Origin of the sequence: Massilia sp. GER05 (assembly GCF_052056005.1) — a bacterium.
GTDB classification, from domain to species: domain Bacteria; phylum Pseudomonadota; class Gammaproteobacteria; order Burkholderiales; family Burkholderiaceae_D; genus Telluria; species Telluria orientalis.
Genome location: NZ_CP178858.1, coordinates 4176670 through 4638042 on the forward strand (window position 1 = coordinate 4176670; position 461373 = coordinate 4638042).

395 protein-coding genes and 12 pseudogenes (2 of these 407 cut by a window edge) are annotated in these 461373 nt (G+C 67.4%); 219 read left to right on the top strand and 188 right to left on the bottom strand.

Annotation, left to right across the window (positions count from 1 at the left end):
• Positions 1-679, top strand: partial view of a glycosyltransferase family 9 protein gene (locus tag ACL58G_RS18545; RefSeq protein WP_413389029.1) — the 3' portion only. 521 nt of this gene lie to the left of the window's left edge; 679 of the gene's 1200 nt are visible here — the last part of the coding sequence; its start codon lies beyond the left edge, outside the window; its stop codon occupies positions 677-679.
• A gap of 9 nt (positions 680-688) precedes the next feature.
• Here the strand turns inward: ACL58G_RS18545 and ACL58G_RS18550 are convergent, their stop codons facing one another.
• The 3 genes from ACL58G_RS18550 to ACL58G_RS18560 all read right to left on the bottom strand — a co-directional run bounded on the left by ACL58G_RS18550 (position 689) and on the right by ACL58G_RS18560 (position 4328).
• A complete protein-coding gene (locus ACL58G_RS18550) occupies positions 689-1075 on the bottom strand; it encodes a glyoxalase superfamily protein (protein WP_413389028.1) in 387 nt (128 codons plus the stop codon).
• Between the two features lie 17 nt (positions 1076-1092).
• On the bottom strand, positions 1093-1260 hold the full coding sequence (locus tag ACL58G_RS18555) for a hypothetical protein (RefSeq protein ID WP_440962734.1): 168 nt from the start codon (positions 1258-1260) through the stop codon (positions 1093-1095).
• Positions 1261-1385: 125 nt separating this feature from the next.
• The gene (locus ACL58G_RS18560; protein ID WP_413389026.1) at positions 1386-4328 is read right to left on the bottom strand and encodes a TonB-dependent receptor; all 2943 of its coding nucleotides are present in this window, start codon (positions 4326-4328) and stop codon (positions 1386-1388) included.
• Positions 4329-4617: 289 nt separating this feature from the next.
• On the opposite strand from ACL58G_RS18560, the gene ACL58G_RS18565 reads away from it, so the two are divergent.
• The 7 genes from ACL58G_RS18565 (at position 4618) to ACL58G_RS18595 (ending at position 15526) form a co-directional block, all read left to right on the top strand.
• Entirely contained in the window at positions 4618-6042 is a 1425-nt protein-coding gene (locus tag ACL58G_RS18565) for a glycoside hydrolase family 28 protein (RefSeq protein ID WP_440962735.1), read from the top strand.
• Complete coding sequence (locus tag ACL58G_RS18570) at positions 6039-9824, top strand: beta-galactosidase (RefSeq protein ID WP_440962736.1); 3786 nt, start codon at positions 6039-6041, stop codon at positions 9822-9824. Before ACL58G_RS18565 ends, ACL58G_RS18570 begins: the two co-directional genes overlap by 4 nt.
• Before the next feature lie 134 nt (positions 9825-9958).
• Complete coding sequence (locus tag ACL58G_RS18575) at positions 9959-12241, top strand: putative bifunctional diguanylate cyclase/phosphodiesterase (protein ID WP_413389023.1); 2283 nt, start codon at positions 9959-9961, stop codon at positions 12239-12241.
• Positions 12242-12401: 160 nt separating this feature from the next.
• Complete coding sequence (locus ACL58G_RS18580) at positions 12402-12953, top strand: hypothetical protein (protein ID WP_440962737.1); 552 nt, start codon at positions 12402-12404, stop codon at positions 12951-12953.
• A gap of 23 nt (positions 12954-12976) precedes the next feature.
• Positions 12977-13804: a PhzF family phenazine biosynthesis protein gene (locus tag ACL58G_RS18585; RefSeq protein ID WP_440962738.1), complete on the top strand. Its 828-nt coding sequence runs from the start codon at positions 12977-12979 to the stop codon at positions 13802-13804.
• Positions 13805-14059: a hypothetical protein gene (locus ACL58G_RS18590; RefSeq protein ID WP_440962739.1), complete on the top strand. Its 255-nt coding sequence runs from the start codon at positions 13805-13807 to the stop codon at positions 14057-14059. It abuts the gene before it with no gap.
• Positions 14060-14239: 180 nt separating this feature from the next.
• On the top strand, positions 14240-15526 hold the full coding sequence (locus ACL58G_RS18595; protein ID WP_440962740.1) for a YihY/virulence factor BrkB family protein: 1287 nt from the start codon (positions 14240-14242) through the stop codon (positions 15524-15526).
• Between the two features lie 31 nt (positions 15527-15557).
• Here the strand turns inward: ACL58G_RS18595 and ACL58G_RS18600 are convergent, their stop codons facing one another.
• The 6 genes from ACL58G_RS18600 to ACL58G_RS18625 all read right to left on the bottom strand — a co-directional run bounded on the left by ACL58G_RS18600 (position 15558) and on the right by ACL58G_RS18625 (position 22453).
• The gene (locus tag ACL58G_RS18600) at positions 15558-16898 is read right to left on the bottom strand and encodes an FGGY-family carbohydrate kinase (protein ID WP_440962741.1); all 1341 of its coding nucleotides are present in this window, start codon (positions 16896-16898) and stop codon (positions 15558-15560) included.
• On the bottom strand, positions 16895-17914 hold the full coding sequence (locus ACL58G_RS18605; RefSeq protein ID WP_440962742.1) for an ABC transporter permease: 1020 nt from the start codon (positions 17912-17914) through the stop codon (positions 16895-16897). The genes ACL58G_RS18600 and ACL58G_RS18605 overlap by 4 nt, the downstream gene beginning before the upstream one ends.
• On the bottom strand, positions 17911-18909 hold the full coding sequence (locus tag ACL58G_RS18610) for an ABC transporter permease (protein WP_413389018.1): 999 nt from the start codon (positions 18907-18909) through the stop codon (positions 17911-17913). The genes ACL58G_RS18605 and ACL58G_RS18610 overlap by 4 nt, the downstream gene beginning before the upstream one ends.
• The gene (locus ACL58G_RS18615; RefSeq protein WP_440962743.1) at positions 18906-20417 is read right to left on the bottom strand and encodes a sugar ABC transporter ATP-binding protein; all 1512 of its coding nucleotides are present in this window, start codon (positions 20415-20417) and stop codon (positions 18906-18908) included. Before ACL58G_RS18615 ends, ACL58G_RS18610 begins: the two co-directional genes overlap by 4 nt.
• A 129-nt stretch (positions 20418-20546) precedes the next feature.
• Positions 20547-21554: a rhamnose ABC transporter substrate-binding protein gene (gene rhaS / locus ACL58G_RS18620; RefSeq protein ID WP_440962744.1), complete on the bottom strand. Its 1008-nt coding sequence runs from the start codon at positions 21552-21554 to the stop codon at positions 20547-20549.
• Entirely contained in the window at positions 21551-22453 is a 903-nt protein-coding gene (locus ACL58G_RS18625) for a DeoR/GlpR family DNA-binding transcription regulator (protein ID WP_056329878.1), read from the bottom strand. The genes rhaS and ACL58G_RS18625 overlap by 4 nt, the downstream gene beginning before the upstream one ends.
• A gap of 491 nt (positions 22454-22944) precedes the next feature.
• Here ACL58G_RS18625 and ACL58G_RS18630 point away from each other — a divergent pair.
• From ACL58G_RS18630 to rhaM, 6 genes and pseudogenes are all read left to right on the top strand, one after another.
• Positions 22945-23403, top strand: a pseudogene (locus ACL58G_RS18630) (class II aldolase/adducin family protein); the annotation flags it as partial.
• Between the two features lie 361 nt (positions 23404-23764).
• Positions 23765-24883 (top strand): SDR family NAD(P)-dependent oxidoreductase, encoded by a 1119-nt coding sequence (locus tag ACL58G_RS18635; RefSeq protein ID WP_440962745.1) that lies wholly within the window; start codon positions 23765-23767, stop codon positions 24881-24883.
• A 59-nt stretch (positions 24884-24942) separates the two neighbouring features.
• Positions 24943-26238: an L-rhamnose catabolism isomerase gene (rhaI, locus tag ACL58G_RS18640; RefSeq protein ID WP_440962746.1), complete on the top strand. Its 1296-nt coding sequence runs from the start codon at positions 24943-24945 to the stop codon at positions 26236-26238.
• A gap of 118 nt (positions 26239-26356) precedes the next feature.
• Positions 26357-29038 (top strand): glycosyl hydrolase, encoded by a 2682-nt coding sequence (locus ACL58G_RS18645; RefSeq protein ID WP_440962747.1) that lies wholly within the window; start codon positions 26357-26359, stop codon positions 29036-29038.
• A gap of 18 nt (positions 29039-29056) precedes the next feature.
• Positions 29057-30259: a glycoside hydrolase family 88/105 protein gene (locus ACL58G_RS18650; RefSeq protein WP_440962748.1), complete on the top strand. Its 1203-nt coding sequence runs from the start codon at positions 29057-29059 to the stop codon at positions 30257-30259.
• On the top strand, positions 30256-30573 hold the full coding sequence (gene rhaM, locus ACL58G_RS18655; protein ID WP_413339917.1) for an L-rhamnose mutarotase: 318 nt from the start codon (positions 30256-30258) through the stop codon (positions 30571-30573). Before ACL58G_RS18650 ends, rhaM begins: the two co-directional genes overlap by 4 nt.
• Positions 30574-30581: 8 nt before the next feature.
• Here rhaM and ACL58G_RS18660 read toward each other — a convergent pair whose 3' ends face one another.
• Positions 30582-31502, bottom strand: coding sequence for an alpha/beta hydrolase (locus ACL58G_RS18660; protein WP_413389011.1), 921 nt, complete (start codon positions 31500-31502; stop codon positions 30582-30584).
• A gap of 46 nt (positions 31503-31548) precedes the next feature.
• Between ACL58G_RS18660 and ACL58G_RS18665 the strand changes: the two genes are divergently transcribed.
• A complete protein-coding gene (locus ACL58G_RS18665; protein ID WP_413389010.1) occupies positions 31549-32181 on the top strand; it encodes a 3-keto-disaccharide hydrolase in 633 nt (210 codons plus the stop codon).
• Here the strand turns inward: ACL58G_RS18665 and ACL58G_RS18670 are convergent.
• The gene (locus ACL58G_RS18670) at positions 32178-33506 is read right to left on the bottom strand and encodes a hypothetical protein (protein WP_440962749.1); all 1329 of its coding nucleotides are present in this window, start codon (positions 33504-33506) and stop codon (positions 32178-32180) included. The two genes, ACL58G_RS18665 and ACL58G_RS18670, sit on opposite strands and share 4 nt — an antisense overlap.
• 117 nt (positions 33507-33623) lie before the next feature.
• Between ACL58G_RS18670 and ACL58G_RS18675 the strand changes: the two genes are divergently transcribed.
• From ACL58G_RS18675 to ACL58G_RS18685, 3 genes are read left to right on the top strand one after another with little or no spacing between them, the layout of a single operon-like run.
• A complete protein-coding gene (locus ACL58G_RS18675; protein WP_440962750.1) occupies positions 33624-35345 on the top strand; it encodes a rhamnogalacturonan acetylesterase in 1722 nt (573 codons plus the stop codon).
• A complete protein-coding gene (locus ACL58G_RS18680; protein ID WP_440962751.1) occupies positions 35342-36025 on the top strand; it encodes a DUF6250 domain-containing protein in 684 nt (227 codons plus the stop codon). The genes ACL58G_RS18675 and ACL58G_RS18680 overlap by 4 nt, the downstream gene beginning before the upstream one ends.
• A 12-nt stretch (positions 36026-36037) precedes the next feature.
• Positions 36038-37444, top strand: a complete 1407-nt coding sequence (locus ACL58G_RS18685; protein ID WP_413389006.1) for a glycoside hydrolase family 88/105 protein — start codon at positions 36038-36040, stop codon at positions 37442-37444.
• 151 nt (positions 37445-37595) lie between these two features.
• On the opposite strand, the gene ACL58G_RS18690 is transcribed toward ACL58G_RS18685, so the two are convergent.
• The 4 genes and pseudogenes from ACL58G_RS18690 to ACL58G_RS18705 form a co-directional block, all read right to left on the bottom strand.
• The gene (locus ACL58G_RS18690; protein ID WP_413389005.1) at positions 37596-38414 is read right to left on the bottom strand and encodes a metallophosphoesterase; all 819 of its coding nucleotides are present in this window, start codon (positions 38412-38414) and stop codon (positions 37596-37598) included.
• A 45-nt stretch (positions 38415-38459) separates the two neighbouring features.
• Positions 38460-38867 (bottom strand): hypothetical protein, encoded by a 408-nt coding sequence (locus ACL58G_RS18695; RefSeq protein WP_440962752.1) that lies wholly within the window; start codon positions 38865-38867, stop codon positions 38460-38462.
• Positions 38868-39058: 191 nt separating this feature from the next.
• Positions 39059-40381 (bottom strand): annotated as a pseudogene (locus ACL58G_RS18700) (NCS2 family permease); the annotation flags it as partial.
• Between the two features lie 234 nt (positions 40382-40615).
• Positions 40616-41278 carry an O-methyltransferase gene (locus tag ACL58G_RS18705; RefSeq protein ID WP_440962753.1) on the bottom strand — a complete coding sequence of 221 codons (663 nt, stop codon included), beginning with the start codon at positions 41276-41278 and terminating at the stop codon, positions 40616-40618.
• 83 nt (positions 41279-41361) lie between these two features.
• Between ACL58G_RS18705 and ACL58G_RS18710 the strand changes: the two genes are divergently transcribed.
• The gene (locus tag ACL58G_RS18710) at positions 41362-41997 is read left to right on the top strand and encodes a TetR family transcriptional regulator (RefSeq protein WP_440962754.1); all 636 of its coding nucleotides are present in this window, start codon (positions 41362-41364) and stop codon (positions 41995-41997) included.
• A gap of 109 nt (positions 41998-42106) precedes the next feature.
• Here the strand turns inward: ACL58G_RS18710 and ACL58G_RS18715 are convergent, their stop codons facing one another.
• Positions 42107-43582: a tryptophan halogenase family protein gene (locus ACL58G_RS18715; RefSeq protein ID WP_440962755.1), complete on the bottom strand. Its 1476-nt coding sequence runs from the start codon at positions 43580-43582 to the stop codon at positions 42107-42109.
• 168 nt (positions 43583-43750) lie between these two features.
• Between ACL58G_RS18715 and ACL58G_RS18720 the strand changes: the two genes are divergently transcribed.
• Positions 43751-45925: a glycoside hydrolase family 3 C-terminal domain-containing protein gene (locus tag ACL58G_RS18720; RefSeq protein ID WP_440962756.1), complete on the top strand. Its 2175-nt coding sequence runs from the start codon at positions 43751-43753 to the stop codon at positions 45923-45925.
• Here ACL58G_RS18720 and ACL58G_RS18725 read toward each other — a convergent pair.
• Positions 45891-47210 (bottom strand): GMC family oxidoreductase N-terminal domain-containing protein, encoded by a 1320-nt coding sequence (locus ACL58G_RS18725; protein WP_440962757.1) that lies wholly within the window; start codon positions 47208-47210, stop codon positions 45891-45893. The two genes, ACL58G_RS18720 and ACL58G_RS18725, sit on opposite strands and share 35 nt — an antisense overlap.
• 61 nt (positions 47211-47271) lie before the next feature.
• Here ACL58G_RS18725 and ACL58G_RS18730 point away from each other — a divergent pair, with 61 nt between their 5' ends.
• Together ACL58G_RS18730 and ACL58G_RS18735 are read left to right on the top strand one after the other, a co-directional pair.
• On the top strand, positions 47272-47727 hold the full coding sequence (locus ACL58G_RS18730; RefSeq protein ID WP_440962758.1) for an Rrf2 family transcriptional regulator: 456 nt from the start codon (positions 47272-47274) through the stop codon (positions 47725-47727).
• Positions 47708-48628: an NAD(P)/FAD-dependent oxidoreductase gene (locus ACL58G_RS18735; protein WP_413388998.1), complete on the top strand. Its 921-nt coding sequence runs from the start codon at positions 47708-47710 to the stop codon at positions 48626-48628. The genes ACL58G_RS18730 and ACL58G_RS18735 overlap by 20 nt, the downstream gene beginning before the upstream one ends.
• A 32-nt stretch (positions 48629-48660) precedes the next feature.
• Here ACL58G_RS18735 and ACL58G_RS18740 read toward each other — a convergent pair whose 3' ends face one another.
• From ACL58G_RS18740 to ACL58G_RS18770, 7 genes are all read right to left on the bottom strand, one after another.
• Complete coding sequence (locus ACL58G_RS18740) at positions 48661-49830, bottom strand: DUF2382 domain-containing protein (protein WP_413388997.1); 1170 nt, start codon at positions 49828-49830, stop codon at positions 48661-48663.
• A 20-nt stretch (positions 49831-49850) separates the two neighbouring features.
• Complete coding sequence (locus ACL58G_RS18745; protein ID WP_440962759.1) at positions 49851-50225, bottom strand: DUF2382 domain-containing protein; 375 nt, start codon at positions 50223-50225, stop codon at positions 49851-49853.
• A 171-nt stretch (positions 50226-50396) separates the two neighbouring features.
• On the bottom strand, positions 50397-51371 hold the full coding sequence (locus ACL58G_RS18750; protein WP_440962760.1) for a glycoside hydrolase family 43 protein: 975 nt from the start codon (positions 51369-51371) through the stop codon (positions 50397-50399).
• Positions 51368-52636, bottom strand: coding sequence for a rhamnogalacturonan acetylesterase (locus ACL58G_RS18755; protein WP_440962761.1), 1269 nt, complete (start codon positions 52634-52636; stop codon positions 51368-51370). Before ACL58G_RS18755 ends, ACL58G_RS18750 begins: the two co-directional genes overlap by 4 nt.
• A 19-nt stretch (positions 52637-52655) precedes the next feature.
• Complete coding sequence (locus ACL58G_RS18760) at positions 52656-53951, bottom strand: right-handed parallel beta-helix repeat-containing protein (RefSeq protein ID WP_440962762.1); 1296 nt, start codon at positions 53949-53951, stop codon at positions 52656-52658.
• 1 nt (position 53952) lies between these two features.
• Positions 53953-56640, bottom strand: coding sequence for an exo-rhamnogalacturonan lyase family protein (locus tag ACL58G_RS18765; protein WP_440962763.1), 2688 nt, complete (start codon positions 56638-56640; stop codon positions 53953-53955).
• Positions 56640-57866 (bottom strand): DUF4861 family protein, encoded by a 1227-nt coding sequence (locus ACL58G_RS18770; RefSeq protein WP_440962764.1) that lies wholly within the window; start codon positions 57864-57866, stop codon positions 56640-56642. The genes ACL58G_RS18765 and ACL58G_RS18770 overlap by 1 nt, the downstream gene beginning before the upstream one ends.
• A gap of 284 nt (positions 57867-58150) precedes the next feature.
• Here ACL58G_RS18770 and ACL58G_RS18775 point away from each other — a divergent pair, with 284 nt between their 5' ends.
• From ACL58G_RS18775 to ACL58G_RS18795, 5 genes are all read left to right on the top strand, one after another.
• Positions 58151-58801, top strand: a complete 651-nt coding sequence (locus ACL58G_RS18775) for a class I SAM-dependent methyltransferase (protein WP_413388991.1) — start codon at positions 58151-58153, stop codon at positions 58799-58801.
• Between the two features lie 117 nt (positions 58802-58918).
• On the top strand, positions 58919-59926 hold the full coding sequence (locus ACL58G_RS18780; RefSeq protein ID WP_440962765.1) for a DUF2156 domain-containing protein: 1008 nt from the start codon (positions 58919-58921) through the stop codon (positions 59924-59926).
• Between the two features lie 15 nt (positions 59927-59941).
• The gene (locus ACL58G_RS18785) at positions 59942-61540 is read left to right on the top strand and encodes an SDR family oxidoreductase (RefSeq protein WP_440962766.1); all 1599 of its coding nucleotides are present in this window, start codon (positions 59942-59944) and stop codon (positions 61538-61540) included.
• A 212-nt stretch (positions 61541-61752) separates the two neighbouring features.
• The gene (locus ACL58G_RS18790; protein WP_440962767.1) at positions 61753-64143 is read left to right on the top strand and encodes a sensor domain-containing protein; all 2391 of its coding nucleotides are present in this window, start codon (positions 61753-61755) and stop codon (positions 64141-64143) included.
• Positions 64144-64440 (top strand): DUF504 domain-containing protein, encoded by a 297-nt coding sequence (locus tag ACL58G_RS18795; RefSeq protein WP_440962768.1) that lies wholly within the window; start codon positions 64144-64146, stop codon positions 64438-64440. It abuts the gene before it with no gap.
• Between the two features lie 42 nt (positions 64441-64482).
• Here the strand turns inward: ACL58G_RS18795 and ACL58G_RS18800 are convergent, their stop codons facing one another.
• On the bottom strand, positions 64483-67155 hold the full coding sequence (locus tag ACL58G_RS18800) for a PAS domain S-box protein (protein WP_440962769.1): 2673 nt from the start codon (positions 67153-67155) through the stop codon (positions 64483-64485).
• Between the two features lie 224 nt (positions 67156-67379).
• On the opposite strand from ACL58G_RS18800, the gene ACL58G_RS18805 reads away from it, so the two are divergent.
• On the top strand, positions 67380-67673 hold the full coding sequence (locus ACL58G_RS18805; RefSeq protein ID WP_440962770.1) for an H-NS histone family protein: 294 nt from the start codon (positions 67380-67382) through the stop codon (positions 67671-67673).
• On the opposite strand, the gene ACL58G_RS18810 is transcribed toward ACL58G_RS18805, so the two are convergent.
• A complete protein-coding gene (locus tag ACL58G_RS18810) occupies positions 67663-68604 on the bottom strand; it encodes an NAD-dependent epimerase/dehydratase family protein (RefSeq protein ID WP_440962771.1) in 942 nt (313 codons plus the stop codon). The genes ACL58G_RS18805 and ACL58G_RS18810 overlap by 11 nt on opposite strands.
• Positions 68605-68699: 95 nt before the next feature.
• Here ACL58G_RS18810 and ACL58G_RS18815 point away from each other — a divergent pair, with 95 nt between their 5' ends.
• Complete coding sequence (locus tag ACL58G_RS18815) at positions 68700-69098, top strand: VOC family protein (protein ID WP_413388984.1); 399 nt, start codon at positions 68700-68702, stop codon at positions 69096-69098.
• Here ACL58G_RS18815 and ACL58G_RS18820 read toward each other — a convergent pair.
• From ACL58G_RS18820 to ACL58G_RS18835, 4 genes are all read right to left on the bottom strand, one after another.
• Complete coding sequence (locus ACL58G_RS18820; protein ID WP_440962772.1) at positions 69017-70321, bottom strand: hypothetical protein; 1305 nt, start codon at positions 70319-70321, stop codon at positions 69017-69019. The genes ACL58G_RS18815 and ACL58G_RS18820 overlap by 82 nt on opposite strands.
• A gap of 110 nt (positions 70322-70431) precedes the next feature.
• A complete protein-coding gene (locus tag ACL58G_RS18825) occupies positions 70432-71526 on the bottom strand; it encodes an acyltransferase family protein (RefSeq protein ID WP_440962773.1) in 1095 nt (364 codons plus the stop codon).
• A 24-nt stretch (positions 71527-71550) separates the two neighbouring features.
• Complete coding sequence (locus tag ACL58G_RS18830) at positions 71551-72762, bottom strand: hypothetical protein (RefSeq protein WP_440962774.1); 1212 nt, start codon at positions 72760-72762, stop codon at positions 71551-71553.
• A gap of 121 nt (positions 72763-72883) precedes the next feature.
• A complete protein-coding gene (locus ACL58G_RS18835; protein ID WP_440962775.1) occupies positions 72884-74902 on the bottom strand; it encodes a TonB-dependent receptor in 2019 nt (672 codons plus the stop codon).
• A 94-nt stretch (positions 74903-74996) separates the two neighbouring features.
• On the opposite strand from ACL58G_RS18835, the gene ACL58G_RS18840 reads away from it, so the two are divergent.
• The gene (locus tag ACL58G_RS18840; protein ID WP_440962776.1) at positions 74997-76118 is read left to right on the top strand and encodes a PepSY-associated TM helix domain-containing protein; all 1122 of its coding nucleotides are present in this window, start codon (positions 74997-74999) and stop codon (positions 76116-76118) included.
• Positions 76119-76122: 4 nt separating this feature from the next.
• On the opposite strand, the gene ACL58G_RS18845 is transcribed toward ACL58G_RS18840, so the two are convergent.
• Positions 76123-77304 (bottom strand): sterol desaturase family protein, encoded by a 1182-nt coding sequence (locus ACL58G_RS18845; RefSeq protein WP_413388978.1) that lies wholly within the window; start codon positions 77302-77304, stop codon positions 76123-76125.
• Positions 77305-77388: 84 nt separating this feature from the next.
• Positions 77389-77601, bottom strand: coding sequence for a DUF7661 family protein (locus tag ACL58G_RS18850; protein ID WP_440962777.1), 213 nt, complete (start codon positions 77599-77601; stop codon positions 77389-77391).
• A gap of 154 nt (positions 77602-77755) precedes the next feature.
• Between ACL58G_RS18850 and dgoD the strand changes: the two genes are divergently transcribed.
• Together dgoD and ACL58G_RS18860 are read left to right on the top strand one after the other, a co-directional pair.
• Positions 77756-78904, top strand: coding sequence for a galactonate dehydratase (gene dgoD / locus ACL58G_RS18855; protein WP_440962778.1), 1149 nt, complete (start codon positions 77756-77758; stop codon positions 78902-78904).
• Positions 78905-78974: 70 nt separating this feature from the next.
• On the top strand, positions 78975-79748 hold the full coding sequence (locus ACL58G_RS18860) for an SDR family oxidoreductase (RefSeq protein WP_413388976.1): 774 nt from the start codon (positions 78975-78977) through the stop codon (positions 79746-79748).
• A 74-nt stretch (positions 79749-79822) separates the two neighbouring features.
• Here ACL58G_RS18860 and ACL58G_RS18865 read toward each other — a convergent pair whose 3' ends face one another.
• From ACL58G_RS18865 to ACL58G_RS18890, 6 genes are all read right to left on the bottom strand, one after another.
• Complete coding sequence (locus tag ACL58G_RS18865) at positions 79823-80158, bottom strand: hypothetical protein (RefSeq protein WP_413388975.1); 336 nt, start codon at positions 80156-80158, stop codon at positions 79823-79825.
• A gap of 101 nt (positions 80159-80259) precedes the next feature.
• Positions 80260-80685, bottom strand: a complete 426-nt coding sequence (locus tag ACL58G_RS18870; RefSeq protein ID WP_440962779.1) for a VOC family protein — start codon at positions 80683-80685, stop codon at positions 80260-80262.
• A 162-nt stretch (positions 80686-80847) separates the two neighbouring features.
• On the bottom strand, positions 80848-81198 hold the full coding sequence (locus ACL58G_RS18875) for a transposase (protein ID WP_413389124.1): 351 nt from the start codon (positions 81196-81198) through the stop codon (positions 80848-80850).
• 579 nt (positions 81199-81777) lie between these two features.
• A complete protein-coding gene (locus tag ACL58G_RS18880; protein ID WP_413388973.1) occupies positions 81778-82101 on the bottom strand; it encodes a hypothetical protein in 324 nt (107 codons plus the stop codon).
• 110 nt (positions 82102-82211) lie between these two features.
• Complete coding sequence (locus ACL58G_RS18885) at positions 82212-82460, bottom strand: hypothetical protein (protein ID WP_413388972.1); 249 nt, start codon at positions 82458-82460, stop codon at positions 82212-82214.
• A gap of 606 nt (positions 82461-83066) precedes the next feature.
• Positions 83067-83654, bottom strand: a complete 588-nt coding sequence (locus ACL58G_RS18890; RefSeq protein WP_413388971.1) for an alpha/beta hydrolase — start codon at positions 83652-83654, stop codon at positions 83067-83069.
• Positions 83655-83665: 11 nt separating this feature from the next.
• Here ACL58G_RS18890 and ACL58G_RS18895 point away from each other — a divergent pair.
• The 4 genes and pseudogenes from ACL58G_RS18895 to ACL58G_RS18910 all read left to right on the top strand — a co-directional run.
• Positions 83666-83827 (top strand): annotated as a pseudogene (locus tag ACL58G_RS18895) (NADP oxidoreductase coenzyme); the annotation flags it as partial.
• 241 nt (positions 83828-84068) lie between these two features.
• Positions 84069-85043, top strand: a complete 975-nt coding sequence (locus tag ACL58G_RS18900) for a LysR substrate-binding domain-containing protein (RefSeq protein ID WP_413341668.1) — start codon at positions 84069-84071, stop codon at positions 85041-85043.
• A 9-nt stretch (positions 85044-85052) separates the two neighbouring features.
• Positions 85053-85961: a 2-dehydro-3-deoxygalactonokinase gene (locus tag ACL58G_RS18905; protein WP_413388970.1), complete on the top strand. Its 909-nt coding sequence runs from the start codon at positions 85053-85055 to the stop codon at positions 85959-85961.
• Positions 85958-86560: a 2-dehydro-3-deoxy-6-phosphogalactonate aldolase gene (locus tag ACL58G_RS18910; protein WP_440962780.1), complete on the top strand. Its 603-nt coding sequence runs from the start codon at positions 85958-85960 to the stop codon at positions 86558-86560. Before ACL58G_RS18905 ends, ACL58G_RS18910 begins: the two co-directional genes overlap by 4 nt.
• A gap of 47 nt (positions 86561-86607) precedes the next feature.
• Here ACL58G_RS18910 and ACL58G_RS18915 read toward each other — a convergent pair whose 3' ends face one another.
• From ACL58G_RS18915 to ACL58G_RS18925, 3 genes are read right to left on the bottom strand one after another with little or no spacing between them, the layout of a single operon-like run.
• A complete protein-coding gene (locus tag ACL58G_RS18915) occupies positions 86608-87906 on the bottom strand; it encodes a hypothetical protein (RefSeq protein WP_440962781.1) in 1299 nt (432 codons plus the stop codon).
• Positions 87907-87950: 44 nt separating this feature from the next.
• A complete protein-coding gene (locus ACL58G_RS18920) occupies positions 87951-88304 on the bottom strand; it encodes a hypothetical protein (RefSeq protein ID WP_440962782.1) in 354 nt (117 codons plus the stop codon).
• The gene (locus ACL58G_RS18925) at positions 88301-89104 is read right to left on the bottom strand and encodes a DUF2987 domain-containing protein (RefSeq protein ID WP_440962783.1); all 804 of its coding nucleotides are present in this window, start codon (positions 89102-89104) and stop codon (positions 88301-88303) included. Before ACL58G_RS18925 ends, ACL58G_RS18920 begins: the two co-directional genes overlap by 4 nt.
• A gap of 112 nt (positions 89105-89216) precedes the next feature.
• Here ACL58G_RS18925 and ACL58G_RS18930 point away from each other — a divergent pair, with 112 nt between their 5' ends.
• Positions 89217-90041: an AraC family transcriptional regulator gene (locus tag ACL58G_RS18930; protein WP_440962784.1), complete on the top strand. Its 825-nt coding sequence runs from the start codon at positions 89217-89219 to the stop codon at positions 90039-90041.
• Between the two features lie 3 nt (positions 90042-90044).
• On the opposite strand, the gene ACL58G_RS18935 is transcribed toward ACL58G_RS18930, so the two are convergent.
• Positions 90045-90632 (bottom strand): LysE family translocator, encoded by a 588-nt coding sequence (locus tag ACL58G_RS18935; protein WP_440962785.1) that lies wholly within the window; start codon positions 90630-90632, stop codon positions 90045-90047.
• A gap of 134 nt (positions 90633-90766) precedes the next feature.
• Between ACL58G_RS18935 and ACL58G_RS18940 the strand changes: the two genes are divergently transcribed.
• Complete coding sequence (locus tag ACL58G_RS18940; RefSeq protein WP_440962786.1) at positions 90767-92359, top strand: rhamnogalacturonidase; 1593 nt, start codon at positions 90767-90769, stop codon at positions 92357-92359.
• Here the strand turns inward: ACL58G_RS18940 and ACL58G_RS18945 are convergent.
• The 5 genes from ACL58G_RS18945 to ACL58G_RS18965 form a co-directional block, all read right to left on the bottom strand.
• Positions 92328-92804, bottom strand: coding sequence for a hypothetical protein (locus ACL58G_RS18945; RefSeq protein WP_440962787.1), 477 nt, complete (start codon positions 92802-92804; stop codon positions 92328-92330). The genes ACL58G_RS18940 and ACL58G_RS18945 overlap by 32 nt on opposite strands.
• A gap of 276 nt (positions 92805-93080) precedes the next feature.
• Positions 93081-95516: a beta-galactosidase gene (locus tag ACL58G_RS18950; protein ID WP_440962788.1), complete on the bottom strand. Its 2436-nt coding sequence runs from the start codon at positions 95514-95516 to the stop codon at positions 93081-93083.
• Positions 95517-95524: 8 nt separating this feature from the next.
• Entirely contained in the window at positions 95525-98152 is a 2628-nt protein-coding gene (locus tag ACL58G_RS18955; protein WP_440962789.1) for a TonB-dependent receptor, read from the bottom strand.
• A gap of 337 nt (positions 98153-98489) precedes the next feature.
• Positions 98490-100157, bottom strand: a complete 1668-nt coding sequence (locus tag ACL58G_RS18960) for a sodium:solute symporter family transporter (RefSeq protein ID WP_413388959.1) — start codon at positions 100155-100157, stop codon at positions 98490-98492.
• A gap of 29 nt (positions 100158-100186) precedes the next feature.
• A complete protein-coding gene (locus tag ACL58G_RS18965) occupies positions 100187-101203 on the bottom strand; it encodes a glycoside hydrolase family 53 protein (RefSeq protein ID WP_413388958.1) in 1017 nt (338 codons plus the stop codon).
• A 274-nt stretch (positions 101204-101477) separates the two neighbouring features.
• Here ACL58G_RS18965 and ACL58G_RS18970 point away from each other — a divergent pair, with 274 nt between their 5' ends.
• From ACL58G_RS18970 to ACL58G_RS18980, 3 genes are all read left to right on the top strand, one after another.
• Positions 101478-102032: a hypothetical protein gene (locus ACL58G_RS18970; protein WP_413388957.1), complete on the top strand. Its 555-nt coding sequence runs from the start codon at positions 101478-101480 to the stop codon at positions 102030-102032.
• Positions 102033-102095: 63 nt separating this feature from the next.
• Complete coding sequence (locus ACL58G_RS18975; RefSeq protein ID WP_413388956.1) at positions 102096-102893, top strand: ferritin-like domain-containing protein; 798 nt, start codon at positions 102096-102098, stop codon at positions 102891-102893.
• A complete protein-coding gene (locus ACL58G_RS18980; protein WP_440962790.1) occupies positions 102886-105270 on the top strand; it encodes a DNA polymerase II in 2385 nt (794 codons plus the stop codon). Before ACL58G_RS18975 ends, ACL58G_RS18980 begins: the two co-directional genes overlap by 8 nt.
• Here the strand turns inward: ACL58G_RS18980 and ACL58G_RS18985 are convergent, their stop codons facing one another.
• Entirely contained in the window at positions 105271-105624 is a 354-nt protein-coding gene (locus tag ACL58G_RS18985) for a translation initiation factor Sui1 (RefSeq protein WP_413388954.1), read from the bottom strand. It lies immediately after the preceding gene.
• 137 nt (positions 105625-105761) lie between these two features.
• On the opposite strand from ACL58G_RS18985, the gene ACL58G_RS18990 reads away from it, so the two are divergent.
• Positions 105762-106352 carry a protein-S-isoprenylcysteine O-methyltransferase gene (locus tag ACL58G_RS18990; RefSeq protein ID WP_413388953.1) on the top strand — a complete coding sequence of 197 codons (591 nt, stop codon included), beginning with the start codon at positions 105762-105764 and terminating at the stop codon, positions 106350-106352.
• A gap of 2 nt (positions 106353-106354) precedes the next feature.
• Here ACL58G_RS18990 and ACL58G_RS18995 read toward each other — a convergent pair whose 3' ends face one another.
• Entirely contained in the window at positions 106355-106942 is a 588-nt protein-coding gene (locus ACL58G_RS18995; protein WP_440962791.1) for a hypothetical protein, read from the bottom strand.
• A gap of 263 nt (positions 106943-107205) precedes the next feature.
• Between ACL58G_RS18995 and ACL58G_RS19000 the strand changes: the two genes are divergently transcribed.
• From ACL58G_RS19000 to ACL58G_RS19010, 3 genes are all read left to right on the top strand, one after another.
• Positions 107206-107967 carry a DUF6597 domain-containing transcriptional factor gene (locus ACL58G_RS19000; RefSeq protein WP_413388951.1) on the top strand — a complete coding sequence of 254 codons (762 nt, stop codon included), beginning with the start codon at positions 107206-107208 and terminating at the stop codon, positions 107965-107967.
• On the top strand, positions 107964-108857 hold the full coding sequence (locus ACL58G_RS19005; protein ID WP_413388950.1) for an arginase family protein: 894 nt from the start codon (positions 107964-107966) through the stop codon (positions 108855-108857). Before ACL58G_RS19000 ends, ACL58G_RS19005 begins: the two co-directional genes overlap by 4 nt.
• A 123-nt stretch (positions 108858-108980) precedes the next feature.
• Positions 108981-109376 (top strand): VOC family protein, encoded by a 396-nt coding sequence (locus ACL58G_RS19010; RefSeq protein WP_440962792.1) that lies wholly within the window; start codon positions 108981-108983, stop codon positions 109374-109376.
• Between the two features lie 211 nt (positions 109377-109587).
• On the opposite strand, the gene ACL58G_RS19015 is transcribed toward ACL58G_RS19010, so the two are convergent.
• A complete protein-coding gene (locus tag ACL58G_RS19015; RefSeq protein WP_440962793.1) occupies positions 109588-110145 on the bottom strand; it encodes a hypothetical protein in 558 nt (185 codons plus the stop codon).
• 684 nt (positions 110146-110829) lie between these two features.
• On the opposite strand from ACL58G_RS19015, the gene istA reads away from it, so the two are divergent.
• The 12 genes and pseudogenes from istA to ACL58G_RS19075 all read left to right on the top strand — a co-directional run bounded on the left by istA (position 110830) and on the right by ACL58G_RS19075 (position 122267).
• Complete coding sequence (istA, locus tag ACL58G_RS19020; protein ID WP_440962794.1) at positions 110830-111909, top strand: IS21 family transposase; 1080 nt, start codon at positions 110830-110832, stop codon at positions 111907-111909.
• Positions 111906-112691: an IS21-like element helper ATPase IstB gene (istB, locus tag ACL58G_RS19025; RefSeq protein ID WP_413382469.1), complete on the top strand. Its 786-nt coding sequence runs from the start codon at positions 111906-111908 to the stop codon at positions 112689-112691. The genes istA and istB overlap by 4 nt, the downstream gene beginning before the upstream one ends.
• A 9-nt stretch (positions 112692-112700) precedes the next feature.
• Positions 112701-113132: an IS66-like element accessory protein TnpA gene (gene tnpA / locus ACL58G_RS19030; RefSeq protein WP_440962795.1), complete on the top strand. Its 432-nt coding sequence runs from the start codon at positions 112701-112703 to the stop codon at positions 113130-113132.
• Positions 113129-113476, top strand: a complete 348-nt coding sequence (gene tnpB, locus ACL58G_RS19035; RefSeq protein WP_440962796.1) for an IS66 family insertion sequence element accessory protein TnpB — start codon at positions 113129-113131, stop codon at positions 113474-113476. Before tnpA ends, tnpB begins: the two co-directional genes overlap by 4 nt.
• 30 nt (positions 113477-113506) lie before the next feature.
• A pseudogene (locus ACL58G_RS19040) lies at positions 113507-114076 on the top strand (IS66 family transposase zinc-finger binding domain-containing protein); the annotation flags it as partial.
• A 54-nt stretch (positions 114077-114130) separates the two neighbouring features.
• Positions 114131-114993 (top strand): IS5 family transposase gene (locus ACL58G_RS19045; protein WP_413381855.1). Its coding sequence is split into 2 segments (ribosomal slippage): positions 114131-114473 and positions 114473-114993, totalling 864 coding nucleotides; the frame shifts between segments, so codons are not numbered across the junction.
• 112 nt (positions 114994-115105) lie between these two features.
• A protein-coding gene (locus tag ACL58G_RS19050; RefSeq protein ID WP_440962797.1) for an IS3 family transposase occupies positions 115106-116283 on the top strand; the annotation gives its coding sequence in 2 pieces (ribosomal slippage) (positions 115106-115373 and positions 115373-116283; 1179 coding nt in all).
• Positions 116284-116292: 9 nt separating this feature from the next.
• Positions 116293-117273 (top strand): annotated as a pseudogene (tnpC, locus tag ACL58G_RS19055) (IS66 family transposase); the annotation flags it as partial.
• A gap of 364 nt (positions 117274-117637) precedes the next feature.
• Positions 117638-118660, top strand: coding sequence for a leucine-rich repeat domain-containing protein (locus ACL58G_RS19060; RefSeq protein ID WP_440962798.1), 1023 nt, complete (start codon positions 117638-117640; stop codon positions 118658-118660).
• 589 nt (positions 118661-119249) lie between these two features.
• Positions 119250-120608 carry a hypothetical protein gene (locus tag ACL58G_RS19065; RefSeq protein WP_440962799.1) on the top strand — a complete coding sequence of 453 codons (1359 nt, stop codon included), beginning with the start codon at positions 119250-119252 and terminating at the stop codon, positions 120606-120608.
• A 31-nt stretch (positions 120609-120639) separates the two neighbouring features.
• A complete protein-coding gene (locus ACL58G_RS19070) occupies positions 120640-121317 on the top strand; it encodes a GIY-YIG nuclease family protein (protein ID WP_440962800.1) in 678 nt (225 codons plus the stop codon).
• A gap of 731 nt (positions 121318-122048) precedes the next feature.
• A complete protein-coding gene (locus ACL58G_RS19075) occupies positions 122049-122267 on the top strand; it encodes a transposase (protein ID WP_440962801.1) in 219 nt (72 codons plus the stop codon).
• Between the two features lie 12 nt (positions 122268-122279).
• Here ACL58G_RS19075 and ACL58G_RS19080 read toward each other — a convergent pair whose 3' ends face one another.
• From ACL58G_RS19080 to ACL58G_RS19090, 3 genes are all read right to left on the bottom strand, one after another.
• On the bottom strand, positions 122280-122636 hold the full coding sequence (locus ACL58G_RS19080) for an ArsR/SmtB family transcription factor (RefSeq protein ID WP_413345935.1): 357 nt from the start codon (positions 122634-122636) through the stop codon (positions 122280-122282).
• Complete coding sequence (locus ACL58G_RS19085; RefSeq protein WP_440962802.1) at positions 122623-123090, bottom strand: SRPBCC family protein; 468 nt, start codon at positions 123088-123090, stop codon at positions 122623-122625. The genes ACL58G_RS19080 and ACL58G_RS19085 overlap by 14 nt, the downstream gene beginning before the upstream one ends.
• Positions 123091-123173: 83 nt before the next feature.
• Positions 123174-123500 (bottom strand): hypothetical protein, encoded by a 327-nt coding sequence (locus ACL58G_RS19090; RefSeq protein ID WP_440962803.1) that lies wholly within the window; start codon positions 123498-123500, stop codon positions 123174-123176.
• 99 nt (positions 123501-123599) lie between these two features.
• Here ACL58G_RS19090 and ACL58G_RS19095 point away from each other — a divergent pair, with 99 nt between their 5' ends.
• Positions 123600-124457, top strand: coding sequence for a hypothetical protein (locus ACL58G_RS19095; RefSeq protein WP_440962804.1), 858 nt, complete (start codon positions 123600-123602; stop codon positions 124455-124457).
• A 71-nt stretch (positions 124458-124528) separates the two neighbouring features.
• A complete protein-coding gene (locus tag ACL58G_RS19100) occupies positions 124529-124894 on the top strand; it encodes a VOC family protein (RefSeq protein WP_440962805.1) in 366 nt (121 codons plus the stop codon).
• Here the strand turns inward: ACL58G_RS19100 and ACL58G_RS19105 are convergent, their stop codons facing one another.
• From ACL58G_RS19105 to ACL58G_RS19120, 4 genes are all read right to left on the bottom strand, one after another.
• Positions 124895-125359, bottom strand: coding sequence for a carboxymuconolactone decarboxylase family protein (locus tag ACL58G_RS19105; RefSeq protein ID WP_413388942.1), 465 nt, complete (start codon positions 125357-125359; stop codon positions 124895-124897). It lies immediately after the preceding gene.
• Positions 125360-125447: 88 nt separating this feature from the next.
• Positions 125448-126029, bottom strand: a complete 582-nt coding sequence (locus tag ACL58G_RS19110; RefSeq protein ID WP_440962806.1) for a DUF6058 family natural product biosynthesis protein — start codon at positions 126027-126029, stop codon at positions 125448-125450.
• Positions 126030-126104: 75 nt separating this feature from the next.
• On the bottom strand, positions 126105-126503 hold the full coding sequence (locus ACL58G_RS19115) for a TerB family tellurite resistance protein (RefSeq protein WP_056133488.1): 399 nt from the start codon (positions 126501-126503) through the stop codon (positions 126105-126107).
• Positions 126504-126526: 23 nt separating this feature from the next.
• Positions 126527-127492 carry a TerC family protein gene (locus ACL58G_RS19120; RefSeq protein WP_413389123.1) on the bottom strand — a complete coding sequence of 322 codons (966 nt, stop codon included), beginning with the start codon at positions 127490-127492 and terminating at the stop codon, positions 126527-126529.
• A 119-nt stretch (positions 127493-127611) separates the two neighbouring features.
• On the opposite strand from ACL58G_RS19120, the gene nhaR reads away from it, so the two are divergent.
• Positions 127612-128514, top strand: a complete 903-nt coding sequence (gene nhaR, locus ACL58G_RS19125) for a transcriptional activator NhaR (protein WP_413343525.1) — start codon at positions 127612-127614, stop codon at positions 128512-128514.
• Here the strand turns inward: nhaR and ACL58G_RS19130 are convergent.
• Together ACL58G_RS19130 and ACL58G_RS19135 are read right to left on the bottom strand one after the other, a co-directional pair.
• The gene (locus ACL58G_RS19130) at positions 128504-128734 is read right to left on the bottom strand and encodes a hypothetical protein (RefSeq protein WP_440962807.1); all 231 of its coding nucleotides are present in this window, start codon (positions 128732-128734) and stop codon (positions 128504-128506) included. The two genes, nhaR and ACL58G_RS19130, sit on opposite strands and share 11 nt — an antisense overlap.
• A 114-nt stretch (positions 128735-128848) precedes the next feature.
• Entirely contained in the window at positions 128849-129079 is a 231-nt protein-coding gene (locus tag ACL58G_RS19135) for a hypothetical protein (protein WP_440962808.1), read from the bottom strand.
• Positions 129080-129127: 48 nt separating this feature from the next.
• On the opposite strand from ACL58G_RS19135, the gene ACL58G_RS19140 reads away from it, so the two are divergent.
• Together ACL58G_RS19140 and ACL58G_RS19145 are read left to right on the top strand one after the other, a co-directional pair.
• Positions 129128-130261, top strand: a complete 1134-nt coding sequence (locus ACL58G_RS19140) for a non-reducing end alpha-L-arabinofuranosidase family hydrolase (RefSeq protein WP_440962809.1) — start codon at positions 129128-129130, stop codon at positions 130259-130261.
• A 153-nt stretch (positions 130262-130414) separates the two neighbouring features.
• The gene (locus ACL58G_RS19145; protein WP_440962810.1) at positions 130415-130816 is read left to right on the top strand and encodes a YybH family protein; all 402 of its coding nucleotides are present in this window, start codon (positions 130415-130417) and stop codon (positions 130814-130816) included.
• Here the strand turns inward: ACL58G_RS19145 and alr are convergent.
• Both alr and ACL58G_RS19155 read right to left on the bottom strand, forming a co-directional pair.
• Entirely contained in the window at positions 130801-131940 is a 1140-nt protein-coding gene (gene alr, locus ACL58G_RS19150; protein WP_440962811.1) for an alanine racemase, read from the bottom strand. The genes ACL58G_RS19145 and alr overlap by 16 nt on opposite strands.
• Positions 131937-133241, bottom strand: a complete 1305-nt coding sequence (locus tag ACL58G_RS19155; RefSeq protein ID WP_440962812.1) for a D-amino acid dehydrogenase — start codon at positions 133239-133241, stop codon at positions 131937-131939. The genes alr and ACL58G_RS19155 overlap by 4 nt, the downstream gene beginning before the upstream one ends.
• A 106-nt stretch (positions 133242-133347) precedes the next feature.
• Between ACL58G_RS19155 and ACL58G_RS19160 the strand changes: the two genes are divergently transcribed.
• Positions 133348-133833 carry a winged helix-turn-helix transcriptional regulator gene (locus ACL58G_RS19160; RefSeq protein ID WP_160410490.1) on the top strand — a complete coding sequence of 162 codons (486 nt, stop codon included), beginning with the start codon at positions 133348-133350 and terminating at the stop codon, positions 133831-133833.
• Between the two features lie 389 nt (positions 133834-134222).
• Positions 134223-134792 carry a DUF6036 family nucleotidyltransferase gene (locus ACL58G_RS19165; RefSeq protein WP_440962813.1) on the top strand — a complete coding sequence of 190 codons (570 nt, stop codon included), beginning with the start codon at positions 134223-134225 and terminating at the stop codon, positions 134790-134792.
• 233 nt (positions 134793-135025) lie between these two features.
• On the opposite strand, the gene ACL58G_RS19170 is transcribed toward ACL58G_RS19165, so the two are convergent.
• Positions 135026-136294 (bottom strand): cyanophycinase, encoded by a 1269-nt coding sequence (locus tag ACL58G_RS19170; RefSeq protein WP_440962814.1) that lies wholly within the window; start codon positions 136292-136294, stop codon positions 135026-135028.
• A 67-nt stretch (positions 136295-136361) separates the two neighbouring features.
• On the opposite strand from ACL58G_RS19170, the gene ACL58G_RS19175 reads away from it, so the two are divergent.
• From ACL58G_RS19175 to ACL58G_RS19185, 3 genes are all read left to right on the top strand, one after another.
• Positions 136362-137321 (top strand): MYG1 family protein, encoded by a 960-nt coding sequence (locus ACL58G_RS19175; RefSeq protein ID WP_440962815.1) that lies wholly within the window; start codon positions 136362-136364, stop codon positions 137319-137321.
• A 143-nt stretch (positions 137322-137464) separates the two neighbouring features.
• Positions 137465-138424, top strand: coding sequence for a chemotaxis protein (locus tag ACL58G_RS19180; protein ID WP_413388929.1), 960 nt, complete (start codon positions 137465-137467; stop codon positions 138422-138424).
• Between the two features lie 168 nt (positions 138425-138592).
• Entirely contained in the window at positions 138593-140977 is a 2385-nt protein-coding gene (locus ACL58G_RS19185; protein WP_440962816.1) for a putative bifunctional diguanylate cyclase/phosphodiesterase, read from the top strand.
• A 15-nt stretch (positions 140978-140992) separates the two neighbouring features.
• On the opposite strand, the gene ACL58G_RS19190 is transcribed toward ACL58G_RS19185, so the two are convergent.
• Positions 140993-142360: an enolase C-terminal domain-like protein gene (locus ACL58G_RS19190; RefSeq protein ID WP_440962817.1), complete on the bottom strand. Its 1368-nt coding sequence runs from the start codon at positions 142358-142360 to the stop codon at positions 140993-140995.
• Positions 142361-142474: 114 nt separating this feature from the next.
• On the opposite strand from ACL58G_RS19190, the gene ACL58G_RS19195 reads away from it, so the two are divergent.
• Both ACL58G_RS19195 and ACL58G_RS19200 read left to right on the top strand, forming a co-directional pair.
• On the top strand, positions 142475-143731 hold the full coding sequence (locus tag ACL58G_RS19195; protein WP_440962818.1) for an SGNH/GDSL hydrolase family protein: 1257 nt from the start codon (positions 142475-142477) through the stop codon (positions 143729-143731).
• 28 nt (positions 143732-143759) lie between these two features.
• A complete protein-coding gene (locus ACL58G_RS19200; RefSeq protein WP_440962819.1) occupies positions 143760-146630 on the top strand; it encodes a glycosyl hydrolase 115 family protein in 2871 nt (956 codons plus the stop codon).
• Between the two features lie 216 nt (positions 146631-146846).
• Here ACL58G_RS19200 and ACL58G_RS19205 read toward each other — a convergent pair whose 3' ends face one another.
• Complete coding sequence (locus ACL58G_RS19205; protein WP_413388924.1) at positions 146847-147248, bottom strand: hypothetical protein; 402 nt, start codon at positions 147246-147248, stop codon at positions 146847-146849.
• A 180-nt stretch (positions 147249-147428) separates the two neighbouring features.
• Here ACL58G_RS19205 and ACL58G_RS19210 point away from each other — a divergent pair, with 180 nt between their 5' ends.
• From ACL58G_RS19210 to ACL58G_RS19220, 3 genes are all read left to right on the top strand, one after another.
• Positions 147429-148721: a cyanophycinase gene (locus ACL58G_RS19210; protein ID WP_440962820.1), complete on the top strand. Its 1293-nt coding sequence runs from the start codon at positions 147429-147431 to the stop codon at positions 148719-148721.
• Entirely contained in the window at positions 148721-149131 is a 411-nt protein-coding gene (gene arfB, locus ACL58G_RS19215) for an alternative ribosome rescue aminoacyl-tRNA hydrolase ArfB (RefSeq protein ID WP_440962821.1), read from the top strand. The genes ACL58G_RS19210 and arfB overlap by 1 nt, the downstream gene beginning before the upstream one ends.
• Positions 149132-149348: 217 nt before the next feature.
• Positions 149349-150074, top strand: coding sequence for a GH12 family glycosyl hydrolase domain-containing protein (locus ACL58G_RS19220; protein ID WP_413343825.1), 726 nt, complete (start codon positions 149349-149351; stop codon positions 150072-150074).
• Here ACL58G_RS19220 and ACL58G_RS19225 read toward each other — a convergent pair.
• The 4 genes from ACL58G_RS19225 to ACL58G_RS19240 all read right to left on the bottom strand — a co-directional run bounded on the left by ACL58G_RS19225 (position 150061) and on the right by ACL58G_RS19240 (position 156183).
• Positions 150061-151245 (bottom strand): GGDEF domain-containing protein, encoded by a 1185-nt coding sequence (locus tag ACL58G_RS19225; protein WP_440962822.1) that lies wholly within the window; start codon positions 151243-151245, stop codon positions 150061-150063. The genes ACL58G_RS19220 and ACL58G_RS19225 overlap by 14 nt on opposite strands.
• A 115-nt stretch (positions 151246-151360) precedes the next feature.
• A complete protein-coding gene (locus tag ACL58G_RS19230) occupies positions 151361-152725 on the bottom strand; it encodes a glycoside hydrolase family 27 protein (protein ID WP_440962823.1) in 1365 nt (454 codons plus the stop codon).
• A 103-nt stretch (positions 152726-152828) separates the two neighbouring features.
• Positions 152829-153962 carry an endo-1,4-beta-xylanase gene (locus ACL58G_RS19235; RefSeq protein WP_440962824.1) on the bottom strand — a complete coding sequence of 378 codons (1134 nt, stop codon included), beginning with the start codon at positions 153960-153962 and terminating at the stop codon, positions 152829-152831.
• Positions 153963-154005: 43 nt separating this feature from the next.
• Positions 154006-156183 (bottom strand): alpha-glucuronidase family glycosyl hydrolase, encoded by a 2178-nt coding sequence (locus ACL58G_RS19240; RefSeq protein WP_413388918.1) that lies wholly within the window; start codon positions 156181-156183, stop codon positions 154006-154008.
• A 219-nt stretch (positions 156184-156402) separates the two neighbouring features.
• On the opposite strand from ACL58G_RS19240, the gene ACL58G_RS19245 reads away from it, so the two are divergent.
• The 7 genes and pseudogenes from ACL58G_RS19245 to ACL58G_RS19275 all read left to right on the top strand — a co-directional run bounded on the left by ACL58G_RS19245 (position 156403) and on the right by ACL58G_RS19275 (position 166974).
• Entirely contained in the window at positions 156403-157515 is a 1113-nt protein-coding gene (locus ACL58G_RS19245; RefSeq protein WP_413388917.1) for a LacI family DNA-binding transcriptional regulator, read from the top strand.
• A 301-nt stretch (positions 157516-157816) separates the two neighbouring features.
• The gene (locus ACL58G_RS19250) at positions 157817-160207 is read left to right on the top strand and encodes a glycoside hydrolase family 3 N-terminal domain-containing protein (RefSeq protein ID WP_440962825.1); all 2391 of its coding nucleotides are present in this window, start codon (positions 157817-157819) and stop codon (positions 160205-160207) included.
• 16 nt (positions 160208-160223) lie between these two features.
• Positions 160224-161411, top strand: coding sequence for a fumarylacetoacetate hydrolase family protein (locus tag ACL58G_RS19255; RefSeq protein WP_413388915.1), 1188 nt, complete (start codon positions 160224-160226; stop codon positions 161409-161411).
• A 31-nt stretch (positions 161412-161442) separates the two neighbouring features.
• On the top strand, positions 161443-162231 hold the full coding sequence (locus ACL58G_RS19260; protein ID WP_413341718.1) for an SDR family NAD(P)-dependent oxidoreductase: 789 nt from the start codon (positions 161443-161445) through the stop codon (positions 162229-162231).
• A gap of 1 nt (position 162232) precedes the next feature.
• On the top strand, positions 162233-163123 hold the full coding sequence (locus ACL58G_RS19265) for an SMP-30/gluconolactonase/LRE family protein (RefSeq protein ID WP_440962826.1): 891 nt from the start codon (positions 162233-162235) through the stop codon (positions 163121-163123).
• Between the two features lie 6 nt (positions 163124-163129).
• Positions 163130-164915: pseudogene (locus tag ACL58G_RS19270) on the top strand (IlvD/Edd family dehydratase).
• Positions 164916-164973: 58 nt separating this feature from the next.
• The gene (locus tag ACL58G_RS19275) at positions 164974-166974 is read left to right on the top strand and encodes a glycoside hydrolase family 2 TIM barrel-domain containing protein (RefSeq protein ID WP_440962827.1); all 2001 of its coding nucleotides are present in this window, start codon (positions 164974-164976) and stop codon (positions 166972-166974) included.
• Positions 166975-167078: 104 nt separating this feature from the next.
• Here the strand turns inward: ACL58G_RS19275 and ACL58G_RS19280 are convergent, their stop codons facing one another.
• The 3 genes and pseudogenes from ACL58G_RS19280 to ACL58G_RS19290 form a co-directional block, all read right to left on the bottom strand.
• Positions 167079-168659: an aldehyde dehydrogenase (NADP(+)) gene (locus tag ACL58G_RS19280; RefSeq protein ID WP_413388911.1), complete on the bottom strand. Its 1581-nt coding sequence runs from the start codon at positions 168657-168659 to the stop codon at positions 167079-167081.
• Positions 168660-168765: 106 nt separating this feature from the next.
• The gene (locus ACL58G_RS19285) at positions 168766-169602 is read right to left on the bottom strand and encodes a TonB-dependent receptor domain-containing protein (RefSeq protein WP_440962828.1); all 837 of its coding nucleotides are present in this window, start codon (positions 169600-169602) and stop codon (positions 168766-168768) included.
• Positions 169603-169750: 148 nt separating this feature from the next.
• Positions 169751-171820 (bottom strand): annotated as a pseudogene (locus ACL58G_RS19290) (TonB-dependent receptor); the annotation flags it as partial.
• A 583-nt stretch (positions 171821-172403) separates the two neighbouring features.
• Between ACL58G_RS19290 and ACL58G_RS19295 the strand changes: the two are divergent.
• The 8 genes from ACL58G_RS19295 to ACL58G_RS19330 all read left to right on the top strand — a co-directional run bounded on the left by ACL58G_RS19295 (position 172404) and on the right by ACL58G_RS19330 (position 188868).
• Positions 172404-174320 (top strand): hypothetical protein, encoded by a 1917-nt coding sequence (locus ACL58G_RS19295; RefSeq protein ID WP_440962829.1) that lies wholly within the window; start codon positions 172404-172406, stop codon positions 174318-174320.
• A gap of 33 nt (positions 174321-174353) precedes the next feature.
• Positions 174354-176504 (top strand): exo-alpha-sialidase, encoded by a 2151-nt coding sequence (locus ACL58G_RS19300; RefSeq protein ID WP_440962830.1) that lies wholly within the window; start codon positions 174354-174356, stop codon positions 176502-176504.
• 55 nt (positions 176505-176559) lie between these two features.
• Positions 176560-178824, top strand: coding sequence for a glycoside hydrolase family 95 protein (locus ACL58G_RS19305; protein ID WP_440962831.1), 2265 nt, complete (start codon positions 176560-176562; stop codon positions 178822-178824).
• Positions 178825-178916: 92 nt separating this feature from the next.
• A complete protein-coding gene (locus ACL58G_RS19310) occupies positions 178917-181922 on the top strand; it encodes a TonB-dependent receptor (protein WP_413388906.1) in 3006 nt (1001 codons plus the stop codon).
• An 85-nt stretch (positions 181923-182007) separates the two neighbouring features.
• Positions 182008-183669, top strand: a complete 1662-nt coding sequence (locus ACL58G_RS19315; protein ID WP_440962832.1) for a GH35 family beta-galactosidase — start codon at positions 182008-182010, stop codon at positions 183667-183669.
• 149 nt (positions 183670-183818) lie between these two features.
• A complete protein-coding gene (locus ACL58G_RS19320) occupies positions 183819-186695 on the top strand; it encodes a TIM-barrel domain-containing protein (RefSeq protein WP_440962833.1) in 2877 nt (958 codons plus the stop codon).
• Complete coding sequence (locus ACL58G_RS19325) at positions 186692-187792, top strand: glycosyl hydrolase (RefSeq protein ID WP_440962834.1); 1101 nt, start codon at positions 186692-186694, stop codon at positions 187790-187792. Before ACL58G_RS19320 ends, ACL58G_RS19325 begins: the two co-directional genes overlap by 4 nt.
• On the top strand, positions 187789-188868 hold the full coding sequence (locus tag ACL58G_RS19330) for an SGNH/GDSL hydrolase family protein (RefSeq protein WP_440962835.1): 1080 nt from the start codon (positions 187789-187791) through the stop codon (positions 188866-188868). The genes ACL58G_RS19325 and ACL58G_RS19330 overlap by 4 nt, the downstream gene beginning before the upstream one ends.
• 244 nt (positions 188869-189112) lie before the next feature.
• Here the strand turns inward: ACL58G_RS19330 and ACL58G_RS19335 are convergent, their stop codons facing one another.
• Both ACL58G_RS19335 and ACL58G_RS19340 read right to left on the bottom strand, forming a co-directional pair.
• Positions 189113-190840 carry a glycoside hydrolase family 9 protein gene (locus ACL58G_RS19335; protein WP_440962836.1) on the bottom strand — a complete coding sequence of 576 codons (1728 nt, stop codon included), beginning with the start codon at positions 190838-190840 and terminating at the stop codon, positions 189113-189115.
• Positions 190841-190932: 92 nt separating this feature from the next.
• Positions 190933-191064 (bottom strand): hypothetical protein, encoded by a 132-nt coding sequence (locus tag ACL58G_RS19340; RefSeq protein ID WP_440962837.1) that lies wholly within the window; start codon positions 191062-191064, stop codon positions 190933-190935.
• Positions 191065-191185: 121 nt separating this feature from the next.
• Between ACL58G_RS19340 and ACL58G_RS19345 the strand changes: the two genes are divergently transcribed.
• The 8 genes from ACL58G_RS19345 to ACL58G_RS19380 all read left to right on the top strand — a co-directional run bounded on the left by ACL58G_RS19345 (position 191186) and on the right by ACL58G_RS19380 (position 197706).
• Positions 191186-192103 (top strand): polysaccharide deacetylase family protein, encoded by a 918-nt coding sequence (locus ACL58G_RS19345; protein WP_440962838.1) that lies wholly within the window; start codon positions 191186-191188, stop codon positions 192101-192103.
• A gap of 107 nt (positions 192104-192210) precedes the next feature.
• The gene (gene coxB / locus ACL58G_RS19350; protein WP_440962839.1) at positions 192211-193200 is read left to right on the top strand and encodes a cytochrome c oxidase subunit II; all 990 of its coding nucleotides are present in this window, start codon (positions 192211-192213) and stop codon (positions 193198-193200) included.
• On the top strand, positions 193197-195119 hold the full coding sequence (gene ctaD / locus ACL58G_RS19355; RefSeq protein WP_440962840.1) for a cytochrome c oxidase subunit I: 1923 nt from the start codon (positions 193197-193199) through the stop codon (positions 195117-195119). Before coxB ends, ctaD begins: the two co-directional genes overlap by 4 nt.
• A complete protein-coding gene (locus tag ACL58G_RS19360) occupies positions 195116-195757 on the top strand; it encodes a cytochrome c oxidase subunit 3 (protein ID WP_440962841.1) in 642 nt (213 codons plus the stop codon). Before ctaD ends, ACL58G_RS19360 begins: the two co-directional genes overlap by 4 nt.
• A 9-nt stretch (positions 195758-195766) precedes the next feature.
• Positions 195767-196102 (top strand): hypothetical protein, encoded by a 336-nt coding sequence (locus tag ACL58G_RS19365; protein WP_440962842.1) that lies wholly within the window; start codon positions 195767-195769, stop codon positions 196100-196102.
• The gene (locus ACL58G_RS19370; RefSeq protein WP_440962843.1) at positions 196090-196980 is read left to right on the top strand and encodes a cytochrome c oxidase assembly protein; all 891 of its coding nucleotides are present in this window, start codon (positions 196090-196092) and stop codon (positions 196978-196980) included. Before ACL58G_RS19365 ends, ACL58G_RS19370 begins: the two co-directional genes overlap by 13 nt.
• A complete protein-coding gene (locus ACL58G_RS19375; RefSeq protein WP_440962844.1) occupies positions 196977-197342 on the top strand; it encodes a c-type cytochrome in 366 nt (121 codons plus the stop codon). The genes ACL58G_RS19370 and ACL58G_RS19375 overlap by 4 nt, the downstream gene beginning before the upstream one ends.
• Before the next feature lie 7 nt (positions 197343-197349).
• Positions 197350-197706 (top strand): DUF1622 domain-containing protein, encoded by a 357-nt coding sequence (locus ACL58G_RS19380; protein ID WP_413345970.1) that lies wholly within the window; start codon positions 197350-197352, stop codon positions 197704-197706.
• A 3-nt stretch (positions 197707-197709) separates the two neighbouring features.
• Here the strand turns inward: ACL58G_RS19380 and ACL58G_RS19385 are convergent, their stop codons facing one another.
• Positions 197710-198207: a GNAT family N-acetyltransferase gene (locus tag ACL58G_RS19385; protein ID WP_440962845.1), complete on the bottom strand. Its 498-nt coding sequence runs from the start codon at positions 198205-198207 to the stop codon at positions 197710-197712.
• A gap of 123 nt (positions 198208-198330) precedes the next feature.
• Here ACL58G_RS19385 and ACL58G_RS19390 point away from each other — a divergent pair, with 123 nt between their 5' ends.
• Entirely contained in the window at positions 198331-198633 is a 303-nt protein-coding gene (locus ACL58G_RS19390) for a DUF5710 domain-containing protein (protein WP_413388888.1), read from the top strand.
• Between the two features lie 44 nt (positions 198634-198677).
• Here ACL58G_RS19390 and ACL58G_RS19395 read toward each other — a convergent pair whose 3' ends face one another.
• The 9 genes from ACL58G_RS19395 to ACL58G_RS19435 form a co-directional block, all read right to left on the bottom strand.
• The gene (locus ACL58G_RS19395; protein WP_440962846.1) at positions 198678-200387 is read right to left on the bottom strand and encodes a diguanylate cyclase; all 1710 of its coding nucleotides are present in this window, start codon (positions 200385-200387) and stop codon (positions 198678-198680) included.
• Between the two features lie 216 nt (positions 200388-200603).
• On the bottom strand, positions 200604-202568 hold the full coding sequence (locus ACL58G_RS19400) for a CocE/NonD family hydrolase (protein WP_440962847.1): 1965 nt from the start codon (positions 202566-202568) through the stop codon (positions 200604-200606).
• Complete coding sequence (locus ACL58G_RS19405) at positions 202565-204421, bottom strand: hypothetical protein (RefSeq protein ID WP_440962848.1); 1857 nt, start codon at positions 204419-204421, stop codon at positions 202565-202567. Before ACL58G_RS19405 ends, ACL58G_RS19400 begins: the two co-directional genes overlap by 4 nt.
• A gap of 9 nt (positions 204422-204430) precedes the next feature.
• Positions 204431-205351 carry an ABC transporter ATP-binding protein gene (locus ACL58G_RS19410; protein WP_413388884.1) on the bottom strand — a complete coding sequence of 307 codons (921 nt, stop codon included), beginning with the start codon at positions 205349-205351 and terminating at the stop codon, positions 204431-204433.
• Positions 205348-205758: a GntR family transcriptional regulator gene (locus ACL58G_RS19415; RefSeq protein WP_440962849.1), complete on the bottom strand. Its 411-nt coding sequence runs from the start codon at positions 205756-205758 to the stop codon at positions 205348-205350. Before ACL58G_RS19415 ends, ACL58G_RS19410 begins: the two co-directional genes overlap by 4 nt.
• Before the next feature lie 76 nt (positions 205759-205834).
• On the bottom strand, positions 205835-206872 hold the full coding sequence (locus tag ACL58G_RS19420) for a HupE/UreJ family protein (RefSeq protein WP_440962850.1): 1038 nt from the start codon (positions 206870-206872) through the stop codon (positions 205835-205837).
• A complete protein-coding gene (locus tag ACL58G_RS19425) occupies positions 206869-207123 on the bottom strand; it encodes a hypothetical protein (RefSeq protein ID WP_440962851.1) in 255 nt (84 codons plus the stop codon). The genes ACL58G_RS19420 and ACL58G_RS19425 overlap by 4 nt, the downstream gene beginning before the upstream one ends.
• A gap of 98 nt (positions 207124-207221) precedes the next feature.
• On the bottom strand, positions 207222-208019 hold the full coding sequence (locus ACL58G_RS19430; RefSeq protein ID WP_440962852.1) for a DUF2145 domain-containing protein: 798 nt from the start codon (positions 208017-208019) through the stop codon (positions 207222-207224).
• Positions 208003-208398, bottom strand: a complete 396-nt coding sequence (locus ACL58G_RS19435; protein ID WP_440962853.1) for a hypothetical protein — start codon at positions 208396-208398, stop codon at positions 208003-208005. The genes ACL58G_RS19430 and ACL58G_RS19435 overlap by 17 nt, the downstream gene beginning before the upstream one ends.
• Before the next feature lie 242 nt (positions 208399-208640).
• Here ACL58G_RS19435 and paoA point away from each other — a divergent pair, with 242 nt between their 5' ends.
• Genes paoA through ACL58G_RS19455 form a run of 4 tightly spaced genes read left to right on the top strand, consistent with a single transcriptional unit; the run spans position 208641 to position 212816 of the window.
• Complete coding sequence (gene paoA / locus ACL58G_RS19440) at positions 208641-209300, top strand: aldehyde dehydrogenase iron-sulfur subunit PaoA (protein ID WP_440962854.1); 660 nt, start codon at positions 208641-208643, stop codon at positions 209298-209300.
• On the top strand, positions 209297-210250 hold the full coding sequence (locus tag ACL58G_RS19445) for an FAD binding domain-containing protein (RefSeq protein WP_440962855.1): 954 nt from the start codon (positions 209297-209299) through the stop codon (positions 210248-210250). Before paoA ends, ACL58G_RS19445 begins: the two co-directional genes overlap by 4 nt.
• Positions 210251-210260: 10 nt before the next feature.
• A complete protein-coding gene (gene paoC / locus ACL58G_RS19450; RefSeq protein WP_440962856.1) occupies positions 210261-212465 on the top strand; it encodes an aldehyde oxidoreductase molybdenum-binding subunit PaoC in 2205 nt (734 codons plus the stop codon).
• 33 nt (positions 212466-212498) lie between these two features.
• Entirely contained in the window at positions 212499-212816 is a 318-nt protein-coding gene (locus ACL58G_RS19455) for a hypothetical protein (RefSeq protein WP_440962857.1), read from the top strand.
• 100 nt (positions 212817-212916) lie between these two features.
• On the opposite strand, the gene ACL58G_RS19460 is transcribed toward ACL58G_RS19455, so the two are convergent.
• Entirely contained in the window at positions 212917-214647 is a 1731-nt protein-coding gene (locus ACL58G_RS19460; protein WP_440962858.1) for an MFS transporter, read from the bottom strand.
• A gap of 143 nt (positions 214648-214790) precedes the next feature.
• On the opposite strand from ACL58G_RS19460, the gene ACL58G_RS19465 reads away from it, so the two are divergent.
• Complete coding sequence (locus ACL58G_RS19465) at positions 214791-215789, top strand: alpha/beta fold hydrolase (protein ID WP_440962859.1); 999 nt, start codon at positions 214791-214793, stop codon at positions 215787-215789.
• Here ACL58G_RS19465 and mdcH read toward each other — a convergent pair.
• The 9 genes from mdcH to mdcA all read right to left on the bottom strand — a co-directional run bounded on the left by mdcH (position 215783) and on the right by mdcA (position 223066).
• Positions 215783-216700: a malonate decarboxylase subunit epsilon gene (gene mdcH / locus ACL58G_RS19470; RefSeq protein WP_440962860.1), complete on the bottom strand. Its 918-nt coding sequence runs from the start codon at positions 216698-216700 to the stop codon at positions 215783-215785. The two genes, ACL58G_RS19465 and mdcH, sit on opposite strands and share 7 nt — an antisense overlap.
• Positions 216697-217302 (bottom strand): malonate decarboxylase holo-ACP synthase, encoded by a 606-nt coding sequence (locus ACL58G_RS19475; protein WP_413388871.1) that lies wholly within the window; start codon positions 217300-217302, stop codon positions 216697-216699. The genes mdcH and ACL58G_RS19475 overlap by 4 nt, the downstream gene beginning before the upstream one ends.
• Position 217303: 1 nt before the next feature.
• The gene (gene madM / locus ACL58G_RS19480) at positions 217304-218068 is read right to left on the bottom strand and encodes a malonate transporter subunit MadM (RefSeq protein WP_440962861.1); all 765 of its coding nucleotides are present in this window, start codon (positions 218066-218068) and stop codon (positions 217304-217306) included.
• 11 nt (positions 218069-218079) lie between these two features.
• Positions 218080-218481, bottom strand: coding sequence for a malonate transporter subunit MadL (madL, locus tag ACL58G_RS19485; RefSeq protein WP_440962862.1), 402 nt, complete (start codon positions 218479-218481; stop codon positions 218080-218082).
• 74 nt (positions 218482-218555) lie between these two features.
• The gene (gene mdcE / locus ACL58G_RS19490; protein WP_440962863.1) at positions 218556-219377 is read right to left on the bottom strand and encodes a biotin-independent malonate decarboxylase subunit gamma; all 822 of its coding nucleotides are present in this window, start codon (positions 219375-219377) and stop codon (positions 218556-218558) included.
• Entirely contained in the window at positions 219374-220222 is an 849-nt protein-coding gene (locus ACL58G_RS19495; protein ID WP_413388868.1) for a biotin-independent malonate decarboxylase subunit beta, read from the bottom strand. The genes mdcE and ACL58G_RS19495 overlap by 4 nt, the downstream gene beginning before the upstream one ends.
• A complete protein-coding gene (locus ACL58G_RS19500; RefSeq protein WP_413388867.1) occupies positions 220219-220530 on the bottom strand; it encodes a malonate decarboxylase subunit delta in 312 nt (103 codons plus the stop codon). The genes ACL58G_RS19495 and ACL58G_RS19500 overlap by 4 nt, the downstream gene beginning before the upstream one ends.
• 2 nt (positions 220531-220532) lie before the next feature.
• Complete coding sequence (locus ACL58G_RS19505; RefSeq protein ID WP_440962864.1) at positions 220533-221411, bottom strand: triphosphoribosyl-dephospho-CoA synthase; 879 nt, start codon at positions 221409-221411, stop codon at positions 220533-220535.
• On the bottom strand, positions 221411-223066 hold the full coding sequence (gene mdcA / locus ACL58G_RS19510; RefSeq protein ID WP_440962865.1) for a malonate decarboxylase subunit alpha: 1656 nt from the start codon (positions 223064-223066) through the stop codon (positions 221411-221413). The genes ACL58G_RS19505 and mdcA overlap by 1 nt, the downstream gene beginning before the upstream one ends.
• A gap of 126 nt (positions 223067-223192) precedes the next feature.
• On the opposite strand from mdcA, the gene ACL58G_RS19515 reads away from it, so the two are divergent.
• Entirely contained in the window at positions 223193-224110 is a 918-nt protein-coding gene (locus ACL58G_RS19515) for a LysR family transcriptional regulator (RefSeq protein WP_440962866.1), read from the top strand.
• Between the two features lie 60 nt (positions 224111-224170).
• Here the strand turns inward: ACL58G_RS19515 and ACL58G_RS19520 are convergent, their stop codons facing one another.
• Positions 224171-227155, bottom strand: a complete 2985-nt coding sequence (locus ACL58G_RS19520) for a sensor histidine kinase (protein ID WP_440962867.1) — start codon at positions 227153-227155, stop codon at positions 224171-224173.
• An 11-nt stretch (positions 227156-227166) separates the two neighbouring features.
• Positions 227167-227802, bottom strand: a complete 636-nt coding sequence (locus ACL58G_RS19525; protein ID WP_413388862.1) for a response regulator transcription factor — start codon at positions 227800-227802, stop codon at positions 227167-227169.
• Positions 227803-227997: 195 nt separating this feature from the next.
• On the opposite strand from ACL58G_RS19525, the gene ACL58G_RS19530 reads away from it, so the two are divergent.
• Positions 227998-228309: a hypothetical protein gene (locus ACL58G_RS19530; RefSeq protein ID WP_440962868.1), complete on the top strand. Its 312-nt coding sequence runs from the start codon at positions 227998-228000 to the stop codon at positions 228307-228309.
• A 4-nt stretch (positions 228310-228313) separates the two neighbouring features.
• Here the strand turns inward: ACL58G_RS19530 and ACL58G_RS19535 are convergent, their stop codons facing one another.
• The 3 genes from ACL58G_RS19535 to ACL58G_RS19545 all read right to left on the bottom strand — a co-directional run bounded on the left by ACL58G_RS19535 (position 228314) and on the right by ACL58G_RS19545 (position 230402).
• Positions 228314-228946, bottom strand: a complete 633-nt coding sequence (locus ACL58G_RS19535) for a response regulator (protein ID WP_440962869.1) — start codon at positions 228944-228946, stop codon at positions 228314-228316.
• Complete coding sequence (locus ACL58G_RS19540; RefSeq protein ID WP_440962870.1) at positions 228939-229715, bottom strand: sensor histidine kinase; 777 nt, start codon at positions 229713-229715, stop codon at positions 228939-228941. Before ACL58G_RS19540 ends, ACL58G_RS19535 begins: the two co-directional genes overlap by 8 nt.
• A 138-nt stretch (positions 229716-229853) precedes the next feature.
• Entirely contained in the window at positions 229854-230402 is a 549-nt protein-coding gene (locus ACL58G_RS19545; RefSeq protein ID WP_413345959.1) for a Dps family protein, read from the bottom strand.
• Positions 230403-230521: 119 nt separating this feature from the next.
• Here ACL58G_RS19545 and ACL58G_RS19550 point away from each other — a divergent pair, with 119 nt between their 5' ends.
• Complete coding sequence (locus tag ACL58G_RS19550; protein WP_413388857.1) at positions 230522-231463, top strand: sensor domain-containing diguanylate cyclase; 942 nt, start codon at positions 230522-230524, stop codon at positions 231461-231463.
• Between the two features lie 6 nt (positions 231464-231469).
• On the opposite strand, the gene ACL58G_RS19555 is transcribed toward ACL58G_RS19550, so the two are convergent.
• Positions 231470-232303, bottom strand: coding sequence for a VPLPA-CTERM sorting domain-containing protein (locus ACL58G_RS19555; protein ID WP_440962871.1), 834 nt, complete (start codon positions 232301-232303; stop codon positions 231470-231472).
• A 219-nt stretch (positions 232304-232522) separates the two neighbouring features.
• Between ACL58G_RS19555 and prsT the strand changes: the two genes are divergently transcribed.
• A complete protein-coding gene (gene prsT / locus ACL58G_RS19560) occupies positions 232523-235303 on the top strand; it encodes an XrtA/PEP-CTERM system TPR-repeat protein PrsT (RefSeq protein WP_440962872.1) in 2781 nt (926 codons plus the stop codon).
• Positions 235304-235394: 91 nt separating this feature from the next.
• Here prsT and ACL58G_RS19565 read toward each other — a convergent pair whose 3' ends face one another.
• Positions 235395-235967 (bottom strand): hypothetical protein, encoded by a 573-nt coding sequence (locus ACL58G_RS19565; RefSeq protein WP_413388854.1) that lies wholly within the window; start codon positions 235965-235967, stop codon positions 235395-235397.
• Positions 235968-236092: 125 nt separating this feature from the next.
• Between ACL58G_RS19565 and ACL58G_RS19570 the strand changes: the two genes are divergently transcribed.
• A complete protein-coding gene (locus ACL58G_RS19570) occupies positions 236093-237616 on the top strand; it encodes an FAD-dependent monooxygenase (RefSeq protein WP_440962873.1) in 1524 nt (507 codons plus the stop codon).
• Here the strand turns inward: ACL58G_RS19570 and metE are convergent.
• Positions 237613-239943 carry a 5-methyltetrahydropteroyltriglutamate--homocysteine S-methyltransferase gene (gene metE, locus ACL58G_RS19575; protein WP_440962874.1) on the bottom strand — a complete coding sequence of 777 codons (2331 nt, stop codon included), beginning with the start codon at positions 239941-239943 and terminating at the stop codon, positions 237613-237615. The genes ACL58G_RS19570 and metE overlap by 4 nt on opposite strands.
• A 96-nt stretch (positions 239944-240039) precedes the next feature.
• On the opposite strand from metE, the gene ACL58G_RS19580 reads away from it, so the two are divergent.
• Positions 240040-240978: a LysR family transcriptional regulator gene (locus tag ACL58G_RS19580; protein ID WP_413388851.1), complete on the top strand. Its 939-nt coding sequence runs from the start codon at positions 240040-240042 to the stop codon at positions 240976-240978.
• A gap of 7 nt (positions 240979-240985) precedes the next feature.
• On the opposite strand, the gene ACL58G_RS19585 is transcribed toward ACL58G_RS19580, so the two are convergent.
• Positions 240986-241321, bottom strand: a complete 336-nt coding sequence (locus ACL58G_RS19585) for a DUF805 domain-containing protein (protein WP_413388850.1) — start codon at positions 241319-241321, stop codon at positions 240986-240988.
• A 141-nt stretch (positions 241322-241462) separates the two neighbouring features.
• Between ACL58G_RS19585 and ACL58G_RS19590 the strand changes: the two genes are divergently transcribed.
• The 3 genes from ACL58G_RS19590 to ACL58G_RS19600 all read left to right on the top strand — a co-directional run bounded on the left by ACL58G_RS19590 (position 241463) and on the right by ACL58G_RS19600 (position 243136).
• A complete protein-coding gene (locus ACL58G_RS19590) occupies positions 241463-242326 on the top strand; it encodes a hypothetical protein (protein WP_413388849.1) in 864 nt (287 codons plus the stop codon).
• A 19-nt stretch (positions 242327-242345) separates the two neighbouring features.
• Positions 242346-242741 (top strand): nuclear transport factor 2 family protein, encoded by a 396-nt coding sequence (locus ACL58G_RS19595; protein ID WP_413388848.1) that lies wholly within the window; start codon positions 242346-242348, stop codon positions 242739-242741.
• Between the two features lie 233 nt (positions 242742-242974).
• Complete coding sequence (locus tag ACL58G_RS19600; RefSeq protein ID WP_258850763.1) at positions 242975-243136, top strand: hypothetical protein; 162 nt, start codon at positions 242975-242977, stop codon at positions 243134-243136.
• Here the strand turns inward: ACL58G_RS19600 and ACL58G_RS19605 are convergent.
• The 6 genes from ACL58G_RS19605 to ACL58G_RS19630 are packed head-to-tail and all read right to left on the bottom strand — an operon-like array spanning position 243105 to position 248456.
• Positions 243105-243968: a DUF817 domain-containing protein gene (locus tag ACL58G_RS19605; protein ID WP_440962875.1), complete on the bottom strand. Its 864-nt coding sequence runs from the start codon at positions 243966-243968 to the stop codon at positions 243105-243107. The two genes, ACL58G_RS19600 and ACL58G_RS19605, sit on opposite strands and share 32 nt — an antisense overlap.
• A 5-nt stretch (positions 243969-243973) precedes the next feature.
• A complete protein-coding gene (locus tag ACL58G_RS19610; protein ID WP_440962876.1) occupies positions 243974-244447 on the bottom strand; it encodes an MSHA biogenesis protein MshP in 474 nt (157 codons plus the stop codon).
• On the bottom strand, positions 244444-245298 hold the full coding sequence (locus ACL58G_RS19615; RefSeq protein WP_413388845.1) for a prepilin-type N-terminal cleavage/methylation domain-containing protein: 855 nt from the start codon (positions 245296-245298) through the stop codon (positions 244444-244446). Before ACL58G_RS19615 ends, ACL58G_RS19610 begins: the two co-directional genes overlap by 4 nt.
• Positions 245295-245756: a type IV pilus modification PilV family protein gene (locus ACL58G_RS19620; RefSeq protein ID WP_440962877.1), complete on the bottom strand. Its 462-nt coding sequence runs from the start codon at positions 245754-245756 to the stop codon at positions 245295-245297. The genes ACL58G_RS19615 and ACL58G_RS19620 overlap by 4 nt, the downstream gene beginning before the upstream one ends.
• Positions 245746-246234, bottom strand: a complete 489-nt coding sequence (locus tag ACL58G_RS19625) for a prepilin-type N-terminal cleavage/methylation domain-containing protein (protein ID WP_440962878.1) — start codon at positions 246232-246234, stop codon at positions 245746-245748. Before ACL58G_RS19625 ends, ACL58G_RS19620 begins: the two co-directional genes overlap by 11 nt.
• Positions 246231-248456, bottom strand: coding sequence for a DUF6701 domain-containing protein (locus tag ACL58G_RS19630; RefSeq protein WP_440962879.1), 2226 nt, complete (start codon positions 248454-248456; stop codon positions 246231-246233). The genes ACL58G_RS19625 and ACL58G_RS19630 overlap by 4 nt, the downstream gene beginning before the upstream one ends.
• On the opposite strand from ACL58G_RS19630, the gene ACL58G_RS19635 reads away from it, so the two are divergent.
• The 6 genes from ACL58G_RS19635 to ACL58G_RS19660 all read left to right on the top strand — a co-directional run bounded on the left by ACL58G_RS19635 (position 248398) and on the right by ACL58G_RS19660 (position 255437).
• Positions 248398-249366 (top strand): hypothetical protein, encoded by a 969-nt coding sequence (locus ACL58G_RS19635; protein ID WP_440962880.1) that lies wholly within the window; start codon positions 248398-248400, stop codon positions 249364-249366. The genes ACL58G_RS19630 and ACL58G_RS19635 overlap by 59 nt on opposite strands.
• A gap of 104 nt (positions 249367-249470) precedes the next feature.
• The gene (locus ACL58G_RS19640) at positions 249471-251636 is read left to right on the top strand and encodes a TonB-dependent receptor plug domain-containing protein (RefSeq protein ID WP_440962881.1); all 2166 of its coding nucleotides are present in this window, start codon (positions 249471-249473) and stop codon (positions 251634-251636) included.
• Between the two features lie 81 nt (positions 251637-251717).
• Complete coding sequence (locus ACL58G_RS19645) at positions 251718-252107, top strand: hypothetical protein (protein WP_413388840.1); 390 nt, start codon at positions 251718-251720, stop codon at positions 252105-252107.
• 81 nt (positions 252108-252188) lie between these two features.
• A complete protein-coding gene (sigJ, locus tag ACL58G_RS19650) occupies positions 252189-253079 on the top strand; it encodes an RNA polymerase sigma factor SigJ (protein WP_440962882.1) in 891 nt (296 codons plus the stop codon).
• 197 nt (positions 253080-253276) lie between these two features.
• Positions 253277-254572, top strand: a complete 1296-nt coding sequence (locus ACL58G_RS19655) for a diguanylate cyclase (RefSeq protein WP_440962883.1) — start codon at positions 253277-253279, stop codon at positions 254570-254572.
• A 136-nt stretch (positions 254573-254708) separates the two neighbouring features.
• On the top strand, positions 254709-255437 hold the full coding sequence (locus ACL58G_RS19660) for a DNA-binding protein (protein ID WP_413339808.1): 729 nt from the start codon (positions 254709-254711) through the stop codon (positions 255435-255437).
• 133 nt (positions 255438-255570) lie between these two features.
• On the opposite strand, the gene ACL58G_RS19665 is transcribed toward ACL58G_RS19660, so the two are convergent.
• Complete coding sequence (locus ACL58G_RS19665) at positions 255571-256038, bottom strand: Lrp/AsnC family transcriptional regulator (protein WP_413339810.1); 468 nt, start codon at positions 256036-256038, stop codon at positions 255571-255573.
• Positions 256039-256323: 285 nt separating this feature from the next.
• Between ACL58G_RS19665 and ACL58G_RS19670 the strand changes: the two genes are divergently transcribed.
• Positions 256324-257190, top strand: a complete 867-nt coding sequence (locus tag ACL58G_RS19670; RefSeq protein ID WP_413388838.1) for a DMT family transporter — start codon at positions 256324-256326, stop codon at positions 257188-257190.
• Here the strand turns inward: ACL58G_RS19670 and ACL58G_RS19675 are convergent.
• Complete coding sequence (locus tag ACL58G_RS19675) at positions 257187-259499, bottom strand: GH92 family glycosyl hydrolase (protein ID WP_440962884.1); 2313 nt, start codon at positions 259497-259499, stop codon at positions 257187-257189. The two genes, ACL58G_RS19670 and ACL58G_RS19675, sit on opposite strands and share 4 nt — an antisense overlap.
• 112 nt (positions 259500-259611) lie before the next feature.
• Here ACL58G_RS19675 and bla point away from each other — a divergent pair, with 112 nt between their 5' ends.
• Together bla and ACL58G_RS19685 are read left to right on the top strand one after the other, a co-directional pair.
• Positions 259612-260478 carry a class A beta-lactamase gene (gene bla, locus ACL58G_RS19680; protein ID WP_413388836.1) on the top strand — a complete coding sequence of 289 codons (867 nt, stop codon included), beginning with the start codon at positions 259612-259614 and terminating at the stop codon, positions 260476-260478.
• The gene (locus ACL58G_RS19685; RefSeq protein ID WP_413388835.1) at positions 260478-260960 is read left to right on the top strand and encodes a GNAT family N-acetyltransferase; all 483 of its coding nucleotides are present in this window, start codon (positions 260478-260480) and stop codon (positions 260958-260960) included. Before bla ends, ACL58G_RS19685 begins: the two co-directional genes overlap by 1 nt.
• Here the strand turns inward: ACL58G_RS19685 and ACL58G_RS19690 are convergent.
• Complete coding sequence (locus ACL58G_RS19690) at positions 260952-261407, bottom strand: hypothetical protein (RefSeq protein WP_413388834.1); 456 nt, start codon at positions 261405-261407, stop codon at positions 260952-260954. The genes ACL58G_RS19685 and ACL58G_RS19690 overlap by 9 nt on opposite strands.
• A gap of 173 nt (positions 261408-261580) precedes the next feature.
• Here ACL58G_RS19690 and ACL58G_RS19695 point away from each other — a divergent pair, with 173 nt between their 5' ends.
• Positions 261581-262165 carry an NAD(P)H-dependent oxidoreductase gene (locus ACL58G_RS19695; RefSeq protein ID WP_413346141.1) on the top strand — a complete coding sequence of 195 codons (585 nt, stop codon included), beginning with the start codon at positions 261581-261583 and terminating at the stop codon, positions 262163-262165.
• 10 nt (positions 262166-262175) lie between these two features.
• Here ACL58G_RS19695 and ACL58G_RS19700 read toward each other — a convergent pair whose 3' ends face one another.
• The 3 genes from ACL58G_RS19700 to ACL58G_RS19710 all read right to left on the bottom strand — a co-directional run bounded on the left by ACL58G_RS19700 (position 262176) and on the right by ACL58G_RS19710 (position 263976).
• On the bottom strand, positions 262176-262610 hold the full coding sequence (locus ACL58G_RS19700; RefSeq protein WP_413388833.1) for a universal stress protein: 435 nt from the start codon (positions 262608-262610) through the stop codon (positions 262176-262178).
• A 2-nt stretch (positions 262611-262612) separates the two neighbouring features.
• Complete coding sequence (locus tag ACL58G_RS19705; RefSeq protein WP_440962885.1) at positions 262613-263071, bottom strand: universal stress protein; 459 nt, start codon at positions 263069-263071, stop codon at positions 262613-262615.
• 74 nt (positions 263072-263145) lie between these two features.
• On the bottom strand, positions 263146-263976 hold the full coding sequence (locus ACL58G_RS19710; RefSeq protein WP_440962886.1) for a MaoC/PaaZ C-terminal domain-containing protein: 831 nt from the start codon (positions 263974-263976) through the stop codon (positions 263146-263148).
• A gap of 131 nt (positions 263977-264107) precedes the next feature.
• Here ACL58G_RS19710 and ACL58G_RS19715 point away from each other — a divergent pair, with 131 nt between their 5' ends.
• Positions 264108-265235, top strand: a complete 1128-nt coding sequence (locus ACL58G_RS19715; RefSeq protein WP_440962887.1) for a branched-chain amino acid ABC transporter substrate-binding protein — start codon at positions 264108-264110, stop codon at positions 265233-265235.
• Here the strand turns inward: ACL58G_RS19715 and ACL58G_RS19720 are convergent.
• Together ACL58G_RS19720 and ACL58G_RS19725 are read right to left on the bottom strand one after the other, a co-directional pair.
• Positions 265225-265833 (bottom strand): TetR/AcrR family transcriptional regulator, encoded by a 609-nt coding sequence (locus ACL58G_RS19720; protein WP_413388829.1) that lies wholly within the window; start codon positions 265831-265833, stop codon positions 265225-265227. The two genes, ACL58G_RS19715 and ACL58G_RS19720, sit on opposite strands and share 11 nt — an antisense overlap.
• Before the next feature lie 322 nt (positions 265834-266155).
• The gene (locus ACL58G_RS19725; RefSeq protein WP_440962888.1) at positions 266156-266377 is read right to left on the bottom strand and encodes a hypothetical protein; all 222 of its coding nucleotides are present in this window, start codon (positions 266375-266377) and stop codon (positions 266156-266158) included.
• Between the two features lie 21 nt (positions 266378-266398).
• Here ACL58G_RS19725 and ACL58G_RS19730 point away from each other — a divergent pair, with 21 nt between their 5' ends.
• Positions 266399-267106: a diacylglycerol/lipid kinase family protein gene (locus ACL58G_RS19730; RefSeq protein WP_440962889.1), complete on the top strand. Its 708-nt coding sequence runs from the start codon at positions 266399-266401 to the stop codon at positions 267104-267106.
• Here ACL58G_RS19730 and ACL58G_RS19735 read toward each other — a convergent pair.
• Together ACL58G_RS19735 and ACL58G_RS19740 are read right to left on the bottom strand one after the other, a co-directional pair.
• Positions 267103-269859: an EAL domain-containing protein gene (locus tag ACL58G_RS19735; protein ID WP_440962890.1), complete on the bottom strand. Its 2757-nt coding sequence runs from the start codon at positions 269857-269859 to the stop codon at positions 267103-267105. The genes ACL58G_RS19730 and ACL58G_RS19735 overlap by 4 nt on opposite strands.
• Positions 269860-270022: 163 nt before the next feature.
• Positions 270023-270502, bottom strand: coding sequence for a hypothetical protein (locus tag ACL58G_RS19740; RefSeq protein ID WP_413388826.1), 480 nt, complete (start codon positions 270500-270502; stop codon positions 270023-270025).
• Positions 270503-270726: 224 nt separating this feature from the next.
• Between ACL58G_RS19740 and ACL58G_RS19745 the strand changes: the two genes are divergently transcribed.
• Positions 270727-271755 carry a LacI family DNA-binding transcriptional regulator gene (locus ACL58G_RS19745; RefSeq protein WP_413341860.1) on the top strand — a complete coding sequence of 343 codons (1029 nt, stop codon included), beginning with the start codon at positions 270727-270729 and terminating at the stop codon, positions 271753-271755.
• A gap of 59 nt (positions 271756-271814) precedes the next feature.
• Here ACL58G_RS19745 and ACL58G_RS19750 read toward each other — a convergent pair whose 3' ends face one another.
• The 6 genes and pseudogenes from ACL58G_RS19750 to ACL58G_RS19775 all read right to left on the bottom strand — a co-directional run bounded on the left by ACL58G_RS19750 (position 271815) and on the right by ACL58G_RS19775 (position 278429).
• Positions 271815-272768 carry an IS1595 family transposase gene (locus ACL58G_RS19750; RefSeq protein WP_413388824.1) on the bottom strand — a complete coding sequence of 318 codons (954 nt, stop codon included), beginning with the start codon at positions 272766-272768 and terminating at the stop codon, positions 271815-271817.
• A 133-nt stretch (positions 272769-272901) separates the two neighbouring features.
• Positions 272902-273414: a hypothetical protein gene (locus ACL58G_RS19755; RefSeq protein WP_440968064.1), complete on the bottom strand. Its 513-nt coding sequence runs from the start codon at positions 273412-273414 to the stop codon at positions 272902-272904.
• Positions 273400-273489 (bottom strand): annotated as a pseudogene (locus tag ACL58G_RS19760) (hypothetical protein); the annotation flags it as partial. The gene ACL58G_RS19755 and the pseudogene ACL58G_RS19760, both read right to left, overlap by 15 nt.
• A gap of 80 nt (positions 273490-273569) precedes the next feature.
• The gene (locus tag ACL58G_RS19765) at positions 273570-275921 is read right to left on the bottom strand and encodes a GH36-type glycosyl hydrolase domain-containing protein (protein ID WP_440962891.1); all 2352 of its coding nucleotides are present in this window, start codon (positions 275919-275921) and stop codon (positions 273570-273572) included.
• A 31-nt stretch (positions 275922-275952) separates the two neighbouring features.
• Positions 275953-277344 carry an MFS transporter gene (locus ACL58G_RS19770; protein ID WP_440962892.1) on the bottom strand — a complete coding sequence of 464 codons (1392 nt, stop codon included), beginning with the start codon at positions 277342-277344 and terminating at the stop codon, positions 275953-275955.
• A gap of 101 nt (positions 277345-277445) precedes the next feature.
• Positions 277446-278429: a Gfo/Idh/MocA family protein gene (locus ACL58G_RS19775; protein WP_413388819.1), complete on the bottom strand. Its 984-nt coding sequence runs from the start codon at positions 278427-278429 to the stop codon at positions 277446-277448.
• A gap of 162 nt (positions 278430-278591) precedes the next feature.
• Between ACL58G_RS19775 and ACL58G_RS19780 the strand changes: the two genes are divergently transcribed.
• On the top strand, positions 278592-280694 hold the full coding sequence (locus tag ACL58G_RS19780; protein ID WP_413388818.1) for a putative bifunctional diguanylate cyclase/phosphodiesterase: 2103 nt from the start codon (positions 278592-278594) through the stop codon (positions 280692-280694).
• A 7-nt stretch (positions 280695-280701) separates the two neighbouring features.
• Here ACL58G_RS19780 and ACL58G_RS19785 read toward each other — a convergent pair whose 3' ends face one another.
• Positions 280702-281139, bottom strand: a complete 438-nt coding sequence (locus tag ACL58G_RS19785) for a sensor histidine kinase (RefSeq protein ID WP_440968066.1) — start codon at positions 281137-281139, stop codon at positions 280702-280704.
• 208 nt (positions 281140-281347) lie between these two features.
• Positions 281348-282541 (bottom strand): annotated as a pseudogene (locus tag ACL58G_RS19790) (hypothetical protein); the annotation flags it as partial.
• A gap of 135 nt (positions 282542-282676) precedes the next feature.
• Between ACL58G_RS19790 and wrbA the strand changes: the two are divergent.
• The 6 genes from wrbA (at position 282677) to ACL58G_RS19820 (ending at position 292216) form a co-directional block, all read left to right on the top strand.
• Positions 282677-283276, top strand: a complete 600-nt coding sequence (wrbA, locus tag ACL58G_RS19795) for an NAD(P)H:quinone oxidoreductase (protein WP_413342548.1) — start codon at positions 282677-282679, stop codon at positions 283274-283276.
• A gap of 585 nt (positions 283277-283861) precedes the next feature.
• On the top strand, positions 283862-285196 hold the full coding sequence (locus tag ACL58G_RS19800) for a hypothetical protein (RefSeq protein ID WP_440962893.1): 1335 nt from the start codon (positions 283862-283864) through the stop codon (positions 285194-285196).
• 70 nt (positions 285197-285266) lie between these two features.
• Positions 285267-288425: a TonB-dependent receptor gene (locus ACL58G_RS19805; protein WP_440962894.1), complete on the top strand. Its 3159-nt coding sequence runs from the start codon at positions 285267-285269 to the stop codon at positions 288423-288425.
• A gap of 292 nt (positions 288426-288717) precedes the next feature.
• On the top strand, positions 288718-290727 hold the full coding sequence (locus ACL58G_RS19810) for an ATP-binding protein (RefSeq protein WP_440962895.1): 2010 nt from the start codon (positions 288718-288720) through the stop codon (positions 290725-290727).
• Positions 290717-291415: a two-component system response regulator KdpE gene (gene kdpE, locus ACL58G_RS19815; protein WP_056133118.1), complete on the top strand. Its 699-nt coding sequence runs from the start codon at positions 290717-290719 to the stop codon at positions 291413-291415. The genes ACL58G_RS19810 and kdpE overlap by 11 nt, the downstream gene beginning before the upstream one ends.
• Positions 291416-291529: 114 nt before the next feature.
• Positions 291530-292216 (top strand): choice-of-anchor E domain-containing protein, encoded by a 687-nt coding sequence (locus ACL58G_RS19820; protein ID WP_413388812.1) that lies wholly within the window; start codon positions 291530-291532, stop codon positions 292214-292216.
• Positions 292217-292223: 7 nt separating this feature from the next.
• Here ACL58G_RS19820 and ACL58G_RS19825 read toward each other — a convergent pair whose 3' ends face one another.
• The gene (locus tag ACL58G_RS19825) at positions 292224-293000 is read right to left on the bottom strand and encodes a cupin-like domain-containing protein (RefSeq protein WP_440968068.1); all 777 of its coding nucleotides are present in this window, start codon (positions 292998-293000) and stop codon (positions 292224-292226) included.
• A 121-nt stretch (positions 293001-293121) separates the two neighbouring features.
• Here ACL58G_RS19825 and ACL58G_RS19830 point away from each other — a divergent pair, with 121 nt between their 5' ends.
• Positions 293122-293529, top strand: coding sequence for a DoxX family protein (locus ACL58G_RS19830; RefSeq protein ID WP_440962896.1), 408 nt, complete (start codon positions 293122-293124; stop codon positions 293527-293529).
• Here ACL58G_RS19830 and ACL58G_RS19835 read toward each other — a convergent pair.
• The 3 genes from ACL58G_RS19835 to ACL58G_RS19845 are packed head-to-tail and all read right to left on the bottom strand — an operon-like array spanning position 293522 to position 296698.
• Positions 293522-294844, bottom strand: coding sequence for an MFS transporter (locus ACL58G_RS19835; RefSeq protein ID WP_413388810.1), 1323 nt, complete (start codon positions 294842-294844; stop codon positions 293522-293524). The two genes, ACL58G_RS19830 and ACL58G_RS19835, sit on opposite strands and share 8 nt — an antisense overlap.
• A gap of 20 nt (positions 294845-294864) precedes the next feature.
• Positions 294865-295635 (bottom strand): substrate-binding domain-containing protein, encoded by a 771-nt coding sequence (locus ACL58G_RS19840; RefSeq protein ID WP_440962897.1) that lies wholly within the window; start codon positions 295633-295635, stop codon positions 294865-294867.
• 13 nt (positions 295636-295648) lie between these two features.
• Positions 295649-296698, bottom strand: a complete 1050-nt coding sequence (locus ACL58G_RS19845; protein WP_413388808.1) for a porin — start codon at positions 296696-296698, stop codon at positions 295649-295651.
• A 134-nt stretch (positions 296699-296832) separates the two neighbouring features.
• On the opposite strand from ACL58G_RS19845, the gene ACL58G_RS19850 reads away from it, so the two are divergent.
• The gene (locus ACL58G_RS19850) at positions 296833-297708 is read left to right on the top strand and encodes a LysR substrate-binding domain-containing protein (protein WP_440962898.1); all 876 of its coding nucleotides are present in this window, start codon (positions 296833-296835) and stop codon (positions 297706-297708) included.
• 24 nt (positions 297709-297732) lie between these two features.
• Here ACL58G_RS19850 and ACL58G_RS19855 read toward each other — a convergent pair whose 3' ends face one another.
• Positions 297733-298599: a DMT family transporter gene (locus ACL58G_RS19855; protein ID WP_440962899.1), complete on the bottom strand. Its 867-nt coding sequence runs from the start codon at positions 298597-298599 to the stop codon at positions 297733-297735.
• Between the two features lie 81 nt (positions 298600-298680).
• Between ACL58G_RS19855 and ACL58G_RS19860 the strand changes: the two genes are divergently transcribed.
• The 11 genes from ACL58G_RS19860 to mntP all read left to right on the top strand — a co-directional run bounded on the left by ACL58G_RS19860 (position 298681) and on the right by mntP (position 311229).
• Positions 298681-299598, top strand: a complete 918-nt coding sequence (locus ACL58G_RS19860; RefSeq protein ID WP_440962900.1) for a LysR family transcriptional regulator — start codon at positions 298681-298683, stop codon at positions 299596-299598.
• A 132-nt stretch (positions 299599-299730) separates the two neighbouring features.
• Positions 299731-300960, top strand: a complete 1230-nt coding sequence (locus ACL58G_RS19865; RefSeq protein WP_440962901.1) for an ABC transporter substrate-binding protein — start codon at positions 299731-299733, stop codon at positions 300958-300960.
• Between the two features lies 1 nt (position 300961).
• Complete coding sequence (locus ACL58G_RS19870; RefSeq protein ID WP_413388803.1) at positions 300962-301849, top strand: carbohydrate ABC transporter permease; 888 nt, start codon at positions 300962-300964, stop codon at positions 301847-301849.
• Positions 301850-301851: 2 nt separating this feature from the next.
• On the top strand, positions 301852-302778 hold the full coding sequence (locus ACL58G_RS19875) for a carbohydrate ABC transporter permease (protein ID WP_413389121.1): 927 nt from the start codon (positions 301852-301854) through the stop codon (positions 302776-302778).
• A gap of 3 nt (positions 302779-302781) precedes the next feature.
• Positions 302782-303834, top strand: a complete 1053-nt coding sequence (locus ACL58G_RS19880) for an ABC transporter ATP-binding protein (protein ID WP_413388802.1) — start codon at positions 302782-302784, stop codon at positions 303832-303834.
• Between the two features lie 52 nt (positions 303835-303886).
• Positions 303887-304915 carry a LacI family DNA-binding transcriptional regulator gene (locus ACL58G_RS19885; protein WP_413388801.1) on the top strand — a complete coding sequence of 343 codons (1029 nt, stop codon included), beginning with the start codon at positions 303887-303889 and terminating at the stop codon, positions 304913-304915.
• Positions 304916-305004: 89 nt separating this feature from the next.
• Complete coding sequence (locus ACL58G_RS19890; protein ID WP_440962902.1) at positions 305005-306384, top strand: GH1 family beta-glucosidase; 1380 nt, start codon at positions 305005-305007, stop codon at positions 306382-306384.
• Between the two features lie 111 nt (positions 306385-306495).
• Complete coding sequence (locus ACL58G_RS19895; RefSeq protein ID WP_440962903.1) at positions 306496-309006, top strand: glycoside hydrolase family 3 N-terminal domain-containing protein; 2511 nt, start codon at positions 306496-306498, stop codon at positions 309004-309006.
• Positions 309007-309168: a glucokinase gene (locus tag ACL58G_RS19900; RefSeq protein ID WP_440962904.1), complete on the top strand. Its 162-nt coding sequence runs from the start codon at positions 309007-309009 to the stop codon at positions 309166-309168.
• Between the two features lie 19 nt (positions 309169-309187).
• The gene (locus tag ACL58G_RS19905; protein WP_440962905.1) at positions 309188-310447 is read left to right on the top strand and encodes a sugar MFS transporter; all 1260 of its coding nucleotides are present in this window, start codon (positions 309188-309190) and stop codon (positions 310445-310447) included.
• Between the two features lie 212 nt (positions 310448-310659).
• Positions 310660-311229: a manganese efflux pump MntP gene (mntP, locus tag ACL58G_RS19910; protein ID WP_413339827.1), complete on the top strand. Its 570-nt coding sequence runs from the start codon at positions 310660-310662 to the stop codon at positions 311227-311229.
• Here mntP and ACL58G_RS19915 read toward each other — a convergent pair whose 3' ends face one another.
• The 6 genes from ACL58G_RS19915 to ACL58G_RS19940 all read right to left on the bottom strand — a co-directional run bounded on the left by ACL58G_RS19915 (position 311230) and on the right by ACL58G_RS19940 (position 320332).
• Positions 311230-312384, bottom strand: coding sequence for an acyltransferase family protein (locus tag ACL58G_RS19915; RefSeq protein WP_440962906.1), 1155 nt, complete (start codon positions 312382-312384; stop codon positions 311230-311232). It abuts the gene before it with no gap.
• Positions 312381-313892, bottom strand: coding sequence for a tryptophan halogenase family protein (locus ACL58G_RS19920; protein ID WP_440962907.1), 1512 nt, complete (start codon positions 313890-313892; stop codon positions 312381-312383). The genes ACL58G_RS19915 and ACL58G_RS19920 overlap by 4 nt, the downstream gene beginning before the upstream one ends.
• A 39-nt stretch (positions 313893-313931) precedes the next feature.
• Entirely contained in the window at positions 313932-314939 is a 1008-nt protein-coding gene (locus ACL58G_RS19925) for a cupin-like domain-containing protein (RefSeq protein WP_440962908.1), read from the bottom strand.
• Positions 314926-315636 carry a SapC family protein gene (locus ACL58G_RS19930; RefSeq protein WP_413388792.1) on the bottom strand — a complete coding sequence of 237 codons (711 nt, stop codon included), beginning with the start codon at positions 315634-315636 and terminating at the stop codon, positions 314926-314928. The genes ACL58G_RS19925 and ACL58G_RS19930 overlap by 14 nt, the downstream gene beginning before the upstream one ends.
• Positions 315637-315680: 44 nt before the next feature.
• Positions 315681-317213: a tryptophan halogenase family protein gene (locus ACL58G_RS19935; protein WP_440962909.1), complete on the bottom strand. Its 1533-nt coding sequence runs from the start codon at positions 317211-317213 to the stop codon at positions 315681-315683.
• A 146-nt stretch (positions 317214-317359) separates the two neighbouring features.
• The gene (locus tag ACL58G_RS19940) at positions 317360-320332 is read right to left on the bottom strand and encodes a TonB-dependent receptor (protein ID WP_440962910.1); all 2973 of its coding nucleotides are present in this window, start codon (positions 320330-320332) and stop codon (positions 317360-317362) included.
• 230 nt (positions 320333-320562) lie between these two features.
• Here ACL58G_RS19940 and ACL58G_RS19945 point away from each other — a divergent pair, with 230 nt between their 5' ends.
• The 4 genes from ACL58G_RS19945 (at position 320563) to ACL58G_RS19960 (ending at position 324377) form a co-directional block, all read left to right on the top strand.
• Positions 320563-321366, top strand: coding sequence for a glycoside hydrolase family 16 protein (locus ACL58G_RS19945; protein WP_440962911.1), 804 nt, complete (start codon positions 320563-320565; stop codon positions 321364-321366).
• A 91-nt stretch (positions 321367-321457) separates the two neighbouring features.
• Complete coding sequence (locus ACL58G_RS19950) at positions 321458-322603, top strand: serine hydrolase domain-containing protein (RefSeq protein ID WP_440962912.1); 1146 nt, start codon at positions 321458-321460, stop codon at positions 322601-322603.
• Entirely contained in the window at positions 322581-323045 is a 465-nt protein-coding gene (locus ACL58G_RS19955; protein ID WP_440962913.1) for a hypothetical protein, read from the top strand. The genes ACL58G_RS19950 and ACL58G_RS19955 overlap by 23 nt, the downstream gene beginning before the upstream one ends.
• A gap of 57 nt (positions 323046-323102) precedes the next feature.
• Positions 323103-324377 carry an MFS transporter gene (locus tag ACL58G_RS19960; RefSeq protein ID WP_440962914.1) on the top strand — a complete coding sequence of 425 codons (1275 nt, stop codon included), beginning with the start codon at positions 323103-323105 and terminating at the stop codon, positions 324375-324377.
• Here the strand turns inward: ACL58G_RS19960 and merP are convergent.
• From merP to ACL58G_RS19980, 4 genes are read right to left on the bottom strand one after another with little or no spacing between them, the layout of a single operon-like run.
• On the bottom strand, positions 324361-324645 hold the full coding sequence (merP, locus tag ACL58G_RS19965) for a mercury resistance system periplasmic binding protein MerP (protein WP_413388785.1): 285 nt from the start codon (positions 324643-324645) through the stop codon (positions 324361-324363). The genes ACL58G_RS19960 and merP overlap by 17 nt on opposite strands.
• A gap of 11 nt (positions 324646-324656) precedes the next feature.
• Entirely contained in the window at positions 324657-325031 is a 375-nt protein-coding gene (locus ACL58G_RS19970) for a mercuric transporter MerT family protein (protein ID WP_413343553.1), read from the bottom strand.
• Between the two features lie 5 nt (positions 325032-325036).
• The gene (locus tag ACL58G_RS19975; RefSeq protein WP_440962915.1) at positions 325037-326155 is read right to left on the bottom strand and encodes a transglutaminase-like domain-containing protein; all 1119 of its coding nucleotides are present in this window, start codon (positions 326153-326155) and stop codon (positions 325037-325039) included.
• 9 nt (positions 326156-326164) lie between these two features.
• A complete protein-coding gene (locus ACL58G_RS19980; protein WP_440962916.1) occupies positions 326165-326686 on the bottom strand; it encodes a TlpA family protein disulfide reductase in 522 nt (173 codons plus the stop codon).
• A gap of 225 nt (positions 326687-326911) precedes the next feature.
• On the opposite strand from ACL58G_RS19980, the gene ACL58G_RS19985 reads away from it, so the two are divergent.
• The 6 genes from ACL58G_RS19985 (at position 326912) to ACL58G_RS20010 (ending at position 335047) form a co-directional block, all read left to right on the top strand.
• Positions 326912-328723, top strand: coding sequence for a family 43 glycosylhydrolase (locus ACL58G_RS19985; RefSeq protein WP_440962917.1), 1812 nt, complete (start codon positions 326912-326914; stop codon positions 328721-328723).
• A 103-nt stretch (positions 328724-328826) separates the two neighbouring features.
• Complete coding sequence (locus ACL58G_RS19990) at positions 328827-330836, top strand: glycoside hydrolase family 2 protein (protein WP_440962918.1); 2010 nt, start codon at positions 328827-328829, stop codon at positions 330834-330836.
• A 59-nt stretch (positions 330837-330895) separates the two neighbouring features.
• Entirely contained in the window at positions 330896-332203 is a 1308-nt protein-coding gene (locus ACL58G_RS19995) for an extracellular solute-binding protein (protein ID WP_440962919.1), read from the top strand.
• A gap of 8 nt (positions 332204-332211) precedes the next feature.
• Entirely contained in the window at positions 332212-333105 is an 894-nt protein-coding gene (locus ACL58G_RS20000) for a carbohydrate ABC transporter permease (protein WP_440962920.1), read from the top strand.
• Positions 333102-333926 (top strand): carbohydrate ABC transporter permease, encoded by an 825-nt coding sequence (locus ACL58G_RS20005; RefSeq protein ID WP_440962921.1) that lies wholly within the window; start codon positions 333102-333104, stop codon positions 333924-333926. Before ACL58G_RS20000 ends, ACL58G_RS20005 begins: the two co-directional genes overlap by 4 nt.
• A gap of 5 nt (positions 333927-333931) precedes the next feature.
• The gene (locus tag ACL58G_RS20010) at positions 333932-335047 is read left to right on the top strand and encodes an ABC transporter ATP-binding protein (RefSeq protein WP_413388776.1); all 1116 of its coding nucleotides are present in this window, start codon (positions 333932-333934) and stop codon (positions 335045-335047) included.
• Between the two features lie 32 nt (positions 335048-335079).
• Here ACL58G_RS20010 and ACL58G_RS20015 read toward each other — a convergent pair whose 3' ends face one another.
• Positions 335080-335544 carry an ester cyclase gene (locus tag ACL58G_RS20015; protein ID WP_413388775.1) on the bottom strand — a complete coding sequence of 155 codons (465 nt, stop codon included), beginning with the start codon at positions 335542-335544 and terminating at the stop codon, positions 335080-335082.
• A 76-nt stretch (positions 335545-335620) separates the two neighbouring features.
• Between ACL58G_RS20015 and soxR the strand changes: the two genes are divergently transcribed.
• Positions 335621-336124, top strand: a complete 504-nt coding sequence (gene soxR / locus ACL58G_RS20020) for a redox-sensitive transcriptional activator SoxR (RefSeq protein WP_413388774.1) — start codon at positions 335621-335623, stop codon at positions 336122-336124.
• Here soxR and ACL58G_RS20025 read toward each other — a convergent pair.
• Both ACL58G_RS20025 and ACL58G_RS20030 read right to left on the bottom strand, forming a co-directional pair.
• A complete protein-coding gene (locus ACL58G_RS20025) occupies positions 336069-336587 on the bottom strand; it encodes a hypothetical protein (protein WP_440968187.1) in 519 nt (172 codons plus the stop codon). The genes soxR and ACL58G_RS20025 overlap by 56 nt on opposite strands.
• A gap of 91 nt (positions 336588-336678) precedes the next feature.
• Positions 336679-338037: pseudogene (locus ACL58G_RS20030) on the bottom strand (BCCT family transporter); the annotation flags it as partial.
• Positions 338038-338395: 358 nt separating this feature from the next.
• Between ACL58G_RS20030 and ACL58G_RS20035 the strand changes: the two are divergent.
• The 4 genes from ACL58G_RS20035 (at position 338396) to ACL58G_RS20050 (ending at position 343196) form a co-directional block, all read left to right on the top strand.
• Positions 338396-339400 (top strand): LacI family DNA-binding transcriptional regulator, encoded by a 1005-nt coding sequence (locus ACL58G_RS20035; RefSeq protein WP_413388772.1) that lies wholly within the window; start codon positions 338396-338398, stop codon positions 339398-339400.
• Between the two features lie 94 nt (positions 339401-339494).
• Positions 339495-341954, top strand: coding sequence for a TonB-dependent receptor (locus ACL58G_RS20040; protein ID WP_440962922.1), 2460 nt, complete (start codon positions 339495-339497; stop codon positions 341952-341954).
• Between the two features lie 109 nt (positions 341955-342063).
• Complete coding sequence (locus ACL58G_RS20045; RefSeq protein ID WP_440962923.1) at positions 342064-342231, top strand: hypothetical protein; 168 nt, start codon at positions 342064-342066, stop codon at positions 342229-342231.
• 8 nt (positions 342232-342239) lie between these two features.
• Positions 342240-343196, top strand: a complete 957-nt coding sequence (locus tag ACL58G_RS20050) for a glycoside hydrolase family 43 protein (protein ID WP_440962924.1) — start codon at positions 342240-342242, stop codon at positions 343194-343196.
• A gap of 94 nt (positions 343197-343290) precedes the next feature.
• On the opposite strand, the gene kefC is transcribed toward ACL58G_RS20050, so the two are convergent.
• Positions 343291-345099 carry a glutathione-regulated potassium-efflux system protein KefC gene (gene kefC, locus ACL58G_RS20055; RefSeq protein WP_440962925.1) on the bottom strand — a complete coding sequence of 603 codons (1809 nt, stop codon included), beginning with the start codon at positions 345097-345099 and terminating at the stop codon, positions 343291-343293.
• Positions 345089-345676 (bottom strand): glutathione-regulated potassium-efflux system oxidoreductase KefF, encoded by a 588-nt coding sequence (gene kefF / locus ACL58G_RS20060; RefSeq protein WP_440962926.1) that lies wholly within the window; start codon positions 345674-345676, stop codon positions 345089-345091. Before kefF ends, kefC begins: the two co-directional genes overlap by 11 nt.
• A gap of 157 nt (positions 345677-345833) precedes the next feature.
• Here kefF and ACL58G_RS20065 point away from each other — a divergent pair, with 157 nt between their 5' ends.
• Complete coding sequence (locus ACL58G_RS20065) at positions 345834-346145, top strand: hypothetical protein (protein ID WP_413388767.1); 312 nt, start codon at positions 345834-345836, stop codon at positions 346143-346145.
• A gap of 96 nt (positions 346146-346241) precedes the next feature.
• Here the strand turns inward: ACL58G_RS20065 and lpdA are convergent, their stop codons facing one another.
• The 4 genes from lpdA to ACL58G_RS20085 are packed head-to-tail and all read right to left on the bottom strand — an operon-like array spanning position 346242 to position 351210.
• On the bottom strand, positions 346242-347630 hold the full coding sequence (lpdA, locus tag ACL58G_RS20070; protein WP_440962927.1) for a dihydrolipoyl dehydrogenase: 1389 nt from the start codon (positions 347628-347630) through the stop codon (positions 346242-346244).
• A 4-nt stretch (positions 347631-347634) separates the two neighbouring features.
• Positions 347635-348933: a dihydrolipoamide acetyltransferase family protein gene (locus tag ACL58G_RS20075; RefSeq protein WP_440962928.1), complete on the bottom strand. Its 1299-nt coding sequence runs from the start codon at positions 348931-348933 to the stop codon at positions 347635-347637.
• Positions 348933-349976, bottom strand: coding sequence for an alpha-ketoacid dehydrogenase subunit beta (locus ACL58G_RS20080; RefSeq protein WP_440962929.1), 1044 nt, complete (start codon positions 349974-349976; stop codon positions 348933-348935). The genes ACL58G_RS20075 and ACL58G_RS20080 overlap by 1 nt, the downstream gene beginning before the upstream one ends.
• 1 nt (position 349977) lies before the next feature.
• Positions 349978-351210 (bottom strand): 3-methyl-2-oxobutanoate dehydrogenase (2-methylpropanoyl-transferring) subunit alpha, encoded by a 1233-nt coding sequence (locus tag ACL58G_RS20085; RefSeq protein ID WP_440962930.1) that lies wholly within the window; start codon positions 351208-351210, stop codon positions 349978-349980.
• Between the two features lie 276 nt (positions 351211-351486).
• Here ACL58G_RS20085 and ACL58G_RS20090 point away from each other — a divergent pair, with 276 nt between their 5' ends.
• Positions 351487-354726: a PAS domain-containing protein gene (locus tag ACL58G_RS20090; RefSeq protein ID WP_440962931.1), complete on the top strand. Its 3240-nt coding sequence runs from the start codon at positions 351487-351489 to the stop codon at positions 354724-354726.
• On the opposite strand, the gene ACL58G_RS20095 is transcribed toward ACL58G_RS20090, so the two are convergent.
• Together ACL58G_RS20095 and ACL58G_RS20100 are read right to left on the bottom strand one after the other, a co-directional pair.
• Complete coding sequence (locus tag ACL58G_RS20095) at positions 354678-355667, bottom strand: alpha/beta fold hydrolase (protein ID WP_440962932.1); 990 nt, start codon at positions 355665-355667, stop codon at positions 354678-354680. The two genes, ACL58G_RS20090 and ACL58G_RS20095, sit on opposite strands and share 49 nt — an antisense overlap.
• Positions 355668-355755: 88 nt before the next feature.
• Positions 355756-355902, bottom strand: a pseudogene (locus ACL58G_RS20100) (NAD(P)-binding protein); the annotation flags it as partial.
• A gap of 84 nt (positions 355903-355986) precedes the next feature.
• Here ACL58G_RS20100 and ACL58G_RS20105 point away from each other — a divergent pair.
• The gene (locus ACL58G_RS20105) at positions 355987-356625 is read left to right on the top strand and encodes a TetR/AcrR family transcriptional regulator (RefSeq protein ID WP_413388760.1); all 639 of its coding nucleotides are present in this window, start codon (positions 355987-355989) and stop codon (positions 356623-356625) included.
• Positions 356626-356732: 107 nt separating this feature from the next.
• On the opposite strand, the gene xth is transcribed toward ACL58G_RS20105, so the two are convergent.
• Positions 356733-357524: an exodeoxyribonuclease III gene (xth, locus tag ACL58G_RS20110; protein ID WP_440968070.1), complete on the bottom strand. Its 792-nt coding sequence runs from the start codon at positions 357522-357524 to the stop codon at positions 356733-356735.
• Positions 357525-357711: 187 nt separating this feature from the next.
• Here xth and ACL58G_RS20115 point away from each other — a divergent pair, with 187 nt between their 5' ends.
• Together ACL58G_RS20115 and ACL58G_RS20120 are read left to right on the top strand one after the other, a co-directional pair.
• Entirely contained in the window at positions 357712-360111 is a 2400-nt protein-coding gene (locus tag ACL58G_RS20115; RefSeq protein ID WP_440962933.1) for a glycoside hydrolase family 31 protein, read from the top strand.
• A gap of 72 nt (positions 360112-360183) precedes the next feature.
• Positions 360184-361221: a hypothetical protein gene (locus ACL58G_RS20120; protein ID WP_440962934.1), complete on the top strand. Its 1038-nt coding sequence runs from the start codon at positions 360184-360186 to the stop codon at positions 361219-361221.
• A 12-nt stretch (positions 361222-361233) separates the two neighbouring features.
• Here the strand turns inward: ACL58G_RS20120 and ACL58G_RS20125 are convergent, their stop codons facing one another.
• The gene (locus ACL58G_RS20125; RefSeq protein ID WP_440962935.1) at positions 361234-361620 is read right to left on the bottom strand and encodes a cupin domain-containing protein; all 387 of its coding nucleotides are present in this window, start codon (positions 361618-361620) and stop codon (positions 361234-361236) included.
• 178 nt (positions 361621-361798) lie between these two features.
• On the opposite strand from ACL58G_RS20125, the gene ACL58G_RS20130 reads away from it, so the two are divergent.
• On the top strand, positions 361799-364120 hold the full coding sequence (locus tag ACL58G_RS20130; protein WP_440962936.1) for a PAS domain S-box protein: 2322 nt from the start codon (positions 361799-361801) through the stop codon (positions 364118-364120).
• 9 nt (positions 364121-364129) lie between these two features.
• Here ACL58G_RS20130 and ACL58G_RS20135 read toward each other — a convergent pair whose 3' ends face one another.
• Together ACL58G_RS20135 and ACL58G_RS20140 are read right to left on the bottom strand one after the other, a co-directional pair.
• Positions 364130-364504, bottom strand: a complete 375-nt coding sequence (locus ACL58G_RS20135; RefSeq protein ID WP_440962937.1) for a group III truncated hemoglobin — start codon at positions 364502-364504, stop codon at positions 364130-364132.
• Positions 364505-364596: 92 nt separating this feature from the next.
• Complete coding sequence (locus tag ACL58G_RS20140; protein WP_440962938.1) at positions 364597-367431, bottom strand: M16 family metallopeptidase; 2835 nt, start codon at positions 367429-367431, stop codon at positions 364597-364599.
• Between the two features lie 245 nt (positions 367432-367676).
• Here ACL58G_RS20140 and ACL58G_RS20145 point away from each other — a divergent pair, with 245 nt between their 5' ends.
• Positions 367677-368594: a PLP-dependent cysteine synthase family protein gene (locus ACL58G_RS20145; RefSeq protein WP_440962939.1), complete on the top strand. Its 918-nt coding sequence runs from the start codon at positions 367677-367679 to the stop codon at positions 368592-368594.
• Positions 368595-368609: 15 nt separating this feature from the next.
• Positions 368610-369134 carry a hypothetical protein gene (locus ACL58G_RS20150; RefSeq protein WP_413388752.1) on the top strand — a complete coding sequence of 175 codons (525 nt, stop codon included), beginning with the start codon at positions 368610-368612 and terminating at the stop codon, positions 369132-369134.
• Between the two features lie 71 nt (positions 369135-369205).
• Here the strand turns inward: ACL58G_RS20150 and ACL58G_RS20155 are convergent, their stop codons facing one another.
• Positions 369206-369472, bottom strand: coding sequence for a cupin domain-containing protein (locus ACL58G_RS20155; protein WP_413388751.1), 267 nt, complete (start codon positions 369470-369472; stop codon positions 369206-369208).
• Positions 369473-369576: 104 nt separating this feature from the next.
• On the bottom strand, positions 369577-370947 hold the full coding sequence (locus ACL58G_RS20160; RefSeq protein ID WP_413388750.1) for an amino acid permease: 1371 nt from the start codon (positions 370945-370947) through the stop codon (positions 369577-369579).
• A gap of 142 nt (positions 370948-371089) precedes the next feature.
• Here ACL58G_RS20160 and ACL58G_RS20165 point away from each other — a divergent pair, with 142 nt between their 5' ends.
• Positions 371090-373762, top strand: coding sequence for an EAL domain-containing protein (locus ACL58G_RS20165; protein WP_413388749.1), 2673 nt, complete (start codon positions 371090-371092; stop codon positions 373760-373762).
• A gap of 40 nt (positions 373763-373802) precedes the next feature.
• Here the strand turns inward: ACL58G_RS20165 and ACL58G_RS20170 are convergent, their stop codons facing one another.
• The 7 genes from ACL58G_RS20170 to hmgA form a co-directional block, all read right to left on the bottom strand.
• On the bottom strand, positions 373803-374504 hold the full coding sequence (locus tag ACL58G_RS20170; protein ID WP_413388748.1) for an MBL fold metallo-hydrolase: 702 nt from the start codon (positions 374502-374504) through the stop codon (positions 373803-373805).
• On the bottom strand, positions 374505-374975 hold the full coding sequence (locus ACL58G_RS20175; RefSeq protein WP_440962940.1) for a DUF6691 family protein: 471 nt from the start codon (positions 374973-374975) through the stop codon (positions 374505-374507).
• Positions 374976-374985: 10 nt separating this feature from the next.
• Positions 374986-375420 (bottom strand): YeeE/YedE family protein, encoded by a 435-nt coding sequence (locus ACL58G_RS20180; protein WP_440962941.1) that lies wholly within the window; start codon positions 375418-375420, stop codon positions 374986-374988.
• Between the two features lie 2 nt (positions 375421-375422).
• Positions 375423-375743 (bottom strand): metalloregulator ArsR/SmtB family transcription factor, encoded by a 321-nt coding sequence (locus tag ACL58G_RS20185; RefSeq protein ID WP_413388745.1) that lies wholly within the window; start codon positions 375741-375743, stop codon positions 375423-375425.
• Positions 375744-375782: 39 nt separating this feature from the next.
• Positions 375783-376547: an OBAP family protein gene (locus ACL58G_RS20190; protein WP_440962942.1), complete on the bottom strand. Its 765-nt coding sequence runs from the start codon at positions 376545-376547 to the stop codon at positions 375783-375785.
• A 53-nt stretch (positions 376548-376600) separates the two neighbouring features.
• Positions 376601-377917, bottom strand: coding sequence for a hemolysin family protein (locus ACL58G_RS20195; RefSeq protein WP_440962943.1), 1317 nt, complete (start codon positions 377915-377917; stop codon positions 376601-376603).
• Positions 377918-378016: 99 nt separating this feature from the next.
• On the bottom strand, positions 378017-379297 hold the full coding sequence (gene hmgA, locus ACL58G_RS20200) for a homogentisate 1,2-dioxygenase (RefSeq protein ID WP_440968072.1): 1281 nt from the start codon (positions 379295-379297) through the stop codon (positions 378017-378019).
• Positions 379298-379433: 136 nt separating this feature from the next.
• Between hmgA and ACL58G_RS20205 the strand changes: the two genes are divergently transcribed.
• The 7 genes from ACL58G_RS20205 (at position 379434) to ACL58G_RS20235 (ending at position 387170) form a co-directional block, all read left to right on the top strand.
• Positions 379434-380339, top strand: coding sequence for a LysR family transcriptional regulator (locus tag ACL58G_RS20205; protein WP_413342799.1), 906 nt, complete (start codon positions 379434-379436; stop codon positions 380337-380339).
• A gap of 52 nt (positions 380340-380391) precedes the next feature.
• Entirely contained in the window at positions 380392-381471 is a 1080-nt protein-coding gene (gene hppD / locus ACL58G_RS20210; protein WP_413388741.1) for a 4-hydroxyphenylpyruvate dioxygenase, read from the top strand.
• A gap of 268 nt (positions 381472-381739) precedes the next feature.
• Positions 381740-382540, top strand: coding sequence for a TorF family putative porin (locus ACL58G_RS20215; protein WP_440962944.1), 801 nt, complete (start codon positions 381740-381742; stop codon positions 382538-382540).
• Between the two features lie 14 nt (positions 382541-382554).
• Positions 382555-384564, top strand: coding sequence for a methyl-accepting chemotaxis protein (locus ACL58G_RS20220; RefSeq protein ID WP_440962945.1), 2010 nt, complete (start codon positions 382555-382557; stop codon positions 384562-384564).
• A gap of 48 nt (positions 384565-384612) precedes the next feature.
• On the top strand, positions 384613-386031 hold the full coding sequence (locus tag ACL58G_RS20225; RefSeq protein WP_413388738.1) for an SH3 domain-containing protein: 1419 nt from the start codon (positions 384613-384615) through the stop codon (positions 386029-386031).
• A gap of 43 nt (positions 386032-386074) precedes the next feature.
• Positions 386075-386437, top strand: coding sequence for a CidA/LrgA family protein (locus ACL58G_RS20230; RefSeq protein ID WP_413344709.1), 363 nt, complete (start codon positions 386075-386077; stop codon positions 386435-386437).
• Entirely contained in the window at positions 386430-387170 is a 741-nt protein-coding gene (locus tag ACL58G_RS20235) for an LrgB family protein (RefSeq protein WP_413388737.1), read from the top strand. The genes ACL58G_RS20230 and ACL58G_RS20235 overlap by 8 nt, the downstream gene beginning before the upstream one ends.
• A 104-nt stretch (positions 387171-387274) precedes the next feature.
• Here ACL58G_RS20235 and ACL58G_RS20240 read toward each other — a convergent pair whose 3' ends face one another.
• The gene (locus tag ACL58G_RS20240; protein ID WP_413388736.1) at positions 387275-387859 is read right to left on the bottom strand and encodes a hemerythrin domain-containing protein; all 585 of its coding nucleotides are present in this window, start codon (positions 387857-387859) and stop codon (positions 387275-387277) included.
• 341 nt (positions 387860-388200) lie between these two features.
• Between ACL58G_RS20240 and ACL58G_RS20245 the strand changes: the two genes are divergently transcribed.
• The 3 genes from ACL58G_RS20245 to ACL58G_RS20255 all read left to right on the top strand — a co-directional run bounded on the left by ACL58G_RS20245 (position 388201) and on the right by ACL58G_RS20255 (position 391645).
• Positions 388201-389142: a manganese catalase family protein gene (locus ACL58G_RS20245; RefSeq protein ID WP_440962946.1), complete on the top strand. Its 942-nt coding sequence runs from the start codon at positions 388201-388203 to the stop codon at positions 389140-389142.
• Between the two features lie 111 nt (positions 389143-389253).
• Entirely contained in the window at positions 389254-390168 is a 915-nt protein-coding gene (locus ACL58G_RS20250) for a ZIP family metal transporter (protein ID WP_413388735.1), read from the top strand.
• A gap of 109 nt (positions 390169-390277) precedes the next feature.
• Positions 390278-391645, top strand: coding sequence for a family 43 glycosylhydrolase (locus tag ACL58G_RS20255; RefSeq protein ID WP_440962947.1), 1368 nt, complete (start codon positions 390278-390280; stop codon positions 391643-391645).
• Positions 391646-391984: 339 nt separating this feature from the next.
• Here ACL58G_RS20255 and ACL58G_RS20260 read toward each other — a convergent pair whose 3' ends face one another.
• Positions 391985-393331 (bottom strand): MFS transporter, encoded by a 1347-nt coding sequence (locus ACL58G_RS20260; RefSeq protein WP_413340390.1) that lies wholly within the window; start codon positions 393329-393331, stop codon positions 391985-391987.
• Between the two features lie 149 nt (positions 393332-393480).
• Between ACL58G_RS20260 and cyoA the strand changes: the two genes are divergently transcribed.
• From cyoA to ACL58G_RS20295, 7 genes are read left to right on the top strand one after another with little or no spacing between them, the layout of a single operon-like run.
• Positions 393481-394503 carry a ubiquinol oxidase subunit II gene (cyoA, locus tag ACL58G_RS20265; protein WP_440962948.1) on the top strand — a complete coding sequence of 341 codons (1023 nt, stop codon included), beginning with the start codon at positions 393481-393483 and terminating at the stop codon, positions 394501-394503.
• A 2-nt stretch (positions 394504-394505) separates the two neighbouring features.
• Positions 394506-396509, top strand: a complete 2004-nt coding sequence (gene cyoB, locus ACL58G_RS20270; protein WP_413388732.1) for a cytochrome o ubiquinol oxidase subunit I — start codon at positions 394506-394508, stop codon at positions 396507-396509.
• Positions 396502-397137 carry a cytochrome o ubiquinol oxidase subunit III gene (gene cyoC / locus ACL58G_RS20275; protein ID WP_413340396.1) on the top strand — a complete coding sequence of 212 codons (636 nt, stop codon included), beginning with the start codon at positions 396502-396504 and terminating at the stop codon, positions 397135-397137. The genes cyoB and cyoC overlap by 8 nt, the downstream gene beginning before the upstream one ends.
• Complete coding sequence (cyoD, locus tag ACL58G_RS20280) at positions 397134-397553, top strand: cytochrome o ubiquinol oxidase subunit IV (RefSeq protein ID WP_413388731.1); 420 nt, start codon at positions 397134-397136, stop codon at positions 397551-397553. Before cyoC ends, cyoD begins: the two co-directional genes overlap by 4 nt.
• On the top strand, positions 397553-398347 hold the full coding sequence (locus tag ACL58G_RS20285) for an SURF1 family protein (RefSeq protein WP_440962949.1): 795 nt from the start codon (positions 397553-397555) through the stop codon (positions 398345-398347). The genes cyoD and ACL58G_RS20285 overlap by 1 nt, the downstream gene beginning before the upstream one ends.
• Before the next feature lie 13 nt (positions 398348-398360).
• Positions 398361-399677 (top strand): ATP-binding protein, encoded by a 1317-nt coding sequence (locus ACL58G_RS20290; RefSeq protein WP_440968074.1) that lies wholly within the window; start codon positions 398361-398363, stop codon positions 399675-399677.
• The gene (locus ACL58G_RS20295) at positions 399670-400215 is read left to right on the top strand and encodes a response regulator transcription factor (RefSeq protein ID WP_440962950.1); all 546 of its coding nucleotides are present in this window, start codon (positions 399670-399672) and stop codon (positions 400213-400215) included. The genes ACL58G_RS20290 and ACL58G_RS20295 overlap by 8 nt, the downstream gene beginning before the upstream one ends.
• A gap of 123 nt (positions 400216-400338) precedes the next feature.
• Here the strand turns inward: ACL58G_RS20295 and ACL58G_RS20300 are convergent, their stop codons facing one another.
• From ACL58G_RS20300 to ACL58G_RS20315, 4 genes are all read right to left on the bottom strand, one after another.
• Positions 400339-401979, bottom strand: coding sequence for an alpha-L-fucosidase (locus tag ACL58G_RS20300; RefSeq protein WP_440962951.1), 1641 nt, complete (start codon positions 401977-401979; stop codon positions 400339-400341).
• Positions 401980-402134: 155 nt separating this feature from the next.
• Positions 402135-402386, bottom strand: coding sequence for a hypothetical protein (locus tag ACL58G_RS20305; protein ID WP_413340407.1), 252 nt, complete (start codon positions 402384-402386; stop codon positions 402135-402137).
• Positions 402383-402622 (bottom strand): hypothetical protein, encoded by a 240-nt coding sequence (locus ACL58G_RS20310; protein ID WP_440962952.1) that lies wholly within the window; start codon positions 402620-402622, stop codon positions 402383-402385. The genes ACL58G_RS20305 and ACL58G_RS20310 overlap by 4 nt, the downstream gene beginning before the upstream one ends.
• A 161-nt stretch (positions 402623-402783) precedes the next feature.
• Positions 402784-403053 carry a hypothetical protein gene (locus ACL58G_RS20315; protein WP_440962953.1) on the bottom strand — a complete coding sequence of 90 codons (270 nt, stop codon included), beginning with the start codon at positions 403051-403053 and terminating at the stop codon, positions 402784-402786.
• Between the two features lie 215 nt (positions 403054-403268).
• Here ACL58G_RS20315 and ACL58G_RS20320 point away from each other — a divergent pair, with 215 nt between their 5' ends.
• Both ACL58G_RS20320 and ACL58G_RS20325 read left to right on the top strand, forming a co-directional pair.
• Positions 403269-403928, top strand: a complete 660-nt coding sequence (locus tag ACL58G_RS20320) for a LuxR C-terminal-related transcriptional regulator (RefSeq protein ID WP_413388722.1) — start codon at positions 403269-403271, stop codon at positions 403926-403928.
• 232 nt (positions 403929-404160) lie between these two features.
• Positions 404161-405552 carry a metallophosphoesterase family protein gene (locus ACL58G_RS20325; protein WP_440962954.1) on the top strand — a complete coding sequence of 464 codons (1392 nt, stop codon included), beginning with the start codon at positions 404161-404163 and terminating at the stop codon, positions 405550-405552.
• Between the two features lie 145 nt (positions 405553-405697).
• Here the strand turns inward: ACL58G_RS20325 and ACL58G_RS20330 are convergent, their stop codons facing one another.
• On the bottom strand, positions 405698-406198 hold the full coding sequence (locus ACL58G_RS20330) for a MarR family winged helix-turn-helix transcriptional regulator (RefSeq protein ID WP_440962955.1): 501 nt from the start codon (positions 406196-406198) through the stop codon (positions 405698-405700).
• 77 nt (positions 406199-406275) lie between these two features.
• On the opposite strand from ACL58G_RS20330, the gene ACL58G_RS20335 reads away from it, so the two are divergent.
• The 3 genes from ACL58G_RS20335 (at position 406276) to ACL58G_RS20345 (ending at position 412976) form a co-directional block, all read left to right on the top strand.
• Positions 406276-407613, top strand: coding sequence for a chloride channel protein (locus ACL58G_RS20335; RefSeq protein WP_413388716.1), 1338 nt, complete (start codon positions 406276-406278; stop codon positions 407611-407613).
• 52 nt (positions 407614-407665) lie between these two features.
• Positions 407666-410500, top strand: a complete 2835-nt coding sequence (locus ACL58G_RS20340; protein ID WP_440962956.1) for a bifunctional diguanylate cyclase/phosphodiesterase — start codon at positions 407666-407668, stop codon at positions 410498-410500.
• A 70-nt stretch (positions 410501-410570) separates the two neighbouring features.
• The gene (locus tag ACL58G_RS20345) at positions 410571-412976 is read left to right on the top strand and encodes a penicillin-binding protein 1A (protein ID WP_413388712.1); all 2406 of its coding nucleotides are present in this window, start codon (positions 410571-410573) and stop codon (positions 412974-412976) included.
• Positions 412977-413067: 91 nt separating this feature from the next.
• Here ACL58G_RS20345 and ACL58G_RS20350 read toward each other — a convergent pair whose 3' ends face one another.
• The 3 genes from ACL58G_RS20350 to ACL58G_RS20360 all read right to left on the bottom strand — a co-directional run bounded on the left by ACL58G_RS20350 (position 413068) and on the right by ACL58G_RS20360 (position 415395).
• Entirely contained in the window at positions 413068-413934 is an 867-nt protein-coding gene (locus tag ACL58G_RS20350; RefSeq protein WP_413388710.1) for an SDR family oxidoreductase, read from the bottom strand.
• 54 nt (positions 413935-413988) lie between these two features.
• Complete coding sequence (locus ACL58G_RS20355; RefSeq protein ID WP_440962957.1) at positions 413989-415107, bottom strand: mechanosensitive ion channel family protein; 1119 nt, start codon at positions 415105-415107, stop codon at positions 413989-413991.
• Between the two features lie 99 nt (positions 415108-415206).
• The gene (locus ACL58G_RS20360; RefSeq protein WP_413388706.1) at positions 415207-415395 is read right to left on the bottom strand and encodes a DUF3606 domain-containing protein; all 189 of its coding nucleotides are present in this window, start codon (positions 415393-415395) and stop codon (positions 415207-415209) included.
• A 155-nt stretch (positions 415396-415550) separates the two neighbouring features.
• Here ACL58G_RS20360 and ACL58G_RS20365 point away from each other — a divergent pair, with 155 nt between their 5' ends.
• The 4 genes from ACL58G_RS20365 (at position 415551) to ACL58G_RS20380 (ending at position 418213) form a co-directional block, all read left to right on the top strand.
• Positions 415551-415874, top strand: a complete 324-nt coding sequence (locus ACL58G_RS20365) for a thioredoxin family protein (RefSeq protein WP_413388704.1) — start codon at positions 415551-415553, stop codon at positions 415872-415874.
• Entirely contained in the window at positions 415871-417169 is a 1299-nt protein-coding gene (locus ACL58G_RS20370; RefSeq protein WP_440962958.1) for an MFS transporter, read from the top strand. The genes ACL58G_RS20365 and ACL58G_RS20370 overlap by 4 nt, the downstream gene beginning before the upstream one ends.
• Before the next feature lie 19 nt (positions 417170-417188).
• Complete coding sequence (locus tag ACL58G_RS20375) at positions 417189-417599, top strand: GFA family protein (protein ID WP_440962959.1); 411 nt, start codon at positions 417189-417191, stop codon at positions 417597-417599.
• Between the two features lie 119 nt (positions 417600-417718).
• The gene (locus ACL58G_RS20380; protein ID WP_413388700.1) at positions 417719-418213 is read left to right on the top strand and encodes a hypothetical protein; all 495 of its coding nucleotides are present in this window, start codon (positions 417719-417721) and stop codon (positions 418211-418213) included.
• A gap of 52 nt (positions 418214-418265) precedes the next feature.
• Here the strand turns inward: ACL58G_RS20380 and ACL58G_RS20385 are convergent, their stop codons facing one another.
• Positions 418266-419057 (bottom strand): DUF481 domain-containing protein, encoded by a 792-nt coding sequence (locus tag ACL58G_RS20385; RefSeq protein ID WP_413388698.1) that lies wholly within the window; start codon positions 419055-419057, stop codon positions 418266-418268.
• 295 nt (positions 419058-419352) lie between these two features.
• Here ACL58G_RS20385 and ACL58G_RS20390 point away from each other — a divergent pair, with 295 nt between their 5' ends.
• From ACL58G_RS20390 to ACL58G_RS20400, 3 genes and pseudogenes are all read left to right on the top strand, one after another.
• Positions 419353-419982 carry a response regulator gene (locus ACL58G_RS20390; protein ID WP_440962960.1) on the top strand — a complete coding sequence of 210 codons (630 nt, stop codon included), beginning with the start codon at positions 419353-419355 and terminating at the stop codon, positions 419980-419982.
• A gap of 310 nt (positions 419983-420292) precedes the next feature.
• A pseudogene (locus tag ACL58G_RS20395) lies at positions 420293-421501 on the top strand (response regulator); the annotation flags it as partial.
• A 106-nt stretch (positions 421502-421607) separates the two neighbouring features.
• A complete protein-coding gene (locus ACL58G_RS20400; RefSeq protein WP_440962961.1) occupies positions 421608-422939 on the top strand; it encodes a putative bifunctional diguanylate cyclase/phosphodiesterase in 1332 nt (443 codons plus the stop codon).
• Positions 422940-423028: 89 nt separating this feature from the next.
• Here the strand turns inward: ACL58G_RS20400 and ACL58G_RS20405 are convergent, their stop codons facing one another.
• The gene (locus tag ACL58G_RS20405; protein WP_440962962.1) at positions 423029-424321 is read right to left on the bottom strand and encodes an NCS2 family permease; all 1293 of its coding nucleotides are present in this window, start codon (positions 424319-424321) and stop codon (positions 423029-423031) included.
• Positions 424322-424496: 175 nt separating this feature from the next.
• Between ACL58G_RS20405 and uxaC the strand changes: the two genes are divergently transcribed.
• The 12 genes from uxaC to ACL58G_RS20465 all read left to right on the top strand — a co-directional run bounded on the left by uxaC (position 424497) and on the right by ACL58G_RS20465 (position 440978).
• Positions 424497-425891, top strand: coding sequence for a glucuronate isomerase (uxaC, locus tag ACL58G_RS20410; RefSeq protein ID WP_440962963.1), 1395 nt, complete (start codon positions 424497-424499; stop codon positions 425889-425891).
• A gap of 10 nt (positions 425892-425901) precedes the next feature.
• Positions 425902-427500: a UxaA family hydrolase gene (locus ACL58G_RS20415; protein ID WP_413388687.1), complete on the top strand. Its 1599-nt coding sequence runs from the start codon at positions 425902-425904 to the stop codon at positions 427498-427500.
• A 10-nt stretch (positions 427501-427510) separates the two neighbouring features.
• On the top strand, positions 427511-428938 hold the full coding sequence (locus tag ACL58G_RS20420; protein ID WP_440962964.1) for a tagaturonate reductase: 1428 nt from the start codon (positions 427511-427513) through the stop codon (positions 428936-428938).
• Between the two features lie 96 nt (positions 428939-429034).
• On the top strand, positions 429035-430330 hold the full coding sequence (locus tag ACL58G_RS20425; protein WP_440962965.1) for an MFS transporter: 1296 nt from the start codon (positions 429035-429037) through the stop codon (positions 430328-430330).
• A gap of 33 nt (positions 430331-430363) precedes the next feature.
• Positions 430364-431311, top strand: coding sequence for a sugar kinase (locus tag ACL58G_RS20430; protein ID WP_440962966.1), 948 nt, complete (start codon positions 430364-430366; stop codon positions 431309-431311).
• Positions 431308-432030 (top strand): GntR family transcriptional regulator, encoded by a 723-nt coding sequence (locus tag ACL58G_RS20435; RefSeq protein ID WP_440962967.1) that lies wholly within the window; start codon positions 431308-431310, stop codon positions 432028-432030. Before ACL58G_RS20430 ends, ACL58G_RS20435 begins: the two co-directional genes overlap by 4 nt.
• 66 nt (positions 432031-432096) lie before the next feature.
• Positions 432097-433347, top strand: a complete 1251-nt coding sequence (locus ACL58G_RS20440; RefSeq protein WP_440962968.1) for a DUF2863 family protein — start codon at positions 432097-432099, stop codon at positions 433345-433347.
• Positions 433348-433493: 146 nt separating this feature from the next.
• Positions 433494-433694 (top strand): LytTR family DNA-binding domain-containing protein, encoded by a 201-nt coding sequence (locus tag ACL58G_RS20445; RefSeq protein ID WP_440962969.1) that lies wholly within the window; start codon positions 433494-433496, stop codon positions 433692-433694.
• A 322-nt stretch (positions 433695-434016) separates the two neighbouring features.
• On the top strand, positions 434017-435255 hold the full coding sequence (locus tag ACL58G_RS20450; RefSeq protein ID WP_413388673.1) for a glycosyltransferase: 1239 nt from the start codon (positions 434017-434019) through the stop codon (positions 435253-435255).
• Between the two features lie 77 nt (positions 435256-435332).
• On the top strand, positions 435333-437462 hold the full coding sequence (locus tag ACL58G_RS20455) for an alpha-L-rhamnosidase-related protein (RefSeq protein ID WP_440962970.1): 2130 nt from the start codon (positions 435333-435335) through the stop codon (positions 437460-437462).
• 74 nt (positions 437463-437536) lie between these two features.
• Entirely contained in the window at positions 437537-439057 is a 1521-nt protein-coding gene (locus ACL58G_RS20460; RefSeq protein ID WP_440962971.1) for an alpha-L-fucosidase, read from the top strand.
• Between the two features lies 1 nt (position 439058).
• Positions 439059-440978, top strand: a complete 1920-nt coding sequence (locus ACL58G_RS20465; protein WP_440962972.1) for a glycoside hydrolase family 97 protein — start codon at positions 439059-439061, stop codon at positions 440976-440978.
• Here the strand turns inward: ACL58G_RS20465 and glf are convergent, their stop codons facing one another.
• The 3 genes from glf to ACL58G_RS20480 all read right to left on the bottom strand — a co-directional run bounded on the left by glf (position 440979) and on the right by ACL58G_RS20480 (position 444027).
• Entirely contained in the window at positions 440979-442133 is a 1155-nt protein-coding gene (gene glf, locus ACL58G_RS20470; RefSeq protein ID WP_440962973.1) for a UDP-galactopyranose mutase, read from the bottom strand. It lies immediately after the preceding gene.
• Between the two features lie 264 nt (positions 442134-442397).
• On the bottom strand, positions 442398-442733 hold the full coding sequence (locus ACL58G_RS20475) for a KGG domain-containing protein (protein WP_413388663.1): 336 nt from the start codon (positions 442731-442733) through the stop codon (positions 442398-442400).
• Between the two features lie 172 nt (positions 442734-442905).
• The gene (locus ACL58G_RS20480; protein ID WP_440962974.1) at positions 442906-444027 is read right to left on the bottom strand and encodes a mechanosensitive ion channel family protein; all 1122 of its coding nucleotides are present in this window, start codon (positions 444025-444027) and stop codon (positions 442906-442908) included.
• Positions 444028-444157: 130 nt separating this feature from the next.
• Here ACL58G_RS20480 and ACL58G_RS20485 point away from each other — a divergent pair, with 130 nt between their 5' ends.
• Positions 444158-447841: a response regulator gene (locus tag ACL58G_RS20485; protein WP_440962975.1), complete on the top strand. Its 3684-nt coding sequence runs from the start codon at positions 444158-444160 to the stop codon at positions 447839-447841.
• On the top strand, positions 447838-448263 hold the full coding sequence (locus ACL58G_RS20490; protein ID WP_440962976.1) for an NUDIX hydrolase: 426 nt from the start codon (positions 447838-447840) through the stop codon (positions 448261-448263). The genes ACL58G_RS20485 and ACL58G_RS20490 overlap by 4 nt, the downstream gene beginning before the upstream one ends.
• Here the strand turns inward: ACL58G_RS20490 and ACL58G_RS20495 are convergent.
• Positions 448246-450618 carry an ATP-binding protein gene (locus ACL58G_RS20495; RefSeq protein WP_440962977.1) on the bottom strand — a complete coding sequence of 791 codons (2373 nt, stop codon included), beginning with the start codon at positions 450616-450618 and terminating at the stop codon, positions 448246-448248. The two genes, ACL58G_RS20490 and ACL58G_RS20495, sit on opposite strands and share 18 nt — an antisense overlap.
• Positions 450619-450725: 107 nt before the next feature.
• Here ACL58G_RS20495 and ACL58G_RS20500 point away from each other — a divergent pair, with 107 nt between their 5' ends.
• A complete protein-coding gene (locus ACL58G_RS20500) occupies positions 450726-451559 on the top strand; it encodes a phytanoyl-CoA dioxygenase family protein (RefSeq protein ID WP_413388652.1) in 834 nt (277 codons plus the stop codon).
• On the opposite strand, the gene ACL58G_RS20505 is transcribed toward ACL58G_RS20500, so the two are convergent.
• From ACL58G_RS20505 to ACL58G_RS20520, 4 genes are all read right to left on the bottom strand, one after another.
• Positions 451549-451758, bottom strand: coding sequence for a hypothetical protein (locus tag ACL58G_RS20505; RefSeq protein ID WP_413388650.1), 210 nt, complete (start codon positions 451756-451758; stop codon positions 451549-451551). The genes ACL58G_RS20500 and ACL58G_RS20505 overlap by 11 nt on opposite strands.
• 63 nt (positions 451759-451821) lie before the next feature.
• Entirely contained in the window at positions 451822-452094 is a 273-nt protein-coding gene (locus ACL58G_RS20510; protein ID WP_413388648.1) for a DUF5985 family protein, read from the bottom strand.
• A 1-nt stretch (position 452095) separates the two neighbouring features.
• Positions 452096-452356 carry a DUF5985 family protein gene (locus ACL58G_RS20515; RefSeq protein WP_413388646.1) on the bottom strand — a complete coding sequence of 87 codons (261 nt, stop codon included), beginning with the start codon at positions 452354-452356 and terminating at the stop codon, positions 452096-452098.
• On the bottom strand, positions 452353-452739 hold the full coding sequence (locus tag ACL58G_RS20520; protein ID WP_440962978.1) for a hypothetical protein: 387 nt from the start codon (positions 452737-452739) through the stop codon (positions 452353-452355). Before ACL58G_RS20520 ends, ACL58G_RS20515 begins: the two co-directional genes overlap by 4 nt.
• Positions 452740-452912: 173 nt before the next feature.
• On the opposite strand from ACL58G_RS20520, the gene ACL58G_RS20525 reads away from it, so the two are divergent.
• A complete protein-coding gene (locus ACL58G_RS20525) occupies positions 452913-453752 on the top strand; it encodes a DNA/RNA non-specific endonuclease (protein ID WP_440962979.1) in 840 nt (279 codons plus the stop codon).
• Between the two features lie 7 nt (positions 453753-453759).
• On the top strand, positions 453760-454008 hold the full coding sequence (locus tag ACL58G_RS20530) for a hypothetical protein (protein WP_413388642.1): 249 nt from the start codon (positions 453760-453762) through the stop codon (positions 454006-454008).
• 87 nt (positions 454009-454095) lie between these two features.
• Here the strand turns inward: ACL58G_RS20530 and ACL58G_RS20535 are convergent, their stop codons facing one another.
• A complete protein-coding gene (locus ACL58G_RS20535) occupies positions 454096-454287 on the bottom strand; it encodes a hypothetical protein (protein ID WP_413340816.1) in 192 nt (63 codons plus the stop codon).
• On the opposite strand from ACL58G_RS20535, the gene ACL58G_RS20540 reads away from it, so the two are divergent.
• Complete coding sequence (locus ACL58G_RS20540) at positions 454286-456496, top strand: hypothetical protein (protein WP_440962980.1); 2211 nt, start codon at positions 454286-454288, stop codon at positions 456494-456496. The genes ACL58G_RS20535 and ACL58G_RS20540 overlap by 2 nt on opposite strands.
• Before the next feature lie 84 nt (positions 456497-456580).
• Here the strand turns inward: ACL58G_RS20540 and ACL58G_RS20545 are convergent, their stop codons facing one another.
• The gene (locus tag ACL58G_RS20545) at positions 456581-457564 is read right to left on the bottom strand and encodes a sensor domain-containing diguanylate cyclase (RefSeq protein ID WP_440962981.1); all 984 of its coding nucleotides are present in this window, start codon (positions 457562-457564) and stop codon (positions 456581-456583) included.
• 104 nt (positions 457565-457668) lie between these two features.
• Complete coding sequence (locus tag ACL58G_RS20550; protein WP_440962982.1) at positions 457669-458100, bottom strand: hypothetical protein; 432 nt, start codon at positions 458098-458100, stop codon at positions 457669-457671.
• A gap of 252 nt (positions 458101-458352) precedes the next feature.
• On the opposite strand from ACL58G_RS20550, the gene queE reads away from it, so the two are divergent.
• The 5 genes from queE to ldcA all read left to right on the top strand — a co-directional run.
• Complete coding sequence (gene queE, locus ACL58G_RS20555) at positions 458353-458988, top strand: 7-carboxy-7-deazaguanine synthase (protein ID WP_440962983.1); 636 nt, start codon at positions 458353-458355, stop codon at positions 458986-458988.
• Positions 458989-458994: 6 nt separating this feature from the next.
• Positions 458995-459441: a 6-carboxytetrahydropterin synthase QueD gene (gene queD, locus ACL58G_RS20560; protein ID WP_413388633.1), complete on the top strand. Its 447-nt coding sequence runs from the start codon at positions 458995-458997 to the stop codon at positions 459439-459441.
• A complete protein-coding gene (gene tadA, locus ACL58G_RS20565; protein WP_413340804.1) occupies positions 459434-459910 on the top strand; it encodes a tRNA adenosine(34) deaminase TadA in 477 nt (158 codons plus the stop codon). The genes queD and tadA overlap by 8 nt, the downstream gene beginning before the upstream one ends.
• A gap of 87 nt (positions 459911-459997) precedes the next feature.
• On the top strand, positions 459998-460924 hold the full coding sequence (locus ACL58G_RS20570) for an alpha/beta fold hydrolase (RefSeq protein WP_440962984.1): 927 nt from the start codon (positions 459998-460000) through the stop codon (positions 460922-460924).
• A protein-coding gene (gene ldcA / locus ACL58G_RS20575; protein ID WP_440962985.1) for a muramoyltetrapeptide carboxypeptidase crosses the window boundary here: on the top strand, positions 460921-461373 show its 5' end (the start). Its footprint extends 465 nt past the window's final position; 453 of the gene's 918 nt are visible here — the first part of the coding sequence; it begins with the start codon at positions 460921-460923; its stop codon lies off the right edge, out of view. Before ACL58G_RS20570 ends, ldcA begins: the two co-directional genes overlap by 4 nt.

Consider the following 461373-nt stretch of genomic DNA (forward strand, 5'->3'; position numbering starts at 1 on the left):
CTGGGCGGGCTACCGCAAGCTGGACGCGGCGCTGCCCGTGTATGGTCCCGCGGAGGCGGCGCACCAGCACATCAGCGACATCTATGCGGGCTGGTTCGCCCGCTGCTTCGGCGTGGACGTGCCGCCGGCCGCGCGCATGCCGCGGCTGGACATCCCCGAGCGCTGGGTACGCAGCGCGCACGCGCAGTTCGCGGCGTGGGGCTGCACGGTCGGCAAACCGGTCGTGTTCGTGAACGCATTTTCGAAATCGCCCGACCGCACGTGGCCCCTGGAACGCGTGGCCGCGCTGGCGCGCGCGCTGAAGAACCGGCTTGCGTGGCGCGGCGTCACCGTCGTCGTCAACGTGGTGCCGGAAGCGCAGGAGGAAGCGCGCCGGCTGTTCGAAGGGCGGGCGGGTCCGGACCTGGCGCACGTGCGCCTGTTCAGCGCGGACGAGCACTTCTTCCAGCTGCCGGCCGTACTGCGGCTGTGCAGCCTCGTCATTTCCGTGGAGACGGCCGTGATGCACCTGGCGAATGCGGTCGGCGTGCCGGTCATCGCGCTGATGCGCCGCAATCACCCGGAGTGGGCGCCGATCGACCGGGCCCGCAGCACCGTGCTCATGGTGCCGGAGCAGGACGACTGGGTCACGCGCATCGGCGTGGACGAGGTGCTGGCCGCCGTGGACGGCCGGGATTGAAGCAAAGCCTCAAGACGCGTCGGCCCCGGGGACCGGTTCCTCGAACGACAGGCGGTTGTGCGACGGATCGCGGATCGTCATCTCGCGGGTCCCCCACGGCATCGTCTGGATGTGCGGGCGCGAATACTTGAACGATTTCGCGAGCAGCGTGGCCTGGTAGCCGTCGAGGTCGCGCACGGCGATACGGATCGACGCGCCCGGGCTGCCGTCGCCGTAGTGCTCGGACAGGTGCAGCACGCAGTCGCCCAGCGACACCTGCATGTAGACGGGGAAGTCGCCGCCTTCGAAGCGGTGCTCCCAGTCGATCTTGAAGCCGAGGAAGTCGATATAGAACTCGCGCGCCTTCGCTTCGTCGAAGATGCGCAGGATGGGAGTGACGCGGGACAGGGTGTACATGGAACCTCCTTGCAGGATCAGGCGCTGCCGTCCTGGCGGGCTTCCGCGAGACGCTTGCGGTGCGCCGCGCCAAGGGTCAGGTGGAGCATGACGGCCACGCCGGCGAAGCCGACGCCCGCGAGCCAGTCGGCGGTCGCGCCCGAGCGCACCGCGTCCACGATGCGCGTGGCGGCGAGGAACAGCATGCAGGCCGGTGACAGAAAGCGTGCGTTACGTGCGAAAAAGGACATGGCGCGGCGGGATGGCAGTAAAACGGAAAGAATACCAGATCGCCGCGCCCTGAAGCTCGCACTTTTTCACACCCCGTGCTTCAGTACTTGTAGTTCAGCCCCAGCACGAACGAGCGGCCCGAATGCACGTACAGCAGCGTGTCGTTGCGCTGCGTGTCGCGGCCGTAGCGCAGCGGCGTGTCGTTCAGGTTCTGGCCCTCCAGCGACACGCGCAGTTGCGGCGTGATGTTGTACGAGAGGCTCATGTCGATGTTGGTGGAGCCGTCGACCATCGTGTAGTCGTGGCCCGCCACGTCGCCCAGCACGGCATAGATATAGCTGGAGCGGTGCGCCGCCGACACGCGCGCGCTGAACTTCGCGTCCTCGTAGTACAGCGTGAGGTTGTGGGTGCGCGGTGACAGGCCCGTGAAGTCCGCGACCTGCGTCAGCTGCTCGTTCGCCGGCGTGGCCGGGTTGTCCACGCGGGTGATGTACGTGATGCGCGACTTCACGCGCGTCGCGTTGGCGAGCAGGCCGAAATTGCTCCAGAAGCCGGGCAGGAAGCTGAACGGCGCCTGCAGGTTGAATTCCCAGCCTTTCAGCGGGCCGCCGGCCGTGTTGACCTTGCGGCTCACGTTGACTTCCGTCGTGGGCAGGGTCTGGCAGATCGGAGCGCCCGTCAGCGAGCAGCCGTTCAGGATCAGGAGTTCGTTCGGCAGTCCGAGCGTGTTGTACGGCACGCGCTCGTTGACGCTCTGGATGAAGCTCTTGATGTCCTTGCGGAAGTGCCCGAGCGAGACCATCGCGTTCTTCGCGTAATACCACTCGGCCTGCAGGTCGTAGGTGTTGGCGCGGATCGGGTCCAGGTTCGGGTTGCCGATCGAGACCGACTGCGAGATCGGCGATACGGTCGCATTCGGCGCGAGGTCCGTGTACTCGGGCCGCGACAGCGTCTTGCCGGCCGAGAAGCGCAGGAACACGTCCTTCGGCAGCTGCGCCGTCAGGTTGAAGGCGGGCAGCCAGTCGCGGTATTTCTTCGTGCCCGTGTTCGGCTGCAGCTGGCCCTGCACGTTGATCATCGCCGTGGATGTCGCCGTCGTCTCCGCGCCGCGCACGCCGGCATTGCCGCGCCACGTCACGCCGAACAGGTCGTAATTGAAGTCGACCATGCCGTACAGCGCATTGATCTTTTCTTCCACGCGGCGGTTGGTCTGCGCGAGGTAGTTGTACTGCGATCCCGGCACGGCATCGCAGTGGCACTCGGTATTGACGACGCCGAGGAACTTCTGCAGGTCGACGGCCGCCCACGACCCCGGCACGCCGGTGCCGCCCAGGCCCGAGCCGAAGCCGCCGATCTGGCGCGAGATGTCGGCCATCGACACGCCGGCCGGCAGCGCGACCGCATTCGCGCTGTTGCCGACCTCGTAGTTGGTCCAGATGTTCTTGCGGGCCGAGATGCCGAAGTGGCTCGTCACGTGGTCGTTGATCTCCCAGTGCACGTTCGCGGCCTGGGTCTGCAGCTTGTTGGTCGTGTCCAGGTAGCGGCCCACGAACATGCCGCGCACGTTGCCGGCGGCATCCTGTGGGGCGAACTGGAAGTTGGCCGGATTGCTCACGTCGATGCCGAAGTTGAGCGTCGGGACGTTGCGGTTGTCGCGGAAGTCCCACGAGAAGCCGTTCACGTTCGGCGCGTCGAACTGCACGGTGGCGCGCATCGGCTCGTTCAGGTTCGAGTTCGAGTTACCGGCCATGAAGTCGGCCTTCACCGTATCGCTGAACCTGTGGCTGCCGGACAGGACGTGCTGGCGGAACTTGGTCGTGTACACGTCCAGCAGGCCTTCGGTGCGCACGTCCACGCCGTTGAACTTGCCGTAGTCCCAGCTGCCGTTCTGGTCGAAATGCGCGTCCAGGATCGACGTCTGCGGCTTGCCGTTCGAACCGAGGTTGCGGCCGAACGAGATCGCCTCGATGTAGTTGTCGTAGCGTTTATTGGCGAACTTGCCGTACATGAGGTCCAGATTCAGTTCGCTGTCCGCATTGCGCCACTGGTAGGAGTTGGTGATCCCCGTGCGCTCGTAATCGGTCTGCGAGCGGCGGTAGCGCGGGATGCGCGGCGCGAACGCGCCCGAGCCGGCGGCCGGATTCGCGACCGTGCCGCCGTAATTGTCCTTGCGGCCCATGACGCCGTTGTACGCGGCCGGATCGGTCGCGCGCGGCATGCCGGTGCCGCACGTCGTCGCGGTGATGCCCTTGACGGCATCGTTGCCCGGGACCTGCGGCGACACGCCGACGGGCGAGCAGAAGCCGCCGTCGTTGCTGGCGCTGAGCAGTTCCACGGCCTCGTAGCCTTCTTCCGTCGCGCGCCGCTTCGAGTACGCGGCCGAGAGCAGGGCGCCGACCTTGCCGTAGCCCGTGTCCCAGCGGTCCGACAGCAGCGCCGTCACGCGCGGCTGCGTCTTGCCGGAGAGGGAGTTGTGGCTTTCCTGGCCGCCGATGCTGAACGTGCGGCCCTTGAAATCGAACGGCCGCGCCGTGCGCAGGTCGACGGTGGCGCCCAGCGAGCCTTCCTCGATATCCGCTTCCGACGTCTTGCGCACTTCCAGGCTGTTGAACAGCTCCGACGCGAACACGGAGAAGTCGAAGCCGCGGCCCCGGTTCGTGCTGCCGTTGATGTCCGAGGCGCCCGTCGCCGCCACGCCCTCGATCCCGTTGATGCGTACGCGCGTGAAGCCCGCGTTCAGGCCGCGCACGGTGATCTGCTTGCCTTCGCCGCCGTCGCCGCGCGCCAGCGCCACGCCGGGCACGCGCTGCAGCGATTCCGCGAGGTTCGCGTCGGGGAACTTGGCGATGTCCTCGGCCTTGATCACGTCGATGATGCCGTCGCTGTTCTTCTTCGTGTTCAGCGCGCTGTTCAGGCTCGCGCGAAAGCCCGTCACGACCACGACGCTGTCGGACGATTTGCCGTCGGCAGCGGTCGTGGCGACGGGCGCCGCATCGGCCGCCGCGGCCGTCTCCTGGCCGTGTGCATGCAGCGAAGCGAGCATCGCCAGGACGCCGATACTGATGCGGCTGCGGGGTGAAAGAGGATGAATGTTCCGAGGGGTTGCGGTGAAACGCATCGTTGTAGTCTCCATGTCGTTATCGATGACTCGTGCGGTCATATTGACGGGGGCATGGTAGCGCTAAGCATGCTTGAGCGAACCGTCGGTCCGGTCCGATCGCGGTAATAATCACGTTGTTGAGCGCTTGCATGGCGAATCGACAACGGTGTCCGCGCAGGCGGCACAATATGCGCTCACAAGGTGCGCGGTGCACCATCAAAGGAGACGTTCAGTGCCCAGTTCCCTCTCACGGCGCGCGCTGCTGCGCGCCGGCGTTGCCGTGCCCGTGCTGGCCGGCTGCCAGGCCTTCATGCCGGGATCCGCCGGCACGCTGCCCAGGTCCGAAGTCCGCGTCGACGCGCCGTTCACGATGCCCGCCATCGCCGTGCCCGATTTCTCGGGCGCGCCCCGCTTCGACATCGTGACGTACGGGGCAGTGCGCGGCGACCAGGCGGCGACCGGCACCGCGCTCGCGCGCGCCATCGCGGCGGCGCATGCGGCCGGCGGCGGTGTCGTCGTCGTCCCGGCGGGGACGTGGCCGACCGGCCCGATCCACCTGAAGAGCCACGTCGCGCTGCACGTGGAAGACGGCGCGACACTCCTCTTTTCGCCCGACCCGCGCGACTACCTGCCAGCCGTGTCCACGAGCTGGGAGGGACTCGAATGCATGAACTATTCGCCGCTCGTGTATGCATACGAGTGCGAGAACGTGGCGGTCACGGGCCGCGGCACCTTGCGCGCGCGGCTCGACGTGTGGAAGCAATGGTATGCGCGGCCGCAGGCGCACATGGATGCGCTGGTCGCGTTGTACAACATGGCGTGCCGCGACGGCGTGCCCGTGGAACGGCGCGACATGACGGCGGGCCAGGCCAACCTGCGTCCGCACTTCATCCAGTTCAACCGCTGCCGCCAGGTGCTCGTGGAAGACATCCACATCGTCGACAGCCCGTTCTGGGTGCTGCATCCCTACCTCTGCCGCGACGTCGTGATCCGCCGGGTCGACATCGCGGCGCACGGCCACAACAACGACGGCGTCGATCCGGAGATGAGCCGGAACGTGCTGATCGACCAGTGCACGTTCGACCAGGGCGACGACGCCGTGTCAGTGAAGTCCGGGCGCGACCGCGACGCGTGGCGCCTCGGCGTCCCGTCGCGCAATATCGTGATGCGCCGCTGCCGCATCAAGAATGGCCACCAGCTGATGGCGATCGGCAGCGAGCTGTCGGGCGGCGTGGAGAACGTGTTCGTCGACGACTGCCACTTCGATCACGCGGATTCCTCCGTGCCCAGCACCATCAACAACCTGCTGTACGTGAAGACGAACGAACGGCGCGGCGGCTTTGTCCGCAACATCCACATGACGAACGTGAGCGCCACCCGCATCAAGGGCGGCGTGCTTGCCGTCGAGACGGATGTGCTGTACCAATGGAAGACGCTCGTGCCCACGCTCGAGCGCCGCCTCACGCCGATCGAAGGCCTGTTCGTGTCCGGCATCCGCGTCGAGGATGCGGGCTTCGTCTGCCGCGTGAAGGGCGAGGCGGACCTGCCGGTGCGCGACATACGCTTGCGCGACGTGGCGGTGCGCACGGTGCGCGGGACGCCGGTCGTCACCGAGCACGTGCAAGGCTTCGACAACCGCGCGGACGTGCGGGCATGAGCGGCCGCCGTTTGTGCGCGGCGCTCGCCGCCGCCGTCCTCGCCTGCGTGCCCGCGGTCGCGCAGGAGCTGGGCATTCCGCAAGCGTCGGATACGGCAGCGCGCGCCGGGGACCGGGCGAACCGGGCCGACACGACATGGCTGATGGCCGCCGTGGCGCCCGGCCTGCCGGACCGCCTGAGCATCTTCCGTTCGGACGACGGCACGACCTTCGTCATGCAGGCGTCGGAAGCATATGCGCCGCCGCGCGGCATGTTGCGCGACCCGGCGCTCGTGCGCGACGGCGGCCGGTACCGGGTGGCGTACGTGGCAGGGGCCGGCAACGAGATCGGCTTCGCGCGCTCGAGCGACCTGAAACAGTGGACGTTCGAACGCACCGTGCCGATGCCGGGTCCCGTACGCGCGCCGCGCTGGGTGCGTGCGCGCGACGGCAGCCTGGAACTCGTCGTCGCGCTGCCGCGCGGGCCCGCGCTGCTGGCGCCGGAGACCGCGCCGGCGCCGCGTGCGTTGACGGGCCTGCAGGACAGGTACGAGGATGCGGCCATCGTCCAGGATGGCGGCGGTTACGTGGCGCTGGCGCGCCGGCGCGCGGACGGCGGCCTGGTACTGGCGCGGGCCGGCGACCTGGCGGGGCCGTGGACCGTCGAGCGGACGCTCGATGCGCTGGGCCTGGCGGCACCCGGCATCGGCCTCGCGCGCCGGCCGGACGGCAGCTGGCGCCTGGTCTTCGCCGACGCGGCGGGCCATGCGTGGCAGGCCGACAGCGCCGATGGCATGAAGACGTGGTCGGCGCAACGACCGCTGGCCGGCGTGGCGGCAGGCGTGGCCGCGCCGGACGTGCTGGCCGACCGTGCGCAGGACGTCGCCGCCGCCGTTCGCCCGCGCGGCAAGCCGCGGCAGGTCGGCTGGGACCCGTACTCGCTGATGGTCGGCGGCAAGCGGATCGTCGTGTGGTCCGGCGAGATCCACCCGTTCCGGCTGCCCGACCCCGCGCAGTGGCGCGACGTGATCCAGAAGATGAAGGCGGTCGGGTTCAACGGCGTGTCGTTCTATTTCGACTGGGGCTATCACTCGCCGGCGCCGGGCGTCTACGATTTTTCCGGCGTGCGCAACGTGGAGCGGGCGCTCGAGATCGCGGAAGAAGAGGGCATGTACGTGATCGCGCGCATGGGGCCGTACGTCAACGCGGAGCTGTCCGGCGGCGGTTTCCCCGGCTGGATGTTCCGCAACCGGGCGGAGGCGCGCACGGACGATCCGGCCTACCTGGCGGCCGTCGACGAATGGATGACGCAGATCGACGCCATCATCGCGCGCCACCAGGCGACGACGGGCGGCGGTACCGTGATCGCCTACCAGCTCGAGAATGAACTGGGCAAGGTGGAGCCGAAACACGTACGCCAGATGGCGCACCTGGCGGCGAAGGCGCGCGCGGACGGCATCACGGTGCCGCTGTTCCACAACGCTGCGGGCCGGCTGCCCGACTGGACGCCGGCGGCGTCGTCCGCGCCGTGGGCGAATCCGGGACCGGTGGACCTGTATGCGTTCGACGGCTATCCGGGCGGCGCCTGCGACGTCCACGCGAATCCGGCGGGCCCGAACAAGGCGCCGGACTGGGGCATCTACGCGGCGCCGGGACCGAAGGCGGGCGCGGCCAGCTCCCCCGGTACGCCCGGCTTCGTGGCGGAGATCGGGGCGGGCTGGTTCGACTACTGGGGCTCGAACGGCACGTACGCGTGCACGGCCCAACGCCAGGGCAAGGGCTACCAGCGCGTGTTCTACGGGACGAACCTGATGAACCGCATCACGCTCCACAACATCTACATGGCGTTCGGCGGCACGTCGTGGGGCTGGCTGCCGGGGCCCATCGTGTACACGTCGTACGACTACGGCGCCCCGATCGCGGAAGACCGCGGCCTGCGTCCGAAGGCGCTGGCGCTGAAGCAGCAGGGCATGTTCGTGCAGGCGGCCGCGCCGGTGCTCGCGCGCATGGACAAGGGCCCGGAGATCCGCACCACGAACCCGCGCGTGCGTCTCTACCACAACGTCAACACGGAGCTCGGCACGCACGTGCTGTTCGCCGTGCACGGCCCGTCCGACCTGCTGACGGACGATGCGTTCTCGTTCGACGTCACCACGCGCGACGGCACGTACACGATCGCAGCGCGCCTGAATGGCCAGGACGCGAAGATGCTGCTGGCCGATTACGCGCTGGAGCGCCAGCACCTCGTGTACGCCACGTCCGAACTGCAGGCGCAATTGCGCGACGGGGCGCGCGACGTCGTGCTGCTGCACGGCCGTGACGGCGAGAACGGCGAGACGGTGCTGCGCTATGCATCGGCACCGAAGGTCGAGGTATTGGCGGGCGACGTGCGCACGACGTTCGACGCGGCGCGCGGGGACCTGAAGCTCGCGTATGCGCACACGGGCCTGGCGCGCGTACGCATCACGGGTGGTGGACGCGCGCCGCTGCTGCTCCTGATCGCGGACGAGGGCACGTCGCAGCGCTTCTGGATGCAGGACACGCCGGCGGGCCGCGTCCTCGAACTGACGCCGGCGCTCGTGCGTGCCGCCGGCATCGAGGGCGGCCGGCTGCACCTGGCGGGCGATACGGCGGCCGCCAGTCCGCTCGAGATCTGGGGGCCGGAGATCGCCGGGGTCTCGTTCAACGGCGCCGCCCTGACGATGGCACGCCAGCCGGACGGCAGCCTGCGCAGCACCGTGCCGCTCGCCGGTCCGGTGCCCGTCGCCGTCCCGGACCTCCGCACCGTGGCGTGGACGCGGCGCATGGACAGTCCCGAGGCGCAGCCCGGCTTCGACGATGGCGCCTGGGTGCAGGCGGACAACCGGCCGTCGGCCGCGCAGACGTGGACGTTGCCGGAGCGCGGCCAGCCCACGCTCGCGATGAGCGACTACGGTTTCCATCATGGCGACGTGTGGTACCGCGGCCGCTTCGACGCCAGCGATCCCGCCGCGAACCGCCTGGAACTCTTCTATGGCGGCGGTGGCGCGGGCATGCTGCAGGCGTGGGTCGACGGCCGCTTCCTGGGCCAGCACGAGCTGGACACGGGCCGCTCGTTCCCGGAGACGACGGACACCGTGCGCTTCGACCTCGGCAAGCTCGCGCCGGGGCCGCACGTCGTCGCGGTCATGGTCCGCAACGATTCCCACAACTGGGACCTGATGGCGGACGACGCGCACCGCGAGGCGCGCGGCCTGATCGCGGCGTCGCTGACCTCGAAAGGGGGACGGCGGTTCGCCGTGCCGATCCGCTGGCGCATCCAGGGCAACCAGGGCGGCGAGGACATCGCCGACCGCGTGCGCGGTCCGTACAACGACGGTGGCCTGTACGGCGAACGGGCGGGCTGGCACCTGCCGGGTGCGCCGGGGCAGGGGTGGGCGCGCGCGCGGCCGGACGACGCGCCGCCGGCCCCGGGCACGTACTGGCTGCGCACGCAGGTGAAGCTGGACCTGCCGCGCGGGCACGACGTCCAGCTGGGCCTCGCGTTCGGCGACACCACGCGGCCGCGCTCCGGGCGCGAGAACCGCGCGCTCATCTTCGTCAACGGCTGGAATGTCGGGCAGTTCATCGCGCACGTCGGGCCGCAACGGGTGTTCGTGATCCCGCCGGGCATCCTCGACCCGCACGGCGACAATACGATCGCGCTCGCCGTCACGACGGACGGCGACCCGGCCAATGCGCTGGAACCGGTGCGGCTCGAGGTGTTGCGTGCCGTCCACGGTGGGGTGTCCGGCGACGCGGAAAAGGGGCGGGCCGGGCCGTAGTTGTTGAACTGTCAGTCACAAGACAACAACACCTGATAGTGTCTCGCGTGACAGTAAGCGGTCCGGGCCTTACAATGTTGCCTCACGAGAACATCGGCCGGACCTTTCCGGCCGCGCCGCGAGGATACAATTTAATGCTAGGGTTTGACGATATCGCACAATGGCGCGCGCGGATCTTCTCGCGCCTGTTGTCGATAGTGCTCGTCCTGGGCACCATCGCGGCGATTCCCAGTGCGGTCGTCGTGTTGCGTCAAGGCGTCTGGACCGTGGCCGCGATGGACGGCGCCGCGCTGGGCTGGCTGTTCGCCCTGTGGCGCCTGAAGCGCCTGCCGTACACCTTCCGCGTCCTGAACTTCCTCGCCATCATCTACATGGTGGCCATCTGCCTGATGCTGAACGTGGGGCCGGTCAGCCAGAACTACCTGATGGCGCCGCCCGTGATGGCGGCGATCCTGCTCGGGACCGGCCCGGCGCTGACGGCCCTCGCGGCCAGCGCCATCATCCTCATCCTCGGTATCGGCTACTTCCAGTCGTCGCTGGTGGACATGGGCCACGACCCGATCATCGTCGCGCTCCTCGTCGCGTTGAACTTCACGTGCGTGGGCGCGCTGCTGACGCTCACGTGCAGCACCTTGCTCAAGGGGTTATCGCGTTCGCTGGACGAAGTGCGCGGCTTCGCCAAATCGCTGGAGAGCGGGAAGGATGCGCTGCAGGCGGTGAACGCCGAACTGCGCCTGACGTCGGCCGCGCTGTCGCGCCTGAACGACATGGTGCTGATCGCGCGCGCCGTCGACACGCCGGACCGCGACCAGCCCATCATCTTCAGCAACGAAGCGTTCCAGCGCCGCACCGGCTACAGCGACGCCGACATCGTCGGCCGCAGCATGCGCGTGCTGCACGGGCCGGGCACGGATCCGGCCGTCGTCGAGCGCATCGTGGAGTCCATGCGCAGCGGCCAGCCGGCGACGGCGGAACTGGTCAACTACACCAAGTCCGGCGACCCCTATTGGGTCGAGATGGAACTCATGCCGTTCACGGACGACGCGGGCCGGATCAGCCACTGGGTCGTCGTCGGCCGCGACATCACGGAACGCCGCCATTCGGCCGACGCGATCCACCGCCTCGCTTACTACGACGTCCTCACGGGCCTGCCCAACCGGCGCCTGATGACGGAGCGCCTGGACGCCATGGTGGCATCGGCCAACGGGGGCCGCGGGCTCGGCGCCGTGCTGTACATCGACCTGGACAACTTCAAGCACGTGAACGACGCGCGCGGCCATGCGACGGGCGACGCGCTGCTCAAGCACACGGCGAAGAGCCTGGCCCACGTCGTGCGCAAGGGCGACACGGTGGCCCGTCTGGGCGGCGACGAATTCGTCGTGCTGCTCGACGGCCTCGGCACCGATCCCGCCGCCGCCACCGCCGCCGCGCTGTCGGTGTCGGACAAGATCCGCGTCGCCCTGGCCGACGACGTCGTCATCGACGACCAGAGCTACCATTCGACGGCCAGCATCGGCGTCGCGCTGCCCACGCGCCCCGGCCAGTCCGTGGCCGACCTGCTGCGCGATGCGGACCTGGCCATGTACCACGCCAAGGCGGCCGGCCGCAACGGCGTCGCCGTGTTCGAGACGCGGATGCTGGCCGCGGCCGAGCGCCAGCTGACGCTGGGCCGCGACCTCTCCGCGGCGCTCGACAACGGCGAGCTGTCCATGCACCTGCAGCTTCAGGTCGACCATGCGGGCGAGCCGGTGGGCGCCGAGATGCTGATGCGCTGGCGCCGCGCCGACGGCACGTTCGTCCCGCCCGACGTCTTCATCCCCGTGGCGGAAACGACCGGCATGATCGTCCCCCTCGGCCTGTGGGTGCTGCGCCAGGCCTGCGAGGCGCGCCTGGCGCTGGAGGCGGCCGGGCATCCGCTGCAACTGTCGATCAACGTCAGCCCGCGCCAGTTCCGCCAGCCCGAATTCGTCGCCCAGGTGCGCGCCGCGTTCGACGAATCGGGCGTGACGCCGCACGCGTTCGTGTTCGAGGTGACGGAAGGGCTGCTCGTCGAAGACTTCGACCTCATCACGGCCAAGATGCGCGAGCTGGCGGCGCTGGGCATCCGCTTCTCGATCGACGATTTCGGCACCGGCTATTCGAGCCTGGGCTACCTGAAGAAGATGCCGCTGTACGAACTGAAGATCGACAAGAGCTTCATGCGCGACACGCCGCACGACGCCAACGGCACGGCGATCGTGCAGACCATCCTCGCGATGGCCGATCACCTGGGCCTGCGCGTCGTCGCGGAGGGCATCGAGACGGAGGCGCAGGCGCGCTTCCTCGGCGAGAACGGGCGCCCGTGCATGCAGGGCTACCTGTATTGCCGGCCGTTGCCGCTGCCCGACCTGATCGCGCGCCTGGAGCGCGTGACATAACGTCGACCCACCCTGCGCCCGCGCCGGCCGCCGGGAACCCCTCGTCGAACGCCTGCGGCGACGCGTACGGCCTCCGTTAGTTGCTTTGGCGGCAACGGCCCGGTACACTGAGCCACGCTGATCTTTGCCCGCCACACCGACACAGGAACGTATTCGCAGGATGGAAATTTCTGGAGCACACCTCAAGGCGATGCGCGACCCGGCGCGCGTATTCCCGGTGGTCGCCCATCCTGAAGCTGTACGCAGTGCAATGGTATGGCACTGCCGATACAAGAGCCTCGACTCCCTGGCCGAGCTGCTTAATCTGGAAGAACTGGTCATCGGCACGTTTCCTGATGAATCGTTTGAATCGCTTGGAAGGCTGGAGATGCTGCGCTATCTACGCGTAGTGCACATGCCAGGGATTCGCGATCTCGGGCCGCTGGCCAGACTGGCGCGGCTGACATCACTCTCCTTGTCGACGCTTCCTGGCTGGGACGCGTCAGGGAAGACCACGACCATCCGGTCGCTCGAGCCGCTCACGGCAATCCCCGGGCTCGCCCATGTGGAACTTTTTGGTATCTGCCCGCCGGACAAACTGCTCGTTCCCCTCGAGGCGTGCAAAGGTCTCCAGACGGCCCGGGTCTCGCAATACCCTCAAGCCGAAATAGACCGCTTCTTCCGCCAGACTGGCGTCGCCAATCAGTTCAACCCGGACCCATCCATTTCGTAAGTCATCGACGAACGCTCAACCATATGAATTGTCCAGTAACGAGTCTGCCAATATATCAAGTCGACGCATTCACCAGCCGGCTGTTTGGAGGAAACCCCGCTGCCGTGATCTTGATGAACACGTTTCCGGACGATGGGCTGCTACGCCGGATTGCGGCGGAAAACAACGTCCCGGAAACTGCCTTTCTGGTCCCGGACGGCGACAATTACCGCCTGCGCTGGTTCACGCCGACGGTCGAGGTGCCGCTGTGCGGCCATGCTACGCTTGCAAGCGCCGCAGTCGTCATGGAGCGGCTACAGCCAGGACGCACAATGGTGACGTTCGATTCGGCGAGCGGCCCTCTGACCGTCAAGCGCATGGGCGATCGATATGTGATGAATTTTCCGGTACGCGTGCCGCGATCGATCCCGCTTCCGGAGGGGCTCACTGAAGCACTGGGAATCGAGCCGGTGGAGATGCTCGACGACGGTTTTAATTACATCGCGGTCCTGCACGATTTTGAGGCGGTACGTAGCCTGACACCGGACATGGCTGCGATCGCGCGGCTCGACCGTCCGGGCGTCGTCGTGACCGCTCGGGGAGACCAGCGGTGGGATTGCGTGAGCCGCTATTTTGCGCCGGCTAAAGGGATACCGGAAGATCCGGTTACGGGCGGAGCGCATTGCGGGCTCGCGCCGTATTGGAGTGCCCGCCTGGGAAAGCGTGAGCTCCGCGCATACCAGGCTTCCGCTCGTGGTGGCGAGCTTGTATGCCGGGTCGTCGGAAACCGTGTCGAGTTGGAAGGCGCTTGTGTGTTTTATTTGGAAGGCAAGATTGGTGTCCCCGTCGATCAGGGCTCCGGAAGCGCCTGAATGAACGTATCCCGGCGTGAACGCGAGACGTTAACAGGGCCGGCGGCGGTAGGTATCGTCGTGGGCATCTTCTGCGCAGCATTCACGGTCGCTTTTGACAGTGATTACGGGGGAGCGCTTGCGTCCTCCTCGTCGACAACGCGCGACGCGATGCTGAGTCTTGTCGCTGGTTTTGTGCTGGCGTTCGTCCCCTTCGGTTTGGTACCCGTGCTGGTCGGACGAGTCAGGTCCGGTGCCGGAAACAAGGGCGGCTGACAGCAGGTTCAACCCGACAGCCACGCGAATATCAGGTTCGCATCGGCTCGCAAGCGGCCCTTCGGGCTGCGGTCCTTCGTCATTTGTTTCAATGAACGGTGAGTCACCGTACTGAATCTCGCAAGCGGAAGGCTTACCGTCATGCAGGTGACCCGCTCCGTTTCAGTCCGAGGAAATGATATGAACCCTACCGCTCACGAGATGCACGAATCCGAAGCCCGCGCAGCGACCGCCGCGATGGAAACGAACGCGCAATTCGACGTATTGAAATCACGGGCTTCGGACGTGCTTTCCTCGCCGTACGTGCGCGGCGCCGCGGTACTGGGTATCGCGGCTGGGGGGTATGCGCTCCTCAGGCGCAAGAAGGCCCCTGTACCGGATGTGGCACCGGAACGCCACGACCACCTTGGCGGAATGCTGAAGGCAGGTAGCTTGCTTGTTTCCCTGGCAGCGTCCATTGCCTCGGCCAGGCACAATGCCGGTGACGAACCATCCGCCCCGGTCCAGAAAGGAACGGCCTATGTGCCGACGCGTGCGGAGGAAAGCAGATCCGACGCGAAGATCGCGGAACCATCCACAAGCGCGCCGCCACGCCCGATGTTCGAACACACCTCGGGGAGCTGGATCGGCAGGCAGTGGCAAATCTTCGTGGCGGCGGCAAACGCCTGGATCGATGATTACGCGCCGAGCATGGGGGCGGCGCTTTCGTATTACACGCTGTTTTCCCTCGCACCGCTGCTGGTCCTGATCATCGCGATCGCCGGGACGGTATTTGGACAGGACGCCGCACAAGGCGCAATCATTGCGCAGCTTCAGGGCATCATGGGCAAGGAAGGCGCAGCGGCCGTGCAGGGTTTGCTGCAAGCTGCGCGCGAACCGTCCACCGGGATCGTCGCCAGTATCGTCGGCGGTTTTCTTGTGCTGCTGGGCGCAACGGCCACGTTTGCCGAGCTGCAAACGGACCTGGACCGCATCTGGCGGGTACCGGCGAAAGCGAAACCGGCGGGTATCTGGGGATGGCTGCGCGGCCGCGTGTTGTCCTTCGGGCTGGTTCTCGGATTTGCTTTCATGCTGATGATTTCACTCGTCGTCAGCGCCGCGCTCGCAGCGACGAGCGATTGGCTGGGCGGGGGCAATGCGGTGGAAAGCGTTCTGGCAAGCGTATTGAATTTCATCGCGTCGCTCGCCCTCTTCACGGTTCTGTTTGCGATGATCTACAAGATCATGCCGACTGCCAGGATATCCTGGCACGATGTGTGGATGGGGGCCGCAGTCACGGCATTGCTCTTCAACATCGGCAAATCACTGATCGGGTTGTACCTTGCCAAATCGAGCGTGGCCACGGGCTTTGGCGCAGCCGGCTCGTTCGTCATCCTCGTCGCGTGGTTCTACTATTCGGCGCAGATTTTCCTGTTTGGCGCCGAATACACGTGGGTGTACGCCAACAGCAAGGTACGGAACGGGTAGGTCGGGCCGGCGCGCATCGCGGGCGCGGGCATCATCCGAGCGCAGCACGCCAGCGGGCCCGGTAGGCCGCCAGTCCCGCCGGCGCGCGTGCCGCGATCGCGCTGCTGGCGCCCGGCGGCGCCGCGTCGCGGTAGCGCAGCATCCAGCCGCCGCACGTGGTGCCGCTCGCATCGTCCGAATACGACACCGGCTGCTGCGGGCGCAGCGCCCCGAGCAGGGGGCCGAACCACGGGTTCGACGTAAAACTGCCTTCGACGGCGAGCGGACCGGCGGCCCCGAGCGCGTCGAGGCAGTAATCCGTCATCAGCACGCAGTACAGCGTCGCGAGCGCATAGCGTTCCTGCGCGTCCGCGGGCGGCGGGCCCTCGATGCTGCCGCTGCGGCCCGCGAACGGACCACCGGTCGCGGCGAAGCACGGCAGCGCCAGAGTGCCTTGCGCGACGAGGCGTTCGATCGTATCGAAGCCGCAGGGCGCCGGTGTGGCGCCCGCCAGTTCGCCGAATTCGCGACCGCCCATGAAGCGCATGCACGCGACAGGCCGGCCCAGCGCGTTCGTGTTGGCGAGCATGTCGTCTTGCTCGCGCAGCCCGTCCAGCGGGGTGCCGAAGGCCGCGGCGATCATCCACGTGCCCGTCGACAGCACGGTGCCCTCGGCGCGGCCGAGGTAGCGCAGCAGCGAGGCATTGCTGTCGTGGATGCCGCACAGGACCTGGCAGTCCGCCGGCAGCCACGTGGCGGCCGCGACCTCGGGCCGCAGCGTGCCCAGCGCCGCGTGCGCGGGCGCGAGCGGCGGCATCAGGCCCGTCCAGCCCATGCGGCCGACGAGGCTCGAATACGCCTGGGTGCGCGGGTTCCACAGGTCCGTGTGGCAACCCAGCGACGTCGCTTCCGACGCCGCCACGCCGCACAGGCGCCAGGCCCAGTACTGCGGATACATGAGGATGTGCTGCGTGCGCGCGAACTCGCGCGGGAAGCGTGCCTGCAGCCATGCGAGCTGGCGGCCCAGGTTCAGGCCCGCCGGCAGGCGCGGGGACAGCGTCTCGTCGTAGGACGGACCGTCGTACTCGACGCCGGGAAGCTCCGCCTCGTAGTCGAGCACGGGCAGCACGAGGCCCGCAGCGTCGACCAGCGCGGCGGTGGCCCCGTGCGTGACGGGCACGATGGCCGACACGTGCGCCCGCGCGGCAAACGCGCGGCACGTGGCGAGCAGCCAGTCCCACAGGCCGTCCGTGTCGAGGTGCGCGTAGGGTCCATCCGCAAGCACCGCGTTCGGGCGGCGCTGCTCCGAGAGGACCTTGCCGGCGGCATCGATCAGCGCGAGCTTCGCGTTCGTCTTGCCGATGTCGAGGACGATCAGGGCGTCCGGCATCATGCGCTCCGCGCGCGCCGCATGCGCAGGAGCTTCGGCAGCGCGATGGTCGCGAGCAGCAGCACGCCCACGACGATCGTCATGTAGATGCCGGGGATGTTGGCGAGCGCCAGCCCGTACGTGACGGTGCCCATCGTGAGCACGGCCAGCATCACGCCGGCGATGGTGCCGGCGCCGCCCGCGATGCTGACGCCGCCCAGGATCACCATCGTGATCACTTCCAGCTCCCAGCCGGTGGCGATGTTCGGGCGCGTGCTGCCGATGCGGCCCGTGAGCAGGAAGGCGGCCAGGCCGGCCATCGCGCCCGTCAGCATGAACAGCGCGAGACGGTAGCGGTCGACGGCGATGCCGGAAAAGCGCGCCGCCTCCGGGTTGTTGCCGATGGCGTAGATGCGGCGGCCCCACGTCGTCGTGTGCAGCAGCACGGCGAACAGCGCGGCGCACACGAGCAGCACGACGAATTCGCGCGGCACGATGCCGAAGAAGTAGCCCTGGCCCCAGTCGGCCATCAGCTGCGGATAGCCGGTGAACGCCTTGTCGCCCAGGACGACGCTGGCGAGGCCGCGGTACAGCGACACGGTGCCGATCGTGATGACGATCGACGGCAGCGCGAAGCGCGTGACGAGCACGCCGTTCAGGAAGCCGCACGCGGTGCCCGTGGCCAGCGCGACGAGCGGCAGGCTCTCGGCCGGAAAGCCGGCGCCTTTCGCCAGGCCCATCGCGACCGACGACAGCGCGAGGGTGCCGGCGACCGAGATGTCGATCTCGCGGCAGATGATCAACAAGGCCATCGGCAGTGCGATCAAGGCCTTCTCGCTGAAGTTCTGCGTGCCGTCCAGCAGGTTGTACAGGTCGAGGAAGTGCGGCAGCGCGATGCTGTTCGCGACGAAGACCGCGACGAACAGCATGGCCAGCAGGCTTTCCCAGCGCCCGAGGATCGTTTTCAGGCGCGGGGTTTCGCGGTCGAGGATCGTGTAGCGCGACGTTTTTTCAGTTTGCATCGTGGTGGTCGGGTTCACGCGGCACTCCGTTCGGGTTGGGCGTCCGTGCCATGCAGCGGCAGGATTTGGCGGCTGCGGCGGCCGGCGCCGCGGGCGTTGATCAGGACGGCGACGAGGATCACGAGGCCGGTGAGGGCGCTTTGCCAGAACGGCGACACCTGCAGCACGGGCAGCGCGTTGCCGATCACGGTGAGGAACAAAGCGCCGAGCGTCGCGCCGAGCACCGTGCCGACGCCGCCGCCAATGGAGACGCCGCCGATCACGCACGCGGCGATCACGGTGAATTCGAAGCCATAGGCGATTTCCGTGTAGGCGACGGCATAGCGCGCCACCCACAGGTAGCCGCACAAGCCGGCGACGGCACCGGACAGCGCGTAAGTCCCGAGCAGGCGCTTGTGGCTCGGGATGCCGATATATCCCGCGCATTGCGGCGCGTTGCCGATGGCGTACAGGTCGCGTCCGAAGCGTGTGCTGCGTGCGATCCAGGCCATGAGCGCGAGCGTCGCCGCCGCGATCCATACCAGGTGCGGGAGGCCCAGCAGGCGGTCGAGCGGGAACGCGATGAAGTGAGGCGGCATCTGGTGCGCGGATACCCACGCGCCGCCGGACAGCACGAACACGGCGCCCCGGTAGACGCTCATCGTGCCCAGGGTGACGACGATCGGCGGCAGTTCCAGATAGCCGATCAGCCAGCCGTTGACGAGACCGAGGGCCAGGCCGACGGCGACGGCCGCCAGCATGATCAGCGGCAGCGGCAGGCCGGGGTAGTGCGCGCCCAGCATCGCGGCGACCATGCCGGACAGCGCCAGGTTCGAGGCGACCGACAGGTCGACGCCGCGCGTGACGATGACGAGCATCTGCGTCAGCGCCAGCATCACGAGCAGCGTGCTGTCCGTGACGAGGTTGGCGAGCGAGCCGGCCGACAGGAAGACCGGTGCGCGCAGGCCGACGGCCACGACGAGCAGCACGACCATCGCCGCCAGCAGCGGTTCGCGTTGTTTCAGGACGTTCATGCGGCCTCCAGGGTCAGGCCGGACGCGGCGGCGACGACCGATTCCGGCGTCGCTTCGCCTCGCAGGAACTCGCGCTGCACGCGGCCGTGGTGCATGACGACGATGCGGTCCGCCATGCCCAGCACTTCCGGCAGTTCGGACGACACGAGGATCACGGACAGCCCGCGTGCCACGAGCTGGCCGATGAAGCGGTGCACGGCCGCCTTCGAGCCGATGTCGATGCCCTTGGTCGGCTCGTCGAGGATGATCACTTTCGGGTCCGTCGCGAGCCATTTGCCGAGGACGACCTTTTGCTGGTTGCCGCCCGAGAGCTCGGCCACGTGCTGCGTCAGGTGGCTCGCCTTGAGTTCCAGCTGTTCCGCGAAGTGGCGCGCGATGGTCGCTTCCTGCTTGCCGCGGCCGCGCAGGAAGAAGCCGATACGCGACAGGATCGGCAGGGTGATGTTGTGCTGGATCGGCATCGTCAGGTGCGCACCGTGGTGCTGGCGGTCTTCCGGCACGTAGGCCATGCCCAGTGCGATGGCTTCGCTGGGCGAGCGCGCCATCACGGGCCGGCCGTCCAGCGTGACGCAGCCGGAGACGCCCGGCGTAAGGCCGAACAGCGCCTGCATCACCTCGGAGCGGCCCGCGCCCACGAGGCCATAGAAGCCGAGGATCTCGCCGCGGCGCAAGGTAAAACTGACGTCGTCGAATTCGGTGGGGTGGGACAGGTTCTGCACGACGAGCAGCGGCTCGCCGATCTCGGCGTCAAGCTTCGGATACGCCTGGTGCACGGTGCGGCCGACCATCAGCGCGACGAGTTCCTGTTCCGTGATGTCGGCCAGGCGCCCCTCGGCGACGAACTGGCCGTCGCGCAGCACGGTGTAGCGGTCGGCGACTTCGAAGATCTCGTCGAACTTGTGCGAGATGAAGATGACGGCAGTGCCGGCGGCCTTCAGTTGGTCGATGATGCGGTACAGCTCCCGGATCTCGCGCTGCGACAGCGCGGCCGTCGGTTCGTCCATGATGACGACGCGCGCATCCTGGGCGAGTGCGCGCGCGATCTCGACGAAGTGGCGCTGCGCGACCGACAGGTCTTTTACGCGCGCCTTCACGGGCAGCGCGACTTCCAGGCGCGCGAACAGGGCTTCCGCCTCGCGCTCGATCCGCGCCCAGTCGATACGCCCCGCCCGTACGGGCTGGCGGCCGACGTAGATGTTCTCGGCGACGGAGAGTTCGTCGAACATGACGGTCTCCTGGTGCACGGCGGTGATGCCGGCGGCCATCGCTTCCTGCGGGCTCGCGAACGTCACGGGTTTGCCGTCGAGGGACAACGTGCCGGCGTCCGGGCGGTAGATGCCCGTGAGGGTCTTCACGAGCGTGGACTTGCCGGCGCCGTTCTCGCCGACGAGCGCCATGCATTCGCCGGCGCGGATCGTGATGTTCACGCCGTTCAGGGCATGGATGCCGTTGAAGCGCTTGCTGATGCCGGTCAGTTGGAGGACCGGGGGTGTTTGGGTGGCTGGCATAGGGGAATGCGTGTTTTGTTGGCGCATGCCCGTCGTTCCCGCGCAGGCGGGAACCCAAGTTTGTCAGTGGACCGCTAGCTGAAATTGGGTCCCTGCCTTCGCAGGGACGACGGTTTTGGGGTGTACGGCTTAGAACAATTTCGCGAACTTGTCGACGTTTTCCGCGTTATAGGTGAACGGCGGTCCCAGCGCCGCCTCGCCATTGGCATCCAGCGTCACGCTGCCCAGCCGTCCGACGGATACGCTGGCCCCGGGTTTCGACTCCGCCTTGCCCTTCACGAACTGGTCGGCCGCGTAGGTGGCGGCGTAGCCCAGGTCGATCGGATTCCAGATCGCGAATTCCTTCACGGCGCCGCTTTTCACGTGGCCCGCCATTTCGGACGGCAGGCCGAGACCCGTCACGTAGACCTTGCCGACGAGGTGTTCGTCCGCCACGGCCTTGCTGGCCGCGACGATGCCGACGGTGGTCGGCGCGATGATCGCCTTCAGCTGCGGATGGCTGCGCAGCAGGCCGATCGCCTCGCGGTAGCTTTTATCCGACTGGTCGTCGCCGTACACGGTGGCCACCAGCCTGATCTTCGAATACTCGGGTCGTTCCAGTACCTTCTTCATCACGCCGATCCAGATGTTCTGGTTCGTCGCCTGGGCGGAAGCCGAGAGGATCGCGATCTCGCCCGCGCCCCCGATCTCGTCGGCTGCCATCTGGATCTGCTTCTCGCCGATCAGTTGCGCGTTCGACGGATTCAGTTGCATCTGCCGGCCTTCGGGCGCGAGGCCGCTGTCGAACGAGACGACCTTGATCCCGCGCTGCATCGCCTTCTTCGCGATCGGCACCAGCGCGTTCGGGTCGTTCGCCGAGATGACGATCGCGTCGACCTTCTGGCTGATCAGCGAGTTGATGATCTCGATCTGGCCTTCGGCGCTGGGCGTCGTCGGACCTGTATAGATCACTTCGACGTCGCCGAGCTGTTTTGCCGCTTCGTCGGCGCCCGTGTGGGCCGCGTCGAAGAAGCCGTTGCCGAGGCTTTTCACGACCATCGCGATGCGCGTCTTCTCCGGCTTTTTCTCGGCGCAGCCGGCGACGCCGGCCAGGACGCCGACCGCCGCCAGTGCGAGCAGGGTGGTTTTAAGCTTCAATGTGCGGCCTCCAGTTGCGCGTCCAGCCGCGGGTCGAGCTGCGCGTCCAGGTGGAACAGCGCGGCGGATTGCAGGTCGAACTGCGGATTAAAAAAAGGCGCCCCGACGTTCGGCGCCACTTCGTCCGGTTCGACGGTGACGACCTTGACGCCGTACTGCTCGAGCGTCTGCACGGCCTTGTCGGAGGCGCCGGTGTCCGTGATGACGGTCGATACGCGATCGAGGCCGCACAGGATCAGGCCCGCCTTGCGCGCGAACTTGGAACTGTCCGCCAGCACGATCAGTTCTTCCGCCTGGCTGATCAAACGCTTCTCCGCCTGGATCAGCAACGGGTCCGCTTCCATCAGGCCGAGCAGCGACAGGCCGTAGACGCTCATGAACATCTTGCCGGCGTAGTGGTGCTGGGTGATGTCGTTGTCGAACGGGGACAGGATCACGTTCTGCTCGCGGTAGACCTTGCCGCCGGGGACGATGATCTCGTTCTCGCTCGAGACGAGCAGGCGCTCGGCCATCAGGAACGAATTGGTCAGGATCTTGAGGTGTTTGTCGGCCAGGAACTCGGCCATCATGAACGTCGTGGTGCCGCCGTTGATGATGATCGTTTCGCCGTCCGTGCACATGCCGGCCGCGTGGCGGGCGATGGCCCGTTTGCGGGCGGCGTAGCACTGGATATTGTTCTGGAACGTTTCGCTCGACAGCGGGAACTGGCGCTTCTTGGGAAGCAGGTTCTCGGCGCCGCCGCGGGTGCGGGTGAGCAGGTTGCGGGCTGCGAGCCAGCTGATGTCGCGCCGGACCGTCGCCGGTGACGCGTTGAGCCATTCGACGAGCTGCTGGACCGTCGCCGTCTGGTGCTCGGCGAGCAGTTTCAGCAAACGCTTGCGGCGTTTGTGATTCACCATGTGTCTCCTCCTATGCCGTTTGTGTAGTTGTGCGGCGGGGACAGCGTCGTACCGTGGGTCGCGCCGTCTGGGAAAAAGAGTAATGAGGAGTTGAAAGGCCGTCAATCGTTAAATGATCAAACGATTGATTATTTGGCCGCCGCGGCGCGCTCAAATGCGCGTTTCGATCAACTAAATGATTAAATCGCTCTTGGTCACGATGTTGATCGATTCCGCGTTGACACTGCTTGGGCCGCTGAATTCTACTGTGCCGGATGCCGCGACCGTGGTCCACGGCGCGGGCCAGACGACACACAACGCAAACACATGGAGACGTATTTATGGGTGCAATGAGCGCTACCTCCCACAAGGAACCGATCACGTCGCGCTGGGACGACCAGCACGCCGCCACGCTGAGCGAGCCTGAACTGCTGCTGTACCGTTCCAATCTGCTCGGTTCCGACCTGCGCATCACGAACTTCGGTGGCGGCAATACGTCGGCCAAGATCGTCATGACGGATCCGCTCACGGGCGGGCAGGTCGACGTGCTGTGGGTGAAGGGCTCCGGCGGCGACCTGGGTTCGATCAAGCTGGACGGCTTCTCGACCCTGTACATGGACAAGCTGCAGGCGCTGAAACAGCGCTACCGCGGCCTGGAACACGAGGACGAGATGGTCGGCTACCTGCCGCACTGCACGTTCGACCTGAACCCGCGCGCCGCGTCGATCGACACGCCGCTGCACGCCTACATCGACCGCCGCCACGTCGACCACATGCACCCGGATGCCGTCATCGCGATCGCCGCGTGCAGGAACAGCCGCGCGCTGACCGAAAAGATCTTCGAAGGCGAACTGGGTTGGCTGCCGTGGCAGCGTCCCGGCTACGATCTCGGCCTGAAGCTGGAACAACTCTCGCGGGAACAGCCGCAGCTGAAGGGCATCATCCTCGAGGGCCACGGCCTGTTCACGTGGGGCGATACCGCCAAGTCGTGCTACGAGACGACGCTCGCCATGATCAAGCGCGCCGAGGAATGGCTGGCGGCGAACGTCAGGCAGCCCGTGTTCGGCGGCCAGGTCGCCCAGGCGCTGCCGGCCGACCAGCGTGCGGCCCTCGTCGCCCGCCTGATGCCGCTGCTGCGCGGGAAGATCAGCCAGCAGGAGTTCAAGCTGGGCCATTTCGACGATTCCGACGCCGTGCTGGAATTCGTCTGCAGTGCCGACCTCGCGCCGCTGGCCGCGCTGGGCACGTCCTGCCCGGACCACTTCCTGCGCACGAAGATCCGCCCGCTGGTGCTGGACTTCGATCCGGCCGCGCCCGATTTCGATCGTCTCGGTGGCCGGTCTCGATCAGGCGCTGAGCGATTACCGCGCCGACTACACCGCGTACTACGAGCGCTGCAAGCGCGACACGTCGCCGAAGATCCGCGACGCCAACCCGATCATCTACCTGATCCCGGGCGTGGGCATGCTGTCCTTCGCGAAGGACAAGGCCACGGCGCGCATCGCCGGCGAATTCTACGTCAATGCGATCAACGTGATGCGCGGCGCGAACGGTGTCGACGAGTACGTCGGCCTGCCGGAACAGGAAGCGTTCGACATCGAATACTGGCTGCTGGAAGAAGCGAAACTGCAGCGCATGCCGAAGCCGAAGAGCCTCGCGGGCCGCATCGCGCTGGTGACCGGTGGCGCGGGCGGCATCGGCCAGGCCGTGGCGCGCCAGCTGCTGCAGGAAGGCGCATGCGTGATGCTGACCGATATCGACGCCGAAGCGCTGGCAGGCGCCCGGGACAACCTCGTCAAGGTCGCCGGCAAGGACAACGTCGCGACCGTGCAGGCCAACATCACGAGCGAGGAGGAAGTGGGCGGCATCCTGTCCGCCGCCGCGCTGCGCTTCGGTGGCGTCGACCTGCTCGTGTCGAACGCGGGCATCGCCTCCGCCGCGCCGCTGGACGAGACGTCGCTGGAGGTCTGGAAGCGCAACCAGGACATCCTCGTGACGGGCTACTTCCTCGTGTCGCGCAACGCGTTCCGGATCATGAAGCAGCAGAAGCTGGGCGGCAGCATCGTCTTCGTGGGCAGCAAGAACGGCCTCGTCGCATCGGCCGGCGCATCGGCGTACTGCACGGCGAAGGCGGCCGAGATCCACCTGGCCCGCTGCATCGCGCTGGAAGGCGCGGAACACGGCATCCGCGTCAACGTCGTCAATCCGGACGCCGTCATCCGCGGTTCGCGCATCTGGGACGGCAAGTGGAAGGAAGAGCGTGCCGCGTCGAACAAGATCGACACGGACGACGTCGAGGAGTTCTACCGCAAGCGCAGCATGCTCAAGAAGAGCGTGTTCCCGGAAGATATCGCGGAAGCCGTGTATTTCTTCGTCAGCGAGAAGTCGGGCAAGAGCACGGGTAACGTGCTGAACGTGGATGCCGGCAACGCGGCCGCATTCACGCGATAATATCAATTCAGAAGAACAGCGGCACCGCCGGGCGCGGTGCCGCGACGACAGGAGACAACATGACGACCCTCATCGATGCCGGTCTGGTGGCCGACCATAACGCGCAGCTGGCCCCCCAACTGGAAGCCGACTACGAGGCGCTCAAAGGCATGCTGGCCCGCCGCGGCCAGGATATCGAGGCATTGACGGCCCTCGCGCAGCGCTTCGCGGTCGCGGTCCCCAGCTGGGGCGTGGGCACGGGCGGCACCCGCTTCGCGCGCTTCGCGGGCCGCGGCGAACCGCGCAACGTGTTCGAAAAACTGGACGACTGCGCCGTCATCAACGAGCTGACCCGCGCCACGCCGGCGGTTTCTCCGCACTTTCCGTGGGACCGCCCGACCGATGCGAAGGAGCTGCGCCAGAAGGCCGACGACCTGGGCCTCGCGTTCGACGCCGTCAACTCGAACACCTTCCAGGACCAGCAGAACCAGGAACACACGTATAAATACGGCAGCCTGACGGCGAACAGCAGCGCCACGCGCGCGCAGGCCGTGAAACACAACATCGAATGCATCGAACTGGGGCGCGAACTCGGCTCGAAGGCGCTGACGGTATGGGTCGGCGACGGCGCCAACTTCCCCGGCCAGCACAACCTGCGCGGCGCGCTGGAGCGCTACCTGGACAGCATGCGCGAGATCTACGCCGCACTGCCGGACGACTGGAACGTCTTCATCGAACATAAGCTGTTCGAGCCGGCGTTCTACGCGACGACCATCGCCGACTGGGGCACGAGCTTCGCGTGCGCGACGGCGCTGGGCCCGAAGGCGAAATGCCTCGTCGACCTGGGCCACCATGCGCCGAACACGAACATCGAAATGATCGTCGCGCGCCTGGCGCAGTTCGGCAAGCTGGGCGGCTTCCACTTCAACGACAGTAAATACGGCGACGACGACCTGGATTCCGGGTCGATCAACCCGTTCCAGCTGTTCCTGGTCTTCAACGAGCTGGCCGACGCGGCGCTGCGCGAAGGCCCGGCGTTCAAGCCGGCGTACATGCTGGACCAGTCGCACAATGTGACGGACCCGATCGAGAGCCTGATGAACAGCGCCGTCGAAGTACAGCGCGCTTACGTGCAGGCCGCGCTCGTCGACCGCGCGCAACTGGCGGAGTTCCAGGAATCGAACGACGTGCTGCTGTCGGCGCAGGCGCTGAAACAGGCGTTCCGCACCGACGTGTCGCCCATTCTGGCGATGGCACGCGTGCGCTCGGGCGGCGCGGCGGATCCGGTGGCGTGCTATCGGGCCAGCGGGTATCGGGACAAGGTCGCGAGCGCGCGGCCGGCCAAGGCGGGGGCGAGCAGCAGCGGGATCGTGTGAATAACCGTCGCCCCCGCGCAGGCGGGGGGCCAATTTTGCGCGTGTTCACGCAACACTTGGGTTCCCGCCTGCGCGGGAACGACGTTGGTTATTGATCAGTCGCTCCAGGAGTCCCCCCATGAGCAAGCCCTTGCTGGCGCTCGCCCTGTCGTGCGCCTTCGCCGCGCACGCGGCCGGCCCGTCCACGACGTTCGCCGACGTCGCCCAACACCTGCAGTCCCCCCCGCCCGACGCACGCCCCATGATGCGTTGGTGGTGGTTCGGCCCCGCCGTCGTCAAGCCCGAGCTGGAGCGCGAGATCCTCGCGATGAAGGCCGGCGGCATCGGCGGTTTCGAGATCCAGCCCGTGTACCCGATGGAGCTCGACGATGCCGCGCGCGGCATCCACAACGTCCCGTATCTGTCTCCCGAATTCCTCGATGCGGTGAGCTTCGCCAACCGCACGGGCCGCGCCAACGGCATGCGCGTCGACATGACCCTGGCCAGCGGCTGGCCGTACGGTGGGCCGCAAGTCACGGTCGGCGAGGCCGCGGCGCGGCTGCGCCAGGCCGTCGTCGACGTGCCGGTCGGCGCGGCGAGCTTCCCGCTGCCGGCCATCATGAACGGCGAGAAGCTTATCGCGGCCTTCATCGGCTCGGGCGTCGATCCGGCGGCGCTGACACCGCTGCAGGTCCAGGCTGGCGCCGACGGCCGCGCGGCCATCGCGCCGGCCGACGCGCCCCGCAAGGTCGTCGTGTACATCGCCAGCCGCACGGGCCAGCAGGTCAAGCGTGCGGCGCTGGGCGCGGAAGGCTTCGTGCTCGACCACCTGAGCCGCAAGGCTGTCGACCATCACCTCGCCACCGTCGCCGAGCCCCTGATGAAAGCGTTCGGCGATACGCCGCCGTATGCCGTATTCTCGGACAGCCTGGAGGTCTACAACACCGACTGGACCGATGATTTCGCGGCGGAGTTCAAGCGCCGGCGCGGCTACGACATCGTGCCGCACCTGCCGGCCGTGTTCACGGGGCAGGGGCCGGATGCCCCCGCGCTGCGCCGCGACTGGGCGCTGACGCAGACGGAGCTCGTCAACGAGCGCTATCTGACGCCGATCGACGCCTGGGCGAAGAAACACGGCACGCAATTCCGCTCGCAGACGTATGGCGAACCGGCCGTGTCGCTGTCCAGCAACCGCCTGGTCGCGCTGCCCGAAGGAGAAGGGCCGCAGTTCCGCGAATTCTCGTTTACGCGCCTCGCCACGTCGGCGGGCCACCTGTATGGCCGGCCCGTGATCTCGGCCGAGACATGGACATGGCTCCATTCGCCCGCATTCGCCGCGACGCCGCTGGACATGAAGGTGGAAGCGGACCGCATGCTGCTGGAAGGCGTGAACCAGTTCATCGGCCACGGCTGGCCGTACACGCCGCCCGGCACGATCGAACCCGGCTACGCGTTCTACGCGGCCGCCGTGTTCAACGACCACAACCCGTGGTGGAACGTGATGCCGGACGTGACGGGCTACCTCACCCGTATGAGCTGGCTGATGCGCCAGGGCGAGCCCGCGAACCAGGTCGCCGTGCTGCTGCCGAACGACGACGTGTACGCGGCCCTCGTGCCGGGCAAGGTGTCGCTGTCGGCCGAGATGCACACGCACGTGACGCCGGCGCTGACGGCACAGATCCTCGACGCGGGCCAGAACCTCGACTACACCGATGCCGAGGCGATCCTGGCACTGGGCGTGCGCCATCCGGTGCTCGTGCTGCCGCATGTGATGCGGCTCGCGCCCGAGGTGATCGACAAGCTGGCGGCGTTCGTGCGCGGCGGTGGGCACATCATCGCGGTGGGTGGCGCGCCGTCGCTGGCGCCCGGCTATCGCGATGCGGCGCGCGTGTCCGCGGCCGTGGCGGCGAAGGCGCAGGCGCTGTTCGCGAGCCCGAACGTGCATACCGTCGCGAACGACGATGCCGTCGGCGCCGCGCTGCGGGCCGTGCTGGCGCCGGACATGAAGCTGTCGGCGCAGGCATCCGACGTCGGCTTCGTGCGCCGCAAGCTGCGCGACGCGGACATCTATTTCATCGCCAATACCAGCAACCGGCCCGTGCATGCGCAGGCGTCGTTCGCGGCGGTGCGCAAGGCGGCCGCGTGGATCGATCCGGACAGCGGCCGCATGACGGCGGCCACGTTGCCGGCGTCGCTCGACCTGGCACCGTACGAATCGCGCGTGCTCGTGCTGGCGGATGCGCTGCCGTCGGCGCCGGCGCCGGTAGCCGCCACGATGGAGATCGCGGACCTGGGCCGCGACTGGAGCCTGCGCTTCCCCGGCAAGGCGCAGGCGCAACGTCTCGCCGCGCTGCGCTCGTGGACGGACGACGAGGCGACCCGCTACTTCTCGGGCGTCGCCACCTACGAAAAAGACGTCGAGCTCACGGCGGCGCAACTGCGCTCGCCACGGCTCGTGCTGGATTTCGGGACCGGCACGCCGCTGGAATCGGCACCGAAAGTCCCGGCCGGCATGCGCGCGATGTTCGACAGCCCCGTGCGCGAAGCGGCGCAGGTATATGTCAATGGCCGCCGTGCGGGCGCCGTGTGGCATCCGCCGTATGCCGTCGACGTCACGGGCTATCTGCGGCCGGGCCGCAACCGGATCGAGGTGCGGGTCGCCAACCTCGCGCTGAATGCGCTGGCCGGCCATGCGCTGCCGGATTACCGGCTGCTGTCGGCCCGCTACGGCCAGCGCTTCGTCCCGCAGGACACCGCGCTGATCGCACCGCAGCCGGCCGGCCTGCTGGGCCCCGTCAAGCTGCTGGGTGCGGGCCAATAACAACGACAGGAGAACAACATGACGACGACACGACGATTCACCATGCTGGCCGCGAGCGTCGCGCTGGCGCTGCCGGCGTTTGCGCAGACGGCCGGCTACCCGCAACCGACGCCCGCCATGCAGGCCATCATCGACAAGGACATCAGCCGCCATTTCGGCGACGCGCCGGCCGCTGCGGGCCCGCTCGCGACGGACCTGTCGCCCGAGCTCACGCCCGCTGCCATCGACAAGGCCTTGCGCAAGGTCGCGGACTGGCAGCTCGCGCGCTCGCAGCCGTACTTTTCGCGCATCTGGACGGAGAGCGTGATGTACACGGGCTTCATGGCGGCGTCCGAGGCGACCGGCGATACCAGATACCGCGACGCGATGCTCGCGATGGCGCGCCATTTCGACTTCCAGGTGCGCGACCGCCTGCCCAACGCGGACGACCTGTCGATCGCGCAGACCTACCTCGACCTGTACTTCCAGGAGAAGAACCCGGGCATGCTGCGCCTGACGAAGGCCGAGATGGACGACCTGCTGCCCCTGGCGACGCTCAAGCCGAACGATCCGCGCATCCCGTGGTGGTGGTGCGACGCGCTGTTCATGGCGCCGCCCGTGTGGGCGAAGATGTTCAAGGCGACGGGCGAGCGTAAATATCTCGACTACATGCACCTGAACTGGAAGCGCACGTACGACCTCCTGTACGACAAGGACGAGCATCTGTACGCGCGCGACGCCAGCTACAAGGACAAGCGCGAGGCGAACGGCAGGAAGATCTTCTGGTCGCGCGGCGAAGGCTGGGTGATGGGCGGCCTGGCGCGCGTGCTGGACTACGTGCCGGCGGACGATCCGCAGCGCGGCTTCTATGTGCAGCAGCTGCGCGAGATGTCGGAAAAGCTCGCGTTGCTGCAGGGCGCGGATGGCCTGTGGCACGCGGGCCTGCTCGATCCGAAGACCTACCCGCTGCCGGAGATCTCGGGCTCCGCGCTGTTCGTCTACGGCATGGCGTATGGCGTGAATCACGGCCTGCTCGACGGCGCGACGTACCGGCCCGTGATCGCGAAGGCCTGGGCCGGCATCCTGAAGAACGTGTACGCGGACGGCCGCCTCGGCAATATCCAGCAGACGGGCGCCGAGCCGGCGTTTTATCGTCCTTCGTCCAGCTACGACTATGGTGTCGGCGGCTTCATGCTGGCGGCCGCGGAACTGAAGCGCATGGCGCAGGGAGGCGTGCGATGAGCGAGACCCGGGCCTTCGTGATGCGGCTGAAGCCGGGGAACGTCGACGAGTACAAGCGGCGCCACGACGACATCTGGCCGGAGCTGGCGGACCTGCTGCGCGCGTCCGGCATCCACGATTACTCGATCTTCCTCGACGAGGCGTCGCTGCAGCTGTTCGCGGTGCTGAAGCTGCGCGACGGGCACACGGTCGCCGCGCTGCCGGAGCATCCCGTCATGCGACGCTGGTGGGATGCCATGGCGCCGCTGATGGAGGTCGAGCCGGGGAACCGGCCCAAGGAGTGGCCGCTGCGGCAGGTCTTCCACCTGCCGTGACGGATTGTCTACTTCGCGGGGTCGAGCAGGCCCCGCGCCTTGAGCCATTCCTCTACCCGTTTCGGCCATTCCGACGCCGTCCCGAGCCCCGCCCGCATTCCCATCCCATGCGACCCATGCTCGAACAGAACCATCTCGGCCGGCACCTTCGCCCGCGTCAGCGCCTGGTAGAACAGGATGCTGTTCTCGACCGGCACCGTCTGGTCTTCCTGCGTGTGGATCAGGAGCGTCGGCGGCGTGGCGGCCGTGACCTGCCGTTCGACCGACATCAGCCGTACGTCGGCCGCGGACGGGTTGGCACCCAGCAGCGCCTTGCGCGAGCCGGCATGCACGGCCGGGCCGTCCATCGTGATCACGGGGTACATCAGCACGAGGAAGTCGGGACGGGCGCTGACCTTGTCCAGGTCCGCGCCCGTGCGGCCCAGCGGGTGGTCGTACAGCGTGCCCGCGCTGGCCGCCAGGTGGCCGCCCGCGGAGCTGCCCATCACGCCGATGCGGTCCGGGCGGATGTGGTACCGTGCCGCCTGGGACCGCACGAGGCGGACGGCGCGCAGCACGTCGCGCAGAGGCGCCGGGTGGCCGAACTCCTGCATGCGATACTTGAGCACGAAGCTCGTGATGCCGAGGGTGCCGAGCCATGCCGCGTACTGCTCGCCTTCGCGCGCCGTGGACAGCCGCACGTAGCCGCCGCCGGGGCAGATGATGACGGCGGTGCCGTTCGGGCGGTCGACGGCGGGGCCGTACACGGTCAACGTCGGCTCGCTCACGTTGGACACGCGGCCGTCGTCGACGTGTTCCGGACCGAGGCCGGGCTTCGCATCCGGCACGCCTTCCGGCCACAACGGAATCGTGGCGGTGGCGGGCAGCTGCGGTGCGGCGAATGCCGCATTGGCACCTGCGGCGAGCACGGCGCCGGCAACGAGTTTCAAAGTGCGTCTCCTGGTTTCATTCGAACGATTCATTTGAGGTCCTGACATGGTAAAACTTGGATGGTTGGGCGGCGCACTGCTGTGCGCGGGTTTGCTGGGGTGCGCGTCGACGCCGGCGTCCGTCGATGGTCCGCTCGGCGCCTTGGACATCGTCACGACGCCGGCCGCCGCGCTGGACGCCGTCTGGCAGCCGCGCGCCGACGGCGTCATCGCGGTGGCGGGCAAGCCGTCCGGCTTCGTCGCCACGCGCGACACGTACACGGATTATCGCCTGCACGTGGAATGGCGCTGGACCGGCAAGCCGGGCAACGGCGGCGTGCTGCTGCACGTGGCGTCCGGGCCGAAGGACGGCGTCTGGCCCTACAGCATCCAGGTGCAGACCAAGCATGGCGCCGCCGGCGACCTGTTGCCGATGGCCGGTGCGACGTTCAACGAACCGCTGACGACGGCGCCCGGCGCCTACCCGCCGATCAAGGCGCATGTCGCCGCGGACAGCGAGCGTGCGCCCGGCGAGTGGAACAGCATGGACGTGCTGGTGCGCGGCGGCTGCATCGACGTGACGATCAACGGCGTGGCGCAGAACGCCGTCACGATCGCGCAGCCGGCGACGGGCCGCATCGGCTTCCAGCTCGAAGGCACGCCGTACGAACTGCGCAACCTGCGCGTGGAACGGCTTTAACGCTTGAGCCATGCTTCCGGCACCGGCACGATGCAGATGTTCAGCGTGCGGCCATCCGCCGACAGCATCGCGGACTGGATCTCGATGCGCGTGCCGTCCGGGCTGAACGTCGGGTGAGGGTGGTCGGCGGCCGTCGTCTTGTGGCCCGTCGTCAGCAGCTTCATCTCGTGCGACGCGCGGTCGATCAGGTACAGGCTGCGGCTGAAATCGTCGCCGACGGCGAAGCGGCCGTCGCTGGACCCGTGCACGTGCCAGAAGCCGCTGCCGGACGGCGTCTGGCCGACGATCTGCATCTGGCGCGTGCGCAGGTTGACGATGGCGAGGCCGCTCGGTTTTTCGCGCGTGCCCGTCCGGCCCCAGCCGTCGTCCTGGCCGGGATTCGCGCCGCCGACGTCGGTGGCCGGCGCGTCCACTGCCGCCGCCGCGCCGGGGATCGCGCGGTGGCCCATGATGGCGAGGGCCACTTCGTCCTTGCCGATCACCGCTTCGTGGGTCACCCATTCGTACGGCGCTTCCGGATACAGCGGGCGCAGGCCGCTGCCATCCGCCTGCACGGTCCACGTGCGCTGCGGCGACTTGCCGCCCGTCTCCCAGCAGAACACGATCTCGCCCGGATTCCACAGGTTCGCCTGGATGTGGCCCACCTGGAACGGCACCGACACGACGTGGCGCACCTCGCCCGTGCGCACGTTCACGCGCGCGATGCCGGCCGGGCCGGCGCCCATCTTGCGCGGGCCGAACGCGGGCTCCAGCTTCGTGCCCGGCGCCAGGTGGCGCGCCGCCTCGTGCGGGCCGACGCGGACGTACAGCCACTCCTCGTCGGCGTCCAGCGCCGTGTCGCCATAGGCTTCCATCGAGGCCGGCAGGGTCGCGGCCACGCGCTGGTAGCTGGCCGCGTCGCGCATGCGGGCGGCCGCGCTGTCCGCGAACACGCGCGCGAGGTCGACCTCGACGACTTGCCGGTCGTCGCCCGCGCGGCGCAGGAAATACAGCTTCATCGATTTGCGGGCCGCGTTCAGCATGCCCTCGTAGCCGCCTTCCGTGACCTGCACGATGTCGCCGGTCTTTTCGTTGACGGCCATCGCCTCGTTGCCGGCGAGGTGCGAACGGAAGATCAGCCACTGGCCGTCCGCGGTCCACTGCGGGTGCGTCTGGTAGATCTTCGAATCGCCATGCGGGCGGCTCGTGAGGAAGGTCAGGCGGGTGCCGGTGACGGGATCGACGACTTCCTTGCGTTCGGACGGGAAGCGCTGGCCGATGGCGGCGCGGGCGTCGAGGGATGCGAGCAGTGTGCAGCACAACGTCAATACGGTCAGTATGCGCATGGGCGGTCTCCTTGTTTTTGGAATCCGATCATTGTTGCAGCGGCGGCCGCGCACAACCGATCATTTTCCTGATTCTTTCGGCGGCCCCGTTTTGACGACGGCCGGCGCGAGCATAGAATGCAACGCAGGACAACGAACCCGAATCCCGCCATGCCGCTGCTTTCCACCCTGCGCCGATTGCTCCACGCCCCGCTCATCCTGCTCGCCTGTGCGAGCGTCCACGCGCAACCGCTGCCGGCGGCCGTGAATACCGACCCGGCCCGCGCCCAGGTCACGCTGCCGGAGCCCGCGAACCCCGCGCTGCCGTCGCTGATCCTGATCGGCGATTCGACGGTTCGCAACGGCCGCGACGATGGCCAGGGCAAGGGCGCGGCCGGCCAGTGGGGATGGGGCAATCCGGTCGCCGCGTGGTTCGATCCGGCCAGGGTCAACGTCGTCAACCGCGCCGTCGGCGGACTCTCGAGCCGCACCTACATCACGAGCGGCCACTGGGAGCGCACGCTGGCTTTCGTCAAGCGGGGCGACATCGTCGTCATGCAGTTCGGCCACAATGACGCCGGCGCCGTCAACGACACGAGCCGCGCACGCGGCACGATTCGCGGCATCGGCGACGAGACCGAGGAGATCGACAACCTGCTCACGCACAAGCACGAGACCGTGCACACCTACGGCTGGTACCTGCGCCGGTTCGTGGCCGACATTCGCGCCAGGGGCGCGACGCCCATCATCTGCTCGCCGATCCCGCACAAGCAGTGGGACGCGGCCGGCCACGCGAAGCGCGACCGCGACACGTACGGCGGCTGGGCCGCGGCGGTGGCAAAGGCGGAAGGCGTCGGCTTCATCGACCTGAACGAGGGCATCGCGCGCCGTTACGATGGCTTGGGCCATGACGCCGTCGTGCAGCTGTTTCCGCAGACGACGCCGGACGAGCACACGCACACCAACTGGGCGGGCGCGGTCCTGAATGCGCAAGTCGCCGTGGAAGGCATGAAGGCGCTGGGCGACCCGCGCATCGCCGCGTGGCTGAAGCCCCGGGCGCCCGTGAATCCGCAGCCGCCCGTGCGCGAGGATGACCGCCCCGTCGTCGACGCGCGCGCGGTGCGCGACGAGGCACCGCGCGATGCCAGCCTGCCGACCTTGTACCTCGTCGGCGATTCGACGGTGAAGAGCGGCGGCGTGAACGGCGCCATCGGTTGGGGCGAGCGCATCGCACCGTATTTCGACGCCCGCAGGATCAACGTGGTGAATGCCGCGATCGGCGGCCGCAGCAGCCGCACGTATTACACGGAAGGGCGCTGGGACAAGGTGCGCGATCAGCTGAAGCGCGGCGACGTCGTGCTGATCCAGTTCGGCCACAACGACGGGGGCCGGATCGGCGACCCGGCGATGAAGAACCGCGCGTCGGCGCCGGGCACCGGTCCCGAGACCGTCGAGGACACGCGTCCGGACGGCACGAAGGAACAGGTGCACAGCTTCGGCTGGTACATGGCGCGCTACGTGGCGGATGCGAAGGCGAAGGGCGCCACCGTGGTCCTCGTGTCGCCCGTGCCCCATCGCGACCGCTGGCAGGAAGGCCGCGACTTCGCGACGTTCGCCGACTGGGACCGCCAGGTGGCCGAGGCCAGCGGCGCGCTGTTCATGGACCTCACGCTGCTCGTGGCGGACGGCTACAGGCGGATCGGCGCGGACAAGGTGAACACGCTGTTCGCCGATGCGCGCACGCACACGAATGCGGCGGGCGCCGAGTTCAACGCGGAGCGCGTCGTCGCCGGCCTGAAGGCGCTGCCGGGCAATCCGCTGGGCGCTTATTTCGCCGACCGCGCGCTGGCCGCGCAATGAGGGCCGCACTGATCCTGTCGATGGCCCTGTGCGGATCCGCCCAGGCCGACGATTGCGCCGCGTGGGGCCGGCCCGGCGCCGTGTTGTTCCAGGACGATTTCAGCAAGCCGCTCGAGGGCTGGGTGGCCGAGTATGCGCGCAAGCCGGGCAACGCCGTCGAGAACCGGGACGGGCGGCTCGTGATGGACGTCGACGGCGGCGCCACCGTGTGGCTGGACCGGCCGCTGTACGGCAATGTGCTGATCAGTTTCACGCGCCGCGTGATCGTCGACGGCGGGAAGAACGACCGCCTGTCCGACCTGAACGTGTTCTGGATGGCGCGCGATCCGAGGCGCGCCGACCTCTTTACGCGCAGCGGCAAGTTCGAGGACTACGACGACCTGTCGCTGTACTACGTGGGCATCGGCGGCAACCGCAACACGACGACGCGCCTGCGCCGCTATGGCGGGGGCCGCCGTGAACTGCTCGCCGACTACACGGACGGCGCGCACCTGCTGGAGGCGAACCGCGACTACCGCATCGAGATCGCGGTCTACGAGGGCTGCACGCGCGTGCGCGTGGACGGCAATACGTGGTTCACGTATCGCGACCCGCATCCATTGACGTCCGGCCGGTTCGGGCTGCGTACGACGTGGTCGCGCCAGGCGGTGGACGACCTGAAAATACAACGACTCGACTGACAGGAGACATGCTTGAAGAACCGTTTGAAGCCCTGCGTGGCAGGGGTGCTGGCCGCCTGCGCGCTGCACGCGTCGGCCCAGCAGGCGCCGGCCCCGCAGGAAAAGGGGCCGGCCGCGGCCGACGCCATGCTGCACGCGCTGGACGTGCATTACCCGACGCCTTACCGCGCGATGGACGCGGCCGAGGTCAAGGCCGTGCTGGACCGCGTGTTCGACTACCTGGACAAGGTCACGCCGGCCGAGGTGATCGACCAGCGCACGGGCGTGCCCATCGCGGACCTGTCCACGCCGAACGCGAACGCCGTGCTGAAGCCGGGCGATTTCCGGCTGACGAGCTATGAATGGGGCGTCACCTACACGGGCATGCTGGCCGCCGGCGCCGCCACGGGCGACCGCCGCTACACGGATTACGCGCTCAAGCGCCACGAACTGCTGGCGCGGCTGACGAAGACCTATCTGCCGCTCGTCCAGGCCGACCGCGAGCACGCCGCCGCGCCCATCAAGAGCTTCCTGAACCCGCACGCGCTGGACGATGCCGGTGCGCTGTGCCAGAGCTTCCTGAAGGCGAAGCTCGAGGGGTCGCCGGTGGACTATTCGCAGATGATCCCGATCTGCGGCGACTTCGTCACGAAGAAGGAGTACCGGCTGAAGGACGGCACGCTGGCGCGCGGCGGTCCGGACGGCCGCGGCGGCGTGAAAATGCGCCCGCTGCCGGACACGCTGTGGCTGGACGACATGTTCATGGGCGTGCCCACGATCGCGTACCTCGGCAAGGCGACGGGCGATGCGCGTTACTACGACGACGCGGCGCGCCAGGTGCTGCAATTCTCGAAGCGCATGTTCAACAAGAACCTCGGCATCTACATGCACGGCTATGTGGAAGGCTTGCGCGACCACCCGGAGATGCACTGGGCGCGCGCGAACGGCTGGGCCGTGATGGCGATGGTCGAGGTGCTGGAAGTGCTGCCGAAGACGCACAAGGACTACAAGGCCGTACTGGAACAGCTGCGCGCGCACGTCAAGGGGCTCGCCAGCTACCAGACGAAGGACGGCTTCTGGCACCAGCTCATCGATCGCAGCGACACGTACCAGGAAACGTCCGCCACCGCGATCTACGCCTACGCCATCGCACGCGCCGTCAACCGCGGCTATGTCGACGCGCAGGCCTACGGACCGATGGCGAACCTCGCGTGGAACGCCGTCGCGAGCAAGGTGCGGCCGAACGGGCAGATCGAAGGCATCTGCGTGGGCACGGGCATGGCGTTCGATCCCGCGTTCTATGCGTACCGGCCGACGAGCGTGAAGGCGGCGCACGGGTACGGGCCCACGTTGCTGGCCGGCGCCGAGATCATCGCGATGAACCGCAAGTTCAGGTTCGGGCTGAACGACAGCGGGTTGATGTACCAGGGCGCGCAATAAGGTGACCGTCATTCCCGGACTGGCCGTCCGCCTTGGCGGGAATCCATGCTGACCGCCAGAATTTCGTACGTCGGTCGCCCTGTGGCATATCCGGAGTCGGACTTCGGGACCTCGGCATGGCTCCCCGCTTGCGCGGGGATGACGGCGGCGCTCAGACCTCGATCACGAGATCTTCCCGGAACGCCGCCTGCTCGCCCTTGTTCGCATACCCGAGCGGATTCGCGACCACGCGGCAGCGCCAGCCCGTGCCTTCGACCACGTAGTCGTTCGCGCAATGCAGGTGGCCGTGCATCCACACGTCCGCGAACGGCAGCAGGTCGTCCAGCGCATTGCAGAACCCCGCCGTGCCGGGCGAGATGCCGTAGCGCGGGTCGGCGCTGCGCAGCGTCGGGGCATAGTGCGTGACCGCGATCGTGGTGCCGTCGAACGGCGTGGCCAGTGCGTCGCGCAGCCAGGCCTGGCAGCCGAACGACAGTTCCCGCTGGCCCTCCGCCAGCAGCGGCACGCCATCCACGAGCGTCGTGTTCCCGGAGAGGTAGTAGTTCGCGGCGCGGAACGCCTTTTCGCGCTGCTTGAGCTGGCGCCCGATGTCGGTCTCGGAGACCGCCAGGGCGTCGAAGTCGGCCCACAGGGTCGTGCCGATGAAGCGGATGTCGCCGAGGGTGACGATCTCGCGGTCGAGCCACGTGATGTCCAGCGCGGCGCAAGTCGCGCGCAGGCGCGCCTGCGTGGCGTCGAAATCGAGGCCGTCGAATTCGTGGTTGCCGGGAACGTACAGGACGCGCGCCGCGGCGCCCGTCGTGGCCGGGGCGAAGCGACCGAGGCCGAAGTCGTCGGTGTCCAGGCGCGAGCGGGCCTGGTACGAACCGATGTCGCCGGCGAGGACGACGACGTCCGTGTCCGCGAAGATGGTCGGCTGGAACCCGGGGTCGCGTTCGAGGTGAAGGTCGGAGAAGAGCTGGATACGCATCCAGCAAGTATACCTGTCTTCGCGAACGGACCCCGGTTCGATGCGTTACTTGCCGGCCTGCTGCAGTTTCTCGCCGGCGCGTTCCAGGCCGCGTCCCGTGGCGGCCGTCGCGTCCTTCGCGCCTTCCTTCACGTTCTGCGCGGCTTCGTGCGATTCCTGGCGCACTTCGGCGCCGGCCTGCTGCATCTTGTCGCCGGCGCGGTCGGCCGCTTCCTTGACGTTCTGGTTGGCCTCGTGGGCCGCATCCTTCGCATTCTCGCCGGCCTGCTGGGCGGCGGCGTTGGCGTTGGCGGCGGCTTCCTTCGACTCGGCGGCGGCCTTGGCGCCCGCGTCGTCGATGGCCTTGCCGGCTTCCTGGGCCGGACCCATGCCGTTCTTGTCCTCGGCCTTGTGGCAACCCGTGACCAGCACGGCGACAGCAAGCATGATGCTCGAAATGGTGGTGGCTTTCATAATGTTCTCCTAGTAAGAAGTTGTCACTTAGATTACACAATTTCGTAAGGATGCGGCGTACGATACGGCTGGGCCGGATTCGGGCGCCCTGAGGATCACATGGAGAGAACGGAGAAAGGCCTGCCGCGGTTGACCGCGCGGCAACCGTCCGCATCCCGTGGATGGGGAGGGACGGTCGCCGGGAGAGAGGATCAGATGGCCCAGCCGCCCGCGTAGAACGCGGCCAGTGCGAGGGCGATGCTGACGGTGCCGAAGTTCAGCTTGCGCCATTCGCCGGCCAGCACGCGGCCGATCACGAGGGTGCAGAAGCCCAGCATGATGCCGGTGACGATGTTGCAGGAGAGGAGGATGAACACGGCGCATACGAGGCCGGCCAGCGCATCGAGCTTGTCGTCCATGTTCATGTGGGCCACGCTGCTCAGCATCAGCAGGCCGACGTACATCAGCGCCGGTGCGGTGGCATACGACGGCACCAGGCCGGCCAGCGGCGAGAAGAAGATCAGGCCGAGGAACAGCAGGCCGACGACGACGGCGGCGAGGCCGGTGCGCGCGCCGGCCGCGGTGCCGACGCCGGATTCGATATAGGCCGCCGCCGGTGCGCCGCCCACGAGGCTCGAGAACAGGGAGCTGACCGAATCGGCCGTCAGGGCCTTGCCGCCGTTATGGATGTAGCCGCGCGCGTCGACCTGGCCGGCCTGGCCGGCGACGGCGCGGATGGTGCCGGTGGCGTCGAACACGGCGGTCATCACGAGGGCCAGCACGCTGGGCAGCACGGCCATGCTGAGCGCGCCCTTGACGTCCATCGCGCCGATCAGCGACGCGTGGCCCGGGCTGCTCAGTTGCGGCCACGAGAAGATGCCGGTGAAGTGCACTTTCGGATCGAAGGCCAGGCCGAGGGCGGAAATCGCGATCACGACGAGCAGGATGCCGCCCGGGACCTTGCGCTGTTCCAGCCCGAAGATGGCGGCCAGGCCCAGGATGCTCATCAGGACCGGGAAGGAGGTGATCTGGCCCAGCGCGACGGGCAGGCCCGCGCCCGCGTTCTTGACGACGAGGCCGACTTCGCTGGACGCGATCATCAGCAGGAACAGGCCGATGCCGACGCCCGTGCCGTGCGCGACGCCGGACGGGAGATTCTGCAGGATCCACGAGCGCAGGCCGGTGATGGAGATCGCCGTGAAGATCAGGCCCATCAGGAACACGGCGCCCAGCGCGATCGCCGGCGTCAGGCCCTTGCCCAGCACGAGGCCGAACGCGGTGAAGGCGGTCAGCGAGATCGCGCAGCCGACGGCGATCGGCAGCCGTGCCCAGAATCCCATCAACAACGAACCGAAGGCCGCGGTCAGGCACACGGCCACGTACACCGCGCTGACGTCGAAGCCGGCCTGGCCCAGCATGCCCGGCACGACGAACACGGAATACACCATGGCGAGGAAGGTGGTGACGCCGGCCACCACCTCCGTGCGCTGGGTGCTGCCGCGCGCCGAGATCTGGAAGTACTGGTCGATTTTGCCGCTGGCGGCAGGTGGGGACGTGAAAGTCTCCGCGCGTTCGACGCGCTGGAGTTGAGGCTGTGACATGGCTGCTGCTCCTCTATGTTATCGGCCCCGGCGCGCATTGCCTGGACGCGGCACCGGGTTGTCTCATCGTTATGAGTAGAGAAGCTTAGGGCCGAAGGCGCGCGGCGAACCATGCATCCTATGCATAGGCACTATACGCAGCGGCGTATTGCGTTTGCCATCAACGCGTTATCGGCCCGTCCGGACGGACAGTTCGACGTCGTCCGCGAACGGCATCGACAGGTAACCGGACGCCGGCGCGCGCATGCGGGCGAGGTAGTCCGGGCTGTGGTCCGCATTGTCCGCGACGATCGCCGCGCCCGGGCGCAGATGCGGTTCCAGCAGCGCGAGCACGTCGGGATAGAGCGCCTTGGCGCCGTCCAGCAGCACGAGATCGATGGCATCCGGCAGGTCGCCGGCCAGCGTCTGCAGGGCGTCGCCCGTGCGGATCTCGACGAGGTCGAGCAGGCCCGCGGCAGCCAGGTTGGCGCGCGCCCGCTCGACTTTCGCCGGCTCGAATTCGCTGGTGACCAGGCGCCCGCCGCCATTGTCGCGCAGCGCGGCGGCCAGGTGGATGGTCGAGATGCCGAACGACGTGCCGAATTCGACGATGGTCCTGGCCCGGCTCGAGCGGGCCAGCATGTAGAGCAGGACGCCGGTGCCGCGCGACACGGGCAGGGCGAGGTCCTTCAGGCGGCCGTACAGGTCGCGGTAATCCGTCTTGCTGCGCATGAGGCGTTGCAGTTCCGCTTCCGGCAGGTCGCGGCAGGCGGCCAGCGGCGATTCGGCATCGGTCTCGGCGAACAGGCGCGCCAGCAGCGGGGCGACGGGGTCGGTGGCGAGAGTAGTCATCGTGGTTCCTTGTGGTGGTGAGTGGGTCCGGTTATTATGCGAATATTCCTTCAGGTTTTCTATTCGCATTCCCGGAGCCCCCGATGACCGAACGCCGCCGCCCCCAGATCGCCTCGCGCAAGGCACCGAAACAGGCCCGATCCAATGGGCTCGTGGCGGCCGTGCTGGAGGCGGCTGTTCAGGTTCTGGCGGCGGAAGGGGCGCAGCGCTTCACGACGTCGCGCGTGGCGGAAAAGGCGGGCGTCAGCGTCGGGTCGCTGTACCAGTACTTCCCGAACAAGGCGGCGATCCTGTTCCGCCTGCAGAGCGACGAATGGCGCCGCACGACGGCCATGTTGTCCGCCATCCTCGCGGACACGGCGCGGCCGCCGCCGGACCGGTTGCGGTCACTGGTGCACGCGTTCGTGCGCTCGGAATGCGAGGAGGCGGCGATGCGCGTGGCGCTGAACGATGCGGCGCCGCTGTACCGCGACGCCCCCGAGGCGCGCGCGGTGCGGCAGTCGGGGGAAGAGGCTGTGCGGACGTTCCTGGCCGAGGCGCTGCCGGGGGCACCGGAGGCCACGCGGGCGCTGGCGGCCGATCTGCTCACCGATACGCTGTCGGCGGTCGGCAAGCAGTTTTCGGAGCGGCCGCGGACGGAGGGGGAGGTCGCGGCGTACGCGGATGGGCTGGCGGATATGTTGTGTGCGTGGCTGGAGAAGCTGGCCACTGCGCCATGAGCCGTCGCCCCGGCGAAGGCCGGGGCCCAATTCTGTTGAGCAGTCGCGACCCAAACAAACTTGGATTCCCGCCAAGGCGGACGGCTAGTCCGGGAACGACTTTCACGGGTCAGCGACCCAGTACCTTGGCCAGGTACTCGTGATGCGTCGGCACCGTCGCGACCGCCGCCGCAAGCTGGGTCGCGCGCTCGCGCACCCATTCGAGCGACTGTTCCTCCGGGATCAGCTTCAGGGTCGGATCGCTGCGCGCCGGCCAGTTCTGCATGCCCGCGTGGATCGCGAGCCAGCTGTGGCCGTCGAAGCCTTCCTCGTCGTACTGGTGCAGCACACCCGTTTCGCGCCATGCGTGCAGCTTGTAGGCCAGCGTCTCCGGCAGCTCCGTGGCCGCCATGGCTTGCCAGAACGGGGTGTCGCGGCGCGCGGTCAGGCAGTAGTGCATCAGGATGAAGTCGCGGATGCGTTCGAACTGGCGCGTGAGGCCCGTGTTGTACGCGTCGACTTGGTCCGGCGCGACGGGGCTGCCCCGCTGCAGGAGGGTCATCAAACGGCCGACGCCCACCTGCACGAGGTAGATGCTGGTCGATTCGAGTGGTTCCAGGAAGCCCGTCGCGAGGCCGATGCCGACGACGTTGTGCGACCAGAATTTGGCGCGGTGTCCCGTCGTGAAGCGCAGCAGGCGCGGCTCCGCCAGTGCCTCGCCGTCGAGCTGCCGCAGCAGCTGGTCGCGGGCCTTTTCTTCGTCGATGAAGCGGGACGAGAACACGTGGCCGTTGCCCGTGCGGTCCTGCAGGGGAATGCGCCACGCCCAGCCTGCGTCGAGCGCCGTCGCGCGCGTGTACGGCGTCAGGTTGTCGCCCACGCGGGCGGAGGGCACGGCCCAGGCCCGGTCCACGGGCAGCCAGTGCGAGAAGTCGACGAACGGTTCGCCCAGCGTGCGGCCCAGCAGCAGCGAGGAGAAGCCGGAACAGTCGATGAACAGATCGCCCTTGACGACGCGGTCGTCGTCCAGCTTCAGCGACGCGATGCCGCCGTCCGGCCGGCGCGCCACGTCGACGACCTTGCCCTCGGTGCGGCGCACGCCGCGCTTCAGGGCGATGTCGCGCAGGAAGCGGGCATACAGGTTCGCGTCGAAGTGGTAGGCGTAGTTGAAATTCGCGGCGTCCTTGCCGGGCGCGCAGAAGCGGTCGTTCATCGCCATCACGGTCGGCAGGCATTGCTCGCCGAACGCGGGCAGGTTGGCGCGCGGGTGCCGGCGGTACTGGCCCCACAGCGACTCGGGGCCGTTCAGCATGCCGAAGTCGCCGAACGTGTGGTAATAGTCCTCGCCCTTGACGCGCCAGTCGCGGAACCGGATGCCCAGCTTGTACGTGCCGTTCGTCGCGCGCAGGAAGTCCGCTTCGGGGATGCCGAGGATCTGGTGGTAGTTGCGGATCGACGGGAACGTCGCTTCGCCGACGCCGACCGTGCCGATGTCCTCCGATTCCACCAGTTCCACCGTCGTGCCCTTCAGGCCCGTCGCGAGGGCCGTCGCGGCCATCCAGCCGGCCGTGCCGCCGCCGAGGACCACGATGCGTTCATAAGTCATGCTGTCTCCCTGTTTGTATGCATGCTGATTGTACTGATGTCTTTACGGCGCGCAAGAAACTTTTAGCGCTGGACAGGAACTTGCGGCCGAGTGTTGTGAAAACGGTTTCATTCCGGAGTATGATTTGGATGTTCGCGCTAACAAAAAACGTTTACACAAGGAGACAGCATGCAGACGAACATCCTCCGCGCCGCAGCCCTCGCCGCCGCGCTGTGCGCCGGCACCGCCCACGCGGCGCCGTACCCGTTCCAGGATCCGAACCTGGCCCCGCAACAACGCATCGCCAACATCCTGGCGCTGATGACGCCCGACGAAAAGATCGCCGCGCTGTCGACCGATTCCGGCGTCGCGCGCCTCGGCATTCCCAGCTTCGGCAGCACGGAAGGCATCCACGGCCTCGTGCAGCGGGGCGAATCAAAGCGCCAGCGCCAGCCGATCCCGACGACGCAATTCCCGCAGCCGCCCGGCATGGGCGCGACCTGGGACCCGGAGCTCGTGCGCCAGGCCGGCGCCGTGCAGTCGACGGAAGCCCGCTACATCACGCAGAGCGCGCAGTACAAGCATCCGATGCTGATGCAATGGGGCCCGCAGGCCGACCTCGCGCGCGACCCGCGCTGGGGCCGCAGCGAGGAAGTCTATGGCGAGGACGCGTTCCTCGTCGGGACGATGGCGACCGCGTTCACGCGCGGCATCCAGGGCGACGATCCAAAATACTGGCGCGGCGCGGCGCTCCTCAAGCACTTCCTCGCCAACAGCAACGAGAACGGGCGCGGCAACTCGACGTCCGACTTCGACGACCGCCTGTTCCACGAGTATTATGCGGCGCCGTTCCGCATGGCGTTCGAGGACGGCGGCGCGCGCGCCCTGATGGCGTCGTACAACGCGTGGAACGGGACGCCGATGGGCGTGCACCCCGTGCTGCGCAGCCTCGTGATCGGGAAATGGAACGCGGACGTGATTTCGAGCGACGGCGGCGCCATCGGCAACTTGGTGAAACTGTATAAACGGTATCCGGACCAGAAGGCGGCGGCCGTCGCGGGCCTGAAAGCCGGCATCAACCAGTACCTCGACAAATACCAGGACGAGCTGCGCGCCGCGCTGAAGGAGGGGTCCATCACGGTGGCCGATCTCGACGAGGCGCTCGCGCGCAAGTTCCGCACGACGATCAAGCTGGGCCTGATCGACCCGCCGGCCGGCAATCCGTATGCCGCGATCAAGGACGGCCCGGCGCCGTGGGACAGCGCGGCGCACAAGGCCGTGTCGTTGAAGATGGCGCTGGAATCCATCGTGCTGATGAAGAACGACGGCCGCGCGCTGCCGCTCGCGAAGCCGCGCATCAAGCGCATCGCCGTGATCGGACCGCATGCGGACAGCGTGCACTGGGACTGGTATGGCGGTACCGCGCCGTACACGGTGACGGCGCTGGCCGGCATCAAGGCGGCCGTGGGACCGGGCGTGAAGGTGAACTATGCCGCCGACAATGCGAACGACGCGGCCGTGAAGGCGGCGCGCGACGCGGACGTGGCCATCGTCGTCGTCGGCAACGACCCGACCTGCGGCCCGAACATGGCGCACGAGTGGACGGACGCCGGCACGAAGCCGTGCGCCGACCCGGGCGATGGCCGCGAGGGGCGCGACCGCGAGACCCTGGCGCTCGCGCAGGAAGGCCTGGTAAAACAGGTGCTGGCGGCGAATCCGCGCACGGTGATGGTGCTCGTGTCGAGCTTCCCGTACACGATCGGCTGGGCGAAGGAGCACGTGCCCGCGATCGTGCAGATGGCGCATGCGTCGCAGGACCAGGGCACGGCGCTCGCGCAGGTGCTGTTCGGCGACTACAACCCCGGCGGCAAGCTCGTGGCGACGTGGCCGGCGGCGGAATCGCAGCTGCCGCCGATGATGGACTACGACATCCGCCACGGCCGCACCTACATGTACTTCAAGGGCCAGCCGCTGTTCCCGTTCGGGCACGGCCTGTCCTATACGACGTTCAAGTATGGGAAGCTGCGCACGAGCGCGCCGGCGCTGGCTTCCGGCGGCACGGTCGACGTCGACGTCGACGTGACCAACACGGGCAAGGTGGCGGGCGACAGCGTCGTCGAGCTGTACGCCGCATGGCCGAAGTCGCAGGTCGAGCGGCCGCGCCAGGCGCTCGTCGGCTTCCAGCGCGTGAACGTGAAGCCGGGCGAGACGCGCACGGTGCGCATCCCGCTCGCGGCGCAGCGCCTCGCGTACTGGAACACGCAGGCGGGCCGGTTCGAGGTCGAGCCGGTGCCCGTGACGCTGATGGTGGGCGAGTCGTCGGCCGACATCAGGCTGACGACGACGCTGCCCGTGAAGCGCTGACCCGCGCCAGGTGACGGCCGAGCCGCCAGCCCAGGCACAGCAGGGTCAGGGTGGGCGGCAGGCCCCACGGTCCGGGGATGACGGACGCGTCGCACACGTACAGGCCCGGCGTCGGCGTCGCGAGGTCCGCGTCCAGCGCCTGGCCGATGGGCACCGTGCCGCCCGGATGCGCGGCGAAATGGTGGCTGGCGAAGATGTGATGCGCGCCGGTGGCTTCGAGGATGCCGCGCGCCTGCGCGATGCCGGCATCGAAGCGGCGCCGGTCTTCCGGCGCCAGCGTCTTGTCGACCCAGCGCGGGCCGACGCTGCCTTTGACCTCGTCGCGGATCTTGACCATGATCGTCAGCGTGCGGTCGTGTGCCAATAACCGGTCGACCCGGCCCGCCTGCGCCGCGAACGCCTGGTACATGGGGCGGGGCAGCGTGAGGTCGGCCAGGCCGATCCCGGCCTCCGGGTCGTCATGCCCGGCCGCCATCGGCACCTCGGCGCCGCCGCCCTCGATGCCGTCCACCGTGCCCATCACGGCCACGACGGGGTCGCTGAAGAACGGCGCGGGGCCACCCAGCAGGCCGGACGCGCGCAGGATGCGCGGGCTGCCGATGCCGCCCGCGGCCAGCACGACGAGGCCGGCGCGCAAAGTCTCCGTCCGCCCGCCGACGTTCGCTTCGACGCCCACGGCGCGGCCATCTTCCACCAGCACGCGCGTGACGTGCGCGTGGGTGGCGAGCCGCGCGCCGCGCGCGCAGGCGTCGTCGACCAGTTCCCGGGCCGACCACTTCGCCCCGAACGGGCAGCCGTAGACGCAGCGCCAGCATCCGGTGCGGCACGCGGCCGGGCGGATCATCTTGTCCAGCTTGCGCCACGCGAGCCCTTGCGCGCGGGCGCCCGCGGCGATGCGTGCGGCCATCGGGCCGACCAGATCGTCCGGCAGCGGCGCCATCGACAGTTCCGCGCGCCAGGCGGCCAGCGCCGGGGCGAGGTCGATGCCGTGCCTGGCGAACATGGCGGCGGGCGGCGGCGCGGCGGTGGCGAAATTGATGGTCGACGTGCCGCCGGTCGTCAGCGCGCGCACGAGCAGCGACAGGTCGCGGTGCAGGAACGCCCCCTTGCCGGGCACGGCGGCCATGCCGGCCATCTGCGTCAAGGTGCCCGCGAGCGGCGCCGCGCCGCCGGCTTCCAGCATCAGCACGCGGACGCCGGCCCGCGCGAGCTCGCGCGCGACGCTGGCGCCGCCGGGGCCGGTGCCGGCCACGATGACGTCGAAAGAAGGGGAGTTCGCGGACATCCGGCATTGTAGCGTGCACGCCGTCATGCACGCCGGTCCGTTATGTACTATCATAAGTTACATGAGAACCGACAGCAAACTTTCCTCGATCCTGCACCTGCTGCTGCACATGGCCCACAGCGACCGTCCGCTGACGTCGGAAGAGCTGGCGGGGTTCCTGCACACGAATCCCGTGCTCGTGCGGCGCACGCTGGCCGGCCTGCGCGAACGGGGCTACGTCGCGTCGGAGAAGGGACATGGCGGCGGCTGGTCCGTGACCGCCGACCTGCACCGGGTCACGCTGCGCGACGTGTACGACGCGGTGGGCGCGCCGACCGTGTTCGCGATCGGCAATCGCGTCGAGCGGCCCGGCTGTCTCGTGGAACAGGTCGTCAACCAGTCGCTCGGCGATGTGCTCGCGGAAGCCGAGGCGTTGCTGCTCGCGCGCTTCGCGCAGGTCACGCTGGCGGAACTGTCCGAGCGCTTCAACGCGCAGTATCCCCAAGGAGGAACACATCATGCACACCCATCCGAATGAGTCCGAATTCGACGTGATCGTCGTGGGCGGCAGCTATGCCGGCCTGTCGGCGGCCACGCAGCTTGCGCGGGCGCGCCGGCGCGTGCTGGTCATCGACGGCGGCCGGCGCCGCAACCGCTACGCCGACCGCTCGCACGGCTTCCTCACGCAGGACGGCACGGAAGCGGCGGCCATCGCCGCGCAGGCCCGCGCCCAGCTGCGGGCATATCCCACAGTCGCGTGGGCGAACGAGACGGCGGTGGCGGCTTGCAGCGCCGGCGCCGGTTTCGACGTCGCGCTGCCGGATGGCGGCACGGTGCGGGGCCGCCGGCTGATCCTCGCGACCGGCGTCGCCGACACGCTGCCGGCCGTGGACGGCCTGGAGGAACGCTGGGGCACGAGCGTCTTCCACTGCCCGTACTGCCATGGCTACGAACTGGATGAAGGCGCCATCGGCGTGCTCGCGGCGGGCGAGGCGTCGCTGCACCAGGCGCTGATGCTGCCCGACTGGGGCCAGGTCACCCTGCTGCTGAACGGCGCGTTCGAACCGCAGCCGGATCAGCTGGCGGCATTGGCCCGGCGCGGCGTGGCCGTCGAGCGCACGCCGGTCGCACGCATCGAGGGCCGGGCCGATGTGGTGCTGCGGGACGGACGCCGGCTGCGGCTGGCGGGACTGTTCGTCGCGACCCGCACGCACATCGCCAGCCCGCTGGCCGAGCAGCTGGGCTGCGCGCTGGAAACCGGTCCGCTGGGACCGTACGTCGCGACCGACGCGCAGAAAGCGAGCAGCGTGCCGGGCGTGTTCTGTTGCGGCGACATGGCGCGGCCCGCCGGCAACGTGGCGCTCGCGGTCGCGGACGGCGCGCTGGCGGGCATCGCGGCGCACCGTTCCCTGATTCCGGAGCTGGCCGTCCTGGCGTGACGCGCGGCATGCCTCGCCGCGCCCTTGACGCCTTACGACGTCATGCGGTTCCAGCCCGACCGCACGGCCGCCTTCATGCGTTCCCACGTGGACGAGCCGCTGCTGCCGTAGCGGGTATCCCAGTCGCTGCGCAGGTCGGATTCCACGTCGTCCCAGTTGCGACCCTGGTAGCGGGCGTCGCGCCGCATCTCGTTGCCGTAGCGGTAGGCCGGCGCGTAGTCGTCGTAGGTGCCGCCCAGGCTGGCGTAATTCGTCTGCCAGTCGTTGCGGTAATAGGTGTCGTCGTCGTCGAGCGCGCTGCCCTGCAGCGGCTGCACCTCGACTTCCGTGTGGCGCACCGTGTCCTGGATGTTTTGCTGGCGCTGGCTGACTTCCTTGCCGACGACGACTTCCTCGACCACGCGCGCGGACTTCTGCACGACGGCTTCCTCGGCCGTTTCGCGCAGTTCGATCGTCTGGTCCTTGAGCGCGGCGACGTCGGCCGGGTTGATCGGCTGGTCGACCGGACGGCGTTCCACGCTGACGTGTTCCTCGCGCAGCGACACCGTTTCGTTCACGGGCGTCTCGACCATGCGCGAGAACACGCGCACGCCGCCCCGTTCGACCTGGCGCTTGCCGACCCGGACTTCTTCCTGCACGACCGGGATCGCGGCCTTGCCGGTGGTCTGGTCGACGGCCGTCTCGCGCTGCAGCGAGTCCGAACGCAGGGTCGAATCCGAGAGGCTGCCCGACAGGTTGCCCGTCTGCGTCCCCGCCTGCATCGAGCCGGCGGCCAGCGACGGCGACGTCTGCGGCTGGTAGGCGCTCGTGCCCAGCGATGCGGCGTTGCCCGCCAGGTCGTGGCGCTCGTCGATGTCGATGGGGCCGAAGCGTTCGATCACGTCGGCGGCGCGTTCCACTTCCGGTTCCGACGACGTGGTCAGGGTCAGCACGTGCTGGCCGCCGGCGACCGCGGTGGAATAGCGGGTCGCATGTTCGTCGTGGTCCGAGCCGAACAGGTTGTCGAAGAAGTGCTTGATCGAGGCGCCCACGCCTTCCTCGTGGGTCGCGCCGAGCGTCGTGCCGGCCGTCGTCGTGGTGCCGGACAGGTCGGCGCTGGAGACATAGACGTTGTCGCGGGTGAAGCCCGATGCCAGCAGTTCGTCCATCGCGTTCTGGGCATCGCTGCGGTTGTCGAACACCGCTACGAGAGTATGTTGCATGATGCGTCCTCCGGTGAATGTCACGTGGGTGAAGTGTCGCCGTGCTCGTCGAAGCGCTCGACGCTGACCTGCTCGGACTTGAGCATGACCGTGTCGACGTGGTGTTCTTCGCGGCGGGTGCGCGTGATGTGGAGCTCTTCCTTGATGCGCAGCCGCCGTTCGACGACCAGCACTTCCTCGAGAATCGGTACCACGAGCGTTTCCCCTTCGTAGCGGGTCGCGGGCGCCTGGTCGAGCGGGACGATGCGGTCCACCGGCACATGGTGGACCTCGACGTCGTCGCGCAGCAGGCGCTCGTCGATCCGGCAAGGGGTCTCGGCGACAGTCTTGTGGATGCGTACGCCGCGACCCGTGTCGACGATCCGTTTCTCGACCCACGCCTCCTCATGGACCACGGGAACCCGCAAGAGCTCCTGTTTTTCCTGATCGGGTATTGATGAGTCAAGGGACACGGTCCGCCTCCGGGTTCACGACACTGGAGCGACCGAGATTACTCTATTGGCCACGGTTCCCGCGCACCGTTGCCTCCCCACAATCGAGACTGTAGGACAGGACGCTACACGCCATTACGGCCGACGCAGCGCGGCAAGCACGTCCGCCGGCACCCGCAGCGCCGTCCCGTGGCGCATGCGCCGCGCCGTGCCTTCGTCCGGGAAGTGCATCTGCGCCGTCACGTCTTCCCAATGCACGAGATCGCGCGAGCGCAGCGCGCCGTAGTGCTTCGCCGTGTAGGCGTCGTAGTACACGATGACGTCGTCGCCCACCTGCAGCGCCGTCGGCCCCTCGGTCCACAGGCCGGCGGGCGAGATCGGCGCGCCCAGCGGTTCGAACGGCCCCTGCAGGCCGGCGGCGCGCGCCAGCTGCAGGTACTTGCGGGGCGGGTGGCGCGTCTCGTCCTTCACGAGCAGCCAGTCGCCGCGGTTCGTGCGCAGGAACGTCGCGTCGATGACGGAAAAGCCCGGATCGTAGAACAGGCGCGTGGGCGTGAACGTGACGAAGTCGCGCGTCGTCGTGGCGTAGATGCGGTGGTTGTACTTGTTGGCGCCGGCGTCGTCGCCGGCCGCTTCGGATGCCGCGAAGCGGCCCGGGATCGTCGACGACCAGAAGATCAGGTACTCGCCGCGCTTCTCGTCCCATGCGATCTCCGGCGCCCACGCGTTCAGGGTCGTCGGCTCGTGCGCCATTACGGGCAGCTCGCGTTGCGCCGACCAGTGGACGAGGTCCGGCGACGACGCGTAGCCGATGCCCGTCTCGTTCCAGCCGCTCGTCCATACCATGTGGTAGACCCCGTCGGGGCCGCGCACGATGCACGGGTCGCGCATCAGTTTTGCCTTGCCGACTTCAGGCTGGAGATAGCTGCGGCCGCCGTTCAGCGCTTCCCAGCGGTAGCCGTCGACACTCCCGGCCAGGTGTAGGCCGTCCTGGCCGTTGTCGATGAAGTAGGCGAAGACGTAGGCGTCTGTTTGCGATGCCGGTTTGATGCCGGCGCAGCCGGCCAGGGCAGCAAGACCGAGGGTCGAGAGTAAGGTACGGCGTTTCATTTGTGCTCCTCGTCGCCCAGCGGGCGCTCTGCGGTATGGTGGGGACTCGGCGGTACGGCAAACGCCGCGGCCGGATCGGGATGGGCGGGATCGAATGCGAAATCGTCGACGATGAAACCGGCGGCCGGCACGCGCGCCTGGCGCAGGCCCAGCACGACGGCCTTCGCCAGCTCGTAGCTGCCGTAGCTGTCGTGGTGCGTGTTGTCCAGGCGGCCCGGCGCGGGCGCCGCGAACGCGGCCTTCGAGCCTTCCGGACCCAGCGCCTCGTAAAAGGTTTTGCTCATCGCGTTGAGGTCGATGAACGGCACGTTCAATTCCTGCGCGGACTGGCGCGCGGCCTCGGCGTAATCCTTCAGCGACGGGATCACGCGGCCATCGGCATCGAAGCCGCGCCGCTCCATCGGCGACACGATCACGGGCAGGCCGCCGTGCGCGCGGACGGCGTCCACGTGGGCCTTGATCTCCGCCTTGTACGTCGTGAACGGTCCGCCCTTGCCAGCCTTGATCTGCTTCTGGTCGTTGTGGCCGAACTGCATGAGGAGCGTGTCGCCCGGCTTCATGCCGCTCACGATCTTGTCCAGCCGGCGGCGCGCGAGCGAGTCGCGGTACGTCTCGCCCGATTCGCCGTGGTTGGCGACGGCGATGCCGGGCTTGAAGAAGCGCGGCAGCATCTGGCCCCAGCTGTTGTACGGTTCGGCCGGCTGGTCGCAGACGGTCGAATCGCCCAGCAGGTACAGGGTCGGCACGTGCGCCGGCGCGATGGCGATCGTGCGTACGGCCGGGTGCGCGCCGTTGATTTCCAGCGTCAGGCGCGGGTCCCAGTTCCACGCTTCCTCGACCGTTTCGCGCGGCGCTTTCAGCTTGACTTCGCCGCCGGTCGGGATCTTCGGCGTGCGCACGTTGACGGTGAACGTCTTCGTGACGGTCTCGCCCGGCCTGGTCGCCACGTTTTCCAGCATCAGCCGGCGCAGTTCGGATTTCACCGTCGTCGCGGTCGCGGCCGTGTCGTCGCCCAGCGTGACGGTCACCGTGTAATTCCCTTCCGGGAGATCGACGGAAAAATAATAGGGATGGACGCCGTCCGGCCGGGCGCCCGGCTCCAGGCCGTAGCCGCGCGCGCCGCTGTAGGCGGCGTCGACGGGCGTGTAGCCGGCCGGCGCCTTGCCGGACCCGAAGGCGAATTTCCAGCCTTCGGCGGCATGCGTATTCGCCGCGCAGGCAGCGAGAAGCAGGGCGCTGATCGCCCCGCGGATCGATGGGTTCATGGTCTTCCTGTGGTTCCAGTCAGCGCTCGAACGCGCCCAGGTCCGGTGCCTTGCCGCGGAAGGGCAGGCCCACGTCGACGCCGCGGTCGATGACGGCGCTGGCGGCAAACGGGTGGAACATGGGTATGTCCGGCAGGCTGCCGTCCGGCTTGCGCGGCGCGTCCCAGCCGGTGGGCGCCACGCTGTCGAAGTCGGACGGCTTCAACGCAAGGTGCAGATCCCAGGAGTTGGCCGCGCTGGCCGCGCCTTCCACCTTCAACGCCGCACCCGCCGGGTAGGCGAGGTTGTTGCGCAGGGTGCCCAGGTAGACGGGGCCGCCATCCGGCGCCACGCCAAGCATATTGTAATCGATAACATTTCCAAAAGCGGTGTTGTGTTGGAAGTCCAGCGCGATGGGATGATGGTTGGCATAAAAGCCCGACACCTTGTTGTCGAACGCGACGGAAAAACGCACCACATGTTTCACCCCGTTGGGCACGTAGCGCCCGCCGTAGCCGCCCGCCTTGATGCCGTTGCCGTTCCCGGCCGCGAGCGGCGTGTGCGTGCCCGGCAGGTAACCGTGCTGCCACGCCCACGAGTATTCGATGGTCACCGGCGAGTACGCGTTGATCAGGTCGAACCCGTCGTCCGTATTCGCCCACGCGCGGCAGCCGCGGAACACGTTGCCCGGATGGCCCGCGCTCACGTGGGCGCCGAAGCCGTCCGCGCTCTGGCCCGCGCCGTTCGACGTGTAGGGGTCGTAGTTATGGTGCGAATCGCTGTTCAGCACGAGGTTCCAGCCCCCGTCCTTGATGAACAGGCCCGGTCCCATGTTGTGGTGCAGGTCCAGCTGCTCGAAGACGTCGTGGTTCGCGTCGATCCACACGCCCCACGATTCGTGGTTCAGGCGGTTGTCCGGCTGCTGCGGCGCGCCCGTGATCTCCAGGCCTTTCAGGTGGATCCAGTCGGCCAGGACTTCGATGCCCTTGACGCGGCAATCGTCCTTCATGCCCGAGAAATCGAACACCGGCGTCTCGCGCGGATAGGCCCAGTAGCGGATCGGCTGCTGTGCCGTGCCGCTCTTGTCGAGGACGATGGCGGACACGGTCGCGCGCCGCGACGCGCACGCCGTCGTCGCCTTCGTGTAGGCGTAGCGGCCGCTGCGGAAATACACGGTGTCGCCCGGCTGCGCCAAGGCCTGCGCGTGCGCGAACGATTGCCACGGCGCGGCCAGTGTGCCGGCCGCGGCGTCGCTGCCGGTCGGGGCCACGTACCAGGTCGCGGCGGATGCGGGCGCGGCGACGAAGGCCGCGGCAATGACAAGGGAACGATGCATGTCAGGTCTCCCGGGTGCGGGGCAGCGCGTCGCCGATCAGCGCAAGATTCTGGATGGCGGCCAGGCCCCATTGGGCCGTTTCGTTCGTGCTCACCCATGGCACTTCGTCGACGGGGTTCAATACGTCCGGCCCCGCCACGCGCACGGTGCGGAACGGGCGCCGCCTGCCTTCGCCCGCGAATTCCTGCCACGCGCGCCGCGCCAGCCCGGGGTCCTTGCGCTTCCAGGCCGCGTACGCGGTCAGGCGCGAGTGGCCGACATACAGCGCATGCGTGGCGCCGTGCGGCGCGCCGAGGCGGCGGCGCTGCTCGTCGACCGGCGCGTTGAACAGTTCGCAGTACTCGAGCCAGGCCCGCTCGAAGGCCGTGTCGCCCGTCAGGCGGATCAATTCGTCGAAGATCTCGACGGCGCCGAACACCGCGTTCAGGTGCAGCGCCTTCACGCCGGTGCCGATCATGTTGTGCAGCCGGCCCGTGTCCGGCTCGTAGCCCATGCGGTCGCCGTTGAAGAAACCGTGCGGCATCGCCGCGATGTCGCGCATGCCGGCGAGGATCTTGTCGCGGTAGCGCGTGCTGCCGCTCCGCTCCCACTCGGTCAGCCAGTTGGCCACGAGCGACGCCCAGTCCGTGCCGAAGCTGATCCGCGCCGGATACGGTCCTTTCGGCGGCTGGTTCGCCAGTTTGCGGACCGGGTCGACGTCGTCCAGCCTGCGGTCCGCATCGAGCACTTCGCGCATGATGTCGCCGGTGCGCTCGTCGCCCGTCAGGTAGTAATAGAAGCGCCGGTAGACCGCCGTGCTGATGCGCACCTGCTTGGCGCTGCAGCCCCAGTGCTGCACGTTGTGGCGCGAGCCGAGCCCCGCGAAGCGGCCCAGGTGGTAAGTATCGACTTCGCTCGTGTGCCGTACCATCGCCTCGCCCATCCGGAAGATGTCGGCGCGGCCCGTGCGGAGGAACGAATACCACAACCACAGGTCGGGCGACAGTTCCGAGTTGTCCCACGCGAAGCCGCCCACGTCGTAGCGCCAGTCGTGGCGGTCGGCGTCGTAGGTGTGGCGGATGTCGCCGTAGTCCCAGAAGCCGTACCAGCGGCGCTGCTCGACTTCCTTGCGGTAGAAATCGAAGCGCGCGTCCAGCTGGTTCTCGATGGCCGCGCGCGCCGGCGTGCTGCGGTCCGGCAGCGCCCACAGGTTGCCGAACACTTGCGTCGCGAGGATGTGCGCAGGCGCGGGCACGAGCTGCGGCGGCGTCTGCACCGCCTGCGCGATCTCCACCAGGCGCGCGCGCGGCGGCGTCGCTTCGAACGCCCACAGCGTGATCTCGCTGCTGCGCGCGACGCCGACGGGCGTGCCGTAGCCTTTCTCGTAGTCCTCGTACGTGATATCCAGGCCCTGGAGCTCGCCGGCATGCGTGTCCATGCCCATGCCGTCGTGGTAGAAACGCAGGTCCATCGCGGGCGCGTCCGGAGACCACATCCAGACGGTGGCGCGTGCGGTGTCCGTGTGCGCGTCACGGATGTCCAGTTGCGTCGGGTGGCGTTGCCAGAAGTCGCGCAGGCCGAACGCGACGCCACCGGAGACGCCGCCCACGTAGCCGGTGCCGGGCGCGCGCCGGCCCCAGGCCGCATCGACCCAACCGCAGCCGGCCTTCGTGCGCTTGCGGATGCGAAAGCTGTCGGCCGACAGCTGCGACAGCGAGACGTCGCCCCACGCCGGCACGAGGTGCAGCAGCGGCGCGACCTTGTCGGCCACGGGCGGGCAGCGTTCGCCCGCGAGCTGGGCGCGGCGCACGTCGGCGCCCGGGTCGCGCCGCAGGCCGGTCAGGTTGCGCACGGCTTCGGCCCACAGGCCGCCGTCCTCGCCGGCGAAGCGCACGTGGCGGTCGTGCGGCGCGTCGCGCAGCGGGACGTCGAACGCGAGGCCGATGCCGCGGATGAAGTCGTGCTGCTCGTCGCCGTCGAATACGAACGTGTGCATGATGCGGATGGAGTCGGCGCCCGCGTACAGGTACAGCCGGACGGTGAACGGGAGCCAGGCGCGGGTCTGGTCGCGGTGCCAGCCTTCCAGCCTGATCACGCTGCGCACCGGGCCTTCCTGCTCCAGCGTCGCTTGCTCGAGTTCGCTCACGAATTCGGTGCGGCGCGTGCTGCCTTCCGGCTGGTCGTCGCGCAGCGCGACGAGGCGGACGTTGCGCGCGATGTCGCGGCCGGCGCGGCGGATGGCCGTCACGAGCACGGGGCCACGCGACGGCACGGTGCATTCGACGATGCCCGTGCCTGCGACGAAGCCGTCGGCCGAGCGGCGCACGGTGACGGCGTGTTGCGCGCGGGCGCGCGGCGCGCCCGGGCGTACGCGCAGGGCGGCGTCCGGACGGCCGCCTGCGCCGAGCGCGTGGGCCGTCCATTTCAGCGAGCCGTCCGGCCAGACCGCCAGCGGCCAGCTTTGCGCGGGCACCTCGCCGGACGTGCCCTCCACGACGAACGGCTGGTCCTTGCGGAGGGCGCCGCGCGGCCACGGCACGCCGAACGTCGTGCCGGCGCCGGACGCGGGTGCGCCTTCCAGCCAGGCCAGCGCCGCCCCGTCGGGTGGCCGCGACGGCGTGGCCGCCGCCCGTGCCGTCCCGCCCAGCGGCAGTGCCGCGGCCACCGAGGTGACACGTGCGGTGGCGCGGAAGAAGTCGCGGCGGTCCATCAGCGCGCCGACAGGCTCACGCGCACGGGCGCGGCCACGCGCGCCGCTTCATCCGTCACGGTGCGCTGCCACTGCTCGCGCGACGTGATCTCGCCGGCCCGCGTCCACGCGGCGCCCACGTAATAACGCAGCGGCTGGCCGGACGTCACCGGCGCCAGCATGAACGCGTTGCGCGCATCGGCGCCGAACGCGGGGTTGCCGGCGGACGGCAGGATCACGGCCACGCCGAAATCCCCGCTTTTCTTTTGCGCGACCCACTGGATGAGGGCTTTCGATCTGGTGTCTTCCGTGAACGTCGACTTGCCGTCCTCGCCCTTGTCGGCCGGTTCCTTGTTCAGGCCCACGGCCGCCTGCAGCGGCCCGTTCCCGGCGAACGTGAACGTGCTGTCGATGCGGTCGAACCAGTGGCCGGCGTCCACGGTGAAGCGCTTGACTTCGGCGACTTTCGTGCCGGCCGCGTCCCAGCCGTCGTAGGTGAGTTCGAAGATCGCGCGCACGGGACCGTTCGCCAGGACCTTCCAGTGCGTGAAGTTGATGCCCGAGACCAGCTTGCCGCCGGTCCAGATGCCGGTGCCGCCGGCGCCCAGCGTCGTGCCGACGTTGTACATGTCGATGCCTTCGCCCTCGTCGTGGTGGTAATGGTCGTGGCCGATGTTGTACCAGCGGTCGACGATCGGGTACGGGACCCGCTTGAACCAGATATCGAGGCCGCTCGTCTTCAGGACTTCCTTGTCGGAGCCGGCGGGCGCCGGGGCGGCGAGGGCGGGGCCGTAGGTGCGGTGCGCGACCTTGTCGTTTTCCCACGCGAAGTCGTCGAGGCGTTCGGGCACGATGCGGGCCCAGACTTTGGTGGGGAACGGGGGCACGACGGCGTCCGTCTTTTCGACCGTGAACGTGGCGCTCTTTTCGCCCGGCGCGAAGTCGTGCTGGAACAGCAGTTCGCCGTACGCGACGCCGTTCTTCTGCGGGTCCTTCGCTTCCGGCGCCACGTTCGTCACCTGGTGCGGCAGCACGCGGCCGGCCGCGTCCTTGACGACGATGTGCTGGATGCCGGCATGCGGCAGCGCGTCGTTGACGCTCTTCCACGGGATGGCGATGGTTTCCGCCGGCCGTGCGATGGCGAGATCGTGGGTGACGGTGACGGTCAGGCGCTCGGCGGCGTGCGCTGCGGGGTGCGTGGCAACTGCGATGGCGGCGAGGGCGAACAGGGGCAGGGAGAGTTTCATCGTTCGTGGCGGCGTAGGGTCCAGTGGGAATATGCCCGTCGAGTATCGATTCGGCGGCTCCCGGGTGTCAACTTACGGCCGGCCGCGGTCACCATTCAATCAGCGCGTTGAGCGATGGTCTTTACGCGCATGACCCGCAAAGCCAGTGTTTTGGCTCGCAAGGACAAGGCGCCGGGCCGTGGAATGCGCGGGCTTTCCATTACTCTAATGGTGCTTGACGTTCATGCAACGTGAACGGGGCAGAGGAGACATCCATAGAGGTCGGAAAGACCGGAAGGGCAAACATGAGAGACAAGTACAAGCTCGTAGGGCCGATCTACGACTGGCTCAGTGCGTTCTACAGCGGCAAATCGATCCACCGCTGCAAGGTCGCGATGCTCGACAAACTGCGCCCGGGCGACAGGGTGCTGTTCGCCGGCGTCGGCCACGGCCGCGATGCGGTCCACGCCGCGCGGCTCGGCGCCGACGTCACGGTGGTCGATCTGTCGGCCACCATGCTGAAGAAATTCCAGGCCAATCTCGAACGGGAAGGCATCGTCGACGTGCGCATCCGCCAGGTCCACAGCGACATCATGCTGGTCGAGGAATTCGAGCAGTACGACATGGTCGTCGCGAACTTCTTCCTGAACGTGTTCGAGCAGGACATGATGCTGCGCGTGCTCGCGCACCTGATCCGCCTGGGCCGCCCCGGCGCCCACATCGTCGTCGGCGATTTCTCGTTTCCGACCGGGAACGTGTTCAGCCGCGCCTTCAAGACCCTGTACTGGTACGGGGCCGTCGGCTTCTTCTGGCTATTCGCCGGGAACGCCTTCCACAACATCTACAACTATCCGGAGTGGATGAAGAAGTTCGGCCTGCAGGTTGGCGAACAGAAGCACTACAAGCTGCTGCTGCTCGACTGCTACTGGTCGGTCATCGGCCAGAAACCGGCCTGAGACCCAACGCCGTCGTCCCCGCGAAAGCGGGGATCCATGCTGAGCCGACCAGGATGCCCAGTATGGGTTCCCGCGTGCGCGGGAACGACGGGTGCTTGCAATCCAACCGGAGCCCACATGAGCCAACACGCTGTCGCGCTGGAGCGGCGCATCGCCGCCGACCTGTCCCATCACGATACGGCCAGGCGTGCCGCCGTCCTGCGGCAATACGGCGGCCACGCGCTGTCGTTCTGCACCATGCAGCCGGGGATGTCGTATTTCGAAGTGCCCGGCGTCGGCTACATCGCGTTCGCGAAGTACTGGGGCATGCGCTTCGCGCTGGGCGAGCCCGTGTGCCCGCCGCATCTGCGCGACGCGATGCTCACCGCGTTCGTCGACCGCTATCCCGACGCCGTCTTCGTCCAGGTGGGCAAGGGCGTCGTCGACCACCTGCACGCCCGCCACGGCTATTACGGCACGCAGTTCGGCAGCGAATCGCGCCTGGACCTCGCCGCGTTCTCGCTGCGTGGCGCGCGCAAGCAGGTGATACGCACGGCGATCAACGCCGCCCGCGCGGACGGCATCGAGATCCGCGAGGGCGGCTTCGACCACGACGTGCGCCGCATCTCCGACGCATGGATCCGCACGCGGCGCTGCAAGAACAACGAGATCCGCTTCCTGATCCGGCCGATGATCGTCGACTACCGCGAAGACACGCGCTATTTCTACGCGTACCGCGACGACGAGGCCGTGGGCTTCGTGTTCTTCGATCCGCTGTACCGCGACGGCCGCCTGGCCGGCTACGTGCCGAACATCTCGCGCTCGTCCGCCAACTTCCGGCAAGGCCTGTGGTATGCGCTGATGGCGTACGCGATCGCGCGCTTCCAGGAAGAAGGCGTGCCGTGCGTGGACCTGGGCCTGACGCCGCTGATGCTGGCCGACGAGGTCGAGCCGCAGGAATCGCGCGTGCTGCGCGCCACGTTGTCCGTGATCCGCGAGCGGATGGACTTCCTCTACAACTTCAAGGGGCTGGAATTCGCCAAGTCGCGCTTCCAGGGGCAGGTCGAAAAGACCTATTGCTGCCACCGGAACGCACTGCCGGCCCTCGCCATGACGGCCATGTTCCGCCTGACGCGGATCATCTAGGCCACGGAGATATCCATGACGACCACCATCGACGAGGCAGCCGACGGGCTGCCGGACGTGCGCGACGCCTTTACCGGCAAGCGCATCCTGCTCACGGGTGCGACGGGTTTCGTCGCGAAGGTCCTGCTGGAAAAGCTGATCCGCACCGTGCCCGACATCGGCCGCATCGTGCTGCTGATCCGTGCCGGCTGCCTTGGCGACGCCCGCGCGCGCTTCGAGCGCGAGATCGCGGCATCGTCCGTGTTCGACCACCTGCGCGCCGTGCGCCCGGCCTGGCTGGAACGCTTCCTCGCCGAGCGCGTGGACTGCGTGACGGGCGAGATCACGGCGCCCGGCTTCGGCCTCGCGGCCGCGCGCTTCGCCGAGCTGGCGCGCGGCGTGGACGTGGTCGTGAACGCGGCCGCCAGCGTCGATTTCCGCGAACCGCTCGACGAGGCACTCGCCATCAACACGCTGAGCCTGCGCCACGTGACGGCGTTCGCGCGCGTCGCCAACGCGCCGCTGGTGCACGTGTCGACCTGCTACGTGAACGGCTACAACCGCGGCGAGATGCGCGAGGAGATCGTCGCGCCGGCAGGCAGCGCACGCGACGGCATCCCGCGCCATCGCGACGGCTGGTACGACGTCGACGCGCTGATCGCCTCCCTGTGGCGCAGAATCGAGCGGGTGCGGGCGAAGGCCGGCGGCGCCGATCCGGAACGGCTGCGCCGGCGCCTGACGGACCTCGGCATCCGGGAGGCCCAGCGCCACGGCTGGAACGACACCTACACGTTCACCAAGTGGCTCGGCGAGCAGGTCGCCCTCCGGGCCATGCATGGGCTTGCCCTGACGATCGTGCGGCCGGCCATCATCGAAAGCACGCTGCGCGAGCCGGCGCCCGGCTGGATCGAGGGCGTGAAGGTGGCGGACGCCGTGATCCTCGCCTATGCGCGCGGCAAGACGAGCTTCTTCCCCGCGCGGCGCGAAGGCATCATCGACATCATCCCCGTCGACCTCGTCGCCAACGCCATCGTACTGGCGGGTGCGGAGGCGCTGTCCGCCGGGCCGGGCCGGCGCATCTATCAATGCTGCAGCGGTTCCACGAATCCGCTCGCGCTGGGTGAACTGATCCGGCTGCTGCAGGCGGAATCCAAACGCAACTGGCGCCAGTACGACCGCCTGTTCCACGCCGAGCCGAAGCGCGATTTCCGCACGGTCGGGGAGGGGACCTTCCGCTTTTTCATGGGTGCGTTCGGCATCGGCACGACGGCGTGGAACGGCCTGCGCCGGCTGGCGGGCGCGCCGGTTGCCACGCGCGCGCTGGAAAAGCTGCGCACGACGCGCCTGCTGGCGCTGACGTTCGCCTTCTACGCGCACCCGCGCTACCGGTTCCACAACGCCGGCCTGCTGGCCCTGGCTGCGCGCTTCGGGGAGGAGGCGCGGCGGCTGTACCCCGTGGATGCGCGCCTCGTCGACTGGGAAGACTACCTGTGCCGCATCCACATGGCGGGGCTGAACCGCTATGCGCTGCGGCGGCGGGGCGCGGTGCCGGAAGATTCGGCAGCCGGCGCTGCGGCGACCGGCGTTGCGGCAGCCGCGGGTGTCGACCCGATGGCGGCCCCGGCCTCGCGCTGACGGGCGGAGCGGCAAGCCGGACCGGCTTGTCCGGTAATTCTGCAACTAACCGACAGACGCCGCGACCCACACCGGAACCCCGCCACCAGCACGCCGGGAGGGGCCGGCGCGACGCGATGTAAATATGCGCCCCTTCGGACGTGACTGCGTTATGATGTTTTCCCAATGGACGCAACGTGCAAGCGCGCCCGGCCGGTTCTCTGGAGGAGGTCGTGAACCTTTCGCCTTTACCCCTCGCGGTATTCGTCGTCGACGCGGCAGGGACGATCACGAGCTGGAACCGCGCCTGCGAAAAGCTGGCGGGCTATGGCGCGGCGGACATTCGTCACTGCAGCCTCGACCAGATCATCGCCTTCGACGAGCCGGCCACCGTGACGTGGATCGGCGAGCGCGTCAACGAGGATTCGACGGGAGAACTGATTTGCGCGGACGGGCACCGGGTGCCGGTGCGGGTGACGGTGGCGCCGCAATCGCTCGATCCCGACCAGCCCGGCGGCTTCAGCGTCATCGTCGTGCCGCGTGCCGGCCTGGCGCCGACCCGTTACGCATTGATCCAGGACCTGCCCATCGCCGACATCATCGAGGAATTGCCGTGCGTGTTCTACGTCATCGACCAGAGCGGGCACCTGCTGTTGTGGAACCACCAGCTGGAAGACGCGCTCGAGATGGCGAGCGAGGAGTTGCCGACGTTTAACGTCAAGAATTTCTTCGACGAGCGCGACCAGGCGATGATCGTGGAAAAGATCCTGGCCGCCTTCGAGGGTGGCGGGTCGTACCACGAGGCCGACCTCGTCGGGAAGCACGGCAAGCGCACGACTTTCCTGTTCCATTGTTCGCGTGCGAGCCTGGGCAACCTGCCGGTCGTGTTCGGCACTGGCCTGGACATCACGTCGCGCAAGGAAGCCGAGCGCGGCCTGCGCGTGCGCGAGCGGGCCATGTACGCGAGCGTGAACGCGATCGTGATCACGTGCTGCGCGGACGGGGCCGACAACGTGATCGAGTACGTGAATCCCGCGTTCGAGCAGATCACCGGTTACACGCTGGCCGAGGTGAAGGGCCGCAATCCGCGCTTCATGCGCGTCGAGGATTGCGACGTGCACGAGCAGCGGCGTATCCACGACGCCGTCGCTAGCCGGCAGAGCGTGCGCGCCGTCCTGCGCAACCGGCGCAAGAACGGCGAGATCTTCTGGAACGACCTGCGGGTCGATCCCGTCGCCAGCATCGAGGGCGAAGTATCGCACTTCGTCGGCGTGATCAACGACATCACCGAAGCCCGCCATTACGAGCGCCGGTTGCAGCACCTCGCGCACCACGACGCGCTGACGGGCCTCGCCAACCGCACGCTGCTGCTGGAACGCCTGAAGGCGGCGATCGATGCGGCGTCGTGCCATCGCCGCCAGGGCGCGCTCGCGTTCCTGGACCTCGACAACTTCAAGCACATCAACGACACCTTCGGCCACGAAGCCGGCGACGCCGTCCTGCGCGAGATCGCGGACCGCCTGCGCGACAGCATGCGCGAGGAAGACACGGTGGCGCGCCTGGGCGGCGACGAATTCGTCCTCGTGATCGCCGAGCAGGCCGACGTGACCCAGCTGGCCTGCCTCGTCGAGCGCGTACGCCAGAGCCTGTCGGCGCCGGTCGTCGTGGACGGCAAGGAGATCCTGCCCGGCACGAGCATCGGCGTCAGCCTGTTCCCGCAGGACGGGCGCACGGTCGACGACGTCATGCGCGCGGCCGACGCCGCCATGTACCACGCCAAGACCCTCGGGCGCAACAACGTGCAGTTCTACTCCGAGGCACTGAACCAGGTCGTGCACCAGCATCTGCTGCTGGAAGCGAGCCTGAGCCGGGCGATCCGCAACCGCGAACTGGTGCTCGGCTACCAGCCGAAGGTCGACCTGCGTACGGGCAAGGTCGTGGGCGCCGAGGCGCTCGTGCGCTGGCAGCATCCCGTCGACGGCATCATCGCGCCCGACGTCTTCATTCCCGTCGCCGAGCAGACGGGCCTGATCATCCCGCTGGGCGACTGGGTGATCGACGAGGCATGCGCCACGCTGCAGACGCTCGCCGCCGTGGGCATCGAGGATTTCGTCATCGCGGTGAACCTGTCCGCACGCCAGCTGCGCCAGCGCCGCTTCGTGAACCGGCTCGCGGACACGTTGGCGCGGCATGGCGTCCCCGCGCACCGCCTGGAGCTGGAAGTGACGGAGAGCCAGCTGATGGACCACCCGGAAGAAGCGCTCGACGCGCTGGCCCAGTTGAAGCTGCTGGGTGTACGCCTGTCGATCGACGATTTCGGAACCGGTTACTCGAGTCTCAGCCACCTGCAGAAATTCCCCGTCGACTGCATCAAGATCGACCGGTCGTTCCTCGGCGGGGGCACGGATCCGGACGATGGCCATGAAGTCATCACGCGCGCCATCATCGCGCTCGGCCACAACCTCAAGTTGCAGGTGATCGCGGAAGGCGTCGAGACGATCGAGCAGCTGACGTTCCTGCGCGACCACGACTGCGACCAGATGCAGGGCTATTATTTCAGTCCGGCCCTGGCCCAGGAGGGGCTCCAGGAGATGTTGCGGCGCGACGCGCGCCTGCCGATGTAGATGACGATGGTGCCGATCCAGGACATCCTGCACCGCATCGCCTGGGATCCCGCGTTCGGCGCGGGCGGCTTCGTCATCGGCTACCGCGACCGCCTGCGCGGACGGACGGTGCGCATTCCGTTCGACCGGATCGTGCTGGGGGAGGGGCGCGGATTCTCGTTCGACGTCATCGGCGCGGACGGCGTCGCGCGCATGATTCCGTACCACCGCGTGCGCGAAGTGCTGCGCGACGGGAAAATCATCTGGCGCCGCCGCGTAGGCGGGGAGGACATGGACGGGGAAGACGGCGAGCGTTGACGCGATGCACACTGGCGTGCGCCGGGCGCTGCCGGCAGCCTGTCAGGCGTATTCCCCCGTGTGCAGCACCGCGTACGTGTGGCGGCCGGCTTCCTTGGCGGCGTACAGCGCGCGGTCGGCCGTTTCCATCAGCGCCCGCGGGTCGACGCTGCCGCCGGACGCGAGGCCGATGCCGATCGTCGTCCCGACTTTCAATGTGCGTCCGGCCAGCGCGAACGGTTCCGCGATCGCGTCCAGGATCTTGCGGGCGACGCGTTCGACGTCGGCCTCGCTGCGCACGTCGTGCAGCAGCACCGTGAATTCGTCGCCGGCCAGGCGTGCGACCAGGTCCGTCGAGCGCACGCTGGTCCGCAGCCGGCGCGCGAATTCCACGAGCACGTCGTCGCCGGTCGCGTGGCCGTAGCGGTCGTTGATCTGCTTGAAGAAGTCCACGTCCAGGTACAGCAGCGCGCAATCGCGGTCGCCCTGGCGCGAGCGGCTGGCGGCGCCTTCCAGCGCCTGCTCGAAGCGGCGCCGGTTCGGCAGCTGCGTGAGCGGGTCCGTGTGCGCCAGCGCATGCAGGCTGCGCTCGTGCATGCGCGAGGCGGTGGCGTCCGTCGTCAGGATGTACACGCCGGCCACGCGGCCGTCGCGCATCTGCGGCAGGAACGTCGAGTGGGCGATGCGCGTGTGGTTCTTGCGCACGATCTCGTGTTCGCACTGCGACGCGTTGCCGAGCCAGGCCTGTTCCAGCGCCCTGGCCTGCGGCGCGTAAAAGGCGGGGCCGAACGCTTCCTCGACGGTGAGGCCGAGGATCCGCTCAGGCGGCACGCCCAGCCACGATGCGTGCACGGCGTTGGCGAACGCATAGCGGCGGTCGGCGTCCAGGTGGGCGATCAGCACCGGCACGTTGTCGGTGATCGTACGCAGCCGCTCCTCGCTCTCGGCCTGGCGCAGTTCGGAGAGCCTGCGGGCGGTCATGTCGAACGCCATCGCGTAATAGCCGTCCGGCGTGCCGTCCAGTGCGCGCTGCGGCACGAACATGCACTGGTAATACAGCTGGCGGCCGTTCACCTCGATGACGTCCTCGAACGTGCTGCATTCGCCCGCGTGGACGCGGCGCAGGTGGGGTTCGAGCTTCGCGTATTCGTGTTCCGAATAGGCGTCGCGCACGTCGTGGCCGATCAGCGCCTCGGCCGGCTTGCCGTAGAACTGGATGGCGCGGCCGTTCAGGAACACGAACCTGCCCGCCGCGTTGACCTTGCCGATCAGCGCCGGCAGGTTTTCCGTGATGGCGCGCAGGCGGCGTTCGCTCGCTTCCAGCCGTTCGCGCGCCGTGTTGCGCTCGGTGATGTCGGTCATCGCCACGACGGCGCCCAGCATCCGCCCGTTGGCGCTCTTCAGCGGACGGCCGCTGGCCAGGAGCGTGGCTGCCGGGCGGCCCGGGGGCGCGATGGCCATCGCCTGTTCGCGCACGACCCCGCCCCGCAGGACGCGCGCGAGCGGCACTTCGTCCGGCGCGAGCGGCGTGTGGCCGTCCGCTTCGTACAGGGCGTAATGCGTCGGCCAGCCGGCCGTCTTCACGCAGGCGCGGTCCAGGCCGTGCAGCGTGCGGGCCTTCTTGTTGAACAACGTGAGGTTGCCCTCGGCGTCGCAGGCGACCACGGCGACGTCGATCGATTCCAGCACGGCATCCAGCAATTCCTGCTTTTCGTCGAGCTGCTGGCGCGTGCGGTTGCGCTCGGAGACGTCGTCGAGGAACGCGCCGATGCAGCGCCGGCCCTGCCATTCGTAGGCGCCGACTTTCATTTCGACGGCGATGCGGCGGCCGCTCGCGGTCAGCGCCGGCAGCTCGATCTGCCGGTCGACGATGGTGCTGCAGTCCGTCTCGAGGAAGCGGCGCATGCCCGCGGCGTGCGCGGCGCGCAGTTCTTCCGGCACGATCAGGTCCGCCAACGGACGGCCCACGGCCTCGCTCCGGTTCCAGCCGAAGATCCGTTCGGCGGCCGGGTTCCATTCGGTGATGCGGCCCTCGGGATCGGTGCCGACGAACGCGCTGTACGACGTCGCGACGACCGCCCGGGTCCAGCTTTCGGCATCGCGGAGTAGCGTCTCCGTCGCCTTGCGGTGGGCGATTTCCGTGGAGAGGTCCGCGAGGCGGGCTTCCAGTTCCGCCGTGCGCTGGGACATGCGCAGCTCCAGTTCCGCGTTGAGCGACTTGAGGGCCTGCTCGGCCATCACGCGCGCCGTCGTGACGCGGGCCTGGTTCAGTTCCACCTCGACCAGGTCGGCCAGGTCGCGCAGGCACTGGCGCTGCGCGTCGTCGAAACGGCGCGGGTTGCGGTCGACGATGCACAGCGTGCCCACGGCCTGGCCGTCGCAGAAGACGGGCTGCCCGGCATAGAAACGGATGTGCGGCCCGCCCGTGACGAGCGGATTGTCGGCGAACCGCGGATCCGCGGCCGCATCCTCGACGACCAACATCTCTCGTTGTGCCACGGTGTGGGCGCAGAAAGCATCCTCGCGGGCCGTCTGTTCCACGTCCAGGCCGCAGCGCGACTTGAACCATTGGCGCTTGTCGTCGACCAGCGTGATGAGTGCGATGGGCACGCCGAAGGTCATCGCGGCCAGGCGCGTGTAGCGGTCGAAGCGGGGCTCCGGCCGGGTATCCAGCAGGTCGAGCGCGGTCAGTGCCGCGAGGCGAGAAGTTTCCGAGATCGTCTTGGTCATCAGCATGGGCCGTTCCAGGTGGTGTGAACGGCGGCGGGGCAGGGGCCGCAAGGAAGGCGCTCGCCGGGGGTTGGGGCGAGTGTCCGGAAGAATGGTAACACTAAATTCCTCACGGAAAGTTTCACTTTTGTGGAATGTGGCGCCGCCACTACGTTGCAGTTCACATATTGCGCGGGCGCCGACATAGTAAAATGGAGGCCCGCGTTCCCCTGCTGGCAAAGGATGTTTCCATGGCGCCGATCGATCTCAACGGCTATGACCTCGCCGAACTGAAAGGTTTGTTTTTCGATATCGAGCAGGAGATCAAGCGCCGCGCGCGCGACGAGCGCGACCGGGCGCGCGACCGCATCCACGCGCTCGCGGCCGACGCGGGCATCCCGCTCGACGCGCTGGTCAAGACCGCGGTGCCGCGCTACCGCAACCCGGCCGACAGCGACCAGACGTGGACGGGCCGCGGGCGCCAGCCGCGCTGGATCGCCGAGGCGCTGGCCAGCGGGCGGTCGCTGGACGATTTCAAGATCTGAGCATCGGCGACGTGTAAGCCGGATCGTGGATAAACGGCAGCGGGCGGCCTTCGCGCAGGGCGGCGAGGACCGCTGCGAAGTCGGTCCGGCAGCGAAACCCCAGGTCGCGTTCGATCGCGGCCGCGTCGTACACGCGGCCGATGCTGGCCGGCAGCGACCAGCCCCGGGCCGCGTAGAGGCTGGCCGCGTCCGGGAAATACCGGGCGATCACGGCCGGCGCGTCCGTCTTCAGCAGGGCCGCGTCGGCGCGGCCGAAGGGCGTCGGCGCCGACACGATGTACAGGCCGAAGCCGATGGCCGGCGCCTTCTCCAGCGCCGCGAGGTGCGCGAGCGCGCAGTCTTCGACGGTCAGGCGGCGGTGCAGGAATTCGTTCGCCTTCATGTTTTCGCCGGCAAGATGGTCGTGCGTGTCATCGTCTTCCGGGAAGAACCGTGCCGTCCTCAGCACGACCATGGGGAGACCGTGCTCCGCGTGGAACAGCCGCGCCAGCTCCTCGGCCGTGCGCTTGGTCACGCCATAGATGTTGCGGGGCTGCAGCGGTCCGCTCGTCTCGTCCAGCCAGGCGGCGGCGGGCGCGGTCTCGTCGCGGATGGCCTGCGTGATCATCAGCGACGTGGTCGACGTGGATACGAACCGGCTCGTTCCGTGGGCCGCCGCCGCCTCCAGCAGGTTCAGCGTCCCGGTGACGTTCACGTCGACGAACGCCTGGCGCGGATAGCGCGCGATGTCGGGCTTGTGCAGCGCGGCCGCGTGGATCACGCCGTCGAACCGGTAGTCGGCGAACAGGCGCCGGACCAGGGGCGTGTCGGCGACGCTGCCGACCACGTCGGTGTGCGGTCCGGGCGCCACGTCGAGGCCGAGCGGGACGTGGCCCGCCCGCCGCAGCAGCGGGGACAGGAATCGGCCAAGCCAGCCGGAAGAGCCAGTCAAGAGAATTTGCATGTTCGATGTCGATCTCGTGGGGTGCCGTTCGTCGTCAGGATGCAGGACAGGTTTTCCAACCAACATTATGACAAGAGGACATCATGAACAAGCAAATCATCTTCAACCTGCCGGTGCAGGACCTGGACCGTTCGAAGGCCTTCTTTTCGGCGCTCGGCTTTACGCTCAATTCCCGCTACAGCAACGAGAATGCACTGTTCATGAACGTCGTGGACGACACCCTGCACGTCATGCTGATGACGGAAGCGTTCTTCGAATCCCTCATCAACAAGCCGGCCGTGCGGGCGCGTGATGCCAACGAGGTGATCATCTGCCTGAGCTGCGAAAGCCGGGAGGAAGTCGACAGCCTGATCGCCCGCGCGCAAGCGGCGGGTGCGCGGATTCCGCACCCGCCCGAGGATCATGGCTTCATGTACGACCAGGGCTTCGAGGACCTCGACGGCCATCTGTGGAACCTGGTCTGGACGGCGCCGCGGGAATGACCCGTCACGGCAGCTGTACGCGGACCACGCCGTCGGCGACGGTCACATAGAGACGGCCCTTGTCGTCGATCGCCAGGCCTCCTGGATTGTTGAGGCCGCCGGGGAGGGGGCCGGGGCGCGTCTGCCACAGGCCGACCTGGCCGGCCACGGTGCTGACCACGCCGGACGGCGTGATCTTGCGGATCGTTCTGGTTGCCGCCGTCGACGACGTACAGGTTGTCCGCTTTGTCGATCACCATCTCTCTCGGCCCGTTGAATTGCGCCGCCGTGCCGGCACCATCGGCCGCGCCGGGTTTGTCGGCAGTGCCCGCGAAGATGCTGGCCGAGCCGTCCGGTGTGACCTTGACGATGATGTGGCGAAGGTAGTCCGATATGTATCCGTTGCCGGCGCGGTCCACCGCAAGGCCGCCCAGGTACTCGCCCAGCATGCCGGCGGTGGCGCTCAAGTCGGTCGGGTACTGATAGGTCACAGGAGGGCTTGGGTCGGAATAGCCCGGCACGACCGAGCCGGACTCCTGGACGAACAGGAGGCGGCCGCCGCCGTTGCGGTCGACGGTCCGCCAGCCTCGATGTTGCGCTTCGTGGCTCCCGGTAGCCGGGCTGCTGGAACCGCCGCCAACCATGACCGCAGTCGTGGCATATAGCGTGCCGTCGGGGCCGAGTGCCAGCGCAGACGGATTGTCGCCCAGGCTCTGCGGCAGAAGGCGGTTGGCGGGCGCATGCGTCGGGAACCTCGACAGCGACATCGTGCTGGTCACCCCGTCCAGCGTGATGCGTCGCAGGGCGACGGCAGGCGACCCGTCATAAGACTGATAGCCCGAGCCGTCCAGGGCGTAGAGAACCTGGCTGTTCTTATCGAAAAGAAGCTGCGAGATCTGCTTCGTAAAGCCTGCCGCGTTGCCGGTGCCGTCCGTCCCCGGAGGCACGCCATCCTTGCCGACAAAGTCTGACACGACGCCGTCCTGCGTCAGTTTGAAAATCGTGGCATTGGCGTCGTTCGCCACGAACAATGTGCCGTCCGGGCCGACCGCGATGCCGGCCCTGACGTAGTTGCCGGTTGGGTTTTTGGCCAACAGGACGATGGCCTGGTTATTCACCGGCGGCGTGCCAGAGCCTGTCGTATCCGATGAGCCGCCTCCACCGCCGCACGACGTCAACAACGTGGCGGCCGCCGCGACGAGGATGGCACGGTGTGTGGATACGGTGGCAGGTATGTTGAACACAGTTCGATCTCTTTCTATCGTAAGCCTGGCCGGAGTGGCCACGGCATGCAGGATAGCAAGAGAACGATATAAAAATTCTCACGAATGGTCACGACGAGAATGCCGCGGTTTCATTTCTTCGCTGCAGGAGCTGGCAAACCCGTCAACGCGCCGGTCAGGTAAGTTTTCATGCGCGAGGCGAACCGCCGCTCGACCAGGACGTGCACGCCATACGCGGCGCCCAGCACGGCGGCGATCATGCCCCAGAACAGCAGATGGGCGCTTACACTCGGGTAGAAGCGATTGAACACGAGATAGCCGATGTTCTGGTGCAGCAGATACAGCGGATAGCTGATCGCCCCGGCCAACGGCCAGCGATAGCGGGCGATCGAGCCCGTCCGGCCCAATGCGATCAGCAGCATCACGAGGAAGAACAGGGTCAGGATGCCGATGACGATAGCGCCGTTCAAGGTCGACATGGCGTTCTCGGCGCGCACCTTGCGCAGGATAACTTCCGATTGGAAGAGGGCGAGGCCCCAGGCGCCTGCGAGTACCGTCAGCCTGCTCACGGCCGCACCCTGTTTCCAGATCAGGAAGCAGGTGGCACCGGCGATGAAATACGCCGCGTAATCGAAGATCAGCAGGGTGCGGACGGCATGCAGCGCACCTGCCGGCAGCCACGCGTCCGGGAACAGCGCGAGGAGTGCGAGCGCGATACATGCCAGCAGCCACATGACGAGGTAGCGCTGCGCCTGGTGAATCTTTCCGATGACCAGGAGCGCAGCCACCAGTGCATAAAACCGGATCTCGACCAGCAACGACCAGTAAGCCCCTTCCAGCAACGGCACCCTGAACAGGTCGGCGACCATCGTCATGTTGATGGCGTACTGGCCGAACGTGACGTTGCGTGGCGCGGCCAGTGAGATGCTGGCCAGGAAAGTGATCGTGCAACAGGTCCAGAATGCAGGGTAGAGCCGCACGAGGCGGGAGATGCAGAAGTCGCGCAGGCGCGCGCTGGCGGCCGCGGTCATCAGGACGACGAATCCGCTGATCATGAAAAACAGTTCGACCCCGAGGAAGCCATACTCGGCGACGGGCGCCAGCAGCGGGTACGGCATCGCCGAGAAGCCGCCGGCCGGTCCACGGTAGGCGTAGTGAAAGAAGACGACGGAGAGCGCCGCCAGGAATCGCAGAAGATCGATTTCGTTGACTCTGGTGCGTGTCATGGCGTGAACCTCCAGGCGGCGGATTCAATGGTGCGCGACCATGCCCGCGGGCGCGATGGCTCCCGGTGCCGTACTTCGCGTCCGTGGTTGGACGCGCTTGTCCAGCATCTGCCTGCTCGAGATCGCAAACAGGAGGAATATCCAGATCGGGGCCTCGTAGAAATACATGATGCAATACGCGGGGATCAGGACGATGATCGCCGCCAGGATGATGCCGTGCAGAGCGAATATGCGCAGCAGGATCAGCGCCAGCGGCAACGTCACGATAATGCCGCCGCGGCTGACCAGGTTCAGGATGACGCCGATGTCCTGGTAGTGGCATCCGATGCAAGGATCCGTTCCATAACCGAATCCCGTGAATTTCTCTTCCAACCCGGCATCCAGGTATGTGTTTATGCCCTGCATCTTGAACGACAGGCTCGGATCGTTGCCGCCGAAGCGGGTCATCAGGTGGTCGATGAAATTGGAGGCGTAAATGTAGAAAACGACGACGGACAATGCGATGACGATTTCGAGCAAGCCGATGCGCTTGCGCCACAGCCAGCCGAGCAGCAGCAACAGCACGGAAACGAAGAAGATCGAGGATGCGGCATGCGTCATCAGGACGGAAATGATGGTCCCGACGGCCACGACGATGAGCTTTTTGCTGAACTCGGCCGAAAATGCGTAGATGGCCAGCATGCACGATACGTAGTTGGTGTAAGTGCCGGGCTCCACATGCAGGCCCGCAAAGCGGGCGATGTTGAAGTATTCCTCGGTGACGCGGCTTTCCGTGCCGAACACGAGTTGATGAACGTCGTAGATCGTATGCGTGACGAAATAGTACAGGATCACCTGAATGGTCAGCGTCAGTACGTTGATCCCGATCAGGCATGCCAGCGCCGCCTCGAATTCCCTCCGGTACGAGAATCGCGTTTCGAATATCGCGATGGCCAACGCCAGGTTGGCGGCGATCAGGAGGACGAATTGCGGTGGCACCGGCTTGACGACGACCACGTGAAAAACCAGTGTGAACAGCAGCGTCGCCACGAGCAGGGAAGGCAGTTTCACCCGGATCTTCCCGAGGAACACCAGAGGCGACATGGCCACCATGGCCACGCCGGCCGCGAGATACTTGGGCAGCATCGTGGCGCGGGTTCCCGATTCTTCGAAAGGCGTGAACAACAGGAAGAGCGCGACGAGGAACGCCAGGAAGAACCAGATCGAGAAACCCGACGGAGAGCGCTTGTTCTTCATGGCTGGACCAAGATTTCCGGGATGAAAAAGGTCGCCGAAGTCCCCCGTCCGGGGACGGGGTGGCTGGCGCACACCCGTCAAGCATGCGCTACGACGCTGAAGCTCGTTTGATGTGACTCAACTAGAAGCGGCTGGTCAGCATCAGGGTGACGCTGCGCGGGCTGCCCGGTGCGTGCAGCGACTGCGCGCCGTCGTGCCACACGTAGTCGTAGTAGCGGTCCGCCACGTTGCGGACCTGGAGCTCCACGTCCAGGTTGTTGCCGAGGCGGTAGGCGGCCGACAGGTTGACGACGGAATACGCCCCGAACTTGCCGGTGGTGTTGGTCCGGTCGAGGAAGTAATTGCTCTGGCCATTGATCGAGCCGGACAAGCGCAGCACGTCGCTGACGTTGAAGTCCGCGCCCGCGTTGTACAGCAGGTGCGGCGTGTGATCGATCTCGTTGCCCTGCGTGGCGATCGACGCGGCGTCCGCCTTGACGATGCGCGCGCGTTGCACGGCGGCGCCCACCCACACGCCCAGGCGCGACGTCGGCCGCAGGTTCAGCTGCAGGTCCACGCCCCGGCGCCGCGTCTCGCCGATGTTCTCGGCATCGTTGGCCGGGTCGTTCATCTTGCGCCGGGCCTCGTTGGACGCATATTGCTCCCACACCGCGAGGCGGCCTTCCACGCCTTGCGCAGGGCGGAACTTGACGCCGGTCTCCCAGCCATCGTTGATCGACGGCGACAGGTCGCTGGTCTGGTTGACCTTGTAGGTGGCGGTGCCGATGCCGATCTGGAATGTGCGGCCGACGTTCCCGTACACGGACCAGGCGTCGTTGACCTGGTACACGGCGGACAGCTTCGGTTGGCGGATCAATCCATAGTCGTTGATGCCGTAGACGCGGCCGTCCAGCAGGTTCGTGTAGCTGCCGGTGAGCTTGTCGACGCGCAGCGCCGGTGTGATGGTGAGTGCGGCGGCCGGCTTGTAGATCGCCTGGATGAAGCCGCCAGCCGTGTTCAGGTCGAACTGCTGGTCGCGGGTCCGGGATTGCCGCACCGCGCTCGCCGTGAACCAGCGCTGGCTCGCGTTGTCCTGGCGCTCCGTGTCCAGCCCGCCGACGACACGCAGCTGGCCGGTCGGGCGCCACGTCAACGTCGTCGAGGCGCCGCTATGGTTTTCCTCGATCGTGCGTTCCTGCTGGCGCGCCCCGGCGGAGAAGGTCACGTAGCGGTGGTCGTTCAGGGCATTGTGATAGACCTGCGCCGCCCAGAACAGCTGGCGCCCGAGCGCCGTCTCGGCCTGCAGGGCCACCTGGTCCATCCGGCGCGTGCCGCGGTCGGTGGCGTTGTGCGGCATCGACTGTTCCCAGTCCGCGCGGGCTTCCGCAGCCGTCAGGAAGCCCGGTTCGTCGGCACGCACTTCATGGTGGCGCACGATCAGGCCATACCGGCTCGTGCCGTTGTCGGGCGAATAAAACCATTTGCCGGAGAAGGTGGACTTGTCCGCATCCGAGTGGGCGCGGTAGCCGTCCGTCCTTTGCCAGCTCGCGGCGTAGTTCTGGGAGAAACCATTGCGGTCGATGCCCAGTGCCGCCTGCGCGTCGCGCGTGTCGAAGCTGCCGTAGCCGAGGCGCGCCGCGCCGTAATTGCCGCCGATCTTCGTCACGACGTTGGCATTGCCGGCGATGTTGTGCAGGCCGTAGCGGGGATCGTTCGTGCCGCGCACGAGCTCGACGGCGCGGATGTCCAGCAGCGGCGCCAGGTCGAGGTAGGGCATCATCCCGTCGTTGCTGTTGCTGGGTACCCCGTCGATCAGCAGCTTGACGGCGTTGATCTCGCCTTCGCCCGTGAAGCCGCGGATCGAAATCTTGCCGGACGTCGTGCCCTGGCCATATTGCGTCAGCATCACGCCGGGGAGTTGGCCGAACAATTGCCAGTTGTGGCTGATTGCCTGTGTCGCGATCCTGCTCTCGTCCAGGAGGTCGACCGACGTCAGGACATTGCGTGTGGCCAGCGGCCCCGTTGCCTTGCCGACCACCGTGACCACACCGACCGTCATCGCCGGCGCCGCAGCGATGTCTGCCGTGTCCTGCGCGCGTGCCGACAGCGCGAAACACAGTCCGATGGCGAGAACGACCGTCTTCTTACGAAAAAACATCATCAAGTGTTGATAGAAAGAAAAGTTGGATCTTACCCCACATAAATTGGACTGTAAATTATAATGAGAATGATTCGCATTGAAACAACGGAACGGTATGCGCAGATTCATCTCATGGTTACACCGGTATGTCGGGCTGACGGCGGTGGTCGTGCTCGTCATGAGCGGCATCACGGGCGCCGTCATTACCTTCGATGGCGAGATCGACCGGGCCGCGCACCCCGAGCTGCGCCGTGTCGAGCCGCGGCCGGGCGGCGCCGGCGTCGACACCCTGGCGGCCAGGGCCCGCGACGCCTGGCCGCGCGACCCGGTGCGCATGCTCGTCCTGCCGGAGTCGCCAGGGGACGCGGTGGAGGTCTGGTACCGGGGCAGCAGCATGCGGGCGTACCTCGACCCGCACGACGCCCGCGTGCTCGGCCTGCGCGACACGCACGACTCGCTGATGGGCATCCTCGTCGACCTGCACACGAACCTGCTGTCGGGCGAGACGGGCAGGGCGGTCATCGGCGGGTTCGGCCTGGCCGCCGTGCTGCTCATCGTCCTGGGCGTCTGGTTGTGGTGGCCCCGGCGTGGCCGCTGGCGCCAGGCCTTGACCGTCAAATGGGATGCGGGTGCGGCGCGTGTCTGGCTGGACGTCCATAAAGTGGCGGGCATCGTGACGGGCGTGTTCCTCGTCGTGATCGCCGGTAGCGGCGCCGCGCTGGCGCTGCCCGGCGTCTTGACGGAGCCGTTGCTGGTCGCCTTCACCGGCGCAGGGGCGAAACAGGCCACGCCGGCCTCGTCATCCCGCGCGGGGCCGCCCGCGTCGCTCGACGCGATCGTCCAGCGGGCCGAGGCGACGTTCCCCGCCGGACGGGTCACGCGCCTGATGATGCCCGCCACGCCGACAGGCGCGGTGACGGTACGCATGCGGCTGCCCGGAGAAATCCACCAGATCGGCCGCACGTTCGTCCACTTCGACCGGTACGACGGCAGGCTGCTGCGGACCGACAACGTCCTCGAATCGAACCTGGCCACGCGCATCAACGCGTGGTTCTATCCGCTGCACACCGGCGCATACGGCGGGATGGCGACCCGCGTGCTGAACGTCCTGCTCGGCCTGTCGCTCGCGCTGATCTCCCTGTCCGGCGGCTGGATGTGGGTCAGGAACAGGCTCGCAAGGAAACGGGCGGAGGCGCGCAAACGCAGGCGTGCGCCGGTGACGACCGCAGTGAATTGACGGTTCAGTCGTCCTTCCGGGACCGGAACGGAAACATCAACTGTTTGGTGAAACCGTCCGGTACATAATCGCCCACCACGCCGTATTTCTCGGGAAAGCCCGTCTGGCCTTTGACGGCCGTACCCAGGATGTGATCGATGAACGCGAAATGCGCGGCGTAATTCTTGTCGATGGCCGCGTCGTCCGACGAATGGTGCCAGTGGTGGAAATCTGGCGTGACGATCACGTATTTCAGCGGGCCCCACGGCAAATGCACGTTGGCGTGGTTGAAGACGGCCTGGAATCCGACCACGACGATGTACACGTCCATGACGTTCTTTTCGAAGCCGAGCACGTACAGGGCGCCCAGTACGCCCACCCGGGTGATGATCAGTTCCACCATGTGCTGGCGCGAGCCGGCCAGCCAGTCCATCGTTTTCGCCGAATGATGCACGGCGTGGAAACGCCACAGGAAGGGAATCTCGTGGTAGGCGCGGTGGGTGCAGTATTGCACCAGGTCGGCGCACAGGATGCACAGCAGCAGTTGGGGCAGGAACGGGATCGATTGGACCGTATTCTGGATCGTGTCGCTGGCCATCCAGCCGAACAGGCGGTGAATGGCAAAGTTCACGGTCAGCAGCGCCAGGCCGACGATGAAATGGTTGACGGCAAAGTGCACGAGATCGGTCTGCCATTCGCGGCGGAACAGCAATTGATCCTTATAGAGCGGGAAGACCTTCTCGATCACCGCGAAAATCAGGGTCGAGCCGAGGAGATCGAGGATGAACCAGTCCAGGCCGATGTACGGTGTATGGTCGGGAAAATCGGCGACGGGGACGTGCGATCCGCCCAGCGCCAGCGTCAAGAGAATGAGCGCCGCCGCCATGCCATTGATGCTGCGGCGCCGCTTGAAGATCACGTTGAGCAGGCTGATGGACCCGGACAGTACCATGGCCGCGAACATGATCGAGCGGATGATGTCGGGATCGTATTTCTGGCGCAGCTCCGGGGTGGTCAGATACTGCGGAAAATGAAAGGCCAGCACGCCGAGGAAACACAGCACGGCCAGGAAAAACGCGAGCGCACCGCTGGCCAGCCCGTAGCCGGGCTCCAGGCGGCCGCTTTGTTGCAGGATGTCGGCGGTAGCGGAGACGGCGTCCGTGACGTCGTCGAGCGCGGCGCGCGCGGGCTTGGTCAAAATTTTCATGAATGCGATCCGTTCTCGGCGATCAGGGCCGGCGGAGCATAGCATTTTGCGTCGCGCGAAAAGGCGCGGATTGTCACGTGGCCTTCAATCGGGGATGGGTTCGACCATGTCCCCGTGCCCGGCATATTCGTGAAAGATATCGTCGAGCCACGTCGCCAGTTCGTCCGCCGGCACGTCCGCTGGGATGACGACCTCCTCGAACGGGGTCCGCTTGCCGGGAACCGCGCGATAGACGGTCCAGGCGTCGTTCTCGCGCCGGACGTCGACCTGGAAGCGGCCGTAAATGTTGAACCTCATCTGCGACTCCTTTCGGTTGGCGGTCCAGTGTAAAGGAATTTCCACCTCGGCCAGCCGGTGCGGACTGGCCTGGCCGGCGTCTATATCGGAACGGTATAGATCCCCCGCGATTGCGCATGCATGCGGCGGCCCGGGCGCGGCTACACTGGCCGCCATGAAAATCACCCGACTCACCACTTACCGCGTCCCGCCGCGCTGGATGCTGCTGAAGATCGAGACCGACGAAGGCGTCACCGGCTGGGGCGAACCCGTCATCGAGGGGCGCGCACGCACCGTCGAGGCGGCCGTGCACGAACTGTCCGACTACCTCGTCGGCAAGGATCCGGGCCGCATCAACGACCTGTGGCAGACGATGTACCGCGCGGGCTTCTATCGCGGCGGCCCGATCCTGATGAGCGCGATCGCCGGCGTCGACCAGGCACTGTGGGACATCAAGGGCAAGGTGCTGGGGCAGCCTGTGTACGAGCTGCTGGGTGGCCTCGTGCGCGACCGGATGAAGACGTACAGCTGGGTGGGCGGCGACCGTCCGGCCGAGCTGATCGCCGGCATCGCCGCGCTGCGCGAAGCCGGTTTCGACACGTTCAAGATGAACGGCACGGAAGAACTGGGCATCATCGACAACGCGCGCAAGATCGACCAGGCCGTCGCGCGCGTGGCCGAGGTGCGCGCGAAGTTCGGCTTCGAGATCGAATTCGGCGTCGACTTCCACGGCCGCGTGTCCGCGCCGATGGCGAAGGTGCTGCTGCGCGAGCTGGAGCCGTACCGGCCGCTGTTCGTCGAGGAACCGGTGCTGGCGGAGCAGGACGAGTACTACCGCGCATTGGCCGACGCGACGTCGATCCCGCTGGCGGCTGGCGAGCGGATGTACTCGCGCTTCGACTTCAAGCGCGTGTTCGAGCGGGGCGGCCTCGCCATCGTGCAGCCGGACCTGTCGCACGCGGGCGGCATCACGGAATGCGTCAAGATCGCGGCGATGGCGGAAGCGCACGACATCGCGTTCGCGCCGCATTGCCCGCTCGGGCCGGTGGCGCTGGCGTCGTGCCTGCAGGTGGACTTCGTCGCGCACAACGCCGTGCTGCAGGAGCAGAGCATGGGCATCCACTACAACCAGGGTGCCGAACTGCTGGACTACGTGAAGAACAAGGAAGACTTCCGCCTGTCGTCCGGCTGGATCCGGCCGCTGCCGAAGCCGGGCCTCGGCGTCGAGATCGACGAAGAACGCGTGATCGAGGCGAGCCGCACGGCGCCCGACTGGCGCAACCCCGTCTGGCGCCACGCCGACGGCAGCGTCGCGGAGTGGTAGTCCGGCCTGCCGCTGGTGTACGATGCATGTCATACAAAAACATGCGGGGCCAGGGAAGCGGCAGGAAGAGATGAACGGAAGACTCGAAGGGAAGGTGGCGATCGTCACCGGTTCCACCATGGGCATCGGCGCGGCCGTCGCGCGGCGCTTTGTGGAGGAAGGTGCGCGCGTCGTGATCAACAGCCACGTCGACGACGCGGCCGCGCGGGCGCTGCGCGAGGAACTGGGCGGGACACGCAGCCTGTTCGTCCAGGCCGACATCACGGATCCCGCCGCGATGGAGCGGCTGGCGGCACGCACGCTGGAACGCTTCGGGCAGGTCGACATCCTCGTCAACAACGCCGGCGTGAACGTGTTTTCCGATCCGCTGGAACTGGATGCGGAGGGGTGGCGGCGCTGTCTCGCGCTCGACCTGGAAGGCGCGTGGAACGCGTGCCGCGCCGTGCTCCCGTCCATGCTGGCGGCAGGCAGCGGCAGCATCGTCAACATCGCGTCCGTGCACGGCCACAAGGTCATCAAGGGCTGTTTCCCGTATCCCGTCGCGAAGCACGGGCTGATCGGCCTCACGCGGTCGCTCGGCGTCGAGTACGCGGCGCGCGGCATCCGCGTGAATTCGATCTCGCCCGGCCTGATCATGACGGAGCGGATCGAGGCGTGGCTCGCCGGCTGTCCCGATCCCGACGCGGAACGCCGGCGCCAGGCCGCGCTGCTGCCGTGCGGGTGGATCGGGGAGCCGAAGGACGTCGCCAATGCGGCGCTGTTCCTGGCCAGCGACGAGGCGCGGTTCGTGAATGCGGCGGATTTGCTCGTGGACGGGGGCAGGAGCCAGGTGTATCACGACTAGGAGCGACTGGAAGCCTGGCCGCTTTCCTGGTGCTCGGACTGGGACCTTGTACGTCCGCTATCGGCCCGATGCGGTCATTTCGCAGCAACGTATTTTCTTGACTTGATCCACGACCATTGCAGGAGGCTCCTCAACTCGTCGTCCGGTTCTGCGAGTACCCACTTGGCTATCGATTGCGTGAATCCCTCGGGGCATGTTCCTTCGAGTAGCTGAGAAAGACATGCAGTGACCCTATGTTGAATCTCATTGACCCGACGAAGCTGGCGCGGGTTGGCCAGTTCATCCGTGCCGGCCTCATAACTACTTCGCCCGGTGATCGTTATCTCCCAACTGAGCCTTGCCAGGAAACGGATTGCAAGATCTGGAGCAAGGCTTTCGATCCATTCAGCTTCAGCTGCGACTTTCGTCATTTTTTCTCCAAGCCGGACGGCGGTACGTTCGCCTGTACCCGAACGCAGCAGTTCATCTTATGGCAGCAGTCGACCCGAACCGGACGTTCGCGGTGTAGCCGTCAGGCTGTCAAATTAATGACAGCCTCAATCCGGTACCCCTCGGGATCGAAAACGAAGGCTGCATAGTAGCCATCGCCATATTCCGGCCGTGGCCCTGGTGCACCATTGCATCGTCCACCGTGGAGTAGCGCAGCAGTATGGAATTCGTGTACCTGGTTTGGCGCAGTAGCCGTAAACGCCAAGTGGAAGCCGTCTCCGGGAACTATGACTTGCGTTACGCGTTTCAAGCACAGCTTATCGTCACCACCTTCATACCCGTAACCCACGGCTTCGTCGTCAGCAAAGACTTGGATGTACCCCAGGGGTTTTAAAACCGCGTCATAAAAGGCAGAGGACCGGTCAAGGTTAGAGACCGCAATAGACAGGTGATGCAGCATATTTTCCTTGTTTGATAAGTCCGCTTCTGACCGATCTCGGCCGTTCATTGTACGGCAGGAACGACCCAATGCCGACGGTCATAAAGGTCAACGGCCTGTCGGCACGGTGCCTATGCCGAGAACCAAATCGCTGCGATGACGCCGATCACAACAGCTAAGCTGAGCCAATAAATCACACGCTGGTCCTTGGATGATTCTTCGTAAATCTGCTCACGTGTCTTCGTGAGGGAATCTACAAATAATTGGTGAAAATTTTTCTTCATATTGAATCGCCACAAGTTTTCTAGACACTCGACAGCCGCTGAAAATACTGCTTTTCGTACTCCATCGGCGACAAGTCATTGCTGAAGCTGTGCCGGCGCTTCGGATTGTAGATTCCTCTGCCTGGGAATTCACCGCCTTGCGCTCCTCTTCAGGCACGCCGTAGCGCTTCATCCAGGTGTAGAGGCTGGGCATGCTCACCCCAAGGCGTTCTGCCACCTCGCTCGCCGGGTGAGCACGTTCTGCCACCTGCTTGACCGCCGCGATTTTGAATTCCTCCGTGTACCGCTTTCCACTTATATCTTCTCCTTGACCCAGAATTATGGCTCAGGACTGTCTACAATTGTCGTGGCGATTCAAATGACATTCAACATCAAGATCAGCATTATTCCTCGGTATGACGGCCTTGAAAATATTCGCATCCGGTTTCTTACTTTACGTTTGTGCGTCCGCTCTTGGCCGAATTTTGTCGATCAGACGTGCGGTCTGAACAGGCCCAGGTCTCCCTCGAACGAATCCCGGGTTAGTCACTTCGACCCGCCACGACGGACGCGCCGCAATGCAAGTTCGAAGACAGTCAGACCGACTGCCAGTGCTGGCACCAAAGTCACGACGAGGTTGCCATCTGGTGTGGAGCATGACACCACACCCGCTGTTATGAAGGCAGCGATAGAGCCGAGGAGGATGGCTACGACTGGCAGCTTGGATGACATGCGTTCGCCCTGATCTTCATTATTCACAGCCTTGTCCTCCAACGTGTTCCAGGTGGCCGCTTCTGGCCGCTCCCGGCCATTCGGTTCAGCATAGCATGTTGTCGAAGTGAAAAAGTCACGGACTGTCACGACCGGCAGCTGTCGACCCAGAGTAGATGTTTGGGTCTTATTTCTCGATTTCCTTGAGCCAGTCGCGAAACCATTGAACTGGCATAGTCTCGCTATCAAACGATTTTGAGCGCAACTCCTCAATCGAGTATGTGTTCGAAAGATAGAGGTCCCACTGCGTTTCGATATCGGTCAGCACATGCAGTAACGCTTCGATTGAAGGTTCAGCGTCGATATTCAGATACTGACACCAGAAACGATCACACCACTCCGCGATCTGGCTGTGACTATACGGGCTGGTTTCCGGATTAGCGCCGTAGGTAAGCACACGAATCACTGAGTCACGAGTGAACGGAAGCTCAATGGGTTTAGACGGTTCCATGTTGTTCCGGCTCATTTGATCCGAGGCGCTGCCCCGTACGTTACTAGGTCCGCTCCTGGCCGAACCCGGCCGACTATGAACGCTCAGACCCAACAAGAATCTACATGCGGCTACTGACCCACACAAATAACTTTAGTTTCATACTGTTGGGCATTTTCCTTTTTCTTTGCTGCCCACGTGACCACTTCCTGAGCTTCCGCGGCTGTCATGACGGTTGCTTTTTCTTTATTTTTAATAAATGACACGCCTTCGAACTTGCCTTCCTTGCTACGCATGACTCTGGCAAAGACGGGCGCCGTCTTGCCGTCGCCAGTGCGCTTGTTTTGCTGGACGAGGTAACGCTTGTCGATTGTTTCCATGGTAAAACTCCATACTTGTAGAGCAAAGCAGCATTCTACGGCGTGTGAAGCGCCACCAGGAAAACACGGCGGGAGCAATGCTCACTCTTGTCCGGATAGCGCCGGTTGGTGAACGTCAGGACCCGACCCGTAGCGGACGTTCCGACGCCACGCATTGCGATATCAAGCTACTTTCGGGCGACCACTAGCGGCAACCGAGCTCAGTCCATGCTGTTACGTTCCTGGTGCCACGACGCGTGACAGTTAAGACACTGTTTCGCCCGTTTGGTAGCGAGACGGTGCCGGCACTTCCAACAAATTCCAAGGACTGCTCCGCATTCCGCAAACATCCTATGTTTCATATATTCGCGTACGACTTCCCTCGAGACTCCCTCTAGGTCAGCGATTTTCGTTTCAAGTGCATCTCGAGGGCCTTGGAGGTAGTTGCCGATTGATGAAAATGTGGGAAGTGACGGGCAAAACGCGGTAATCGATGCACCACATCGATCACATTCTCGTAAGCCCACAACTCTTTCCATAACGTCCTCTCTTGGATGTCCGCTCTTGGCCGAACCCGGCCGTTCGAATCAGCATAGCAGGCTGCCGACCTGTAGGAGTCGCGGACTGTCACCACAGGCCGCTGCCGACCCGAAGCGGACATCCCCACGCGATCAGTTTCCAATCTCTTTCGTTGGCTTCGGATGAGATTGTGTCGGGCGTATCTATGCCCGCACCGCGGCGTTTACTGGCGCCCTGCCACACCCATTTCAGGCCGCGAAGATAGCTTTCGGGCTTGACGGTACCGTGGTCCGTTCCCTCCACCGTATAACTCTGCAATTCCAAGCCCTTGTAGCCGTGTGTTCCGATCTGTTTTTCGAACAGTTCGATCGGTCCCCGGAACTGGACGGGTTCGAGCGAACCGGCCGAAATGAACATGCGCGCCTTGAACGGCCGATTCTGCTTGGCGAATGCCTCCTCAAGCTTGAACAGCGCACCGTTATCCCAGACGACAGCCGGGCTTACGGCGACATACCCGTTGAAGAAATCCGGATCTTTCAACGCGGCGCCGAGCGCAAACAAGCCGCCCAGCGAAGCCCCGACGAGGACGCGGTTGGTCTGTTCGGCGCGGTAGGTGGTTTCGATTAGCGGCGCGGCTTCCTTACGGATGAACTCGAGGAACTGGTGGCCCTTGCCCGATCCGGCGGCCCCTGCCATCGCCGTGTACGAGTGAAGATAACGACGCCGCATCGGAGGTCGCTGCGCTTGCGGAACATCTCGGTTTCTCGCCGGTAAAGCTCGGCGGACTTTCCGAAGGCGGACTACTTGTGCATGCGCGCGGGAAAAGTTGGGGGCAGCTGATCTTCAAGGATCTCGTCAAGTTCGACTGATCTGATCTAAGCGCGGACGGTGCTGGCAGGTAAGTGGCACTTCGTTCAACCGAAAACGGGCGCGCGCGTAGGCCCGTTTTTGGCCGGTAGCGGGCGGTGATCACGGCTCAGCGTACCGAGCCGTTGTCGTCGGAGTAACAAAAAGGTGTTGGTAGCCGCACTAAGTCGTATTCCCGAGTTTGACCCTGGGCGGATCGGCAACTATCATTGTGGAAACTTTCAAGGCCCACGCCGCACCGCCATGTCCGATCCCCGCTCCGACCGCTTCGTCCGCGCCTACCTGAAGACGCGCCACCTCGTCCTGCTTGTCGAACTGGGCCGGCATGGATCGATCATGCAGGCCGCCCAGGCCGCGAACCTCACGCAGCCGGCGGCCTCGAAACTGCTCGGCGAGCTGGAACATGCGCTGGGTGTCACCTTGTTCGAGCGCCTGCCGCGCGGCGTCGAGCCCACGTGGTACGGCAAGGTGCTCATCCGCCGCGCCGGCGCCTCGCTGGCCGAGATGGACGCCGCGTACCAGGAAGTGATGGAACTGATGTCCGGCCTGCGCGGGCGCGTCGCGGTCGGGGCGATCCTGACGCCGTCGACCACGCTGGTGCCGGCCGCCGTCACCCTGCTCAAGACGCGGCATGCGCGCCTGAACGTGTCGATCGAGGTCGGCAGCAGCAAGCAGCTCGTCGAACGCCTGCGTGCCGGGGACCTGGACATCGTCATCGGCCGCGTCGTGGACGGTTCGATTGCCGACGAATTCCACTTCGAGCCGATCACCGACGAGCCGCACAGCCTGATCGTGCGCGCCGGGCACCCGCTGCTGGGCGCGCGCGGCCTGGACCTGGCCGAACTCGCGCAGCAGGCGTGGATCGTGCCCCCCGCCGGCAGCATGGTGCGCGACCGGATGGCGGCGCTGTTCCTCACGCAGGGCCTCGAGCAGCCCGCGGAGACCGTGTCGACGGCCGAGCTGCCCGTCGTGACGACGCTGCTGCTGGGCAGCGACATGGTGGCGCCCATGTCGGTGGAACTCGTCAAGCCCTACCTGGATAGCGGCCTGCTGGCCATGCTGCCGTACGAACTGAATCTGCGGATGGACGTTTACGGCATCATCACGCGCCGCCATCACCAGCTGTCGCCCGCGGCGGAAGCCATGCTCGGCGCGCTGCGCGAGACGGCCACGCGTCCCAAGCCGACGGCGCGCGTCACGTACATCAAATCGGTGTAAGCTGGCGCGATGGCTTCCTCCGCATCACACCGCCTGCTCGGCATCGACTGGGGCTCGAGCAACCGCCGCGCCTATCTCGTCGACGCCGCCGGCACCTGCCTCGCCACGCGCGCCGACGACCAGGGCATGCTCGCCGTGCGCCCCGATTTCGCCGGCTCTTTCGCGGCCCTCGTGGCGGAGATGGGCGTCGATCCGGGCATTCCCGCCGTCGCCTCCGGCATGGTCGGCAGCGCCCAGGGCTGGCGCGAAGTGCCTTATCTCGACATCGGCGTGCCGCTGGACGCGCTGCCCGACCACGTGGTCCGCGTCGACGACCCGCGCGCCGGCCGTCCGTGCTTCATCGTGCCCGGCTACGTGCAGCGCGGCGAGCACGTGGACGTCATGCGCGGCGAAGAGACGCAGTTGCTGGGCGCCGTGGCGCTGGGCCGGCGCGACGGCTGGTTCGTCCTGCCCGGCACGCACAGCAAGTGGGTGCATCTCGCGGACGGCGTCATCCGCCGCATCGCCACGTTCATGACGGGCGAGTTGTTCGCGATGGTGTCCGCGCACGGCACGCTGGCGCCGCTGATGGCGGGCGCGCATGACGACGACGGCGCATTCGTCGCTGGCCTGGATGCCGCCCGCCGCGGCGCGCCGCTGTCGAACGCGCTGTTCGGCGTCCGTGCGCGCGTCGTCTCGGGCGCCATGCCGGCGGCGCAGGCGCGCTCGTTCGTCAGCGGCCTGCTCGTCGGGACGGAGTTCGTCGCCGCGGTCGGACTGACGGGTGGCGTCGTACCGCCGACCTGCATCGGCTCGCCCCTGCTGCGGGCCCGCTACGCGCGTGCGGCCGGCCATTTCGGCACCACGTTGGCCGGCCTCGATCCGGACCGCGTGTATTGCGCCGCGCTGGCGCGCTTCCTCGACCGGATTCCTTCATGAATTTTGCCTTGCCCCTCGTTGCGATCCTCCGCGGCCTCGATCCCGCCGACGCCGGTGCCGTCGGCCGCGTCCTGTTCGACGCCGGCTGGCGGCTGCTCGAGGTGCCGCTGAACCGGCCGGGCGCGCTCGATGCCATCCGCATCCTCGTCGACATGGCCCCGCCGGACGCGATCGTCGGCGGCGGGACGATGCTGAGCGTGGCGGACGTCGACGCCGTCGCGCAGGCGGGCGGCCGCCTGTTCGTGTCCCCGAACTGCAATCCCGTCGTCATCGCGCACGCGCGCGCAACCGGCATGCTGTGCGCGCCCGGCATCGCGACGCCCACGGAAGCTTTCGCCGCGCTGGATGCGGGCGCCCATGCGTTGAAACTGTTCCCGGCCGAATCGATCGGCCCCGCGGGGCTGAAGGCGATGAAATCCGTCCTGCCGGCCGGTACGCCGTTGTGGCCCGTGGGCGGCGTCACGCCCGAACAGATCCCGGCGTGGAAGGCGGCCGGCGCGACGGGCGCGGGCATCGGCAGCCAGCTATTTGCGCCCGGCGTGGGGCTGGACGACCTGGCTGCGCGTGCGCGGGCGTTCGCCGACGCCTGGCGCGGGTGAGCACCGGGGCGGAACCTTGCCGCCGCCAACGGCCCGTGCGCGCAAGCTCAGCTCAGGTACCGGAGTAAGTCGTATGCTTGCTCGATCGCACGGTCGGTCGCGGTTGCCCTTTGTTCCAGGGTGAGAGCGCGACTCTCCAAAGGCAGCTCGTCGGATCTGAACCGGGTCACCGTAGCGATCAGCACGGGAAACCGGGGCGGCGGCGCTTCACCCGCAAGGTCGAAAAAGTGTGGCGGCGTTGGCTTCATCGCATCGTTGAGATAGTGAAGCGGAAATGCATGACGCGCATGGAACGGTAAATGGTCGAAATCTCCGAAGGCCAGTTGACGCGCGTGCTGGGCAATCGTTCCCCGGACCGTATCGAGCGCCTCGAATACGTCCAATCCAATCGGGCTTCGACGTTGGGCGAGGAAACCCAGCCCAAGCGGATTGACGTCGCGCTTCTGCTTGCCGCCCCATGTCCACTTCGCCATGATGCTGTCCACGGTCAGCGGCGGCGCCCCGGGCGCGGTCGGCCCTGCGATGGGGTAGCCCAGCAACGTGCCCATCAGCCCATCCCAACCGTTGGGATTGGACGGCGCCGGCTTGAATTCGCGCCCGGCGCCCGGTGCGCCATCGACAAGATCTTCCAGTAACTTGCCTAGCGATTCATGGGCCGGGTCCACCCGGGCACTGGGTGTCGGCTCGCCCGCAAGCCAGTGGACCGACTTCTGATTGGTCTCCCACCTCGTGTTTCCAGCGCCGTGGTCCCACAAGACACCAAATTTTCCGATGTCGTGGGTCGCTGCGCCGGCGCCATTGGGAGGCACGGCAATATGGTAGAAGCCGTGGCCTTTCGGCCGTGAGGCGTATCCTGTCTGGAGTTCGAATCGCGGCCATCGATGGAACAGGTAGAACTGCGAATGGTCGGTGCCGACCGGGTCCGGACCGTTGACGGGATCGTACGGAAACGTGAGGGGAAGCCGGTCGCCGGAGCGCTTCACCATCAGCAAGCAGGCGGCCCTGCGGGTGACCCTGTGTATTCCATTGCCCGCCGGTTCGGTGACGTAAACGACGAACATCCCATCCGCGAGCTCGCACCTCGGGTTTTCTTGCCCGGCCGTGAACTTCGCATACGGCGAACCGTGCAAGAAAGTCGCCCGGAAATTCACGGCGTTGACGTTCTGGTCGTACAGATTGGACGACTCGGCATTCAATTGCCGTACGGTCCGCTCCGAGATCAGGTCCCGTACGAAATGCGGCTCGTCCCTCACGCTGCTCCCGGTCGCGCAACGATGGTGAGCGTCGGAAAAAATGCTGTTGTAGGCGTCGGTGCAATTCACGCCCGCGTGTTTAATCAGCGCCATCGATTCACCTTGAAAACAGTTCGGTTTTTGTTTGTCCAGGCATTCTATTGGACAGGAATATCCTGCAACCTGAATTTGCGCACCCGTCCATCCGCATCGAACAGGATCCTGAGTTCCCGGATCTGCGTGCCCGTTGCCGCGATGCGGCCGACCAGGGGCACGTATTTCACGAGCCGTGCGGCGCTGTCGTCGTACCGGTAGAACCAGACTTCGCGGCCGTTCGGGAACGCCGTCACGGACGCGTCGCCCAGCGCGCGGCGAACGTCGTCCCTCGTCGTCGTGCCCGCGACCAGCAGGCCGGCGGCGCGGTCCTGCGTCAACGTTTCGATCCGGCCGTTGCCGGTGGCGGCGCAGCCGGCCAGCAGTGCGGCCAGCGAGAGCATGATCGCGGCTCTCATGGCGGATCGTCCATGTACTCGAATTCGAGCAGCGTGTCGTCCGGCCAGCTTGCGTCGAAGATCGCCGGGATGTACTGCCGGTCGCGCGCATGGCCCCAGTCGACGAGCGCATAGCCGGCTTCCGGCAGCAGGCGCGCGGAATTCGCGTACATCCATTCGCCCGCAATCGCTTCGCGCCGGGCGCCGTGGACGAGCGTGACGTTGAACACGGGACGGTCGGCGAAGAACGGGTTCTGGAACGTGCGGTACGTGCACGGATCGCCCGTGGCGACGAGCGCCATGATCGACGGATCGCGCACCATGCGGCGCAGTTCCGCCCCCTTCATGTCGACCTTGCACTCGAGCCGCAGGTCGCCCAGGCGGCGTGTAGCGGGCGGCAGTCCCGGCGTGCGGATATCGACGCGCCAGGCGTACGTACCGTCTTGTTTGTTCGTCATGACGACGGCATCCTGCGCGGCCAGGCGCGCATCCATCGGCAGGGTGAACGACTGGTTCGCGTCCAGTTCGAGCGGCAGCTCGGTCTTGCCGGCGACGAGGGTGACGGCGAGGCCCGCGAACGATGCGTCCTGCGCGCGCGGATACAGGCGGAAACGCAGAGCGGCGCCCGGTGCGAGCTGGCGGTGTTCGGCGAAGACCTGCATCCCCTTGTAGAACCTGCGGTACGGGACTTCGTCCACGTCGCGCACCGCGTCGATCCTGACGACCTGCGGCGCACTTTCGTGCGTCTCCTGCGCCGTGGAAGACGGAGCCCAGCAACCCAGTGCGCCCAGCAAGGGCAGCCACGCTCGAATCCTTGTCACGGCGATGATCCCGAAGTGTCGACGGTCGGCAGCTTACCGGATCGCGTCACGAAAAGATGCACGCTTTGTCACGGCTGGTAGAATGGACGGACGATCTTCAAAGCGCACGATCATGCCCCGACCCGACCGCCACCCCGCCGCCCAGGTCTTCTGGCGCGACCCCGCCTTGCCGTTCATCGAAGCGCGCCACGTCGCCGACGGGCGCGGCCTGCACTACGGGCGCCATTGGCACGAGACGCATTCCGTCGGCGTCATCACGGGCGGCCGCAGCACCTACGTCAACGGCGCGCATGCGGAAGTGGTGGAGCAGGGTGCCGTCGTCGTCGTCAATCCGGGCGACGTCCACGGCTGCAATCCGGTCGACGACGCGCCGTGGTCCTATGTGATGTTCTACTTCGATCCCGTGTGGCTGGGCGGCGTCCAGGCGCGCGTGCGCGGCCTGGCGAATCCCGCGTTCCGCCCGTACGCACAGGCGGCGTTGCGCGCGCCGCACCTGGTGGAGGCGGGCGCGCGGTTGTTCGCCGTGCTGACGGAGACGGATCGCAGCGCTGCGGAACGCGAGGCCGCAGTCGTGGATTTCGTCGCGCGCCTGGACGGCGCGCTGGCGCCGGGGCCGGTCCCGGACACGGTCACGCCCAAGGTCGAACGCGTCGCGCGCCACATCGACGCGCATTTCGCGGACGCCCTGCCGCTGCAGGACCTGTGCGAGGCGGCGAACCTGTCCGGCTCCTACCTGATCCGCGCCTTCAAGAAGCGCTACGGTGTCGCCCCGCACGAATACCAGACGAACCGCCGCATCCAGTACGCGAAGGCGCGGCTGCGGGCCGGCGCGCCCATCGCCGAGGTCGCGCTCGACACGGGCTTTGCCGACCAGGCCCACTTCCAGCGCGTGTTCAAGCGGATGACCGCCGCCACGCCGGGCCAGTACCGCGACTGAACGTCAGGCGGCAGCCAGCCAGACGACGCTCGCCACGAGCATGCCGGCCATCGTCCGGTTGAAGACGCGCACGCGGCGCGGGGTGCGCAGATACACCTGCAAACGGCTGCCGGCCCAGGCCCACGCGGCGATCGACAGCCAGCACACGACGAAGTAGATCGCGGCGAACAGCCAGACGGCGGACGCTGCGCCGTCGGACGCATACGTGCCCATGCCCGCCAGTGCCGCCAGCCACGCCTTGGGACTCAGCCATTGCAGGGCGGCGCCCTGCAGCATCGTCGGCCGCGCCGCCGTCTCGCCCGCATCCAGCTCGCCCGCGTCGCTCGCCAGTTTCCACGCCATGTAGAGCAGGAAGACGACGCCGGCCCAGCGCACGACGTTCGTCACCTGCGGCCAGGCGGCGACCGCTTCGTGCAGCCCGAGCCCGGCCAGCACGAGCAGCAGGCAGAACCCGGTGGTGGCGCCGGTGACGTGGGCGAGGCTGGCCGTGAAGCCGTGGCGGGCGCCGCTGCCGAGGGCGACGACGTTGACGGGGCCCGGAGAGATCGAGGTGGCGAGGGCGAAAGCGGCCATCGAAGCGAACATGCTCATCTGCGTTTCCTTTCGTGTTGAGGGATGGGGCAGACGATAGCGGCGGCACGCGGGCCGGTATTGAAAAAAATGACCCAACCAATTGCTCAGCAACTTGCGCGTTCGGCGCGGCGTCGCGATGGTATGGTGCTGCGATGACTTCCTTCGATACGACCCGGCGCCGCCTCCTGAAGGGGCTCGGCGCCGCCTGCGCGTCCGTGTGCGCACCGGCGCTGGCCGCGGACTTCGACGTGCGTACGTTCGGCGCCCGCGGCGACGGCACCACGGTGGACACGGATGCCATCCACGCCGCCATCGCCGCGGCCAGCGCCGCCGGTGGCGGCACCGTGCGTTTCCCGGCCGGCCGCTACCTGAGCTTTTCGATCCGGCTGCAAAGCCGCGTCGCGCTGTACCTCGACGCCGGCAGCGTGATCGTCGCGGCCGATCCGGCGGACGGCCATGGCCGCTACGACGCGGCCGAACCGAACCCGCACGACGCCTACCAGGACTTCGGCCACAGCCACTGGCACAACTCGCTGATCTGGGGCGAGAATCTCGAAGACGTGGCGATCCTGGGCCCGGGCCGCATCTGGGGCCGCGGCCTGACGCGCTCGGGGCCGGGCGCGAACCGGCCGCTCAAGGCCGGCGACATGCCGTCCTCGCTCGGCGGCAAGGACCCGATGGGCGAGCGCGCGAAGTCCGGCGCCGTGTTCGGCGCGGAGATGGACGGCAAGGGCAACAAGGCGATCGCCCTGAAGAACTGCCGCAACGTGCTCCTGCGCGACTTCTCGATGCTCAAGTGCGGCCACTTTGCCGTCCTGGCGACGGGCGTGGACAACCTGACGATCGCTAATCTCACCGTCGACACGGAGCGCGACGGCTTCGACATCGATTGCTGCCGGAATGTCCGCATCAGCGACTGCGCGGTCAATACGCCGAACGACGACGCGATCTGCCTGAAGAGTTCGTACGCACTGGGCCGCGCGCGCTTCACGGAGCACGTGACGATCACGGGTTGCCAGGTCTCGGGCTTCGACCTCGGAACGCTGCTGGACGGGACCTACCAGAAGACGCAGCTGAAAGCGCCGGACGAGGAAGGCGTGTGCGGCCGCATCAAGCTGGGCACGGAATCGAACGGCGGCTTCCGCAATATCGTCATCGCGAACTGCGTGTTCGAGCATTGCCGCGGCCTGGCGATCGAAAGCGTGGACGGCGCCGTCATCGAGGACGTCGCCGTCGACAATCTCGCCATGCGCGACCTGACGACGGCGCCGCTGTTCATCCGCCTGGGCCGGCGCATGCGCGCGCCCGCGGGCACACGCGTGGGCGCGATCCGGCGGGTGAACATCAGCAACGTGGTCGTGTCGCAGGCGAACGCGCCGTACGCGGCTATCGTCGCCGGCCTGCCGGAGGCGCCCGTCGAGGACGTGCGGCTGTCGAACATCACGATCGTGTACGGCGGCGGGGGCACGGCGGCGGATGCGCGGCGCGTGCCGCCCGAGGTGCCGGACCACTATCCGGAACCGAGCATGTTCGGGGTGACGCCGGCCTACGGCCTGTACGTGCGCCATGCGCGCAACGTGGAGGTCCATCACGCCGACCTGCGCACCGCGGCGCCGGATGCGCGGCCGCCCGTCGTGCTGGACGACGTGAAAGGCGAGCGCTTCGACCACGTGCGATTTGGCCGCGCGGCCGGCGTACCGGCCATACGGCGGGTCAGGCCGGCATCGGCTCCTCCTCGCGCGTGATACGCCACATGTCCAGGTTCACGCCCCGGCGGTAATCGTGCTGCATCTCGGGCGTCAGCACCTCGAACATCAGGCCATTCTCGAGCCACAGCTCGACGACGTCGAACACGCCGCCGCGCGAACAGGGCACGGCGCGCCAGCCTTCGCGCCGGCCGATCGCGAGGATCTCCTCGACGGAACGCTCGGTCCCGATGGCCAGGTGGAAGCAGGCGTACGGGCGCGGGGCGGCGTCCGGCTGCGGCCGGGCCATCCCGGCGCCGTTCCCCGGCGCCATCGGCAGCGTGTGCGGGTAGACCTCGACCATCGACCCGCGTACGTCGCCGGCCATCGCGACCCACGCGCCGGGCCAGGGCGGGAAGCGGAACGACTGGCCGCCCCAGATCTCGGCGATGACGGCGGCGACGCGCTCGGGATCGCGCGCGGGGATGGAAGCGTGAAAGATCATGGTTCTCCTCGGGAAGTGGCGGCACGGGCCAAAGTTGCGATGACACGCACGCCAACGTTGCCGAGGTAATCCCCGAGTACCGTCCACGCCGGGACGAAGCCCAGCTGCTGTTCGAGCAGGCACCGTGCGGCGCCGACGACGCAACGCTCGAACGTCTCGAGCATTGCGCCGCGCCGTGGGAGCGGCTGCGGAATAACTCCGGTGGTTGACGTGTCCATGGCGCGCATCTTGACATTCGCGCCATGGACGGTCTCGCCCCACCGGTGGGGGTATCGACTACTTGCCGATCTCGACGCGGTAGACCGGCACCACCTTCACGCCCTTCAGCTCGGCCAGCTGCGGCTTGCCGCCGAAGTCGGGCCGGTGCTCGCGCGGCAGGTAGATCGGCGCATCCGCCCGAAGGGGCAGCACGGTCAAGGTCAGCGGACCCTGGCGCTGCGCGGGCAGGTTACCCAGGTCGAATTGCCAGCGCTGGCCGTTGTAATACCAGTCGTCGACCATGCGCGTGCCATCGAACAGGCGGGCCACGTCGCCCGTGAAGTCGATGTCGAGCAGCAGGCTGTCCACGTCCTTCGACCGATTCGCCGCCCCGACGTCGAGCAGCCACGCGGCCGACGCGCCGAACGCTTCCGGATCCGGCGGCACGGCCGCATTGGCGTTGCCGCCGATGCGGATCGGACGCGCCGGCTGGGCGTCGCGCAGCGGCTTCACCGCGACCGCGACGTCGCGCGGCGGCAGCGTCGTGTCGAACACCTGGAACAGGCCGTCGCGGCCGGCGCTCTTCAGCGTCGTCGATGGATAGACGGCCGCGCGCACGTGCGGCTGGCCCGCGCTCCGGAGGACGAGCCGCCCGCCGTCGAAGTACGCCTGCGCCTCGCTGAGCACGAGCCGGCGCTGGCCCTGGAACGTCCCGATCGCCGCCTGGCGCGCCTGCGCCTGCGACAGCACGAGTACCGTCAGCGGCTTCGCGCCCGGGCAACGCACCGTGAACGCCGCATCGAGGCCGGGCTGGATGCCGTCAACGACGACCGCGCTGGCACCCTCGTCGACGTGCGCGCGCGGGGCCTGCACGCAGCCGCGGGCTTTCGCGCCGAACGCGAATTCGACGGGGACGCCGTCCTGCGCCGCGAACACCCACGTGCCGCCGTCCAGCCGAGCGAGCGGCTGCGCCGTCGCATACGTCAGGCGCTGGCCGCGCTCGTCACCTAAGTCGAAATTGACGGGCCAGGCGAAGTAGGCACCGGCCGGCAGGTCGACAGGTTGACGGGGCAGCGTTACCGTGCCGCCGGGCAGCTTGACCGCGAAGCGGACCTGCTCGCGCGCCGGCGTCGGATACTGGCGGATGTGGCCAGCGTAGAACAGGAACGCGGCATCGCCGCGGCTGCGCACGGACCACCGCGGCGTATCTAGATCGGCCGGATCCTTCGGCACGACGTCCGGTTTGCGCACGGTCATCGGCGCCAGGCGCGCGCCGAAGTCGTGCAGGAACCAGTGGAACGGACGCAGGCTCGCCAGCACGGCGCGCTGCTGGCCGTCCGGGCCCAGCGGCGCATTGAAGTCGTAGTTGATCGCCGGGACGTCGTTGTAGCCGCCGCTCTTCGTGCTTTCCTCGAGGGTCGTGCCGCCGACGGGATTGCGCCCGCCGTGGAACATGTAGTACCCCATCAGGTTGACGCCGGAGCCCAGCTGCACGGGCAGCATGGCCGCGATGTCGTCGCTGGAGACCAGCGTGCGGCGGCGGTACATGGCGGGCAGGCCCGCGCCGTATTCCGCGCCGAGGAACGGGGTCTTGTCGATGTCCGTCTCGGCCGTGCCCTGCTGGCTCGCGCGGGTCTGGGCACCGAGGTCGCCGCTCACGCGCGTGTCGAAACGGAACGCGTACGTCTCCTTCGGCGGCAATTCCTTGGTACTGGTCGCCCACGGCTCGTCCGGGTAGCCGCCGAACACCGGGGTGACTTCGCCGGACGGGTACAGGGTCTGGTCCCAGCCGGTGACGGTGTAGTAGGGCACGTCGATGCCCGCCTTCACGGCAAGCCCCTTCAACGTGCGGATGTGCTCCGCGCCGCGGCCCGGGCCGGCCAGGTTGTACTCGTTTTCGATCTGCGCGCCGATCACCGGGCCGCCCTGCTTGTACAGCAGGCCGTCCAGCTGGCGCCCGATCTCGCGGTAGTAGCGTTCCACGTAACGGAGGTAAGTCGGATCGTTGCCGCGCGTGGGCATCGCGTCGACCACCCAGTCCGGGAAGCCGCCGTAGCGCACTTCGGCGTGCGACCACGGGCCGACGCGCACGACGACGTCCAGCCCGTGCTTGCGCGCGAGCTGCACGAAGCGGCGCAGGTCGCGGTTGCCGGACCAGTCGAATTTACCCTCGGCCGCTTCGTGGTGGTTCCAGATGATGTAGCTGGCGACGATGTCGATGCCGGCCGATTTCATCTTGGCGAGTTCGGCATCCCAGCTGGCGGCCGGGCTGCGCGTGTAGTGGAACTCGCCCATCACCGGCAGCCAGGGCTTGCCGTCGCGCGTAAGGTACTGGTTGTTGATGCCGAGCGTGTGGCCGCCCGGCGCCGTCGCCGTGCCCAGCTTGATGGTGCCGGTGCGCGGATCGGGCGCCGGCGCCGTGGCGTCGACGGTGAGGAGTTGTTCCGCGCCCGCCATGCCGGGGCCGGCGAAGGCCAGCAGCACGGCGGCGCGGAGCAGTGTGGGTCGGGTCATCGTCATCATCAGAACTTGTACGAGAGGCCCACGTTGTAGCGGCGGCCGTATTCCATCACGTTCTGCATGTAGGCGTTCGCGTTCTGCGTGTAGACCACTTTCTGGTTCGTGATGTTGTCCAGGCCCACGCGCAGCTGCAGCTGCGGCGTCAGGTAGTACGAGAAGTTCGCGGTGACGTATGTCTCCTCGCCGTTTTCCGCCATGTACCCGGCCGTCCAGCGGGGCATGCGCACGAACGGGCTGTGGTAGTTGGCGGACAGGCGGGCCTCGAAGCCGTTCTTTTCGTACCAGAGCGTGACGCCGCCGTTGTTGCGCATCAGGCCTTCCATCGGGAAGTTATTGGTGTACTCGTGGATGTCGCTCTCGTTGTACGACCAGTTCGCGGCGACGCCCAGGCCGTCGAACGGTGCCGGCAGGCGCGTGAACGCGTGCTGGTACACCAGCTCCAGGCCGCGCACATAGCCGCCTTCGCCGTTGATGGAACGGGTGATGACCGCCTGGCGGTTGCCGATGGTCGTCGTGTCGGTCGTGATGCCGATGTAGCTGCCGATCTGCTTGTAGAACAGCGCGGCCGAGAACAGCGAGCCCTTGTCGAAGTACCACTGGTACGCGAGGTCGGCCTGGTTGGCCATCATCGGCAGCAGGCCCGGGTTACCGGCGCTGCCCGTCAGCGGCTGCTGCGAGCCCGGCGTCGTGTCCATCGAGATCTGGCGCGATGCGCGCATCTCGTCCATCGGCGCACGCGACATGGCACGGGCCAGCGAGAAGCGCACCTGGTGTTTCTGCTCTTCGTCGAGGCCGAAGATCAGGTTCATGCTCGGCAGGGCCTTCGTGTACGAGGCGCCGCCCGACACCGCCGTCGGCGCCGCGCCGTTCACGGACTCCATGCCTTCGCCCGTCTGGCTGGTGTGCAGGACGCGCACGCCCGCATTGCCGCGGTACTTCAGGCCGAACATCTCGCCGTCCAGGTCCGCCTGCGCATACAGGGCGCTCGTGCGCTCCTTGACGCGCCAGCCGGCCAGCAGGTCGTTCGCGGTCGGCGTACGGCCCGCCGCATCGAGGGCGCCCGGACCGAACGTGGAGGACACGGTGCCTTCGAAATCGTTCAGCATCAGCGCGGGGAAGTAGCCCGGCACGTTGATGGTGGTGTACGCGGAGGCCGGGATCGCCGCATTGTTCGGCGAGATGTTCCACGTGGTCTGGCGGTACGACTTCTCGCGGTCGGCGAAGCGCGCGCCGATCTTGAGGCGGTTGACGGGGCCCAGGTCCAGCGGCAGCGCGCCGGAGAGCTGCGCGGAATCGAGGCGGTCGTGCACGTGGCCGTCATTGTCGATGACCAGCTGCGGCGCGCCGAACGTCGCGAGGTTGCCGGTGTCCTGGCTGTACGAATACGACTGCTGCTCGTTGCCGGTGAAGGCCCAGGACAGGGTGCCGTTGTTCGCGGTCGTGTTGCGCACGTCGGCCCACTGGCTGGCGCGGCTCGCGCGCGACGTGGCGACGTCCGCCTCGACCTTCCAGTCGCCCACGTTGAACTTGCCGTTCAGGCCACCGGCGAAGTTGTCCATGTTCTGGATCCAGCGCGTGCTGTGCGTGGTCAGGCTGACGTCCTTGACGGTCGCGCCGGTGACGTAGCCGTTGCGGATGTCGACGTTCGAGTAATTCCCGGTCTGCCAGCCGTCCCAGTTGCCGACGTCGCCGGTCCAGTGCTGGACGCTCGGCTCGCGGATCTTGTTGCGGGCGAAGTACAGGTCGGCCGTGATCAGGGCGTCGGGGCTCGCCTTCCATTCCAGCTTGCCCAGCACGCTGCTGCGTTCATTGGTGCCGCTCTTGAGCTCATCCTCGAAACCCCACGGCGTCTTGTCGACTTTGCCGTCGCCATTCAGGTCGGCGGAATGGTCTTCGTTGAAGCCCCAGTGGTTCTTGCGTTCTTCGATCGACGGCTGCTTCTGGTAGCTGAACGCGACGGCCGCACCGATGGTCTTGTTCGCGAACTGGTCGATCCAGATGCCGCCCAGGCGCGGGCGCACGGCCTGCGCATCGACGTCTTTCGCCAGCGGGTAGTACAGCGCGTCGGCCTTCAGCGACGCCTGGGGGCCGTTGTACTTCAGCGGCTGCACGGTCTGCAGGTCGATGGTCGTCGCGACGCCGCCTTCGACGAGGTCGGCGTTCTGCGTCTTGTAGACGATGGCGCCGGACAGCGACTCGGACGGGAACTGCTCGAAGCGCACCGCGCGGTTCGGCTCGGACGATGCGAGTTCGCGGCCGTTCAGCGTGGCGCCGATGAAGCGTTCGCCCATGCCGCGCGCGACGATCTGGCTGGCGTTGCCGCGATCGAGACCGGCGGCGAGGCCCGGGAGGCGCGCCAGCGATTCGGCGATGGTGGTGTCGGGCAGTTTGCCGATGTCTTCGGAGGCGACGACTTCGACCATGCTGTTGGAGTTCTCCTTGACGGAGAGGGCGCTGCGCACGGACGCGCGGATGCCGGACACGACGACCTGCTGCACGGCGGTGTCGCCGCCCGCGGCCGGTTCGGCCGATGCGGTTTGCGGTGCCTGCTGGGCGAGGGCGGGGACGGCGGGGAGGACGAACAATGGGAAGAGCGAGCGTACGAGTACGCTCAGGGTTTTCTGCTGCATGTAATCTCCTTGCTTTTGTCGTTTAGACTTATGTGTTGTTGTCGACTTTGTTGGTGCGTCGAGCGAACCAATCAAGCGACTGACCGGCATTCTGTCGCGTTGCAAGGAGTACAACCATTATGTTTTTCACCAGCGTATATACGAAGTTCATATAGCCTGGTGAAAAACATAAAAAAAGAGGCAGCCCGCAGGCTGCCTTGGAATTGCTGGCGCTTGGTGGGCTCGGGGAGCCCACCCTACGTCATGGCTGTAGAGTGGGCACCCCGTGCCCACGATTGCATATCACCACCACATGCCGTAGGCTGTAGAGTGGGCACCCCGTGCCCACGATTGCATATCACCACCACATGCCGTAGATCGTGGCCAGCACCACGCAGATGACGGCCGAGCCGAGGGCGAACGCGCCGTCGACCTTGAACAGCTTGGTGTCGACGATCAGACCCTTCACCTTGCCGCGGGCGAACACGGTGCTGAGCAGGACCATGCCCGCGACGACCAGCCAGAACACGATGAACATGCGGTCCAGGAACGGGATCTCATACACGCCCGAGCCGTTGTCGTGGGCGAAGCCGATCGGGGCGAGGAAGGACAGGTCCATCATCCCCGGCAGGAACTTCAGGATGATCGAGAACACGAGACCGCCCACGGTCGCGAACATCGCGGCGCTGGACGTGGTCTTTTTCCAGAAGAAGCCCAGCAGGAACATGGCCAGGATGCCCGGCGAGACGAAGCCCGTGTATTCCTGGATGTACTGGAAGCCGCCTTTCTTGTCGATGCCCATCAGCGGGGCGATCAGCACGGCCAGCAGCATCGACACGACGACGGTCATGCGGCCGATCCACACCATCTTCTGCTCGGTGACGTTCGGATGCAGGCGCTTCTGGTAGATGTCGAGCGTGAAGATCGTGGCGATCGAGTTGGCCTTGCCGGCCAGCGACGCGACGACGGCCGCGGTCAGTGCCGCGAACGCGATGCCTTTCAGGCCCGACGGCAGCAGTGCCAGCAGGGTGGGGTAGGCGCGGTCCGGATTCAGTTCGCCGCCGACGCGCATCGCGTCGCCCAGCGCGCCGGAACGGTCCAGCGCGAACGCGGCGATACCCGGCATGACGACGATGACCGGCATCAGCAGTTTCAGGAACGCGGCGAACAGCAGGCCTTTGCGGGCCGTCGGCAGGTCGGCGCCCAGCGCGCGCTGCGTGATGTACTGGTTGCAGCCCCAGTAGTTCAGGTTCACGATCCACATGCCGCCGATCAGCGTGGACAGGCCCGGCAGGTCCATGTAGTTCGGGTTGTCGCGGCCCAGCACCATCTCGAAGTGGTCGCGGGTCGAGTTGTACAAGGTCGAGAAGCCTTGCAGCGCGCCGTGGCCGTTGCCCAGTTTGGCGACGAGGTCGAGGGCCAGCCACGTGGTCACGAGGCCGCCGATGACGAGGCAGGTCACCTGGATGACGTCCGTGTAGCCGATGACCTTCATGCCGCCCAGGGTGATGATGGCGGCGAAGACGGCGAGGAACAGCATGCAGGGCAGCACGCCGATGCCGGTGACGCTGCCGATGGCCAGCGCGCCCAGGTACAGGATCGAGGTCAGGTTGACGACGACGTACAGGCCGAGCCAGAACAGGGCCATCGTCGTGGCGACGGCCTTGCCGTAGCGCTGTTCGAGGAACTGCGGCATCGTGTAGATGTGGTTCTTCAGGTAGACCGGCATGAAGAACACGGCGACGATGACGAGCGTGGCGGCGGCCATCAGTTCGTACACGGCGATGGCCATGCCGATGCGGAAGCCCGAACCGCTCATGCCGATGAACTGCTCGGCGGAGATGTTCGAGGCGATCAGCGAGGCGCCGATGGCCCACCAGGTGAGGGAACCTTCGGCCAGGAAGTAGTCGTGCGAGGCGGACGTATTCGCGCTCTTCTTGCGGCGGTAGACCCACAGGCCGTAGCCTGCGACTACGACGAAGTAGAACAGGAAGACGATGGCGTCGAGGCGGGAAATCAGATTCATAGGTTTGTCTCGGTTGTGATTCGCGCGTTTCAGCGCTCCAGGAAGGCGTCCATGATCGCGGTCGGCTTGCCGCCGCGGTCAAAGGCGCCCATCGGATAGCCCTTCCAGTCGTAAGCCTCGGGCTCCCAATAAAACACGCCGCGTGCCATGCCGCCATCGACGGCGCGCGCCTTGGCGATCAGGTCGGCGATGACCGCCTTGCCGTCCGGGTGGTCCCAGGGCACGCCGACCTCGGACAGGATCACCGGTTTGCCGTAGCGGTGCACCATGTCGTTGAGGTTGGCGAGGCAGGCGGCCGTGGCGCTTTGCCACGTGTGGTTCTTTGCGGTCGTCGGGTAGGACGACGCGCCGATCATGTCGAAGCGCGCGCCGTGCGCCTTCAGGCCGTCGAAGTTCCAGCGGAACGTCGCGTTGTCGTGGCAGTTGTCGACGTGGACGATCACGATCGCGTCCGGGAACACCTGCTTGACGGCGCCATAGCCGCTGTCGACGAAGCGCGCGTAGTTGTCCATGTGTTTTGTTGCGTCGCCCTCGGGCCACAGCAGGCCGGTGCGGGTCTCGTTGCCGACCTGGACCCAGGTCGGCGTGACGCCCGCGTCGCGCAGGGCGGTCAGCACGGACCGCGTGTGCGCCGCGACGGCGTCGGCCAGTTGCGGCACGGTGTACCCGGCCCAGGCCTTCGGTTTCGTCTGCTGCTGCGGGTCGGCCCAGGAATCGCTGTAATGGAAATCGATCATGACGCGCATGCCGGCGGCCTGGGCGCGCTTCGCTTTCGCGACGACGTCCGCCGTGTCGTTCCAGCCATCCTCCGGGTTCACCCACGCGCGCAGGCGGATGGCGTCCATGCCCTGTTCCTTGAGGATGGCGAACAGGTCTGCGGTCTTGCCGTCGCGGTTGCGGAATACCCGGCCGGCCGCCTCCATTTCGCTGACCCAGCCGACGTCGGCGCCCTTGGCGAAGTTCACGTCGGCGGCGTGTGCGAAGGGAATCCCCAGCACAAGTCCGAACGCAAATGCGGCCGCGAGGGCGGAAAAGGTGTGCTTCATCGGTCTCCGTGGTCGTTATCGTTATTATCAATCTGGCAGCAAACCGGGATTCTAGGCAGGAAATGCCATGCGCACCCCATCCATTTTTCGCGTCACCTATGAAATATTCGTATGGCGGCAATGTTTCCCTTGAAACATCCGGTATTCTTTTGATAAGGAGAAAGGAACGCAGGTCATCAGCGCTCTCGAACTATACTGGTCCCGTACCCGTCGATTCGGGCGGGGTTCCGGCTGACGCCGGTCGGCGTCGCCTTATTGGAATCAGGAGGTCGAGATGAGCAAAGCAACATGTATCCTGCGCGGCGTCGCGCTGGCGTGCGCGCTGTGCGCGGCCGGCTCGCCCGCGATGGCGGCAAAAGATCCGGCGCGGTGGACGCAGGGCGACAAGACGAAAGCCCAGCGCATGGCCACGCTGAAGAAGGAAATCAACGCGGCGTACGCCGAGCAGCAGACGGCATGCAAGAAGAAGTCGTCCGCCAAACGAGCTTCCTGCCTCAAGGAAGCGCGCATGGTCTACCAGCGCGACATGGCCAGCGCGCCGCAACTGCTGGCCCAGGCGCCGCGCGGCGAGGTGACGGAGCGCGTCGTTTCCACGACGACGGCCCCGGCCACGCCTGACCAGTCGTCCGGCAGCACCGCCTACGGCAGCTCCAGCATGGGCGCGACCGGTTCCGGCGCCGACACCGTCAACGGCAAGGACGACGCGATCGCGCCGAGCTCCGGCCAGACGGGCGGCCTGCCGCCGCCGCGCGTGGACCCGTCGGACAACCGGGCGCCCGACCAGCCGCCGCAAGGCAGCACGGTGCCGGTCCAGCAGCAGCAACAGTAAGGGCTGTCTCGCGCCGCGGGGCGCCGAATGGTAAACTGCCGCCTTTTGCCGCAGAGGACCACGATGGCGCTTCGCGACCGCGCGCTGGAATTATTGATCGAGACGGATGCCGCCGCCAAGACGGCGGGCGTGGCCGCGCTGGCCGACGCCTGTCGCGCCGGGGCGGTGCGGCTCGACAGCGCCGCCGTGCTCAGCGCGGGCGACGCGGCCATTCCGGGCCGTCCCGCGCGGCCGGAACTCGTGCCGCCGCGCCTCGTCGGCCGCCGCTCGATGGCGACGGACGAAGGCCGCGCGATGCTCGTCCACGCGCTGGCCCACATCGAGTTCAATGCCGTCAACCTCGCGCTGGATGCGATCTGGCGCTTCCCGGGCATGCCGGACGCCTACTACACGGACTGGCTGCGCGTCGCGGCCGAGGAAGCCCACCATTTCACGCTGCTGGCGGCGCATTTGCGCACGCTCGGATGGGCCTATGGCGATTTCCCCGGCCACGACAGCCTGTGGGAGATGGTCGCGAAGACGAGCGGCGACGTCCTCGCGCGCATGGCCCTCGTGCCGCGCACGATGGAAGCGCGCGGCCTCGATGCCATCCCGCCGCTGCGCGCGAAGCTGGCGCAGGCCGGCGACGACGCGGCCGCCCGCATCCTCGACGTGCTGCTGCGCGACGAGGTGGGCCACGTGGAAATCGGCAACCGCTGGTTTTTTTATCTCTGCGCCCAGCGCGGCCTGGAACCGGTCGCCACCTACGATGCGCTGACGGTACAGTACAAGGCGCCCGTGCTGAAGGGCCCCTTCAACGTGGAGGCGCGGCGCCAGGCCGGTTTCACCGAAGTGGAACTGGCTCGTCTCGCGGATGCCTGACACCATGGACACGCAGGGGTTCCTGCTGACGCGCCACTGGCGCGATACGGACGCCGGCGTCGAAGTCGAGTTCTGGCTCGCGACGCCGGACGGACCACGGCGCGTGCGTCTCGGGCCGCAGCCGGCCGTCGCGTTCGTCCCGGCGGAGCAGGGCGACACGGTGCGCCTGCTGCTCGCACGCGAACGGGGCGCGGAACTGCGCGAGCTGTCGCTGTGCGACTTCCGCCACCGTCCCGTGCTGGGCCTGTACTGCACGCAGTACCGCCACCTCCTGCGCCTGGAAAAGCGCCTGCGCGAGCACGGCATCGACGTCTATGAAGCCGATATCCGTCCGCCCGAACGCTACCTGATGGAGCGCTTCATCATGGCGCCCGTCACGTTCACGGGCACGCCCGACCCGCACGATCCGCAGCTCCTCGTGGACGCGCGCCTGACGCCGGCGCAGGACTACCGCCCCGTGCTGTCGACCGTCTCGCTGGACATCGAGACGACGATGCAGGGCGAGCTGCGTTCGATCGCGCTCGAGGGCTGCGGCCAGCGCCAGGTCTACATGCTTGGCCCGGCGAACGGCGATGCGTCCGGGCTCGATTTCGACTACGAGGTCGTGGCCACGCGGCGCGACCTGCTCGACCGGCTGGAAGACTGGATCCGGCGGTTCGATCCGGACGCGATCATCGGCTGGAACCTCGTCCAGTTCGACCTGCGCGTGCTGCAGCAGCACGCGCAGCAGATGCAGCGCCCGCTGCGCCTCGGCCGCGACGGCAGCGCGATCGAATGGCGCGAACACGGCGGCCGGCAGGAGCATTACTTCGCCGGCATCGCCGGGCGCCTCGTTATCGACGGCATCGAGGCGCTGCGCGGGGCGACGTGGAGCTTCCCGTCGTTCTCGCTGGAGCACGTGGCGCAAAGCCTGCTGGGCGAGGGCAAGGCGATCGACAACCCGTACGACCGCATGGCGGAAATCGACCGCATGTTCGCCGAGGACAAGCCGGCGCTCGCGACATACAACCTGCAGGACTGCGTGCTCGTCACGCGCATCTTCGCGAAATCGGACCTGATGACCTTCCTGCTGGAGCGCGCCAGCGTGACGGGCATGGCGGCCGACCGCAGCGGCGGTTCCGTCGCCGCGTTCGAGCACGCGTACATCCCGCTGATGCACCGGCTGGGCCGCGTGGCGCCGAACATCGGCGACGTGCCGGGCGCGGACAGTCCCGGCGGGTTCGTGATGGATTCGCGCTCCGGGCTGTACGACTCGGTGCTGGTGCTGGACTATAAAAGCCTGTACCCGTCGATCATCCGCACGTTCCTGATCGATCCGGTCGGCCTCGTCGCGGGCCTCGAGGAGCCGGAAGCGGACACGGTGCCGGGCTTCCGCGGCGCGCGCTTCTCGCGCACGCAGCACTGCCTGCCCGGCATCGTCACGCGCGTGTGGCAGGGCCGCGATGCCGCCAAGCGCGAACGCAACGCGCCGCTGTCGCAGGCTTTAAAGATCATCATGAACTCGATGTACGGGGTGCTTGGCACGACGGCGTGCCGGTTCTTCGACTCGCGCCTGGCGTCGTCGATCACGATGCGCGGCCACGAGATCATGCACCGCACCCGTGAACTGATCGAGGCGCAGGGCTACCAGGTGATCTACGGCGACACGGATTCGACGTTCGTGTGGCTCGGGCGCGCGCATGCGGACGACGCCGCGGAACGCATCGGCCGCGCGCTCGTGGACCATGTGAACGCATGGTGGCGCGATTATCTGCACAACGAACTGCGCCTGGAAAGCGCGCTCGAACTCGAATACGAGACGCACTTCCGCCGGTTCCTGATGCCCACCGTGCGCGGCTCGGACGAGGGCAGCAAGAAACGCTACGCGGGCCTCGTGCGCCGCAAGGACGGCAGCGACGACCTCGTGTTCAAGGGCCTGGAGACGGTCCGCACGGACTGGACGCCGCTCGCGCAGGCGTTCCAGCAGGAGCTCTACGGGCGCGTGTTCCGCGGCGAGCCGTACGAGGACTACGTGCGCGACTACGTGGCGCGAACCCTCCGGGGCGACCTGGACGGGCAGCTCGTGTACCGCAAGCGCCTGCGCCGCCCGCTGGTGGAGTATGAGCGCAACGTGCCGCCGCACGTGCGCGCGGCGCGCGCCGCGGACGAATTCCACGTGCGCCAGGGCCGGCCCGCGCAATACCGCAACGGCGGCTGGATCCGCTACGTGATGACGACGGCGGGACCGGAACCGCTGGAGACGCTGGACACGAGCCGCACGCCCATCGACTACGAACACTACCTGACGAAGCAGCTGGAACCCATCGCGGACGGCATCCTGCCGTTTTTGGACGACAGTTTCACGAGGCTTACCAGTCCGCAGGGCGCGCTGTTCTGATCAACCGCCGGCGCGCTTCGGCCGGTGGCCGAGCGTCGTCAGTTCTTCCATGATGCGGTCGCAGTGGTCGCCCTGGACCTCGATCACGCCGTCCTTCACGGTGCCGCCCGAACCGCACGCGGTGCGCAGCTGCTTGCCCAGCGCGGCGAGGGCGGCGGCATCGAGCGCCAGTCCCTTGACGAGCGTGACGGCCTTGCCGCCGCGGCCCTTCGTCTGGCGCGCGACGCGCACGTTGCCGTCGCCGACGAGTGCCGGGCCGGTCTTGCAGGTGCACGCCGCGACCGGCTGCCGGCAGCCGGGGCACATGCGGCCGCTCTCGGTGGAATAGACGAGGCCTCCGTTCGAATGCTTCATGGTGTGTCGTGAGTGATGGCTATTCCCGTGAGTTTACCAGCCCGGTCCGCTCGGCGTCTCCCATCCCGGTCGTGCACTTCTGTAAATACGATGTTACTATCCGGCGCGGGGTTCAACGAAAACAACAGGGGGTGGTCATGCATCATGCCGGCATGTTCGATGCGGTCTTTCTCGCGATGTTCTGTGCCTGTTTCGCCATCCGCGCGCCGCTCGAAATCAGGCACAGGAACACCAGGGCCGTCGAATCGCGCGAAGGGGTGTTCGAGAAGTTTTGCCTGCTGCTCGTGTTCACGGGCTCGACGACGCTGCCGTTCCTGTACCTCTTCACGCCATGGTTCGATTTCGCCGACTACGTGGTACGGCCCATCGTCGGCGGCCCCGGCGCCGCGCTTGCGGTGCTGGGCGTCTTCCTGTTCTGGAAATCGCACCGCGACCTGGGCCGGCAGTTCTCGCCGACGCTCCAGGTCAAGGAAGCGCACCACCTGGTCTCCGAAGGCATCTACAGCCGCATACGGCATCCGATGTACACGGCCCTGTTCCTCATCGCCACCGCGCAACTGCTGCTGATCGGGAACGCCGTCGTGGGGCCGGCGTTCCTGCTCGCATTCAGCATCCTGTATGCCTCGCGCATCGAGCACGAGGAAGACATGATGCTGGAGCATTTCGGCCAAGCCTATGCCGACTACAAGGCGCGTACCAAGCGCCTGCTGCCGTCCGTCAGGCAATAAGGTCAGGGCCCCGGATTCGGGTTGTCCGGCAACGATGGAATCGCGCGCAGGTATTCGTAGATGGCGTACAGGTCCCGCGTCGTCATCTTGCCGACGGCCGGCCACGGCATCACCTGCAGGATCTGGCCGGCCGGGTCGTGCGGATTGTGGCCCGTGCGCAGTGTCTTCACGAATTCCTCGCGCGTGAGGCCGGCCGGGCGGCCCGCGTTGTCCGGCGTGAGGTTCGGTGCCGTGAAGGGGCCGAACTGGCGCCCGCCGGACATGTATTGCTCGGCATTCACGCGCTCGGGCTGGCCCTGGAACGGATCGCCGCCGGGCGAATACGTCGGGTGCGTATGGCAGTCGATGCAGCCCGTCGTGTTGACGATATAGCTGCCCTGCCACACGAGGTTCCTCTGCTTGCCCTTCAGGTTCAGGATCACGCCGGGCGGCACGATTTCGCGGCCGCGCATGGCGCGGCTGTTGGTGTCGCTCAATGCGGTGGCGGCGTCCATGTCGCTGTCCGGGAACGGGCCGGGTGCGGCGGCGTACGGTGCCGCGCTGGCGGCGGCGAGGGCGAATGCAAGGCAGGTGCGGTGGGCTGCGTTCATGCTGTGTCTCCCAGGGTCGGTGGCTGAAGACGAATCAAGTCAGTATAGGCGTCAATACGCAACCCGCCAGCGCGGCCTTCCTGTCCATTCTGATAGGGTCCGGTGAGAATGCGTGCACTTTGGCGTTGGCGGCCGTGGCACCATCACGGCTCGACATCGGGAGACGTGCATGACGACATCATCCAGGCCATGGATCCAGCTTGCCGCCGCCATCGCGCTCGGCGTGAAGGCCACGGCACGGCGCGTGCCATACTGACGCCACCATGCACCTGTACCGCGAATTCCCGCCGCATCCCGCGCTGGCCGGCCACGTAGCCTGCCTGTGGACGAGCCACGCCGTCCCGGACGGTGCGCCCGTGCGCACGCGCGTGCTGCCCGACAATTGCATCGACATCCTGTGGCAAGATTCCTGGCCGCTCGGCAAGGTGGCGGGCATGATGTCGCGTCCGCACCATGTCGAGATGCGTGATCCGGTGCTGACGGTGGCCGTGCGCTTCCTGCCCGGCGCCGCGCGTGCCTTCGTCGACGTCCCGCTGTCCGAATTGCAGGACGGCCATCCAGCCCTGGCCGACCTGTGGCCGCGTGCCGACGCGGAAGCGCTGGCGGCCGACTTGTGGGAGCGCGAGCGCACGACGGCACAGCGCCTTGCCATCATCGAACAGGCGTTACTCGCGCGCCTGCGCACGCGCGGACCGGCGCGGGCGGATGCGCTCGCGCGGGCAGCCGTCCTGCGGATCGAGGCAAGCGGCGGGGCCGTGCGTATCGACACGCTGGCGGATGGCCTGGGCGTCACGCGCCAGCACCTCGCCACGCTGTTCCGCGAACGCGTGGGCCTGCATGCGAAGACCTTCGCCATGGTGTGCCGCTTCCGCCGCGCGCACGCGACGCTGCGCGGCCGGGACGCCGGCGTGGACTGGGCGCGCCTCGCGGTCGATTGCGGCTACTACGACCAGTCGCATCTCATCCACGCGTTCCGCCAGTTCGCCGACGCCACCCCGGACTCCTTCCTGCATGGCGCGCCATGATCGTCATTGCCGCCCCATCGAATCTCGGACTCCGCCCCCTCCGCCCCGGCCACGAACCCGGCACATGGCGCGCACCCGCCGCCTTGATCGAAGCCGGCCTGCTGGACGCCGTGGGCGGCGGCGCGCCCATCGTCATGCCACGGCCGTCCTGGAAGCCGGGGCCCGATCCCGGCACGCGGCTGCGCAACGGCTTCGCGATGCGTGACTTCAACCTGGCCCTGGCCGACCACGTGGCGGCGGCCGGTGCGCGCGGCGAATTCGCGTTGGTCGTCGGCGGCGACTGCTCGATCCTGCTGGGGGCACTGGCCGGCGCGCGGCGCCGCGGGCCGCTGGCGCTCGTCCACGTGGATGGCCACAGCGATTTCCGCCACCCGGGCAACTACGATCCGGACAGCATGCCGGGTGCCGTCGCGGGCATGGACCTCGCGCTGGCCACGGGCCGCGGCGAGGCGCTGATGACCGACTGGCCCGGCGTGGAGTCGCCCCTGGTGCGGGATCGCGACGTCGTTCAGATCGGCGAGCGGGACGGGCGGCGTCCCGACTTCGCCTGGGCGGACGTGAACGACACCGGCTTCGAACGCATCGACGTGTTCACGGCGAACGAGATCGGGCCGCAGGCCGTGCTGGATCGCACGCGGCAACGCCTGGACAAGCGCTTCTGGATTCACCTGGACGTCGACGTGCTCGACGAAGCCGTGATGCCCGCGGTCGACAGCCCGGGCGCGCCGGGCATCGCGCCGGACGATCTCGTGGCGATCCTGTCCGGCCTCCTGTCCGACGCACGCTGCATCGGCATGACCGTCACCGTGTTCGATCCCGAGCTCGATCCGGACGGACGCCATGCCCGCACGCTCGTCGGGCTGCTGGGCAGGCTGCCGTTCGGGCGCTGACCCGACGCCGGAATTGGAGCCCCTAACAAAACCGCTTAGTTGCTCTACAGGCAACAGCCGGGTACACTGGACCGTGCCGACCGTCCGCTATCGGCCAAAAGCGGACCTATCAAATAAGGAAATATGCTGCACCACTTGTCTATTGCGGTTTCTGACCTCGACCGTGCCTCTGCCTTCTATGACGCGGTTTTAAAACCCTTGGGGTACACCCGCGTCTTTGCTGACGACGAAGCCGTGGGCTACGGGTATGAAGGCGGTGACGATAAGCTGTGCTTGAAACGAGCGACGCAAGTCATGATTCCCGGAGAAGGCTTTCACTTGGCCTTCGCAGCCACGGAGCCGAATCAGGTACACGAATTCCATACTGCTGCGCTGCGCCATGGTGGACGATGCAACGGCGCACCAGGACCTCGACCGGAATATGGTGATGGCTACTATGCAGCCTTCGTTTTCGATCCTGAGGGGTACCGGATCGAGGCGGTCATCAACGCGTCCGTCCAGTCGCCATGCCGCGAATGACCGCTATGGGTCGAACTCGGCCGTTCAACCTTACAATCGATCCCGGGCGCCGGCCGCCGGCGAGCGGCATTTTTACTTCAAAAGCCGGGGTATTTTTGCTTGAACGGACGACTGCGTCCCTCCTGCCGAGTGTTCGATAATAGTGAGCACCGATGGTCACGCCTTCGTGTGACGTATGCAGCGTGGCGCCATTTGGCGGGGCACACGAATGTCAGCATCGACAGCCCTTGCATGAGACGGATCGAACCTTGACAGGGCGGCCATTGCCGCCAGGCTTACCGGTTTGCCAAGTTACTGCCGGGTGCGACGCATACACGCTTACCGGGCCATATCCTGCTCGACACAATGCACTGGTAACGGCGCGCTGGAGTTTCGACGTACAGCAGTTCAACACTGCGGCGGGAGCATAGGACGCAGTACGAGATAGAAAGTCCGCCTGCATCCACTGCAGCGCCCAAAGCTGGTTCCAGACATGATTGCGCACGTCTTTGTTGAGTTTCCCCTCCGGGCGAGTTACCTTGCCCGTCAGGACGCCAAGCCAATGAAGCGACGTTAGATACGGCACCGGATTGACAATGAGGAGCGCATAGTCGCCGTTCGCCAATCCCTTGAGGACCACAAGCTGCTCTAGAATCCCAGGGCCATATTCCGCTATTGCTCCCCCGGCGTCGGCGCCGCCCATTGCCTGCGCCGGACCTTTGGGCACAAGGTAGTTGCGTCGGCGATTAAGTCGGTATTCGTCTTTGTGGGGCGACTCCAGCACCAGCACGATAACTGGTAACCTCCGGTCACTGTGCCGAACGCTGACGTCGTGATAAGCGGACAGGCGCAGGCGCCGTGACCAGGTGAAAGCGGCTTTAACTTGACTTTCCCTTTCTTGACCTGAACCACATAACGCCAAGCGTCCGGGACACGGCAGCGCCACCGCAGCAGTGCTTCGATGACCTGCTTTCGTAGAGGTGACGGGTACCCGAGCTTATCCAGTTCGACAGTGTCGAACTGAACAATGCCCGGCAAGTCAGAAGGTGCTTCAATGGCAAAACGCTCTAGAGTCATATTTTTTCGGCCTTAGCGGTAAGGCCACTCATTGGCCAAACATCTTCGATAAAGTGTATCGCGTTGCAGCCCGACAGGTGGGCTAATATCCCATGCCGTGCAGTCGCGCTAGTGACCAACTATCTTGAGCTCGAAATTACCAAGCTTATTGTCGAGGTAAAACATCCTTGTAGCATCGTAGCGCGCAGGCTCACTTGAAATATTGCAGCGCTTCTGCGTCAACGTAAGCGTCAACCCAGCACCGTGTAGACACGCGATAGCGCGCTAGTCAACATAGTCCCCATTATTTTTAACGGGGACTATCTTGGCGGGTGTCAGCAGCGGTTGTAAACTGATACAGGCAGCGATTGAAAACTGATACACCGATTTGAGAAGATGGCCGCTTTGCGGAGCGGCCTTGAAACCCAAAGAGGTGTACGTGGAAGTCAAGCTACTGAAGAAGCATGGGTTGAGCCTTCGGCAGATTGCCGCTGAAGTCGGCTGCGCAGTGAACACGGTGCGCCGGCATCTGGCTCTGGAGGCCGTGCCGAAGTACGAGCGCAAGGTCAAGCGCCAGACGAAGCTGGCGCAATTCGAGCGGTATCTGAGGGATCGGCAGCAGGCCGCCCAGCCCGATACGATTCCAGCCACGGTGCTGTACCGTGAGATCGCAGCGCGCGGCTACGAAGGCGGCATGAGCCAGCTGCGCGCCTTCATGCGCACGCTGCGCCCGACGCCGCCGGTAGATCCGGTGGTGCGTTTCGAGACGGCGATGGGCGAGCAGCTGCAGGTGGACTGGGTCGAGTTCCGCAAGGGCAGCGCGCCGCTGTATGCATTTTGCGCCACGCTCGGCTTTAGCCGGGCCAGCTATGTGGAGTTCGTCAGCAACATGAAGGTGGAAACCCTGATCGCTTGCCACGAGCGCGCTTTCGCTGCCTTCGGTGGCGTGACGCGGCGGGTCCTGTACGACAACATGAAGACGGTGGTACTGGAGCGCGACGCTTACGGCGAAGGCGAGCACCGCTTCCATGCCGGCTTCCTGGACTATGCCAGGCATAGCGGCTTTGTGATCAAGCTGTGCCAGCCGTACCGTGCCAAGACCAAGGGCAAGGTCGAACGCTTCAACGGTTATCTGCGCCGTTCGTTCTACGTGCCGCTGGTGAGCCGGCTGGCGCAGAGCGGCCAGAAGCTTGATGTCGTAACGGCCAACGTGGAAGTGGCTCACTGGTTGCAAGAAGTGGCCAATGCACGCATCCACGGCACCACCGGGGAGCCGCCAGCCGCGGCGTTGAAGCGGGAGTCGGAGCACCTGCAGCCACTGCCAGCACCGTGGCGGGCAGACATTGCGGCAGCCCGGCCGCAACCGGCAGTAACGGCGCCTGCGGCACCACGGCCGGCGGCAGTGGTGGAGCGGATCGCGCAACCTTCTCCGGTACAGCATCCGCTGCAGGTCTACGACGCGCTGCTGATGCGGGTATCGGAAGGAGTGGTGGCATGAATCTGCAGCATGAGCGGATCGCGGCGCTGTGCGAGAGCCTGAACCTGCCGTTCGTGGCGCAGGGCTACAGCGCCGCAACCCAGAAGGCAGCCAAGCAGGGAACGGCCTACAGCGACTTCCTGGAAGGCTTGCTGAGGGAGGAAGTAGCTGGACGCAATGTGCGCAAGCAAAGCACGCTGACCCGGCTGGCCGGATTCCCGGCAGTGAAGACGCTGGATGAGTTCAACTACGACTTTGCCAAGGGCGTCAAACGCAGCCAGGTCGAGGAGTTGGCCGGCCTGGGCTTCGTCGAACGGCATGAAAACGTGGTACTGGTCGGCCCCAGCGGCGTGGGCAAGACGCACTTGGCAATGGCCCTCGGTTACAAGGCCACGCAGGCCGGCATCAAGACGCGCTTCACGACGGCAGCCGACCTGTTGCTGGCGTTGACGACGGCGCACACGCAGAACAATCTGAAGGCGGTGATGCACCGCGCGATCAAGGCATATCGGCTCCTGATCATCGACGAGATCGGCTACTTGCCGATGAACCGGGAACAGGCCAATTTGTTCTTCCAGGTGATCGCGGCCATGTACGAGCGCAGCAGCCTGGTCGTGACCAGCAACCTGCCGTTCGGGCAATGGGACACGACCTTCGCGCAGGACACGACGCTGACTGCGGCCCTGCTCGACCGGTTGCTGCACCATGCGCATATCGTGCCGATTGCAGGGGAAAGCTATCGCTTGAAACACCAGCGACAGGCCGGAATGATGAGGGGGAACGACGTTGCAGAACTGGGCTGAACACGGACGGTGTTCGGCGACGGCGGTGTATCAGTTTTAAATCGCTGGCATGACGAAATCTGTATCAGTTTTCAATCGCCGTTGACAGCGGGTGAAGCGGGGCAAAGGAAGCGTCGGCGCAGCACGAACTATCCTCTGGAGTTCAAGCGACGGCTCGCGGAACAGGCGTGCGACGAGGCGGTGTCGGTAGCCCAGCTGGCGATGCAGCACGGGCTGAACACGAACATGGTATTTCGCTGGCGCCGCCAGTTGCGCGCAGGTTTGCTGGGCCCGACGAAGACGCAGTTTCTGCCGGTCGCGTTGACGGCCGAGCGGAACGATTCGCTTCGCGCTGGGGTCGCGGGCACCATCGAAATCCAGTTGGGCCAGGCCACGGTCTGCATTCGCGGTACGCCCGATCCGGCGACGCTGGCGCTGGTGCTGCAAGGGTTGCGTCCATGATTGGGCTACCTGCCGGCACGCGCATCTGGCTGGCCGCCGGCGTCACCGACATGCGCTCGGGCTTCAATGGCCTGGCCGCGAAAGTGGAGACGGCCCTGCGGGAAGACCCGTACAGCGGCCACGTGTTCGTGTTCCGTGGCCGGCGCGGCGACCTGGTGAAAGTGCTGTGGTGGACCGGCGACGGGCTACGCCTGCTGTGCAAACGGCTCGAGCGCGGGCGCTTCATCTGGCCGCAAGCGGCCGAGGGGACGGTAACGATGACGCAAGCCCAGCTCTCGATGCTACTGGAGGGGATCGACTGGCGCCGGCCCGAGCGCACCTGGCGCCCGCAGTCGGCCTTGTAAACGTCGGCTGAGCCGCGTAAACTGGCCCGCATGTTTGATGCCTCCCACCTGCCCGACGATATCGATGCCTTGAAAGCGATGCTGCTGGCGCGCGAGGCGGCATTGCAGGTTAGCCAGACGGCATTGCAGGCCAGCGAGGCACGCGTGGCGCACCTGTCGGCCGAACTGTCGACGCGCACCGCCGAGATCGAGCATTTGAAGCTGGTGCTGGCCAAGCTCAAGCGCATGCAGTTCGGCCGGCGCTCCGAAAAGCTCGACCAGCAAATCGAGCAACTGGAACTCAAGCTTGAAGACCTGGAAGCCGAGGAGGCGGTGGCCGAAGCAAAGGCGCCGGCAGACGTCGCACCACGCAAGAAGGCCGAGTGCAAGCCGCTGCCTGCCGACTTGCCGCGCGAGGAACGCGTGCTGTATCCCAGCGTGGACGTCTGCCCGGACTGCAACGGCAAACTCGCCCCCTTGGGCGAGGATGTGTCGGAGCAGCTAGAATTTGTGCCGGCCAATTTCCGCGTCATCCGTTACGTGCGTCCCAAGCTGGCGTGTGCCTGCTGCGACCGCATCGTACAGGCCCCGGCAGCCAGCCGGCCCATCGAACGTGGCCTGGCTAGGGTCTGTCTGACTGAGTGAACGAAATTTTGTTTGGTTGGTCAGATGGCGATGAGCCGAACTGATCTAACTGAACAGCAATGGCGGCAGCTGGAGCCACATTTGCCGCCCAATCCACGTCACGGTCATGCGTATGTCGGGCATCGACATGTGATCAACGGGATCTTGTGGCGATTGCGAACTGGCGCGCCCTGGCGCGACATTCCGCCTCGCTACGGTCCCTGGCAGACCTGCTACGACAGGTTTGTGCGCTGGTCGCGCAACGGTACATGGCACCGCCTTCTCAAGATCATGCAAGCGGCAGCGGATGCGTCTGGCCGCATCGACTGGGATGGCGCTGCGCTTGACGCGACCCATGTGAAGGCGCAACGAAGTGCGGCCGGCGCCCGGAAGACGCTTCCTTCGTCAGAAAAAAGGGGGATGTAACTGACGAGTGGCTGGGACATTCGCGTGGTGGCCTCACCAGCAAAATCCATCTCTGCGTAGACGGGCATGGCTTGCCTTTATCTTTCGTAGTCACAGCCGGGCAATGCAGCGACGCGGCGAACATCGGCACCGTCCTTGATGCCATCTCCGTGCCCCGATCGGGACGAGGGCGTCCGCGCAAACGCCCGACGTGCCTACGTGTCGACCGGGCATATGGCGCGCGTCATTATCGGCGAGAGATCCAGCAGCGGGGAATTCGCTGCGTCTGCCCGGAACGACTCGATGCACAGAAAAACCGGCTGCGCAAAGGGCGTCGGGGCGGATCGCCACCGCGCTTCGACGCTGAAGCGTACAAGGGGCGTAACGTCGTCGAGCGCGCCATCAACCGATTAAAAGACTTCCGCGCCGTCGCAACGCGATACGATAAACGCGGCCATAACTTCTTCACCGCCGTGCTTGTGGCGACAATTGTTTTATGGCTGCTCTGAGGTCAGTCAGACACGCCCTAGCCCGGGCTTGCTGGCGCACGTGCTGGTTGTAGTGGTCTAATTTGCCCGGACACCTCGATAGGTGGACAATCCACCATCCGAGGAGTTTTACATGACAAGGCAGCGCCGAAAATTCGATACCAGTCTGAAGCTGGAAGTCGTCCGTATGATTAAAGAGCAGGGCCTGAGCGTCCAGCATGTTAGCGAGAGCATGAGCATCGGCCCGAGCGCGGTACGGCGCTGGGTAAAGCAATACGAGGATGAGCAGGCGGGGCAACCAGGCATCGGCAAGCCGCTCACGCCAGAGCAGCAGCGCATTCGTCAGCTTGAGCAGGAAAACCGTCAGTTGCGGGGGGACGTGGAGATATTAAAGAAGGCATCGGCCTTCTTTGCCCGCGAACTGAAATGAGTTACCGACTCATCGACGAGCTGCAAAAGAAGGCCCTCAACGTTGCCCAGTGCTGCCGGGTGCTGGGAGTGAGCCGTTCTGGTTTTTACGAGGCCCGGCGACGTGCCGCCCAGCCCGCCGTGTGCAAGGCCAGCGTGCATGTGCGGGCCGCTTTCGCGGCAAGCCATCAAAGCTACGGCAGCCGCAGGATCGTGGCCGCCCTGGCCAACGACGGGCTGCAAATCGGCCGCCATAAAGTGCGGCGGCTGATGCGGCAAGCTGAGCTGAAACCCGTCTGGAAGCGTAAATTCATTCACACAACCGACAGCAAACATGCCTTGCCGGTAGCCGCCAATGTGCTGGGTCGTCGGTTCAATCCGGTGGCACCGAACGTGGCCTACGCCTCCGATATCACGTATATCCGAACTGGCGCCGGCTGGCTTTATTTGGCGGTCGTGCTCGATCTGTTTTCGCGTCGGGTGGTGGGCTGGGCCATGGCGCCAAGCATGCCTGCCAGCCTGGTGTGCGAGGCCCTGAACATGGCCATCGGGCACCGGCAACCGGCGCCGGGCCTGGTGGTCCATTCCGATCGCGGCAGCCAGTACGCGAGCGCCGAATACCAAACTTTGCTGGCCAAGCACGGCTATATCTGCAGCATGAGCCGGAAGGGAAATTGCTGGGACAATGCGGTCGCCGAACGCTTCTTTCTGAACCTGAAAATGGAACGGGTCTGGCAACGCCAGTATGCCAATCATGCCGAAGCCAGAATCGACATCGCGGCCTACATCGTGGGCTTCTACAACTGCGAACGGCTGAACTCCGTTCTGGGCAACCTGCCGCCCACCGTCTTCGAGCGGAACATGGCAGCAAAAGAATCTATCGTGGTGTCCGAAATTACTTGACCACTACAGGTAGCAAAGTACGCCGACGATCTACCGCTGTACCGCCAGAGCGTGATCTACGCGCGCGAGGGCGTGGAACTGGAGCGCTCGCTGCTGGCCAGCTGGGTGGATGCAGCCAGCACGCTGCTGCGACCGCTGGGCGAGGCCTTGCGCCGCCACGTCTTCGCCGCCGCCAAGCTGCACGCCGACGACACGCCGCTGCCTGTGCTGGCACCGGGCAACGGCAAGACGCGCACGGCGCGCCTGTGGACCTACGTGCGCGACGACCGCGCCAGCGCCAGCGCCGAGCCGCCTGCGGTGTGGTTTGCGTACTCGCCCGACCGCAAGGGCGAACATCCGCAAGCGCATCTCGCCAATTTTGCCGGCGTGCTGCAGGCCGATGCGTACGCCGGTTTCAACGCCATTTACGACAGCGGCCGCGTCGTCGAAGCAGCCTGCTGGGCCCACGCCCGGCGCAAGTTTTACGACCTGCATGCGGCCCGCCCATCGGCCTTGACCACCGAGGCATTGCGCCGCATCGGCGAACTGTATGCCATCGAAGAAGCCATCCAGGGCAAGCCGCCCGACGAGCGCCGCGCCGAACGGCAGGCGCGGGCCAAACCACTGGTTGACGACCTGGAGCGCTGGCTACACGCCACGCTTGCCACGCTCTCGCGCAAGTCGGACACGGCGGCGGCAATCCTGTACGCGCTCAAATTGTGGCCGGCCCTGACCCGCTATGCCGACGACGGCCGCATCGAGATCGACAACTCGGCCGCCGAGCGGGCCTTGCGCGGCGTGGCACTGGGCCGCCGCAACTTCCTGTTTGCCGGCGCGGACAGCGGCGGCGAACGCGCGGCTGCCCTGTACGGGCTGATTGGAACGGCCAGGCTGAACGGGATCGACCCCGAAGCCTGGTTGCGCCATGTGCTGGCGCATATCGCCGACCATCCTGTAAACCGCGTCGACGATTTCCTACCTTGGAACTGTGCCGCCACATTGGCTGGTTGAACTCCGCTTCCTAGCGGTGTAACCCTAGTAGGACGTTACCCAGCGCAAGCTCTTCTTTGACATTTCTCGACAAGACTCTTCTTCCAGTGCGTTTGCCTAGGATCGTTACTGAGCGCAATGTATAGTTCAGGGAAACTGTTGTTTGTCATCCGCAATTACCCTTGGTCCTTGCAGCACGATCTACATCAACGTATAATATTGCAAATATGCAATTTATTGTTAGGCTGTTTAAATCCTAGGTTTGCTAGATTCCTAAACAGGAGTGCTGTTGAGGAAATTTTTTCTTGAGCAGTGTTGAGTTAACAACCATCTCTTCGGTCCTGAGGCGCGTCTGTGCAATAGGACCTGGCCCTTGGAACCAGTCATGCTTTTTATTCTTGCGGTGCTGTTTGCTATTCCTACTTACGGAGTTTCACTACTGTTGTACTGCGCGTGGTGGTTCGTGCGAAATGCAAGCAGGCGAGTCGATATCGAAAAAATCGTCATGCTTCTCGCCAGAGATTACGCGGAGTCGGGACTTGGAACATGTATTCACGACTTATCGTATGAGAGCGCAAAACATCTGCTCCTGCAGAAAAGTCGTCAATATACTGCATTCAATGACAATTTTTGCCAGTTTGAATTGTTGATCCAGCATCGGGTGTACAGTGTAAATTTGTCTAGGGAGCCAAACGGTACGGCCGCAATATTTAGAGTGGAATTGTCTGAAAATGAGGCTGAGACTGAAGAGAAGAGTACGTCGCGCCAGCAATCAGAATTGAACTGGGAGAAGAAGCTATGTGAATGGTTTCTAGACAACGGAAATTCGACAAGCAACCTGACACCAGAAAACATTGGTGTTCAGACTGCCCTGTACTCAATGATATACGCGACTGCAGATAGCGCTTCGGTACATATTCCTGCCGAGATCGGGCGTATGACGCGCTTAGAGACGTTAAGCTTCACTGATCATGCTGTCGCGACACTTCCCCGAACAATTCGTAATCTCAGGCAGTTGAGAGAGCTGCTGCTGTTGCGCAACCGGTTAGAGCATCTTCCCGATGAGATTTGTGAGCTCAAGAATCTCACGAAAATAAACTTGATTGGCAATAGGTTACGCGCCCTGCCGCAGGACCTTGGAAAACTCGTTAATCTGCGTGAGTTATGGCTATCGTCCAATTCTCTGCATGAGCTTCCGAGTTCGGTCACGCAGCTTAACAACATCCAGTATATTAGTCTTACAGACAACCCAGCTTTGCGATTGTCCAAGAACCAGTGCGACTGGCTCATGTCGCTCATGCGCAAAGGCGCTGAAGTAACGCTGGATCCGACGCTCGAAAACGAGTTCGTAGTTGCCTACGCTGATTTTTTAACCTTGTACGCAGCCCAACAACAGATGCCTAGTTGAAGTCAATGAGCCAAATCGTTCTCGGCTGGATACTCATAGATTAGTAGCGTGGAGGTATTGCCATTGATACCAACTTACCTCAACAGTTGAGAACATCGGCGATCGCTTTCACGCTACGACTACTAAACGCCATGCTGTGCTGCGCGAACAGCAGCCCAGCATGCGGCTCGGCTACCCCAGGCGGCGCGCACTTCTTGATCACGTCAGTACTATCATAGACACGTGAGCTATCCAGTGTCTATACGGTGCAGCGGCGACGCTTACGCGTCAACGGACATACAGCGCGCTTCAAATCTACGAACCAAGTGACCGAACAGAACTCGTAGCCTGTTCGGCATAGAAATGCTGGGTCAGCGAACGATCCCGTCAACGCACACCCGGCAGGAAACGCCAGCGTTTCCCCGACATCGCCCCTACCATTTCCCGAAAATATCGACCGATTTCCCGAAAATTGCTGGCCCGATCGACAACGCGGGATAGCATCCCCGATGGCAAGATTGCACAATCGCACTGGGTTGCCTGCCCTGCCAAAGTTTACCGGCAGGAGTGACGTGGCTGGAGCCCGGACTATCGAGAAAAGGATCAGGAGATGAACAGCACGACAACCGCGGCCCGGTTAATGGCCAAACTGCAGCAGCAGCCGCGGGACAGGATGAGCGACGGGCGCAGCGCCTGGCACGAACTGCAACGAGTGGCGCACGGCAGCTCCGACCTCGTCGGCAAAAAGCTGCCGCCGCCGGTGGCGGACCGAATCGCACGCCAACTGCACGAAATCCTTGAACGCGCCAGGCCAGCGTTGCACGCCGCTGGCGTCTCGATGACCCAGCTGGCGCGTACGGCTTTCGGCGAGTACGAGGCCAGTTCAAAGAACATCGCGCGGTTGTGCCTACCGCCGGGCAGTGACCCGGCACGGCGCGGCATCCGCCGTAATGCGCTGCAATTCCGGCAGCTGATCAGTGCGATCGCCACGCACACGGGGTTCAACGAAGAAGTGATTGCCGACGAGGCACTCGCGGGGACGCCGCTGCATCCGGCGTGCGCTGCCACGCCGGAGTTCAATGAATTGGACTTCCTGAGTGTGGCGCTCAGCCAGATCGTCAACCAGGTGGACTGCGAATTCGATCTGTTCAGCACCTTCCAGCGGACCGCGGCCGCCCGGCTGGCAGGCCTGCAGTCGGGCAGCAAGCTGTGCTGGCCACAATACGACCATAACGCGCCGACTAGCGAAGCCGAGCGCGAGGGGTACAACGCGGATTGGAAGCGCGCCACGGACCCGACCCAGGTCTGGTGGCACGACGACGACCAGTTCGGCCTGACGAACGAGTACCACTGGCAGCCGTGGGGATTCGGCAGCGGGGTGCTGCAGGACGACGATTTCTTTTATGTGCCGCACGCCCTGCTCGGCGATATCGAACTATGGAACCTGCCGAGTCCCGACGTCGACCGCGGCGCCTATGAACTGGCCCTGAGCCGGGAACTGGCGACTTACCGCGCCCTGAACCCGAACCGCCTATGGCCGATGGACGACTTCGACGAGACCACTCGGCAGCCATTCGGCCAGACCGTCCCGCGCAGCGGCAGCGACCCCGTTCTGCACGGAGCTTTGCCGTATTACTGGTGGATCGTCATCTACCCGCATCCGCGCGGACGGCGCCTGGTGCCGGCGTTGTATCAGCCGGGCGAGGAAGGCGGAGCCTACCTGTTGCCGCTCGACCTGCAGGCGCTCGCGATGCTGCGCCACGCGGTATGGATTTCCCCAGCCACGGAGATGCCGGTAACGACACGGTTGCGCCAGCTGCTGTCCGATCCCGACGGTCCCCTGTTGCAGGCGTTTAGACGTACCGCCCCCTGGCTCGTCCATAACCCTGTCTTGCGGTGGGACGAGCAGCGGCGCACCGAGCTCGATGCGCTGGCCGCCGCCATTGGAAAGCCCGCGCAGCGCCGTTGAGCACCACCACCCCAACCCTCGAGGACACACCATGAAAAGCATGTACTTCCGCCTGGATTACCCCAGCCATTTCAACGTCGAACGGCTCATTGACAGCAAGGGACTCGCCGGACTCGAACCCGAGCTGGGGCGCATGCTGCGGCCGGGCCACATAGTGTTCGCCGCGCGCTACTCCACCCTGTCCGGCACTGGGCAGGTTCGGGCGGTCGGCCGCGTCATCGCCAACGCGACGTCTCTGCAAATCGAATGGCGGGCAGCCAACTTCGAACTACACCCAAGCCCGCAAGGGGCGCTTCAGTGGAAGCGAGCGCACTTCTGTTTCGACCGGAGCGTGGCTGAGCGTTACCGGCTGGCAGACCGCGTCGATGACGTGTTCCCCGTCGTCCTGGCGTATCCAGCACGAGGGCTGACCGCGCCGGTGCCAGCGCCGGGCGACGACCCCGGCTACATCTATGTGCTGAGCTCGGAATACGGCTACAAGATCGGAAAGACGCGGCATTTGCACGACCGCACCCGGCTGTTCGCCGTGAAGCTGCCGTTTCCGTTCGAGGTGGCGTTGACGGGCTGGTGCGCGCAGTATTCGCGGACCGAGCGGGACCTGCACCGCGAATTCGCTGCCAAGCGTCTCGAGGGCGAGTGGTTTGAGCTGTCCGACGCCGACCTTGTCACGCTGCGATCCCGATTCGCCGCCGCACAGCCACTTGCATGATCAGCGCCGGGTGGTAGCCGCCCTGAGTGGAGTACACCTAATAAAAACCTGTCGTTGCTCTCCAGGTAACAGAGGGCTACACTGAGCCGTGCCGACCGTCTGAAACCGGCCAAAAGCGGTCACTGCAACTTTATGTGCATTATCGAGCTGTCGTACTTTGTACGTAACGAATCTGGATGTTTTTCGAAGAATGACAACGAAGAGTTTTTTTCAGAAGCAGTCTATTGGACTCGCTGCGCTCGCCTCAACGCGTGACTGGGCAATTTTCTTAGGCGTTGTGCTCGTTTTTCTAGGTTTAGCAGAAGCGGCCTTGGCATGGTCATACTTGGACAATGACGATCTGCAAATCATATTAATCGGCACATTTTTTGGAATGCTACCTTCGGTCTTGATGTGCTTACCGGTGTACGGGACCGTCGACGAACTGTCACGCGATGCGCTTGAATCTTTCCTGCGGTCGAACAAGTTCGTTCGTTATTCCGAACGAAACGAAACTCTGCTCTGTACCCAAAACACGCCCACATGGATGCGGTGGGACTCAAATCGCGTGACGATCAGGCCCCTATCTAACGGACAGTTAAGTGTAGCAATGCCACTTTACTGTTATCGAATTCTTAAGCAACGGAAATGAGCCGTTCAGCTGTCAACGTCCGCAGTGGCTCGATATCGGACTTACACGGCCGTAGTTCGGTAGCCAAGATCGCGGCCGTGTTCCCAGACGGACCGATGCCATGGCCCAAGCATTTCTCCCCGAAGACCTTTGGGCGCACGCAGCAAGTCATCTCCCGACTCACAGCAGATCGCCGAAGGGCGGACGGCCACGTATCAGCGATCGCGCGACCCTGACGGCGATCCTGTCTGTGCTCAAGTCCGGGATACCGTGGGATCAGGTGCCACGCGAACTCGGCTACGGCGCGCATACCCAGGAATACCGGTATCACCGCGGATAATGCCTGCCGGGGTCATCCCGATTCGACGAACGCCTTGAGCCGCGCCAGGGCGACGTCCCACTCACGACCGATGACTTCCAGCGTGCGCCGGGCGGCGTCCAGCTGCGCCGTGTCCAGCGTCCATCTCCGCTCCCGTCCGACCTTGACGTCGTGGACGATGCCGGCCTGGGCGAGGACCTGCATATGCTTGGTCACACCCTGCCGGCTGATGTGCGTGCTGGCGGTCAGCTGCGCGATCGAGAGGGCGCCGCCCGCGCACAGGGCCGCGACGAGCGTCAGCCGCGTGGCGTCTCCCAGCGCCGCGAACACGTTCGCCAGCGCCGGACCGGCATCGACCAGGTCGCGCAGCGCGGCGTCAGGCCGCGACATGGCGGACGATGTTCGTCAGCTGCGCATCCCAGCCGGCGCCGTTCATGCGGAATGCCTCCAGCCGACGGTGTGGCGGGACGTTGTCGAATCCCGATTCCACGATCGTCAGCAAAGTACGGTTGTTTCCGGCGTCGGCCAGCGTGAACGTGACGAGCGTCGGCTGTTCCGCGCTGTAGTCGACGGCGGGATCGATCGCGTAGGGATGCCAGCGGAAGGACAGCAGTTCGAGCGGCTGCATGCGGTCGATGAGCACGTCGAAATGGAGGTGTTCGTAGCCCGGGTAGGTGATGTGCCCGCGTGTACGCTGGCCCGGCGTGAACGTCTGGCCCTTCAGGTCGACGCCGAACCACCGGCCGAAGGCTTCGGCGTCGGCCAGCGCGTTCCACACTTTTGCGCGCGGCGCGTCGATGACGATGCTGCGTTCGATGCGGTCCGTTTCGGATGTGTGCTCCATGATGGCTCTCCTTGGCGTGTTTTAATATGCAACCAGATGGTTGCTTATCGCGCAGTGTAGGACAGGCAGCGCGAATACGCAACTCACGGAAGATGAAGCGCGGCGTACCAGTCCGCGTACGGCGTGTTGCCGACGAGCCGCCGGTTGTAATCGGGCGCGCCGTCCATCCACCACGCGGGGCCGCGCTCGCCGAGGGCGCGCTTCGCCGCGTCGACGTCATCGCGCGCACGCCGCTCCGCCTGCGCGTCTCCCTCCTTCTTCGCGGCGCCGACCGCGCGCCGCGCGCGCATCAGGCGGTCGACGAGTGCCTGCCGCGTGGCCGGATCGAGGTCCGGATTGCTCATGCGCCAGAGGCGGCCCGCGACGACGAAATAGCGGCCGTCGGGCGTCACGGGGTGTCGGGTGGGCATCGCAATATCTCGTAACACTTGTGAGGATGGGTCTTAACGCCATTTTACAGACGAGCGCCTTATCCTTTTCGCACCATCCCGGACATGAAAGGAGCCCCTATGCGCGACCATCCCCCGGCCGGCCGCCTGGCCGACGAACTGGCGACCGCCGACGTCAGGTTCACGATCACCGATGGCCAGGTCACCGGCCTCGAACACGTGATCGGCAGCCGGACCATCGCAGCCAGCCTGCCCGCCGACGCGACGTTCAACGTCGGCACCGGCACCGTCACGGAGACGCTGACCCGCGGCGCGGCCACGGCGACGCTGACCTGGTCGGTGGACGCGGCCGACGCCGCCCTGTATCACCTGACGCAGGAAGTGCGCAGCTTCGACACGACCGCCGCGAACACGCCGACCTACGGTTTCTCGGTGGCCGAGGGCGCCGTGACGGGCATGACCCAGACGTTCGGCACGTCGGGATGGACCCACGACGTGGCTGTCGGCGACCTGGCCGCGAGCGTGTTCACGGTCGCCGGCAGCGCCGTCACGGAAACGGCCATCCGCGGCAATACGCTGGAGACGCTGACGTACACGACGACGGACGGCACGACGTACAAGCTCGCGTCGGAAACGCTGACCGTGGTGCCGGTGGGGACGGCGGCGACGGCGCTGGACGTCGAGCCGTACGAACGCATGCGCTTCACGTTCGACGGCGCGACGGTCACGGGGGCCCGGGCGGTCAAGCCGGACGGCACGACGGTCGACGTCCACCTGGGTTCCACCGTCACGTACGCGCAGGCGGCCGCGGGCTATGTCGTGGAGACGATCACCCGCGGCAATCACGCCTACTACGAGGTTTTTCATGATGGGAACGGCGACGGCATCTACACGGCCGTCGCGCACGGCCAGGGCACGACGGTCGACCTCGTCGGCCTGCAGGCGCAGATCACGCCGCAGATCGACGCCTTGCTCTGATCCGCTTTCCATTTTTCCAATCCACGGCCGCGCGCATCGGGCATCATGACGCCTTTACGACAGGAGACACCATGATCAAAGGATTGCGCACCGTGACCTATCCCGTGGCCGACCTCGGCCGCGCCAAAGCCTGGTTCGCCGACGTGTTCGGCGTCCAGCCTTATTTCGACCAGCCGTTCTACGTCGGTTTCGCCATCGGCGGGTTCGAGCTTGGGCTCGTCCCGGACGGCACGCCGGGCACCACGGGGTCGACGACGTTCTGGGGCGTGGACGACATCGCGGCCGAGGTCGAGCGCATCGTCGGCCTCGGCGCCACCGTCCACGCGGCGATCCAGGAGGTGGGCGAGGGCATCAAGGTCGCGGAATTGCAGGACCCGTTCGGCAATGTCCTCGGCCTCATCGAGAATCCGCTGTTCGACCCCGCCGCCGTGCGCTGATCACATGCCGGCCGGCGGCTCGACCGGGATCGGGTTGCGCAGCGACAGGTTGATCGCGTTCCAGCCCCGGATGACGGCGATCGTATAGCCCAGTTCCGCGATCTCGCCCTCGCTGAAATGTTCGCGCAGTGCGGGCCAGGCAGCGTCCGTGTCGTCGCGGTGGGGCAGGGCGTTGACGGCGTCGGCCCAGGCCAGCGCGGCCCGTTCGCGTTCGCTGAAGAACGGCGATTCGCGCCAGGCGGCCACGCTGTTCAGGTGGCGCGGGTCGGCCCCCTGCTTGATCAGGTCGCGCCAGTGCATGTCGACGCAGACGCCGCAGCCGTTCTGCTGCGAGACGCGCAGGTTGACGAGTTCGACGAGGCGCGGGCCCAGCGCGCCCTGCTTGACGGTCTGGGACAGATTGATCATGGCCTTCAGCGCGGACGGGGCCAGGGTGAACAGGTTGATGCGGGCAGCGTGCGACATGATGGTTCCTTTCGTTGGCGGGGCTGCGACATGCAGCCTTCTCACCATTAGACGGAACGGCTCCCGGCTTTGTGACAGGTAGCGCGAATTATTTCAAACCGTATCGCGCGCGCGAGCTGCGTGCCCGTTCGTGCGGGGCGAACGGGCTGCTCGCGCGGTCCAGCAGGTCGCGCGCCCAGGCCAGCCGTTCCCGCTCATCCGCGTCGAGCACCCGGCCGTCATCGGTCAGCGCCCGGATGACGTGGATCGCCAGCTCCTTCGCCGCGATGTCCTCGGGCAGGCCGGAGCGCGTGCACAGGCCGTATGTGCCCGCGATGAAGTGCTGCCATTCGCTGCGCAGGTGCTCGTCCGTCGCTTCCATGTCGAACAGGGGCAGGGCGTGCAGCGCCGCCCGGTAGCGCGCCGCGAACAGTCTGTACGGATCCTGGGCGCCATCCAGCAGCACATGGAGCCACTCGACATAGCCTTTGGCAAACCAGTCGAGCGCGTGGTCTTCCGCGTGGTCGCCGAAGTACGACGTGCAATCGATGCGGACCCGAAGCCGGTACGACGGCGCGGGCATCGTACCCGCGGCCGTGAACGCATCCAGGCGGGCACCGTCGGTGGCGCAGGCCGCGAGCAGCTGCGCGCGGGTGAGGAAATGGGTGTGCAGGTAGTCGATGAGTTCCATGCGCCCATGCTAGCGGGAGCCGGTGCGCGACGCTTCGGCCGCGGCCGAAGCATCCGCCGGCACATGCAAGCCCTGTCAGTGCGCGGTGACGAAGCCCGATTCCGCGCCCCAGCGGATCGCGGCCCGGTTCAGCACGATGGCTTCCGCGTCGGCCAGCCAGCCGTCGGCATCGGCGAGGCGCCACATGGCGCCGAGCAGGTTGCGGCGCAGTTCGGGCGCGTCGACGTCGTCGAGGAAGGCATCGATCGTCGCCGTGTCGACGTGCACGTTGCCGTGGTGCGCCGTCGCGAGCAGGTCGTTGCACAACTCGTGCAGGACGGCGTCGAACTCGTCGTCGTCCAGCGCGATGTGCTCCAGGATCCGCGAACGGTAGACGGCCTTCAGCTCGCTGAGGGCGACGTTGCCGTCCACGATCATCGTCAGGGCCAGCAGGCGGCCGGCGGCACGGGGGCTGTTCTTGGGGTATGAGCGCATTTCGGTTCTCCAGTAAAAAGACGTTAGTTGGCGTCGTGCTTGCGCGCGACGTACAGGCTGGCGATACAGCTGCCGGCAATGAGCACGGCGACGACGGTCAGCGACGCCTGCACCGGCATGTGATACCAGGGCATGATCAGCATCTTCGCGCCGATGAAGGTCAGCACCATCGCCAGGCCGTACTTCAGCAGGTGGAAACGATCGGCCATGTCGACGAGCAGGAAGTACAGGGCACGCAAGCCCAGGATCGCGAACAGGTTCGACGTGAAGACGATGAACGGGTCCGTCGTGATGGCGAAGATCGCCGGGATCGAGTCCACCGCGAAGATCAGGTCCGTCGCTTCGATCAGCAGCAGCACGAGGAACAGCGGCGTCACGTAACGGAGCCCGTTTGCGGCCACGAAGAATTTCTCGCCGTGGTCGCCTTCCGCCACGCGCAGGTGCTTTCGCGCGAAGCGCATCACGGGACTCTGCTTGACGTCCGGTTCCTTGTCGGCCGCGACCAGCATGCGCATGCCCGTCAGCAGCAGGAAGGCGCCGAACACGTACAGCACCCAGCTGAATTCGCTCACGACCCACGCGCCGGCGCCGATCATGACGGCGCGCATGACGATGGCACCGAGGACGCCGTAGACGAGCACCCGGCGCTGGTATTGCTGGGGTACCTGGAAGGCGGTGAAGATCATCAGGAACACGAAGATGTTGTCGACCGAGAGCGCCTTTTCGATGAGGTAGCCCGACAGGAATTCGAGCGCCTTCTGGTCGGCCACGTCGGCGCCGACCGTCGTCTTCAGGTACCACCACAGGCCGCCGTTGAACAGCAGCGCCATGCTGACCCATGCGATCGACCACAGGCCCGCTTCCTTCACGCCCACCTTGTGCGCCTTGTTGCCGCCGAACACGAACAAGTCCAGCGCGAGCATCACCAACACGAATCCGACGAAACCGGCCCACATCGGGCCGCTCGCAATTGTCTCGATTCCGTTCATCATCGCCCTCCGGTCATCGTTGCCGTTGATTTGAACGTTCACTATAGACGCCGGTTAAAGATCGGACTAATCGTGTTATCTTTCATCATTCATCGACTTTTTCGATGTGTTTGGACGCCATGAGCTCACTCAACTACAAGCATTTGCGCTACTTCTGGATGGTGGCGAAGACGGGCAGCATCGCCACGGCCGCCGCGCAGCTCCACCTGACGCCGCACGCGATCTCGGGGCAGCTGTCCGAGTTCGCGGCCACGCTGGGGGTGCAGCTGTTCCGGCGCGCCGGGCGCAACCTCGAGTTGACGGAGGCCGGCCGGCGCATTGCCCGCTCGGCCGAACAGATTTTCACGGCCGGGGATGAATTGCTGGAACTCGTGCGGAACAGCCGGCTCGCGTCGCCGCAACCGTTTCGCGTGGGCTGCGCCGATTCGGTCTCGAAACTCATCGCGTGCAGGCTCGTGGAGCCGGCCCTGAAGCTGGAGGAGCCGGTCCGGCTCGTATGCCGCGAAGGCCGCCTCGACAACCTGCTGGCCGACCTGGCCGTGCACCGTCTCGACCTCGTCATCGCGGACCGGACGATCCCCGCGCACTTCAGCGTGCGCGCCTACAACCACCTGCTGGGGGAAAGTTCGATGACGGCGTTCGCCACCGCGGACCTGGCGGCCCGGCTGGGGCCCGATTTTCCGGCGTGCCTAGACAATGCGCCGGTCCTGTTCCCCGGCGAGGATGTCGCGATCCGGGGCCGCCTGCTGCACTGGCTCGACAGCGCCGACATCCACGTCCGGGTCATCGGCGAGTTCGACGACAGCGCGATGATGCAGGCATTCGGCCAGTCGGGGGCGGGGGTGTTCTTCGCGCCGACGGTGATCGCGGCGCAGGTGTGCGACCAGTACCAGGTCGCCGCGCTCGGCACGGTCGATGCCGTGGTCGAGCAGGTCTACGCGATCACGACCGAACGGCGCATGAGCCATCCGGCCACGGTCGCGATCGGCGCGCTCGCGCGGGACATGCTGTTCAGGGCTTGATGTGCGGCTGGGTGGCGCCCGGGTTCAGGATCTGGTTGGGGTCGATCTGGTCCTTGTTGATCACCTGGGGGGTGCCGGTCTGGTGCCGGCGCGGCAGCATGCTGCCGGTGGGCGCTTCGCGGTCTTCGCGCGAGAGTTGCGGGCCGTCGCCGGTCGGCGTTGCGGCGCAGCCGGCCAGCACGCATGCCGCTGCGGCGGCGATCAGGAGATATTTCATCATGCCTGGTAGTCCTTGGTTTTTTGGTTTGGGTCTCGCCAATATAGTCGCGATATCGCATGAAATCTGTCATCGATTTGTCGCCGCGGCCTCCTCCAGGATCCAGTCGAGGACGCGCTACGGGAACAAGCGCTGCGCCACCGCCATCACGAGCGCCAGGGCCGCGAGGGCAACCAGGACGCCGGCCCAGCCGGGGTGCCCGAAGTTGAGCGTCCAACCCATCATCGGCGTGGCCTTGGGGACCAGCAGGCGCGTGTCGCGCTTGCTGGAATACAGGCCGAGCGGGCCGCGCCAGGTCCAGTTGGCCGGATTACGCCATTCGATCTCATTGATGTCGTCCTGCTTCATCTCTGCCGCCCCGATCGGACAATTTCATTGGCTCGATTGGCGGAAAACATGCGTTTCCGCGATTTTTGGCATTCGATCGATAGCATACAATCTCCCGCGACCGCTTGCATCATTCAACGTGCCAACAATAGGAACACCATGAAACTTGGGAAGTGCATTCTCGGGGCGACATTCGCCGCTGTCCTGGCGAACAGTGCCGCCGAGCCCGTACGGGCGCCTGCAAAGTCGACGTTCAACTGGACGTCGAGCGCACCGCTGATATCGCCTCAACCGGCTGCAGGCCAGACGATTTACGGTGTAAAAGACCCGTCGATCGTGTACGTGAACGGAAAATATCACGTGTTCATGACGACCGCCGGCTCCAAAGGCTGGGGGCTCGCGTACACGAGCTTCGGGAAATGGACGGAAGCGGCGTCGGCAAAGATCGTCCCGCTCGACAAATCCCCGATGGGCCCGGGTTACCGCGCCGCGCCGCAAGTATTCTATTTCGCGCCGCAGAAGAAATGGTATCTCGTCTACCAGGGCGGCGACCCGCTGTATTCGACGTCGGACGATATCGGCGATCCGATGTCGTGGAGCGCCCCGAAACCGTTCTTTTCCGTCGTTCCGGACATCGTCAAGCCACCGCAAGGGCAGGGCTGGCTGGACTTCTGGGTGATCTGCGACGACAAGAAATGCTATCTGTTCAATACCGATGACCATGGGCGCTTGCTGCGCTCGGAAACGGGGTTGAGCGAGTTCCCGAATGGCTTCCGGAATACCGTCGCGGTGATCAGCGAAAAGACCGAAGATGTATTCGAGGCCAGCAATACCTACCGGATCGCGAATTCGGATACGTACGTCACGCTGGTGGAGGCAATCTCGCCGAAAGGGCGCTACTTCCGCATCTGGAAGAGCGATCGCCTGGACGGAAAATGGGAACCGTTTTCGTCCGCGCCGATGAATACGTTCGCCGGCCACGATAACGTCGAACCGCTGTGGTCCGAAGGCATCTCGCACGGTGAAATGATCCGGACGAATGCCGATCAGACGATGACGATCGATCCTTGCCGACCTCTCGAATATCTGTTCCAGGGCAATGACCCGAAAGTGCGCGTGGACGATTACATCAAGCTGCCGTATCGCCTTGGTGTCATCACCGCGAAAGGCGACAATCCGGTGAGCGCACTCTGCCGCCGGTAGTGCTACTATTGCACCATGCACCGCACCCGTTTCACCGACCAGGCGATTATTACCACCATCATCCGGATGGTGGGCTGACGCTTTTCATCGCGACCCGCCTGGAGGCGGGTTCGCGGCACAACCAGTCTCCACGGCGCAACCCAGGGAGACTCCATGACACCCCATCCCCTCGAACGACTGATCCGCGCCGCCGACGCCGCCATCACGGCGGAGGATTTCGACGCGCTGGTGGATTTCTATGCCGACGACGCGACGCTCGTCGTCAAGCCCGGCCTGAACGTCACGGGCAAGGACAACATCCGCGCCGCGTTCGAGCGGATCGCCGCCTACGTGCAGCACAGCCTCGTGGTCGGGCAAGGTCGGATGGAAGTGATCGAAGGCGGCGATACCGCCCTTGTGATCATGGAATCCACGCTCGACTACTTGGAGGCTGGAGACAACGTGAGCGTCACGCGGCGCGCGACCTATGTGTTCCGGCGGGAGGCCGACGGACGCTGGGTGTGCACCGTCGACAACTCCTACGGGACGGCGCTGCTCGACTACCCGCCCAAGTAACGCCGCTCGAACCGCGCACCCATCCGCGTCAGCACTTCGTAGCCGATCGTCCCCGCCTCCGCCGCGACGACGTCGACATGCTGGTGCGGCCCGAGCAGTTCGACGGTCATGCCCGGCTGCAGGCGCGCGTCCGGAATGCCGGTGACGTCCAGCGTGATGCTGTCCATCGACACGGTGCCCGCGACCGGCACGCGCACGCCGTCGATATACGCGCTGCCGCGGCCGGACAGGGCGCGCAGCCAGCCGTCCGCATAGCCGATGGCGATGGTGGCGATGCGGCGCGTACCCTCTGCCACGTAGCGCGCGCCATAGCCGACGGCGGCGCCGGCTTCGATCGTCCGTACCTGCACGATGCGTGCGTCCAGCGATACGGCCTGGCGCAGCGGGTTCACACCGCCCGGCTGGGGATTGATGCCGTACAGCGCGGCGCCGGGGCGCGCGAGGCCGTAATGGAAATCGGGCCCGAGGAAGACGGCCGACGAATTCGCGAGGCTCGCGCGCATGGCGGGAAACTGCGCGCGGATGGCGTCGAAGCGCAGGCGCTGGCACTCGTTCATCGGGTGGTCCGGCACGTCCGCGCAGGCCAGGTGGCTCATCAGCAGGACCGGGTCGAACGCGGCGAGCCAGTCGCGCGGTTCGCCCAGCGCGGCGAGATCGGCGGGCGCGAGGCCCATGCGCGACATGCCGCTGTCGACCTGCACCGCGGCCGCGAGACGGCGGCCGACGCGTGCGCACAGGGCGCTCCATTCGCGCACCTGGCCCGGGTCGTTCAGCACCGGCGTCAAGCCGTGTGCGAGGAAGTCGGCGGCGGTGCCGGGCGGCGGGCCATGCAGGACGTAGATGGTGCTGTCGGGCGGGACGATGTCGCGCAGGCCGATGCCTTCGTCGACGTGGGCCGTGAAGAACACGCGGCAGCCCGCGCGCACGAGCGCGGGCGCCACGCGCGCCATGCCGAGACCATAGGCATCGGCCTTCATCACGCCGGCGACGACGGCGCCGCCCGCGCGTTGCGCCAGCAGGCGGTAATTCGCCGCGATGGCGTCCAGGTCGATCGTCAGGACGGCGCCGGCACGGGCGGCGTGGGCCGGGGGGACGATGTGCGAGGGATGGGCGACCGCGTTCATGCCTTGGCCAGCTCCGCGCGCACGTTCGCGGCCCGGGTGCCGGCATAGCGGAACACGGCCAGGTCGTCGGCGTGGATGGCCGGGACCTTGCCGCCCACCAGGTCGGCGATGACGCTGGCCGAGCCGCACGCCATCGTCCAGCCCAGCGTGCCGTGGCCCGTGTTCAGGAACAGGTTCTTCAGCGGCGTCGCGCCCACGATCGGGGTGCTGTCCGGCGTCATCGGACGCAGCCCCGTCCAGAACGTGGCGCGCGCCACGTCGCCGCCGCCCGGGAACAGGTCGTTGACGACGAGTTCCAGCGTCTCGCGCCGGCGCGGATTCAGCACCTTGCTGTAGCCCGCGATCTCCGCCATGCCGCCGACGCGGATGCGGTCGTCGAAGCGGGTCACGGCAATCTTGTAGGTCTCGTCGAGGATCGTGGAGACCGGTGCCCTGGCCGCATCGACGATCGGCACGGTGATCGAATAGCCCTTGAGCGGATAGACCGGGACGCGGAATTGATCCTTCAGCAGCAGGCGCGAATAGCTGCCCAGTGCCAGCACGTAGCGGTCCGCCGTCACCCGGCCTCGCTCCTGTCCTTTCCTCGTCTGCACGCCAACGATCTGGCCATTGGCGATGTCGAGGCGCTCGATCGCGGTGTCGAACTGGAAGCGCACGCCGAGGTCGCGCGCCATCTGCGCGAGGCGCGTCGTGAACAGCTGGCAGTCGCCCGTCTCGTCGTTCGGCAGGCGCAGGCCGCCGACCAGCTTGTTGCGCACGTTGCCGAGTGCCGGCTCGGCCAGTGCGAGCTGTTCGCGGCCCAGCACTTCGAATGCCACGCCGGCTTCCTTGAGCACCTCGATGTCCTTCGCGGCGCCGTCGAACTGGGCCTGCGTGCGGAACAACTGCAAGGTGCCCTGCTGGCGGCCTTCGTAGGAAATGCCCGTCTCGGCACGGAGCGCACGGATGCGATCGCGGCTATATTCTGCCAGGCGTACCATGCGTTCCTTGTTGACGGCGTAGCGGCCGGCGTCGCAGTTCCGGTACATCTCCCACATCCACTGGAGCTGGAACAGGGAGCCGTCCGGCTGGATCGCCAGCGGCGCGTGGCGCTGGAACAGCCATTTGAACGCCTTCAGTGGAATGCCCGGCGCCGCCCACGGCGACGCATAGCCCGGCGAGATCTGGCCGGCGTTGGCGAAGCTGGTTTCGAGGGCCGGACCGGGTTGACGGTCGATCACGGTAACGTCGTGGCCGGCCTTGGCCAGGTAATAAGCGGTGGTCACGCCGACCACGCCGCTGCCGAGTACGATGACGCGCATAGTTTTCCTTGTGTCTCTGTTATTCTAGAATTAGAAGATGTTTTTATTGTAGTAGTAGGAATGCGATAATTGTTTCGGTTTGCCATCAACTTTTCAGTGAAAAATCATGCGCGTGCAAAAAGACTCGAACCGTGTGCTGGACCGCATCGACCTGCACATCCTCTCCATCCTGCAGGACGATGGCCGCATCGTGATGAAGGACCTGGCCGAGCGCGTCGGCCTGTCGCTGACGCCGTGCATCGAGCGGGTCAAGCGCATGGAGCGCGACGGCGTCATCGCCGGCTACCATGCGCGTGTGGCGCCGCGGGCGCTGGGGCTGCAGGTCCTCGTGTTCGTGGAAATCACGCTGCGCCAGAAGTCGGAGCAGGCGTTCGAGCGCTTCCGCCGGGCGATGCTGGCGATTCCCGAGGTGATGGAATGCCACCTCGTGTCCGGCGATTTCGACTACCTGATCAAGGCGCGCATTCCGGAGATGACGGAGTACCGGAGACTACTGGGCGAGATCCTGCATGTGGCGGACGGCGGCCAGTCGAAGAGTTACGTCGTGATGGAAGAGGTCAAGGAGACGCTGGCGGTGTCGATCGCGCGCTGACGGCGGGAGAAGATGAGGTATGGATGGCAATGCGCCATGATAGTATCGACACACCGAGCTGGCGCTGAGCGAGCTCTTGCACGGTCAGAGGATAATGCGATGTGGACGAGAGAAACTGAAGCCCTTCTTGTGGATTCATTGGCGGATGCAGTGGCACATCACCGCCCTCCGGCGTCGGATCGGGAAGCCGATGTGTATCGGCTTTCGGCACAACTTTTAAAGACGAGGTATCGAGTGGCAGCCGATTTTCTCGATGCGGCATCTCGTCGGTTTTATGAACAAGCGGCTGTCGTACCCCGTCCGTTCCCGAAGGTCGTCAGTGACGGTCTCGTGGCGGATGTCCCGCGCTTGCGGCAGTTGCTGGAGAAACGCATGGCCGGGGTGCGCACGTGGTGACTCCGGTCGAATTCGCGACCCATACCGACTTGGCGGAGGGGCTGCGTACGCTCATCCGGGAGCTCGAAAAGCGCACTGATTTGCGTGAGCCGATCAATATGGTCATCGCAGGGGGAATGGCGATTCATTTGTACACGGCCGCGCGGGTCACGACTGATGTCGATGCGGAATTTTCTAAGCGGATTCTTTTGCCGGCCGATCTTATCGTCGAGACAAAGAACGGCGAATTGCTTTATCTCGATCCAAACTACAACAGCAGTTTCGCGCTGATGCATGACGACTACCTGCAGGATGCGGTCCCTGTCCCGATCGGAACTGAGTTCGTCCACGTCTTTGTCCTGAATCCACTCGATCTCATCATCAGCAAAATCGCGCGCTACTCCGGGCCGGATGCGCAAGACATCGCGGAGATCATTTCGCGTTTTCGGATTTCCGCTGACGAGATTCAACGACGCGCCGAAGAAGCGCTCGGGGGATATGTCGGGAATACGGACTACCTTCGTATGAATTTGCGCGATGTCCTTGCGACTGCTGATCGGTTGACAGGAGGTTCCGGGTCCTGATGGGAACCTGAGCGACAAGCCTTGGAGCACCTGGGGAAGCGCTGAACAAACAGGTTGTGCGTCCGATTCAATGCGACTAAACCAGCGGCGGATATGACGGTGGTCAGAATCACTTATTTTTCACGCGTGTCGATGTCCTCGTCGGACGAGCCGAAGCACTGCTGCGCGATGTACATGCCGGCATCCTGTCGATAGCGTCGGGTCGTTGAGCGGACTCTTGGGTGGCTCCATCGTCACTCCGCCCGATACAGCGGCAACGCCAGCTTCACCGGCCGCACGTCCATCCGCACCCGGTACACGGAATAGGTATCGGCCCGGTTCGACGTCCAGCCCTCGCTTTCCGGCGTGCGCGTAAAAGTGAATTCGAAGCCGCGGTCGGCCGCGGCGCCGGCCGGGTCGCCGAACGCGATGCCCGTGGCGCGCGCCTGGTCGCTGTCGCACAGCTTCATCAGCAGGTCGGCGACGGCCGTGTTGCCGAGGATGTCGGCGGCGAACAGCGGGCCCCGGTACGACGGGTCGGCCGGGTCGACTCTTTCCTTGTCCGGACCGGGCGTGAAGCGGCCGCTGGCCGGGTCGTAGCGGTCGCCGCTGTCGAGGTAGCTGATGCGGGCACCCGTGACGTTGAAGCCGGTGCGCGCGGCGTCCACGCTGGCCTGGCCGAGGTCGAGCAGCAGCGCGCCCTTGTAGCCGATGACGGCGATCGACCGGTCCGGTGCGACGACGGCCGCCGTGTTCTCGTCGATGCCGAGGCCGAGTTTGTAGTGCTTGGCGAGCATCGCGGGCAGCATGCGGGCGAAGCGGCCGCGGATCAGCAAATGCTGGTCGACGAACACCTCGTCGCCGATGAAGCCGAGGCCCGGCGCGATGTCGCGGCCGTCCGTGATGCCGTCGCGCAGCGTGGGCAGCGGGGCGCGGCCTTCGTAGAACATCGTCTTGCTCATGATGGCGGCGCCGGCGCTCGTGCCCGCGATGACGCCGCCGCGCCGGTACAGGTCCCACAGCGCGTCCAGCACGGCGCTGTTGCGGCCGTCGGCGTGGCGCAGCGCGGCCGTGATGCGGCCCTGGTCGCCGCCCGTGAAGAACGCGCCCCCGGCCGACCGCACGCTGGCCGCCAGTTGCGGGTCGTCGGCGGCCCGGCGCGCGTCGGTGCCGGCCAGCCTGGTGGCCAGCGGCACGACGAACGGGCGGGCGCCGTAGCTGGCCAGGATCTCGGCCGTCAGGCGGCCGGAGCGCTCCGGGTTGCCGGCCGCCGTCGGGAACACGGCGATGCGCGCGCCGCGGCCGCCGGCAAGCTCGACGATCTTCTTCCACACGGGGGCGTTGTCGGCCCGCAGCGCGCCGCCCGCGATCACGAGCGAGCCCTTCGCGGCGCCCGCGGGTGCTTGCGCGTCCGCGCGCGCGGCGGCCGGCGCCAGGCCGAGGCTCAGTACGAAAGCGAGGGGCAGGGTCGGAAAACGGATCGCCATGGGGGTCGTCTCGATGCGGATGGGAATACGAAGCATGATACCCGTGCCCGGCCTTGCGGCCAAAGCCGGTATCATCGGGGTATGCATTCAGACTGGAGCCAGTATGTTGATCGTGACCCACAGCGGTAAATTCCACGCGGACGACGCGTGGGCGGTAGCCGTGCTGCTGTTGTTGTATCCGGACGCGGAGCTCGTCCGCACGCGCGACCCCGCCATCATCGCGCGGGCCGACGTCGCCATCGACGTGGGTGGCGAGTGGAACCCGGCCGCCGGCCGCTTCGACCACCACCAGAAGGGCTTCGACGGCGCCCGCGTCAGCGGCGTACCCTATGCCAGCGCCGGCCTCGTGTGGCGCGAATACGGCGCGCGCTGCGTGGCGCTGCTGGCCGAACGGCACGCGGGCTACAGGTTGTCGGAGGAGGGCGCCCAGCAGATGGCGTACGCGATCGATGCGGACGTCGTGCAATACCTCGACCTGTCCGACGTGGGCGCGGCCCGCAACGCCCCGGGCAGCTACGGCCTGTCCGCGATCGTCTCCGGCTTCAACCCGAATTGGCTCGACGAGCAGCGGCTCGGCTATGGCCCGGCCGCCGAGGCCTACCGCGACGAGCAGTTCCGGCGCGTGCTGGGCCTGCTCACGGACCTGATGATCAATGCGGTCAAGTACCGCGTCGGTGCGCAGCTCGCCGTGGAGCAGGTGCGGCATGCCGAGGTGCTCGAAGGCGGCCGCGTGCTGTACCTGAAAAATGCCGCACTGCCGTGGACGGCCATCGTGCGCAAGGAGATGCCGAAGGTGCTGTTCGTCATCAGCTACAGCCTGGCCGAGCAGCGCCACATGATCCACACGGTGCCCGTCAGCGCCGACAGCTTCGACGCGCGCGCCGACCTGCCGGCGGCCTGGGCGGGCCTGCGCGATGCCGACCTGGCCGCCGTCACGGGTGTGCCGGATGCCGGTTTCTGCCACAACGGCCGCTTCATCGCCGCCGCAAAGTCGTTCGAAGGCATTCTCCAGATGGCGCGGCAGGCGCTGCGGGAAGTGGATGCGCAGGCCTCGACAACGTGATCAGCCGTTACGATTTCATCAAACGTGTGTGGTTTTTTGGTGCGAAATCACTAAAATGTGACGGAGATTCTTGCTGGTCTTTACACCGGCACGCGGTTCGCGTCTAGAATTTCCCAAAAGAATCAACCTTTTTGGGATGGGACATGAAATCGGTTCAGCAGGAAGTCGACGAGCGCAGCAACCTCACGGGCACGAACAAATTCGAGCTTTTGCTTTTCCGTCTCGGCGGCGACGCCAGCGGGGAGCACAGCGAGCTGTTCGGCATTAACGTTTTCAAGATCCGCGAGATCGTCGCCATGCCGACGATCACCAAGGTAGCCGGCGCGCCCGATCACGTCATCGGCGTGGTCAATCTGCGCGGCCAGATCATCCAGGTCCTCGACCTGCCGGGCATCGCCGGCGTCACGCCCAAGACCGGCCTGAACATCATGCTGGTGACGGAATTCGCGCGCACCACGCAGGCGTTCGCCGTCGAGAGCGTGGAAGAAATCGTGCGCCTCGACTGGACGCAGGTGATGTCGGCCGAGACGAGCGCCGGCAGCGGCATGGTCACGAGCATCGCGCGCCTGGAAGCGGTGGACGGCCAGCCGGCCCGCCTGGCCCAGGTACTCGACGTCGAGACGATCCTGCGCAAGCTGAATCCGGAAGCGCAGACCGGGAACATCGAACATGCCGTCGGCGCCAAAATGAAGCTGAAGCCGGGCGCCGTGATCCTGGCTGCGGACGATTCCGTCGTCGCGCGCGCGCTGATCGAGCAGGGCCTGGACGCGATGGGCCTCCCGTTCGTGATGACGAAGAGCGGCAAGGAATGCTGGGACCAGCTGAACCATATCGCCGCCGCGGCGGAAGCCGAGGGCAAGACCGTGCACGACAAGGTCGCCCTCGTACTGACCGACCTCGAGATGCCGGAAATGGATGGCTTCACCCTGACCCGCAACATCAAGTCGAACGCGCGCTTCGGCAACATGCCGGTCGTGATCCACTCGTCGCTGTCCGGCACGACGAACGAGGAACACGTCAAGAACGTCCGCGCCGACGCCTACGTCGCCAAGTTCTCGGCCGAGGACCTGTCGCGCACCCTGCGCACGCTGCTGCGCCAGTAATTCCTCGTTCACGCGGTGCCGGCATCGCCGCCGGCACCGTGCTGCATCGCCCTTCTGAGTTGTTGTTGGGCAACATCCTCAAACTGAGTGCGTGGGTTTTGTCCTACAGCAATAGTCATGGTGCATAATGACGACTCAGGATGCTGTTTCCCACCTTTTCAGAATCCCATGCCCCACCCGACATCCTTTATCGCGAGCATCTGGACCACGGATACGGAAGGCGTGTGCACGTCGGTCGTCGACCACGGACCCGGTGCGCTGCCGCCGTTTGCCGTCGCGACGCGCCTGCAGGACTGGGTACGTTTGTACGCTGCGGACCCGCAGCCGGCGGATCGCGTCGCGGATGCGCTGGCGGGGTCCGCGCCAATCCATTGTGACGTCGACATCCCGTGCGCGGACGGCCGCGTGCGCCGGATCGTCGTGTCCGGCCTGCCGCGCATGGAGGCGGGAGGCGGAATCGCCGGCTGGTCCGGCGCCTTCGCCGACGTCACGGAGCAGAAAGCCACCCTCGACCGCGCGCTGCGCAGCGAGGCGGAGCATCGCCTCATCGTCGACCACAGCATGGACCTGATCGCGCACTGCGGCGTGGATGGCCGCTACCTCCACGTGTCGCCGTCGTACACGACCGTCGTGGGCTGGGACGCGGCGCAGTTGGTGGGGCGCAGCGTCCTCGAATTCCTCCATCCGGACGACCAGGCGCCGGCCGGCGCCGCGCTCGCGCGCCTCCTCGCCGGTGAAGACATCGCCGACGTGCTCGTGGTGCGCAAGCGGCACCGCGACGGCCATTACGTCGAGCTGGGCTCCAAGGTGCGCAAAGTGACGGATCCGGTCACGGGCACCGTGTTCGGCGCCGTGCTCGTGTCGCGCGACATCACACGTGAAAGGCAGATGTTGCACCGCGTCGAGGACGCGCATGCGCGCTTGCGCACGATCCTGGAAAGCATCGAGGACGGCTTCTTCTCGGTGAACCGCAACTGGGAGATCACGTACGCCAACACGCTGGCCGAGGTGTTCGTCGGCGTCGAGCCTGGCACCTCGGGCGGCAGGGTGTTGTGGGACGTCGCGAACGACCTGGACGGCACCGAGACCAGCGTCATCTACCGGCGGGCAATGGCGACGCGCGCGAACGCGGCGTTCGAAACATACTACGAACCGGAAGGCGTGTGGCTCAGCGTGCGCGTGTATGCGCACGACGAGGGACTGTCGGTCTTCTTCCACGACATTACCGACCGCAAGCGCGCGGAGGAGCGGCTGGAGCAGCTGGCCACGCGCGACGACCTCACGGGCCTGCCCAACCGCGCGTGGCTGAACGGCCATCTGCGGTCGATGCTGGGCCAGGCGCGCGGCCAGGCGGAAACCACCGTGCTGTTCATCGACCTGAACCGCTTCAAGGAAGTCAACGATTCACTGGGCCACGCGGCCGGCGACCATCTGCTGCGCCAGGTGGGCCAGCGCCTGCAGTCGTGCTTGCGTCCGGGCGACGTCGTGGCGCGGCTGGGCGGCGACGAATTCGTCGTGGCGGCCCATTGCGCGGGCCGCGGCGCCGCCGCCGGCATCGCGCAGCGGCTGCTGGAGACCCTCACCAATCCCTTCCACATCGACGGGCTGGAGATGTGCGTGGGCGCGTCGATCGGCATCAGCCTGTCGGGCCAGGACGGGGCCACGCCCGAACTGCTGTTCCAGAACGCGGACACGGCGATGTACAAGGCGAAGGCGCTGGGCGCGAGCTCGTACCAGTTCTTCGAGCCGGAGATGAGCGTGGAAGCGCGCCGCCGCCTGCAGGTGGAGGCGGCGCTGCGGCGCGCGCTGGAGCTGGGCCAGTTCGAACTGTATTACCAGCCGCGCATCGACGTGCGCACGTGGCGCCTGCGCGGCGTGGAAGTCCTGCTGCGCTGGAAACATCCCGAACTGGGGCAAGTGTCGCCGCTCGAATTCATCCCGATCGCGGAAGAGCGCGGCCACATCGAGGCGATCGGCCGCTGGGCGCTGCGCGAGGCCTGCCGTGTCGGCAAGCGCCTGTCCGACCAATACGGCACGCAGTTGCACGTGTCGGTGAACGTGTCGGCGCGCCAGCTGCGGTCGGCGGAGCTCGTGGCCGACGTCGAACAGGCTTTGCGCGAAACGGGTTTCGCGCCGCGCGCGCTGGAACTGGAGCTGACGGAGAGCGCGCTGATCGACGACATCGACCAGTCCGTCGACGTGCTCCACCGCCTCAAGCGCCTGGGCGTGAAGCTGGCGCTGGACGATTTCGGCACCGGCTATTCGAGCCTGTCGTACCTGAAGCGCTTCCCCGTCGACGTGCTGAAACTGGACCGCTCGTTCTTCCTGGAAGAGTGCCCCAATGGCGACGAATTCGTCGCGGCCCTCGTCCACATGGCGCACGCGCTCGGCCTGACCGTGGTCGCGGAAGGCATCGAGACGGAAGAGGTGATGGAGACGCTGCGCGGCTGCCGCTGCGACGAAGCCCAGGGCTATCTGTTCGCGCGGCCGATGGCGCTGGCGGAGTTCGACAAATTCCTGCAATGCGAGGTGCCGGGAGTGCTGGCCGCCTGACACCTCGCGCTCGTGTCAGCGCGCGTAGCTCGGCTTCTTCGGGTCGTACTGCCAGCCGGGCACGAGGTAGCGCATGGCCATCGCGTCGTCGCGCGCGCCGCCCGCGACCTTCTTGTACAACTCGTGCGCCGCGAGGATGCGTTCCATGTCGGGCTGGATGCCCAGGCCCGGCGCGTCCGGCACGGCGACCTGGCCGCCCACGATCTGCAGCGGTTCCGTCGTCAGGCGCTCGCGGCCTTCCTGCCAGATCCAGTGCGTGTCGATGGCCGTGATGTCGCCCGGCGCGGCGGCGGCGCAGTGCGTGAACATCGCGAGCGACACGTCGAAGTGGTTGTTCGAGTGCGAACCCCACGTCAGACCCCAGTCGTGGCACAGCTGCGCGAGGCGCACGGAGCCCTGCATGGTCCAGAAATGCGGGTCGGCGAGCGGGATGTCGACGGCGCCCAGCAGGTGCGAGTGCGCCATCTGGCGCCAGTCGGTCGCGACCATGTTCGTCGCCGTGCGGATCCCCGTGGCGCGCTTGAATTCGGCCATGATTTCCCGGCCCGAGTAGCCGTTCTCCGGACCGCACGGGTCTTCGGCATACGACAGCACATGGCCCTGGCCCTTGCAGGCGGCAATCGCCTCATCCAGCGACCACGCGCCGTTCGGATCGAGCGTCGCGCGCGCGTCCGGGAAGCGCCGCTTGATGGCGGCCACCGCCGCGATCTCGTCTTCCGGCCGCATCACGCCGCCTTTCAGCTTGAAGTCGCGGAAGCCGTACCTGTCGACGGCGGCCGATGCGAGGTCGGCGATCTGCTCGGGCGTCAACGCTTCCTCGTCGCGCACCTTGTACCAGCCATCCTTGGCCGCCTCGCCTTCGTACGGCAGGTCCGTCTGCGTGCGGTCGCCGATGTAGAACAGGTACGCCAGCATCGTCACGTGCGTGCGTTGCTGGCCGTCGCCGAGCAGTTCGCACAGCGGCACCGCGAGGTGCTGGCCCAGCAGGTCCAGCAGCGCCGCTTCCACGGCCGTCACCACGTTTTCCAGGCGCAGGTTGATCTCGTGCGGCTGCTTCATGACCGCTTCCTCGGCGCGCGACGTCACCTGGTGGCTCACGCCGGAAATCGCCGCGCGCAGCACGTTCAGGGTGCGGTTGTAGCGCGCCACTTCGGTGCCCGTCACCAGCGGCACGAGCCGCTCCAGCGCGCGCAGGATGCCGTTCGAGCCGGGCACCTCGCCCATGCCGGTGTTGCCGGCGCTGTCTTTCAGCAGGACGAGGATACGGGTGAAGTAGGGCGCGTGGGCGCCGCACAGGTTCAGCAGCATGCTGTCGCGGCCGGCCACGGGGATCACCTGCATGTCGGTGATGATCGGGCTGGCGGCGCGCTGGATGAGGGGCATTTTATGGGTCTCCTGGTGATGTCGGGCATATAAAAAAAATATATCTCGTTGCCCGTAACATTGATCTAAACTAGAATGGTAGCGCAACCATTTCCCCAGTGTGAAGGAATAACGATGTCGCGTCAATCGATTCTGGCAGCCAGCCTCCTGTGTCTCTCTCTCGGCGGCTGTGCCGCCATCGCCGTCCAAACCCCCGCCGGCGAACACTGGGTCGCCTCGTGGGGCAGTGCCCAACTCGTGCCGGAAGGCCAGAACGAACTCCCCGCCGCGCAGTGGCAGGACGCCAGCCTGCGCCAGATCGTGAGGGTGTCGCTGAGCGGCGACCAGCTGCGCGTGAAGCTCACCAACGCGTTCGGCACGGCGCCGCTCGTGATCGACGCCGGCAGCGTCGCGCTGGCGCGCGCGCCCGGCAAGGCCGACGTCGACGGCGCCAGCCTGCGCCCGCTGCGTTTCGGCGGCGCCGCGTCCGTGACCATCCCCGCCGGCGCGGAATACCTGAGCGACCCGATCGACCTGCCGCATGCGGCGGGCGCCGATCTCGCCATCTCGCTGCATTTCGCCCAGGCGCCGGCGCGCCAGACGGGCCACCCGGGCGCCCGGGCGACGAGCTTCCGCGTGCCCGGCAACCAGGTCCAGGCCGCGAGCTGGCCGCAGGCCGACACCTTTACGCGCTGGTACCAGATCACGGGCGTCGAAGTGCCGGCCCGTGCCGGGGCGCATACGGTCGTCGCGATCGGCGACTCGATCACGGACGGCTACGGCGTGAATCCGGATACGTATGCGCGCTGGACGGACGGCCTCGCGACCCGCCTGCGCGCCGCGGGAATGACGAACGTCGGCGTCGTCAACGCGGGCATCGGCGGCGGCCGCATGCTGCGCGACGGCCTGGGCCCGAACCTCGTGTCCCGCTTCGATCGCGACGTGCTGGCGCGGCCGGGCGTCTCGCACGCCATCGTCATGATCGGCGTGAACGACTTCGGCGTGCAGCACCGGAACAAGGAAGACACGCCGGCGGCGCGCGCGGCCCTGCTGGACGACCTGAAACAGGCCTACCGCCAGATCGTCGCGCGCGCCCATCTGCGGGGCGTGTGCGTGCTGGGCGCGACGATCACCCCGTACGCCGGCAGCGGCTATTACGCGCCGGGTGCGGACAACGAGGCGGACCGTCTCGCGTACAACCAGTGGATCCGTACCGCGGGTGTCGTCGACGGCGTCGTCGACTTCGACGCGGCGCTGCGCGATCCGGCCAAACCGGACCACCTGTTGAAGACCCTGGACAACGACGGCCTGCATCCGTCGACCGCCGGCTACAAGGCGATGGCGGACGCGGTGCCGCTGGAACAACTCAAGACGTGCAGCATCGCGCGCTGAAACCACCTATAAAAACATCAGGAGACTTATGAGATCACTCGTCGCCGCCGCCATGCTGGCGCTCGCGGCCGCACAGCCGGCATGGGCGCTGGGAGAGCGCTCCTTCGTCACGTTCGAAGCCGGCAAGGATGCCGTCGTACTCGCGCGGTCCGGCCAGGCCGCGCGCATCCTCGTGGACCCGAACGAATTCAAGGGCGTGCGCCGCGCGGCGGCCGACCTGCAGGCGGACATCGAACGCGTGTCCGGCATCCGGCCCGCGCTGCTGGCGTCGGCCGGCGCCGTGGCGAAGGGTTCGGATGTCGTCATCGTCGGCACGCTCGGCCAAAGCGCGCTGATCGACCGCCTCGCGCGCGAGAACAGGATCGATGCGAAGGCCGTGCGCGGGAAATGGGAAGGCTATCTCGTACAGACGGTGCGCAATCCGCTGCCGGGCGTGGCGCGTGCGCTCGTCGTCGCGGGCAGCGACCGCCGCGGCACGATCTTCGGGCTGTACACGGTGTCCGAGCAGATCGGCGTCTCGCCATGGAACTGGTGGGCCGACGTCGCGCCCGCGAAGCACGACGTGCTCGCCGTGGCGGCCGGCACGCGCGTGGCCGACGCGCCCGTCGTGCGCTACCGCGGCATCTTCCTGAACGACGAGGCGCCCGCTTTGTCCGGCTGGGCCAAGGAAAAATTCGGCGGCTTCAACCACAAGTTCTATGGCAAGTTGTTCGAGCTGATCCTGCGCATGCGCGGCAACTACCTGTGGCCCGCCATGTGGGGCAATGCGTTCTACGACGACGATCCGGAAAACGGCCCGCTGGCCGACGAGATGGGCATCGTGATGGGCACGTCGCACCACGAACCGCTGATGCGCGCCCACGCGGAGTGGAAAAAGTACGGCAAGGGTCCGTGGGACTACAGCCGCAACGAACAGGTGCTGCGCGAGTTCTGGCAGCAGGGGCTGGACCGCGCGAAGGACTACGACAAGGTCATCACCCTCGGCATGCGCGGCGACGGCGACGAGCCGATGTCGGAGGAATCGAACGTCGCGCTGCTGCAGCGGATCGTGGCCGACCAGCGCGCGATGATCGCGAAGACGACCGGAAAACCGCTGCCGCAGGTGCCGCAGGTGTGGGCGCTGTACAAGGAAGTGCAGGAGTACTACGAGAAGGGCATGCGCGTGCCGGATGACGTCACGCTGCTCTGGTGCGACGACAACTGGGGCAATATCCGCCGCCTGCCGACCGCGGAAGAACGCAAGCGCAGCGGCGGCGCCGGCATCTACTACCACTTCGATTACGTGGGCGGCCCGCGCTCGTACAAGTGGATCAACGTGACGCCGCTGCCGAAGGTGTGGGAACAGATGCACCTCGCGTGGCGCCTCGGCGCGGACCGGCTGTGGGTCGTGAACGTGGGCGACCTCAAGCCGATGGAAGTGCCGACGGAATTCTTCCTCACCTATGCGTGGAACCCGGCCGCGTGGCCCGCGTCGCGCCTGCCCGAGTACCTGAAGCTGTGGGCGACGCGAGAGTTCGGGGTGGAGAACGCCGCGGAGATCGCCGACATCGTGGAGACCTATGCCCGCTACAACGGGCGCCGCCGGCCGGAACAGCTGGAGCCGGGCACGTACAGCGCGACGAACTACCGCGAGTCCGAGCGCATCGTCGCCGACTGGCGCGACCTCGCCGCGCGTGTCGAGCGGGTGAAGGCGAAGCTGGCGCCGGCGCAGAAGGACGCGTTCTTCCAGCTCGTCGAGCATCCCGTGCGCGCATCGGGCACGCTGGGCGAGCTGTATGCGACGGTGCAGGCGAACCGCCTCCACGCGCAGCAGGGCCGCGCCGACACGAACGACCTCGCCGCGCGGGCGCGCGACCTGTTCGCGCAGGACGCCGCGATCTCGCGCGAGTACCACACGATCAATGGCGGCAAGTGGAACCACATGATGGCGCAGACGCACATCGGCTACACGAGCTGGCGCGATCCCGCGACGAACATCATGCCGGAGGTGCGCGAGATCGCGCTGCCGGCCGCGCCGGCGCTGGGCGTCGCGGTGGAGGGCAGCGAGGCCGCCTGGCCGGCGGCGAAGGACCTGCGCCTGCCCGCGTTCGAACCGTTCGACAAAGCGAACCGCTACATCGAGGTCTTCGACCGCGGCGCCGCGCCCGTGGCCTGGACCGCGCGTGCCGAGCAGCCGTGGATCGTGCTGGGCGAATCGTCCGGCACGACGGACAAGTCGAAGCGGATCACCGTCGACGTGCGCTGGGACCAGGTGCCGGCCGGTGCCACGTCCGGCCGCGTGCAGGTGAGCGGTCCGGATGGCCAGCGGGCCGCCGTGGAAGTCCCGCTGCGCCACGCGGACCAGCGCGGTACGAAGGTCGCCGGCTTCGTGGAGACGGGCGGCACGGTCGCCATCGAGGCGGAACACTATAGCCGCGCGCTGGCCCCTGCCGGGCGCGAATGGCTGCGCGTACCGGGCCTGGGCCGCACGCTGTCCGGCATGACCACGCTGCCGGTGGACGCGCCCGCGCTGGCGCCGGCCGACGGCATGCGGCTCGAGTACGACGTCTACCTGTTCGAGCCGGGCAAGGTGAACGTGCAGGCGACGCTGGCGCCCACGCTGAAATTCCGGCCGGGAGCGGGTTTCCGCTATGCCGTCTCCATCGACGACGAGGCGCCGCGCATCGTCGACGTGCACGCGGATGCATCGCTGCAGCATTGGGAGAAGATCGTCACGGACGGCGTCGCGCAGTTCACGACGGCGCACGAGGTGAAGGCGGCGGGACGCCACACGCTGAAATTCTGGGCGCTGGATCCGGGACTCGTGCTGCAGCGCGTCGTGATCGACGCGGGCGGCCTGAAGCCGAGCTATCTCGGCCCGCAGGAAAGCCCGCGCGTCGGGTCCGTGTCGACGAACTAGCTCACACCGTCGTTCCCGCGAAAGCGGGAACCCATGCTGACTGCTCGAAGCCGACTCTTTGTGACCAACGAGTTGGAAATGACGAACGTGGCCAGCATACTCGGCATGGATTCCCGCGTGCGCGGGAATGACGATGCTATTTCTGACGGCTTTTGAAAACAATATTCCGGACACTGGTGCGCCTGCGAGGGCATGACGGGGTATCTTCCCGCTTCATCAATCGGAATGCGCAACCCGCAGCCCGCCCTTGCGGTCGGGCAGCCACACTTCGGCGAGGTCTGAGCTGACGTCGAAGAAGCCCAGTTCGTGCTTTGCCGCCAGGCGGTGCACGGCTTCCCAGGCCGCGTCGATCCGGTCCCAGTCGAGGAACGACATGTAGATGACCGTCTTGCCGACGGTGTAGTCGGTGCCGGTTTCAGGGTCCTCGGCGCCGGCCGGTGCGGGCGGGAACTCGGCCGCGAGCGCCGCGTAAAAGGCTTGCAGCGCGGGTGTGGCCACCCGCGGGTCGTCGTAGCCGTGGTCCTCCGTCCATTCGGTCTGTTGTTCGTACCAGTCGAGGAAGGCGGGCCGTTTGGCCGGGGCGGCGTCGGGGGCGAACACCATCAGGTCGAAACTCATCGTACGGTTCTCTCAAGGCGGTTCATTGGTCAGGCATGACGATACACGCCGCCCGCGTGTGGTGCAAATGCCGAAAATCCGGCAGTCCCTTAGCGAAGCTGGTTCCGGCGGTGCAAAAAAGATAATATGCTGAGCCTGCCTTAGCCAGCCGTTCCGAACCCACCGCCCATTGGAGCCTACATGACTTCCACGCTGAAATCGAAGGCCTTCCCTGCATTACTCGCGCGCTCTTTGCTCGCCATCGCTCCGCTGCTCGCCGCCGAGGCGGCGCACGCCGGTCCCAAATATACGTACAGCTACGTGGGCAATCCGGCCGCGCCCGTACGTGCAAAACCGGTGTCGTGCTGGCAGGCGGTCTGTACGCCGTCCGTCGTGCTGATGGGCGGGGGCTACGACGTGGCCGAAGCGTTCCGCTGGATGATCGCGCAGGCCGGCATCACGAGGGCCACCGGGGGCCGCTTCGTCATCCTCCGCGCGACGGGCAGCGATGCGTACAACCCGTACGTCTACAGCCGCCTCGGCACGGTCGATACGACGACGAGCCGCAATTACGAGATGGTCGGCGGCCTCGATCTGGGCGTGACTTCGGTGGAGACTCTCGTGATCCCGAGCCGCACCGCGGCCGCGCATCCGTTCGTGCTGGACGTGATCTCGAAAGCGAGCGCCATCTTCATCGCCGGCGGCGACCAGGCCGATTATTACCAGTACTGGCAAAGCACGCCGCTGGCCGCCGCGCTGCAGCGCGCCGTCGACGCGGGCATCCCGATCGGCGGCACGAGCGCCGGCAATGCGATGCTGGGCCAGTATGCGTTCGCGGCGTTGAACGACACCGTCACGTCGGACGAGGCGCTGGCCAATCCGTTCAACCGTTACATGACGATCGATCCGCTCAACACGTCGTCCGGCAAATTCATCCAGACGGGGAGCTTCATCAGCATCCCCGGCCTGGAAAAGACGATCACCGACGACCACTTCAATACGCGCGACCGCCTGGGCCGGCTGATCGGCTTCGTCTCGCGCATCGGCGACGGCTGCCCCGGCGGCGTGGAGCGGTTCGACCAGGTGCTGGGCATCGGCGTCGACGAGGAGACGGCCGTGCTGGTGTCCGGGCCGCGCGGCGGCGTCAAGGCGCAGCTGGTCGCCAATCCGTACAACCAGGAAAACACGACGGCACCGTACGCGCCGCAAAACTCCGCCTACTTCACGAAGCTCGCGCGCACGCCCGCCCAGTGCGCCGCGAAGAAGACGCTGGACATCAACAGCGGCGTGCAGGTCTACCGCCTGAGTGCGCAGGTGGCGCAGCCGTCCCCGTATCCGTCGGCGCCGCAGTACAGCTTCAGGACGAATGCGACGTTCAACTTGTCCAGCTGGACGCAGCAGACGCCGACGACGTATGCCGACGGCTCGTCGCTGAATGGTCCGTTCGTGTACGGCACCGCGGGCGGCGCGATCCTGGGCACCCAGGTCCGCTGATGCCCGTGCGCGCGCCCGTCGCAATCGATCCGGACGAGGTCGAGTTCAGCGCGATCCGTGCGCAGGGGCCGGGCGGGCAGAACGTGAACAAGGTGTCGAATGCGGTGCAGGCGCGCTTCGACATCGGCGCCTCCTCGCTGCCTGCGGACGTGAAGGCGCGCCTGCGCGCGCTGCCGGATACGCGCATCACGCGCGACGGCGTCATCGTCATCAAGGCGCAGTCCGCGCGCAGCCTCGAGCGTAACCGCGCGGACGCGCTGGCGCGGCTGCAGGCGCTCGTCGACGCGGCGGCCGTCGTGCCGCTCGTGCGCCGGGCCACGCGGCCCACGCTGGGGTCGCAACGGCGCCGGCTCGAATCGAAGGCCGGCCGGGGCCAGGTGAAGGCCTTGCGCGGCAAGGTGCGCGAGTAGCGGCCTATATCGAACTTCGTATTTGCCATACGAAGATGGCATATCTCCGTGATAGCGGTTAACAATCACTGTTGGCACAATTGACTGCGCCTATCACCGTCTCTACGATGAAATCGGTTACATAAAAATAAGAATGCGGCGTTGACGCCCCGGATGCCGTATGCGGATACGGTTGTCGCGGTCCGCTTCAAAGCGGGGCGAACATCAAGGAGACTATATGAAGAACGCACTTTGCATCACCGCAGTGGCATTGGCAGCGAGTCTGGCCGCCCCGGCGCAGGCGGCAACGTGGTCGACGACGGCGCAGTACGGGTCGACGACGATGGGCGCGTACAGCTTCAACAACGACATCTGGGGTTCGGGCGCCGGGCCGCAGACGCTGTGGGTCAACTCGCCGACCGACTGGGGCGTGTGGTCGAACCAGCCGAACACCGGCGGCATCAAGTCCTATCCGCACATCAACTTCTACGTCGGCAAAGCGCTGAACAGCCTGTCGCGGCTGACCGCGGTAGTGTCGGCGACGACGCCGGCCGGCGGCGCCTGGGAATCCACGTTCGACATCTGGGACACGAACCACGCCAACGAGATCATGGTGTGGCTGAACTACACGGGCACGTCGGGCGGCTGCGGCAACGTCAAGCCGATCTCGTATAACTGGACCGCGCAGGGTTGCGCCATCCCCGTGTACACGAACGTGAACATCGGAGGCGCCACCTGGAACGTCTACCGCGGCAATAACGGCGGCAACATGGTGTACTCGTTCCTGCGCACGACGAAGACCAACAACACGACCGTCGACGCCCTGGCTCTCATGCGCTACCTGCAGAACCTCGGCTGGATCGGCAACGTCACCGTGGGCGACGTCCAGTACGGGTTCGAGATCACGTCGTCGTCGGGCGGCATGGACTTCGCCTCCCGCAACTTCTCGGTCACCGCCTATTGACCATTCCCGCGCGACGCGGCCCGTCCGCGTCGTTGGCGCAGGCGTAACGCGCGCGGACGCGGTCGCGTCCACCGCGCTTGGCGTCGTACATCAGCTTGTCGGCCACGGCGATGAGGTCGCGCAGCACATGGTGCCCGCCGTCGGCCGCGAGGTCGCCGCAGGCGACGCCGAAGCTCGCCGTCGTGCGTACGTGCTCCGCCCCGTCGTCGGTCATGACGCTCGTGTCGGCGAAGCGGGCGCGCAGCCGCTCGGCCAGGTGGATGCCGCCGTCGAGGTCCGTGCCCGGCAGGATCGCCAGGAATTCCTCGCCCCCGTAGCGCACCACGCTGTCGACGCCGTCGCGCGTCATGCGCCGCAACAGGTCGGCAAAGCTGCGCAGCACGGCGTCGCCGCTGGCGTGGCCGTACGTGTCGTTGATGCGCTTGAAGTGGTCGATGTCGCACAGGACGACCGTCAGCAGGCCGCCGTGGTCCGGCGTGCGCACCTGGCCGGGGCGCATCAGGGTCTCGTGCAGGTAGCGCCGGTTGTAGCAGCCCGTGAGGTGGTCGCGCGCGGCCGTGTGCTGCAGTTGCACGCGCGCCTGGTATTCCTCGCGCGATACCCGGTTGAAGCGCCGCGCCGCGAGCGCGCCGAACGCGTTCGCCAGCGCGAGCAGCATGACCATCGTGACGCCGTCGGCCGCGGTCAGCCGGCCGAATTTCCACGTCAGCGCGAGGAAGACGGCGGTGGCGGCGGATGCCAGCGCGAGGGCGTTGGCGAAGCTGTTCGGGATGTACAGGTAGATCACGATGAGCATGATCGCGAGCGACATCGCGTGCCAATGGAATTCGTCCGGCCGCTGGACCGCGATGAACATGAAGCACGCGAGCGCCACGGTTTCCGCGCCGCTGGCCGCGATGCGCGTCGCGTGGAGGGTGAGCGGCCGGTGGCAGGCGAGCCACGCGCACGTGCCGGCCGTCGCGGCGACGACCGCGCGCGCCGCGCACAGCTTCAGGTAGGCCGGACCATAGCCCAGCGCGGCCAGGTCCGAGATCGAGAACGCCAGGTAGAACAGTGTGCAGAACACGAGCGTGTAGCCCAGCAGGGCCCGTGTCTGCGGCAGTTGGTGGAGGAGGAACGCGGTTTCGTTTGCGGGATGCGCAAACTCCCCGGTGAGCGGGTGTATTCTCATGCGGTCGATGTACGGGAACATAGTGGGCCGGCATGAACCGGACCATTATGTTCCAAAAATAGTATCGACGCTATTCTGACAGTTTATTTCGTTCGAATGGTCACCCTTTGTCACCTCAGGCCGAGAGAGCAAACAGGCTCGATGCGTGCGGCGCCAGCGTGATGCGCAGCGCGCCGCGCACGGCCGGCTGGTCGTGCCGCGCCCACAGGTCGCGCACGGCGACGCTGCGGTTGCCCAGATCCAGGCGCGACAGGTCGAACACGATCTCGGTCGGCGCGTCGGACGTGTTGAACAGCGCCAGGTACTGCAGGTTGCGCTTGTCGGCCGAACGTGCGCTCCAGATGCGCGTGCCCGCGTCCGCGCGGTGCGGGCGGTTGTCGCGGCTGCGCTGGTTCACGGCCAGCACCTCGGGGTTCGTCAGCAATGCGAGGGTCTTCGCGTCCAGGTGGCGCAGGTCGCCGCCCATGATCAGTGGCGAGCGGGCGATGCTCCACAGCGACATCAGCGTCTGCTGCTCGTCCGGCGTGAACTTGGTGTCGCGCGCGCCGAGGGCAAGACGGCCCAGCGGCAGCATGTCGGCGTCGGGCCACGAGTTCGCGCCCATCACGGGGTTCCAGTTTTCCAGGCGCTGGAACTGGTCGTTCAGGAGGCGCCATTCGTCCCAGAAGTCGTCCGAGATGCGCCACATCTGCGCATAGTGCGGCACGTGGTTCGCCCAGCGCAGGTCCATTTCGCCCGGCGACAGGCTCAGGACGATCGGACGGCCGCTGGCCGCGATGGCCTTGTGCGCCGCTTCGACCTCGGGCCAGTTGCGTTCGTACGGGCGCGACATGTCGTCCATCTTGACGAAGTCGACGCCCCACTCGGCGTACTGCTTGAACACGGAGTTGTAATATTCCTGCGCACCCGGCTTCGTCATGTCGACGCCGTACATGTCGCCGTTCCATTCGCAGATCGCCTTCGTGTCGGCGATGTCCTGCGCGCGCAGTTTCGTGCCGAGGATCGGCGTGTTCAGGCGCACGGCCTGGCGCGGGATGCCGCGCATGAGGTGGATGCCGAACTTCATGCCGCGCGCGTGGATCTGGTCGGCGAGCTTCTTGAAGCCCGCGCCGTTCGCGGCGGACGGGAAGCGGTTCGGCGCCGGCTGCAAGCGGCCGTACTGGTCCAGCGTCAGTTCGGCGTCCTTGCGGTATTCGTAGCTGTTCGCGTTCGGCTCGTACCACTGGATGTCGACGGTGAACACGTTGTACCCGAACGGCAGCAGCTTCGCGACCATGATGTCGGCGTTTTCCAGCGCCTGCGCTTCCGTGATCGTGGGGCCGAACGAGTTCCAGCTGTTCCAGCCCATCGGCGGCGTCGGCGCGAGGCCCGCGGCCGATGAAGTGGATTTCGATTTTGCCGCGAAAGCGAGCGAGGGGGCGCCGGCGGCGGCAGCGGCGGCAAGGGAAGCGGTGAGGATGCGGCGGCGATTCGAGTCCATGTGCGGGCTAAGAGTTGATGAGCGTCGCGCGAGTATAAGCACCGATCGGCCGGCGCGCTAATCACTTGTGCGCGCCGACCGATACCCGAATCGGTATCGCAGGTCAGCCCTGGCGTGCCGGCGCTGCCTTGATGGCGTCGATGATCGCCTGTTTCATCGGCTTCGCCTTCAGTTGCGCGTCGAACGGCGTCGGGCGCATCGGCAGCTTGTCCTTGCGCGGCGCCTCGTCCCACGTCTGCAGCCAGCTGATGTTGTCGGCCAGGCCCCACACGAGGATGTCGCGCAGGCGCGGGTAGGCCAGCGTCACGTCCAGGTAGTCGCGCGTGGCGGCGGCGACGCCGGCGTCGCGCTTGGCGATGTCGGCCGGCAGGCGGCGGTCGTTCACGTCCAGTTCCGTGATCAGGAGGTCGTAGCCCATGCCCGACACCTCGTCGAGGAACTTGCGCCATTCGACAAGGTCGGAATGGCCCTTATCCGTTTCGTCCCACGAACCGATATGGCTCTGCAGGCCGAGCGCGTTGACCGGCGTGCCGCGCTTCTTGAGGTCCGCGAGCAGGGCCAGCACGCCCGCACGGTGCTTGGCGCTGCCGGCGTCGCCGCGCATGTAGTCGTTATAGACCAGCTGTGCCTGCGGGGCATACTCTTTCGCGAGGCGGAACGCGAGGTCGATCTGCTCGACGGCGCCAAGCGGCTTCGTGAGGGCGTTCTGGCGCAGCTTGCCGTCGGCCGGGTCGACGGCTTCGTTGACGACGTCCCAGCTCTTGATGCTCTTGCCGAAGTGGCCGCACACGGTGCTCACGTGCGTGCGCATCAGCTGTTCGACGGCCTTCGCGGGCTGCGGGCCGAAGTTCTGTTTCGCGACCCACGCCGGCACCCATTTCTCGGCCTGCCAGAACAGGTTGTGGCCGCGCACGGCGATGCCCTTGTCCTTCGCCCAGGCGATCACGTCGTCGGCAGGGCCGAAGTTCGGCTTGCCCGGCGCCGGTTCGAGCGCCTGCCATTTCATCTCGTTCTCGAGCACGATCAGGTTGCATTCGCGCTCGACGAGCGCGCGGTAGGCGGCGTCGCCGAACTGGTTGCGGCCGGCGCTGATGGCGGTGCCGAAGCGCATGCCCTTGCGGGCGGCGACGTCCTTCAGCGTTTCGCCGGCGGGGCCTTGGGCGCGCGCGAACGGGAGGGCGGCCGGCAGCAGGGCGGCGCCGGCGAGCGCCTGGATGATCTCTCGTCTCGTAGTCATTATGTATGCATCCTTCTGTTTTGCGTGGTGGGGAGAAAACGGTTCAGCCGTGGCCGGGCGCGAACGGGAACACTTGCTTCCGGTAGTACTCGAGGGATTGCGCGGGCGCGCGTACGCCGGCCGGCAGCGGCAGGCCGGACTGGTGCTGGAAGTACGCGATGCACGCGTCGCGCCACCATACGGCCTCGCGCTGTTGCTGGGCCAGGCGCTGGGCGACGTCGTTGAAGCGCTGCGCATCCACGAACGGGCGCAGGCGCTGCCATTCGGCTTGCATCGCCGTCACTTCGGCCACGCCGTGGTCGTAGTGCGCAATCAGGTCGGCCCACAGCGTGCGGCCGTCCGGCATGCGGTAGTCCCACGGCAGGTGGTGGAACCACAGCAGGAACTCCTGCGGCGTCGTGGCCGGGTCGGCGAAGCGGCGCGCGACCTCGGGCGCGTACTGGGCCACGGCATTGCTGCCTTTCGCAGTGCGGTCGAAGCCGATGCCGTTCCTGTCGGCGCGGTGGTAGTAGACGGGGTTCCAGTCGGCGCGGCCCAGGTCGTCGACCCACGGCGCGGGACCATAATGGTGGCCGGTGCCCATGATGTGGTGCAGGCCGAGGGGCGTCATATAGTCGACCGCGGCTTCGCGCGAGCGCATCATCATGGCGACGACCGGATCGACGACGCGCGCGTCCGGTGCGAACGTCTGGCCCGCCCATTCGCGTGCGATGGCGCGGCTGTCCAGCTCCGGGTTCCAGGCGAGGCGGCCGTAGGCGTACCAGTTGGCCTGGTCGAACGTGGAGCCCGTCCAGTTGCGGCTCGATCCGATGTTCGCGACGCCGGCGATGCCGCCGACATGTCCGTCCTGCGCGCCTTCCAGTACGCGCGCCACGGTCATGGACGTCCCCCCGGCGCGGGTATCGAAGCGCAGCGTTTCCTGGAACAAGGGGCCGAGGTAGACGAGGTGCGTGGCGAAGCCGAGGTATTCCTTCGTCACCTGGAATTCCATCACGAGCGGCGTGTCCGGCATCGCGCCGAACAGCGGGTGCGCCGGTTCGCGCGGCTGGAAGTCGATGGCGCCGTTCTTCACCTGTACGAGCACGTTCTTGTCGAACTTGCCGTCCAGCGGCTTGAACTGGTCGTACGCTTGCGCCGCGCGGTCACTGACCTGGTTCGGGTGCGCGGGCGGGTTGTAGACGAAGGCGCGCCACATCACGATGCCCTTGTGCGGCGCGAGCGCGCGCGCCAGCATGTTGGCGCCGTCCGCGTGGTTGCGGCCATAGTCCTGCGGGCCGGGCTGGCCTTCCGAATTGGCCTTGACGAGGAAGCCGCCGAAATCGGGAATGGTGCGGTAGATCTCGTCCGCCTTGCGCGCCCACCACGCCGCGACGGCGGGGTCGAGCGGGTCGGCCGTCTTCGTCTCCTTCAGTTCCAGCGGCGTCGACCAGCGCACGGAGAGATAGACGCGGATGCCGTACGGGCGCAGCACGTTCGCGATGGCGGCCGCCTTGGCGATGAACGCGGGGCTCAGCACCTCGGCCTTCGCGTTGACGTTGTTGAGGACCGAGCCGTTGATGCCGAGCGACGCGTTGGCGCGCGCGTAATCCGTGTAGCGCGGGTCGACGATGTTGGGGAGCTCCCACCAGTTCCAGATCGATTCGCCCGCGTAGCCGCGTTCGACGGTGCGGTCCAGGTTGTCCCAGTGGTTCAGCACCCGCAGGGGCAGCGCCGGCTTGTCGGCGAGGGCGATGCTGTCGGGCGCGGTGCCCAGTTGCAGCTGGCGCAGCCACGCGAAGCTGCCGTACAGGAGGCCGATGTCGGAGTTCGCCGCGATCAGCGTGACGGGGACGCCACCCTGGCGCGTGCGGCGCACGAGATAGCCTTCGGGACCGACGGCGGCGAGGTCGCGGCGCACGGCATCGGCGTCGGCCAGGCCCGCCGGGAGCGTGGTGCGGGCGAGGACGATGGTGCCGGCGCGTACCTTCGCGTTCGGGGGGATGGCATCCGGCCTGCGGCCCAGCATGCCGGCGAGGCCGCGTTTCAGTTCCGCGCCGGCGGCGCGCACGGTCGGGGTGTCGTCGGGCGCCGTGATGCCGGTGGCGGCGGCCGCCAGTGCGGTCCTCTGGGCTGCGGGGAGGGGGCGGTAGCGCAGCCACAGGTCGTAGCCGTCTTCATCGGCGGCGTGGGCGAGGTGGGTGCCGACCAGGGCAAGCACGAGGTTCAGGACGAACGCCGTCATGATCCGTGCGCGGACAAGCCGCGACAAATATCGCATCGTAGTCTCCGTTGTATTTATATGAGTACCGGGTGCGGCGGCCCGTCCGGCGCAGGAATGTTAGCGCAAACTCTGGAAATGGGAAATCGATTTATGAGTGTTTACGGTCATGTTTATGGCTATCTTTGCATGGGGCGAAAGTGCTAAGATAGCGCAAACAAAAAATGATGGGGAATAGGGAGAATGACCAAGACCAAACCAGAGTCCGTCCAGGAAGAGCTGGAACGACGGGGCCAGCCGACGATGGCCGACGTCGCCAAGCTCGCGGGCGTGTCCGCCATGACGGTCTCGCGCGTCATGAACGGCAAGGGCCTCGTGCGCGAAAGCACGCGCCGCAAGGTCGCGGAAGCCGTGGCGGCGCTGAACTACACGCCGAACCAGGAAGCGCGCAACCTCGCGGGCTCCAAGCCCATCCGCGTCGGCTTCTTGTACAGTAACCCGAGCGCGGCGTACCTGAGCGAGTTCCTCGTCGGCCTCCTGAGCCAGTCGGGCCTGAACAACGTCCAGCTGTTCGTGGAAAAATGCGAAGCCGGCGAGCACGAAGCGGAACAAACGCGCCGCCTCGTCGAGAACGGCCTGGACGGAATCATCCTGCCGCCGCCGCTGTGCGACAGCGAGGAGGTGCTCGCCGCCATCGCGGACGCGAACATCCCGGCCGTCGTCGTCGCGTGCGGCCTGCCGGACATCCGCGTGGGCGCCGTCAGCATCGACGACTACGAAGCGGCGCATGCGATGACGCGCCACCTGGTCAACCTGGGGCACCACCGCATCGGCTTCGTCGTCGGCCATCCGAACCAGACCGCGAGCGCGCGCCGCCTCGAAGGCTATCGCGCGGCCATCGCGGAGCAGGGCGCGGACGCGTCCGAGGAACTCGTCGTGCAGGGCATGTTCACGTACCGCTCCGGCCTCGACGCGGCCGAGCACCTGCTGGCGCTGGAAGAACGCCCGACGGCCATCTTCGCCAGCAACGACGACATGGCGGCCGCCTGCGTCGCCGTCGCGCACCGCCTGGGGCTGGACGTGCCGGGCGACCTGACCGTCACCGGCTTCGACGACACGGCGCTCGCCACCACGATCTGGCCGGAGCTGACCACCGTGCGCCAGCCCATCGCCGGCATGGCGCGCGAAGCCGTGCAGTCGCTCGTGCGCCGCGTGCGTGCGCTGCGCGAAGGCGAGGAGGCCGAGCCGGAACAGGTGCGCATGGACTTCGAACTGGTGCGCCGCCAGTCCGACGCCGCACCGCGCACCCGTCCCTCGGCACTGCTGCCGCTCACCGCCGCCAAGCGCGCCGGCTGATCCCTCCCGGCCGCGGCGCCCAGCTGCGGCCGTCTACGCGAAACGCATAAACTGTTCGCGCAAACATCCTCAATTCCCTCTTTTCCCGCCAATTCCGCCATTCGCGGAGGCTGTTGCGTCGCTACTGCCGGACATCTTCCCAATAATTCATTGACAAGCGCCAAATTAGACGATTAGACTGGAATGGTTGCGGTAACATTTCTGTTATTAGAATGTTGGACCTCGATCCACCGCATGCCAGGCAGACCACACTCCGCCGGCCACACGGCGGCATACAAAAACAAGCAGGAGACATAAGTCGATGGGTATCAAACGCAGAGAGTTTCTGGCCACCGTTGGGGGCGCGGCCGGCATGGCAGTCGTGCCGGGCGCGCTGGCGGCCAAAGCCGCCAAAGGGGGCGCACCGGTCTACAAGCAGGCGAACGCGCCCGTCGCGGCGCGCGTGGAAGACCTGCTGGGCCGCATGACGGTCGATGAAAAAATCGCGCAGCTGCAATGCGTCTGGCTGACGAAGAAGGATCTCCAGAACGACGACACGAGCTTCAACGCCGAGAAGGCGGCAAAAGTCCACCCGCACGGTATGGGCATGTTCGCGCGCCCGTCCGACCGCCAGATCGGTGCGGACAACAATGCCGGCAACTCGGGCGCCGTCGGCAACCGCGGCCCGAAGGAAACGGCGGACTACGTGAACGCCGTGCAGAAGTGGGCGATGGAAAACACGCGCCTGGGCATCCCCGTCTTCATGCACGAGGAATCGCTGCACGGCTACGTGGCGCCGGAAGCGACCAGCTTCCCGCAGGCGATCGGCCTGGCCTCCACGTTCGATCCGCAACTCGTCGAGCAGATCTTCTCGCTCGCCGCGAAGGAAATGCGCGCACGTGGCGCCAACCTGGCGCTGGCGCCGGTCGTCGACGTGGCGCGCGAGCCGCGCTGGGGCCGTATTGAAGAGACGTATGGCGAAGACCCGCACGTGTGCGGCGTCATGGGCAAGGCGGCCGTGCTGGGCTTCTCGGGCAACACGCTGCCGCTGGCGCATGACAAGGTCTTCGCCACGCTGAAGCACATGACGGGCCACGGCCAGCCCGAATCGGGCACCAACATCGGTCCGGCGAACGTGGGCGAACGCGCGCTGCGCGAAGACTTCTTCCCGCCGTTCGAGAAGATCATCAAGGAAACGAAGATCGCGGCCGTGATGCCGTCGTATAACGAGATCGACGGCGTCCCGTCACACGCCAACCGCTGGCTGCTGACGGACGTGCTGCGCAAGGAATGGGGCTTCCAGGGCCTGACCGTGTCCGACTACATGGCGGTCGCGGAACTGGGCAGCCGCCACCACCTGGTCGGCTCGGTGAAGGAAGGCGGCCTGCGCGCATTCAAGGCCGGCGTCGACATCGAGACGCCGGACCCCGCCGGTTTCGCCGCGCTGGACGAACTGGTCAAGGAAGGCAAGATCACGACGAAGGAACTCGACGCCGTCGTGCGCCGCATCCTGCGCTGGAAATTCGACGCGGGCCTGTTCGAGAACCCGTACGCGGACGCCGACCAGGCGGCAGCCCGCACCGCGACGCCGGAAGCCATCGCCCTCGCGCGCAAGGCCGCCCAGCGCACCGCCGTCCTGCTGAAGAATGACAAAGGCCTGCTGCCGCTCGCGCCGAACAAGGTCGGCAAGCTGCTGCTGGTGGGCACCCACGCGAAGGACACGCCGATCGGCGGTTATTCCGACAAGCCGCGCCACGTCGTCTCCGTGTACGAGGCGCTGCAGAAGGAAGCGCAGGCCGGCGGCTTCACGCTGGATTATTCGGAAGGCGTGCGCCTCACGGAAGGCCACGTGTGGGGCCAGGACGAAATCGTCTGGACCAAGCCGGAAGTCAATGCGCGCCTGATCGCGGATGCGGTGGAAGCGGCGAAGAAGGCCGACACCATCGTCATGGTCCTGGGCGACAACGAGCAGACCGCGCGTGAAGCGTGGGCCGACAACCACCTGGGCGACCGCACCTCGCTCGACCTGATTGGCCAGCAGAACGACCTGGCCCGCGCCATCTTCGCGCTGAACAAGCCGACCGTCGTGCTGCTGCTGAACGGTCGTCCGCTGTCCGTGAACTACCTGGCCGAACGCGCGGATGCACTGATGGAATGCTGGTACATGGGGCAGGAAACGGGCCACGCCGTCGCCGACCTGATCTTCGGCCGCGCGAACCCGGGCGGCAAGCTGCCCGTCACCATCGCGCGCAACGTCGGCCAGCTGCCGATGTTCTACAACCGCAAGCCGAGCAGCCGCCGCGGCTACATCGACGACGTGACCACGCCGCTGTACCCGTTCGGCTACGGCCTGTCGTACACCCGCTTCGACATCTCCGCACCGCGCCTCACGAAGGACCGGATCGCGACGAATGGCACGACCCAGGTACAAGTGGACGTGCGGAACACGGGCGCCGTGCGCGGCGACGAAGTCGTGCAGATGTACATCCGCGACGACGTCAGCTCCGTCACCCGCCCACTGCTCGAACTGAAGGGCTTCCAGCGCGTGACGCTGGAGCCGGGCGAACAGCGCACGGTCACCTTCGACATCAAACCGACCGACCTGTGGTTCTACAACGCCGACATGAAACGCGTCGTGGAGCCGGGGACGTTCACCATTTTCGCAGGACCGAACAGCGTCGACCTGAAGAAGGCGACCCTGACGGTGGCATAACCAAGAGAGACAAGACATGACAGCTACCCAAGCCAACCCGCTGCCCCAGGACCTCGACCAGGCCTTGATGGTCGGCCGCGTCTGGCGTTCAGCTCCGACCAATGGCCCGGCCGTAGTGGCCGTCCGTAACGGTCGCGTAATCGATATCACCCGCCACGCCCCGACCGTGTCCGAACTGCTCGAGCGCGACGACCTGGTCGCCATCGTGCGCGACGCGGAAGGCGAGGACCTGGGCGACGTCAACGCGCTGGTCGCCGCCGCGCTGGCCGGTGACGAAGGCAACGCGGTGCGCCTGCTGGCCCCGTGCGACCTGCAGGCGATCAAGGCATGCGGCGTCACGTTCGCCGTCAGCCTGCTGGAGCGCGTGATCGAGGAACAGGCCAAGGGTGACCCGGCCCGCGCGGCGGCGCTGCGCCAGCAGCTGCAGGAAACCATCGGCACGAACCTGTCGGAACTGGAACCGGGCGGCGAAGCTGCCATGCGCCTGAAGGCCGACCTCTCGGCACGCGGCATGTGGTCGCAGTACATGGAAGTGGGCATCGGCCCGGACGCGGAAGTGTTCACGAAGTCGCAGCCGATGTCGGCGGTCGGCCACGGCGCGGCCGTCGGCCTGCACCCGTCGTCGCACTGGAACAACCCGGAACCGGAAATCGTCCTCGCGGTGAACAGCCGCGCGCAAGTGGTCGGCGCCACGCTGGGCAACGACGTCAACCTGCGCGACATCGAAGGCCGCAGCGCGCTGCTGCTCGGTAAGGCGAAGGACAACAACGGCTCGTGCGCCATCGGCCCGTTCATCCGCCTGTTCGACGGCGATTTCGACATCGACACGCTGCGCAACGCGGAAGTGCGCATGCGGATCGAAGGCGTCGACGACAACTTCGAACTGGCCGGCGCCAGCTTCATGCGCGAGATCAGCCGCGACCCGCTGGACCTCGTGCGCCAGACTTGCGGCAAGCACCACCAGTACCCGGACGGCTTCATGCTGTTCCTCGGTACGATGTTCTCGCCGATCAAGGACCGCGACGCGCAAGGCGGCGGCTTTACCCACCACGCGGGAGACCGCGTGAGCATCTCCACGCCGTCGCTGGGCACGCTGGTCAATACCGTCCAGCGCAGCGACCAGATCGCACCGTGGACCTTCGGTGTGCGTGCTTTGTACGCCAACCTGGCCCAACGCGGCCTGCTGTCCTCTGGCGCGGCCTGAGCCGCGCCTCCTTGATTACAACGAGAATTACATGTCTGAACAAAACCAAGCATTCGTCTACGCGACCTTTCCCGACCTCGCCGGCAAGCGCGTCGTCATCACCGGCGGCGGCAGCGGCATCGGCGCCGAGCTGACCACGGCCTTCGCCGGCCAGGGCGCCCGTGTCTACTTCCTCGACATCGCCGAGGAAGCGTCGCGTTCCCTGGAAGCGTCGCTGGCGAACTCGCGCATCGCGCCGAAGTTCATCAAGTGCGACCTGACCAACCTCGACGAGCTGAAGGCGACCTTCGCGCGCATCGACGAGGAAGCGGGCGGCGTCGACATCCTGCTGAACAACGCGGCCAACGACGACCGCCACGACATCGAGAACGTGACGCCGGCGTACTGGGAAAGCCGCATGAACGTGAACCTGCGCCACCAGTACTTCTGCGCGCAAGCCGTCATCCCGGGCATGAAGGCGCGCAAGTACGGCGTGCTGCTGAACTTTGGTTCGATCTCGTGGCACCTGCCGCACACGCAACTGGGCCTGTACATGATGGCGAAGGCCGCCATCGAAGGCATGACCCGCAACATGGCGCGCGAATTCGGCCCGCACGGCATCCGTGCCGTCACCGTCGTCCCTGGAGCCGTCGTCACGCCGCGCCAGAAGGCGCTGTGGCACAACCCGGACGAGGAAGCGCGCATCCTGGCCGGCCAGTGCATCCCCGAGCGCGTCGAGATGGAAGACGTGGCCGCGCTGGCGCTGTTCCTGGCGTCGAACAATGCGCGCCACATCTCCGGCCGTGAATACTTCGTCGACGCGGGCTGGTATGGCGCATAAGATGGAAAATAACCTCACGATCGCCACGCAACCCACCCCATTGTGGGAAGTCGGCGCGACGCTGGGCGAGGGCGTCCTGTGGGATGCCCCGGCCAGGCAGGTGTGGTTCGTCGACATCAAGGGCAAGCGCCTGCACCGTTGCGACGCCGACGGCAGCAACCGGCAGAGCTGGGACGCGCCGGGCCAGGTGAGCTTCGTCGTGCGGGCGTCGGACGGCGGCCTCGTCGTGTCGCTCGAGGATGGCCTGTACCGCTTCGTGGAAGCGACCGGCGAGTTCGTCCCGTTCGCGAAGGTCGAGGCGGACGTGACGGGCAACCGCTTCAACGACGGCCACGTCGACGCGCAGGGCCGTTTGTGGTTCGGTTCGATGGACGATGCGGAAGAAGCGCCGTCGGGTGTCCTGTACCGTTTCGACGGCACTCGCGTCGTACGCATGGACGACGGCTACATCATCACGAACGGCCCGGCCGTGAGCCCGGACGGACGCACGCTGTATCACACCGACACGCTCGAGAAACGGGTGTATGCTTTCGACCTGGCGGAAGACGGCAGCCTGGCGAACAAGCGCCTGTTCGCAGAGATCACCGACGGCGGCTGGCCGGACGGGATGGCGGTCGACGCCGAGGGTTACGTGTGGATCGCGGTGTTCCGCGGCTGGCGCATCGAACGCCGCAATCCGCAAGGCGAGAAGGTGGGCGAAGTGCGCTTCCCCTGCTCGAACATCACCAAACTGGCCTTTGCCGGCGACGACCTGCGCACCGTGTACGCGACGTCGGCGCGCAAGGGCCTGACGGCCGAGGAACTGGCCCAGCAGCCGCTCGCGGGCGCGCTGTTCACCTTCCGCGCCGAGACGGCCGGATTGCCGCACCACGTGCTGCGGCTGCAGGAGTAATACGGAATGACACAACAGAACAGCAAACCGAAGCGCTTCCGGTCGCAGGACTGGTTCGATAACGAAGAGCGCATCGACATGACCGCGCTCTACCTCGAGCGCTTCATGAACTACGGCATCACCCCCGAGGAACTCCGCTCGGGCAAGCCGATCATCGGCATCGCCCAGAGCGGCAGCGACATCTCGCCGTGCAACCGCATCCACCTGGACCTGGCCAAGCGCGTGCGCGACGGCATCCGCGACGCCGGCGGCATCCCGATGGAATTCCCGCTGCATCCGATCTTCGAGAACTGCCGCCGCCCGACCGCGGCGCTGGACCGCAACCTGGCCTACCTGGGCCTCGTCGAGATCCTGCACGGCTACCCGATCGACGCCGTCGTGCTGACGACGGGCTGCGACAAGACGACGCCGGCCCAGCTGATGGCCGCCGCCACCGTCGACATCCCCGCGATCGTGCTGTCCGGCGGTCCGATGCTGGACGGCTGGTTCGAAGGTGAACTGGTCGGTTCCGGCGCGGCGATCTGGAAGGGCCGCCGCCGCCTCGCCGCGGGCGAGATCGACGAGAAGAAATTCATCGACATCGCGACCGCATCGGCACCGTCGGCCGGCCACTGCAACACCATGGGCACCGCCTCGACGATGAACGCCATCGCCGAAGCGCTGGGCATGTCGCTGACGGGCTGCTCGGCCATTCCGGCGCCGTACCGCGAGCGCGGCCAGATGGCGTACGAAACCGGCAAACGCATCGTCGGCATGGCGTTCGAAGACCTGCGCCCGTCGCAGATCCTGTCGCGCGACGCATTCATCGACGCGATCGTCGTCAACGCCGCGATCGGCGGTTCGAGCAACGCCCAGCCGCACATCGTCGCGATGGCCCGTCACGCCGGCGTCGACATCACGCCGGAAGACTGGATGGAATACGGCTACGACGTGCCGCTGCTGCTGAACATGCAGCCGGCCGGCAAATACCTCGGCGAGCGTTACCACCGCGCCGGCGGCACGCCCGCCATCATGTGGGAGCTGGAGCAGAAAGGCCTGCTGCGTTCGAAGCGCCAGACCGTGACCGGCAAGACGATGGCCGAGAACCTCGTCGGCCGCGAAAGCATTGATCGCGAAATGATCACCCCGTTCGACCAGCCGCTGAAGCAGAAGGCCGGCTTCATGGTCCTGAAGGGCAACCTGTTCGACTTCGCGATCATGAAGACGAGCGTGATCTCGGACGCCTTCCGCCAGCGCTACCTGTCGGCGCCGGGCTCGGAAAATGCGTTCGAGTGCAAGGTCGTCGTGTTCGACGGTTCGGACGATTACCACCACCGCATCAACGATCCGGCGCTCGGCATCGACGAAAACACGATGCTGGTGATCCGCGGTTCGGGTCCTGTGGGCTGGCCCGGTTCGGCGGAAGTCGTCAACATGCAACCGCCCGATGCACTGATCAAGAAGGGTATCAACGCGTTGCCGACGCTGGGCGACGGCCGCCAGTCCGGCACGTCGGACAGCCCGTCGATCCTGAACGCGTCGCCGGAAAGCGCGGCGGGCGGCAACCTGGCGCTGCTGCGCACGGGCGACCGCGTGCGCGTGGACCTGAACACGGGCAGCTGCAACGTGCTGATCTCCGACGAGGAACTGGAAGCGCGCCGCAAGGACGCGCCGCCGCCGATTCCGGGCAACCAGAACGCCGTGGCAGCAGATCTACCGTGCGACCGTCGGCCAGCTGCACACGGGCGCCGTAATGGAGATGGCCCTGCAGTACCGCGACGTCGGCCACGACATGCCGCGCCATAACCACTGATCGTCACCATCCCTGCAAGGGCCCGTTCGCGGGCCCTTTTTTCATTCTGGAGCCCTAGATGCACGCTACCATGATCCGTATCTGCCGGGTACTCGTCCTGGCCCTTTCCTGTGCCGCCTCCGTCCAGGCGGCACCCCGCACCGTCACCGCGCTGGACGACGGCTGGGAATTCGCCAAGGGCGCGCCGGTTGGCTGGACCGCCGTCGCGCTGCCCCACACGTTCAACGCGGACGACGGCACGTCGCCCAATCCCTATCGCGGCGCGGGCTGGTACCGGCGCACGCTCACGGCGCCTGCCGTCAAAGGAGGGCGCACGTATCTCGAATTCGACGGCGCCGCACTGTCGACCGACGTCTGGCTGAACGGCACGCGCATCGGCCGCCACGAAGGCGGCTTCGCGCGCTTCCGCTTCGACGTCACGGACCAGCTGCGGGCGGGCGCCAACGTGCTGCTGGTCCGCGTCGACAACACGCGCCAGCCGGACGTCGCGCCGCTCGGTGGCGACTACACGCTGTACGGCGGCCTGTACCGGCGCGTGCGGCTCGTGACGACGGCCGACGTGCACGTCGATATGCTCGATGCGGGCGGGCCGGGCGTGTATTTCGACACACCCGAGGCGACGCGTCCGCACTGGCGTGTGCGCGTCGCGAACGACCGCCCGCGCGCGGAGAACGTCGTCGTCACGGCCCGTCTGCGCGATTCCGCCGGCAAGGTCGTGGCGACGGCGCAGCGGTCCGCCGCGCTGCCCGCGCGCGCCGTCGTGCCGGTCGAGCTGGATGCTGCGCTGGCCAGCCCGCACCTGTGGCAGGGCGTCGAGGATCCTTACCTGTACACGAGCGAAGTGACGGTGGCCCGTGCGGACGCGGTGCTCGACCGTGTGGACAACGAGGTCGGCATCCGGACCGTGCAGCTGGATCCGGACCGCGGCCTGCTGCTGAACGGGAAGCCGTACCGCGTGCACGGCGTGAACGTGCACCTGACGTATGTGCCGGGCAAGGGGACGGCGGTCGACGATGCGGACATCGACGCCGACTACCGCATCCTCGAAGAGCTCGGTGTCACGGGCCTGCGCTTTGCCCACTACCAGCACAACGAACACAGTTACGCGCTCTCGGACCGCAAGGGGTTCCTCGTGTGGACCGAACTGCCGCTGACGTCGGAAGTGGGCGCGAGCGATGCGTTCGCGGCCAATGCGGCGCAGCAGGCGCGCGAGCTCGTGCGCCAGAATTTCAATCACCCGTCCGTGTTCGTGTGGGGACTCGGGAACGAGATCTACAAGGTCGACGAGGTCAGCGGCCGCGTGCTCGACGCGATGCAGAAGCTCGTGCATGCGGAGGACGCGAGCCGGCCGACCGCGTACGCGAACTGCTGCGCGCCCATCGACGGGCCGCAGGCGCTGCACACGGACGCCGTCGGGTCCAACGTGTATTTCGGCTGGTACGACAAGGAGTTCTCGGACCTCGCGCCGTTCCTGGCGGCCAACCATGCGAAGCGTCCGCGCACGCCGCAGTCGCTGAGCGAATACGGCGCCGGCGGCAGCGCGCTGCACCAGGAAGACCCGGTGCGGCGCCCCGTGGCGCCCAGCCGCTGGCACCCGGAGCAGTACCAGGCGCTGTACCACGAGGCGGCCTGGCGCCAGATCGAGGCGGCGCCGTGGCTGTGGGCGAGCTATGTGTGGACGGGCTTCGATTTCGCGTCGGCCGGGCGCAACGAGGGCGACGCGCGGGGCGTCAACGACAAGGGCCTCGTCAGCATGGACCGCAAGGTGCGCAAGGATGCGTATTACTGGTACCAGGCCAACTGGTCGAAGAAGCCGATGGTGTACATCACGTCGCGGCGCGCCGTGACGCGGACCGCGGCGGACGTGGAGGTCAAGGTGTACAGCAACCAGCCGGCGGCGCGGCTGCGGGTGAATGGCGTCGACCTGGGCGAGCGGGCCGTGGAGGGCCGTATCGCCCGCTGGCCGGTGCGGTTGGCGCCGGGCGCCAATCGCATCGAGGTGGAGGCGGGCGGCGTCGTGGACAGCGTGGCGTGGACGTTGGCGCCGGAAACGCGCTGACGGCCGTTGCTATGCATGGTTCCGCGTGGGCACGTGGTGCCCACCCTACGGTGACGGTAGGGTGGGCGCCCTGCGCCCACGCGTAAAGTACACCTGACGGCGGATTACTTCGCGACCTGCAGCGTACCGTCCACCATGCGCGCGAGGCCCAGCGGGTTCTCGTCGCGCAGCGCTTCCGGCAGCAGTTCCGCCGGCACGTCCTGGTAGCACACCGGACGCAGGAAACGTTCGATGGCCGTCGCGCCCACGGACGTGGTGCGGCTGTCCGACGTGGCCGGGAACGGGCCGCCGTGCACCATCGAGTGGCTCACTTCGACGCCGGTCGGGAAGCCGTTGAACAGGATGCGGCCGGCCTTGCGCTCCAGCGTCGGCATCAGCTTCGCGGCCAGGTCGCGGTCCGCGGCCGTCGCGTGGATCGTGGCCGTCAGCTGGCCTTCCACGTGGCGCGTCACTTCCAGCAGCTCGGCGTCGTCCTTGCACACGACGATCAGCGAGCTCGGTCCGAAGATCTCTTCTTCCAGCGCGCTGTTCGACAGGAACGTCGCGGCGTCCGTCTGGTACAGCGCGGCCTGCGCGGCGCAGCCGCAGCCGTCCGGGCTGCCCTGGGCGATGAGTTCCACGCCGGCGAGACCGGAGCGGCGCGCGATCGCGTCGACGTACGCCTGGTGGATGCCCGCGGTGAGCATCGTGCCGGCGCCCTTGGCCGCCAGCGCTTCGGTGACGGCCGTGCGGAACACGTCCAGGTCCGGGCCGGCGAGGGCGATCACGAGGCCCGGGTTCGTGCAGAACTGGCCGGTGCCCATCGTGAGCGAATCGACGAAGCCTTGCGCCAGCCTGGCGCCGCCCGCGGCCAGTGCGCCCGGCAGCAGGTAGAACGGATTGATGCTGCTCATTTCGGCGTAGACCGGGATCGGTTCCTTGCGGGCCTGCGCCGCATTGACGAGCGCCAGGCCGCCATTGCGCGAGCCGGTGAAGCCGACGGCCTTGATCACGGGGTGCTGGACCAGCGCGAGGCCGATCTCGAAGCCCGTACCGATCAGCATGGAGAACGTCCCTTCCGGCATGCCGCAATCTTCGACGGCCTGGCGGATCGCCTTGCCGACGAGTTCCGACGTACCCAGGTGCGCGTTATGCGCCTTCACGACGACGGGGCAGCCGGCCGCCAGCGCGGACGCGGTGTCGCCGCCGGCGACGGAGAACGCGAGCGGGAAGTTCGACGCGCCGAAGACGCCAACGGGGCCGAGGCCGATCTTGCGCATGCGCAGGTCGGGACGCGGCGGCGTGCGCTGGGGCAGGGCGGAGTCCAGTGTCGCTTCGAGGAAGTGGCCGTCGCGGACGACCTTGGCGAACAGGCGCAACTGGTTGCAGGTGCGCGCGCGCTCGCCCTCCAGGCGCGCCGTCGGCAGGCCGGATTCGGCGGAGGCGCGCTCGATCAGGGCCGGGCCGAGGTCCATGATGCGGTCGGCGATGGTCTCCAGGAAGCGGGCGCGCTGCTCGAGCGGCTGGCTGCGGTAGGCGTCGAACGCCTGTTCCGCGAGCAGGCAGGCGGCGGCCAGGTCGTCCATGCTGGCCGCGCCGAATTCCGGTTCCATTTCGGCGCGCGTGGACGGGTTGTAGGCGCGCAGCGTGCCGGCGCTGCCGCGCACGGCCTGGCGGCCGATGATCATTTCGCCTTGGATGTTCATGAGGGCTCCTTGTTAAAAAAAGCGCCGCCGCGACCCGTGAAGGCCGCGGCGGCGGTGTGCAGGAATCGATCAGCGATTGTATCGAATCATGCGGATTCCCGTTGGATCAGAACGAGTACTGGGCCAGCAGCGTGTAGCGCGGACCGCTCATGAAGACCTGGCGCGTGAAGTTGCCCGCGTGCTGCTCCATGATCTGGCGCGTGTACGAGTTGGTCAGGTTCGTGGCTTCCAGGCCGACGCGGAACTTGTCCGTGAAGTCGTAGAAGATCGAACCGTCCAGCTGGCCGTACGGTGCCTGGTACAGCGGCAGGCCGAACGCCTGGTCGTTGTTCGTCGTCGGGATCAGGTATTTCGCCGGATCCGCCGCCGGGTTCGTGTTCAGGCCGTTGTTGCCGCGGCTGCCCCACTGGTTCACGCCCAGCAGGTAACGCGAACGCCAGTTGTAGGCGAGGCGCATCGACAGGCCGTGCTGCTCGTACATGACCGCGAAGTTGATCGTGTGACGCGACAGGCCCTGCAGTGGGGTCTTGCCGAACGCACGACCGTCGGTATCGCAACCGTTGATCGACAGGTTGTAGTTCGACGACGCGTCGTTACCCGAGCACCAGGCGTTGAACACCGGCTTGTTCAGGGTGCGCTCGCTCGACACGTAGGTCCAGCTGGCCTGCGTACCGATGCCCTTCAGCCAGTCGGGCACGAAGTCGTAGTACTGCTGGTGCGCGATCTCGAAGCCGCGGGCGTAGCCCTTGGCGCCGTTGACGGGACCCGTGACCACGAACGTTTGCGGCTTGCCGTTGACGTCGGTCGCCTTGTACGCGTAGTCCTGGGTGATGATGATGTCCTTCAGGTCCTTGTTGAAGGCCGAGAAGGTCAGCGAACCGGCTTTCGCGAAGTACCATTCCGCGGTCAGGTCGACGTTGGTCGACGTGGTCGGCTTCAGCATCGCGTTGCCGTCGCTGGTACCGGTCAGCGTCGTGCCGTTGAAGATGACATTCGTCGTATTGCCGGATGCATCGCGGATCGTCGTTCTGGTTCGGCGCCGAGTTCAGCGTGGTCTGCACCTGCAGCTGGTTGAAGTCCGGACGCGCCATCGCCTTGGCCACGGCGAAGCGGAACTGCAGCTCGTCGCTATACTTCAGGCGCAGGTTCAGGCTCGGCAGCCAGTTGTGGTACGAGTTGTTGTACGACTGGGCTTCCGCGAACGGCTTGATGTAGATGAGCGTGTCCACGCCGGTGACGGGAGCGTCGGTCGGGATGGTGACGCCGGCCGGGCTGTAGGCGACGTAGCCGCTGCCGGCGCCGGTCGTCTTCACGTAGCGGATGCCGATGTTACCGTCGATCGGATACTTCAGGTCGTCGAAGCCGAAGCGCAGCTGCGTGTAGGCGGCGCGGGTCTTCTCGCTCTGCGTGTTGGTCGCGGCCGGATCGTTGAAGGTCGCAGCCTTCCACGGATCGCAGGTCGAGCCCTGTTCCTTGCACAGCACGTCGTGGTAGGCGTGGATCTTGGACCATTCGTCCGGGAAGCCGCGCACCACCGACTCGTTGGCGAACAGCATCGCCGGAATGTTGTACTTGCCGTCGAAGAAGTTGTCGATCTTCTGCAGCGACGAGCCGCCGGCGAAGCGCGGATCACCCAGGCGGGCGACGTGCGGGATCTGCCAGCCCTCCATCCACGGGAACGTGATGGCCTGCCAGTTGTAGAACTTCTGGGCCTTGTGGTTCTCGCCGTCGCGGTTGGCCATGCGGAAGCCGAAGCGGACGTCGCGCAGCACCGGGTGGTCGAACGCATACTTGAAGTCGGTCTTCCACGCCTTCTGGGTGGCCGTGGCGTGATCCAGCGCTTCCTGGGTGTAGGCCCAGTAGTAGTTGTTCGGATCGGCCATGTAGGCCGGCGAGCCCAGCGTGATCTGCGGGACGTTGCCGCGCATGTCCATCTTCTGGTTCGGCATGATGAAGCCGGTCGACACGTCGGCGTCGAAGCCTTCGGTCGTCGAATGGACGTGCTGGAAGTCGTTGGTCCAGGTCAGGTCCGGCGTCACGCGCCATTGCAGGTTCAGCGACGTGTCGCGGGTGCTCGATTCACGCGTGTTGATGCGCTGCGAGCTGTTGAACGGAGAGCCGCCATAGGTCGGGTTCGAGATCGTACCGCTCTGGAACACGCCGTTGCTGTTGAAGACGGCATCCTGGCTCGCGACCTGCTGGTACCACTTGTCCTCGGACGACGTGACGACGTGCTCGTCCAGGTCTTCCTTGTACTTCGTCTTGAAGTAGGTGAGGGCGGCCGTGAAGTCGCGGTTCGGACGCCATTGGAAGGCGGCGTAGTCGCCGCGGCGGGTACGCTCGAAGTCCTGCGAGCGGTAACCGACGCCCAGCGGGATCCACTGGGTCTTGGAACGGTCGTACTTGGCCGGGTCGGTCGAGTTCACGTGCGGGAAATACGGGTCGACGCCGACGCCGTCGGAGCGGGTCGGGCTCTTCGCGTGCGCGAAGTCGACCAGGGCGCCGAATTCGCCGAACGTGTCCGACTTCCAGCGGTTCGACAGCAGGATGGTGCCGGTCGGGGACGGCGCGCCCTTGCGCAGCGTCGAATACGATTCCGACACGCCCACGGTGCCCTTGAAGCCCTTGTAGTCGAACGGCATGGCCGTGCGCAGGTTCACGAGGCCCGCGACGGCGCCTTCGATCTGTTCCGCGGACGGGTTCTTGTAGACGTCGACGCCGGCCATCAGCTCCGGTGCCACGTCGGCGAAGCCGAGCGAGCGGCCGCCGCCGGCCGAGAACGCGTCGCGGCCGTTGACTTCCGAACGCACGTACGTCAGGCCGCGGACGGAGACGCCCGAGCCTTCGACGGACTGGCGGTTCGGGTCGCCGGCCATGTTGCGGTCGATGGTGACGCCGGCGATACGCTGCAGCACCTCGGTGACCGAACGGTCCGGCAGCTTGCCGATGTCTTCGGCGACGATCGAATCGACGACTTCGTCCGCATTCTTCTTGAGTTGTTGCGCCGACTGCAGTGCCGCGCGCTGGCCGCTGATGTGGACCACGGTAGGGGCTGGGTTGGCCGTGGTGTCGGCGCTGGTCTGTGCCCATGCTGCGGCGCTGGAAAGAACGGCTACGTGCGCAACCGCTGCCGCAATCGCGGTCTTCTGGAAATTCCTCATTGTCTCCCCCGATGATCAGGTTGTGTTGTTATGGAAAGCTCTAGCAAAGCCAGTGCGGATGTGATGCTTAACACTGGTTGTTATACGCTACCATAAAATTTTTATTGTTTACGACTCAGTTGCCAGTTTTGTGACAACGCAACGTGTCTTGTTGCCGACAGCTCGAGCAAACAAAACGTTGCCAGGACCGCGCCGCCGTGCACAGGCAAGCCGGGAGAGCGCTTGGCCGCTAGCGAACACGGTCCTGTGTACAGAGTGAAAACCGCCTTGGACAGGACGTTCACGTGCGAACGTGTCACGCCTGACCCCGGCAGTAAGGTCACAACATCGATGTTATACGCAATCGATTTCATAACTGCCAAAAAAATCTTTTCGTGCGTGTGAGAAATACAACATCTGTGTCTTGGCAGCGCTACCTTTTCACACCGTCTCGTAGTGTTGCGGGGGTTAGCAGCTAAACATGCTAAACAAGCCACGTAACGGTATATTGACGTGTTAGCGCGAACATTTTTGCCTTGCGCATCCAACATCCCTTGGCTTAGGATACCGGTCATTAGCGCCATAAAAACAATTCCGGAGACACATGCGTAAATCACTCGCCCGCCAGACCGCCGCCGCGCTGGCCTTCCTTGCTGTCGCCGGCAATGCCATGCTGGCGCCCATCCCCGCGCAGGCCGCGGGCCACTACAAGCATTTCAAGACGGCGATCTACATCCCGGTGAACGTCACGCAAAGCCTCGTCGACCCGCAGGTCTTCGAGCACCAGTTCGCGCGTGCCATGAGCCAGGTCCCGTTCGACAAGGTTTACATCGAGGGCTACCGCGACAACCACTTCGCCAGCGACGCCGAGATCGAGGCCGTGAAGCGCCAGTTCCAGGCGAAGGGCATCGAGGTGGCGGGCGGCGTCACGCTGGCCGCGGGCGGATTCAACGGCCAGTTCATGACCTTCGATTACGAGTCGCCCAAGGACCGCGACACGTGCAAGCGCGCGATGGCACTGATGGCGCGCCATTTCGACCACGTGATCCTCGACGACTTCACGTTCTACACGTCGAAGTCGGACGCCGACATCAGGGCGAAGGGCAAGCGCACATGGACGGACTACCGCCTCGCCACCATGCGCAAGGTATCGCAGGACCTGATCATCGACCCGGCGCGGGCAGTCAACAGGAACGTCAAGATCGTCATCAAGTACCCGAACTGGTACGAGCATTTCGAGGGCCTCGGCTTCGACCTCGCGCAGCAGCCCGAGATGTTCGACGGGATCTACGCGGGCACCGAGACGCGCGACCCGGTCATCACCGACCAGCTGCTGCAGCAATACGAGTCGTACAACATCATCCGCTACTACGAGACCCTCCGTAAGGACGGCAAGAATGGCGGCGGCTGGGTCGACACGTATTCGATCCGCTATGTCGACCGCTATGCGGAACAGCTATGGGACACGATGCTCGCGAAGGCGCCCGAGATCACGCTGTTCAACTGGCATCCGGCCGCGCAGGACACGCCGGCCGAAGCGGGCGAGCGTCCGTGGGCCGGGCAGGATACCTCGTTCAATTGGGACCGCATCGTGGCCGACTGGAAGGCCGCGAACCCGGATGCGAAAGCGCCGCCGGGCTGGGGCCTCGCCGCCGGCGCCGCGCTGAAACAGATCGACGCGGTGCTGGACCAGCTGGGCAAGCCCACCGGCATCCCGACCTATCGCCCGGCCAACTCGTCGTCGGCGGAAGACTTCCTGCCCAACTACCTGGGCAATGTCGGCATCCCGATCGCCCTGACCGCGCGCTTCCCGCAGGATGCGCAGACGATCCTGCTCACGCAGGCATCGGCGGCCGATCCGGACATCCTCGACAAAGTGAAACGCCAACTGGAAGCGGGAAAGGCGGTGTTCGTGACGTCCGGCTTCGTCAAGGCGACGCAGGATCCGAAGCGCAAGGACCGCGGCTTCCAGGATCTCGTCGAAGTCTACGCGACGGGGAACCAGGTGCTGCTGAACGACTACTACAACGGCTATGGCGCGGGCAACGGCGAATCGCTGCGCGACGATCCGAAGGTGGCGCCGCGCGACGTGCTGTTCCCGGAGCTGCACTACTTCACGAACGACGCGTGGCCGATCATCCGCGGCGTCGCGGGCGCGCGCGGCTTCCCCGTGCTGCTGATGAACCGGTATTCGAAGGGCGTTCTCTACATCCTGTCCATTCCCAGCAATATCGGCGACCTGTATAGTATGCCGCCAGGCGTGATGAACAGCGTGAAGACCTACCTGATGGCCGACGCGCCCGTCCGCATCGAGGCGCCGGCCGGCGTGAGCCTGTTCACTTACGATAACGGCGCGTACGTCATCCAGTCGTTCCGCGATACGCCGACGACGGTGAAGGTCGTGAAGCACGCGGTGGACGGCAAGGCGCGTCCGGCGGCCGAGACGGTGCCGGGCGCGAGCCGCGACACGGTGAACGAGGTGGTGATTCCGCCCCATAGCTTCCGGGTCTACAAGGGCTAAACAGGTGTATGTACGCATGATGGAGACGCTGTAATGAAGTCGATGAAGCTGGCCCCGGCGGTGGCCCTTGCTCTGGCGTTGCTGGCGGGCCGCGTGACGGCACAACAGCAGGAGCCGTACGTGTGGGACAGCGTGGCGATCGGCGGCGGCGGCTTCGTCACGGCCGTGGTGCCCAGCCGCGCCGCACCGGGTGTTGCATACGCGCGTACCGACGTGGGCGGCGCCTACCGCTGGGATCCGCGCGAACGCCGCTGGACGGCGCTGCTCGACTGGGTGGCGGAAGACCAGACCGGGTACCTCGGCATCGACGCGTTGGCCATCGACCCGCGCGACGCCGACAACATCTGGCTCCTCGCCGGCATCGCCTACCTGAACGGCGGCCGCACCGCGATCCTGCATTCGACGGATGCGGGCAAGACCTTTTCCATCGTCGACGTCTCCAGCCAGTTCAAGACGCACGGGAACGGCATGGGCCGCCAGGATGGCGAGCGTCTCGCCGTCGATCCGGGCAACAGCAAATTGCTCTACGTCGGCACGCGCCGCGACGGCCTGTTCAAGAGTGTCGACGCGGGCCGCACGTGGGCGCGCGTGACGGCGCTGCCGGTGACGTCCACGCCGAACGACGTGGGCCTGACCGTCGTCGTGCCGGACCCCGCCAGCGTGAAGGAGGGCCAGGCGCGCCGCGTGTTCGTCGGCGTGTCGCGCTTCGGCGCCGTCGGCCCGAACCTGTACCGCAGCGACGACGCCGGCACGACGTTCGAACCCGTGGCCGGCGCGCCGGTGGACCTGATGCCCCAGCGCGCGATCCTCGACGGGGCAGGGAACCTCATCGTCACGTTCGCGAACGGCGCCGGCCCGCACCCCGACCGCACCGGGCGCGAGCCGATGGACCGCGGGCAGGTGTGGAAGTACGCGATCGCGAGCGGCGCCTGGACGAACATCACGCCCGCCGGCTGGACGCGGCCGTTCGCCGGCATCAGCGTCGATCCGAAGAATCCGCAGCGCCTCGTCGCGTCGACCATCAACACGTTCCTGCCGCAGGGCGACGCGAAGGGCGACCGCATCTTCCTGTCGAACGACGGCGGCGCCTCGTGGACCGACGTGATCGGCCGCGGTTTCGTGCGCGACGCGGCCGGCGTACCCTGGCTGAAAGGCCACTCGATCCACTGGGCCGGCTCCGTCGAGTTCGACCCGGCCGACACGCACGCCGTCTGGGTCACGTCCGGCAACGGCGTGTTCCGCACCGCGAACATCGATGCGTCGCCCACGACATGGACGTTCACGGTCGACGGCCTGGAAGAGACGGTCCCGCTGGGCTTCGTCAGCATTCCCGGCGGCCCGCTCGTTTCCGCGATCGGCGACATCGACGGCTACCTCCACGACGATCCGTCGCGCCACGGCCGCATCCACGATCCGCAGATCGGCACGACGACGGGCCTCGCCTACGCTCCCAAGGATCCGAGGACGATGGTGCGCGTGGGCGACAGCATGCTCGTCACGCACGACGGCGGCGCCACGTGGACGAAGACCGCGGCCATCAAGGGCAGGCGCGGACAGGTCGCCATCTCGGCCGACGGCGCCGTGATCCTGCATGCGCCCGAAAAGGCGAAGGAGGTCTGGCGCTCGGGCGATGGCGGCGCGACGTGGACTGCCGTCGCGGGCCTCGCGAAGGCCAACCTGCGGCCGGTGGGCGATCCGCTCGACGCGAAGGTGTTCTACGCGTACGACGACACCGCGCTCCTCGCCAGCACCGACGGCGGCGCCTCGTTCGCCCCGCGCGCGAGCCTGCCCGCGGGCGGGTCGCGTCTCGTGCGCGTGGCGCCGGGCCGGGGCGGGGACGTGTGGGTCGCGCTGAAGAACGGCGGTCTCGTACGCTCCGTGGACGGCGGCGCCCACTTCGCGCCGCTGGCGGCCGTGCGCTATTGCGGCGCGGTCGGTTTCGGCAAGGCGGCGCCGGGGCACGACTACCCCGCGGTCTACATCTGGGGCGACGTGAAGGGCGTGCGCGGCATCCACCGTTCCATCGACGGCGGCGCCACCTGGACCCGCATCAACGACGACGCCCACCAGTACGGCGGACCGGGCGACGGCCAGTTCATCGTGGGCGACATGAACCGCTACGGCGTCGTCTACATGAGCACGGCCGGCCGCGGCATCGTCTACGGCAAACCCGCCGCCAACTGAACAACGCTTTTCGACAGCGATTTTTATGACCTCTATCTGTAATCGATTTCATCGGATGATGATCGCACTGGCGCTGGCCGGCGTCGTCTCCACTGCGCTGGCCGCACCCGACCTGGTGCTGCGCTACGACCGCCCGGCCCAGGACAACGACCAGGGCTGGGAAAAGGAAGCGCTGCCGATCGGCAACGGCCGCATCGGCGCGATGGTGTTCGGCGGGCTCGCGCGCGAGCACCTGCAGTTCAACGACATCACCTTGTGGTCGGGCGACGCGAAGGAGACGGGGACGTATCAGCCGTTCGGCGACGTCGTCGTGGACCTGCCCGGGCATGACAGAGATGCGCAAGACTATCGGCGCACGCTCGACATCGCGCGCGCCGTCCACACCGTCACATACACGCACGGCGGCACGCACTTCCGCCGCGAGGCGTGGGCGAGCTATCCGGCGCAGGTGATGGTTCTGCGCCTGACGGCGGACAAGCCGGGCCAGTACACGGGATCGATCGCGCTGTCGGACCGCCACGGCGCGCATCTCGCGTCCAGCAAGGACACGCTGTACGCGACGGGCACGCTGGCCGGCTGGACGCTGCCGAACGAGGCGCCGACGGCCAACACGCTGGACTACGCGAGCCAGGTGCGCGTCGTGAACGAGGGCGGCAAGGCGGCCGTCGAGAACGGCCGCATCGTGTTCACGGGCTGCGACGCGCTGACCGTCATCGTGGGCGCCGGCACCAGTTATGTCGCCGACGCGACGCAGCACTTCCGCGGAGAGCATCCGCTGGCGCGCGTCACGGCGCAGGTTGCGGCCGCGGCCGCGCGTCCCGCCGACCAGCTGCGCACCGAGCACGAACGCGACGTGGCCAGCCTGCTGGGCCGCGTGCGGCTGGACCTGGGCGCGACGGCGGCGGAGCGCAAGGCGCTGCCGACGGACGCGCGCGTGCTGGCGTACACGAAGGACGGCAACGACCCGGAGCTGGAAGCGCAGTACTTCCAGTACGGCCGCTACCTGCTGGCGTCCAGCTCGCGCGGTTCGCTGCCCGCGAACCTGCAGGGCCTGTGGAACAACAGCCTCACGCCGCCGTGGCGCTCGGACTACCACACGAACATCAACGTCCAGATGAATTATTGGCCGGCCGAGGTGACGAATCTGTCCGAGATGGCCAAGCCGTTCTTCGGCTTCGTGACGAGCGTGGCGCCCGTGTGGCGCCAGGCGACGGCGGCGGAATTCAAGGCTAGAGATGGTAAGCCGGTGCGCGGCTGGACCCTGCGCACGGAATCGAACCCGTTCGGCGGCATGAGCTATACCTGGAACAAGACGGGCAACGCGTGGTACGCCCAGCACTTCTGGGAACACTACGCGTTCACGCAGGACAAAGCGTTCCTGGCAAACGTCGCGTACCCGATGATGAAGGAAGCGAGCGCGTTCTGGCAGGACTACCTGAAGGAACTGCCGGACGGCCGCCTCGTCGCGCCGCAGGGATGGTCGCCCGAGCACGGCCCCATCGAGGACGGCGTCACGTACGACCAGGAGATCGTCTGGGACCTGTTCAACAACACGGTGGAAGCGGCGGACGTGCTCGGCGTCGACAAGCCGCTGCGCGACAAGCTCGCCCGCATGCGCGACCGGCTCGCGGCGCCGAAGGTCGGCAGCTGGGGCCAGCTGCTCGAGTGGCTCGACGAGAAAAAGGATCCGGTGCTGGACACGCCGGGCGACACGCACCGCCACGTATCGCATTTGTTCGCGCTGTTCCCGGGCCGCCAGATCAGCCCCGCGCGCACGCCTCTGCTTTCCGCCGCCGCGAAGCGCACGCTGGAAGCGCGCGGCGATGCGGGCACCGGCTGGTCGATGGCGTGGAAGATGGCGTTCTGGGCGCGCCTGTACGACGGCGACCACGCCTACAGGATGCTGCGCGGTGTGCTGGCCAGCCCCGGCGCGCGCGCGGCCCAGCAGGCCAGCGCCGGCTCGGAGCAACTGAATGCCGGCGGCACGTATCCGAACCTGCTGGATGCGCATCCGCCGTTCCAGATCGACGGCAATTTCGGCGCGACCGCCGGCATCGCGGAGATGCTGCTGCAGTCGCAGGCCGGCGCGATCGAGCTGCTGCCGGCGCTGCCGTCGGCGTGGCCGGATGGTGAAGTGAAAGGCCTGCGCGCGCGCGGCGGATTCGAGGTCGACATGCGCTGGACGCGCGGCCGTCTCGTCGATGCCGTCGTGCGCCGGGTAGCAGGCAGCGGTGCCGCGACCGTGCGCTATGGCGCGCGCACCGTCGCGGTGAAACTGCGTCCGGGCGACAGCGTGCGGCTGGACGCGGCACGGTTTTGAGGAGTTCAGAGGCAGACCCCGAGAGGTCGTCTCTTTGCAGTGAAGGGCACCGTCATTCGATGGGCCCTGTTGTCAGCCAAGAGGAGATGTAAATGTATCAGTTCAAGAAAACAGCCATCGCCGTGGCCGTAACGCATGTCGCGTTGCTGGCCGGCGGGATGGCGGCCGCGCAGACCGGGCCCGGGGCGCCGACGGCAAGCAATGTCGTCGTCGTGACGGGCCAGCGCGCCGCGCTCGATTCGGCGCAGGCGCTCAAGCGCGATGCCGACGAGATGGTCGATTCGATCGTCGCGGACGACATCGGCAAGCTGCCGGACCGTTCGATCACGGAAGTGCTGCAGCGCGTGGTCGGCGTCACCATCGACCGCACGATGTCGAAGGGCGACCCGGAGCACTACTCGGTGGAAGGCTCGGGCGTCACGATCCGCGGCCTGTCGTACACCCGTTCGGAGCTGAACGGCCGCGATTCGTTCTCGGCCAACGGCGGCCGCTCGCTCAACTTCGAGGACGTCCCGCCGGAGCTGATGGCCGGCATCGACATCTACAAGAACCCGTCGGCGGAACAGATCGAAGGCGCCATCGGCGGCCTCGTGAACCTGCGCACGGCGATGCCGTTCGACTTCAAGGGCCGCAAGATGGCCGCGTCGCTGCAGGACACGTATTCGGAACTGAAGAAGGGCAAGCGCCAGCCGTCCGGCTCCTTCATGTTCTCCGACCGCTGGAAGACCGGCTTCGGCGAGATCGGCGCCCTGGTCGACTACGCGTATTCGGAGAGCGGCACCCGTACCGACGCGTTCCAGGTCGAACCGTATTACCAGCGCAGCGACGTGGTCGCCGGCCAGAACGTGTGGGTGCCGAAAGGCTCGCAGTACCGCACGCTGAACTTCGACCGCAAGCGCCAGGGCCTCTACGGTGCGCTGCAATGGAAGCGGGACGCGAACCTGCAGTCGTCGCTCACGTACTTCAAGTCGAAGTACCGCATGCAGTGGGACGAGCAGGCGATCTTCTCGTCCGCCAGCCCGTACAACATCGGCGTCACGAACGGCACCTACGGCACCAACGGCCAGCTGCTGACCGGCACCTTGACCGACGCCACCGACAAGGGCATCGATTTCGGCGCCGACACCCGCGCCGCCAACCGCAAGTCGCAGACGACCGACATCTCGTGGCACCTGATGTGGCGTCCGAACAGCGACTGGCAGTTCGACACCGACGTGCAGCGCGTGCGCGCGACGAGCAACAGCTTCGACTCGACCGTCGCCACGGCCGTCAAGATGCCGTACGAGAACGTGGACCTGTCCGGCTCCGTGCCGAAGCTGACGTTCGACGACGTCCAGACCGCCTACCTGGCCAATCCGGCCAATTACTACTGGGCGTTCACGCAGGAACACTTCGACGACAGCCATGCCGGCGAATGGGCGTGGAAGACCGATGCGAAGTACACGTTCGACCATCCGGTCCTGCGCGACGTGCGCTTTGGCGTGCGCCTGACGAAGGCCGATTCGACGACGACGAACTCGAACCCGAGCTTCAACTGGGCGGCGATCACGCAGCCGTGGCAGTCGGACACGGGCGGCCAGCTCGCGTACCTGAGCGATCCGCGCTTCTCGAACCAGACGCAGGTCCACCAGTTCACGAACTTCTTCAACAATAACACCCCGGTCCCGTCCCTCGTGTTCCCGAACGTGGCGCTGGCCACGGGCTACCCGGGCAGCTATGCCACGCTGCACAGCTACCACGACATCCTGTGCCAGCAGGCGAACCAGGCGAACGGCACGACCAACCCGTGCACGCCGTGGTCGCCCGCGACGTTCGGCACCGACCCGGCCGGCACCAACGACCTGTCCGAGCGTACCGGCGCGTTCTACACGCAGCTGCGCTTCGGCTTCGACGACCTGAAGTACCCGATCGACGGCAACATCGGCGTGCGCTATGTGCAGACGCTGCTGAAGGCGCACGGCTACACGGTGTTCAATCCGAACATCACGCAGCCGGCCGAGGGCACGACGGTCGTCGGTCCGGAAATCCCGAACATCGCGGCATTCTCGACGCGCCAGGACTTCGACAACCACTACCACAATGTGCTGCCGAGCCTGAACCTGCGCATGAAGGCGACCGACAAGCTGCAGTTCCGCTTCGCCGCCGCGATGGGCATCTCGAAGCCGGACTATTCGCAGCTGCAGAGCTACACGACCCTGTCGGAAAACGTCGACCAGACCACGACCGGCAACGTCGTCACCGTGAACAACGTCGGCCTGACGGGCACGGGCACCGGCAATCCGAAGCTGCGTCCGGTGCAGTCGCGCCAGGTCGACCTGTCGGCGGAGTGGTATTTCGCGCCGGCCGGTTCGCTGACGATGGCCGTCTTCAACAAGCAGTTGAAGGACATCATCATCAACCAGTCCTACGGCTACAACGTCGCGGGCGTGACGGGCACGCCGTACACGTTCACGGTCACGGGCCCGGTCAACGGCGCGCGCGGCCATGCGCGCGGCATGGAGATCGCGTACCAGCAGTATTTCGACAAGCTGCCGGGCTGGATGTCGGGCTTCGGCGTCCAGGCGAACTACACGTACGTGGACAGCAAGGAAGACCTGTACCATCCGGTCAACTCGGCGTTCTGCACGGGCAGCTCGAACGGCGCGGATAACCTGAACCTGAACCAGAACGGCTGCGACACCAACGGCGCGACCTTCGGCAACCTGCCGCTGCAGAACCTGTCGAAGAACGCCTACAACCTGGCCCTGTTGTACGACAAGGGCAAGGTCTCGGCGCGCCTCGCGTGGGCATGGCGTTCGAAGGCACTGCAGAACGTGAACGTCAACGGCACGAACGGCACGGACGGCCGCCGCGTCGACCCGGCCACGGGCACGACGCAGACGGTCGCGTGGGCGTTGCCGACGTGGTCGGACAGTTATGGCCAACTGGATGGTTCGTTCTTCTACAATATCAACGAGCAGCTGTCGCTCGGCGTGGAAGCGCAGAACCTGACCAACTCGAAGTACCGACAGCTGATGCAGCAGTCGATCGGCATGATGACCCGCGCGGTCTTCGTGTCCGGCCGCCGCTACACGGCGTCGCTGCGCTATTCGTTCTAAGCGCATCACGGACGGGCGGCCGCGCATTTTCGACACTGGCCGCCCGTTTTTACAACCACCGCGACCGAAGGAGACCCGTTCGCATATGAAATCCATGTCCTTCCGCCTGCTGGCCGCCGGCCTGCTCGCCGCCACCACCTGCCACGCCGCGTACGCCGCGTCCGAACTGCCCCGCATCGTGGGCAAGGACGGCCGCTACGCGCTGATGGTCGACGGCGCCCCGTTCCTGATCCTGGGTGGCCAGGCCCACAACTCCAGCAACTACCCGGCCGCGCTGCCGAAGGTCTGGGCCGCCATGAAGGACGTGCATGCGAACACGCTGGAGATTCCCGTCGCGTGGGAACAGATCGAGCCGAAGGAAGGGACCTTCGACTTCAGCTACGTCGACAAGCTCGTGCAGCAGGCACGCGAGCACAAGACGCGCCTCGTGCTGCTGTGGTTCGGCACCTGGAAGAATACCGGCCCGGCATACGCGCCGGAATGGGTCAAGTTCGACAACAAGCGCTTCCCGCGCATGATCGACAAGGACGGCAAGACGAGCTACTGCCTGTCGCCGTTCGGCGAAGCCACGCTGGCCGCCGACAAGAAAGCCTTCGTCGCGCTGATGGAGCATATTAAAAAGATCGACTCGGACAAGCGCACCGTGATCATGGTGCAGGTCGAGAACGAAGTGGGCACCTATGGCGTCGCGCGCGACTACGCGGCGCGCGCCCAGGCCGCGTTCCAGCAGCCGGTGCCGGCCGCCGTCCTCGCGCACCAGCCGCCGCCCGCGGGCCGGGCGAAGCAGGGTTCGTGGAGCGAAGTGTACGGCGACTACGCCGACCAGTATTTCCATACGTGGGCCATCGCCAGCTACATCGAAGACATCGCCAAGGCCGGCCGCGCCGTGTACGACCTGCCGATGTACGTGAACAATGCGCTGCGCGCGCCGGTGCTGGACAAGCCCGCGCCGCCGTGGAAGGCGGACTTCGCCTCCGGCGGCCCGACGTACGACGTCCTCGGCATCTATAAGGCGGCCGCGCCGCACATCGATTTCGCCGGCCCGGACATCTACATGCCGGAGTCCAGCAACGTGAGCGCCACGCTGCAGCTGTTCCAGCGCCCGGACAATCCGCTGATGGTGCCGGAGATGGGCAATGCGGCGGGCTATGCACGCTACGTCTACCAGATCATCGGCAAGGGCGCATTGGGCGTCGCGCCGTTCGGCTTCGACTACGCCATGTACAGCAACTATCCGCTGGGTTCGAAGTACACGGACAAGCGCATGATCGAGCCGTTCGCGAAAGTCTACGACGTGTTCGCGCCGATGCAGCGCGTGTGGGCGAAGTGGGCGTACGAAGGCCGCACGTACGGCGTCGCGGAAGGCGACGACCGCAAGCCGCAGACCGTGGCCATGAACGGCTGGAACGCGCACCTGTCGTTCCGCGAATTCCAGTTCGGCGAGCGCGAATACCTGAAGGACAAGAACGAATACGCGGAAGGCACGGACCAGCCGTCCGGCGGCGCCGCGATCGCGCAGATCGGCCCGGACGAATTCGTGATCGTGGGCCAGCAGATCCGCGTGAAGTTGTCCGGCACCGGTCCGAATGCCGGCAAGCCCACGGGTTATGCGCGGGTGGAAGAAGGTCGCTTCGACGCCGACGGCAAGTGGGTCATGGAACGGAACTGGAATGGGGACCAGACCGACTATGGCCTGAACCTGCCGGCGATGCCGACGGTGTTGAAGGTGAAGATGGGGTCGTACTAAAACAAACAATACCTCGCGGCGGTGCATAATCGTCGTCGTTCCCGCGAAAGCAGGAACCCATGCTGCGCGTCTTGAGCCGATTCAGTATGGATTCCCGCGTGCGCGGGAATGACGGCGTTAGCGGCGTCGCTTTACTCTAGGAGACAATCATGCAATTAACGCGAATCGCAGCCGCCGCGCTGCTGCTGGCCGCAGGCGGCCACGCCCTCGCGGGCACCGTCCAGAAGACCGCCACCGGCATCGACGTGCGTCCGGACGCCGGTCCGGCGAAGCTCGTGCGCCTCGAGGTGATGGCCGATAACATCGTCCACGTCGTCAAGCTGGACCAGGAAGGCAAGCAACTGACACCGTCGCTGATGACGGTCGCCAAACCGTGCAACAGCTGCGCGTTCACGGTCGCCGACGGCAAGGATGCCGTGACGCTGAAGGCCCAGAAGATCTCGGCGCAGGTGTCGCTGAAGGATGGCCAGGTCCGTTTCTTCGACGCGGCCGGCAAGGCATTCCTGACGCAAGCGGCGGAGACCATCACGCCGATCCAGGTGGGCGGCAAGCCCTACCTCGCGATCAAGGAAGGCTTCAACTACGGCACGAAGGATGCGTTCTACGGCCTGGGCCAGCACCAGAACGCGCAGATGAACTACAACGGCGAAGACGTCCTGCTGCAGCAGCACAACATGATCGCGTCGGTGCCGTTCGTCGTCTCGGACAGGAACTACGGCCTGCTGTGGGACCAGAACTCGATCACGCGCTTCGGCGATTCGAAGCCGTACGCGTGGCTGTCGCGCGACCTGAAGCTGACGGACGAGCAGGGCAAGCCGGGCGGCCTGACGGCGCGCTACTACATCGACGGCAAGCTCGCGCTGACCCGGCAAGAGAAGGACATCGCCTACCAGTTCCTGAAGGACGTGGAGGAGTTCTGGCCGAAGGAGCTCCCGTCGATGAAGGCGCTGGGCGGCAAGAACGTGAAAGTCGTGTGGGACGGCGCGATGGCGAGCCCTAAAGCGGGCGTGCACAAGATGCAGCTGTACGCGTCGGACTACGCGACGCTCACCGTCGACGGCAAGCAGGTCATGGACGTGTGGCGCCAGGGCTGGAACCCGTGGTACCACAACTTCGAGGTGAAGTTCGCGCCGAACAAACCCGTCAAGCTGCACCTGGAATGGAAGCCGTCGGGCGGCATGATCGCGATGACGCACAACGATCCGCTGCCGGCACCGGAGCGGCATTCGCTGACGATGTCGTCGGAGATCGCCGAAGCCGTCAACTACTATGTGATCAGCGGCGACAGCATGGACAACGTCATCGGCGGCTACCGCACGCTGACGGGCCAGCAGCCGATGATGCCGAAGTGGGTGTACGGCTTCTGGCAGTCGCGCCAACGCTACGAGACGCAGCAGCAGCTGCTGGACACGGTGTCCGAGTACCGCAAGCGCGGCTGGCCGCTGGATAACATCGTGCAGGACTGGTTCTACTGGCCGGAAGACGGCTGGGGTTCGCACGACTTCGACAAGGTCCGCTTCCCGGATCCGAAGGGCATGGTCGACGAAGTGCACAAGCAGCACGCGCATATCATGATCTCCATCTGGGGCAAGTTCTACGCCAATACCGACAACTACAAGGAACTGGCGGCGAAGGGCCACATGTGGACGAAGAACGTCGAGGACGGCGCGCTGGACTGGGTCGGCAAGGGCTACAAGAACAGCCACTACGATCCGTACACCCAGGAAGCGCGCGACATCTACTATCGCCAGATGAAGGACAAGCTGGTGGCCAAGGGCTTCGACGCCTGGTGGATGGACAACACCGAGCCTGACGTGCTGTCGAATTCGCGCCTGGAAGACTTCAAGAAGCTGATCGGGCCGACCGTCTACGGTCCGGGCGAGATCACGTTCAACCCGTACAGCCTCGTGCACTCGGGCGGCATGATCGAAGGCCTGCGCCGCGACCAGCCGGACAAGCGCCAGTTCATCCTGTCGCGTTCGGGCTTCGCCGGCATCCAGCGCAACTCGGTCGCCGTGTGGAGCGGCGACACGGCCGGCCGCTGGAACAACCTGTACGACCAGATCGCATCGGGCGTGAACTTCTCGATGTCCGGCATCCCGAACTGGACGCACGACATCGGCGGCTATGCGCAGGAGAACCGCTTCCAGTACGGCGACGTGGGCTCCGCGCAGGAAAACCGCGCCACGACGGGCGGCCAGGCCAAGCCGGAAGACATGAAGGAATGGCGCGAGCTGAACCTGCGCTGGTTCCAGTTCGGCGCGTTCTCGCCGCTGTTCCGCTCGCACGGCGAAGTCGTGAAACGCGAGATCTACAACATCGCGGCCGGCGACGACGCGATGCGCGATTCGATGGTGGGCTACCTGAAGCTGCGCTACCGCCTGATGCCGTACATTTATTCGATGGCGGCCGACACGCACTACGCCAACGGCACCATGATGCGCGGCCTCGTGATGGACTTCCCGAAGGACGACAAGGTCAAGGATATCAAGGACCAGTACCTGTTCGGCCACGCGCTGATGGTGGCGCCGGTGACGTCGTACGGCGCGCGCGAGCGCACCGTCTACTTCCCGGCGGGCGCGGACTGGTATGACTTCGACACCGGCAAGCGCTACGCGGGCGGCACCAGCGCGAAGGTGGATGCTCCGTTGAACCGCATCCCCGTGTTCGTGCGCGCGGGCGCCGTGATCCCGACCGGTCCGGTCACGCAGTATGTCGACGAGAAGCCGGACGCACCGATCGTGCTGCAGGTCTATGCCGGTGCCAACGGCCAGGCGAGCCTGTACGAGGACGACGGCGTGACCAATGCGTACGAGCGCGGTGAGTTCAGCCGCATCCCGTTCAGCTACGACGACAAGACGGGCACCGTCACGATCGGTGCCCGCAGCGGCCAGTACAAGGGCATGCCGCAGACGCGCCAGATCAAGGTGCGCGTGCTGCGTGCCGGCGTGGCGACGAGCGCGGACATGGATGCGGCCGACAAGACCGTGACCTATGACGGCAAGCCCGTCACCGTGAAGCTGTGACACGGGGACTCCCGTTTGCGCTGACGCTCGCGCTGGCCGGTTCGGCCAGTGCGGCATCGCCGCGCGCGACGCCGGTGGACGCGCAGGCGGACGCCCGCACGCGAGCGGAATACACGTGGCTCGTGCAGACCTGGGGCCGGCAGACCATCGCCGGCCAGCAGGACCTGACGTGGAACGACAGCGTCGACATGGCGCGCCGCGTGTTCGACGATACCGGCAGGTATCCGGCGCTGATGGGCTTCGACTTCATGAACACGTGGCAGGAGGGCGATGGTTCGCACCAGGTCGATGAAGCCATCGCCTGGGCGCGCCGCGGCGGCCTCGTGACGTTCTGCTGGCACTGGCGCGACCCGTCGGCGCGCGCGGGCACGCAGGGCAACTTCTATGCGCGCGAGCCGGATGCGCGCAAGAACACGGCGTTCACGATCCCCGTGCGCGATGGCCGGCTCGATACGTCCAGCCCCGCGGGCCGGCAGATCGACGCCGACATCGACCGCGTGGCCGTGGAACTCGGCAAGCTGCAGGCGGCCGGCGTGACGGTGCTGTGGCGGCCGTTGCACGAAGCGTCGGGCAGCAACGACGACGGCTGGTTCTGGTGGGGTCGCAGGCGCGCGGACGGCGTGTCGAATGCCGAGGCCTACAAACTGCTGTACCGGCACATGTTCGACCGGCTCGTGCGCGAGCATGGCCTGCACAACCTGATCTGGGTGTGGAATGGCCAGGACGCGGGCTGGTATCCGGGCGACGACGTCGTCGACATCGCCGGTTACGACGTGTACGATGAGCGCGACCGCAAGACGTACCGGTCGCAGATCGACACCTACCGCCGCATGGCCGCCATCGGCCCCGCGACGAAACCCGTGGCCATGACCGAGAACAGCTACATTCCGGATCCCGACAACATGCGGCGCGACGGCGCGCGCTGGCTGTGGTTCCTGACTTGGAACGACGGCCGCGCGCCCGCCGGCACGTCCGACAAGGACAATTTCTGGACCGGCGATTATTACAACAACGCGGCGCACAAGACGAAGGTGTATCGCCACCCCGACGTGATCACCCTCGACGAGCTGCCCGCATTTCTGAAAGCTCCCCAATGAAACGACTGACCAAGACTTTCGTGCTGGCCGCGCTGCTCCATGCCGGCCTCGCGTGCGCGGCCGTGGCCGTGGCGCCCAGCGACAAGCACCTGCTGTACACGGGCCGCATCGACTTCGCCCAGCCGGACGCGCCCGTCATCACGTGGCCGAACACGGCCATCGCCGGCAACTTCACGGGTACCTCGCTGTCCGTCACGCTGGACGACGAGAAGGGCAAGAACTACTTCAACGTCTTCATCGACGGCGACACGGCCAGCCCGCTGATCATCGAAGCAAGCCAGGGTTCGAAGAAGTACGACGTGATCGCGGGACTCGCTCCGGGCAAGCACAGCTTCCTGATCACCAAGCGCACGGAAGGCGAGGAGGGCGCGACCGTGTTCCGCGGTCTCGAACTGGCGGACGGCGGCCAGATGCTGGCGCCGCCCGCCCGTCCCAAGCGCCGCATCGAATTCTTCGGCGATTCCATCACGAGCGGCATGGGCGACGAAGCCCCGCTGAACGGCCGCGACGACGTGGGCCGCGACAAGAACAGCTACCTGTCGTACGCGGGCATCACGGCGCGCGCCCTGAACGCGGAACTGCACCAGACGTCGCAGAGCGGCATCGGCGTGATGATCAGCTGGTTCCCGTTCACGATGCCGGACTTCTACGACCAGCTGAGCGCCGTCGGCAACAACGACACGCGCTGGGATTTCGCGCGCTGGACGCCGGACGTCGTCGTCATCAACCTGCTGCAGAACGACCGCTGGCTGATCGGCGACCGGCACCAGCTGCAGCCGGAGCCGGACGACGCGGGCCGCATCGCCGCGTACGAGACGTTCGTCAAGCGCATCCGCCAGCTGTACCCGAAGGCCTACATCGTGTGCGCGCTGGGCAGCATGGATGCGACGAAGCCGGGATCGCAGTGGCCGGGCTATATCAAGTCGGCGGTGGAAGACATGCGCAAGGGCGGCGACCAGCGCATCGATACCGTGTTCTTTCCGTTCACCGGCTACGGGCAGCATCCGCGCCTGAAGCACCAGCGTGACAATGCGGGGATCCTGACGGCGTTCATCAAGAAGAAGATGAACTGGTGAAACGGTCGTTCCCGCGAAAGCGGGAACCCATGCTGACTGCGCGAAGTCGACTCTGTGTAGCCAACGAGGTCGAAATGAATAACGTAGTTAGCATACTCAGTATGGATTCCCGCTTGCGCGGGAATGACGATGCTATTGTGCGCGAAGGCGGGAACCCAGGTTCTGCTTGCGTCACGTCGGCACAAGAAAACTTGGGCCCCCACTTGCCCGGGGGCGACGTTAGTGGAGCCGGGGATGTCCCACGTCAGCGCAGGAGCGCTTGCAGCGCGGCCGCCACGTACACGAGCGGCGCGTTCCAGTTGATCGCGATCTCGTTGCTGGCGTAGCTGCAGCCATGGTCCAGGTACGACAGGGCCGGCTGCTTCGATGCGTACGACACGCCCTTGCAATCCTTGGCGTCCTGCTGGCCCGGATTCGGACCGCCCGCGAGCCAGCCCGGGACCGGCGCCGCGATGCCGTCCGCTTCCGACGGGCGGTGGTGCGGATGCATGGTCGAGCGGGAGCCGAAGCCCGTCACATAGCTGATGCCGAGCGGATTGCGGCCCAGCGTGTAGTCGAGCGCCGACTGCGCCGCGTTCAGGTAGTCGGCCTTGTTCGTGAGGCGGTAGGCCTGCACGAGCATCATGGCCTGGTTCAGCAGCACGGCGTTGCTGCCCCAAACGAAGTCGGACTTCGCCAGCGACAGCCGCGCCGGCGACGCCTGCCAGCGTGCCAGCAAGGTGTCGGCCGCCGCGAGGATCTGCTTGCGGGCGGCGTCCCCGTCCCGCGGATTCTTCAGGCGCGCGCCCTGCTGCGCGAGCGAGATCCAGCCGAGCGGGCGCACGTCCGACCAGCCGGGTTCCGTCTGCACGCCCGCCGCCGGCGCAAGGGCGCGTGCGCGGTACTCGTCCTTGCCGGTCGCGATGTACAGCTCGGCCGCGGCCCACGAGAATTCGTCGTCGACCTTCTCGTCGCCGTAGGTGCCCGTCTGGATGTCGGCCGGCTGGCGATACAGCACGGCCGGATGGTCGATCGCCCAGCGCCACGCGCGCTCCGCCGCGGCCAGGTAGCGCTGCGACCGGCCCGGCGCCTTGGCGTCGAACGGCGCCAGCACGCGGCTTGCCTTCGCCATCACGGCCGCGAAGTCGAGGGCCGCGGCCGTCGTCTTTTGCACGACGTAGCGCGGCGCCGTCGCGCGGTGCGGCATCACCATGCCGTCGAAGCTCTTGTTCGTCAGCTTGTGATAGACGCCGCCGTCGTCCGGGTCCTGCATCGTGATCATCCAGTCGAGGTTCCACTGCACCTCGTTCAACAGGTCGGGCACGCCGTTGCCGGACTCCGGCAAGTTGACGGCGAGCTTGTCGAACCAGGCCGGGAAGTGTTCGTACGCCGCCAGCAGCGTGTACGTGCTGATGCCGGAGTTGACGATGTATTTGTTATAGTCGCCCGCGTCGTACCAGCCTTTCGGGCTCGAGATCACGGTGCCCGCCGGGCGCCTGGGCGAGGCGGCCGATTCGTGCACGAGCACCTTGTCGTCCGGATGGCCCAGCGGCCGCGCGTACGGCCCCGCGACGCGCGCGTCCAGCGCGATGCTCGCGCGGTTCAGCGTGTAGGCCCGGATGGCGCCGGCGTCCAGCGCGCGATACGGTTCGGCGCCGATCGCGAAGACCGGCGAATCCGGCTGGCCCGCCACCGTCACGCGGTAGCTGCCGGCCGTGCGCAGGCCGGAAAAGTCGGCGATGCGCACGCGCTCGCCCGATGCGTCCCACGTCGCGGCCGGGCCCAGCGTCCCTTCGAACACGGCCTTGCCGCTGCTGGCGTCGACGACCTTGAAGCGCTCGTTCGCGCCGGCCGGCACGACGGCCAGCTTCTGTGCGGCCGGCAGGAAGCCGAGCTGGTTCACTTCGATGCCGGCCGCTGCGTGTGCGGTGCCGGTTGCGAGCAGGGCGGCAACGGCGAGGGCGGTGGGAAGGCGCGGGCGCGACGAATACATGCTGTCTCCTTGGATCTTATGGAATTGAAATCGATTTCATCCTACCCCGCCCGCGAAAGTAAAGTCAATCATCCAATCGCGCGGAACGCCCGTCAATACGGGCGCCGTTCATTTCGGCACGGTGCGCGACCGGCGCGCGGCGGGTCGGCGACGACGGCGCGCGGCACGGCGAGGACGGGCGCGATCATCACGGCGGCAAGGGCAACGGCGAGGCGTTTCCGCATGCGGATTTCCTTTCGTTGAGCGGAGGTCGAACCATGCGATCATAAATCGTTCCCGGGCCCGTTGCCCGCTTCCGCCCATCCGGTCGATAATGCATCCATCGAACCAATTACGGAGACAGCCTTGAAACCATCCATCCTCCTGTGCGCACTGGCACTCGCCTTCGGCAGCGCCGGCGCTGCGCCGGCCGACCGCTTCGACGTCGCCGTCACGGTCGACGACCTGCCTTCGCACGGTTCCAAGCCGGCCGACATCAGCCGCGCCGACATCGCGCGCTCGCACATCGCGACGTTCAGGGCGCACGGCGTGCCCGAGGCGTGGGGCTTCGTCAATGCCGTGGCCCTCGGCACGGAGGCGGACAGCGCCGCCGCGCTGGACGTGTGGCGCAAGGCCGGCTACCCGCTCGGCAACCACGGCTACACCCACATGGGCCTGTCGCAGGCGGCGTCGCTGGACGCCTGGGAAGAAGACGTGCGCAAGAACGAACCCGTACTGCAAAAATACATGGCCGGCAAGGACTGGCACGTGTTGCGCTACCCGTTCCTCGACGCGGGCGGCAAGGGCGCGCGCCACGACGATGCGCTGGCGTGGCTGAAGGCGCGCGGCTACCGCGTCGCGGACGTGACCCTCGGCTTCGACGACTGGGCCTACACGGAGACGTACGCGCGCTGCGTGGCGAAGGGCGACCAGGCTGCGATCGACGGCATGAAGGCAAGCTACTACCGCCGCATCGACCAGCAACTGGCGCGCACGAAGGCGATGTCGCAGCGCGTGTACGGCCGCATGATCCCGCAGGTGCTGCTGACGCACATGGGCGCCTGGAGCGCGGCCACCCTGCCGGAAGTGATGAAGCGCCTGGACGCGGCCGGCGCGCATTACGTGACGCTGGACCAGGTGCAGTCCGACGCGGCCTACCGAACCCCGAGTCCGGGTGCCGGCAACGGCGCGATGATCGAGCGGCGCGCGCAGGATGCGGGCATCGACCTGGCAGGGCTGCCGGCCGTCGAACCGGTCGGCAATCTCGACGCCCTGTGCCGCTGATCCGACCGCCGGCACGTTGATTCGTGCGCGGGAACGGCCGAAAAAAAGGTATATCTGCAATGTAGACATTTTGGCATTCAGATTCGACCTTAGTTTCGGGGAGGCACATGGAATTCCAGCGCGCTGCGCCAGCAAGCGCCATGCAGGATGCGCTGCGCGCCGCCGGCGCCCAGGCGGCCCACATCGGCGACCTGTGGAACGGTACGCTGGCGCTCTGCACCTTCGTGTTCGTGGCCATCGTCGTCGCGACGATCATCGCCGTCTGGTGCGCGCCCGACGCGGACGCCGCCACCCGGCCCGACACGTCGTCCCTGGAAGGTCCCGAGCGGCGCATCTGGCACCGCATCGGCTGGGCCACCGCCGCGTGCATCGTGGGCCTGCTCGCGCTGCTGGCGGCCGATGCGTTCACGAGCCGCGCGCTGGCGCGGCTGCCCCTGCGCGATGCCGTCGACATCGAACTGGTCGGCCACCAGTGGTGGTGGGAAGCGCGCTACCGCGATGCGGACGGGGCCCGTGAATTCACGACGGCGAACGAGCTGACGATTCCCGTCGGCCGGCCCGTCATCGTCACGCTGCGCGCCGATGACGTGATCCATTCGCTGTGGATCCCGAACCTGGCGGGCAAGAAGGACATGATCCCGGGCCGCACGGCCACCCTGCGGCTGCGTGCCGACCACGCCGGCACCTACCGCGGGCAGTGCGCCGAATTCTGCGGTCTCGAACATGCGCTGATGGCGCTGCTCGTGCACGCGGTGCCGTCCGACCAGTACGAGACCTGGGCCGCGCACCAGCGCCGGCCGGCGTCCGACCCGGCGGATGCCGCCGCGCGCCGCGGCCGCGACGTGTTCCTGAACGCGAATTGCGCGCGCTGCCACGCGATCGCGGGCACGCGGGCGCAGGGAAGCATCGCGCCGGACCTCACGCACCTCGCGTCGCGCCGGACCATCGGCGCCGGCATGTTCCCCAACAACCGCGGCCACCTCGCAGGCTGGATCAGCGATCCGCAGGCGCTCAAACCGGGCGTGAACATGCCGGCCAACACCTTGCCCCCCGACGACCTGCAAGCCCTGCTGGCTTACCTGGAGACCCTCCGATGAAAGTATCCGATCCACGCTTCGTTCCGCCGGCCGACCCGGCCGCCGCCACGGCGCTGGAACGCACCTGGCGCGACCCGCCCGGACTGTACGGCTGGTTCGCCGCGATCAACCACAAGACGATCAGCAAGCGTTTCATGGTCACGACCATGATCTTCTTCCTGCTGGGTGGCGTGCTCGCGCTGCTGATCCGCCTGCAGCTGGCGCAGCCGAACGCCGGCATCGTCACACCGGAGATGTACAACCAGTTCTTCACGATGCATGGGTCGACGATGATGTTCCTGTTCGCCGTCCCCGTCATGCAGGCCGTCGCCACTTACCTCGTGCCGCTGATGATCGGCGCGCGCAGCCTCGCGTTCCCGCGCCTGAACGCCTACGCGTACTGGATCTTCACCATGGGCGGCATCATGCTGTACGCCGCCTTCTTCGCGGGCGCCGGGCCGGACGCCGGCTGGTTCGCGTACGTGCCGCTGTCCAGCCTGCGCTATTCGCCCGGCAAGGGCGTGGACTTCTGGGCCCAGATGATCACGTTCACGGAACTCTCCGGCCTGATGGAGGCGATCGTCATCATCGCGACCATCCTCAAGCTGCGCGCCCCCGGCATGAGCCTGAACCGCATGCCGCTGTACGTGTGGGCCATGCTCGTGACGTCGTTCATGGTGCTGTTCGCGCTGCCGGCCGTCATGCTGGCCAGTACCGCGCTGATCACCGACCGCCTCGTCGACACGCAGTTCTACAATCCCGAAAAGGGCGGCGATGCGCTGCTGTGGCAGCACCTGTTCTGGTTCTTCGGCCATCCCGAGGTCTACCTGATCTTCATTCCGCCGCTGGGCTTCATCTCCGCGATCGTCGCGACCTTCTCGCGCCGGCCCGTCGTCGGCTACCCGGCGATGGTGCTGGCGCTCGTGACGACCGCGTTCCTCGCGTTCGGCCTGTGGGTGCACCACATGTTCGCGACCAACCTGCCGGAGCTGGGCAAGACGTTTTTCACGGCGGCGAGCCTCGTCATCGCCGTGCCGACCGCGGTGCAGATCTTCTGCTGGATCGCCACGCTGGGCAGCGGCCGGGTTTACGTCAGGACGCCGCTGCTGTTCGTGCTGGCGTTCTTCTTCATCCTCGTCATGGGCGGGCTGACCGGACTGATGCTGGCATCCGTGCCGCTCGACACGCAACTGCACGACAGCTTCTTCGTCGTCGCGCACCTGCACTACGTGCTGCTGGGCGGCGCCGTCTTCCCGCTGTTCGGCGCGTTCTATTTCTGGTTCCCCAAGTTCACGGGACGCATGCTGGGCGAACGCCTGGGCCGCTGGAATTTCTGGCTGTTCTTCATCGGCTTCAACGTGTCCTTCTTCCCGATGCACCTGCTCGGCCTGTGGGGCATGCCGCGCCGCGTGTACACGTATCCGGCCGAGATGGGGTGGGGCGACCTGAACCTCCTGTCCAGCATCGGCGCCGCGACGATCGGCATCAGCATGCTGCTATTCCTCGTGAACGTCGCGCACAGCCTGCGCAAAGGCCCGATGGCCGGCCCCGATCCGTGGGGGGCCGGCACGCTCGAATGGAGCGTCCCCTCGCCGCCGCCGATGGGCAATTTCGACGTCATCCCCGTGGTGCATGGGCGCTATCCGTTGTGGCAGCCGCAGGTCGAACCGACGCACGTCAGCGGCATGTCGAACGACTGGCGCGAAGTCCTCGTCACGACCGTGGCCGACGCCGAGCCGGACCACCGCCTGTGGATGCCGTCGTCGTCGATCTGGCCGTTCCTGTCGGCGGTGGCGACGACGATCCTGTTCGTCGGCTCCATCTATACGCCGTGGGCCGTCGTCTGGGCCGCCGCGCCGGTGGCGATCGGCGCGACCCTGTGGTTCTGGCCCAGGCGCGCCGTCGTCGAGCAGCGCGTGCATTCGGAGTCCGCACCATGAGCGCGCCCATCGAGAACCGCAAGTCGGGCAAGGAGGCGGTACAGCGCGGCGCGGCACTCGACGTGTCCAACCTCCCGACGTTCGCGTTCGGCACGCGCAGCCCGATGTGGTGGGGCACGATGGGCCTCGTCGCCGTCGAGAGCACCGTGTTCGCGCTGACGATCATGGCCTACTTCTACCTGCGCAGCCACGCCACCGTGTGGCCGATGAGCCGCTTCCCGCCCGACCTGCTGTGGGGGACCGTCAACACGGCGATCATGCTGGCGAGCCTGTGGCCGAACCAGAAGGCGAAGCAGGCGGCCGAGCGACTCGACCTCGCGGGCGTGCGGCTGTGGCTGGCCGTGTGCATGCTGGTGTCGGTCGGCTTCCTGACCGTGCGCGTGTTCGAGTTCGGCGCGCTGAACACGCGCTGGGACACCGATGCCTACGGCTCCGTCGTGTGGATGCTGCTCGGCCTGCACACGACGCACCTCATCACGGACGCCTACGATTCGCTCGTGCTGACGGTGCTGATGTTCACCGGGCCGCACGAAGGCAAGCGCTTCGTGGACGTCAGCGAAAACGCGGGCTACTGGTATTTCGTCGTCCTCAGCTGGCTGCCGATCTACGCGGTCATCTACTGGGGCGCACGTTTTTAGGGAGGGACGATGGGAAACTGGCCGGCACTGCTGCTCGCGCCCACGCTGGCGCTCACGAACCTGTCCATCACGTATGCGCTCGTGACGCCCGCGTGCACGCGCCAGTCGATGGTGGCGCCGAACGCCGTCACGGCCGTCGTGCTGGCCGTGTGCGTGTGGATGAGCTGGGCCGCGTGGCGCAACTGGAGAGAAGGGCGCAGCCTGGGACGCGAAGCCGCGCGCGACCACGTGCCGGACCGGCCGCCGTTCATCGCGCTCGTGGCCGCGCTGGTCGGCGCGCTGTCCTGCCTCGCCGTGCTGGCGCAATGGTTTCCGCAGTGGGTGCTGTCGCCATGCGCCGCCTGATCGCCTTACTGACTTTCGCACCGCTCGCGGCGCGCGCCCACGACGTCCAGGCCGAGCTGGCGGCCGGCCCGGCGCTCGGCTGGGGTGCGGAATGGTGGGTCGTGAGCTTGCTGGCGCTGTCGCTGCTGCTGTACGCGGCGGGCCTGAGACGTCTATGGCCCCGCGCGCAGGGGGCACGCCGCCAGCTGGCACGCCAGGCCGCGTGGTTCGGCGCGGGCTGGATCATGCTCGTGCTGGCGCTCGCGTCGCCGCTGGACGGCGCCGGCAGCCATGCGTTTTCCGCGCACATGGTGCAGCACGAGATCCTGATGATCGTGGCGGGGCCGCTGCTCGTGCTGGGCCGCCCGCTCGCGCTGTGGCTGTGGGCGTTCGGGCCCGACGGACGGTTGCGCATCGCGGCCGCGACGCGCGGGCCCGCCGTGCGCGCCGCGTGGGGTGCGCTGACGGCGCCCGTGAACGCATGGCTGCTGCACTTCGCCGCGCTGTGGATGTGGCACGTGCCGGCGTGCTTCCAGCTGGCGCTGGCCGACAACGGCATGCACGCGCTGCAGCACACGAGCTTCCTCGCCACGGCGCTGCTGTTCTGGTGGGCCGTGCTGGGGCGAGAGGGTGGGCATCACGGCCGCGGGGGCGCCATCTTTTACCTGTTCACGACGATGATGCACACGGGCGCGCTCGGCGCCTTGTTCACCATGTCGGAGACGATCTGGTATCCGCTGTACGGCAACCGCGCGCAGCTGTTCGGTTTGACCCCGCTCGAAGACCAGCAGCTCGGTGGCCTCATCATGTGGATCCCGGGCGGCCTGGCCTACCTGGTCGCGGGCCTCGTGCTGTGCGCCCGCTGGCTGCGCACGGGTCCTGCGGAGGTGCGGCCATGACGGGGCGCACACTCGCCGTCCTGCTGTGCGGAGCCCTGCTGGCCGGCTGCTCGAAGACGCCACCGAAGACGGAGCCGGTCACGGGCGGCGATCCGCGCCACGGCCGCGAACTGCTGGCACGGTACGGCTGCGCGAGCTGCCACAAGATCAAGGGGATCGCCCACGCGGACAGCCAGGTCGGCCCGCCCCTCGACGAGATCCGTGCGCGCGGTTATATTGCGGGCGTCATGCCGCACAACGCGGACAACCTGATGAAGTGGATCCAGCATCCGCGCCAGGTGGTCCCGAATACCGCGATGCCGGAGCTGGGCGTCACAGGTGCCGAGGCGCGCGACATGGCCGCTTATCTGTACAGCCAATAGGAGCCGAATGTTCGAACAAACGGAACAACAGGTGCGCGCCTGGGTGGAGTGGCTGCGCCTGCTGGTGGAAGCGCTGGGTGCGTGCGTGATCGCGGCCGGCGTCGTGATCGTCGTCGTGGGGCTCGTGCGCTACGCGTTGGCCCGGGGCGGCAGCTTCATTCCGATCCGGCTGGCGTTCGCGCGCTACCTCACGCTGGCGCTGGAACTGCAGCTGGCGGCCGACGTCCTGTCGACGTCCGTCGCGCCGACGTGGGACCGCATCGGCAAGCTTGCCGCCATCGCCGTGATCCGGACGGCGCTGAACTACTTCCTCAATCGCGAGATGAAGGAGGAAGCGGCCAGCGCGGAGAAGCCGCCGGCCTGACGCTTACGCGCCCAGCGCGAGCACCATCGCCTGTTCGAACGTCGTCCCGCCGGGCATCGGCACGGGCGCGCCCACGTCGACGAAACCCATGCGGCGATAGAGCCGCGCCGCCGCGCCGTCGCCGGCCGTCACGTCGAGCCGGACTTCCGCCGCCTTGCGTGCGCGGGCCCACGTGATGGCGGCGTCCAGCAGCGCGGCACCCACGCCGCGTCCGCGCGCCTCGGGCGCCACCCACACCTGGTAGACGCTGGCGTGCGCGCCTTCCATCTTGACCCATGCGAGGCCGACGGGCGTCCCGTCGACTTCCACCGCGAACGGCCAGCCCTGCAGGTGCGACCCGAGCGCGGGGGCGGCCAGGCGTGCGGCCCAGATGTCGTCCGTACGCTGCGATTCCTCGGCAAAGGTGCTGCCGAATGCCTGGGGCGAGTCGGACAGCGCGCGCAGGCGCAGGTCGCGGTAGATGGGCCAGTCGTCGGGGTGCAGGGTGCGGATGGCGGGCATGTCGGGGTCCGGAAAGAAACGGGGAAGACGATCATAATGGAAAATCGCATGGGCAAGTGCGAAAAGCCTCGTTGTCACAGTCGGTGTTTGCGCGCAGGCGCGGGATCGGTTAGCATCCGCGGGATGACTTTCCTGAACGTTCCCTACGCAGAAAAAGACGAGGCCCGTGCCCTCGGCGCACGCTGGAATCCCGGCCGCAAGCGCTGGTATGTGCCCACGGGCGTCGCCCTCGAACCCTTCCAGAAATGGCTGAAGGAGGGCGCGCCCACTGGCCGCGCCGACTCGGCCGCGGCCAAGCGCATGGTCGGCGCCAACTACATCGAACTGGACCACGCCTGCAATCCGTTCGAGCCCTGCGCGGAGTGCGCGAAGGCGCTCGCGGGCACGCCCTGGGAGCAGGCGCGCGCGGCCCTCCTCAAGCGTTAAGGCTGCGCCAGCACGCCCAGTACCGCGAGGCTCATGGCCTGGGCTCACGACGCGATGCAAACCCGGTTGCGCCCGCCGTGCTTGGCGGCGTACAGCGCGCGGTCCGCCGATTGCACGAGCGTGTGCGCGTCCTCGCCGTGGGCCGGCCACAGTGCGATGCCGAACGACGCGGTCACCTGCGGCAGCGCGACCTCGCCGTGATGCAGGTCCAGTGCGGAGATGGTCTTGCGCAGCGTTTCGGCGCACGTGTGCGCGGCCGCCGCGTCGCATTCGGGCAGCACGAGCACCAGTTCCTCGCCGCCGTAGCGGCACGCGATGTCGCTGCGGCGCACGCCTTCGCGCAGGCAGCGCCCGACGGTGCGCAGGACCAGGTCGCCCGCTTCGTGGCCGTACGTGTCGTTCATGTGCTTGAAGTGGTCCAGGTCGATCATCACGACGGCCAGCGAAGCACGCATGCGCTCGGCGCGGAACAGTTCGCGCCGCAGCGCCTCGTCGAAATAGCGGCGGTTGTACAGACCCGTCAGTTCGTCCACGGTGGACTGGCGCCGCAAGACCTCGCGCAGGTTGATGTTGCTGATGCCGATCGCAAGCTGCTCGCTGATGGTCGTGGCGGCCGCGAGCTCCACCGCGGTGTCCGGGCCCTGCGGCACGCTCACCGAGAGCAGGCCGAGGACCTCCCCCTGCGAAATCATCGGCACGCACAGGTCCGTGCGGCCGGGCGCGGGCGGGACGTCGCCCAAATGGGGACAGTGCATGTCGTCGCCGGTCTGGGCCGCATGGGCGTGGCCGAAGCGCAGGCCCCAGCACTGGTCCGGGCTGACGAGCTCCGGATGGTGGTCGCCGCCCCATGCCGCGGCGCGCTGCAGGTAGTCGCGCGAATTGCGGTACAGGTAGACGGTGCCGCTGCTGCCGGGCAGCACCTTGGGCAGGAAGGCCGGCAACACGTTGTGCAATTCGTCCGTACGTGTCAGGCTGTCCATCGCCTGCAGCATCCGGGCGGTGACGGTGAGGCGCTCGCTGCGGGCCTGGCTCTGGCGCGCCTGGTCGGCCTGCGCGTCGGCGAGGCGGCGCGCGTGGTCGGCCGCTTCGGAGCCGGCATGCAGGCTGCGCGTGACGACGAACAGGCCGCTGCCGAGGATGAGCATGCTGGCGACGCCCGCGCAGATGCCGATCACCGTGTTGTAGCCGAGCGCCGTGTCCAGCCGGTCGCGCAGCGCCAGGCGCTCGCGTTCGAGCGCGGCGGACCGCTCGCCGATCAGCAGCCGCAGCCTGTCCATGTTCGCCTTGCCGGAGCGGTTGGCGACGATGGCCGCGGCCTCGGCGAACCCGCCGTCGCGGCGCAGGCGAATCGTCGCGGCCAGCTCGTCCAGCTTGCGCTGCGCCAGCCGTTCGATCTCGTCCAGCGTCGCCTGCTCGCCGCGGCCGTCCGCCAGCGGCTTCAGGTCGCGCACGGCGGCAGGGATCGCGGCGGCGCTGGCGTTGTACGGATCGAGGAAGCCGGCATCGCCGGTGATGACGTAGCCGCGCTGGCCCGTCTCGGCGTCGGTCAGCAGGTCCAGCAGGCGGTCGTAGACGCGCTGCTTGTCCGCGGCGGTTTGCAGCGCGTCCATCGTGGTGTCGGCCGCGCGGCTGGCGAGGAACGGCAGCGTGGCCAGGCCAACGAGGATCGCGACGATGACGGCGGCCAGCCAGCGCAGCCCATTACCCGACGATGTGCCGGGGCGCTTGGATGGAAGGGTGTCGGTAACCAGCACGGCCGCTCCTCGGTTGGCGTGCGGTGGCATCGTCGAGGCCGCACATCGCCGTCATTTTGCATCAATTTCTAGAACTTGTTCAAGTTTTAACCGATGGAAATGACGGTATTGATACGACATGCTGCTCAAAAACGCGCAAGGCGGGAACTGAAGTGTTGGATTTGCCGACGAAAAAACCTGCCTGTCCAAACTCCGCCGCCCTGCACCACGCCGGACTCAGTGCGCCGGCAGGACGAGCAGCTGCAGGCCCGACGGCGTCTGCGCCGCGTGGTAGACGCGCTGCGTGGCCGCCTTGAAGTCTTCCGGCTTCGCCTTCGGGATCGTGACGAACGTCTGCGGGTTCAGGTCGACGAGCGGGAACCAGGAACTCTGCACCTGCACCATGATCCGGTGGCCGCGGCGGAAGGTGTGGTTGACGTCGCCCAGGTGGTAGCTGATCGCCTCGACCTTGCCGGGCACGAAGGGTTCCGGGTGCTCGAAGCCGTTGCGGAACTTGCCGCGCAGCGGATTCGCGCGCACGAGCTGCTGGTAACCCGCCATCGTGCCGCGCGGCGGCGCCACGTCGTTGCCGGTCCCACGAGGCGGCTGCTCGCCAGCCGGATACTCGGCCGGGTACACGTCGATGAGCTTCACGACCCAGTCCGAGTCCGTGCCGGTGGTCGACACGAACAGCTTCGGCGTGACGGGTCCCGCGACCGTGACGTCCTCGTCTAGCACCTCGCTCCGGTACACGAGGACGTCCGGGCGCGTGGCGGCGAAGCGCTGGTCCGACACCATGTATTCCTGCGGCACCGACGTGGCCGGGTAGCCGATGTACGGCACGGGCTTGTTCGGGTCGGACACGTATTCGTCGAAGCCGGCGCCGGCGGAGGGCTGCTGCCACGTCAGCGTGCCGTTCGGACCGAGGTACAGGGTGCGCGCCTTCGCCTGCACGGGCGGCCAGGCGGTGTAGCGGCGCCACACGTTGGAGCCGGTCTCGAACGCCGTCACTTCGGCGATGGGCTGCGCCGGCTTGACGCCCTTGAGCTGCTGTTCGAAGAACGGGAACTGGATGTGCTGGCGGAAGTATTCGCCCGTCTTGCTGTCGAACGATACGCGGCCCAGCTGCTTGCCGTCGTAGCGCGCCCACCCGCCGTGCACCCACGGGCCCATCACGAGGCCGTTGAAGATGGCCGGGTTGTTGTTCCTGATGGCGTGGTAGGTCGTGAACGGGCCTTGCGGATCCTCGGCGTCGAACCAGCCGCCCACCGTCAGCACGGCCGCCTTCACGTTTTTCAGATGCGGGGCGATGGCGCGCGTCTGCCAGAAGCTGTCGTAGGTGTCGTGCTCGATCGTCGGCGCGAGCAGCGCGCGCTGCTTGTCCGTCAACGTGCCGAGGATGTTCGTCAAGGTGCGGTGCTTGAGGAAGAAGTCGTACGAATCGGCCGCGCCGTAGTCGAAGTCGGCCCACGTCTTCGGCAGGGGCGTCGGGTTCTGCTGCTCGGTGAACGACGCGTAGAAGCCGAAGTTCGCGGCCAGCATGAAGGCGCCGCCGTGGTAGGAGTCGTCGCCCATGTACAGGTCCGTCACGGGCGCCTGCGGGGACGCGGCCTTGATCGCGGGGTGCGAATCGATGATGCTCGCGGACGTGTAGAAGCCCGGATAGCTGATGCCGTAGATGCCGGCCTTGCCGTTGTTGTTCGGGACGTGCTTCAGCAGCCATTCCATCGTGTCGTACATGTCCTGGCTTTCCTGGCCTTCGCCGGCGGCCCGCCGCGGGTTCACGTGCGGCGTCATCTCCTGCCATCTGCCCTCGGACATGTAGCGGCCCCGCACGTCCTGCTTCACGAAGATGTAGCCCGCGTCCTCGAATTCCTTCGACGGTCCGATCTGCTTCGGGAACCAGTCCTCGCCGTAGTGCAGCTCGCCCTCGGCCTGCACGCCCGCGCTGTACGGCGTGCGGTTGACGAGGAACGGGTATGTCTTCGACGCATCCTTCGGCACGTAGACCACGGTGAACAGCTTCGTCCCGTCCCGCATCGGGATGCGGTATTCGTACTTGGTGTACGTCTCGCGCAGGTCGCGCGGGGCGGGCTTCGCGTCGTCGGCCGCATGGACGGCGGCCGGGGGCAGGGCGGAACACGCGAGGGCCACCAGCAGGGTAAGCAGGGGCAGGCGTGCGGGCAGGGAGCGACGGGTCATGACTTCCTTGGCAGGTCGATAAAACCGCCAGTATAGATTGCGCCCCGGCCGGCCGTCACTGCCTGGCGCCGCGGCTGCAGGAGCATCAGCGACAGCAGCGCCGGCACGCCGAGCAGCAGGCACGCCACGCACCACGCGATGCGGGCCGCGCGGCCGAGGCCCGCGCGCCGGGTCCACCACGCCGCACCCGCGCCGGCGAGGAGCGCGGCGACGAGCGCGGCGGCCCACACGATGGCCGGACGCGGCTGCAGCAGGGGCGCGAACCGGCCCACGCCGTAGTCCGGGACGGTGCCGTTGTCGATCAGCAGGTCGGGCAGCGTCACGAGCGCGTGCAGCGCGGGCGACACCCACCATCCGCGGTGCTCGAACAGCGGCGGGAGGTCGTGCGCCAGCGTGCGCCGGCTCACTTCCAGCACGCGGCCCGTATTGTCGACGAGGTAGGTCACCTGGTCCGACGCGGGCGAACCGTCGAACTGGCGCCGGCCGTACACGAAGCTCACGAGCATGCCGTCGGGGACCTGCGCGGCCTCCGCGAGCGCGAGGTCGCCATACGGGAGCGGCAGGCGCACGTCGGTCGCGGAGACGGGGGCCGCGGTCGCCGGGGCGAGGATCGCGACGCGGCGGTTGGTGAGGACGAGCATGCGCTGCCCGAGCACGGCGACGCCGCCCACCTGCTCCTGACCACCAACGCGCAGGACGTGGCGCAGGCGCATGCCCGGTTGCTCGACCCGGTACAGGTTGTGGGCGTCGTACATCCACAGGAGACCCTGGCGGTCGCCGAGGGCGTCCGGCACCGTGTCGAAGCGTTCGGGCGTGCCCGGGCCGCCCGCGCCAAAGGTGCCCTGGTCCGTGCGGTCGCGGGGATCGACGCCGCGGTACTGCATGCGGTCGTGGCTGAACGTCCACAGGGTTTCGCCCTTGACGAACCGTACCTGGCCCTGTGTCGTCAGGATGCCGCGCACGCCGTACTGGTGGATGGCGTTCGGGACGCGCACCATCGTGCCCGCGTCCAGCGCGGCCCGCCACCCGGCGGCGCGCGGATCCGCGCTGCCCGCCAGCGCGGCCCTCATCCGCAGCACCGGGTCCGAGCGGTACGCAGCCGTCGGGCCGCCGGCGGGCGTCGGCGTCATGACCTGCGGATGCGTGCCGGTGGCCACCAGGCCCGCCTGGTACAGCATCGATCCCGCCCACAACAGGGCGACGTACAGACACGCCTGCAGCGGCAGGGCGGAGGCGGCGGTGGCGACGGTGTCGTCCGCCGCGCTGCGGCCCGGGCGGAAGACCGTGTAGAGGAGTCCGAGCAGGACGACGGCGCTGGCCGCCGTCAGCCCCAGCACCGTCGAGGCGGTGGCCAGGCGGACCGTCAGCACGGCGGGCAGCACGAAGACCACGAATGCCCAGCGGCTGCGGTGCAGCGTGATGTAGCCGCCGGCCAGCCACGCGATCAATGCGGACAGCGCGAGGTATGCCGCGCCCGCGTAGTGGCGCGTGTCGACGACGCCGTGGGTGTAATGCGCCTGGATGCGCAGCGCCGCGCACAGGGGCAGCGCCACGGCCACGGCGCTCAGCACGGCCGCGGCCAGCACGAGGGCCGCGAGGATGCGGGCGCGGTGGACGGGCCTGTGCTGCAACCAGATCCAGCGGCTCGGCTGGCGATAGCTGCCGAACTGGTAGACCGCGAGGGCGAGGCCGGACAGCACGTAGAAGCCCAGCATGATGATGTGCAGGCCGACCGGCCCGTTGGGGACGTCCAGCATCTGCTGCAATACGGACAGGACGACGACATTCGCGAGCGCGTAGGCGGCGGCACCGTTCCGGAAACGGCGCAGTTCGGCGAGAAAGAATTCGAGCACGGGATCTCCTTACGCGGCAAGCAGGTTGGCCACGGGACGGGCGTGACCGTGGGCGAGGAAGGCGTTCACGGCGCGGTCCAGGCCCAGCGGCATCGCCTGGACCGAGTGCGCGCCCAGCAGCTTGAGGCGTGCGCCGAAGCTGTCGTCCTGGTCGAACACGACGACGTGGGTCAGGTCGTCGATGACCTGCACCTGCAGCACGCCGGGCAATTCGCGGACTTCGGATACCTTGGCGGGAAACGCCGCGACCCACAGGCGGATGCGGTCGCAGAAGTCGTCCGGGCCGCTCATGTAGCGCATGCGCCCGCGCTCGAGGATCACGAGGTTGTCGGCGACGCGCTCGATCTCGTCCATCTGGTGCGAGCAGTAGACGACGGTCGCGCCGGCGTCGTCCAGGGTACCCTGCAGCATGGCGTCGAGGAAGGCGCGCTTGGCGACCACGTCGAGGCCCAGCGTGGGTTCGTCGAGGATCAGCAGCTCGGGGCCCTGCGCCAGCGCCATGGCCAGGTTCAGCCCCGCGCGTTCGCCGCGCGACAGCTCGCCGATGCGCTGGCCGGGTTCGACGTTGAAATGGCCCAGCACGTCGTCGTGGCGCGCGTCGTTCCAGCGCGGGTACTGGCGGCGCTGCATGTGCGTCAGGTCGCGCACGCGCATCCACGCCGGCAGCGTGTGCTCTTCGTTGACGAAGCCGATGCGTTCGCGCAGGGCGGGCGTCAGGCGGCGGCAGTCGTGGCCGAGGATGCGCGCGCTGCCGCTGGCGGCGGGCTCGAAGCCGAGCAGCACGCGGAACAGCGACGATTTGCCGGCGCCGTTGGCGCCCACGAAGGCGTGGATGCCGCCGCGCGGCAGGCGCAAGGTCAGGTGGTCGAGGGCGGGCTTGCGCTTGTAGACGAGGCACAGGTCCTCGGTATCGATGGCGTAATCGCTCATGCGGTTTTTTTCGTCTCGTAGTTGGAAAGGTCGGCCGCCACGCGGTCGAGGATGGTCTGCTGCGGATAATCGAGGCCGATCACGTCGCTGACGAAGCGGCCGACCGCCTCGGCCAGGCGGCGTTCGCGTTCCTCGTCCGACAGGCGCTGGCGCTGCTCGGCCACGAACAATCCGAGCCCGGTGCGGGACAACAGCCAGCCTTCCGCCGCCAGTTCGGCATAGGCCTTGGCCACCGTGTTCGGATTGATCGACAGCTGCTGCGCCAGGCCGCGCACGCTGGGCAGCGCGTCGCCCGGTATCAGGTCGCCGCCTGCGATCTGGCGCTTGATACCGTCGGTGATCTGGCGGGTGATGGGGCGCGGATCGCCGGTCACGATCTGCAGCATCAAAAGGGCACGTCGGGTCATGGTGAATTCACTGTACTAGTACGGGTAGTACAGTAGCATCGGTGTTGCGCCGTCGTCAAGCGTTGTCGACGGGGCGTCAGCGCCTGGCGGGCAGCCACGCCGCGCGGCGCCGCACCAGCGGGCCCGCCGCCACCGCCACGGACAGCGTGGCGGCCAGCAGGGCCGCCTGCGCGAGCGCGCACCCGGCGGCGAACGCGGGGATGGCGGCTGCCAGCTGCCAGCCGTCGAGGTTCAGCGCGCCGACGGTGCCGGCGGCGGCCAGGCCGTACAGCAGGCCGGAGCCGGTGGCGTACCACGTCTCGCCGCCCGCGAACAGGGGACGCACGGCGTGCACGGCCGCCAGCGCGAGGGCGCCCGCGGCCAGCGCGTCGAGGATGTCGGCGGGCACCCGGAACCAGCCGGGCGCGCCCGCCAGCAGCGCGAGCGTCTGTCCCAGTGCGAACGCGGCGCCGATGCGCGCCAGCAGGGCCGGCGAGCGCACGGCCGCGGGCGCGGCCAGCACGAGCAGGAGCAGCAGGTAGCGTCCGGCGTCCGCCGCGTGGCGCACGCCCAGCCTGCAGGCGGCCAGCCAGCCGCGCCAGGCGTCGTCGGGGCCCCGGTCGACGGCGACCCGGCCGCGCGGCGCATCCAGCAGCGCGATCGTGGCCGGGTGGCTGGCGAGCACGCCGCCGTGCCAGTCGTTGCGGATGGCCAGGCGGATCGGGTGGCCGGGCAGTTCGCGCGCGATGGCGTCGTAGCCGAGCACGAAGCTGCGCGGGCTGGCGCCGGCGGGCGGCACGAGGGCCGCGTGGGCGACGAGGACCCGCGGATCGGCATCGACGGCAACGCGCATGTCCGCGAATTCCACCCACCAGTGGCGGCCGTCGGCGGTGACGGGGTCGATGTGCGCGCCGAGGTAGCGCGCGAGTTCCGCATGCAGGCGGCCCCGCACCGGCAGCGGCGAGGCCGGCAGCGGCCGTCCCAGCGCCAGCGCGAGCTCGTGCAGCGGCAGGCGCAGTTCGGCCAGCACGGCGTCGTCGCGGAATTCGAGCAGCACTTCCGAACCGGATGCCGCGGCGCTGCCGGACCATGCCAGCGCGAGCCAGGCGAGGACGAGGCGAAGGAGGAGGCTCATCGCGCATGCGCGGCGCTGGGCGCCGGCGGGTGGAGCGCGGGCGCGGTGGCGACGCGCACGAGCGGCGCCCGCACCGGGACGACGTCGCCGCCGGCGCGTGCGGCGAGCAGCATGGGGACCGCCAGCGCGAGGCTGGCGGCGAGCTGTTTGTAGGGCAGGGCGGGCAGGTGCATGGTCTCGTGTCGTTTCCTGCGCCGGAGTATGGACGCGCGGGCCGTCAAGATGCTGACGGTTTGTGTAAATCCTTGCAAAGATGCGCCGGTCCGCGCCATCCCCGCTCCTGGGTCGAACGAGGCAAGGATAGCAGCCGGAATGTGTCGCAAAATTCAAGGATTGTCACATCGGCGATTTATTCGACGACGAGCACGCGTGCTTGCGGATCGCGTCCCCGCACGAAATTCAGGACGGCGTTCGTCGTCACGGTGTCGATTTGCCCGGCCATGCGCCGGTCGAACGGATGGTCGTCGAACGTCACGTTGGCGCGGAACATGCGGGCGCCCAGGCGCGTCACGGCCGGGATGTCGACCGTCGGCACGCGGTAGCCCTGGGCCTTCAGCCACGCTTGCGCCTCGGCACGCGTCTCGACGGCGCCCGCCGGCGCGCTGGCGGCGGCCAGCGTCTCCAGCACCCACTGGTTCGAATTCTGGTAGCGGGTCGAGTACACGTAGGACAGCATGTTGTAGTGCGGTTCGTGCAGGCGCCGCGCCGTGCGCCCGGCGGCGAGGGCCGCCACGCGCGCCTGCAGGTCCGGACCGGGAATCACGACCTGGGCCCGGTAGCGGTACAGGTCCGTCAGGAAGAAGTTGCCGACGCCTTCCACGAACAGGTCCGAGTCCGCCGTCCCGCACGCATTCAGTTCGTGCACGACGGTCCAGCGGCCCGCCGCATGGTCGCGCACGACGATGCCCATGTGCGAGTATTCCAGCCCGTATTGACTCAGGTCCTGGCCCGCGCGGGCGATGATCGCGACGCTGGCGCCGCTCGCGTCGAGGGCGGCGAACGTGCGCTGGGCAAGGTCCAACGAGCGGCGCACTTCGTCCACGCCCAGGGGCTCGTCGCGGCAGGCCTGGCCTGCATGCGCGGGCAGCGCTGCCGCGAGGACCAGGGCGCAGGCCAGCCGCGCGAGGCGGTCACGAAGCGCGCGCATGGTGCAGCAACGCCTGGCCGACTTCGTTCGGGATGAACGCGATCACCTTGCCCGACAGGACCAGCGCATGGCCGGCCGACATCGCGACCACCTGCAGCACGGTCCCGGCGCCGATCGACAGGCCGCGCGCCGCCGCGCCGGACAGCCGGACGGTGGCGCGGCTGGCCTGGCCCGCGCCCTCCAGCACGACTTCGATGCCGTCGCCCACCGTTTCGACGCTCGCCACGACGGCGCTGCCGGTGACGCCCACGACGGCGATCGAGCCGAGTGCGACGCTGCCAACGAGCTCGCTGGCGGCACGCGACGGGGCCGACGCCTCGGCCGCATGGGCACTCGCACAGGCCAGGCCAAACAGGGTTGCAAGCAACACGCGCTTCATGGTTCCTCCTTGTTTTTGAACGTGGCGCCATCTTGCACGTCGCACCGGGCCGGGCCAAGGCCGCGCCGCGCCGGGTGCGCGGTGTGCGCCTGGCGGTATCGGAATGTGCTACCGGCCGGCGGCGACCCGGTTGAAAATGCCGAATTTACGCATGGGCGCGCGTATCGTGCACGGGTACTCGGCCGATCGGATTTAATATGCGCAATCTGACGACGATGCCGTACACAGGAGGGAGCGTACCCATGATCGACTCGAGCGACATCAACCAGACGAGGCGCGACCTGCTGATCGGCGGCGCGCTGTCCGCCACGGCCGCGGCATTGCCGCCCATGGCGTCCGCCCAGGGGCCGGAAACGGGCCAGGCGCCCGCCGCCGCGACGCCGGCGCCGGTCACGGCCAGGGTGGCGCTGCGCGTGAACGGCCAGCGCTACGAGCTGGACCTCGACACGCGCACCACCTTGCTCGACATGCTGCGCGAGCACCTGCGCCTGACGGGCACCAAGAAGGGCTGCGACCAGGGCCAGTGCGGCGCCTGCACGGTCATCGTGGACGGCCGCCGCATCAATTCCTGCCTCAGCCTCGCCGTGATGCACGAAGGCGCGGACGTAACGACCATCGAAGGCCTCGGCACGCCGGACAAGCTGCATCCGCTGCAGGCCGCGTTCGTGAAGCACGACGGCTACCAGTGCGGCTACTGCACGCCGGGCCAGATCTGCTCGGCGGTCGCGGCGCTGGACGAGATCCGGCGCGGCATCCCGAGCCACGTCAGCGCGGACCTGGACGCGCAGCCGCTGCTGTCGCCGGCCGAGCTGCGCGAGCGCATGAGCGGCAATATCTGCCGCTGCGGCGCGTACTCGAACATCATCGATGCGATCACGGAGTATGCGGGGAGGCCGGCATGAAGGCATTCACGTACCAGCGCGCCCGCACCCCGGCGGAGGCGGCCGCCGCCGCCGCGCAGCATCCCGGCGCGCGCTTCATCGCGGGCGGGACCAACCTGCTGGACCTGATGAAACTGGAGATCGAGACGCCGCCGCACCTCGTCGACGTCAACGGCCTGGGCCTCGACAGGATAGCGCCGACGCCGGACGGCGGCCTGCGCGTGGGTGCGCTCGTGCGCAACACGGACCTCGCGGCCGATGCGCGCGTGCGACGCGACTACGCCGTGCTGTCGCGCGCGCTGCTCGCGGGCGCGTCGGCGCAGCTGCGCAACAAGGCGACGACGGCGGGCAACCTGCTGCAGCGCACCCGCTGCCCGTACTTCTACGACACGAACATGGCGTGCAACAAGCGCAGGCCGGGCAGCGGCTGCTCCGCCATCGGCGGCTTTACGCGCCAGCTCGCGATCGTCGGGCACAGCGAGGCGTGCATCGCCACGCACCCGAGCGACATGGCCGTTGCGATGCAGCTGCTGGACGTGGGCGTGGAAACGGTGCGTCCGGATGGCTCGGCGCGCACGATCCCCATCGCCGACTTTTATCGCCTGCCGGGCGGCACGCCGCACATCGAGAACACGCTCGCGCCGGGCGAGTTGATCACGGCGGTGACCTTGCCGAAGCCGCTGGGCGGCAAACACTACTACCACAAGGTGCGCGACCGCTCGTCGTATGCGTTCGCGCTCGTCGCCGTCGCCGCGGTCGTGCAGCCGGATGGCAGCGGGCGCGTGGCGCTGGGCGGCGTCGCGCACCGGCCGTGGCGCGTGCCGGCAGCGGAATCCGCCATGCCGCGCGGCGCGCAGGCCGTGACCGACCAGTTGCTGGCCGCCGTGCGCGTCACGAACGACAACGCGTTCAAGGTCCCGCTGGTCCAGCGCACGCTGGCGTCCGTGCTGGCGGATGCACGCAAGGCATGAGGAGGCAGCCATGAAATTCACGACTCCCGCCACCACGAATCCCATCGACCGCCTGCAGGTCGTCGGCAAGCCGACCGACCGCATCGACGGCCCGTTCAAGACGACGGGCACGGCGCCGTACGCGTACGAACAGCACAAGGTGGCGCCGAATGCCGCGTACGGCTGGGTCGTCGGCGCGGCCATCGCCAAGGGCACCATCAGGCGCATCGACACGCGTGCCGCGCGGGCCGCGCCCGGCGTGCTCGCGGTGGTCACGCACGAAAACGCGGGCAAGCTCGCCAAGGGCAAGTACAACACGGCGCACCTGCTGGGCGGGCCGGAGATCCAGCACTACCACCAGGCCGTGGCGCTGATCGTCGCGGAGACGTTCGAACAGGCGCGCGCCGCCGCGGCGCTGCTGCACGTGGAGTATGCGCCGGTCACCGGCGTCTACGACCTCGAAGCGGCGATGAACGCGGCCGGCCCGGCCAGCAAGGACAAGGCGAAATCGACGACGAAGGTCGGCAACTTCGAGGCCGCCTTCGCGTCCGCGCCGGTGAAACTGGACGCGACCTATACAACGCCGGACCAGACGCACGCGATGATGGAACCGCACGCGTCGACGGCCGTGTGGCAGGGCGACACGCTGACCCTGTACACCGCCAACCAGATGATCAACTGGGGCAAGAAGGACATGGCGCGGACGCTCGGCATCCCCGAGGAAAACGTGCGCCTCGTGTCGCCCTACATCGGCGGGGGCTTCGGCGGCAAGCTGTTCCTCCGGTCGGAAGCGCTGCTGGCCGCGCTGGGCGCCAGGGCCGCCGGCCGGCCCGTGAAGGTCGCGTTGCAGCGCGCGCTCATGATGAACAACACGACGCACCGGCCGGCGACGATCCAGCACGTCCGCATCGGCGCCACGCGCGAAGGCCGCATCACGGCGATCGCGCACGAGAGCTGGTCGGGCGACCTGCCGGACGGCGGGCCGGAGACCGCGGTGAACCAGACCCGTTTGCTGTACGCGGGCCCGAACCGCTTCACGCAGATGCGGCTCGCCGTGCTCGACCTCGCGGAAGGCAATGCGATGCGCGCGCCGGGCGAGGCGCCGGGCATGATGGCGCTGGAGATCGCGATGGACGAGCTGGCGGAAAAACTGCAGATGGATCCCGTCACGCTGCGCATCGTGAACGACACGACCGTCGATCCGGAACAGCCGGGCCGCAAGTTCTCGCAGCGGCGTTTCGTCGACACGCTGCGCATCGGCGCGGAGCGCTTCGGCTGGAGCAGGCGCAATCCCAAGCCGGGGCAGGTGCGCGACGGCCGCTGGCTCGTGGGCTACGGCATGGCCTCCGCATTCCGCAACAACCTCGTGATGAAGTCCGCGGCACGCGTGCGCCTGGAGCGCGACGGCACCGTCACCGTCGAAACGGACATGACGGACATCGGCACCGGCACCTATACCATCATCGGCCAGGCGGCGGCCGAGATGCTGGGCGTGCCGCTGGCGCGCGTGACGGTGCGGCTGGGCGATTCCGCATATCCCGTGTCGGCCGGCTCCGGCGGCCAGTGGGGCGGCAACAGTTCGACGGCCGGCGTGTACGCCGCGTGCGTGAAGCTGCGCGAGAACGTGGCGAAGAAGCTGGGCCTCGACCCGGCACAGGCCGATTTCAGCGGCGGCATGGTGCGCGCCGGCGGCAAGGCGCTGCCGCTGGAGCATGCGGCGCGCGACGCCGACGTGATCGGCGAAGATACGATGGAATACGGTGACCTCGACAAGAAGTACCAGCAGTCGACGTTCGGCGCCCACTTCGTCGAAGTGGCCGTCGATGCGGCGACGGCGGAAGTGCGCGTGCGGCGCATGCTGGCCGTGTGTGCGGCCGGGCGCATCCTGAATCCGAAGTCCGCGCGCAGCCAGGTGATCGGCGCGATGACGATGGGCGTCGGTGCCGCGCTGATGGAAGACCTCGTCGTCGACAAGCGCGTCGGTTTCTTCGTCAACCACGACCTGGCCGGCTACGAAGTGCCGGTGCACGCCGACATCCCGCACCAGGAGGTCGTCTTCCTCGACGAGACGGATCCGGTCTCGTCGCCGATGAAGGCGAAGGGCGTGGGCGAGCTGGGGATCTGCGGCGTGGCGGCGGCGGTGGCGAACGCCATCTACAACGCGACCGGCGTGCGGGTGCGCGACTATCCGGTCACGCTCGACAAGCTGCTGCCCGGGATGCCCCGATATGCGTGACCCCGGCAGGACGGAACCTTTGGCGACGACACCATGAACGATTCCGCCGGCGGCTTGTCCGCATCGGGCGGCGAGCGTATCCTGCGCGCGCGGGACTGGACGGCATCTCCCCTGGGGGCGCCGGCGACGTGGCCGCCCGCGCTCGTGAAGAGCCTCGTGGAGCTGCACGACGGGACCGTGTCCGCGCGCAGCGACGGGCCGGGCCGGGGCAGCCGCTTCACCGTCGTGCTGGCACGCCGCCTGCGCGCGCTGCCCGGCATGGCGGACGTGCCGCTGGTCGCCGTCAGCGGCTACGGCCAGGCGCGAGCAGCTACGCGACGTCGTTCCCGCGCAGGCGGGAACCCATGCTGAAGTGCCGAAGCCGCTCCGTTGAATGGCCACTGATTTTTCGATGTGCGGAATTCGGTAAGTCCGTATGGTTTCCCGCTTTCGCGGGAATGACGAGTTTCCTCTACTTGGCGGCCGGTCGCGCGAAAAAGGCGTCGATCTCCTCCAGCGTCTTGCCGCGCGTCTCGGGCAGCAGGAACGCGGACGCGAGGAAGTACACGACCGTGCACGCGGCGCCGAAGAAGAAGATCGTGGAATAGCCGTGGCGGCCGACGGTCGGCAGGAACACGGCCGCGATCGACGTCGACACGAACTGGTTGATCAAGAGCGCGATGCTCATGCCGTTCGAGCGGATCCGCGTCGGCATCAGCTCGGACAGCGCGAGCCACACGCACACGCCCGGCCCGATGGCGAAGCTGGCGACGAACAGGCAGATCGCCGCCGCAACGAACCACCCGTGGCCCGTCGTGGGCAGTGGACCGAGGCGCGCCGTCTCGATGGCGAGCGGCGCGGTGGCCGCCGCGGCCGGGTCCGGGAATGGGTTCAGGTGCAGGCGGCGGAATGCGGCGCCGATTACGCTGTCCGGCTGCACGGTGTCGGCGCGGCGCGCGTCCAGGCGTGGCAGCGCCGGATCGTCGCTGCGGATGCTGGCCACGTTCGTGAACGGGCCGTAGGCATAGGCGACCGTCAGCACCTGCGGCGGGCCGGCCGGATCGGCGCCCAGCGCGCGCAGGGTCGGTGCGTCGAGGCGCAGCGACAGGCCGTCGTCGCGCACCTGCGTTGTTACCTGCGCGAGGACGTCGCGCTGCTGGATTTCGTTCGCGCGGAACAGCAGGCCGACCGCCAACAGCGCGACGACGATGCCCGCCGTGCCCACCATCAGCAGGAAGCGGCGGCCCTTGCGGTCCACGAGCAGCACCGCGACGATGGTCATCAGGGCGTTCAGCACTTTCAGCAGCACGTCCGCGAGGTTGGCGCTGGAGCCGGACAGGCCCGCGCGGTTGAGGATGTTGACGACGTACGCCAGCACGGAATTGATGCCGGTCGCCTGGTTGCAGGCGAGGATCAGGCAGGCCAGCAGGAACGGCAGCACGTAGCGGCGCGACAGCAGCGGGTCCGTCACACCGGTTGCATTCGTGTGCCTGCGCGTGGGCGCGGCTGCGCGCGCGCCGCGCTGCGCGAGCCAGCGCGGCGACTCCGCCAGCAGCAGGCAGCCCAGGGTGAATACGATGCCGGGCGTGAGGCACATCCAGAAGATGCCGCGCCACGCGTGGTCCTTGGCGGCCAGCACGGCGGCGGCGCGGGCCGCTTCCGGGAGCGCAGCCGCCCCCTCCGTCGCGACCTGCACGCTGCGCGCCTGCACGAGCCCGATCACGGCGGCAGCCACGAGGCCCACCGTGAGCAGCAGCTGGAACAGCGCGGCGCCGCGGCCGCGCCGGTCCGCCGGCAGGCATTCGGCGAGATACAGCGGCACGATCACGCCGACGAGGCCCCCGCTCACGCCCTGCAGCAGGCGGCCGCATAACAGCGCGGCATAGCCGTCCGCGAGCGCGATCAGCGGGATGCTGGCGACGAACAGCGCGCCCGAGACGACCATCGCGTGGCGGCGCCCGATGATGTCGGCGAGCAGGCCGGCGAACAGCGACGACAGCACGGACCCGAGCAGCACGGCCGCCACGACGAAGGAGAGCTGCTGGGCATTGAGCTTCCACGCCAGCGCGGCCGTCGATTCCAGGTAAGGCAGTGCGCCCGCGATGATGCCGACGTCGATGCCGTACAACAGGCCGCCCATGCCGGCGATGAACAGCAGGTAGCGGGCGGACCAGGCGGGGGATCTCGGGAGGGCTGCCGTCATGTCGTCTCCAGTCGGTTCTTTCGGGGTCAGTGTAACCTCCGCGCGCCGCCCGGATGTGTCAAATCTTGCGGTGTGGAGATTGGTGAGTTTTCGCGCCGGCGCCGCACGCTAGGATGGCGGTTTCCCATTTTTCCGGAGATATCATGACGCGTTCCGTCCTGTTATGCCTCGTGCTGGCCAGCGTGTCCGCCGGCGCCGCTGCCGCCGCGATCAATGATGCGGATCGCGAGTTCGCCCGTGCGCATCAGATGGTCGACATCGGCGGCCGCCGCCTGAACCTGTACTGCGCGGGCAACGGGCCGGTGACCGTGGTGTTCGACGCGCCGTCGGGCGATGGTGGGTGGACGTGGCACGGCGTGCAGCCGAAGGTGGCGACGCGCACGCGTGCCTGCGTGTACGACCGCGCGGCGCGCGGGTTCAGCGACCCGTCGCCGCTGCCGCCCACGTTCGGCAATGCCGTGTCCGACCTGCACGCTCTGCTCGGCAAGGCCGGCATCGCGCCGCCCTACGTCCTCGTGGGGAACTCGTTCGGCGGCGCCGCCGTCCAGTTGTACGCGTATCGCTATCCGCAGGAAGTGAAGGCGCTCGTGCTGGTGGAAGCGGGTCACGAGGACGAGGAAAAGCGGATCGACGCCGCCTCGCAGGGCAAGCTGAAACAGTTCTACGACGCGCAGAACCAGTTCATCGAACAGTGCGCGCAGGCGGCACATAAAGGGTTCGAACTGGGCAGCGACCTGTTTTCCGCCTGCACCGGCGGCACGGGCACGGCGTATGGCCGCGAACTGGCGGCGGCGCGCCTCGCGATGGTGCGCCAGCCGGCGTACTGGGACGATCTCGTCGCGGGCAACAAGGCGGGCGACGCGAGCGAAGCGGAGCTGCGGGCCGCGCGCCGCAGCTTCGGCGACCTGCCGCTCGTCGTGCTCGCGCGCGGCGTGAGCCCGTACGCCGTGCCGGGCAAGCCGCAGAGTGCCCTGAACAAGGCGACGGAGGCGGAAAACCTCGCGATCCAGAAGGAGGTCGCGGCACTGTCCACGCGTTCGAGCCTGCACATCGTGGCCGGGGCATCCCACATCATCCAGGCCGACAAGCCGCAAGCCGTCGTCGACGCCGTCGACGAGGCGCTGGACCGCGCGGGCTACTGATTCTCGCGCGCGACCTGCACGAGCGTATCGAGCCGGTTGCCGTCCGCGCACAGGGCGATGCCCGCGCCGAAGTCGGCTTCCAGCGCGAGCCGCGTCAGCACGGCGCCGCTGGGCATTTCCAGCGCCGTGCGGGCGCCCCGTTCCCACGCATGGCGCAGCGTGTCGGCCCACAGCACGGGGCGGGCCATGTTCGCGGCGAGGTCGGCCATGATGCGGTCGGCGTCGAACAGTGCACGAGCCGCGCTGCTGCTGATGTACGTGATGCGCGGGCGCTTGCGCGGCACCTGGTCGCACGCGCAGGCGAGCGTGCGCGCCTGGTCGTCCAGCAGCGGCGAGTGGGACGGCACCGGCACCGCGAGCCGCTTCGCACGGGTGGCGCCGTGCGCCAGGGCCAGCGCGGCGACGGCGTCCAGGGCGGGCGCGCTACCCGAGACGACGAGTTGCCGCGGCGCGTTCAGGTTCGCCAGGTACACCGGCCCGTGTGCCCGCGCGAGCAGCGGTTCCAGCTGCTGGCGCGTGAGCCCGCCGATCGCCGTCATGCCGTAGCCGCCCGGGTATGCGTCTTCCATCAACCGGGCGCGCAGTTCAACGAGGCGTACCGCATCGCTAAAATCGAGTACGCCCGCGACGACGGCCGCGGGCCAGGCGCCGATCGACAAACCGGCCACCATCTGCGGTGCCGCGCCGAGCGCCGCCAGCACGCGCGCCATCGCGACGCCCGCCACCAGCAGCGATAACTGGACGGCGACAGTGGAGCGCAGTGCTTCGGCGCTGTCCTGCGCGAGGATGTCGCGGCCCAATGCCTGCGTGGCCTCGGCCAGCGTGCGGTCGGTCTCGGCGTGCACGGGCAGCACATGCAGCATGCCGGCCTTTTGCGCGCCCTGGCCGGGGAAGGTGAACAGTACGCTCATGCGGCCTCCCAGGGATCGCCGACGAGGCGGGGACCGGTGTCCGTCTTCAGCAGCACGCGCCCGCCGCGCGCATATTCCGCGAGGGCGAAGCCGCCGGTGCCCGAGTCGACCTGGATGTCGAGACGGCACGGCTGGCCGTCCTGCAGCGCGCACAACGCTGCGATCAATGCCGCGGACGGCCGGCGCGGCAGGCGCACGAGCAGATCGAGGTCGCTCGTCGCGCGCAGCACGGGCAGGCCGCAAGCGAGCCAGTAGCCCGCGCCGCCGGCCGGGCCCCAGTCGACGCCGAGCGCGTCCAGCCGAGGGGCCAGCGCGCGCAGGGCGGCGATGCAGGGCGCGTCGTGGTCTGCCGCGCTTTTGCGTTCCCTTGCCCGCGCCGCCAGCATGCGCGGGGTGACGGTGGAAGCCACATCGCTCGCGGCGACGTAGCCTTTGCACCGTTCGTTGCGTGCCAGGCCGCGCGCGCCGACGGGGAAGAGGCCGGGCGCCGTCGCCTCCCGCCGCACGACCAGCGGCGCGGCCGGATCCAGCCAGTCCGGCCGCATGCCGTCGCACGCGAATGCGTCTGGCCGGCGGATGAACAGCAGGTCGTGCGGGACCATGTCAGCCCACCAGCGCGCGGGTCGCGAAGAACAGCAGCGACGGGCCAAGCAGGCAGCCGAGGCCCGTGTGGAACGTGGCGACGAGGGCGCCGTAGGGCACGAGCTTGCGGTCGGTGGCGGCCAGGCCGGCGGAGACGCCGCTGACGGTGCCGGCCAGCCCGCCGAACACCATCGCCGAGCGCGGCGTGGACAGGCGCAGGAAGCGTGCCGCCATCGGCGTGCCGACCATGACCATGATGGCTTTTACCAGGCCCGTCGCGATCGACAGCGCCATGATTTCCGAGCTGGCACCGATCGCGGCACCGGTCACCGGGCCGACGATGTAGGTGACGGCGCCGGCGCCGATGGTCGTGATGCTGACGGCGTCGCGGTAGCCGAAGCCCCACGCCACGCTGGCGCCGACGATGAACGGCAGCACCGTGCCGAGGATCAGCGCGACGGCGCCCACGAGGCCCGCCTTTCTCGCTTCCACGACCTGCACTTCGAACGCGGTGGCGACGATGGCGAAGTCGCGCAGCATGGCGCCGCCCATCAGGCCGACGCCGGCGAACAGGGTGACGTCCGCGAGGCCTTTCTGGCCGCCGGTCTGGATGCCGCCCCAGTAGGCGAGGCCGAGGCCGATGAGGATGGCGATGGCGGAACCGTGCACGCGGCCGAACGTGAGGCGGCGCGACAGCTGCATCGACACGATCATCACGAGGCCCACGAGGGCGAAGGCCAGCACGAGGCCGTTGTGTTTCGCAGTCTTTTCCAGGAGATCGAGCATGGTGGCCTCCGTCAGGCGTGTTGGGTGGCGACGCGGGCTTCCGCGTCGGCCTCGGGGACCGGGCGCTCGCCGCGGTTGATCAGCGAGACGCACACGGCGCACACGAGGACCGAGGCGAAGGCGGCGAGCAGCGCGACGGGACCGCCGCGCAGCGCCGAGACGACGTTCTGCTGGGCGGCCATCGCGACGACGACCGGGATGTACATGGCGCCCCAGAAGCCGACGCCCATTTCGGTCTGCGCCGGCATCAGGCCGCGCTTTTGCAGCCACAGGCGGGCGCAGATCAGCAGGATCATGGCGATGCCGACTCCGCCGACGTTGGTCTTGGCACCCAGCAGCGCCCCGAGCAAATCGCCCAGGAAGATGCCGAGCAGGTGGCAGATGGCCAGCAATGCGGTTCCGTAGATAATCATGTGTGTCTCCTCTTTGTCCAGAAAAAGGTGGACCGGCCGTAGGTATTGTTGTTGGCGGCCGGGTGCTGCGGGATCTAGTCGGCGGCCTCCCATTCCGATGCGAGCAGCGCGCGCACTGACCGCGACGCGCCCCGGTGTTGGCCATGCAGGCGGCAGGAGAGATCGCGCCGTGGATCCTCGAGGATGTCCGCCAGTGCCGCCTCCAGCGCGCCGTGCACGAGGGCGATGTCCTGCTCGTCCGGCAGCGCCAGGTTCGTCAGCTGCAGCACCTCGTGCAGGATGCCGAGCGACGCGAAGCTCCGGATGTCGTACGCCATCGGCGGCACGCTGGCCGCGAGCTTTTCCAGTGCCTCGACGGAGCGCAGGGTCACGCGGGCGGCCGACGCCTTGCCCATCGCGTGCACCGCGACGGCCGGGTCGTCCAGCGCGATCAACCGGTTGGCCTGGTAGCCGTGCGCGAGGAAGGCGCCGGACATCGCGAGGCCCACGATCAGCCCGATGACGGGGTGACCCGCCTGGCGGGCGTCCGCATACGCGGCCACCGCGCCGGCCAGCGCCTGGTGGATGCCGTACGCTTCCTCGCGCCGGCCGTAGGCCTGGCTCGGGACGTCGATGACGGCGACGATAGCGCGCTTTTCGGACGCGTCCCGGTCCAGGTCGATGACTTCGCGCACGGCCTGGGCGAGACGCCAGCCTTCGACGAGGCCCACTTCGCCATTGCGGGCGCGCGGGAACGGGTTGTCGGCATCGGGCACGACGGCGATGTAGCGTGCGGGGCGGCCGGCCAGGATGGCGTCGCAGGCGTGCACGGTGGTCCAGTCGTGGACTGGGTGGGCACCGCCCGTGAGCAGGCGCAGCCACATGGCGCCGCGCGAGGCGTGGTTCGTATCCATCATTCGAGTCCTTTCGCGTAGAGTTCACGGACGTCCTGCGCCGTGGCCTGTTTGTCCGTGTCGACCCGTCCGAGGCAGGCGAGGAAGTCGGCCGCACGGTCGCTGCGATGCACGGGCGGCACGCCGCGGGCGAAGAAATCGATCACGCTCGCCCGCACGGCGGCCGTGTCGTCGTCCACGCAGGCGTCGGCCAGGTGCGTCGCGGTGCGCTGCGCGCCGCCCGTCAGGCCCCAGATCAGTGCCCGCTGGCGTGCATCGAATTCGGCGACGCCCGCTTCCTGCTCGATGACCTGCGGGCCGTTCAGGCCCAGCCGCGCCTCGCGCGTCATGACGAAGTACGAGCACAGGCCGGCCGCGATCGACATGCCGCCGTAGCAGCCCACCGTGCCCGCGCTGATGCCGATGACGGGGCGGTGGCGGCGCAGGGCGACGATGGCGGACTGGATCTCGGCGATGCCGGCCAGCCCCAGGTTCGCTTCCTGCAGGCGCACGCCGCCCGTCTCGAACACGATCACGGCCTGCGTCGGGATGCCCCGTTCGTTGTCGCGCAGCGCCAGTTCCAGCGCGCCGGCGATCTTGGCGGCGCCGATTTCTCCCATGCTGCCGCCCTGGAACGCGCCTTCGATCGCCAGCACGACGGTCGGCAGCCCAGCGAGCTTGCCCTTGGCCACGACGACGCCGTCGTCGGCCTGGGTGACGAGGTGCTGCATGGCGAGCCACGGCGAGTGCAGGCGTGCGAACGGCCCGGCCAGTTCGCGGAACGTGCCCGGGTCGAGCAGCGCCTGCGCGCGGCTGCGGGCACCCCGTTCGATGAAGCTGTCGCGCTTCAACAGGTTCTCGATGCTCATGGCGTGCCTCCGTTGTTCGCGGCTTGTTCGTAAGCCTGCTCGATGCGCATGCGGACGACGCCCGGCGTCGCGCCGTTGTCGTTGATCTCGATGCGCGCGGCCGGCAGGTCGCCGGCGCCGAACACGCGCTCCAGCAGCGCCTTCCACGTGGCGCCGTAGCCGTCGACGGACGTCTGTACGGCGACAAGCGTGCGGCCGGCGCTCGCGGGTTCCAGCAGCACTTCCAGGTCGCCCGAGCTGACGACACCGCTGACGGTGCGCCCAAGCGCGGGCTGGCCGGCCGCGAATTCGTATTCCAGTCTCTCCATTCCTATTCTCCTCGTTCGATTCGGTCCAGCAGCAGCGCGGCCGCCAGCAGGTCGGCGGCGCCGCCGGGCGAGACGTGCAGCCGGCGCAGCCGGGTTTCCAGCACGTCGAATGCGCGCCGCCCGTTCGGGGTGGCGATGCCGCCGCACGCGAGCACGCGGCGCGCGCCGTGCTGCGCCGCCTCCAGCGCCTTGCGGCCGCCGCGCGCCAGCAAACACGTGTCGTCCAGCGTGGCCATCACGGCCAGCAGTGCGTTCACGCGGGCATGGTGCTCGGCGTCGCCGCGTGCGCGGGCCAGCGCCAGCATCGGCAGCGCGTGGTCGATCACGTGCGGGAAGCCGGCGCGGGCCTGGCCGCGGGCGCCGCCCACGCCGTGCTCGATACAGGCGCGCTCGCCCTTGTGGCCAGTGGCAGCGGGGGCGCCGGGGTCGGCGATGCGGGCGAGCCGGCCGGCGCGTGCCGCGATCGTCCCGGCGTCGCGTTCCATCGAGCCGGCGGCCGCCGTGACGAGCAGGCCCAGGGCCCAGATCGCGCCGCGGTGCGTGTTGACGCCTCCACTGGCCGCCATCATCGCTGCTTCGCCGTCGCGGCCGATGGCACCGATGCGCCGCCGCAGCAGCGCGTCGTCGTCCGCGCCGAGCAGGCCCGCCAGCGCCATCTGGCCGAACGCGGGCCGGAGTGCGCAGGCCGATGCGCACATCAGGGGCCACGAGAGGTCGCGGTGGGCGCCGGCGCCGCGCAGGTCGACGAGACCCGGCTTCGGCGTCAGCATCGCTTCGTCGATCAGCGCCGCGACGGCGTGGTCGGCCAGCTCGTTTGCCAACCCTTGCGCGAGGGTGGGCGCGGCATCGGAAGGAACCAGGATGGGATCGCGCGCGGTCATCACCAGCTCCTGAATTTCGCGGGCGGTTCGTACAGCCCGCCCGACCAGTCGACCAGTTCCGCGATGCTTTTCGCCGCCAGCAGCGAGCGGGTCGCATCGGCGCGGCGCACGCCCATGTCTTCCGGCAGCGCGATCAGGCCTTCGGCACGCATGCGCGCCGTCTGCTTCGGGTCGTGGGTGAGGCCGATGGGCGTGACGCCCGCGACCGCCGCCAGCATCGCCTTGCGTTCTTCGAGCGAGCGCGCCTTGTACAGGTAGGCGATGCCTTCTTCGGTGAGAACGTGGGTGACGTCGTCGCCGTAGATCATCACGGGCGCAAGCGGCATGCCGGTCGTCTTGCCCACCTCGACGGCATCCAGCGATTCCACGATCGTGGGCTGGCTGCCGTCCTGGAACGTCTCGACCATCTGCACGACGAGCTTCTTGCCGCGGGCGAGCGGATCGTCCGTCTCCACGAGGTCGAGCCAAGCCGGCGTCGGATGGCGGCGGCCGTGCGGGTCGTGGCCCATGTTGGGCGCGCCGCCGAAGCCCGTCAGGCGCCCGTGCGTCACGGTCGACGAGTTGCCCAGGCCATCCATCTGCAGGGTGGAACCGATGAACAGGTCGACCGCGTACTGGCCCGCGAGCTGGCAGAACGCGCGGTTCGAGCGCATGGAGCCGTCGCGGCCGATGAAGAACACGTCGGGGCGCGCGGCCGTGTATTTTTCCATGCCCAGCTCCGCGCCGAAGCAGTGCACGCTGTCGACCCAGCCCGCTTCGATGGCGGGGATCAGCGTGGGGTGCGGGTTCAAGGTCCAGTTGCGGCAGATCTTGCCCTTCAGGCCCAGCCGCTCGCCGTACGTCGGCAGCAGCAGTTCGATCGCGGCCGTGTTGAAGCCGATGCCGTGGTTCAGCGACTGCACGTTGTGGCGCTCGTAGACGCCGCGGATCGCCATCATCCCCATCAGGATGTGCACGGGCTTGATGAGGCGCGGGTCGCGCGTGAACAGCGGTTCGATGTAGAACGGCTTGTCGGCGCGTACGACGTAGTCGACCCATGCGCCGGGGATGTCCACGCGGGGCAGGTCCTTCGGGTCGTCGACGATCTCGTTCACCTGCGCGATCACGATGCCGTCGCGGAAGGCGGCCGCTTCGACGAGCGCCGGCGTGTCTTCCGTGCTCGGTCCCGTGTACAGGTTGCCCTGGCGGTCCGCCATATAGCCGGCGACCATGACGACGTTCGGCGACAGGTCCACGTACAGGCGGGCATACAGCTCGATGTAGGTGTGCAGCGCGCCCACGGTGAGCGTGCCCTCCTGCAGGAATTGCGAGATGCGCAGGCTTTGCGCGCCGGCGTAGGCGAAATCGAGTTTGCTGGCGATGCCGCGCTCGAACAGGTCGAGGTGCTCCGGCAGGCTCACGCTGGGCATGATCATGTGCAGCCTGTTGATCCGGTCCGGATCGACCTGCACGAGGGCGCGGGCGAGGAAGTCGGCCTGCTTCTGGTTATTCCCCTCGAGGACGACGCGGTCGCCGCCGGCCAGCAGCAGCTCGAGGGCGTCGACGATGCGCGCGCTGTCCAGCACGGGGCCGTCGGCCAGGTGGCTCGCTGCCGCCATGCGCCGCGCCTTTTCCTGGCGCCGCGTGTCCCATCGGCGGGGAGTGGTGCTTTCCATGTTGTCTCCTTTGTATGGAAGGTAGGTCCAGCATAGAAAGGAGACGACCGCACTTCAATCAACGCGGCGGCGGAATGTTTACTCTGAGGTTAATGATTGCGGTATGCTTTCCCGAGGAGCGGCGCGATGATCGACGAAGAGATTACTTTAAAGAAACTGGAAGTCTTCCTGGCCTTCATGCGCCTGCACAGCCTGGCGCGCGTGTCCGAGGAGCTGGGCCAGAGCACGGTCAGCATCCACCGCGCCCTGCACTCGCTGGAAGAGGGATTGCGCTGCCCGCTGTTCCGGCGCGAAGGCAGGAGTCTCGCGCCGCTGCCGGCCGCCTATGCGTTCGCCAAGCACGCGCAGCGCGCCGTCAGCGAGACGGAAGAGGGCGTGCGCAAGGTGCGCGAGCTGGCTGGCTTCGCGGGCGGCAGGCTGAAGATCGGGTCGCTGTATTCGCTGACACTGCGCTGCATCCCGCAACTGCTCATGGGCCTGAAGCTGCGCCGGCCCGAACTGCAGATCGACCTCACCCTTGGCTCGAACCAGGAATTGCTGCGCGGGCTGGACGAGGGGCGGCTGGACGCCGTCGTGATCGGGCTGCAGGCGCCGCTCGACGATGCGCAGTTACTGGCCGTGCCGCTGTTCGAGGACGAGGTGCATCTTGCCGCGCCGCTGGGTTCACCGTACGCGAACCGTAGCCATGTGGATCTGCGCGACCTGGAGGGCGAAAAATTCATCACGCTGGGAGGCGGCTTCGTCACGTCGGACAGCTTCGACCACGCGTTCCGCCAGGCCGGCTACACGCCGGAGACGATCATGCGCGTGTCCGACATCTTCTCGCTGATCAACCTTGTCAGCGGCGGCATGGGCTACAGCCTCCTGCCGGGCCGCGTGGCGGAATTCAGCACGCGCATCCAGCTGATCCCGCTCGATGCGCCCTACGCGTCGCACCAGACCATCACCCTCCTGATCTCGAAGAGCCGCGAGCGCGATCCGAACCTGCTGGCGCTGGCGGCCGAGTGCCGGATGTACGGGAAGGGGCAGCGGCTCGGTGCCTAGTCGCGAAACAGCCCGGCACCTCGACGGGGCGGGCATTGTCCAGGCGGGAGGGCTGGAGGACTACATCGGCGGCGCCCGGTCGGCGCCGTAGGCGTGCACGCCGGGCACGGTCAACGTGACCATCGTGCCCTGGCGCGGGCCGCTGGCGATGTCCAGGCGGGCGCCGATGCGTGCCGCCCGTTCGCGCATGCCGATGAGACCCCAGTGCCCGCGGTACCCTGCAAGCCCGGCGCCGTCACGCGGCACGGGCTCGGGGAGGCCGCGTCCGTCGTCGGCCACGCACAGCGTGAGCGCGCGGCGCGCATGGACCAGCGTCACGCGGACGCGGGCCGCGTGCGCGTGCATGAACGCGTTGCGCAGCGCCTCGCGCGCGATCTCCGCGATCTCGTCGGCCACGGGGGCGAGCAGGGGCCGGCGCTCCCCTTCCACGTGCACGTCGACGGCCAGCGCGCCATGCGTGAGCGTGAGACGGGCGATGGCGTCGGCCAGCACGTCTTCCAGCACGTGGGCGTCGCCCGCGCGCAGCTCCTGCAGCTGGTCGCGGCCTTCGCCGATGGCATGGCTCGCGTCGTCCAGCACGTGCTCCAGCTGGCGGCGCGCGCCCGCATCGGGCGGCAGGGACGCGGCGACGGCGTCCACGCGCAGCACGAGCCCCTGCACGGTCTGCAGGAAGGTGTCGTGCAGGGTGCGCGCGATGCGTTCGCGCTCGGCCGTCCTGACCTGCAGCCGTTCCGTCAGGCGGCGCGTCACGTAGCGCATGCGGTAGCGGTACAGCAGCACGCCGAGCAGCACGAGCGCGCCGGCGCAGGCGAGGCGGAACCACAGCGTCTGCACGAGCGTGGGCGCCACGTGCAGCGGCAGGGCGGCGACCGCGTCGCCCGGCAGGCCGTCCTCGTTCACGGCGCGCACGTGGAACACGTAGTCGCCGGGACCGATGTTGGTGTACGACGTGGCGCGGCGGACGCCGGCATCGAGCCACCCCTTGTCGACGCCGTCGAGCCGATACTCGAAACGCACCCGTTCCGGCAGGCGCAGCGCGGGCGCCGTGTACTCGATGCGGAAGTGGTCGGTGCCGGCCGGGAGGGCTATCGCACCTTGCGCCGGCCAGCTGCGGCCATCCGCCGTCACGCCGAGGATCACGGCCTGCGGCGCCACGCGGTTTCGGCGCAGCTGGGCGAGGTCGAGGCGCACGACGCCGCCCGTGGCCGACAGCCACAGGTTGCGGCCGTCGGCGCTGACGATGCCGCGCCAGCGGTTTTCCATCGCGGCGCGGCCCGGATAGCCGTCCAGCGCGTCGAACAATTCGTGGGGGAGTGCCTGGTCCGGGTCGCGCATGGCCTGGCGCCAGTCCGCGGCGCGCACGTGCACGAGGCCCGCGACGCCGTTCATCCAGCGGTCGCCGTCCGGCGTGACCACGATGCCGGACAGGTTGCGCAGCACGCCCGGATCGCGGGTGCGCAGCAGGCGCAGCGTGCGGTCGCGCAGCACGGCCGTGCCGCCGGAGCCGCTGACGACCAGGTGTTCGCCCGTGAACAGTGCGCTCGCCTGGCCCACGGGACCGAGGTCGTAATTCGTCAGCCTGTCGTCGAGGTAGTGCACCAGCTTGCCGTCACCGGTGGCCAGCCACAGGGTACCCGCGCCGTCGGTCGCCGACTGGAAGATCTTGGACGGCAGGTTGAAGGCGGCGCGCGGCAGCCAGCGCCCGTCGCGCCAGCCGATCAGGCCCGTCTCGAGGGATCCCGTCCACAACACCTTGCCGTCATCCAGCAGGCCGATGAGGCGGTAGTCGCGCGGCTTGCCGTCCGGGCCCGGCGGCAGGGGGATGTCTTCCACGGTGGTGCCGCGCACGCGCTGGATGCTGCGCTTGCCGCCGACGAGCAGTGCGCCGTCGGGACCGTTGTTGATCACGCCGGTCCACGGGCCGCGCACGGCGGCCGGCGCGGCGTCGGGCGCTAGACGCCACAGCGTGCCCGTCTCGAAGTCGGCGGCCAGCACGCGGCCGGCCCCGTCCACGCCGAAGCTGTAGCGGGTCCCGCTGCCGGGCAGGCCGCTGTGCAGGAACCGGTTGCGCCGGAAGCGATCGAGGCCGCTTTGCGTCGCCACCCAGATGTCGCCTTCGCGGTCTTCCAGGATCGCCGTCGTGTCCCGCCCCGACAGCAGCGCCGGGTCCACGACCCGCTCCGCGGCCGCGGAGGCGATGGTCCAGCGCGCCGCCTTGCGCTGCCCCGCGTGCGGCACGCGGCACACGGGCTGCGGGCAGTCCAGCAGCCACAGGGTGCCGTCCGCGTCGAACTGGCCGGCCCCGCGCGATTGCGACGGCGCGTACGTGGCGGGGCGCGGGTTTCCCGTGGCAGCGAGCCGGTGCAGCGTGCCGCCGGCCCGCAACCACAGGCTGCCGTCCGGCGCCAGCAGCGGCTGCCCGGCCCGGGCCGTCACGCGCGCGAAGCGGCCGGCGGCCCGGTCCAGGCGCCAGGCGCCGCGCTCGTTGAACGCCCACAGGTTGCCGGCGCCGTCGACGAGCAGGTCTTCCTGGTGCGCCGTTTCCCAATCCGGCCCGGCCGCCACGACATGCCAGCGGCCGCCGGCGAAATGGGCGATGCGTCCGCTGGCGGCCCACAGGCTGCCGTCCGTGTCGACGGCCAGCGCGCCGATGCTCTCGTATGGGGAGGGTTGCTCCGGCAGGTCCGCGACGCGGCCGTCCGGATGGAGCACCGCGACGCCTTCGGCGGCGAAGGCGATCACCAGGTCGCCGTTCGGCGCGGCCCGCAGCACCTCGATGCGTTCATGGCTGCGTCCCGGCTGGGCGGGCAGCGCGTAGCGTTCGAAACGCTGGCCGTCGAAGCGGTACAGGCCGTCGGCGGTGCCGAGCCACAGCCAGCCGTCGCGGGTCTGCGCCATCATGCGGATGGCCGGTGGCGCGCCGTCGGTCGCCGTCCATTGCGTGTGGTGGTAGTCCGTGAAGCCTTCCGGCGCCGCCATTGCCGGCCCGGCGGCCAGCAGCAAGGTTGCCGCGAGTACGCGGACGAGACGATGGCGGCGGCGCATCGCGGTGCCGGTCAGAGGTCGATGAAGCCGCGCTGCACGGCGAGCGTGACGGCGTGCGCGCGGTCGTTCGCGCCCAGCTTCACGAGGATCGTGCTCATGTGCGTCTTGACCGTCGTCTCGCCGATGTGCAGCTGTTCGCCGATGGCGCGGTTCGAATGGCCGACGGCGGCGAGGCGCAGCACGTCGAGTTCGCGCGGCGACAGCGCGTCGCCGGCATAGTGGATCGCCACCTCGCGCCGCAGCGCCTGCGGCAGGATGTGCGAGCCGTTGTGCACTTCGCGCACGGTCGCCGCCAGTTCGCGGCCCGGGACGTTCTTCAGCAGGTAGGCGGAGGCGCCGGCCTTGAGCGCGGCAGCGATGCGGGCGTCGCCGTCGTAGGTCGTGAGCACGACGAGGCGGGCGTCCGGATGCATGCTGCGGATCGCGCGGATGGCTTCCAGGCCGTCCTTGCCGGGCATCTGCAGGTCGACGAGGGCCACGTCGGGGCGCCAGTTGGTGAAGAAACGGATCGCTTCGTCGCCGTCGCAGGCCTGAGCGATGACCTCGATGTTGCCGTGCGCGGTCAGCGAAGCGGCTATGCCTTCGCGCATCATCGGATGGTCGTCCGCGATCAGGACGCGGATCGGCGTGGCGCTGGGAGGGTTCATGCGGTGGAGTCTTTGGGGGCGGTACAGGGCAAGATTGTACAAGATTCCCCCTTATTGAGTCATGCCCCCCCGCCAAATGGGTGGGGAAAAAGACATGAACGGACGCTACGCTGGCAGCACCGGGGTCAGAGCGCGGTTCTTCTTTTGGCGCTCCGACCCCGGTTCTCTTACCACACAAGTCGCCGGAGTCCCAGCATGCGTGCCGCTAACGCCCCAACCACCGAACCCATCGACGTCGTCCGCATCCGCCTGTCCGCCGACGCCGGCGCAACGGCCGTCGTCAGCGAATTCCGGATGGCCAACCGCATCCTGGCCGCGTGGGCGGCGCAGGCCCGGCGCGACAGCCGCGTCGACTACGAGGTCACGTTCTTCGACGGCCTGCGCCTGTCCGGCCGCTACCCGCTGTTGCGCAAGGGCGGCAAGCCGCACGCATCGCTCAGCCGTGTGATCCGGCGGCTGTTCAAGGAAATGGCCGGCGGCCCCGCGCCATACCTGGTCGAGGGTTGAGCTCTCAGTATGCGTGGATCAGCCCCCGCCGCGCCGCCACGCAGGCCGCTTCGGTCCGGCACGAGACGTTCAGCTTGGACAGGATATTGTTGACGTGGTACTTGACCGTGCCGACGCCGATGTTCTCGGTGCGCGCGATCAGCTTGTTGCTCATGCCGGCCGACAGGTGCGCGAGGATCTCGAGCTCGCGGCGCGACAGGCGGTTGGCGTCCACGCGCCCGGCCAGCTTCTCGGCGAGGCCGGGCGCGAGGTAGCGGCGGTTGGCGGCCACCTGGCGCACGCATTGCACCACCTCGTCGAGGCCGGATTGCTTGAGCAGGTAGGCGCTGGCGCCGGCCAGCAGGCCGCGGTGCACGTCCTCGTCGCCGTCGTAGGTCGTCAGGATGACGATGCGGGCGTCCGGCACGATCGCGCGGATCTTGCGGATCGCCTCGACGCCGCCGCCACCGGGCATGTTCAGGTCGACGAGCATGACGTCGGGACGCAGACGCAGGTAGTGTTCAACGGCGGCGACGGCGTCGCCCGCTTCTCCGACCAGTTGCAGCGCCGGTTCGACGCCGATCAGCGCGGCGAGGCCGGCCCGGATCAGCGGGTGGTCGTCCGCGATGAGGACGGTGATGGGGCGCGGGTCATCCATGGACGGGCTCCACCGATGCGGTGGACGGATGCGCGTGCGCTGTGCGCGGCAGCGCGAAGCCGGCCGTGGCGCCGTGGTCCGGATTGGCGTCCAGCCAGAGGCGGCCGCCATGGGCGTCGGCGATGGCGCGGCAGATCGCCAATCCCAGGCCCATGCCGTGGGGCTTCGTCGTCGACAACGGGTCAAATGCGTCTGCGGCGGCGGCCGCATCGATGCCGGTGCCGTTGTCGCGCACGGTGACGACGATCTCGCCGCCGGGGCCGACGCGGGCGCGGATCGCCATCGAGCGGGTGCGGCCGCGCACGGGAGACAGCGCGTCCACGGCGTTGCCGACGAGGTTGCGCAGGAGCTGGCGCAGCTGCACGGGACTGGCCGCCACCGTGCGCGCACCCGGTGCCACCGTGACCTTGCAGGCGATGGCGTGGCGGCGCACGTCGGCCGCGTATTCGGCCAGCACGTCGTCGATGGCGGCGTCGAGGCGGCATTCGGTGCGCTCGAGCCGGACCTGGCCGGCCAGGGCGCGCACGCTCCTCACGATGGCGCTGGCGCGCTGCGACGCTTCCAGCACGGCGCACAAGGCGGCATGCGCCTGGGCCGGCGCCTGGGCGCGTTCGATGCAGCGCAGCGCCGCGTGGGCGTGCAGCGCGATGGCGGCCAGCGGCTGGTCGACCTCGTGGGCGATCGACGCGGCCAGTTGGCCGATCGTGGCCAGGCGCGCCTGCCGTTCGGGTTCAAGGCTCGCGGCCAGTGGGGGCGGGTGGGTGGTCATGGGCTGCTCCTCGTCCGGTGATCAGGGTGGTGCGGACGGAATGCCGCGCCACCCTGGTCATTGTCGGGACGAAGGCCGCCCGGGTCCAGCTATACAAAAGGATATGACATCACACTAAAGTATGATGTTCAGGCGCGCTCAGTTACGCTCGGCCTGGCGTGCCAGGTGTTCGCCGATGAACCAGCTTTGCAGTTCGTTGGCGCGCACGACCTGGCTGACGATCAGGTCGTTGCTGCCGTCGTCGCCGGCGTCGGACGCCGCGCGCGCCAGCGGACGCGCGTCCAGCAGGATCGTCTCGTGGGCGGCGGCCAGGCGTTCCAGCTGGGCGGGGGCCGATTCGCGGCCGCGCGGGGCGCGTGCGATCGACGATTCGCCGGCGATGTCGCCGGCCAGCGCGAACGTCACGCCGCCCAGGGTCTGGATGCGCTCCGCGATGGCGTCCATGATCGCGACCTGTTCTTCGTAGTGCTTGTCGAACAGCAGGTGCAGTTCGTAGAAGTTGGCGCCGGACGTCTGCCAGTGCGCTTTCTTGTAGGCGTCGCGCAGCGCCATCGTGTGCGCCAGCAGGCGGTTCAGGGCGCGCACGCTCTGCGACCGCGTCTGCTCCGGAAGACCGATGCGCACGGGCGCCAGCGCGCCGAATTCCTGGACGACGCCGGCATTGTCCTGGGTAGGTTGGTTGTCCATGGGAGACCTCGTGGTGGGAAATGGATGACAGCCCGAGTCTATCCATCGCCCGCCGCATGGGCACTGATCCAAAGGCCAGGCATTCCGGTAGTATGATGGTTTTCAGGTTCGGGAACGCCATGACCAACCATTCCGAGACCGGCGACGACGCCGGCGTCTACCGCACCCTGCTCGAATCCACGCAGGCCATCCCGTGGCGCATCGACTGGGCCTCCGCGCGCTTCACGTACATCGGTCCCCAGATCGAACGCGTGCTGGGCTGGCCCCAGGACAGCTGGAAGACGGTCGAGGACTGGGCCACGCGCATCCATGCGGAAGACCGGCAGAAGACGGTCGATTTCTGCGTGAGCCAGTCGCAGCAGGGCACCGATCACGAAGCCGATTACCGCGCCCTGACTGCCGACGGCGAATACGTGTGGATCCGTGACGTCGTGCACGTGATCCGGCGGGCCGACGGGGCCGTGGACTGCCTGGTGGGCTTCATGTTCGACATCAGTGAACGCAAACGGGCCGAGGACAAGATCCTGCAGCTGCAGAAGGAGCTGGAGGCGCTGTCGTACCGCGACCCGCTAACCGGCATCGCCAACCGGCGCATGTTCGACCGGATCCTCGACGTCGAGTGGGGCAAGGCCCGTGCGCTGGGCGAGCCGCTGTCGCTCGTGATGGTCGACATCGATTACTTCAAGCAGTACAACGACCGCTACGGCCATCCGCAGGGCGACGCCTGCCTGAAGGAGGTGGCGCGGGTGCTGGACCGCGCGGCATCGCGCACGCGCGACCTGTGCGCGCGCCTGGGCGGCGAAGAGTTCGCGCTGGTGCTGCCCGCGACGGACGAGGCGGCGGCGCTGGCGGTGGCGGCGCGGTGCGCTCGGCGGCTGGCGCAGGCGGCGCTGCCCCATGCGGCGTCCGGCGTGGCGGACGTCGTCACGTGCAGCATGGGCGTGGCGACGATCGTCCCGGGCAGCCAGGACCAGCCGGCCGGACTCGTCGAGGTGGCCGACACGCGGTTGTACCGTGCCAAGGCGGCGGGACGCAACAGGATTGCCGGCAGCGCCGGCTGAAAGGAATCAGACGGCCGCTGCGCCTGGGGGCAGTGCACCCACAGCGCGGCGGCGGCGTGCCATGCCGAGCGCGCCGAGGCCGACGAACAGCAAGGCGGCGGTGCCCGGCAGCGGGATGTGCACGCCCATGGCCACGCCTTCGAGGACGTCGTTCTGGCAGGTCTCGCCCCAGTGCATCGCGAACGAGCTGTAGTCCATCAGTTCCGAACCGGAGAGGTTGATGGTGAACGTCAGGGCGCCGGTCGAGACGGCCCATTTGCCGGACAGGCCCGTGTCCTTGACCGTGGACGAGTTGGTGTTCACGGCCGTTTCCTCGTTCTCGCGGTAGTTGCAGTTCGAGCACTTGATGTAGCTGTTCGAATTGAGGATGTTCTGCGCGTTGGTCGCGCCGTTCAGGGCGTACAGCTTGAAGTCGCCGCCCGAGTTGCTCCAGCGGTTGTCGAGCGCGAAGCCGTAGTCCCAGACGGTGCCCTTGGTGGCGTTGTCGGACGTGTAGTGATTGCTGGACGTGCCCGCGGCATTCCACGTGTCGGACAGGAACACGTCGCCGTAGCCGATGCCCTTGCCGGTCGCACCGGTCAGGCCGTCCTTGCCCCACGTCGGGCTGACGCCCGCCTTGCCCGCGAAGCTCGTATTGATCGTGATGGTCAGCACACTCCCGGCGCGCGCGATCGTCGCCTTGGAGATATCGTATTCGGTGCCCCCGATGACGTCCGCGGCGCCCTGGTTGTCGTAGCCATAATAGGCGGTGACGCCGGAGTCGGTGATGGTCGCGGCCCACCCCTGGCTGGCGCCGAGGATGAATGCAGCCGAGACGGCCAGCTTGAGCGCTTTTTTCACAGAATCTCCCGGATATATTTACACGTTGACCAGCATCAGCTCGTATCATGCCACGGATAAACTTAACTTGTAAATAAATTATTTATTACCGATGAGAGCCGTGATCTTTTTACAACTGTTCGCGGTGGCGTGGTATTGCGGTCATGCCCGTCGGGTTTTGCTTGCCATAAACGGCCTTGCCCCACGAAAATGCACCATTCATCTATAACAAGATCAGCGATGTCCTCCCCACCTCCACGCACCAGCCGCCTGGCCGCCGTCCTCGTGGCCCTTGTTCTCGCCGCCGCGCTTCCGGCCTGCAAGCAGCAGACGGCGGAGCAGCAGCGGGCCCACGCTGCCCAATTGCGCGCGAAAGGGGATTTTCGCGGTGCCCTCATCGTCCTCAAGAATGCGCTGGACGCCGACCCGCGCAGTGCGGACACGCGCTACCAGCTCGCCCAGGTCTACCTCGACCTGGGCGACAGTACGACGGCCGAAAAGGAAGCCCGGCAGGCGCTGGACCGGGGCCATGCGCGCGGACCGGCGCTGGCGGCGCTGGCTGCGGCGCTCGTGCTGGAAGGCCAGCACCAGAAGGCGCTGGACGAGACGGCCGGCGGCCCGGACGACCCGGGCTTGTCCACCGCGCGCGGCGACGCCTGCCTGGCCCTGCGCCGCAACGACGAGGCGCGGGCTGCCTACGAACACGTGCTTGCCAAGCGTGCGGACGACCCGGCGGCGCTCGTCGGCCTGGGCCGGCTCGCCATCGTCGAGGGCCATGCGGACGCCGCCCACGGCTACGCCGACCGCGTGCTGGCCCGCGATCCGCGCAACGTCGACGCGCTGATGTTCAAGGCCGACCTCGTGCGCGCGGGCGAGCGGCCCGAGGACGCGCTGGCGCTGTACGACCGCGTGCTGGCCGTCAGCCCGCAACACCGCACGGCCCACGTGGAAAAAGCCTATCTCGCCATCGGCCTGCGCAAGCCGCAGATGGCGCAGGCCGAGCTGGACCTGGCCGCGAAGGGCGCACCCGGCAGCCTGCTCGTCGCGTACACGCAGGCGCTGCTCGACTATACGACCGACAAGCCCGACGCCGCGCGCGACGTGCTGTACAAGGTGCTCAAGGCCGTGCCGGACCACATGCCCAGCGTGCTGCTGGCCGGCGCCGTCGACCTGAAGCTTGGATCGAACTACCAGGCGGAGCAGCATTTCCGCCGTTACCTGGAACGCAATCCGGCCAACGTCTACGCGCGCAAGATGCTGGCGCAGGCGCTGATCGGCTCCGGCCACGGGGACGAGGCGCGCACCGTGCTGGAGCCCGTGCTCGATGCCCGCCAGGCCGATGCCGAAGTGCTGGCGCTGGCCGCCGACGCCAACCTGAAGGCGCGCCGCTACGACCAGGCCGCCGACCTGTTCGCGCGCGCCACTAGCCTGGACGGTGCGTCGGCCACGCTGCGCACGGGCCTGGGACTGGCGCGGCTGGGCGCGGGCGCGACCGACGACGCGGTGCGCGAGCTGCAGGCGGCGACGGCGCTCGACGAGCGTTCGCCGGAGGCCGTCGAGGCCCTCGTGCAGGCGAACCTGCGCCTGGGCCGGCGCGACGCCGCACTCGATGCGGCGCTCGCGCTGGAGCGCAACCAGCCCGACCGGCCGCTGGCCCACGCGCTCAAGGGCCAGGTACTGGCGGCCCAGGGCAAGGCGGACGCGGCGCGCGCCAGTTTCGCACGCGCGCTGCAGCTCGATCCCGCGTACTACCGGGCCGCGGCGAGCCTGTCGCAGCTGGCGCTCGACGCCGGCCAGCCGGCGCAGGCGCGCCAGGTGCTGGTCGACTTCCTGGCAAAGAACAAGCAGAGCGTGGCCGCGATGGACGGCCTGGCGACACTGGCCGAGCGCACGCAGGACAGCGCCGAGGTGACGCGCTGGCTGGAACAGGCCGCCGCCGTCGACCCGCACGCGATCGGGCCCGGCGTCGACCTGTGCGCGCACTATTTGCGCACGGGCCAGACGGACAAGGCGCTGGAACTGGCGCGCCGCCTGCAGGTGAGCCATCCGGAAAACCCGGACCTGCTGGATTTGCGCGGGAAGGCCGAGCTGGCGCGGGGCGACCTGCCGGCCGCGCTGGAATCGTACAAGCAGCTGGCCCAGGCGCTGCCGCGCTCCGCGCCCGCGCTGATGCAGGTCGCGGCGCTGCGGCTCGTGATGAACAACACGACGCAGGCCGAGGAAGACCTCAAGAGCGTGCTGGCGATCCAGCCCGATTTCCCGTCGGCCCAGCTGGAACTGGCCGCGCTGTACGTGCGCAAGGGCTCGCACGACCTGGCGCTGATGGTCGCGGAACACATGCAGAAGCAGCATCCGCAAGGCGCGGCCGGCTACCAGTTGCAGGGCGACATCCTGATGGCCAAGCGCCAGCCGGCCGCCGCGCTGGCCGCGTTCGAGCGCGCGTCCGCGCTGCATGCGACGAACGAACTCGCGATCAAGATCGACAACGCGCTGCGCCGGGCCGGCCGCGTCGCGGACGCCGACGGCCGCCTGGCGAAATGGCTGGCGGCGCATCCGGACGACGTGCGCGTGCTCGCGTACCGCGCGCAGACGTGGATGGGCGCGAACGAGTTCAAGCGGGCCGCCGCCCAGCTGGAAGACGTGCTGCGGCGCCAGCCCGGCAACCCCGTTGCGCTGAACAATCTTGCGCTGTGCTACCAGGCGTTGGGCGACGCGCGCGCGCAGGCAACGGCCGAGGCGGCGCTGAACGCTGCGCCGAAGCGCGCGGACGTGATGGATACGCTGGCCTGGATCCTCGTCGGCAACGGGAACGCCGGCCGCGCGGTGACCCTGCTGCGCGAGGCGCAGGCGCTCGCACCGAAGGCGCGCGACATCCGCTACCACCTGGCGGCGGCGCTGGCCGCCAGCGGCGACAAGGCCGCGGCGCGCAAGGAACTCGACGGGTTGCTGGCCGGCGACATGGGGTTTGCGCAGGCGGACGAGGCGCGCAAGCTGATGGAAAAACTGAAGACGGGCGGGTGATCAGCCGTCGTCGTCCTCGCGCAAGCGGGGACCCATACTGATCCGAACGGGGACACTCGGCATGGATTCCCGCCTGTGCGGGAATGACGGCTTATTGGCGTGGCGTCCAGCCCAGCCGTTCCTCGATCACCCCGCGATACAACGTCCGGATATCCCCCGGAATCCGGCGCACGTATTCCTCGGCCCTGGCCCGCTCCTCCCCCTGCAGCCCGGCCAGCAGCGCGACCGCCTCGTGCGGGCTGGGCGCGCGTTCGCTGACGCCGGCAAACTTGGCCGGCAGCGCCGTCCACACGACCGCATCGACGTCACGGGTTGCCATCCAGTCCGCGATGGACGCCACGATGGCCGCCGGCGTCTTCGCAGGCAGGCCGGGCGGCACCGGGTCGGGCAGGCTGCCCACCCATTGCGGATACTCGGGCCGGATCTTTTCGCGCCGGCGCAGCATCTCGCGGGCGTCATCGAGGCCGGCCGCGTCGAGCCGCGCCCAGCGCGTGGGCACGGGCGGCGCGGGCGCGTGCAGGACGAGGGCCAGTTCGGCGCTGTCGTCGCTGTCGCGCACGAATTCCAGCGGCAGGGCCGGGCCGTCCGGCTGCCAGTCCGACGCCAGCTTCAAGGGGCCGGGTTCCCAGATCAGCGAACCCCAGGCGATGCAGACGATGTTCACGGCGCCATCCTTTCCTCTAACAAGCCCGACCGGTGCATTGTAGCGGGACGCGCGTAACATACTGTATCGTTATCGTGCGCCGTATGCGGCGGATTTCCTGCCATTCTGTTCTGCGAGGAGGCGACATGGACGAGACCGAAGTATTGATCGCGGGGGCCGGACCGACCGGCCTCGTGCTGGCGCTGTGGCTCGTGCGCCAGGGCATCGACGTGCGGATCGTGGACCGCAGCGCGGGGCCGGGCACGAGCTCGCGCGCGATGGCCGTGCAGGCGCGCACGCTGGAACTGTACCGCCAGCTCGACCTGGTGGACGAGATCGTCGCGGGTGGCCTGCGCAATCCCGCCATCAACCTGTGGGCAAAGGGCGAACGGCGCGCGCGCCTGTCCTTCCGCGACGCCGGCCGCGAACTGACCCCGTATCCGTTCGTGCTGATCTATCCGCAGGACCGCCACGAGCGGGTGCTCGTGCGGCGCCTGGAGGAGGCGGGCGTGACGGTCGAGCGCAATACCGAATTGTTGGGCTTCGAGCAGGATGCGGCGGGCGTGACGGCGCGGTTGCGCGGCCCGGCGGGCGAGTCGGTGTGCCGCGCCGCCTGGCTGGCCGGGTGCGATGGCGCGCACTCCATCGTGCGCCATCAGCTGGGGACCGGTTTCGAGGGCGGCACGTACCAGCACACGTTCTACGTCGCCGACGTGGAGGTGAGCGGCCCGGCGGCGAACGGGGAGATCCACCTGTCGCTGGAGGAGGGCGATTTCGCCGCGCTGTTCTCGTATGATCAGCTGGGCAATGCCCGCCTGATCGGCGCCGTACGCGACGCCGAGGTGCGCGAGGGCCACACGCTGGCGTTCGACGACGTGCGCCAGCGCGCCATCGCGAGCCTGGGCTTGACCATCCGGCAGGTGAACTGGTTCTCGACCTACCGCGTGCACCACCGGGTGACGGGGCATTACCGGTCCGGACGGGCGCTGCTGCTGGGCGACGCGGCCCACGTCCACAGCCCGGCCGGCGGCCAGGGCATGAACACGGGGATCGGCGACGCGATCAACGTCGCGTGGAAGCTGGCCCACGTGCTGCGGGGCCGGGCGCCGGAAACGCTCATCGATACCTACGAGGCCGAGCGCAAGGCGTTCGCCCAGCGGCTGGTCGAGACGACGGACCGCGCGTTCTCGTTCGTCGTCGCCGAGGGCGGGTTCGCGGACTTCGTGCGCACGCACATCGCACCCCTGTTCGCGTCGGCCGCGTACGGCATCGAACCGGTGCGGGCGTTCATGTTCCGGGTGCTGTCGCAGATGGGCATCCATTATCCCGACAGCCCGCTGTCGGCCGGCAGCGCCGGCCACGTTCGCGGCGGCGACCGGCTGCCGTGGGCGGGCTACGGCGGCGGTCCGGACAACCACGCGCCGCTGGCGGCGATCGCCTGGCAGGTGCACGTGTACGGCGAGGCGGCGCCGGCGCTGCAGGCCTGGTGCGCCGGGCGCGGCATCGAACTGTACCGCTACGACTGGTGCGACGCGTGCCAGGCGGCCGGTCTCGTGCGCGACGCGGTCTATCTCGTGCGGCCGGATACGTATGTCGCGCTGGTGGACCGGGCGGGGGAGCGGGATACGCTGGAAGCCTATTTCACCACGCGCGGTATTCACCCGGTCTAGGCCGCCTGCACCTGCCCGCCACCCGCTTCATCCCGCAACAGCCGCGCCGCCGCCACCATGTTGCGCAGCGCCGCTTCCGTCTCCGGCCAGGCCCGCGTCTTGAGCCCGCAGTCCGGGTTCACCCACAGCCGGTCGGCCGGCACGACGGCGCTCGCCTTGCGCAGCCGGCGCACCATGTCGGACGTCGCCGGGACGCGCGGCGAGTGGATGTCGTACACGCCCGGGCCGATCTCGTTCGGGTACGCGAATGCGCCGAAACCGGCCAGCAGTTCCATGTCCGAGCGACTCGTCTCGATCGTGATCACGTCGGCGTCCAGCGCCGCGATGGCCGGCAGGATGTCGTTGAACTCGGCGTAGCACATATGGGTGTGGATCTGCGTCGCGTCGGCGACGCCGCTCGCGGCGATGCGGAATGCGCGGCCGGCCCAGTCCAGGTAGGCGCCGCGGGTGGCGCGGCGCAGCGGCAGGCCTTCGCGCAGCGCCGGCTCGTCGATTTGCACGATGCCGATGCCGGCCCGTTCCAGGTCGGTGACTTCGGCGCGGATCGCCAGTGCGATCTGGGCGCAGGTGAGGGCGCGCGGCTGGTCGTCGCGCACGAACGACCATTGCAGGATCGTGACAGGCCCCGTCAGCATGCCCTTCAGCGGCCGCGCCGTGAGGCTTTGCGCGTACGCGGTCCACGCCACCGTCATCGGCGCGGGGCGGGCCACGTCGCCGTACAGCACGGGCGGCTTCACGCAGCGCGAGCCGTACGACTGCACCCAGCCGTTGGCGCTGAACGCGAAACCGTCCAGTTGCTCGCCGAAGTATTCGACCATGTCGTTGCGCTCGGCCTCGCCGTGGACGAGGACGTCTAGCCCGAGGTCTTCCTGCACCTGCACGGCATGGGCGATCTCGGCGCGCATCGCGGTGTCGTACGCGGCATCCGCCAGCTCGCCGCGGCGCCACGCCGCACGTGCGGCGCGGATGGCCGGGGTTTGCGGAAACGAGCCGATCGTCGTGGTCGGGAACGCGGGCAGGCCGAAGCGGGCGCGCTGCACGGCCTGGCGTTGCGCGAACGGGGCGGCGCGGCGGTCGGCGTCCGGCGGCAGCGCGGCCAGTGCGGCGGCCACGTCGGGGCGCGCGACGCGTGGGCTGGCGCGGCGGGCGGCCAGCGCGGCGCGCGCGGCGGCGAGATCCATCGCGACGGTCCGTTCGCCGCCGGTCAACGCCTGTTTCAGGATGCGCAGCTCGTTCAGTTTTTCACGCGCGCCGGCCAGCCAGGTGCGCAGTTCGGCGTCGAGGGCGGCGTCGTGGGCGAGCGTGAACGGCACGTGCAGCAGCGAGCAGGAAGGCGCGAGCCACACGGCGCCGGCGCGGCGCTCGAGCACGGGACGCAGGCGTTCGAGGCAGGCGTCGAGATCGGCGCGCCAGATGTTGCGGCCGTCGACGATGCCGACCGACAGCACCTTGTGGTCCGGCAGCCAGTCCGCGACGGGGCGCAGCTCTTCCGGCGCACGGACGCCGTCCACGTGCAGGCCCGCGACCGGGAGCTTGCACGCGAGGCTCAGGTTTTCCTGCAGCGGCGAGAAATACGTGGCCAGCAGCAACGGCACGCCGGCGCCATGCAGCAGGTGATATGCGCGTTCGAATGCGAGCGACCAGTCGCCCGGCAGGTCCAGGCCGAGGATCGGCTCGTCCAGCTGGACCCACTCGGCGCCGGCCGCCTTCAGGCGGGCCAGCAGGTTGCAGTACACCGGCAGCAGCGCGTCCAGCAGTGCGAGGCGGTCGGCGCCGTCCTTGGCCTTGCCCAGCCACAGGAACGACAGCGGACCGGCCAGCGTCACCTTGACGGCGTGGCCCAGCGCGCGTGCTTCCGCCACCTGCTCCAGCAGGCGGTCCGGCGCGAGGTCGAAGCGCGTGGCCGCGTCGAATTCCGGCACGAGATAGTGGTAGTTCGTGTCGAACCACTTGGTCATCTCCAGCGCCGGCTTGCCGTGCGACGTGTGCCCGCAGCCGCAATCGTCGTGCGCTTCCGTCGCCACGCCGCGCGCCAGCGTGAACAGTTGCTGTAGCGGCGTTTCGGCGCCGGTGAAGCCGAAGCGCGCCGGCGCGCAGCCGAACAGCAGCACGTGGTCGGCCACCTGGTCGTAGAACGCGAAATCGCCCACGCTGACGAAGTCCAGGCCGGCCGCGCGCTGGTCGGCCCAGTGGCGTGCGCGCAGCTCGGCGGCGACGGCCTCCAGCGCCTGCTCGTCGATTTCGCCGCGCCAGTGACGCTCCAGCGCGAATTTCAGCTCGCGCTGGGCGCCGATGCGGGGATAACCGAGAATATGAGTTTTGATCATGTTGTTGCCTCATCTGGATGAATAAGTCTTGTCATCATCGATGAGCAACCGGCATAATTCAAACGAATTATTTTTCTGTCCAGATGAATTCCGCTCATGCCGACCTCGATCCTCGACCTGCGCCACCTGCGCACCTTGCTGGCCCTCCTTGAATCCGGCAGCGTGTCGCGCGCGGCCGCGCTGCAGAACGTGACGCAATCCGCGCTGTCGCACCAGTTGAAGGCGCTGGAAGAGTTCTATGGGTTGACGCTGTTCGAGCGCAAGTCCGCGCCGGTCGCGTTCACGCCCGCCGGCCGGCGCCTGCTGGAGCTGGCGCAGGACGTGATCCCGGCCGTCGACCGGGCCGAGCGCGACATCGCGCGCCTGACGGGCCACGGCGCGGGCAAGCTGCGCATCGCCGTCGAGTGCCACACGTGCTTCGACTGGCTGATGCCGTCGATGGACGCGCTGCGCCTGCGCTGGCCGGAGGTCGAGCAGGACATCGTGTCCGGCTTCCAGTCCGATCCCGTCGGGCTGCTGCACCAGGACCGCGCCGACGTCGCCATCGTGTCGGAGGTCGATGCGGACGAGCGCGACGTGGATGTCTACCCGCTGTTCGAGTTCGACATCGTCGCGATCCTGCCGCTGGGCCATCCGCTGCTGGCGCGCGACCACCTCGTGGCCGCCGACTTCGCCGGCCAGACCCTGATCACGTATCCGGTGCCGGACGAGATGCTGGACCTCGTGCGCCAGGTGCTGCGGCCCGCGGGCGTGGAACCGCCGCGCCGCACGACGGAGCTGACGGTGGCGATGCTGCAACTGGTGGCGAGCGGACGGGGTTTCGCGGCGCTGCCGCTGTGGGCCGTGCAGACTTACCTGCAGCGCGGCTACGTGGCGCAGCAGCGCATCGGGGCGGGCGGATTGACGGGGCGCCTGTACGCGGTCATGCGCCAGGCCAAGGGAGAACGCGGCCGCGACGACGCCTACCTGGAGGATTTCGTGCAGGTGATGCGCGAGACGTCGTTGCGGACCTTGCCGGGTATCCGGCTGCTGTGAGCAGGCCTCAGACCGCGTAGGCCGGGGCGGCGCCGTAGCGGTTCGGACGGCTGTCCTGGCACAGGAACACGATCATGACGATGACGCCGACGAACGGCACGAAGCTGATCAGCTGCCACCATCCGCTGCGGTCGGTGTCGTGCAGGCGGCGCGTGGTGACGGCGATGCCCGGCAGCAGGGCGATGACCGAATACACGTACGAGATCTTCGGTACGATCATCGCGAGGATCATGCTGACGATGAAGTTGAACAGGAAGAACCACCAGTATTCGGAGCGGCGCGCCGTGCCGTCGAAGGTGGCGAATTTCTTGAAGCAGGTTTCAACGGATTCGATGAGCGTCATGGTGTCCTCGTGATGTAAGTCCGGCACTATCGTACGCGAAAAGCGGTGCGACAAACTCTCCAATCTTCACGCCGCGCACGGTTCATCCGTACGTCATCCGGATGGCTTATAGTAACGACGACAACACGGATGGGAGCAAGCATGCGGTACACCCTCGCTTCGTCGGCCGGCAAGGGCCGGATCAACGAAGACGTCGCCGTCGTGTACGAGCGCGACGGTCATACGGACCTCGTGCTGATGGATGGCGCGACGCCGCTCACGCCCGAGCGCTGCGTGGCGGCCGGCGCCAGCGATCCGGCCTGGTTCGTGCGCCGCTTCGCGCAGGACCTGGGCCGCGTGCTGCGCGCGGACGGGAGCCAGGACGCGCTCGTGCTGGAAGCGCTGGACCATACGCGCGCCGCCTACCGCGCCGCCGGCGGCCACGCCGATGTGCCGCCTTACGCCTGGCCCATCGCGACGCTCGCGTGGGTGCGCGTGTCCGATGCCGGCACCGGGGGCAGCCACACCCTGGACCTGTTCTGCCTCGGCGACAGCAAGGTCCTGCTGCAGCTCCCGGACGGCACCGTACGCGACCTCGACCCTTTCGAGAACCCGCAGGAACAGGCGACGCAGGCCGCGGTCGCGGCGCTCGTTGCCGAAGGTATCCTCGATCCGGCCGAGCGCTGGACGCGGCTGCTGCCGATGCTGCGCGCACGCCGCCACGAACAGAACACGGCGGCAAGTCCCGCGGTCCTGTGCCTGGAACCGCGCGGCCCGTTCGCGGCGCGCAGGACGCGGGTGACGGCGCCGCGGGGCGCGCTGCTGCTGGTGCTCAGCGACGGCTTGTACCGCCTCGTCGACACCTATGGCCTGCACTCGGACGGCAGCCTGCTGGACGCGTGCCGCGCGCGCGGGCTGGACGCGCTGCTGGACGAGCTGCGCGCGTTCGAGGCCGGCAAGGAGGCCGCCGGACTGGCTGCGAAAACGGCGGACGACGCATCCGCCATCGCCTGGCGTTTTACGTGAAACGAGAAAGGAGAGACCGATGTCCCATGCCTGCATCGCACCGGCTGCCCTCGCCCTGATCGAGCGCTACGTGGCGGCCTACAACGCCTTCGACGTCGACGGCATGCTCGATACGCTGAGCCCCGACGTCCGTTTCGAGAACTGGTCCGGCGGCCATCTGACGGCCGCCAGCGACGGCCGCGACGCCTTCCGCATCCTGGCGGAACAGGCGAGAACGATGTTCGCCCAGCGCGAGCAGCGGGTGACGGCGCTGGCGCCGCGCGGCGACGCCCTCGTCGCCGCTATCGCCTGGCGCGGCCAGCTCGCCATCGACGTGCCCGGCGGGCCACCGGCCGGCACCCGGCTCGCAGTGCGGGGCGAGTCGGAATTCGTCGTGCGCGATGGACAACTCGCGCTCGTCGTCGACCGCAGCTGAGCTGGCGGGCTTGCCATTCTGTCGTGGAGAAAATCGAGACGATCTTGCGGAATTTAACCTTGGTTAGATCTGCCTCATGGATTTGTATAGCCAGGCGGTGTAATCTGATCTTTTACCCCATCGCAATGTAACTTATCGGGGTGGCATCGGATTCGCGGGAAATCCATTCGTGTCGCGGGTTTCTCGGCCTCCATATTATGATTGGCTCATACATATCACATGAAAGGACTTCCATGAACCATGATGCAGGATTCCGCGTTTCCCGTTTCGAGGAACAGAAACAGCGCGCGCGCCGCGTGCGTATCGGTGTGATGATCGTTCTGTGCGCCTTGCCCGTGGCGATGGCGCTGGCCAAGACCGGCGTCACTGCTCTGGTACGTGTATCCGCGCTTTGACGTGCTTGAGGTTCGCGACGATCGTGAACGTCATGATGACCAGTAGCGACCACGAACTCCACTTGCTGACGTGGACGGCCGACCACGCGCCCAGCTGGTTCGGATAACGCCACAATCCCCAGAACGTGCTGAGGTTTTCCGCCAGCCAGATGAAGAACCCGGTCAGCACGAATCCCAGTAGCAGCGGCATGCGCCGCTCGCGGTCCAGCGGACGGAAACTGACGGTCGTGCGGGCGTAGAGCCCGAGCGCGACGGCTGCCAGGTACCAGCGCGCATCCCCCAGCGCGTGGTGTGTGAAGAAATTCAGGTAGATCAGCAGCGCGACGAGCGCGGCCATCCAGTACGGCGGATGGTGGCGGACCCGCAGGTCGAGCAGGCGCCATGCCTGGATGATGTAGCTGCCTACCGCCGCGTACATGAACCCCGAGAACAGCGGCACGCCCCACACCTTCGTGTAGGCGAAGTCCGGATAACTCCACGACCTGATGCCGCTGGACGTCTTGAACGCCTCCAGCGCGAACCCGAGCGCGTGGAACAGGCAGATCGCCTTCAGTTCGTCGCGGGTCTCCAGTCCGCTCTTCAGCATCCACGCCTGGATCGCCAGCGCCGCCCCCAGCAGCAGGTCGTAGCGGGGTACGCCGAGCAGGCCGGCGCGGGGCACGAGCAGCACGCAGGCGAAGAACAGTCCAGCGAACAGGCATGCCCGCGCTTCCTTGATCCCGAACATCAGGGATTCGAGCACGCCGCGGCGCCAGCCTTCGATGCCGCGGGTGCGCGCGTCCGTCAGCAACGTGTCGAGCGCGGCGAGCGAGAGTGGGGCGCGGCGGAGCATGGGCCTCAGTAGCAGTCGGTGCCGTCGGACGCGACGCAGATCGACGCCGTGCGCTTGCGCTCGACGTAGTCCGGGTTCGCGAGGTCCGCGTCGGAGCCCGGGCAGGTGCTCCCGTTGCAGGCCGTCGCGGTCAGCTCGAAGATGACTTTTTTTACGGTTTTGCCATCCGGTCCGAGCCCTTCGTCGTAGGGTTGCGGGGTCGTGGAGCACCCCACGTTCACCGTGAAGCCCGTGTCGTGTTTGAAGTCCGGCACAGTCTTCACGGTATCGCACGTCGCGTCCTTTGCTTTCAGTTTGTAGAACGCCCATTCGAGCCCCGTGCGCGCGGCGAGGCTCGCGCGGGTGCCGAGGAAGGACTGGTTGACGGTGACCTGCTCCGTCTCCGACAGGCGCAGCACGGCCAGCGCGAAGCCGGCCAGCACGACGAGGAAGATGATGGCCGCGATGTACGCGAACCCGCCCGCGCGCCGGGCCGTCATGGCGTGTTCTCCACGTGGGCGCCCATCGTCAGCCGGGCCGATTCGCCGCCTTCGGCCAGGCCCAGACGCAGCTGCAGGTAACCGCTTTGCTGGGTGGCGCCCTGGCTTTCACGGTACAGGAAGTTGCAGTCGCTGACCTTCGCGACGAGGATCGCGCCACTCGTCGGACAGTTCTTCGCCGGCGTGGTGCTCGGCGTGTAGCCGGTGACGCGGTAGATGACGCCGGTGCCCGTCCCGGCGCCGTCCGTGCCTTGCCGGGTGCACGTGTAGGTCACGGCCCGCTCGAGCTTCGGGATGACGACGAAACGGCCGCCTTCGTAGCCGGCCGGCAGGGTCGCCGGCGCGGCGAGGGTGACCGTGTTCCGGCCCTGGGTCGTCGTGGCGGCGTCGGCGATGCTCTTGATCGCCCAGCTGTTGGCGGGGTTGTAGACGTCGTTCCCGTTCACGTTGCCGACGAATAGATAATCGCCTGCATAGCTGGCGTCGATGAGCGTCAGCGTGTCGAACGTATCCGTGGCGGCGTCGCGGGTGAACGGGTTGCCGGGGGTTGCATGCTCGTAGTCCGCCGCCGTGCGGAACCGGCCGCCATCCTTCGTCGGCACGAATTCGATGCACTGGTTCTGCCCATCCGTCCACGTATAGCGCAGCGAATTCGGCACGGCCGTGCGCACTTCCCACAGGATGCGGCGCAGCGCGGTATCGGCCTGGCTCGTGAGGTTCGCGCGCTGGCGGATCGAGAGATAGGTTTGCATGGCCGGCCGGATCTGCAGCACGAGCACGCCGGCGATGACGCCGACGATGACCATCACGATGATCAGTTCGACGAGGGTGAAGCCGCGCTGGCGGGTCATGATGGGTTGGTCCTCCAGCCGGTCAGCACGACGGAGCCGGCCCCCGGCATGGACACGGTGACGACGACGCGCACGGCATCCTCCGCCGACGCGACGCCGGCCAGCGCCGCAGTCACGGCTTCGACGTTCACCGAGTACCGCTCCAGCCCCGGAATGAGGTTGCCTTCGACGTCGCGGATGCCCGTCATGCCCTTGCCATAGCCGTTGTAGTCCCTGACGTCGTCGTAGTTGATGCGCGCCCCGGTGCCCGGCCCCGGGGCGAAGGGTTTCATCAGGATCTCTTCCATCATGTTGTCCGCGATCGACTGCATCTGCTGCACGATGACGGGATCCACGCTGGACCGCGTCGTGGCCGTGTACACGGCGACCATGCCGCCGAGCGCGACACCCATGATGACGAGGGCGACGATCAGTTCGACCAGCGTGACGCCGGTGCTGCGCCTGGCTTTATTCAACATAGCCGGTCGCGCCTTGTACGGTGATGGTGCGAAACAGGGTTCCGCCGTTGACGGCGCCCGTGACGGACAGGCTGCCCGCCCAGGCGGCCGCGCCGCCGGCGTCCGTCGTGATACGGCCGTCCGGCTGGAAGTACAGGGTGGCCGGCAGGTTGCCGGTCGTGACCGTAAGCGCGCTGTCGCTCGTCGCATAGTCGTCGTCGCCCACGCCGTTCAGCGCGATCCAGCCGTTGTTGTTGCCGTTCACGCGCAGTACGACGGCCTTCGGCCCGACGTTCGCCGACACGACGCGCCGGTGCCCCATCGCGATCTTCTGGGCGCGGCGCAGGCCGCTGACGACCTGGTCCCCGAATACGGCCGCTTCCGCCGACTTGTCGCCCGTCAGGCGCGGGATGCCGATGGCGGCCAGCGCAGCGATGATGATCATCACGACGACCAGCTCGACGATCGTGAAGCCGCCGCGACGGGCAGGGCGCGTCATCGGAACACCTCGCGCGTGTGGATGATGCGCTTCGTCTCCGGCGCGTAGACGCCGAACGTGGCCAGCGCGGACGGGTCGACGTTGCCGGCGGCCGCGCAGGAGGCGTCCGGGCTGCGCAGGAATGCGAGGGCGGCGCCCGTGCTCGCCGACATCGGCGTGCCCCGGCCGGCGTAGCAGGACGTGTTGGCGGCCGTCGTCCCCAGGTTGAGCGCGAACGGCACGCTGACGTGGGCGGCGGCGGAGGGCGTCAACGTGAGGTCGGCCTTGCCGCCCGCGAACGCCGGCGACAGCGTGGACGCGATCGTCAGACCCGGCACGGTCGTCCCCGTCGACACGATGCCGGCCGGCAGGGCGGTGGTGGAGTCCTCGGCGTTCATGATCCACATCTGGCCCGTGTAATACTCGATCGACACGGGAATCCCGAGCAGGGCGCCGGCGGGACCGAACCGGCTGGGCAGGCGGATGCGCCCGCTGCGGATCAACAGCGTCGGTTCGGCGCCGGCCGTGACCTCGGCCGGCATCGCGGACGAACTCGCCGGATACTGATCGAGCGGCAGGTCCTCGGCCGCGCGCACGCGCAAGCGCGTCTGCGCCGTCGGCGACTTCGTGAACGTGAAGCTGCCGGCCCACGTGGCGCTGCCGGCCTTGAAGTCCGTGCCGCGCAGCTGCGCCTTGCCCACGAGGTCGGTGTTCGGATAGCTCGTCGAGCGGCTGAAGGCGCCGCCGGCGGCCAGTGCGCTGCCGTCCGGATTGACGCCGGTGAACAGCACGTCGCGCGCATTTGCGCCCTCGTAGTTTTGCGTGACGCCGTTCTGCAGGTTGCGTGCCGTGACCTTGAGCTTGAGCGCGGGTTCGCCCGAATAATACTGCGCCAGCGTGCCGCCGAAGAAACGGGAGGTGCGCTTCCAGTCGGCGTCCGTATCGAACGTGAAGTAGGCCGGGCTGAACGTGCCGACGCCGCCCGTGCATCCCGTGGAGGCGCTGCCGGTCGCCGCGGTGGCGGGAAGTACGCCCGTTCCCAGGTAGCCGGCGCCGTTGGCGAGCGATGCGACGAGGTCGATGCGGCCTGTTTCGCTCCACGTGGCCTTGATCGTCTGCACGCCGGCAAGGGTCGGCGATGCCGTCTGTGCGAGCAGGCCGTTGCCGTTGGCCGGCTCGCACGTCACCGGCACCAGTTTCGCGCTTTCCGCTATCCGCTCACGGCCGAAGTTCGGGGTCGCGGCCGGGGTGGACGCGGCATTCAGGGCCGTGACCGTCGCCGTAAACTCCTTGCCCGCCACGTAAGGGGCATTGGCGTTCGCCAGCGCGAGCGCGAACTTCGCCGGCACGAACGTCGCCGTGACGTTCGCCGACGGCGGGCTGCCGGCGCCGCTGTCGGACGCCTTGACGGTCACCGCGCCGGCATCCGCGTATTGCAGCGGCACGCTCGCCTTGCCTTCCTGGTTGAAGGTGAGCTTGACGGTCGCGCCGGTGCCGTCGCAGGCCGCCGCGGCGTTCCGGCCGCTGTTGAGCGGAATATTGTTCAGGCGGACGGGCAGCGTGCCGCTCGCCGGATTGCTGTAGGCGCAGGTGAAATTGATGTTGCGATCCACATTGTTGAACAGAGGCACGCACGTATTCTGTTTCGCGTCGAAGCGCACGGCGGCCATCGTGAGCTGCGGGGGCGCGGGCGCCTCGGCGTAGGCGGCGTCGGCGCTCATCGTCATCGTGTACGCGGAACTCGCCACGGCGACCTTGCAGTCGCCCCCGGTGCCCGTGTCCGTGCGTATGCAGGCGGTGGCGCTGGCCGTCGTCGCGCCGGACAGCCCCAGGGTGAACGTGCCGGCCTGGGTCCAGCTCACGGCCGCCTGCACGCTGCCGGACGTCGGTATTGCCACCGACTGGCCCGTCGGGGCCAGCGTCACGGTGGCGCCGCCGCCGTACGTGGCCGTGCACGCCTGGTTGGCGCAGGCGGTGATCGTCACCGCCGACGGCGCGCACACGCTGCCCGCCGGGTTGTAGTTGATGAGGAAGTGGTCGAGCGCTACAGCATTGCCCTGACAGTGCGGGCCCAGCGTCGTGTTCACGTCGTAGCCGCTGCTGTTCTGTACGCAGTCGCACTTGCCGGTGGCGGTCCCGCCCGAGCAGTAAATCGTCTTCGTCACGCGGCCGTGCCAGTTGAAGATGCCGCTGTCGATCGTCGCATTGCCATCGATGAGGGCGTCCGATGAGTCGAGCGTCAACGTGCCGGCGGTTACGTCGCCTTGTTTCACGGTGACGGAAGAACCCAGCTGCAGCGACGTCCTGGCCGTAATATTGCCCTCGACCGTGGAGCCGGACGCCAGCAGGCTGACGACGGGCGCCGTGATGTTGCCCTTGACCGTGCTCCCCGAAGCGAGCGTAAACGAGTTCGTCGCGACGATGTCGCCGTTCAGGGCGACAGGGGAGTTGGTCGTGATCGTCGCACCGCTGATCGGGCCGTTGATCGTCGCGTGCGAGGCGACGTTGACGGTGCCCGTCGCCTTGATGCTGCCGGTGATGGTGAGGTCGGATCCGGTGCCCAGGTTCGCCGTGACGGCCTGGATGGTCGCCGTCAGCGTTCTGGTTTTGCGCGCCCACGCTGAACACGTCGCCCGCGATCAGCGTGCCGCCACTGATGTTGAGGTTGCCGGTCTTGATCCCGCCGATGTCGAGGTTGCCAGTACTCGACAGGACAGCGGTCCCGCTCATCGTCAGCGTGTGGTCGTATCCGAACGTGATGTCCGACGTAAAATCTACCCGGTAGCCGCTCGCAATGGTCATATTGTCGTTCCAGTTGCTCAGCGGAAGGCTCGTGCACGTGTACGTATTCCCGGTCAACGGACACCCGCCGACGTTTCCACCATTGAACTGATAGGTCTTCGCGTGCGCGTGGCCGCCTGTCGCGGACAGCATCAAGGCAAGCAGCAAGTAATAAAGGCGGCGCAGGAGCATGGCTGGCCGATTATATCTTGGAGGACCAAGTATTTCGTCAAATCAATAGCACATGAGGACTGCGCGCCACATACGCGTCATCGTCTTGTATTGGAACCCGAGACGGGCCCGCCGGAAGCGTTCCTGGAAGATCGTGCGCGGGCCAGTTTCGCGGGACTCGTTGATGCAACGCGGAAGTGACAAACGCCGCGATTCCGGATAGCATAATTCGTTAGTCTCTCGAACTATTTGATCCGAACGCTGCCAATCCAGCGCGTATTGACGCAATCCTCTGCCCTCTCACGATGTCACCCACACCTCTTTGCCTCGCCATCGCCGCCGTGCTGTCCTGTCCCGGCGCCGCGTTCGCACAATCCACCCCTCCGGCCGACAAGGGCAAGGCCCAGGACAAGCCGGTGCAAAAGGTGGAAGTGAAGGGCTCGGCGAGCACCTACGACCCGCGCCGCGACGACACGGCCAGCAAGACCGTGCTGTCGGCCGAGGAGATCCGCAAATACGGCGACGACAACATCTTCGACGTGCTGAAGCGCGCACCGGGCGTCACGGTGACGGATAAATCGATCAAGATGCGGGGACTCGGCGCCGGCTACACGCAGATCCTCGTCAACGGCGACCGCCCGCCGCCCGGCTTTTCGCTGGACGCGCTGACGCCGGACCAGATCGAGCGCATCGAAGTGATCCGCGCCGCCAGCGCCGAGTATTCGATGCAGGCCATCGCGGGCACCATCAACATCGTGCTGCGCAAGGTCGTCAGCAAGCCGCAGCGCGACCTGCGCCTGAACGCGACGCGCTCGCCGTTGCAGCGCAGCGGCACGATGGGTGGCACGTGGGGCGACAAGGTCGGCACCCTGTCGTACTTCGTGAACGGCACGCTGTTCGGCGGCCACAACGAGTTTCATTCGCGGGGCGCGGACCAGCTGTCGCTGCCGGACGGCACGCTGGCGCAGTCGCGCCTGACCCGCTACGACGGCGGCGGCGCCTACCGTGGCGGCGTCCTGTTCCCGCGCCTGAACTGGAAGATCGACGCGGACAACGAACTGAACCTGTCGGCGGGGCTGCAGGCGAGCAGCCATGCGTGGTCCGGCGTCTCGCACAACGAGAATCGCGCCGGGTCGTTCGGCAATCCGGACTGGATCGACATGCCGGGCCGCACGTCGGGCGACCAGTGGATGATGCGCGGCGAGATCGGCTGGGTCGCGAAGGTGGCCGGCGGCAAGCTGGACGTGAGCCTGTCGGGGGAGCGCAGCCGCGACGAGAACGACAACGACACGGATTATTATTCGGCAGGCCGCGCGCACCACCTGCTGCGCGATTGGGACACCGTGTATCGTCCGCGCCGCATGTCGTTCCGCGGCAAGTTCGCGCGCTCGCTGTTCGACGGCCATGCGCTCGTGACGGGCATCGATGCGAGCCGCCAGCGTAACGAGGACTCGCGCGACCGCGTCGACCAGCAGGACGGCGCGCCCGCCACGCACGTGGTCGAGGCCTACGAGCCGCAGGTCACGCGCCTGGCCGGCTATGTGCAGGACGAGTGGAGCATCACGAAGCAGTGGTCGATGTACCTGGGCGGGCGCTGGGAAGGCGTGGAGACCGAGAGTGCTGGGACGAACGTGCCCGGGACGACGTCGCGCAGCCACGTGCTGAGCCCCGTCGCTCAGACCTTGTACAAATTCCCCGACAAGAGCGGCCGCCAGGTGCGCCTCGCGCTCACGCGCACGTACAAGGCGCCCACCGTCGACCAGCTGACGGCGCGGCGCTACCTGTCCGCGCTGAACACCCGCTTCGCGCCCGATTCCAGCGGCAATCCGGGCCTGAAGCCGGAGCTGGCGAACGGCGTCGACGTCGCGTTCGAGCAGTACTGGGCGGACGGGGCGATGGTGTCCGTGAGCGGCACGCAGCGCCTGATCAGCGACTATATCCGCACGCGCCTGGACCTCGATCCGGACGGCCGCTGGATCTATCGCCCGCTGAACGACGGCGACGCGCGCGTGCATTCGCTCGAGGCCGAAATGAAACTGCCGCTGCGCATGCTGAACCCGGCCGCCGCCGGCTTCGACATGCGCGCGAGCGTGACCCGCAACTGGTCGGACGTGTCGACCGTGCCCGGCCCCGACAACCGCCTCGACGGGCAGACGCCGATGTCGGCCAACGTCGGCCTCGACTACCGCCGCGATCGCCTCAGCTTCGGCGCCAGCATGGCGTACCAGCAGGGCGGCTGGGTGCGCGTGTCGGACGCGCAGATCCGCCACGCGCACACGCGGCGCGACGTCGACGCGTATGCCGCCTGGAAGCTCGATCCGCACCTGCAGTTGCGCTTCACGCTCAACAATATCCTGGGCATGGACGGCGAGTCGGAAAGCATCTACGAGGACGCGGGCGGGCTGTCGCGCCAGGCCAGCTGGCAGCAGGGCGCCACGCGCGTGGGGGTGAATCTCGAGCTGAAGATGTGACCAGGAAACGAATGTTCCACCCGTTACGGTTTGGTACAAATTCCAAACGTACAGATGAGTTACGGCGGTTAGGATTGCCGCATGAACTTTACTTTTTCGTCATTGGAGCACGGAACCTGTGTCGTCAAGCTGTGGGCGACGGGCCGTTACGGGTTTTCCCTGCCGAAGAAAGTCGACATCACGACGCCCGCCGGGGCGACGTGTACGTTCCTCTACATCAACAAGGTTGAACAGCGGGTCAGCATGAAGGCGGAGCCCGGCAACCGGATGATCGTCCGCATTGCCATCGGCGCCTTCCTCGCCGGCGTACCGCCGGACGGCAGCACGGTCGAGATCGATCCCGACATGCCGCCGTATGCCGGCAAACTCACCCCGGTGCGGCTGGACGCGCCACGCGCACCGATGCGGGTGCGGCCGGGAAAGTCACATGCCCGCACCCGGCTGGATGCCGAGTGCGGGACGCCACCCTGACAGCCCGGGCAGCTATGTCGCAGCGCTGACGGGGCGTACAATCGGCGGTCACAAAACGTGTGCCTCATCCGTCTAATGGATATGGATACCCAGACCGCCACTCCCCTCGACGAATTCATTCGTCTCCGTCCCCGCCTGTTCGGGATCGCCTACCGCATGCTGGGCGTGCGCGCCGACGCCGAGGACATCGTCCAGGAAGCCTGGCTGCGCTGGCAGAACGGCGGCAGCCTGGAAGCGCGCACGCCGGAAGCGTGGCTCGTCACCGTCGTCACCCGGCTCTCGATCGACCGCCTGCGCGGGGCCATGACGGAGCGCGAGCACTACGTCGGCCCGTGGTTGCCCGAACCGCTGGTCGAAGACACCGCGGCGTCGCCGGAAAGCGCACTGGAAGCGGCCGGCGACCTCTCGACGGCCTTCCTGCTGATGCTCGAACGGCTGGCACCGGAAGAGCGCGCCGTGTTCCTGCTGCACCAGGTGTTCGATTTCGATTACGCCGAGGTCGCGGCGATGGTCGGCAGGACGGAGGCGGCCTGCCGCAAGGTGCTGCAGCGGGCGCGCGAACGGGTGCGGGCGGAACGGCCCAGGTTCGCCGTCAACCGCGAACTGCACCTGGAATTGCTGGGGCGTTTCGTGCAGGCGGCCCGTTCGGCCGACCCGGCCCAGGTGCAGGCGCTGCTGACGGCGGACGCGACGTTCACGGGCGACGGCGGCGGCAAGGTCAAGACGACGGTCAGGCAGGTGGTCGGCGCCGACCGCGTGGGCCGCCTCGTCGCCGGCATCGAGCGCAAGTGGTCGAACGCCGACACGCGCCACGACATCATCACCGTCAACGGGGCGCCGGGCGTGCTGACCTGGCGCAACGGCAGGCCGGATGCGATCACCTCGATCCACATCGAGGACGGCCGCATCGCCGCCATCTATGTCGTACGCAACCCGGACAAGCTGGGCGGACTGGCCGGCCTGCGTGCCTGATCGGTATCTTTTTGTCAGCGCACAACATATTTTCCTGATAACTCTCAGAGGAACATCAGATAGTCAAAAAAAGCGGGGTTTCTTTCTTATGCATGGCGCAAACGGAGGTATGCTGGCGGTCGGCGCAACGCTACCATGGTCAACTCTTCGAAGGCGTGTAACAGATGGCAGGGCATACCTCGTTGTACAGGAATCATGTGTTGTTCTTGTCGCACAGCTTCTTCATCAAGGACAACCAGGCCGAGTTGCAGTTGCACGCGCATAAGTACGATTTCGATATCCGCTTCTTCCATGAGCTGAGCGAATTCGTGGCGGCGGTCGAACGCGATGCGGCCGACAGCCTGTACGTCGTCGACCTCGACGCGCTGCACAACATGCAGTCCGACCTGCGCGATGCGCGCAAGACCCTGCTGCTGGGCGAGCTGCTGCAGCGGCTGCCCGCGGACCACCGCTACGTCTACCTGCAAAGCGTGCGCCAGGGCAGCCGGTTCCTGCTGCAGCAACGCCTCGTCGACAGCAACTGCCTCGCCTACGCCGAAAAGCCGATCGCGAACGACGTCCTCGTCGACAAGCTGTTCAACCTGTTCGTGCAGCAGAAACGCGGCGACCTCGTGCGCGTGGTCATGCTGGGCGCGCCGCCGGGCTGGGACGAGGCGGCGCTGCGCGCACAGCGGCTGGACATCGTCTATCACACCGATCCGCAGACGCTGCACCTGCGCGTGAAAGACCTGCAGCCGGATATCGTGCTGATCACGGACGCGGAATACGAATGCACGGAAGCCGTCGTGCGCGTGCTCAAGCGCAATATCGAGGCCGATCCCGTGCGCGAGATCACCTTGCTGCAACGCCGCGCCGACCCGGCGCTGGCGCGACGCGCGCTGGACAGTGGCTTCGATGCATTGCTCGCGATGGACGATGCCGAGCTGCTCGCGCGCCAGTTGCTCAACCGGGCCGCCAAGATCCGCATCAACCGCGACCTGATCGGCAAGGACCGCGCGACGGGCCTGCTCAACAAGATCGGCCTGCAGCAGAAGGCGCAGGCGCTGATCTGCCGCGCCGTGCTGGAAAACCGGCCGCTGTGCTTCGGCGTCATCGACATCGACAAATTCAAGACCATCAACGATACCTGGGGCCATTATTTTGGCGACATCGTCATCAAGCGTTTGTCGCTGACGCTGGCGGCGCGCATGGAAGAGGGCGACCTGCTGAGCCGCTTCGGCGGCGAGGAATTCGTCGTCGTGTTCTGGGATTGCACGCTGGAGCAGGGCTGGCACCGGCTCGACGCGCTGCGCCAGGCGTTTGGCGCCATTGCGTTCGAGGTCAAGCCGGGCGACGTGCGCCACTTCTCGTTCAGCGGCGGCCTGGCCGCCTATCCGGACGGACGCAGCGAGAACGAATTGTTCCTGCGCGCGGACGCCATGCTGTACGAAGCGAAGCAGGGCGGGCGCAACCAGATCCGCCCGATCGCCGCGCCAGTCGCGCAAACGGGCTGAATTCTTACCAATTGTGAAATGGTTTGCCGGCCAACGCGTCCGGCGCGCAACACTCTTGCGCTGATTGCTGCTGAATTTCTCTACGGGAAGTATCATACGCACTCCCGAAATCCAACGAAGCAGGAGTCAAGACCTTATGGCAGGCCAAGAAGTCACATTCGACGACGTTGCGCGCGCAGCCGAGAGTTTGCAGGAGGATGGCGAAGCGGTAACCATCGAAGCGGTGCAGGACTTCCTCGGCGAGGGGTCGCCGAACGCCATCTTCAAGCACCTGGCCGCGTGGCGTGCGGCGAACGTCAAGCCGAAGGCTCCCCCAAAGGCCGAGCTGCCGCAGGAATTGCTGGCCGGTCTGGCGGACTGGGCCTTGAAGTTCGCGGAGCAGGCCGGTGCCGGCGATCGCGAAGCGCTCGAGCGCAACGAGGCGGACATCGAAGCGCTGCGTTCGGCCGGCGAAGTGCTGGAAGGCGAGCGCGACGCGCTGCGCGAGGAAATGGCGAGCGCCACGGCAGCGTCCGAGGAAGCCATCGCCGAGCGCGACGAAACGATCGAGCGCCTGAACGCGGAACTCAAGAATGCGCGCCAGGTCGCGATGGATGCCCTCGTCAGCAAGGCGAAGGACCAGCTCGCGATCGACGGCAAGGAACAGCAACTGACGCAGCTGCGCCAGGAACTGGAGCGCAAGGTGGCGGACATGGCCGCCGAATCGGACGCGCGCCTGCGCGCCGAGATGGAACTCGTGGGCGCGACGACCGCGCGCGACAGCCTGGCGGCCGAGCTGGACGACCTGCGTGCGAAGCTCGACAAATCGACCGCGGAGCGCAGCAAGCTGCGGGCCGAGCTGACCGAACTGAAATCCAAAAAATAAACGTGTACGCATCGTGGGCTCGGGGAGCCCACCCTACAGTGCACTGAAATCCAAAAAATATGTGCACGGCCACACGGACGGAGTGCATTTCAGCGCGTAGGGTGGGCACCCCGTGCCCACGCGCAGGCCGGCATCATGGCGAAACCGACGGGGTGCGTTTCAGGCACCGCAACGTAAACGTCGACCGCGTCCGGGTCACCCCCGGCAGCTTGTACAGCTTCTGCCGGAGAAATTTTTCGTAGCCTTCCGTCCCCGCCACGGCGACCTTGATCAGGTAGTCGTACTCCCCCGACAGCAGATACGCCTCCATCACCTCCGGCAACTCGGCCAGGGCGTCCTGGAACGCCTTGAAGATCTCGTCGTCGTGGCGGTCCACCGTCACCTCGATGATCACCGTGTCCGGCATGCCCAGCGCCCGCTGGTCCAGCATCGCGACGTAGCCCGTAATGAAACCCGCTTCCTCCAGCGATTTGACGCGGTGCCAGCAGGGCGTCGGCGACAGGTGCACCGTTTCGGCCAGTTTCTGGTTGCTGATGCGTCCGTCGCGGCTGAGCGTGCGCAGGATCTGGCGGTCGATCTCGTCCAGCTGGCCGTCTTTCATCGCAGTGCTTCCTTCGTAGATTCTAGATAACGCCGGAGATTTTATCTTCTATCTCGTATTTCCGCAGAAGACCCTTGCGGAAATGGTCGTGTTATCGCTATCGAATAGAAGCACATTCTGCGCGTGCTCCCTTACCATGGCGCCTATCCATTATTGCGGCGCAGCATCGCCTACCCGGCAATGTCCGCGTCCGCCGCTTTTCGTTCAGGAGCCCTCGTGTCGAATGCAGTGTCACGGGCGGGCGCCGGCTACCGGAGTGATCCCTTCGCAGCCGAACTGCCGCTCATGCTGATCACCCCCGCGCTGTTCGCAGCGAACCTCGTCGTCGCCCGCTGGGCGCAGGGCGCGGGGATCCCGCCCGTCTTCCTCGCCTTCGGGCGCTGGATGCTGGCGTTCCTGATCCTGCTGCCGTCGTGCGGTCCGCGCCTGTGGGCGTTGCGCGGCCTGCTCCGCGCCAACTGGCAGCGCATCCTTCTGCTGGCCGGCCTCGGCATGGGCCTTTCCGTTGCACCGCAATACGTCGGCGCGCGCCATACGAGCGCGGCCAACGTGGGCATCATCTTCGCCGCCTGCCCGGCGCTCGTGACCCTGATCGAAACGCTCGTGTGGAAGGCGCCGCTGTCGCGCCGCCAGGCCGGCGGCATGTTCCTGGCGATTCTCGGCGTGCTGGTCGTGCTGTCGAAGGGCGACGTGACGGCGCTGGGCCAGCTGGAATTCGGGCGTGGCGACCTGTGGGTCGTGCTGGCCGCGTGCGGCTGGTCGTTCTACACCGTCTTCAACAAGCGCCTGCCGCTGCCGCCGCTGCCGTCCACGGTGAAACTGGCCGCGCTGATCGGCGGCGGCGCGCTCGTGCTGGCGCCGTTCGCCGCGGTCGAAGCGGCCAGCGGCACCGTCGCCGACTTCGCCGACGGCCGCCTGTACGCGGCGCTCGCCTTCCTCGCCGTCGTGCCGAGCCTCGGCGCGTACTTCTTCTTCGACCGCCTGGTGGGCGCGGCCGGTCCGGCGCGCGCGAGCCTGACCGTGTACCTGATCCCGCTGTTCGCGACGCTGGCCGCGTGGCCGCTGCTGAAGGAGCCGCCGCACCTGTACCACGCGGCCGGTTTCGCCGTCATCCTGGCCGGCGTCGCCGTCGCCAGCATGCGCCGCCGTTAATACGCGGTCTGGGTATAAGGGCGCGCGGCCGGCGCCTTGCCCCAGTCCCTGTTCGGCGTGGGCTGCATCCGGAACACGAGTTCCCCGCCCGCCACGATGTCCTCGTGGCGCAGCACGCTGCGCGCGAGCGGCTTGCCGTTCAACGTCACGCTGCCCACGTACGGGTTCGCGTCCGAGAGTCCTTCCGTCCGGATCGTGAAGCGCTTCCCGTTCGGCAGGTTCAACGCCGCGCGCTCGACGAAGGGCCGCCCGATCACGTACTCGTTGCTGCCCGGCGCGACGGGATAAAAGCCCAGCGCCGTGAACGCGAACCAGGCCGAGATCTGGCCCAGATCGTCGTTGCCCGCGAGGCCGTCCGGCGTGTCCTTGTACTGGCTCTTCACGATCTGCGCGAGGCGCGCCTGCGTCTTCCACGGCGCGCCCGCGTAGTTGTACAGGTACGCCACGTGGTGCGACGGCTCGTTGCCGTGCGCGTAGTGGCCGATCAGGCCGGAGATGTCTTCCATGTGCGCGTACACGGTCGGGTCGATCGTCGCGTCGAACACCTGGTCGATCTTGTCGATCAGCCCCGCGTCGCCGCCGAGCATCTTCACGAGCCCCGCGTTATCGTGCGGCATATACCAGGAATACTGCCACGCGCTGCCTTCCGTGTAATCGCTGCCGAAATTCGAGCGCACGGGGTCGAATGGCTCGCGAAACGTCCCATCCGACTTCTTGGCCCGCACGAAGCCGGTCCCGGGATCGAACACGTTGCGCCAGTTCTGCGCGCGCTGGTAGTAACGGTCGGCCACGTCGCGCCGGCCCATCCTGTCGGCCATGCGCGCGATGGTCCAGTCGTCGAACGCATATTCGACCGTCTTCGACGCCGCTTCCGGTTCCAGGTCGATCGGCACATAGCCCAACTTCATGTAGTGCTGCAGGCCGCCGTACGGGCTATACTCCGCGCTCGCGGTCATCGCGCGCAGCGCCTCGTCGGCGTCGAAACCCTTCAGGCCCTTCATGTACGCGTCGGCGATGACGGGCACCGCGTGGTAGCCGATCATGCACCAGGTCTCCAGGCCGGCGAACTGCCACACGGGCAGGATGCCGTACGGGCTGGCTTTCTGCGATTCGACCAGCGAGCGCACGAAGTCGGCGTTGCGCCGCTCCGGCTGGATCAGCGTCAGCAGCGGATGCAGGGCGCGGTACGTGTCCCACAGGGAGAAGGTGGAGTGGAAGCGGAAGCCCTGCGCCTGGTGCACCTGGTTGTCCGGACCGCGGAATTTGCCGTCCGCGTCCATGAACAGGCTGGGGGCCAGCAGCGCGTGGTACAGGCTCGTGTAGGCCATGCGCTTCATCGGCTGCGGCGCGTCGATGTCGACGGCGCCCAGGGCGTCTTCCCACGCGTCGTGCGCGCGCCGGCGCTCGGCATCGAAGTCCCAGCCCGGCATCTCCGCGAGGTTGGCGAGCGCGCCGTCCTCGCTGGCGCCCGACACGGCCACCTTCACGAGCACCGTGCCGTCGGCGGGCGTGCCGAAGCCGAACGTGCCTTCCAATGCCTTGCCTTCGACGAGGACCTTGTCGGCGGGCGTCTTGCCGGGCGCCGCGAAGCCCCTGTATTCGACGCCTTCCTCGCGGTTCATCAACTGGTGCGCGACGATGGGCCGCGAGAAGCGGATCGCGAAGTACAGCTGGCGGCCCGGCGCCCAGCCGCGCGTCGCGCGCATGCCCGTGACCGTGTCGTTGCCGCGCAGGCGTACGCGCGACCAGAGATTCTTGCCGGACCAGTCGTAGATGCTGGAGCGCAGGTCCAGGATCACGTTGGCCACCGCGCCCGGCCTGAAGCGGTAGCGGTGCAGGCCCACGCGCTCGCTCGCGGTCAGCTCCACGTCGACGTCGTTGTCCAGCAGTTTCACCGCGTAATAGCCCGGCTCCGCGCGCTCGTCCTTGTGCGAGAAGCGCGAGCGGTAGCCGCTGAACGGGCGTTCTGGATACCCCGGTTCCAGCTTCACCTGGCCGGCGGTCGGCATCAGCAGCACGTCGCCCAGGTCCGAGTGGCCGGCGCCGGAAAAATGCGTGTGCGAGAAGCCGAGGATCGAATCGTCCTCGTAGCGGTAGCCGGCGGCCCACGGATAGCCCTGGCGGAAGTGGCGCACCTGCGTGTCGGGACTGAGCTGCACCATGCCGAACGGGCGGGTCGCACCCGGGAACGTGTGGCCGTCGCCGCCGGTGCCGATGAAGACGTCGACGTTGTCGGTGCGGTTGGCGGCGTGGGCGGGCGAACCCGCGCACAACGCGGCGATGGCGAGGGGCAGGATGGAATTGTGCATGTCGTCTCCAGTCGTGTGCCTGTAAACCCGAACCATATCGCGAAACTTTCCGAAGCGGCAACCGGAACGTCTTGCGGCATAATGACGGCCGCGTCCACCATCAGGAGAACCCATGACCGACACGACACGCCGCACCGTCCTGCGCGCCGCGCTGATCCTGCCCGCGATCGGGCTGGCCGGTGCCGTCCATGCCGCCGCCGACGCCACGCAAGCGCTGGCCGCCCTCGAACGCCGCGCCGGCGGCCGCCTCGGCGTCGCCGCCTGGCGCCGCGGCGGTGCGAACGTGATCGCGTGGCGCGGCGACGAGCGCTTCCCGTTCTGCAGCACGGCCAAGGTGATGGTCGTCGGGACCGTGCTGACGCAGGCGGCGCGCACGCCGGGGCTACTCGAGGAGCGCGTGCGCTACAAGAAGACGGACCTGGTGTCGTGGTCGCCCGTGACGGAACAACACGTCGACGACGGCATGACGACCGCCGACCTGTGCGCCGCCGCGCTGCAGGTGAGCGACAACAGCGCGTGCAACCTGCTGCTCGACCGGATCGGCGGCCCGGCGGCCGTCACCGCGTTCGCACGCCGCCTCGGCGACACCGCGTTCCGTCTCGACCGCCGCGAGACCGAACTGAATGCCGCGATCCCCGGCGACCCGCGCGACACGACGACGCCGCGCGCGATGGCCCGGAGCCTGGAAGCGCTGCTGCTCGAGCAAGCACTCGCGCCGGAGTCGCGCCGCCGGATGCTCGACTGGATGCTCGCCAACACGACCGGCAAGGAGCGCATCCGGGCCGGCTTCCCGGCCGATTGCCGCGTGGCCGACAAGACGGGCACGGGCGCCCACGGCACGACCAACGACGTCGGCATCGTGTTTCCCCCTCGGGGCCAGCCCGTGATCGTGGCCGTCTACCACACGGGTTCGAAAAGCGACAGCAAGGTTGTCGCCGACGCCGCGGCGATCGTCGCACGGGCGCTGGGGACCGCCTGATGCGGATGGTCCCGATGGCGGAGGCGGACCTGGACGCCGTGCTGGCCGTGCAGGCCGCGTGCTATCCGCGGGCCATGCGGGAAGCGGCGGACGTCGTGCGGGCGCGCCTGCGCGCGAGCCCTGACACGGTGCTCGTCGCGCGCGACGCCGACGGCATCTGCGCGTACCTGTTCGCGTATCCGTCGCGGCTCGGCAAGGTGACGCCGCTCGGCGGCGATTTCACGCTGCCGGACACGCCAGATACGCTGTACCTGCACGACCTCGCGGTGGCACCGCGCGCGGCGGGGCAGGGCGTCGCGCGCCGCCTGGTCGACGCGATGCTGGCGCGGGCCGGCCGCCTGCGTCATTCGGCCCTCGTGTCCGTGCAGGACTCGCGCCGGTTCTGGGAAAACCTCGGCTATGCGGCGGCGGCCGGCGACGGCGCTGCGCTGGCCACGTATCCGGCCGGCGCGCTGTACATGGCCAGGCGGCTGTCAGCGTGAGGATGGGCGGCGCGTGGCCACGTGCAGCGTGGCGCGCGCCGCGTGTCCGCGGGCCCGCACCTCGGCCGGACGGGCCGCCACCGTGAGCGCCAGCTCGCCGGACAGGCGGTGCAGGTCCAGCACGTCCACCAGCGCGGACAGCACCTGGCGGCCCAGCATGTGGTCGCCCCGTTCGACGTCCGGCAGCACGTGGTGCAGCGCGGACAGCACGACGGCGTTTTCCTCGCGGTGCTCGTGCAGGTGCAAGTAGCCCAGGGTTTCCATGATCAGCTCTTCGTGCCGGAAGGCCGCCTCGACGGCCGCCACGAGCGCCGCGAAACCGTGCGCAACCATGTCGTCGGGGCCGGACACGATCTCGCCGATGCGCCGGCACAGCATCTTGCGGCCATGCCGCAGCGCGGCGCAGATTGCGCGTGGACGGCTGGGACTGGCACGGGTGGCAGACATGTTCGCTCCTCGGAGTCAGAATTTTCTTAGACTTCCGATATCACGAAAAAATCCCTGTGGTTTGATATCTCGCAACGTAACAATGTTCTGTTCGGTTAGCCTGATTGAGGGAATACAGATCGAAGGCGAAAAATGAGCGCTGTACAAGTCGAACGAGAGCATGGCGGTTGCTGATGGGGGCACGCATTCTATTGATCCAGGGCCATCCCGATTGCCACCGCCCGCACCTGTGCCATGCGCTGGCCGAGGCGTACGTGGACGGCGCGCGCGATGCGGGGCATGACGTCGAGGTCGTCGAGCCGGCGCGGATGAACTTCCCTCTGCTGACCAGCCCGTCCGAGTGGTGGCACGGCTCGGCGCCGCCGCAGCTGGCGGCCGTGCAGGAGGCGATCCAGCATGCGGACCACCTCGTGTTCGTGTACCCGCTGTGGATGGGCGACATGCCCGCGCTGATGCGCGGCTTCCTGGAGCACGTCACGCGGCCCGGCGTCTTCATGGACGACCCGCACCGGCCGTTCGGCGCCGGCTTGCTGGGCGGACGCAGCGCGCGGCTCGTCGTCAGTATGGGCATGCCGGCGGCCGTCTACCGGTGGGGCTACGGCGGGTACGGCATCAAGATGATGCGCCGGCAAATCCTCGGCCGTGCCGGTATCCGGCCCGTGCGCGCGACGCTGGTCGGGCGCGCCCATTCCCTGTCGGCCGAGCGGATCGACATCTGGCGCGACCACCTGCGCCGTCTGGGCGGCTCGGCGACCTGAAACAACACATCTAGCGCACCACGAGCACGGGGATATCGCAGTGGATCAGCACCCGCTGCGTCTCGCTGCCCAGCAGCCGCGCGGCCATGCCGTGGCGGCCGTGCGAGGCCATCACGATCACGTCGCAGCCGTGTGCGCGCGCCGTCGCGATGATGCCTTCCCACGGCGGGCCGGGCGGCGCAAGCACGGTCTCGCACGGCACGCCGGCCTCGGTGGCGCGCCGCACGACGTAGTCGAGCGCATCGCGGCCCTGGCGGTCGGCCTCGGCCCGCCAGGCGTCGTAGAACGGGCCGCCGATGTCGCCCGTCGCGAGCAGCGGCGACTCGCCCGCCACGTGCACGCCGACGATCGTGCCGCCGCCCAGTTTTGCCAGTCCCAGCGCGGACCCGAGGGCGGCCGCGCCCCGTTCGGTGCCGTCGACGGGGACGAGGATGCGTTTGTACACGGTCACTTCCTCCCGGCAGCGTGGGGCCGCATGACCATGACGGGGACGTGGGCGTCGCCCAGCACTTTCTGGGTCACGCTGCCGGCCAGCAGCCGCGACAGCCCGCGCCGGCCGTGCGAGCCCATGAAGATCAGGTCGCAGGCATGGCTGTCGGCGGTGGCGAGGATGGCATCGGCCGGCGAGTAGTCGAGCACGGCCAGCGAAGTGCATTTCACGCCGGCGGCTTCCGCTGCATCGGCCACGTTGCGCGCGTGCTCCTTCGCGGCGTCCAGCAGGACGGCGTCGTCGAGGCCGGGATCGATGGCCATCGCGGCTTCCGCCGACGCGATGGGCGGTTGCGGCTGGCCGACGGCGAGGACGACGACTTCGCTGCCGTGCGCGCGCGCGAAAGCGATGGCGGCCTGCTCGGCGGCGGCGGAGACGTCGGAACCGTCCGTGGGGATGAGGATGCGGTCATACATGATGATTCCTCCTGAGAGTCCGGTGGGGACGATCTCAGGATGGCGAATCTATCAAGCGATTTCTTTGATATAAATCAAATTGTCCGGAAACTGCCTTCCGCCACGATGCGCCCGCCGCCCCCGACGGCGAAGCTGCCGGCCGCGAGGTCGGCGCCGAGCACCAGTTCGCTGCCGAGCGCGGCCGGCGCCCGGAAGCGGCCTTCCAGCGCGAGGATGCGCCGGCCGCACGCCTGTTCCAGCTCCGCGCAGGCGCGCGCGAGCGTGTGCATGCCGTGGATGATCGGGCGCTGCATGCCCATCAGGCGCGCGCTCCACGTCCACAGGTGGATCGGGTTCCAGTCGCCCGAGATGCGGGCGTAGGCGCGCCCGGTATTGCGCGGCAGGCGCCAGCCCGTCAGCACGGGCAGGTCGCGCGCATCCTGGCGGCGCTTCCTGGCGGCCTGGCCGCGCACGACGAGGTAGGTGCTGCGGCACGTAAAAATGTCGATGTCTTGCTGGCGCGCGACGGTGTCCAGCTCCGCGTACACGGCGCCGTTCTCGGCCGGCGGCCGGATGTTGACGGTCGTCGACAGCACGAGCGGCACGTCGCGCACGGGCTCGGCCAGCGCCTGGAGGGCGTTTTCCGTGTGCACGGTGCCGGGCAGGCGGAACGGAAAGGCGTCGTCCAGCATCGTCGCCACGTGGGCGCGCTGGGCCAGCAGGTAGTAATAGGTGACGGGGATGCCTTCGTCGCGGAAGCCGAGGGCCTGGCGGTAGCGCCGCAGCTGGTTCGAATCGATGCTGTCGAGCACGTATGCGGTGCGCGGGGTGCGCACGCCGTTCAGGCGGCGCGGGCGTTTGAACAGGGCGCGCAGCAGGGTGGTGGCGCCCAGTGAGGGAAGCGGTGACGGAGAGTCGGCTGTCATCGTGGACTTCGGAAAACCAAAATCCCATTGTGCCTGAAATTCTGTGTTCCATTGCAAGACTTGTGAAATGCGCTCATCCGCGCTACCCTTATGTATTGGTATAAAGAATCGCAGTTTTAGATGAGGATGGAATGAAGAAGCAAGCGTTGTTAGTGTTGGCACTGTCCGCGGCGGGTGTCGCCACGGCCCAGGAGGTCGTGAAAATCGGCCACGTGGCCTCGATGACGGGACCGGTGGCCCATTTCGGCAAGGACAGTGAAAACGGCGTGCGCATGGCGATCGACGCGCTCAACGCGCGCGGCGCCACGATCGGCGGCAAGAAGGTGAAATGGGTGCTCGTGCCGGAAGACGACGCGGGCGACCCGAAGGCGGCGACCACCGCGGCACAGAAGCTGGCGGATGCAAGGGTAAACGCCGTGATCGGCCACGAAACGTCCGGCACGACGATCCCGGCGGCAAAGATCTACAACGACGCCGGCATCCCGCAGGTCTCGCCGTCGGCCACGAATCCGAAATACACGCAGCTGGGCTACAACACGGCGTTCCGCGTCGTCGCGAACGACATCCAGCTGGGCCGCGCGCTGGGCCGCTACGCCGTCAAGACGATGGGCGCGAAGCGCATCGCCGTCATCGACGACCGCACCGCCTACGGCCAGGGGCTCGTCACGGAATTCACGAACAGCCTGCGCCAGCAGGGCGTGAACCCGGTCGCGCGCGAGTTCACGAACGACAAGGCGACGGACTTCGCCGCCATCCTGACGCGCATCCGCGCCGGCAACCCGGACCTCGTGTTCTTCGGCGGCATGAACGCCGTGGCGGGCCCGATGCTGCGCCAGATGAAGCAGCTGGGCATCAACGCGAAGATGATGGGCGGCGACGGCATCTGCTCGGACGCCATGCAGCCGCTGTCGGGCAATACGATGACGGATGGCCAGGTCGTGTGCGCGGAAGCGGGCGGCGTGGAAGAGAAGGGCAAGGCAGGCATGGACAAGTTCCGCGCCGACTATAAAAAGCGCTTCGGCATCGACGTCCAGATCATCGCGCCGTATTCGTACGACGCGGTGCTGGCGATCGCTTCGGCCATGGACAAGGCGGGATCGAGCGCGCCGGCGAAATACCTGCCGGCGCTGGCGAAGGTCCGCTATCCGGGTGTCACCGGCACCATCGCGTTCGACGCCCACGGCGACATCCACGACGGCGTGCTGACCCTGTACACGTTCAAGGGCGGCCACCGCACGCCGATCGGCGTCACGAAGTAACGCTTGCCCGCGCGGGTGCGCGCATCAACTCGTCCACCAGCTGGCGGGTGGCCCGCAGCACCTGCTCGGATACGGCCGGGTTGCCCTTGGCGGCGCCGCGCGCCACCGCGAGACTCCCGATCATCGTCGACACGACGACCATCGCGCGGGCGAGGGCGTCGCTGTCCGGATCGTTCTGCGCGATCTGGCGCTCGAACGCGCGCACCATCACCATATAGCCCTCGGCGAAGCGGGCGCTGAGCGCCTTGTCCTGGCGCCCGATCTCGCTGGCCGACGCCGCCATCGCGCAGCGGTTGCCGAAGTCGTCGCGCGATTCCAGCGACAGGTAGCGGTCGAGGAAGCGCGCGAGGTCGGGCATGCCGTCCACCGTCCCCGAATACATGCGCGAATTGGCCTGGTCCAGGCCATACGACAGGGCTTCCAGCGCCAGCTCTTCCTTCGACCGGAAATGGGCATACAGCGCCCCGTGGGTGAGCCCCGCTTCCTTGCTGATCTCGGCGACCCCGACGCCGTCGATGCCGCGTTCGCGGAACAGTTTGCTCGCCGCGCGGATCAATGCGGCGCGGTTGTCGGCGGCCTTCTCTTTGCTGATTCTCATGCTGTGCGTGTGGTGCCGGAAGCGCGTCGCGTTGGCTGGGCGGCGCAGTCCCGTAGGATGAAATTATGATTGTGCGTGCGAGTATAGCGCTTCGCAGGTGGCGCTGCGCGTAGCGAAATTGTTGACATTGGCACGGGCGACGGAGAATGCACCATCATGGTGAAAGGGGGCCGAAGTTACATTTCGTTCGCCACGTTCAGCCGGGCGGGCCGGTCGCGCGAATGCTGCTATCCTGCGCTTGTCCGATCAACCGCCGACCATGGAGATCCACGGCGATGCGCGCCGCATCACGTCCCGAACCTGTGCGCTCCGATGCCCCCTTCTACGTCGTCCTGAACGCCGGCTCCGGCCGGGCCGAGACCGACCTGCGTTGCACGACGATCCGCGCCGTGCTGGGCGCGGCGGGACGATCCTGCGAACTGGAGGTCGTGCACGATGCGGCAAAGCTCGCGGACGCGGCGCGCGTCATGGCCGGACGGGCGGCGCGCGACGGCGCCATTCTCGTCGCGGCGGGGGCGACGGCACGCTCAACACGGTCGCGCATGCGGCCGTCGCGCACGGCTGCGTGTTCGGCGTGCTGCCGCAGGGTACCTTCAATTATTTCGGCCGCACGCATGGCATTCCGGAAGACCTGGCCGAGGCCGTGCGCGCGCTGCTGCACGCCCGCGTGCGGCCGGTGCAGATCGGCCTGCTGAACGAGCGGATCTTCCTCGTGAACGCGAGCGTCGGCATGTATCCGCACCTGCTGGAAGAGCGCGAGCACGACAAGCGCCAGTACGGCCGTTGGCGCGTCGTGGCCCTCCTGTCGGCCGTCAAGACGGCGCTGCGGGGCTACCGCAGCCTGCGCATCACCCTCGAACTGGACGGCCAGACGCGCCACCTGCGCACGCCTACGCTCTTCGTCGGTAACAATCGTCTGCAGATGGAACAGGTGGGCATGCATGCACTCGACCATGCGCTGGACGAAGGACGGCTGGTGGCGATCGCGCCGCGGCCCGTCGGGCGGTTGCGGATGCTGGGGTTGCTCGTGCGCGGGGCGCTCGGGCGGCTGGGCGAGGCGGAGGATGTCCAGGCGTTCGCGTTCCGGAGCATGACGGTGCGCGCGCCGCTGCTGTCGGCGCGGCGCAGGCTCAAGACGGCGACGGATGGGGAAGTGTGCCGGATGCGGTTGCCGCTGCGGTTCGAGGCGCTGGAGGGGCGGCTCCTGCTGCTCGCGCCCCCCGAAGACGCGGATGAGGAGACGGCAGCAGGCGCCGCCGTCGCAGCGCGCTAGCCTTTGGTCGCCGCGACCAGCCAGGCCTCGAGCGCGTCCAGCGGCATCGGCCGGGCCATCAGGTAACCCTGCACCTCGTCGCAGTCGGCCGCGCGCAGGAAGTCCAGCACCTCGGCCGTTTCCACGCCTTCCGCCACGACCGACAGTTTCAGCGCATGGGCCATGTCGACGAATGCCTTGATGAAGTCGAAGGCACTGATGCGGCCATCGGCCTGCAGCACGAACGAGCGGTCCAGCTTGAGCATGTCGATGTGGAAGCGCCGCAGGTAGGCGAGGCCGGAATAGCCGGTGCCGAAGTCGTCGACGGCCAGCTTGACGCCCAGCGCGCGCAGCTCGTCGAGCATGGCGGCCGTGCGCGGGATGTCTTCGATCAGGGCGCTTTCCGTCAGTTCCACTTCGAGGCAAGCGGCGGGGAGGCCGGTATCCGCCAGCGCGGTGCGGACGTCGTCGACGAACCCAGGCTGCGCGAGCTGGCGCGCGGAGACGTTCACGGACACGCGGATGGTGCGGCCGTGGCGGTCGATCAGGCGGCGCGTCTGGCGGCACGCCTCGTTCAGCACCCAGCGGCCGATCGGCAGGATCAGGCCCGTCTCCTCGGCGATGGCGATGAATTCGCCCGGCGAGACGCGTCCCAGGTCCGCGCTGTTCCAGCGGATCAGCGCCTCGATGCCGACGACGTTCATCGTGCGCAGGTCGATGCGCGGCTGGTAGTGCAGCTCGAACTCGGCGCGCGCGAGCGCGGGCCGCAGCGCCATCTCGAGCGCCATGCGCGCCTGGGCCGCGAGCGTCATCGCCGGTTCGAAGAAGCGGTAGCGGTTGCGGCCCGCGCGCTTGGCGCCGTACATCGCCGTGTCGGCGGTCTGGAACAGCAGCTCGCGGGTGCCGGCGTCGTGCGGGAACATGCTGATGCCGATCGACCCGCCGGCCGTCACTTCCTGGCCGCCCACGCGCACCGGCAGCGCCAGCGCGTCGAGCAGCTTGGCCGCGATCACTTCGGCATCCTGCGCGCCCGCGCACTCGGCCGCCACGACGAATTCGTCGCCCCCGAGACGGGCGATCACGTCGCCCGGCCGCATCACCTTGCGCAACCGCGCCGCGACTTCGCACAGCAGCGCGTCGCCCAACTCGTGGCCGAACGAATCGTTGACTTCCTTGAAGCGGTCGAGGTCGAGGAACATGACGGCGACGGCGCGGCCGCGGGGGCACTCGTCGAGCATGCGCTGGACGCGTTCCTGCAGCAGCGCGCGGTTGGGCAGGCCCGTCAACGTGTCGTGCGTGGCCAGTTGCTGCAGCCGGCGTTCGGCCTGCTTGCGGTCGGTGATGTCGCTCATCAGGCCCGTCACGGATTCCACGTTGCCGCACGGGTCGCGCCGCACGCTGCCATTGAACAGCACGTGCACGGAGCCGCCTTGCGCGTGGCGCAGCACCGCCTCCACGCCCTGCACCGGTGCGTCGGCGTCGTGCGCCGCGAGGCCGTGCCAGGGGAAGGCGACGAACAGGTCGTCGAGCGTGCGCGCGAGCAGCGCGGCGCGCGTATGGCCCGCGAGTGCGCACAGGGCCGGGTTGACGTCGAGGACGCGGCCGTCCGCGCTGGCCAGCACGTAGCCGGCCGGCGTCATCTCGATGACTTCGCGGAAGCGCCGTTCGCTGGCGCGCAGCTGGCGCTCCGCTTCCTCGCGCTCCGTCAGGTCGCGGATGATGGCCTGGAAGTATTCCTCGCCGCCGTCCTCGAAGCGCGAGATGTGCACCTCGGCCGGGAAGCTGGTGCCGTCCTTTCTCCGCTTGGCCATGCGCAGGAGGTGCGTCTGGCCGCCGCGCAGGCTGTCGAGCAGGCCCGGCGTGTAGGCGTGGTGGCCGTCGATGTCGCTCACGGACAGGCCGCCGAATTCGTCTTCCGTGTAGCCGAAGCGGGCGCACGCGCGGCCGTTGGCGGCGATGATGCGCAGGTCGGCGTCGGCGATCACGATGCTGTCGCCGGCCTGCTGGAACAGGTTGCGGAAGCGCTGCTCGCTCTTGCGGACGGCGTCCAGCGCGACGCGCTTGGCGGTGACGTCATGGAAGTAGACCGAGAGCCCGTCCGGCGTCGGGTAGCAGCGTACCTCGACCCACGTCGCCGACGGCTGCCAGTACGCTTCGAAGAAGCCGGATTCGCCGCTGGCCAGCGCGCGGCGGTAGTGCTCGACGATGGCCGAGCCTTCGAGCGCGGGCGCGACCTCGAGCAGGTGGCGCCCGACATTCGGTGCCACGTCCACGCCGATGAACGCACCGGCCTTGCGGTTGGCGTACGTGATGCGCCACTCGCGGTCGATGGCGAAGAACGCGTCGCCGATACTCTCCAGCATGGCGTGCATGCGCTCGCGCGAGCGTTTCAGTTCGTCGCGTGCCGCGCGGTGCGTGGTGACGTCGCGCGCGCTCGCGTACACGAGCCTGGCGTGCGCGGACCAGCGCGCGGACAGCGACAGATAGATCGTCGCGCCGTCCTTGCGGCGCCAGCGCAGTTCGCGCTCGTGGCACGGCCGGCCGGCCAGCAGGTCGGCCGCGAGCGTGTCCATGGCGGCTCGCTCGTCCGGATGCAGAAGCTCCCGCACGGGACGGCCCGCCAGCTCGACCGGGCTGTAGCCGAGGATGTCCCCGGCCGCCGCGTTGGCGCGCACGATGCGTCCGGACGCGTCCAGCACGACCATCAGTTCGAAGGCAAGATCGATATGCGCGATGTAGTCGGCGGCGGAGGCGGGCAGGGCCGGCGCGTTCATGATGTGTTTCCAGTCAGACCGGGAATGATGCGGAAGAAGCCCGCACAGGCGCACGGATGGATGATTGTATCATTCCGCGTGGCAACTCTTTCCCCGAGTGACGCGTAAACACAACATCATGGCTTCGGGACAGGCCCGCCCGGTGGGCGGGCCGGTGAGGGTGTTACAGGGACTCGTCCGTATCGAGATCGTCCGGCGTCAACCGGTTCCGGCCCGACCGGCTGCCCTGGCCGCCGCTCTGCATGTTGCCGCCGCCGCGGCTGCCCCGTTGCGAATTGTCGCCGGGCCCGCTGCCGAGGTCGGACTGCGACTGGTTGCCCTGGTCGAGGTTGCCACTCTGGAGGTTGCCCTGGTCACCGCGCTGCGCGTTGTCGCCCGGCCCGCTGGCCAGGTCGGAGTTCTGCTGGTTGCCCTGGCTGCGCCGCGACCGGCCCTGTGCCGGCGTGCCGCCCGGCTGGCCGCCGGCCGACTGCAGGTTGCCCGAATCCCCCAGGTCGGGCGTGCCGATGCCGCCGTCGCGGCCGCCATCGTTCAGGTTGCCCGTCGTGCCCGTCTTTCCGGCACTGCTGGTGCCTACACCGCTCAGCTCGTCATAGTTCCGGCCCTTCATGCCCTTGCCTTTGTACTCCTGGTTGCTCGGCATAATCGTCTCCTTGATCGGTACGTGAAACGCCATGGTAGGCCGCCTGCCGGGGCCGACAATCGGCGGAGGCGTCAGGCGATTGTAGGACCAGTCGGACAGCACTCGACAGTGATTCCGCGCGTCGCGGATTGGGAACGATTGCATGTCAAACATTGACAAAATGTTCAATCCGTGGCGGAATCCATGGTCGGCCCGCAGTGTGGTCAGTATTTACGAAAAAAACAATGAGCAGAAGCAGTACAGGCAAGGTAAGGGGAACGGGGCGGACTACACTGGAAGAGGTGGCGGCGCACGCGGGCGTATCGACGATGACGGCATCGCGCGCCCTCAGCCAGCCCCAACTGGTGTCCGAGGCGACACGGACCAAGGTGGAGCAGGCGGTGGTGGAACTGGGCTATGTGCCCAACCGCGCCGCGCGGGCGCTCGCGTCGTCGCAGTCGCGCGTGATCGTGGCGCTCGTGCCGTCGCTGTCGAACGTCGTGTTCACGGCCGTGCTCGACGGTATCCATGACGCCATCGAACATGGGCAGTACCAGTTGCTGATCGGCAATACACGCTATTCGGATGCCGAGGAAGAAAAGCTGCTGCTCACCTACCTGCAGTCGAATCCGGACGGCATCCTGCTCTCCGGCCTCACGCACAGCCCGCAGGTCGAGCGCATGCTGGCCGCCTCGCGCATGCCGGTCGTGTCGATGATGGATCTCGCCGACGAACCGGGTGCACTCTCGGTCGGCTTCTCGCAGCACGACGCCGGCAATGCCATCACGCGCCACCTGATCGAGCGCGGCTACAAGCGTATCGTCTTCGTGGGCGCGCAGCTCGACGAGCGCACGCTGCGCCGCGCGGACGGCTACCGGCAGGCGATGCAGGCGGCCGGCCTGGCCGATCCGAAGCTGGAGATCATGGTGGCGGACCCGTCGACCATCGCCCTCGGCGCCGAGCTGATGCGCCAGGCACTGGACACGCTGCCGGATTGCGATGCCGTGTTCTTCTGCAACGACGACCTTGCGCACGGCGCCATCTATTATTGCCAGCGCCACGACATCCGCGTGCCGCAGGACGTCGCCATTGCCGGTTTCAACGACCTGCCGGCGTCCGCCTGGATGGTGCCGTCGCTGACGACCATCGACACGCCGCGGTACCGCATCGGGTATGAGGCGGCGTCGCTGCTGCTCGACGTGATCGGCGGGAAGGAGCCGCGCGAGCGGCGGATCGATCTCGGCTTCACGTTGCGCGAGCGGGAAAGCACCTGATCCGGGCGGCGGCCGCGAAAAAAAAGGCTGTGTTCGCGGTAATTCGGTAACCCGCTTGCCTAGCCGAGCTGGACCGCAGCGCACAGCAGATGAGCCGGCTTCGTGAGCCGACGATCGTCCAGCATGCGCTGCCATCCCGAGTAGTGGATCAGGTAACGGCTCGCCACGCCGCGGAACCGCACCAGCCAGCTCTTGAAGCGGCTGTGCCAGCTATTCACGTTTTGAATGTGAATCGCGCCGCGCGCCCGGATGCCCGCTTTCACGTTCACCGCTTCATGCGTGATGCCGGCCTGCTCCGCGAAATGCCGATAGACGATGGCGCCGTCGGTGATCAAGAGGACGTCGTCCTGCAGCACGGGTTTGAGGCACTCATGTAATTGCGCCACCGTCACCTGGCCGCGCCCCGTATGAAAATCGAGCGTACGGCCGCTGCGGTCGCGCGCGATGAGCAGGCAATCGTGTTCTCGATTGATACCCCGCCGCTTGGCCACGCCACCCCGCTTTCGCGGCGGCCGCGTCAGGTTGCGCGCGCCCTTCTGCGATTCCAGCCGGTAGGTTTCGTCGGCCTCGACGATGGCCGACAACGTCGCCGGCCGGTCGCTCATCGCACCGGGTACGAACCGGTGGCGCCATCGAAAACTGGTCGTACGATGCACCCCGACGACCTGCGCGGCATTACGCACCGTGCGCGATTCGAGCACGCATTGCAGATACGGCAGCCAGAGCTCCTTCTTGCGCAGCCGCGCCAGCGGCGTACCGGTCAATGCGTTGTGGCTGCGCCCACATGTGAGGCAACGGAAGCGCTGCAGTCCACTCGCCTGGCCGCAGCGGTGCTTACGGGCGCAGCCGCAGTGCGGACACGGCCGGCCCGCCGCCGCCTGCTCGATCAGGGCGATGCACTCGGCCGGATCCGCGATGCCGCCGATCCATTCCCGTAGCCGGGCCAGGTCGTCTGGCGACAACTGCACCGCCAGCAACATGGCGAACAATTCGTCGAACGTCAGGCCGCGCATCGCCACTCCTCATGAGTTAACTCGACGATGCGTATGACCTCTGCAACGAATTACAGTTCACATAACTAGCGCGAACACAGCCAAAAAAAATCATCCGGTTGAGCTTTACATTTTCCGTGGAAACGTTACACTGTCAGCATTGCTTGTTAGCGCTACCAGACGGTGGCGCCGGCAGGCGGTGCGGGTGCGCGGGGGGCTGCGCACTCTTCAAATATCTCCTCTTAGGGACTGGTTGCTTGTCGCTTCCGGTCCTGTTTTTTTTGGCCGTAACCGCGCCAACGCCCAAGATCACCCCCGCCAGCAACAGCGTCGGTGCGCCTGGCTCCGGCACGGGCGGCGGCGTGACCGGATCCAGCCGCACCGGCCGGCACACGTCGCTCGTACGACAGGCGTAACCGAGGATTTGCCGGGAATCGTTGATGCCACCGAACGTCGAGGCGCCGGCCACGTGGCCTGCGTCGTCGATGCCGATGCCGTATGAGTAATCGCCGCCTAGCGTGCCGAGATCCCGCATGCCGCCATAGCCGGCCAGGATGGCATGCGTCCGGTCCGCGGCGGTGGTCGCCGAGCCGGCCACCTGCCCGGTGTCGTTGATGCCGAGGCCGATGCTGGAGCTGCCGCCGGGCAGCGTGCCCAGGTCGCGCATCGTATCGCCGGCGTAGAGGAAGGCGTGACCGGGACGGTTGGCCGGCGCGACGTCGCCCGTGACCATGCCGTTGTCGCTGAAGCCGTAGCCAACGCTGCGCGTGCCGCGTTACACGGACCGGTGCATGCCCGGTCCGTGCCGCCTGGCGCCGGCCTTCAGGGCACGGTCACCTCGACGCGATACGTGCGGCCCGCTTCGATGCCGCCGATGCGCGCTTCCGGCAGCGTCTGCCCGTCGCACACGACCGTCGTCCGCTCGACCGCGCCACGCGTCACGCTGACGTCGAACGTGGCGCCGCGGAACACGCGGCGGACGCGCATGGACGGCCAGTGCGACGGCAACTGCGGATTCACGACGAGGCCTGCCGCATCGCCCTTCAAACCGCACAGGCCTTCGACGATGGACCGGTAGACCCAGGATACGGTGCCCGTGTTGAACAACTGGCTCGAACGGCCGGCCGTGCGCGGGTATTCCTTCCACGCGCCGCGGTAGTAATTCGGGATGAAGACGGGAAGCTGCCCGCGCCGCAGGTAGTCGTCCTCGCCCGGGCCCGGAATCATCTTGCGCAGCGCGTCCCATGCGCGGTCCGGCTGCGCGATCGTGTACAGGCTGTAGATGTAGAACACGGACGCGTGGTTGTACACGGCGCCGTTCTCCGCCGATCCCGGGTGCTTCTGCGTCACGCGGCCCACGTCCTCGCGCATCGCGGAATAGGGCGGGGCGAACATCTGCACGCCGTACGGCGTGTCGAGCTGGCCGTCGATCTCCGCCAGCATCGTCGCGCGCTGCTTCTCGTCCGGCGCGCCGCTGAGGAACGCCCAGCTCTGCGGATTCAAATAGATGCGGCCTTCCTTGTCGGCGCTGACGCCGAAGATCACGTCGTCGTCCGTGATGCCGCGGGCGTACCACGCGCCGTCCCACAGGTGCAGGTTCGCCGCCGTGTTCATGTCGAGCGCGCCCCCGCGGAAGTGCTCGGTGCGCCAGTCGTCGCCGCGCGCCTCGCACACGTCGGCCCACAGGTTCAGCGCGTACGCGGCGGCCACCGTCAGCCAGCCGGACACGCCGCGGCCCTTGTACCCGACCATGTTCATCGGATCGCACCAGTCGCCCTGTTCGATGTACGAGAGACCGCGGTGGTCGCGCTTGTGCAGCAGCCAGTCCATCGCCATCGAGATCCGTTCGTACGCCGTGAGCGCCATGCCGTCGTGGCCCGTGACCGGTTCGTCGAGGATCGCATAGTCGCCCGTCTCGTCGAGGTAGGCCTGCAGGCACACGGGCAGCCACACGCAGTGGTCCGTGTGCGGCACCTGGTTGATGTACTTGAGCTCCGCGCCTTCGAACAGCAGGATCCCGTCCGGCATCGCACCGTTCGTACCCTGTTGCGACAGCGCGTGCAGGAACGCGGCGCGCGCGACGGCGGGCTTGATGAACGCCATCCCCATGTTGTCCTGCAGGTAGTTCCGCGTCTGCGGGTCCGTGCTGAGGCGATTGACGTCGCCGTGATAGAACACCTGGCGCGCGAGCCAGCGGTTGACGAAGTTGTCGAATGCCGCGTCCGGCGTCTCGACCTGGACGCAGCCGGCGCCCTGGTCCGCATACGCCGCATAGTCGCGGGCCGCGGCGGCAAACTGCTCGGCGCCGAGGTAGCGCCGTTGCATGGACGCGATCTCGGCGTCGTCGAACGCGGGGCCGAACAGGAAGCGGCGCGTCACGGCGGCGCCGGCATCCAGCGCGAGGCGATACTGGACGACCGCGACGGGCGTTTCGTAACGGGCGTCGCCGCCGGCCAGGCGTTCGTTGCGCAGCGCATCCGGCGCATGCAGGCCGCCTTCGCCTTCGAACTGGCCCTGGTTCGTTTCCCACGCGTCCGGCGCCGTCTCGCACAGGAAGTAGGTCCTGTCCTTGAAATCCTTGTTCTTGAAATAGTCCTGCAGCTTCTGGTACGGCGTCACGCTGGAGGCGACGATGCCACCGAGGTCGGCGCGGTACTCGGCCGACTGGTTCATCCACGACATGTAGCCGATCGTGAAGTAGGGGTAGACGCTGACCTTGCGCGGCCGGCCGCTGACGTTCGTCACGGTGAGGGTCCACAGCTCGGCCACGTCGTCGACCGGGACGCCCAGGCGCAGGTCGATGCGGATGCCCAGCTTTTCGACGGTCCACGCGAGGTCGTCGCGGCCGACGGAAAAGCTGAAACGGTCGGGCGCCGCGCGCACGGGTTCGTGCGGCGCCGAGAAGATCTCGCCCGTCTCTTCGTCCTTCACATAGAAGAAGCGGCCCGGGTGGTGCGCGTAATAGGCCTGCTCCGGCTGCATGAAGGTCTTCGCCTCGAGGTTCGGCGCGTGCGAGTACTTGGCGGGTTCCGGCTGCATGAACTGGGCGGTGGCGTAGCCGCGGCACGTCACCTGGATCATCATCCGGCGGTTCCACAGGAAGCCGCCGGCGTTCGGCATGGCGGTCGGGCTCGCGAGGTCGTAGCGTGCGCCGTTCTCGGTCGGTTGCAGCATGGTCTTTCCTTGTCGTTGTTATTCGCGTTGTTTATTCGATGAGCGGTTTGCGGGCGGCCAGGTCGGCCTGGATTGCCGCGAGCTGCCTGGCATTCAGGTTATAGAAGCACATCACGGCGACGGCGGCGACGGCGAACGCCGCCGGGATGAAGGACATGAGCCACACGATCCCTTCGCGCGACCCGGTGGCCTGCACGGCGTTGGGGACGTAGCCGAGCGCCGTGAACACGGACCCGATCACGGCGACGGCGACCGCCGTGCCCAGCTTTTGCGAGAACGTGGCGGCGGCGAACGTCATGGCGGTGGCGCGGCGGCCCGTGCGCCACTCGTTGTAGTCGGCGGTATCGGCATACATCGAGAACGCCAGCGGCGACTTCGGCCCCAGCACGAGACCCATCGCGCCCTGCAGCACGAACATCAGCCACACCTGGTCCGGCGGCACGACGTAGAACGCGGCGGACAGTACGGCGGTCGCGCTCATCAGCACGATCATCAGGGTCTTCTTGTCGATGAAGCGGGTGAGCAGCGGCGTGAGGGCTGCGCCGATCGCGGCCGTCACCATGTAGGTCGGCACGAAGGTGCGCATCAGGTCCGGGCGCTCGACGACGTATTTGAAGTAATAGGCGGCGCTGGCGGTGCGCAGCGTGATCGTCACCATGATGATCAGGGCGAGGAAGAACAGCACCACCCACGGCCGGTTGCCCGCGAGGTCGCGCACGTCGCGCCACACGGCGTTCTTCTGGCCCGGCGGCGGCGCGATGCGCTCGCGCGTATTGAAGAAGGTGAGCACGAACAGCAGCGACGCGGCGACGCCCCACAGCAGCATCGTCAGTTGCCATCCGCGCTGGTCGTTGCCGGCGCCGAGCCAGCGCACGAGGTCGGGCGTCGCGGCCGTCACGAGCGTGCTGCCGGCGAACGCGAAGATGAAACGCAGGCCGTTGATGGTCGAGCGCTGCTGCGGATCGGCCGACATCACGCCGGACAGCGCGTTGTACGGGATGTTCACGCAGGTGTAGCAGACCATCATCAGCAGGTACGTCCCGTAGGCCCACGCGAGCTTGGCGTCGCCTTCCAGGCCGGGCGTCGTGTACGTGAGGACAGCGGCGCCGGCCAGCGGGACGCACATCCACACGAGCCACGGACGGAACTTGCCGAAGCGGCTGTCCGTGCGGTCGGCGGCGGCGCCGATCATCGGGTCGGTAAACGCGTTGATGATCTTAATCGTCGACATCATCGTCGCGGCCGCGGCGGCCGAGATCCCGAACGTGTCCGTGTAGAAGATCAGCAGGAAGGTGGCGACATTGGTCCAGTAAAAATTGAAACCCATGTCGGCCACGCCGTAGGCCAGCTTTTCGCGCCAGGGCAGCGGCGCCGCCGCCGCGGGTGTGACTGCGGCGGCGGTCCGGGGCAGGGCGGCCGTCATCGGACTGCTCCGGCGGGATGAAGGAATGCGGCCATCTGTGTCTCCAGTCATTGTATTGATAGCGCTAACACCGGCGAGTATGCCGCGCGCCGGGAGTCATGTCAATCGCCCGGATACTTCACGCCGGTCTGGGCACGGATCTCGTCCAGCACGCCCATCAGGTGCAGGGTCTGCTCGTGCGTCATGGCCGGGCTTTCGATCAGGCCTCCGGTCCAGCAGCGCTGCGCCTCGATCGCCTCGTGCACGTAGCCGTTGCCGAGATACGGCGTCGGGATGATGCGCGCCGGCTCGCCGGCCAGCATGAGGGTGAGGGTGGGCGGACGGTGGAACGGCGCGTCCAGGCGCAGCTGGCCGTGGCGGCCGGACAATGTGAGGAGACCCGGCGTGCGCGCCTTCAGCGAGCAGGCGCACGTGGACAGCGCGCCGCCCGCGTGGCGCAGGGTGAACACGGTTTGCAGGTCGACGCCGGTCGGCCCCAGTTCCGCCTGGGCGCGCACGGATTCCACGGCGCCGAGCAGATAGGCCGTGATCGACAGCGGATAGATGCCGACGTCGAGCAGCGCGCCGCCGCCGAGGGCCGGATTGAACAGGCGCGCTTCCGGACCGCCGGATGCGACGAAGCCGAAATCGGCGCTGGCCTGCGACACCTCGCCCAGCACGCCGGAGGCGAGGATGCGTTTGACTTCGTCCAGCGCGGGCATGAAGCGCGTCCACATGGCTTCCATCAGGAATACCTTGCGGCTGCGCGCGAGGGCGACGACCTGCCCGGCCTGCGCGCGGTTCAGCGCGAACGGTTTTTCGCACAGCACACCCTTGCCGCCGGCGAGCATCGACAGCGCGTTCTCGGCATGCATGGCGTGCGGCGTGCCGATGTAGACGAGGTCCACGTCGGCGCAGGCGGCGAGGCTGTCGTAGCCTTTCAGGCGCAGGGGAATATGGAATTCGTCGGCGAATCCGGCGGCCGTCGCGGGGTCGCGCGAGGCGACGGCGGCGAGCGTGGCACCCGGCGTGTCGCGCAGGGCCGTGGCGAAATCGCGGGCGATCCGGCCGGTGCCGAGGATCCCCCAGCGTACGTTGTTCGTCATGTGTGCTCCATCTGAGAGGGGTGGAAAAAGCGGGGCGGGCCATTCTGGAGGATGGCCTAAAAGCGGGCTACCTGTCTATCTTGACAGGTCTTTGATGACATTTTGTTATCGATGATTGCGTTATACTGGATTGTGGTCCCTCATCGACTGGAAAGGAAAGCCATGGCTGCACAGTCCCCGCGCGCGGATGCGAGCGCATGGTGCCGGCCCCTGTTCGACGGGACGCAGCTGTCCATGCTGGTCTGCGACCCCGTGTCGCAGGAAATCCTCGACGCCAACGACGCGACGCTGGTCCTGCTCGGCTTTACCCGCGACAGGTTGCTGGGCATGCATTTGCCCGAGCTGTACGCGCGCGATGCGGACGACGCCGATGCCCTGCGTCCGGATACCTGCCGCCTGCATTCGCACGTGCGCCACATCGCGGGCGCGCGCGGCGAGATCCACCATGCCATCCTGCAGCGTTGCGCCATCGAATACGGCGGACGCGACGCCGTGCTCGTCGTCCTGCAGGACGTGACGCGCCACGTCGAGGCCGAAGTCCAGCTGCGCGACACGCAGGACGAGTTGCTGCGCGCGCAGGCGCTCGCGCTGATCGGCAACTGGATCTGGGACGCGGCCAGCGATTCGCACGTGACGTCGTCGCCGGAAGGTTACCGGATCATGGGCTTCCGCCCGGACGAGAGGCCCGTGTCGACGGCGGAGATCTACGCCCGCATCCACCCGGACGACCGGCCCATGGCGGAGCGCGCGCGCGAGCGGGCGCTGCTCGACCCCGATTACAAGTACGACGTCGAGTTCCGCCTGATCCGGCCGGACGGCGAGGTCCGCTGGCTGCATTCCGTGGCCGAGGTCCGGCGCGACGCGACGGGCCGCGTCGTCAAGATGCTGGGCCTCGTGCAGGACGTCACGGAGCGCCGCCGCGCCGAGGAAAACGTGCGCCGCCTCGCATACTACGACACGGTGACCGGCCTGCCGAACATGAACCGGTTCGAGAACGAGGTCGACGACCGGCTGATCCAGCTGCGCCGCGGCGCGGGCCGGGGACGCGGCCCCGCGCGGCTGGCCTGCCTGATCGTCGACCTGGTGCGCTTCCGCGACGTGAACTACGCGCTCACGCACCTGTACGGCGACGTGCTGCTCGCGCTCGTGGCCGACCGCCTCGCGGCCGTCGTCGGCCAGGCCGGCGTCGTGGCGCGCTGCGATGCGCGCTTTCCGATCGTGCTGGACGGCGCCGACGAGGAAGAAGCGCGGCGCTGGGCCCAGCACATCCACCGCGCGCTGGAGGCCCCGTTCGCGGTCGCCGGCATCTCGTACGAGATCGGCGCGCGCGTCGGCATCGCGCTCGCGCCGCTGCAAGGCCTCGACTACCACACGCTGCTGAGGAAAGCCGACATCGCGCTGTACCAGGCCGCGCACCTCGGGCGCAACGTCGCCGTCTATGCGGCCGAGGACGACCCGCACACGCCCGACCGCCTGTCGCTGATCGGCGACTTCCGCGCGGCCATCGAGGCCGGACAGATCCAGCTCTTTTGCCAGCCGAAGGTGACGATGGATGGCCGCGAGATCGTCGGCGCGGAAGCCCTCGTGCGCTGGGTCCATCCGGAGAAGGGCTGCATCGGTCCGGAGACGTTCATGCCGCTGATCGAATCCACGGACCTGATCCACGTGCTCACGCAGCACATGCTGGCCAGCGCCGTCGCCCAGAGCGAGGCATGGCGCACGCAGGGCGTGCGCCTCCCGATCGCCGTGAACCTGTCCGCGCGCGACATCGCCGCGCTGTCGCTGTCCGAGCACCTGCGCGAGCTGCTGGAACGGCATGGCTCGTGCGCGGGCCTGATCGGGCTGGAGATGACGGAGAGCAGCCTGATGCAGAACCCGGCGGAGAGCATCGCCGAGCTGGAACGCCTGTCGGCGATGGGCTTCCGGCTGTACATCGACGATTTCGGCACGGGATATTCGTCGCTGAGCTACCTGAGCCGCCTGCCCGTCGACGTCATCAAGATCGACCACGGTTTCACCATGCAAATGATCGAGGACCGGCGCGCCGCCTCGATCGTGAAATCCACCGTGCACCTGGCGCACGATCTCGGCATGGGCGTCGTCGCGGAAGGCGTCAGCAACGCCCGCATCTGGGATGCGCTGCACACCCTCGGCTGCGACGAGGCCCAGGGTTATTTCGTCGCCGCGCCGATGCCGGCCGCGCTGCTGCTGGACTGGGCCCGCGGGTCGCCGTACCGCCTGCAGGACGAACCCGTGTGCGCGTAGGCGCCGTTCACGCGGCGCTGGCCGCGGCGTCCGGTTCGGGATCCGCCGCGCGCGCGGGTGCGCCCACCAGCGGCAGGCGCAGGGTGAACGTGCTGCCCTGACCGTCGCCGCCGCTCGCGGCCGTCACGCCGCCGCCGTGCAGCGCCGCCAGTTCGCGCACGAGGGCGAGACCGAGACCGAGGCCGCCCTGCGCGCGGTCGATGCCGACGGGGCCCTGCACGAGCGCCTCGAAGATCAGCGGCAACGTGGCCGGCTCGATCCCGATGCCGGTGTCGCTCACCTCGAACACGGCGACGCCATCCTCGGCATGGCCGCGCACGGCGATCGCGCCGTCGGCCGGCGTGTACTTCATCGCGTTGTGCAGGAGGTTGTCGAACACCTGTTCGAGCCGCGTGGCATCGCCGTCGACCCACAGCGCCGGCACGGACACGGTCCACGCGTGCATGCCCGCGTCCACCACCTGCCGCGTCGCGCAGCAGTGCAGCAGCAGCGCGCCCGCGTCGATGGGCGTCTTTCTCAGTTCCACCTTGCCGGACAGGATGCGGCGCACGTCGAGCAGGTCGTCGACGATGCGGGTCAGGTGGCGCGTTCTGGCGCCGGCCGATCTCGCGCGCGTGGGCCGTCATCTGCGCGTTCGCGGCCGGCATGTCGAGCACCTTCAGCGCGCCCGCGATGGCGGCCAGCGGATTGCGCAGTTCGTGGCCCAGCATGGCGAGGAAGTTGTCCTTGGCGGCGCTCTGCGTTTCGGCCAGGCGGCGCGCATCGCGTTCGCTCTGGAGCAGCGCTTCGCGTTCCGATTCGAGCGCCGCGCGCGCGGCGCGCTCGCGTGCCAGGTTTTCGCTCGTTTGGTACAGCGCGTCCTGCAGCACGTCGACTTCGTGCACCCGGGTCGGCGCGGGCCGGGCGGGCGCGCCCAGCGGCAAGGCCTCGGCGGTGCGGCGCGCGCGGTCGAGCGCCACGCTCAGGCGCTGGGCGAGGAACGACGCGATGCCGAATGCGAGTCCCATCAGCGCGAGCAGCGCGAGACCCGCGTACAAGGTCGCGGCCCGCGCCGCCTTCTCGATCTCGGCGACGGGAACGCCGATCGCGATGGTCCAGCCGGTGGCGTCGCTGTGCGTGAAGATGTCGTAGACTTCGGTCCCTTCGCGCGTCACGTGACGCACGATGCCGCTTTTCGCGGCGCGGGCCGCGTCGAACAGTTCGGGACGTACCTTGCCGCCGACGAGCGCGTGGTTGCGGTTGCGCGCGATCGAGATGCCGTCGCGGTCGAAAATGCCCATGACCCAGTCGGGCCCGAGTCCCTTTTCCGCAAACACGGTCGCGAAATGGCCGGCGTCGAAGATCTGGCTCAGCACCCAGCGCCCGCCGGCGGTGCGCGGCACCGGCACGTCGACGGAGACGGTCGGCTTGCGCGACAGGGCGCCGACGAAGTAGCCGGACACGTGCGGCTCCCGGCTGTCCCACGCCTGCGCGACCCAGGGGCCTGCACGGCCCGGCAGTGTCGTGCCGTACGGCGCGAGGGTATTCAGCAGCGGGCTGCCGTCGTAGTCGATCAACAGGGTCCACGTCCACGGCGTGGATGCGTTCATCGCGGCCGCCTCGCGGTGGATTTCGGCGAAATCGCCGCGGCGTATGGCGTCGGAATTGCCGAGGGCGCGCAGCGCCGCCTGGGCGGCCGCGACCTCGCGGTCGACGAGCAGCGCGGTGGCGCGCGCATTCGACTCGACGCTGCGGATGCGCGATTCGCGCTCCCAGTCGAGGAGCATGGACAGGCCCGCGCCGGCGATGACGGTGACCGGCACAAGGATGGCGACGGCCATGAGGATCAGGTAGTGGCGGGCTTTCATCTGGGCGCCATTGTACTTGCATTAATGCGGACGCCGGAAGAGTGCATGATGGGGTAGCATGTGCGGATCGTTGCCAATTGGGCAAGCGAGGCAGGGCGCCGCCGGTGGCGCCGGGATGACGGGAAAGGAACGGCCATGGCGAAGGTACTGGTGCTGTATTACTCGACGTATGGACACATCGAACAGATGGCGAACGCGCTGGCGGAAGGGGCGCGCGCGGCGGGCGCGACCGTGGACGTGAAGCGGGTGCCGGAGACGGTGCCGGACGACGTCGCCCGCAACGGCCATTTCAAGCTGGACCAGCCGGCCCCGATCGCGACCGTGAACGAACTGCCCGACTACGACGCCATCGTGATCGGCGCGCCCACGCGCTACGGCCGCATGCCGTCGCAGATGGCCGCGTTCCTGGACCAGACGGGCGGATTGTGGGCGAAGGGAGCGTTGCACGGCAAGGTCGGCGCCGCATTCACGTCGACGGCGACCCAGCACGGCGGCCAGGAGACGACGCTGTTCTCGATCATCACGAACCTGCTGCACTTCGGGATGGTGGTCGTCGGCCTGCCGTACAGCTTCGCGGGCCAGATGACGCTGGACGAGATCACCGGCTGCAGCCCGTACGGCGCCAGCACGATCGCGGGCGGCCAGGGCCAGCGCCAGCCGAGCGCCAATGAGCTCGACGGCGCGCGCCACCAGGGCGAGCTCGTGGCGAAGACGGCCAACAAGCTGTTCGGCTGACCGGGCAGAAGCACTCACCGGCCGCATCCATCCCCGGATGCACTTCGCCACAACATTCCATCATCATGGCAGCCGCGTCGACGGGACCGGCGCCAATCCCGGCCGACGACACCGGAACTGACCCTTCACGCGGCGTCCGTCCGTGTCGCCGCGGCCTGCCGGAGTCGCGTTGTTAAGCACTCCCGTGCAATCGGCCACGCGCGAACCACGCATTGCGGGATTTCCTCGTGGTTTTGATGATTGTCGTAATTGCTGCCGATCGTTGCTGGGCTCACCATAACACCTGGTTGGTCCGCAAGGGTTTACGCCACCCGCGCCTCCTGCCCGGTCTTCCTACTGTCGAACTCGCCCTTGCCATCGCCCAGCTGCGTCCATCCAGACATGGACGGAGCGTGGCGGGAGCATTTCGCAAGAAGCGGCCGCGGCAGGTGCCACCGCGAACCAACGCTTGAACCAAGACGATCGACCCGCCGCAATCAGCGAGCGGGCCTGGACGCGTCTTGACGCGTCATCGGTGCAGCCGGGGACGCGATATGCAATTAGATAAACACATCAGAAAAGGACACCACCATGAGGGGACAAGGGATGAAATTCCAAGTGTCAGCGATCGCGCTTGGCTGCATCGCACTGCTGAGCGGTTGCGGCGGCGGTGGCGGCGGCACCGACGGCGCCAAAGAGCAAACCATCGACTTCCAGATGCCGTTTCTGGGTCAAGCGACGATCGGTGTGCCACCCAATTCGGCGCACACCACGCTGAAGGCGACGGCGAGTTCCGGCGGGACCGTGACCTACAGTTCGGCCACGCCGGACACTTGCAGCGTCAGCGGGGATCAGCTGACGCTGCTGAAACTGGGTGAGTGCTCGGTGATTGCGACCCAGCCCGGTGCCGACGGTTTCGCTCCGGTCTCGAAACGCCAGACTTTTGTGGTTCCCAAGAACCCGCAGATGATCAGCTCGTTCATCAATCCGGGTTGGCAGCCCCTCGATTCGACGCCGGTGCAGTTGACCGCCACCTTTACCTCGGGTCTTCCGCCCAAGTTTACGAGCACGACGCCCAGCATCTGCTCGGTCAGCGGGAACACGATGACCAAGCTCGCCAACGGGATGTGCATCGTCACCGCCGAGCAGGAGGGCAATGACTACTTCATGCCGGCGTTGCTGACGGATGAAACAACGTTGGGCAAGGCGATGGCGAAGGCGATGTCGAAGAGCATTCCGATCGGCACCGAAAAGCCGGCCATGGTGAATTTCCTTTCCGGTTACAAGGACACCGATCACACCGTCGAAGGCCTGATCGGCCACGCGGGCAACCAATGGTGGTGCGACAGTTGCGATCGTGCCGTTTCCAGCGACGGCAAGAGCTTCACCTTTACCTCGACGTTCGATAAGGCTCCGCAGGCATCGGAGTATTACAAGGCGTCCTTGCAGCTGTTCGCCACTGGCATTGTCGACAACGATGTTGCGAATACGGACAGCGTGTACAGAGCCACGGTCAAGGACGACCCTTTCCTTACGCCCGACCCCGCTTCGCCCAAGGGCGCGCGGCTCGACATCCAGACTGCGCTGCATTTCAATCTGGCGGAAAACGCCGAATGGTTCGGCTCGGCAAATAACCAGGTCAAAGTCGAAATGTTCCTCGCGCCCTTCAAGAAGACGGACGGAACCGTTTGCCGATTGGCTCTGCAATCCACGGTGCAGCCAACCGCCGCTGCCGCCACGGACTACCGCCTCGGTTTCAAGGACAACTTCACGTTCAGCCAGGCGTGCGGCATGAGTGCGCCGGACGTCGCGGTCCTGGTGCAGACCCAGCCGGTCGTCGAGCTGAGGTTCTCCGCGGTGCAGCCGAACGGACAGGTGGCGAATGCATCGTCGAAGTACGTCAGCCAGTTCAAGCTGACCGGCCCCGTCTACTTCCAGTGACAACGGACTGATATTTATGGTCACCGTACGGCGCGGTGACAATAAAGGCATATACAAGAGGATACAGATAATGACAAGAATTGAGACGAAGATCGTGAGCAAACCGATCAAGATGACGGCGCTGGCGGTAGCCGCGGCGCAGTTCGCGCTGTTGTGCGGCAACGCTGCGCAAGCGCAGACGACGCCATCGACGTCCGCGGAGGATTCGAAGGATGGTACGGCCACCGTCGTGGTGACCGGCCAGCGCAAGCAGTTGGAAACCGCGACGGCGATCAAGCGCGACGCCGAGCAGATCGTCGATGCCGTCGTGGCCGACGAGGCCGGCAAGCTGCCGGACAAATCGATCACCGAAGTGCTGCAGCGGGTCGTGGGCGTCACGATGGACCGTAACCAGTCGCGCACGGGTGCTTCCCTTGCCGCGAATGGCCTGGAATTCAACGTGGAAGGCTCGGGCGTCCAGATTCGCGGCCTTTCCTGGGGTTCTTCCACCCTGAATGGGCGCGAATCATTCTCGGCCGGCTGGCCCGGACGTGAATTGAGCTGGGGCGACGTGCCGCCGGAACTGATGGCGGGCGTGGAGGTCTACAAGAATCCCTCCGCCGACCTGATCGAGGGCGGCGTCAGCGGCCAGATCAACCTGCGCACGCGGTTGCCGTTCGATGCCCCTGGCCAGTACGGTGCGCTGAGCGCGTCGGGCAATTACGCCGAAATGGGCAGGTCCAAGACGCCGAGCTTCTCCGGCCTGTACTCCAACCGCTGGAAAACCTCGATGGGTGAATTTGGCGCGCTGGTGGATTTGTCCACCACCCGATCCAAAGGCAACTACGACAGCATCAACCAGAACAACTACTTCCCGCGGAACGATATCGTCAAGGACCAGACGGTATGGGTGCCGGGCGGCGTGAGCTGGGGCCGCAACGAGGAGGATACGAAGCGCGTGGGCTTCTATGGGGCGTTACAGTGGAAGAACGCCAACGTGGAAACGTCGCTGACGTATTTCGATTCCGGTTTCCATCAGCTGAACAATAACATCAACACCTTCATGGGGCCTGCCGATCCCTACAAGGCCGTCTATACCGACGCCAAATTCGACGGCAGAGGCGTGTTCCAGTCGGGCACGATCAACTATCCGTTCGGCCTGGGCTTGAACCAGTTCGTGGACGGCGGCATCGCGATGGGCACTACGCGCAATTTCAGCAATGTGCATGGACGCACGCGCGAGCTGGCCTGGAATCTCAAGTGGCGGCTCAATGAGAGCTGGTCGTTCCAGAACGACCTGCAGTGGGTGCATGCCACCAACTCCGCCAGTTACGGCATGCTGAACCTCGGCAGCTATTTGCCGAGCGAAACCGTCGACGTCTCCGGCAAGACGCCCGTGTTCCAGTTCGACGACAAGACGACCGCATTCCTGGCCGATCCCAAGAACTACTTCTGGGGCATTTCGCAGCCTGAGGTCAACAGGGCCAAGGCGGACCTGTATGCGTGGAAAGCGGATGCCAAATACAGTTTCGACCACCCGGTGCTGCGCGACGTCCGCTTTGGCGTACGGGTGACGGAACGTTCTTCGCGCAAAGACAAGAATGCCGGAACGGGTTGGAAATCGTATAGCGAGGAATGGGGCGTGGCGCAGACCACGGTACCGGGGCAACTGCCGAAGTTGCAAAGCTGGGACTGGCAGCGCCCTAACTTCGGTTACTTGAGCGACCCGAAATACGCGGCCCTGGGCAGCGTCGAGGGCTACGCGTTCGCCAACTTCTTCAATGGCAGGATTTCCGCACCGCCGACGTTCGTGGTGCCCACCGTGGCGATGGTCAAGGATCCGGCCGCGTACCAGAACTTGTTGCTCGCTCTGAAATATAACTGCGAGGATGCCAACAAGTACAAGGGCGGCAACACCGACTGCACGACGTACGCCAAGGATTGGAAGCCGGCGGGCTACGACAACGATCCGCAGCACGTCAGCAAGCACAACGAAGGCACCCAGAGCGTGTACGGCAACCTGCGCTTCGGCTTCGATGACTGGAAATATCCGGTGGAGGGTGTGGCGGGCGTACGCGTGGTCAGGACCAAGACGGTGGCGCATGGCTACACGGTCTTCCAGCCGAAATACAGCGTGAACGACAATCCGAACATTCCCCGCTTCGGAGAGATCAATACGCCGCTCGATCTCACGTCCAGCCATGTCGACGTGATTCCGAGCCTGAACCTGAAGGCGCGCCTGACGGACAAGCTGCAGTCGCGGATCGCGCTGTCCCGCGGCATTTACCGTCCTGGCTTCGATCAGTTGCAGGAGTACATTACCCTGAGCCAGAAGGTCGTCACCGACCCCAACAACAACAAGGCGATCACCAACATCGAATATACCGGCAGTAACTCCGGCAACGTAAAACTGAAGCCGCTGAAGGCGAACAATTTCGACGTGACGCTGGAATGGTATCCGCATCCGGGACAATCCCTGACCTCCGCGTTCTTCTACAAGCAGGTCAAGGACATCGTCATGCAGGAATCCTATACCAGGACCTTCAAGGATCTGGCCGGCACGGACCAGGAGTTCACGGTCACCGGACCGGCCAATGCGGCCAAGGCCTGGGTGAAGGGTATCGAGCTGGCGGGCAGCACCTACTTCGATCACCTGGGCAGCTTGAGCGAGAAACTGCCTGACTGGGTGAAGGGTTTCGGCGTGTCCTCGAACTTCACGTACATCGACAGCAAGCAGCAACTGTATCACCCGAACCCGGCGAATTTCTGCCCGTCCGGCTCGCTGGTCGGTGCCGCGGCGCTGTATGGTTGCGACACGAACGGTATCCCGTACAAGGATCTGCCGGTGCCGTACCTGTCGAAGCGCGCCTTCAACTTCATGTTCATGTACGACCACGGCCCGCTGTCGGCGCGCCTGGCGTATTCCTGGCGTGACCGTACCCTGCAGGCGACCGGTGTCTATGGCACCAGCGGCAGCAATGGTACCAGCGCGGATCCGCAGCGCGTCGACGCCAACGGCAACGCGCCGCATGATGCGGGCTACGGGCTTCCGGTCTGGCAGATGCCTGTGGGTCAGTGGGACGGCGGCATCAACTACCGCTTCAGCGACCACATTACGGCCAGCTTCAACGTCAGCAACCTGACGCGTACCGTGACGCGGCAGGTGTACCAGCAGACCCCTGGCGACATGGGACGGGCCTGGTATGATCCGGGCCGCAGCTTCCGGATGTCGGCGAACTACGTGTTCTGACCCGTAACGCCGTGCCGCACGCCATGCCTGGCGTGACGGCAATCACGGCCCCGGAACACGGGGCCGTGAACGAGATGGCCCCCTTTATCCAACAAGTGCAGGCTGTGCAGGGTGGCGGCGCCAGCGATCTTGGCTGTGGGCGCCACGACCGGCATGAAGCCCGGGGGGAGTGGACCCGGTTGCCGCGACAGCCCGGCGCCTCGAAAATTGGCGCAGACGCTCGTCCTGCCGCGGTCAGTAAACGCCGTGCATTTTTATGCCGCTTTTACGTGCGATCGCTTACCATCCACGCATGCAGAGTTCCGGATCGACGACATCATCCTCCACGGCCGCCGCGCGCGGCGTGCTGGCCGTGCTGCGCGCCGACAGCGGCGACGAGCGTACCGTCGCCGCGGCCGCACGTCTCGCCGCGGCGGACGGTGCGCCGTGGCACGCCATCCTCGTCGAGAACGCCGGGACGCGCAGGCAGGGCGAAGCGGCGCGCCTGCGCACGCTCGAACTCCTGCGCCAGGCGCAGGCCCGGGGCGCCGTCACCGCCGTGCTGGACGGACCGGACGCGGCCGCCGTCGCCGCCAGCTACGCGCGCCGTCACGGCTGCGCGACGGCCGTGACGGCGCGCGGGCCTGCGGCCGCCGCGTGGCGCGCACCTTTCCTGCGCCGGCTCGCACAGGCGGCGCCGGAACTCGATCTCGTCGAAGTCGCGGCGCCCGCTCCCGCTCCGCCTCGCGCGGAGCCGCTGCACGGCGCCCACGCCGCGGGCAAGCCGGCGCCGCGCCGCTATCTCGCTGCGATCGCGGCCAGCCTGGGCACGGCCATCGTGGCGCTGCCGCTGCTGCCGTTGCTGGACGTGGCCAACGTCGCCATGCTGTTCCTGCTGACGGTGGTGCTCGTCGCGATCCGCCTCGGCCGCGGCCCCGCGATCCTCGCGACCCTGGTCGGCTTTTGCGCGCTCGTCGCCGCCGCGCCGCGCCGCCAGTACGACGTCAGCGAATTCAAGTACGCCGTCGCGCTGGCCGTGATGCTGGCCGTCGGCTGGATCACGGCGCGGCTGACGTCCGACCTGCGCGAGCAGGCGGAAAGCGCGACCGGGCGCGAAGCCCGCACCCGCGCGCTGTACGAATTCGCGCGGGCGCTGTCCGTCGCGCTGCAGACGGAGCAAGTCTTCGAGATCACCCGCCGCTTCCTCGCGCGCACCTTCGATGCCCGCGCCGCGATCCTGTTGCCGGACGATACGGGCCGCCTGCGCTGGCCGGTCGCGGACCCGGCCAGCGCGGAACGCGCGCCGCTACTCAGCGTGCTGGACATGGCCGCGGCGCAGTGGGCGTTCGACCATGCCGCGCCGGCCGGCGCCGGGACGGCCACGCTGCCCAGCAATCCTTACCTGTACCTGCCGCTGCTGGCGCCGATGCGCTCGCGCGGCGTGCTCGCGGTGCGCGTGCAGGACGTCGCCGCGCTGCTCGTGCCGGAACGGCGCGAACTGCTGGACGCCTTCGCGGCCCTGGCCGCCATCGCGCTCGAGCGCGTGCACTACGTGGACGTGGCCCAGGACGCCGTCGTGCGCATGGAGGGCGAGCGCCTGCGCAACTCGCTGCTGGCGGCGCTGTCGCACGATCTGCGTACGCCGCTCACGAGCCTCGTCGGCCTGTCCGAATCGCTGACCTTGTCGCGTCCGACGCTGGCCGCCGCGCAGATGGAGCTGGCGACCGCGTTGCGCGACGAGGCCCGGCGCATGAGTACCCTCGTCGCCAACCTGCTGGACATGGCGCGCATCCAGAGCGGCGGCGTGAAGCTCAACCTGGAGTGGCAGCTGGTCGAGGAGACGATCGGCAGCGCGCTGCGGGCCTGCCGCTGGCAGCTGGGCGGACGAGCGGTCGACACGCGGATCCCGCGCGGCCTGCCGCTCGTGCGCTTCGACGCGGCGCTGCTCGAGCGCGTGCTGTGCAACCTGCTGGAAAACGCCGGCAAGTACACGCCGCCGGACGCCCATGTGACGATCGCGGCGCGCGCGGAAGAGGGCATGCTGGTCGTCGCCGTGTGCGACGACGGCCCGGGCCTGCCGGCGGGCCGCGCGGACGCGCTGTTCGAGAAATTCGTCCGCGGCAGGCAGGAATCGTCGATTGCCGGCGTCGGCCTGGGCCTGGCGATCTGCCGCGCCATCGTGGAGGCCCACGGCGGCCGCATGCGCGCGTTCAACCTGCCGGACGCCGGCGCGTGCTTCGAATTGCGCCTGCCCCTGGGCGAGCCGCCGCCGCTGCCGGATCCCGAACACCATCACCATTTCACCGACCAGCATGAGCATTGAATCCGCCGCACCCGTCGCCCTCATCGTCGAGGACGAACCGCAGATCCGCCGGTTCGTCCGCATGGCCCTCGAAGGCGAGGGCTGGCAGGTGCACCAGTCCGAGACGCTGAAGCGCGGCCGGATCGACGCCGGCAGCCGCACGCCCGACCTCATCATCCTCGACCTGGGCCTGCCCGACGGCGACGGCATGCAACTGATCCGCGACGTGCGCACCTGGAGCCCCGTGCCGATCATCGTGCTGTCCGCGCGCATCGACGAGGCGGACAAGATCGCGGCGCTGGATGCCGGCGCGGACGACTACCTGACGAAGCCCTTCGGCATCGGCGAACTGCTCGCACGCGTGCGCGCCGCGCTGCGCCGCCAGCACAAGGCGGGCGGCGACGCCTCCGCACGCATCGTGTTCGGCCGGGTCGAGGTGGACCTGAACAAGCGCACGGTCCAGCGCGACGGCCAGCCCGTGCACCTGACGCCGACCGAGTACAAGCTCCTGTCCGTGCTGATCGCGAACCTGGGCCGCGTCGTCACGGCGCCCCAGCTCCTGCGCGAGGTGTGGGGGCCGTCGAACGCGGACAATGGACATTACGTGCGCATCTACATGGGACATCTGCGCCAGAAGCTGGAAGACGATCCGGCGCAGCCCCGGCACCTGTTGACCGAAACCGCCGTCGGCTATAGATTGCAATCTTGACACTTAAATTGTGTAAAAGAAAACATGCACGTGTGAAATTTGTTCATTATTATGGTTATAATGGAAATCCGTATCACCCGTTAATAACCAAACATTTAATTTGAACCAGCACACATGAAAAAGACACTTGCAGCCCTGGCGGCAACCGCCGCATTCCTCCCGTTCGCATCCGCGCAAGCGAGCACGCTGAGCTATTCCGACAGTGTCGCCCTGGCCACGACCAACTGGTCGAACACCTTGTCGTTTTCGAAATTCGACACCAGCCTCGGTAACCTGACCTCGATCCGCTTCGACCTGTCCGGCGTCGTGCAGGGCAACGGCAATGCGGAAAGCCTGGATGCGACGGCCTCCACCGTGACCCTGTCGCTGGGTTCGCTGCTGGGCCTGACCCGTCCGGACAACAGCACGCTGGTCGTGACGAACCCGGTGTTCAGCCAGACCTTCGATTTCAGCGCGTTCGACGGCAGCATCAACTTCGACGGCACGTCGGGCGGCTCGACCGGTTCCGTATCGGCGTCGGGCGCGAACTTCTTCGTCAGCAGCAGCGCGAGCGATTTCGCCCTGTTCTCGGCGCTGGGCGGCGGCACGATCAACCTGGGCCTGAACGCCGTCGGCGCGTCGAGCGGCAACGGTTCGGGCAACCTGATCACGCAATTCAGCACGGCCGCATCGGGCGTCGCGAAGGTCACCTACACGTACACCGCGCCGTCGACGGACCTGCCGGAACCAGCCAGCCTGGCGCTGATCTGCGGCGGCCTGGGCCTGCTGGGCGCCGCGCGCCGCCGCAAGCACAAGGCCTAAGCGCCGCTCAGGGCGCTGCCCGCCGCAGCGAAGGCTCGTCCTTCAGCGCGAGCGGCATCGCCCTGGCCCAGCGGTTGACGGACAAGGCGAACGTCAATGCCCGCACCTGGTGATACCAGCCGGCGGGCACGTACAGCATTTCCCCGGGCTCGACGATGCATTCGACCGGCGCCGCCCGGCGCGCGAGCGGATACGCATCGAAATCGGGCCGCTCCGGATCGAACGGGGACCCGAACAGCACCGGATTCGCCTCGCGCACGTACAGGAACTCGTCGTGGTGGGGCGGAACGAGGAAGATCCTTTTCGTGCCCCAGATCTGCGCGAAGATATTGTCGTCGTAGTCGCAATGCAGCGGCGTCACCGTGCCGGCGGGGCCGAGCCAGAAGCGGGGCGGTCCCATCTTGCCGAAGTAGCCGGGCCAGTGGCACATCGCATTCAATGCATTGATTTCCAGGTTGCCGACATACGGCGGCAAGCCGTCCCGCCAATCCGCGACGAGATCCAGGTACTCGCCCATCGCCAGGTCCCGCATCGCGCGGTCCGGCGCGAACGCCGTGCCGATGTAGTCGCCCACGCGGGCGCGCACGGGCACGTCGCCGAACCTTGCGCGCAATGCCGCCGGCGTGAAGGTGCACAGCGGCCAGCGGCCGACGAGGCCCGTGATCATGAACGGCAGGCCACGTTCGGCCTGCGCGAGGAAGGCGGCGCGATCGAGCGTCCTGAAACGGGGGACGGCGGTCAGGGGCGGGAGTTTGCGTGATGCGTCACGGATGGCGTCGCGCATGGCGGCGATCGACGTCACGCCGCGCACGCGGGCATTCTTGTCGGGATCAGGAATCAACGGCTGGTTCTCTTCAGGTGGCGTACCATGGAAGTATACAGTCGTGTTCACACCAGGAGGGAATATGGAAAACCGGATGGACGATGGGGGCAAGCTGGTCCTGCGTGCCGTGCTGGCCGTGTTGATCCTGTTTCACGGCGTGTCGAAGCTGATCGGCGGCGTCGGCTTCATCAGCGGCATGCTGGTCAAGGCGGGGCTGCCGGGCGCCCTGGCCTACCTCGTATACATCGGCGAAGTGATCGCGCCGCTGCTGATCCTGTTCGGCGTGTTCACGCGCGCCGCGGCGCTCGTCGTGGTCGTGAACATGATCGTCGCGCTGCTGCTGGTCCACACGAGCCAGTTCTTCACCCTGAACGACACGGGCGGCTGGGCGCTCGAACTGCAGGGGATGTATCTCGGCGCCGCCGTCGCCATCGCCCTGCTGGGTGCGGGGCGCTACAGCGTCGGCGGCGCGGCGGGCCGCTTCAATTGACGGCCACGCGCTCCTTCACGATGCCGCGGTAGACGAGGAAGGTCGCGAACAGGCTGATCGCGGCGGCACCCGCCATCCACCAGCCGGGTGCGGCCTTGTCGCCCGTGGCGTCGATCAGCCACGTCGAGAACAGCGGCGTCATGCCGCCGAACAGCGCGGTCGCGAGGCTGTACGCGAGCGAGAACCCGGTCGTGCGTACCTGCAGCGGGATGATTTCCGTGAGGGCGACGATGGTGGCGCCGTTATAGCTGCCATACAGGAACGACAGCCACAGCTCGATCATCACCATGTTGCCGAAGCTGGGATGCGCGATCAGCCACGACAGCGCGGGATACGCCGTGACGGCGGCCAGCGCCGAACAGACGGCCATCACGGGCCAGCGGCCGATGCGGTCCGACAGGGCGCCCATCACGGGCAGCCAGATGAAGTTCGACACGCCGACGCACAGCGTCACGAGCAGGCTTTCCTCGGTGGAGAGTTTCAGCACGCTCTTGCCGAACGTGGGCGTGTACACGGTGATCAGGTAGAACGCGACGGTCGTCATCACGACCAGCATGGCGCCGGCCGTCACGATGGGCCAGTTCAGCGTCAGCGTGCGCATCACCTGCGCAAACGTCGGGTGCGATTTCTGCGCGAGATACGCCTGCGTCTCCTGCAGCGAGCGGCGGATGTAGAACACGACCGGGATGATCGAGCAGCCGATGAAGAACGGGATGCGCCAGCCCCAGTCGGCGATGACGTCCTTCGGCATCGCGTGGTTCAGGCCATAGCCCAGTGCGGCGGAAAACACGACGGCCACCTGCTGGCTGGCCGACTGCCAGCTCACGTAATAGCCCTTGTTGCCCGGCGTCGCCATCTCGGACAGGTAGACCGACACGCCGCCCAGTTCCACGCCCGCCGAAAAGCCCTGCAGCAGGCGGCCGGCCAGCACGAGCAGCGGCGCCATGAGGCCGATGGTCGCGTAGCCGGGCACGAACGCGATCAGCGCGGTGCCCGATGCCATGATGCCGAGCGTGAGCACGAGACCCTTGCGGCGGCCGATGCGGTCGACGTAGCTGCCCAGGAAGATGGCGCCCAGCGGGCGCATGAAGAAGCCGGCGCCGAACGTGGCGAACGTCATCATCAGCGCGGCGTACTCGCTGGTCGCCGGGAAGAACGCGGCCGCGATCTGGTTCGCGTAGAAGCCGAACAGGAAGAAATCGTACATCTCGATGAAATTGCCGCTCGTGACGCGGATGACGGCGCCGAGCTTCGATGGCCCGCGCGCGGGTGCTGCTGTCGCGGCGCGCGCCGCGACGGTCGATTGACTGGTCATGATGTGTCTCCGGAGTGGGTTCAGTGCGGGGCCGCGGCGGGTTCGAGCCCGGTGGCCTCGATGGCGGGCGCGTTCGCGGGCGCCGCGAGGAAGCGGAGCAGGGCGCGGCCCGCGTCCGCATGGGCAGCGCCGCGCACGATGGCGCCGGCGAACTGCGTCTTCAGCTGGACTTCGGCCGGCAGCACGCCGACGATGTCGATGCCCTGCACGGGTTTCAGCTCGCTCCTTTGCTGGCAGCCGAAATCCGCCTCGCCGTGCGCGATGATCTCGCCCACCGGCGTGGCCGGGATCTGCGCGGCCTTGCCCTGCATCTGCTGCTGGATGCCCAGTTTGTCCAGCAGTTCGCGTTTGATGTATTCGCCGCTCGCGCTGTCCGAATACGCCACCTTCGACGCCTGCAGGAAAGCCCGGCGCAGGCCGTCGACGGTGCCGATGTCGGGCTTGGGCACGCCATGGCGCACGGCGCACGCGATCGGGGAATCGGCGAGGACGACCTTGCTGCCCAGTTCGAGCTTCCCTTCGGTCATCAGCTTGTCCAGTGCGTCGCCGACCATGATGACGACGTCGACATGTTCGCCGCGGGCGAGGCGCGCGGGAATCGCGTTCTTCGTCGCGCCCATCGACGGGCCCCACTCGGACACGAGCTTGTCGCCGCTCGCGCGCTCGTACGGCCCGGACAAGTCCTTGTAGGCCTGGGCGAAACCGCCCGAGCTGACGACGTGCACGTCGGTGGCGTGGGCGACGCCGGCGGTGGCGAAGGCGAGGGCGGCGAGGGTGGTCTTGATGTGCATAAGGGTCTCCTTGTCAGAATTTCTGCATGAGGCCGAGCGTGACGCCCGTGCCGTGGCGGTCCCTGGACGCGGCATCGCCGCGCCAGGCCGTGTAGTCGGCTTCCACGTAGGCCGTGGTGCGCGGCGCGAGTGTCTTTTCGACGAACAGGAAGCCGCGGTCGAAGCCGTCGTCGACGTAGCCGGTGGCCTCGCGCCGCACGCCGTACCAGGCCGTCGTGACGAGCAGGTCGCGGGCCAGCGGGCGGCTCACGCCGGCGGACAGCACGCGCTGGGCGACGCGTTTGGCCGGTCCGGTGTCCGCGTCGTTGCGCGCCGCGTTGGCCTTCAGCTGCCAGGCGCCGAACCGCACGGCGGCGCCGAGGCTCCACGCATCGAGCGGCAGGCCGTCGCGGCTGCGGAACTGCATCGCCGCGCCGGAGACGACCCAGTCCGGGCGCTGGTACGCGAGCGCGACGCCATGGCTGCCCGACGCGCCCGCGTCGCCGGCCACTTCGCCGGCCGAATACGCGGCGCGCGCCTGCCACGGCCCCACGGTCGCCGTGTACTTGACCGTGTTGTCCAGGCGGTAGAAGTTGTCCGCGTAGCCGCTCGGACCATACTGGCGTCCGAAGGCATGCGTGCCGAACGCCGTGTTCGAGAGGCCCGCCACGTTGATGTTCGGGTTGAACGACGCGTCGCGCTTGCCGAGCGGGTCGACGGGGAGCAGGGCGTCGGAGATCAGGTTGGCCTGGCGTCCGACGGCGAGCTGGCCGTAGGGGGAATCGAGGCCGGCCCAGGCCTGGCGGTCGAACAGGCGGTCGCTCTTGGCCTGCGTGCCGGTGTCGGCGTTCATGCCGCCTTCGAGCCGGAACACGGCCTTCCAGCCGCCGCCCAGGTCTTCCTGGCCGCGGATGCCCCAGCGGCTGGTCTGGTTCACGCCGCTCGCGACGGATGTCGTGCTGCCGGGGAGGCCGTCGACGGCGCGCAGGCCGACGTCGACGATGCCGTAGAGATTGACGCCCGTCTGGGCGAAGCAGCTGCCGGTGGCGGCAAGCAATACGGTGAGGGCGCAGGAATGGCGCACGTTGTCTCCTTGTGATGCCTTCTTGGCGAGGCTGATGGGTGAGTCGCTAGATCATCCGACAAAACGAATGATTTGATAATTGCAAATTTCCAGCGTATTCTTGCGCCATGCGCATCAATTACGATCTTCACGACTTGCAGGCATTCGTTGCCGTCGCCGAACGGGCCAGCTTCCGGCAGGCGGCGGCCGACCTGTTCCTGTCCCAGTCGGCGCTGAGCCGGCGCATCGACAAGCTCGAGGACAGCCTCGGTGTGAAGCTGTTCGAACGGACCACGCGCCGCGTGCACCTGACGAACGTCGGCCAGACTTTCCTCGTCAACGTGCGCACGGCGCTGGACGGCCTGGAAGACGCGGTGCTCGGCGTCGCCGACCTGGCGGCCCACCGCACCGGTTCCGTCACGCTCGCGTGCGTGCCGTCCGCCGTGTGGCACTTCCTGCCGGACGTGCTGACGCGCTTCAGCGAGCGCTTCCCGCGCATCCGCGTGCGCGTGCACGACGAGAGCGCGCAGGACGTGCTGAACCTCGTGCTGGCGGGAGAGGCGGATTTCGGCATCAACTTCACCGGCGCGGAAAATCCGGAGATCGAGTTCGAGCCGATCTACGTGGAGAGCTACGTGCTGGCGATGCGCCGCGACCACCGGTTCGCGGCCCGCAAGGAACTCGGCTGGAAGGAGACGGTCGACGAGCGCTACATCTCGGTCGCGAAATCGAGCGGCAACCGGACCGTCATCGACGCGGCGCTGGCCGGCGTCGAAAAGCACCCGGTGATCCTGTGCGAGGTGAACCACGTGTCCGGCGTGCTGGCCCTCGTCGAGGCGGGGATGGGCGTGGCCGCGGTGCCCGGCCTGTCCGTGCTGCCGGGGCGGCCGGACACGATCGTCGGCGTGCCGCTCGTGAACCCGGCGATCCACCGGACGCTGGGCCTGATCGCCAAGCGCAACCACGCGATGGCGCCGGCGGCGCGCACGCTGTTCGACATGCTGAGGGAAGCCTTGGTGCAGCCGTCTTAGTGCAGCCGTCTTAGTGCAGCCGTCTTAGTGAAGGCGTGGGCGGCGCTGGCTCCACAGCAGCCCCGCCAGCACGAGCGCGCCGCCGGCCGCGTGGTAGCCGTGCAGCCGTTCGCCCAGCAGCCCCCACGCGCCCAGCGCGACCAGCAGCGGCAGCAGATTCATGAAGACGGCGGCGCGTGCGGGCCCGATCCGCTTGATGCCGTTCATCCAGCAGAACGGCGCCCCGATCGACGCGGCGGTGCCGGCGTACAGGACCAGCGGCAGGTTGGCGGCCGTGACCGGCGCAGCGGGCGCACACCACCAGAACGGCGCGAGGCAGAGCACGCCGAACCCGATCTGCACATAGAGCTGTTCCCACGTCGACAGCGGCAGCGCCCAGCGCTTGAGCAGGACGCCATACACGGCGTTCGACGCGACGGCGACGACCATCAACGCATCGCCGGGATGCAGTCCGCCGTGGAGCAGCCGGCCCGGCGCGCCCTGCGCCGCGAGGACGATCACGCCGGCCAGCGACAGCAGGGCGCCGCCGATCGTTGCCCGGGTCGGACGCTCGCGCACGGCCAGCGCGGCCAGCAGCGCGGACATCAGCGGCATCGTGGCGACGATCACGCCCATGTTGATCGCGGTCGTCGTCCGCGCCGCCTCGTACGCCAGGCCCTGGTACGTCGCCATGCCGAGGGCGCCCAGCAGCGCCAGTTTCGGCCAGTGCCGCGCCACGACGGCGCGCTTGCGCCACACGGCGCGCGCGACGAACGGCGTGAGGATCGCGCCGGCGAGCACCCAGCGATAGAAGGCGATGGCGGCCGGTGCGATGGCGGTGGCCGCGGATTTGGTGACGAGCGTGTTGCCGGTCCAGATGCACACGGCCAGCAGGGGAAAGAGTGTGTTCATGCCGCCATCATCGGCGGACCGCGGGCCGTGCGTAAAGTGATATCCTTGCAGGCAACCCGTGCACCGTATGCAGCATTCGCGATGACTCTCCAGACCCTCGACCTCAATCTCCTCGTCGACCTCGACGCCCTGCTGCAGGCGGGCAGCGTGGCGGGCGCGGCACAACGCCTGCACGTGAGCGCGCCGGCGATGAGCCGCCGCCTCGCGCGCCTGCGCGACGCGTTCGGCGACCCGCTGTTCGTGCCGGCCGGGCGCGGCCTCGTGCCGACGTCGCGTGCGCTGGCGCTGCGCGAGGCGGTCGCCCACGCCATCGACCAGGTGCGCGGCGTGCTGCAGCCGCCGCGCGTGGATTTTGCGACCCTGGAGCGGACGTTCACGATCCGCGCCAACGACGGGTTCGCCGGCGCGTGGGCCGCAAGGCTGGCGGCGGCGATGCGCGCCGAGGCGCCGGGCACCGCGCTGCAGTTCCTGCCGCGTGCGAGCCGGGATCCGGACGCGCTGCGCAGCGGCGAGGTCGACCTCGACATCCTCGTCGTGAAGGGGCCGGAGCCGGGCATCCTCACGGAGCGGCTGTTCACGGCGCCGTTCGTGGGCGTCGTCCGGCGCGGCCACCCCTTGTGCGCCGGGCGCCGCCGCGCCGGAATCACGCCGGAGGGATTCGTCGCGTGGCAGCACATCGCCACGTCGCCCGGCCGGCGCTCGTGCGCGGCCGTCGACGCGGCCCTGGCCGAGCGCGGCCTGCGCCGCACCGTCGCCCTCGTCGCGCCGGGCTTCCAGGCCGCGCTGGCGATGGCGCTGGCGTCCGACTTCGTCGCCGTGATGCCGGCGCCGTTCGTGCAATGGGCGATGGCGACGATGCCGTTGCAGACGTTTGCGCTCCCGTTCGCGCTGCCGGCCGTGGACGTGGAACAGTGCTGGCACCAGCGCCAGCATGCGGACCCCGTCCACGCGTGGCTGCGGCGCCACGTCCGGGCCGTGTGCGCGCAGGCGGCAGGCTAGCGCGTTGTTTTGTTTGACACTGATTTTTTTGGGATGTTATAGTCGGACCATGCCCATGGGAACGTTTCCATGGCATGCCGAGTACGTATAAAAAAGGCGCCGGCCTCGCCAGGATGCCATAACGGAGACAGCATGTACGGAACCCGCAGGGCGATGTTGTGCGCCTGGCTGTGCGCGACTACGGTTGCGGCGCATGCCGGTCCACGGGCCGAGGTGATCCACTGGTGGACGTCCGGCGGCGAATCGGCCGCCGTGAAGCAGGTCGAACAGGCCTACCGCGACGCCGGCGGCACGTGGGTCGACACCGCGATCGCGGGCGGCGACCAGTCGCGCGCGGTCACCATCAACCGCATCATCGGCGGCAATCCGCCGACCGCCGCCCAGTTCAACACGTCGAAGCAGTTCCTCGACATCATCGAGGAAGACTTGCTGAATCCCGTCGACGACCTCGCCCGGCGCGACCGCTGGGACCAGGTGCTGCCCGCGCCCATCGTCGACGTGATCAAGGTGCGCGGCCATTGGTACGCCGTGCCGATGAACATCCACATGCAGACGTGGATCTGGTACTCCAAGGCCGCATTCGCGAAGGCCGGCATCGCGCGCGAGCCCGCGACGATGGACGAACTGTTCGCCGCACTCGACAAGCTGAAGGCCGCCGGCGTGATCCCGCTCGCGCATGGCGGCCAGGCGTGGCAGGACATCCTGCTGTTCTCGATGGTCCTGTCGAACATGGGGGGGCGCGACCTGTACCTGAAGGTGATCCGGGACCGTGACCAGGTGGCGATCCGTTCCGCCGAATTCCGCAAGGTGCTCGTCGCCTACAAGCGCCTGCAGGCTTACGTCGATCCGGCGTCGCCGGGCCGCAACTGGAACGACGCGACGGCGCTCGTCATCGGCGGCAAGGCGGGCATGCAGATCATGGGCGACTGGGCCAAGGGAGAATTCATCGCCGCCGGCCAGGCGCCGGGCCGCCAGTTCGGCTGCCTGCCGGGCCTGGGCGCGGACAGCCCCTACCTGATCCAGGGCGACGTGTTCGTGTTCCCGAAAACGGACGACGCCGGCGCGCTGCGCGCGCAGAAGCTGCTCGCGAGCGTGGTCGACAAGCCGGACGTGCAGCTCGCGTTCAACAAGCTGAAAGGTTCGGTGCCCGTGCGCCTGGATGCGGACGACAGCCAGTTCGACGCGTGCGCGCGCAAGGGCATGGCGATCCTGCGCGATCCGAAGCGGCCCGTCGGCGTCGCCGAGGTGTACCTGACGCCGGACCAGAATGGCGCGCTGCAGGATGTGCTGACCGCCTACTGGAATACCAACATGCCCGTCGAACGGGCCCAGAACAGCATCGCGTCGGCGCTGCGCTACTGACATGGCGACCTTACGACTCACGCGCGTCACGCCGTACACCGCGCTGCTGCCGATGGCCCTCGTGGCCGCACTCGGCTATCTCGGCGCCGGCCTGTGGACGTTTTATATTTCGCTGACCGGCTCGCGCACGTTCCCGTCCGGGCACTTCATCGGCCTCGCCCAATACCACCGGCTGTTCGACAACGAGCGTTGGATGCTCTCGCTGCACAACCTGGCCGCGTACGGCGTGCTGTTCGTGCTGGCCTGCTTGGTCATCGGCTTTTTGCTCGCGGTAGTCATCGACCAGAACGCGATGTGGAAAATGAGGGGCGAGGGCGTGTTCCGCACGATCTTCCTGTACCCGTACGCCATGTCGTTCGTGGCGACGGGCCTCGTGTGGCAATGGCTGCTGACGCCGGGCGACGGCATCGACGGCAGCCTGCGCGCGCTCGGGTTCCACGACCTCCGCTTCGACTGGATCGTGTCGCAGGACTTCGCCATCCATACCGTCGTCATCGCCACCGTGTGGCAGATGTCCGGCCTCGTGATGGCGCTGATGCTGGCGGGCCTGCGCGGCGTCGACCCGGAAATCTGGAAGGCGGCACGCCTGGACGGCATCCCCGCGTGGCGCGTCTACGCCCAGATCATCCTGCCGATGCTGTGGCCCACCATCGCCACCGTCCTGCTGTTGCTGGCGACCGCGGTGGCGAAGCTGTACGATGCCGTCGTCGCGATGACGCAGGGCGGCCCCGGCATCGCCAGCGAAGTGCCTGCGAAATTCATCATGGACCACCTGTTCCTGCGCTCGAACGTGGGCCTCGCGTCGGCCGGCGCGATCGTGCTGCTCGTGCCGGTGCTCGCGCTGCTCGCGCCCTATGCCTATGCCCGCAGCCGCAAGGAGGCCGCATGAAAATGGAATCGATCGTCCCGCCGCTGCCGGCGACGACACCCGTCGCCGCGCCACGGAAGGTGGTCCGGCGCGCGCGCCGCCGCTGGACACCGGCCCGCATCGGCCTGTATGTGTTCCTGCTGGGCGCCGCGCTGTTCTTCCTGCTGCCGCTGTACGTGATGATCGTGACGTCGCTGAAGTCGATGGACGAGATCCGCCAGGGCGGCATCTTCGCGCTGCCGCACGCGCTCACGCTGGAGCCGTGGCGCCTCGCGTGGAGCGGCGTGTGCACGGGCGCCGCTTGCGACGGCGTGCGCACCGGGTTCTGGAATTCCGTCGCCATCACCGTGCCGTCGACAATCCTGCCAATCTTGCTGGGCGCCGTGAACGGCTACGCGCTGTCGTTCTGGCGGCCGCGCGGCGCGAACCTCCTGTTCGGCATCCTGATGGCGGGCGCGTTCGTGCCCGTGCAGGTGATGATCTATCCGCTCGTGCGCGTGCTGGCGCTGGCAGGCATCTTCGGCTCGCTGCCGGCGATCGTGCTCGTGCACCTGGTCTTCGGCATGCCCGTGATGACCTTGTTGTTCCGGAATTACTACTGCAACGTGCCGCACGAGCTGTTCCAGGCCGCGCGCATCGATGGCGGCGGGTTCTGGCGCATCTTCCTGCAGGTGATGCTGCCGATGTCGCTGCCGGTCGTCGTCGTCGCGGCGATCATGCAGGTGACGGGCGTGTGGAACGACTACATCCTCGGCCTGGTGTTCGCGGGGCGCGACAACATGCCGATGATGGTCCAGCTGAACAACGTGATCAACACGACGACCGGCGTGCGGCAGTACAACGTGAACATGGCGGCGACGATCCTCACGGCGCTCGTGCCGCTCGCGCTGTACTTTTTCTCGGGCCGCTGGTTCGTGCGCGGCATCGCCGCCGGCGCCGTGAAAGGATAGGGAATGGCGAACGTCTCGCTGCGCAAACTGAACATCGTCCTGGGCGGCAAGCCCATCATCCGCGACCTCGACCTGTGCGTGGAACCCGGCGAATTCCTCGTGCTGCTGGGGCCCTCAGGCTGCGGCAAGTCGACGCTGCTGCACAGTATCGCGGGCCTCGTCGACAGCGCTTCCGGCGCGATCGAGATCGGCGGGCGCGACATGACGGACGCCGATCCGAGCGAACGCGGCATCGGCATGGTGTTCCAGTCGTATGCGCTGTACCCGACGATGACCGTCGAGGACAATATGTCGTTCGGCCTGCGCATCGCCGGCACGCCGAAGGCCGAGATCCGGCGCCGCGTGGACCGCGCCGCCGCCATGCTGCAACTCGATGCGCTGCTGCGCCGCAAGCCCGCGCAGCTGTCGGGCGGGCAGCGGCAACGTGTCGCGATCGGGCGCGCGCTCGTGCGCGAGGCGCAGGTGTTCCTGTTCGACGAACCGCTGTCGAACCTGGACGCGAAGCTGCGCGCGGAACTGCGGCGCGAACTGAAACTGCTGCACCAGACGCTCGGCTCGACGATGATCTACGTGACGCACGACCAGGTGGAAGCGATGACGCTCGCGACCCGCATCGTCGTCATGCAGGGCGGAGAGATCCAGCAGATCGGTACGCCGCTGGACGTGTACGAGCGCCCCGCGAACCGCTTCGTCGCGGGCTTCCTCGGCGCGCCGGCGATGGCGTTCGTGGAAGGCACGCTGGATGCGCACGGACGTTTCGAGGCGGACGGCATGCGCTATCTGCAGGATGACGCGGCGCGTCCCGCCGGACGATCCGCGGTGCTGGGCATCCGCCCCGAACACGTGGCGATCCGGCCGGACGGCGATTGCGTCGGCGAAGTGACGCTGGTGGAACCGATGGGCAACCACCAGGTCGTGTGGCTGCGCCGCGGGAAGGCGACGCTGGCGTCGCTCGTGCACGACGCGCGCAGCTATGCGCCGGGCGAGCGCGTGGCCTTTTCGATCGATCCGGCGCGGGTGTCGCTGTTCGACCCCGCGAGCGGGAATCGCCTCTGAGCCCGGCAAATGCAGTATCCTTCGGACGAATGACAGCATTGAGGAAGAGTTTGTGGCAACTATCAAGGACGTAGCGAAGCTGGCCGGCGTGGGCCTGGGCACCGCGTCGCGCGTGGTGAGCGGAAAGGGCTCCGTGTCGCCCGCGACGCTGGCACGCGTGAAGAAGGCAATCGACGAGCTGGGTTTCCGGCCCTCGCACGCGGCGCGCGCGCTGCTGTCCGGCACGAGCCGCATGGTCGGCGTGTACATCCCCGTGCTGAGCGGGACGTTCTACACGCCGATCCTGCAGATCATCGACACGGAACTGCGCGCGGCCGGCGTGCACATGGTGCTCGCGTTCGGCGTCGGGCTCGGCGACGAGCGCCGCCAGGCCATCGAGGGCGTCGAATTCCTCGTCGAACGGGGCTGCGACGGCCTCGTCGTGATGACCAGTGCGCTGCTGGAAGAAGACCTGGCCGCGCTGGGCGCGAAGTCCGGCCAGCTCGTTGCGCTGAACCACAGCTTCGATTCCATGCCCGACCAGTGCTTCACCGTCGACCACACGCTGGGCGGCCGCCTCGCGGCGCGCGCGCTGCTGGACCACAAGCACCGCAAGATCGCCGTCGTCGAAGGCCCGCGCCAGCTCGAGGACAACCGCGCCCGCATCGACGGCTTCATGAGCGAGCTGCGCGACAACGGCATCGACCCCGCGAAGATCTGGCGCCTGGAGAGCGACTTTTCGCCGGCCGGCGGCTGGGCCGCAGCCAAGCAGCTGCTCGATTCCGGCTACCCGTGCACGGCGCTGTTCTGCGCGAACGACGAGATGGCCGTGGGCGCGCTGTCCTACTTCCAGGAAGCGGGCATCCGCGTGCCGCACGACCTGTCCGTGCTGGGGTACGACGACACGCCGAGCGCCGCCTTCTCGGCACCGCGCCTCACGTCCGTGCACATGCCGTGGCGCGAGATGACGCAGAACGGCATCAACGCCTTGCTGAACCTGTGCTACGACATGCGCCGTCCCGTCACGCGCGAATTCCCCGTCAGCGTGACGTTGCGCGCCTCGCTGGCCAAGGCCCCGGGCGCGAAGCGAAAGGCGGCCTGACCCGACTTCCCGACCGGCGCGCCGCCGCATGCGCGCCTTTTTTCGCGGCGCCACTGGAAAGCTTTCCAATCATAACGACAAAGACTACGATGACCACCTACGATTTCTTCCCGGGCGCCGACGGCCCCGAACCGCAGGCGCCGCAGCGCGCCGACTTCGGCTCCGATTTCCTGTGGGGCTGCGCCACGTCGTCGTACCAGATCGAGGGCGCCGGCAGCGTCGACGGCCGGGTCGAATCCATCTGGGACCGCTTCGCCGCGACGCCGGGCAAGATCCGCGACGGTTCCTCGGGCGAGGTCGCGTGCGACCATTACCACCGCTGGCCGGTTGATCTCGACATCGGCCGCGACCTCGGCCTGAACGCGTACCGCTTCTCGATCGCCTGGCCGCGCATCTGCGACGGGGTGAGTGAGAAGCCGAATGCGAAGGGCCTCGATTTCTACGACCGCCTCGTCGACGGCATGCTGGAACGGGGCCTGCAGCCGTGGGCCACGCTGTACCACTGGGACCTGCCGCAATGGCTGCAGGACCGGGGCGGCTGGGCGTCGCGCGACACGGTCGGCGCGTTCGTCGACCTGGCCGACGCGGCGACGCGCCGCCTCGGCGACCGTGTGGGCCACTGGATCACGCACAACGAGCCCTGGTGCACGGCCATCATCGGCAATTACGAAGGCTGGCATGCGCCGGGCCTGACCGACCTCGGCACGGCGCTGCAGGTCGCGCACCACGTGCTGCTGTCCCACGGCAGGGCGGTGCCCGCGATCCGCGCGAACGTGCCGGGCGCGCAGGTCGGCATCTCGCTCAGCCTGCACCCGCTGCGGCCCGCGAGCGCCGCGCCGGAGGACGTCGCGGCGATGGAACGCCACGACGGCCTGCGCTACCGCTGGTTCCTCGACCCGCTGTACGGCCGCGGCTACCCGCAAGCGACGCTCGCGCAAGTGGGCAAGGCGGCGCCCGTCGTGCTCCCGGGCGACCTGGACGACATCGCCGTGCCGACCGACTTCCTCGGCGTGAACTACTACTTCCCGGAGACGGTGGCGCACGATCCGGACCACGGCCCGCTCGGCGCCCGCATCCTGCCGGCGCAAGGGGAGATCACGGCGATGGGCTGGCCCGTGGCGCCGCAGGGACTGTCCGAACTGCTGGCCCGGGTCGACCGCGACTACCGTCCCGGCCCGCTGTACGTGACGGAAAACGGCTCGTGCTACGACGACGTGGTGGCGGGAGACGGCGCCGTGCGCGACGTCGAGCGCCGGCGCTACCTGATGCGCCACCTGGCCGCGCTGCGCCAGGCCGTGGCCGATGGCGTGCCCGTGAAAGGCTATTTCGCGTGGAGCCTGCTGGACAATTTCGAGTGGGCGGAGGGCTATCTGCGCCGTTTCGGCCTCGTGCATGTGGATTACGCGACGCAGGAACGCCGGCTGAAGGACAGCGCGAAATGGTATCGCCGGTTCCTGCGCGGGGCGTGAACGCGAGCGGGTGATTGACAGCGCGGGCGTTTGCCGTCAATATCTGCGGGGTCGATTGGAATCGTTTCCAATCGGCCACACACGATAACGAATGACCCCTGGAGACCCCGCATGACCACCCATCGCCCCAGCCACATCCGGCTCGCCGTCGCGTCCGCGCTGGCCGCCGCCGCGTTCTGCGCGACGGCCGCGCCACAGATCACGGCCTGGCCGCACCTGAAGAGCGCCATTGCCCCGGACGCCGCCCTCGAGGCGCGCGTGCGCGAGATCGTCGGCCGCATGACGCTCGCGCAAAAGATCGGCCAGATGACGCAGGCCGAACTGAAGGCCGTGACGCCGGACGACGTGCGCATGTACTACCTCGGCTCCGTGCTGAACGGCGGCGGCAGCTGGCCGCACAACGACAAGCACGCGAGCGCGGCCGACTGGCTGAAGCTCGCGGATGCCTTTTACGACGCGTCGATGGCGACCGACATGGCCGTCAAGGTCCCGATGATCTGGGGCACGGACGCCGTCCATGGTCACAACAACGTCTACGGCGCCACCATGTTCCCCCACAATATCGGCCTCGGCGCCGCGCGTGACCCGGAACTGGTGCAAGCCATTGGCGCCGCCACGGGCAAGGCCGTGCGCGCGACCGGCATCGCATGGGTGTTCGGCCCAACCGTGGCCGTCGTGCGCGACGACCGTTGGGGGCGCACCTACGAAAGCTTTTCGGAAGACCCGCAACTGGTGCGACGCCTGTCCGGCCCGTACGTGGCGGGCCTGCAGGGCGCGCTGAAGGACGACGCGAACGTCATCGCCAGCATCAAGCACTACATGGCCGACGGCGGCACGGAGTTCGGCATCAACATGGGTGTCGCGAAAGTCGGCGAGCGCGACATGATGAATATCCACGCGCAGGGTTACTACGCCGGCATCGAGGCGGGCGCGCAGACCGTCATGGCCTCGTTCAATTCGTGGAACGACGTCGCGGCCGGCAAGGACTACGGCAAGGTGCACGGCAGCCACTATATGCTCACCGATATCCTGAAAGACCGGATGGGCTTCGACGGTTTCGTCGTCACGGACTGGAACGGCCACGGCGAAGTGCCGGGCTGCCGCAACGACAGCTGCGCCCAGGCCATCAACGCGGGCATCGACATGGTCATGGTGCCGAACGACTGGAAGGCCTTTATTTCCAATACGATCGGGGACGTCGAGGCGGGCCGCATCCCGATGGCGCGCATCGACGACGCCGTCGGCCGCATCGTGCGCGTGAAGCTGCGCGCCGGCGTGTTCGGCAAGCGCCCGTCGCAATCCGCCTGGGCCGGCAAGGACGACGCGCTGCTCGCGAAGGACCTGGGCCGCCGCGCCGTGCGCGAATCGCTCGTGTTGCTGAAGAACGAAGGACCGGCGCTGCCGCTGGCCACGAACAAACGCATCCTCGTCGTCGGCAAGGCCGCCGACAGCATGGCCAACCAGACCGGCGGCTGGGCGCTGACGTGGCAGGGCACGGCGAACACGAATGCCGATTTCCCGAAGGCCGAGACGATCCTCGCGGGGCTGAAGGCGGCGGGCAGTAACGTCACGTACAGCGCGGACGCCGCCGGCGTGGACCCGGCCAGGTTCGACGCCGTCATCGCCGTGATCGGCGAGGCGCCGTATGCGGAAGGCGACGGCGACATCGTCCCCTCGGGCACGCTGCGCCATTCGAGCCGCTATCCGGAAGACCTGGCCGTGCTGCAGAAGGTACACGGCAAGGGCAAGCCCGTGGTGACCGTGTTCCTGTCCGGCCGCCCGCTGTGGGTAAACGACTTGCTGAACCTGTCGGACACGTTCATCGCGGCCTGGCTGCCCGGCACGGAAGGCAAGGGCGTCTCGGACCTGCTCGTCGCGGGCAAGGACGCGAAGCCCCATGAATTCCGCGGCAAGCTGTCGTTCTCGTGGCCGAAGTCCGTGTGCCAGACGCCGCTGAACGTGGGAGACGCCGGCTATGCGCCGCTGTTCGCGTACGGCTACGGCCTCGAACGCGGCGAGCGTTCGCACCTCGGCACGCTGGATGCGACGTATCCGGCCGGCGGCTGCAGCGCGTCCGACACGTACCCCGTGTACGGCCAGGCGGACCGCGCGAGCTTCCCGCTGCGGATCGCCAGCGGCACGGCCGTGCAGCCGTTGGGCGCCGACCTCAATGCGGGCACCAGCCTGCCGGGAATCTCGGTCGCCATCGCCCAGATCAAGACGCAGCAGGATGCGAAGCTCGTCTCGTGGACGGCGCCGGCGGTGTTCGAAGCGCACGGCGGCAAGCCGCTCGCGCTGCCCGCCGCGCTCGCGGACAAGGGCGTGCTGCGCTTCGACACGATCGTGCGGCAGGCGCCCGCCGGCAAGGTGACGATCGCAATGGCCTGCGGCGGCACCGCCTGCGGTACGCCGCTGGATGCGACCAGGCTGTTCACGGGCCTGGCCGGCAAGGGGCGGCAGGAGGTCGCGATCCCGCTGGCCTGCTTCCGCGCGCGCGGCGTGGACCTGGCGAGAGTCGACACGCCGTTCCGCGTGGCCAGCGACGGCGCTTTCACGGCCGCCTTCGGCAACGTCGACGTCACCGCGGACACCGGCACCGTCAAATGCGAGGACCTGCGATGAGTGGCTTGCGCCTGCTGGCCGCGCCCGACGTCACGGTGCGCCCGCTTCGAGGGCAAGGGCCGGCTGCGGGCTAACCTGGCGCGCATCCCGACGCGGCTCGTCACCGAACCGTATCCCGCACTGCGCGGCGCGGCCGCGCTGCTCGACGCCGCAACACCATAACCATAACAAAGGAGATTCCATGGCAGCTTCCCCCAACCCGTCCGTGCCCGTGAGCGCGGCATCGTCCGCGGGCGCGACCAACACCGGCCCGCTCGTCATCGTCACGATCCTGTTTTTCATGTGGGGCCTGCTCACGTCGCTGAACGACGTGCTGATCCCGCACCTGAAGGCGATCTACACGCTGAACTACCTGCAGGCGATGCTCGTGCAGTTCTGCTTCTTCGGCGCCTATTTCATCGTGTCGCTGCCGGCCGGCGCGCTGATCCGCCGCATCGGCTACCAGAAAGGCGCCGTCACGGGCCTGTTGATCGCGGCCGGGGGCTGCGCGCTGTTCTATCCGGCCGCGCAGGGCGGCTACGGCCTGTTCCTGTTCGCGTTCTTCGTGCTGGCGGCCGGCATCACGATCCTGCAGGTGGCCGCGAACCCGTACGTGACGGTGCTCGGCCCGGCCGCGACGGCATCGAGCCGCCTGACGCTCACGCAGGCGTTCAACTCGCTGGGCACGACGGTGGGCCCGGCGCTGGGCGGCATGCTGATCCTCGCCGGCGCTAGCACCGTCGCGGCCGACCAGGCGGCGGCCGTGCAGGGACCGTATCTCGCGCTCGCCGCGGCGCTCGCGCTCCTCGCCGGGCTGTTCGCGCTGGCCCGGCTGCCGCGCATCGACCATGCGGATGCCGAGGTGCCCGCTGCGGGTGCCGTCGGCTCCGCGCTGCATCATCGCCATCTCGTGCTGGGCGCCGTCGCCATCTTCCTGTACGTGGGCGGTGAAGTCAGCATCGGCAGCTTCCTCGTCAACTTCCTCGGCGAGCAGCAGGTGGCGGGGCTGCCGGCGGCGCAGGCGGCGAGCTACGTCAGCGTGTACTGGGGCGGGGCGCTGATCGGGCGTTTCATCGGCTTTGCCGTGATGCGCGTCGTCAGCCCCGGCAAGGCGCTCGCGTTCAACGCGCTGCTGGCCATCGCGCTCGTGCTGGCCGCGATCTTCGGCCGGGGCCAGGCCGCGATGTGGGCGATCCTCGCCGTCGGGTTGTGCAATTCGATCATGTTCCCGACGATCTTCAGCATGGCGCTGCACGGCCTGGGACGCCACACGGGCCAGGGCTCCGGCATCCTGTGCATGGCGATCGTGGGCGGCGCCATCGTGCCGTTCCTGCAAGGCTGGCTGGCCGACCGCATCGGCGTGCAGCCGTCGTTCTTCGTGCCGGCGGCCTGCTATGGCTTCATCCTGTTCTTCGGCGTGAAGTATGCGAACCTGCATCGCCAGGGGGCCACCACCGCCTGAGACTGGCCATGCCGGCATCTTTTGCAGTAAAATGCCGGCATCCCATTGGGGAGTAGCCTGCTTCCGCCCTGCGGAAGTTCCCGTATCAACATACTCGACAGCCCCGGCTGACGTGGTACGGGCAGCCGTTTCGGTTGGCAAGACCTTTGGTATGCCTGCGCGTTCATCGGGCCGCGCCGGCATGCCTTCGCGTTTGCCCGACTGGAACCACAATGAATCTCCTCGCCACCGCAGCACTCGCCCTCGCCATGTCCACCGACGCATTCGCCGTCGCCGTCGGCAAGGGCGCCGCGCTGCAACGTCCCCATCTCCGCGAAGCCCTGCGCACGGGCGCCATCTTCGGCGTGATCGAAGGCCTCACGCCCGTCATCGGCTGGGCGCTGGGCCATTGGGCCGCGCCGTATGTCCAGGCGTGGGACCACTGGATCGCGTTCACCCTGCTGGGCGTGCTGGGCCTGCGCATGATGCGCGAAGGCCTGTCGGGCGCGGACGAAGCCGAGGACGACAAGCCGACGAGCCACTCGTTCTGGCTGCTGGCCGTGGCAGGCTTCGCGACGAGTATCGACGCGATGGCCGTCGGCGTGGGCCTCGCATTCATCGACGCGAACATCGTCACGACGGCCGGCGCGATCGGCCTGTCGACGTTCATCATGGTGACGATCGGCGTGATGGTGGGACGCGGCCTCGGCAAGCTGGTGGGCAAGCGCGCCGAATTCGTGGGCGGGCTCGTACTGATCGCGATCGGATCGCTGATCCTGTACGAGCACCTCGGCCAGGGCTGATCAGCCGTTCGCGGCCGGCGCGGCGACCGCCGGCTTGCGCTCCATCCAGCGCCGCGTGAGCCAGGCGCGCACGGGTTCGTCGTAGTACTTCAGCAGCAGCCACGCCAGCGCGACGCAGACGGCGAAGGTAGCCGCGGCGACGGGCACGCCGTCCCGCAACGACACGTGGTTCGCGTTGGTCCACGCCGTGTACGTGTAGACGAACGGATAGTGGACGATGTAGAGCGGATACGACAGCCCGCCCAGCGCGGCGCACACGCGGGCCGTACGGGCGCTTCCCTGCGCACTGGCGCCGAGCCAGATGACGAACGGGAACACGGCGACGATGCACACCGCTTCGTACAGCCCGTTCATCCACAGTGTGTCCGGGCCGCCGATGCGCGGCAACGCCATCGTGGCGAACAGGATCGCGGCGCTGACCGGGAACGCGTACGCGACGCGGCCCGGCCGCACGACGCGCGACAGCAGCAGTCCCGCCAGGAACGGGTAGGCCAGGCGCGTGAACCCGAGCTGGAACTGTGCGGGGTCCAGCGACCAGCCGCCGATCACGTCGCCGTTCGGGCCCGCCAGCAGGTAGTGAACAAGCGCCGCGCCGGCCAGCAGCGCGAGCACGCCGAGGATCCGGTTCGGCAGCCGCCGCAGCACCAGCGCGTACAGCACGTTCGCCACGTATTCGAAGAACAGCGACCATGCCGGGCCGTTCAGGGGATGCATCTCGGCCCAGCCACGGAGGTCCATGCTGGGTGGCACCGGCAGCAGGGTCATGCCGATCACCATGATCAGCAGCACGCGCCACAGGGGCGTGTCCGCGATCATCGGGAACAGCGGCCCGGCCTGGAAATAGAACATCAGCGCGCCGATCGCCATCGCGACGACGATCATCGGATGCAGGCGGATCAGCCGGCGCTGGAAGAACTCGCCCAGCGACATGCGCCGCCAGCGGTCGTCGTAGGCATAGCCGATCACGAAGCCGGACAGCAGGAAGAAGAAGTCGACCGCCAGGTAGCCGTGGTTGATCACCTGCGCGAAGCGGTTGACGGCATGCGCCTCGCACAGGTGGAACGCGACGACCGTCAGCGCCGCGACGCCGCGCAGGCCGTCGAGGACGGGGTAGTGCCGCCTGGTGTCGGCGAAGCCGCCGGCCGCCGCCGTCACGGCTTGCCCGCCGGGCAGTAGCGCTCCACGTATTGCTGGTGCGGCGGCAGTTGCGACGCCGTGCGGCGCACGCCGTTCCGGATGCCGTCCAGGAAGCCGCGCAGCTCGTCGTCGCCCATCAGGTCCGCGCTCGGATGCCAGCGTTCGGGCGTGAGGCCCTGGCCCAGCATCACCTGCACCCACGAGTTTTCCGCAAAGAGTTCGTTCCCTTCGCGGAAGACGCGGGCGCCGCCGCGGAACAGGTCGATGCGGTGCTGCAGGCTGTCCGGCACCGGCATCAATGCCGCGTCGTGCCAGTACGGCGTGTCGCGCCGGTTCGTGACCTTGTAATGCAGGATGATGAAGTCGCGGATCGTGCGGATGTCTTCCTCGGTCTGCAGGTTGAATTCGTCGACGTCCGCCTGCTGGATGCCGTAAGTCGGGAACGTCTGCAGCAGGCGCACGATGCCGCGCTGGATCAGGTGGATGCTCGTCGATTCGATCGGTTCCAGGAAGCCGCTCGCGAGGCCCAGGCCGATGCAGTTGCCGACCCAGACCTTCTTGCGCTGGCCCGGCGTGAAGCGGATCACGCGCGGCTCCGTGAGGACCTTCCCCTCGATGTTGCCGAGCAGCGTGGCGCGTGCCGTGGCTTCGTCCGTGTAGCGGCTGGAGAACACGACGCCGTTGCCCGTGCGGTGCTGCAGCGGGATGCGCCATTGCCAACCCCAGTCGTGCGCCATCGAGCGCGTCAGCGGCACGGCCGGGCCGGTGGATTCCGTCTGTACGGCGATCGCGCAGTCGTTGAACAGCCATTGCGACCAGTCTTCGTACTCGGCGCCCATCGTCTGGCCCAGCAGCAGCGAGCGGAAGCCCGTGCAGTCGATGAACAGGTCGCCCTCGACGCGTGTGCCCGAATCCAGCACGAGCGCGGTGATGTGGCCTGTGGCCGGGTCGGTGTCGACGCTGGCGATCTTCGCTTCGATGCGCTCGGCGCCGAAGTGCTCGGAAAAGCGGCGCAGGTAGCGGGCGTAGCGCGTCGCGTCCAGGTGGTAGGCATAGTTGATGCCCTGGTTCGGCAGGTGGCCGAAGCGCTTTTCCTGTGACGCGACCAGTTCCAGGCAGTAGTCGCCGTAGTCGCCGGCGAGGCCGCGGTCGCGGCCCTTCAGCCAGAAGTGCTGGAAGCCGGCCGTCCAGTGGTCGGTGCCCGTCATGCCGAACGAGTGGATATAGTCTTCGCCGCGCGCGCGCCAGCTTTCGAAGCTGATGCCCAGCTTGAACGTGGCCTGCGTGGCGGCCATGAATTCCTGTTCGCCGATGTCGAGCAGGCGGTGGAAGTGCACGAGGCTCGGGATCGTCGCCTCGCCCACGCCGACGGTCCCGATGTCGTCCGACTCGACGAGCTTGATGTCGACGACCTTGCCGAGGGTGCGCGCCAGCGCCGCCGCGGCCATCCAGCCGGCGGTGCCGCCGCCGGCGATGACGACGCGCCGGATCGGGCGGCCGCGTCCTTGTTGGTTGTTGTTCTCCATGTCTCTACTCCTGGCTTGTACGCGTTGTCTTCTTTAGTCTTATCTGTTTATGCGGCGCAGCAGCTGGCCACGCAGCACGCGGGCGCCGTCCTCGTCGAGCGGCGACAGCGCATAGCGCGCATTCTCGGGAATGTGCGCGAGGTTTGCGGGGTCCGGCTCGAAGATGTAGTGGCGGAAGATTTCCTGCCACGCGCGCCGCTGCTCGGGCGGCAGGTCGCGCATCGTCAGGATCGCCAGCATCAACGCGTTCGTCGGCGTGTCCATGTAGTCCGGGGACTGGCGCCACCAGTAGTTCACGAGCACGTTGAACGCGGACAGCGCTTCCACGTGGTGCCACCACATCGACGGGATGAACAGCGCGTCGCCCGGCCCCATCTCGGCCACTTCCGCGTGCTGCAGCGCCTCGGCGTAGCGCGGGAAGCGCTCGAAGTCGGGGTTGCGCACGTCGACGAGGCTGATCGCCTGGCCGGCCGGATTGAAGTCGAGCGGGCCGACGTACAGGTTCTTCAGCTGGTCCGGCGGGAACAGCGTGAAGCGCCGCTCGCCAACCGCGACGACCGCCATATTGTCGGGCAGGTCGTAGTGCGTGGCGACGACGGTGCGGTTGCCGATCCAGATGCTGGCCAGCGGATTGCGGTCGCCGAGGTCCAGGTCGTTCTCGGCGCGCAGGCCGGGCAGGGCGCCGTCGATCGACGTCGAGCCCACGTAGATCGCGCCGGGATCCGGCCGCTTGCGGTGTTCGGCCAGTTCGTCCAGCACCTGGTCGAGCCGCCCGCGCACGTTGTGGAAGTTGAAGCCCGTGATCGTGTCGTTGTAGAAGAAGCGGCCGCCGATCTGCGGCGGGCCGAGCATGGCGTTGACGGTCGCGTCACGATAAAACCGGCGCAGGTAGGCGTCTGCGCTTTCGGCGGATGCGCGTCCCCTTTGCACGAGGGGCCAGCCGGCCGCGAGGCCGCGTACGATGTAGGGCCGCGTTGCGCGCAGCATCTCGTCCGGCAGCTTGTTGTCGCCGAACGAGACTTCCCGGACGTGCTTAACGGAGGTCATTGGCGCGGTTCTTCCGTTGGATCAGGCCGCGGAACTGCGCCAGCGACGCCACCGCCATGTAGATGGCCTGCAGATAGCCGTTGTCGTGCAGGCGCGCGAGCTGCTCGCCCGTCAGCTTCGCGAGGCGGTCTTCGTTGATCGTGTAGAAGCCGGCCAGGCGGTTCTGCGAGCCGTCGTCCAGTTCCACGTCCAGCACGAACGATTCGATCAGTTCCAGCTCGACGAGCGCGGCGACGAACGCGCGCGATGCGGCGAGGCCTTCGTGGATGGTGCGCAGCACGGAGCTGATGCGTTCCAGGTATTCGCTCGTGCCGCCATAGGTGAGGAACAGCGCCTCGCCCTCGATGCCGCCGTCGCGCACGCGCGGGCTGTCCAGGTCGACGTGGACGGACAGTTCCTCGCCGCTGCGGCCGATCACGAACGGCTGGCGTTCGATCGTCAGCGGGATCGTCGGCGCGTCCCAGCCGTTCGGGCCGAGGAACAGGTTTTCGCCCTGTTCGAAGCCGAGCAGGGCGAGCGCGTCGTAGCCGCCGTTGCCGTCCTGCGCGAAGACGATCGGGTAGCAGGCCTGCAGGTCGCGGAATTCGGCGGGGAAGGTCAGCGCCGACATCACGGCGTCGCCGTACGCCGCGCCGCGGGTGGTGACCACGCGCAGGTTCTTGTGGTCGACGTTGTTCAGGGGTGCATGGTTGGCCATCGGTGGTAGTCTCTCTCGTTATTGGTATTTTGGTGGTGTCTCCGCTAGCCCGGCGGCATGCCGTACTGGCGGATGTGGTGGAGCATCTCGCGGTTCGCGGGCAGCTGCGGCAGCATCCGGGCGGTGAGCCGCGCGGCCTCGCGGAAGTACTGGGAGGCAGCCTCCGGCAGGTCGGAGGCGCGCTCGGTCAATTCGGGCCGGAAGCCCATCCCGTACAGGACGTACTGCCAGCTCGCGGACGGGAAGATTTCTTCGATGCGCGGGAAGTCGCGCCGCGACGGCGCGCGCGTGCGCCACAGCGCAAGCAGTTCGCGCAGCCGCGGCGACTGCGTGCCGGGCGCGCGGTGATCGAGCCAGTAGGCGGTATCCGTGCGCTTCGACAGTACGTAGTGCAGCTTCAGGAAGTCGATGATGCGCTCCCAGCGGTACGTGAAGGCTTCGTTGAAGCGGGCGGCGATCGTATCCATCTGTGCACGCGTGGCGGGCATGTCGTCCGCCAGCCAGGCCGCGGACAGTTCCACGAGCGCGAGCGCGGACGCTTCCAGCGGCTCGATGAACCCGGCGGACAGGCCGATCGCGACCACGTTGCGTTCCCAGAAGCGGGCGCGGTAGCCGGGGTCGAACGCGATGTTCCGCGGTTGCGGGACCGCCCCGCCGATGCCCGTGGAAGCCAGATAGGTGCGCAGCGTCGCCTCCGCCGCGTCGTCGTCGACGTGGGCGCTGGAATACACGTAGCCGATGCCGCGCCGCGCGGGCAGGCCGATGTCCCAGGTCCAGCCGTGCGGCTGGGCGGTGGAGGTCGTCTGCGACGCGATGGGCGTGTCTTCCGTTGGATAGGGCACCTGCACGGCGAGGGCACGGTCGTTGAACAGCACGTCGCGCTGCGACACGAGCGGCACGCCGTAGTGGCGGCCCAGCAGCAGCGAGGCCATGCCCGTGCAGTCGATGAACAGATCGCCCTCGATCAGGCCCGCCTCGCGCGTGCGCAGCGCGGCGATGTCGCCGTCGTCCGTGGACAGGATGTCGACGACGTGGGCCAGCACGTGGCGCACGCGCAGCTTGTCCACGCAGTGCTTTTGCAGGAAGACGCCGAATTTGCCGGCGTCGAGGTGATAACCGTAGTTGGCGACGCCGGCGAATTCCGGCGTCTGCGGCTGCTTCGGCGCGCGGCCCTGCTTGCACAAATGCGGCTGGTAACTCACCAGGTCGGCGAACGGCACGTCGCGATGCGACCGTTGCCAGGCCGCGACGAGGTTCGCCTCGCCATAGCCCTGGGGCAGGGAAAAGGGGTGGAAATAGACGTCGCCGTCGCTGCCGTCGACCCAGCGCTCGAAGCGCGAGCCCTGCTTGAACGCGGCGTCGCATTCGCGGAAGAACGCGGCTTCGGAGACGCCGATGCGCTGCAGCGTCTCGCGCATGGACGGCCACGTGCCTTCGCCGACGCCGATGGGCGGCACGCCCGGCGATTCGACGAGCGTGACGGTCAGGCGCGGGTGTTCGGCCGCGAGGACGCCGGCCGTCAGCCAGCCCGCGGAGCCGCCGCCGACCACCACGACGTGTTCGATGGGTTTACTCATCACAGCTTCCTTTTTCCGGTGGGCCGCACGAGTCTACCTGAAAATGCTGCTTTTGGAACAACTATTTATACGCTGAAACCGATTACGGCAGACTGACCGTACGCGACATTCCCGTCGTTCCCGCCTGCGCGGGGACGACGGATAACTTAGAACTTGTAGCGTGCCCCCAGCATGTAACGCGGTCCGGTCTGCGTCACGTACAGGGCCTGCTGCGTGGTCCGGCTGTGCACGCGGCTCGTCTCGTTCGTCAGGTTGATGGCTTCGAACTGCACGACCAGCTTCGGCGTGACGTTGTAGCCGACCGACAGGTCGAGCTGGCCGTACGGCTCCACGTAGTTCGGGTTCGGGCCCGCGCCGTCGAACGTCGACGACAGGAACTCGCCGCGCCAGTTGTAGGCCGCGCGCACGTTCCACTTGTCGTTCTCGTAGATGCCGACCAGGTTGGCGGAGTTCGACAGGCCGACCAGCGCGAATTGTTCGCCCACGCTGCCGTTATCGTACCGCAGTCCGGAGTGCACGTACGTGTAGTTCGCCGAGATGCCGAAGCCGGTGTTGCCGAACATGTGCTGGAGATTGAGTTCCAGGCCGTTCAGGCTCGCCTTCTTCTGGTTCGAGAACGTCGTGATCTGGAAGTGCGCCACCGGATCGCCCGGTTGGCCGACGATGTTGCCGGTCGGGTTGCCGCTGCTGTCCACGCCCGTCACCGTCACGCCCGCGGCGGTCGGGTGATTCTTGAAGATGTAGTTGCGGATGCAGGCCGGGTCCGTGCCGCAGCCGGCGGCCGACGCTTCGTTCCACAGCGCGCCGCCCACCGGCGTGTGCAGGTTGAACGGCGTGGCGTCGATCTTCGACTGGCCGGCGTAGTTCTCCAGGTCTTTATAGAACGCGTTCACGGAGAAGAAGCTGTCCTTCCCGTAATACCACTCCCACGACAGGTCGAAGTTCTTCGACTTGACCGGCTTCAGCGCCGGATTGCCCTGCGAGCCCGTGCCGCCGTCCACGCGCGCCAGCGTATTCAGGATCTGGCCGCCGGCGATCTGGTCGTAGCGCGGACGGCCGATGGTCTCGCCATAGCTCGCGCGCACCTTCATGTCGTCGCGCAGGTCCATGTCCCAGTCGACCGACGGCAGCAGGTGGTGGTACTTGCCGGTCAAGGTCGTGAACGTCGGGGCGCCGAACGTGACCGGGAATTCGTTGGCGGAGACCATCGTGATGGCGGTGGCCGCCGGCACGAGCGCGGTGGAGACGACGTCCGTCTTCTCGTAGCGCACGCCGATCGCGGTGTGCATCGGCAGCGCCGTATCCCAGTCCGTATTGAACTGCAGGTAGAGGCTCTTCGATTTTTCGCCGGTGCGCTGGTCCGTGTCGTACGTGTTCTTCGGCAGGTACAGCGCGGGCAGGCCGGATGCCTTCGACACCACGTCGCGCACCTGCGCGAAGTTGAAGGTGTAGAAGGTGTTGAACAGGTTCGGGTTCTGGCTGCCGGCCAGCTGGTCGAAGTACTGGCGGATCGTGTCGGCGTGCCACAGGTTGCTCGGGTAGTCGGACGGCTTCGTCGCGCCGGTCCACGAGTCGCGCTGCTGCGTGGAGAACGCGGAGCGGTTCTTGACCTCGATGGTGCCGATGCCGAAGTTCAGGTTCGACGCTTCCAGCATGCGCAGGCGGCCCTTGAACTGGAGCTGGTCGACCTCGCCCTTCATGTAGCCGTTCTGGAAGACGGAGCCGGTGACCTGCTGCGGCGCGCCGGTGAAGTTGGCGCCCTTGATCGACAGGACGGGGAACTCCTGCGAGAAGTCGGCCGTCGTGTCGCCGCGCGAGAAGCTCGCGGTGCCCAGCGTATTGTTCGAGCCGAACGGGCTGTCCGCCTTCGATTCCGCGGTCGAACGGTGCGCGTCGAACTCGAGTTTGAGATCCTTGCTGGCACGCCACTGGGTATTGAAGCCGAGCGACTTGTTCTGCGTTTTCGTCGCGAAGTCGGCGCCGCCCATCGCGATGTCGCTGTTCCCGGCTGGGATGAATTCCGTGTAGACGAGCGGCGCGGCGATCGGGCCATTGGTCCACGACGATGCCGACGCGCCGAAGTTGAACCAGGCGGAGACGTCGTTGCGCTTCGTCTGCAGCTTGTTTTCCGAGTACGTGTAGTCGAGGGTCGTCGTCAGCTCCTTGACCGGCCGCCACTGCAGGGTCAACTGGCCGTTGGTGCGCTGGCGCTTCACGCCCGTCATGCTGTAGTTCAGGTTCTGCGGCACCTGGTAGATGTCGCCGGGCTTCGGACGGTTCGTGATGTTTTCCGAGCCGGCGGTACCCGGCTGCGGGATCGTGCCCCAGTTGTTCTCGTCGCCGCGGAACGGACCTTTCCAGCCGCTCGACACGGACGCCTGGTTGAAGCCCAGGTTGCGTTCCTGGTAGCTGGCGGAGACGCCCAGGCCCCAGTGGCCATCCTTCGACGTCGTCGAATAGATGCCCGAGAATTCCGGCGTGGTGGAGGTGCTGGCCTTGACGTCGCCCGGCAGGTTGTTGTTCGACGTGTCGTGCACGGCCTTGATGCCGATGCTCGAATACGTGCCCAGTTTGTCGAGCGGACGCGCCGTGATCACGTTGACGGTGGCGCCGATGCCGCCGGTCGGCGTCTCGGCGCGGCTCGTCTTGTAGACCTGCAGCTGCGAGATCGCTTCCGACGCCAGGTTCGAGAAATCGAACGAGCGGCCATTCAGGTCGCCCAGGTTCGACGTCGGCATCTGGCGGCCGTTCAGCAGCACCATGTTGAAGTCGGGACCCACGCCGCGCACGGTGATCTTCTGGCCTTCGCCGTTCACGCGGTCGATCGACACCCCCGAGATGCGCTGCAGCGATTCGGCCAGGTTCGTGTCGGGGAATTTGCCGATGTCCTCGGCCACGATGCCGTCGACGATCCCGTCCGACTGGCGCTTCAGGTTCAGCGACGAGGCCAGCGACTGGCGCAGGCCCGTGACGGTGACCTGCTGGATCGACGTGGTCGGGATGTCGCCGCCGCGGCTGTCTTCGGTCGCGGTCGTCTGCGCGTAGGCCGGAATCAGGGCGGCGCAGGCGCTCGCCACGGCCAGGCTCATCAGTTTTTGGTTTGCCTTGGGGTAATGCATTGGGTCTCCTCTGTTTTTATCTCTCTTCACCGCTTCAACATCGTTTCCAATGTCTGGAAACGTTTCCATATGCTGGTCGAATCTTATGTTCAGAAAAAATAATTGTCAACGGAATATTTAGTAGTGCGTGGCCGAAACGGCACACTGAAAAATACAGGGCGCGTTTGACATCGAAAAATTCGCGGTGCTATATTGGAAACTGTCTGGGAACGTTTCCACGAGGAGGTCGCATGCCCACGTTTCGCGCTGCCGCCGTGCTTGCCGTTTTCCTGTCGCTGGGGACTGCGGCCCATGCGCAATCAACGCTCACGCAGCCGCCCGGCTGGGTGCTGGACTGGCACGACGAATTCGACGGCCGCACGCTCGACCGGACCAAATGGATCCCGGAGACGGGCGGCAACGGCTGGGGCAACCATGAGCTGCAGTTCTATACGGACCCGCCCGGCAATGTACGCGTCGACGGCGGCAATCTCGTCATCGAAGCCCGCAAGGAAGACCACGGTGGACGCCACTACACCTCCGCGCGCATCAAGACGGCGGGAAAGGTCGAGCGCACGTACGGCCGCTACGAGGCGCGCATCAAGATACCGCGCGGGCAGGGCATGTGGCCCGCGTTCTGGATGCTCGGGGCCGACATCGGCCAGGCCGGCTGGCCCCGCTGCGGCGAGATCGACATCATGGAAAACATCGGCCGCGAGCCGGATCTCGTGCACGGCACGCTGCACGGCCCCGGCTACAGCGGCGACAAGGCCATCGGCAAGCCGCAGCGGCTCGACCAGGGCACCTATGCGGACGACTACCACGTCTACGCCGTCGAATGGGAACCGCGCGAGATCCGCTGGTACCGCGACGGCATCCTGTACCACACGGCGCGGCCGGACACCGTCACGGGCGACTGGGTGTTCGAACACCCGTTCTTCGTGATCCTGAACCTGGCCGTCGGCGGGGCCTGGCCCGGCAATCCGGATGCGACGACCGCGTTCCCCCAGCAGATGCTGGTCGACTATGTGCGCGTCTACAAGCGTGCGCGTTGACGAATCGTCATGACGGAGTTAGCGCTCTCATGGCATCATGTCGGGCTTGGATGCCGCGCGGTGCGGCATCCGGCGGGTCTGGGGAGAGCGCATGCGGTTCGGGACGTGGTTGACGGTGGGTATGGCGGCGATGTTGGTGGCGGGCTGCGCGCGTCCGCTACGCCCCATGCAATCGCTGTCCGATCCGGAAATCCAGCGCGCGATGCGGCGCGAGCAGGTGCAGGGCCTGGCCTTCGCGACGATCGAGAACGGGCAGGTCGTGAACGTGAAGGCGATGGGCACGCGCAACGCGTCCCTCGGCCAGCCGCTGACGCCGGACACCATCATGGCGGGCGGCGCCCTCACGAAGGCGGCTTTCGCGTACATGCTGCTGCAGCTGGCCGACGAGGGCCGGATCGACCTCGACGCGCCCGTCACGAAGCTGCTGCCGCATCCGTTGCCCACGTACCGCGTGCGGCCCTACGATTTTTCCGACCTCGCCGGCGACGCGCGCTGGCAGACGATCACGCCGCGCATGCTGCTCGCGCACGGCGGCGGGCTCGCCGACTACCGCTGGATGGAGCCGGGCGGCCGGCTGCGCATCCACACCGATCCCGGCGAGCGCTATGCGTATTCGAGCGAAGGCTATGCGATCCTGCAGCTGATCGTCGAGCAAGGCCTCGGCCTGGACGTGGCGCAGGAAATGCGCCGGCGCGTGTTCGACCGCTTCGGCATGCGCCGCACGAGCATGTATTGGCGCGCGGAGTATTCGGAGAACGCGGCGGACGGCTACGCCTTCGACGGCACCTTGCAGCCGCACGAGCGCCGCTACCGCGTGCGCGCCGCGGGCTCGATGGAGACGACGATCGCGGACCAGGCCAGGCTGTGGGCCGGCATCATGCGCGGCGACGGATTGCGGCCCGACACGCGTGCCGCGTTCTCGACGGGCTGGTTGCCGATCGCATCGCGCCGTCGCTACCCCGCGTTCGACGGCGCCGAGACCGCGTGGCCGCAGAAGCTGGCGGCGGGCCTCGGTGTCGTCACGTTCGAGGACCGCTCGGGCCCCGGCTGGTTCGACGGCGGCCACGACGAATCGACGGCGGACTTCGTGCTGTGCCTGGAGACGGGCCAGCGCTGCGTGGTGATGCTGTCGAACGACGTGCGGGCGGAGCGCCTGTTCCCGGAACTGGGCCGGCAGGCGCTCGGGCCCGACGACATGCCGTGGAGCTGGGAATATGACTGGCTGGATCAACCTTGACGCCGCGGGCGGCGCCGGCATGCCGCAGCCCGCGCCCGATGCCTATTGCGAGGATGCGCGCTTCGAGGACTCCTTTCGGCGTTGGCTGCTGAGCGCGATCGGCGAGCCGGCCGGCAGCTGGCGCGCGGGCGTGCGCGCGCTGTGCTTCAACGTCCACCCGATCACGCCCGGCGACCACGCCGTGGAATTGATCGGCGCCGCGGATTGCGACCCGGCCGCCGCCGACTGGGCGCTGGACGAGGTGTGGCTGCCGTCGCGCCCGCGTCTCGCGCTGCCGGGTGACGTCGCCGATGGCGACGACGGGGTGCTGCTCGTGCGGCGCGTCGTGCGCGCCGCGCTCGCCGACGGCTTCGCGGGCGCGCGCCTGAAACGCTATCCGCGCATCGCCGTGGGCCACGTGGACGGGGCGCTCGACGTCCTGTGGGAGCGCACGCCAATCTAGGACGCGTCCGGCAAGGATCGCAGGCAGGCGTTACACTTGCCGCTTTACCCGGAGCGCATGTTGTCCCCATCGCCTTTGCCCACCGAGGTGCTCGACCGTCCGCGGCATGATCGTGCTGGCCAGGTCAGCGCAAGCCATCCCGACATGCCCACGTGGCTGATGCTGCTGATCGCCGCCGCCTGCGGCCTGATCGTCGCGAATCTGTATTACGTCCAGCCGCTCGTCGGCCCGATCCGTGCGGAGATCGGCCTGCCGGCCGGCGCGGCGGGCCTGCTCGTCACGCTGACGCAGCTCGGCTATTGCGCCGGCCTGCTGCTCGTCGTGCCGCTCGGCGACCTGCTCGAAAACCGCAAGCTCGTGCTGGCCCTCGTGGCGCTGCTGGTGGCGGCGCTCGTCGCGGCGCCCATCGCGCCGGCGCTCGGCCACCCCGTGCCCGCGTTCCTCGCGTGCTCGCTGGTGATCGGCTTCAGCGCCGTATCCGTGCAGGTGCTGGTGCCGTACGCGTCGCATATGGCGGCCGAACACGTGCGCGGTCGAGTCGTCGGCAATATCGTCAGCGGCCTGATGTTCGGGATCATGCTGGCCCGTCCCGTCGCCAGCTTCATCACGCACGCGTGGTCGTGGCAGGGTGTGTACGTGCTGTCGGCCGTGCTGATGGTGGTGCTCGGGATCGTGCTGCGCGTGCTGCTGCCGGCGCGCCGTCCGCATGCGACGCTCGGCTATGGCGCTTTGCTCGCCTCGATGGCGGGGCTCGTGCGCGACCTGCCCGTGCTGCGCCGCCGCGCCATCTACCAGGCCGGCATGTTCGGCGCGTTCAGCGTGTTCTGGACCGTGGTGCCGCTGCTGCTCGCGAGTCCGGCCTACGGCATGAACCAGCGCGACATCGCGTGGTTCGCGCTGGCCGGCGTCGCGGGCACCATCGCGGCGCCGCTCTCGGGCCGCGTCGCGGACCGCGGCTGGACGCGCCCCGCGACGGTGTTCTGCATGCTGCTCGGCCTGCTGGCGTTCGTGCCGACGCTGGGCCTGGCGGACGGCGGCCGGTTCGGCGTCGGGATCCTCGTGGCGGCCGCCATCGCGCTGGACTTCGCCGTGTCGGGCAACCTCGTGCTCGGGCAGCGCGCGATCTATGCGCTGGGCGCGGAAGTCCGCGGGCGCGTGAACGGCCTGTACATGGCGACGTTCTTCCTGGGCGGCGCGACCGGTTCGGCGCTGGGGGCGTGGAGTTATGCGCACGGCGGCTGGCAGGCCGCGTGCGCCGTGGGGATGGGATTGATCGGGGCCGTGTTCGTCGTCTTCCTCACGGAGCCCCGTGGTATCACTTCGAGGTCTTGAGCAGCGCCGGATAGCCCACGTCTTCCGTCGCCTTTTTCAGGTCGGCGACGGTGGCCTGGGCGTCGTCGTAGACGATGACGGCTTCGCGCTTCTCGTAGCTGACCTTCACCTTCGACACGCCCGGCACCTTCGACAGCGCCGTCTTGATGGTGATGGGGCAGGTGGCGCAGTCCATGGTCGGCACGTTCAGCGACACGGTCTGCTGCTTGGCGAAGGCCGGCGCCGCGATGAAGAGGGCGGCGATGGCGAGGGATCGGGTGAAGTTCATGATGGCTATCCTCAGTAAAACAGCGGGGCGATCAGCGGAAAGCCCAGCAACAGCGCGACGAACAGCGCGCAGGCGATGAATACGCGGCGCATCAGCGGCCGCGTGGTGGCGCAGTCGCCGCTCTCCAGGTCGCACGCGCGCGCCGGGCGGAACACGAGCCAGCCGGCCCACGCCAGCGCACCCACGGTCAAGGCGATGGCATACGGCGTCACGGGCTTCAGCGCCTGCAGGTTGACCATCCACGCGCCCGTCACGCCGATGAGCACGAGCGCGAGCGGCAGCACGCAGCACGTGGAGGCGAGCAGCGCCGCGAGCATGCCGATGGCGAGCAGGCGCCCGGCCTTGCGTTCGGTACCGTCGACGGGTTGGCGGGCGAGCGTGGACATGTCGGTCAGATGGCGCGCGACGTGATGGTGTACTTGAACGTGTCCGGCGCGAGCGAGTCGTACGCTTCGCCGCCGCTCTGCGCCTGCGGGTACATCAGGAAGCCGACCTTGCCGGCGACGGAGCCCGGCAGGCGCACGTCGTGGGCAAAGTTATAGCCCATCCAGTTGCCTTCCCAGCCGCCGAACAGCGCGCGCTTGACGGGCGCGACGACGGGGTTGTCCGGGTCCTTGATCCAGTCCGCGGTTTCCTGGCGCATGACCTTGGCCACGTCCGCCGGGTCCATCGCGACCCAGCCGTGCTGCTTCAGGTAGACCTCGGCGCGGCAGTGCTGGGCGCCCTGCAGCGATGCCGGCTTGCCGCCCAGTTCCCGGTAGCCGAAGGCGCTCGGCGCGATGCGGATGCCGTAGACGTCGCGCGCCGGCACGCCGGAAGCCCGGCACAGGCCCACGAACAGGCCGTTGAGGTCGGCGCACTTGCCGCCGAAGTTGCCCGTCTCCAGCATCGTCTTGATGTCGCCCGTGCCGCAGCCTTTCACTTTCGGCTCGCGGAACGTGTTCAGCACGATCCAGTCGTAGATGCGCTGGACCTTTTCCTCATCCGTGCGCGCGCCCCTGGTGATCGTCAGCGACGTCTTTTTCACGATGCCGTCGAGCGGCATCAGGTCGGTCGGCTGCAGCCACACGCGCAGGTCTTCGGCGGCTTCCGTACCCGGGGTGCGGGTCTTCCAGTTCTCGGCGCGGTCGCGGGTCTGGATGCGCGACACGACTTCCAGCATCGGCGCGACACTCCCGTCGAATTCGGCGACGAGGAAGCGCGCGCCGTAGTGCGGGTCGCTTTCGACGTGGGCCTTGGTCGCGTTGCCTGACCAGTTGTTCGACAGGCTGCGCTGCCATTCCGTGTCGATGGCCGGCAGCGGGATCCACACGGTCGACGGACCGGCGGCGCGCTGCAGGGCCACCTTCGTCACCACCTCGTAGCTCTTCCAGTCGCCCGGACGGGGGTCGAAGTGGCGTTCCTGCGCGTCCGCCGCCAGCACGGCGCGGGGCAGGGTGGTGGCGAGCGCGAGGCCGCCGGCCGCTCTGAGGAGTGCACGGCGGGCGGTGGACGGTTTGGTGTCTTGCATGGCTTTTCCCTATTTTTGGTGGTTCGTTCGGTGTTGCGGCTCCATCAGCAGCGCGTCGATGGCGGCCCGCAGCTTCGTGTCGTCCGGCGGGATCTCGCCGACCGTGCGCCAGCGCGCGCGGCCCGTGCGGTCCACGAGGATCGTCGTCGGCATCACGCCCGGCGTCCAGCGCTTGAACGCATCGCCGGTGCGGTCGCGCAGGACGGGATAGCCGAGCGGGTGGTCCTGCGTGAAACGTTCGATCGAATCGCGCGGTTCCTTGTAGTTCACGCCCACGACCGCGACGCCGTCGCGGCCCGCCAGGCCTTTCAAGACCGGCAGCTCGTCCACGCACGGGCCGCACCAGCTGGCCCAGAAATTCACGACGACGACCTTCCCGCGCAGGCTCGCCACGTCCCACGGTTGTCCGTCCAGGCCCGTCACCTGCAGGGCCGGCGTCGGCTGGCCCGCGGGCCAGGGGCGCAGGGTCGCGTCCTTCGCGACCGCCGTGCCGGCGCTCAGCAGAGCCGCAAACAGCAGGCCGGTGGGCATCCTCGTGTGGTGCGTCAACGTGTGGATCTCGAAGCGGAAACAATCGTCATGATACCAGAGCGTGTCACGCAATGCCCGGCCCGGGCCCTTCGAGTTGGCACGATACGACGGCGTTGTTCATCATCCGGCAACAAGTTGGGCACATGAACGACGATTGGCGTGTCAACCGTGCATCCCGCCCGGGCCGCTTGGGGTAAGCTCTGCGGCAAAAATCAGGGAGGGACGATGGGATCGCTACGCACGGGGTCGCTACGGTATGTCGGCGCACTGGCATGTGCACTGGCCGCACCCGCATGGGCGGCGCCCGCCGCCACCTATCGCAATCCGCTCCCCGTCCACCTGGCGAACGGCGAACCCGCCCAGAACTGCGCCGACCCGGCCGTGCTGCGCGACCCGCGCGCGAAGACGCCCACGTGGTATCTGTATTGCACGAGCGATCCCGTCAGCAAGAAGGAGCGTCCGCTGGACGGCGAGAAGGGCGACTGGCATTTCCACATGATCGCCATCTACCGGTCGACGGACCTGGTCGCGTGGAACTACGTGGGCGACGCGTTCGCCGACCGTCCGGCCGGGCTGGCGGCGCCCACGTCCGGCCTGTGGGCGCCGGAGCCGGCCTTCCTCAACGGTCACTACTACCTGTACTTCACCGTGACCGACGTGGCCGACGCGCACAGCCCCGAAGCGGGCTGCGACAAGGACAGCGCCATCGGCGTGGCGATGGCGGACAGCCCGGCCGGCCCGTGGGTGCCGGCATCGAAGCCGGTGGTGCCGCCCCGGCGCGCGGGACCCGGCTGCGACTTCCAGTGGACGTTCGATCCGAAGGTCGTCGAGGACGGCAGCCGCAAATGGATTTATTACGGGAGCTACGGCGGCGGCGTGTACGTGCAGCCGCTGCGGTTCGACGGCCTGCAGGCCGAGGGCACGCCGCGCAAGGTGGGCGCCGCGTGGCGCTACGAAGGGGCGGAAGTCGTCAGGCACGGCGGCTGGTGGTACCTGTTCGGCTCCACGACGGACTGCTGCAACGGCCCGCTGACCGGCTATGCCGTGTACGCGGGCCGGGCGCGCACACCGGCCGGGCCGTTCCTCGACCGGCTGGGCCAGGACCTGGCCGCGCCCCGCGCCGGCGGCACGCCCGTCCTGTTCCAGAACGGGAACCGCTGGGTCGGCGTGGGCCACAACACGGTCTTCCCCGACGCGGCCGGCCAGTGGTGGACGATCTACCACGGCATCGATGTGAACGAGCCGTTCTTCAGCGCGTCCGACAAGCTGACGCGGCGGCTTGCGCTGCTCGACCGTATCGACTGGGTCGACGGCTGGCCCGTCGCGCGCGGCGCGCCCAGCGACGAACCCCGGCCCGCGCCCGCCACGGTCGCCGGTACGCGTCCCCGCGCACTGGCGCTCGCGCCGGCGCCCGCGCAGAAGACGAGTCCCGAATGGACGGACACCTTTGCCGGCACGAAGCTGGACGAGCGGTGGACGTGGCGGCGCCCGCCGGCCGACGACGCCTGGTCGACGGGTCCCCGGGGCTTCACGGTGGCGACGGCCGCGACCGACCTGCACGTCGACACGAACACGGCCAGCGTGCTGCAGGCGGCGCTGCCGGACGGCGACTATCGTGTCGAGACAGTGGTAAGACTGGCCGTGCCGGACGATTGCTGCAAGACGGCCGTGCAGGCGGGCCTGGTGGTGATGCGCGACGACGACAACTACGTCAAGCTCGTCGAGATGGCGCACGGCGGCCTGCACCAGGTCGAGTTCGCGAAAGAGCTGTCTCCCGTGCCGGCCGCGTATCCGCGCTACGGCAACACGGTCGTCGGCACGCCGGGGACGGCCACGTGGCTGCGGCTCGATGTCCACCGGGTCGGGGGGGATGAGCGTTATACCGCATATTCGAGCCAGGACGGCAAGACCTGGGTCGGGGGCGGAACTTGGACGCATCGCCTCGGACCGCAGGCAAGGCTGGGCCTGGTGGCGATGGGCGGCGCCGGCTACCGCGCGGTGTTCGAACGCGTGACCGTGTCCCGCCTGTCTCGTTGATGCGACGTCGCTGGTATCGCTTTGTAACCGGTAGTGAAAGGGCTTGCCAGCGGCGGTTACGGCTCCTAGAGTAGGCCGTACTGAAGAACGAAGGAGCGCAAACGTGGAATACCCCCGCCCACAATTGCGGCGCGCCGCCTGGCGCAGCCTCGACGGCCCCTGGCAGGCCATGTTCGACGACTCGACCCTCTACGTCGATCCGGCCGAGGTGCCGTTCGACCGGACGATCGTCGTCCCGTATCCACCCGAGGCGCGCGCCAGCGGCGTGCACGACCGCGGCTACCGGCGGCGCGTCTGGTACAAGCGCCAGATTTCGCTCGACCCCGCGCTGCTGCCGGGACCGGAGGAACGGCTGATGCTGCACTTCGGCGCCGTCAACTACCGGGCCCGCGTGTGGATCAACGGCCGCTTCGCCGTCGAGCACCGGGGTGGTCACAGCCCGTTTTCCATCGACGTCACGCGCCACCTGGACGGCTCGATCCTCGAGATCGCCGTGCAGGCCGAGGACGACCCGCAGGACATGCACAAGCCGCGCGGGAAGATGGACTGGGAGCCGGAGCCGCACAAGATCTGGTACCCGCGCACGAGCGGCATCTGGCGCACCGTGTGGATCGAGAAGGTCCCGCGCGCGCACGTCGCGCAGTTGCGCTGGACGGCAGACGTCGCCAGATGGCAGATCCGCCTCGACGCCGACATCGCCCACGTGCCGGAAGGCGGCATGGCCAACGTGACGCTGAAGCTGGGCGACCGGCTGCTCGTGGGCGACCGCTGCCTGCTGACCGGGCCGCGCTTGTCCCGCATCTTCCAGCTGCCCGACCCCGGCATCGACGACGCGCGCGGGCTGTGGATGTGGAGTCCGGAGAGCCCGCAGCTGATCGACGCCGAGATCGAGATCCGCTCGGCCGAGGGCAACCTGATCGACAGCGTGCAAAGCTACACGGCGCTGCGCACGGTGAGCGTGGAAGGCGACCGCTTCGTGCTGAACAGCCGCCCGTATTTCCTGCGCATGGTGCTCGACCAAGGCTACTGGCCGGACAGCCTGATGGTCGCGTCGAGCGACCAGCTGCGCCACGACGTCTTGCTCATCAAGCGCCTCGGCTTCAACGGCGTGCGCAAGCACCAGAAGTCGGAAGATCCGCGCTGGCTGTACTGGTGCGACGTGCTGGGCCTGTGCGTGTGGGGCGAGATGCCGTCCGCGTACGGCTTTTCCAGCGCGACGATCCACGGCGTGATGGAAGAGTGGAAGGAACTGGTCGAACGCGACATCTCGCACCCCTGCATCGTCGCGTGGGTGCCAACCAATGAGTCGTGGGGCGTGCCGGAACTGATGAACGACCGGCGCCAGGTCGATTTCGTGCGCGCCCTGTACCACGTGACCCGCGCGCTGGACGGCACGCGGCCCGTCGTCGGCAACGACGGCTGGGAGATGCCGTGCGGCGACCTCGTGTGCGTGCACGACTACGAGCAGGACCCGGTCGTGCTGCTGGAACGCTATGGCAGCCGCGAAGCCGTCGCCTATACGCTGGAACACGTACAGCCGGACCGGCGCCGCCTCGTCATCGACGGTTTTACCGGGTTGGGCCGGCCGCTGTTTCTGTCCGAGTTCGGTGGCATTGCCATGTCGAAACCCGGCGAGGAGTCGGGCTGGGGCTATTCGGTGGCGAAGGACAGCAAGGAGCTGCTGACCCGTTACCAGCAGCTGATGTCGGCGGTGCACCGGTGCCGGCCGCTGTCCGGCTTCTGCTACACGCAGCTGACGGACACCTTCCTCGAAAAGAACGGCCTGCTGACGGAAGACCGCGTCCCGAAAGCGCCGATCGAAGCGCTGGCTCTCGCCACGCGCGGGCCGCAGGCGCACCTGCAGGACTGGGTGCTGGACCCCCTCGGCCACAGCCAGCGCTGGCGCGCGCGGCGGGGGCCCGATTTCCCTGTCGAGTGGACGCGCGTCGGAGAAACGGCAGAAGTGCTAGCCTATCCGGGAGAGCGCCAGCCTCCGCAGCTGGAAGCACCGGACATCCCGCCGACCGAACCCGGTCCGTCCGCGGGGCCTCCGGGCTTCGAACGCCGCGGGCGTGGCGGTCCCGGGGCGCGCGCACGGCGTAAAGTCGCATAAAGACAGCCTGACAGCCGCGCGCCACAACGAACGAGAAGGAAACACGATCAGGAGACAACGTGGCGCGACGCGGATTCCCGCGCGCCGCCGCGCTGGTTGCGACCCTGTTCCTCGGGCTGGCGGGCGTGAATGCCCCCGCGCGGGGGCAGGTCGAAGTCAGGATGTGGACGCTGCTTTCGGGCGGCGACGGCGCGCGCATGCGGGCGCTGGTCGACGACTTCAACGCGAGCCAGCGCGACGTGCGCGTGGTCAGCACGACCCTCAAGTGGGGCGAACCCTTTTATACGAAGCTGATCACGGCCTCCGTCGTGGGCGCCGGGCCGGACGTCGCGACCATCCACCTGTCGCGCATCGTCAACCTGGCCGGTGGCGGCGTGCTGCGGCCGATCGCGCCCGCCGAGCTGGCGGCGGCCGGCCTGCGCGGCCAGGACTACCTGCCACGGCAGTGGGCCAAGGCGCAGTACCAGAACGCGACGTATGCGATCCCGCTCGACGTGCACCCGTTCGTCCTCTACTACAACAAGACGCTCGCGGGCAAGGCGGGCCTGCTCGGCGCGGACGGCAAGCTGAAGCCGATCGACGGCGTGGACGCGCTGACGGACGCTTTCCGCACCGCCACCGAGCGCACGGGCCAGCGCGGCCTGACGATGGAAAGCAGCCAGAGTTCGTATGCGATCTGGCGCCTGTGGCTGGCCATGCTCGCGCAGCAGAACGTCACGATCATTGCCAATGGCCGCTTCACGTACGGCCCGGCCGGCGCCGCGACGCTGTCGCGCATCAGCGACTGGTTTACGAAGGGCTATGCGCAGTCGGGCCTCGACTACGCGGCGTCGACGAGCCAGTTCATGGGCGGCGGCGCCGCGTTCATGCTGAACGGCGTGTGGGAAGTGCCGGAACTCGTGCGCGCGACGAAGGCCGGCACGCTCGGCTTCGAATATGGCATCGTGCCGCTGCCGAAGATGTACGCGAACGCGTCCACGTGGGCGGATTCGCACGCGTTCGCGCTGCCCGCGAACCCGGGCCATGAACCGTCGCCGGAAAAGGTGAAGGCGGTGATGCGCTTCATCGCGTACGTCAGCAAGCATTCGCTGGGCTGGGCGGAGGGCGGCCACATCCCCGCGTACAAGCCCGTCGCCGAATCGGCCGCTGCGAAAAGCCTGATGCCGAATGCGATGTATGCGCAGGTCGCGAACGACGTCGTGTACGATCCGGACGGCTGGTACATGGGCGCGGCCGGACCGCTGGAGGCGATCGCGTCGAAATTCCTGCCGGCCGCGCTGTACGGCTACCTGACGCCGGAGCAGGCCGTGCACCGGTTCGAGACGGAAGCGGCGCGCCTCGTGCGCAAGCGTCCGCCGCGCTATTGAGGGGCGCCATGCGACGCGACGACATGACCCTGGGGCCGACGACGGCCCGGCGCGACAGCCTGCCGGCCTGGCTGCTGCTGGCGCCTTTCCTGCTGGCGTTCGGCCTGTTCTTTTTCCTGCCGGCGCTGCAGACGTTCTGGCTCAGCCTCACGGAGAGCAGCCTCACGCGCACGAGCGCCTTCGTCGGCCTGGACAACTACCACACCTTGCTGAACGACCCGTCGTTCTGGGATTCGGTCGGCAACACGTTTTATTTTGCCCTGCTGACGGTGATCCCGCTGTGCGCCATCGGCCTGCTGATGGCGCTGCTCGTCGACCGCTTCACGCGCGTGCAAGGCTGGCTGCAGGGCGCGTTCTTCCTGCCGTTCGTGCTGCCGATCTCCGTGATGACCCTGATCGCCGACTGGATGCTGCAGCCGTCGTCCGGCGTCGTCAATCACATCCTCGGGGGCCAGCGCGCCTGGCTCGCGGACCCGTACTGGGCGCTGCCCGCCGTCGCCATCGGCACGATCTGGTGGACGGTCGGCTTCAACATGCTGCTGTTCCTCGCCGGCCTGCGCAACATCCCCGCCGAGCTGTACGAAGCGGCCGCGCTGGACGGCGCCCGCGGTCTTACCCTGTTCCGCACGATCACGTGGCCGGCGCTGCGGCCCGTCGCGACGACGGCGCTGATCCTGCAGCTGATCGCGTCGCTGAAAGTGTTCGGCCAGACGTACATCCTCACGAGCGGCGGGCCGTTCAACACGACGCGGGTCGCGCTGCACTACATGTACGAGACGGCGTTCACGCAGAGCGATGCCGGGTATGCGGCGGCCGTCGCGATGGCGTTCGTGGCGATCGTCATCCTGCTGTCGCTGCTGCAGGCGTGGCTGGTGAAATTTTTGGCCGGGAGGGACGCATGAGGGCCTCGTTCTGGACGGTCGCCGGCGCCGCCTGCGCCATCGTGCTCGCCGCGCTGTGGGCGTTTCCGCTGCTGTGGGCCCTGTCCACGTCGCTGCGCCCGGAGCTCGAGACGGTGTCGGCGAACTTCCACTGGCTGCCGCAGGAATGGACGCTGGACGCGTACCGCAAGACGCTCGGCGCCGGCAACGTCGTGCGCTGGCTGTTCAACAGCTTCCTCGTCGCGCTGCTGGTGACGGTGGTGACGATGGCGATCAGCCTGATGGCAGCCTACGCCTTTTCCCAGCTGCGTTTCCGGGGCCGCGGCATCGTGTTCGGCATCGCCATGCTGGGTTTCCTGCTGCCGTTCGAGGCGCTGCTCGTGCCGCTGTTCCGCACGATGCACCAGCTGGGTCTCATCAATTCATACGCGGGCATCGTGCTGCCGCAGGTCGTGTCGCCGGTCGTGATCTATGTGTTCAAGCAGTTCTTCGACGCGATTCCCGCCGACTTCCGCGAGGCCGCCGTGATGGATGGCGCGGGCCCGCTGCGCGTACTGTGGAGCGTGTACCTGCCCATCTCTGGCAATATCGTGTGGGCGATGGCGATCGTGACGTTCATCGCGGCGTGGAACAACTTCCTGTGGCCGTTCATCATCGTCACGTCGAACGACATGATGACGATCCCGCTGGGCCTCACGCAGACGTACGATGCGTTCGGCGTACGCTACGCCCAGTTGATGGCCGCGGCGCTGCTCGGCGCCTTGCCGGTGGCATTGGCGTACGTGCTGTTCCAGCGCCGCGTGACGCAGGGCTTCCTGGCGGCGAGCGGATTGAAAGGATAGATTCTATGGCATCGGTAAGGCTGCGCGGCATCCGCAAGACCTATGGCGACAATCCCGTCATCAAGGGCGTCGACCTGGACATCGAGGATGGCCAGTTCGTCGTCTTCGTGGGGCCATCCGGCTGCGGCAAGTCGACTCTCCTGAGGATGATCGCGGGTCTGGAAGACATCACGGACGGCACCCTCGAGCTCGGGGGCGTCGTCAGCAACACGGTGGAGCCGGCCCGGCGCGGGATCGCGATGGTGTTCCAGAGCTATGCGCTGTACCCGCACATGACGGTGGCCGAGAACATGGGTTTTGCGTTGAAGCTCGCGAAGGTGCCGAAGGCGGACATCGTCGCGCGCGTGCGGCACGCGGCCGAGATCCTGCAGATCGCGCACCTGCTGGACCGCAAGCCGAAGGCGCTGTCGGGCGGCCAGCGGCAACGCGTGGCGATCGGTCGCGCCATCGTGCGCAAGCCGGAAGTCTTCCTGTTCGACGAACCACTGTCCAACCTCGACGCCGCGCTGCGCGCGCAGACCCGCGTGGAACTCGCGCGCCTGCACAAGGATTTGAAGGCGACGATGATCTACGTGACGCACGACCAGGTCGAAGCGATGACCCTGGGCCAGAAGATCGTCGTGTTCAACGGCGGCCGCATCGAGCAGGTGGGCACGCCGCTGGAACTGTACGAGCGGCCGGCGAACCTGTTCGTCGCGGGCTTCCTCGGCTCGCCCCGCATGAACGCGTTTCCCGCCGCGCTGGCGGGCCACACGGGCGGCCTCGCGACCGTGCGCGTGCCGGGCGGCGGCATGGCGCAGGTGGCGGCGGATGCGAGCCAGGCGCAGGGCGGCGCCGCGCTGACCCTGGGCGTGCGGCCGGAGCACCTGCGGCTCGAGACCGGCGGCGAGGCGGGCATCCCGGGCCGGTTGTCGCTCGTCGAATACCTGGGCGACGTGACGCTCGCGTACGTCCAGGTCGACGGCGTGGACGGCATGGTGGCGGCCAAGTGTGCGCCGGACGTGCCGCTGCCGGCGCCGGGGACCGCTGTGCGGCTGCGGTTCGATCCCGCGCGGGCGTGGCTGTTCGACGAGCAGGGCGGCGCATTGCCGGCGTTGCGGGAACAAGTGGCGGCTACCTAGAAACCGTCATCCCCGCTTGCGCGGGAACGACGTCAGATCGGCCGTTGCCCGCTTGCTTCGACAAACGATTTCGGCACCACGCCAATCTGCTGCAGCACCCCCAGCCGGTCCGCCTGCAGCCACGCCCGCACGATCTGCCCGTCGCGCAGCTGGTAGATCACATTGCCTTCCTGCGTCACCTCCGCGCGGCTCGGCTTGATGCCGACGAAACGCCCGCCGTGCACGGCGCGGAACGTCCAGCGGACGGCGACCCTGTCGTCTTCGCCGAACACGTCGTGCAGCTCGAAGCGCACGCCCGGAAAGCCCGTCAGCACGGCTTCGATGGTCGCGCGGAATTCGCGCGGCCCCCGTTCGCCGCGCGCGCCGGCGAAGTCCGGGGCGATCAGCGTCTCGAGCCGGTCCAGGTCGCGGCCGTTGATGCACTCCTCGTAGAGCGCCCGGACCAGGGCCTTGTTCATGGCGGTGGCGCTCATGTGATCCTTAATGCGGTCGTTCATGCGTTTGTCCTCGTGGTTGCGTGTCGATGCAAAGCAGTGTAAAACCTCAACTTCACTTGAGGTCAAGAGGATTTTGATGGCAAAGATAGACCCGGCCGACATCGGGCGGTCCTTGACGGTGGGGGAGGTCGCGCGGCGCGCGGGCGTCGCGGTGTCGGCCCTTCATTTCTATGAATCGAAGGGGTTGATCCGCAGCGTGCGCAGCAGCGGGGGCCAGCGGCGCTACGGGCGCGACGTGCTGCGGCGCGTGGCCGTCATCAAGGTCGCGCAGCGCATCGGCATTCCGCTCGCGTCGATCAGCGCGGCGCTGGCGTCGCTGCCGGAAGAGCGCACGCCGACCAAGGCCGACTGGACGCGCCTGTCCAGCCTGTGGCGGCGCGAGCTCGATGACCGCATCGAACAGCTCACCCGGCTGCGCGACCAGCTCGACGATTGCATCGGCTGCGGCTGCCTCTCGATCGAGGCGTGCCGGCTGCGCAATCCCCTGGACGAATTGTCGGAGCAGGGGTGCGGCCCGCAACTGATCAGGGCATCCTCCGCGCATGGCGGAACCGGGCATAGCGATTCAGGAGGTCGTTGATCAACTGTTCGCGCGTATAGCCTGTGACGTCGTGCTGCTGGTCGCCCTCGGAACTGTAGGCCATGGCGCGGTAGTGACGCGTGTCGCTGTTCCTCTCCCCGGACTCGGCCCACGCGAAATTCGGCGCGCGGAAGCCGCGCACGCGGATCGTGTAGCGGAACGTGCCGCGGTCGCCGTGGGGCACGTTCAGGTCGATCCGGCGGTCGGTCTCGGTCAGTTCCGGCGCCAGGCCGCTGTCCCGCATCTCCGCCGCCACCGCGCCGAGGGCCGCGCGTCCGGGCCCGCCGAGAAAGGCCGCGATCTCGGGCAGGTCGTAGAAGCGGGTGATGCTGGCCAGGCGCTGCTGCCAGCTGAGGCCGACGTCCGACGGCGTCTCGGCGGCAATCGACAGGTCGATCGCCGACCCTTCCGATTCCGACTGCAGGGCGCGCAGCAGGCCGTAGCACATGAGCAGCATCACCACGGCGAACGGCAATGCGCTGACGAGGGCAGCCGTTCTGGAGTGCCTGCAACCCGCCCGCCAGCAGCAGCACGGCGGCCATCAGGCCCGCGCACGCGGCCCAGAAGATACGTTGCCAGACCGGCGGATTCGGGGCGCCGCCGGAGGTGATCATGTCGACGACCAGCGCGCCCGAATCGGCGGACGTGACGAAAAAGGTAATCACAAGCACGGTGGCGAGGCCGGACGCGATCATCGACAGCGGCAGTTGCTCCAGAACTTCGAACAGGGCCACCGGGAGATTGTCGGCGACGGTCTGCACGATCGGCGCCGCGCCGCCCAGGTCGAGCCGGATCGCGGTGTTCCCGAAGACGGTCATCCACAGGAACGTGAAGAGTACGGGGACCAGCAGCACCCCGCCGACGAACTCGCGGATCGTGCGCCCGCGCGAGATCCGCGCGATGAACATGCCGACGAACGGCGACCAGGAGATCCACCAGCCCCAGTAGAACAGCGTCCACTTGCCGAGCCAGACATTGGGCTCGTAGGCATACATGCGGAAGGTACGCTGCACGACTTCGCCCAGGTAGGTGCCGACGTTCTGGACATAGGCCTCGAGCAGGAATACGGTCGAGCCCGTGGCGAGGACGAACAGCAGCAGCGCGATCGCGAGGATGACGTTGAGTTCCGACAGCCGTTTCACGCCCTTGTCCAGTCCCGAGCCCGCGGACAGCGCCGCCATGCCCGTGATGACCGCGATCAGCACGATCTGCACCTGCGGCGTGACCGGGAGCCCGAACAGGTGCGCGAACCCCGCGTTCACCTGCAGCACGCCGAACCCCAGCGACGTCGCCACGCCGAACATCGTGCCCAGCACGGCGAAGATGTCGATGGCATGGCCGGCAGGGCCGTGGATGCGGTTGCCGATCAGGGGGAAGAGGCTCGACCTGAGCGTGAGCGGCAGGCCGCGCCGGAACGCGAAGTACGCGAGCGCCAGCCCGACCACGACGTAGATCGCCCAGGCGTGAAAGCCCCAATGGAAAAAGGTCAGCACCATCGCCTGGCGCGCCGACTCGATCGTGCGGCCGGCGCCCACCGGCGGCAGCGCATAGTGCTGGATGGGCTCGGCGACGCCGAAGAACAGCAGGCCGATCCCCATGCCGGCGCTGAACAGCATGGCGAGCCAGGACAGGTAACTGTATTCCGGCTCGCTGTCGTCCGGTCCCAGCCTGACGTCGCCATAGCGGCTCATCATCAGGAAGATCACGAAGATCAGGAAGAACGCGACGGACAGGATGTAGAACCAGCCGAAATCGCGCACGATACCCGCCTGGAGTGTATCGAACAGGCTGCCGACGCGTTTCGGAAACAGTGCCGACATGGCGGAAAAGGCGAGGACCAGCGCCGCCGACACGAAAAACACGGGCGGATTGACCTGGATCCATCGGCGTTGGCCCGGCAATGGGCTTGTCATATTGTTCACCTTTCTTGAGCGTTGTGCGGCCGCGCAGATGTCGGAATGCTACCCGGCATGCCAGGCAGATGTCGCCGGCAGGCTGCCGGGGACGGGCGACGGGAAGAGTTAGTGCTTGCTGAGCGGTCCGGGCAACCCGGGACTGTCATGGCTGGCGCCGGCAATGGGTAGCGCCGGTCGAGGCGGAGCGCTCGATGAGCGCGGCTGCGTTTAACCTGAATTATAAGCAATTATGTGCATTGGCACAAATGTGCTTAAATTTAAATCAACTACAACGCTGTAATAATTAGTGATAATGTTGTGCAACCGATGATCCCATGCGAACACCTTTGACATGACCAGGCCCCGCCGACCCACGATGACCGACATCGCCAAGCTGGCTGGCGTGTCGCAATCGACGGTGTCGCTGGTCATCAACCACATGAGCGGGGCGAAAGTGTCGAAGGTCACGCGCGAGACCGTGCTCCGGATTGCGCGCGAGCTCGGCTACCCCGTCGAGCGGCACGCGCATCCGGCCGCGGCCCAGACCCGCAACCTGATCGTCTATCTCACCGACGAGCTGGCGACGAGCCCGCACGCGATGCAGACCATCGACGGCGCCAAGGAGGCCGCCTGGGAGCAGGATTGCCTCGTCGCCGTGTTCGCGACGCGCGGCGATCCCGAACTGGAAGCGGCCGTGTTCGCGCGCATGCTGGACCATCCGGCTCTGCTGGGCGTCATTTACTCCACCATTTTCACCCGCGCCGTGACGGTGCCGGCCGCGCTGGAGGCGACGCCGACCGTCCTGCTGAACTGCCATACGCGCGACCGAGGGCGCGCATCGGTCGTGCCGAGCGAACTGCTGGGCGGCTATACGGCGACCATGCACCTGATCGAGAACGGACACAGCCGCATTGGCTTCATCAACGGCGAGCACTGGATCGAGGCGGCGGCCGAGCGCCTGAAGGGGTACCGGCAGGCGCTGTCGACGGCCGACATTCCGTTCGATCCGGTCCTCGTGCGCGCGGGCGACTGGCAGGTCGCGGCGGGGTACGAGCACGCGCTGTCGCTGCTGGACTTGCCGCAGCGGCCGACCGCCTTGTTCTGCGCCAACGACCTGATGGCCATCGGCGCGCTGGACGCTGCCCGCGAACGCAAGCTGGCGGTGCCGCGCGACTTGTCCGTCGTCGGGTACGACGACCAGGATATCGCCCGTTACACTCACCCGCCGCTGACCACAGTGTTGTTACCAAACTACGAAATGGGCCGCTGGGCGGCCGATTCCCTCATCGCGCAATGCCGCGCGGACCATGCCTCGAAGGCCATCATCAAGATGGAATGCCCTCTGGTGGCACGCGATTCCGTGGCCCCGCCAAGGCTGTAAAACCGCCCAAAAAGCGGGTTCAAGCGTGCGTCGGCCTGCCGACTTTTGCGTTAGCTTCCTGATAAAAATTATTACTAATTATGAGGAGAATCGCATGACCACGTTCCAGCTCCGGCCCGTGTGCGCGGCCATCCTTGCGCTGCTCGCCCAGGCCGCCAACGCGCAAACCACCGACACGTCACCCACGCAAGTCCAGCAGATCCAGCAGGTCACCGTGACTGGCCTGCGCGGCAGCATCCGCAGCGCCGAGGCGATCAAGCGCGATTCCGTGCAGGTCGTCGACTCGATCAACGCGGAAGACATCGGCAAGTTCCCCGACCGCGCCGCGGGCGACGCCCTGCAGCGGATCGCCGGCGTGCAGGTCGGCCGCGACCGGGGAGAAACCAGCCAGGTGATCATCCGCGGCCTGCCGGACGTCGTGACCACGCTGAACGGCATGGAATACTTCACGGGGAACGGCCGCCGGCTGCAGTACCAGGACCTGCCCGTGCAATCGATCGGCGGCCTGGACGTGTACAAGACGGCGACGCCGAACCAGCTCGAAGGCGGCATCGCGGGCGGCATCGACGTCCGGCTGCGCCAGCCGTTCGACCTGAAGGGCCGGAACGTGACGGGCTATGTGGAAGACCGCCGCCAGAAGGTGAGCGGGTCCGACGCGACGTCGACGAAGAACAATCCGGGCGCCGGCTTCTCGGCCAGCAACCGCTGGAACACGAGCTACGGCGAGATCGGCGCGCTGGTCGACGTGGCGTTCAACCGCGAGCACTGGGGCTATCCCGTGCAGTGGGTCGACCGTCCCGACCGCGTACATTCGATCGATGCGGATGGCGTCGGCACGCGCCTGGGCGACGGTCCGCTCGCGCCATCGACGCCGGGCGCGCGCCTGGGCGAGCTGCCCAACGTGGGCGGCATCTACAACGCGGGCGACCGCGACCGCGGCAGCATCCACGGCGCCCTGCAGTGGAAGGTCAACCCGACGCTGGAAGCGAACGTGCAATACCTCGGCACGGGCTACCGCGCGCGCAGCGAAGTGGATTACATCCTCGCCATCACGACGTGGACGCCGCGCCTGACCAACGTGCAGCTGGCGCCGCAGGGCGCCTACTGCAACACGCCGGAAGGCGTCGTGTGCCCGATCCAGTCCGCGTACGCGCAGGCCGCGCAGTATGGCGGGCCGTACGACTGGGATCCGTACACGGCCACGTCGACGTGGGGCGTGAAGGAACACACGACGTCGCACTTCCTGAACCTCGGCCTGAACTACCGCGAGGGACCGTGGAAGGCGAGCTCCAACTTCGGCTGGACCAAGTCGACGTTCGTGAACGACACGGTGATCGTCGACCAGCAGATCCCCGGCGCCAGCGTCGGCGTCTACACGTACGGCGCGGACGGCCACGGCGGCTACAACAGCGTGAGCACGCCCACGAGCCCGAACGCCCTGCGCGACCCGCGCGCGTTCGTGCTGCGCGGGATGGTGCAGAACTGGGGCATCTCGAAGGGCGAGCAGGTGCAGTGGCGCGGCGACGTGTCGTACCGGCTCGGCGACGGCTTCTTCTCGGGCATCGACGCCGGCTTGCGCCTGTCGAACCGCCTCGCCAGCTTCCACGGCGCGGAAGGCCACAGCGACATCGCGGGGCCGGTGCGCGCGAATCCCGTCGACGCGTTCGGCCCCGGTTTCGAAGCGCTGGTGCCGGGCCTCGACCGGCTGGGCGGCCCGTGGCTGACGCCGTCGCGCGACTTCCTGATCGACCAGGCCGACACGGTACGCGCGTTCTACGGCGCTTCTGCGGGCCGCGTGCCGGACGATCCGACCCGCACCTTCGAGCAGCGCGAAGGCACGAATACCGTGTACGTCGCGGCGCGCTGGAAGACGAAGGCGGGCGACGTCGACCTGTCCGGCACGGTGGGCGGGCGCTACGTCCACGTGGCGCGCAACCTGAACGGCAACAGCCGCATCGGCGACGTGGTGACGCCGATCGCCGTGAACTCGACGGAAAACAACTTCCTGCCCAGCGTTGCGGCCGTCGTCGGCTGGCGCGAGAACCTGCAGTCGCACCTCGCGGTCGGCAAGACGATCACGCGGCCGGACTTCGCGTCGTTGAACCCGGCGCTGTCGCTGATCCCGCCGACCGTCAACGCGCCCGGCACCGGCTCGTCCGGCAACCCGAATTTGCGGCCGACGCGCTCAGTGAACACGGACGCCACGCTCGAATACTACTTCCCGAAGAACGGCTACGCGCAGATCGCGCTATTCCACCGCGACATCGACGGCTATCTGCAGAACATGGAGTCGAACGAAGTCATCAACGGCCAGAACTATCGCGTGACGCGTCCGCAAAATTCCGGCAAGGGCACATTGCGCGGCGCGGAATTCGGCATCCAGAAGTTCTTCGACTTCCTGCCCGGCCCGTGGAGCAATTTCGGCGCGCAGTTCAACTACACCTGGATCGACGGCGACAACCAGAACGCCCGTCTCGCCGACGAGCACGGAATACCGCACGACGGCGCTGACGAATGTCGCGAAGAAGAATTACAACTTCGCGCTGCTGTATGAAGGGAACGGCATCACGGGACGCCTGACCGCGACACACCGCGGCAACTACGTCGAGCAGATCGCCGAGCCGCGCTTCTTCCAGGACCGCATCGTCAAGGCCAGCACGTACGTGGACCTGAGCGCGTCGTATGCGCTGAACAAGAACCTGTCGCTGCAATTCGACGCGATCAACCTCACGCACGAGAAGTACGAAAGCTATCTCGGCTCCGAGATCCGTCCGCGCGACATCCGCTACAACCCGACCACGTACGGCCTCGGGCTGCGCTTCTCGCTGTGAGCATGCCCATGGCGAAGACGTATCGCAACCCGGTCTACCCGGACGTGTTCGCGGACCCGTTCGTGCTGCGCCACGACGGCGTGTATTACGCGTACGGCACGGCGCCGGGCGGCGCGGACGGGCGCCAGGTGCCCGTCCTGCGCTCGACGGACCTCGTCGAATGGGAACCGCTGGGCCACGCGCTGCTGCCGATCGGCGAGGTGCACTACTGGGCGCCGGAAGTCGCGAGCCAGGGCGGTCGCTTCTACATGTACTATTCGGCGGGATCAAAGCCGGAAGGCACGGACCAGAAGCTGCGCGTGGCCGTCGCCGACCACCCGGCCGGCCCGTTCGTCGACAGCGGCAAGCTGCTCGTGCCCGATCGATCGTTCGCCATCGACGCGCATCCGTTCCGTGCGGAGGACGGGCAGTGGTATCTGTTCTACTGCGCCGATTTCCTGGAACTGGAAGGCGGGTACCGCGTCGGCACGGGCATCGTCGTCGACCGGCTCGTCGACATGACGACGCTGGCGGGCGAACCGCGCGTCGTGGTCCGTCCGCACGAGGACTGGCACGTGTTCCGCAAGGGCCGCACGATGTACGGGGCCGTGTACGACTGGCACACGGTGGAGGGCGCGGCCGTGCTGCGGCACGACGGCCGCTACTATTGTTTCTACAGCGGCGGCGCGTGGGAGCGCGACAATTATGGCGTCAGCTGGGTCGTGGCGGACGATCCGCTCGGGCCGTACACGCGGCCGGAAGGCGGGCACGAAGCGTTGCTCATGCGGACGCCGAAAGGCGGGGACCTGCTGGGGCCGGGGCACAATTCGTTCACCACCGGGCCGGACGGCACGTCCACATGGATCGTGTACCACGCGTGGGACCTCGCGCAGACGGCGCGGCGCATGTGCATCGACCGATTGGAATGGCGGGACGGCATGCCAGCCACGCCCGGCCCGACGTGGACGGAACAAACAGCGCCGTAGGGCGGGCACCCTGTGCCCACGCGTGACGCCAACACGCACATACGTTCGCGTGGGCCCGGAGAGCTCACCCTGCGATACTTGAAGTGCGAGCGATTCAGTCCCAATCGCTTCCTGTTTCTTCATCGAACGCCTTGCGGTCGCGCGAAATCATGGCTTCGAGTTCCTCGCGCGCCTGCTTGGCCATCGACACGAAGGTCTCGCGGTCCTTGTAATACGGGTACACCGCATCGAGCGTCTGCTTGTTGTAGCGCCTGAATTTCAGCGCGGCCTGCCGCGTGGCGTATGCGCTCTGGCCCAGGCCCGCCGTCATCACGGAGCGGCCCAGCCGCAGCGCCGCTTCAAAGGTCTCGCGCTCGATCAGTTCCACGCCCCGGTCCATCAGCTGGTAATAGTGCGTGACGTTGCGGGCGCGTGCGAACACGGGCAGGTCGGGATACTCGCGCCGCACGGCGTCCACGAGCTTCAGGCTGTCCTCGATGTCGTCGATGGCGACGACGACGGCTCTGGCCTTCGGCGCACCCGCGGCGCGCAGCAGGTCGGGCCGGGTCGCGTCGCCATAGAACACCTTGAAGCCGAAGTGGCGCAGCACCTCGATCTGGTCCGGGTCGTGGTCCAGCACCGTCAGGCGCACGTTGTTCGCGTGCAGGAAGCGGCCCACGATCTGGCCGAAGCGGCCGAAGCCCGCGACGATCACGTGGTCCTCGTTCGGCTCGATGCGGTCGGCCTTGCGCTTGCCGCCGCGGCCTTCGCGGCCGGCCGACAGGCGGTCGTAGGCCATCAGCGCGAGCGGCGTCACGACCATCGACAGCGCGACGACGACGACGAGGATGTTCGCCACATCCGGCGAGAACACCTTTGCCGTCGCGGCCGCGCCGAACACGACGAACGCGAATTCGCCGCCCTGCGCGAGCAGCAGGGAAAACTGCAGGTGCTGGCCGCGCGCGATCTTCAAGCCGCGCGACAGGCCGTACAACACGGCGATCTTGATGACCAGGAAGCCGGCGACGAGGCCCAGCACGAGGCGAGGCTGCGCGAGGAACACGGCGAAATCGACGGACATGCCGACCGCGATGAAGAACAGGCCGAGCAGCAGGCCCTTGAACGGTTCCAGGTCGGTCTCGAGCGCGTGGCGATATTCCGAGTCGGCCAGCAGCACGCCGGCCATGAACGCGCCGAGGGCCATCGACATGCCCACCCACTGCATCAGCAGCGAGATCGCGATCACGAGCAGCAGCGCGAACGCGGTAAAAATTTCGCGCGCATCCGTCTTGGCGATGATGCGCAGCAGGGGCCGGAGCAGGAAACGGCCCGCGACGACGAGGCCCGCGAGCACGCCCGCGACCTTCAGCGCCGCGATCCACGCATTTCCGCCGCCACCGGCGGATTCCGGCACGCCCAGTAAAGGCACGATGGCGATCATCGGGATCGCGGCGATGTCCTGGAACAGCAGGATCGCGAAGCCGGCCTGGCCGGCCGGTGTCGGCATCAGGTTGCGTTCTTCCAGCGAGGCGAGGGCGATCGCGGTCGATGACAGCGACAGGCCCAGGCCCGCGATCAGCGCGATCTTCCAGTCGATGCCGGCCAATAGCGCGGCGCCGAACAGGCCGGCCGCGACCCCGAACACCTGCGCGCCGCCCCAGCCGAAGATCGGCCGGCGCAGCGCCCACAGGCGGCTTGGTTCCAGCTCCAGGCCGATCAGGAACAGCAGGAGCACGACGCCGAATTCGGCGAAATGCAGCGCGTCCTCGCCATCGGCGACGAAGCGCAGGCCGAACGGGCCGATGAGGATCCCGGCGACGAGATAGCCCAGCACGGCGCCCATGCCGAGGCGCTTCGCGAGCGGGACGACCAGCACGGCGGCGCCGAGGTAGACGACCGCGTTCTGAAGAAGATTATGTTCCATCTGCACGCTCCTGTAGAGCGGCAGCGGCGAGGCCCGCATAGCCTTCAAGACGATGGCGGAACTCGGCAGCGAACGCGTCGATCGCTTCCGGCGTCGCCTGTGCGGCGCCGTGCATGACGAGCGGCGCGATCCAGTCCATGCCGCACAGGGCGGCCGTCGCTTCGTACGGCGCGAGGAAGTCGGCGAACGGCCGGCCGTGCAGGCCGCCGGGCCGGTAGGCGTCCGGACCGCTGCCCGTCGTCGTCACGAGCCAGAAGCTTTTCCCGCGCAGCGCGCACTCGCCCGTGTGGGCGTAATCGTTATAGGCCCAGCCGGGCTGCAGCACGACGTCCATCCATTCCTTGACGATGGACGGCATGCCATACCAGCGGAACGGGTGCAGGAACACGAGCAGGTGGGCGGCACGCAGCCGCTCGCGCTCCTGCTCGCCGTCGATGTCGAAATCGGGATAGCGTTGGTACAGCTCGCACAGCTCGACGCCGGGTAGCGCCTGTGCCGTCTCGGCGAGGCGGCGGTGGACGGGCGAGCGGTGCGGCGCCGGGTGGGCGTAGATCACCAGGATGTTCGGTTCGTTCATTCGTCATTCATCAATTGCAACATCGTTTTATAGCATACAAGACATGCCTTGCGTCATTCTCGCCCGACATGTCCTACAAGCCAGCCGGGTGCGTGCCTATAGTGGGCGGATACGGGAGGATTATGATGGTCATCAACGCGAACGAATGGAGAATCCTATGTCCATGCAGAGCGAAGGCAACAACGCCAAAGGGCGCAACTACGATCAGGTGACGAAGGACGGCACGAGTTCCGCCGGCACGTTGGGCGCGGGCGGCACCGGCGCCGGTACGAATGCTCAGTCGGATAGCGGCGGCAACCTGCAAAAAGGCAGGGCGGACGATTTGCTGAGCAATGATGCGGACCGCGACAGCGAAGGCTTCGTCGGCGAGGAGGCGGGTGAATTGCAGACCGGTCTCGGCGGCATAGGCAGCCTGAGCACCGGCAACGCGGGCAGCCGCCAGTCGGACGACGACAAGGCATCGGAGTAACGCCCGGCGGGTCCGGGATCGGGGACGCGCCAGCGGTCTGGTGCGCGGTACGGGCGAAAGGCGCCGGGGGCGACGCCGTTCGCCCGTGCGTTTTTGTCAGATGTGCAGCGCGTGGCCCAGCGCCCTGAGGGCCGCTTCCTGCACCGCCTCGCCCAACGTCGGATGAGCGTGGATCGTGCCCGCGACATCCTCCAGCTGCGCACCCATCTCGATCGATTGCACGAACGCCGCAGACAGTTCCGACACCGCGCCGCCGACCGCCTGCCAGCCGACGATCACGTGATTGTCCTTGCGGGCGACCACGCGTACGAAGCCGTCCGTGGACTCCAGCGTCATCGCCCGGCCGTTGGCGGCGAACGGGAAGCTCGCGCCGATGCAATCCACACCCAGCGCAGCCGCTTCCTGCGGCGTCATGCCCACGACGACCACTTCCGGGTCCGTGAAGCAGACGGCGGGAATCGCGCCCGGCGTGAAATGGCGGCGCTTGCCGGCGATGATCTCGGCCACCATCTCGCCCTGGGCCATCGCGCGGTGCGCCAGCATCGGCTCGCCCGTGAGGTCGCCGATGGCCCACACGTTGCGCATCGACGTGCGGCACTGGTTGTCGGTGCGGACGTAGCGCCCGTTCATGTCGAGCAGCAGGCTCTCCAGGCCGTAGCCCTCCGTGCGCGGCCGCCGGCCGACGGCAACGAGCACGCGGTCCGCTTCCAGCACGGCTTCCTCGCCGCCGCCGTCCTTCATGCGGACGCCACGGCCGTCCTCCGCGAGGCCCAGCACGCTCGATTCCAGGTGCAGGCCGATGCCCAGCCGCTTCAGGCTTGCCGCGACGGGCTTCACGAGTTCGTCGTCATAGGCGGGCAGCACGCGGCCGGCCGCTTCCACGACCGTCACGCGGGCGCCCAGCTTGCGGTAGGCGATGCCCAGTTCCAGGCCGATGTACCCGGCGCCGACGACGACCAGGTGCTCCGGCAGCGTCTCTGGGGCCAGCGCTTCCGTCGACGACACGACGTTGCCGCCGAACGGCATGAACGGCAGTTCCACGGGTACGGAGCCGGTCGCGAGCAGCAGGTGTTCGCAACGGATCCGCAGGTCGCCCACCGCGATCGTCTTGCCGTCCAGGATGCGCGCCCAGCCTTGCACGACTTTCACGCCATTCTTCTTCAACAGCGCGCCGACGCCGCCCGTCAGGCGCTTGACGACGCCGTCCTTCCACGCGACCGTTTGCCTGACATCGATGGTCGGCGCGCCCGCGCGGATGCCGAGCGGCGACTCGCCCGTGTAGCTGGCGGCCTGGTGGAAGGCGTCTGCCGCATGGATCAGCGCCTTGGACGGGATGCAGCCGATGTTCAGGCATGTGCCGCCCAGGTCCGCGCCTTCGACGAGCATGGTCGGGATGCCCAGCTGCCCGGCACGGATCGCGGCGACGTAGCCGCCCGGGCCGCCGCCGATGACGAGGAGGGTGGTGTTCTCGGTATTGACCGTCATGCGCTCACTCCACGAACAGGGTGGCCGGCGACTCGAGATACGAGCGTACCGCCTGGATGAATTCCGCCGCCACCATGCCGTCGATGACGCGGTGGTCGAACGACGACGACAAATTCATCAGCTTGCGCGCCACCATGCCGCCATTCCTGATGACGGGCCGGTCGACGATGCGGTTCACGCCCACGATCGCGACTTCCGGGCGGTTGATGACGGGCGTGCTGACGATGCCGCCCAGCGCGCCCAGGCTCGTGATCGTGATCGTCGAGCCGGACAACTCGTCGCGCGCCGCCTTGCCATGGCGCGCCGCGTCCGCCAGCCGGGCGATCTCCGCCGCGCTGGACCACGGATCGCGCGCTTCCGCATGGCGCACGACGGGCACCATCAGGCCGGCATCCGTCTGCGTCGCGATGCCCAGGTGGACGGGCGCGTAGCGCGTCACCACGTTGGCCTGGTCGTCGTAGCGGGCGTTCACGTCGGGGAAGCGACGGATCGCGAGGACGACGGCGCGCATCAGCAGCGGCAGCAGGGTGATCTTGCCCCGCTCCTCGCCGTAGCGCGCGTTCAGCTGGCCGCGCAGCGCTTCCAGGTCCGTCACGTCGACTTCCTCGACGTACGTGAAATGCGGGATCTGGCGCTTCGCCAGTTGCATCTTTTCCGCGATCTTGCGGCGCAGGCCGATCACGGGGACGGCTTCTTCCCCTTCCAGCTGCGCATAACGCCCGTCCGCGCCCGCAGCGCGGCCGCGCCCCGCCACATGCGCATCGAGGTCCGCGTGCGTGATGCGGCCCGCGGGACCGCTGCCGGCCACGTATTGCAGCTCGATGCCCAGGTCCCACGCGCGCTTGCGCACGGCCGGCGCGGCGAGCGGTTTTTCGCCCGCCGCGCGCAATGCAGGCGCAGGCGCAGGCGTGCGCGCGGGACGCGGCGGCGCAGCGACGATGGGCGCCGCCTGCGCGACGCTCGCCGCGGCTTCGGCCACCCGCGGCGGCTCCGGCACGAAGCCGTGCGGCACCTCCGCGGGTTCGTCGGCCGGCGCTGGCGCCGCCTTCGCATTCCCCGCACCGTCCACTTCCAGCCGGATCAGCTCGGCGCCGACCGCCAGCGATTCCCCGACCTTGCCGCCGAGTGAGATCACCGTACCGTGCACCGGCGACGGAATCTCCACGGTCGCCTTGTCCGTCATGACGTCGGCCAGGATCTGGTCTTCGACGATCGCATCGCCCGGCTGCACGCGCCACGCGACGACTTCCACTTCCGCGATACCTTCGCCCAGGTCCGGCATCTTGATCACATGCTGTCCCATCACGCCTCCATCGCTCGTTTGAATGCCGCGCCCACGCGGTCCGGCCCCGGGAAATACGCCCATTCCTGCGCATGCGGGTAGGGCGTGTCCCAGCCCGTCACGCGCTCGATGGGCGCTTCGAGGTGGTAGAAGCAGTGTTCCTGCACGAGGGCCGCGAGTTCCGCGCCGAAGCCGCTCGTGCGGGTCGCTTCGTGGACGACGACGCAGCGGCCCGTCTTCCTGACCGATGCGACGACCGTCTCGAGGTCCAACGGCCACAGGGTGCGCAGGTCGATGATCTCCGCGTCGATGCCCGTCTCGTTCGCGGCCGCCTCGGACACCCACACCATCGTGCCGTACGTGAGCACGGTGAGGTCCTGGCCTTCGCGGAACACGGCGGCCTTGTCCAGCGCGACCGTGTAATAGCCTTCCGGGACTTCGCCCTTCGGGTGCTTCGCCCACGAGACGACGGGGCGGTCGTGGTGGCCGTCGAACGGGCCGTTGTACAGCCGCTTCGGTTCCAGGAAGATGACGGGGTCGTCGTTCTCGATCGCGGCGATCAGCAGGCCTTTCGCGTCGTACGGATTGGACGGCATCACCGTGCGCAGCCCGCACACGTGCGTGAAGAACGCTTCCGGGCTCTGGCTGTGCGTCTGGCCGCCGTAGATGCCGCCGCCGCAGGGCATGCGGATCGTCAGCGGCGCGGTGAAATCGCCTGCCGAGCGGTAGCGCAGGCGCGCCGCTTCCGACACGATCTGGTCGGTCGCCGGATAAAAATAGTCGGCGAACTGGATCTCGACGACGGGCCGCAACCCGTACGCCGCCATGCCCACCGCCGTGCCGACGATGCCGCCTTCCGAGATCGGCGCGTCGAAGCAGCGCTGCTTGCCGTATTTCGCCTGCAGGCCGTCGGTCACGCGGAACACGCCGCCGAAATAGCCCACGTCCTGGCCGTAGATGACGACGTTGTCGTCGCGCCCGAGCATGACGTCCATGGCCGAGCGGAGGGCCTGGATCATCGTCATCGGGGTGGTCTTGATGTCGTTGTCGATGTCGCGCTTCATGTCACACCCCCAGTTGCTGGCGTTGGCGGCGCAGGTGTTCGGGCATGTCCTTGTAGACGTCCTCGAACATCGACGCGGCGCTCGGCAGGCGGCCGTCGATCAGCGTGCCGTGGCGTTCCGCTTCCTTCTGCGCGGCCAGCACCTCGGCTTCCAGTTCGGCCTGCAGGGCCTCGTGTTCGGCGTCCGACCACCAGCCCTTGCCGATCAGGTGGCGGCGCAGGCGGCCGATCGGATCGCCCAGCGGGAAATAGGTCCATTCGTCGGCGGGCCGGTAGCGCGACGGGTCGTCCGACGTCGAGTGCGGCCCGGCGCGGTACGTCACCCATTCGATGAGCGTGGGACCGAGGTTGCGGCGCGCCCGCTCGGCGGCCCAGCACGACGCGGCATACACGGCCAGGAAATCGTTGCCGTCCACCCGGAGCGACGCGATCCCGGCGCCGACGCCGCGGGCGGCGAAGCTGACGCTCTCGCCGCCCGCGATGGCCTGGAAGGAGGAGATCGCCCACTGGTTGTTGACGACGTTCAGGATCACGGGCGCCTGGTACACGTGCGCGAACGTGAGGCCCGTGTGGAAATCGCTTTCCGCCGTGGCGCCGTCGCCGATCCACCCGGACGCGATCTTCGTGTCGCCCTTGATCGCGGACGCCATGGCCCAGCCGACCGCCTGCGGGATCTGCGTCGCGAGGTTGCCGGAGATCGTGAAGAAGCCTTTGTTCTTCACGGAATACATCACGGGAAGCTGGCGGCCCTTCAGCGGGTCCGCTTCGTTCGACAGCAGCTGGCACACCATGTCCACGAGCGGATACTCGCGCGCCATCAGCAGGCTTTGCTGGCGATAGGTGGGGAAGCACATGTCGCCATCCTTCAGGGCGAGCGCATGGGCGCTGCCGATGGCCTCCTCGCCGAGCGAGGTCATGTAGAACGACAACTTCTTCTGGCGCTGCGCGATCACCATGCGCGCGTCGAAGATGCGGGTCTTCATCATCGTTCTCAGGCCGAAGCGCAAGCTGTCGCGGTCGAGGCCCGGATCCCACGGGCCGACGGCATTGCCGTCGTCGTCCAGCACGCGGATCATGCCGGCGGCAAGTAGTGCCGTGTCCTGGTAGCGGACGTCGACGGGCGGGCGGGGTGTGTCGCCGGCCTGGTGGATGTCGAGGTAAGAAAAATCGGTCTTGCAACCCGGGCGGCCGGTAGGCTCCGGGACGTGCAGCGACAGAGGTGTACTCTGGCTCATAAACGCTGTCCCCCTTGGTAAGGTGTGTGTGCGGCAGCAACATATTAATTCCGGAAAGACGGCGCACGGGTGCTTTCGCCGGGAATTTTCGTGCTGCCCTGCAGCATGCCAGCATGGGATCGCCGCGCGCGCGCCCGTCGCATCTGGCCCGCACCTTAGCATGCGGTGCAGCGGACAGGGGCTGATCCGGACAAGGTCGCGAATCGTGTGACCGCACGATTGCAAACGCGATTAAAATCGCGGACTTCACAATATTCCAGCGGGCAGATTCACACGATGTCGACTCAGGCGGCTCCGGTCAGAACCTTCGGCGCGGGCGGCGGCCTGCTAGGCGGAATCATCGACGACTACGACTGGGCCGGCACGAGCCTCGGCCCCATCTGCCGCTGGCCGGACGTCGTCCGTACCACCGTCGAACTGATCCTGCGTTCGCCCGTGCCCATCGTCACGTTATGGGGCGAGGACGGCGTCATGATCTACAACGACGCGTATTCCGGCTTCGCGGGCGGCCGCCATCCGCGCCTGCTTGGCTCCAGGGTGCGCGAAGGCTGGCCCGAAGTGGCCGACTTCAACGACAACGTGATGAAAGTCGGCCTGGCCGGCGGCACGCTGTCGTACCGCGACCAGGAACTGACCCTGCACCGCAGCGGCAAGCCCGAGCCGGTGTGGATGAATCTCGATTACTCGCCGATCGTCGATGCGGCCGGCGCCGTCGTCGGCGTGATCGCCATCGTCGTCGAGACGACGGCGAAGGTGCGCGCCGAGCGCTGGCTGAGCGGGGAACACGACCGCCTGCAGACGATGTTCGAGCAGGCGCCCGGCTTCATGGCCCAGCTGGCGGGCGCCGACCACGTGATCCAGTCCGCGAACGCAGCCTATCGCGCGCTGGCCGGCCAGCGCGACCTGATCGGCAAGCCGCTGCGCGACGCGCTGCCGGAGACGGTGCCGCAGGGCGTGATCGCGATCCTCGACCAGGTCTACCTCACCGGCACGACTTATACCGCGACCGCGAGCCCGTTGTGGCTGGCCGACAGCGGCGGCAACCGCCGCCTGCACTACGTCGATTTCGTTTACCAGCCCGTCAAGCGCGAGGACGGCACCGTGTTCGGCATCTTCGTGCAGGGCGGCGACGTCACGGTGCGCGTCGGGGCCGAGCGGGCGCTGCGCGAGAGCGAGGAAAAGTTCCGCACGTTCGCCGAGGCGATGCCGAACCAGGTATGGACGGCCACGAAGGACGGCAGGCTCGATTGGTTCAACACGCACGCGTACGCGTACGGCGGTCTCGATCACGCCGCCCACGCGGGCATCGCGTGGACTGCCATCGTGCACCCCGACGACCTGCCGGCCGTGCAGAAGCGCTGGGCGATCGCCGTGGCGTCGGGCGCGCCGTTCGACGCCGAGTTCCGCCTGCGCCGCGCGGACGGCACGTACCGCTGGCATCTGTCGCGCGCCGTCGCGCTGCGTGATGCGGACGGCAACGTGGCCCGCTGGATCGGCACCAGCATCGACATCGAAGACCAGAAGGTGATCGCGCACCGCCTCGCGGCGCTGAACGCGGACCTGGAATCGACGGTCGCGCGGCGCACGGCGGAGCGCGACCGCATGTGGCGCCTGTCGCGCGACGTCATGCTCGTCGCGTCGTTCGACGGCAACGTCGAAGCGGTCAGTCCGTCGTTCGGGTCGCTGCTCGGCTGGGCCGAGCACGACATCGTCGGCAAGAACTTCCTGCATCTCGTGCACCCGGACGACCAGGCCGCAACGATGGCGCAGATGGCGTCGCTGGGCGAGGGCCATTACGTCTATAAATTCGAGAACCGCTACCGGCGCAAGGACGGCAGCTATTGCGTGCTGTCGTGGACCGCGGCGCCGGACGCCGATTTCATCCACGCGATCGGCCGCGACATCACGGCCGACCGCGAACAGGCGGAGCAGATCCGCCGCACGGAACTGGCACTGCAGCAGTCGCAGAAGATGGAGACGATCGGCAAGCTGACGGGCGGCGTGGCGCACGATTTCAACAACCTCCTGCAGATCATTTCGGGCAACCTGCAGCTGCTGGAAATGCACACGGGGGGCGCGGACGGGGTTGCCAACACGAAGCGGTGGATCGGGAATGCGCGTCAGGCCGTGGAAAAGGGCGCGAAGCTGGCGAGCTACCTGCTCGCGTTCGGCCGCCGCCAGCCGCTGGAACCGAAGGTGGTCAAGATCGGCCGCGTCGTGACGGGCATGGAAGACATGCTGCGCCGCGCACTCGGCGAACAGATCGAAGTGGAGCTCGCGCTCTCGGGTGGATTGTGGAATACGGCGGTCGACGTGGCGCAGGTGGAGAACGCGATCCTCAACCTTGCCATCAACGCGCGCGACGCCATGTCCGGTGCGGGCAAGCTGACGATCGAGGCGCACAACGCCATCCTCGACGATTTATATTGCCGCACGCACGGCGACGTGGCACCGGGCCAGTACGTGATGCTGGCGGTGACGGACACGGGCAGCGGCATGACACCGGACGTGCTGCGCCAGGCGTTCGAGCCGTTCTTCTCGACCAAGGCGGAGGGTAAAGGTTCCGGCCTCGGGCTGTCGATGGTGTATGGCTTCGTCAAGCAGTCCGGCGGCCACGTCAAGATTTACAGCGAGCCGGGGCAGGGCACGACGGTGAAGCTGTACCTGCCGCGCACGACGGCGGCCGAGGAGCCCCTGGGCCCGATGGACCCGCACCAGCCGGCCGTCGGCGGTAGCGAGACGATCCTCGTGGCGGAAGACGACGAAGCCGTGCGCACGACCGTCGTCGAGATGCTGACCCAGCTCGGCTACCGCGTGCTGAAGGCGGCCGATGCGGCCAGCGCGCTCGCAGTGGTGGAATCCGGCGTGCCGATCGACGTGCTGTTCACGGACGTCGTCATGCCCGGCACCCTGCGCAGCCCGGACCTCGCCCGCATGGCCCGCGAACGGCTGCCGAACCTCGCCGTGCTGTTCACGTCCGGGTACACGGAAAACTCGATCGTGCACGGCGGCCGCCTCGATCCGGGCGTGGAGCTGCTGGGCAAGCCGTACACGCGCGAAAGCCTGGCGCGCCGCATCCGCCAGGTGCTCGCGAACCAGAGAAACCGCGTCCACGTGGACGGCGCGCCGTCGAATGTGCTGCCGCTTCTGCCTTCGGCCGGGCGCAAGCCCGATCCGGGCCGCCTGCGCATCGTTCTGGTGGAAGACGAGGACGAGATCCGCGACTCGACCGCGGCGCTGCTGCGCCACCTCGGCCACGAGGTGCTGGAAGCCGTCGATGCGGAGCAGGCGCTCGCGCTCATTTCGTCCGCGTCGGACGTGCTGATCACGGACGTATTGTTGCCCGGCATGTCCGGCGACCTGCTGGCCGCCCAGGCCCGCACCCTGGCGCCCGGCATCCGCATCGTGTTCGCGACCGGGCAGGGAGAGGTCAACAACTGGCCGGACGCCGTCGTGCTGCGCAAGCCTTACGACCTGGCCGCGTTGAAGGCGGCGCTGGCGGACAGCGTCGCCTGAGCCGCGGCCGCGTCGATGAACGCGGCCGTCGCGTCCGGATTCGTGATGGGCAGCATGTGGCCGCCCTCGACCAGTTCCAGCCGCGCTCCACGTACCTTGTCCGCGAGCGCCTGGCCGTGCGCCCGCCAGTCGAGGATGCGGTCGTCCTTGCCGTACAGGATGCTGACGGGGAGCTGCAGTTCGCCGTAGCGCGTCTCCTGCGCGGGCAGGCAGTCGGGGAGCGCGCGCAAGTCGTCGGACGCCGCCAGGAACGCGCTGGGACGCAAGCCAAGCAGGCCGCCGCCGCGCGTCGCGAAATCCGCCGGCACGGCTTCCGGGCCGAACACCTGGTCCAGGGCCACGCGGCTGTTCTTGATCGACGCGGGAATCGCGAGGGTCCATGCGACAAGATTGCGCCACGTCGGCGACAGGATCGTCAGCCCTTCGAACACGGGCGGCACGTGCTCCTGCATGTGCGTCAGCGGCGCCACCAGCGCGAGGCCGCCCACGCGGTCCGGATGGCGCAACGCGAGCGCGAGGGCGAGCGCACCGCCCAGTGAGTGACCCACGACGAGCGGACGCTCCAGTCTCAATTGTTCGATCAGCGCGGCGAGCATGGCGGCCTGCGTGTCCAGGTCGGCCGCCGTGCCGGGCGCGCGCGTGGAAAAGCCGGATCCGGCGCGGTCGACGGCGACCATGCGGTAGCGCCCGGCCAGCCGGTCCGTCACGCCGTACGTGTAGTGCGCGAGCTGGCCAGCAAGGCCGTGCACGAGCAGCAGCGGGGGCAGGTTCGGGTCGCCGCCGTCGAATTCCTGGACGTGCAGGCGCGCGCCGGGCACGTCGACGAAGCGGCCCTGCGGCGGCAGCACGGCTTCCACCTTGCGCGCGGTCCACAGCGTGAACAGGAAGGCCACGAACACCGGCAACGCGAGGACGGCGAGGAGTACCAGGACGAGAGTCATCGTTTGATCGCTTTCTTGAGGAGGGCGGCGTCCTGCGCCATCGCCGGCACGAGCGTCACGGCCGCGGCCCCGCTGCCGACGACGACCGCGTGCCGCCGAGCGCGGCGCGTGCTTCCAGGGTGGCCCAGGTCTTGCCGGGGCAGCCCCGCTGGAGGTGCCGGGCGGCGCCGATGCCGGACAGGCCGGCGCCGACGATGATGACGTCGAAAAATGGCGCCGCGGCGGGTTCGGGCATGGCGTGTCTCGTTGGTTTTGGAATGCGACTGACACTGTATATTGTCACATATCGATAAGCAATGTTCTGTGCGAAAATAGAAGGATGCCTCCAGAAACTTCCCAACCTGCCCGGCCTTATCGCGGCGTCCCGCAAGACGAACGGCGAGCGCAGCGGCGCGCGCAACTGATCGCGGCGGCCGTCGCCGTGTATGGCGAGCGCGGCTACCGCCAGTCGACCGTCAAGGCCGTCTGCGAGGCCGCCGGGCTGACCGAACGCTATTTTTACGAATCCTTCGCGAACAGCGAAGAGTTGTTGATCGCCTCGTTCAACGCCGTCACGTACGGCGTGCTGGGCGAGCTCACCGAAGCGGCCCAGCAGGCCGGCCGCAGCCGGGTCGCGCGGGCCCGTGCGATGCTGCATACGTATTTCGCGGCGCTGCAGCGCGAGCCCCGTTCGGCGCGCGTGTTCCTCGTCGAGATCCGCGGCGTCAGCCGGGCCGTCGACAAGGCGTTCGATGCCGCGCTGCGCGCCATCGGCGAACAGGTCGGGCGCTACGTCGTGCCGCCCGGCGTGCCGGCCGATCCGCTGCTGGAAGCGGGCATCGTCGGCGGCGTGATCCACATCGCGCTGCGCTGGATCGAGGACGGGTACACGCCGGACATCGAGATCGTCACCGACAGCGCGTTACGCCTCGGGATGGTGCTGGGACGGGCGCCGGTGCGGCGGACTGTGGGCAACTGAGACACCGTCGTTCCCGCGCAGGCGGGAACCCAATTTCTCCAGCTACGGACGCAGAGCTTGGATCCCCGCCTGCGCGGGGATGACGGTCTTCAGGCAGGTAGCGTGGCTTATGCACCAGGAAGTTTTGGCCAATCGAGCTCGACCCACGTCGGCGCATGGTCGCTCGGCTTCTCGCGCCCGCGCACGTCGCGGTCGACGCCGGCCGCCTTCAGCTTCGGCGCGAGGGCGGGGCTCAGCAGCAGGTGGTCGATGCGCAGGCCCGCGTTGCGGCCGTACGCGTCACGGAAATAATCCCAGAACGTGTAGATGACTTCGCCGGGGTGCGTCGCCCGAAGGGCATCCGTCCAGCCCTGGTCGAGCAGGCGCTGGTAGGCCGCGCGCGTCTCCGGGCGGAACAGCGCATCGTCGAGCCAGCGTTCCGGCTTGTAGACGTCCAGTTCCGTCGGCATCACGTTGTAGTCGCCCGCGATGACGACCGGCGCACCCGTGGCGATGAGTTCCTGCGCGCGCAGCCGCAGGCGCTCGAACCAGCGCAGCTTGTACTCGAATTTAGGGCCCGGCGCCGGGTTCCCGTTCGGCAGGTACAGGCAGGCGACGAGGATGCCGTTCACGGCGGCCTCGATGTAGCGGCTCTGCTCGTCGTCGGGATCGCCCGGCAGGCCGCGCTGGAGTTCCTGCGGCTCGGTGCCGCGCGCGAGGATCGCGACGCCGTTCCAGCTTTTCTGGCCGTGCCAGATCGGACAATAGCCGGCCGCGCGGATCTCCATCTCGGGAAATTTTTCCTGCGGCGCCTTCAGCTCCTGCAGGCAGGCCACGTCGGGCTGCGTCTCCTCGAGCCACTGGAGCAGGGCGGGGAGGCGGCTGTTGATGCCGTTGACGTTGAAGGTCGCGATGCGCATGGGGTCTCTCATGGGTTGTCGTTGCCGCTATTCTGACCCGAGAATGCCGCGACCGCCGCACGACGCGCCGAAGTAGTCAAACTACGCGCAAATCTTCAGAAATTCTATGTCTGCAGCCCATCTCTGTAGCTTTTCTACGGAATGCAGTTAAACTCCCGTATTCCAACAACGATACCGCCCGGAGACCATGAAGCCGATCCCCCACGCCGTCCTCGCCCTTTGCCTGCTCGCCAGCCTGCCGTCCCATGCGCAGAATGCGGAGCGCGCGTTCCTCGGCTACCGCAACGACAACGGGACGCTGGACATCGCCACCAGCGACGGCCGCTACCTGATCCGGCCCTACGACGCCAACATCGTCGAGACGAGCTTCGTGCCGCGCGGCGAGACGTTCGATCCGGCCTCGCACGCCGTCGTGCTGAAGCCCGGCCAGGCGCAGGCCACGGTCCGGGAGGCGGACGGGCGCATCCAGCTCGTCACGGACGGCATCACGGTCACGGTGGAAAAATCGCCGCTGCGCATCAGCTATGCGTACAAGGGAAAACCGCTCGTCGCCGAAAAGGGGGGCTATGGCCACGCGGGAGAACTGGAAAGCATCGAGTTCGCGCTCGCGGGCGACGAGGCGCTGTACGGCGCCGGCTCGCGCGCCGTCGGCATGAACCGGCGCGGCAACCGCTTCCGCCTGTACAACCGCGCGTCGTACGGCTTCGGCAACCGTGCCGACCAGATGGGCTATGGCATTCCGATGGCCGTGTCGTCGCACAAGTACGCGATCCACTTCGACAACCCGCAGGCCGGCTGGCTCGATTTCGACAGCCGCAAGGACGGTACCCTGCGCTACGAAGTGATGGGCGGCCGCAAGACCTACCAGGTGATCGCGGGCGACGACTGGGCGCAGCTGATGGACGAGACGACGCGCCTGACCGGCCGCCAGCCGCTGCCGCCGCGCTGGGCGTTCGGCAATTTCGCGAGCCGCTTCGGGTACCACAACGAGGCCGAAGCGCGCGCCGTCGTCGATAAATTCATCGCGGACGGCATCCCGCTGGACGCCATCGTGTTCGACCTGTACTGGTTCGGCAAGACGGTCAAGGGGACGATGGGCAACCTCGCGTGGGACCGCGACAGCTTCCCCCATGCCGAGACGATGATGGCGGATTTCAACAGGAAGGGCGTCAAGACGGTCCTCATCACGGAGCCGTTCGTGCTGACGACGTCGAAGCGCTGGCAGGAAGCGGCCCGGCAGGGCGTCCTCGCGACGGATGCGCAGGGCAAACCGTTCGTCTTCGATTTCTTCTTCGGGAACACGGGCCTGATCGACGTGTTCAAGCCGCAGGCGCGCGACTGGTTCTGGAACATCTATAAAGACCTCAAGGCGGGCGGCGCCGCCGGCTGGTGGGGCGATCTGGGCGAGCCCGAGACGCATCCGTCGGCCGCGCGCCACGCCACCGGCACCGCGGACCAGGTCCACAACATCTACGGCCACGAATGGGCGAAGCTGATCGCCGACGGCTATGCGCGCGACTTTCCGCAGGAGCGGCCGTTCATCCTGATGCGCTCGGGCTACTCGGGTTCGCAGCGCTTCGGCATGATCCCTTGGTCCGGCGACGTTCAGCGGGGCTGGGGCGGCCTGCAGTCGCAGATGGAGATCGCGCTGCAGATGGGCATGCAGGGCCAGGCCTATATGCACTCCGACCTGGGCGGCTTTGCCGGACCCGTGCTGGACGACGAGCTGTACGTGCGCTGGCTCCAGTACGGCGTGTTCCAGCCGATCTTCCGCCCGCATGCGCAGGAAGAAGTGCCGGCCGAGGCGATCTTCCGCACGCCGGCCGTGAAGGCGCGCGCGCGCGACGCCATCCGCCTTCGTTACGCGATGCTGCCGTATAACTACACGGCCGCCTTCGACGACAGCCGCACCGGCATGCCCATGATGCGCCCCGTGCTGTTCGAGGACCCGGACAACGAATTCATGTCGACGACGGGCATCTCGTCCACGTACTTGTGGGGCCCGGACTTCCTCGTCGCCCCCGTCACGGAACCGGACGCCACGCGCAAGGAAGTCTTCTTCCCGCGCAAGGGCAGCGTGTGGTTCGACTTCTACACGGACGAGCCGCATCACGGCGGCATCCTGGAGACGGTGACGCCGCGTCCGGACCGCATTCCGACTTACGTCCGCGCCGGCGCGTTCGTCCCGCTCGCGCAGCCCGTGCAGAGCACGCGCGATTATTCGACGGCAAAGCTCGACCTGCATTACTGGCACGACGCGGGCGTGACGCAGGCGCAGAGCCACCTGTACGACGACGACGGCCACACCGCGCACGCGTTCGAAACGGGCAAGTACGAGCTGGTGCGGTTCTCCAGCACCTTCGCCGACGGCCGCCTGGCCCTGACGGTCGCGCCGGAACCCGGCGCCGCCGCGACGCCGACCGCGCGCACGTTCGACCTGAAGGTGCACAACGTGGCCGCGAAACCCCGGGCCGTGCAGGTCGGCGGCAAGGCGATCGCGTACCGCTGGGATGCGAAACGGCGCGTGCTCGACGTCAGGCTGCCGGCCGTTCGTACCGGGGCGCTGCGGGTGGTCGTGACACTGTAACGCAGGCGCGCTCCGCACTTGGGTTGAATTCGGTACACTGCTCCTCCGGGATCCGGAATTGCGCACTGCACCATGAAGACCCAATTGTTGCAAGACTTCCAGGAAAGCGGCTCGGCATCGTCGGCGCCGCCATCTCCGCCGCCATCTCAGGCCGCGCCGCGCCGGCGGCCGGCCGTCTGGCACGGCCCCGGTTCGCAGCGGGCCGAAGCCGGCGCGGCCGTCCAGAAGGCCGACCCCGGGCCGGTGCAACGCGCGCCGGAAGTCTCGGCGCGCGGCAAGGGCGTCGCGATCGAAGCGCTGGCCGACCGCATCGCGCAAGCACGGACGGCGCGGCCAACAGCGCCGCCGCCCGTCGACGAGGCCACCGTGCCCGTCGACGAGGCCACCGTGCCCGGCGCCGCGGCCCGCCAGCCCCCGGAGCCGCCACGCCCTCCCGAGGCGCCGCCGGTCGCCGATCACATTCCGCCGCCGCGCGCCGACACGGGCACGATCCCGCGCCCCGTGCAGCCGGACATCGAAGCGGCATGGCTCGCCGCGCGCCTGCGCGAGGAAGCGGCGGCGCGCGAGACGCCGGCCTGGACGAGCATGTGGAGGCGCCGCCTCGTCACGTGGAGCATCGCGGGCGGCCTGCTGGCCGGCCTGGCGGCGGGCGGCTTGTGGCTGTACGAGGAAAACCGGGTCGAGGATGCGCTCGTCGTCGTGGCGAACACGTCACCGGCAGGGCAGCCGCCGGCCGCGGCGGCCTTCGTTGCCCGCGCACCAGCGCCCGCACCGGTGCCGGTGCAGCCCGCCGTCACGCCGGAACCTGTGAAGCCGGTGCCCGATGAGCCCGTCGCCCCCATCGTCGAGGACAAGGCGCCTGCCGCGGCCCCGGCCGACGTCACGCCGCCCCGGCGCACGGCGCGCACGAGGACGGCAGTGAAGAAACAGGGCGCCGCGAAGGCGCGCCGCACGGCAACCAGAGCGACGCCTCCGGTCGCCGCCGACCCGTCGCCGCGCCAGCGCCGCGAAGAGACGCTGATGCAATGCCGGGCCCACGGCTACGACGCGCGCCGGTGTATCGAGCGCGCCTGTACGATGACGCGCTACGGCCTCGCCTGCAAAGGATAGGCCGGCGTGGAATCAGTGGCCGTGCTGTTGTTCGTAGTCGTCCGCCTCGGCCTTGGTCGCATGGACGATGCCGTCCGGATGCTCGGGCGGGGTGTACAGCGTGTACAGGCGCATCGGCTCGCCGCTCGAGGTGTTGATGACGTTGTGCTCGGTGCCGGCCGGGATGACGACGGCGACGCCGTCCTCGAGCTTGTGCTCCTCGCCATCCAGGATCGCGACGCCCTGGCCGGCTTCGATGCGGATGAACTGGTCGTGGCCCTCGTGCCTTTCGAGGCCGATTTCGTCGCCGGGCTGCAGGGTCATGATGACCAGCTGGCTGCGCTGCGTCGTGTAGAGGACTTCCCGGAAATTATTCCCGGCAAGTGTTTTTTCTTCGATGTTGATGCTGTAGCCCGACATGACGTTCTCCGTGAAGTGGTCGTCCGCATTGTATCGGAAAGCGTGATCGGACACGCAATGTTGTCAACACAGCCATAAACGTTTCATGATGTGCATGAGTATTTCCACAATGTTATAATCAGATCATGAACGTTTGACCTTTTCCGATATGACTTCCGACCTCACCACGAAGCGCCGCATGCAATTGTTGATCGAGCGGGTCGCCGATTACGCGATCTACATGCTGAATCCCGACGGCACGGTCGCGAGCTGGAATGCCGGCGCGCGGCGCTTCAAGGGGTACACGGAGGCCGAGATCCTGGGTCAGCATTTCTCGCGCTTCTACACGCCGGCCGACCGCGCCTCCGGCCTGCCGGAACGGGCGCTCGCCACGGCGCTGGAAACAGGACGGTTCGAGGCGGAAGGCTGGCGCGTGCGCAAGGACGGCAGCCATTTCTGGGCCTCCGTCGTCATCGACCCGATCCTCGACGACGACGGCCAGTTGCTCGGCTTTGCCAAGATCACGCGCGACATCAGCGACAAGAAGCTGGCGCGCGAAGCGCTGCGCCGCAGCGAGGAGCAATTCCGCCTGCTCGTCGACGGCGTGATCGACTACGCCATCTACATGCTGTCCCCGGAAGGCCTCGTGACGACGTGGAACGCGGGCGCACGCAACATCAAGGGGTACACGGCGGACGAAGTCATCGGCACGCACTTCGGCCGCTTCTACACGGACGAAGACCGGAACGACGGGCTGCCGGACCGCGTGCTCGCGACGGCGCGCGAACAGGGGCGCTACCATGGCGAGGGCGTGCGGGTGCGCAAGGATGGCACGCGCTTCCGCGCCGACGTCGTCGTGGACGCCATCCGCGACGCGGACGGCCGCCTCGTCGGCTTCGCCAAGATCACGCGCGACGTCACGCAGCGCGTGCAGCTGGAAGAGGCGCGCCAGGCCCTGCAGCATGCCCAGCGCCTGGAAGCGGTCGGCAAGCTGACGGGCGGCGTCGCCCACGACTTCAACAACATCCTGCAGGTGATCGGCGGCAGCCTGCAGCTGCTGGGCGGGACCGTGGCCGGGCTGCCGGCCGCGCTGCGGCATGTGCAGATGGCGCTGGCCGCCGTCGACCGCGGCGCCAAGCTGTCGTCGCAGCTGCTCGCGTTCGCGCGCCGCCAGCCGCTGCGGCCCTGCGTGCTGAACCCGGGCCGCGTCGTGCGCAACATGGAAGACCTCGTGCGCCGCGCCGTCGGCGAACACGTGGAAGTCGAGACCGTCGTCTCGGCGTCGCTGTGGAACACGACGCTCGACCCGCACCAGCTGGAAAACGTCGTGCTGAACCTGGCCATCAATGCGCGCGACGCGATGCCGGGCGGCGGCAAGCTGACGGTCGAACTGTCCAACACGGTGCTCGACGACACCTACGTCAGCGCCGCGCACGAAGTGCCGCCGGGCCAGTACGTGCTGCTCGCGATCTCCGACACGGGCACCGGCATGACGCCGGAGGTGCTGGACCGCGCCATCGAACCGTTCTTCACGACCAAGGGCGAAGGGCAGGGGACGGGCCTCGGCCTGTCGATGGCGTTCGGCTTCGTCAAGCAGAGCGGCGGCCACTTCCGTATCTACAGCGAAGTGGGCCACGGCACGACGATCAAGGCCTATTTCCCGCGCGTGCTCGAGGCGGAGCAGACGCTGCCGGAACCGGTCGCGAACGAGGTGCGCGGCGGCACGGAGACGATTCTCGTCGTCGAGGACGATCCGAACGTCCAGGCGACCGTCGTCGGCATGCTGTCCGAGCTGGGCTACCAGGTGCTGCGCGCCGACAATGCCGAGTCGGCGCTGGCCGTGATGAAGGCGGGCGTGCGCTGCGACCTGCTGTTCACCGACGTCGTCATGCCGGGCAAGCTGAAGACGACGGACATGGTGCGCCAGGCGCGCGCTCTGCTGCCGGACATGAAGGTCCTGTACACGTCCGGCTACACGCAGAACGCGATCATCCACGGCGGGCGCCTCGACCCGGGCGTGGAACTGCTGTCCAAGCCCTACCGCCGCGAGAAGCTGGCGTCTAAGGTGCGCCAGCTGCTGGGCGCGAAGGAGGCGATGTCCGAGCCGGCACCGGCCGCGCCGGCGCCGCGCCAGGCGGTGTCCGCGGGCCTGCGCGTGCTGCTGATCGAAGACGATGCCCAGGCCCGCGAGCTGTACCGCGACATCCTGCTGGCGGCGGGCTTCCAGGCCGACGAGGCGGCCACGGCCCAGGACGCGCTGGCGCTGCTGGCGCGCGACCGCTATCACGCGGCCGTCGTCGACTACAGCCTGCCCGACCTGGACGGCCTCACGCTCGCCCGCCGCATCGTGGAAAGCCATCCGGGCGTGGCGATCGTGTTCGCGTCCGGCTACGGCAGCCTGGTCGCGGGCGCGGCGGACGTCACGGCACGGGTGCTGACGAAACCGTTCACGGACCTGCAGCTGAAGCAGGCGCTGCTGGCCGCGGTGGCCGAGCGGCGTGACGCGTCACGCCGCGCCTGAGAGGTCGCCTCAAACGCGAATATCGCCGAAAAATCCCAGTTGCAGGCTCGACGCGATGCGCTGGGCCACCTCCATCGCTTCGGTCGCACCGTCGATGCCGAACACGTCGATGGCGGTCAGCCGGAACAGTGCGAGCCAGCGGACGAAGTGTTCCGTCTCGATACCCGAGAGGGCCATGTGCTTGCCGAAGACATTCCCCTGGAATTCACCCGTGCCGAGCAGGACCTTGGTCCAGAACGCATACATCCGCGGCATGTGCTCGTGCCACCGTCCGGCGAGTTTCGCTTCGAACACGGGGGACAGCACGGCATCGTCGCGCACGCGCGCGTAAAACGTGTCGACCAGGCGGATGATCGACGATTCGGTGATGGTGGGGGAAGGCATGGCTCGCTCGGGAACAACGTGATGCCCGACATTCTAGCAAAGGTGCATCCGAAATGCACCTTTACCGCCCGCGGCCATGCCCGCCACCAGACCTACTTGCTGGCCGTCTTCACGTCGGCCTCGGGCAGCAGGACGACCTGGACATAGTTGTCCTTGTCGAAGTAGCGCTGCGCGGCCGTACGCACGTCGGCCACCGTCAGTGCGTCGACCTCGTCCATGACCGTCAGCAGGTGCGACAGCGGCGTACCGTCGAGCAGGGACACTTTCACGCTCTGCAGCCAGTACCCGTTCTCGTGCTCCGAACGCTCGTGGACCACGCGCCAGTTGGCCTTGACCTTGTCGAGTTCCGCCTGCGTCGGGCCGTTGGCCTTGACGCTGTCGATCTCCGCGAACAGGGCGGCGACGAGCTGGTCGACCTTTTCGGGGCCGGTCGGCAGCTGCGTGCTGATTTCGTAGTGCTGGTACGGGATGCGCTGCACCGCGCCGGCCATCTGGCCCGAATAGATCAGGCCGAGCTTCTCGCGCAACACCGCGTTCACACGCAAATTCATCACCTCGATGAGCGCATTCATGCGCAGCGCCTCGGCCGGCGACCAGGCCGCCGGACCGGAAAACGTCAGCGACACGACGCTCTTGGGCTCCGTGCCCGCGTGGACTTCCTTCTTGACGACACCTGGCGCGATGCGCAGGCCGACGTCGCGGTAGGCGAGCGGCAGGTCGGGCGTCGGCAACGTGCCGAGGTAGGCGGTCACGAGCGGCTTGATGGTTGCCGGATCGAAGTCGCCGACGACGACGAACGTCAGGCCCTTCGCGCTGGCGAAGCGCTGGCGGTACACGGCGAGACTGCGGTCGAGGTCGATCTTGCCGAGGTCTTCCTGCGTGGGCATGCGCCCTTCGTACGGATGACGGCCATAGAGCGTGTCGGCGACCGCTTCGGCGAAGCGCTGTTCGGGGGCGGCCGCGCGGTTGCGCACCATGTCGCCGAGCGCGCCCATGTACGCCTTGTACAGGGATTCGTCGCGCCGCACGCCGTCGAAACGCAACCACAGCATCTGGAACATCGTCTCCAGGTCTTCGGCACCGCTGGCCGACTGGCCGCCGATCTCGTCCGTGTAGTCGGACATCCCGAGCGTCACCGCCGCGCGCCGGCCCGCGAGCATCTTCATCAGGTCCGTGGGCGCGAAGTCCTTGATGCCCATCGACATGGCCAGCCCCGTGGCGGCGCGCGCGTTCGGCAGGTCCTTCTCGTCGACCAGCGTCTGGCCGCCGTAGCGCACCGCGCCCAGCAGCACCTCGTCCTTGCGGAAGGCGGTCGGCTTGAGGACGACCTGCACCCCGTTCGACAAGGTCAGCCGGGTCAGGCCGAGCGTCTCGTCGCGCGTTTCGGTCACGATGCGGCCGGGCGTGGCGGGACGGTCCATCAGGCGTTGCGCGACCTTCTTCTCGGCGCGGTCGGTGACCGTGGCCTGCGCGGCGGCCGCGTCGGCCGCCAGCAATTGATCCGTCGTGGGCGCGGGGCCGGTCTTCGTATTGCCGGCGAACACGACGAGCTTGCCGGCATCCTCCGGGAACGCCTTGCGGGCGGCCGCATTGAGATCGGCCACCGTGATCCCCGGCAGCAATTCCTGCACGAGATGGAACTCGGCCTCGATGCCCGGGATGCTCTCGCCGGCGAGGAAATTGCGCTGGTATTCGGCAACGTACCGCCCGGAATCCGTCGTGTCCCGTTGCTTGACCGCGCTTTCCATCCCATTCAGGACGACTTTGCGGACACGCGCCAGCTCCGCTTCGCTGAATCCGAACTGGCGGACCCGGTGCATTTCCTGCTCGACGGCCGCGACGGCCGGGACCACGCCACCCGCACCCACAACGGCGCTGACGGAGAACGCCTTGTGGCGCGCGCTCACCGGGGTGGTGCGGCCGCCCGCGCCGAGGAAGGGCGGATTCGCCTGCTGCGTCAGCTCGCCCAACCGCAGGCTCAGCAGGATGGCCGCGAGGTTGTCCACGACCTTGGCGCGGTAGCTCCCGTAGGTCCCGAGGTCCGGCTCGAGCCGGACGGGATAGTTGAGCTCGACGGCACTGCGGGGCATTTCCTCGTCGGCGAACACGAACGCTTCCGTCCCCGTTCGTGCGGGAATGTCGGCGTACGTCCGGGGGCGCGGCTGCGGCGGATTGGTCAGCCCGGCGAAGTGCGCCTTGACCAGGCGCTCGGCCTCGGCCGGCTCGATGTCGCCGACGACGATCACGGCCATCAGGTCCGGCCGGTACCAGTCGCGGTAGAAGCGGCGCAGCGCTTCCGGCTGCGCGGTGCGGATCACGTCTTCCTTGCCGATCGGCTCGCGCAGCGCATAGCGCGAGCCGTTGTACAGCTTCGGCGCGAGCGCCTTGCGCAGGCGCTCCTGCGCGCCCTTGTGCAGGCGCGCTTCCTCGAGCACGATCGCGCGCTCCTTGTCGATGTCGTCCGCAGCCAGCGTGACGCCGTGCGCCCAGTCTTCCAGCACCGTGAAGGCCGTCTCCACGTTCTCCTTGCGGTCGGTCGGCACGGGGAGCATGTAGACCGTCTCGTCCAGGCCCGTGTAGGCGTTCAGGTCGGCGCCGAATTTCACGCCGATCGATTGCAGGTACGAGACCAGTTCCTGTTTCTTGAAGTGCGTGGAACCGTTGAAGGCGAGGTGTTCGACCATGTGGGCGAGACCCTGCTGGTCGTCGTCCTCGAGCACGGAGCCGGCCTTCACCACGAGCCGCAGCTCGACCCGGTGCTCGGGCTTGCCGTTCTTCTGGATGTAATAGGTCAGGCCGTTCGCCAGCTTGCCGACCTTGACCTGCGGCCCGACGGGAACGCGGGCGTTGAGGTCGACGGCGGCTGTGGCGGGCAGCAGCGTGGCCAGGGCAGCGGCGAGCACCGTGGCGCGAAACAGGAAGGGCATCCGGACATCCTTTGCGATCGTTATCAAGAACAGCGAGCTTAGCAAAGGAACATGCCCCATAAATACACGCATTGTCACGCGGACACGGTAATTGCCCTGACGAACCCGATAGACCGCACCGGCACGCCGAATGTCTTGCGGGAACGCACCCGATCCGGTTAAGGTAGGGACCGTCTCAATCCGACGCCATGCGGCGGATTGTTGTGTTAGCCTTTCTCGGCGGCAATCTCACTGAAAGGAGCGGCGTGGAATCCCAAGTCAAATCTTCCGTGCTGGACGCGATCGGCAACACGCCCGTCGTCAGGCTGGGCCGCCTGTTCCCCGGCTACGACGTGGTTGCGAAGCTCGAATACATGAATCCGGGCGGCAGCATCAAGGACCGCATGGTCCGGCACATGCTCAAGAGCCTGCCGGCCGGGACGGACCGCGTCGTCGAGAGCTCGTCCGGCAACACGGGCGCCGCGCTCGCGATGGCCAGTGCCGTGCTGGGCCTGCAATGCGACGTGACCGTGCCGCAAACCACGAGCATCGAAAAGATCAAGCGCATCCGCGCCTACGGGGCCGAGGTACACCTGTGCGCGCCGGACGACGGCCTCGACCCCGCGGCCGGTTACCAGGCCGTGGCCGAGCGCCTCGCGCAGGGCGACAACGTCCACCTCCTCGACCAGTACCGCTCCGCGCTGAACCGCGAAGCCCATTACCGCGACACGGGGCCGGAACTGTGGCGCCAGCTCGCGGGCGAGATCGACGTGTTCGTGTGCGGCATCGGCTCGGGCGGGACGATCTCCGGCATCGGCCGCTACCTGAAGGAACAGAAGCGGGACCTCGTCGTGCTCGGCGTGGAGCCCCGCAACTCGGCGTACCGCAAGCTCGTCACGGACACGCCCGCCGACGGGGAGTTCGCCAGCGTCGTCGAAGGCGTGGGCAAACGCCAGCCGTCCGGCAGCTTCGACCCCGCGATCGTCGACGACGTCGTGCAGGTGGCCGACGACGACGCGCTCGACTGGTGCCGCCGGCTGGCGGCGGAAGAGGGCATCCTGGCGGGCGGGTCCAGCGGCTGCGTCGCGGCCGGCATCGCGCACCTGCTACCGCGCCTCGCCGGCAAGCGTGTGGCGACCGTGTTCCCGGACTCCGGCGTGTACTATCTATCCAAGTACTTCTGATAACGGATCCGGACCGTGTCCGACCTCATCGCCCTGCTCGGTGCCCGCATTCCGGCCAACCTGGCGCCGTTCATGCTGGCCAGCGTCACGGCACCCGCCGTGCGCGGGGTGCCGCACGGCCCGGACGTCCTCGCGCGCCGGCTCGGCTGCCCCTGCGGCAGCTGGGAACTGAAATTGCGCACGGCGCGGCGGCGCGAGCGGCGCGGGCTGTTCGGCCGCAAGACGGTCGCGGCCCCCGTCGCGCCCGTGCACGCCGCGTGCCCCGTGTGCGGGCGCGAGGTGCTGTTGTTCGATCCGGCGCAGCACGGCTGGCATGGCCGTCATGGCGACGGCGTGCGGCCGCGCGCGGACGACGAGGGCTGGTTCGCCAATGCGGCGGGTGAAGTCGTGGTCGCGTACGCATACCGCGCAGAAGACGCGTACCGGGCGATGCTGGCCGACGGGTGCTCCGATCCGCAGGACTGGTTCGACTGCTTCGCCATCGTGTTCCGCGCGGCCGGCGCGCAGCCCGTGCTCGTGCTGGCCGAAGAACAGACGTAGGGTGGGCTCCCCGAGCCCACGGGCGCAGTGTGCAGATTGTCGGCGTGACGCGTGGGCACAGGGTGCCCACCCTACCGCCGCCCCGATAGATAGGCCACGCCCTCGGGCCCGTAACTCTCGCGATGCGGCTCGTCGCGGCGCAGGTGGAACACGTCGCCGGCCCGATAGATCTTGATCTCGCCGCCCGCGTGCAGGCGGATCTCGCCTTTCAGGATCAGCGCCTTCGCTTCGAACGGGTGCGCATGATCGGCCAGCGTGCCGTTCGGCGCGCGTTCGACGAGGACCGGGTCCGCATAACCTTCCGCTTTCAGCGCATCGAGGAATTCCTGTTGTTCCATGCTGGGCTCGCAAGTGTTCGGAGTTCGTGAACGCGGAGTGTATCACTGGTCCATGTCCACACTCATCCCTGTACGACGTTGCGCGACCGGACCGGCGCCCGTGATCACGATGTCGCGCGGGCGATGCGCGCGCGCCGGCCCTCGGCCACGCGGTAGCCGATCGCCAGCACGACGAGCCAGGCCGGAATCATCCACACCGAGACGCGCAGTTCCGGCGTCGCATACATGATCGCGACGATCCCGCCGAGATACAGCAGGCACGCCCAGTTCGTGAGCGGGTAGAGGGGGCTCGGAAACGCCGTGCGCTCGCCGGCGGCCTGCCTGGCGGCGCGGAAGCGCAGGTGCGACCAGCTGATCATCGCCCAGTTGATCAGCATGCCGGCGACGGCGAGACCCATCAGGAGGCCCAGCGCCTTGCCCGGCACGGCATAGTTGACCCCCACGCACAGCGCGGTGGCGACGGCGGACACGGCCAGCGACGCCAGCGGCACGCCCCGTTCGTTCACGCGCAGCAGCGCGCGCGGCGCGTGGCCCTGCACGGCGAGGCCGTACAGCATGCGGCTGTTCGAGTACACGCAGCTGTTGTAGACGGACAGCGCGGCCGTCAGCACGACGACGTTCAGCACGTGCGCGACGACGCCGGCGTCGAGCGCCTTGAAGATCAGCACGAACGGGCTGGCGCCGGGCACGATCTGGTCCCACGGGTACAGCGACAACAACACGGCCAGCGCGCCGACGTAGAACACGAGGATGCGCCACAGCGTCTGGTTCGTCGCGCGCGGGATCGAGCGGGACGGATCGGCCGCCTCGGCCGCCGTGATGCCGATGACCTCCAGGCCGCCGAACGAGAACATGATGATCGCCATCGACATCACGAGACCCTGGATGCCGTGGGCGAAGAAGCCGCCGTGCGTCCACAGGTTGCTGACGCCGGCCTGCGGTCCCGCCCCGCCGCTCGCGAGCAGGAACACGCCATAGACGATCATCGCGATGATGGCTGCCACCTTGATGACGGAAAACCAGAACTCGCTCTCGCCGAACGCGCGCACGTTGATGAGGCTGATGCCGTTCGCGAGCACGAAGCAGCCCAGCGCCGACACCCACGTCGGCACGCCCGGAAACCAGTACTGCACGTAGATGCCGACGGCGGACAGCTCGGCCATGCTGACGAGCACATACAGCACCCAGTAATTCCAGCCCGATACGAAGCCGGCGAAGCGGCCGCAGTATTTGTCGGCGAAGTGGCCGAACGAGCCGGCGACCGGTTCGTCGACCATCATCTCGGACAGCTGGCGCATGATCAGGAAGGCGACCAGGCCCGCGACCGCGTAGCCGAGCAGGACGGACGGACCGGCCAGCTTGACCGTTTCCGCGACGCCGAGGAACAGGCCGGTGCCGATGGCGCCGCCGAGGGCCATCAACTGGATGTGCCGGCTCTTGAGGCCGCGGTGGAGTGTGGTGTGGTCGGAAGCCATGGTGCCCGCTTGCTAAAAGACAAGGATTTTAAAGCAAACGGTGGCGGATGTGACCACGCGATCGCGAACTCGTACGCGAATATCGAGGCGCGATTTCGTCGTAAAAATATGGACTTGCAAAAACACGGCGGTTCGAGCAATCTTGAACCGGACTCGTCCCGGCATGGCGGATGTCTTCCCGCATGTATTTTATAAGCAGCTGGCCAGGAATATCATGATTCAACCATCAGACGCCGGATTTTCCGCGCTGTTTCACGCCCATCCAGTACCGATGTGGGTGTATGACCTCGAAACGTTCCGCTTCATGGCGGTCAATGCCGCGGCCATCGTCCATTACGGTTATTCGGAAGCGGAATTCCTGGCCATGACGCTCCGCGATATCCGTTTGCGCGAAGATCTCGAGCGGCTGGACGACAACCTGCGGCAGCCGCAGGTACCGAGTATCGAAAAGTCCGGCATCTGGCGGCATGTCAGGAAGGACGGCTCCGTCATTCATGTGGAAATCACGTCGCATCCCTTGTGGTTCGGAGAACGCGCGTGCAGGTTCGTCCTGGCCCACGACGTCACCGAGCGCCTGCTCGCGCAGGACAAGATCATGCGTCTCAGCCGGATCTACGCCGTGTCGAGCGGTGTCAATGCGGCGATCGCCCGGATCCACACGCGTGACGAGCTGTTCGACGAGGTCTGCCGGATCGCGGTGCACGTCGGCGCGTTCAAGACGGCATGGATCGGCGCGTTCGAGCCCGATGTGCTCGAGGGGCGTGTCGTGGCGTGGTGCGGCGGCGAACGGCGCAACGTCGACCGGGTGCACTTGACCTTACGCGCCGACAGTATCGATAGCGCAAGGCCAGCCTGCGTGGCGGCGCGCGAAGTGCGGGCGGTGATTTGCAATGACGTCGCGACGGACCCCGGGCTGGCGCCGCTGGCGAGGGAAATGCTCGAGGAAGGGCAGCGTGCCGTTGCCGCGCTGCCGCTGGCGCCGGCCGGTCGCGTCGACGCCGTGATGGTGTTCATTGCCGATACCGCCGGGTTCTTCGATGCGGAGGAACTCAAGCTCCTCGATGACCTGGTCGGTGACATCAACTTTGCATTGCAGTTCATCGACAACAAGGAGCGGCTCAGCTATCTGGCGTATTACGACGTGTTGACCGGACTGCCGAACGCCAGGCTGTTCGAGGACAGGCTCGGGCAATTCATCCACTCGGCGCAGGCGGGACAGCATGTCGGCACGATCCTGGTGAATATCGATCGGTTCACGCAATTGAACGACGCACTCGGACGCCACATGGGCGACGCCCTGCTCAAACAGGTCGCGCAGCGGCTGGACGAGGCGCTGCCGGGGGGTGTCAGCGTGGCGCGGATCGGTGGCGCCACGTTTGCGATCGCCGTCGCCGAACTGGCGCAGGACGCCGACCTCGAACATATCGTCGATGAGTTCATCCTGGCGACCATCAACCAGCATTTCCGGCTGGGGCCGCACGAAGCACGTGTCCAGGCGCGGGCCGGATTGGCGCTGTGTCCCCGCGATGGCGGCGATGCCGAAACCCTGCTCAAGCATGCGGAAGCGGCGCTGCAGAGCGCCAAGCGCCTGGGCGAACCTTATCTGTATTACTCGCCGGCGATGAACGCCTCCCACGCCGCCAGGCTCGCACTGGAATCGGAGCTGCTGCACGCGCTGGATGCGCAGGAATTCGTCGTGTATTACCAGCCACGGGTTGACCTCGTGAGTGGACGCGTCGTCAGCGCGGAAGCCCTGATTCGCTGGCGGCATCCACAGCGCGGACTGGTGTTTCCCGGCACCTTCATTCCGCTCGCGGAAGAGGTTGGGCTGATCGAGCCGATCGGCGACTGGGTTCTCGATACCGTCTGCGCCCAGCAGGCGCGCTGGCTGCAGGGGAAGATCGACGTCGTGCCGGTCGCGGTCAACCTGTCGGCGGCGCAGCTCAGGAATGGAAAATTCGTACAGGACGTGACGGATGCGCTGTCCAGGCACCAGCTGCCGGCCCACCATCTCGAATTCGAGCTGACGGAATCGATGGTGATGAACGACGTGGAGCTGGCCGCGGCGAATCTGCAGGCCTTGAAGGCGCTGGGTATCCAGTTGTCCCTGGACGATTTCGGCACCGGGCATTCTTCGCTCGCCCACCTGCAGCGTTTCCCGTTCGACGCGGTCAAGATCGATCGCGCGTTCATCCGCGACGTCAATGCCAATGCCGGGAATGCGGCGATCGCGACCGCGGTCATTGCGATGGCCCACAGCCTGCATTTACGCGTGGTCGCGGAAGGGGTCGAAACGGAAGGACAATTGCAATTCCTGCGCCGGCGCCGCTGCGACGAACTGCAGGGATTTTACTTCAGCGAGGCGGTGCCGGCCGCGCAATTCGAAACGATGCTCGTCGAAAAAACGCAGCTGACGCTCGGACCGCAGGTCGATGAAGATACGCTCCTGATCGTCGACGACGAACCCAACAACCTGTCGACGCTGAGGCGACTGCTGCGGCGCGAGGGATACCGCGTGTTGACGGCGAGCGGAGGGCAGGAGGGTCTCAACCTGCTTGCCCTGAACAAGGTGCAGGTCATCATTTGCGACCAGCGCATGCCCAACATGTCGGGAACCCAGTTCATGCGGATCGTCAGGGAGCTCTATCCGGATACGATACGCATCATCCTGTCGGGATTTACCGATCTCGCGGCGGTGACGGACAGCGTCAACCAGGGGGAACTCTTCAAGTTCATGACCAAGCCATGGGACGATGGCGAACTGGTCAGAAATATTCGCGACGCGTTCCGGCTCCACCGGCAACGCAACGGCTAGGCCGCCGCCGGGCGGGTTCGGAGGCGGCCCCGGTATCCGATCAGACGCCGTGCGGCAGCCCGAGGTTGCGATTCGCCGGCACGGCGATGTCGATCAGCTTCGGCTGCGGCAGGTTCAACCCGTCCATCAGCGTCACGAAATCCTCGCGCGACCGCCCCGACACACGCGCGTTGTGCGCCTTCTCCCAGCCGATCGTCGACACCGACTGGCCCCTGTAGTCATGCCCCGGCCACACGCGCGTCGCATCCGGCAGTGCGAACAGCTTGCGCGTGATGCTGTCGTACAGCGCCGCCGCGCTGCCGCCCTGGAAATCGGTGCGGCCGCAGCCGTCGATCAGCAGCGTATCGCCCGTGAACACATTGCCGCGCCAGACGTAGCACATGCTGCCCGCCGTGTGGCCGGGCGTGTGGATCACGGCGATCGTCTCGGCGGCGCCGAAGCGGACGATGTCGCCGTCCTGCAGCTGCACTTCGGCGGGCGGGATGCCGCAGCCGCTCGGCACGGCGGCACGCGCGCCCGTCAGCTGGCGCAGGCGGCCGGCGGAGGTCACGTGGTCGGCGTGGGCGTGCGTCTCGAGGATGTATTCGAGGCGCAGGCCCAGGCGCTGCAGGTGGGCGAGGTCGCGTTCGACGTGCTGGTCGACTGGGTCGATGATGACCGCGGCGTCACTGCCGGGCGCGGCGAGGATGTACGTGAAGGTCGACGACGCGGCGTCGAACAACTGGATCGGATTGTTGTGCATTCATTCTCCCGAAGGGCCGGCCGCGGCGCGGGTACCGCCGCGTTGGGCCTCGATGCCGGCGCGGATACGCTCGGCCACTTCGAATATTGCCATGCCGGCCACCATCGCCGCAACGAACAGGAGGGTGGACCGTCCGCCGACGGCCAGCGCCGTCAGCGCCGGACCGGGGCAATAACCGACGAGGCCCCAGCCGACGCCGAACGTGATGCTGCCCAGGACGAGCGGCGCGTCGATGCGGCCCGCGCCCGGCACGCGGATTTGGCTCCCGAACAGCGGCCGCACGCGCGTGCGGGCGAAGCGGAAGGCGAGGGCGGCGACGAGGATGGCCCCGAGCATCACGAACACCAGCGACGGGTCCCAGGTGCCGCTCACGTCGAGGAAGGCGAGCACCTTGGCGGGATTGCTCATGCCGGACAGGATCAGGCCCCCGCCGAACAGCAGGCCGGCGAGGAAGGCGGTAACGAGATTCATGAAAGATTCCTCAGCGCCCGAGCACGTGGCGCACGATGAATACGGTGACGACACCGGCCGCCATGAAGCAGGCCGTGGCCAGCAGCGAGCGGGGCGACAGGCGCGCGATGCCGCACACGCCGTGGCCGCTCGTGCAGCCGTTGCCGAAGCGGGTGCCGATCCCCACGAGCAGGCCGCCCACGGCGAGCAGCGCCGGGGAATGGTCGATCTGCGCCGGCGGCATCGCGCGCATGCTCAGCCACACGAGCGGCGCGGCGAACAGGCCGAGAATAAACGTGACGCGCCACGCAATATCGCCGCGGCTGGGTCGCAGCAGGCCGCCGACGATGCCGCTGATGCCGGCGACGCGGCCATTGGCCAGCAGGAGCAGGGCCGTGGCCAGGCCGATCAGTATGCCACCCGCGAGCGATGCCCACGGGGTGAAATGGAGCCAGTCGATCCGCATGATCAGTCCTCCTTCGGACAATACAGCTGGTATAACAACCGCAGCACAGCCAGCGCTTCCGGGCTCGCCACGCTGTAGAAAATCTGCTTGCCGTCGCGCCGCGTGGCGACGAGGCCTTCCTGGCGCAGCACCGCCAGCTGCTGCGACAGCGTGGGCTGGCGGATGTCGAGCGCCGCTTCCAGCGCGCCGACGGGCTGCTCGCCCTGCGTGAGCTGGCACAGCAGCAGCAGGCGATCCGGATTCGCGAGCGCCTTCAGCAGGCCGCCGGCCTGGGCCGCGGCGACGCGCATGGCGTCCGGCGGGAGAGTCGTGACGGTGTCCATGCACTCATTCTATAAAACTACAATCTATAAATCAATAGATTATTTGCTCGGCGGCTGGGGCTGGCTGTCCACCACGCCCGGCATGTCCTGCGTCTGGCGCGGGAACTTGCCCTTCAGTGCGTCGACGCCGCCCTGCGGATGTGCGAGCGGTTTCAGGTCGGCGCGCGACTTGCGCCGGTCGCCGGTGTGGATCTTCATGCGGGTATCGCGCTCCTCGAGCATGTTGGGCAGCAGCTCGCCGTCCCGGTTGAACGACCACGCGAGCATCGGCGCACCCAGCGGCAGGGCGTCGCCGGGCTTGCCGTTGGCGCCCGTGTTCCACACGTGCCACGTCTTGCCGTAGCTGTTCATCTTCTTTTTCATCAGCGCGTGTTCGGCCGCCTCGGGCAGGCCGGGCGCGATCAGCTGGCCGCCGAGGATCTCGCCGTTGTGCGGATGCCAGTACTGGCGCTCGTCCGGCGGCAGCCTGCCGTACAGCTTTTCCGAGATGATGTATTCGATGCCGTTCAGGTTGGCCGTGCGCGTATTGCCGTCGAACAGGGCGCATTGCGCGAAGTCCTCGTTGACCTGGCGGCAGAAGTGGTGGGCCTCGACCTGCATCTCCGGATGGTCCTTCATCGGATGAAAGCCGTTCAGGTAGATGTCGAACCCGGCCAGCGGCGCGTTGCCCTGCAAGAGTTTCGCGCCCGCTTCGAGCGCGCGCGTGTCGCCGGCCTTCGGGGCGCCGGCGGGCTGCGGGTGCTGGGCGGCGGCCACGGTAGCGAACAGGCAGCCGGCCATGCCGGCGACGGTATGCAGCTTCATTGGAACCTCCTTGGTGGATAGGATCGTGAAACAGGCCGCCGGTTCCGCCCGCGTCAGGTGCGCGCCGGCGGCGCAGGCAGATGAAAAGCCAGCAGCCGGTCGATGCGGTTGCCGTCCATGTCGACCACTTCGAACCGCCAGCCTTCCCAGTCCAGCCGGTCGCCCGCGCGGGGAATCACGGCGAGCTGGTACAGCATGAAGCCGGCCAGCGTGTGGTAGGCGCCGCTGTCCTCGTCGGGGAAGTCGATGTCGGCGCCCGTGAGGTAGCGGAAGCGGTCGAGCACCATGCCGCCGTCGACGAACCAGCTGCCGTCGTCGCGCCGGACGGCGTCCGGCTGGCCGTGGTCGCTCGTCGGCGTGACGTCGCCCACGAGCGCGCTCATCACGTCGGTCAGCGTGATCATGCCCTGGATGTCGCCGTATTCGTCCACGATCATCGCCAGCTCGGCGCGGTGCTGCCTCAATTGTTCCAGCAGGTCGATGGCGCTGCTCGATTCGGGCAGGTACAAGATCGTCTCCAGGGCGGCCTCGATGTCGATGCCGGCCAGCGACTGCGTGCGGATCGCCTGGCCGAACAGGTTGCGCGCACGCACGATGCCGAGCACCTGCGAGCGGTCGCCGCGGTACACGGGGAAGCGGCTGTACGGCGATTCCGCGATGCGCGCGAGGTTGCGTTCCAGCGGCTGGTCGAGGTCGAGGAATTCCAGGTCGACCCGGGGCGTCATCAGCGCGCGCAGGTGCCAGTCGTCGAGCCGCAGGGCGCGCGCGGCGATGTCGTACTCCGCCTTCTCGAACACACCCGCGTCCGTGCTTTCCTTGATCATGCCCGTGACGTCTTCCTCGGTCGGCGTCTCGTCCTTGTGGTGGTGCATGCCGAGCAGGCGCATGATCCCGTCCGTCGTCATCGCGAGCAGCCGCACGAACGGATGCGCGAGACGGGCCATGAATTGCAGCGGGCGCGCGATCATGGCCGCCATCGTTTCCGGATACAGGATCGCGATGCGCTTGGGCACGAGCTCGCCCAGCACGATCGAAAAGAACGTGATGCCGGCCACGACGATCGCGAGCGCGGCGAGCCGCGCATAGCCGTCCGGCACGCCCAGCCCGGCGAGCGCCGGCGTCAGGCGCGCCGTGAGCGACGCTTCGCCGAACGCGCCGTTGAAGATGCCGATGAGGGTGATGCCCACCTGCACGGTGGAGAGGAAGCGGCTCGGATCGTCATGCAGGTCGAGCGCGGTACCGGCGCCGCGCCGGCCCTCGTCGGCCATCTTTTCCAGGCGCAGGCGCTTGGCGGACACCACGGCGAGCTCCGACATGGAGAACACGCCGTTGAGCAGGATGAGGGCGAGGATGATGACGATGTCGACCATGCGGGTCCCGGGTGAGATGACGGATTAATCATCGCACGAGGGAATTGAACAAGGTCGCACAGAAGCTCGCGTCGTTCCCGCGAAAGCGGGAACGACGGGTTATCGCTTTGCCGGATTGAAATGCTTGGCAATCCCCGCCCAGCAGTCCTGGTAATTTCCCTGCAACTGCGGCGACTGCAGCGCATACGGCGTCGCCACCAGCGGATTGCGCGTCTCGAACATGAACGCCATCGTGTCCGTCACCTTGTGCGGCCGGCTCGTGTCCGCGCTGCTCGCCTTGTCGAACGTGGCCGCGTCCGGACCGTGCCCGCTCATGCAGTTGTGCAGGCTCGCGCCGCCGGGGACGAAACCTTCCGCCTTCGCATCGTAGGCGCCGTGCACGAGGCCCATGAATTCGCTCGCGACATTGCGGTGGAACCAGGGCGGGCGGAACGTGTCCTCGCCGGCCAGCCAGCGCGGCGGGAAGATCACGAAATCCAGCGTGTCGACGCCCGGCGTGTCGGACGGCGCCTGCAGCACGAGGAAGATCGACGGGTCCGGGTGGTCGTAGCTGATCGAGCCGATCGTGTTGAAATGGCGCAGGTCGTATTTGTACGGTGCGTAGTTGCCGTGCCAGGCCACGACGTCCAGCGGCGAATGGTGGATGCCCGCGCGCCACAGGTTGCCGCCGAATTTCGCGACGAGCTCGAAATCGCCCTCGACGTCTTCGTAGCGGGCGACCGGCGTCAGGAAATCGCGCGGGTTGGCGAGGCCGTTCGAGCCGATCGGACCCAGGTCCGGCAGGCGCAGCAGGGCGCCGAAGTTCTCGCAGACATAGCCCCGTGCCGCGCCGTCCGGCAGGTCGATGGCAAATCGCACGCCGCGCGGGATGACGGCGATTTCCTGCGGCTCGACGTCGACCAGGCCGAATTCCGTGGCGATGGCGAGGCGCCCCTGCTGCGGCACGACCAGCAGCTCGCCGTCGGCCGAATAGAAATAGCGCCCGCGCATCGAGCGGTTCGCGGCGTAGAGGTAGATCGCGCAGCCGGACATCGCGGCCGGCGAGCCGTTGCCGGCCATCGTCACGAGGCCGTCGACGAAATCGGTGGGCGCGTCCGGCATCGGCAGCGGGCTCCAGCGCATCTGGTTCGGCGACGCCGCCACGCCGTCGAAGCCGGCGGCGATGCGGCCATTGCCCATCGCCTCGAACGGCCCGTGCATCGCGGCCGGGCGGATGCGGTACAGCCACGAGCGGCGGTTGTGGCTGCGCGGCGCCGTGAACGCCGTGCCAGACAATTGTTCCGCGTACAGACCATAAGCGACGCGCTGCGGCGAATTGCGGTGCGCCGGCAGTGCGCCGGGCAGGGCCTCCGTCGCGAATTCGTTGGCGAAGCCGGACATGTAGCGGTCGGATGAAGCGGTCAAGGGTCTCTCCAGATTGCGTGGTGTTTACGACACTCTAGAGGAGCGCGGCCGGTTTTACGAGATGAATACAAAAATGTAGACTATTTAGACCGTCAATAACCCTATCTCCCGCATGATCGAACCCTCTAGCATCGACCTGAATCTGTTATCGGTATTTCAGGAGGTCTACCGCGAACGCCAGATCTCGGCCGCCGCAAGGCGTCTGGGCCTGACGCAATCGGCCGTTAGCAATGCGCTGGCCCGGCTGCGGCGCACGTTCGGCGACGAGCTGTTCGTGCGCACGGCGCACGGTATGCAGCCCACCCCGCTCGCGCAGCAGATGGCCGAGCCGATCGGCGCCGCGATGGCCCAGGTGGCACTGGCCCTGTCGCAGCGCAGCCGCTTCGACCCGGCCACGAGCGCCCGCCGCTTCACGCTGGCGATGACGGACGTGGGCGAGGTGTATTTCATGCCAGTACTGATCGAGCGCTGCCGCACGGTGGCGCCGAACGTCGAGATCGCGTCGCTGCGGGCGAACGGGCTGACCCTGAAGGACGATATGGAGACGGGCAGGGTGGACCTGGCGATCGGCGCGTTCGAGGACGTGTCGGACGCGCTGTACCACCGCGCGCTGTTCCGCCAGCCGTTCGTGAGCATGTTCCGCAAGGACCATCCGCTGGCGAAGGGCAAGGTGGACCTGGAGCGGTTCGTGGCGGCGCCGCACCTGATCGTCGATGCCGCCCAGAGTCCTTACGACCGCATCAATGGATTGCTGGAAAAGGCCGGGGTGACGGCCGGGGCCCGGTTCCGGGTGCCGCATTTCACCGCGGTGCCGTACATCGTCAGCACGAGCGAGCTGGTGGTGACGGTGCCGCAAAAACTGGCCGAAAGCGCGGCAAGCCCGTTCGGCCTGAAGTGGATCGAGCCGCCGCTCGCCCTGCCGGCGTTGCAGACCAACGTCTTCTGGCACCGGCGCTTCAACCACGATCCCGGCATCCAGTGGCTGCGGGGACTGATTGGCGACGTGTTCGCGGAATGACGGGCGAACGCGCCGGGAGGCGCGAACATTTTAATGAAAAGAGGAATAGACAATGGCCGACCTGTTTGACAATCCGATGGGGCTGATGGGCTTCGAGTTCGTGGAATTCGCGTCGCCCACCCCGGGCGTGCTGGAGCCCGTGTTCGAAGCGCTGGGCTTCACCAAAGTGGCCGTGCACCGCTCGAAGGACGTCGTGCTGTACCGCCAGGGCGACATCAACTTCATCGTCAACAACGAGCCGAAAAGCGCCGCCTATTACTTCGCGGCCGAGCACGGCCCGTCGGCCTGCGGCATGGCCTTCCGCGTCCAGAACGCCCATAAAGCCTACGCGCGCGCGCTCGAGCTGGGCGCCCAGCCGCTGGACATCCCGACCGGGCCGATGGAGCTACGCCTGCCCGCCATCAAGGGCATCGGCGGCGCGCCGCTGTACCTGATCGACCGCTTCGAAGACGGTAAATCGATCTATGACATCGACTTCGAATGGATCGACGGCACGGAACGCCACCCGGCCGGTCACGGCCTGAAGCTCATCGACCACCTCACGCACAACGTCTACCGCGGCCGCATGTCGTACTGGGCCGGTTTCTACGAGAAGCTGTTCAACTTCCGCGAGATCCGCTACTTCGACATCAAGGGCGAGTACACGGGCCTGACCTCGAAGGCGATGACGGCACCGGACGGCATGATCCGCATCCCGCTGAACGAGGAGGGCAAGGCGGGCGGCGGCCAGATCGAGGAATTCCTGCTCAAGTACAACGGCGAAGGCATCCAGCACATCGCGCTGCTCACGGACGATATCTTCTCGACCGTCGACGGCCTGCGCGCCGCGGGCGTGCCGCTGATGACCGCGCCGCCGGCCACCTATTACGAGATGCTGGAAACGCGCCTGCCCGGCCACGGCCAGGACGTCGAGGCGCTGAAGGCGCGCGGCCTGCTCGTCGACGGCACGACCGAAGGGGGCACGCAACGCCTGCTGCTGCAGATCTTCTCGGAAACGCAGCTGGGTCCCGTGTTCTTCGAATTCATCCAGCGCAAGGGCGACGAGGGCTTTGGCGAAGGTAACTTCAAGGCGTTGTTCGAGTCGATCGAGCGCGACCAGTTGCGCCGTGGGGCGCTGAAGACCGCCGCCTGATTCGTGACCGGCATGGTGGGCTCGGGGAACCCACCTACGATCGGTTACGGTAGCGGCACGCGGACAAGAAATCAAACATTTTCAAGGTGTTAAGCGATTTTTGCGAACACCTGTGCACTTCATTTCCAGACAAATACCGGAGTGTTGCGCGCACGTCTCATTCGCCCGTTTCCCACAGATTTTCTCATCGGTTTGTAACCAAAAGCCACAAGCTCGGCACTAGAATTTCCGTACGGCATCAATACCTACTGAAATTCAACCACAAACCATGACTACCCGGCGCCTTGCTCCGTTAACCTTCCTGCTGCTGGCCGCGGCTTCGTGCGCGCACGCCGGCGAATCCGGCGCGCCGCTGACGGCGGAGGTACCCGCCGACGACCCGCTGAGCGCCACCGTCGCCGTCAGCTCGCAATACGTCTCGCGCGGCATCCGCCAGACGTGGGGCGGCCCCGCAGCGATGGCCGGCATCGACTATGCGCATCCGAGCGGCTGGTCGGCCGGCACGTCCGTCGTCAACGTCAGCGACAGGTTCATCGAGAGCGGCACCGTCGAATGGGACCTGTACGGCGGCTACAGCGGCAGCGCGGGTCCCGTCGGCTGGTCCGCGATGGTCTACTGGTACAAATACCCGGGCGCGCGCATCAGCGCGACGGACACGTCGTTCGACTACGGCGAGCTGGCGGCCGGCGTGGCCTGGAAATCGCTGTACGCCCGCTACAACTACACGTTCAGCCGCGACTTCTTCGGCATCGCGAATGCCCGCGGCACCGGCTACCTGGACGTCGGCGCCGACCAGCCCCTGACGAAGTCGCTGACCCTGAACCTGCATGCCGGCGACGGCCGCGTGGCCGGCAGCGGCAACGGTATCTGGGACTGGCGCGACCTGAAGGCCGGCCTGACGCACAAGCTCGAAGACGGCTGGACCGTTGCCCTGAACTACACCCGTGCCATCGGTGCGACCGGCACCTACAACGGCTACACGACGGGCGTGCCGCGCCGCGACGGCCGCCTGGCCGTGGCGAACGTCGCGCGCCGCGCCGTCGTGTTGTCGCTGACCCGCAAATTTTGAATCGAGGAGAAACAATGCGTCGCAACCCCCTGTCGTCTCTCTCGCTGACCGCGAAGATCTGCGCGACGGCCACTACGCTCGTGGTGCTGAGCCTCGCGGTCACGTCGGCCGTCATCGCCGTGCGCAGCAGCGGCACCGCCGAGGACGCGAGCATGCACCAGGCCCGCACGTCCGCGCGCGAAGCCGCCGCCGCCGTGCAGGCGCAGATCGGTACCAAGCTGGGCGCCGTCACCAACCTTGCCGCCGCGATGAGCGCGCTGCGCGAAGCGGACATCGCGCCGTCGCGCCCGCAGGTGTCCGCGATGACACAAGGCATGCTGCGCAGTTTTGGCGACCTGATCGGTGGTGCCGTGACCTGGGAGCCGGACGCGCTGGACGGCAAGGACGCCGACTTCGCGGGCAAGGCGCCGGAATATGACGCGACCGGCCGCTACATGCCGTACTACACGCGCAACCCGGACGGCACGCTGCACGTGGAACCGATCGTGTTCCCGACCACCCCGGGCGCGAACGACTGGTACGACATCCCCAAGGCCACGCGCAAGGTATTCTTCACCGAGCCGTACGGATATGCCGTCAACGGCAAGAACATCATGATGGCGTCGCTGGTGGCGCCGATCCTCGTCAAGGGCGAGTTCCGCGGCGTGGCCAGCGCCGACTTCCAGCTTACGCACCTGGGCGAGATCCTCGGCAAGATCAAGGTCATCGATGGCGGCGGCTTGTCGCTCGTCTCCAACGGCGGCCTGTATGCGAGCCACCCGGATACGAGCCGGAACGGCAAGAAGGCCGACGACCTGCCGCCCGCCGCGCTCGCGGCCGTGCGCGCCGGCCAGACCTATGAATACATCGACACGGCCGGCGTCGTGCACCTGCTGCAGCCGCTGCGCCTCCACCCGGACCTCGCGCCGTGGGCCGTCAAGCTGTCGTTCCCGCGCGCTGTCGCCACGGCCAGCGCGCGCCTGCTGATGGGCTATTCGCTGTTCGCGTCGCTGGTCTGCGCGATCGTCGCGGCCATCGTGATGGTGACCGTGCAGCGCCGCCTGACCCGCCCGTTGCGCGTCCTCGGCGCCACCATGACGGACCTCGCCAGCGGCAACGCCGACCTGAACGCCCGCCTGGACGCGAAGGGCACCGACGAGCTGGCACGGATCGCCGCCGGTTTCAACGGCTTCGTCACCAAGATCCAGGAAGTGCTGGTGCAGGTGCGCGCGAGCGCCGGCAGCGTCGCGGCCGCGAGCGTCGAGATCAGCCAGGGCAACATGGACCTGTCCGGCCGCACCGAGCAGCAGGCCGGCGCGCTGGAAGAGACGGCGGCTTCGATGGAACAGCTCACGTCGACCGTCGGGCAGAACGCCGACAATGCGCGCCAGGCCAACCTGCTCGCGCTCTCCGCGTCGGAGACGGCCCGCCGCGGCGGCGCCGTCGTCGCCGAAGTCGTGGAGACGATGGCCGCGATCGACACCGCGTCGCGCAAGGTCGTCGACATCATCGGCGTGATCGACAGCATCGCGTTCCAGACCAATATCCTCGCACTGAATGCGGCCGTCGAGGCGGCACGTGCGGGCGAGCAGGGCCGCGGTTTCGCCGTCGTCGCGTCGGAAGTGCGGGGGCTGGCCCAGCGCAGCGCGGCCGCCGCGAAGGAGATCAAGGCCCTGATCGGCGATGCGTCCGGCAAGGTGGAAGCGGGCAGCGCGCTCGTGCGGGACGCCGGCCGCACGATGGACGACGTCGTGTCCAGCGTGCGCCGCGTGAGCGACATCGTGGCCGAAATTTCGGCCGCCAGCGCGGAGCAGAGCACGGGCATCGGCCAGGTCAACCAGGCCATCGTGCAGATGGACGGCACGACACAGCAGAACGCCGCCCTCGTCGAAGAGGCGGCCGCCGCGGCGGACAGCCTGCAGCAGCAGGCGGACCTGCTCGTGTCGCTGGTGGGCCAGTTCAAGCTCGAGGGCGCGGCGCCGGCGCCGGTGCGTCCGGCCGTCGCCGCGCGGGGGGGGCCGCTGAAGGCGCTGGCCGCCGCGTAAACGTTCACGTTGGGCTACACTTCCGGATCCACGATCCGGAGGAGACCCATGCATACGACAGCAGCGCACAACGCCGCACGTCATTTCCTGGCCGCCATCGCCTGCGGCCTCGCCATCGCGGGCGCCGCTACCGCCGCCCAGCCGGCCGTGTCGAGAGCGGGCATCCCCGCCTTCGACGAGGCGATGCTGTCCCCCGACTACTGGATCCGGCGCGCACCCGGGCCGGACGCCGTGCTGCTGGACGCCCGCGCCACCGCCGCGCAGCGGGCCGCCGCGTACGCGCCCGGCGGCGGCTTCGTCGACGTCCGCAAGCTGCCCGCGACCCTCACGCGCGGCCAGGTGCTCGACTGGATCCGCGGCGCGGAACAGCAGACGCCCGTCAAGGTCGCGGTCGACGCCGCCGGCCATCCCGTCGGGCCGGACACCCTGCAGACCCTCCGCGACGCCACGGCCGCCGGGCAGGTCCCGGTGACGGCGCCGGCCCGCTACGGCCTCGCGGTACGCCGCGCGGCACTGCGCACCTACCCGAGCGACCGCGTGTTCTACGCGAGCCTCGACCAACCCGATTTCGAAAGCCTCACGGCCGGCACCCTGTTCCCGGGCGAGCCCGTGCTCGTCGCGCACGCGAGCGCGGACGGCCGCTGGCTGCTCGCCGTGACGACGCAGGGCCCGGCGTGGGTGCACGCCGACGACATCGCCATCGGCACGGCGGATGCGGTGTTCGGCTACGCGGCGCTGCCGCCTGGCCGCGTCGTCACGGGCGACCATGTGGCCACGGTCCACACGCGCGAGCTGCCTGCCGTGTCGCAGCTGGATCTCGACATGGGCGTGGCCCTGCCGCGCGCCGACGTGCCGCCCGACCAGCCGGTCAACGGCGCGAGTCCGTACGCATCGTGGCCCGTGCTGCTGCCCGTGCGCCAGGCCGACGGCTCGCTCGCGATCCGGCCGGCGCTGATTCGCCGCAGCGCCGATACGGCGCCGGGCTATTTGCCGCTCACGCGCGCGAACATCATCCGGCAGTCGTTCAAGCTGCTCGGCGAACGTTACGGGTGGGGCCACCAGTTCGACGCGCGCGATTGCAGCGGCTTGATCGCCGAGACCTACCGCACCATGGGCCTGCTGCTGCAGCACAGTTCCGGGCTGCAGGGGACGTCGACGGCGCTGAAACACCGCGCGTTCACGGCGGCCGACACCCACGAAACGCGCGTAAAAGCGGTGCGGGAGGCGCAGGTGGGCGACCTCGTCGTCGTGCCGGGCCACGTGCTGATGATCATCGGCCACGTGAACGGCGCGCCGTACGTGATCCAGGACGTGCCGTATGCCGTCTTCAAGGATCCGGCGACCGGCGCGCTGCGCAGGACGAAGCTGAACCAGGTCTCCGTCACGCCGCTGCTGTCGCTGTACGCCGACGACGAGAAGACGTATGTGGATGCGATGACGAGCCTCGTGCAGCCGACGCGGCGCTGAGCCGGATGCTATCCTTCGGGGAACCCAGATCGAAGGAGGTCGCTTGCTGATCGCGTTTGCCGTACTGCTCGTTTTCCAGTGCCTGGGAGAGGGGCTCGTTTTCCTGCTCCGGCTCCCGGTGCCGGGTCCGGTGGCCGGCATGCTGCTGTTGCTGGTGGCGCTCGTCGCGTTCCCGCGCCTGCACGACACCGTGGAGGCGGGCGCGAACGAGTTGCTGCGCCATCTGTCGCTGCTGTTCGTGCCGGCGGGCGTGGGCATCATCGTCGCCGCGGCGAGCGGCAGCGGGCACTGGCTCGCGATCTGCGCGGCCGTCGTCGGCAGCACCCTGCTGACCCTTGCCGTAACGGCGCTCGTGCTGCGCGCGCTCACGCCCGCCCACAAGAACGGGGAGGGCCGCGATGTTTAATGTCGAGGAATTCACCCACTTCTGGGTCTACCTGTCCGCGTCGCCGCTGCTGGGCCTCACGGTCACGCTGTGCGCCTACGTGTGCGCGCAATGGGTCTATGCACGCTGCGGTTTTTCGCCGCTCGCCAATCCCGTCGCCATCGCGATCGCCCTCGTGAGCCTCGTGCTCGCGGCCAGCGGCATGTCGTACCAGCGCTATTTCGCCGGTGCGCAGTTCGTCCACTTCCTGCTCGGTCCCGCCACCGTCGCCCTCGCCGTGCCGCTCGCGCGCCAGATGCCGCGCCTGCGCCGCAGCCTGTTCCCGCTCGCGTGCGCGCTGGTGTCCGGGTGCGTGACGGCCATCGTCAGCGCGGTCGGCATCGCCGTGCTGATGGGCGCATCGCCCGAACTGGCGCGCTCGCTGGGCCCGAAGTCGGCCACGACGCCCATCGCGATGGCCGTGTCCGAGCACCTGGGCGGCGTGCCGGCGCTGACGGCCGTCCTCGTGATCGGCACGGGCATCTTCGGCGCCGTGACGGCGCGCTTCCTGATGAACGCCTTGCGCATCGATTCGCATGCGGCGCGCGGCCTCGCGCTCGGTGTCGCGTCGCACGGCATCGGGACCGCACGCGCGTTCCAGGTCAGTCCGGAGATGGGCGCGTACGCGGGCCTCGGCATGGGCATCAACGGCGTGCTCACGGCGCTGTTGGCGCCGTGGCTCGTGCCCTTGCTGCTGCGCTGGATGGGTCAGTAAGCGAAGAAGCCCGCAACCACGCGCGGACGCGATTGCGGGCGAGGCAGGCGCGCGGAACGCCATGCCGGGGGAGCGCAGGCGGCTTGCGCCGCTGCGGAAAAGGGTCAGGCGTGCGACGGCTTACGGCTAAAGGCGCGGGCCGCGAACAGGGCGCTGGCCACGCCGACGACGATGGCGGCCGTGCTGCCCGAGAAGCCGACGGCCGTGTTGGCCGCGATCTTGCCGGCCTTCGGCGTCACCAGTTCCAGGCGGCGCTTCGTCATCTGCGCGCCCAGCTCGGACAGGCGGTCCTTGCTGAGCGTCTGCTCGGCTTCCGGCAGCAGCACGGTTTCCTCGTCGGCCACGTGGTGCTGCACGTCGCGCATCAGTTCGAACACGAGTTCGTCGTGGCGCGGCGACTTCGGATCCGTGCGGCGCAGCTCCGCAATGACGGCGCGCATTTCGTCATGTTCCGGCTCGCTCTTGTCCATCACCTTCTGGTCGTGGGCGCGCGGGCGCATGACGGGATAGAAGATTTCCTCCTCCAGCGTCGCGTGGATTTCCAGCGCGTCGCAGATCGTCTCCGCCAGCGCTTTCTTGACGCTGGGGCGCTTGTCGCGGGTGTACTGGTGGAACGTCACCATCACGTGCGAGTGATCGAAGCGGATCATGTCGGTGATGGAAGGACTCAGTTTATTCAGGGAAAACATGATCGTCTCCTGTTGGCTGTGGGGTAGCGATAAATCCATGTTAGTGCCGACGCTAGAGCTCCCGCGTAGGAGGGCGCCGCACTGTCTTGTCGGCGGATGACGCACGGGCCGCCCGGCCCAGACTGGCAATCTTCGACTGTTTCCACGTGTTCAGAATCTCGCGCGACTCGACAGGATGTCGCCTCCAATCCTACACAGACACGGCTTGGTTTCTGATTACTCGGCGCCGCAACGCTGCCAAGATGGCATCGACCGGTCGCGCTACGGCGCTTCCGTTTGTCCGCGCGGTAATGCAGGACGCGTTCCGCGCGGCCATCCAATCACACACTGGAGGAATCGGAATGTTTGCACATAACAAACGCCTGCAGTACACCGTGCGTGTCAGTGAACCAAATCCGGGGCTGGCCAACCTGATGCTCGAACAGTTCGGCGGCCCGCAGGGCGAACTGGCCGCGGCCATGCGTTACTTCACGCAGGCCGTCAGCGAAGACGATCCGGGCCGCAAGGACATGCTGTTCGACATCGCGACGGAAGAGTTGAGCCACCTCGAGGTGATCGGCCACATCGTCGCCATGCTCAACAAGGGCGCCAAGGGCGACCTGGCCGAAGCCGTCGACAGCGAAGCGGACCTGTACAAGAAGATCCACGGTGCGGGCAACGACAGCCACGTGACCCAGGTGCTGTACGGCGCCGGCACGCCGCTGGTCAATTCGGCCGGCGTGCCGTGGACGGCCGCGTACATCGACACGATCGGCGAGCCGACCGCCGACCTGCGCTCCAACATCGCCGCCGAGGCGCGCGCCAAGATCGTCTACGAGCGCCTGATCGCGCTGACCGACGACCCGGGCGTGAAGGAAGCGCTGGGCTTCCTGATGACGCGCGAGATCGCGCACCAGAAGTCGTTCGAGAAGGCGCTGTACTCGATCCAGCCGAACTTCCCGTCCGGGAAGATGCCGGGCGACCCGCGCTTCGCCAACACCTACTTCAACATGTCGCAGGGCCCGGGCGAGATGCGCGGCTCCTGGAACCAGGGCGAGAACTGGGACTTCGTGACGGACCGCGAAAAGCAGATGGCCGTCGACGGCGGCACGGGCGAGGCCGAAGTCAGGCTGCCGGCCAAGAACGTCGACGTGCTCAAGCAGATGGCCGAGCGCACCATGTCCGACCCGAATGTCGACCCGACGACCGGTGCCGAACTCGGGATGGGGAACCAGACCCTCGCTGACGGCATGACCGTGCAGCCGGGTGCGCAGCCGAGCCCGGGGGCGCCGAAGCTTCACTAAGCCGTCGTCGTCGCGCAGGCGGGGACCCAAGTTTCGCGGCTCTGCCGAGGAAATTGGGCTCCCGCCTGCGCAGGAGCGACGGTGTGTTCATCTCCAACACCGAGCCCGTGCATGGAATCACCCCTGACCAAACCCGCCTCACTCTCCTGGATGCTGCGCCCCCGCCGCCTCGCCGGCTGCGCCGTCTGCCTCCTCGGCTGCGCCGTCCTGATCTTCACGGGCTTCGGCTACCTCGCCGGCGTGCTGCAGGACGTGCCCCACGTGCGCGGCGCCCTGGTCGGCGGTGCGACGGCCGCCGCCGCGACGGCGCTCGGCACCTTGCCCATCCTGCTGTCACAGAATTTTTCGAACCGCACCTACGACTGCTTCCTCGGCTTCGGCGGCGGCGTCATGCTCGGCGCGACCGCGTTCTCGCTCGTGATCCCCGCGCTGGCTGCGGCGAAGACGGGTGGCGCCGGCAACTGGGGCGCGAGCCTGTCCGTCGGTGCCGGCATCATGGCCGGGGCGGCGCTGCTGCTCGTCCTCGACCGCTGCATGTCGACCGACGGGATTCTGGCGCATGACGATCCCCGCACGGCGCACTCCCTGAAGCGCGCCTGGATGTTCGTGTGGGCCGTCGCGCTGCACAACCTGCCGGAAGGCCTCGCGATCGGCGTCGCGTATGCGGGGGTCGACATCGACAAGGCGAACTCGCTGGCGACCGGCATTTCGATCCAGGACGTGCCGGAAGGCCTCGTCGTCGCGCTGGCCCTGCGCACGGTCGGCTATGGACGGGGTTTGTCGGCGGCGCTCGGCGTCGCGTCCGGCCTGATCGAACCGGTGGCCGCCGTCGCCGGCGCCATCCTGATCGGCATCTCGGCCGGCCTGCTGCCGTTCGCGCTGGCCGCCGCGGCGGGCGCGATGCTGTTCGTGATCGTCAACGACGTCGTGCCGGAAGCGCAGCAGAACGGCAACGGCACGTGGGCCAGCGTGGCCCTCGTCTTCGGCTTCATCCTCATGACGGTGCTGGACACGGCACTCGGCTGATACCGAAATCGCAATCGCACCCCTGTTTTATTTCATTGGTGGCGCCGACCCGCATTGCCTAAGCTGGTGGCGGGTTCAACCCATATGTATAAATAAAACAGGAGACTTCATGTTTAAAAAGCTGCTGGCAGCATGCTGCCTCGCGCTCGGCTGCGCCTCGGCCGGGGCCATCGACCTGCTGGGCGTGAACAATGCCCACGACCCAGGTACCATCACGAAGGACGGCGACACGTATTTCAACTTCACGACCGGCACCGGCATCTGGTATTCCACGTCGAAGGATCTCAAGACGTGGGCTGCGGGGCCGGGCCCCGTGTTCGCCACGCCGCCCGCCTGGGTCACGCAAAAGATCCCGAATTTCTCCGGCTCGTACTGGGCGCCGGACGTGATCCAGATGAACGGCTATTACTACCTGTACTACTCGGTGTCGTCGTTCGGCACGTCGTCGTCCGCGATCGGCGTGGCGCGCAGTCTCTCGCTGAAGAACCCGAGCTGGCAGGACCTCGGCATCGTCGTGCAGTCGTACGGCGGCAGTGCCGAGGTCAACGCCATCGATCCCGCGCTGTTCCGCGACCATGACGGCAAGGTCTACCTGAGCTACGGCTCGTTCTTCGGCGGCATCGGCCTGGCCGAAATCAACCAATCCACCGGCAAGCTGGCCGGCAGCGTGACGACGATCTGGGGCGGCGGCGGACGCGACATCGAGGCGCCGTACATCACGCGCGACGGCGGCTATTACTACCTGTTCGTGAACCGCGGCAGCTGCTGCAAGGGCGTCGACTCCACGTATTACGTCGAAGTGCAGCGCGCGACGAACATCCGCGGCCCATACTCCGGCACACGCACGATCCTGCCGGTCACCGACGGCAAGTACCGCGGCCCCGGCCACATCGCCGACCTGCGCCAGGACGGCTGCCACTTCGTTTCCACGCACTACTACGACCTGACGGACAACGGCAATGCGAAGCTGGACATCCAGCGCATGACGTACAGCGCCGGCTGGCCGGTCCTGACCCGCAACTTCACCGACTTCGCCGGCTGCGGCGGCATCAGCGACGGCGTCTACGCGTTCAAGTCGCGCCTGTCGGGCAAGGTGTTCGGCGTGGCGGGCGCTTCGACCGCGGACGGCGCACTGGTGCAGCAGTCGACCGATGCGAACGCGCGCCACCAGCAGTGGTATGTGATCGGCCATGGCGACGGCTACTACAGCATCATCAACGCCAACAGCCTGAAGAGCCTGGACGACTACAATAACTCCACGACCGCCGGCACGAACATCGCGCAGTGGGGCTACTGGGCGGGGCAGGGCCAGCAGTGGCGCTTCGCCAGCCCGGCAGCGGGTTACTACACGGTCGCGAACCAGCTCTCCGGCATGGTGCTGGACGTGCAAAACAAGAGCACGGCCGACGGCGCGCAGATCATCCAGTATCCGTCCAACGGGGGCGCCAACCAGCAGTGGTCGCTGATCCGGAAGTGAGGCAGCAGGGCGCACGCGTGTGAGGTGCGCCCACATCGATACCCGCTTCGCGCTCAATCCCGTCGCCACCGGCCAGCCCGGCCTGTGCTTCCACGCGGGCGCGCAGCTCCGTACGCCGGAAGGCATCCCGCTGGACACCCTGTGCATCCGTCGAACTGCAAGCCCTCCTCGACATCGTCGCCGGCCACCGCTGACCACCGGGGTCGACCACCGGGGTCAGAGCCCTTTTTTTGGCAAGATTTTCTGAGCCATTTCCAAAAACCGGGCTCTGACCCCGGTTCTTGGCAACAAAAAAAGCCCCGGGGGTACCGGGGCTCGGCTTTGCTATATATATGTCGCTCAGTTGCGAATCTCGAGCGCCCGGTTCAGGCTCAGCGCGGCCAGCGAGCCGACGGCGCCGGACAGCAGGTACAGGCTGACGTAGCCGAGGCCGAAGTTGGCGGCCAGGCCCAGTGCGACGAGCGGGGCGAACGCGGCGCCGACGAGCCACGCGAGATCCGACGTCAGGGCGGCGCCCGTGTAGCGGTATTGTGGCAGGAAGTTCGACGTCACGGCGCCCGCGGCCTGGCCGTACGACAGGCCCAGCAGCAGGAAGCCCACCAGGATGAACGTGTTCTGGCCGGTCACGCCGCCATCCATCAGGGTCGGGATGAAGCCGGAGAACAGGGCGATCAGCGCGGCCAGCGTGCCCAGCGTGTTGCGGCGGCCGAACTTGTCCGCGATGATGCCCGACGCCAGCACGCCGACGATGCCGAGACCCGCGCCCATCATCTGGACTTGCAGGAATTCGGCCATCGAACGGGTATCGTACAGCTGGATCCACGACAGCGGGAACACGGTCACGAGGTGGAACAGCGCATAGCTGGCCAGGGCGGCGAGGGCGCCGATGACGATGTTCGCACCCTGGTTGCCGATCACTTCGCGGGCCGGGGCCGGATCCAGCTCATGCTCGTCGAGCAGGTGGGTATAGTCCGGCGTCGAGACGAGGCGCAGGCGGGCGAACAGCGCGACGACGTTGATCGCGAAGGCGACGTAGAACGGATAACGCCAGCCCCAGACCAGGAAATCGTCCTGCGACAGCTCGGCCATCAGGTAGGAGAACAGGCCGGCGGCGATGATGAATCCCGTTGGTGCGCCAAGTTGTCCCAACATGGCGTACCATCCACGCTTGTTCTGCGGCGCATTGAGCGCGAGCAGCGACGGCAAGCCGTCCCACGACCCGCCCTGGGCAACGCCCTGGCCGATGCGCAGGATGGCCAGGGCGACGATGGACCACTCGCCCCAGCGGGAATAGGTGGGCAGCATCGAGATGGCGACCGTGGCGGAGCCCATCAGGAAGAGGGCGATGGTCAGCTTGATCTCGCGACTGTAATGACGCTGGATGACCATGAAGAACAGCGACGCGAGCGGCCTTGCCACATAGGCCAGCGCGAAGATGGCAAACGAGTACAGCGTACCTTCGAGCCGGTCCGCGAACGGGAAGAACACGGCGGGGAACACGAGGACCGAGGCGATCGCGTAAACAAAGAAGTCGAAGTATTCGGAAGCGCGGCCGATGACGACGCCGACCGCGATCTCTCCAGGCGCGATTTTCGTGTCGCGGCTGTTGATGTTCCGGGCCCCGGAGTGGGGTGCTGTGATGGGAGCGGCTCCTGCGCCGCCGTACGTGTTCGGGGTGCTCTGCATGTCTTCGTCTCCTTTTTCAGCCGGCGCCTTCTGGACCCTCTGAAATGCTGCAATACGGTAAAGGGTAGGACAAAACGTCCAATCGCCAAACGCACGCCGTTGGCGTTACATTAGCATGTTATTTTTCCCATGTAACGTAAAACACAAGCATGATTCCAAAGACCCTCCGTCGCGGAATGTTCCTCTCTCCCCTGTTAGCGCTGCTTTCCGGCTGTAACACGGTGGTGATGAACCCTTCCGGCGACATCGCCAAGCAAGAGGCGCAACTGATCATCGTTTCGGTGATCCTGATGCTGCTGATCATCGTTCCCGTCATGTTCCTGATCGTCTGGTTCGCGTACAAGTACCGCGCCAGCAACAAGGAAGCAGCCTATGAACCGGACTGGGACCACTCGACCAAGCTGGAACTCGTCATCTGGGGCGCGCCCCTCTTGATCATCATCGTGCTGGGTCTCGTGACCTGGATCTCGACGCACAAGCTGGATCCGTACCGTCCGCTGGACCGCATCGCCGAAGGGCGTCCGATCCCGACATCCGCCAAGCCGCTGGTCATCCAGGCCGTGGCGATGGACTGGAAATGGCTGTTCATCTATCCGGAGCAGGGCATCGCGACGGTCAATGAACTGGTCGTGCCGGTCGACGTGCCGGTGCGCTTCAAGATCAGCGCGACCTCCGTCATGAATGCGTTCTACGTGCCCGAACTGGCGGGCATGATCTACGCGATGCCGGGCATGGAAACGACCCTGAACGCGGTCCAGAACAAAGCGGTCCAGTCGGTCGGCTTCTCGTCGAACTACAGCGGCGCCGGCTATTCCGACATGCGCTTCTCGTACCGTGGCGTGCCCCAGGGCGACTTCGACGGCTGGGTCCAGTCGGTCAAGTCCGCCAGCGCCAACCTCGACCGCGCAGGGTACCTGACGCTCGAAAAGCCGAGTATCAAGGAGCCGGTGCGCCACTATGCGGCGGTCGACAACGACCTGTTCTATCGCGTCCTGAACCGCTGCGTCGCCGACGGCGCCGTATGCATGGACAAGATGATGAACGACGACGCGAAGAAGGCCCGTGAAATGGCCATGCTGCGCCACGCGCCCCAACAAGCGGCAGCGACCCGCCTGGCCCAGGCCAACGGCGAGGTCTGCACTACGCCCAATGATTCTGTGAAGAAGAAGTAATCATGCACGAGCAATTTGACTTAGCGAAGTTGATCTTCGGTCGGCTCAGCTGGGAAGCGATTCCCTACCACGAGCCTATCCTGATCGGTACCTTTATCATGGTGGCACTGGGCGGCATCGTCGGCCTGGCGCTGCTGACCAAATTCAAGCTGTGGGGCTACCTCTGGAAAGAGTGGTTCACCAGTATCGACCACAAGAAGATCGGCATCATGTACATGGTGCTGGGTCTCGTGATGTTCCTGCGCGGCTTTGCCGACGCGCTGATGATGCGCGCCCAGCAGGCGTTCTCGTTCGGCGACTCGCACGGCTTCCTGCCGCCGCACCACTACGACCAGGTCTTCACTGCCCACGGCGTGATCATGATCTTCTTCGTGGCGATGCCGTTCGTGACGGGCCTGATGAACTACGTCGTGCCGCTGCAGATCGGCGCGCGCGACGTGGCGTTCCCGTTCCTGAACAACTTCTCGTTCTGGATGACGACCGCCGGCGCGATCCTCGTGATGGCCTCGCTGTTCGTCGGTGAATTCGCCCGTACCGGCTGGCTGGCGTTCCCGCCGCTGTCCGGCATCCTGGCGAGCCCGGACGTGGGCGTCGACTACTACATCTGGTCATTGCAGGTGGCGGGTGTCGGCACATTGCTGTCAGGCGTGAACCTGGTCGTCACCATCATCAAGATGCGCGCCCCGGGCATGGACCTGATGAAGATGCCGGTGTTCACCTGGACCGCCCTGTGCACCAACGTCCTGATCGTGATGGCCTTCCCGATCCTGACCGCCACGCTGGCCATGCTCGGCCTGGACCGCCTGTTCGACACGCACTTCTTCACGAACGAACTGGGCGGCAACGCCATGATGTACGTGAACCTGATCTGGATCTGGGGCCACCCGGAGGTGTACATCCTGATCCTGCCGGCGTTCGGCATCTATTCGGAAGTCGTCGCGACGTTCTGCAACAAGCGCCTGTTCGGCTACACCTCGATGGTGTACGCGACGGTCGTGATCATGGTCCTGTCCTACCTCGTGTGGCTGCACCACTTCTTCACGATGGGTTCGGGCGCGAGCGTGAACTCGTTCTTCGGCATCACGACGATGATCATCTCGATCCCGACGGGCGCGAAGATCTTCAACTGGCTGTTCACGATGTACAAGGGGCGCATCCGCTATGAACTGCCGATGATGTGGACCGTGTCGTTCATGATCACCTTCATCATCGGCGGCATGACCGGCGTGATGCTGGCGGTGCCGTCGGCCGACTTCGTGCTGCACAACTCGTTGTTCCTGATCGCCCACTTCCACAACGTCATCATCGGCGGCGTGCTGTTCGGCCTGTTCGCGGGCGTGAACTACTGGTGGCCGAAGATGTTCGGCTTCAAGCTGGACCGTAAATGGGGCGTGTACTCGTTCTGGCTGTGGTCGATCGGCTTCTGGGTCGCGTTCACGCCGCCGTACATCCTGGGCTTCATGGGCGTGACCCGCCGCATGAGCCACTTCGACGATCCGTCGATCCACTGGCTGTTCCAGGTCTCGCTGCTGGGCACCCTGATGATCGCCGCCGGTATCGGCTGCCTGCTGATGCAGATCTTCGTGTCGATCATGAACCGCAAGCAGCTGGCCGACGTGACGGGCGACCCGTGGGGCGGCCGTACGCTGGAATGGTCGACGTCGTCGCCGCCGCCGGACTACAACTTCGCGTTCACCCCGGTCGTGCACGACAACGATTCGTGGGCCGACATGAAGAAGAACGGCTACATGCGTCCGCTGAAGGACTTCGTGGCGATCCACATGCCGAAGAACACGTGGGCCGGTCCGGTCATCCCGGGCATCACGTTCGTGATGGCGTTCGGCATCATCTGGCACATGTGGCTGCTGGTCGGCGTGACGTTCGTCGCCATGCTCGCCGTCGCCATCTACCACACGTTCGATTACAAACGCGACTTCTACATCCCGGCGGACGAAGTGACCCGTACGGAAGAAGAACGCACCCGTTTGCTGGAAGCCCATGTCTGAGATTAACGTAACCCACGCCGGCGCCGCGAGCGCCGACCCGAGCTCGCGCTATTACGTGCGCGAGCACCATCCGGAGAACGGCACGCTGCTGGGCTTCTGGATCTACCTGATGAGCGACTGCCTCATCTTCGCCTGCCTGTTCGCGACCTATGCCGTTTTGGGCCGCAACTACGCGGGCGGCCCGTCGGGCGCCGAGATCTTCGAGCTGCCGACCGTCGCACTGAACACCGCGTTCCTGCTGTTCTCGTCGATCACGTATGGCTTCGCCATGCTGGCCGCGCAGAAGAAGAACGTCAAAGGCACGCTCGTCTGGCTCGCCATCACCGGCGTGCTGGGCGCCTGCTTCCTGTACCTGGAACTGGACGAGTTCGCGCACCTGATCCACGAAGGCTTCGGCCCGTGGCGCTCGGGCTTCCTGACCGCGTTCTTCTCGCTGGTCGGCACGCACGGCCTGCACGTGACCTTCGGTATCGTCTGGCTCGTCACGCTGATGTTCCAGGTGGGTAAGCACGGCATCAACGGTGCCAACTACCGCCGCCTCGCCTGCCTGTCGATGTTCTGGCACTTCCTGGACGTCATCTGGATCGGCGTGTTCACCTATGTTTATCTGATGGGAGTCCTGCCATGAGCGACCTTCACCACGCCCACGGCCATGACCACGGCCACGGGCACGGCCACCACGACGACGACCACCTGCACGCCCACGGCAGCTTCAAGGATTACACGATCGGTTTCATCCTGTCCGTGATCCTGACGGCGATCCCGTTCTGGCTCGTGATGACCCACCAGCTGGCACCGGGCACGACCAAGTTCGTGATCCTCGGCTTCGCGGCCGTCCAGGTCGTCGTGCACATGATCTACTTCCTGCACATGAACTCGAAGTCGGAAGGCGGCTGGAACATGATGGCGCTGATCCTCACGGCCATCCTGCTGTTCATCGTCCTGACCGGTTCGATCTGGGTCATGTACCACATGAACGCCAACATGATGCCCAACATGGGCAATGACGGCAGTTCGGTACACGGCATGCACGACATGCAGTAATGGCGAGGGACGATCGCGCAGCGGCACCGGCCGGCCGCAAGGGAGTCTCTCCCGTCCTGGCGGTGCTGGCATTGCTGCTGATCGTCCTCTTCGCCGGTCTGGGCACCTGGCAGGTGGTTCGCCTCCAGTGGAAACTGGACCTCATCGCACGCGTGGAAGCACGCGTGCACGCCGCCCCGGCGCCGCTGCCATCGCGCACGAGCTGGGCCGGCATCACGCCCGAATCCGCCGAGTACCGCCGCGTGCAACTGCACGGTACTTATCTCTACGATCTCACCACCCCCGTCCAGGCGCTGACCGAAGCCGGCAGCGGCTACTGGCTGCTCACGCCCATGTGCATGGGGGATGGGACCGTCGTCCTCGTCAACCGCGGCTTCATTCCCGCCGAACTGGGCGCACGCACGCGCTACACGCCGCAGCGCGCCACGGAAAATCCGTGCGCGAACGCCGGACCGGCGGCCGCCGTCACGGGTCTCCTGAGGACGAGCGAACATAACGGCGCGTTCACGCGCACGAACGACCCCGCGGCGAACCGCTGGTACACCCGCGACGTGGCCGCGATCGCCGCGGCGCGCGGCATCGCCACGGCACCGTTCTTCGTCGACGCCGCCGCCGGACAGAACCCGCCGGACAGCCCCGACCGGCCCGTCGGCGGCCTCACCGTCGTCAAATTTCCAAACAGTCACCTCGTGTACGCGTTCACTTGGTATGCTCTCGCCTTGATGGTGGCCGCCGCCTGGTGGTGGGTCGCCCGCCGCGGCAACGACCCTGAGAATGATGAACGACACGACTGACCTGCTGAAACGGATGTTCGAACGGGGCGCGGACAACGCCGCCGCCGTCGAATACGTCGCCGGCCACAAGAACATGCTGCAGCTGATCGAGCTGCGCTGGATCGCCGTCATCGGCCAGATCACGACCATCGCCGGCGCGATCCTCGTCTTCGACGTGCGCCTGCCGCTCGTGCAGATGCTCGAGGTGCTCGCGTGCCTCATCGCCTTCAACATCGCCAGCCACCTGCGCTGGCACGAACACCGGCCCGTCACGAACAACGAGCTGTTCCTCGCACTGCTCGTCGACGTGGCCAGCCTCACGATGCAGCTGTACCTGGCCGGCGGGACGACGAATCCGTTCGCGTTCCTGTACCTGCTGCAGGTGATCCTGTCGGCCGTGCTGCTGGAAGCGTGGTCGACGTGGACCATCGTCGCCATCACGCTCGCGTGCCTGGCCGGCCTGTCCGTGTTCGCGAAACCGCTCGCGCTGCCGTTCGACCATGCGCGCGGCATCTCCAGCCTGTACGTGCAGGGCATGCTGATCTGCTTCACGCTGAACGCGGCGCTGCTCGTCGTGTTCATCTCGCGCATCACGAATACCCTGAAAGCGAAGGCGGCCCAGCTGGCGGACCTGCGACAGCGCGCGGCCGAGGAAGACCACATCGTGCGCATGGGCCTGCTCGCGTCCGGCGCCGCGCACGAACTGGGCACGCCGCTCGCCACGTTGTCCGTGATCCTCGGCGACTGGAAGCGCATGCGCGAATTCAAGGCGAACCCCGACCTGCTGGAAGAGATCACGGAAATGGAGACGCAGCTGAAGCGCTGCAAATCCATCGTCAGCGGCATCCTGCTGTCGGCCGGCGAGACCCGTGGCGAATCGGCCGCGCGCACGACCATCCGCGGCTTCCTCGACAAGCTCGTCGCGGACTGGCAGCACAGCCGCCCCGTGCGCGGCTTCGACTACCGCAACCGGATCGAACACGACCTGCCGGTCGCCTTCGACTCCGCCCTGAAACAAACGATCGACAACGTGCTGGACAACGCGTTGGAGGCCTCGCCCGACTGGGTCGGCGTGGAAGCGGGTGTCGCCGACGGCACGCTCGTACTGACCGTGCTCGATCGCGGCCCCGGCTTCGCGCCGGCGATGCTGGCGCAGTTCGGCAAACCGTACCAGTCCAGCAAGGGCCGTCCCGGCGGCGGCCTGGGCCTGTTCCTCGTCGTGAACGTGGCCCGCACGCTGGGCGGTACCGTGCAGGCGGTCAACCGGCCGGAAGGCGGCGCCGCCGTCACGCTGACGTTGCCGCTGTCCGCGATCGCGCTCGAGAAGGAACTGGGACATGCCCATGGATGAAGACAATGACGACCGCCTCCTGCTGATCATCGAGGACGACGACGCGTTCGCGCGCACCCTCGGCCGTTCCTTCGAACGGCGCGGCTACCGGGTGCTGCAGGCGCCGGGCCTCGACGAAGCGCAGGAACTGCTGAAGGAACATGCGCCGGACTATGCCGTCGTCGACCTCAAGCTGAAGGGAAACAGCTCCGGCCTCGCGTGCGTGCAGATGCTGCATGCGCACGATCCGGACATGCAGATCGTCGTGCTGACGGGTTTTGCCAGCATCGGCACGGCCGTCGAGGCGATCAAGCTCGGTGCGCGGCAGTATCTCGCGAAACCGTCGAACACGGACGACATCGAGGCCGCCTTCGGCCACGTGGCGGGCAACACGGAGCTGGAACTGACGAACCGTACCACGTCGATCAAGACGCTGGAATGGGAGCGGATCCATGCCGTGCTGGCCGAGACGGATTTCAATATCTCGGAAGCGGCGCGCCGGCTCGGCATGCACCGCCGCACATTGGCGCGCAAGCTGGAAAAACAGCGCGTCAAGTAGGGCCGGCATTTAAGGCCGGGGGCCTCCAATGGAACGTGCCCACGCGTGACGCCTGCGTTCACGACCGTTCGCGTGGGCACAGGGGAGGGCGGGGGCCCCCACCCAACGACGCTCAACGCAGTTTCAAGCAAGCACCTTCAAGGCGAACGCGTACGGCAGGGCGGGCGCCGTCGACGGCAGCGTGACCTTCAGCCCGTCCGCCGCCTGGCGGAACGCGAGCGGTGCACCGGTGCCGACGAGTTCGACCCGCGCGACCGGCTTCTTCAGGTGCCCGGCCGCCGTGCCCATCGCGGCGATGCCGATCTCGCGGCCGGCGGGCCAGCCCATCACGAACGCGTAGACGGCATCGCCCTTCGCAGTGAAGCGGATGTCGGCGGCCGTGAGCGGCGCGTTCTTCCCCTCGTTCATGCCCTGGTCCGTCAGCGGCGCCGTCCGGTGCTGCGCTGGACCTTCGCCGAACACGGCCCACGGCCGCGTATCGTAAATCGCGTCGCCGTGCACGGCCATCCAGCGGCCGATCTCCTCGACGATCGCCTGTTCCTTTTCGTCGATCGTGCCGTTGCCCCGCACGGGCACGCTGAGCAGCAGGTTGCCGTTCTTGCTGACGATGTCGACCAGCATGTGCACGACCTTCTGCGCGCTCTTGTACTCGTTGCGCTCATAGCCCGGGCGCGAGTAATGCCAGCCGCCGATGCAGGTGCACGTCTGCCAGGGCAGCGGTTCGATGGCGTTGCTCTGGCCGCGCTCGATGTCCCACACGAGGGAACGGCGCTGCCGCTCGTCGAGCATCTTGCCGTTGATGACCGCTTCCAGCCGGCCGCGCGTGGCGATGCTGCGGTTGTACATATGCGCGGCAATGCGCAGGCCCGCGTCGCTGAACGGCCAGAAGGGCAGGGCGGTGTCGTCGAAGTAGACGAGGTCCGGGTCGTACTTGTCGATCAGGTCGATGGTGCGGTCGTGGAAGTTGTCGACGTAGCGCCGCGACGGCAGCGTGGCCCCGCCGCCCCAGTCCCACTGCGCGCCCCATTCGGCCGGCTTCGTGGTCTTGCGGCTGAGCGGATGGGCCTGCGCGTACAACGCCTGCGGATCCAGTCCTTCCCACCACTGGCCCTTGCCGGCGGCCGCCGTGAGCACGCCGTCGTACGGGATGCCGGCGTACGTCCCCGCCTTGTCGGCGCCCTGGGCCACTTCGTACCAGGTCCACGCGTGGGCCGCGTGGACGCTGACGCCGAAGCGCATGCCCTGCGCGCGCGCCGCCTTCGCCCAGCCGGCGATCAGGTCCTTCTTCGGTCCGATGCGCGTCGAATTCCAGTCGGGCTGGAAGCGGCTGTCGTACAGGTCGAAATTGTCGTGGTGGTTCGCGAGCGCGACGAAGTAGCGCGCGCCCGCCTTGCGGTACAGGGCGAGCAGGGCGTCCGGGTCCCATTGCGCCGCCTGCCATTGCCGGATCACGTCCTTGAAGCCGAACTTCGACGGGTGGCCGTATTTCTGCAGGTGGTGGCGGTACGCCTCGCTGCCTTCCTTGTACATATTGCGCGCGTACCAGTCGCCGAATTCCGGCTCGCACTGCGGACCCCAGTGGGCCCAGATGCCGAACTTCGCATTCCGGAACCAGTCCGGCGTGCGGTACGCGGCCAGCGAATCCCAGTCGGGCTTGAAAGGGCCGGGGGCGTTCGCCGCGAGCGCGGACCGCGGCAGGAGGGTGCTGGCGGCGAAGCCCGGCACGGTTGCGGCCAACCCGGCCAGGACCTGGCGTCGTTTCATGATGTCTCCGTGATGGTTTGGTTATCGATAACAGCACACGCGATTGTACGTTATAGATTCAAAACAATCAACGACCCGGACATCCAGGGTGACGGGCGCGGCGCCGGCGCGGGCATCGGGCGCGCTCAACGTTCCAGCCATGCATGGGCCCGGCGTCATGGCGGTTGACCGCCCATGCCGCCCTTGCGCTCGGGATCGACCTCGGGCGGTGAGCCGCGTGTCCTGTGCCGCATCACACGCCAGCACACTTCCGGCTGGATCAGCGTGCCGCGAAAGAAGCTCCATCCCTTGTCGTTGCCGAAGACCCGCATGAACAGTAGACCGATCTCGACAATGTCTGCCGTCGCATGATCCTTCCTGCGATTGACGCCAAGAAAATGCCGTAGCTCGTCTTCGGCGCGACTCATGCCGGGATGCCTTCCGGCTCTGGATCGGCGCCGCGCACGGTCCGGCGAAACCGTCCTGCAACGATTCTCCGGTAGACGGTGGGTACGATGTCGGCCGTGAGGAAGAAAGCGTCCGCGTTGTCCCGGCCGTAGACGTTCATGAAAATAATGCCGACCTGGATGACGTCCGCAGTGACGGCATCGACGCGGCGTTCGATGCCGCCGCGCGCCGGGTCGGCGGTGGCGCGATGCGTCATGGCGCCCGCTGCCCGAAGCCGGCCCCATGACCTGGCGAGGGCCGAACCGGCAACCGACGCGATGTTCCGCAAGCGTCCATGCCGCCGCCCGCTCATCGGGCAATGCCCGACGCTGGCGCCCGGAATGCAGATCGGCAAGAAGTATTGATGGTAACCATCAGTTAATGTCCTGCTGCTGGATCACCACTGGGACCAGGCTCGACGCCGGGCGATCGCTGCGGTTCAGCGGCGAGCATCCTCACAAATTCTTGCATGGCAGCATCCGCGAGGGTCAGGACGAGCGCGGAATAATAGCGGCGCCGACTGGGATCGAGCGTCACTTCGAGACCGATGGCGATGATCTCCGGGTGCATGCTCGCCGATGCGATAAGCTTTTTTCTTGACATGGCGCAATAAAATGCGTGTAAGTTATTGAAAATGAACAAGGTCAAGCTTACGGCCTGATGCGATGCAGCATTTGACTTTAATCAAACCTCTCAACGGCTATGGGATATGCATGCAAAACTTCGCGGCGTTGCAGCAATTTTGCGACAGTGAAGTTCGGTGAGAATTAATTTCAAAACGGTAAATTGACCAATGGTGACAATTGGTTAATCATGGATGTGTTTACTTAAACATTACTACCCATTAACCATACGGAGGCAGCATGATACAGATGCTGGTGGCTGATCGAAGCGAGACGATGCGGCTCGGCGTGTGTACGCTCTTTGCCAGGCAGGCGCGGGACACAGTGGTCCGCGAGGCAACAAGTCGTTCCGACCTGATCAGTAAATTGCAAAGCGAGCAATATCACATCATCCTCGTCGATCCGGTACTCGCAGCTGGAAGCGAGGAGACGTTCCTGCGCCAAATCCGGGCCGTAGCGCCGCGCGCCCACGTCCTCGTGTATACCGAACTGGACGAGCTTCACTTCGGCATGCGGGCGATCCGCTGCGGCGCGAAGGGGTACGTGATGAAAAGCCGTCCCGCCGATGAGCTTCTCGAGGCCGCAAGCCGGGTGAGCCTGGGAAAGGTCCATATGAGCGAGCGACTCGCCGAGGAAGTCGCATTGCACATGTGGGAAGGTAAGGATGCGTTGCCGCACGAGTCGCTCAGTGATCGCGAGTTCCTCGTGTTCGCCATGCTCGTCTGCGGTCGGAGCGTCAGCCGCATCGCGGCCGTGCTCAACCTGAGTATCAAGACGATCAGCACGCACAAGGCCAGGGCGATGGTCAAGCTGCGCTGCAAGAGCCTGAGCGACATGATCCAGTACAGTATCGCGAACAACCTGACGGACGTCTGTCGGGATCGCTGCACCGACCGGTAGCTCGCCCGGTCAGCGCCCGGGATTGCAGAGCGCGAACACCGCCACCCGGCCGCGCTGGACAGGCCTTCCGGGACGTTGGAGAGAGACATGGCGCCGACCGCCATGGTGCCGACAGCACCGCCGCCCGGCATCGGCAGGCCGATCACGATCGACTCGGGAATGCCGTCGAGCAGGGCGCCGACGGCGATGGCGACGCCGCTGTGGTAGATTGCCGACTTTGCCCGGACCCTCCATGATCCATCCGATCCTGCGGCTGCTCGCCGTCGCCGCCGTCCTGGCAGGCTGCGCGAGCCTGCCGTCCGAACCGCCGCCGGCCGCCGCCTTCGTCATGCTGGGCGCGGACGGCGCCCCGATCGCCCGCGCCGTCACCACGGCCTCCACCTGTCCCGCGATCACGATCGACGGCCGCACGGCGACGATGGCCGTGCGTGCCCCTCGCGGCCCGATCCCGCTGCGCGGCAAGGACCACAGCGCGAGTTTTCATCCGGATGCCGTATCGGCCCCGGTGCTGTCGTGCGAGACCCCGCTTCCGGCCGGCGTAACACAGGTGAGTGTCGCCGGCCAGCCGCTGCCGCTGCCAGCGGCGGAGCTGAAACGCATCGTCGTGATCGGCGACACGGGCTGCCGCCTGAAGGGCAAGGAATTCCAGGACTGTAACGACCCGCGGGCGTACCCGTTCGCGCGCGTGGCCGCGAGTGCGGCCGCGTGGAAGCCGGACCTTGTCGTGCATGTGGGCGATTTTCATTATCGCGAAGACCCGTGTCCGGCGGACCGCCCCGGCTGCGCGGGCAGCCCGTACGGCTATGGCTGGGACGCGTGGAACGCGGATTTCTTCGCGCCCGCGCGCACGTTGCTGGCCGCGGCGCCGTGGGTGATCGCGCGCGGCAACCACGAGTCGTGCGCGCGCGGAGGGCAGGGCTGGTGGCGCTTCCTCGACGCCCACGCCTACGACCCGGCCGCGAACTGCGACGACCCGGCGGCGGACCGACAGGCGGACTACGCGGACCCGTACGCGGTGCCTTTGGGCGGCGGCGCACAACTGATCGTGTTCGACAGCGCGAACACGAACTGGCGCGGATTCAAGCCCGGCGACCCGGCCATCGCGCGCTACACCGACACGTGGCGCAAGATCGAGGGGCTGGCCCGCCGCCAACGCTACAACATCGCCGTCGACCACCATCCGCTGTACGCCTACGGCGCGTTGCGCGATGCGCGCACGGGCGCCGTCACCCTGTTCGGCGGCGACGCCGGGCTCACGCAGGTGTTCGGCGCGCTCGATCCACGCCTGCTGCCGGCGACCATCGACGTCCTGCTGTCCGGCCACGTGCACCTGTGGGAGCAGACGAGTTTTAGCAGCGATCACCCGACCCAGTTCGTCGCGGGCTTCGCCGGCACGGCGGAAGACATCGTCCCGCTGCCGCAAACGCCGCCCGCCGGGCAGCCGCCGGCGCCGGGTGCGGTGCTCGAGGCGCTGAGTTCGTGGATCGACGGCTTCGGTTTCATGACGATGGAGAGGATGGGCCCGGATGCGTGGCGCGTGATCGTCCACGACCGCGACGGCAAGGAACGGAATACCTGCACGGTGGAGGGCCGGCATTCCCGTTGTGCCAAACCGCGGGTCTGATGTATTGCCACAAATGTGATTGCCTTCAATACACGTTTTATGTGACAATGAAGCTGTGAGCGGGGTTGCTTGTTGCAGCCTTCGCGATCAGCGATGAGGATACCAATGTATCACTTGAGCCCGTGGCTTGCCGCGGGCTTCTTTTTTACATCTGCGACAACAGCACGTTCGCACTGGCTTCATCCGCCTCGAGCAGGGCGATCAGCTTGGACAGGTCGTGCTCCAGCCGCGCCAGCGTCTCGGCGTCGAGCGCGGACAGGGCGTCCGGCAGCACGCCGGTGAAGGGCAAGGGCGCGGTACGCAGGACATCGGCACCCGCCGGCTGGATGCGCAGCGACACGCTGCGCCGGTCCGTGCCTTCGCGGCTCGTGGCCACGAGGCCGCGCTCGACAAGGCTCTTGATCAGGTTGCTGGCGGTGGACTGGTGGATGTCCAGCTCGCGCGCCAGTTCCGTCACGCCGATGCCGGGACGGCGGTCGATGACCGACAGTGCCCACAGCTGGGCGCCGCCGACGCCCGCTTCGCGCTCGACCTGGCGGAAATGGGTTTTGACGGAATTGAAGACGACGCGGAACTGGCGCAGCACGCGCGTGGACGGCGCCAGGGACGGCTCGGAAGCCGCATTGGTTTCGGAAGACGAGGACATGCAAGAATGATAGCGGAAAACCCGAAAGGCCGCCGGAACACGGTATTCAGGCAACGATATCGAAAGCGGGTCAAACCATGAATACTGCACCGGACCTGCGCCGCGAACTGGGCGACTGGCGCCTGTGGACCGTGCGCGGCATCGTCGTCCTGCTGTCCGCCGCGGCGGGCCTCACGGTCGTCGGTTTTACCTGGCTGGCCGAGGTGGCCTACGGGCGTTTCGCCGCCCTGCGCGCCCTCGCGTGGTGGAGCCCGCTCATCTGGACCCCGTTGTGTACCGCTGTGGTCGTCTGGTGCACGCGCCGCTTCGCGCCCGGCGCCGGCGGTTCCGGCATCCCGCAGGTGATGGCCACGCTCGACACGAAGGTCGGCGAGGCCGAGCGCGGCCTGTTCGTTTCTCTGCGGCTGTCCGTGGCCAAGATCCTGCTGACGGCCGGCGGCCTGCTGGGCGGCCTGTCGCTCGGGCGCGAAGGGCCGTCCGTGCAGATCGCGGCCGGCGTCATGCTGCAGGCGCGCCGCCTGATCCCGGCCGGCAGCGCCGTCGGCGTCCACGGACTGCTCGTCGCGGGCGGCGCGGCGGGCATCGCCGCCGCGTTCAACACGCCGCTCGGCGGCGTCATGTTCGCCATCGAGGAACTGGCGCGGGCGCCGGAACAGCGCTCCAGCGGCCTGATCATCGCAGGCATCGTGCTGGCGGGCCTCGTCGCTGTTTCGGCACACGGCAACGGCGCGTATTTCGGCGTCATCCACGCACCTGCAATCGGCATGGACCTCCTGCTGCCGGGCCTGCTCGTCGCCGTGCTGTCCGGCCTGGCCGGCGGGCTGTTCTCGCGCCTGATGATCGCGTCGCTGTCCGGTGCCAGTCCCGACCGCGTCAGCCGCTGGCGCGCGCGCCGGCCCGTGCTGTTCGCGGCCGCGTGCGGCCTCGGCGTCGCCCTGATCGGCGTCGCGACGGGCGGCGCCGCGTTCGGTTCCGGCTACGCCACCACGCGCACGATGGTGGAGGGCAGTGCGGCAATGCCGTTCGCCTACGCGCCCTTCAAATTCCTCGCGACGTGGCTGACGACGTGGTCCGGCGCCCCGGCCGGCATCTTCGCGCCGTCGCTCGCGATCGGCGCCGCGTTCGGCAACGACGTCGCGCTGCTGTTATATGGCATGCAGGTACCGGCGTTGATCGCGCTGGGCATGGTCGGCTTCCTCGCGGCCGCCACGCAGGCGCCGCTGACGGCCTTCATCATCGTGATGGAGATGGTGGACGGCCACGCCATGGTGCTGAGCCTGATGGCGTGTGCGCTGATCGCATTTGCCGTCGCGCGCCTGATCAGTCCGCCTCTTTATCCGACCCTCGCGCGGCTCCAGCTGGGCCGCGTACCGGCCCCGGACGCGGCGCCGGCACAACCGCCGACGGCAGACTGAGGCGGCACGGAAATAAGCCACGCCCGCGTGTGCAAATGCGCTAGCATGGGGCATGCTGACACGGAAAGTGCGCCTCGGCCGCGCCCGCGCGCGGCCCCTGACCCCTGCCGCGGTGCTGACACTGCTGGCGGGACTGGGTCTTACTGCCGTGCTGGTCGTCGGGATGGTCAACGCGGAGCGCGAACGGGCCCGCTCCGAATTCCTGCAGCGCGCGGAAATCCGCAACGCCACCGTGACGCGCAGCTTCGGCGACGCGCTCGACGTGCTGCGGGCGGCCAACGCCCTGTTTTCCTCCGTGGGCATCGCCAGCCGCGACGAGTTCGGCGCCTTTACCCGGCCGCTGCTGGCCAGCCATCCTTACCTGCAGGCCGTCGTGTTCCACCGCATGGTGGCAAGCCACGAGCGCGCCGCGTTCGAGGCGGAGAACCAGCGCTTCCGGCCCGGCTTCGAGATCCGCGAACGCCGCGTGAACGGGAACGGGGTCACGCTCGTGCGCGCGGCGCCGCGCCCGCGCTACCTCGTCGTCGACTACATCGAGCCGATGGCGGGCAATGAGGTCACCCTCGGCTACGACGCCTTTTCGTTCGCCCAGCAGGGCTCCACGTTCATGCGCGCCATCGACACGGGCCAGCCGGCGTCCAGCGTCATGCTGCCGTTACTGCAGCGCGGCGACCATCTCGGCTTCATCTTGATGATGCCCGTATACCGGCGCGGGGCGGCGCTCACGAACGCGGCCGCGCGCAGCGCCGCGGCGCTGGGCGACACGGCCGTCGTGATCGACGTCGCCACGCTGGTTAGCACGACGCTCGCCAAATCGAACATGTTGGTGCGCAATGGCCTCCGGATCGAGTTGACGGGCCGCGGCCTCGACGGCCCGCAGCGCGCCTTTCTGCACGACGCGCTGGACCGCACGAGCCGGCCCGCCTGGCACGCGTGGCTCGGCGACGCCGTCTTCACGAATCGCCACACGTTCGAGGTGGCCGGCATGCCGTGGGAGCTGCGCGTCACCGGGCGCTCAAGCGAAATGGCGGGCAGCGCCGGCGCCCTCATCGCGCTCGTCCTCGGCTGCCTCGTGAGCATCGCCACGTCCGCGTACGTGCAAAGCCGCGTCAAGCGCACACGCCGCATCGAGGCGCTCGTCGAAAGCCGCACCGCCGACCTGCACGACGCCCTCGACGCGCTGCGGCTGTACCGGCGCGCCATCGACGCCAGCGCGAACGCCATCATCCTCGTGAGCGCGACGCGGCCCGGCTACCCCATCGAGTACGTAAACCCGGCGTTCGAACGCATGCGCGGCGTGACGGCGTCCGAGGTGGTCGGGCGGGGCCTGCTCGACGTGGGCAACCGCGAACCGGACCAGGCGGGCGTGGCCGAACTGCGCGCCGCCATCCGCGAGCGGCGCGAGGGCCACGTGTCGATGCGCCTGCTGCGGCGCGGCCGCGAGGACATGTATGCCGAGGTGTATATCGCGCCCGTCAACAACGAGGACGGCGTGACGACGCACTTCGTGCTGGCGCAGTACGACGTGACGATGGCCAAGCGCTACGAGGCCGAGCTGGAGGCGCGCGCCCGCTTCGACACGCTGACGGGCCTCGCCAACCGCGCGCTGCTGCACGATCGCATCGACAACGCGATCAACCTCGCGGCCGGGCGCGCCACGGTGTGGGTGGCGGCGCTGGACCTCGACCACTTCAAGTTCGTCAACGATACGCTGGGCCACGACGCCGGCGACGAATTGCTGAAGGCCGCCGCGCAGCGCATCAGCGCGGCCGTCGGGCGCACGGACACCGTGGCCCGCACGGGCGGCGACGAATTCGTGCTCGTGCTGCCGGGCCGCGAGAACGAGTCCGACGCGGCGGCCACCGTCAACGCCGTGCTGCAGGCGCTCGCCCACCCGCTCGAGCTGCATGGGCAGGACCTCGTCCTCACGGGCAGCGCCGGCCTGGCCGCGTTCCCGGCCGACGGCACCGACGCCGCCACGCTGATCCAGCACGCGGAAGTGGCCATGTACCGGTCCAAGGAACTGGGCCGCAACATGGTGCAGTTCTACATGCCGACGATGAATGCCCGCGCCCGCGAACGCCTCGCGCTGGAAGGCGCGCTGCGCAGCGCGCTCGTGCACGACGAGTTCGAGCTGTACTACCAGCCGCAGGTCGACCTGGAGACCGGCGCCGTGGTCGGACTGGAAGCGCTGATCCGCTGGCGCCATCCGAGCCTGGGCATGGTGCGGCCCGACCGCTTCATCAACCTGGCCGAGGAGACGGGCCTGATCGTCCCCATCGGCGCGTGGGTGTTGCGCACGGCGTGCCGCCAGAGCCGCGCGTGGCAGCATGCCGGACTGGGTCATTTGCGCATCGCCGTGAACCTGTCGGCACGCCAGTTCGCCGAACCGAACCTCGTGCGCGAGATCGCCCGCGTGCTGGACGAGACGGGCCTGTCGGCGGGCTGCCTCGAAGTGGAGATCACGGAAAGCCTCGTGATGGGGGACGTGGAAAGCGCGATCCGCACGATGCGCGAACTGAAGCAGATGGGCGTGCAGTTGTCGATCGACGATTTCGGCACCGGCTATTCGAGCCTGTCGTACCTGCGCCGCTTTCCCGTGGACGTGCTCAAGATCGACCGCAGCTTCGTGCGCGACATCCCGTTCTGCGAGGACGACGCGGCGATGGTCGCGGCCATCATCGAGCTCGCGCGCGGCCTGCGCATGCGCGTGATCGCCGAGGGCGTGGAAACCGAAGCGCAACTGGACTACCTGCGCCGGCGCGGCTGCGACGAGGTGCAGGGCCACGTATATGCACAGGCGGCGTCACGCGCCGACGTCGAGCGCCTGCTGCGCACGGGGCGGAACATGATACCGCATGACGCGAACGGTATGAGCGTGCGCTAACCGAAAGTCAGCGGGCCGTCGGCTATACTTGTGCCGCCATTGACAAGCTAGCTGACAGGAAGAAACGAGAGTGGAAGACCATAACGAGGGCAAGGGCTGGAACGGACGCGAACGCAGGATGATCGACCGCGCCGGGGCCCGCGCCAGGGAAGCCTATGCGCGGGCGCACGGGCACCTGATGACCAAACCGCCGCACCTGCGCTGGCTGTACATCGCCGCCGGACTCGCACTGCTGCTCGTGACGCTGTTCGCCGTCTGGATCGCGCTGCTGTTTCCGCTCACGCCCGGCATCGAGGACGTCAAGCAGGCCCGCGTGGCGCAGCCCACCGTCGTCGTCTCGGCCGACGGCCGCCAGCTGGCCAGTTTCGAGCAGGGCATCCAGATGAAGGTGCCGCTGTCGGCCGTGTCGCCGAACGTCGTCAATGCCCTCATCGCGACGGAGGACCACCGCTTCTACGACCACCACGGCGTCGACTTCACGCGCATCGCCGGCGCCTTCGTCGCCAACCTGAAGGGCGATGCGCAGGGCGGCTCGACGATCACCCAGCAGCTTGCGCGCAACCTGTTCCGCGACGAGATCGGCCGCGCGCGCAACATCAACCGCAAGCTGAAGGAACTCATCACCGCCTTCAAGATCGAGAACACGTACAGCAAGACGGAGATCCTCGAAGCCTACCTGAACACCGTCCCGTTCCTGTACAACACGTACGGCATCGAGGCGGCCGCGCACACGTACTTCAACAAGACGGCCGCCCAGCTGAACGAGACGGAAGCGGCCACGCTCGTCGGCATGCTGAAGGGCACGGCCTATTACAACCCCGTGACGAACCCGGAACGTTCGCTCGCGCGCCGCAACGTCGTGCTGGGGCAGATGCTGAAGGCGGGCGCCATCGACGAGGCCAGGTACCGCCAGCTCGTGAAACGGCCGTTGCGCCTGCATTTCGCGCGCATGGCGGAACGCAACGGCAAGGACGACCATTTCACGGCCTATGTGCGGCGCTGGCTCGTCGACTGGGCCGAGAAGCACGACGCCGACCTGCAGCAGGACGGCCTCGTCGTGCAGACGACGCTCGACTACGACCTGCAGCAGGCCGCGCAGCGCGCCGTCGAACGCCAGGCCGGCGCGCTGCAGGCCATCGCCGACGTCGACTGGGCCCATTCCTGGCCGATCAACGCGACGTCCACGCAGACCTATGTCGACATGCGCGACGGCGTCAACCCGTTCGAATACTACTGGCAGTCGCACGGCGAACTGCTGGAGACGTTCATCCGCGAATCGTCCGACTACCGCAAGGCCGTCGACGGCGGCGAGAACCCGGTCGCGGTCCTGAAGAAGCTGAAGGCGGACCGCAACTTCATGCGCCAGCTGAAGGCGTCGAAATCGCGCCTGGAGGCGGGCTTCCTCGCGATGGACCCGACGACGGGCGAGATCAAGGCATGGGTGGGCAGCCGCGACTTCGAGAAGGAGCAGTACGACCACGTGGCCCAGGCCGCGCGCCAGCCCGGCTCCACGTTCAAGCCGATCGTCTACGCCGCCGCGCTGGAGAAGGGCATCGCGCCGGACCACGCCTACCTGGACGCCGTCACGACGATCCGCTTCGACGACGGCACCGTGTGGCGCCCGACGGACAACAGCGGCACGACGGGCCGTCAGCTGACCATGCGCGATGGCCTCGTCTATTCGAAGAACACGATCACGGCGCAGGTCGTGCGCGACATCGGCGTGGCGCCCGTCGTCAAGCTGGCGCAGGACCTGGGCGTCCGCACGAGCAAGCTGGCGCCCGTGCCGTCGATCGCGCTCGGTTCCAGCCCGGTCACCCTGCTGGAGATGGTCAACGCGTATTCGTCGATCGCCGCGCAGGGCGAATACCGCAAACCGGTGTTCGTGCGCCGCATCACGGACCGCAACGGCCAGGTCGTCGCGGACTTCGCGTCGCAGACGCCGCAGCGCGTGCTGTCGCAGGAGTCGGCCGTCACCCTGATCGACATGATGCGCGGCGTGATCAACCGCGGCACGGGCACGGGCATCCGCTACCGCTTCGGCATCACGGCCGACGTGGCGGGCAAGACGGGCACCACGCAGAACAACGCGGACGGCTGGTTCATCATGATGCACCCGAACCTCGTCGCGGGCGCCTGGGTCGGCTTCAACGATAACCGCGTCACGATGCGGTCGAACTACTGGGGGCAGGGCGGGCACAGCGCGATCCTGCTCGTGGGCGACTTCTTCAAGTCCGCGCTCGACAGCGGCAAGATCAGCGGCGACGCGCTGTTCCCGGGCGGGCGCAAACCCGAACCCGTGACGCGTCACGCGGAGCCGCCGCCCGAGGAAGACATGGAAGAGGGCGGCGACATGCAACAGGAAGGCGGCCCGCCGCCCGACACGCCGCAGCCGCCCGAGAATGAACCGCCGGCGCCGCCGCAGCCGGAACTGCAGCAGGAAGGCATCACGCTGCCGCCGCCGAACGACGCCTAGGGCGCGGATATGCTTCGTGGGCACGGGGTGCCCACCCAACGGCCTGCCATGGCGTAGGGTGGGCGGCCTCCGCCCACGAAGCGCGTGCGTCTCACAAAATCGGGGTGCCGCCCGTGACCGGGATGCGCGCCCCGGAAATGTAGCTGGCTTCGTCCGACGCCAGCATCACGTACACGGGCGCCACTTCGACCGGCTGGCCCGGCCGCTTCATGGGCACCTGCTGGCCGAAGCTCTCTACCTGGTCCGGCGGCATCGTCGACGGGATCAGCGGCGTCCAGATCGGCCCCGGCGCGACGGAGTTCACGCGTATCCCTTTTTCCGCCAGCAGCTGCGCGAGGCCGGCCGTGAAGTTGGCGATCGCGCCCTTCGTGGTCGCGTACGGCAGCAGGGTCGGCTTCGGATTGTCCGAGTTGATCGACGTCGTGTTGATGATCGACGACCCGGGCTTCATGTGCTTCACGGCCGCCTTGCAGATGTGGAACATGGCCGAGATGTTGACCGCGAACGTGCGGTCCCATTCGTCGTCCGGGATCTCGTCCAGCGACTCGCGCGTCATCTGGAACGCCGCATTATTCACCAGCACGTCGATGCGGCCGAATGCCTGTACCGCGCGGTCGACGATGGCGCGGCAGTGGGCGGGATCCGCGATGTCGCCGGGGACCAGCACCGCTTTCCGGCCGGCCTCGCGTACGAGGCGTTCCGTCTCGCGCGCATCGTCATGCTCGTCGAGGTAGGAAATCAGCACGTCGGCCCCTTCGCGCGCGAAGGCGAGGGCGACGGCGCGGCCGATGCCGCTGTCGCCGCCCGTGATGACGGTGGCCTTGTCCTTGAGCCGGCCGTGGCCGACATAGCTCGTCTCGCCGTGGTCCGCTTTCGGCGTCAGTTGCGCCTCGTGGCCGGGCGGCGTCTGTTGTTGCGCGGGTTGATGTTGCTGCATCGTGACCTCCTGATCGAACATTGGAGGCTCGGATGATAGGGCCGGACGCCGGGAGGCGGCGTCCGGTTCCGCTGGTCAATGCATGGGCCGGGCCTGCGGGGGCGCGGGGACCTCGCTGCGCGCGTCGTTGGCGGCCGGTTGCCGCAGCAGCAGTTCCTGCGCGCGCGGCGCCGTCGAGATGTCCAGGTCGCGCAGCAGCTGCATCGTCTCCAGCAGCACGGCCTGCTGGGTCTGCAGGTACAGGCCGTAGTTGGCGTCCGTCAGGTTGTAGACGATGTCGTATTCCAGGTAGTTCTGGTCCATCGTCGTCAGGTTGACGTGGTCGAGTTTCACCTTGTCCCTGGCCGCGATGATGGCGCCCACCCGTTCCGGCAGCTGCGCCGCGAGTTCGTGCGGCGTGGCGGGATTGATGCGCAAGGTGTACTGCACGCGCCGCGTGTTCTGGCGCTTGAAGTTGTGAACCGTCTTGCGCAGGAGCTCCGCGTTGGCGATCACGATCTGCTCGCCCGACAGCGCGCGGATCCGGGTCGTCTTGAGCCCCACGTGCTCGATCGTGCCGAAGAATTCGGGCACCGAGATCGCGTCGCCCACTTCGAACGGCTTGTCGGTCGCGATCGCGAGGGACGCGAACAGGTCGCCGAGGACGTTCTGCACGGCCAGCGCGATGGCCACGCCGCCGATGCCCAGGCTCGCGACGAACGTCGTCACGTTGATGCCGAGGTTGGACAGCATCGCCAGCAGGAACACGGTCCACACGCTCCATTGCAGCGCCCAGATCATGAGGGTGTGCGCGACGGTGACCTGGTCGTTTTCCAGGCCCTTGCCGTGCACGCGGAAGTAGCGCCGCGCCGTCACGGCGATCGCGTGGTGCAGGTACAGGGCGAGTTGCGCGCCGAGCGTGATGAACCACAGGTGGCCGATGCGCTGGTTCCACGGCGGCGGCAGGTCGAGCATCGACACGCCGATCAGGATCGAGGTCGCGAGGACGGCGAGGTTGCTCGTGCGCGCGAGCGTATGGCGCAGGACTTCGACGATGGGTTTATGGGCGCGCTCGTCGTCGAACTGGTCGAGACGGCGGCGGAACAGGCGCACGGCGCCGTGGATGGCGATGAAGCTGACGACGGCCGCGGTCAGTGCCACGGCCGCATTGGTCCAGCTGATGTCGAGATTGGAGAAATAGCCGCGGATAGTCATCGGGCTCCTTTCGAAAGGACGGGTTGCGCGGGAGCACGCGCGAAAGGATGGCGCCCGGCCGGCGGGGCCGGGCGGGCGTCGGGCAAAGTACTTACCGGATCAGTGACGCGTGCCGCGCAGGTGCTGGCGAACCGCCTCGGCGCTGCTGCTGCCGGCGTCCTTGACGGCCTTCGCCAGCTCTTCCTCGGTCACGCCCAGTTCCCTGGTCCAGTACTGGACTTCCCATTTTTCGTGCAGGTTGATGCGCGTGCGGTCCTGCTGGCCGCGGTTTTGCAGGTTATCGGACATGATGGCCTCCTTGGTCGATACAAGTGCAGGATGCCACCGGTCCCGGCCATATTCCGTTCGGTGTTTCACGTTGTGGCCGCCTTAAAAGCGGCCTGGACTTACTCCAATGGCATGTTTTGTTGTAGGCTAGCGTGATCGACAACATGGAGACATGCATGAGCAAACCCTATGACACGGCGCAGCCCGAGCGCGGCGCCATCGACGCGCTGCCCGGCGTGGTCGCCCTCGACTTCGGCACGAACTGGTGCGGCTATTGCCAGGCGGCGGCCAGCCTCATCGACGACGCGCTGGCACCGTACCCCGGCGTCCAGCACATCAAGGTCGAGGACGGCCCCGGACGCAAGCTGGGCCGTTCGTTCAAGGTGAAGCTGTGGCCGACCGTCGTCGTGCTCAAGGATGGCCAGGAAGTCGCGCGCGTCGTGCGCCCGGTCGCGAGCAGCGAGCTCGCCGACGCGTTGTCGCAGGCCGGTGCCGCATGACCGGTACCGCGACGCACACCCCGCAGAACCGCCCGGCGACCGTCCTGTTCGCCAGCCTCATCGGCACCACCATCGAGTTCTTCGACTTTTATATCTATGCCACGGCCGCCGTGCTCGTGTTCCCGAAGCTGTTCTTCCCGGCCGGGGATCCCGCGGCGGCCACGCTCCAGTCGCTGGCCACGTTCGCCATCGCCTTTTTCGCGCGCCCCGTCGGCTCGGCCGTGTTCGGCCACTTCGGCGACCGCGTCGGGCGCAAGGCCACGCTCGTGGCCGCGCTGCTGACGATGGGCCTGTCCACCGTCTTCATCGGCCTGCTGCCCACCTATGCCACGATCGGCACGGTGGCGCCGCTGCTGCTCGCGCTGTGCCGCTTCGGCCAGGGCCTCGGCCTGGGTGGCGAGTGGGGCGGGGCCGTGCTGCTGGCGACGGAAAACGCGCCACCGGGCAAGCGCGCGTGGTACGGCATGTTCCCGCAGCTGGGCGCGCCGATCGGCTTCTTCCTGTCGAGCGGCGTGTTCCTGCTGCTGTCGCAGACCCTGTCCGATGCCGATTTCCTGCGTTACGGCTGGCGGATTCCGTTCCTCGCCAGTGCGCTGCTGGTCCTGGTCGGCCTGTACGTGCGCCTGAAGATCACGGAAACGCCGGATTTCCAGGCCGTGCTCGATCGTAACGAGCGCGTGAAGCTGCCCGTCGCGGCCGTGTTCGCGAACCACACGCGCGCCCTCGTGCTGGGCACGCTCGCCGCGCTGGCCACGTTCGTCGTGTTCTACCTGATGACCGTGTTCGCCCTGAGCTGGGGCACGTCCGCGCTGGGCTATTCGCGCCAGACCTTCCTGCTGCTGCAACTGGGCGCCATCGTCTTCTTCGGCCTCACGATCCCCATCGCCGCCGTACTGGCCGACCGCCACGGCCGGCGCGCCGCGATGATCCTCGTGTCCGTCGGCCTGGCACTGTTCGGCCTGCTGTTCGGCCCCCTGTTCGGGTCCGGCCAGCTGACGCTCGTCGCGTTGTTCCTCGTGCTGGGCCAATGCCTGATCGGCCTGACGTATGGCCCGCTGGGCACCTTGCTGTCGGAAATGTTCCCGCCCGAGGTGCGCTACACGGGCGCATCGCTGACGTTCAACCTGGCGGGCATCCTGGGCGCCTCGCTCGCGCCGTACGTGGCAACATGGCTCGCGACCAACTACGGCGTGCAGACCGTGGGCTGGTATCTGAGCGCAGCGTCCGTCATCAGCCTCGCCGCGTTGCTACTGACGGTGCCGGCAAGCAGCGGGACGCCGGCCACGGCGCGCTGACACGAGGACGGGGACGGCGATGGGCCTGCAGGGCGGATGCATGTGCGGCGCGCTGCGTTACGAGGCGTCGGGAGAACCTTTCAACGCCACACTGTGCCACTGCGTCGATTGCCGCCGCGCGAGCGGTGCGCCCGCCCTCGCGTGGTTCAGCGTGCGCCGCGACGCCCTGCGCTGGACCCGCGGCAGTCCGGCCCGCAACGCATCGAGCCCCGGCGTCGAACGCCTGTTCTGCGGCCAGTGCGGCACGCAGCTGACGTGGCACGGCGCCGGCGCCGCCGACGAGATCGACGTCACGACGTGCAGCCTGGACGATCCGGACGCCGTACCGCCGGCCGACCATACCTTTGCGTCCCAGCAAGTGCGCTGGCTGCATCTCGCGGATGCACTTCCACGTTACGCCAAGACACGCTCCGATGGACTATTGTGTTGAAATATTGACACAAAAAGTGTCGTATTTACCAACGCAATTACAATAAAATACACAATCGTCCACACGAAACGATAGCAAATCGCTAAAATTCGGTTTCAACAATTTATTTGGAGAACTTCATGTTCAAGTCTGTCCTGCGTTTCGCCACCGGCGCCGTCCTCATGTCTGCCGCGCTCTGCGCTTCCGCCGCTCCGGCCACGTACAAGGACTTCAAGGTGTCCGGTGTGCTGCAGGAAATCCCGGGCCCGTCCGCCCGCTGCGCATCCAAATTCGGCGGCACCATTCTCGGTTTCGGCACCAGCAGTCTGGTCGGCAACAAGGTCACGTTCCTGGCCACCGACTGCATCACGCCGAGCGGCACGTCGTACACCTTCAGCGAAGGCAAATTCCTGATCACCACGCTCACCGGCGAACTGATCTTCGCAAACTACAGCGGCCAGTTCGTGCCGACGGGCGTGGGCACCAAATTCGTGTTCAGCAACGCCACGTTCCAGGTCACGGGCGGCACCGGCCGTTACGCCAAGGCGACGGGCGGCGGCGACATCACGGGCGGGGAAGATATGGCGACGGGACAGGGCACGATCCAGCTGAGCGGGCGTATCCTGTCGAAATAAGCCAAGGGGGAAGAATAGAGGAACGGCCGGGATATCCCGGCCGTTTGTGTTTTCAGAACGAGTACACGAGCGTCAGCGACGTCTGCGTATCCGTATTCTTCTTGTTGTCGGGCACGTTCGTATCGCTGCGCGCGCTGAACGCGGCCTTCATCTGCATCGTGCCGTTGATCTTGGTGGACAGCGCCGTCTCGGCGATCGAGTGCATGTTCGACGTGCCCCGTTCCACGCTGAGGCTCTGCGAAAATGCCGCGGACGGGCTCACGCGCCAGCGCAGCTGGGCCGCGCCGCGCACGGTCACGCCGGATTCGACGCCGCCGGCCGCGTTCTCGCCGTGGAAATAACCCGGACCCACTTCGACGTCGACGGTTTCATTGTCGCGCTTGAGGAGCTGGGTGCCGTAGCCGACGCCGACCGACGAATAGCGGGTGTAGGCGCCGAACTTGTCGTTGACGTGCGAGCCGAGCAGGAAGGCACGGTTGCCGTCTTCCAGCAGCTTGAACGCCGCCTTCGCCGACACCTGGTAGCGCTCGGCCGAGCGGGTGCGGGTCGTGGAGCCGTCGTCGTTGTGCGTGACGTCTTCCTTGAAATAGCCGCTGACGATGTATTCGTTGCTCCAGTTCGCCATCTCGTGGCGCGCATCGATCTTGCCGGTCACGGACGTGCCTTCGGTATTGCCCGAAGTCGTGATCGCACCCAGCTCGGCCGACGTGTACCAGTTGCTGCCTTCCGGTATCGCCATCGTCGGCGCCTGGGTGAAGTAACTGGACGACGGCACACTGCTGTCGAGGTCGTCCGGAGCGGCCATCGCCGCCCCCGCGCCGGTCAGTGCCAGCACACAAAGCATCAGAGATTTCATAGGCATCGGGTTGGCTGCCTTCCGTCGCCATCGGGAGCGATGCGCAGCCTGTCGTTCACGGATCATCTGCGGCAGGCCGAGCCTGCCGGCGGAGGCGACATTGTAGCCCAAAGCGCCGGACGAAATACTTTCGCGTAGAAAATTTACACATTTATCTGGAGAAATTCCCCAAAATCTGGTGCAATTGTTAACTGATCAAAGATTGTGTTTGCATTCGTGCGTAAACGTTGCCTAGAATGCTTGCTTTGCCGACATACCGGTTTGCATGTAAGAAGGAAGCATTTTGATCAGGCTAGTCATCGCCGACGATCATGAACTGATCCGCGAAGGAATCAAGAAGATCGTACGGCCCTGCGCCGACCTAAAAATCGTCGGCGAAGCCGCAGACTTGAAGCAGGCGATCGCCCTCATCGCCCAGGTTCACCCAGACGTCGTGATCCTGGACCTGACACTGCCCGATTACGACGGGCTGGACGGCCTCGTCGAACTGCGGCGCCATTTCCCCGACCTGCGGGTCGTGATCCTCAGCATGCACGCTGAGGAAAAATTCGCGCTCGCCTCGCTGCGCGCGGGTGCGCTCGGCTACGTCTCCAAGGCGATGGCGTCTGCGGAACTCGTGGAAGCGGTGCGCCGCGCAGCCACGGGCGGCACATGGCTGGGGCCGCGGGTGGGCGAACTGCTCGCGCTCGAAGCGCGGCCGGGTGGGCGCCCCCCGCACCACAGCCTGACGCCGCGCGAAGCGGAAATCGTCGCGCTGATCGGTTCCGGTTTGCAGATCAAGCAGGTCGCAGCCGAGCTGGGCATCAGCATCAGCTCCGTCAACACCTACCGCACCCGCATCTTCCGCAAGATGGGGTTGTCGACGAACGCGGCCCTCATCCGCTACGCGCTCCAGCACGGCCTCGCCGGCTGAGCTTTTACGTTGCCATACGGCAACAATGTGTCTGGGCAATTGTCATAGAATTCGTGACAGGCTTCTTCGCGTTTTCCTACCCTAAATTGTGTCGCGCCGCAGCGGAACGCGGCCAGGCGGCGCCAAACCGGCGCCGAACCGGTTCGCTCGTAATGACATTCGTTGTCATGGACAGACCTGCTACGAATGTTATTGCTTAGCCATCTTAGCTAATATCAATGCAAGTTCTGACGGCCGGGGTGTGCGGTGCACCGGCCACCGACTGTATGACATGACGGCACGACCGCCCAACAAACGCGGCGCGAACAAGATGACAACAACGCACAAGAGAGAGAACGCCCGGGGATCCTATGAAATCCTCGTGGCCGAGGACAGCCCGACACAGGCCGAACACCTGGCCCGGGTGCTGGCGCACGACCCGGACTGCCCCGCGCGCGTGCGCGTGGCCGCCGACGGCGAGGCCGCACTGCAAATGGCGCGTGACATGGCGCCCGACCTGGTCGTCAGCGACATCGCCATGCCGCGCATGGACGGCTATGCGCTGTGCCGCGCCCTGAAGGACGATGCGGGGTTGGCCGCCGTGCCCGTCCTGCTGCTGACGCGCCTGACCACGCTGCAGGACATCGTGCGCAGCCTGGAAGCGGGCGCCGACGGCTTCCTGCCCAAGCCGTACGATGCCGACCAGCTGCGCGACCGCGTGCGCCGCATCCTGCAGGGACGGGACGCGGGCGACCCGGCGCGGCCGCTGGAAGTGATGGCGGACGAGCGGCGCCGCATCTACGAACTGCTCGTGGCCACCCACGAGGACACCCAGCGCCTGAATACGGACCTCGCGCGCATGGTCGATTCGCTCGCGCTGCTCGGCCGGATCGCGAGCGCCCTGAACGAGGCGGCCGGCGAGACCGACGTGGCGCGCGCCGCACTGGATCACCTGATCAGGCTCCCGGCGCTCGCGGGCGCCGCCATCAGCACCGCCGCGCCCGACGGCGCCGTGCGCGTGCTCGCGCAAAGGGGCGAGGGGCCCGTCCCCAGCGCCTGCGCGTGCGCGGACGGCCGCGCGGGAGACGACCCGGCGCAGCTTTGCCTGCCGCTGCTCGCAGGGACGCGCCGGCTCGGCGAATTGCAGGCGCGCGCCCGGCACGACGCATTCAGTAACGAAGATCGCGCGCTGCTGGCCGGCGTGGCGCAGCAGATCGCACTCGCGCTCGAGCGCGCGCGCCTGTACACGCGGGCCGAGGCGCTCGTCGTCGAGCGGACGAACGCGCTGCGCTCCGAGCGCAACCGCCTGTCCGCCATCGTGGAGACGGCGGGCACGCTCGTGCTCATGACGGACCCGGAAGGCCGCATCGTGACGTTCAACCGGGCCTGCGAAGAATCGCTGGGCTGGCGCGCGGCGCAGGCCATCGGGCGGCACTACTGGGAGGTGGTGCGCGGCGCCGCCGACCCGGAGGTCGTCCGGCGCATGTTCGAGGGCCTGGCCGAGGACCCGCAGCCGCAGCGGCTGCAGGGTGAATGGGTGACGCCCGACGGCCGCACGCGCAGCATCGTTCTGGACGCACACGCTGCTGCGGCGCGAGGACGGCAGCGTCGAATTCGTCCTCGGCACCGGCATCGACGTCACCGCATTGCGCGGCGCGGAGCGGCGGCTGCACTATGCCAGCAACTACGACGCCGTCACGGGCCTGCCGAACCGCGACCTGCTGCGCGACCGCCTGCGCCAACTCAAGGCACAGGTGCAGGCCCAGGCCGGCCGCCGCGTGCTCGGTTTCATGCTCGTGCGCTTCGGACGCATGGCCCTGATCCGCGAGGCGCTGGGACCCGGCGCGGAACAGGCCCTGCTGCAGGAAGCGGCCGCGCGCCTGCGCGCGGTGGGCAGCCAGGACATGGCCGCGAGCATCTCGGAAGGCGCGTTCGCGCTGGCCCTGCTGCGCACCGACGCCGACGAACTGGCCGCCAGCGCACGCCGCGTGCTGGCCGCGCTGGGACAACCGTACAGGTATCAGCACGACGAATTCCACCTCGACCCGAGCGTCGGCATCGCGATCTATCCGAACGACGGCGTCGCGTACGATACGCTGGCGAGGGGCGCCGAAACGGCGCTGCGCCAGGCGGCCGACGGTGTCGGCCAGCGCTACGCGTTCTACCGACCGGAACTGAACCGCGACGCGAACGAGCGCTTCAAGCTGGAAAACGCGCTGCGCCGGGCGCTCGAACGCCAGGAGCTGGAGCTCCATTACCAGCCGCAGATCGCCGTCGACGGCAAATCGATCGTCAGCGCGGAGGCGCTGCTGCGCTGGCGCCATCCGGAGCGGGGCCTCGTGCCGCCGAGCGACTTCATCCCGCTGGCCGAGGAATCGGGCCTGATCGTCGAGATGGGGGAATGGGTGCTGCACAAGGTGTGCTGCCAGTTGCAGGCCTGGCGGCGCGCGGGCCTGCCCGTCGTGCCGGTGGCCGTGAACCTGTCGGCGCACCAGTTCGACGAACGCATCGTGGGCACGGTGCGGCGCGTACTGGACGACTGCGGGCTCGAACCCGGCCTGCTCGAACTGGAGCTGACCGAGAGCGCGTCGATGGCCGACGCGGACAAGAGCATCGCGCTGCTGGCGCGGCTGAAGGGGATGGGCATCCGGCTCGCCATCGACGATTTCGGCACCGGCTATTCGAACCTGAACTACCTGAAGCGGTTCCCGGTCGACCGCCTGAAGCTGGACCGCTCGTTCGTGCGCGACCTGGAGACGGATGCCGACGACCTGGCGATCGCGCGCGCCGTCGTCGCGATGGCGCATGGCCTGCGGCTGTCGGTGGTGGCGGAAGGGGTGGAGACGGCCGGCCAGCTGGCTTTGCTGGCCGACCTCGGATGCGACCTCGTGCAGGGCTGGCTGTTCAGCCGCGCCGTGCCGGCGGACCAATTCGCGCAGCTGCTGGCAACGGGCCGCCCGTTACCCGCCGCCGCGTAGGGCGGACACCCCGCGCCCGCGCGAACGTTCGCGGCGCGTCAGCGATGCGCGGGCGGAGGCCGCCCACCCAACGGCGTCGCGCGGCGGTATCAGTTGCCGATATAGACGATCTTGAAGGCGAAGAGGGCCGCGATCACCCAGATCACCGGCTTGACTTCGCGCGCGCGGCCGGTCGTCAGCTTGAGCAGCGCGTAGGTGATGAAGCCGAAAGCGATGCCTTCCGCGATCGAGTAGGTGAACGGGATCACGAGCGCCGTGATCGCGGCCGGAACCGCCTCCGTCGTGTCGTTCCACTCGATGTCGCCCAGCTCGCGCAGCATCAGGCACGCGACGAACAGCAGCGCGGGCGCCGTCGCGTACGCGGGCACCACGCCCGCGAGCGGGGCGATGAACAGACAGGCCAGGAACAGCACGGCCACGGTCAACGCCGTGAGGCCCGTACGGCCGCCGGCCTGCACGCCCGACGCGCTTTCGATATACGCCGTCGTGCTCGACGTGCCCAGCACGGAGCCGGCGACGATCGCGGCGCTGTCCGCCAGCAGGGCCTTGTTCAGGCGTTCCATCTTGCCTTCCACGAGCAGACCCGCGCGGCTGGCGACACCCATCAGCGTGCCGGTGGCATCGAACAGCTCGACGAGGAAGAACACGAGCACCACGTTCAGGATGCCGGCGCCGAGGGCGCCCTTGATGTCCAGCTGGCCGAAGGTCGGCGCGATCGACGGCGGTGCCGAGACGAGGCCGTGGAACGTGTTCCCGCCGAAGAAGAACGAGAGGATCGTCACGACGACGATGCCGATCAGGATCGCGCCGCGCACCTTGAGGCGGTCGAGGGTGACGATCAGCAGGAAGCCGACGACGGCCATGATGGCCTCCGGCTTGTGCAGGTTGCCCGCCTGCACGAGCGTCGCCGGGCTGGCCACGACGATGCCGGCGCTCTTCAGCGCGATCAGCGCGAGGAACATCCCGAGCCCCACCGTGATCGCCACGCGCAGCGACCGCGAGATGCCGCCCACGATCATCGCGCGCAGCCCGAACACGGAGACGAGGATGAACAAACAGCCCGACACGAACACGGCGCCCAGCGCCGCCTGCCAGGGCACCTTCATGCCCAGCACGACGGCGTAGGCGAAATAGGCGTTCAGGCCCATGCCGGGCGCCATCGCGATCGGATAGTTGGCGTACAGGCCCATCACGAGGCTGCCCAGTGCCGCGACGAGGCACGTCGCGACGAACACCGCGTCCTTCGGCATCCCGGCGTCGCCCAGGATCGTGGGATTGACGAAGATGATGTACGCCATGGTCAGGAACGTGGTGACGCCGGCGAGGATCTCGGTCCGCGTGTCGGTGCCGCTCTGGCGCAGTTTGAAAAATGAGTCGAGCATTCTTGGATCCATTGTTGTAGTGATGGCCGTGAGCGTTGTATCCATGCGTCACGAGCCGATGACCGAAGCATAACATCCGCACCAACGGCCGCGAAGGCACAAAGTCCTTGCACTGGTAATATATTAGGCCTACCATCCTGATATATCAGATTTAGCCACCAAGGAGCTACACGCTATGACCGCCTTCATGGACCAGGATTTCCTCCTCACCACCGACGTCGCCCGCAAGCTTTATCATGAAGTTGCCGCCGACCTGCCGGTCATCGACTACCACTCGCACCTGCAGCAGGGCGAGATCGCCGAGCGCAAGAAGTTCCGCAACATCGCCGAGCTGTGGCTGGGCGGCGACCATTACAAATGGCGTTTGATGCGCACGGCGGGCGTGCCGGAGGAATACTGCACGGGCGACCGCTCGGACAAGGAAAAATTCCTGGCCTTCTGCAAGGTGCTGCCGCTCGCCATCGGCAACCCGATCTACCACTGGAGCCACCTGGAACTGCGCCGCATCTTCGGCATCGACCTGGTCATCAACGAGAAGAACGCGGAAGCGATCTGGGAACAGGCGAACGCGAAACTGGCCGGCATGGACACGTGGACGTTCCTGGAGCAGGCCAAGGTGGAAATCGCCTGCACGACGGACGACCCGGCCGACGATCTGCTGCAGCACGCCGAGATCGCGCAATCGGCGCTGAAGACCCGCGTGCTGCCGGCCTACCGTCCGGACAAGGCCATGCGCATCAATAACCCGGGCTTCGAACAATACGTGGCCCGCCTTGCCGACGTGTCCGGCGTGAAGATCGATTCGTTCACGTCGTTGATCGCCGCGCTGGCCAACCGTGTGGAATACTTCCATGCGCGCGGCGGCCGTATTTCGGACCACGCGATCGACATCCCGCTGCCGGCCGTCGCCGCGACGGCCGACCAGCTGGACGGCCTGTTCGCCAGGCGCATGCGCGGCGAGCTGCTGGGCGACCTCGAACAGGCGCAATACCTGCGCGGGCTGCTGGAGGCGATCGGGGGCGTCTATGCGAAATACGACTGGACGATGTGCTTCCACATCGGTGCCATGCGCAACAATAACCAGCGTATGCTGGAGACTTTGGGTCCGGATACCGGCTTCGATTCGATTTCCGATATGACGACGAGTAACGGCCTCGTGGCGCTGCTGTCTGCGCTCGACTCCCGTAAACAGCTGCCGAAGACGATGCTGTTCAACCTGAACCCGGCGATGAATGAAGTGCTTTCGACGATGATCGGCAACTTCCAGGACGGCACCGTGGCCGGCAAGGTGCAGTTCGGCCCGGCCTGGTGGTTCAACGACCACAAGCTGGGCAACCTGAACCAGATCCTCGCCTTCGGCAATCACTCCGTGCTGGGCATCTTCGTGGGCATGGTGACGGACTCGCGCAGCTTCGCGTCGTACCCGCGCCACGACTACTTCCGCCGCCTCGTGTGCCGCCAGCTGGGCGAATGGGTCGCCAGCGGCGAGTATCCGGAAGACTACGATGCGCTGGCGACCATCGTGCGCGGTATCTGCTACGAAAACGCCAAGAACTACTTCAAGCTCTGATTGGGCAACCATGCAAAAAGTAATCTGCATTCACCCGGACGACAGCATGCTGGTCGCCCTGACCGACCTGGCGCCGGGTGATGTCGTGACGTGGAACGGGGAGAACATCCTCGTCTCCACGCCTGTCAAGACCAAGCACAAACTGGCGCGCCGCGCCTTCGCCGAGGGCGAGCTGCTGTCCATGTACGGCGTCGTCGTCGGCAAGGCCACCCAGCCGATCCGCAAGGGGGAGGCCGTCACGACGGACAACCTCGCGCATTACGCGTCCGAGGTGGAGATCGGGGAGTCGAAGCCTTATACGTGGACGCCGCCCGACGTCGCGGACCTGAAAGAAGCGACATTCGACGGCATCGTGCGCGCGGACGGCCGCGTGGGCACCGCCAATTACTGGCTGATCTTCCCGCTCGTGTTCTGCGAGAACCGCAACGTGGAGCACCTGCGCAATGCGCTGGAAGGACCGCTGGGCTATGCGACCAACGACCTCGCGTCGCTGACGTTCCAGCTGCTCGGCGAAGACATGGAAGCGCCGAAGCCCGTCGTGCGCCCGTTCCCGAACGTGGACGGCGTGCGCATCATCACGCACAACGGCGGCTGCGGCGGCACGCGCGCGGACGCGCGCTCGCTGTGCAAGATCCTCGCCGCGTATGCCGACCACCCGAACGTGGCCGGCATCACCGTATTCTCGCTGGGCTGCCAGAACGCGCAGATCGGCATGTTCAAGGACGCCCTCGCGAAGCAGAACCCCGATTTCGCCAAGCCCGTGCTGATCTACGAACAGCAGCAATGGGACAGCGAAGAAAAGATGATGAAGGCGGTGCTGCAGGACACCCTGACGCACCTGAAGGAAGCGAACAAGGTGCAGCGCCGGCCGATGCCGCTGTCGCACCTGAAGATCGGCGTGAAATGCGGCGGCTCGGACGGCTTTTCCGGCATTTCCGCCAACCCGGCGATGGGCTATGTGTCGGACATGGTCGTCGCCGTCGGCGGTTCGTCGATCCTCGCGGAATTCCCGGAACTGTGCGGCGTGGAGTCGTCGCTGATCGAACGCTGCGTCGAGGACGACGACAAGCGCCGCTTCCTCGGCATGATGCGCGACTTCGAACAGCGCGCGCTGGCCGTCGGCACGCATTTCGCCGACAACCCGAGCCCCGGCAATATCCGCGACGGCCTGATCACGGATGCGATGAAATCGGCCGGCGCCGCGAAGAAGGGCGGCACGTCGCCGATCGTCTCCGTGCTGGACTACGGCGAGCAAACGGACAAGCAGGGCCTGGCACTGCTGTGCACCCCGGGCGGCGACGTCGAATCCGTCACCGGCATCGTGGCTTCGGGCGCGAACGTCGTGCTGTTCTCGACGGGCCTCGGCACCCCGACCGGCAACCCGATCGTCCCCGTGCTGAAAATCTCCAGCAACAGCCGCGTGGCCGCCAAACTGTCCGACCTGATCGACTACGACTGCGGTCCGATCATCGAAGGCAAGCCGCTGCCCGAGGTGGCGAAAGGCCTGTTCGACATGGTCGTGGCGACGGCGGGCGGGCAATACAAGTGCAAGGCCGACCGGCTGCAGCAATACGACTTCATTTTCTGGAAACGCGATATTTCGCTGTAAGGGCAGACCCATGACTCAACTTCGTCGTACCACTCCGTTCGAACTGCCGGTCAAGATCCTGCAGTTCGGGCAGGGGAATTTCATGCGCGGTTTCTTCGACTGGCAAATCGACCTGCTCAACGAGCGCACGGGCCTGGATGCCGGCGTCGTCGTCGTGCGCCCGCGCGGCGGTGGCTCGGCCCCGCTGCTGGACGTGCAGGACGGCCTGTTCACCGTGCTCGTGCGCGGCCTGGACGAGGCGGGGCTGCCCGTGAAGCAGTACCGCAAGGTCGAATGCGTGCAGCGCGAGATCGATCCGGCCACGATGTATGCCGACTACCTGGCCCAGGCGGCCAATCCGGACCTGCGCTTCATCGTCTCCAACACGACGGAGGCGGGCATCGTCGTCAACGACACCGATGGCCAGGCCGACGCGCCGCCCGTGACGTTCCCCGCCAAGCTCACGCAACTGCTGTTCGCGCGCTACCAGGCGTTCGACGGCGCACAGGACAAGGGCCTCATCCTGCTGCCGTGCGAACTGATCGACAAGAACGGCGAAGCGCTGAAGAACGCCGTGCTGCACTATGCGCGCCTGTGGGACCTGCCGGCCGGCTTCGCCGCGTGGATCGGCGACGCCTGCACGTTCTGCAGTACGCTCGTCGACCGCATCGTCACCGGCTACCCGGCCGCGGACGCCGCGCAGATCGAGCAGGAACTGGGCTACGCGGACCCGTTCCTCGTCGCGGCCGAGTACTACTACCTGTTCGTGATCCAGGGCCCGGCGGCGGTCGGGGAAGAGCTGAAGCTCGCGGGCGCGGACCTCAACGTGAAGCTCGTCGACGACATCACGCCGTACAAGAAGCGCAAGGTCGGCATCCTGAACGGCGGCCACACGACGCTCGTTCCGGTCGCGCTGCTGGCTGGCCTGGAAGCGGTCGGTCCGGCCGTCGACGATGCGCAGGTGGGCGCGTTCCTGCGCGCCGCCATCGATGACGAGATCATCCCGGCGCTGGAGATGGACCGCGTGGAACTGGAAGCGTTCGCCGCCGACGTGCTGCGCCGCTTCCGCAACCCGGCCATCCACCACCGGCTCGCGGCGATCGCGCTGAACAGCTGGAGCAAGTTCGCCGCGCGCGTGCTGCCGCAGCTGCTGCGCTACGCCGAACTGCACGACGGCCGCCTGCCGCGCCGCCTCGTGCTCGCCATGGCCGCGACGATGGTGCTGTACCGCGGCGGCGTCATCGACCTCGCGGACGATCCGGCCACGCTGGCCTGGTTCAAGGCAGGCTGGGACAAGGTCGGCAGCGGCGCGTGGTCGCTCGACGACCTGGCCCGCGGCTGGCTCGCCCACGCCGCGCTGTGGGGCAGGGACCTGAATTCGGTACCGGGACTGGCTACGCAACTGGCCGCGAACCTGCGCGACATCGAACAGCAGGGCATCCGCGCACTGCTGGCGTAAGGCACTCACTAACAACGAAAGAAGAAGCCGCAGGCGCACCCGCGCCGAGCGGCCCGGAATTTTGCGCGCCTAAAAAACGGCGCCGGAGGAGACAACATGAGCAAAATGAAGGGCATGCGCTGGTGGATGGTGGGCCTGGTCACGCTGGGACTGATCGTCAACTACCTGGCGCGCAACACGCTGTCCGTCGCGGCGCCGACGATGATGGCCGACCTGCACATCGACACGAAGCAGTATTCGTACATCGTCGTCGCGTGGCAGGTCTGCTACGCCGTCATGCAGCCCGTGGCCGGCTTCGTGCTGGACGCGATCGGCACCAAGATCGGCTTCGCCGTGTTCGCGTTCGCATGGTCGCTGGCCTGCGCCTGCGCCGCGCTGGCCTCCGGCTGGCAGAGCATGGCGTTCTTCCGCGGGTTGCTCGGGCTGACGGAGGCGGCGGGCATCCCGGCCGGCGTCAAGGCGACGACGGAGTGGTTCCCCGCCAGGGAGCGGTCGGTCGCCATCGGCTGGTTCAACATCGGCTCGTCGATCGGCGCCCTGTGCGCGCCGCCGCTCGTCGTGTGGGCGATCCTGCACGCGGGCTGGAAGTCGGCGTTCGTCATCGTGGGCGTGCTGGGCATCGCGTGGACCCTGCTGTGGACCGTGTTCTACAAGCACCCGCGCGACCAGAAACTGCTGTCCGATGCGGAGCGCGATTACATCCTGGCGGGCCAGGAAGCGAAGCACCAGGACAGCGCCGCGAAGGCGTCGTGGCGCGAGATCGTCAGGAACCGGAACTTCTGGTCGATCGCGATCCCGCGCTTCCTGTCCGAGCCGGCGTGGCAGACGTTCAACGCCTGGATCCCGCTGTACATGGCGACCGAGCGCCACATGGACCTGAAGGAGATCGCGGTGTTCGCGTGGCTGCCGTTCCTCGCCGCTGACATCGGCTGCGTGCTGGGCGGCTATCTGTCGCCGTTCGTGCACCGGCATTTCAATGTTTCCCTGTTCGCGTCACGCAAATGGGTCGTCGCGTTCGGCGCGCTGTGCATGATCGCCCCGGGCTGCATCGGCCTCGTGGCCAGCCCGTACACCGCGATCTTCCTGCTGTGTATCGGCGGCTTCGCGCACCAGACGCTGTCCGGCGCGCTGTACGCGATCACGTCCGACGTCTTCGGCAAGAACGAAGTGGCGACGGCCACCGGGCTGGCCGGCATGTCCGGCTACCTGGGCGCGACCCTGTTCACGCTGGTGTTCGGCATCGTGGTCACGCACGTGGGCTACAGCCCGCTGTTCGTCGTGCTGGCCGTGTTCGACGTGCTGGCGGCGGTCGTCGTGTGGACCATGGTCCGCGACGGCGGGCCGCGCACGCCCCGCAAGACAGATGCCCCGGCCGTCGCCGGCATCCGGTAAACTCTCGGCCGATACTCAACACAAGGACTCACGATGGCAGCACACACCGTCTACGCGATCGGCGAATGCATGATCGAACTGCAGAAGCACGGCGACCAGGGCACGCTCGACTACCGCTTCGGCGGCGACACGCTGAACACGGCCGTGTACATGGCGCGCCTGCTCGATCCGGCGGTCGCGAACGTCGCGTACGTGACGGGCCTGGGCCAGGACGGCATGTCCGCCGAGATGGCGGCCGCGTGGGAGCGCGAAGGCGTCGCCACCGCCAGCGTGCTGCGCCTGGCGGACCGCCTGCCCGGCATCTACATGATCGAGACGGACCCGGACGGCGAGCGCCGCTTCCACTACTGGCGCAAGGATTCCGCCGCGCGCCACTGGATGGCGGCGCCGGGCGCGGACCGGGTGCTCGCGCAACTGGCCGGGGCGCGCATGGTGTACCTGTCCGGCATCAGCCTCGCGATCCTGTCCCCGGGCGACCGCGACGTGCTGATCGCGACGCTGGCGCGGTGCCGCGCGGCGGGCGGCAAGGTCGTCTTCGACAACAACTACCGGCCGCGCCTGTGGGAGAGCGCGGACACGGCGCGCGACGTCTATGGCCGCGTGCTGGCCCATGCGGACATCGCGCTGCTCACGCTGGACGACGAGGTCGCGCTGCATGGTCCGGGCGCCGCGCGCGACGCGATCGAGCGCACGCGCACGCTGGGCGTGGGCGAGATCGTCGTCAAGTGCGGCGGCGATCCGGCCGTCGTCTGGCACGACGGCACGGTGCACGAAGTGGCGCCGGAACCCGTGAACGACGTGGTCGATACGACGGCCGCCGGCGATTCGTTCGGCGCCGGGTACATGGCCGCGCGCCTGTCGGGCAACGGGCCAGCCGACGCGGCGCGCGCCGGGCACCGCCTGGCCGGCACGGTGATCCGCCACCGCGGCGCGATCATTCCGCGCGACGCGATGCCGAATTCGCTACACTTCCGACCATGAACCAGGCCCCACCCAATCCCGTGGCCGAGGCCGAGAGCGGCCTCTCCGCGTCGCGCCGCGTCTACCTGTGCCTGCGCCGGCGCATCGTCGAGATGGACATGCTGCCGGGCACCCGCGTCGTCGAGCGCGACATCGCCGAGGAGTTCGGCACGAGCCGCACGCCCGTGCACGAGGCCGTGCAGCGCCTGGCGGACGAAGGCCTGATCGAGATCGTGCCGCGCTCGGGCACGTTCGTGTCCCGCATCCCGCTCGACGCGCTGGACGAGGCCAACCTCGTGCGCCACGCGCTGGAGACGGCGATCATCGAAAAGGCGGCCGAGCGCGTGGGACCGGACGACATGGCACGCCTGCGCGCGATCCTGGCCGAGCAGGAGGCTGCCATCACCGCGAACGACTTCGGCACGTTCCACCGCACGGACGAGCGCTTCCACGCGCTGCTGGCCGAGCTGTCCGGCTACCCGGGCGTGTGGCCGATCATCCAGCAGGCCAAGACGCAGATGGACCGCTACCGCCAGCTCACCCTGCCGCTGGAAGGCCGCATGGCCGGGGTGCTGGAAGAGCACCGGTCCGTCGTCGACGCGATCGAGGCGCGCGACCCGGCCCGCGCGGTGGCCGCCATGCGCGAACACCTCGACCATGTGATGCCGGTGCTCGAAATCACCCGCAAGCTGCGTCCGGAATTCTTCACCGCCCACCTCGACGCGCGCCCCCCACGCTGAAGCGTTTTTTGCCCCGCGCGACCGATTTGTTACCATGGTGGCTCGTAAACTTTGATGAAGTCAGCCATGCCCAACAACAAGCGCCCGGCCAAGGGCCCGTCGGCCCAGCCCAACCGAAGGTCAGCGACGCCGGCCAAGCCGGCCAAGGCCGCCAGGCCGGTGGAAGCGGATCCCGACGAGCTGGCCCAGAATCTCGTCGACCTGGCGCTCGAGATCACCGAGCGCGAAGGCCCCGACGCGGCCACGCTCACCGCGCGCCAGGAAGAACTGACCGTGCTCGTGCGCCGCATGCTGCGCCGCAAACACGACGACGTGCTGTACGGCGCCATCGAAGTGGCGAAGTACACGGATCCCGATTGCTGCCGCCTGCTGCGCGAGCGCGTGGAAGAAGAGGCCGCCACCTACCACGTCCGTGACGACGAGACCGAACTGGAAATCGACGCCTTCATGATCCCGCTGTTCGTGCACAGCACGGGCGGCCTCGTGCAGGAAGACGTGTTCCGCGACGACGCCGATTTCGACGCCCTGATGGACAGTTTCCGGCAGTCCGGCCTGGCCAGCGCCGCCACCCGCATCGTGCTCGTGCGCCACCTGTACGACCTCGACGCCGTCGACCGCATCCGCTACAGCCACCTGCAGGAGATGCTGCGCGAAGCCGCGCAGGCGCTGCGCTCGCGCAAGCTCGTCGCCACGCCCGCCATCGAGGCCAGCATGCGGCCGTGGATCGGCGGCGACTACGAGCCGGAAGACGAGGCGATGGAACTGCGCTTCCTGCTCGGCTTCGCGCTGAAACCGGCCGACGATCCGTTCTACAAGGTGCCGTCCGGCGAGGCCGCGTCCGATGCGTACTTCGAAGGCCGCATGGCCCGCTACCGCATGTGGGCCGGCAGCGTGTCGCCGCTGCTGCAGCGCTGCCTGTCGCGCCATCCGGCCGGGATCGAGCTGAACTTCCTGTACCAGGACCTGTTCTACGGCGCCAAGGAGCAGGGCGTGGGCGAGCTGTCGATGCTCGGCACCCTGGCCGAGGTCAACCAGAAACTGGAAGAGCAGCAGCGCCCGCCGGACCGCATCAAGGCCGTCGTCGCGCCTCTGGAAGCCAACGGCGAGCCAGTCCTGAGGATCAACCTGTACCCGCTGGACGGCGGCGCGCCGCTGGCCACGGTCGACAAGCCGCTCGACCTGGCCGCCCACCTGGAGGCCGAGCTGGAAGACTTGTGCGATGCGCTGGGCACGGTCGGCCTCGACGGCGTGCTGCTGGCGCGCAGCTTCGACGCCGCCGGCGAACCGGAAGACGCGGAACCCTATCTTTCGGCCTGAGGCGTTCAAACCCGGAAAAACGCATTCATGCCGCGGGCGTACCCCTTCGTCGCATCGTCCGCCGGGTCATCATGGCGTCGATACAATGATCCTTGTCGAACGTTACAAGGGGTCCATGATGACTGTTCCATTCCGCCGGCGATGCGTTGATACGCCTCCCGCTGAAGGCCTTGATCGAACAGCTCGATCCCGGCCAGTTCGTGCAGGTGCACCGCGCCGCGATCGTCAACCTGCAAGCGATCGACCACATCGTGCGGGACGGGACGGCGATGGAAATCCTGCTCAAGGGCAGGCCCGAAAAGCTCGCCGTGAGCGAGGCGTACGGCCGGCAATTCCGCCAGATGTGATCCCGTTTTGCGGCACTGCACACGTCGTCACGCAAGCGTAGACGATGCCGCTTCGTAGTGATTTTTCCATTGTCCGCGTAGGAGGGAACCTACAATTTTTGGCACTCTGCCGAGCTCTCCTAGGGAGACCCGGACCGTAGGGGGGGCGGCACGTTTCCCGATGCAAACATTGCAATGCATAAATGAAAATATTAAGAATTTTGCATGATACGATTCACTGGTCCGGCATCTGATCTGTCGGTGTTTTCCAGAGCATCGACGCATCAGGTTCCGGCCTTGAATCCAGATCAACTAGAACGCCCCAAGGCGAAAGGAAATCAACATGCCGACCCTGATCGTGTTTTGCCATCTGCGCTGGGACTTCGTCTTCCAGCGCCCCCAGCACCTCATGACTCGCCTGGCGGAACACTACCGAATCCTGTTTGTCGAGGAGCCGGTGTATGACGAGGGCAAGGCGCACCTGAAGAAGACGGCCGTTGCGCCGAACATCACGGTGTGCCAGCCGCATACCGGCATCCAGGCACCCGGCTTCCACGACGACCAGATCCCCACGCTGCAGACGCTGCTGGCCGACCTCGTCCCGGAAGGCGAGCGTCCCGTCGTCTGGTTCTACACCCCGATGGCCCTGCCGCTGCTGCAAGGCTTCGATCCGGCACTCGTCGTCTACGACTGCATGGACGAACTGGCGGCCTTCAAGAACGCCCCGAAACAACTGCTGCAGCGCGAAAACGCACTGCTGAACATCGCCGACCTCTGCTTCACGGGCGGTCCGAGCCTGTACCAGTCCAAGCGCGAGCGCCACGCCAACGCGCACTGCTTCTCGAGCAGCGTCGACGCGAAACACTTCCAGAAGGCGCTGGACCGTGACTACAGCCACCCGGAGCAGGCGCACGTCGCCCGTCCGCGCCTGGGCTTCTACGGCGTCATCGACGAGCGCTTCGACACCGACCTCGTCCGCCAGGTCGCGCAAGCGCGGCCGGACTGGCAGATCGTCCTGGTGGGTCCGGTCGTGAAGATCGACCCGGCCAACCTGCCGCGCGCGAACAACATCCACTACATGGGCCAGCGCACGTACGAACAGCTGCCGCAATTCCTGGCCGGCTGGGACGTCTGCCTGCTGCCGTTCGCGCTGAACGAGTCGACCAAGTTCATCAGCCCGACCAAGGTGCTGGAATACATGGCGGCCGAACTGCCGTCCGTCAGCACCCCGATCACGGACGTGAAGGTGCCGTACGGCGACGTCGTCGCGATCGCGGACACGCCGGAAAAATTCATCGCCGCCTGCGAACGCATGCTGGCCATGAACGACGAGCAGCAAGCCGCGCTGAAGGAGCGCATGCGCGCCATCGTCGCCAACACGTCGTGGGACAAGACGGCCGCCAGCATGCACCACCTGATCCAGACGACCGCGCCGAGCAACAAGGCCCAGCGCTTCCTGGCGCAGGCGGAACAGCGCGACTTCGACGACGTCGTCAACGCCGAGAACGTCAATCCGCTGCCGATCGCCGCACTGGCCGCGCGCATGACGCCGAAGGACGGGATGGCGAAGGCCGCGGGCTGATCGCAGAAATCGCTCAACCGGGCGATTAAATCGCGCAAACGCGCGTGACCGGTGACGAACGTGAATACAATTCGCGCATGCGAACGTATTCACTCTTCATCGCTCATGTAATCGCCCTCTTGCTGGCGGTCGCCAGCGGCGGCGCGGGAGCGCAGGGCACGGCGACCTGGATCTGGTCCCCGGGCGATTTCGAGATCTGGCTCTCCAACCGGATGCAGGTGCAGCGCGTCGAGCGCGACGTCGCCTGGCCGCCGTTCTGGCGCCTGTACCACCATCAGCCGCAGGTGAACTTCATCCGGCAGGTCGACCTGGCCGCGCCGGAAGACATCGACATCGCCGTCGAAGGCATCTACAACGTCGCCATCGACGGCCAGTTCGTCCATGGCGACCAGCACCGCGTGCGCGTCCCCGCCGGCAGGCACACGCTCAACCTGCAGGTCTATAACGCGGCCTCGCCGCCGGCCGTGTTCGTGCAGGGACCGACGATCCGCTCCGACGCCTCGTGGTCGGTCGGTCCGCGTCCCGGCGCGCCGGCGGCGCATGCGGCGCACTGGAACCTCAGCGCGCCGGACACACCGCCATCCCGCTACCGCCTGCCGACCCGCGAGATCCCGGCCGTCGCCGTCGCGCGCGCGGACGGCGGCGTCCTCGTCGACTTCGGCCAGGAGACGACGGGATTCGTCAAGCTGAAGAACCTGACGGGCAGCGGCAAGGTCACCCTGTACTACGGCGAATCGAAAGAGGAAGCGCTGTCCGAGCAGGGCGCGGAGACCCTCGACCGCTTCCCGCTCGCGGACCACCGCGGCGACTTCATCGCGCCCACGTCGCGCGCGATGCGCTACGTGAACGTCCGCTTCGATGGCGGCATACGCGCCGACGACGTGACGCTCCTGTACGAATACCTGCCCGTCGCGCACCGCGGCACGTTCAAGAGTTCCGACGACGAGTTGAACCGGATCTGGGACGTCGCCCAGCGCACGCTGGAACTGAACACGCGCGAATTCTTCATCGACGGCGTCAAGCGCGACCACTGGGTGTGGTCCGGCGACGCCGTGCAAACGTACCTGATGAACTACTACACGTTCTTCGACAGCGACACGGTCAAGCGGACGACGTGGGCACTGCGCGGCGCGGATCCCGTCGACATGCACATCAACACGATCCTGGATTACTCGCTGTACTGGTTCATCGGCATCCGCGACTACTACCAGTACACGGGCGACGCGGACTTCGTGAAGAGCGTCTACCCGCGCATGACGACGCTGATGGACTTCGTGCTCGCGCGCCGCAACGCGAACGGCATGCTGGAAGGCTTGCCGGGCGACTGGGTGTTCGTCGACTGGGCCGACATGCCGAAGGATGGCGAGCTGGCCGTCATCCAGCTGCTGTTCGCCAGGAGCCTGGAAGCGATGGCGGATTGCGCGGCGCTGGCCCACGACGACGCGAAGGCCGCGACGTACCGCCAGCTCGCCGCGGAGCTGAAGACGAAGATCATGGCCGCGTTCTGGGATCCGCAACGCCAGCTGTTCATCCACGCCCGCAAGGACGGCAAGGTCAACCCGCTCGTCACGCGCCATCCGAACATGTTCGCGCTGATGTTCGGCTATCTGGACGACGCGCAGGCCGCCGCCGTGCGCCGCAACGTCCTCACGAGCGACTCGGTACCGAAGATCACGACCCCGTACATGCGCTTCTACGAACTGGCGGCGCTGGCGGAAAGCGGGCAGCAGCGCTACGTCACGGGCCAGATCAAGGATTATTGGGGCGGCATGCTGCGCGCGGGCGCGACCTGCTTCTGGGAGCAGTACGACCCGAACGTGGAGGGCGCCGCGCGCTACGCGATGTACGGCAAGCCGTTCGGCATGAGCCTGTGCCACGCCTGGGGCGCGAGTCCGCTCTACCTGCTCGGCAAATACTACCTGGGCGTGAAGCCGACGCAGCCCGGTTACGCCGCCTATGTCGTCGAGCCGGACCTGGGCGGCCTGGCATGGATCGACGGGAAGGTGCCGACGCCGCGCGGCGACATCGCCGTGTACGCGGACGCGCAGACGATCCGGGTGACGGGCGTGGCGGGGCAGGGCGTCCTGCGGTTCACGAGTGCGGGCACACCCCGCAGCGATGGCGGGACGATCCGCAGGATCGGCGAGCGCCGCTACGAGCTGGCGCTGGAAGGAGGGAAGACGGTCACTGTTGCGCGCAAAAAATAAGCTGTTGCGGGGATTCCTTGGGTGCATCTATAATCCGGTCAGTACGTTATAGATTAAAAACCAAGGAGACCGAATTGCGCCGCTCACTTCTTTCCACCCTCATCCTGTGCGGCCTGTTCGCCAGTCCGCTCGCATCCGCTGCCGACAAGGCCGTCCAGCTGACGCACGTCGCCGGCCCGTTCGCCGCCGATCCGGCCTCGCTGGACAAGTACGAAACCCCGGGCTGGTTCCGCGACGCCAAGTTCGGCATCTGGTCCCACTGGGGCCCGCAGGCCGTGCCGCGCGCCGGCGACTGGTACGCGCGCAATATGTACATCTACGGCACGCCGCAGTACGAACACCATCTCAAGCACTACGGCCACCCGTCCAAGTCCGGCTACAAGGACATCATCCCATTGTGGAAGGCCGAGAAATTCGATCCCGACGCCCTGATGGCGCTGTACGCCAAGGCCGGCGCGAAGTATTTCGTCAGCATGGGCGTCCACCACGACAATTTCGACCTGTGGGATTCGAAGTACCACCGCTGGAACGCCGTCAAGATGGGACCGCACCGCGACATCGTCGGCGACTGGCAGAAGGCGGCCGTCAAGGCGGGCCTGCGCTTCGGCGTCTCCGAGCACCTGGGCGCGAGCTACGGCTGGTTCGGGACCAGCCATGGGCACGACGAGGTCTTCCCGCAGCTTGGCGTGCCGTACGACGGTGCCGATCCGCAGTACGCGGACCTGTACCACCCGAAGCATGACGAGCTGTTCGGCGGCGGCCAGAAGTGGTACACGAAGGACGCGGCGTATCACCAGGAATGGTTCAACCGCATCACCGACCTCGTGACGCACTACAAGCCGGACCTGCTCTACTCCGACGGCGGCATTCCGTTCGGCGACACCGGCAGGACCCTCGTCGCGAATTTCTACAACGAGAACATCAAGACGCACGGCAAGCTGGAAGCCGTGTACAACCACAAGGACATCGGCTCCGGCGAGTTCCTGCGCAAGGCCGGTGTACAGGACGTCGAGCGGGGTGTCATGAACGGCATCCAGCCGCTGCCGTGGCAGACCGACACGTCGATGGGCGACTGGTTCTATAGCGAGGGCTACAAGTACAAGACCACGCGCGACGTCGTGACCATGCTGGCCGACATCGTCAGCAAGAACGGCAACCTGCTCCTCAACGTCGTGCAGTACCCGGACGGCAGCCTGCCGCCGGAATCCCGTAAATTCCTCGACGAGATGGCAGCGTGGATCCAGGTCAACGGCGAAGCCATCTACGGCACGCGGCCGTGGAAGACGTTCGGCGAAGGCCCGACGAAGACGGAGGGCGGCGCGTTCAAGGAAAACGCGGACTACACGGCCGCCGACATCCGCTTCACCACCAAGCGCGGATCCGTGTACGCCATCACGCTGGGCGAGCCGAAGGGGCAGGTGCGCATCGCGTCGCTCGGCGCGAAGGCCGGGCTGGACAAGCGCCCGGTCAAGTCGGTGTCGCTCGTGGGCGCCACCGCGCCGCTGCGCTGGAAGCAGCAGGACGACGCCCTCGTGATCGACGTGCCGGCCAGCCTGCCGACCACGATCGCCTCCAGCTTCAAGATCGGATTCTGACATGAACATGCGTATGTTGACGCTGGCGCTGCTGGCCGCCTTCAGCGGTGCCGCGTCCGCCGCTTCCACGGGGCAGGTCGCGGTGACGTCGCCGAACGGGCGGGCCGTCATCAAGATCGCGCGGGACGGCGGCAGCTACGCCGTGACGCGCGGCGGCGAAACGGTGATCGCTACGTCGCCGCTGGGCCTCGAATTCGACGGCCAGCCGGAGTTCGGCGCGCTGGTGCTGGAAAAGGTCACCAGGACGAGCGCGGACCGCGCCATTCCGCTCGTCGCGACGAAGGCGTCGAGCGCGCGCGACCGCTACCGCGCCGCGACGCTCCAGTTCCGCGACCGCGCGGACGCCACGCGCCGCCTGCTCGTGGACGTGCGCGCCTACGACGACGGCGTCGCCTTCCGCTACCGCATCGACGGCAGCGATCCCGTCCGCCTGCGCGGCGAAAAGACGGGCTTCGTGCCTGCGGGCGATCCGGACTGCCTGATCTCGGTGTTCGACGGCGCGCATGAAGTGCCGTTCGCACGCCAGAAGATCACCCAACTGGACGACAAGAAGGGCTACGACGTGCCGGTCGTGTGCACGACGCCGTCCGGCCGCACCGCCTACGCGATCACCCAGGCCAACCTCGGGGGCTACACGGGTGCGTCGCTGTGGCGCGATGGCGCCGGCCTGCGCGTGCATCTCTCGCCGGTGCCGGGCCGCGCCGCGCCCGTGTACGCATCGCAGGGCGGGTTGCAGACCGCCTGGCGTGTCGTCATGCTGGGCAACCGGCCGGGCGATTTGATCGCCTCGAACCTGGTCGGCAACCTGAATCCCGCCGCGCAGGGCGATTTCAGCTGGGTCAAGCCGGGCAAGGCCGCATGGGACTGGTGGTCGGGTCCGCTCATGGGCATGAAGCCGGACATGGCGGCCTACCGCCGCTTCATCGACTTCGCCGCCGTATCGGGCTTCCCGTACTACCTGATCGACGCGGGCTGGTCCAAAGGCGCCAACGCCGACGCCTGGGTCGCGCTGCCGACCACCGACATCACCCGCACCGCCGACGGCATCGACATGCCGGAACTGGTGCGCTACGCGGCCTCGAAGGGCGTCGGGCTGATCCTGTGGGCCCACTGGGAACACGTCGCGGCGCGCATGGACGAGGTGCTCGACACCTACGCGCGCTGGGGCATCAAGGGCGTCAAGATCGACTTCATGAGCCGCGACGACCAGGACATGGTGGCATTCTACGAACGCGTCGCGCGGGCCACGGCCCAGCGCCACCTGCTGCTGGACCTGCACGGCGCCTACGTGCCCGCCGGCCTGCAGCGCACGTATCCGAACTTCATCACGCAGGAAGGCGTCCTGGGCGCGGAGTGGAGCAAGATGCAGAAGAAGGTCACGCCCGAGCACAACCTGATGCTGCCGTACACGCGCATGCTGGCCGGGCCGATCGATTACACGCCGGGCGGCTTCCGCAACGTCGCGCCCGCGGCCTTCCAGGTACGCGCCGAGCTGCCGTTCGTGCAGAACACCCGCGGCCAGGAACTGGCGAAGTACGTGGTGTACGACAGCCCGCTGCAGATGGTGTCCGACGATCCGGACGCCTACCGCGACGCCGAAGGCTTCGATTTCATCCGCCAGGTGCCGACGGCGTGGGACGAGACCCGTTTCCTGTCCGGCGAACCGGGCAAGGACATCGTGCTGGCGCGGCGCCAGGGCACGACGTGGTACGTGGGCGCGATGTCCGCGGACGAGGGCACGACGACCAAGCGCGTGCCGCTGGACTTCCTGCCGGCCGGGCGCTACAAGGCGACGATCTGGGAAGACGGCGCCACGCCGAACAACGTCAAGCTGCGCGAAGCGGACGTGACGCCGCGCGACGCCCTGGCCCTGGAACTGGCGGGGGCGGGCGGCGCGGCGGTGATCCTCGAAGCCCGGTGATCAGGCCAGCGGGTCGATCGCGAAGGCGGGCATCCGGACGTTTTCGCGCGCGGCCTCGAGGAACTTGTCCGCGGTGAGCAGCGCCTCGTGGATGGTCACGTCCATGTCGAGGTAGCGGTACGTGCCGAGCCGGCCGACGAAAGTCACGTTCGGCTCGGTGCGCGCCAGGTTCACGTATTTTTCCAGCTGCGCCTTCTCGCGCGCCTGGCGGATCGGGTAGTACGGCGTATCGTTTTCCTCGCACTGGCGGCTGTACTCCATGTAGCAGATCGTGCGCTCGTGCTGTTCCCACGGCGAGAAGTGCTTGTGCTCGGTGATGCGCGTATAGGTCTGCGAATCATCGCAGTAGTTGATGACGGCGTTGCCCTGGTAGTCGCCGGTGTCGCGGAAGACTTCGAAATCCAGCGTGCGGTACGGCAGGCGGCCTTCGACGTGCTTGAACCAGGCGTCGATCGGGCCGCTGTAGAACACGTGGTCGTAATCCGCCTTGGACGCCGGATCGAAGCGCGTCCCGAGGTGCACCTTGATGCCCGGCACCTTCAGGATGTTTTCCACGAGCGCCGTGTAGCCGTCCTTCGGCATGCCCTGGTACTTGTGGTTGAAATAGTTGTCGTCGTAATTGAAGCGCACGGGCAGCCGCTTCAGGATGCTGGCCGGCAGTTCGCTCGGATGCAGGCCCCACTGCTTCATCGTGTACGTCTTGAAGAAGGCTTCGTACAGTTCGCGGCCCACGAAGCGCAGCGCCTGTTCCTCGAACGTCTGCGGATTCTCGATCGACTTGTCGCCCAGCGACTGGATGAACGCCTGGGCTTCGGCCGGACGGAACGTCTTGCCGAAGAACTGGTTGATCGTCAGCAGGTTGATCGGCAGGGTGAACACGCGGTTGTTCGTGATCGCCTTCACGCGGTTCACGTAGGGCATGAATTCCGCGAAACGGTTGACGAATTCCCACGCCCGTTCGTTATCGGTGTGAAAAATGTGCGGTCCATACACATGGACCATGACGCCGGTCTCGCTGTCGCGCTCTGAGTGGCAATTTCCCGCGATGTGGTCGCGCGCCTCGAAGATCTCGACGGTGTAGCCCGCATGGGCCAGCTGGTGGGCGATGACAGCTCCGGAAAATCCAGCACCGACAATGGCAATATTTTTTTTCATTCGCTGATCCTGTTTGAAAAGTGATGTGTGACCCATGCCCGCATGCGCTGCTGGTGACTTGCAGTTACTACACGATAGGAATGTGAAATATAGTGCCAAAAATATATCACCTCTCACCCGTTTGGCCCCGCACAATTGGATGCGGACGAATGCATGGCGATTATTCGAACGCGTCACGCAAATACAAAAACCGCCGGCCGAAGCCAGCGGTTTTCGTCACGCCAAGCGGTGAGTGATCAGCGCTTGCGCATTAACGCTTGCGCATTAACGCTTGCCATCGTTCTTGTGGCTCTGCGAGCCGGCCTTGGCGTGCTGCTCCGGCGTGCCGCCGCGCGTGCTGTTACCCCGCTGATTGCCGCTCTGCGAGTTGCCAGCGTTACCGCTCTGGCTGTTGCCGTCGTTCTTGTGGCTCATCGAGCCGGCACGGCGTGCTTCTTCCGAAGTGAACTCGTGGGCATTGCCCGAAGCGTGGGCGGCGCGGCCGCCTTCCGATGCGATTTCGCGCTGCTTTTGCGGGTCCATCGATGCGAAACCGCGGTTGCTGGTATCGCCGCTCTGGTTGTTGCCCTTGTTACCGCCTTGTTGGTTGTTCGATGCCATGATCGTTCTCCTTTAAGTGGGTTGAGCGCATTTGCACTTCCTCTGCCGGAGCAGCGTCTCGTGACGTCCGATCGGGAAGAGGTGAGTCCATGGTAAGCCCGTCCTTATGCATGGTGAATAGGAATTCTTACGGCTGACTTGTAGGATGAGTCTGTCCATTTTGGTGCAACAATCAGTGCACGGACGGCCCCGGCGGCATCGCATCGCCGCGGCGCAGGAAGGATTCCGCGAGCTTCGGGTCGTCCAGCCGCACGATCGACAGCGGGTGCGCGAACTCGATGCCTTCCTTCTGGAAGCGGCGGTAGATCTCGAGGAAAATCGCCTGCTGCGCATCCATGTGCAGGATGTAGTCCGGGCTGCGGAAGTGGTACACGACTTCGAAATCCAGCGACCACTGGCCCCAGCTGAAGAAGTGGGCGCGCTCGAAGTCGACGTTCTGCTGGCTCGAGACGATCTCGCGGATGATCTGCGGGATGCGGCACAGCTGGTCTTCCGGCGTGCCGTACGCGACGCGCAGGACGAACGCCACGCGCCGCGTCTGCATGCGCTTGTGGTTGTGGATGCGGCTTTTCAGCAGCTCGCCGTTGGAAAACACGACCTGTTCGCCGCCGAGCCCGCGCACGCGCGTCGTCTTGAGGCCGATGTGTTCCACCGACCCGAGTACGTCGCCCACGATGATGAAATCGCCGACCTCGAACGGCTTGTCCAGCATGATCGACAGCGACGCGAACAGGTCGCCAAGGATGTTCTGCGTGGCGAGCGCGACGGCCACGCCGCCGATGCCCAGGCTGGCCACGAGGGTCGTGATGTTGATCCCGAAGTTATCGAGGATCATCAGGGTGACGACCACCCACAGCAGCAGCCGCGAAATGAAGCACAGCACGCTGCTCGATGCGCGCCGCGCGCCGTCGACCGGGCCGATGCTGAACCGGTCGCGCCATGCGCGCAGGCCCGTGTCGCCCCAGATCGCCGCCTGCAGCAGCAGCGACGCGATGGCGATGCGGGTGACGAACTTGTCCTGCCTGGCCGTCAGTTCCAGGAACGTGCTGCCGAAATACACGGCAAACGCGAGGATGAACAGCAGATACGTCTTCGACAGCATCGCCGTGACGAAGTCGTCCAGCCGGGTTTCGGTCCGGCGCGACAGCGCTTCCATGCGCCGCAGCACGAACGCGCGCAGGAACACCATCGCGACGGCACTGCCAAGCGCCACGCCCAGGGCCAGGGCCCAGTCTTCGACACCATTGTTGAGAAAGGAGACATGCCCGGATCGGGACAGGAAGGGAAACGTCATCGACATGATTCACTAAAAACGAAAGCCAGCCGCCAGTGTGCGGGCGGGCGCCATCCGGCCGCGCACAATTGACTTTCGGAAGGGCGCGGCATACATTGTCTTATTTGCATCAATACACCGCCCGACACCGATGGCCTCCGACCAGACCACCAAGATCCTGCTCGTCGACGACCAGCCGGCCAACCTGGCGGTGCTCGAGGCCATCCTGGCGGACCTGGGGCAGACGCTCGTGTCCGTGACGTCCGGCGAGGCGGCGCTGCGCGAAGTGCTGGCCCACGATTTCGCCGTCGTGCTGCTGGACGTGCGCATGCCGACGATGAACGGGTTCGAGCTGGCGGAGCTGATCCGCGAGCACCCGCGAACGCACAGCCTGCCCATCATCTTCCTCACCGCCGGCGACGCCGACGAATTCCCGCTCGAGCGCGCGTACGCGCTGGGCGCGGTCGACTATCTCACCAAGCCGCTCAATCCCATCGTCCTGCGGGCCAAGGTCGCCGTGTTCATCGACCTGTACCGCAAGAACGCGGAACTGGCCCGCATCGAGGAAGAACGCCACCGCGCCCAGCTGCGTTCGCGTGATGCCCGCTTGCGGCTCATCCTCGACAACATCCGCGACTATGCGTTCATCGGCACGGACGTCGACCGCATCGTGACGGAGTGGGAAGGGGGCGCCGCCGCGATCACCGGCTGGTCGTCCGACGACATGCGCGGGCGCGGCGCCGACCTGCTGTTCACGCCGGAAGACGTGGCGCACGGCCAGCCCGAGCTGGAAGCCCGGCGCGCGCTCGAACAGGGCCGCGCGGAGGACCGCCGCTGGCACCTGCGCCGCGACGGCACGCGTTTCTTCGCGGACGGCGTGATGGTGCCGCTGCGCGACGAGGCGGGCGTCCACGTCGGCTTTGCCAAGATCATCCGCGACGCCACCGCCGAAAAGCTGGCCGCCGAACGGCTGGCCGAGAGCGAACACGAACTGGACGAAAGCCGGCGCGAGGCCGAGGCCGAACGCGAACGGCTGCTGCGCGAGCTGCAGGCCGCCAGCGAGCGCATGCGCGACATCTTCCACCGCGCGCCCGCCATCATGTGCGTGATGAGCGGCCCGGACCACGTGATCGAGATGGCCAACCAGCGCTTCCTGGAACTGGCCGGCGGCCGCAAGCTTGCCTGGCGCCCCGTGCGAACGGCCTTGCCGGAACTGGCGGGGCAGGGTTTTGCCGACGTGCTGGACCGCGTGTTCGCGAGCGGCGAAGCGGTCGAGGGCCATAACGTGCGCCTGCTGCTGGCCCCTGCCGCGGACGGCACCGGCGACGCGCACACGGGCCTGGAGGAACACTTCCTCGACTTCGTGTGCATGGCCCTGCGGGAACCGGACGGCAGCGTGTCGGGCGTGCTGCTGCACGGCGTCGACGTCACCGAGCGCGCGCGTGCGAACCTGCTGGCCATCGGCCAGCGCGGCGCGCTGGAACTGGCCGTCACCGACGCGCCGCTCGGCGACGTGCTCGACGTGCTGGCCCGCACCGCCGAGGATTACACGGGCGGCGCGGCGCTGGCCTCCGTGCAGCTGATGGCCGGCGGCGGGCGCCTGCAGCACGCGGCGGCGCCGTCGCTCGCCGTGGAATTCCAGCGCGCGCTCGACACCGTGCCCGTCGGCCCCGTCGCGGGTGCCGCCGGCAGCGCCGCGTGGCAGGGCGCACCGATCGTCTGCGCCGACATCGCGACCGACCCGCTGTGGCAGCAGCACGTGCTGCTCGCGCAGGGGCACGGACTGCGCGCGGCGCGCGCGCTGCCGATCCTGGCGCCGTCCGGCACGGTGCTCGGCACGTTCACCCTGTACTACCGCGAACGGCGCCTGCCGAACCCGCAGGAAGAGGCGGCGCTCGCGCTGCTGGCGAATACCGCGTCGCTCGTGATCGGCCAGCGCCACGAGGCGGCCGAACGGCAGGCCGCGGAGCACCGCTCGCGCGCGATCCTGGAAAGCATGAGCGAGGGTTTCATCGCGCTCGATCCGGCCTGGCGCATCACGTACGCGAACGGCGCGGCCGAAGCCGTCACGCGCAAGCCGCGCGAGGAACTCGTGGGCGCCCAGTTCTGGGACCTGTTCGCGCGCCTGCAAGGCAGCCAGCAGGAACGCGCGCTGCGGCGCACGGCGCTGGAACGCGAACGATCCCGCATCGAAGCGTACGACGACGCCGAGGGCCGCTGGTTCGAGATCAACTCGTTCCCGATGGAGGGGGCCGGCGGACTCGCGCTGTATTTCCGCGACGAGACCGACCGCCGCCGCGCCGAAGAGGGCATCCGGCGCCTGGCCGCCGTGGCCGAGCAGTCGTCCGACTTCATCGGCATCTTCACGCCGGACGCCGGCGGCATCTACCTGAACCCGGCGGGCCGGCGCATGGCGGGCCTCGATGACCGCACCAACATCGCCGCCTGGCGCATGATCGATTTCTTCCCGCGCGAAGACCGGCCGTTCGTGCGCGACCACGTGATGGCCGCGCTGACGGTCGGCGCGGCCGAATGGGAGGGAGAACTGCGCCTGGCGCAACCGGACGGCCGGCCGCCGCTGCCCGTCTACTTCAAGGGGTTCGCGGTGCGCGACGCGGAGGGCAACAACATCGGCCTCGCGACCATCACGCGCGACATCACGGCGCAGAAGCGCGCCGAGGACGAGCTGCGCCGCGTGGCCGCCGACCTGTCCGAGGCGGACCACCGCAAGAGCGAATTCCTCGCCACGCTCGCGCACGAACTGCGCAACCCGCTGGCCCCGATCCGCACGGGGCTCGACCTGTTGCGCATGGCGCCGGCCGACAAGGACGCGCTGGCGCGCATCCACGCGATGATGGACCGCCAGCTGGGCCACCTGATCCACCTCGTCGACGACCTGCTCGACATCGCCCGCATCACGCGCGGCAAGATCGAACTGAAACGGGAGAACGTCGACCTGAAGGTCATCGCGCAGATGGCCGTGGAGACGAGCGCCGCGCTGATCGAAGCGCACGGCCACCGCCTGGACGTCGACCTGCCCGAGGAACGGCTGCCGCTCGAGGCGGACGTCACGCGCATGGTGCAGGTGCTGTCGAACTTGCTGAACAACGCCGCCAAGTACACGCCGGCCGGCGGGCGCGTCGCGCTGTCCGCATGGCGCGAGGACGGGCACGCCGTGGTCGCCGTGTCGGACAGCGGCATCGGCATTCCGCCGGATGCGATCGGCTCCGTGTTCGAGATGTTTACGCAGGTGCGCGGCAGCCTCGACCGGGCACAGGGCGGCCTCGGGATCGGTCTGTCGCTGGTGCGCCGCCTCGTCGAGCTGCACGGCGGGCGCGTCGCCGCGTTTTCCGCCGGCCGGGGCCACGGCAGCACGTTCACGGTGCGTCTGCCGCTGCAACCCGGCTCGCCGCACGCGCGTCCGCGCGCGACCGGGGAGGACGCGCACGCGCGGCCACCGGCGCCCCTCCGGGTGCTGGTCGTCGACGACAACGCGGATGCGGCCGACAGCCTCGTCGCGCTGCTCGACGCGCTCGGCCACACGACATCGGTCGCGCGCGACGGCCCGGAAGGTCTGCGCCTGGCGCTCGAGGCGCAGCCGGACCTGGTCCTGCTCGACATCGGCCTGCCCGGCATGAGCGGCTACGAGGTGGCGCGCGCGATCCGGCGCAACCAGGGGATGCGCCAGATCGTCCTCATTGCATTGACCGGCTGGGGCGCGCAGAGCGACCAGCAGCAGTCGCACGAGGCGGGCTTCGACCAGCACCTGACGAAGCCCGTGAGCCTGGAGGCGCTGGAACAGGCGCTGGCCGCCGCCGCGCGCACGCTGCCATGAAGACCGTCGACGTCTCCTGCGGCACCCTCGTGGTGGACGCCGGCGGCCGGCTGCTGCTGGGCCACGTCACGCACACGCCGCGCTGGGACATCCCGAAGGGCTTGCGGGATCCGGGCGAAACGCTGCTGGACGCGGCCATGCGCGAACTGTTCGAAGAGACGGGCCTCGCATTCCCGGCCGGCGCCTTCCGCGAGCTGGGCCGCTTCGACTACCGGCGCGACAAGGTGTTGCACCTGTTCCGCGTGGACGTGGGCGAGGCGCTGCCGGACCTTGCGCACCTGGTGTGCACCAGCATGTTCCCGCACCACGTGACGGGCAGGCCGACGCCGGAGATGGATGCCTTCCGCTGGGCCACGCGCGACGAGGTCGCGGCGTTGTGCTGGCCGCGCATGGCCGCGAAGCTGCTAGCGATCGGCTGGTGAAGGAGTCCGCCGCGATTCCACGTCGCGCAGCACGGACTCGATGGCCGTCACCGTCGCCGGCTTCGTGAGATGCGCGTCGAACCCGGCCTGCGCGGTGCGCGCGCGGTCGTCCGCGCCGCCCCAGCCGGTGAGCGCGACGAGCATGACGCCGTCGTGGCGCGCCTCGCGCCGCACGGCCTGCGCCACCTCGTAGCCGGACAGGCCGGGCATGCCGATGTCGAGGAACACGGCGTGCGGTTCCAGGCCGCCCAGCATGCGCAGCGCCTGGTGGCCGTCGTGCGCCACCGCGACGTCGTGGCCCATCACGGTCAGCAGCGCGGCCAGCGTGTCGGCCGCGTCGCGGTTGTCGTCCACGACGAGCAGGCGCAGCGCCGGAATGCGGGTCGGGTCCGGGCCCGGCGCGCCGGGCGCCGCCTTGTCCGCGCCATGGTCGGCCAGCGGCAGGCGCACCGTGAAGACGCTGCCCGTGCCGATGCCGGCGCTGGCCGCCTGGATCGTCCCGCCGTGCAGCTCGACGAGGCTTTTCACGAGCGACAGGCCGATCCCGAGGCCGCCCGGCATGTGCCGGGTCGCGTTCGGGATTTGCGTAAACATGCGGAAGACTTCGTCGAGCGCGTCGGGCGGGATGCCGATGCCGTTGTCGGACACGGCGATCAGCGCCTGCCGGCCGTCGCGCTCCGCCGCCAGCACGATGTGGCCGCCGCGCGGGGTGTATTTCGCCGCGTTGTTCAGGAGGTTGCTGACGACCTGCGTGATGCGGTTGGCGTCCGCGTGCAGCATCAGCGGCTCGCCCGGCAGCCGCACGTCGAGCTCGTGGCGCGCCGCCTCGATCAGCGGCAGGCTCGTTTCGACGGCCGCGTTCAGCACGTCCGCGAGCGGCACCAGCGCCGGCTTCAGGTCGACCTGGCCGCGCGTGATGCGGGCCACGTCCAGCAGGTCGTCGACGAGGTGCACGAGGTGGTCGAGCTGGCGGTCCATGATGTCCTGCACGCGCGCGATGGCGGCCGGGTCGGAGCGGGCGCGCCGCATCAGCTGCAGGCCGCTGCGGATGGGCGCCAGCGGATTGCGCAGCTCGTGCGCCAGCGTGGCGAGGAATTCCGTCTTGCGGCGGTCCTGCTCGGCCAGGTCGTCGGCCAGGCGGCGCAGCTCCAGCTCCGTGCGGCGGCGTTCCGTGATGTCGGTGAACAGCACGACCACCTTGCGGCTGCCGGCCGGACCCACGCGCGCCGCGTACACGTCGTACCAGCGGCCCATGTGCGCCGCCTCGTCGACGAAATGCGCCGGCTCGCCCGTCGCCGCGACGCGGCCGTAGGTCTCGAACCAGTGGGCCTCGTGCTGCGGGACGAGCGAGCGCATCGTGCGCCCGACGGCATGGGCCAGCCCCGTGGCCTTCACGAACGCCGGATTGACCTCGAGGAAGCGGTAGTCGTTCGGGATGCCGGCATCGTCGTATAGCATCTCGACGACGCACACGCCTTCGTCGATCGCGTCGAACAGCGTGCGGTAGCGTTCCTCGCTCGCCTGCAGCCGCTCCTCCGCCTCTTTCTGCAGCGACGCGTCGATCACGACGCCGCGCATCATGCCGCGCGTGCCGGCATGCCGGTCCAGGTGGCCGCGCGCCAGCACCCAGCGCCACGCGCCGTCCGGCGTACGGACGCGGAACGTGGCATCGTACGGCGCCCCCGTCTCCATGGCGCGGCCGAGCAGGACCTGGGTCGGCGGCACGTCGTCCGGATGGATCGCGGCGAAATACGTGGCCACCTCGGCGCTTTGCCCGTCTTCGGGACGCAGGCCGAACATCTCGATCATGCGCGCGTCCCCCCGGATGCGGCCCGTGGCGATGTCCAGCGACCACACGGCCACCTCGGCCGCGGCGATGATGGCTTCCAGGCGCGCGCGGGTGTCCTGCAGCGCGGTCTCCGCCCGGCGCCGCTCGGCCGCCGTGGCGTAGGCTTCCAGGAAGAAGCGCGCCTTGGCCTTGAGGATGGGGACGGAGACGGGATCGTGCAGCACGGCCAGCGCGCCGGCGTCGTACAGCGACTCGAGCGTGAACGGCGGGGAGCCAGGCACGCCGTGCGCGATCACGGGCGCCTCCGGCAGGGCGGCGCGCAGGCGGCGCACGCTGTCGAACAGGGCGTCGACGTTGCCGGAATAGCCGGCCAGGACGAGGGCGAAGCCGGGCAGGTCGTCGCCGTGGCGGGCGTGCGCCAGCGCCTCGTCCAGCGTGCCCGCACGCACGAGGTCGTAGCCCATCTCGGCGGCAACGGTGCCGATGGCCGGGTCGGAAACGGGACGGTCGCACAGGAACAGCACGCGTCCCTGCATCCGGCCGCTCACACGGGAAGTGGAAGTCATCGTGATGCGACTGTAGGAGCTGAACGGCCAACTGTCAACGGTGACATTCGGGCGCCGTCTCCCGCCGATCGCCGGTAGGATGGCCGAGGTCTAGCGAGGAGATCAGCATGCAAGCATCGAACGAGAGCGCCGGCTACGACGTGGGCGCCATCATGGGCGGCCTGTACGGCGACGGCATCATCGCCTGCAAGGGCGCCTTCAGCGCCGCGTGGGTAGCGCAACTGAAGGAAGACATCGAAACCCTGTTCGCCGAGGCGCGTGCGCGTCCGAACGGCGCCCTCGAACGCGGCCCGTGCCGCTATTACGTCGAGGTGCATCCGGAACGGCTGCGCGGCTTCGCCGAGCTGGCGACGCACCCGTGGGTCGTCGCCGTGTGCCGGGCCGTGCTGGGGCCGGACTACAAGATCGTGGAGGTCGGCTTCGACATCCCGTTCCCGGGCGCCATGCACCAGCCGTGGCACCGCGACTTTCCGTCGCCGCCGGAAACGCTGGTCGGGCGCCGCCTGAATTCGCTCGCCTTCAACCTCACGACGGTGGATGTGACGGAAGAGATCGGCCCATTCGAGATCGCACCCGGCACGCAATGGGACGACCTCGCCGGCGGCGACCTCATGTTTCCCGACAAGTCGCTGTACCCGCGCTACGAGGCGCGCGCCCAGCGCAAGCTGCCGAAAGTCGGGGACATCTCGGCCCGTTCGGCCCTGACGATCCACCGCGGCACGGCGAACCGCAGCCAGCAGTCGCGTCCCGTGCTCGTGCTGGGCGTGGATGCGCCGGACGGCCGCAACGCCGACAAGCACGACTTGCAGGTGACGCAGGCCTATTGGGATGCGCTGCCGGCCGAGGTGCGCGACCACTTGCGCTGCCGCATCGTGCCGGCGCTGGAACACATCGAACAGGCCCACGCGATCGAGGGCCTGAAGATGGGGCTTACGGTTTAGGGATGTCCTGCGGCGGCTTGCCGACGCGGCGCAGCTGGTCCGACTGCTGGTCGAGGTTCACTTCCTCGGCCACGTCGTAGCGGCCGTCGCCGGCATCGTCCCCTGGCAACAGAGACTCCGAGCGGTTTTCGGCGCGCTGCTGCTGGCCCGGATCGGCGCGCTGGGCGCTTTGATCCTTGCGTTTGTCCTGTCCTGTCATGGCGTCCTCCCGATAGTGGTGTCGGGCCGATTATGGCGCGGGGAAGGGCGGCCGCGGCGCACGCTACTTGCCGTCGCGGCGGCGCGCGGGCAGGTTCTTTTCCAGGATCGCCCACAGGATGAGCCCATACGCCAGCAGGCGCACGAGGTAGTGCAGGGGCGTGTCCTCGGCCTCGTCGAACGTCAGCGCCGACACGATGCGGTGCACGCCCTCGATGCCGAACGACAGGGAGAAGTACAGGAAGAAACGGTCGCGCGAGTTGCGCCAGAAGCGCAGGAAGAACAGCGCGATCACGAAGGAAGCCATGACGATGGCGCCGGAAATCAGGTTGCTCATGTCATTCTTTCTCGTAGATGAGGCCGTACAGCAGCAGAAGCATGGCCACCAGGGCCGACACCTGGCGCACGGGGAGCAGGTAGATATCCGGGAACACGACCTTGTCCAGCATGAGGAACACGTTGTTCACGGTCAGTGCGGCGAACGAGGCGCCGCTCCAGAACAGCAGCCGGTGGCCGGTGCGCCGATAGCTGCCCAGCAGCAGCCAGGCGCACGCCAGCGACGTCAATGTACACAGCGAATAGATGGTAATCGCCATCATGAATCCTTACGCCATTTGAACGCGTCCGCAAATTGCTGGGCCTTGCGGTCGAGTGAAGAGTGGATCAGGTGGGTGACTTCGACGAGGTGCGTCGCATACGCATCGGCCAGGCGGTCGATCCGTTCGCGCAGGCCGGCATCGGCCGGGCCATAGCGGTAGGCCCCGGCTTCCTCGCACGGCACAGCGATCCTGGCCGTGCACAGGTCGGCGAGCAGGTCTTCCGCCGTCTTTTCGCGCACGTACAGCCGCCGCGCCAGCGTATCGCGGCGCCAGGCGTAGTCCGGATCGGCGCGCATCAGCAACAGCGCTTCCAGGAAAGGGACCGAGGGGATGCTGGTCAGCACGAAGCGCCGGAGGTCCTCGGGTATGGAGGAATTATCCATCGCCATTTAATTTGGACAAATGTACTTAGCTTTTTGAAACTTGGATTGTATAGCATTCTTTTCGGAAATGCAGGTGGATTTCAAGCGTGCGCGGCTATGCACACAGGAAACCCCTGAGGAAGCGCAAGCGCGCGTCGGCTAAAATGGCGCGATCGTTGATTTGTCTTTTCATCATGTTCAAGAAGTTTGTCACGCCGGCGCTCGTGCTGGCATCGCTGTTATCCCTCGGCGCGTGCAAGCGCGAGTCCACGAACCCGGCCCCGGCCCGCGTCCAGACGGAAGCGCGCGCACCGCAGCCGCAATCCTGCGACGACCATTTCGTGGCCGGCCAGGCGCCGCGCATCACGAATCCCAAGCTCGGCAACAAGACGGAAACCCTGTGCTTCAACGTGTTCAGCGTGCTGCACTCGGGGATCACACGCACGCCGCTGTGGTCGGCGGAACACCTGCAGGCAGAGAATATCGCGGCGGCGCAGGATTTGTCGCGCGAAAACTCGTTCCATTCCGAAGCGCGCCTGCCGGCCGGCCAGCGCGCGGAGTTATCGGATTACTCGCGCAGCGGCTACGACCGCGGCCACATGGCCCCGAACGGCGACATGCCGGATCGCGACAGCCAGCGCGACAGCTTCAGCCTCGCCAACATCGTCCCGCAGGACGGCGCGAACAACCGCAACCTGTGGGCCGGCATCGAAGGCGCCGTGCGCAAGATGGCGAAGAAGGAGGGCGACCTGTACGTGGTGACGGGGCCGGCCTTCCTCGGCGCCGACCTGAAGAAGATCGGCAACGTGCTCGTGCCGACCCATTTGTATAAACTCGTGTACAGCCCGCGCCAGCGCGCCGGCGCCGCGTGGTTCGTCGAGAACGCGGCGGATGCGAAGGCGAACGTGATCCCGATCCCGGAGCTCGAGCGCATCATCGGCATCAACCTGCTGCCCGCGCTGTCCGACGCCGAGAAGGAACGCGTGCTGGCGCTGCCGGAAGTGCGCGTCAAGCCGTCCCGCAACCGTAAATAGGAACCTTATGACCAAGTTTGCACCCTACGAGAACGAGGCCGACGTCGTCGAGATCGGCAACCTGACGCTCGAGAACCGGCTCGACCGGGTCACGGTGGCGGGCGACGTCGACCTCACGGCCGACAAGGACGGCCTGGCCAGGGCGCGCCTGCTGCACGACCTGCTGGGCCGCATCGTCGCCGGCCTGGAAGCGCGCGACCTGCCGGACCGGCTGCCGCCGCCCGACGTGAAAACGGTCGCCAATCCGTTCGGCTGACAGCCGGATTGCCGCGTGCCGGTCGGTGCGCGTGCTCACTGAACCCATGGATAACATGGACGAAACGCGGGCCACACGGCCCGTTTTTCATGGGTGCGATACGCATGAGTTGTAGCCGGTCAATGGTGCGCGCAACGCGGCCGCTTTGGAGTAGTCTCGACAAGGAACCGGCGTGAGGAGCTCCACGCGGAAAACGTCGTGCTCGGAGGCGAGCAGGTCGGCGTGGCGCGCTTCGCGGAAGCCGGTGTCTTCTTCACCAATACAGCGGAGGAACATCATGCGACACACCCTGGTAGCAGTCTTCGACAACCGAAGCGACGCACAAAGCGCCCTGGACGAATTGCTGGCGTCGGGCTTCCCGCGCACCGATGCGAGCCTCTCCAGCGCCGACCCCACCGGCCAGTCGAACAGCGTCACCGGCGACAACGAGTTGCTGGAGGGCGAACGCGAGGAAGGCTTCGGCGCCTCGATCAAGCACTTCTTCACGGGCCTGTTCGGATCCGACACGAACGAACACGCGATGAAGTACTCGTACGCCGTCACGCGCGGCCATCACGTCCTGACCCTGACGACCGACTCCGAGCCGGAAGTCGAACGCGCCGCCGACATCATCGAGCGCTTCGGCCCCGTCGACATCGACGAGCACCACGACCAGTGGACGCGCGAGCCGGACAACGCGGGCGTCCCCGGAGGCGCGGCGTCCGCGATGCGGCAATCGGGCAGCATGTCCGCGCAGTCGGGCAGCCCCGGATCGGGTTCCGCCTCGTCCGGCTCGTACCAGGGCACGCCCCCGGGCACGGAACCGGGTTCGCTGCAGTTCACGGGCCACGACGACCGCAACTTCTTCGCCACGCAGAACATCAACGATCCGGTCCCGAAAGGGCAGACCTACGAGGAGCCGCTGGGCGCCTCGGAGCAGTCGGGCGGATCGATGGACAGCGCCATCGGCGGCAACACGCTGAGCGGCACCCAGAGCTCGGCGCAGAACCCGGCCACCTCCTCGTCGCTGCAGTCGGCGCAGAGCGGTTCGCTGAACCAGAGCGGCGCCACGCTGCAGGGCACCGCATCGATTCCCGGCTCGGACGACACGTCGCTGGGCGGCACGGCCCGCGTCGGCAGCTCCATGCAGCGCGATACGGGAGGCTCCGTCTCGCGCGGGAACGTGCGCGTGTTCTCGCATGACGGCGGCATGAGCGATACGTACGACGATACCTACCGCAGCCACTGGAACGACAATTACTCGAGCCTGGGCGGCAGCTACGACGACTATGCACCCGCATACCGCTACGGCAGCGACATGCGGCGCGACGCGACTTACCGCGACCGCGCGTGGGACGAGGTGGAGCCGGACCTGCGCACCGACTGGGAAACGCGCCATCCGGGCGAGTCGACGTGGGAGAAATTCAAGGCGGCCGTGCGCCATGGCTGGGACAGGATCACCCCGGACCTGAACACGGACGACTGGTACCACTCGGACTGGCACGACAATTATTCGAGCCTGGGCGGCGGCTACGCCGACTACGAGCCGGCCTACCGCTACGGCACGGAGATGCGTTCGAGCGCCAGATACCGCGACCGCTCGTGGGACGAGGTGGAGTCGGACCTGCGCAGCGACTGGGAATCGCGTCATCCGGGCGAGTCCACGTGGGAGAAATTCAAGGCCGCCGTGCGCCGCGGTTGGGACAAGATCACCCCGGACATCGATAACGACAGCTATTACCGCAGCCACTGGAACGCGCGGTACTCGAACGCGGACGACAACTACGACGACTACCTGCCGGCCTACCGCTACGGCAACGAAGCGCGCCGCCTGCAGAAATACCGCAGCCGCCACTGGGACGACGTGCAGTCCGACCTGAAATCCGACTGGGACTCGCGCTACACGACGGGCGGGTCGACGTGGGAGAAGTTCAAGGACGCCGTGCGCCATGGCTGGGACAAGATCACCCCGGACATGGACGACGACTCGACCTACTACCATACGCACTACGAGTCGACCTACGCCGCCAGCGGCACGGACTTCAACGACGTCGCGCCGGCCTATCGCTACGGCAACGAGATGCGCAGCAGCGGCACCTACCGCGACCGCGACTGGGACGACGTCGAGCACGACCTCAAGAAGGACTGGCACAGCAGGTACGGCACGGACAACGAACCGTCCGCGTGGGAACGCATCAAGGCGGCCGTCCGCCACGGCTGGGAAAGCATGACGGGCGAGACGACGTCCACGGACGACGACAGCCACTACCGCACGCACTGGACGAACACGTACAAGCCGGGCGGGACGAGCTACGACGACCTGGCCCCGGCCTATCGCTACGGCGCCGAGATGCGCAATGACGTCCGCTATCGCAACCGCGACTGGTCGGACGTCGAGAACGACCTGCGGGCCGACTGGGATACGCGCTACGGCAAGGATGGCGCGTCGACCTGGGAGAAGATGAAGGCCGCGGTGCGGCACGGATGGGACAGGGCGACCATCGGCTGACCGTCGCCCCAAGGAGGCGGGGACCCATGCCGGGTTGAACGAGACACTCGGCAGGGATTCCCGCCTGCGCGGGAACGACGTGGCTTATGCCAGTTCGGTGAGGGGCAAGCTGATCCGGTTCCGTCCCATATGCTTGGCCCGGTACAGCGCCGCATCGGCAATGGCGACCAGTTCGCTGGCGCTGTTGTCGGGCGTGGCGATCGCGGTGGCCGCGCCGATCGACACGGTCACGTGCTGTCCCGGCGCCAGGCGGTTGGGGACTTGCAATTGTTCGACGCGGGCGCGGATGCGTTCGGCGACGGTCGCGGCGCCCTTCAGTGACTGGTTCGGCAGGATCACGGCGAATTCCTCGCCGCCATAGCGCGCCACGAGGTCGTTGGCGCGCATTTCGCTGGCGACGGCCGTGGCGATCCGTTTCAGGCATTCGTCGCCGCCCAGGTGGCCATTCGCGTCGTTATACGCCTTAAAATTGTCCACATCCACCATCAGCAGCGACAGCGGCTGGCGCTGGCGCAGCGCGCGCGCCCATTCGGCGTGCAGCGTCTCGTCGAAGCAACGGCGGTTGGCCAGGCCCGTGAGGCCGTCGCGCGTGGCAAGTTGTTCGAGCGCGATCTGGGCCAGCTTTTCATCCGTCATGTCGCGCAGCGTCTCCACGACGGCGGCCAGCCGGCCGCGTTCGTCGTAGATCGGGCTCGCGTCCGCAGCCAGGTAGCGCCGGCGGCCCATGCGCGGCATGTCGCACCAGCTTTCGGCGGACAGGTGCGGATCCTCGGGCAGGCCGATGCGGGGCTGGTGCGCTTCGCCGGCGCGTTCTTCGATCAGGAGGTCGGCGAGGGTGGGGCGGCGCTCCTCGAAAAAGCTGCGCCAGTGGTCGCGCGTACCGATGATGTCGCGCGCGGGCACGCCCGTCAGCCGCTCGCAGGCGCGGTTCCACAGCATCACGCGGGATGTCGTGTCGAGGACGAAAATGGGAATGGCCAGCGTCTCCATCAACTGGTGGGCGAAAGCGCGATCGGCCGGCGCGCCCGAGGCATCCATGAGCCGCTGTATTGTTGTTGTGCTTGTCATGTACCGTCCTTCGGTTCTGATTAGCAATTACTTGCTGACGAGAACCGATTGTGCGCTACAGACAATGGCGCCCCCTTGATTTTCAGCAAGGGTGGACGGGGCTGTTACCCCGGCTCGTCGGCGTGGGTGACGATCGCCTGGGCGACCCGGTCGACCCGGGTGCACAATAGATCGATGCGCGACGCGAGGAGCGGATCTTCCAGCGCGTACTGGCGGCGCACCTGCAGCAGCTCGGTCTGGATGGCCACCAGTTGCGCGAGCGGGTCGAGGTTGCCGCGGCGGCCGTCCGGGCCACCCGTCAGCCGCCCCAGCAGCATATCGGACTCGGCCAGCGCCTGGTCGGCCTGGCTGCGGGCCTTCTGTTCCCGGCACAGCGCGGCCTCCAGGCGCGCGATCTGGTCCTCGCTGTGCACGCGCCGGAACAGCACGGCAAACAGCACGGACAACGCGACGAGCACCAGCACACCCAGTTGCAGCCGCTCCGGCACCGCGAGCATGCGGGCGTGTTCGGACAGGCCGAACCACGCGGTGAGCAACAGCAGGGCCCCGAGCGTGACACGCAGCGACTGAAGCAGCAGGGTTTTCATCACGATCCCTCCGGCGAGGACTAGGACGACTTGATTAGGAACTTTCCGTATCCAAAGGTACGACTTTCCGAATGGCACGTTTTTGCTCACCATCAATTTTGCCATCTTTACAGCACCATGCGTGGGAAATGCGCCTCTTCTGCCACCCGGCCGGGGCGCGGTATAATGGAAGGTTGACGCGAGCCTTACCGGATTTTTACTGTGACTTACAGCATCAAAGAGATCTTCTACACCCTGCAGGGCGAGGGCGCCCATGCGGGCCGCCCGGCCGTGTTCTGCCGCTTTTCCGGCTGCAACCTGTGGACGGGCCGCGAAGCGGACCGTTCCACGGCCGTCTGCCAGTTCTGCGACACGGATTTCGTCGGCACCGACGGCGAACGCGGCGGCAAATTCAAGGATGCCGCCAGCCTCGCGGCGGAAATCAATGGGTTGTGGCCGGAGACCTATCCGGCCAGCAAATACGTCGTATTCACGGGCGGCGAGCCGCTGCTGCAGCTGGACGCGGCCCTGATCGACGCGATGCACGCCGTCGGCTTCACGATCGCCATCGAGACGAACGGCACCTTGCCGGTGCCGCCGGGCGTGGACTGGACCTGCGTGAGCCCGAAGATGGGCTCGACACTGGTGGTTGCAAAGGGCAACGAGCTCAAGGTCGTCATCCCGCAGGCGGGCCAGGACCTGGCCGCGTACGAACACCTGGATTTCGACAACTTCTTCGTGCAGCCGATGGACGGCCCGCTGGCCCAGTTCAACACGCAACTGGCCATCGACACGTGCCGCCGCAACCCGAAGTGGAAGCTCAGCCTCCAGACCCATAAACTCCTGAACATCCCCTGAGCACACATGCTGACCATTACCCGCAAGCTGGAATTCGACGCCGGCCACCGCATCCCCGACCATAAAAGCCAGTGCCGCAACCTGCACGGCCACCGCTACACGCTGGAAATCACGCTGACGGGTGCCGTCATCGACGTCGAAGGCAATTCCGACAACGGCATGATCATGGATTTCTCGGACATCAAGGCACTCGCGAAAGCGCACCTCGTCGACGTCTGGGACCACGCCTTCCTCGTGTACGAGAAGGACGAGTCCGTGCGCGGCTTCCTCGCCAGCCTGCCGAACCATAAAACCGTCGTGATCGACCGCATCCCGACCGTGGAAAACCTCGCGCAGGTGGCGTGGAACATCCTGAAGGCGGCCTACACCGACCGCTACGGCACCGGCCTGCGCCTGCAGAAGCTGGTGCTGCACGAGACGCCGAACTGCTGGGCCGAAATCACGGATGCCTGAAGCGGACGACAATACGTACATGGGCCTGGCCCTGCAGGAGGCCCGCAAGGCCTGGGCGGCGGGCGAGGTGCCCGTGGGCGCCGTCGTCGTGCGCGACGGCGCGATCATCGCCACCGGCTTCAACCAGCCGATCGGCCGCCATGACCCGACCGCGCACGCGGAAATCGTCGCCCTGCGCGCGGCGGCGGACAAGCTCGGCAACTACCGGCTGCCTGGCTGCGAGCTGTACGTGACGCTCGAACCCTGCGCGATGTGCTCGGGCGCGATGATGCACGCGCGCCTGGCCCGCGTCGTGTACGCGGCGCCCGATCCCAAGACGGGCGTGTGCGGCTCGATCCTCGACCTGTTCGCGCTGGAGCAGTTGAATCACCACACGGACGTCGTCGGCGGCGTGCTGGCCGACGAAGCGAGCGCCATGCTCAAGGGGTTCTTCGCCGAGCGGCGTGCCGCCCGGCGCACGCAAGGCTGACACCACCCGTTTGCCAAAAATGATATGCTGGTCCCAGGCCTTCGCTGCTTCCCGGTAGCGGAGGATTTCACGACCCAGCTATCGACAATGCCTAGCCTGAACGCCAACGGGATCCGCATCGCCTTCGACACGGCGGGCGATCCGAAATCCGTACCCCTGCTGCTGGTTTCGGGCCTCGGCCTGCAATTGACGGCCTGGCCGGACGAATTCGTCGAAGGCCTCGTCGAGCTGGGCTTTTACGTGATCCGTTTCGATAATCGCGACAGCGGCCTGTCCACCAAGTTCGAACACGCCGGCACGCCGAGCCTCGGGCTCGCCTGGCTGAAGTCGCTGCTGCGCATCCCGCTCAAACCGCCGTACCGCCTGGAAGACATGGCCGACGATGCGATCGGCGTGCTGTCCGCGCTGGGCGTCGCCCGCGCCCACGTCGTCGGCATGTCCATGGGCGGCATGGTCGGACAGCTGATGGCGGCCAAGTACCCGTCGCGCGTGCTCAGCCTCACGTCGATCATGTCCAGCAGCGGCCGCCGCGGCCTGCCGGGCCCGACGCAAGTGGCCCGCCGCGCGCTGCTGCGCCGTCCGCGGGGCGCCGGCGACATCGACGCGGCGATCGAGTACAACGTGCAGCTCCTGCAAGCGATCGGCAGCCCGGCCTATCCGACGCCGGAAAAACACCTGCGCCGCCGCGTCGCCCGCGCGCTGCGCCGCAACTGCTGCCCGGGGGGCGTCGTGCGCCAGATGCTGGCCGTGACGGCCTGCGGCGACCGCACGCCGCAGCTGCAGACGATCGTCGCGCCGACGCTCGTGATCCACGGCGCGGCCGATCCGCTCGTGCCGCTCGCGTGCGGCGTCGACACGGCGCAGGCGATTCACGGCGCCCGCCTCGAAGTCATCGAGGGCATGGGGCACGACCTGCCGCCCCAGCTGCTGGAGCGGCTCCTCGCCTTGATCGACGCCCATGCGCACGGTAAGATGGCGCCCGACTCGACACCAAGGCTCTTCGTCAAACAGTGACCATCCCAAAACCGGGCATTGCCCTCATCGCGCCGGGCAGCTACGCGCCCGAGCCGGAAGCGATCCCGCGCGGCATCGCGCGCCTCGAAGCCCAGGGCATCCTGGTCCACAATTACTACAAGCACGAAGAGCGCCACCAGCGCTTCGGGGCCACGGACGCGGAACGCCTCGCCCAGCTGGAAGCGGCGGCCGCCGACCCGGACGTGCAGGTCGTCATGGCCATCCGCGGCGCCTACGGCATGACGCGCCTGCTGCCGCACATCGACTTCGAACGCATGGCCGCCAGCGGCAAGATCTTCGTCGGGTACTCCGACGTCACGGCATTCCACATGGCGCTGTACGCGACGACGGGCGCCCTCAGCTACGCCGGGCCCATGTTCACGGCCGACGTGGGCACGGCCGAGCCGAACGAATTCACGCTGAACGATTTCTGGCATTGCCTGGCCGGT

Bases quoted from the DNA above. Each gene is read 5' to 3' on its own strand.
- ACL58G_RS20180 (WP_440962941.1), bottom strand. From the start codon at position 375,420: ATGCGGATCGACTGGCTCCATTTCACCCCGTGGGCATCGCTCGCGGGT.
- ACL58G_RS19545 (WP_413345959.1), bottom strand. From the start codon at position 230,402: ATGGACAACCAACCTACCCAGGACAATGCCGGCGTCGTCCAGGAATTC.
- ACL58G_RS19175 (WP_440962815.1), top strand. From the start codon at position 136,362: ATGTTGATCGTGACCCACAGCGGTAAATTCCACGCGGACGACGCGTGG.
- ACL58G_RS19130 (WP_440962807.1), bottom strand. From the start codon at position 128,734: ATGATGAAATATCTCCTGATCGCCGCCGCAGCGGCATGCGTGCTGGCC.
- paoA (WP_440962854.1), top strand. From the start codon at position 208,641: ATGATCGACTCGAGCGACATCAACCAGACGAGGCGCGACCTGCTGATC.
- ACL58G_RS18995 (WP_440962791.1), bottom strand. From the start codon at position 106,942: ATGAACGCAGCCCACCGCACCTGCCTTGCATTCGCCCTCGCCGCCGCC.
- hppD (WP_413388741.1), top strand. From the start codon at position 380,392: ATGGCCGACCTGTTTGACAATCCGATGGGGCTGATGGGCTTCGAGTTC.
- ACL58G_RS18955 (WP_440962789.1), bottom strand. From the start codon at position 98,152: ATGCAGCAGAAAACCCTGAGCGTACTCGTACGCTCGCTCTTCCCATTG.
- ACL58G_RS19615 (WP_413388845.1), bottom strand. From the start codon at position 245,298: ATGACCCGCCAGCGCGGCTTCACCCTCGTCGAACTGATCATCGTGATG.
- ACL58G_RS20080 (WP_440962929.1), bottom strand. From the start codon at position 349,976: ATGAAGCGCGACATCGACAACGACATCAAGACCACCCCGATGACGATG.
- ACL58G_RS19285 (WP_440962828.1), bottom strand. From the start codon at position 169,602: ATGCTGAAGCCGACCACGTCGACCAACGTCGACCTGACCGCGGAATGG.
- prsT (WP_440962872.1), top strand. From the start codon at position 232,523: ATGTCCTCCCCACCTCCACGCACCAGCCGCCTGGCCGCCGTCCTCGTG.
- ACL58G_RS19445 (WP_440962855.1), top strand. From the start codon at position 209,297: ATGAAGGCATTCACGTACCAGCGCGCCCGCACCCCGGCGGAGGCGGCC.
- ACL58G_RS19410 (WP_413388884.1), bottom strand. From the start codon at position 205,351: ATGAGCGATTACGCCATCGATACCGAGGACCTGTGCCTCGTCTACAAG.
- ACL58G_RS20370 (WP_440962958.1), top strand. From the start codon at position 415,871: ATGACCGGTACCGCGACGCACACCCCGCAGAACCGCCCGGCGACCGTC.
- ACL58G_RS20365 (WP_413388704.1), top strand. From the start codon at position 415,551: ATGAGCAAACCCTATGACACGGCGCAGCCCGAGCGCGGCGCCATCGAC.
- ACL58G_RS18760 (WP_440962762.1), bottom strand. From the start codon at position 53,951: ATGCATCGTTCCCTTGTCATTGCCGCGGCCTTCGTCGCCGCGCCCGCA.
- ACL58G_RS20260 (WP_413340390.1), bottom strand. From the start codon at position 393,331: ATGCAGAGCACCCCGAACACGTACGGCGGCGCAGGAGCCGCTCCCATC.
- madM (WP_440962861.1), bottom strand. From the start codon at position 218,068: ATGCTCGATCTCCTGGAAAAGACTGCGAAACACAACGGCCTCGTGCTG.
- ACL58G_RS19000 (WP_413388951.1), top strand. From the start codon at position 107,206: ATGCACCTGTACCGCGAATTCCCGCCGCATCCCGCGCTGGCCGGCCAC.
- ACL58G_RS19145 (WP_440962810.1), top strand. From the start codon at position 130,415: ATGACACCCCATCCCCTCGAACGACTGATCCGCGCCGCCGACGCCGCC.
- ACL58G_RS19315 (WP_440962832.1), top strand. From the start codon at position 182,008: ATGAAATCCATGTCCTTCCGCCTGCTGGCCGCCGGCCTGCTCGCCGCC.
- coxB (WP_440962839.1), top strand. From the start codon at position 192,211: ATGGAATTCCAGCGCGCTGCGCCAGCAAGCGCCATGCAGGATGCGCTG.
- ACL58G_RS19135 (WP_440962808.1), bottom strand. From the start codon at position 129,079: ATGAAGCAGGACGACATCAATGAGATCGAATGGCGTAATCCGGCCAAC.
- ACL58G_RS19720 (WP_413388829.1), bottom strand. From the start codon at position 265,833: ATGAGAATCAGCAAAGAGAAGGCCGCCGACAACCGCGCCGCATTGATC.
- ACL58G_RS19090 (WP_440962803.1), bottom strand. From the start codon at position 123,500: ATGCCCACCCGACACCCCGTGACGCCCGACGGCCGCTATTTCGTCGTC.
- ACL58G_RS19660 (WP_413339808.1), top strand. From the start codon at position 254,709: ATGGCAGGCCAAGAAGTCACATTCGACGACGTTGCGCGCGCAGCCGAG.
- ACL58G_RS19255 (WP_413388915.1), top strand. From the start codon at position 160,224: ATGACAGCTACCCAAGCCAACCCGCTGCCCCAGGACCTCGACCAGGCC.
- ACL58G_RS19870 (WP_413388803.1), top strand. From the start codon at position 300,962: ATGGCGACCTTACGACTCACGCGCGTCACGCCGTACACCGCGCTGCTG.
- ACL58G_RS18975 (WP_413388956.1), top strand. From the start codon at position 102,096: ATGGCGCTTCGCGACCGCGCGCTGGAATTATTGATCGAGACGGATGCC.
- ACL58G_RS19005 (WP_413388950.1), top strand. From the start codon at position 107,964: ATGATCGTCATTGCCGCCCCATCGAATCTCGGACTCCGCCCCCTCCGC.
- ACL58G_RS18890 (WP_413388971.1), bottom strand. From the start codon at position 83,654: ATGGCAGGGGCCGCCGGATCGGGCAAGGGCCACCAGTTCCTCGAGTTC.
- ACL58G_RS18725 (WP_440962757.1), bottom strand. From the start codon at position 47,210: ATGTCCGCGAACTCCCCTTCTTTCGACGTCATCGTGGCCGGCACCGGC.
- ACL58G_RS20255 (WP_440962947.1), top strand. From the start codon at position 390,278: ATGTTTAAAAAGCTGCTGGCAGCATGCTGCCTCGCGCTCGGCTGCGCC.
- ACL58G_RS18585 (WP_440962738.1), top strand. From the start codon at position 12,977: ATGAATTGTCCAGTAACGAGTCTGCCAATATATCAAGTCGACGCATTC.
- ACL58G_RS20120 (WP_440962934.1), top strand. From the start codon at position 360,184: ATGAAGACCCAATTGTTGCAAGACTTCCAGGAAAGCGGCTCGGCATCG.
- ACL58G_RS20205 (WP_413342799.1), top strand. From the start codon at position 379,434: ATGATCGAACCCTCTAGCATCGACCTGAATCTGTTATCGGTATTTCAG.
- ACL58G_RS20075 (WP_440962928.1), bottom strand. From the start codon at position 348,933: ATGGGACAGCATGTGATCAAGATGCCGGACCTGGGCGAAGGTATCGCG.
- ACL58G_RS20050 (WP_440962924.1), top strand. From the start codon at position 342,240: ATGGCGAAGACGTATCGCAACCCGGTCTACCCGGACGTGTTCGCGGAC.
- ACL58G_RS19060 (WP_440962798.1), top strand. From the start codon at position 117,638: ATGCTTTTTATTCTTGCGGTGCTGTTTGCTATTCCTACTTACGGAGTT.
- ACL58G_RS19625 (WP_440962878.1), bottom strand. From the start codon at position 246,234: ATGACGCGCCCTGCCCGTCGCGGCGGCTTCACGATCGTCGAGCTGGTC.
- ACL58G_RS20035 (WP_413388772.1), top strand. From the start codon at position 338,396: ATGACCGACATCGCCAAGCTGGCTGGCGTGTCGCAATCGACGGTGTCG.
- ACL58G_RS18795 (WP_440962768.1), top strand. From the start codon at position 64,144: ATGACGATGGTGCCGATCCAGGACATCCTGCACCGCATCGCCTGGGAT.
- ACL58G_RS18915 (WP_440962781.1), bottom strand. From the start codon at position 87,906: ATGGCGCTGATTAAACACGCGGGCGTGAATTGCACCGACGCCTACAAC.
- ACL58G_RS19330 (WP_440962835.1), top strand. From the start codon at position 187,789: ATGAAACGACTGACCAAGACTTTCGTGCTGGCCGCGCTGCTCCATGCC.
- ACL58G_RS20385 (WP_413388698.1), bottom strand. From the start codon at position 419,057: ATGCTTTGTGTGCTGGCACTGACCGGCGCGGGGGCGGCGATGGCCGCT.
- ACL58G_RS20525 (WP_440962979.1), top strand. From the start codon at position 452,913: ATGTTCAAGAAGTTTGTCACGCCGGCGCTCGTGCTGGCATCGCTGTTA.
- ACL58G_RS19535 (WP_440962869.1), bottom strand. From the start codon at position 228,946: ATGGATGACCCGCGCCCCATCACCGTCCTCATCGCGGACGACCACCCG.
- ACL58G_RS19670 (WP_413388838.1), top strand. From the start codon at position 256,324: ATGCTGATCACCCCCGCGCTGTTCGCAGCGAACCTCGTCGTCGCCCGC.
- ACL58G_RS18580 (WP_440962737.1), top strand. From the start codon at position 12,402: ATGGAAATTTCTGGAGCACACCTCAAGGCGATGCGCGACCCGGCGCGC.
- ACL58G_RS19585 (WP_413388850.1), bottom strand. From the start codon at position 241,321: ATGACGCTCATCGAATCCGTTGAAACCTGCTTCAAGAAATTCGCCACC.
- ACL58G_RS18785 (WP_440962766.1), top strand. From the start codon at position 59,942: ATGACGACCACCATCGACGAGGCAGCCGACGGGCTGCCGGACGTGCGC.
- ACL58G_RS19935 (WP_440962909.1), bottom strand. From the start codon at position 317,213: ATGAGTAAACCCATCGAACACGTCGTGGTGGTCGGCGGCGGCTCCGCG.
- ACL58G_RS18765 (WP_440962763.1), bottom strand. From the start codon at position 56,640: ATGGACCGCCGCGACTTCTTCCGCGCCACCGCACGTGTCACCTCGGTG.
- ACL58G_RS18830 (WP_440962774.1), bottom strand. From the start codon at position 72,762: ATGAAGAACAAGCGCTCTCCGTCGGGTTTCTCGATCTGGTTCTTCCTG.
- ACL58G_RS19640 (WP_440962881.1), top strand. From the start codon at position 249,471: ATGTCACCCACACCTCTTTGCCTCGCCATCGCCGCCGTGCTGTCCTGT.
- ACL58G_RS19645 (WP_413388840.1), top strand. From the start codon at position 251,718: ATGAACTTTACTTTTTCGTCATTGGAGCACGGAACCTGTGTCGTCAAG.
- ACL58G_RS20475 (WP_413388663.1), bottom strand. From the start codon at position 442,733: ATGGCATCGAACAACCAACAAGGCGGTAACAAGGGCAACAACCAGAGC.
- ACL58G_RS19075 (WP_440962801.1), top strand. From the start codon at position 122,049: ATGGCCCAAGCATTTCTCCCCGAAGACCTTTGGGCGCACGCAGCAAGT.
- ACL58G_RS19595 (WP_413388848.1), top strand. From the start codon at position 242,346: ATGTCCCATGCCTGCATCGCACCGGCTGCCCTCGCCCTGATCGAGCGC.
- ACL58G_RS19985 (WP_440962917.1), top strand. From the start codon at position 326,912: ATGGGATCGCTACGCACGGGGTCGCTACGGTATGTCGGCGCACTGGCA.
- ACL58G_RS19415 (WP_440962849.1), bottom strand. From the start codon at position 205,758: ATGACCCGACGTGCCCTTTTGATGCTGCAGATCGTGACCGGCGATCCG.
- ACL58G_RS19770 (WP_440962892.1), bottom strand. From the start codon at position 277,344: ATGACGGCCGCCCTGCCCCGGACCGCCGCCGCAGTCACACCCGCGGCG.
- ACL58G_RS20355 (WP_440962957.1), bottom strand. From the start codon at position 415,107: ATGACTATCCGCGGCTATTTCTCCAATCTCGACATCAGCTGGACCAAT.
- ACL58G_RS20135 (WP_440962937.1), bottom strand. From the start codon at position 364,504: ATGCCTTCCCCCACCATCACCGAATCGTCGATCATCCGCCTGGTCGAC.
- ACL58G_RS18645 (WP_440962747.1), top strand. From the start codon at position 26,357: ATGAGCAAGCCCTTGCTGGCGCTCGCCCTGTCGTGCGCCTTCGCCGCG.
- ACL58G_RS18870 (WP_440962779.1), bottom strand. From the start codon at position 80,685: ATGAACGGCCGAGATCGGTCAGAAGCGGACTTATCAAACAAGGAAAAT.
- ACL58G_RS19155 (WP_440962812.1), bottom strand. From the start codon at position 133,241: ATGCGCGTCATCGTACTCGGCAGCGGCGTGGTCGGCGTGACCACCGCT.
- ACL58G_RS20490 (WP_440962976.1), top strand. From the start codon at position 447,838: ATGAAGACCGTCGACGTCTCCTGCGGCACCCTCGTGGTGGACGCCGGC.
- wrbA (WP_413342548.1), top strand. From the start codon at position 282,677: ATGGCGAAGGTACTGGTGCTGTATTACTCGACGTATGGACACATCGAA.
- ACL58G_RS19820 (WP_413388812.1), top strand. From the start codon at position 291,530: ATGAAAAAGACACTTGCAGCCCTGGCGGCAACCGCCGCATTCCTCCCG.
- ACL58G_RS19065 (WP_440962799.1), top strand. From the start codon at position 119,250: ATGAACAGCACGACAACCGCGGCCCGGTTAATGGCCAAACTGCAGCAG.
- ACL58G_RS18905 (WP_413388970.1), top strand. From the start codon at position 85,053: ATGGCTTCCTCCGCATCACACCGCCTGCTCGGCATCGACTGGGGCTCG.
- ACL58G_RS19230 (WP_440962823.1), bottom strand. From the start codon at position 152,725: ATGGACTCGAATCGCCGCCGCATCCTCACCGCTTCCCTTGCCGCCGCT.
- ACL58G_RS18595 (WP_440962740.1), top strand. From the start codon at position 14,240: ATGAACCCTACCGCTCACGAGATGCACGAATCCGAAGCCCGCGCAGCG.
- ACL58G_RS18935 (WP_440962785.1), bottom strand. From the start codon at position 90,632: ATGAGCATGTTCGCTTCGATGGCCGCTTTCGCCCTCGCCACCTCGATC.
- hmgA (WP_440968072.1), bottom strand. From the start codon at position 379,297: ATGTCCGGCTTCGCCAACGAATTCGCGACGGAGGCCCTGCCCGGCGCA.
- ACL58G_RS19710 (WP_440962886.1), bottom strand. From the start codon at position 263,976: ATGACAGCCGACTCTCCGTCACCGCTTCCCTCACTGGGCGCCACCACC.
- mdcE (WP_440962863.1), bottom strand. From the start codon at position 219,377: ATGATGGATACGAACCACGCCTCGCGCGGCGCCATGTGGCTGCGCCTG.
- ACL58G_RS18710 (WP_440962754.1), top strand. From the start codon at position 41,362: ATGACCGAACGCCGCCGCCCCCAGATCGCCTCGCGCAAGGCACCGAAA.
- ACL58G_RS19095 (WP_440962804.1), top strand. From the start codon at position 123,600: ATGCGCGACCATCCCCCGGCCGGCCGCCTGGCCGACGAACTGGCGACC.
- kefC (WP_440962925.1), bottom strand. From the start codon at position 345,099: ATGGAACATAATCTTCTTCAGAACGCGGTCGTCTACCTCGGCGCCGCC.
- ACL58G_RS19570 (WP_440962873.1), top strand. From the start codon at position 236,093: ATGGACGAGACCGAAGTATTGATCGCGGGGGCCGGACCGACCGGCCTC.
- bla (WP_413388836.1), top strand. From the start codon at position 259,612: ATGACCGACACGACACGCCGCACCGTCCTGCGCGCCGCGCTGATCCTG.
- ACL58G_RS18690 (WP_413389005.1), bottom strand. From the start codon at position 38,414: ATGCGTATCCAGCTCTTCTCCGACCTTCACCTCGAACGCGACCCCGGG.
- ACL58G_RS18970 (WP_413388957.1), top strand. From the start codon at position 101,478: ATGAGCAAAGCAACATGTATCCTGCGCGGCGTCGCGCTGGCGTGCGCG.
- ACL58G_RS20440 (WP_440962968.1), top strand. From the start codon at position 432,097: ATGCCCAACAACAAGCGCCCGGCCAAGGGCCCGTCGGCCCAGCCCAAC.
- ACL58G_RS18615 (WP_440962743.1), bottom strand. From the start codon at position 20,417: ATGCCAGCCACCCAAACACCCCCGGTCCTCCAACTGACCGGCATCAGC.
- ACL58G_RS18815 (WP_413388984.1), top strand. From the start codon at position 68,700: ATGAACAAGCAAATCATCTTCAACCTGCCGGTGCAGGACCTGGACCGT.
- ACL58G_RS18920 (WP_440962782.1), bottom strand. From the start codon at position 88,304: ATGAGAGCCGCGATCATGCTCTCGCTGGCCGCACTGCTGGCCGGCTGC.
- ACL58G_RS18670 (WP_440962749.1), bottom strand. From the start codon at position 33,506: ATGCGCATACTGACCGTATTGACGTTGTGCTGCACACTGCTCGCATCC.
- ACL58G_RS20085 (WP_440962930.1), bottom strand. From the start codon at position 351,210: ATGAGCCAGAGTACACCTCTGTCGCTGCACGTCCCGGAGCCTACCGGC.
- ACL58G_RS19685 (WP_413388835.1), top strand. From the start codon at position 260,478: ATGCGGATGGTCCCGATGGCGGAGGCGGACCTGGACGCCGTGCTGGCC.
- ACL58G_RS19775 (WP_413388819.1), bottom strand. From the start codon at position 278,429: ATGACGAACAACGTACGCTGGGGGATCCTCGGCACCGGCCGGATCGCC.
- ACL58G_RS20335 (WP_413388716.1), top strand. From the start codon at position 406,276: ATGAATACTGCACCGGACCTGCGCCGCGAACTGGGCGACTGGCGCCTG.
- ACL58G_RS20480 (WP_440962974.1), bottom strand. From the start codon at position 444,027: ATGACGTTTCCCTTCCTGTCCCGATCCGGGCATGTCTCCTTTCTCAAC.
- ACL58G_RS20295 (WP_440962950.1), top strand. From the start codon at position 399,670: ATGGATGAAGACAATGACGACCGCCTCCTGCTGATCATCGAGGACGAC.
- ACL58G_RS19310 (WP_413388906.1), top strand. From the start codon at position 178,917: ATGTATCAGTTCAAGAAAACAGCCATCGCCGTGGCCGTAACGCATGTC.
- ACL58G_RS19580 (WP_413388851.1), top strand. From the start codon at position 240,040: ATGCCGACCTCGATCCTCGACCTGCGCCACCTGCGCACCTTGCTGGCC.
- ACL58G_RS20130 (WP_440962936.1), top strand. From the start codon at position 361,799: ATGCAATTGTTGATCGAGCGGGTCGCCGATTACGCGATCTACATGCTG.
- ACL58G_RS19195 (WP_440962818.1), top strand. From the start codon at position 142,475: ATGTCGCGTCAATCGATTCTGGCAGCCAGCCTCCTGTGTCTCTCTCTC.
- ACL58G_RS19620 (WP_440962877.1), bottom strand. From the start codon at position 245,756: ATGTTGAATAAAGCCAGGCGCAGCACCGGCGTCACGCTGGTCGAACTG.
- ACL58G_RS18835 (WP_440962775.1), bottom strand. From the start codon at position 74,902: ATGATGTTTTTTCGTAAGAAGACGGTCGTTCTCGCCATCGGACTGTGT.
- rhaM (WP_413339917.1), top strand. From the start codon at position 30,256: ATGAGCGAGACCCGGGCCTTCGTGATGCGGCTGAAGCCGGGGAACGTC.
- ACL58G_RS19265 (WP_440962826.1), top strand. From the start codon at position 162,233: ATGGAAAATAACCTCACGATCGCCACGCAACCCACCCCATTGTGGGAA.
- ACL58G_RS20015 (WP_413388775.1), bottom strand. From the start codon at position 335,544: ATGAACGACCGCATTAAGGATCACATGAGCGCCACCGCCATGAACAAG.
- ACL58G_RS19365 (WP_440962842.1), top strand. From the start codon at position 195,767: ATGGGAAACTGGCCGGCACTGCTGCTCGCGCCCACGCTGGCGCTCACG.
- ACL58G_RS19765 (WP_440962891.1), bottom strand. From the start codon at position 275,921: ATGCTGCAACCGACCGAGAACGGCGCACGCTACGACCTCGCGAGCCCG.
- ACL58G_RS20170 (WP_413388748.1), bottom strand. From the start codon at position 374,504: ATGCACAACAATCCGATCCAGTTGTTCGACGCCGCGTCGTCGACCTTC.
- ACL58G_RS18555 (WP_440962734.1), bottom strand. From the start codon at position 1,260: ATGCTGTTCCTCGCCGCCACGCGCATCGTGGACGCGGTGCGCTCGGGC.
- ACL58G_RS19465 (WP_440962859.1), top strand. From the start codon at position 214,791: ATGACGCGTTCCGTCCTGTTATGCCTCGTGCTGGCCAGCGTGTCCGCC.
- ACL58G_RS19895 (WP_440962903.1), top strand. From the start codon at position 306,496: ATGACCACCCATCGCCCCAGCCACATCCGGCTCGCCGTCGCGTCCGCG.
- arfB (WP_440962821.1), top strand. From the start codon at position 148,721: ATGCCCGTGCGCGCGCCCGTCGCAATCGATCCGGACGAGGTCGAGTTC.
- ACL58G_RS19920 (WP_440962907.1), bottom strand. From the start codon at position 313,892: ATGGAGAACAACAACCAACAAGGACGCGGCCGCCCGATCCGGCGCGTC.
- ACL58G_RS19275 (WP_440962827.1), top strand. From the start codon at position 164,974: ATGCACGCTACCATGATCCGTATCTGCCGGGTACTCGTCCTGGCCCTT.
- ACL58G_RS19880 (WP_413388802.1), top strand. From the start codon at position 302,782: ATGGCGAACGTCTCGCTGCGCAAACTGAACATCGTCCTGGGCGGCAAG.
- ACL58G_RS20340 (WP_440962956.1), top strand. From the start codon at position 407,666: ATGCTGACACGGAAAGTGCGCCTCGGCCGCGCCCGCGCGCGGCCCCTG.
- ACL58G_RS20350 (WP_413388710.1), bottom strand. From the start codon at position 413,934: ATGTTCGATCAGGAGGTCACGATGCAGCAACATCAACCCGCGCAACAA.
- ACL58G_RS20225 (WP_413388738.1), top strand. From the start codon at position 384,613: ATGCATACGACAGCAGCGCACAACGCCGCACGTCATTTCCTGGCCGCC.
- ACL58G_RS18755 (WP_440962761.1), bottom strand. From the start codon at position 52,636: ATGAACCCATCGATCCGCGGGGCGATCAGCGCCCTGCTTCTCGCTGCC.
- ACL58G_RS20300 (WP_440962951.1), bottom strand. From the start codon at position 401,979: ATGAAACGACGCCAGGTCCTGGCCGGGTTGGCCGCAACCGTGCCGGGC.
- ACL58G_RS19690 (WP_413388834.1), bottom strand. From the start codon at position 261,407: ATGTCTGCCACCCGTGCCAGTCCCAGCCGTCCACGCGCAATCTGCGCC.
- ACL58G_RS19185 (WP_440962816.1), top strand. From the start codon at position 138,593: ATGCCCCACCCGACATCCTTTATCGCGAGCATCTGGACCACGGATACG.
- ACL58G_RS19840 (WP_440962897.1), bottom strand. From the start codon at position 295,635: ATGCACATCAAGACCACCCTCGCCGCCCTCGCCTTCGCCACCGCCGGC.
- ACL58G_RS19550 (WP_413388857.1), top strand. From the start codon at position 230,522: ATGACCAACCATTCCGAGACCGGCGACGACGCCGGCGTCTACCGCACC.
- ACL58G_RS20505 (WP_413388650.1), bottom strand. From the start codon at position 451,758: ATGACAGGACAGGACAAACGCAAGGATCAAAGCGCCCAGCGCGCCGAT.
- ACL58G_RS20360 (WP_413388706.1), bottom strand. From the start codon at position 415,395: ATGTCCGATAACCTGCAAAACCGCGGCCAGCAGGACCGCACGCGCATC.
- ACL58G_RS19875 (WP_413389121.1), top strand. From the start codon at position 301,852: ATGGAATCGATCGTCCCGCCGCTGCCGGCGACGACACCCGTCGCCGCG.
- ACL58G_RS20465 (WP_440962972.1), top strand. From the start codon at position 439,059: ATGAACATGCGTATGTTGACGCTGGCGCTGCTGGCCGCCTTCAGCGGT.
- ACL58G_RS19540 (WP_440962870.1), bottom strand. From the start codon at position 229,715: ATGACCACCCACCCGCCCCCACTGGCCGCGAGCCTTGAACCCGAACGG.
- ACL58G_RS19945 (WP_440962911.1), top strand. From the start codon at position 320,563: ATGCCCACGTTTCGCGCTGCCGCCGTGCTTGCCGTTTTCCTGTCGCTG.
- ACL58G_RS19980 (WP_440962916.1), bottom strand. From the start codon at position 326,686: ATGCCCACCGGCCTGCTGTTTGCGGCTCTGCTGAGCGCCGGCACGGCG.
- ACL58G_RS18945 (WP_440962787.1), bottom strand. From the start codon at position 92,804: ATGATCTTTCACGCTTCCATCCCCGCGCGCGATCCCGAGCGCGTCGCC.
- ACL58G_RS19695 (WP_413346141.1), top strand. From the start codon at position 261,581: ATGGGGGCACGCATTCTATTGATCCAGGGCCATCCCGATTGCCACCGC.
- ACL58G_RS19180 (WP_413388929.1), top strand. From the start codon at position 137,465: ATGAAATCGGTTCAGCAGGAAGTCGACGAGCGCAGCAACCTCACGGGC.
- ACL58G_RS18865 (WP_413388975.1), bottom strand. From the start codon at position 80,158: ATGACGAAAGTCGCAGCTGAAGCTGAATGGATCGAAAGCCTTGCTCCA.
- ACL58G_RS19120 (WP_413389123.1), bottom strand. From the start codon at position 127,492: ATGAACGGAATCGAGACAATTGCGAGCGGCCCGATGTGGGCCGGTTTC.
- ACL58G_RS20530 (WP_413388642.1), top strand. From the start codon at position 453,760: ATGACCAAGTTTGCACCCTACGAGAACGAGGCCGACGTCGTCGAGATC.
- ACL58G_RS19115 (WP_056133488.1), bottom strand. From the start codon at position 126,503: ATGCGCTCATACCCCAAGAACAGCCCCCGTGCCGCCGGCCGCCTGCTG.
- ACL58G_RS19835 (WP_413388810.1), bottom strand. From the start codon at position 294,844: ATGACCAGTCAATCGACCGTCGCGGCGCGCGCCGCGACAGCAGCACCC.
- ACL58G_RS20320 (WP_413388722.1), top strand. From the start codon at position 403,269: ATGATACAGATGCTGGTGGCTGATCGAAGCGAGACGATGCGGCTCGGC.
- ACL58G_RS19210 (WP_440962820.1), top strand. From the start codon at position 147,429: ATGACTTCCACGCTGAAATCGAAGGCCTTCCCTGCATTACTCGCGCGC.
- ACL58G_RS18885 (WP_413388972.1), bottom strand. From the start codon at position 82,460: ATGGAAACAATCGACAAGCGTTACCTCGTCCAGCAAAACAAGCGCACT.
- ACL58G_RS19940 (WP_440962910.1), bottom strand. From the start codon at position 320,332: ATGCATTACCCCAAGGCAAACCAAAAACTGATGAGCCTGGCCGTGGCG.
- ACL58G_RS20570 (WP_440962984.1), top strand. From the start codon at position 459,998: ATGCCTAGCCTGAACGCCAACGGGATCCGCATCGCCTTCGACACGGCG.
- ACL58G_RS18590 (WP_440962739.1), top strand. From the start codon at position 13,805: ATGAACGTATCCCGGCGTGAACGCGAGACGTTAACAGGGCCGGCGGCG.
- ACL58G_RS19805 (WP_440962894.1), top strand. From the start codon at position 285,267: ATGACAAGAATTGAGACGAAGATCGTGAGCAAACCGATCAAGATGACG.
- ACL58G_RS19010 (WP_440962792.1), top strand. From the start codon at position 108,981: ATGCTGCACCACTTGTCTATTGCGGTTTCTGACCTCGACCGTGCCTCT.
- ACL58G_RS19085 (WP_440962802.1), bottom strand. From the start codon at position 123,090: ATGGAGCACACATCCGAAACGGACCGCATCGAACGCAGCATCGTCATC.
- ACL58G_RS18965 (WP_413388958.1), bottom strand. From the start codon at position 101,203: ATGAAGCACACCTTTTCCGCCCTCGCGGCCGCATTTGCGTTCGGACTT.
- ACL58G_RS19590 (WP_413388849.1), top strand. From the start codon at position 241,463: ATGCGGTACACCCTCGCTTCGTCGGCCGGCAAGGGCCGGATCAACGAA.
- ACL58G_RS20240 (WP_413388736.1), bottom strand. From the start codon at position 387,859: ATGTTTTCCCTGAATAAACTGAGTCCTTCCATCACCGACATGATCCGC.
- ACL58G_RS19190 (WP_440962817.1), bottom strand. From the start codon at position 142,360: ATGCCCCTCATCCAGCGCGCCGCCAGCCCGATCATCACCGACATGCAG.
- ACL58G_RS18940 (WP_440962786.1), top strand. From the start codon at position 90,767: ATGACTTCCTTCGATACGACCCGGCGCCGCCTCCTGAAGGGGCTCGGC.
- nhaR (WP_413343525.1), top strand. From the start codon at position 127,612: ATGAGCTCACTCAACTACAAGCATTTGCGCTACTTCTGGATGGTGGCG.
- ACL58G_RS19300 (WP_440962830.1), top strand. From the start codon at position 174,354: ATGAAGTCGATGAAGCTGGCCCCGGCGGTGGCCCTTGCTCTGGCGTTG.
- ACL58G_RS18570 (WP_440962736.1), top strand. From the start codon at position 6,039: ATGAGCGGCCGCCGTTTGTGCGCGGCGCTCGCCGCCGCCGTCCTCGCC.
- ACL58G_RS20310 (WP_440962952.1), bottom strand. From the start codon at position 402,622: ATGACGCATCGCGCCACCGCCGACCCGGCGCGCGGCGGCATCGAACGC.
- ACL58G_RS19375 (WP_440962844.1), top strand. From the start codon at position 196,977: ATGACGGGGCGCACACTCGCCGTCCTGCTGTGCGGAGCCCTGCTGGCC.
- ACL58G_RS20175 (WP_440962940.1), bottom strand. From the start codon at position 374,975: ATGAATCTCGTTACCGCCTTCCTCGCCGGCCTGCTGTTCGGCGGGGGC.
- ACL58G_RS20000 (WP_440962920.1), top strand. From the start codon at position 332,212: ATGCGACGCGACGACATGACCCTGGGGCCGACGACGGCCCGGCGCGAC.
- ACL58G_RS20510 (WP_413388648.1), bottom strand. From the start codon at position 452,094: ATGAGCAACCTGATTTCCGGCGCCATCGTCATGGCTTCCTTCGTGATC.
- ACL58G_RS19715 (WP_440962887.1), top strand. From the start codon at position 264,108: ATGAAGAAGCAAGCGTTGTTAGTGTTGGCACTGTCCGCGGCGGGTGTC.
- ACL58G_RS18985 (WP_413388954.1), bottom strand. From the start codon at position 105,624: ATGAAGCATTCGAACGGAGGCCTCGTCTATTCCACCGAGAGCGGCCGC.
- ACL58G_RS18705 (WP_440962753.1), bottom strand. From the start codon at position 41,278: ATGACTACTCTCGCCACCGACCCCGTCGCCCCGCTGCTGGCGCGCCTG.
- ACL58G_RS20545 (WP_440962981.1), bottom strand. From the start codon at position 457,564: ATGACAAGCACAACAACAATACAGCGGCTCATGGATGCCTCGGGCGCG.
- ACL58G_RS20190 (WP_440962942.1), bottom strand. From the start codon at position 376,547: ATGAAGCTGCATACCGTCGCCGGCATGGCCGGCTGCCTGTTCGCTACC.
- ACL58G_RS19865 (WP_440962901.1), top strand. From the start codon at position 299,731: ATGTACGGAACCCGCAGGGCGATGTTGTGCGCCTGGCTGTGCGCGACT.
- queD (WP_413388633.1), top strand. From the start codon at position 458,995: ATGCTGACCATTACCCGCAAGCTGGAATTCGACGCCGGCCACCGCATC.
- ACL58G_RS20250 (WP_413388735.1), top strand. From the start codon at position 389,254: ATGGAATCACCCCTGACCAAACCCGCCTCACTCTCCTGGATGCTGCGC.
- ACL58G_RS19665 (WP_413339810.1), bottom strand. From the start codon at position 256,038: ATGAAAGACGGCCAGCTGGACGAGATCGACCGCCAGATCCTGCGCACG.
- ACL58G_RS19635 (WP_440962880.1), top strand. From the start codon at position 248,398: ATGCCGCTGTCGATCGTCGCATTGCCATCGATGAGGGCGTCCGATGAG.
- ACL58G_RS19205 (WP_413388924.1), bottom strand. From the start codon at position 147,248: ATGAGTTTCGACCTGATGGTGTTCGCCCCCGACGCCGCCCCGGCCAAA.
- ACL58G_RS19930 (WP_413388792.1), bottom strand. From the start codon at position 315,636: ATGGCCAACCATGCACCCCTGAACAACGTCGACCACAAGAACCTGCGC.
- ACL58G_RS20425 (WP_440962965.1), top strand. From the start codon at position 429,035: ATGAGCAAAATGAAGGGCATGCGCTGGTGGATGGTGGGCCTGGTCACG.
- metE (WP_440962874.1), bottom strand. From the start codon at position 239,943: ATGATCAAAACTCATATTCTCGGTTATCCCCGCATCGGCGCCCAGCGC.
- ACL58G_RS18740 (WP_413388997.1), bottom strand. From the start codon at position 49,830: ATGCAACATACTCTCGTAGCGGTGTTCGACAACCGCAGCGATGCCCAG.
- ACL58G_RS19785 (WP_440968066.1), bottom strand. From the start codon at position 281,139: ATGCACGCGTGGACCGTGTCCGTGCCGGCGCTGTGGGTCGACGGCGAT.
- ACL58G_RS20105 (WP_413388760.1), top strand. From the start codon at position 355,987: ATGCCTCCAGAAACTTCCCAACCTGCCCGGCCTTATCGCGGCGTCCCG.
- ACL58G_RS20040 (WP_440962922.1), top strand. From the start codon at position 339,495: ATGACCACGTTCCAGCTCCGGCCCGTGTGCGCGGCCATCCTTGCGCTG.
- ACL58G_RS20485 (WP_440962975.1), top strand. From the start codon at position 444,158: ATGGCCTCCGACCAGACCACCAAGATCCTGCTCGTCGACGACCAGCCG.
- istB (WP_413382469.1), top strand. From the start codon at position 111,906: ATGAATCTGCAGCATGAGCGGATCGCGGCGCTGTGCGAGAGCCTGAAC.
- ACL58G_RS19340 (WP_440962837.1), bottom strand. From the start codon at position 191,064: ATGCGGAAACGCCTCGCCGTTGCCCTTGCCGCCGTGATGATCGCGCCC.
- ACL58G_RS20125 (WP_440962935.1), bottom strand. From the start codon at position 361,620: ATGTCGGGCTACAGCATCAACATCGAAGAAAAAACACTTGCCGGGAAT.
- ACL58G_RS18775 (WP_413388991.1), top strand. From the start codon at position 58,151: ATGAGAGACAAGTACAAGCTCGTAGGGCCGATCTACGACTGGCTCAGT.
- ACL58G_RS19295 (WP_440962829.1), top strand. From the start codon at position 172,404: ATGCGTAAATCACTCGCCCGCCAGACCGCCGCCGCGCTGGCCTTCCTT.
- ACL58G_RS20535 (WP_413340816.1), bottom strand. From the start codon at position 454,287: ATGATGTTCCTCCGCTGTATTGGTGAAGAAGACACCGGCTTCCGCGAA.
- ACL58G_RS19830 (WP_440962896.1), top strand. From the start codon at position 293,122: ATGGAAAACCGGATGGACGATGGGGGCAAGCTGGTCCTGCGTGCCGTG.
- ACL58G_RS20090 (WP_440962931.1), top strand. From the start codon at position 351,487: ATGTCGACTCAGGCGGCTCCGGTCAGAACCTTCGGCGCGGGCGGCGGC.
- ACL58G_RS19780 (WP_413388818.1), top strand. From the start codon at position 278,592: ATGGCTGCACAGTCCCCGCGCGCGGATGCGAGCGCATGGTGCCGGCCC.
- ACL58G_RS18665 (WP_413389010.1), top strand. From the start codon at position 31,549: ATGGTAAAACTTGGATGGTTGGGCGGCGCACTGCTGTGCGCGGGTTTG.
- ACL58G_RS18990 (WP_413388953.1), top strand. From the start codon at position 105,762: ATGCATCATGCCGGCATGTTCGATGCGGTCTTTCTCGCGATGTTCTGT.
- ACL58G_RS19430 (WP_440962852.1), bottom strand. From the start codon at position 208,019: ATGCGCGCGCTTCGTGACCGCCTCGCGCGGCTGGCCTGCGCCCTGGTC.
- ACL58G_RS19745 (WP_413341860.1), top strand. From the start codon at position 270,727: ATGAGCAGAAGCAGTACAGGCAAGGTAAGGGGAACGGGGCGGACTACA.
- ACL58G_RS18550 (WP_413389028.1), bottom strand. From the start codon at position 1,075: ATGTACACCCTGTCCCGCGTCACTCCCATCCTGCGCATCTTCGACGAA.
- ACL58G_RS20195 (WP_440962943.1), bottom strand. From the start codon at position 377,917: ATGGTCGACATCGTCATCATCCTCGCCCTCATCCTGCTCAACGGCGTG.
- ACL58G_RS19235 (WP_440962824.1), bottom strand. From the start codon at position 153,962: ATGACTACGAGACGAGAGATCATCCAGGCGCTCGCCGGCGCCGCCCTG.
- ACL58G_RS19160 (WP_160410490.1), top strand. From the start codon at position 133,348: ATGCGCGTGCAAAAAGACTCGAACCGTGTGCTGGACCGCATCGACCTG.
- ACL58G_RS18720 (WP_440962756.1), top strand. From the start codon at position 43,751: ATGCAGACGAACATCCTCCGCGCCGCAGCCCTCGCCGCCGCGCTGTGC.
- merP (WP_413388785.1), bottom strand. From the start codon at position 324,645: ATGAACTTCACCCGATCCCTCGCCATCGCCGCCCTCTTCATCGCGGCG.
- ACL58G_RS20285 (WP_440962949.1), top strand. From the start codon at position 397,553: ATGGCGAGGGACGATCGCGCAGCGGCACCGGCCGGCCGCAAGGGAGTC.
- ACL58G_RS20455 (WP_440962970.1), top strand. From the start codon at position 435,333: ATGCGAACGTATTCACTCTTCATCGCTCATGTAATCGCCCTCTTGCTG.
- ACL58G_RS19460 (WP_440962858.1), bottom strand. From the start codon at position 214,647: ATGACGGCAGCCCTCCCGAGATCCCCCGCCTGGTCCGCCCGCTACCTG.
- ACL58G_RS19385 (WP_440962845.1), bottom strand. From the start codon at position 198,207: ATGCCCGCCATCCGCACCCTGCACCCCGACGACTGGCCCATCTACCGC.
- ACL58G_RS19100 (WP_440962805.1), top strand. From the start codon at position 124,529: ATGATCAAAGGATTGCGCACCGTGACCTATCCCGTGGCCGACCTCGGC.
- ACL58G_RS18840 (WP_440962776.1), top strand. From the start codon at position 74,997: ATGCGCAGATTCATCTCATGGTTACACCGGTATGTCGGGCTGACGGCG.
- ACL58G_RS19225 (WP_440962822.1), bottom strand. From the start codon at position 151,245: ATGAGAATACACCCGCTCACCGGGGAGTTTGCGCATCCCGCAAACGAA.
- ACL58G_RS19525 (WP_413388862.1), bottom strand. From the start codon at position 227,802: ATGAACCCTCCCAGCGCCACGCCGATCCGCGTCCTGATCGCGGACGAC.
- ACL58G_RS20325 (WP_440962954.1), top strand. From the start codon at position 404,161: ATGATCCATCCGATCCTGCGGCTGCTCGCCGTCGCCGCCGTCCTGGCA.
- ACL58G_RS19960 (WP_440962914.1), top strand. From the start codon at position 323,103: ATGTTGTCCCCATCGCCTTTGCCCACCGAGGTGCTCGACCGTCCGCGG.
- ACL58G_RS19280 (WP_413388911.1), bottom strand. From the start codon at position 168,659: ATGAACATCCAAGGCGAAATGATCATCGGCCGCCAGGCCGTGCGCGGC.
- ACL58G_RS19530 (WP_440962868.1), top strand. From the start codon at position 227,998: ATGCGTGCCGCTAACGCCCCAACCACCGAACCCATCGACGTCGTCCGC.
- uxaC (WP_440962963.1), top strand. From the start codon at position 424,497: ATGACCGCCTTCATGGACCAGGATTTCCTCCTCACCACCGACGTCGCC.
- ACL58G_RS19370 (WP_440962843.1), top strand. From the start codon at position 196,090: ATGCGCCGCCTGATCGCCTTACTGACTTTCGCACCGCTCGCGGCGCGC.
- ACL58G_RS20005 (WP_440962921.1), top strand. From the start codon at position 333,102: ATGAGGGCCTCGTTCTGGACGGTCGCCGGCGCCGCCTGCGCCATCGTG.
- ACL58G_RS19260 (WP_413341718.1), top strand. From the start codon at position 161,443: ATGTCTGAACAAAACCAAGCATTCGTCTACGCGACCTTTCCCGACCTC.
- cyoD (WP_413388731.1), top strand. From the start codon at position 397,134: ATGAGCGACCTTCACCACGCCCACGGCCATGACCACGGCCACGGGCAC.
- ACL58G_RS20500 (WP_413388652.1), top strand. From the start codon at position 450,726: ATGCAAGCATCGAACGAGAGCGCCGGCTACGACGTGGGCGCCATCATG.
- ACL58G_RS20540 (WP_440962980.1), top strand. From the start codon at position 454,286: ATGCGACACACCCTGGTAGCAGTCTTCGACAACCGAAGCGACGCACAA.
- ACL58G_RS19250 (WP_440962825.1), top strand. From the start codon at position 157,817: ATGGGTATCAAACGCAGAGAGTTTCTGGCCACCGTTGGGGGCGCGGCC.
- madL (WP_440962862.1), bottom strand. From the start codon at position 218,481: ATGATTATCTACGGAACCGCATTGCTGGCCATCTGCCACCTGCTCGGC.
- soxR (WP_413388774.1), top strand. From the start codon at position 335,621: ATGGCAAAGATAGACCCGGCCGACATCGGGCGGTCCTTGACGGTGGGG.
- ACL58G_RS19105 (WP_413388942.1), bottom strand. From the start codon at position 125,359: ATGTCGCACGCTGCCCGCATCAACCTGTTCACCCTGGCCCCGTCCGCG.
- ACL58G_RS20140 (WP_440962938.1), bottom strand. From the start codon at position 367,431: ATGCCCTTCCTGTTTCGCGCCACGGTGCTCGCCGCTGCCCTGGCCACG.
- ctaD (WP_440962840.1), top strand. From the start codon at position 193,197: ATGAAAGTATCCGATCCACGCTTCGTTCCGCCGGCCGACCCGGCCGCC.
- ACL58G_RS20235 (WP_413388737.1), top strand. From the start codon at position 386,430: ATGTTTAATGTCGAGGAATTCACCCACTTCTGGGTCTACCTGTCCGCG.
- rhaI (WP_440962746.1), top strand. From the start codon at position 24,943: ATGACGACCCTCATCGATGCCGGTCTGGTGGCCGACCATAACGCGCAG.
- ACL58G_RS18805 (WP_440962770.1), top strand. From the start codon at position 67,380: ATGGCGCCGATCGATCTCAACGGCTATGACCTCGCCGAACTGAAAGGT.
- ACL58G_RS19380 (WP_413345970.1), top strand. From the start codon at position 197,350: ATGTTCGAACAAACGGAACAACAGGTGCGCGCCTGGGTGGAGTGGCTG.
- ACL58G_RS18650 (WP_440962748.1), top strand. From the start codon at position 29,057: ATGACGACGACACGACGATTCACCATGCTGGCCGCGAGCGTCGCGCTG.
- ACL58G_RS20415 (WP_413388687.1), top strand. From the start codon at position 425,902: ATGCAAAAAGTAATCTGCATTCACCCGGACGACAGCATGCTGGTCGCC.
- kdpE (WP_056133118.1), top strand. From the start codon at position 290,717: ATGAGCATTGAATCCGCCGCACCCGTCGCCCTCATCGTCGAGGACGAA.
- ACL58G_RS20330 (WP_440962955.1), bottom strand. From the start codon at position 406,198: ATGTCCTCGTCTTCCGAAACCAATGCGGCTTCCGAGCCGTCCCTGGCG.
- ACL58G_RS19475 (WP_413388871.1), bottom strand. From the start codon at position 217,302: ATGGTCCCGCACGACCTGCTGTTCATCCGCCGGCCAGACGCATTCGCG.
- ACL58G_RS19335 (WP_440962836.1), bottom strand. From the start codon at position 190,840: ATGTATTCGTCGCGCCCGCGCCTTCCCACCGCCCTCGCCGTTGCCGCC.
- ACL58G_RS20095 (WP_440962932.1), bottom strand. From the start codon at position 355,667: ATGACTCTCGTCCTGGTACTCCTCGCCGTCCTCGCGTTGCCGGTGTTC.
- mdcH (WP_440962860.1), bottom strand. From the start codon at position 216,700: ATGAGCGTACTGTTCACCTTCCCCGGCCAGGGCGCGCAAAAGGCCGGC.
- ACL58G_RS19515 (WP_440962866.1), top strand. From the start codon at position 223,193: ATGATCGACGAAGAGATTACTTTAAAGAAACTGGAAGTCTTCCTGGCC.
- ACL58G_RS19970 (WP_413343553.1), bottom strand. From the start codon at position 325,031: ATGTCCACGCTCGCCCGCCAACCCGTCGACGGTACCGAACGCAAGGCC.
- ACL58G_RS19675 (WP_440962884.1), bottom strand. From the start codon at position 259,499: ATGCACAATTCCATCCTGCCCCTCGCCATCGCCGCGTTGTGCGCGGGT.
- ACL58G_RS18750 (WP_440962760.1), bottom strand. From the start codon at position 51,371: ATGAAACGCCGTACCTTACTCTCGACCCTCGGTCTTGCTGCCCTGGCC.
- ACL58G_RS20215 (WP_440962944.1), top strand. From the start codon at position 381,740: ATGACTACCCGGCGCCTTGCTCCGTTAACCTTCCTGCTGCTGGCCGCG.
- ACL58G_RS18600 (WP_440962741.1), bottom strand. From the start codon at position 16,898: ATGATGCCGGACGCCCTGATCGTCCTCGACATCGGCAAGACGAACGCG.
- ACL58G_RS20290 (WP_440968074.1), top strand. From the start codon at position 398,361: ATGTTCGAACGGGGCGCGGACAACGCCGCCGCCGTCGAATACGTCGCC.
- ACL58G_RS18850 (WP_440962777.1), bottom strand. From the start codon at position 77,601: ATGAGGTTCAACATTTACGGCCGCTTCCAGGTCGACGTCCGGCGCGAG.
- sigJ (WP_440962882.1), top strand. From the start codon at position 252,189: ATGGATACCCAGACCGCCACTCCCCTCGACGAATTCATTCGTCTCCGT.
- ACL58G_RS18770 (WP_440962764.1), bottom strand. From the start codon at position 57,866: ATGAAACTCTCCCTGCCCCTGTTCGCCCTCGCCGCCATCGCAGTTGCC.
- ACL58G_RS19735 (WP_440962890.1), bottom strand. From the start codon at position 269,859: ATGAACGCGCCGGCCCTGCCCGCCTCCGCCGCCGACTACATCGCGCAT.
- ACL58G_RS19520 (WP_440962867.1), bottom strand. From the start codon at position 227,155: ATGCGCCGCCGCCATCGTCTCGTCCGCGTACTCGCGGCAACCTTGCTG.
- ACL58G_RS18825 (WP_440962773.1), bottom strand. From the start codon at position 71,526: ATGACACGCACCAGAGTCAACGAAATCGATCTTCTGCGATTCCTGGCG.
- ACL58G_RS18575 (WP_413389023.1), top strand. From the start codon at position 9,959: ATGCTAGGGTTTGACGATATCGCACAATGGCGCGCGCGGATCTTCTCG.
- glf (WP_440962973.1), bottom strand. From the start codon at position 442,133: ATGAAAAAAAATATTGCCATTGTCGGTGCTGGATTTTCCGGAGCTGTC.
- ACL58G_RS18980 (WP_440962790.1), top strand. From the start codon at position 102,886: ATGCCTGACACCATGGACACGCAGGGGTTCCTGCTGACGCGCCACTGG.
- ACL58G_RS19855 (WP_440962899.1), bottom strand. From the start codon at position 298,599: ATGAACACACTCTTTCCCCTGCTGGCCGTGTGCATCTGGACCGGCAAC.
- ACL58G_RS19860 (WP_440962900.1), top strand. From the start codon at position 298,681: ATGACTCTCCAGACCCTCGACCTCAATCTCCTCGTCGACCTCGACGCC.
- ACL58G_RS19825 (WP_440968068.1), bottom strand. From the start codon at position 293,000: ATGCGCGACGCCATCCGTGACGCATCACGCAAACTCCCGCCCCTGACC.
- ACL58G_RS19740 (WP_413388826.1), bottom strand. From the start codon at position 270,502: ATGCCGAGCAACCAGGAGTACAAAGGCAAGGGCATGAAGGGCCGGAAC.
- ACL58G_RS19240 (WP_413388918.1), bottom strand. From the start codon at position 156,183: ATGACGGCGTTCGTCCTGAACCTCGTGCTTGCCCTGGTCGGCACCCAC.
- ACL58G_RS18880 (WP_413388973.1), bottom strand. From the start codon at position 82,101: ATGGAACCGTCTAAACCCATTGAGCTTCCGTTCACTCGTGACTCAGTG.
- ACL58G_RS18910 (WP_440962780.1), top strand. From the start codon at position 85,958: ATGAATTTTGCCTTGCCCCTCGTTGCGATCCTCCGCGGCCTCGATCCC.
- ACL58G_RS20515 (WP_413388646.1), bottom strand. From the start codon at position 452,356: ATGATGGCGATTACCATCTATTCGCTGTGTACATTGACGTCGCTGGCG.
- ACL58G_RS19110 (WP_440962806.1), bottom strand. From the start codon at position 126,029: ATGGAACTCATCGACTACCTGCACACCCATTTCCTCACCCGCGCGCAG.
- ACL58G_RS19220 (WP_413343825.1), top strand. From the start codon at position 149,349: ATGAAGAACGCACTTTGCATCACCGCAGTGGCATTGGCAGCGAGTCTG.
- ACL58G_RS19200 (WP_440962819.1), top strand. From the start codon at position 143,760: ATGAGATCACTCGTCGCCGCCGCCATGCTGGCGCTCGCGGCCGCACAG.
- ACL58G_RS19080 (WP_413345935.1), bottom strand. From the start codon at position 122,636: ATGTCGCGGCCTGACGCCGCGCTGCGCGACCTGGTCGATGCCGGTCCG.
- ACL58G_RS18730 (WP_440962758.1), top strand. From the start codon at position 47,272: ATGAGAACCGACAGCAAACTTTCCTCGATCCTGCACCTGCTGCTGCAC.
- ACL58G_RS18610 (WP_413389018.1), bottom strand. From the start codon at position 18,909: ATGAACGTCCTGAAACAACGCGAACCGCTGCTGGCGGCGATGGTCGTG.
- ACL58G_RS19170 (WP_440962814.1), bottom strand. From the start codon at position 136,294: ATGCTTCGTATTCCCATCCGCATCGAGACGACCCCCATGGCGATCCGT.
- ACL58G_RS19390 (WP_413388888.1), top strand. From the start codon at position 198,331: ATGACTTTCCTGAACGTTCCCTACGCAGAAAAAGACGAGGCCCGTGCC.
- ACL58G_RS19810 (WP_440962895.1), top strand. From the start codon at position 288,718: ATGCAGAGTTCCGGATCGACGACATCATCCTCCACGGCCGCCGCGCGC.
- ACL58G_RS20405 (WP_440962962.1), bottom strand. From the start codon at position 424,321: ATGCTCGACTCATTTTTCAAACTGCGCCAGAGCGGCACCGACACGCGG.
- ACL58G_RS19705 (WP_440962885.1), bottom strand. From the start codon at position 263,071: ATGTATGACCGCATCCTCATCCCCACGGACGGTTCCGACGTCTCCGCC.
- ACL58G_RS18900 (WP_413341668.1), top strand. From the start codon at position 84,069: ATGTCCGATCCCCGCTCCGACCGCTTCGTCCGCGCCTACCTGAAGACG.
- kefF (WP_440962926.1), bottom strand. From the start codon at position 345,676: ATGAACGAACCGAACATCCTGGTGATCTACGCCCACCCGGCGCCGCAC.
- ACL58G_RS19800 (WP_440962893.1), top strand. From the start codon at position 283,862: ATGAAATTCCAAGTGTCAGCGATCGCGCTTGGCTGCATCGCACTGCTG.
- ACL58G_RS19305 (WP_440962831.1), top strand. From the start codon at position 176,560: ATGATGATCGCACTGGCGCTGGCCGGCGTCGTCTCCACTGCGCTGGCC.
- ACL58G_RS18695 (WP_440962752.1), bottom strand. From the start codon at position 38,867: ATGAAAGCCACCACCATTTCGAGCATCATGCTTGCTGTCGCCGTGCTG.
- ACL58G_RS18675 (WP_440962750.1), top strand. From the start codon at position 33,624: ATGCAACGCAGGACAACGAACCCGAATCCCGCCATGCCGCTGCTTTCC.
- ACL58G_RS20155 (WP_413388751.1), bottom strand. From the start codon at position 369,472: ATGGAACAACAGGAATTCCTCGATGCGCTGAAAGCGGAAGGTTATGCG.
- ACL58G_RS19605 (WP_440962875.1), bottom strand. From the start codon at position 243,968: ATGCTCCGCCGCGCCCCACTCTCGCTCGCCGCGCTCGACACGTTGCTG.
- ACL58G_RS20115 (WP_440962933.1), top strand. From the start codon at position 357,712: ATGAAGCCGATCCCCCACGCCGTCCTCGCCCTTTGCCTGCTCGCCAGC.
- ACL58G_RS19140 (WP_440962809.1), top strand. From the start codon at position 129,128: ATGCGTTTCCGCGATTTTTGGCATTCGATCGATAGCATACAATCTCCC.
- ACL58G_RS20430 (WP_440962966.1), top strand. From the start codon at position 430,364: ATGGCAGCACACACCGTCTACGCGATCGGCGAATGCATGATCGAACTG.
- ACL58G_RS18560 (WP_413389026.1), bottom strand. From the start codon at position 4,328: ATGCTCGCTTCGCTGCATGCACACGGCCAGGAGACGGCCGCGGCGGCC.
- ACL58G_RS19245 (WP_413388917.1), top strand. From the start codon at position 156,403: ATGACCAAGACCAAACCAGAGTCCGTCCAGGAAGAGCTGGAACGACGG.
- ACL58G_RS19950 (WP_440962912.1), top strand. From the start codon at position 321,458: ATGCGGTTCGGGACGTGGTTGACGGTGGGTATGGCGGCGATGTTGGTG.
- ACL58G_RS20160 (WP_413388750.1), bottom strand. From the start codon at position 370,947: ATGGCTTCCGACCACACCACACTCCACCGCGGCCTCAAGAGCCGGCAC.
- ACL58G_RS20010 (WP_413388776.1), top strand. From the start codon at position 333,932: ATGGCATCGGTAAGGCTGCGCGGCATCCGCAAGACCTATGGCGACAAT.
- xth (WP_440968070.1), bottom strand. From the start codon at position 357,524: ATGCGCATCGCGACCTTCAACGTCAACGGCATCAACAGCCGCCTCCCC.
- cyoB (WP_413388732.1), top strand. From the start codon at position 394,506: ATGCACGAGCAATTTGACTTAGCGAAGTTGATCTTCGGTCGGCTCAGC.
- ACL58G_RS19955 (WP_440962913.1), top strand. From the start codon at position 322,581: ATGACTGGCTGGATCAACCTTGACGCCGCGGGCGGCGCCGGCATGCCG.
- ACL58G_RS18800 (WP_440962769.1), bottom strand. From the start codon at position 67,155: ATGCTGATGACCAAGACGATCTCGGAAACTTCTCGCCTCGCGGCACTG.
- tnpB (WP_440962796.1), top strand. From the start codon at position 113,129: ATGATTGGGCTACCTGCCGGCACGCGCATCTGGCTGGCCGCCGGCGTC.
- ACL58G_RS18960 (WP_413388959.1), bottom strand. From the start codon at position 100,157: ATGAATCTGATTTCCCGCCTCGACGCCATCGTCTTCCTGTTCTACTTC.
- dgoD (WP_440962778.1), top strand. From the start codon at position 77,756: ATGAAAATCACCCGACTCACCACTTACCGCGTCCCGCCGCGCTGGATG.
- lpdA (WP_440962927.1), bottom strand. From the start codon at position 347,630: ATGACGGTCAATACCGAGAACACCACCCTCCTCGTCATCGGCGGCGGC.
- ACL58G_RS19505 (WP_440962864.1), bottom strand. From the start codon at position 221,411: ATGACCGCGCGCGATCCCATCCTGGTTCCTTCCGATGCCGCGCCCACC.
- paoC (WP_440962856.1), top strand. From the start codon at position 210,261: ATGAAATTCACGACTCCCGCCACCACGAATCCCATCGACCGCCTGCAG.
- ACL58G_RS19975 (WP_440962915.1), bottom strand. From the start codon at position 326,155: ATGCAAGACACCAAACCGTCCACCGCCCGCCGTGCACTCCTCAGAGCG.
- ACL58G_RS18845 (WP_413388978.1), bottom strand. From the start codon at position 77,304: ATGAAAATTTTGACCAAGCCCGCGCGCGCCGCGCTCGACGACGTCACG.
- ACL58G_RS19360 (WP_440962841.1), top strand. From the start codon at position 195,116: ATGAGCGCGCCCATCGAGAACCGCAAGTCGGGCAAGGAGGCGGTACAG.
- tadA (WP_413340804.1), top strand. From the start codon at position 459,434: ATGCCTGAAGCGGACGACAATACGTACATGGGCCTGGCCCTGCAGGAG.
- ACL58G_RS18780 (WP_440962765.1), top strand. From the start codon at position 58,919: ATGAGCCAACACGCTGTCGCGCTGGAGCGGCGCATCGCCGCCGACCTG.
- ACL58G_RS19500 (WP_413388867.1), bottom strand. From the start codon at position 220,530: ATGGAGAGACTGGAATACGAATTCGCGGCCGGCCAGCCCGCGCTTGGG.
- cyoA (WP_440962948.1), top strand. From the start codon at position 393,481: ATGATTCCAAAGACCCTCCGTCGCGGAATGTTCCTCTCTCCCCTGTTA.
- ACL58G_RS19495 (WP_413388868.1), bottom strand. From the start codon at position 220,222: ATGAGCATCGAGAACCTGTTGAAGCGCGACAGCTTCATCGAACGGGGT.
- ACL58G_RS20065 (WP_413388767.1), top strand. From the start codon at position 345,834: ATGTCCATGCAGAGCGAAGGCAACAACGCCAAAGGGCGCAACTACGAT.
- ACL58G_RS18680 (WP_440962751.1), top strand. From the start codon at position 35,342: ATGAGGGCCGCACTGATCCTGTCGATGGCCCTGTGCGGATCCGCCCAG.
- ACL58G_RS19070 (WP_440962800.1), top strand. From the start codon at position 120,640: ATGAAAAGCATGTACTTCCGCCTGGATTACCCCAGCCATTTCAACGTC.
- cyoC (WP_413340396.1), top strand. From the start codon at position 396,502: ATGTCTGAGATTAACGTAACCCACGCCGGCGCCGCGAGCGCCGACCCG.
- ACL58G_RS19925 (WP_440962908.1), bottom strand. From the start codon at position 314,939: ATGACCTCCGTTAAGCACGTCCGGGAAGTCTCGTTCGGCGACAACAAG.
- ACL58G_RS20305 (WP_413340407.1), bottom strand. From the start codon at position 402,386: ATGAGTCGCGCCGAAGACGAGCTACGGCATTTTCTTGGCGTCAATCGC.
- ACL58G_RS20435 (WP_440962967.1), top strand. From the start codon at position 431,308: ATGAACCAGGCCCCACCCAATCCCGTGGCCGAGGCCGAGAGCGGCCTC.
- ACL58G_RS18950 (WP_440962788.1), bottom strand. From the start codon at position 95,516: ATGACCCGACCCACACTGCTCCGCGCCGCCGTGCTGCTGGCCTTCGCC.
- ACL58G_RS19755 (WP_440968064.1), bottom strand. From the start codon at position 273,414: ATGCGCGACCTGGGCACGCTGCCCGGCGGCAGCTCCAGCATCGGCCTC.
- ACL58G_RS19435 (WP_440962853.1), bottom strand. From the start codon at position 208,398: ATGAAGCGCGTGTTGCTTGCAACCCTGTTTGGCCTGGCCTGTGCGAGT.
- ACL58G_RS20185 (WP_413388745.1), bottom strand. From the start codon at position 375,743: ATGGACACCGTCACGACTCTCCCGCCGGACGCCATGCGCGTCGCCGCG.
- ACL58G_RS20245 (WP_440962946.1), top strand. From the start codon at position 388,201: ATGTTTGCACATAACAAACGCCTGCAGTACACCGTGCGTGTCAGTGAA.
- ACL58G_RS19420 (WP_440962850.1), bottom strand. From the start codon at position 206,872: ATGAGCCTCCTCCTTCGCCTCGTCCTCGCCTGGCTCGCGCTGGCATGG.
- ACL58G_RS18930 (WP_440962784.1), top strand. From the start codon at position 89,217: ATGCCCCGACCCGACCGCCACCCCGCCGCCCAGGTCTTCTGGCGCGAC.
- ACL58G_RS19725 (WP_440962888.1), bottom strand. From the start codon at position 266,377: ATGCGCGACCGTGTTGAGCGTGCCGTCGCCCCCGCCGCGACGAGAATG.
- ACL58G_RS20380 (WP_413388700.1), top strand. From the start codon at position 417,719: ATGTTCAAGTCTGTCCTGCGTTTCGCCACCGGCGCCGTCCTCATGTCT.
- ACL58G_RS19610 (WP_440962876.1), bottom strand. From the start codon at position 244,447: ATGACGGCCCGGCGCGCGGGCGGGTTCGCGTACATCGCGGCCATCATC.
- ACL58G_RS20450 (WP_413388673.1), top strand. From the start codon at position 434,017: ATGCCGACCCTGATCGTGTTTTGCCATCTGCGCTGGGACTTCGTCTTC.
- ACL58G_RS20495 (WP_440962977.1), bottom strand. From the start codon at position 450,618: ATGACTTCCACTTCCCGTGTGAGCGGCCGGATGCAGGGACGCGTGCTG.
- ACL58G_RS18715 (WP_440962755.1), bottom strand. From the start codon at position 43,582: ATGACTTATGAACGCATCGTGGTCCTCGGCGGCGGCACGGCCGGCTGG.
- ACL58G_RS19905 (WP_440962905.1), top strand. From the start codon at position 309,188: ATGGCAGCTTCCCCCAACCCGTCCGTGCCCGTGAGCGCGGCATCGTCC.
- ACL58G_RS20520 (WP_440962978.1), bottom strand. From the start codon at position 452,739: ATGGATAATTCCTCCATACCCGAGGACCTCCGGCGCTTCGTGCTGACC.
- ACL58G_RS20375 (WP_440962959.1), top strand. From the start codon at position 417,189: ATGGGCCTGCAGGGCGGATGCATGTGCGGCGCGCTGCGTTACGAGGCG.
- ACL58G_RS18860 (WP_413388976.1), top strand. From the start codon at position 78,975: ATGAACGGAAGACTCGAAGGGAAGGTGGCGATCGTCACCGGTTCCACC.
- ACL58G_RS20220 (WP_440962945.1), top strand. From the start codon at position 382,555: ATGCGTCGCAACCCCCTGTCGTCTCTCTCGCTGACCGCGAAGATCTGC.
- ACL58G_RS18625 (WP_056329878.1), bottom strand. From the start codon at position 22,453: ATGGTGAATCACAAACGCCGCAAGCGTTTGCTGAAACTGCTCGCCGAG.
- ACL58G_RS19750 (WP_413388824.1), bottom strand. From the start codon at position 272,768: ATGCGCGGCCTGACGTTCGACGAATTGTTCGCCATGTTGCTGGCGGTG.
- ACL58G_RS19455 (WP_440962857.1), top strand. From the start codon at position 212,499: ATGAACGATTCCGCCGGCGGCTTGTCCGCATCGGGCGGCGAGCGTATC.
- ACL58G_RS20420 (WP_440962964.1), top strand. From the start codon at position 427,511: ATGACTCAACTTCGTCGTACCACTCCGTTCGAACTGCCGGTCAAGATC.
- ACL58G_RS19600 (WP_258850763.1), top strand. From the start codon at position 242,975: ATGAACCATGATGCAGGATTCCGCGTTTCCCGTTTCGAGGAACAGAAA.
- mntP (WP_413339827.1), top strand. From the start codon at position 310,660: ATGAATCTCCTCGCCACCGCAGCACTCGCCCTCGCCATGTCCACCGAC.
- mdcA (WP_440962865.1), bottom strand. From the start codon at position 223,066: ATGGAAAGCACCACTCCCCGCCGATGGGACACGCGGCGCCAGGAAAAG.
- ACL58G_RS19400 (WP_440962847.1), bottom strand. From the start codon at position 202,568: ATGACCCGTCGCTCCCTGCCCGCACGCCTGCCCCTGCTTACCCTGCTG.
- ACL58G_RS18735 (WP_413388998.1), top strand. From the start codon at position 47,708: ATGCACACCCATCCGAATGAGTCCGAATTCGACGTGATCGTCGTGGGC.
- ACL58G_RS19320 (WP_440962833.1), top strand. From the start codon at position 183,819: ATGCAATTAACGCGAATCGCAGCCGCCGCGCTGCTGCTGGCCGCAGGC.
- ACL58G_RS19890 (WP_440962902.1), top strand. From the start codon at position 305,005: ATGACCACCTACGATTTCTTCCCGGGCGCCGACGGCCCCGAACCGCAG.
- alr (WP_440962811.1), bottom strand. From the start codon at position 131,940: ATGAACGCGGTCGCCCATCCCTCGCACATCGTCCCCCCGGCCCACGCC.